This is a genomic window from Arthrobacter sp. 05L428 (assembly GCF_056397665.1).
This window is the reverse complement of the sequence record NZ_JBFTNW010000001.1, coordinates 907,644-1,365,105: the sequence shown is the minus strand read 5'-3', so window position 1 is coordinate 1,365,105 and position 457,462 is coordinate 907,644. Positions and strand designations below refer to the sequence as shown.

At 67.1% G+C, this 457,462-nt stretch carries 402 protein-coding genes, 10 tRNA genes, 1 other RNA gene, 2 pseudogenes and 3 riboswitches (2 of these 418 only partly in view); of the genes and pseudogenes, 165 read left to right on the top strand and 250 right to left on the bottom strand.

The window, feature by feature from the left end; all coding sequences use genetic code 11:
• Together AC1DH3_RS06300 and AC1DH3_RS06295 are read left to right on the top strand one after the other, a co-directional pair.
• Positions 1-613, top strand: the end of a protein-coding gene (locus tag AC1DH3_RS06300) for a glycosyltransferase (protein WP_441417815.1). Its footprint begins 719 nt before the window's first position; the window shows 613 of its 1,332 coding nt (coding positions 720-1,332); the start codon falls outside the window, past its left edge; it ends in the stop codon at positions 611-613.
• Positions 613-1,527 (top strand): glycosyltransferase family 2 protein, encoded by a 915-nt coding sequence (locus AC1DH3_RS06295; protein ID WP_476908830.1) that lies wholly within the window; start codon positions 613-615, stop codon positions 1,525-1,527. The genes AC1DH3_RS06300 and AC1DH3_RS06295 overlap by 1 nt, the downstream gene beginning before the upstream one ends.
• Before the next feature lie 16 nt (positions 1,528-1,543).
• Here the strand turns inward: AC1DH3_RS06295 and AC1DH3_RS06290 are convergent, their stop codons facing one another.
• Positions 1,544-3,025 carry a carbohydrate binding domain-containing protein gene (locus tag AC1DH3_RS06290; protein ID WP_476908829.1) on the bottom strand — a complete coding sequence of 494 codons (1,482 nt, stop codon included), beginning with the start codon at positions 3,023-3,025 and terminating at the stop codon, positions 1,544-1,546.
• A gap of 387 nt (positions 3,026-3,412) precedes the next feature.
• On the opposite strand from AC1DH3_RS06290, the gene AC1DH3_RS06285 reads away from it, so the two are divergent.
• The gene (locus AC1DH3_RS06285) at positions 3,413-4,777 is read left to right on the top strand and encodes a hypothetical protein (protein WP_441417812.1); all 1,365 of its coding nucleotides are present in this window, start codon (positions 3,413-3,415) and stop codon (positions 4,775-4,777) included.
• 8 nt (positions 4,778-4,785) lie between these two features.
• Here AC1DH3_RS06285 and AC1DH3_RS06280 read toward each other — a convergent pair whose 3' ends face one another.
• From AC1DH3_RS06280 to AC1DH3_RS06270, 3 genes are all read right to left on the bottom strand, one after another.
• Positions 4,786-5,676, bottom strand: a complete 891-nt coding sequence (locus AC1DH3_RS06280) for a sulfotransferase family protein (protein WP_476908828.1) — start codon at positions 5,674-5,676, stop codon at positions 4,786-4,788.
• 63 nt (positions 5,677-5,739) lie between these two features.
• Positions 5,740-7,326, bottom strand: coding sequence for a lipopolysaccharide biosynthesis protein (locus AC1DH3_RS06275; protein WP_476908827.1), 1,587 nt, complete (start codon positions 7,324-7,326; stop codon positions 5,740-5,742).
• Positions 7,323-8,894 carry a hypothetical protein gene (locus AC1DH3_RS06270; RefSeq protein ID WP_476908826.1) on the bottom strand — a complete coding sequence of 524 codons (1,572 nt, stop codon included), beginning with the start codon at positions 8,892-8,894 and terminating at the stop codon, positions 7,323-7,325. Before AC1DH3_RS06270 ends, AC1DH3_RS06275 begins: the two co-directional genes overlap by 4 nt.
• Positions 8,895-9,124: 230 nt before the next feature.
• Between AC1DH3_RS06270 and AC1DH3_RS06265 the strand changes: the two genes are divergently transcribed.
• Together AC1DH3_RS06265 and AC1DH3_RS06260 are read left to right on the top strand one after the other, a co-directional pair.
• Positions 9,125-10,477 (top strand): O-antigen ligase family protein, encoded by a 1,353-nt coding sequence (locus tag AC1DH3_RS06265; protein ID WP_441417808.1) that lies wholly within the window; start codon positions 9,125-9,127, stop codon positions 10,475-10,477.
• A 95-nt stretch (positions 10,478-10,572) separates the two neighbouring features.
• Positions 10,573-10,989, top strand: coding sequence for a serine acetyltransferase (locus tag AC1DH3_RS06260; protein ID WP_441417807.1), 417 nt, complete (start codon positions 10,573-10,575; stop codon positions 10,987-10,989).
• 21 nt (positions 10,990-11,010) lie between these two features.
• Here AC1DH3_RS06260 and AC1DH3_RS06255 read toward each other — a convergent pair whose 3' ends face one another.
• Positions 11,011-11,973 (bottom strand): alkaline phosphatase family protein, encoded by a 963-nt coding sequence (locus AC1DH3_RS06255; protein WP_441417806.1) that lies wholly within the window; start codon positions 11,971-11,973, stop codon positions 11,011-11,013.
• A gap of 675 nt (positions 11,974-12,648) precedes the next feature.
• Between AC1DH3_RS06255 and AC1DH3_RS06250 the strand changes: the two genes are divergently transcribed.
• Positions 12,649-18,630, top strand: coding sequence for a PKD domain-containing protein (locus tag AC1DH3_RS06250; protein WP_476908825.1), 5,982 nt, complete (start codon positions 12,649-12,651; stop codon positions 18,628-18,630).
• A gap of 203 nt (positions 18,631-18,833) precedes the next feature.
• Here AC1DH3_RS06250 and AC1DH3_RS06245 read toward each other — a convergent pair whose 3' ends face one another.
• Together AC1DH3_RS06245 and AC1DH3_RS06240 are read right to left on the bottom strand one after the other, a co-directional pair.
• The gene (locus AC1DH3_RS06245; RefSeq protein WP_441417804.1) at positions 18,834-19,502 is read right to left on the bottom strand and encodes a hypothetical protein; all 669 of its coding nucleotides are present in this window, start codon (positions 19,500-19,502) and stop codon (positions 18,834-18,836) included.
• A 354-nt stretch (positions 19,503-19,856) separates the two neighbouring features.
• Positions 19,857-19,939, bottom strand: a tRNA-Leu gene (locus tag AC1DH3_RS06240).
• A gap of 151 nt (positions 19,940-20,090) precedes the next feature.
• Here AC1DH3_RS06240 and AC1DH3_RS06235 point away from each other — a divergent pair.
• Together AC1DH3_RS06235 and AC1DH3_RS06230 are read left to right on the top strand one after the other, a co-directional pair.
• Complete coding sequence (locus tag AC1DH3_RS06235; RefSeq protein ID WP_476908824.1) at positions 20,091-21,395, top strand: M20/M25/M40 family metallo-hydrolase; 1,305 nt, start codon at positions 20,091-20,093, stop codon at positions 21,393-21,395.
• A gap of 31 nt (positions 21,396-21,426) precedes the next feature.
• The gene (locus AC1DH3_RS06230) at positions 21,427-22,587 is read left to right on the top strand and encodes an acyl-CoA dehydrogenase family protein (RefSeq protein ID WP_476892529.1); all 1,161 of its coding nucleotides are present in this window, start codon (positions 21,427-21,429) and stop codon (positions 22,585-22,587) included.
• Positions 22,588-22,604: 17 nt separating this feature from the next.
• On the opposite strand, the gene AC1DH3_RS06225 is transcribed toward AC1DH3_RS06230, so the two are convergent.
• Positions 22,605-22,838 (bottom strand): DUF5703 family protein, encoded by a 234-nt coding sequence (locus AC1DH3_RS06225; RefSeq protein WP_476908823.1) that lies wholly within the window; start codon positions 22,836-22,838, stop codon positions 22,605-22,607.
• 39 nt (positions 22,839-22,877) lie between these two features.
• Between AC1DH3_RS06225 and AC1DH3_RS06220 the strand changes: the two genes are divergently transcribed.
• From AC1DH3_RS06220 to AC1DH3_RS06210, 3 genes are all read left to right on the top strand, one after another.
• Complete coding sequence (locus AC1DH3_RS06220) at positions 22,878-23,147, top strand: hypothetical protein (protein ID WP_175323663.1); 270 nt, start codon at positions 22,878-22,880, stop codon at positions 23,145-23,147.
• A 403-nt stretch (positions 23,148-23,550) separates the two neighbouring features.
• Positions 23,551-25,986, top strand: coding sequence for a bifunctional lysylphosphatidylglycerol flippase/synthetase MprF (locus tag AC1DH3_RS06215; RefSeq protein WP_476908822.1), 2,436 nt, complete (start codon positions 23,551-23,553; stop codon positions 25,984-25,986).
• 281 nt (positions 25,987-26,267) lie between these two features.
• Complete coding sequence (locus tag AC1DH3_RS06210) at positions 26,268-28,898, top strand: bifunctional lysylphosphatidylglycerol flippase/synthetase MprF (RefSeq protein ID WP_476908821.1); 2,631 nt, start codon at positions 26,268-26,270, stop codon at positions 28,896-28,898.
• On the opposite strand, the gene AC1DH3_RS06205 is transcribed toward AC1DH3_RS06210, so the two are convergent.
• The gene (locus AC1DH3_RS06205; protein ID WP_476892526.1) at positions 28,871-29,869 is read right to left on the bottom strand and encodes an exo-alpha-sialidase; all 999 of its coding nucleotides are present in this window, start codon (positions 29,867-29,869) and stop codon (positions 28,871-28,873) included. The two genes, AC1DH3_RS06210 and AC1DH3_RS06205, sit on opposite strands and share 28 nt — an antisense overlap.
• Before the next feature lie 1,009 nt (positions 29,870-30,878).
• Here AC1DH3_RS06205 and AC1DH3_RS06200 point away from each other — a divergent pair.
• A complete protein-coding gene (locus AC1DH3_RS06200) occupies positions 30,879-31,643 on the top strand; it encodes an SGNH/GDSL hydrolase family protein (RefSeq protein WP_441417887.1) in 765 nt (254 codons plus the stop codon).
• 99 nt (positions 31,644-31,742) lie between these two features.
• On the opposite strand, the gene AC1DH3_RS06195 is transcribed toward AC1DH3_RS06200, so the two are convergent.
• Complete coding sequence (locus tag AC1DH3_RS06195) at positions 31,743-33,068, bottom strand: alpha/beta hydrolase (protein ID WP_441417799.1); 1,326 nt, start codon at positions 33,066-33,068, stop codon at positions 31,743-31,745.
• Between the two features lie 62 nt (positions 33,069-33,130).
• Positions 33,131-34,066 carry an aldo/keto reductase gene (locus AC1DH3_RS06190; protein WP_476892525.1) on the bottom strand — a complete coding sequence of 312 codons (936 nt, stop codon included), beginning with the start codon at positions 34,064-34,066 and terminating at the stop codon, positions 33,131-33,133.
• A 51-nt stretch (positions 34,067-34,117) separates the two neighbouring features.
• Between AC1DH3_RS06190 and AC1DH3_RS06185 the strand changes: the two genes are divergently transcribed.
• The gene (locus AC1DH3_RS06185) at positions 34,118-34,951 is read left to right on the top strand and encodes an undecaprenyl-diphosphate phosphatase (RefSeq protein WP_476908820.1); all 834 of its coding nucleotides are present in this window, start codon (positions 34,118-34,120) and stop codon (positions 34,949-34,951) included.
• Positions 34,952-34,966: 15 nt separating this feature from the next.
• A complete protein-coding gene (gene mshC / locus AC1DH3_RS06180; protein ID WP_476892524.1) occupies positions 34,967-36,250 on the top strand; it encodes a cysteine--1-D-myo-inosityl 2-amino-2-deoxy-alpha-D-glucopyranoside ligase in 1,284 nt (427 codons plus the stop codon).
• 114 nt (positions 36,251-36,364) lie between these two features.
• Here mshC and AC1DH3_RS06175 read toward each other — a convergent pair whose 3' ends face one another.
• On the bottom strand, positions 36,365-37,270 hold the full coding sequence (locus tag AC1DH3_RS06175; protein WP_175323659.1) for a PAC2 family protein: 906 nt from the start codon (positions 37,268-37,270) through the stop codon (positions 36,365-36,367).
• Between the two features lie 121 nt (positions 37,271-37,391).
• Between AC1DH3_RS06175 and AC1DH3_RS06170 the strand changes: the two genes are divergently transcribed.
• The 18 genes from AC1DH3_RS06170 to AC1DH3_RS06085 all read left to right on the top strand — a co-directional run bounded on the left by AC1DH3_RS06170 (position 37,392) and on the right by AC1DH3_RS06085 (position 58,418).
• Entirely contained in the window at positions 37,392-38,171 is a 780-nt protein-coding gene (locus AC1DH3_RS06170; protein ID WP_476892523.1) for an HAD family hydrolase, read from the top strand.
• Positions 38,164-39,384 (top strand): site-2 protease family protein, encoded by a 1,221-nt coding sequence (locus AC1DH3_RS06165; RefSeq protein WP_476892522.1) that lies wholly within the window; start codon positions 38,164-38,166, stop codon positions 39,382-39,384. The genes AC1DH3_RS06170 and AC1DH3_RS06165 overlap by 8 nt, the downstream gene beginning before the upstream one ends.
• A 99-nt stretch (positions 39,385-39,483) precedes the next feature.
• Complete coding sequence (locus tag AC1DH3_RS06160; RefSeq protein ID WP_441417793.1) at positions 39,484-40,623, top strand: tRNA (adenine-N1)-methyltransferase; 1,140 nt, start codon at positions 39,484-39,486, stop codon at positions 40,621-40,623.
• 81 nt (positions 40,624-40,704) lie between these two features.
• Complete coding sequence (gene arc, locus AC1DH3_RS06155) at positions 40,705-42,519, top strand: proteasome ATPase (RefSeq protein WP_441417886.1); 1,815 nt, start codon at positions 40,705-40,707, stop codon at positions 42,517-42,519.
• A 47-nt stretch (positions 42,520-42,566) separates the two neighbouring features.
• Positions 42,567-44,177 carry a depupylase/deamidase Dop gene (gene dop / locus AC1DH3_RS06150; protein ID WP_476908852.1) on the top strand — a complete coding sequence of 537 codons (1,611 nt, stop codon included), beginning with the start codon at positions 42,567-42,569 and terminating at the stop codon, positions 44,175-44,177.
• 111 nt (positions 44,178-44,288) lie between these two features.
• Positions 44,289-44,489: a ubiquitin-like protein Pup gene (locus AC1DH3_RS06145; RefSeq protein WP_146337557.1), complete on the top strand. Its 201-nt coding sequence runs from the start codon at positions 44,289-44,291 to the stop codon at positions 44,487-44,489.
• A 110-nt stretch (positions 44,490-44,599) separates the two neighbouring features.
• A complete protein-coding gene (prcB, locus tag AC1DH3_RS06140; protein ID WP_441417792.1) occupies positions 44,600-45,427 on the top strand; it encodes a proteasome subunit beta in 828 nt (275 codons plus the stop codon).
• A 1-nt stretch (position 45,428) separates the two neighbouring features.
• On the top strand, positions 45,429-46,136 hold the full coding sequence (gene prcA, locus AC1DH3_RS06135) for a proteasome subunit alpha (RefSeq protein WP_175323655.1): 708 nt from the start codon (positions 45,429-45,431) through the stop codon (positions 46,134-46,136).
• Position 46,137: 1 nt separating this feature from the next.
• Positions 46,138-47,502, top strand: coding sequence for a Pup--protein ligase (pafA, locus tag AC1DH3_RS06130; protein ID WP_441417791.1), 1,365 nt, complete (start codon positions 46,138-46,140; stop codon positions 47,500-47,502).
• A 112-nt stretch (positions 47,503-47,614) separates the two neighbouring features.
• A complete protein-coding gene (locus AC1DH3_RS06125; RefSeq protein WP_476908819.1) occupies positions 47,615-48,550 on the top strand; it encodes an FKBP-type peptidyl-prolyl cis-trans isomerase in 936 nt (311 codons plus the stop codon).
• Positions 48,551-48,589: 39 nt separating this feature from the next.
• Positions 48,590-48,985 carry an FKBP-type peptidyl-prolyl cis-trans isomerase gene (locus AC1DH3_RS06120; protein WP_441417789.1) on the top strand — a complete coding sequence of 132 codons (396 nt, stop codon included), beginning with the start codon at positions 48,590-48,592 and terminating at the stop codon, positions 48,983-48,985.
• A 217-nt stretch (positions 48,986-49,202) separates the two neighbouring features.
• Positions 49,203-51,230 (top strand): helix-turn-helix transcriptional regulator, encoded by a 2,028-nt coding sequence (locus AC1DH3_RS06115; protein WP_441417788.1) that lies wholly within the window; start codon positions 49,203-49,205, stop codon positions 51,228-51,230.
• Positions 51,231-51,235: 5 nt separating this feature from the next.
• Entirely contained in the window at positions 51,236-51,634 is a 399-nt protein-coding gene (locus tag AC1DH3_RS06110) for a hypothetical protein (RefSeq protein WP_476908818.1), read from the top strand.
• 35 nt (positions 51,635-51,669) lie between these two features.
• Positions 51,670-51,939 carry a Sec-independent protein translocase subunit TatA gene (gene tatA, locus AC1DH3_RS06105; protein ID WP_441417786.1) on the top strand — a complete coding sequence of 90 codons (270 nt, stop codon included), beginning with the start codon at positions 51,670-51,672 and terminating at the stop codon, positions 51,937-51,939.
• Between the two features lie 48 nt (positions 51,940-51,987).
• The gene (gene tatC / locus AC1DH3_RS06100) at positions 51,988-52,782 is read left to right on the top strand and encodes a twin-arginine translocase subunit TatC (protein WP_441417884.1); all 795 of its coding nucleotides are present in this window, start codon (positions 51,988-51,990) and stop codon (positions 52,780-52,782) included.
• Between the two features lie 24 nt (positions 52,783-52,806).
• Entirely contained in the window at positions 52,807-55,707 is a 2,901-nt protein-coding gene (locus tag AC1DH3_RS06095; RefSeq protein WP_476908817.1) for a DEAD/DEAH box helicase, read from the top strand.
• 97 nt (positions 55,708-55,804) lie between these two features.
• A complete protein-coding gene (locus AC1DH3_RS06090) occupies positions 55,805-57,487 on the top strand; it encodes an amidohydrolase (RefSeq protein ID WP_476908816.1) in 1,683 nt (560 codons plus the stop codon).
• Positions 57,488-57,680: 193 nt separating this feature from the next.
• A complete protein-coding gene (locus AC1DH3_RS06085) occupies positions 57,681-58,418 on the top strand; it encodes a polyprenol monophosphomannose synthase (RefSeq protein WP_441417783.1) in 738 nt (245 codons plus the stop codon).
• Between the two features lie 74 nt (positions 58,419-58,492).
• Here the strand turns inward: AC1DH3_RS06085 and AC1DH3_RS06080 are convergent, their stop codons facing one another.
• From AC1DH3_RS06080 to AC1DH3_RS06065, 4 genes are all read right to left on the bottom strand, one after another.
• Complete coding sequence (locus tag AC1DH3_RS06080) at positions 58,493-58,840, bottom strand: RNA polymerase-binding protein RbpA (protein WP_026266329.1); 348 nt, start codon at positions 58,838-58,840, stop codon at positions 58,493-58,495.
• A 333-nt stretch (positions 58,841-59,173) separates the two neighbouring features.
• The gene (locus tag AC1DH3_RS06075; RefSeq protein WP_441417782.1) at positions 59,174-60,145 is read right to left on the bottom strand and encodes an SPFH domain-containing protein; all 972 of its coding nucleotides are present in this window, start codon (positions 60,143-60,145) and stop codon (positions 59,174-59,176) included.
• Positions 60,146-60,269: 124 nt separating this feature from the next.
• The gene (locus AC1DH3_RS06070) at positions 60,270-60,755 is read right to left on the bottom strand and encodes an NfeD family protein (RefSeq protein ID WP_476908851.1); all 486 of its coding nucleotides are present in this window, start codon (positions 60,753-60,755) and stop codon (positions 60,270-60,272) included.
• Between the two features lie 125 nt (positions 60,756-60,880).
• Positions 60,881-61,750: a methyltransferase domain-containing protein gene (locus tag AC1DH3_RS06065; protein ID WP_441417781.1), complete on the bottom strand. Its 870-nt coding sequence runs from the start codon at positions 61,748-61,750 to the stop codon at positions 60,881-60,883.
• Between the two features lie 110 nt (positions 61,751-61,860).
• On the opposite strand from AC1DH3_RS06065, the gene AC1DH3_RS06060 reads away from it, so the two are divergent.
• Complete coding sequence (locus AC1DH3_RS06060; RefSeq protein WP_476908815.1) at positions 61,861-63,936, top strand: S9 family peptidase; 2,076 nt, start codon at positions 61,861-61,863, stop codon at positions 63,934-63,936.
• On the opposite strand, the gene AC1DH3_RS06055 is transcribed toward AC1DH3_RS06060, so the two are convergent.
• Complete coding sequence (locus AC1DH3_RS06055; RefSeq protein ID WP_441417779.1) at positions 63,933-64,628, bottom strand: peptide deformylase; 696 nt, start codon at positions 64,626-64,628, stop codon at positions 63,933-63,935. The genes AC1DH3_RS06060 and AC1DH3_RS06055 overlap by 4 nt on opposite strands.
• A 9-nt stretch (positions 64,629-64,637) precedes the next feature.
• Positions 64,638-65,585 (bottom strand): hypothetical protein, encoded by a 948-nt coding sequence (locus AC1DH3_RS06050; protein WP_476908814.1) that lies wholly within the window; start codon positions 65,583-65,585, stop codon positions 64,638-64,640.
• A gap of 66 nt (positions 65,586-65,651) precedes the next feature.
• Here AC1DH3_RS06050 and AC1DH3_RS06045 point away from each other — a divergent pair, with 66 nt between their 5' ends.
• Positions 65,652-66,053 (top strand): nuclear transport factor 2 family protein, encoded by a 402-nt coding sequence (locus AC1DH3_RS06045; RefSeq protein ID WP_441417777.1) that lies wholly within the window; start codon positions 65,652-65,654, stop codon positions 66,051-66,053.
• Positions 66,054-66,068: 15 nt separating this feature from the next.
• On the opposite strand, the gene AC1DH3_RS06040 is transcribed toward AC1DH3_RS06045, so the two are convergent.
• From AC1DH3_RS06040 to AC1DH3_RS06030, 3 genes are read right to left on the bottom strand one after another with little or no spacing between them, the layout of a single operon-like run.
• A complete protein-coding gene (locus AC1DH3_RS06040) occupies positions 66,069-67,220 on the bottom strand; it encodes an FAD-dependent oxidoreductase (RefSeq protein WP_476908813.1) in 1,152 nt (383 codons plus the stop codon).
• Positions 67,217-67,933: a class I SAM-dependent methyltransferase gene (locus tag AC1DH3_RS06035; protein WP_441417775.1), complete on the bottom strand. Its 717-nt coding sequence runs from the start codon at positions 67,931-67,933 to the stop codon at positions 67,217-67,219. Before AC1DH3_RS06035 ends, AC1DH3_RS06040 begins: the two co-directional genes overlap by 4 nt.
• An 11-nt stretch (positions 67,934-67,944) precedes the next feature.
• Entirely contained in the window at positions 67,945-69,195 is a 1,251-nt protein-coding gene (locus AC1DH3_RS06030) for a type III polyketide synthase (protein WP_441417774.1), read from the bottom strand.
• 161 nt (positions 69,196-69,356) lie between these two features.
• Here AC1DH3_RS06030 and AC1DH3_RS06025 point away from each other — a divergent pair, with 161 nt between their 5' ends.
• Positions 69,357-71,765 (top strand): ATP-binding cassette domain-containing protein, encoded by a 2,409-nt coding sequence (locus AC1DH3_RS06025; protein WP_441417773.1) that lies wholly within the window; start codon positions 69,357-69,359, stop codon positions 71,763-71,765.
• A gap of 768 nt (positions 71,766-72,533) precedes the next feature.
• Here AC1DH3_RS06025 and AC1DH3_RS06020 read toward each other — a convergent pair.
• The 6 genes from AC1DH3_RS06020 to AC1DH3_RS05995 form a co-directional block, all read right to left on the bottom strand.
• Positions 72,534-72,947 carry a hypothetical protein gene (locus AC1DH3_RS06020; RefSeq protein WP_476908812.1) on the bottom strand — a complete coding sequence of 138 codons (414 nt, stop codon included), beginning with the start codon at positions 72,945-72,947 and terminating at the stop codon, positions 72,534-72,536.
• A 120-nt stretch (positions 72,948-73,067) separates the two neighbouring features.
• Complete coding sequence (locus tag AC1DH3_RS06015; RefSeq protein WP_476908811.1) at positions 73,068-73,466, bottom strand: hypothetical protein; 399 nt, start codon at positions 73,464-73,466, stop codon at positions 73,068-73,070.
• Between the two features lie 62 nt (positions 73,467-73,528).
• Positions 73,529-74,515, bottom strand: a complete 987-nt coding sequence (locus AC1DH3_RS06010) for a methyltransferase family protein (protein ID WP_476908810.1) — start codon at positions 74,513-74,515, stop codon at positions 73,529-73,531.
• A gap of 136 nt (positions 74,516-74,651) precedes the next feature.
• Positions 74,652-74,939 carry a hypothetical protein gene (locus AC1DH3_RS06005; protein ID WP_476908809.1) on the bottom strand — a complete coding sequence of 96 codons (288 nt, stop codon included), beginning with the start codon at positions 74,937-74,939 and terminating at the stop codon, positions 74,652-74,654.
• A 607-nt stretch (positions 74,940-75,546) separates the two neighbouring features.
• Positions 75,547-76,089 (bottom strand): GNAT family N-acetyltransferase, encoded by a 543-nt coding sequence (locus AC1DH3_RS06000; RefSeq protein WP_476908808.1) that lies wholly within the window; start codon positions 76,087-76,089, stop codon positions 75,547-75,549.
• Between the two features lie 22 nt (positions 76,090-76,111).
• On the bottom strand, positions 76,112-76,663 hold the full coding sequence (locus AC1DH3_RS05995) for a cysteine hydrolase family protein (protein WP_476892503.1): 552 nt from the start codon (positions 76,661-76,663) through the stop codon (positions 76,112-76,114).
• Between the two features lie 89 nt (positions 76,664-76,752).
• On the opposite strand from AC1DH3_RS05995, the gene AC1DH3_RS05990 reads away from it, so the two are divergent.
• Both AC1DH3_RS05990 and AC1DH3_RS05985 read left to right on the top strand, forming a co-directional pair.
• Complete coding sequence (locus AC1DH3_RS05990; RefSeq protein ID WP_476908807.1) at positions 76,753-77,169, top strand: DUF3054 domain-containing protein; 417 nt, start codon at positions 76,753-76,755, stop codon at positions 77,167-77,169.
• Positions 77,170-77,256: 87 nt separating this feature from the next.
• Positions 77,257-77,538, top strand: coding sequence for an Lrp/AsnC family transcriptional regulator (locus AC1DH3_RS05985; RefSeq protein WP_146337532.1), 282 nt, complete (start codon positions 77,257-77,259; stop codon positions 77,536-77,538).
• Between the two features lie 40 nt (positions 77,539-77,578).
• Here the strand turns inward: AC1DH3_RS05985 and trpD are convergent, their stop codons facing one another.
• A complete protein-coding gene (gene trpD, locus AC1DH3_RS05980) occupies positions 77,579-78,637 on the bottom strand; it encodes an anthranilate phosphoribosyltransferase (RefSeq protein WP_476892501.1) in 1,059 nt (352 codons plus the stop codon).
• A 112-nt stretch (positions 78,638-78,749) separates the two neighbouring features.
• Here trpD and ctaE point away from each other — a divergent pair, with 112 nt between their 5' ends.
• The 4 genes from ctaE (at position 78,750) to qcrB (ending at position 83,128) form a co-directional block, all read left to right on the top strand.
• Positions 78,750-79,424: an aa3-type cytochrome oxidase subunit III gene (gene ctaE / locus AC1DH3_RS05975; protein WP_217500973.1), complete on the top strand. Its 675-nt coding sequence runs from the start codon at positions 78,750-78,752 to the stop codon at positions 79,422-79,424.
• 86 nt (positions 79,425-79,510) lie between these two features.
• Positions 79,511-80,299 (top strand): cytochrome bc1 complex diheme cytochrome c subunit, encoded by a 789-nt coding sequence (qcrC, locus tag AC1DH3_RS05970; protein WP_138769290.1) that lies wholly within the window; start codon positions 79,511-79,513, stop codon positions 80,297-80,299.
• Positions 80,300-80,400: 101 nt separating this feature from the next.
• Positions 80,401-81,471: a cytochrome bc1 complex Rieske iron-sulfur subunit gene (qcrA, locus tag AC1DH3_RS05965; protein ID WP_441417765.1), complete on the top strand. Its 1,071-nt coding sequence runs from the start codon at positions 80,401-80,403 to the stop codon at positions 81,469-81,471.
• Positions 81,449-83,128 carry a cytochrome bc1 complex cytochrome b subunit gene (gene qcrB / locus AC1DH3_RS05960; RefSeq protein ID WP_441417764.1) on the top strand — a complete coding sequence of 560 codons (1,680 nt, stop codon included), beginning with the start codon at positions 81,449-81,451 and terminating at the stop codon, positions 83,126-83,128. The genes qcrA and qcrB overlap by 23 nt, the downstream gene beginning before the upstream one ends.
• 79 nt (positions 83,129-83,207) lie before the next feature.
• Here the strand turns inward: qcrB and AC1DH3_RS05955 are convergent, their stop codons facing one another.
• On the bottom strand, positions 83,208-83,975 hold the full coding sequence (locus tag AC1DH3_RS05955; RefSeq protein ID WP_441417882.1) for a GntR family transcriptional regulator: 768 nt from the start codon (positions 83,973-83,975) through the stop codon (positions 83,208-83,210).
• A gap of 230 nt (positions 83,976-84,205) precedes the next feature.
• Here AC1DH3_RS05955 and AC1DH3_RS05950 point away from each other — a divergent pair, with 230 nt between their 5' ends.
• Positions 84,206-84,496, top strand: coding sequence for an HPr family phosphocarrier protein (locus AC1DH3_RS05950; RefSeq protein ID WP_476892499.1), 291 nt, complete (start codon positions 84,206-84,208; stop codon positions 84,494-84,496).
• A gap of 90 nt (positions 84,497-84,586) precedes the next feature.
• Here the strand turns inward: AC1DH3_RS05950 and AC1DH3_RS05945 are convergent, their stop codons facing one another.
• The 4 genes from AC1DH3_RS05945 to AC1DH3_RS05930 all read right to left on the bottom strand — a co-directional run bounded on the left by AC1DH3_RS05945 (position 84,587) and on the right by AC1DH3_RS05930 (position 88,189).
• A complete protein-coding gene (locus tag AC1DH3_RS05945; protein WP_441417762.1) occupies positions 84,587-84,988 on the bottom strand; it encodes a cytochrome c oxidase subunit 4 in 402 nt (133 codons plus the stop codon).
• Complete coding sequence (gene ctaD / locus AC1DH3_RS05940; RefSeq protein WP_441417761.1) at positions 84,985-86,709, bottom strand: aa3-type cytochrome oxidase subunit I; 1,725 nt, start codon at positions 86,707-86,709, stop codon at positions 84,985-84,987. Before ctaD ends, AC1DH3_RS05945 begins: the two co-directional genes overlap by 4 nt.
• Before the next feature lie 12 nt (positions 86,710-86,721).
• A complete protein-coding gene (gene ctaC, locus AC1DH3_RS05935; RefSeq protein WP_476892498.1) occupies positions 86,722-87,594 on the bottom strand; it encodes an aa3-type cytochrome oxidase subunit II in 873 nt (290 codons plus the stop codon).
• A gap of 205 nt (positions 87,595-87,799) precedes the next feature.
• Positions 87,800-88,189: a HesB/IscA family protein gene (locus tag AC1DH3_RS05930; RefSeq protein WP_138769282.1), complete on the bottom strand. Its 390-nt coding sequence runs from the start codon at positions 88,187-88,189 to the stop codon at positions 87,800-87,802.
• A gap of 139 nt (positions 88,190-88,328) precedes the next feature.
• On the opposite strand from AC1DH3_RS05930, the gene AC1DH3_RS05925 reads away from it, so the two are divergent.
• Positions 88,329-88,583 (top strand): hypothetical protein, encoded by a 255-nt coding sequence (locus tag AC1DH3_RS05925; RefSeq protein ID WP_476908806.1) that lies wholly within the window; start codon positions 88,329-88,331, stop codon positions 88,581-88,583.
• Here the strand turns inward: AC1DH3_RS05925 and AC1DH3_RS05920 are convergent.
• Together AC1DH3_RS05920 and AC1DH3_RS05915 are read right to left on the bottom strand one after the other, a co-directional pair.
• Positions 88,565-88,644: transfer RNA gene (locus AC1DH3_RS05920), tRNA-OTHER, on the bottom strand. The two genes, AC1DH3_RS05925 and AC1DH3_RS05920, sit on opposite strands and share 19 nt — an antisense overlap.
• A gap of 140 nt (positions 88,645-88,784) precedes the next feature.
• Positions 88,785-89,129, bottom strand: a pseudogene (locus tag AC1DH3_RS05915) (peptidase dimerization domain-containing protein); the annotation flags it as partial.
• 240 nt (positions 89,130-89,369) lie between these two features.
• On the opposite strand from AC1DH3_RS05915, the gene AC1DH3_RS05910 reads away from it, so the two are divergent.
• Together AC1DH3_RS05910 and AC1DH3_RS05905 are read left to right on the top strand one after the other, a co-directional pair.
• Positions 89,370-89,789, top strand: a complete 420-nt coding sequence (locus AC1DH3_RS05910) for a hypothetical protein (RefSeq protein WP_476908805.1) — start codon at positions 89,370-89,372, stop codon at positions 89,787-89,789.
• Positions 89,790-90,009: 220 nt separating this feature from the next.
• Positions 90,010-90,609 carry a DUF3043 domain-containing protein gene (locus tag AC1DH3_RS05905; RefSeq protein WP_476908804.1) on the top strand — a complete coding sequence of 200 codons (600 nt, stop codon included), beginning with the start codon at positions 90,010-90,012 and terminating at the stop codon, positions 90,607-90,609.
• A 111-nt stretch (positions 90,610-90,720) separates the two neighbouring features.
• On the opposite strand, the gene AC1DH3_RS05900 is transcribed toward AC1DH3_RS05905, so the two are convergent.
• Complete coding sequence (locus tag AC1DH3_RS05900) at positions 90,721-91,794, bottom strand: quinone-dependent dihydroorotate dehydrogenase (RefSeq protein WP_441417757.1); 1,074 nt, start codon at positions 91,792-91,794, stop codon at positions 90,721-90,723.
• A 78-nt stretch (positions 91,795-91,872) separates the two neighbouring features.
• On the opposite strand from AC1DH3_RS05900, the gene AC1DH3_RS05895 reads away from it, so the two are divergent.
• From AC1DH3_RS05895 to AC1DH3_RS05885, 3 genes are read left to right on the top strand one after another with little or no spacing between them, the layout of a single operon-like run.
• Positions 91,873-93,567, top strand: coding sequence for an FAD-binding dehydrogenase (locus AC1DH3_RS05895; RefSeq protein WP_476908803.1), 1,695 nt, complete (start codon positions 91,873-91,875; stop codon positions 93,565-93,567).
• 21 nt (positions 93,568-93,588) lie between these two features.
• A complete protein-coding gene (locus AC1DH3_RS05890; protein WP_476908802.1) occupies positions 93,589-94,575 on the top strand; it encodes an alpha/beta hydrolase in 987 nt (328 codons plus the stop codon).
• The gene (locus AC1DH3_RS05885) at positions 94,572-95,597 is read left to right on the top strand and encodes an alpha/beta hydrolase (RefSeq protein ID WP_476908801.1); all 1,026 of its coding nucleotides are present in this window, start codon (positions 94,572-94,574) and stop codon (positions 95,595-95,597) included. The genes AC1DH3_RS05890 and AC1DH3_RS05885 overlap by 4 nt, the downstream gene beginning before the upstream one ends.
• Positions 95,598-95,706: 109 nt before the next feature.
• On the opposite strand, the gene AC1DH3_RS05880 is transcribed toward AC1DH3_RS05885, so the two are convergent.
• The 3 genes from AC1DH3_RS05880 to leuA form a co-directional block, all read right to left on the bottom strand.
• Entirely contained in the window at positions 95,707-96,552 is an 846-nt protein-coding gene (locus AC1DH3_RS05880; RefSeq protein ID WP_441417753.1) for an isoprenyl transferase, read from the bottom strand.
• 2 nt (positions 96,553-96,554) lie between these two features.
• Positions 96,555-97,310 (bottom strand): DNA repair protein RecO, encoded by a 756-nt coding sequence (gene recO, locus AC1DH3_RS05875; RefSeq protein ID WP_441417752.1) that lies wholly within the window; start codon positions 97,308-97,310, stop codon positions 96,555-96,557.
• Between the two features lie 97 nt (positions 97,311-97,407).
• Positions 97,408-99,147, bottom strand: coding sequence for a 2-isopropylmalate synthase (gene leuA / locus AC1DH3_RS05870; RefSeq protein ID WP_476892490.1), 1,740 nt, complete (start codon positions 99,145-99,147; stop codon positions 97,408-97,410).
• Between the two features lie 252 nt (positions 99,148-99,399).
• Between leuA and AC1DH3_RS05865 the strand changes: the two genes are divergently transcribed.
• Positions 99,400-101,352 carry a M13 family metallopeptidase gene (locus tag AC1DH3_RS05865; RefSeq protein ID WP_476908800.1) on the top strand — a complete coding sequence of 651 codons (1,953 nt, stop codon included), beginning with the start codon at positions 99,400-99,402 and terminating at the stop codon, positions 101,350-101,352.
• A gap of 111 nt (positions 101,353-101,463) precedes the next feature.
• On the opposite strand, the gene AC1DH3_RS05860 is transcribed toward AC1DH3_RS05865, so the two are convergent.
• From AC1DH3_RS05860 to AC1DH3_RS05840, 5 genes are all read right to left on the bottom strand, one after another.
• Entirely contained in the window at positions 101,464-103,050 is a 1,587-nt protein-coding gene (locus AC1DH3_RS05860; RefSeq protein ID WP_476892488.1) for an LCP family protein, read from the bottom strand.
• 143 nt (positions 103,051-103,193) lie between these two features.
• Positions 103,194-104,153: a GTPase Era gene (gene era, locus AC1DH3_RS05855; protein WP_175321064.1), complete on the bottom strand. Its 960-nt coding sequence runs from the start codon at positions 104,151-104,153 to the stop codon at positions 103,194-103,196.
• Entirely contained in the window at positions 104,137-105,468 is a 1,332-nt protein-coding gene (locus tag AC1DH3_RS05850; protein WP_441417748.1) for a hemolysin family protein, read from the bottom strand. Before AC1DH3_RS05850 ends, era begins: the two co-directional genes overlap by 17 nt.
• On the bottom strand, positions 105,465-105,938 hold the full coding sequence (gene ybeY / locus AC1DH3_RS05845) for an rRNA maturation RNase YbeY (RefSeq protein ID WP_175321062.1): 474 nt from the start codon (positions 105,936-105,938) through the stop codon (positions 105,465-105,467). The genes AC1DH3_RS05850 and ybeY overlap by 4 nt, the downstream gene beginning before the upstream one ends.
• Positions 105,935-107,023 carry a PhoH family protein gene (locus AC1DH3_RS05840; RefSeq protein ID WP_476892487.1) on the bottom strand — a complete coding sequence of 363 codons (1,089 nt, stop codon included), beginning with the start codon at positions 107,021-107,023 and terminating at the stop codon, positions 105,935-105,937. Before AC1DH3_RS05840 ends, ybeY begins: the two co-directional genes overlap by 4 nt.
• Before the next feature lie 316 nt (positions 107,024-107,339).
• Here AC1DH3_RS05840 and AC1DH3_RS05835 point away from each other — a divergent pair, with 316 nt between their 5' ends.
• Positions 107,340-108,275, top strand: coding sequence for a GerMN domain-containing protein (locus AC1DH3_RS05835; protein WP_476892486.1), 936 nt, complete (start codon positions 107,340-107,342; stop codon positions 108,273-108,275).
• 74 nt (positions 108,276-108,349) lie between these two features.
• Here the strand turns inward: AC1DH3_RS05835 and AC1DH3_RS05830 are convergent, their stop codons facing one another.
• The 3 genes from AC1DH3_RS05830 to hrcA form a co-directional block, all read right to left on the bottom strand.
• Positions 108,350-109,120, bottom strand: coding sequence for a 16S rRNA (uracil(1498)-N(3))-methyltransferase (locus AC1DH3_RS05830; RefSeq protein WP_476892485.1), 771 nt, complete (start codon positions 109,118-109,120; stop codon positions 108,350-108,352).
• 2 nt (positions 109,121-109,122) lie between these two features.
• The gene (gene dnaJ / locus AC1DH3_RS05825; protein ID WP_476908799.1) at positions 109,123-110,250 is read right to left on the bottom strand and encodes a molecular chaperone DnaJ; all 1,128 of its coding nucleotides are present in this window, start codon (positions 110,248-110,250) and stop codon (positions 109,123-109,125) included.
• Between the two features lie 80 nt (positions 110,251-110,330).
• Positions 110,331-111,344: a heat-inducible transcriptional repressor HrcA gene (gene hrcA, locus AC1DH3_RS05820; protein WP_476892484.1), complete on the bottom strand. Its 1,014-nt coding sequence runs from the start codon at positions 111,342-111,344 to the stop codon at positions 110,331-110,333.
• A 232-nt stretch (positions 111,345-111,576) separates the two neighbouring features.
• Between hrcA and AC1DH3_RS05815 the strand changes: the two genes are divergently transcribed.
• Together AC1DH3_RS05815 and AC1DH3_RS05810 are read left to right on the top strand one after the other, a co-directional pair.
• Positions 111,577-112,431, top strand: coding sequence for a DUF3097 domain-containing protein (locus AC1DH3_RS05815; protein WP_476908798.1), 855 nt, complete (start codon positions 111,577-111,579; stop codon positions 112,429-112,431).
• A gap of 122 nt (positions 112,432-112,553) precedes the next feature.
• Positions 112,554-112,973 carry a DUF4870 domain-containing protein gene (locus AC1DH3_RS05810; RefSeq protein WP_441417740.1) on the top strand — a complete coding sequence of 140 codons (420 nt, stop codon included), beginning with the start codon at positions 112,554-112,556 and terminating at the stop codon, positions 112,971-112,973.
• Positions 112,974-113,042: 69 nt separating this feature from the next.
• On the opposite strand, the gene hemW is transcribed toward AC1DH3_RS05810, so the two are convergent.
• Both hemW and lepA read right to left on the bottom strand, forming a co-directional pair.
• Positions 113,043-114,281 carry a radical SAM family heme chaperone HemW gene (hemW, locus tag AC1DH3_RS05805; protein WP_476908797.1) on the bottom strand — a complete coding sequence of 413 codons (1,239 nt, stop codon included), beginning with the start codon at positions 114,279-114,281 and terminating at the stop codon, positions 113,043-113,045.
• A gap of 2 nt (positions 114,282-114,283) precedes the next feature.
• Complete coding sequence (lepA, locus tag AC1DH3_RS05800) at positions 114,284-116,137, bottom strand: translation elongation factor 4 (RefSeq protein ID WP_476908796.1); 1,854 nt, start codon at positions 116,135-116,137, stop codon at positions 114,284-114,286.
• Positions 116,138-116,382: 245 nt separating this feature from the next.
• Here lepA and AC1DH3_RS05795 point away from each other — a divergent pair, with 245 nt between their 5' ends.
• Together AC1DH3_RS05795 and rpsT are read left to right on the top strand one after the other, a co-directional pair.
• Positions 116,383-116,934, top strand: coding sequence for a type II toxin-antitoxin system PemK/MazF family toxin (locus AC1DH3_RS05795; protein ID WP_441417737.1), 552 nt, complete (start codon positions 116,383-116,385; stop codon positions 116,932-116,934).
• Between the two features lie 222 nt (positions 116,935-117,156).
• The gene (rpsT, locus tag AC1DH3_RS05790; protein ID WP_056739236.1) at positions 117,157-117,417 is read left to right on the top strand and encodes a 30S ribosomal protein S20; all 261 of its coding nucleotides are present in this window, start codon (positions 117,157-117,159) and stop codon (positions 117,415-117,417) included.
• 208 nt (positions 117,418-117,625) lie between these two features.
• Here rpsT and holA read toward each other — a convergent pair whose 3' ends face one another.
• The 8 genes from holA to AC1DH3_RS05750 all read right to left on the bottom strand — a co-directional run bounded on the left by holA (position 117,626) and on the right by AC1DH3_RS05750 (position 129,898).
• On the bottom strand, positions 117,626-118,639 hold the full coding sequence (gene holA, locus AC1DH3_RS05785; RefSeq protein WP_441417736.1) for a DNA polymerase III subunit delta: 1,014 nt from the start codon (positions 118,637-118,639) through the stop codon (positions 117,626-117,628).
• Positions 118,573-120,078, bottom strand: a complete 1,506-nt coding sequence (locus AC1DH3_RS05780; protein WP_441417735.1) for a ComEC/Rec2 family competence protein — start codon at positions 120,076-120,078, stop codon at positions 118,573-118,575. Before AC1DH3_RS05780 ends, holA begins: the two co-directional genes overlap by 67 nt.
• Positions 120,079-120,610: 532 nt before the next feature.
• Positions 120,611-121,477 (bottom strand): ComEA family DNA-binding protein, encoded by an 867-nt coding sequence (locus AC1DH3_RS05775; protein ID WP_441417734.1) that lies wholly within the window; start codon positions 121,475-121,477, stop codon positions 120,611-120,613.
• A gap of 106 nt (positions 121,478-121,583) precedes the next feature.
• A complete protein-coding gene (locus AC1DH3_RS05770; protein WP_441417733.1) occupies positions 121,584-122,627 on the bottom strand; it encodes a DegV family protein in 1,044 nt (347 codons plus the stop codon).
• A 71-nt stretch (positions 122,628-122,698) separates the two neighbouring features.
• Positions 122,699-125,227: a leucine--tRNA ligase gene (gene leuS, locus AC1DH3_RS05765; protein WP_441417732.1), complete on the bottom strand. Its 2,529-nt coding sequence runs from the start codon at positions 125,225-125,227 to the stop codon at positions 122,699-122,701.
• Positions 125,228-125,579: 352 nt separating this feature from the next.
• Complete coding sequence (gene glpK / locus AC1DH3_RS05760; RefSeq protein WP_441417731.1) at positions 125,580-127,094, bottom strand: glycerol kinase GlpK; 1,515 nt, start codon at positions 127,092-127,094, stop codon at positions 125,580-125,582.
• A gap of 81 nt (positions 127,095-127,175) precedes the next feature.
• Positions 127,176-127,925, bottom strand: coding sequence for an MIP/aquaporin family protein (locus tag AC1DH3_RS05755; protein WP_441417730.1), 750 nt, complete (start codon positions 127,923-127,925; stop codon positions 127,176-127,178).
• Between the two features lie 158 nt (positions 127,926-128,083).
• A complete protein-coding gene (locus tag AC1DH3_RS05750) occupies positions 128,084-129,898 on the bottom strand; it encodes a glycerol-3-phosphate dehydrogenase/oxidase (RefSeq protein ID WP_441417729.1) in 1,815 nt (604 codons plus the stop codon).
• 125 nt (positions 129,899-130,023) lie between these two features.
• Between AC1DH3_RS05750 and AC1DH3_RS05745 the strand changes: the two genes are divergently transcribed.
• The 4 genes from AC1DH3_RS05745 to AC1DH3_RS05730 are packed head-to-tail and all read left to right on the top strand — an operon-like array spanning position 130,024 to position 133,927.
• Positions 130,024-130,986 (top strand): sugar-binding transcriptional regulator, encoded by a 963-nt coding sequence (locus AC1DH3_RS05745; protein ID WP_441417728.1) that lies wholly within the window; start codon positions 130,024-130,026, stop codon positions 130,984-130,986.
• Between the two features lie 48 nt (positions 130,987-131,034).
• A complete protein-coding gene (locus AC1DH3_RS05740; protein ID WP_441417727.1) occupies positions 131,035-131,904 on the top strand; it encodes an aldo/keto reductase in 870 nt (289 codons plus the stop codon).
• 11 nt (positions 131,905-131,915) lie between these two features.
• Entirely contained in the window at positions 131,916-132,845 is a 930-nt protein-coding gene (locus AC1DH3_RS05735) for an alpha/beta fold hydrolase (RefSeq protein ID WP_476892480.1), read from the top strand.
• The gene (locus tag AC1DH3_RS05730; protein ID WP_476892479.1) at positions 132,842-133,927 is read left to right on the top strand and encodes a glycosyltransferase family 4 protein; all 1,086 of its coding nucleotides are present in this window, start codon (positions 132,842-132,844) and stop codon (positions 133,925-133,927) included. The genes AC1DH3_RS05735 and AC1DH3_RS05730 overlap by 4 nt, the downstream gene beginning before the upstream one ends.
• Positions 133,928-134,026: 99 nt before the next feature.
• Here the strand turns inward: AC1DH3_RS05730 and AC1DH3_RS05725 are convergent, their stop codons facing one another.
• The 13 genes from AC1DH3_RS05725 to pyrR form a co-directional block, all read right to left on the bottom strand.
• Entirely contained in the window at positions 134,027-136,180 is a 2,154-nt protein-coding gene (locus tag AC1DH3_RS05725) for a primosomal protein N' (protein ID WP_476908795.1), read from the bottom strand.
• A 192-nt stretch (positions 136,181-136,372) separates the two neighbouring features.
• Positions 136,373-137,608, bottom strand: a complete 1,236-nt coding sequence (metK, locus tag AC1DH3_RS05720) for a methionine adenosyltransferase (RefSeq protein WP_441417723.1) — start codon at positions 137,606-137,608, stop codon at positions 136,373-136,375.
• Positions 137,609-137,687: 79 nt separating this feature from the next.
• The gene (locus AC1DH3_RS05715; RefSeq protein WP_476908794.1) at positions 137,688-138,968 is read right to left on the bottom strand and encodes a bifunctional phosphopantothenoylcysteine decarboxylase/phosphopantothenate synthase; all 1,281 of its coding nucleotides are present in this window, start codon (positions 138,966-138,968) and stop codon (positions 137,688-137,690) included.
• A gap of 26 nt (positions 138,969-138,994) precedes the next feature.
• Positions 138,995-139,258 (bottom strand): DNA-directed RNA polymerase subunit omega, encoded by a 264-nt coding sequence (gene rpoZ, locus AC1DH3_RS05710; RefSeq protein WP_138769242.1) that lies wholly within the window; start codon positions 139,256-139,258, stop codon positions 138,995-138,997.
• Positions 139,259-139,297: 39 nt separating this feature from the next.
• Complete coding sequence (gmk, locus tag AC1DH3_RS05705) at positions 139,298-139,870, bottom strand: guanylate kinase (protein WP_441417721.1); 573 nt, start codon at positions 139,868-139,870, stop codon at positions 139,298-139,300.
• A gap of 39 nt (positions 139,871-139,909) precedes the next feature.
• The gene (gene mihF / locus AC1DH3_RS05700) at positions 139,910-140,227 is read right to left on the bottom strand and encodes an integration host factor, actinobacterial type (protein WP_441417720.1); all 318 of its coding nucleotides are present in this window, start codon (positions 140,225-140,227) and stop codon (positions 139,910-139,912) included.
• A gap of 398 nt (positions 140,228-140,625) precedes the next feature.
• Positions 140,626-141,507 carry an orotidine-5'-phosphate decarboxylase gene (gene pyrF, locus AC1DH3_RS05695; RefSeq protein WP_476908793.1) on the bottom strand — a complete coding sequence of 294 codons (882 nt, stop codon included), beginning with the start codon at positions 141,505-141,507 and terminating at the stop codon, positions 140,626-140,628.
• Positions 141,500-144,826 (bottom strand): carbamoyl-phosphate synthase large subunit, encoded by a 3,327-nt coding sequence (gene carB, locus AC1DH3_RS05690; RefSeq protein ID WP_441417718.1) that lies wholly within the window; start codon positions 144,824-144,826, stop codon positions 141,500-141,502. Before carB ends, pyrF begins: the two co-directional genes overlap by 8 nt.
• Positions 144,826-146,064, bottom strand: a complete 1,239-nt coding sequence (carA, locus tag AC1DH3_RS05685) for a glutamine-hydrolyzing carbamoyl-phosphate synthase small subunit (RefSeq protein ID WP_441417717.1) — start codon at positions 146,062-146,064, stop codon at positions 144,826-144,828. Before carA ends, carB begins: the two co-directional genes overlap by 1 nt.
• Before the next feature lie 97 nt (positions 146,065-146,161).
• Positions 146,162-146,680, bottom strand: coding sequence for a PH-like domain-containing protein (locus tag AC1DH3_RS05680; RefSeq protein ID WP_441417716.1), 519 nt, complete (start codon positions 146,678-146,680; stop codon positions 146,162-146,164).
• Positions 146,680-148,053: a dihydroorotase gene (locus tag AC1DH3_RS05675; RefSeq protein ID WP_476908792.1), complete on the bottom strand. Its 1,374-nt coding sequence runs from the start codon at positions 148,051-148,053 to the stop codon at positions 146,680-146,682. The genes AC1DH3_RS05680 and AC1DH3_RS05675 overlap by 1 nt, the downstream gene beginning before the upstream one ends.
• Entirely contained in the window at positions 148,053-149,060 is a 1,008-nt protein-coding gene (locus AC1DH3_RS05670) for an aspartate carbamoyltransferase catalytic subunit (protein ID WP_476892473.1), read from the bottom strand. Before AC1DH3_RS05670 ends, AC1DH3_RS05675 begins: the two co-directional genes overlap by 1 nt.
• On the bottom strand, positions 149,057-149,656 hold the full coding sequence (pyrR, locus tag AC1DH3_RS05665) for a bifunctional pyr operon transcriptional regulator/uracil phosphoribosyltransferase PyrR (protein ID WP_441417713.1): 600 nt from the start codon (positions 149,654-149,656) through the stop codon (positions 149,057-149,059). The genes AC1DH3_RS05670 and pyrR overlap by 4 nt, the downstream gene beginning before the upstream one ends.
• A 168-nt stretch (positions 149,657-149,824) precedes the next feature.
• Here pyrR and AC1DH3_RS05660 point away from each other — a divergent pair, with 168 nt between their 5' ends.
• Positions 149,825-151,114, top strand: a complete 1,290-nt coding sequence (locus AC1DH3_RS05660; RefSeq protein WP_476908791.1) for a PrsW family intramembrane metalloprotease — start codon at positions 149,825-149,827, stop codon at positions 151,112-151,114.
• Positions 151,115-151,209: 95 nt separating this feature from the next.
• Here the strand turns inward: AC1DH3_RS05660 and nusB are convergent, their stop codons facing one another.
• The 14 genes from nusB to AC1DH3_RS05590 form a co-directional block, all read right to left on the bottom strand.
• Positions 151,210-151,620 carry a transcription antitermination factor NusB gene (gene nusB / locus AC1DH3_RS05655; protein ID WP_441417711.1) on the bottom strand — a complete coding sequence of 137 codons (411 nt, stop codon included), beginning with the start codon at positions 151,618-151,620 and terminating at the stop codon, positions 151,210-151,212.
• Positions 151,620-152,183, bottom strand: a complete 564-nt coding sequence (gene efp / locus AC1DH3_RS05650) for an elongation factor P (protein ID WP_018773146.1) — start codon at positions 152,181-152,183, stop codon at positions 151,620-151,622. The genes nusB and efp overlap by 1 nt, the downstream gene beginning before the upstream one ends.
• A 155-nt stretch (positions 152,184-152,338) precedes the next feature.
• Positions 152,339-152,857, bottom strand: coding sequence for a tetratricopeptide repeat protein (locus tag AC1DH3_RS05645; RefSeq protein WP_476908790.1), 519 nt, complete (start codon positions 152,855-152,857; stop codon positions 152,339-152,341).
• Positions 152,857-153,948, bottom strand: a complete 1,092-nt coding sequence (gene aroB / locus AC1DH3_RS05640; protein ID WP_476908789.1) for a 3-dehydroquinate synthase — start codon at positions 153,946-153,948, stop codon at positions 152,857-152,859. The genes AC1DH3_RS05645 and aroB overlap by 1 nt, the downstream gene beginning before the upstream one ends.
• The gene (locus AC1DH3_RS05635; protein WP_476892472.1) at positions 153,945-154,559 is read right to left on the bottom strand and encodes a shikimate kinase; all 615 of its coding nucleotides are present in this window, start codon (positions 154,557-154,559) and stop codon (positions 153,945-153,947) included. The genes aroB and AC1DH3_RS05635 overlap by 4 nt, the downstream gene beginning before the upstream one ends.
• Entirely contained in the window at positions 154,559-155,758 is a 1,200-nt protein-coding gene (gene aroC / locus AC1DH3_RS05630; protein WP_476908788.1) for a chorismate synthase, read from the bottom strand. Before aroC ends, AC1DH3_RS05635 begins: the two co-directional genes overlap by 1 nt.
• A 26-nt stretch (positions 155,759-155,784) precedes the next feature.
• Positions 155,785-156,669, bottom strand: a complete 885-nt coding sequence (locus AC1DH3_RS05625) for a shikimate dehydrogenase (protein WP_476892676.1) — start codon at positions 156,667-156,669, stop codon at positions 155,785-155,787.
• The gene (mltG, locus tag AC1DH3_RS05620; RefSeq protein ID WP_476892471.1) at positions 156,666-158,444 is read right to left on the bottom strand and encodes an endolytic transglycosylase MltG; all 1,779 of its coding nucleotides are present in this window, start codon (positions 158,442-158,444) and stop codon (positions 156,666-156,668) included. Before mltG ends, AC1DH3_RS05625 begins: the two co-directional genes overlap by 4 nt.
• Positions 158,425-159,039 (bottom strand): Holliday junction resolvase RuvX, encoded by a 615-nt coding sequence (gene ruvX, locus AC1DH3_RS05615; protein WP_476892470.1) that lies wholly within the window; start codon positions 159,037-159,039, stop codon positions 158,425-158,427. Before ruvX ends, mltG begins: the two co-directional genes overlap by 20 nt.
• A 13-nt stretch (positions 159,040-159,052) precedes the next feature.
• On the bottom strand, positions 159,053-161,731 hold the full coding sequence (gene alaS, locus AC1DH3_RS05610; protein ID WP_476892469.1) for an alanine--tRNA ligase: 2,679 nt from the start codon (positions 161,729-161,731) through the stop codon (positions 159,053-159,055).
• A 197-nt stretch (positions 161,732-161,928) separates the two neighbouring features.
• Entirely contained in the window at positions 161,929-162,183 is a 255-nt protein-coding gene (locus tag AC1DH3_RS05605; RefSeq protein WP_441417704.1) for a DUF6167 family protein, read from the bottom strand.
• A 29-nt stretch (positions 162,184-162,212) separates the two neighbouring features.
• The gene (locus AC1DH3_RS05600) at positions 162,213-162,587 is read right to left on the bottom strand and encodes a DUF948 domain-containing protein (protein ID WP_175321020.1); all 375 of its coding nucleotides are present in this window, start codon (positions 162,585-162,587) and stop codon (positions 162,213-162,215) included.
• A 147-nt stretch (positions 162,588-162,734) separates the two neighbouring features.
• A complete protein-coding gene (gene rpsD / locus AC1DH3_RS05595) occupies positions 162,735-163,361 on the bottom strand; it encodes a 30S ribosomal protein S4 (protein WP_091251848.1) in 627 nt (208 codons plus the stop codon).
• A 181-nt stretch (positions 163,362-163,542) separates the two neighbouring features.
• Positions 163,543-164,991, bottom strand: a complete 1,449-nt coding sequence (locus tag AC1DH3_RS05590; protein WP_476908787.1) for a replication-associated recombination protein A — start codon at positions 164,989-164,991, stop codon at positions 163,543-163,545.
• 77 nt (positions 164,992-165,068) lie between these two features.
• Here AC1DH3_RS05590 and AC1DH3_RS05585 point away from each other — a divergent pair, with 77 nt between their 5' ends.
• Entirely contained in the window at positions 165,069-165,716 is a 648-nt protein-coding gene (locus tag AC1DH3_RS05585; RefSeq protein WP_476908786.1) for an acVLRF1 family peptidyl-tRNA hydrolase, read from the top strand.
• A 106-nt stretch (positions 165,717-165,822) separates the two neighbouring features.
• Here the strand turns inward: AC1DH3_RS05585 and AC1DH3_RS05580 are convergent, their stop codons facing one another.
• Together AC1DH3_RS05580 and aspS are read right to left on the bottom strand one after the other, a co-directional pair.
• Positions 165,823-166,611, bottom strand: coding sequence for a GNAT family N-acetyltransferase (locus AC1DH3_RS05580; protein WP_476908785.1), 789 nt, complete (start codon positions 166,609-166,611; stop codon positions 165,823-165,825).
• A gap of 91 nt (positions 166,612-166,702) precedes the next feature.
• Positions 166,703-168,484 carry an aspartate--tRNA ligase gene (aspS, locus tag AC1DH3_RS05575; RefSeq protein ID WP_476908784.1) on the bottom strand — a complete coding sequence of 594 codons (1,782 nt, stop codon included), beginning with the start codon at positions 168,482-168,484 and terminating at the stop codon, positions 166,703-166,705.
• 96 nt (positions 168,485-168,580) lie between these two features.
• Here aspS and AC1DH3_RS05570 point away from each other — a divergent pair, with 96 nt between their 5' ends.
• Positions 168,581-169,891, top strand: a complete 1,311-nt coding sequence (locus AC1DH3_RS05570; RefSeq protein ID WP_476908783.1) for an APC family permease — start codon at positions 168,581-168,583, stop codon at positions 169,889-169,891.
• A gap of 23 nt (positions 169,892-169,914) precedes the next feature.
• On the opposite strand, the gene hisS is transcribed toward AC1DH3_RS05570, so the two are convergent.
• On the bottom strand, positions 169,915-171,279 hold the full coding sequence (gene hisS / locus AC1DH3_RS05565) for a histidine--tRNA ligase (RefSeq protein ID WP_441417699.1): 1,365 nt from the start codon (positions 171,277-171,279) through the stop codon (positions 169,915-169,917).
• 236 nt (positions 171,280-171,515) lie between these two features.
• Between hisS and AC1DH3_RS05560 the strand changes: the two genes are divergently transcribed.
• The 3 genes from AC1DH3_RS05560 (at position 171,516) to AC1DH3_RS05550 (ending at position 174,811) form a co-directional block, all read left to right on the top strand.
• A complete protein-coding gene (locus tag AC1DH3_RS05560; RefSeq protein WP_441417698.1) occupies positions 171,516-172,322 on the top strand; it encodes a peptidylprolyl isomerase in 807 nt (268 codons plus the stop codon).
• A 61-nt stretch (positions 172,323-172,383) separates the two neighbouring features.
• Complete coding sequence (locus tag AC1DH3_RS05555; RefSeq protein WP_441417697.1) at positions 172,384-174,036, top strand: DUF349 domain-containing protein; 1,653 nt, start codon at positions 172,384-172,386, stop codon at positions 174,034-174,036.
• Positions 174,037-174,127: 91 nt separating this feature from the next.
• Positions 174,128-174,811 (top strand): hypothetical protein, encoded by a 684-nt coding sequence (locus AC1DH3_RS05550; protein ID WP_441417696.1) that lies wholly within the window; start codon positions 174,128-174,130, stop codon positions 174,809-174,811.
• Positions 174,812-174,824: 13 nt separating this feature from the next.
• On the opposite strand, the gene AC1DH3_RS05545 is transcribed toward AC1DH3_RS05550, so the two are convergent.
• From AC1DH3_RS05545 to pdxT, 9 genes are all read right to left on the bottom strand, one after another.
• A complete protein-coding gene (locus AC1DH3_RS05545) occupies positions 174,825-177,218 on the bottom strand; it encodes a RelA/SpoT family protein (RefSeq protein ID WP_441417695.1) in 2,394 nt (797 codons plus the stop codon).
• Between the two features lie 143 nt (positions 177,219-177,361).
• Positions 177,362-178,369, bottom strand: coding sequence for a protein translocase subunit SecF (secF, locus tag AC1DH3_RS05540; protein WP_476892460.1), 1,008 nt, complete (start codon positions 178,367-178,369; stop codon positions 177,362-177,364).
• Complete coding sequence (secD, locus tag AC1DH3_RS05535) at positions 178,370-180,130, bottom strand: protein translocase subunit SecD (protein ID WP_476908782.1); 1,761 nt, start codon at positions 180,128-180,130, stop codon at positions 178,370-178,372.
• 106 nt (positions 180,131-180,236) lie between these two features.
• Positions 180,237-180,665: a preprotein translocase subunit YajC gene (yajC, locus tag AC1DH3_RS05530; protein WP_441417692.1), complete on the bottom strand. Its 429-nt coding sequence runs from the start codon at positions 180,663-180,665 to the stop codon at positions 180,237-180,239.
• A gap of 213 nt (positions 180,666-180,878) precedes the next feature.
• A complete protein-coding gene (ruvB, locus tag AC1DH3_RS05525) occupies positions 180,879-182,000 on the bottom strand; it encodes a Holliday junction branch migration DNA helicase RuvB (protein WP_441417691.1) in 1,122 nt (373 codons plus the stop codon).
• Complete coding sequence (ruvA, locus tag AC1DH3_RS05520) at positions 181,993-182,637, bottom strand: Holliday junction branch migration protein RuvA (RefSeq protein WP_476908781.1); 645 nt, start codon at positions 182,635-182,637, stop codon at positions 181,993-181,995. Before ruvA ends, ruvB begins: the two co-directional genes overlap by 8 nt.
• 83 nt (positions 182,638-182,720) lie before the next feature.
• A complete protein-coding gene (gene ruvC, locus AC1DH3_RS05515) occupies positions 182,721-183,299 on the bottom strand; it encodes a crossover junction endodeoxyribonuclease RuvC (protein WP_476908780.1) in 579 nt (192 codons plus the stop codon).
• A complete protein-coding gene (locus tag AC1DH3_RS05510) occupies positions 183,296-184,051 on the bottom strand; it encodes a YebC/PmpR family DNA-binding transcriptional regulator (RefSeq protein ID WP_441417688.1) in 756 nt (251 codons plus the stop codon). The genes ruvC and AC1DH3_RS05510 overlap by 4 nt, the downstream gene beginning before the upstream one ends.
• 3 nt (positions 184,052-184,054) lie before the next feature.
• Entirely contained in the window at positions 184,055-184,756 is a 702-nt protein-coding gene (pdxT, locus tag AC1DH3_RS05505) for a pyridoxal 5'-phosphate synthase glutaminase subunit PdxT (RefSeq protein WP_476908779.1), read from the bottom strand.
• Between the two features lie 92 nt (positions 184,757-184,848).
• On the opposite strand from pdxT, the gene AC1DH3_RS05500 reads away from it, so the two are divergent.
• From AC1DH3_RS05500 to AC1DH3_RS05490, 3 genes are read left to right on the top strand one after another with little or no spacing between them, the layout of a single operon-like run.
• Positions 184,849-186,153 carry a Mur ligase family protein gene (locus AC1DH3_RS05500; RefSeq protein ID WP_441417686.1) on the top strand — a complete coding sequence of 435 codons (1,305 nt, stop codon included), beginning with the start codon at positions 184,849-184,851 and terminating at the stop codon, positions 186,151-186,153.
• A complete protein-coding gene (locus tag AC1DH3_RS05495) occupies positions 186,150-186,947 on the top strand; it encodes a type 1 glutamine amidotransferase (protein WP_476908778.1) in 798 nt (265 codons plus the stop codon). The genes AC1DH3_RS05500 and AC1DH3_RS05495 overlap by 4 nt, the downstream gene beginning before the upstream one ends.
• Positions 186,948-186,957: 10 nt before the next feature.
• Positions 186,958-187,437, top strand: coding sequence for a GNAT family N-acetyltransferase (locus tag AC1DH3_RS05490; protein WP_476908777.1), 480 nt, complete (start codon positions 186,958-186,960; stop codon positions 187,435-187,437).
• A gap of 19 nt (positions 187,438-187,456) precedes the next feature.
• On the opposite strand, the gene AC1DH3_RS05485 is transcribed toward AC1DH3_RS05490, so the two are convergent.
• The 3 genes from AC1DH3_RS05485 to AC1DH3_RS05475 are packed head-to-tail and all read right to left on the bottom strand — an operon-like array spanning position 187,457 to position 190,082.
• A complete protein-coding gene (locus tag AC1DH3_RS05485; protein ID WP_476908776.1) occupies positions 187,457-187,957 on the bottom strand; it encodes a P-loop nucleotide/nucleoside kinase family protein in 501 nt (166 codons plus the stop codon).
• The gene (locus tag AC1DH3_RS05480; RefSeq protein WP_476908850.1) at positions 187,954-188,754 is read right to left on the bottom strand and encodes an alpha/beta fold hydrolase; all 801 of its coding nucleotides are present in this window, start codon (positions 188,752-188,754) and stop codon (positions 187,954-187,956) included. Before AC1DH3_RS05480 ends, AC1DH3_RS05485 begins: the two co-directional genes overlap by 4 nt.
• 53 nt (positions 188,755-188,807) lie before the next feature.
• Positions 188,808-190,082: a CapA family protein gene (locus AC1DH3_RS05475; protein WP_476908775.1), complete on the bottom strand. Its 1,275-nt coding sequence runs from the start codon at positions 190,080-190,082 to the stop codon at positions 188,808-188,810.
• Between the two features lie 81 nt (positions 190,083-190,163).
• Between AC1DH3_RS05475 and AC1DH3_RS05470 the strand changes: the two genes are divergently transcribed.
• The gene (locus AC1DH3_RS05470; protein WP_476908774.1) at positions 190,164-192,176 is read left to right on the top strand and encodes a M3 family metallopeptidase; all 2,013 of its coding nucleotides are present in this window, start codon (positions 190,164-190,166) and stop codon (positions 192,174-192,176) included.
• Between the two features lie 244 nt (positions 192,177-192,420).
• Here AC1DH3_RS05470 and pdxS read toward each other — a convergent pair whose 3' ends face one another.
• From pdxS to AC1DH3_RS05440, 6 genes are all read right to left on the bottom strand, one after another.
• The gene (pdxS, locus tag AC1DH3_RS05465) at positions 192,421-193,347 is read right to left on the bottom strand and encodes a pyridoxal 5'-phosphate synthase lyase subunit PdxS (RefSeq protein ID WP_441417680.1); all 927 of its coding nucleotides are present in this window, start codon (positions 193,345-193,347) and stop codon (positions 192,421-192,423) included.
• Positions 193,348-193,510: 163 nt separating this feature from the next.
• Positions 193,511-194,149 carry a phosphatidylinositol phosphate synthase gene (pgsA, locus tag AC1DH3_RS05460; protein WP_476908773.1) on the bottom strand — a complete coding sequence of 213 codons (639 nt, stop codon included), beginning with the start codon at positions 194,147-194,149 and terminating at the stop codon, positions 193,511-193,513.
• Positions 194,139-194,798, bottom strand: a complete 660-nt coding sequence (locus AC1DH3_RS05455; protein WP_476892449.1) for an HIT family protein — start codon at positions 194,796-194,798, stop codon at positions 194,139-194,141. Before AC1DH3_RS05455 ends, pgsA begins: the two co-directional genes overlap by 11 nt.
• Positions 194,799-194,809: 11 nt before the next feature.
• Positions 194,810-196,816 (bottom strand): threonine--tRNA ligase, encoded by a 2,007-nt coding sequence (thrS, locus tag AC1DH3_RS05450; protein ID WP_441417677.1) that lies wholly within the window; start codon positions 196,814-196,816, stop codon positions 194,810-194,812.
• Between the two features lie 136 nt (positions 196,817-196,952).
• On the bottom strand, positions 196,953-200,498 hold the full coding sequence (locus tag AC1DH3_RS05445; protein ID WP_476908772.1) for a DNA polymerase III subunit alpha: 3,546 nt from the start codon (positions 200,496-200,498) through the stop codon (positions 196,953-196,955).
• Positions 200,495-200,824, bottom strand: coding sequence for a DUF6504 family protein (locus tag AC1DH3_RS05440; RefSeq protein WP_476908771.1), 330 nt, complete (start codon positions 200,822-200,824; stop codon positions 200,495-200,497). Before AC1DH3_RS05440 ends, AC1DH3_RS05445 begins: the two co-directional genes overlap by 4 nt.
• A gap of 145 nt (positions 200,825-200,969) precedes the next feature.
• Here AC1DH3_RS05440 and AC1DH3_RS05435 point away from each other — a divergent pair, with 145 nt between their 5' ends.
• On the top strand, positions 200,970-201,356 hold the full coding sequence (locus AC1DH3_RS05435; protein WP_441417674.1) for a hypothetical protein: 387 nt from the start codon (positions 200,970-200,972) through the stop codon (positions 201,354-201,356).
• Between the two features lie 15 nt (positions 201,357-201,371).
• On the opposite strand, the gene AC1DH3_RS05430 is transcribed toward AC1DH3_RS05435, so the two are convergent.
• Positions 201,372-201,698, bottom strand: coding sequence for a chorismate mutase (locus AC1DH3_RS05430; protein WP_441417877.1), 327 nt, complete (start codon positions 201,696-201,698; stop codon positions 201,372-201,374).
• A gap of 14 nt (positions 201,699-201,712) precedes the next feature.
• Between AC1DH3_RS05430 and AC1DH3_RS05425 the strand changes: the two genes are divergently transcribed.
• Positions 201,713-202,135 (top strand): VOC family protein, encoded by a 423-nt coding sequence (locus AC1DH3_RS05425; protein ID WP_441417673.1) that lies wholly within the window; start codon positions 201,713-201,715, stop codon positions 202,133-202,135.
• Here the strand turns inward: AC1DH3_RS05425 and AC1DH3_RS05420 are convergent.
• The gene (locus tag AC1DH3_RS05420) at positions 202,132-203,283 is read right to left on the bottom strand and encodes a hypothetical protein (protein ID WP_476908770.1); all 1,152 of its coding nucleotides are present in this window, start codon (positions 203,281-203,283) and stop codon (positions 202,132-202,134) included. The two genes, AC1DH3_RS05425 and AC1DH3_RS05420, sit on opposite strands and share 4 nt — an antisense overlap.
• Positions 203,284-203,489: 206 nt before the next feature.
• The gene (locus tag AC1DH3_RS05415; RefSeq protein WP_441417671.1) at positions 203,490-204,236 is read right to left on the bottom strand and encodes an SOS response-associated peptidase; all 747 of its coding nucleotides are present in this window, start codon (positions 204,234-204,236) and stop codon (positions 203,490-203,492) included.
• Positions 204,237-204,395: 159 nt separating this feature from the next.
• On the opposite strand from AC1DH3_RS05415, the gene AC1DH3_RS05410 reads away from it, so the two are divergent.
• The 4 genes from AC1DH3_RS05410 to AC1DH3_RS05395 all read left to right on the top strand — a co-directional run bounded on the left by AC1DH3_RS05410 (position 204,396) and on the right by AC1DH3_RS05395 (position 207,132).
• Positions 204,396-204,653 carry a mycoredoxin gene (locus AC1DH3_RS05410; protein ID WP_056739948.1) on the top strand — a complete coding sequence of 86 codons (258 nt, stop codon included), beginning with the start codon at positions 204,396-204,398 and terminating at the stop codon, positions 204,651-204,653.
• 116 nt (positions 204,654-204,769) lie between these two features.
• Entirely contained in the window at positions 204,770-205,855 is a 1,086-nt protein-coding gene (locus tag AC1DH3_RS05405) for an S-(hydroxymethyl)mycothiol dehydrogenase (RefSeq protein ID WP_441417670.1), read from the top strand.
• On the top strand, positions 205,852-206,499 hold the full coding sequence (locus AC1DH3_RS05400) for an MBL fold metallo-hydrolase (protein WP_476908769.1): 648 nt from the start codon (positions 205,852-205,854) through the stop codon (positions 206,497-206,499). Before AC1DH3_RS05405 ends, AC1DH3_RS05400 begins: the two co-directional genes overlap by 4 nt.
• Before the next feature lie 126 nt (positions 206,500-206,625).
• Positions 206,626-207,132 (top strand): DinB family protein, encoded by a 507-nt coding sequence (locus tag AC1DH3_RS05395; protein ID WP_476908768.1) that lies wholly within the window; start codon positions 206,626-206,628, stop codon positions 207,130-207,132.
• Here AC1DH3_RS05395 and AC1DH3_RS05390 read toward each other — a convergent pair.
• Entirely contained in the window at positions 207,129-207,878 is a 750-nt protein-coding gene (locus tag AC1DH3_RS05390; RefSeq protein WP_476908849.1) for a lipoate--protein ligase family protein, read from the bottom strand. The two genes, AC1DH3_RS05395 and AC1DH3_RS05390, sit on opposite strands and share 4 nt — an antisense overlap.
• 16 nt (positions 207,879-207,894) lie before the next feature.
• Between AC1DH3_RS05390 and AC1DH3_RS05385 the strand changes: the two genes are divergently transcribed.
• A complete protein-coding gene (locus AC1DH3_RS05385; protein ID WP_175320988.1) occupies positions 207,895-208,278 on the top strand; it encodes a DUF2177 family protein in 384 nt (127 codons plus the stop codon).
• A gap of 29 nt (positions 208,279-208,307) precedes the next feature.
• Here AC1DH3_RS05385 and AC1DH3_RS05380 read toward each other — a convergent pair whose 3' ends face one another.
• A complete protein-coding gene (locus tag AC1DH3_RS05380) occupies positions 208,308-209,111 on the bottom strand; it encodes a thioesterase family protein (protein WP_441417667.1) in 804 nt (267 codons plus the stop codon).
• 205 nt (positions 209,112-209,316) lie between these two features.
• Between AC1DH3_RS05380 and AC1DH3_RS05375 the strand changes: the two genes are divergently transcribed.
• From AC1DH3_RS05375 to AC1DH3_RS05330, 10 genes are all read left to right on the top strand, one after another.
• Complete coding sequence (locus AC1DH3_RS05375; RefSeq protein ID WP_441417875.1) at positions 209,317-210,024, top strand: endonuclease/exonuclease/phosphatase family protein; 708 nt, start codon at positions 209,317-209,319, stop codon at positions 210,022-210,024.
• A gap of 135 nt (positions 210,025-210,159) precedes the next feature.
• Positions 210,160-211,434, top strand: coding sequence for an alkaline phosphatase family protein (locus AC1DH3_RS05370; protein WP_476908767.1), 1,275 nt, complete (start codon positions 210,160-210,162; stop codon positions 211,432-211,434).
• On the top strand, positions 211,431-212,615 hold the full coding sequence (locus AC1DH3_RS05365; protein WP_476908766.1) for an alkaline phosphatase family protein: 1,185 nt from the start codon (positions 211,431-211,433) through the stop codon (positions 212,613-212,615). Before AC1DH3_RS05370 ends, AC1DH3_RS05365 begins: the two co-directional genes overlap by 4 nt.
• A 98-nt stretch (positions 212,616-212,713) precedes the next feature.
• Positions 212,714-213,475 carry a phosphatase PAP2 family protein gene (locus tag AC1DH3_RS05360; RefSeq protein ID WP_441417664.1) on the top strand — a complete coding sequence of 254 codons (762 nt, stop codon included), beginning with the start codon at positions 212,714-212,716 and terminating at the stop codon, positions 213,473-213,475.
• Positions 213,476-213,479: 4 nt separating this feature from the next.
• Entirely contained in the window at positions 213,480-214,244 is a 765-nt protein-coding gene (locus AC1DH3_RS05355) for a DedA family protein (RefSeq protein ID WP_476908765.1), read from the top strand.
• A 5-nt stretch (positions 214,245-214,249) separates the two neighbouring features.
• On the top strand, positions 214,250-214,924 hold the full coding sequence (locus AC1DH3_RS05350) for a response regulator transcription factor (RefSeq protein ID WP_476908764.1): 675 nt from the start codon (positions 214,250-214,252) through the stop codon (positions 214,922-214,924).
• Between the two features lie 7 nt (positions 214,925-214,931).
• The gene (locus tag AC1DH3_RS05345) at positions 214,932-215,927 is read left to right on the top strand and encodes a sensor histidine kinase (RefSeq protein ID WP_476908763.1); all 996 of its coding nucleotides are present in this window, start codon (positions 214,932-214,934) and stop codon (positions 215,925-215,927) included.
• A gap of 195 nt (positions 215,928-216,122) precedes the next feature.
• A complete protein-coding gene (locus AC1DH3_RS05340) occupies positions 216,123-217,271 on the top strand; it encodes a cation:proton antiporter (protein ID WP_476908762.1) in 1,149 nt (382 codons plus the stop codon).
• Between the two features lie 314 nt (positions 217,272-217,585).
• Positions 217,586-218,428: an esterase/lipase family protein gene (locus AC1DH3_RS05335; RefSeq protein WP_441417874.1), complete on the top strand. Its 843-nt coding sequence runs from the start codon at positions 217,586-217,588 to the stop codon at positions 218,426-218,428.
• 106 nt (positions 218,429-218,534) lie between these two features.
• On the top strand, positions 218,535-220,205 hold the full coding sequence (locus AC1DH3_RS05330; protein WP_476908761.1) for a SulP family inorganic anion transporter: 1,671 nt from the start codon (positions 218,535-218,537) through the stop codon (positions 220,203-220,205).
• Between the two features lie 21 nt (positions 220,206-220,226).
• Here the strand turns inward: AC1DH3_RS05330 and AC1DH3_RS05325 are convergent, their stop codons facing one another.
• From AC1DH3_RS05325 to AC1DH3_RS05315, 3 genes are all read right to left on the bottom strand, one after another.
• Positions 220,227-220,439: a YegP family protein gene (locus tag AC1DH3_RS05325; protein ID WP_441417658.1), complete on the bottom strand. Its 213-nt coding sequence runs from the start codon at positions 220,437-220,439 to the stop codon at positions 220,227-220,229.
• Positions 220,440-220,562: 123 nt separating this feature from the next.
• Positions 220,563-222,293 (bottom strand): DUF5671 domain-containing protein, encoded by a 1,731-nt coding sequence (locus AC1DH3_RS05320; protein ID WP_476908760.1) that lies wholly within the window; start codon positions 222,291-222,293, stop codon positions 220,563-220,565.
• Positions 222,290-222,850 (bottom strand): LpqB family beta-propeller domain-containing protein, encoded by a 561-nt coding sequence (locus AC1DH3_RS05315; RefSeq protein WP_441417656.1) that lies wholly within the window; start codon positions 222,848-222,850, stop codon positions 222,290-222,292. Before AC1DH3_RS05315 ends, AC1DH3_RS05320 begins: the two co-directional genes overlap by 4 nt.
• Positions 222,851-222,953: 103 nt before the next feature.
• Here AC1DH3_RS05315 and AC1DH3_RS05310 point away from each other — a divergent pair, with 103 nt between their 5' ends.
• Positions 222,954-224,429: a DUF5129 domain-containing protein gene (locus AC1DH3_RS05310; protein WP_476908759.1), complete on the top strand. Its 1,476-nt coding sequence runs from the start codon at positions 222,954-222,956 to the stop codon at positions 224,427-224,429.
• A gap of 85 nt (positions 224,430-224,514) precedes the next feature.
• The gene (locus tag AC1DH3_RS05305) at positions 224,515-224,892 is read left to right on the top strand and encodes a cupin domain-containing protein (protein WP_476908758.1); all 378 of its coding nucleotides are present in this window, start codon (positions 224,515-224,517) and stop codon (positions 224,890-224,892) included.
• Between the two features lie 34 nt (positions 224,893-224,926).
• On the opposite strand, the gene AC1DH3_RS05300 is transcribed toward AC1DH3_RS05305, so the two are convergent.
• Positions 224,927-226,120: a type II toxin-antitoxin system HipA family toxin gene (locus AC1DH3_RS05300; RefSeq protein ID WP_476908757.1), complete on the bottom strand. Its 1,194-nt coding sequence runs from the start codon at positions 226,118-226,120 to the stop codon at positions 224,927-224,929.
• On the bottom strand, positions 226,120-226,317 hold the full coding sequence (locus AC1DH3_RS05295) for a helix-turn-helix transcriptional regulator (RefSeq protein WP_349627135.1): 198 nt from the start codon (positions 226,315-226,317) through the stop codon (positions 226,120-226,122). The genes AC1DH3_RS05300 and AC1DH3_RS05295 overlap by 1 nt, the downstream gene beginning before the upstream one ends.
• Positions 226,318-226,575: 258 nt before the next feature.
• On the opposite strand from AC1DH3_RS05295, the gene AC1DH3_RS05290 reads away from it, so the two are divergent.
• Complete coding sequence (locus tag AC1DH3_RS05290) at positions 226,576-227,133, top strand: dihydrofolate reductase family protein (RefSeq protein WP_441417652.1); 558 nt, start codon at positions 226,576-226,578, stop codon at positions 227,131-227,133.
• 83 nt (positions 227,134-227,216) lie between these two features.
• Here the strand turns inward: AC1DH3_RS05290 and AC1DH3_RS05285 are convergent, their stop codons facing one another.
• The gene (locus tag AC1DH3_RS05285; RefSeq protein ID WP_476908756.1) at positions 227,217-227,990 is read right to left on the bottom strand and encodes a hypothetical protein; all 774 of its coding nucleotides are present in this window, start codon (positions 227,988-227,990) and stop codon (positions 227,217-227,219) included.
• Between the two features lie 4 nt (positions 227,991-227,994).
• Positions 227,995-228,160, bottom strand: a riboswitch (cyclic di-AMP (ydaO/yuaA leader).
• A 201-nt stretch (positions 228,161-228,361) separates the two neighbouring features.
• Here AC1DH3_RS05285 and AC1DH3_RS05280 point away from each other — a divergent pair.
• A complete protein-coding gene (locus AC1DH3_RS05280; RefSeq protein ID WP_441417650.1) occupies positions 228,362-228,616 on the top strand; it encodes a hypothetical protein in 255 nt (84 codons plus the stop codon).
• Between the two features lie 2 nt (positions 228,617-228,618).
• Here the strand turns inward: AC1DH3_RS05280 and AC1DH3_RS05275 are convergent, their stop codons facing one another.
• Complete coding sequence (locus AC1DH3_RS05275) at positions 228,619-229,230, bottom strand: DNA alkylation repair protein (RefSeq protein WP_441417649.1); 612 nt, start codon at positions 229,228-229,230, stop codon at positions 228,619-228,621.
• Positions 229,231-229,346: 116 nt separating this feature from the next.
• Positions 229,347-232,646 carry an Ig-like domain-containing protein gene (locus AC1DH3_RS05270; protein WP_441417648.1) on the bottom strand — a complete coding sequence of 1,100 codons (3,300 nt, stop codon included), beginning with the start codon at positions 232,644-232,646 and terminating at the stop codon, positions 229,347-229,349.
• 656 nt (positions 232,647-233,302) lie between these two features.
• Between AC1DH3_RS05270 and AC1DH3_RS05265 the strand changes: the two genes are divergently transcribed.
• Entirely contained in the window at positions 233,303-234,559 is a 1,257-nt protein-coding gene (locus tag AC1DH3_RS05265) for a hypothetical protein (protein WP_441417647.1), read from the top strand.
• 134 nt (positions 234,560-234,693) lie between these two features.
• The gene (locus AC1DH3_RS05260) at positions 234,694-236,118 is read left to right on the top strand and encodes an MBL fold metallo-hydrolase (protein ID WP_476908755.1); all 1,425 of its coding nucleotides are present in this window, start codon (positions 234,694-234,696) and stop codon (positions 236,116-236,118) included.
• Between the two features lie 130 nt (positions 236,119-236,248).
• On the opposite strand, the gene AC1DH3_RS05255 is transcribed toward AC1DH3_RS05260, so the two are convergent.
• The 4 genes from AC1DH3_RS05255 to AC1DH3_RS05240 all read right to left on the bottom strand — a co-directional run bounded on the left by AC1DH3_RS05255 (position 236,249) and on the right by AC1DH3_RS05240 (position 238,612).
• Entirely contained in the window at positions 236,249-236,656 is a 408-nt protein-coding gene (locus tag AC1DH3_RS05255) for a DUF7793 family protein (protein WP_441417645.1), read from the bottom strand.
• Positions 236,657-236,784: 128 nt separating this feature from the next.
• Complete coding sequence (locus AC1DH3_RS05250; RefSeq protein WP_441417644.1) at positions 236,785-237,549, bottom strand: sulfite exporter TauE/SafE family protein; 765 nt, start codon at positions 237,547-237,549, stop codon at positions 236,785-236,787.
• Entirely contained in the window at positions 237,546-238,154 is a 609-nt protein-coding gene (locus tag AC1DH3_RS05245) for a rhodanese-like domain-containing protein (RefSeq protein WP_441417643.1), read from the bottom strand. Before AC1DH3_RS05245 ends, AC1DH3_RS05250 begins: the two co-directional genes overlap by 4 nt.
• A gap of 155 nt (positions 238,155-238,309) precedes the next feature.
• Positions 238,310-238,612, bottom strand: a complete 303-nt coding sequence (locus AC1DH3_RS05240) for a rhodanese-like domain-containing protein (RefSeq protein WP_441417642.1) — start codon at positions 238,610-238,612, stop codon at positions 238,310-238,312.
• Positions 238,613-238,904: 292 nt separating this feature from the next.
• Between AC1DH3_RS05240 and trxA the strand changes: the two genes are divergently transcribed.
• Both trxA and AC1DH3_RS05230 read left to right on the top strand, forming a co-directional pair.
• On the top strand, positions 238,905-239,270 hold the full coding sequence (gene trxA, locus AC1DH3_RS05235; protein ID WP_441417641.1) for a thioredoxin: 366 nt from the start codon (positions 238,905-238,907) through the stop codon (positions 239,268-239,270).
• 285 nt (positions 239,271-239,555) lie between these two features.
• Complete coding sequence (locus AC1DH3_RS05230) at positions 239,556-240,587, top strand: Gfo/Idh/MocA family protein (protein WP_476892427.1); 1,032 nt, start codon at positions 239,556-239,558, stop codon at positions 240,585-240,587.
• Positions 240,588-240,614: 27 nt separating this feature from the next.
• Here the strand turns inward: AC1DH3_RS05230 and AC1DH3_RS05225 are convergent, their stop codons facing one another.
• Positions 240,615-241,259: an FMN-binding negative transcriptional regulator gene (locus AC1DH3_RS05225; RefSeq protein WP_476892426.1), complete on the bottom strand. Its 645-nt coding sequence runs from the start codon at positions 241,257-241,259 to the stop codon at positions 240,615-240,617.
• Positions 241,260-241,297: 38 nt separating this feature from the next.
• Positions 241,298-242,251 (bottom strand): DMT family transporter, encoded by a 954-nt coding sequence (locus AC1DH3_RS05220; RefSeq protein WP_476908754.1) that lies wholly within the window; start codon positions 242,249-242,251, stop codon positions 241,298-241,300.
• Here AC1DH3_RS05220 and AC1DH3_RS05215 point away from each other — a divergent pair.
• Positions 242,250-243,662, top strand: a complete 1,413-nt coding sequence (locus AC1DH3_RS05215; protein WP_476892424.1) for an aminotransferase-like domain-containing protein — start codon at positions 242,250-242,252, stop codon at positions 243,660-243,662. The two genes, AC1DH3_RS05220 and AC1DH3_RS05215, sit on opposite strands and share 2 nt — an antisense overlap.
• A 52-nt stretch (positions 243,663-243,714) precedes the next feature.
• The gene (locus AC1DH3_RS05210; protein ID WP_476908753.1) at positions 243,715-245,148 is read left to right on the top strand and encodes an AAA family ATPase; all 1,434 of its coding nucleotides are present in this window, start codon (positions 243,715-243,717) and stop codon (positions 245,146-245,148) included.
• Here AC1DH3_RS05210 and AC1DH3_RS05205 read toward each other — a convergent pair.
• The 3 genes and pseudogenes from AC1DH3_RS05205 to AC1DH3_RS05195 form a co-directional block, all read right to left on the bottom strand.
• The gene (locus AC1DH3_RS05205) at positions 245,134-245,802 is read right to left on the bottom strand and encodes a hypothetical protein (RefSeq protein WP_476908752.1); all 669 of its coding nucleotides are present in this window, start codon (positions 245,800-245,802) and stop codon (positions 245,134-245,136) included. The genes AC1DH3_RS05210 and AC1DH3_RS05205 overlap by 15 nt on opposite strands.
• Entirely contained in the window at positions 245,799-246,521 is a 723-nt protein-coding gene (locus AC1DH3_RS05200) for a dienelactone hydrolase family protein (RefSeq protein WP_476908751.1), read from the bottom strand. The genes AC1DH3_RS05205 and AC1DH3_RS05200 overlap by 4 nt, the downstream gene beginning before the upstream one ends.
• Before the next feature lie 231 nt (positions 246,522-246,752).
• Positions 246,753-246,868: pseudogene (locus tag AC1DH3_RS05195) on the bottom strand (LLM class flavin-dependent oxidoreductase); the annotation flags it as partial.
• A 155-nt stretch (positions 246,869-247,023) separates the two neighbouring features.
• On the opposite strand from AC1DH3_RS05195, the gene AC1DH3_RS05190 reads away from it, so the two are divergent.
• Complete coding sequence (locus AC1DH3_RS05190) at positions 247,024-249,171, top strand: transglycosylase domain-containing protein (RefSeq protein ID WP_476908750.1); 2,148 nt, start codon at positions 247,024-247,026, stop codon at positions 249,169-249,171.
• A 73-nt stretch (positions 249,172-249,244) separates the two neighbouring features.
• Positions 249,245-250,093, top strand: a complete 849-nt coding sequence (locus AC1DH3_RS05185) for an SDR family oxidoreductase (protein WP_476908749.1) — start codon at positions 249,245-249,247, stop codon at positions 250,091-250,093.
• Between the two features lie 30 nt (positions 250,094-250,123).
• On the opposite strand, the gene AC1DH3_RS05180 is transcribed toward AC1DH3_RS05185, so the two are convergent.
• On the bottom strand, positions 250,124-250,981 hold the full coding sequence (locus AC1DH3_RS05180; protein WP_476908748.1) for a 3-hydroxyacyl-CoA dehydrogenase: 858 nt from the start codon (positions 250,979-250,981) through the stop codon (positions 250,124-250,126).
• A gap of 26 nt (positions 250,982-251,007) precedes the next feature.
• Positions 251,008-251,640, bottom strand: a complete 633-nt coding sequence (locus tag AC1DH3_RS05175) for a TetR/AcrR family transcriptional regulator (protein ID WP_441417632.1) — start codon at positions 251,638-251,640, stop codon at positions 251,008-251,010.
• A 70-nt stretch (positions 251,641-251,710) separates the two neighbouring features.
• Here AC1DH3_RS05175 and AC1DH3_RS05170 point away from each other — a divergent pair, with 70 nt between their 5' ends.
• Both AC1DH3_RS05170 and AC1DH3_RS05165 read left to right on the top strand, forming a co-directional pair.
• Positions 251,711-254,116 carry an alpha/beta fold hydrolase gene (locus AC1DH3_RS05170; RefSeq protein WP_476908747.1) on the top strand — a complete coding sequence of 802 codons (2,406 nt, stop codon included), beginning with the start codon at positions 251,711-251,713 and terminating at the stop codon, positions 254,114-254,116.
• A gap of 78 nt (positions 254,117-254,194) precedes the next feature.
• On the top strand, positions 254,195-254,782 hold the full coding sequence (locus AC1DH3_RS05165; protein WP_476908746.1) for a TMEM175 family protein: 588 nt from the start codon (positions 254,195-254,197) through the stop codon (positions 254,780-254,782).
• Here AC1DH3_RS05165 and AC1DH3_RS05160 read toward each other — a convergent pair whose 3' ends face one another.
• On the bottom strand, positions 254,783-256,237 hold the full coding sequence (locus AC1DH3_RS05160; protein ID WP_476908848.1) for an FAD-dependent monooxygenase: 1,455 nt from the start codon (positions 256,235-256,237) through the stop codon (positions 254,783-254,785).
• Between the two features lie 183 nt (positions 256,238-256,420).
• Positions 256,421-257,218, bottom strand: a complete 798-nt coding sequence (locus AC1DH3_RS05155; RefSeq protein WP_441417629.1) for a dioxygenase family protein — start codon at positions 257,216-257,218, stop codon at positions 256,421-256,423.
• 138 nt (positions 257,219-257,356) lie between these two features.
• Here AC1DH3_RS05155 and AC1DH3_RS05150 point away from each other — a divergent pair, with 138 nt between their 5' ends.
• Positions 257,357-258,430, top strand: a complete 1,074-nt coding sequence (locus AC1DH3_RS05150) for a DNA polymerase IV (RefSeq protein ID WP_476908745.1) — start codon at positions 257,357-257,359, stop codon at positions 258,428-258,430.
• 802 nt (positions 258,431-259,232) lie between these two features.
• Here AC1DH3_RS05150 and AC1DH3_RS05145 read toward each other — a convergent pair.
• On the bottom strand, positions 259,233-259,994 hold the full coding sequence (locus tag AC1DH3_RS05145) for a GAF and ANTAR domain-containing protein (protein WP_441417627.1): 762 nt from the start codon (positions 259,992-259,994) through the stop codon (positions 259,233-259,235).
• A gap of 321 nt (positions 259,995-260,315) precedes the next feature.
• On the opposite strand from AC1DH3_RS05145, the gene fdh reads away from it, so the two are divergent.
• The 3 genes from fdh to nrfD are packed head-to-tail and all read left to right on the top strand — an operon-like array spanning position 260,316 to position 265,726.
• On the top strand, positions 260,316-263,630 hold the full coding sequence (gene fdh / locus AC1DH3_RS05140) for a formate dehydrogenase (protein ID WP_441417626.1): 3,315 nt from the start codon (positions 260,316-260,318) through the stop codon (positions 263,628-263,630).
• On the top strand, positions 263,631-264,641 hold the full coding sequence (locus tag AC1DH3_RS05135) for a 4Fe-4S dicluster domain-containing protein (protein ID WP_476908744.1): 1,011 nt from the start codon (positions 263,631-263,633) through the stop codon (positions 264,639-264,641). It abuts the gene before it with no gap.
• A complete protein-coding gene (gene nrfD, locus AC1DH3_RS05130) occupies positions 264,638-265,726 on the top strand; it encodes an NrfD/PsrC family molybdoenzyme membrane anchor subunit (RefSeq protein WP_441417624.1) in 1,089 nt (362 codons plus the stop codon). The genes AC1DH3_RS05135 and nrfD overlap by 4 nt, the downstream gene beginning before the upstream one ends.
• Before the next feature lie 62 nt (positions 265,727-265,788).
• On the opposite strand, the gene selD is transcribed toward nrfD, so the two are convergent.
• Positions 265,789-266,814 carry a selenide, water dikinase SelD gene (gene selD / locus AC1DH3_RS05125; protein WP_441417623.1) on the bottom strand — a complete coding sequence of 342 codons (1,026 nt, stop codon included), beginning with the start codon at positions 266,812-266,814 and terminating at the stop codon, positions 265,789-265,791.
• Between the two features lie 42 nt (positions 266,815-266,856).
• Here selD and AC1DH3_RS05120 point away from each other — a divergent pair.
• The 4 genes from AC1DH3_RS05120 (at position 266,857) to AC1DH3_RS05105 (ending at position 271,346) form a co-directional block, all read left to right on the top strand.
• Positions 266,857-266,951 (top strand) — tRNA-Sec (locus AC1DH3_RS05120).
• 39 nt (positions 266,952-266,990) lie between these two features.
• A complete protein-coding gene (gene selA, locus AC1DH3_RS05115) occupies positions 266,991-268,322 on the top strand; it encodes an L-seryl-tRNA(Sec) selenium transferase (protein WP_476908743.1) in 1,332 nt (443 codons plus the stop codon).
• Between the two features lie 3 nt (positions 268,323-268,325).
• Positions 268,326-270,116, top strand: coding sequence for a selenocysteine-specific translation elongation factor (gene selB / locus AC1DH3_RS05110; RefSeq protein ID WP_476908742.1), 1,791 nt, complete (start codon positions 268,326-268,328; stop codon positions 270,114-270,116).
• 54 nt (positions 270,117-270,170) lie between these two features.
• A complete protein-coding gene (locus AC1DH3_RS05105; RefSeq protein ID WP_476908741.1) occupies positions 270,171-271,346 on the top strand; it encodes a hypothetical protein in 1,176 nt (391 codons plus the stop codon).
• Here the strand turns inward: AC1DH3_RS05105 and AC1DH3_RS05100 are convergent.
• Positions 271,297-272,319 carry an LLM class flavin-dependent oxidoreductase gene (locus AC1DH3_RS05100; RefSeq protein WP_476908740.1) on the bottom strand — a complete coding sequence of 341 codons (1,023 nt, stop codon included), beginning with the start codon at positions 272,317-272,319 and terminating at the stop codon, positions 271,297-271,299. The genes AC1DH3_RS05105 and AC1DH3_RS05100 overlap by 50 nt on opposite strands.
• A 174-nt stretch (positions 272,320-272,493) precedes the next feature.
• Here AC1DH3_RS05100 and AC1DH3_RS05095 point away from each other — a divergent pair, with 174 nt between their 5' ends.
• The gene (locus tag AC1DH3_RS05095; RefSeq protein ID WP_476908739.1) at positions 272,494-272,991 is read left to right on the top strand and encodes a rhodanese-like domain-containing protein; all 498 of its coding nucleotides are present in this window, start codon (positions 272,494-272,496) and stop codon (positions 272,989-272,991) included.
• A gap of 167 nt (positions 272,992-273,158) precedes the next feature.
• Here AC1DH3_RS05095 and AC1DH3_RS05090 read toward each other — a convergent pair whose 3' ends face one another.
• Positions 273,159-273,734: a MarR family winged helix-turn-helix transcriptional regulator gene (locus AC1DH3_RS05090; RefSeq protein WP_476908738.1), complete on the bottom strand. Its 576-nt coding sequence runs from the start codon at positions 273,732-273,734 to the stop codon at positions 273,159-273,161.
• 221 nt (positions 273,735-273,955) lie between these two features.
• On the opposite strand from AC1DH3_RS05090, the gene AC1DH3_RS05085 reads away from it, so the two are divergent.
• Together AC1DH3_RS05085 and AC1DH3_RS05080 are read left to right on the top strand one after the other, a co-directional pair.
• Positions 273,956-274,912: an FUSC family protein gene (locus AC1DH3_RS05085; protein ID WP_476908737.1), complete on the top strand. Its 957-nt coding sequence runs from the start codon at positions 273,956-273,958 to the stop codon at positions 274,910-274,912.
• Between the two features lie 681 nt (positions 274,913-275,593).
• A complete protein-coding gene (locus AC1DH3_RS05080) occupies positions 275,594-275,887 on the top strand; it encodes a hypothetical protein (protein WP_476908736.1) in 294 nt (97 codons plus the stop codon).
• Between the two features lie 92 nt (positions 275,888-275,979).
• On the opposite strand, the gene AC1DH3_RS05075 is transcribed toward AC1DH3_RS05080, so the two are convergent.
• On the bottom strand, positions 275,980-277,026 hold the full coding sequence (locus tag AC1DH3_RS05075; RefSeq protein WP_476908735.1) for an MsnO8 family LLM class oxidoreductase: 1,047 nt from the start codon (positions 277,024-277,026) through the stop codon (positions 275,980-275,982).
• Positions 277,027-277,866: 840 nt separating this feature from the next.
• Positions 277,867-278,541, bottom strand: a complete 675-nt coding sequence (locus AC1DH3_RS05070; protein WP_476908734.1) for an endonuclease/exonuclease/phosphatase family protein — start codon at positions 278,539-278,541, stop codon at positions 277,867-277,869.
• 183 nt (positions 278,542-278,724) lie between these two features.
• Between AC1DH3_RS05070 and AC1DH3_RS05065 the strand changes: the two genes are divergently transcribed.
• Entirely contained in the window at positions 278,725-279,750 is a 1,026-nt protein-coding gene (locus tag AC1DH3_RS05065) for a restriction endonuclease (protein WP_476908733.1), read from the top strand.
• Positions 279,751-279,808: 58 nt separating this feature from the next.
• Here the strand turns inward: AC1DH3_RS05065 and AC1DH3_RS05060 are convergent, their stop codons facing one another.
• The 5 genes from AC1DH3_RS05060 to AC1DH3_RS05040 all read right to left on the bottom strand — a co-directional run bounded on the left by AC1DH3_RS05060 (position 279,809) and on the right by AC1DH3_RS05040 (position 283,387).
• Positions 279,809-280,552, bottom strand: coding sequence for a hypothetical protein (locus AC1DH3_RS05060; RefSeq protein ID WP_476908732.1), 744 nt, complete (start codon positions 280,550-280,552; stop codon positions 279,809-279,811).
• A 74-nt stretch (positions 280,553-280,626) separates the two neighbouring features.
• Positions 280,627-281,349 (bottom strand): hypothetical protein, encoded by a 723-nt coding sequence (locus tag AC1DH3_RS05055; RefSeq protein WP_476908731.1) that lies wholly within the window; start codon positions 281,347-281,349, stop codon positions 280,627-280,629.
• 164 nt (positions 281,350-281,513) lie between these two features.
• Positions 281,514-281,873, bottom strand: coding sequence for a DUF898 family protein (locus tag AC1DH3_RS05050; RefSeq protein WP_476908730.1), 360 nt, complete (start codon positions 281,871-281,873; stop codon positions 281,514-281,516).
• A gap of 129 nt (positions 281,874-282,002) precedes the next feature.
• Positions 282,003-282,659, bottom strand: coding sequence for a DUF4352 domain-containing protein (locus AC1DH3_RS05045; protein WP_476908729.1), 657 nt, complete (start codon positions 282,657-282,659; stop codon positions 282,003-282,005).
• Positions 282,660-282,706: 47 nt separating this feature from the next.
• Positions 282,707-283,387, bottom strand: coding sequence for a hypothetical protein (locus tag AC1DH3_RS05040; protein ID WP_476908728.1), 681 nt, complete (start codon positions 283,385-283,387; stop codon positions 282,707-282,709).
• Between the two features lie 241 nt (positions 283,388-283,628).
• Between AC1DH3_RS05040 and AC1DH3_RS05035 the strand changes: the two genes are divergently transcribed.
• The 5 genes from AC1DH3_RS05035 (at position 283,629) to AC1DH3_RS05015 (ending at position 294,218) form a co-directional block, all read left to right on the top strand.
• Positions 283,629-285,692: a hypothetical protein gene (locus AC1DH3_RS05035; RefSeq protein WP_476908727.1), complete on the top strand. Its 2,064-nt coding sequence runs from the start codon at positions 283,629-283,631 to the stop codon at positions 285,690-285,692.
• The gene (locus AC1DH3_RS05030) at positions 285,692-287,320 is read left to right on the top strand and encodes a class I SAM-dependent DNA methyltransferase (RefSeq protein ID WP_476908726.1); all 1,629 of its coding nucleotides are present in this window, start codon (positions 285,692-285,694) and stop codon (positions 287,318-287,320) included. The genes AC1DH3_RS05035 and AC1DH3_RS05030 overlap by 1 nt, the downstream gene beginning before the upstream one ends.
• Complete coding sequence (locus AC1DH3_RS05025) at positions 287,317-288,555, top strand: restriction endonuclease subunit S (RefSeq protein WP_476908725.1); 1,239 nt, start codon at positions 287,317-287,319, stop codon at positions 288,553-288,555. The genes AC1DH3_RS05030 and AC1DH3_RS05025 overlap by 4 nt, the downstream gene beginning before the upstream one ends.
• A gap of 96 nt (positions 288,556-288,651) precedes the next feature.
• Complete coding sequence (locus AC1DH3_RS05020; RefSeq protein ID WP_476908724.1) at positions 288,652-291,879, top strand: type I restriction endonuclease subunit R; 3,228 nt, start codon at positions 288,652-288,654, stop codon at positions 291,877-291,879.
• Complete coding sequence (locus AC1DH3_RS05015; RefSeq protein ID WP_476908723.1) at positions 291,876-294,218, top strand: nSTAND3 domain-containing NTPase; 2,343 nt, start codon at positions 291,876-291,878, stop codon at positions 294,216-294,218. Before AC1DH3_RS05020 ends, AC1DH3_RS05015 begins: the two co-directional genes overlap by 4 nt.
• 193 nt (positions 294,219-294,411) lie before the next feature.
• Here the strand turns inward: AC1DH3_RS05015 and nrdF are convergent, their stop codons facing one another.
• The 7 genes from nrdF to AC1DH3_RS04980 all read right to left on the bottom strand — a co-directional run bounded on the left by nrdF (position 294,412) and on the right by AC1DH3_RS04980 (position 302,216).
• Positions 294,412-295,386 carry a class 1b ribonucleoside-diphosphate reductase subunit beta gene (nrdF, locus tag AC1DH3_RS05010; protein ID WP_024368367.1) on the bottom strand — a complete coding sequence of 325 codons (975 nt, stop codon included), beginning with the start codon at positions 295,384-295,386 and terminating at the stop codon, positions 294,412-294,414.
• A 666-nt stretch (positions 295,387-296,052) separates the two neighbouring features.
• Entirely contained in the window at positions 296,053-298,173 is a 2,121-nt protein-coding gene (gene nrdE, locus AC1DH3_RS05005) for a class 1b ribonucleoside-diphosphate reductase subunit alpha (protein WP_476908847.1), read from the bottom strand.
• Between the two features lie 80 nt (positions 298,174-298,253).
• Positions 298,254-298,748, bottom strand: a complete 495-nt coding sequence (gene nrdI, locus AC1DH3_RS05000; RefSeq protein ID WP_441417599.1) for a class Ib ribonucleoside-diphosphate reductase assembly flavoprotein NrdI — start codon at positions 298,746-298,748, stop codon at positions 298,254-298,256.
• 42 nt (positions 298,749-298,790) lie between these two features.
• The gene (gene nrdH / locus AC1DH3_RS04995) at positions 298,791-299,036 is read right to left on the bottom strand and encodes a glutaredoxin-like protein NrdH (RefSeq protein WP_018773329.1); all 246 of its coding nucleotides are present in this window, start codon (positions 299,034-299,036) and stop codon (positions 298,791-298,793) included.
• Between the two features lie 478 nt (positions 299,037-299,514).
• Positions 299,515-300,012 (bottom strand): hypothetical protein, encoded by a 498-nt coding sequence (locus tag AC1DH3_RS04990; RefSeq protein ID WP_441417598.1) that lies wholly within the window; start codon positions 300,010-300,012, stop codon positions 299,515-299,517.
• Between the two features lie 428 nt (positions 300,013-300,440).
• The gene (locus AC1DH3_RS04985; protein ID WP_476892399.1) at positions 300,441-301,340 is read right to left on the bottom strand and encodes a hypothetical protein; all 900 of its coding nucleotides are present in this window, start codon (positions 301,338-301,340) and stop codon (positions 300,441-300,443) included.
• A 243-nt stretch (positions 301,341-301,583) separates the two neighbouring features.
• Positions 301,584-302,216 (bottom strand): hypothetical protein, encoded by a 633-nt coding sequence (locus tag AC1DH3_RS04980; RefSeq protein ID WP_476892398.1) that lies wholly within the window; start codon positions 302,214-302,216, stop codon positions 301,584-301,586.
• A gap of 430 nt (positions 302,217-302,646) precedes the next feature.
• Here AC1DH3_RS04980 and AC1DH3_RS04975 point away from each other — a divergent pair, with 430 nt between their 5' ends.
• A complete protein-coding gene (locus AC1DH3_RS04975; RefSeq protein WP_441417595.1) occupies positions 302,647-304,983 on the top strand; it encodes a bifunctional polysaccharide deacetylase/glycosyltransferase family 2 protein in 2,337 nt (778 codons plus the stop codon).
• A gap of 68 nt (positions 304,984-305,051) precedes the next feature.
• The gene (locus tag AC1DH3_RS04970; RefSeq protein ID WP_476908722.1) at positions 305,052-306,140 is read left to right on the top strand and encodes a chitinase; all 1,089 of its coding nucleotides are present in this window, start codon (positions 305,052-305,054) and stop codon (positions 306,138-306,140) included.
• Positions 306,141-306,159: 19 nt separating this feature from the next.
• Here AC1DH3_RS04970 and AC1DH3_RS04965 read toward each other — a convergent pair whose 3' ends face one another.
• The 4 genes from AC1DH3_RS04965 to AC1DH3_RS04950 are packed head-to-tail and all read right to left on the bottom strand — an operon-like array spanning position 306,160 to position 310,941.
• Entirely contained in the window at positions 306,160-307,401 is a 1,242-nt protein-coding gene (locus AC1DH3_RS04965; protein ID WP_476908721.1) for a class I SAM-dependent methyltransferase, read from the bottom strand.
• Positions 307,398-308,846, bottom strand: coding sequence for a class I SAM-dependent methyltransferase (locus tag AC1DH3_RS04960; protein WP_476908720.1), 1,449 nt, complete (start codon positions 308,844-308,846; stop codon positions 307,398-307,400). Before AC1DH3_RS04960 ends, AC1DH3_RS04965 begins: the two co-directional genes overlap by 4 nt.
• Positions 308,843-309,574: a DUF1365 domain-containing protein gene (locus AC1DH3_RS04955; protein WP_476908719.1), complete on the bottom strand. Its 732-nt coding sequence runs from the start codon at positions 309,572-309,574 to the stop codon at positions 308,843-308,845. The genes AC1DH3_RS04960 and AC1DH3_RS04955 overlap by 4 nt, the downstream gene beginning before the upstream one ends.
• Entirely contained in the window at positions 309,571-310,941 is a 1,371-nt protein-coding gene (locus AC1DH3_RS04950; RefSeq protein WP_476908718.1) for an NAD(P)/FAD-dependent oxidoreductase, read from the bottom strand. Before AC1DH3_RS04950 ends, AC1DH3_RS04955 begins: the two co-directional genes overlap by 4 nt.
• Before the next feature lie 172 nt (positions 310,942-311,113).
• Here AC1DH3_RS04950 and AC1DH3_RS04945 point away from each other — a divergent pair, with 172 nt between their 5' ends.
• Positions 311,114-312,034, top strand: a complete 921-nt coding sequence (locus AC1DH3_RS04945) for a LysR family transcriptional regulator (protein WP_441417589.1) — start codon at positions 311,114-311,116, stop codon at positions 312,032-312,034.
• A 3-nt stretch (positions 312,035-312,037) separates the two neighbouring features.
• Here AC1DH3_RS04945 and AC1DH3_RS04940 read toward each other — a convergent pair whose 3' ends face one another.
• The gene (locus tag AC1DH3_RS04940; RefSeq protein ID WP_476908717.1) at positions 312,038-313,471 is read right to left on the bottom strand and encodes an aldehyde dehydrogenase family protein; all 1,434 of its coding nucleotides are present in this window, start codon (positions 313,469-313,471) and stop codon (positions 312,038-312,040) included.
• Between the two features lie 99 nt (positions 313,472-313,570).
• Here AC1DH3_RS04940 and AC1DH3_RS04935 point away from each other — a divergent pair, with 99 nt between their 5' ends.
• On the top strand, positions 313,571-314,077 hold the full coding sequence (locus AC1DH3_RS04935; RefSeq protein ID WP_441417587.1) for a DUF2004 domain-containing protein: 507 nt from the start codon (positions 313,571-313,573) through the stop codon (positions 314,075-314,077).
• A gap of 162 nt (positions 314,078-314,239) precedes the next feature.
• Here AC1DH3_RS04935 and metE read toward each other — a convergent pair whose 3' ends face one another.
• Together metE and AC1DH3_RS04925 are read right to left on the bottom strand one after the other, a co-directional pair.
• Entirely contained in the window at positions 314,240-316,582 is a 2,343-nt protein-coding gene (gene metE / locus AC1DH3_RS04930) for a 5-methyltetrahydropteroyltriglutamate--homocysteine S-methyltransferase (RefSeq protein WP_441417586.1), read from the bottom strand.
• A 57-nt stretch (positions 316,583-316,639) separates the two neighbouring features.
• Complete coding sequence (locus AC1DH3_RS04925; protein WP_441417585.1) at positions 316,640-317,614, bottom strand: methylenetetrahydrofolate reductase; 975 nt, start codon at positions 317,612-317,614, stop codon at positions 316,640-316,642.
• A 459-nt stretch (positions 317,615-318,073) separates the two neighbouring features.
• Here AC1DH3_RS04925 and AC1DH3_RS04920 point away from each other — a divergent pair, with 459 nt between their 5' ends.
• Positions 318,074-318,271, top strand: a complete 198-nt coding sequence (locus AC1DH3_RS04920; protein ID WP_249777074.1) for a hypothetical protein — start codon at positions 318,074-318,076, stop codon at positions 318,269-318,271.
• A gap of 37 nt (positions 318,272-318,308) precedes the next feature.
• Here AC1DH3_RS04920 and AC1DH3_RS04915 read toward each other — a convergent pair whose 3' ends face one another.
• From AC1DH3_RS04915 to AC1DH3_RS04835, 17 genes are all read right to left on the bottom strand, one after another.
• Positions 318,309-319,511: an ROK family transcriptional regulator gene (locus AC1DH3_RS04915; RefSeq protein ID WP_441417584.1), complete on the bottom strand. Its 1,203-nt coding sequence runs from the start codon at positions 319,509-319,511 to the stop codon at positions 318,309-318,311.
• A gap of 187 nt (positions 319,512-319,698) precedes the next feature.
• Positions 319,699-320,859, bottom strand: coding sequence for a class I SAM-dependent methyltransferase (locus AC1DH3_RS04910; RefSeq protein ID WP_441417583.1), 1,161 nt, complete (start codon positions 320,857-320,859; stop codon positions 319,699-319,701).
• Between the two features lie 9 nt (positions 320,860-320,868).
• Positions 320,869-321,969 carry an NAD(P)-binding domain-containing protein gene (locus tag AC1DH3_RS04905; RefSeq protein ID WP_441417582.1) on the bottom strand — a complete coding sequence of 367 codons (1,101 nt, stop codon included), beginning with the start codon at positions 321,967-321,969 and terminating at the stop codon, positions 320,869-320,871.
• A 68-nt stretch (positions 321,970-322,037) separates the two neighbouring features.
• Positions 322,038-322,400 (bottom strand): zinc ribbon domain-containing protein YjdM, encoded by a 363-nt coding sequence (locus AC1DH3_RS04900; protein WP_441417581.1) that lies wholly within the window; start codon positions 322,398-322,400, stop codon positions 322,038-322,040.
• 64 nt (positions 322,401-322,464) lie between these two features.
• Positions 322,465-322,537: transfer RNA gene (locus tag AC1DH3_RS04895), tRNA-Ala, on the bottom strand.
• A gap of 187 nt (positions 322,538-322,724) precedes the next feature.
• Positions 322,725-322,797 (bottom strand) — tRNA-Ala (locus tag AC1DH3_RS04890).
• A 118-nt stretch (positions 322,798-322,915) separates the two neighbouring features.
• Complete coding sequence (rsfS, locus tag AC1DH3_RS04885) at positions 322,916-323,317, bottom strand: ribosome silencing factor (protein WP_441417580.1); 402 nt, start codon at positions 323,315-323,317, stop codon at positions 322,916-322,918.
• Positions 323,318-323,442: 125 nt separating this feature from the next.
• Positions 323,443-324,786 (bottom strand): hypothetical protein, encoded by a 1,344-nt coding sequence (locus AC1DH3_RS04880; protein WP_476908716.1) that lies wholly within the window; start codon positions 324,784-324,786, stop codon positions 323,443-323,445.
• Positions 324,787-324,793: 7 nt separating this feature from the next.
• Positions 324,794-325,465, bottom strand: coding sequence for a nicotinate-nucleotide adenylyltransferase (gene nadD, locus AC1DH3_RS04875; protein WP_441417578.1), 672 nt, complete (start codon positions 325,463-325,465; stop codon positions 324,794-324,796).
• A gap of 13 nt (positions 325,466-325,478) precedes the next feature.
• The gene (locus AC1DH3_RS04870; RefSeq protein ID WP_175320924.1) at positions 325,479-325,712 is read right to left on the bottom strand and encodes a hypothetical protein; all 234 of its coding nucleotides are present in this window, start codon (positions 325,710-325,712) and stop codon (positions 325,479-325,481) included.
• Positions 325,713-325,803: 91 nt separating this feature from the next.
• Positions 325,804-327,138 carry a glutamate-5-semialdehyde dehydrogenase gene (locus AC1DH3_RS04865; protein WP_476908715.1) on the bottom strand — a complete coding sequence of 445 codons (1,335 nt, stop codon included), beginning with the start codon at positions 327,136-327,138 and terminating at the stop codon, positions 325,804-325,806.
• Positions 327,139-327,164: 26 nt separating this feature from the next.
• Positions 327,165-328,316 carry a glutamate 5-kinase gene (gene proB, locus AC1DH3_RS04860; protein WP_476908714.1) on the bottom strand — a complete coding sequence of 384 codons (1,152 nt, stop codon included), beginning with the start codon at positions 328,314-328,316 and terminating at the stop codon, positions 327,165-327,167.
• Positions 328,306-329,895, bottom strand: coding sequence for a GTPase ObgE (gene obgE / locus AC1DH3_RS04855; RefSeq protein WP_441417575.1), 1,590 nt, complete (start codon positions 329,893-329,895; stop codon positions 328,306-328,308). Before obgE ends, proB begins: the two co-directional genes overlap by 11 nt.
• 116 nt (positions 329,896-330,011) lie before the next feature.
• Positions 330,012-330,275, bottom strand: a complete 264-nt coding sequence (gene rpmA / locus AC1DH3_RS04850) for a 50S ribosomal protein L27 (protein ID WP_009372867.1) — start codon at positions 330,273-330,275, stop codon at positions 330,012-330,014.
• A 60-nt stretch (positions 330,276-330,335) separates the two neighbouring features.
• Complete coding sequence (rplU, locus tag AC1DH3_RS04845) at positions 330,336-330,644, bottom strand: 50S ribosomal protein L21 (protein WP_175321083.1); 309 nt, start codon at positions 330,642-330,644, stop codon at positions 330,336-330,338.
• Between the two features lie 367 nt (positions 330,645-331,011).
• The gene (locus AC1DH3_RS04840) at positions 331,012-332,565 is read right to left on the bottom strand and encodes a bifunctional hydroxymethylpyrimidine kinase/phosphomethylpyrimidine kinase (RefSeq protein WP_476908846.1); all 1,554 of its coding nucleotides are present in this window, start codon (positions 332,563-332,565) and stop codon (positions 331,012-331,014) included.
• A gap of 46 nt (positions 332,566-332,611) precedes the next feature.
• A riboswitch (TPP riboswitch) is annotated at positions 332,612-332,709 on the bottom strand.
• Between the two features lie 137 nt (positions 332,710-332,846).
• Positions 332,847-336,197 carry an Rne/Rng family ribonuclease gene (locus tag AC1DH3_RS04835; protein ID WP_476908713.1) on the bottom strand — a complete coding sequence of 1,117 codons (3,351 nt, stop codon included), beginning with the start codon at positions 336,195-336,197 and terminating at the stop codon, positions 332,847-332,849.
• A gap of 474 nt (positions 336,198-336,671) precedes the next feature.
• On the opposite strand from AC1DH3_RS04835, the gene AC1DH3_RS04830 reads away from it, so the two are divergent.
• Positions 336,672-337,343 (top strand): vitamin K epoxide reductase family protein, encoded by a 672-nt coding sequence (locus AC1DH3_RS04830; RefSeq protein WP_441417573.1) that lies wholly within the window; start codon positions 336,672-336,674, stop codon positions 337,341-337,343.
• Between the two features lie 92 nt (positions 337,344-337,435).
• Here the strand turns inward: AC1DH3_RS04830 and ndk are convergent, their stop codons facing one another.
• The 7 genes from ndk to AC1DH3_RS04795 form a co-directional block, all read right to left on the bottom strand.
• Positions 337,436-337,849 carry a nucleoside-diphosphate kinase gene (gene ndk / locus AC1DH3_RS04825; RefSeq protein ID WP_476908712.1) on the bottom strand — a complete coding sequence of 138 codons (414 nt, stop codon included), beginning with the start codon at positions 337,847-337,849 and terminating at the stop codon, positions 337,436-337,438.
• 38 nt (positions 337,850-337,887) lie between these two features.
• Positions 337,888-338,331, bottom strand: a complete 444-nt coding sequence (locus AC1DH3_RS04820) for a DUF4233 domain-containing protein (RefSeq protein ID WP_441417571.1) — start codon at positions 338,329-338,331, stop codon at positions 337,888-337,890.
• Positions 338,332-338,334: 3 nt separating this feature from the next.
• Positions 338,335-339,693 (bottom strand): bifunctional folylpolyglutamate synthase/dihydrofolate synthase, encoded by a 1,359-nt coding sequence (locus AC1DH3_RS04815; protein WP_476908711.1) that lies wholly within the window; start codon positions 339,691-339,693, stop codon positions 338,335-338,337.
• 3 nt (positions 339,694-339,696) lie between these two features.
• Entirely contained in the window at positions 339,697-343,044 is a 3,348-nt protein-coding gene (gene ileS, locus AC1DH3_RS04810) for an isoleucine--tRNA ligase (protein WP_476908710.1), read from the bottom strand.
• Positions 343,045-343,355: 311 nt separating this feature from the next.
• The gene (locus tag AC1DH3_RS04805; RefSeq protein WP_476908709.1) at positions 343,356-344,435 is read right to left on the bottom strand and encodes a glycerophosphodiester phosphodiesterase; all 1,080 of its coding nucleotides are present in this window, start codon (positions 344,433-344,435) and stop codon (positions 343,356-343,358) included.
• 165 nt (positions 344,436-344,600) lie between these two features.
• Positions 344,601-345,380: an SDR family oxidoreductase gene (locus AC1DH3_RS04800; RefSeq protein ID WP_476908708.1), complete on the bottom strand. Its 780-nt coding sequence runs from the start codon at positions 345,378-345,380 to the stop codon at positions 344,601-344,603.
• A 26-nt stretch (positions 345,381-345,406) separates the two neighbouring features.
• A complete protein-coding gene (locus AC1DH3_RS04795; protein WP_476908707.1) occupies positions 345,407-345,775 on the bottom strand; it encodes a DUF488 domain-containing protein in 369 nt (122 codons plus the stop codon).
• Between the two features lie 83 nt (positions 345,776-345,858).
• On the opposite strand from AC1DH3_RS04795, the gene valS reads away from it, so the two are divergent.
• Positions 345,859-348,477 (top strand): valine--tRNA ligase, encoded by a 2,619-nt coding sequence (gene valS, locus AC1DH3_RS04790; protein ID WP_476908706.1) that lies wholly within the window; start codon positions 345,859-345,861, stop codon positions 348,475-348,477.
• A gap of 114 nt (positions 348,478-348,591) precedes the next feature.
• Here valS and AC1DH3_RS04785 read toward each other — a convergent pair whose 3' ends face one another.
• The 8 genes from AC1DH3_RS04785 to AC1DH3_RS04750 form a co-directional block, all read right to left on the bottom strand.
• Complete coding sequence (locus AC1DH3_RS04785) at positions 348,592-348,885, bottom strand: putative quinol monooxygenase (RefSeq protein ID WP_441417564.1); 294 nt, start codon at positions 348,883-348,885, stop codon at positions 348,592-348,594.
• 96 nt (positions 348,886-348,981) lie between these two features.
• Entirely contained in the window at positions 348,982-350,811 is a 1,830-nt protein-coding gene (locus tag AC1DH3_RS04780; RefSeq protein WP_476908705.1) for a glycoside hydrolase family 15 protein, read from the bottom strand.
• A 336-nt stretch (positions 350,812-351,147) separates the two neighbouring features.
• The gene (locus AC1DH3_RS04775; protein ID WP_441417562.1) at positions 351,148-351,753 is read right to left on the bottom strand and encodes a mycothiol-dependent nitroreductase Rv2466c family protein; all 606 of its coding nucleotides are present in this window, start codon (positions 351,751-351,753) and stop codon (positions 351,148-351,150) included.
• Positions 351,754-351,912: 159 nt separating this feature from the next.
• Positions 351,913-353,193 carry an ATP-dependent Clp protease ATP-binding subunit ClpX gene (gene clpX / locus AC1DH3_RS04770; protein ID WP_441417561.1) on the bottom strand — a complete coding sequence of 427 codons (1,281 nt, stop codon included), beginning with the start codon at positions 353,191-353,193 and terminating at the stop codon, positions 351,913-351,915.
• Between the two features lie 210 nt (positions 353,194-353,403).
• Complete coding sequence (locus tag AC1DH3_RS04765; RefSeq protein ID WP_441417867.1) at positions 353,404-354,063, bottom strand: ATP-dependent Clp protease proteolytic subunit; 660 nt, start codon at positions 354,061-354,063, stop codon at positions 353,404-353,406.
• Positions 354,064-354,101: 38 nt separating this feature from the next.
• Entirely contained in the window at positions 354,102-354,713 is a 612-nt protein-coding gene (locus AC1DH3_RS04760) for an ATP-dependent Clp protease proteolytic subunit (RefSeq protein ID WP_175321079.1), read from the bottom strand.
• A 245-nt stretch (positions 354,714-354,958) separates the two neighbouring features.
• On the bottom strand, positions 354,959-356,380 hold the full coding sequence (gene tig / locus AC1DH3_RS04755; RefSeq protein ID WP_441417560.1) for a trigger factor: 1,422 nt from the start codon (positions 356,378-356,380) through the stop codon (positions 354,959-354,961).
• A 68-nt stretch (positions 356,381-356,448) separates the two neighbouring features.
• A tRNA-Pro gene (locus AC1DH3_RS04750) sits at positions 356,449-356,523 on the bottom strand.
• Between the two features lie 131 nt (positions 356,524-356,654).
• On the opposite strand from AC1DH3_RS04750, the gene AC1DH3_RS04745 reads away from it, so the two are divergent.
• Positions 356,655-356,725, top strand: a tRNA-Gly gene (locus AC1DH3_RS04745).
• Between the two features lie 94 nt (positions 356,726-356,819).
• Here the strand turns inward: AC1DH3_RS04745 and AC1DH3_RS04740 are convergent.
• The 3 genes from AC1DH3_RS04740 to AC1DH3_RS04730 form a co-directional block, all read right to left on the bottom strand.
• Positions 356,820-357,752, bottom strand: a complete 933-nt coding sequence (locus AC1DH3_RS04740) for an Fpg/Nei family DNA glycosylase (RefSeq protein ID WP_476908704.1) — start codon at positions 357,750-357,752, stop codon at positions 356,820-356,822.
• Entirely contained in the window at positions 357,752-358,246 is a 495-nt protein-coding gene (locus AC1DH3_RS04735; RefSeq protein ID WP_476908703.1) for a ribose-5-phosphate isomerase, read from the bottom strand. Before AC1DH3_RS04735 ends, AC1DH3_RS04740 begins: the two co-directional genes overlap by 1 nt.
• A gap of 72 nt (positions 358,247-358,318) precedes the next feature.
• The gene (locus tag AC1DH3_RS04730; protein ID WP_476908702.1) at positions 358,319-359,320 is read right to left on the bottom strand and encodes a hypothetical protein; all 1,002 of its coding nucleotides are present in this window, start codon (positions 359,318-359,320) and stop codon (positions 358,319-358,321) included.
• A 145-nt stretch (positions 359,321-359,465) separates the two neighbouring features.
• Between AC1DH3_RS04730 and pepN the strand changes: the two genes are divergently transcribed.
• Together pepN and AC1DH3_RS04720 are read left to right on the top strand one after the other, a co-directional pair.
• Positions 359,466-362,018 (top strand): aminopeptidase N, encoded by a 2,553-nt coding sequence (gene pepN / locus AC1DH3_RS04725; protein ID WP_476908701.1) that lies wholly within the window; start codon positions 359,466-359,468, stop codon positions 362,016-362,018.
• A 105-nt stretch (positions 362,019-362,123) separates the two neighbouring features.
• Entirely contained in the window at positions 362,124-362,642 is a 519-nt protein-coding gene (locus AC1DH3_RS04720) for an OsmC family protein (protein WP_476908700.1), read from the top strand.
• On the opposite strand, the gene AC1DH3_RS04715 is transcribed toward AC1DH3_RS04720, so the two are convergent.
• Positions 362,630-363,637, bottom strand: coding sequence for an NAD-dependent epimerase/dehydratase family protein (locus tag AC1DH3_RS04715; RefSeq protein ID WP_476908699.1), 1,008 nt, complete (start codon positions 363,635-363,637; stop codon positions 362,630-362,632). The two genes, AC1DH3_RS04720 and AC1DH3_RS04715, sit on opposite strands and share 13 nt — an antisense overlap.
• A gap of 88 nt (positions 363,638-363,725) precedes the next feature.
• Here AC1DH3_RS04715 and AC1DH3_RS04710 point away from each other — a divergent pair, with 88 nt between their 5' ends.
• The 4 genes from AC1DH3_RS04710 to AC1DH3_RS04695 all read left to right on the top strand — a co-directional run bounded on the left by AC1DH3_RS04710 (position 363,726) and on the right by AC1DH3_RS04695 (position 366,091).
• Positions 363,726-364,385 (top strand): mechanosensitive ion channel family protein, encoded by a 660-nt coding sequence (locus AC1DH3_RS04710; RefSeq protein ID WP_476908698.1) that lies wholly within the window; start codon positions 363,726-363,728, stop codon positions 364,383-364,385.
• A gap of 1 nt (position 364,386) precedes the next feature.
• Positions 364,387-364,845, top strand: coding sequence for a globin (locus AC1DH3_RS04705; RefSeq protein ID WP_441417552.1), 459 nt, complete (start codon positions 364,387-364,389; stop codon positions 364,843-364,845).
• A 136-nt stretch (positions 364,846-364,981) separates the two neighbouring features.
• A complete protein-coding gene (locus AC1DH3_RS04700; RefSeq protein WP_441417551.1) occupies positions 364,982-365,425 on the top strand; it encodes a GNAT family N-acetyltransferase in 444 nt (147 codons plus the stop codon).
• A gap of 36 nt (positions 365,426-365,461) precedes the next feature.
• Positions 365,462-366,091, top strand: a complete 630-nt coding sequence (locus tag AC1DH3_RS04695) for a CG0192-related protein (protein WP_476908697.1) — start codon at positions 365,462-365,464, stop codon at positions 366,089-366,091.
• Between the two features lie 43 nt (positions 366,092-366,134).
• On the opposite strand, the gene AC1DH3_RS04690 is transcribed toward AC1DH3_RS04695, so the two are convergent.
• Positions 366,135-366,794: a DUF8185 domain-containing protein gene (locus AC1DH3_RS04690; protein ID WP_476908696.1), complete on the bottom strand. Its 660-nt coding sequence runs from the start codon at positions 366,792-366,794 to the stop codon at positions 366,135-366,137.
• 63 nt (positions 366,795-366,857) lie between these two features.
• Between AC1DH3_RS04690 and tesB the strand changes: the two genes are divergently transcribed.
• Positions 366,858-367,838: an acyl-CoA thioesterase II gene (tesB, locus tag AC1DH3_RS04685; protein ID WP_476908695.1), complete on the top strand. Its 981-nt coding sequence runs from the start codon at positions 366,858-366,860 to the stop codon at positions 367,836-367,838.
• 78 nt (positions 367,839-367,916) lie between these two features.
• Here tesB and ettA read toward each other — a convergent pair whose 3' ends face one another.
• The 3 genes from ettA to AC1DH3_RS04670 all read right to left on the bottom strand — a co-directional run bounded on the left by ettA (position 367,917) and on the right by AC1DH3_RS04670 (position 370,766).
• A complete protein-coding gene (gene ettA, locus AC1DH3_RS04680) occupies positions 367,917-369,599 on the bottom strand; it encodes an energy-dependent translational throttle protein EttA (protein ID WP_346960802.1) in 1,683 nt (560 codons plus the stop codon).
• 88 nt (positions 369,600-369,687) lie between these two features.
• Entirely contained in the window at positions 369,688-370,143 is a 456-nt protein-coding gene (locus tag AC1DH3_RS04675; protein ID WP_476908845.1) for a DUF6993 domain-containing protein, read from the bottom strand.
• A gap of 80 nt (positions 370,144-370,223) precedes the next feature.
• Positions 370,224-370,766, bottom strand: coding sequence for a single-stranded DNA-binding protein (locus tag AC1DH3_RS04670; protein ID WP_476908694.1), 543 nt, complete (start codon positions 370,764-370,766; stop codon positions 370,224-370,226).
• A 256-nt stretch (positions 370,767-371,022) separates the two neighbouring features.
• On the opposite strand from AC1DH3_RS04670, the gene AC1DH3_RS04665 reads away from it, so the two are divergent.
• Positions 371,023-371,095 (top strand) — tRNA-Arg (locus AC1DH3_RS04665).
• Between the two features lie 89 nt (positions 371,096-371,184).
• On the opposite strand, the gene AC1DH3_RS04660 is transcribed toward AC1DH3_RS04665, so the two are convergent.
• Positions 371,185-372,201 (bottom strand): magnesium and cobalt transport protein CorA, encoded by a 1,017-nt coding sequence (locus AC1DH3_RS04660; protein ID WP_476908693.1) that lies wholly within the window; start codon positions 372,199-372,201, stop codon positions 371,185-371,187.
• Between the two features lie 237 nt (positions 372,202-372,438).
• Between AC1DH3_RS04660 and AC1DH3_RS04655 the strand changes: the two genes are divergently transcribed.
• Positions 372,439-372,948 carry a LapA family protein gene (locus AC1DH3_RS04655; RefSeq protein ID WP_476908692.1) on the top strand — a complete coding sequence of 170 codons (510 nt, stop codon included), beginning with the start codon at positions 372,439-372,441 and terminating at the stop codon, positions 372,946-372,948.
• 31 nt (positions 372,949-372,979) lie between these two features.
• Here AC1DH3_RS04655 and map read toward each other — a convergent pair whose 3' ends face one another.
• Together map and mptB are read right to left on the bottom strand one after the other, a co-directional pair.
• On the bottom strand, positions 372,980-373,747 hold the full coding sequence (gene map / locus AC1DH3_RS04650) for a type I methionyl aminopeptidase (protein WP_476892367.1): 768 nt from the start codon (positions 373,745-373,747) through the stop codon (positions 372,980-372,982).
• A gap of 40 nt (positions 373,748-373,787) precedes the next feature.
• A complete protein-coding gene (gene mptB, locus AC1DH3_RS04645) occupies positions 373,788-375,353 on the bottom strand; it encodes a polyprenol phosphomannose-dependent alpha 1,6 mannosyltransferase MptB (RefSeq protein ID WP_476908691.1) in 1,566 nt (521 codons plus the stop codon).
• 158 nt (positions 375,354-375,511) lie between these two features.
• Here mptB and orn point away from each other — a divergent pair, with 158 nt between their 5' ends.
• The 4 genes from orn to def all read left to right on the top strand — a co-directional run bounded on the left by orn (position 375,512) and on the right by def (position 378,244).
• Positions 375,512-376,159, top strand: coding sequence for an oligoribonuclease (gene orn, locus AC1DH3_RS04640; RefSeq protein WP_476908690.1), 648 nt, complete (start codon positions 375,512-375,514; stop codon positions 376,157-376,159).
• A gap of 131 nt (positions 376,160-376,290) precedes the next feature.
• Positions 376,291-376,363: transfer RNA gene (locus AC1DH3_RS04635), tRNA-His, on the top strand.
• A gap of 107 nt (positions 376,364-376,470) precedes the next feature.
• Positions 376,471-377,625 carry an acyl-CoA dehydrogenase family protein gene (locus AC1DH3_RS04630; RefSeq protein ID WP_476908689.1) on the top strand — a complete coding sequence of 385 codons (1,155 nt, stop codon included), beginning with the start codon at positions 376,471-376,473 and terminating at the stop codon, positions 377,623-377,625.
• Between the two features lie 46 nt (positions 377,626-377,671).
• Positions 377,672-378,244 (top strand): peptide deformylase, encoded by a 573-nt coding sequence (gene def, locus AC1DH3_RS04625; RefSeq protein ID WP_306909767.1) that lies wholly within the window; start codon positions 377,672-377,674, stop codon positions 378,242-378,244.
• A 158-nt stretch (positions 378,245-378,402) separates the two neighbouring features.
• Here the strand turns inward: def and ppk2 are convergent, their stop codons facing one another.
• Positions 378,403-379,200, bottom strand: a complete 798-nt coding sequence (ppk2, locus tag AC1DH3_RS04620) for a polyphosphate kinase 2 (RefSeq protein ID WP_476908844.1) — start codon at positions 379,198-379,200, stop codon at positions 378,403-378,405.
• 264 nt (positions 379,201-379,464) lie between these two features.
• Between ppk2 and AC1DH3_RS04615 the strand changes: the two genes are divergently transcribed.
• Together AC1DH3_RS04615 and AC1DH3_RS04610 are read left to right on the top strand one after the other, a co-directional pair.
• Positions 379,465-380,427: a 1-phosphofructokinase family hexose kinase gene (locus AC1DH3_RS04615; RefSeq protein WP_476908688.1), complete on the top strand. Its 963-nt coding sequence runs from the start codon at positions 379,465-379,467 to the stop codon at positions 380,425-380,427.
• Between the two features lie 99 nt (positions 380,428-380,526).
• Positions 380,527-381,093, top strand: a complete 567-nt coding sequence (locus AC1DH3_RS04610; RefSeq protein WP_476908687.1) for a hypothetical protein — start codon at positions 380,527-380,529, stop codon at positions 381,091-381,093.
• Positions 381,094-381,112: 19 nt separating this feature from the next.
• Here AC1DH3_RS04610 and AC1DH3_RS04605 read toward each other — a convergent pair whose 3' ends face one another.
• The 4 genes from AC1DH3_RS04605 to AC1DH3_RS04590 all read right to left on the bottom strand — a co-directional run bounded on the left by AC1DH3_RS04605 (position 381,113) and on the right by AC1DH3_RS04590 (position 384,244).
• A complete protein-coding gene (locus AC1DH3_RS04605; RefSeq protein ID WP_476908686.1) occupies positions 381,113-381,400 on the bottom strand; it encodes a hypothetical protein in 288 nt (95 codons plus the stop codon).
• A 127-nt stretch (positions 381,401-381,527) separates the two neighbouring features.
• Complete coding sequence (locus tag AC1DH3_RS04600; RefSeq protein WP_476908685.1) at positions 381,528-382,325, bottom strand: HNH endonuclease family protein; 798 nt, start codon at positions 382,323-382,325, stop codon at positions 381,528-381,530.
• Between the two features lie 150 nt (positions 382,326-382,475).
• Positions 382,476-382,685 carry a hypothetical protein gene (locus tag AC1DH3_RS04595; protein ID WP_175320883.1) on the bottom strand — a complete coding sequence of 70 codons (210 nt, stop codon included), beginning with the start codon at positions 382,683-382,685 and terminating at the stop codon, positions 382,476-382,478.
• A 65-nt stretch (positions 382,686-382,750) separates the two neighbouring features.
• A complete protein-coding gene (locus AC1DH3_RS04590) occupies positions 382,751-384,244 on the bottom strand; it encodes a glyceraldehyde-3-phosphate dehydrogenase (protein ID WP_476908684.1) in 1,494 nt (497 codons plus the stop codon).
• A 283-nt stretch (positions 384,245-384,527) separates the two neighbouring features.
• On the opposite strand from AC1DH3_RS04590, the gene AC1DH3_RS04585 reads away from it, so the two are divergent.
• The gene (locus AC1DH3_RS04585; protein ID WP_175320881.1) at positions 384,528-384,680 is read left to right on the top strand and encodes a hypothetical protein; all 153 of its coding nucleotides are present in this window, start codon (positions 384,528-384,530) and stop codon (positions 384,678-384,680) included.
• Between the two features lie 69 nt (positions 384,681-384,749).
• On the opposite strand, the gene rnpB is transcribed toward AC1DH3_RS04585, so the two are convergent.
• Positions 384,750-385,143, bottom strand: an RNA gene (gene rnpB / locus AC1DH3_RS04580) — RNase P RNA component class A.
• 110 nt (positions 385,144-385,253) lie between these two features.
• Between rnpB and AC1DH3_RS04575 the strand changes: the two genes are divergently transcribed.
• The 3 genes from AC1DH3_RS04575 to AC1DH3_RS04565 are packed head-to-tail and all read left to right on the top strand — an operon-like array spanning position 385,254 to position 387,151.
• On the top strand, positions 385,254-386,129 hold the full coding sequence (locus AC1DH3_RS04575) for a slipin family protein (RefSeq protein ID WP_476892365.1): 876 nt from the start codon (positions 385,254-385,256) through the stop codon (positions 386,127-386,129).
• 4 nt (positions 386,130-386,133) lie between these two features.
• Complete coding sequence (locus tag AC1DH3_RS04570; RefSeq protein ID WP_476908683.1) at positions 386,134-386,331, top strand: hypothetical protein; 198 nt, start codon at positions 386,134-386,136, stop codon at positions 386,329-386,331.
• Positions 386,332-386,386: 55 nt separating this feature from the next.
• Positions 386,387-387,151, top strand: coding sequence for a YaaA family protein (locus AC1DH3_RS04565; RefSeq protein WP_476892363.1), 765 nt, complete (start codon positions 386,387-386,389; stop codon positions 387,149-387,151).
• A gap of 59 nt (positions 387,152-387,210) precedes the next feature.
• On the opposite strand, the gene AC1DH3_RS04560 is transcribed toward AC1DH3_RS04565, so the two are convergent.
• On the bottom strand, positions 387,211-387,948 hold the full coding sequence (locus AC1DH3_RS04560; RefSeq protein ID WP_476908682.1) for a zinc ribbon domain-containing protein: 738 nt from the start codon (positions 387,946-387,948) through the stop codon (positions 387,211-387,213).
• 62 nt (positions 387,949-388,010) lie between these two features.
• Positions 388,011-388,910, bottom strand: coding sequence for a Nif3-like dinuclear metal center hexameric protein (locus AC1DH3_RS04555; protein ID WP_441417530.1), 900 nt, complete (start codon positions 388,908-388,910; stop codon positions 388,011-388,013).
• Between the two features lie 111 nt (positions 388,911-389,021).
• Here AC1DH3_RS04555 and msrA point away from each other — a divergent pair, with 111 nt between their 5' ends.
• From msrA to epsC, 3 genes are all read left to right on the top strand, one after another.
• Complete coding sequence (msrA, locus tag AC1DH3_RS04550) at positions 389,022-389,546, top strand: peptide-methionine (S)-S-oxide reductase MsrA (RefSeq protein WP_441417529.1); 525 nt, start codon at positions 389,022-389,024, stop codon at positions 389,544-389,546.
• A gap of 66 nt (positions 389,547-389,612) precedes the next feature.
• Complete coding sequence (gene cysK, locus AC1DH3_RS04545) at positions 389,613-390,548, top strand: cysteine synthase A (protein WP_441417528.1); 936 nt, start codon at positions 389,613-389,615, stop codon at positions 390,546-390,548.
• Positions 390,549-390,585: 37 nt separating this feature from the next.
• The gene (epsC, locus tag AC1DH3_RS04540; RefSeq protein ID WP_138769044.1) at positions 390,586-391,170 is read left to right on the top strand and encodes a serine O-acetyltransferase EpsC; all 585 of its coding nucleotides are present in this window, start codon (positions 390,586-390,588) and stop codon (positions 391,168-391,170) included.
• A 74-nt stretch (positions 391,171-391,244) separates the two neighbouring features.
• Here the strand turns inward: epsC and gndA are convergent, their stop codons facing one another.
• Complete coding sequence (gndA, locus tag AC1DH3_RS04535; protein WP_476892360.1) at positions 391,245-392,681, bottom strand: NADP-dependent phosphogluconate dehydrogenase; 1,437 nt, start codon at positions 392,679-392,681, stop codon at positions 391,245-391,247.
• Positions 392,682-392,907: 226 nt separating this feature from the next.
• Between gndA and AC1DH3_RS04530 the strand changes: the two genes are divergently transcribed.
• Positions 392,908-393,636, top strand: coding sequence for a FadR/GntR family transcriptional regulator (locus AC1DH3_RS04530; RefSeq protein WP_476908681.1), 729 nt, complete (start codon positions 392,908-392,910; stop codon positions 393,634-393,636).
• A 265-nt stretch (positions 393,637-393,901) separates the two neighbouring features.
• Here the strand turns inward: AC1DH3_RS04530 and AC1DH3_RS04525 are convergent, their stop codons facing one another.
• The 5 genes from AC1DH3_RS04525 to AC1DH3_RS04505 form a co-directional block, all read right to left on the bottom strand.
• On the bottom strand, positions 393,902-394,192 hold the full coding sequence (locus tag AC1DH3_RS04525) for a hypothetical protein (protein WP_441417525.1): 291 nt from the start codon (positions 394,190-394,192) through the stop codon (positions 393,902-393,904).
• A gap of 503 nt (positions 394,193-394,695) precedes the next feature.
• Positions 394,696-394,771 (bottom strand) — tRNA-Val (locus AC1DH3_RS04520).
• Positions 394,772-394,868: 97 nt separating this feature from the next.
• Positions 394,869-395,789, bottom strand: coding sequence for an NAD-dependent protein deacetylase (locus tag AC1DH3_RS04515; protein ID WP_441417524.1), 921 nt, complete (start codon positions 395,787-395,789; stop codon positions 394,869-394,871).
• Between the two features lie 14 nt (positions 395,790-395,803).
• Positions 395,804-396,304: a peroxiredoxin gene (locus AC1DH3_RS04510; protein WP_476908680.1), complete on the bottom strand. Its 501-nt coding sequence runs from the start codon at positions 396,302-396,304 to the stop codon at positions 395,804-395,806.
• Complete coding sequence (locus AC1DH3_RS04505; protein ID WP_175320867.1) at positions 396,301-396,720, bottom strand: DUF3052 domain-containing protein; 420 nt, start codon at positions 396,718-396,720, stop codon at positions 396,301-396,303. Before AC1DH3_RS04505 ends, AC1DH3_RS04510 begins: the two co-directional genes overlap by 4 nt.
• A gap of 420 nt (positions 396,721-397,140) precedes the next feature.
• Here AC1DH3_RS04505 and aceE point away from each other — a divergent pair, with 420 nt between their 5' ends.
• The 6 genes from aceE to fabF all read left to right on the top strand — a co-directional run bounded on the left by aceE (position 397,141) and on the right by fabF (position 405,226).
• A complete protein-coding gene (gene aceE / locus AC1DH3_RS04500) occupies positions 397,141-399,921 on the top strand; it encodes a pyruvate dehydrogenase (acetyl-transferring), homodimeric type (RefSeq protein ID WP_441417522.1) in 2,781 nt (926 codons plus the stop codon).
• A gap of 141 nt (positions 399,922-400,062) precedes the next feature.
• Positions 400,063-401,307: a PucR family transcriptional regulator gene (locus AC1DH3_RS04495; protein ID WP_441417521.1), complete on the top strand. Its 1,245-nt coding sequence runs from the start codon at positions 400,063-400,065 to the stop codon at positions 401,305-401,307.
• Positions 401,308-401,395: 88 nt separating this feature from the next.
• The gene (locus AC1DH3_RS04490) at positions 401,396-402,325 is read left to right on the top strand and encodes an ACP S-malonyltransferase (protein ID WP_175320864.1); all 930 of its coding nucleotides are present in this window, start codon (positions 401,396-401,398) and stop codon (positions 402,323-402,325) included.
• On the top strand, positions 402,322-403,383 hold the full coding sequence (locus AC1DH3_RS04485; protein WP_476908679.1) for a beta-ketoacyl-ACP synthase III: 1,062 nt from the start codon (positions 402,322-402,324) through the stop codon (positions 403,381-403,383). Before AC1DH3_RS04490 ends, AC1DH3_RS04485 begins: the two co-directional genes overlap by 4 nt.
• 145 nt (positions 403,384-403,528) lie before the next feature.
• Positions 403,529-403,774: an acyl carrier protein gene (locus tag AC1DH3_RS04480; RefSeq protein WP_091256299.1), complete on the top strand. Its 246-nt coding sequence runs from the start codon at positions 403,529-403,531 to the stop codon at positions 403,772-403,774.
• Between the two features lie 216 nt (positions 403,775-403,990).
• Complete coding sequence (gene fabF / locus AC1DH3_RS04475; protein WP_476908678.1) at positions 403,991-405,226, top strand: beta-ketoacyl-ACP synthase II; 1,236 nt, start codon at positions 403,991-403,993, stop codon at positions 405,224-405,226.
• 147 nt (positions 405,227-405,373) lie between these two features.
• On the opposite strand, the gene AC1DH3_RS04470 is transcribed toward fabF, so the two are convergent.
• The 17 genes from AC1DH3_RS04470 to AC1DH3_RS04390 all read right to left on the bottom strand — a co-directional run bounded on the left by AC1DH3_RS04470 (position 405,374) and on the right by AC1DH3_RS04390 (position 419,209).
• Positions 405,374-405,877: a DUF3145 domain-containing protein gene (locus tag AC1DH3_RS04470; RefSeq protein ID WP_136322385.1), complete on the bottom strand. Its 504-nt coding sequence runs from the start codon at positions 405,875-405,877 to the stop codon at positions 405,374-405,376.
• A 375-nt stretch (positions 405,878-406,252) separates the two neighbouring features.
• Positions 406,253-407,179 carry a tyrosine recombinase XerC gene (locus AC1DH3_RS04465; RefSeq protein WP_476908677.1) on the bottom strand — a complete coding sequence of 309 codons (927 nt, stop codon included), beginning with the start codon at positions 407,177-407,179 and terminating at the stop codon, positions 406,253-406,255.
• 158 nt (positions 407,180-407,337) lie between these two features.
• Complete coding sequence (dprA, locus tag AC1DH3_RS04460; protein WP_476908676.1) at positions 407,338-408,525, bottom strand: DNA-processing protein DprA; 1,188 nt, start codon at positions 408,523-408,525, stop codon at positions 407,338-407,340.
• 78 nt (positions 408,526-408,603) lie between these two features.
• Positions 408,604-410,151: a YifB family Mg chelatase-like AAA ATPase gene (locus tag AC1DH3_RS04455; protein ID WP_476892352.1), complete on the bottom strand. Its 1,548-nt coding sequence runs from the start codon at positions 410,149-410,151 to the stop codon at positions 408,604-408,606.
• Entirely contained in the window at positions 410,152-410,508 is a 357-nt protein-coding gene (locus AC1DH3_RS04450) for a YraN family protein (RefSeq protein WP_441417515.1), read from the bottom strand.
• An 83-nt stretch (positions 410,509-410,591) separates the two neighbouring features.
• Positions 410,592-410,918 carry a DUF2469 domain-containing protein gene (locus tag AC1DH3_RS04445; RefSeq protein ID WP_056426737.1) on the bottom strand — a complete coding sequence of 109 codons (327 nt, stop codon included), beginning with the start codon at positions 410,916-410,918 and terminating at the stop codon, positions 410,592-410,594.
• A 42-nt stretch (positions 410,919-410,960) separates the two neighbouring features.
• The gene (locus tag AC1DH3_RS04440) at positions 410,961-411,632 is read right to left on the bottom strand and encodes a ribonuclease HII (protein ID WP_441417514.1); all 672 of its coding nucleotides are present in this window, start codon (positions 411,630-411,632) and stop codon (positions 410,961-410,963) included.
• Positions 411,633-411,640: 8 nt separating this feature from the next.
• Complete coding sequence (gene lepB / locus AC1DH3_RS04435; protein ID WP_441417513.1) at positions 411,641-412,609, bottom strand: signal peptidase I; 969 nt, start codon at positions 412,607-412,609, stop codon at positions 411,641-411,643.
• Positions 412,610-413,287, bottom strand: coding sequence for a signal peptidase I (gene lepB, locus AC1DH3_RS04430; protein WP_441417512.1), 678 nt, complete (start codon positions 413,285-413,287; stop codon positions 412,610-412,612). It abuts the gene before it with no gap.
• Positions 413,288-413,387: 100 nt separating this feature from the next.
• Complete coding sequence (gene rplS, locus AC1DH3_RS04425) at positions 413,388-413,747, bottom strand: 50S ribosomal protein L19 (protein ID WP_056738299.1); 360 nt, start codon at positions 413,745-413,747, stop codon at positions 413,388-413,390.
• Between the two features lie 261 nt (positions 413,748-414,008).
• Positions 414,009-414,818, bottom strand: a complete 810-nt coding sequence (gene trmD, locus AC1DH3_RS04420) for a tRNA (guanosine(37)-N1)-methyltransferase TrmD (RefSeq protein WP_441417511.1) — start codon at positions 414,816-414,818, stop codon at positions 414,009-414,011.
• A 1-nt stretch (position 414,819) separates the two neighbouring features.
• Positions 414,820-415,422, bottom strand: a complete 603-nt coding sequence (rimM, locus tag AC1DH3_RS04415; protein WP_476892348.1) for a ribosome maturation factor RimM — start codon at positions 415,420-415,422, stop codon at positions 414,820-414,822.
• Between the two features lie 126 nt (positions 415,423-415,548).
• Positions 415,549-415,791, bottom strand: coding sequence for an RNA-binding protein (locus tag AC1DH3_RS04410; protein WP_056426755.1), 243 nt, complete (start codon positions 415,789-415,791; stop codon positions 415,549-415,551).
• Between the two features lies 1 nt (position 415,792).
• On the bottom strand, positions 415,793-416,215 hold the full coding sequence (gene rpsP, locus AC1DH3_RS04405; protein WP_138769023.1) for a 30S ribosomal protein S16: 423 nt from the start codon (positions 416,213-416,215) through the stop codon (positions 415,793-415,795).
• Positions 416,216-416,435: 220 nt separating this feature from the next.
• A complete protein-coding gene (locus AC1DH3_RS04400; protein ID WP_175320852.1) occupies positions 416,436-416,873 on the bottom strand; it encodes a hypothetical protein in 438 nt (145 codons plus the stop codon).
• A gap of 279 nt (positions 416,874-417,152) precedes the next feature.
• Positions 417,153-418,028, bottom strand: coding sequence for a VOC family protein (locus tag AC1DH3_RS04395; RefSeq protein ID WP_441417509.1), 876 nt, complete (start codon positions 418,026-418,028; stop codon positions 417,153-417,155).
• An 80-nt stretch (positions 418,029-418,108) separates the two neighbouring features.
• Entirely contained in the window at positions 418,109-419,209 is a 1,101-nt protein-coding gene (locus AC1DH3_RS04390) for an amidohydrolase family protein (RefSeq protein WP_476908675.1), read from the bottom strand.
• A 94-nt stretch (positions 419,210-419,303) separates the two neighbouring features.
• Positions 419,304-419,411, top strand: a riboswitch (TPP riboswitch).
• On the opposite strand from AC1DH3_RS04390, the gene thiC reads away from it, so the two are divergent.
• Positions 419,380-421,224 (top strand): phosphomethylpyrimidine synthase ThiC, encoded by a 1,845-nt coding sequence (thiC, locus tag AC1DH3_RS04385; RefSeq protein ID WP_476908674.1) that lies wholly within the window; start codon positions 419,380-419,382, stop codon positions 421,222-421,224. Its footprint overlaps the riboswitch before it by 32 nt.
• Positions 421,225-421,291: 67 nt before the next feature.
• Here thiC and AC1DH3_RS04380 read toward each other — a convergent pair whose 3' ends face one another.
• Together AC1DH3_RS04380 and ffh are read right to left on the bottom strand one after the other, a co-directional pair.
• Positions 421,292-422,026, bottom strand: coding sequence for an alpha/beta fold hydrolase (locus AC1DH3_RS04380; RefSeq protein ID WP_441417506.1), 735 nt, complete (start codon positions 422,024-422,026; stop codon positions 421,292-421,294).
• A 99-nt stretch (positions 422,027-422,125) separates the two neighbouring features.
• Positions 422,126-423,712, bottom strand: coding sequence for a signal recognition particle protein (gene ffh / locus AC1DH3_RS04375; RefSeq protein WP_476892345.1), 1,587 nt, complete (start codon positions 423,710-423,712; stop codon positions 422,126-422,128).
• A 150-nt stretch (positions 423,713-423,862) separates the two neighbouring features.
• Between ffh and AC1DH3_RS04370 the strand changes: the two genes are divergently transcribed.
• Complete coding sequence (locus AC1DH3_RS04370; RefSeq protein WP_476908673.1) at positions 423,863-425,251, top strand: glucose-6-phosphate dehydrogenase; 1,389 nt, start codon at positions 423,863-423,865, stop codon at positions 425,249-425,251.
• A gap of 156 nt (positions 425,252-425,407) precedes the next feature.
• Here AC1DH3_RS04370 and AC1DH3_RS04365 read toward each other — a convergent pair whose 3' ends face one another.
• Both AC1DH3_RS04365 and AC1DH3_RS04360 read right to left on the bottom strand, forming a co-directional pair.
• Entirely contained in the window at positions 425,408-425,746 is a 339-nt protein-coding gene (locus tag AC1DH3_RS04365) for a P-II family nitrogen regulator (RefSeq protein WP_175320845.1), read from the bottom strand.
• Positions 425,743-427,116 (bottom strand): ammonium transporter, encoded by a 1,374-nt coding sequence (locus AC1DH3_RS04360; protein ID WP_441417503.1) that lies wholly within the window; start codon positions 427,114-427,116, stop codon positions 425,743-425,745. Before AC1DH3_RS04360 ends, AC1DH3_RS04365 begins: the two co-directional genes overlap by 4 nt.
• A gap of 239 nt (positions 427,117-427,355) precedes the next feature.
• Between AC1DH3_RS04360 and AC1DH3_RS04355 the strand changes: the two genes are divergently transcribed.
• Positions 427,356-428,603, top strand: a complete 1,248-nt coding sequence (locus AC1DH3_RS04355; protein WP_476908672.1) for an MFS transporter — start codon at positions 427,356-427,358, stop codon at positions 428,601-428,603.
• A gap of 296 nt (positions 428,604-428,899) precedes the next feature.
• Positions 428,900-430,303, top strand: coding sequence for a hypothetical protein (locus tag AC1DH3_RS04350; RefSeq protein ID WP_476908671.1), 1,404 nt, complete (start codon positions 428,900-428,902; stop codon positions 430,301-430,303).
• Between the two features lie 96 nt (positions 430,304-430,399).
• Here AC1DH3_RS04350 and ftsY read toward each other — a convergent pair whose 3' ends face one another.
• The 7 genes from ftsY to coaD form a co-directional block, all read right to left on the bottom strand.
• A complete protein-coding gene (ftsY, locus tag AC1DH3_RS04345; protein ID WP_441417500.1) occupies positions 430,400-431,608 on the bottom strand; it encodes a signal recognition particle-docking protein FtsY in 1,209 nt (402 codons plus the stop codon).
• A gap of 80 nt (positions 431,609-431,688) precedes the next feature.
• On the bottom strand, positions 431,689-435,285 hold the full coding sequence (smc, locus tag AC1DH3_RS04340) for a chromosome segregation protein SMC (RefSeq protein WP_476908670.1): 3,597 nt from the start codon (positions 435,283-435,285) through the stop codon (positions 431,689-431,691).
• 98 nt (positions 435,286-435,383) lie between these two features.
• Positions 435,384-436,370, bottom strand: coding sequence for a bifunctional DNA-formamidopyrimidine glycosylase/DNA-(apurinic or apyrimidinic site) lyase (mutM, locus tag AC1DH3_RS04335; RefSeq protein WP_476908669.1), 987 nt, complete (start codon positions 436,368-436,370; stop codon positions 435,384-435,386).
• Between the two features lie 9 nt (positions 436,371-436,379).
• Positions 436,380-437,159, bottom strand: a complete 780-nt coding sequence (gene rnc / locus AC1DH3_RS04330; RefSeq protein WP_441417497.1) for a ribonuclease III — start codon at positions 437,157-437,159, stop codon at positions 436,380-436,382.
• A 21-nt stretch (positions 437,160-437,180) separates the two neighbouring features.
• A complete protein-coding gene (gene rpmF / locus AC1DH3_RS04325; RefSeq protein ID WP_056738282.1) occupies positions 437,181-437,384 on the bottom strand; it encodes a 50S ribosomal protein L32 in 204 nt (67 codons plus the stop codon).
• Positions 437,385-437,420: 36 nt separating this feature from the next.
• Entirely contained in the window at positions 437,421-437,945 is a 525-nt protein-coding gene (locus AC1DH3_RS04320) for a YceD family protein (protein ID WP_146337283.1), read from the bottom strand.
• Between the two features lie 175 nt (positions 437,946-438,120).
• Positions 438,121-438,621, bottom strand: coding sequence for a pantetheine-phosphate adenylyltransferase (gene coaD, locus AC1DH3_RS04315; protein ID WP_441417496.1), 501 nt, complete (start codon positions 438,619-438,621; stop codon positions 438,121-438,123).
• A gap of 48 nt (positions 438,622-438,669) precedes the next feature.
• Here coaD and AC1DH3_RS04310 point away from each other — a divergent pair, with 48 nt between their 5' ends.
• Genes AC1DH3_RS04310 through AC1DH3_RS04300 form a run of 3 tightly spaced genes read left to right on the top strand, consistent with a single transcriptional unit; the run spans position 438,670 to position 441,586 of the window.
• Entirely contained in the window at positions 438,670-439,596 is a 927-nt protein-coding gene (locus AC1DH3_RS04310) for an SDR family NAD(P)-dependent oxidoreductase (protein WP_476908668.1), read from the top strand.
• Positions 439,593-440,801 carry an aminotransferase class I/II-fold pyridoxal phosphate-dependent enzyme gene (locus AC1DH3_RS04305; RefSeq protein ID WP_476908667.1) on the top strand — a complete coding sequence of 403 codons (1,209 nt, stop codon included), beginning with the start codon at positions 439,593-439,595 and terminating at the stop codon, positions 440,799-440,801. The genes AC1DH3_RS04310 and AC1DH3_RS04305 overlap by 4 nt, the downstream gene beginning before the upstream one ends.
• On the top strand, positions 440,798-441,586 hold the full coding sequence (locus AC1DH3_RS04300) for a spermidine synthase (protein ID WP_476908666.1): 789 nt from the start codon (positions 440,798-440,800) through the stop codon (positions 441,584-441,586). The genes AC1DH3_RS04305 and AC1DH3_RS04300 overlap by 4 nt, the downstream gene beginning before the upstream one ends.
• A gap of 28 nt (positions 441,587-441,614) precedes the next feature.
• On the opposite strand, the gene AC1DH3_RS04295 is transcribed toward AC1DH3_RS04300, so the two are convergent.
• The gene (locus tag AC1DH3_RS04295; protein ID WP_476908665.1) at positions 441,615-442,106 is read right to left on the bottom strand and encodes a MarR family winged helix-turn-helix transcriptional regulator; all 492 of its coding nucleotides are present in this window, start codon (positions 442,104-442,106) and stop codon (positions 441,615-441,617) included.
• 214 nt (positions 442,107-442,320) lie between these two features.
• Here AC1DH3_RS04295 and AC1DH3_RS04290 point away from each other — a divergent pair, with 214 nt between their 5' ends.
• A complete protein-coding gene (locus AC1DH3_RS04290) occupies positions 442,321-443,298 on the top strand; it encodes an ABC transporter substrate-binding protein (protein WP_441417491.1) in 978 nt (325 codons plus the stop codon).
• A gap of 69 nt (positions 443,299-443,367) precedes the next feature.
• Here the strand turns inward: AC1DH3_RS04290 and rsmD are convergent, their stop codons facing one another.
• From rsmD to AC1DH3_RS04270, 4 genes are read right to left on the bottom strand one after another with little or no spacing between them, the layout of a single operon-like run.
• Positions 443,368-443,973: a 16S rRNA (guanine(966)-N(2))-methyltransferase RsmD gene (rsmD, locus tag AC1DH3_RS04285; RefSeq protein WP_476908664.1), complete on the bottom strand. Its 606-nt coding sequence runs from the start codon at positions 443,971-443,973 to the stop codon at positions 443,368-443,370.
• 39 nt (positions 443,974-444,012) lie between these two features.
• Positions 444,013-446,247 carry an ATP-dependent DNA helicase RecG gene (locus AC1DH3_RS04280; RefSeq protein WP_441417489.1) on the bottom strand — a complete coding sequence of 745 codons (2,235 nt, stop codon included), beginning with the start codon at positions 446,245-446,247 and terminating at the stop codon, positions 444,013-444,015.
• Positions 446,237-447,316: a DAK2 domain-containing protein gene (locus tag AC1DH3_RS04275; RefSeq protein WP_441417865.1), complete on the bottom strand. Its 1,080-nt coding sequence runs from the start codon at positions 447,314-447,316 to the stop codon at positions 446,237-446,239. Before AC1DH3_RS04275 ends, AC1DH3_RS04280 begins: the two co-directional genes overlap by 11 nt.
• Before the next feature lie 22 nt (positions 447,317-447,338).
• Positions 447,339-448,364, bottom strand: coding sequence for a thiamine-phosphate kinase (locus tag AC1DH3_RS04270; RefSeq protein ID WP_441417864.1), 1,026 nt, complete (start codon positions 448,362-448,364; stop codon positions 447,339-447,341).
• A 149-nt stretch (positions 448,365-448,513) separates the two neighbouring features.
• Here AC1DH3_RS04270 and AC1DH3_RS04265 point away from each other — a divergent pair, with 149 nt between their 5' ends.
• The 3 genes from AC1DH3_RS04265 (at position 448,514) to wecB (ending at position 450,687) form a co-directional block, all read left to right on the top strand.
• Positions 448,514-449,083 carry a YdcF family protein gene (locus AC1DH3_RS04265; protein ID WP_476908663.1) on the top strand — a complete coding sequence of 190 codons (570 nt, stop codon included), beginning with the start codon at positions 448,514-448,516 and terminating at the stop codon, positions 449,081-449,083.
• Positions 449,084-449,153: 70 nt separating this feature from the next.
• Positions 449,154-449,432: a hypothetical protein gene (locus AC1DH3_RS04260; protein WP_476908662.1), complete on the top strand. Its 279-nt coding sequence runs from the start codon at positions 449,154-449,156 to the stop codon at positions 449,430-449,432.
• A 112-nt stretch (positions 449,433-449,544) separates the two neighbouring features.
• Positions 449,545-450,687, top strand: coding sequence for a non-hydrolyzing UDP-N-acetylglucosamine 2-epimerase (gene wecB, locus AC1DH3_RS04255; protein ID WP_476908661.1), 1,143 nt, complete (start codon positions 449,545-449,547; stop codon positions 450,685-450,687).
• Between the two features lie 97 nt (positions 450,688-450,784).
• Here the strand turns inward: wecB and AC1DH3_RS04250 are convergent, their stop codons facing one another.
• The gene (locus AC1DH3_RS04250; RefSeq protein ID WP_476908660.1) at positions 450,785-452,203 is read right to left on the bottom strand and encodes a glycosyl hydrolase family 28-related protein; all 1,419 of its coding nucleotides are present in this window, start codon (positions 452,201-452,203) and stop codon (positions 450,785-450,787) included.
• A gap of 349 nt (positions 452,204-452,552) precedes the next feature.
• On the opposite strand from AC1DH3_RS04250, the gene AC1DH3_RS04245 reads away from it, so the two are divergent.
• Positions 452,553-453,299 carry a phosphocholine cytidylyltransferase family protein gene (locus tag AC1DH3_RS04245; protein ID WP_476908659.1) on the top strand — a complete coding sequence of 249 codons (747 nt, stop codon included), beginning with the start codon at positions 452,553-452,555 and terminating at the stop codon, positions 453,297-453,299.
• Positions 453,300-453,313: 14 nt separating this feature from the next.
• Here AC1DH3_RS04245 and AC1DH3_RS04240 read toward each other — a convergent pair whose 3' ends face one another.
• The 3 genes from AC1DH3_RS04240 to AC1DH3_RS04230 form a co-directional block, all read right to left on the bottom strand.
• Positions 453,314-455,002 carry a hypothetical protein gene (locus AC1DH3_RS04240; protein WP_476908658.1) on the bottom strand — a complete coding sequence of 563 codons (1,689 nt, stop codon included), beginning with the start codon at positions 455,000-455,002 and terminating at the stop codon, positions 453,314-453,316.
• 85 nt (positions 455,003-455,087) lie between these two features.
• Positions 455,088-457,343 (bottom strand): hypothetical protein, encoded by a 2,256-nt coding sequence (locus AC1DH3_RS04235; RefSeq protein ID WP_476908657.1) that lies wholly within the window; start codon positions 457,341-457,343, stop codon positions 455,088-455,090.
• A gap of 89 nt (positions 457,344-457,432) precedes the next feature.
• Positions 457,433-457,462, bottom strand: partial view of a bifunctional glycosyltransferase/CDP-glycerol:glycerophosphate glycerophosphotransferase gene (locus AC1DH3_RS04230; protein ID WP_476908656.1) — the final stretch only. Its footprint extends 2,736 nt past the window's final position; the window shows 30 of its 2,766 coding nt (coding positions 2,737-2,766); its start codon lies off the right edge, out of view; its stop codon occupies positions 457,433-457,435.

Sequence of the window (457,462 nt, the reverse complement as noted above, 5' to 3'; positions counted from 1 at the left end):
CGTCGGCAAGTCCGCGTTCGGCGGTTGGGACGAAGTCGATGTCCGCGGTGTCAGCAGGCTTGCCGACGCCGCCATGCCGGCACGGAGGTTGGGGCCGGCGGCGCTGGCTGGAAGGCGGGAAGGACGGCTGCAGCTGGCCCGGTACAGCGGTTATTACCAGGCCATCTATGCTGCTGCCAGGGATGTCTCAGGTGCAGACGTCCTGGTCGACTCAGGCGAGGACCCAACGCTGGCCTACGCGCTGAGCCATAATCGAGAGATCGACCTCCGATTCCTCGAGATCGCCACGGCTGCTCCGTTCTGGTCCAAGACGCGGACCGCAGCCATGCGGGACAAACCGTCCTGGCTGAGCGCAGCATGGGCGGCCCACGCATTGAGCCGCCACCACATTCCCCGGGCCAGCCTGCCGCCGTCGGCCGCAAACGATAAGCAAGTCGTCGCAGGGGCCTGGACCGAGTTAGGACTGCCCGGTGGCAGTGCCGGCGACGGCGCCGCCGATGGTGCCGCTGGCCGGATCGGCCGGCCCACGGGGCCGTTCCACGCCATGGCTGCACGTCACGCCATGGCCGCCCGTCGCACCAACTCCGTACCCGACCCCGTTGCAGGGTGGTGATGACCATGGACCGGGTCACGGCCATAATTGCCACGAGGGACCGCCCGGAGATGCTGCGACAGGCGGTCAGCGCCGTGCTGGCGCAGACCTACGCCGGATTCATCGAAGTCCTGGTGGTCTTCGACCAGTCCGACCCTGACTATTCCCTCGCCGAGGAATCAGCTTCCCGAAGCGTGCGTGTTCTGACCAACGGGCGGAAGCCGGGACTGGCCGGTGCCCGCAACAGCGGCATCGAGGCAGCAACGGGGGAGTTCATCGCGTTCTGTGACGACGACGACCTCTGGCTAGGGCACAAGATCGAGGCGCAGGTGCAGGTGCTGGCGGACAGTCCCGGCACTGAGTTCGTGACCTGCGATATTACGGTCTCCTACGACGGGCAGTCCCACGACCGCCCGTTGGGGAAGTCCTGGATCACTTTCGTCGATCTGCTCCGCGACCGGCACACAGAACTCCATCCCTCGACATTCCTGATGCGGCGCTCCGCCGTCCTGGACGGGTTCGGTCTGGTGGATGAAGACGTCCCCGGCGGATTCGGCGAAGACTACGAGTTTCTCTTGAGGGTCTCCCGCCGGGGGCCGATTGCCCACGTCCGCCGGGTTTCGGCCATGGTCAGGTGGGGGAGCCAGTCCTTTTTCTTCCGCCGCTGGCAAACGATGTGTGATGGTCTGTCATGGATTCTGGACAAGTACCCGGAGTTCGACACGGTACCCGCCGGGGCTGCCCGGATCAGGGGCCAGTTGGCGTTCGCCCACGCGGCCATGGGTGAGCGGCGAAAGGCCCTGCGTTGGGCGGTATCGGCTGCCCAACGCAATCCCTTGGAACCACGCGTTCCCCTGGCTGCCGCCGTCGCGTGCGGCATTGTGACTCCGGCCCGCGTTATGGAGGCACTCCACAAACGGGGCCGCGGCATTTAGCGGCCGGCGCCGCCGGTCAACCGCTGACCAGCTTCCGCCAAGCCGCGGCGGAAGGCGCGTCCGTCAGGCGGTAGTCGCCGATCTTGACCGCGGAGTCCCAATACGCCACGAAGAGGGCATTGTTGTCCTTCAGGTACTTGCCGACCTTGGTAAGCCACGCACCACGTCCCGCCCCGCTGGGGTCCGAGGGAATGAGCCGGCTTCCCGTCTCGGCAATGCCGAAGGGCTTTCCCGCCCCCTTGGAGACCGCAACGACGTCTCCGTAGACCTTGGCCGGGTCCGGGTAGGTCGAGGGACCGGCGACGCTCCCGGCGTCGTTGTAGGGATCCCAGGCCAGGACGTTGATGTAGTCGGCCCCCGGGTAGTAGTCCTTCCAGTTCAGCTTCGAAGCCGGGTTCACGGTCCATCCCATGAGGATCAGCGTGGAGTGCAGGTGCTCGTTGTCCGCCTGGTCCTCCAGCCGCGCAATGTGCTGCCAGGCCGCGCGGTAGGCGGCCGCAGTGAATTTGCCCTGGGCGATTTCGGCCTCGGGTTCGTGCACGTAGGACCAGTAGGTTTCCTGGTCCCGCGGGGCCGTCTTGAACCAGGCCAGCAGGGCCGCGTCATATTTTCCTGCCAACACGTCTGCCGGCGGCGGGCGGAAGGAGATCACCAGGGATTTGCCCTTCATGGTGCTCAGCGAGGACCAGCTGGAGGGAACCGTGTTGTCGAAGAGCCGGACCGTGCCCAACGAACCGAACCGGCCTTCCTCCCGCGCCAGGGCCTCCTCACGCGTCCCGCCGGAGCTCGACTGGCCCAAACTCGAGCCGAAGACGGTCTTGCCCGGGGCGGGAGCAGGGGTGCCAGGCGGCGGGGTGGGAGCCGGGGTGCCAGCAGGAACCGCCTGAATGGAGACGTCATCCATCTGAAGAGACTGGCCCGGCTTCAAGCCCCACGCCAGGATATTGAGATCCATCGACGAGCCGCTGTAGGCGGCAGTGACATCGAAGGCGACTTTCGTCCAGTTCTTCGTCGTCAGGTAAAAGGACGAACCGGTGAGCGGGACGTTGCCCTGTTCCTCGCGGATCCGAACCTGGCCCGATATGCCAGGGGTGTCGGTGCGGACCCAGGCGCTCACGGCGTAACGGGTTCCGGCCTTGGTGGACTTGACCGTATTAATACTGTCGTTCAGCACGGCGGTCTGGCTGCTTTTGGTGGTCAGCACGACGGCATGCGCGCCCCCATGGCCTCCGTTGACAATGGCAAGCTGCTGATTGCTGCTGTCATTGGTCCGCCAGCCCGAGGTGCCATTTTCGAAACCGCCGTTAACCACCAGTTCGGCCGTACTGGCCTGAAGCGGAGGGGCGCCCACCGCGGCAAGCCCCAGGGCGATTGCCACGGTGGCGCCGCCGGCGGCAAGTGTCCGCCGGCCGGTGCTCCGCGGCGCCGCGGCGGGCCGGGTCAGAGGTGTTCCCTTGCCGACGGTTGAGTTGTCTTTAGCGTCTTTCAATCGATTCATGAAGTCACTCCTGGGCCCGGAGGGCGTTGATCACGATGCACAGTGAGACCCGGCTGCGATCAGGATTTGTGAATCAGGCCAAGGCGGCCGTGTTGATTGGAAGAGACGTTACAACACATTTGTAACAAATTCCCACCGGCGCAGCACTAATATTTTGATCGTGCCAAGTCAGGAGCTTTCAGCGCTGAAGGAAGCCGGGTCCAAGCAGCGACCGGTGGAGTCACGGTTTATCCTGCAGCCTGTCTGGTCTCGGATTGCCTGTATCACGAATTGGCCTGTATCAGGGAAGCAATATCGTGCACAATGGGACCACATGCCGCAGGCGGCAGTTTGGGGGAACCGGCGGAGGGACCGATTATGCGCAACCGGTGGCGGGTACAACGCCTTGTGAGCGGCACAGGCACGTCGCCGTTGGACACTCTGGTGGAGCAGCTCTGGCGCCTCCCGGTCGCTTCGGGTCAGGTCCGTGTTGTCCTCAACCCCGCTGCCGACGATGAATGGCGCGACGTGGAATCGTATTGGGTGCTTCCCAACGCGTCACAGGCGCGGCTGCTGATCCCGCTGGCGACGCCGCAGGTCACGGCCGCCAGTCTGCTCCAGTACCGGGCGTTGCGCCGCGGCAAAGTCAATACGGCGCGAATCCTCTTGGGATCGTTGGCCCGGCTGGGCATACGGCCGGTCCTGACCAGGTTGTGCGTTCAGGAGCGCGTGGCTCCGGTGGCGCGGGGAGCCCGGGAAGCGCTGCCGCTTGCCGCCGTGGCGGCCAAGCTGCGCGGCAGCGTCATGACAGAGGGAGAGGCCGGGCCGGACTTCCACGCTACGGGTCACCAATTGTTCGCCTCGATAGGTATCCGGGAAGGCGATAATCGCAAGCCGACGCTGCAGCTGGTGGACGGGGCGGGGAAGCCGGCCGGCTATGCCAAACTGGCCTGGAATGAGAGCAGCAGTGAGTTTGTCCGGACGGAAATCGGTGCGTTGAGGGCCGTCGGCGCGTCGGCCGGGCCGGTACGGGCTCCCGCTCTGCTGGCCGTTGGAACCCACGGTCAGTTTTCGTATCTGGTGACTGAGCCCCTGCCTCTGGACGTGCGCGCCGTGCGTGGACGTGTCAAGGGCCCCACCCCTCAGGAGCTCTTCGCCCTGTGCCCCGTTAGCAGGGTGGACACGCTGTCCTCCACCGAACACTTCCAGAATTTGAGCCGCCGGCTGGCTGCCCTTGACCCGGCGTCTGAACCGGAGTTGGCGCAGGCCCTGGCCCGCCTGGAAGAGTTGTTGCGCGCCGGGGATCCGTTGTTGCCGGTGGCCGAACGCTGGCACGGTGACCTTGTTCCCTGGAACACCGCAAGGGATTCCAAGGGTCTCCTGTGGTGCTGGGACTGGGAGTCGTGCGAGCCCGATGCGGTCGCCGGCCTGGACGCCGTGCACTGGATGTTCAGTGTCAGGCGCGAACGCGGCGAGGGTCCGATGGCAGCCAATCTGCTCCGTGCCATGGCGGACGCCGGACCGTTTTTCGAGGCAGCGGGTGTTCGGCGGGACGCCTGGCCCGTGCTGGCGGGGGTCTACGCGATGGTGGTAGCCGAACGGGCGTGGACGCTGGCTGTCCGCAACGGCGGCTGGGCCTCGTCTTGGATCTCCGTGCGGGAGCTGATCGACCTGCTCGGCGCCGCCCAGGGCCTCCTTGATGCCCTTGATGGGCAAGGAGCGGTTGAGGAGTCACCTGCCGGCCCGGCTGCGTCCACGGCACCGCCGGCCTAGGGATCCGCTCAGGCCCAGAGCGGATCCCGCTGGAGATAATCCGCAAGTTCCTTGTTGTGCGGGGCGTAATAGGACGTGAGTTCTTCTCTGGCGGCCTCGGGCATGGTGGACCGGGCGCTGGCATTGAACGTTTTGGTGGTTGGCAGGCTATATGGGGGGATGCCAAGGAAATCGCACACCCGGTTAAAGACGCCCTGGACGTCGTCGTACATATCCTCGCTGCGCAGGACCAGCAACTGGCCCTCCGGAAACGCGCGGTGCCAGTTCTGCAGCTGGGGCAGATACACGCCCCTGGCGCGGTAGGTGTAAAAGTCATGGGCGGTGCTGTAGTACCGGGAGTCGGCCGCCATTTTCCCGGACTCGCCCTCAAGCCTCGCGTCCTCGGCGGCCAGCGCCGCCTCGAAGCTGAGCGGCTCGACGCCGTTCTGGACCCTTTCCTGGTAATGGGAGTAGGCGCGTTCCACTGGATCTCTCAGCAGCGCTATCGCCTTGATATCGGGGGCGACCGCGCGCACCTGCATTGCGATCCGGGGGTCCCAGAGATAATACGGGGACGCCTCCCCGCTGATCGGACGGTAGCCCAGTTTCCGGGACAGCAGATTGCGGTACGACTCCGTGTGGAAGTGCGAGCGATACCAGAGCTCGCCTCGCCCGCGCTCCTTGAAGAAGTAATCAGTACTCTTCTTGCCCCGCACCTGTGGAAAGAGCCCCAGGACGCCGGGGTGCATCAAGAGGTAGTTGTACAGGGAGGTTGTGCCGCCGCGCTTTGCGCCGACGATCAGGAAGTCCGGCGCTGGCCTCGCTCCCACGGTCCCCTTGGCGTAGGACCGGGTGACCAGGTCACCGGCATCCTTCATCCACCGTGGTGCTGCGTCTTTGATGTCGCTGAGTCCAAGCATTGCAGATTCCTCATTGGTCTAGTGAGTGGTTACAGCAGGAAGGGATTCCAGGGAGGGGAGGGACTAGGTGGCGGTCGCGGTTTTACGGCGCACGGTGCGGGACAGGAGGGCAAGGTCGTCCAGGTGCAGCCGCTTTCTGTCCAGCCAGCACCACGTGGCGAGAGCGGCCATGCTGGCGGACCCGGCAACAAATACGGCCGCCGTTGACTGGCCCATCAGCACCCTGGTCAGCACGCTGACCGGTGCAACACAGGCGCCGGCGACAAACAGAGCGTAGAAAACCCGCCGCGCGCCGAACTTGATGCCCAGGAAGATACGGCTTTCCACGGAGGCTAGCACCGAGTCCAGCAGGAGGCTGAAGGCCCAGGAAACTGCCGCCCCCGTGATGCCCCAGAGGGGAACCAGCCACAGGTTCCCGATCACGTTCAGGACCAGCACAACCACCTTGTTCGCGGCCATCCACCCGCTTCTGCCGCTCATCATGAGCAGCGCGTCCACATTCCCGGCCATCAGGAACGCTATGGCGCCAACGCACAGCACCATTAGTGCCGTGCTCCCGCTCTCGAAACCGGGGCCCAGCCAGCCAAGGACGGTCGGGGCGAAAAACATGAACAGCGCATAGATCGGCGCCCCCAGCAGCACTATCCAGCTGACCGTTGTGGAGTAAAGATCCTGAACCTGGCGCGTCTTGTTCTCGCTGAGCAGGGCACTGAACCGCGGCGATATCACCATCCTCATGGCGGTGGAGACGATGAGCCCTACGCTGATGAAGCGGCTGGCGGCCCCGTAGACGCCAGCTGCCCCGGCCCCTGCGATCAGGCCCACCAGCACCACATCGAACCAGATGATCGACTGCTCCACGCCCGACGAGAACCATCGGGGTAACGCAAACTTCCATATCTGGACGTTGAGCCCACGGTCCGGCCACAGGGTCCCCCGTCCGCCGGCACCCCGTTCGTGCGCGTCGACGCGCCGCCACAGAACCATCAGGGCCGCCAACATTCCGATCGCCGCGGGCGCAGCCCATGCGATGGATGCCAGCACCGGGATCGTGCCCAGGCCCAGGGCACCGAGTCCGAGGGCGCCCAGCACCAGCAGGGGGCGGGCGACCGGCAGGCCGATGTTGCCGATGGCCGCATACGGCACAATGCTCCCCAGGCCGCGGGTTGCGGCAAGCGCAACCACCATGATCGCGGCCGCGGGCAGGAACCAGCTTGCCCCCTGCACCGCCTGCACTAGCTGTTGGCTGTCGGCGTCACGCCCGGTGCCGAGTTGGGGCGCAAGCACGGCCATCAGCAGTGCCAACAGGATCCCGACCACGGCGGTGGGAACGAGCAGGGCCATGGTGGCGCCCCGGAGCTTGGACCGGTCCGAGATCTGCAGGCGGGGGAGTACCCAGACGGCAGCGGTATCCATGCCGGCTTTCGCCAGGCCCAGCACGATGGTGAAGATGGCGATGGTCTGCAGCACGACGCCGGAGCCCGCTTCGCCCAGTGCACGCGCAAGGATGAACGTCAGCGCAAAGCCCATGACTGAGCCGATCGCAGCTCCCAGGATTCCGATGATGCCGCCGCGTGCGGCCTGCCGGCGTTCCGCGCTGTGGGGGGAAGCCCCCCGGTCAACTTCCTGCTCCACCCCGGCGGCGCTCACGACGACTTGAGGCTTCCGGCTTTGGAAATTGAATCGGAAACGGACGCCTTGGAAGCTGACTCCGCGAGGAGCGCCTTGGAGACTGTTCCCTGGGCGGCCGCTTTGGGCAAGCTTTTGACTTCCCGGTGCCGGCCCTCCTTCGCGGAGGCTTCCGGGTCAAGGATCCTTCGCCCGGATGGGACCAGTACTGTTCCCGCGAGCTGTGCCTCGATGTCGCTCATTTCGGCGGCGTTCAGAGCCAGCGCATCGATCCGGGTCCGCAGGCATTCCCCGACAAGCAGAACGAAATCGGAGAGACGACCGGCTGCCAGACGGCTCGAATGCGGTGCTGACGGCGGCAGAGCCAGAATGATCACCTGGCCCGAGTCGCGTCCAATGAGTTCCCGGCGGACCGCTTCGGTCACGAAGTCATCGGCGTCGAAGATTGTCCGTCCGCGTTGTGGCTGGAACACCGAGAGGGACTGTACGAGGCCGGATCTGAAGAGGCGGCCGTCGGTTCCGGCAGCATGGCTGTCCAGCTGTAGTCCGGCCGTCAGGACCCTCATTTGGTCCTCCGAGGCCCCCATCATGATCAACTCGACGCGGGTTCCAGCCTCAGCCAGCACGACCGCAAGGTTGGCAGCCACGTCCGAGGGCCGCGAATGTTGAGTCTCATCGATGACTGTCAGGGTGCGCAGCCGGTTGTTTGAGCTCGCCAGGAGCCGTTCACGCACCACACGGAACTGGTCCAGGTCCGCGCCCGCGGCAGGCATCGTTGCGCGGGAGGCGCTCAACCGGACCAGCAGGGGGCCCGCGCCCGCCCCGCGCACGTCGTACCAGTCCCGGACGCGCCGGTCCAGCATATTGACGGCGAACGCAAGCACCAGCCCCAACACGAAGGCGGCCAGCGAGCCGGTGAGCATCACCGTCACCGGCTGGGGGTGATAGCTCACCTCGTTCTGTGCCGCCGGGTTCAGTACCGTACCGCCGTTCGTGTCGATCAGGGACAGCTGGTTCAGCTGCGACTGGACACTCCCGATCTGGGCGAGGATCGAGGGTGCACTGCCACCGGCGCGCGGGAGAGCCTTCTGCAGGCCCGACAGCTGCTGCTGAAGCTGGCCCTGGAGCTTGGACTTCCGTTCCTCAGCCTGGCCTTGGCGGTAGGAGAGGTAAGAATTGGCGAGCGCATCCGCGCCCGCCCTGGCGTTCTGCGCCGTGCTCGAAGTGTAGGAAATCGCCATCGTCGTACCGTTGGCCAACGTCGTGACATTCACCCCGGCCCGGAGCGCCGCGACGGAGTCGCCGTGGGCCAGGTTGGCCGCGGCGGACTGGGCCACCACGAAGGAGCTTGCCAGCTGCTGTTCCGTGGAGGCGTCAAGCAATGCTGAGCTCGCTTTGGCGGGGTTAAAAGGGTCGGTGGTGATGACGTTGAGGTTGACAACGGTGGAAGCCGTCACGGAAGTCGGCGTCAAGCCCAGGTAGACCGCGGAGGCGCCGATTCCCAGGAGGGTGACCAGTGCGATGGTTTTCCATTGCCGTCGCAAAACTACCGCGTAGTGACCGAGTCCGACGGAAGAATTCTCGTCCATTTGTTCCTCAATCTGCCGACAGATCGCCGGCAATACGCCCAAAACGGGAGACCTTACTCAGCGCCGGGCCGGGGCTGATGGCACGACGATATAACCCGGCCGGCCGGGGGCATATAGGTATTTGTGTGCAGGTACTACTTAGGAACTACTCGTTGCCCAGCATTGTGCCGGTTGTCATACTGAACGCCGATAGCCAACCAGCCCGATACCTTCCTAAGAGGACGCCAGGCATGACAACGGACCTCCCGGCCGCGACAGCCGGCGTCGCGGCACCGCACCGAACCTTCGTTCAGCGCCAGGATCGGGAACGACCCGGGGCCACCGCCGAGTTGCCGCGCTGGCCGTTTGCGCTGATCTTCCTGGGTTACCCCCTTTGGTGGCTCGCCGGCCTCAGCGATCTCATTTGGATCGGCGTCGGCGGAATCATGTTCCTGTATTTGGTGCGATTCCGTTCGGTGCGGGTGCCGAAAGGATTTTCGGTGTGGGTGCTTTTCCTCCTCTGGATGACGTGTTCGTCCATCGCTATCGATTCACCGGATCGGATGCTCGGATTTGTTTACCGGCTGCTGGTTTATCTGGCGCTGACTGTCATTTTCGTCTATGTCTATAACGCCAAAGCGCACCTGAAGGTGCAGTACGTGCTCGGCTGCCTGACGGTGTTCTGGGCGGTCGTTGTGCTGGGCGGCTATTTGGGACTTCTATTTCCCACTGTGGTCATCCACACCCCGCTGAGCTTCGTTTTGCCGCAATCCCTGATGCGGAACGAGCTGGTGAACCAGATGGCCATCCGGCGGCTGACGCAGTTTAATCCCACCGCCTGGAGCTACATCGACCCACGGCCCAGCGCGCCTTTCCTGTACACAAACAATTGGGGCGCCGCATATTCTCTGCTCCTGCCGCTGGTGGTGGGCTACCTCTGGCAGATCCGCAGGAGCCGCCGCTTTTGGCTGGTGCTGGCGGCCATTCCGGTCTCCTTCATCCCGGCGTTCCTGACCCTTAACCGGGGCATGTTCCTGGGTCTTGGCATCGCGCTGCTCTACGCCGCCATGCGGATGGCACTGGCAGGAAACCGGAAGGGCCTTGGCGCGCTGCTGGGTATGGGGATCCTGGTGGCGATCATCGTCCAGGTCCTTCCCGTCACCGAACGCCTGCAGAACCGGCTCGGCGTCAGCAGCACCACCGAGGACAGGGAGTCCCTCTACGCCGAGGCCCTGAACGAAACGCTGAAGTCACCCATTTTTGGTTTCGGGGCCCCCAGGCCATCCGTCACCATTGGCGCACCGTCGGTGGGAACACAAGGTCAGATCTGGATGGTGCTCTATTCCCACGGCTTCCTTGCGGCAGCCTTCTTCCTGCTCACGTTCGCCGTCATGTTCTTCTATACACTGCGGCTCTCGGACCCGGTGGGCCTGGCCTGCAACACCGTCCTGCTGGTGTCGCTAGTGGAAGTGTTCTACTACGGCATGCTCACGTCGGGCCTGGCGCTTATGCTGATCGCAGGGTCAATCGGCCTGCAAAAGGCAGCCGCACTGAAACGGGGGCTGCGACCGCCGGGCAAAGGGGTGTTCCCATCGAACTTCTAAGCGAGCTCCGCAACGATATCAAGGCAAACCGTGGCCAATCCAAGGGCCAGTTCGTCATGGTTCTTTACCGGATTGCGCACGCAAGCCGCAAGCCATTGGATAGACGCCCCCGGCCGCATGCCGTCGTCATCGGCGCGGCGTACAGGCTGCTGGTGGAGTGGGTGCTGGGCGTCGAGATTCCCTGGCGCACCAAGGTCGGTTCCGGCGTGCGCGTCTACCACGGCGTCGGCGTGGTCATCAATGACCGGACCGTCATCGGCAACAATGTCGGCATCCGGCAGAACGTCACCATCGGCAACAAGGGTGCCGCCGGTCCGTGCCCGGTGATCGAAGACGATGTCGAGATCGGTGCCGGGGCAATCATCGTCGGCGGCATCCGAATCGGCAAAGGGGCCCGGATTGCAGCCGGCGCCCTGGTGACCAAGGACGTGCCACCGGGGTATATGGCGATAGGGAACCCGTCGGTGCTGCGGCCGCCGCTGGCTGTTTCGGCGGACACAACCCCCGCCTGAGCGGCCGTCCGCACTCCGCGGCTATCGGGTGGCGCTATAGACGTCGGTGCCGAAGTGGTTCAATCCGGAAACCCCCGCCATACCAAGATGCGGCAGGGAGAACGTGTCCTCGATACTGGCAAGCAGGCTGTAGTGGTTGTAGAGAGTGTCGGACGAGGTATTGGGACGCACGAAGGGCGAGATCACCAGGGCACCAACCTTCCCCCCTCCCGCACCGAAGACTGCCTGCAGCGGGGCCCCCCGATCGATGTTCTCCCCTTCCTCCTTGTCGCCCTCATCGAAGGTGATGACCAGCATCCCGTCCGCCATAAAAGCAGGGGAGGAGGTGATCGCCGGAACCCACTTCTTCAACCATGCATCAGCCGTGGCCAGACCGCCTGCCACCCCGTCGACGCAGGGGGAATCGTGTCCGTCGTTGCACGTGTTGGGCGTGATGTAGGACAGATTAGGGGTGGTTTCCACCGCTTTCAGATCCGCGGTCAGCCCGGTCAGGTCCACGACGTTCTTGGCGCAATCGGGGGAATCGGTGATCGCAGCAAAGTACACGAACGGATTATGTCGGGTGGCGTACTGGTCGCCGATCCTGGGCGTCTTGGTGGTGTCTGCGGCGTTCAGTTTAGGGTGCCGACACGCGGTGCCCATGTCCTCCATGTAACCCTTCCACGACAGCCCCGCTGAGCTCAGCTGCCCTGCAACGGTGGGCACACTATCCGGGTAGAGGCAGCCGAAGCCGGCAAGCTGGCCGTAGGACGCCGTGCCGGTCTGAGTAAATTCGTGGTAAACGGCACAGTCATGCATGGTCTTGGGGTTGGGGCCCTGTCCCGAGATCTGCGCTATGTAGTTCGGCAGCGAACTCGGCGCCACGGCATAATACGACGTCAGGAGAACGCCTTGCTGCCGCAGCGTCTGCGACAGGTACGGCGCCTGCGATTCCGCGCCCCACGCCCGGTCGTAGCTGGTGTTTTCCAAGTTGATGACAAACACGTGAGCCGGCTTGGTCGCCGCCGCCATGGCCGCGGGGGTGCCGCCCGCTCCCGGTTCGGACCCGGCCGGTTTGCCGCCGCACCCCGCCAGAAGGGATGCCAGGGCCAACGCAGCCACTCCAGCAAGTGCCGCGCCAGCAAGTGCCCGTCCGCTACCTGCCCGTCCGCCAAGGGCCCTGCCGGCGGCTGCTGTGGCCGGCAGCGTCGCCATGCCGGACTGCCGGCGGCGGGTTCGGGCGGAGGTACTGCGGTGCGGCCTCATATTGTTTCCATTCCCTCTGTCAGCTGATGCTGCGGCTTTGTTGGCTCTACAACTAGCACCAGCGTGCGGACCGGTCTATAGGTAGTAACGCCTTCATGGCGGCCCGGACGGCATCCGGAGGCGACCTGCCGGCTCCCCTTCGCCCCGCTCGGGTAGCGCCGCGCCGGGGGCGAGTAGTGCAGCAGATTTGACGGGTAGCGACGGACAGGATTCGGGTAGCCGGATGCCTTAATCCGCCTTACTTTTAGCGGTCACGGCGTCATACTCTTGCTTCACTCTTCGACTCTGAGGAGTGCCTGGTCTTCAAGCATGCGCCTCTTCCTGGCGCATTCCGGTCTCTTTCTAAGGGGGCTCCCTGTGTCGAGGGCGCGCGCTGTTTCAAAAATTGTTGGCCCGCTGGCCATTGCTTCAATAGTGTTCTCGACCCTGGTGGCCAATCCGTCACCGGCCTCGGCGGCGCCGGTGGTGGTGCGGAATGGATCGACGGCAGCGACGGCCGCGGCCTCCTGCTGGGAGATCAAGCAGGACAACCCCGCAGCCGCGGACGGCACCTATTGGCTGCTGACGCCGGCCATGGATGCCCCCGCCCAGTTCTACTGCGACATGACCACCGACGGCGGCGGCTGGGTCCTGGTCGGCAAGGGCCGGGAAGGCTGGGTAGTCAACAACAACGGGAAAGGCTCGCCGTCGGCGCTGCGCACTGCCGGACTGAGCCCTATGTCGTCAGCGACGACGCAGTACTCGGCCACTGTGGTGGAGGCTCTACTCAACGGCGGACGTCCGGACGCCCTGGCCGACGGTATCCGGCTCAAACGAGCCATGAATGCGGACGGAACGCAGTGGCAGGAAGCCCGCTTCAATACGAACAAGCAAGACCGCTGGGTCTGGACGTTCAGCGCGGAGCACCAGGTGGCCTGGTATTCCTTCAACGGCGTGCGCGGCGGCGGAGGGCTGACGTCCAACTTCGGGGCCGACGATGCTTACCAGCGGATCTACACGAATTCGCTGACGGACCAGGCACAGGGCTACACCCAGGGCTTCTCCTATGGCCCGACAGTCGCGGGCACCAGCAGCAGCACCAGCTACCTGTGGTCGGCCACGGACGGGCAGGGCTCCGCCCGTCCCTACACGGAGATGTATCTCCGTCCCCAATTTACCTCCCTGGACGCGGGGTTCACGCGCATCGGTGACAACGGCAGCGCCGTGAAAACGAATGCGCCGGTCGCGGCGTCCTTGGCGCTGGACAGCCCCTGGGGCCTGGCCGATCCGGTGACCCCGAAGCGCGAAGGCGACGTGCTGTCACAGGCGTTCGTCCAGAGCGGCAACACGATGTACGTGGGCGGCAACTTCACCGCCGTCCAGCGCACCGCCAATTCCACCGGGGCGGATAAGGTCCCCCAGGCGTTCCTGGCGGCATTCGACGTCACTACCGGCCAACTGCTGCCTGGATTCGCCCCGAAGTTTGACGGCTCCGTGATGTCCCTCGCAGTGCTGCCCAATGGCAACGTCGTGGCCGGGGGCACATTCACCACCGTGAACGGCGCACCGTCGCCCTCCCTCGTGACACTCAACCCCACAACAGGTGCCACGGCGACGAACTGGTCGGCGGTAGTGGAGGACCGCATCGTAGGGGACGTCATGAGGGTGACGGATATGGCCGTCAACGGGAAGTGGCTCTATCTGGGCGGTGCTTTTACCCACCTCGGCGGAGGAAGCCAGCCGACCGCGGTCACCTATGCGCGGGACCTGGGCCGCGTGTCACTGGCCGACGGCACACCGGACCCGGACTGGAACCCCAACATGGACGGGACTGTCATGGGCATCTCGCCGTCCGCGGACGGGAGCCGGGTCTATGCCGCAGGTTTCTTTTCCAACGCCAATGGGATGACTGCGCGCAGGGCTGCCGCCGTGCAGACCGTTGCCGGCGCCCCGTTGGCCACCCCGGCGTGGAACCCGGTCTGGAGTGCCCCCAAGGATTACCAGCAGACCGTGGGGGCCGTCGGTGACCGTGTCTGGGTTGGCGGCTCGGAGCACGGGCTCTTCAGTTTCTCCCCTTCGACGTTTGATCGGCTTTCGGGCAACATTGGCAAGAACCACGGCGATTTCCAGACGATGACGTCGAGCCCGACCGGCATGCTCTACGCCGGCTCGCACGGCCACGACTGGAACTATTCCAACGCGTTCACCTGGCCGGACGTGGGAACCGGCTGGACCGAAGCCGACGCCTTCAGCTATATCGGCGCGTGGGACGCGGGGACCGGCCAGATTGTCCCCACCTTCAGCCCGACCATCACCTGTGCCAAGAAGGCGGAAGGTGTGTGGGCGTCCGTGGTGGACAGCAATGGCACCTTGTGGGCAGGAGGAGACATAGCCACCGCGGCAACGCGAACTTCGGTGTCGAGGTGGGCGGGAGGCTTCGCGCGATTCCCGCAGACGGACGCGACCGCCCCTACCACCCCAGCCAACGTGACGCCGTCGTCGGACGGATCCACGACGGTGAAGCTGACGTGGGGCGCCGCTACGGACAACAGCGGCAGCGTTTCCTACCAGATCCTGCGTAACGACCGCGTTGTCGCCACCACCACCGGGACGAGCATGACCGTCCCGAAGGGCGGGGAAAACCGGTTCTTCGTGCGGGCGGTGGACGCCGCCGGCAACCTTTCCGCCAGCTCGCCGGCGGTGGTCACCAGCGGTGGAAATCCCTCGCCCGTGGCCGCCTTCACCTCCGCCGCCGACGGCTGGATCGAAACCTTCGACGCCTCGGCTTCAACCGACAACGGGAGTATTGCCGACTATGCCTGGAACTTCGGCGACGGCACCACCGGATCCGGCGCCACCGTCAGCCACACCTACGCCGCAGCCGGGACCTACCAGGTCCGTTTGGTGGTCACCGACAACGGCGGCGAACGAGCGGGCCTGACGAAGACGCTGACGATTGTGCAGCCTGCCCCGAAGGATGCCTACGGAGCTGCCGTTTACGGTGAGAATCCCACACTCTACTACCGGTTGGGCGACGGCAGCGGCACCACCGCGGCGGATTCAGGCAGCTCGGATAGCCCGGGGACGTATTCGGGCGGCGTGGCCCTCGGCTCCGCCGGGGGACTGCCGGGCCTGCCGGACACCGCCGCCACCTTTGACGGCACATCCGGCCTGGTGGCCAGCCAAAAGAGCTACGACAACCCCAGCACCTACTCACTGGAGCTGTGGTTCAACACCACCACCACCCAGGGCGGCAAGCTGATCGGCTTCGGGGACCAAGCAACCGGAACCTCCAACAACTATGACCGGCACGTGTACATGCAGGACGACGGCCGGCTGGTGTTCGGCACCTGGACTGGCCAGCCGAACACCATTACCAGCCCCGTCGCCTACAACGACGGCAAGTGGCACCTGATGGCGGCCACGCAGTCCTCCGACGGCATGGCCCTTTACGTGGACGGTGCGAGAGTGGGGACGAATCCGCAAACCCAGGCCCAGCCCTTCGCCGGGTACTGGCGGATCGGCGGCGACACGACCTGGGGTTCCAGCAGCCCGTTCTTCGCCGGAACCCTCGATGAGGCGGCCGTCTATCCGGCGGCACTGACGGCGGCAAAGGTGGCCCAGCACTACCACCTCGGCGGCGGCAACCTGGCTCCGGCAGCGTCCTTCAGCTCTGCGGTCAGCGCGGACTCGGCGGCTCTGGACGCCTCCGGCTCCACCGATGATGGCAGCATCGCCAGCTACGCGTGGGACTTCGGCGACGGCACGACAGGCACGGGCGTAACCACCACCCACGCCTTTCCCTCGGCCGGCACCTACCAGGTCACACTGACCCTGACCGACGACCTTGGACTGACATCCTCCGTCAGCCACCCGGTGGCGATCACGCGGCCAGCACCGGCGGATGCCTACGGGGCCGCCATCTACGGCGATAACCCCACGCTGTACTACCGGGTGGGTGAAAGCGACGGCACCACCGCGCAGGACTCCAGCCCGGCCGGCAGCGCCGGAGACTACTCGGGCGGCGTCACCCTGGGAGCTGCCGGGGCGCTGGCGGGAGGGGCAAGCACCGCGGCCACCTTTGACGGCAACTCCGGCCTGGTCGCCAGCCGCAGCTCCTTCACGAATCCGTCAACCTACTCCCTGGAGGTTTGGTTCAACACCACCACCACCCGGGGCGGGAAGCTGATCGGGTTCGGAAATCGCGCGACGGGAACCTCGGACAATTACGACCGGCATGTGTACATGCAGGATGACGGCCATTTGGTGTTCGGAACGTGGACAGGTCAAATGAATACGATCACCACGCCTGCTGCCTACAACGACGGGCTGTGGCACTCGGTGGTGGCCACGCAGTCTTCCAACGGCATGGTCCTCTACGTGGACGGTGCCGAGGTGGGAACCAATCCGCAGACGGCGGCCCAGGACTACACGGGCTACTGGCGGATCGGCGGCGATACGACCTGGGGTTCCAGCAGTTCGTTCTTCGCCGGCACCCTCGACGAGGCTGCCGTCTACCCGTCGGCACTGACGGCGGCGCGAGTGGCCAAGCACCACGAACTCGGCACCACCGTGCCGCCGGTGAATAAGGTGCCGGTGGCATCGTTCACTTCGACGGTGAAGGATCTGGGCATCACGGTGGACGGGTCCGGCTCCTCGGATTCGGATGGCACGGTTGACTCCTACGCCTGGGACTTCGGAGACGGGTCCAWTGGTCAGGGTGCGACGGCGACCCACACGTATGCGGCTGCCGGAACCTACACGGTGAAGCTCACCGTGACCGACAACCAGAGCGCGACGGGTGAGAAGACGGACCAGGTGACCGTGACGGCTCCGCCGGTGAATAAGGTGCCGGTGGCATCGTTCACTTCGACGGTGAAGGATCTGGGCATCACGGTGGACGGGTCCGGCTCCTCGGATTCGGATGGCACGGTTGACTCCTACGCCTGGGACTTCGGAGACGGGTCCAATGGTCAGGGTGCGACGGCGACCCACACGTATGCGGCTGCCGGAACCTACACGGTGAAACTCACCGTGACCGACAACCAGAGCGCGACGGGTGAGAAGACGGACCAGGTGACCGTGACGGCGCCGGCACCGGTGGACGTGGTTGCTGTTCCGGCCAAATCCGCATGGAGCTGGCGCTACGAAGCCACCGCGCCTCCCACCGGCTGGAAGGGACAAGGCTTCGACGCCTCGTCCTGGAAGACCGGAAACGGCGTCCTGGGCTTCGGCTCCACGGGCCTGGGTACTAATGTCGACGTCAGCACCGGAACCAGCACGCGACCGCTTGCTGCCTACTTCATCAAGACGTTCACGGTGGATAACGCAGCCAGCGTTTCCAAGCTGACGCTTAAGACGGTGGCCGACGACGGCGTGGTGGTGTACGTCAACGGAACCGAGGTGGGCAGGAGCAATATGCCTGCCGGCACCGTGACGTTCAATACCTACGCATCGAGCGCACCTCGCACCTCGGTGGCCGCGGCCAGCCCGGTGACGATGGATGTGCCGGTGGTCCTGCTTCGGAACGGTGCCAACACGATCGCCGTCGAGACGCACCTGAACTACCGCGCTACGGCCGACATCAGCTTCGACCTGAACGCCACTGCAACGGTCGGCGGGACGGTGCCGAACCAGGCCCCGGTCGCCAAATTCACCTCGACGGTTTCGGGACTGGGGGTTGCGCTGGACGGGTCCACGTCGGCCGATCCTGACGGGACGGTGGCATCGTATGCCTGGAATTATGGTGACAACACCACCGGGACAGGTATCACGGCCACGCACACCTATGCCGCCGCTGGGACGTACACGGTCACGCTCACGGCTACGGATAACAAGGGCGCAACCGGTGTGGCAACGGCTCCGGTGACAGTCACCTCGGTGACGGGGCCGGTGGATGTGGCCGTGGTGCCGGCGAAGTCTCCCTGGAGCTGGCGCTACGCCTCAACGGCGCCGGATGCCGCGTGGAAGAACAACGGGTTTGATGCCTCCTCGTGGAAGATCGGCAATGCGGTTCTCGGGTTCGGCTCAACAGGCCTGGGAACGAACATCGATGTGCCGCCGCCGACCAGCAGCCGGCCGCTGGCAGCCTACTTCCTCAATCAGTTCAATGTGGACAACCTCACCAAGGTCTCGAAGCTGACGCTGAACACCGTGGCTGACGACGGGGTGGTGGTGTACGTCAACGGAACGGAGGTTGCCCGGCAGAATATGCCGGCCGGGCCGGTGACGTTCTCAACGTACGCGTCAACCGCGATCAGCACAGCCAAAGCCAACGCGGCGCCGCTGTCCATCGACGTGCCGCTGTCCGTGCTGGTGGCAGGCATCAACACCATCGCGGTGGAAACCCATCTGAACTACCGCTCTACACCAGATGTCAGCTTCGATCTCAAGGCCACGATGACCAAACAGCCCTGAGCCGCAGCGGGGGATCACGCCCCGCTATGAGCACCAGATGGACCCGTCGGCTGCTGTATCAGCGGCCGGCGGGTCCTTTTCTGCGCGGCTGGGGGAGTGTGTCGCCGTCCCGGACTGCCCGGGGGTTGAGCGTACGGTCGGTCAGCTTGGACCGCGTGGGCTGCCGCAGGGCAGGGTGCTCCGCCGTCGGACGGCTCAGGGAATCAGCAAGCCGGGTTGTCCGGGAAGGTCACTTCACTGACGAGCCAGGTCCGCATCGGGGACTGCACCAGCGTCATGACGTTCAAGGACCGGTCCTTGGCGCTGCCTTTCTGGACCGTCACTCCGGCCTTCGTCAGCACGGAAACAGCCGAGGAATCGATACACACGTTGAGGGTGACGGTCGGCGGCTTTGCGCTCGGCTGGTAGCGGACCACCTTAGTTGACACTACTTTCGGTTTGCCCTCGAGGTGCCAGCCGTTGGCCTCGAACTCGGTGGTTCTTGCCATCAGGGAGTCGTAGGCGGAGCCGGTGGCCACCGCGGAAAGCTCGGCCTTGGACGGCGGGGTCACCTTGGCTAGCACCGCGGCCGTCCTGCCCACATACGCGGCAGCGTTCTTCGCCACCGACGCCGCCACCGGGGCCGGAACAGCAACGGCGGGTGTAGCGCTGGCCGACGGGTCTGCCGAAGGCTTGGCGGCCGCAGCGGCAGAACCGGACGCCGTCGGGAGCGCACCAGCCTGCGAAGAACTGCCCTGAGCGTCGGGCCGGCCCGCACTGGGGCTGGCTTGCGTGACAATCAGCAGAACCACCAGGGACGCCAGCGCGACGGCGGCGACTACGATGCCGGTGGTGCGCCGTCTGGCTCTCGGAGCCTGACCGGGTTCGGACATGTTTGCTCTCCCTCGATAATCGCCACATTCGCCGAGACCTTCGGCGTCATCGGAGCTCTGCCACGGCTCAGGCAATGACCAGTATCGTACACAGCCAGTGGTGCTGACTATAGCCGGGACTGGTCGACGGCGGTCGGGAATCTATCCGCGGCTTCGCCTCGACGGCGTTGGCAAACGCCTTCGTCGCCTGCCGGTGTCCGCGCCGGTTTCTGACGACAAATGCGCCCGAGCCAGCGGGCGTTTCCCTGGTCGGGTGGACGCCTCGCCATGCATCCTCGGGCCCCCTTGCCAGTGGACAGCTTTTTAAGCACAAAAAAACCCCTGGAATCCGTGGATTCCAGGGGTTTTCCCATGTGCGCGGAGGGGGACTTGAACCCCCACCCCCTTTCGAGGACTAGCACCTCAAGCTAGCGCGTCTGCCATTCCGCCACCCGCGCAGGTGGTATTTCCGGGAACAATTTCGCCTTTCAGCGTTTTGCTTTTCTCGGAAGCAGCGAGAAAGACTCTAGCACGAAGATTCCGGAAACAAATAATCGGGGCCAGTGGGTAGGCTGAAGCCAATACACAGCCACTGCCACGAGGAGCGATATGACTGACGTTCGGCCCGAAGATGAGGTTGTCCGGATCTGCCAGGAACTGATCCGGATCGACACGTCCAACTACGGTGATGGTTCAGGGCCGGGGGAGCGGGCCGCAGCGGAGTACACCGCCGGCCTCATCACCGAGGTCGGGCTGGACGCCGAAATCTTCGAATCGGCGCCGGGCCGCGCCAGCGTAGTCACCCGGATGGCGGGCGAGGACCCCTCGGCCAGCGCCCTGGTGGTCCACGGCCACCTCGACGTCGTTCCGGCGCTGCGCGAGCAGTGGTCCGTTGACCCGTTCGGGGGCGAACTCAACGACGGCCTGATCTGGGGCCGCGGCGCCGTGGACATGAAGGACATGGACGCCATGATCCTCTCCGTCCTGCGGGATTTCGCCCGCACCGGCCGTAAGCCCAAGCGCGACCTGATCTTCGCTTTCTTCGCCGACGAGGAGGCCGGCGGCAAGTACGGCGCCGGCTACGCCGTTGAACACCGGCCCGAACTTTTCGAGGGCGCCACCGAGGCGATCTCCGAAGTCGGCGGATTCTCGGCCACGATCGGGGGCCAGCGCACCTACCTGCTGCAGACCGCGGAGAAGGGCCTCTCCTGGCTGCGGCTGGTGGCCCACGGCCGCGCCGGCCACGGCTCCCAGATCAACACCGACAACGCGGTGACCCGGCTCGCCAGCGCCGTTTCACGGATCGGCGAGTACCGGTGGCCGGTGGAGCTGACACCCACCACCCGGCAGTTCCTCGACGGTGTGACGGAACTCACCGGCGTCGAATTCGACCCCCACGACCCGGACAAGATCCTCAAGGAGCTCGGCACCGTTGCCCGCTTTGTCGGCGCCACCCTGCAGAACACCACCAACCCCACCCTGCTCAAGGGCGGCTACAAGCACAATGTCATCCCTGAATCGGCCGAAGCCCTGGTGGACTGCCGGACGCTGCCCGGCCAGCAGGAACAGGTCCTCGAGATCGTCCGCGAACTGGCGGGCACCGGCGTGGACGTCAGCTACGTCCACCAGGACGTCTCGCTCGAAGTCCCGTTCGCCGGCAACCTGGTGGACTCTATGATCGACGCGCTGCACTCCGAGGACCCCGGCGCGAAGGTCCTGCCGTACACGCTCTCCGGCGGCACTGACAACAAGGCCCTGAGCCGGCTCGGCATCACCGGGTACGGCTTCGCGCCGCTTATGCTCCCGGACGAGCTGGACTTTACCGGCATGTTCCACGGAGTGGACGAGCGGGTTCCGGCCGACTCGCTGAAGTTCGGCTCCCGCGTGCTGAACACCCTCCTGAGCAACTACTGAGAGGCACCTCACAGGAATGGCCCCCACAGACATGACGCCCGAAGACATCCTGCCCGACGCCCTGCTGGAGCGAATCCGCGCCCGCGCGGCCGGCTATGACCGGGACAACGCGTTCTTCACTGAGGACCTCCGCGAGCTTGCGGACGTCGGCTACCTGAAGATCTTCGTCCCCGTGTCCGACGGCGGCCTGGGCCTGGGGCTCGCCGGGGCAGCACAGCTGCAGCGGCGGCTGGCCACGGCAGCCCCGGCCACCGCGCTGGCGATTAATATGCACCTGGTGTGGACCGGCGTCGCGCACGTCCTGGCCGCACGGGGCGACTCCTCGCTGGACTTCGTCCTGCAGGAGGCGGCGGAGGGCGAGATCTTCGCGTTCGGCAATTCCGAAGCGGGCAACGATTCCGTGCTCTTCGACTCGAGGACCGAGGCGACGCCGCTGCCGGACGGAAGCTACGGCTTTACCGGGCGGAAGATCTTCACCAGCCTCTCTCCGGCCTGGACCCGGCTGGGAATTTTCGGCAAGGACGCTGCGGCGCGCGGCGGCGAGGGCGAACTGGTGCACGGCTTCATTGACCGTGAGACCCCGGGCTACCAAATCCTGCCCGACTGGGACACCCTGGGAATGCGGGCCAGCCAGTCCAACACCACGGTGCTGGAGGGCGCCGTGGTGCCGCCGGAGCGGGTCTTCCGCAAGCTCCCCGTAGGCCCGAACGCAGATCCGCTGATCTTCGCCATTTTCGCCTGCTTCGAGACCCTCCTGGCGGCGGTCTATACGGGGATCGGTGAGCGGGCGCTGCAACTCGGCGTCGAGGCGGTCAAGCGCCGCACCTCGTTCAAGAACGGGGGCCGCAGCTACGCCCAGGATCCCGACATCCGTTGGAAGGTCGCGGAAGCGGCGATGGCGATGGACGCGCTCTACCCGCAACTCGCCACCGTGGCGTCCGACGTCGATGCCCTCGCGGACCACGGCCACCAGTGGTTCCCGAAGCTCGTCGGGGTTAAGGTGCGCGCCACCGAGACCGCGCGCACCGTCGTGGATCTGGCGATCAGGGTTTCCGGCGGTTCGAGCTATTTCCGTGGTTCCGAGCTTGAACGGCTCTACCGGGACGTGCTGGCCGGAATGTTCCATCCGTCCGACGACGAGTCAGCGCACAATACCGTGGCCAACGCCTGGCTTGGCCCGCTGGAGTCCTAGACGATCGCCAGCGCGGCCTACACGGTCCGTTGGACCTGGATGACCTTCCGGCGGAGCCAGAAGCGGCGTCCGCCGCCGACATAGAGGACGCTGCGCTCGAGTTCCCATTTGCCGTACTCGGAGTGTGCGGCGAGGATACGGCGGGCCTCGGGCAGCGAATCCTCAGAGCTGACCGTCAGCACGAGGTACTCGTACTGACGTGCGTAGTCCCGCTCCCGACGGACCGAGCTGCTCAGAAAATGTTCCTTCATTGCTCTCCATTTTCGTCTTTTTCGGGCTAACGTGAAGTCATGAGCATCGATCCGCGTGTCGCGCTTCAGTCCCTAACCGCCGCCCTCGAAGAACACCTGGCCGCTGCCGCGGCGCGGCGGGGAGACGGGGATCCCGCGGTCGAAGCGGCCTTCTTCGCCGTCGCCGATGCTTTTGAAGTCTACGACGACTCCCTCTATGAAGCGTATGGCGAAGTGACGCCCCTTGAGGTCATCGACGAAGAAGATGACGAGGACGAAAGCGAAGACGTCGACGACGAGGAAGATCTCGAACTCCTGCAGGACAACTAGCAGCCAAGCCACGTTCGGAACGACGCCGGCGCCCCCTCCCGCTCCCTGGCGGCCGCGCGGAGCCATAGCATCCCTAGAGCTGCAATTCCCCGGATCTCCCCAGCTTACGGGCGTACTCTGTGGACAGTCCTCGGGACGCTGTTCGAGTCCGCAAAGGCTCGCAACGCCCTAAGACGTTCTATGTCCCGGGTTGGCCCGATGTCGGAGGTTGTTGTTGCCTGCACCACGGCGCAGCGTCGGCCTGTCGGAGGCCGGCGTTGACGAAGTCCCCTCGACCGACCGCGCTGACGCAGACGCCCCGGCCCGTTCCCCTGCGCGCTGGTCGACCGTCCGGCGGAGCCTCCCGGGCCGGTTGCTAAGGCGGCTCGGCCGGAGCATCATCAGGATCCCCTTGGCGCTGGCCATGGCTGTGCTGTTGTGGACGGTCGGACTTGTCACAGGCTCGGTGTCGTCAGGGCCACCGGCGCCGCTGGGCGCGGCCGTCTCGGCAGGTCCGGATCAGCTGATGGGCGGCCAGTGGTTGTCCATGTTCACCTCCGTGTTCTTCCCCGGCCCTTTTGCTTCCTACGTATTGGCGACCGCCGTCGTCCTGGGGTGCGTCGGTCTGGCCGAAGTAACAATTGGCGTTGGCCGGACCGCGGTGGCGTTCGTCGTCGGGCACCTCGGCGCACTGCTGTTGTACTTTGCGGTGGTCCAGCTCGGAACGGTCATGGGCAGCGAATGGCTGTCCACACTCCGCCATCCGGGCCCAATGGGGCCGTTTGCCGGGTCGCTGGCCGCCGTCCTGGCGGCGAGTCCGCGGATCAGCGCCCTCTGGCGCCGGAGGATCCGATCCGTCAGCATCGCCGTAACCGTAATGCTCCTGCTATATATCGGGCATCCGCAAAACCTGGACAGCGTGCTCGGTGTGGCATGCGGACTCGGGATCGGCGCCCTGATTGGCGGCCGGCACGGCTCCGCCCACTACATCCGCTCCACGAGCCGCGAAGTCAGGGCACTGCTGTCAATGGTCGTCGCCGTCTTCGCGGCGGGCCCGGTCCTTGCCAGCCTGGCGAAGGCACCCTCGGGGCCGCTCGCGGTGCTCAGGAACCTGATTGTCAACCCGATCCCCACCATCAACGATCTCCAGGCGAGCTGCTCGGCCGCCGTCGACCTTTCCTGCCTCCAGATCATCCACAGCCCCGGGTTGCGCGGCCCTGGCGGTGAGGCCCTGTCCCTGGTGCCCCTCGTGCTGCTGCTGGTGTGCGCGGAAGGGCTGCGCCGGGGAAACCGGGCTGCCCTCTGGGTGGCAATTTCCGTCCATCTGGTGATCGGCGTCCTTTCGGCCATCTACCTGCAGCTCTTCGCCCAGTTCGGGACATCCGTGCGGAGCGGGTCGCGGGTGCTCTCGGTGGACTCGGGGATCGCGGAGGTCCTCCCGGTTGTGCTGGTGCCTCTGCTCATAGCCGCCGCGCTGTTTGCGGCGCGGCGGCACTTCAACGTCGACGCCGATCCGGTTCTGGGGCGTCGGTCACTTATCCTGCTGGCCGGCGTCTTCGCGGTTTTCGTCACGGGCTATGTGGTGGCATGGTTTGCCGAGGATAACTACCACCACCGGGCCGGCCTGCTGGCCCTTCTGGCCACCCTGCCGAGGATGTTCCTTCCCTACCCTTTTTCCTTCCGGTATTCCGTGTCGGTGTACCCGCACGGCGTATGGTCGCCGCTGATCTTCAGCTACGGCGGCGCCGTGTTCTGGCTCGTCTGCCTGATGAGCATCCTCGCCATGTTCGTCAGCCGCAAGCTCCGGGACCTCCGCGCAGACAGCGGGATCTCGCTGGCCCGACGGCTGGTGCGCCAGGGCGGCGGATCGCTGTCCTGGATGGCACTCTGGCCCAACAACCGGTACTGGTTCAACGAGGCGGAGACCGTCGGTGTCGCCTACCAGCTCCACTACAACGTGGCCTTGACGGTGGGCGGACCATTCGGCGCGTCCGCCGACTTCGAGAGGGCCGTTGAGGGGTTCACCGCCTTCTGCGCCGAGCAGTCGCTTTCACCGTGCTGGTATTCCGTCACCGATGAACACTGGAACCTGCTGCGCGGGCTCGGATTCAGCCGCGTGCGGGTGGCCGAGGAGACCCTGCTGCCGCTGGGCAACATTGAGTTCAAGGGCAAGGAATGGCAGGGGGTCCGCACCGCCCTCAACAAAGCCCGGAGGCTCTCCGTCGAGGCCCGGTGGAGTACCTACGGCGAGCTGTCCGGACCACTGCGGACTCAGGTCCACGAAATCTCGGAAGAGTGGGTTTCCGAGAAGACGTTGCCGGAAATGGGATTCACGCTGGGCGGCGTTGAGGAACTCAAGGACGAAAACGTGTTGCTGTGCCTGGCCGTGGATGATGCCGGCAAGGTCCACGGCGTCACCAGCTGGCTTCCGGTGTTCACAGCCGGCGTCGTCACCGGCCGGACGCTCGATTTCATGCGGCGGAGTCCGGACGGCTTCAAGGGCGTGATGGAATTCCTGATTGCCTCGGCCGTACTGCATTTTGACGGAACGATGGAGGAAATTTCCCTGTCCGGGTCGCCTCTGGCGCCGGTACCACGTGGTGATCCGGCGCGCGAGCCGTCCGACGGCGCCGCGGTCGGCCGCTTCCTGGACTGGCTGGGCGGGGCCTTGGAACCGGCGTACGGTTTCCGGTCGCTCGCTGCCTTCAAACAGCGCTTCCACCCGCGGCACCGCACGCTGTACATGATGTATCACGACCCTCTGGCGTTGCCGGTTATTGGACGCGCGCTGACCGAGGCCTACATGCCCACCATGTCCATCCGGCACACGGCCAGGCTGCTGCGGGGCGTCATCGGATGAGCGCCGCGGCCGAAGCAGCCGCCGGAGCGTAGCATCCACGTAGCACCTGAGTGGCGCCCTGTACATCCGCACCAAAAAGTGAGTATTGCCTACTCCCGAAGTGCCGCCCGAAGGGGAATATGCTTCAGGCGTGCCGTAGCCGTGCCGCTGAGCCGGGCTACGCTGCCGCACTGGAAGTGACGGGTGACATGAAGCCTACGAGCAGCACACCGGTCCGCCCCGACGGACGTGTGAAGCGGCAGGCAGGAGCACATCGGGCCCAGCCGCTGCCGCGGTACGGCTTGCGTCGAATACCGCTGACCTGGCTGCTGATCGTTCTCTTGTGGTCCGCCGGAGCCGCCACGGGATCCCTGGTTTCCGGCCCCCCGCAGGCGCTCGGTCCGTTCGTTGCGATCGGCCCCGACACCCTGACACGGGGTGAATGGGGACCCGCTCTTGCCAGCCTGCTGTTTCCCGGCGGCGTTGCGTCCTATGTCCTGGCCACTGTGGTGCTTCTCCTGTGTGTCGGGTTTGCCGAAACCACGCTGGGAAGCGGCCGGGCTTTGGCCGCCTTGGTGGCCGGCCACCTGGCAGCCGTCTTCCTGTTCGTCGGGAGTGTGGCGGCCGGCGACGAGCTCGGCAGCAGCTGGCTGAGCTCCATGCAGCACCCGGCCCTGGCGGGTCCGTTCGCCGGCTCCCTGGCTGCCGTAATGGCTGCGAGTCCCGGAATCAGCCCCTTGTGGCGTCGCCGCCTGCGGTCACTCGGCCTTGCCGTGACCATCATGCTCCTGCTGTACGTAGGTCACCCCCAGATCGTGCTCGCATTTTTGGGGGTGCTCAGCGGCCTGGCAAGCGGCTGGGCCGCTGCCAGAGTCAGGTCCAGAGCCGCAGCCAAGGCCACCACCCGACGTGCCGCGAACGGCGCCGCTTCGCGCGCGAATGTTTTATACCCGCCGGGCGCGGTGTGGACCGGCCGCGACGTTCGCTCGACGCTGGCCATGACCGTGGCAGTATTCGCCGCCGGCCCGGTGCTGGCCGGGCTGTCCCAGTCGCCTATCGGCCCCCTTGCCGCTCTCCGGAACCTGATTGTCAATCCGGTGCCCACTCTGGGCGAGCTCCAGAGCGACTGCGCCGCAGCCGTGAATGCGGGCTGCTCCCAGATCATGCACAGTCCCGGCTTGCACGGCCCCGGCGGCGCTGCCCTCTCCGTGGTTCCCTTGCTCCTGCTGCTGGCATGCGCGGAGGGGCTGCGCCGGGGGAGCCGGGTAGCGTTGTGGATAGCCACGGTTGCCCATCTCGCCGTCGGCGTGCTCTCTGCTATCTACCTACAGCTATTTGCCCACTTTGGCGTCTACGTCAGGAACGGGAGCCGCAGGATTCCTGTCGACTCGGGCATCGTGGAGATCCTGCCGGTGGTACTGGTGCCACTGCTGATCGCCGCCGCGCTGTTTTTCAACCGGCGCCATTTTCCCGTGGACACGGATCCCGCGCTCGGACGCCGCGCACTGGTCTTGGTGCCCGGCATCTTTGCCGCATTTGTCGCCCTCTACGTCCTCGCGTGGTTCGCAGAGGGAAACAACCGGCACCGCGCCGGTCTCCTGTCGTTGGGAACAACCCTGCCTCGGATGTTCCTGCCGTATCCCTTTTCCTTCAAGTATTCCGTCTCGGTGCACCCTCGCGGTTATTGGTCGTCGTTGATTTTCAGTTACGGCGGAGCAGCTTTTTGGCTGATCTGCCTGGTCGCCGTCCTGGTCATCTTTACCAAGCGGCGTCTCTGGGACCACCGGGTAGACGATAACCGCTCCCTGGCCCGGCGCCTGGTGTTCCAGGGCGGCGGCTCGCTGTCCTGGATGGCGTTGTGGCCCAACAACAGCTACTGGTTTAACCGTGCGGGAACGGTGGGAATCGCCTACCAACTGCATCACGGCATCGCCCTGACGGCAGGAGGTCCGTTCGGGAGGGAGTGCGACTTCGCCGACGCCGTCCGCGAATTCACGGGGTACTGTGCCGAGCAGTCCCTGACGCCGTGTTGGTACTCCGTCGCCGACGCCCACTGGGCAGAACTCAGGTCGCTGGGCTTCAGGGGCATGGAGGTAGCCCAGGAGACGGTGCTTCCCTTGACTGGAATCGATTTCCGCGGCAGGGAGTGGCAAAGCGTCCGCACCGCCATGAATAAAGCCCGAAGGCTCGGAATTACTGCCCACTGGGGCGTCTACAGCGGGCTCCCTGACGGACTGCGGAGCCAGGTCCACGATATTTCGGAGCGGTGGGCCTACTCCCGGGCACTCCCGGAAATGGGTTTCACCGTCGGGGGTGTGGAGCAACTCAAGGACGACCATGTGCTGCTCTGCCTCGCCGTAGATCCTGAGGGCGCGGTCCTCGGTGTCACCAGCTGGCTGCCGGTCTTCCGCAACGGGGAAGTGGTCAGCCGCACCCTGGATTTCATGAGGCGCCGCGAGGACTGTTTTAACGGTGTCATGGAGTTCCTGATCGCATCGGCGGTGCTCCACTTTAAGGACAGCATGGCCGAGATTTCGTTGTCCGGTTCACCTTTGGTTCCCGCGACGGCGCTGGTGCCCCGCCAGGCGGAAGTCTTTCCTTCTGCGGGGGCCGGGCTGCCCGGCAAAGGCGCCACAGTGGCGGACGACGGCGGGACGGCGGGCCGCGTCCTGCGCTGGCTCGGCGACGTGCTTGAGCCGGTCTACGGATTCCGGTCCTTGGCGGCCTTCAAGCAACGCTTCCAGCCCCAGCACCGGACCCTCTTCATCCTGTACCAGGATCCGTTGGCGCTGCCGCTGATCGGCCGCGCCCTTGCCGAGGCGTACCTGCCTAACTGGTCTGTGCGCCATACGGCGCGGCTGATCCGTGATATCACCGGCCCTCAGCCTGCGCGCAGGCCCGCGAGTTATGGCGAGATTGCCATGAAGAAGTGACCCGGCTTCTGATCTGTCCAGATGCCTGGCCGTTTTTCCGGCCTTGGCCCGGGATGCCGGGTGACCGATACGGGGACCTTAGCGTCCATGTGTCCTTCTGCAGTGGTGAACTCGGCGTGGCCCTTGGTGGTCTTGCCCCTCGCCGTGACCGGTGCGGTCACGCGGACGGTTACGGTCGCGGACTGTCCGGCAGGGAGGTCTGGAACGGTCGCCTCCGTCGCGGTCCAGCCGGCGCGAAGCGACAAGGAGAGAGTGCCGCGCGAGAAAGCTTGGTCACCGCGGTTCGTCACGGTCAAGGTGAGATCGGCCGAGCCGCCGGGCGGCACGGCAACGGCGTCGGCCGAGAGGGTCCCGCACAACGGCCCGAGCCACCGGGCGTCGAACGTGTTGAAGGTGATTGCGTCATTCGTACCCTCATAGAGGACACCGAACTGCCCGTTCCCGAGTGCTGTCACGGTTGAGTAGCTAGTTGGCAGGCCGGGCGCGAAAGCACGTGAAGTACTCCAGGTCGCCCCGTCGTCGCACGAATAGCGGATCGTGCCGTCCCTGCGGGCGAACGGAGGGTGGTCGGCGTTGGAGAAGAGGAGCTTCCGTGCATCGGCCGAGCCCTCGGGCGCGTCCGGGAACATACGCGTGATCGAACCGTTGTTGCGTGGGTCGGTGAGCGTGGTGTTATAGGTGACGGCGCCGTAGGTCTCGCCGCCGTCGTGCGAAACCGCGACCCGCCTACCGCCGCCGCCTGCATTGTCACGGGAGTTGAGCATCACGTCGCCGTTGGATAGCTCGACGACTTTGTTCTCGTTCATCTTGTTGCCCGCTGGTTTTCCCATATGCCAGCTCCTGCCATGGTCATCGGAGTAGACAGAGTAGGCCTGGATCCGCTTCGAGCCGTCCGCCTGGATGATCTTGCCGGCAAACTGCTGAATGAGCCGGCCCTTGTGGGGGCCCGTACTGGAGTTGTATTCCCTCACCTGAGGATGCGAACTGACCGACGATGCCGCCCACGTTGGCCACCCCGTTGACCGTGGTTCCCACCGGCTTCACAGCGCTCGTGATGAGGGGCCCTGCGAAGGCCGAGTACCTGGAGTCCGGGGCGTAGGAGGACGTCATCGGCAGCGCTGGCCGGTTCGCCGGCTCCGTTGACCAGGTCTGGCCGCCGTCGGTCGAGACGGAGACCTCGGAACTGATGACACGCCTGTCGGCGTCGTTGTTACCGAGTCTGCTGCTGCCGAAGCCCGCGTCCTTCGAGTAGACGTGGAAATTGAAGATCGTGCCGGTTTGCCGGTCCACGACGTAGCTGGGGTCGCTGAAGCCATAACGCGGGACGCCAGGCCCGGCGACCTGACCGCGCGCAATGAATGTTGGCGCACCCCAGGTCTTCCCGCCATCGGTGCTGCGCCTCTGGATGATTGAGTTGGGCGCGGGCGAGTCGCCACCATCCGGGCGGCCGTCGTATGCAGCGAGAACGACGCCGTTGCCTGGACTCGCTAGCCCGACGATGCGGTAGGACCTACCGAGGACGGGGTCGATGGCGCTGTCGCCGTTGGACGCGAGGACTTGAGCGCTGAAGTGGCCGGCGGTAGCGTTATCGCCTTCCTCGATCCCGCTGCCGGGAACGCAATGGTCGCAGGTGGCGAGCACGACGGCACTAAGGATGCAGGCGGTGAGTTTTGCGAATGTTGTCCCTGCGCGCCTTAGAGGGTGCAACTGTCCACGGCTGTTCATGGTCTTTCAGTTCCTCGTTTTCCATCAGCAGAGGAAGCTGGGGATCCCACAACGTACAGAGGACGGCCATCGCTGTCTAGAGGCCAACGGAAAAGGATCGCGTCTCCAGGAGATTGGGACGCTACGCCCGGACGGCATCACACATCTCCATCCCGAACTCGGCTCGACCGGCCGGGACGCGGGTGACTCCACAAGGTAAAAGCCACGCCGATTTCCGCCGACGATTTCCCGTGCTGATATCGTGGGCCCTTGGTCATGACCGCCTCACGTTTGCAGGACAGCTTCTTGAAACCAACCTCACGGCGAAAAGCCCTCATCCTCCTGGCGCTCGGATCAATCGGAGTCAGTGCCGCGGCTGCCGCGCCCGCGGCCTTCCCCGGGGCGGACCAGGCGTCCGGCTCCACGCTGCCCTCGGCATCGGAATCCGGCACAAAGCGTCCGTCGACAGCTCAGGTAGTGATCATCGGTGACTCGCTCAGCACTGGTCACGGAACGAGCCCGGACATGGCGTGGCCGAAGCTGCTGCAGGATGACACCAGGGGAGGACTGCATCCTCTCTCGATCGTCAACGCCGCAACGGACGGGAGCGGCTATGTGCGCAGCGGGGACGGGGGCAGCACCTTCCTGTCCCAAGTCGACGCAAGCGTTCAGAAGAAGACGCGGCTGGTCCTCGTTTTCGGGTCGGAGAACGACATGGGAACCAGCGGCGTCCAGTTGAAAGAGGCCGTCGCCGCCACTATTACTGAGATCCGGGCTAAGGCCCCGGACGCCAGAGTCGTGCTGGTAGGGCCACCCTCCTATACCGACGAGCCGGAATCTGCCCGGCTCCAGGTTCGTGATCAGGCCCGCGCCGCCGCAACGGCTGCAGACGCCGTCTTTGTCGACCCTATCCAGGAGCAGTGGATCATGGGGCGGGCAGGAGAGCTGATCGGACCGGACGGCGACCACCCCAGTGTGCGGGGCCAGCACTACCTCCAGAAAAATATGGAGAAGATCATTTTCGGCAATCTTCCGGGATAACTTATCGGAAGCGCATGCCTGTGCCTGCTCCTTGGGAAGGCCGTCGGCCGGAGTCTACGCCGCACCGCTGGATCGATCTTTCGACGCCGCGCCGGAAGCTTAGCCCGTAACCCCAAGGCGGCCCATCAGCCAGTCCATGTTATTTTCCAACCCGTACTTCCAGGCCGTCCAAGCGTGTCCGCCGGGCGCCTCCTGGAACTGGACATTGATGCCGGCTTTCTTCATCGCCTGGTAGACCTGGACTCCCTGGGCCCGGAAGAACGGATCGCCGGCGCCGACGGTGACGATGCCGGCGGTGTCCGGGTACTTGCGTGTCTTGATGACGTCGAGCGCGTTCTGCTTCTTGAACTCGGCTGCGCTGCCGCCGAAGTACTGCTGCAGGAGCACTTGGTGGCCCTGCCGAATCGTCGGCTGGTTCTCACCCGAGCTGTCGATGAACGTGGGATAGACCTCTGGGTAGTTCATGGCCAGCTGCATGGCGCAGGTCCCGCCGTAGGAGAACCCTCCGATGGCCCACTGGCGGCTGGAGTGCCTGCCGGCTCCGAAAGTGGCCTTGACCCAGTTAGGCACGTCCTCGCTCAGGTAACGTCCGGCCTGGCCCTGTTTGGTGTTCATACACAGCGGCGGGTAGTTGGCCCACTTTGCCCCGGCGTCGGGCATCACGATGATCGGCGCCAGCCCCTTGTGTTCGGATGCGTACTCGTCCATGAACTCGGCAATCCTGCCGTTCCGAAGCCAATCCACCGGTTCGCCCGGGACCCCGTGGATCAGAACCAGCACCGGGAGATCCGCCCGCGGTGCGGCGAGATACGCCGGGGGAAGGTATACAAAGGCCGTTGAGGACACCTCGTGGGAGATCGGAGCCGGGATGAAGGCCCGGACGACTGTTCCCTGATCCGGCATATTCTCCGGCGGCGTCCAGTCGGCCAGCGTGGTGGGCGGCTCGCTCGGCTTGACGTCCGGCACCGGGTCTCCTCGTTCCTGGCTCTTGAACTGATCCAAGGTTTCCATCTTGACGCCGGTGTCTCCGAAGACCGATCCCAGGGTGGGGTAGTACTCGAAGTTCTGGTTGATCAGCGATCCCGACGCCAGGACAACGACCAGCGCCGCCGGCAACACGGCGATGCGCGCCGGCAGCCGACGGAGGTCCCGGATCTTGGGCACCACAAGGAGCAAGGCGAGGATACCGAGGCCCGCGTAGGCATAGACACGCTTAGGCAGCGGGGACCCCCACAAGTTCCACACCGGCTCGCACAACACCCAAATAATGGCGCTCAGGAGGCCGGCGGCCAGTACTGCGGCCGGCACCCAGCGGGACAGATGGCGCCGCCGACCCCAAATAAGCCAGATGAGGGCCGCGGCGGCCAGAATGTAGAGAACCACGGGCACGACGCCAGTAGTAATAGCGAGGTTCTGCAGGTTCATGGCCTAAGACTAAGGCTCAAAACCGGGAATCCGCCCGGAAACAACCGAAAAGCTACCCCGGATCAGGCCGGGCTGGAGACATCCTCCAACGCTGCGGCAATCTCCGGCGGCAACGGCGTCAGCACCGCATCCATGATCTCCTTCAACTGGACCGGCGTCCGGGCACCCACCAACGCGGTGGCCACGCCGTGCTGTGAGAGCAACCAGCTCAGGGACACGTCCAGCGCGGTCCGGCCCAGACCCTTGGCCGCCATCGCCACGGCCTCTACGACGCTGGAGGCGATCCCTTCAAGGTAGGGCTCCACGTAGCCGGCCAGCTTGTGGTGTGCGGCCCGCGAATCGGAGGGAATATGACCGCGGTACTTGCCGGTCAGCACCCCGCGCCCCAGCGCGCCCCACGCCATCAGGCCAAGCCCGGCGTCTTCGATTGCCGGGATCAGCTCGGCTTCGGGCTTTCGCTGCAGCAGCGAGTACTCGGCCTGGCAGGCAACCAGCGGGAAGTCAGCCACCGCGGCGGCCTTGGCGGTCTGCCAGCCGTTGAAGTTGGAGACACCGGCGTAGCGTGCCCGGCCGGAGCGGACTGCGAATTCCAAGGCGGAAAGGGTCTCCTCCAGCGGAACGTTCGGATCCCAAACCTGGGCGAACCAGATATCCACATAGTCGGTGCCGAGTCGGGCCAGGCTCGCGTCAAGGCCGGACAGCATGCCGTTGCGCGAGGTGTCCACGCTGCGCCGGCCTCCCGAGGTCGTCAACCCGGCTTTAGTGGAGATCACCACTTCGGAGCGGGCCACGACGTCGCCCAGCATGCCGCCCAGCAGGACCTCGGCCCCGCCGCCGGCGTAGGACGCGGCCGTGTCGATCAGCGTGCCGCCGCCGTCGACGAAAGCACGAAGCAGTCCGGCGGCATCCTGTTCATCGGTCTCACCGGCCCACGACATGGTGCCAAGGGAAAGGGACGAGACACGCAACCCACTGTTGCCGACATAACGCTGCTGCATGCCTGCAAGCTTACGATGCTTCGGAACCTCCATAACGTAGGGTCTATAAACGTGAACTGGTTAGAAGCGGCCTTTCTGGGCCTTGTGCAGGGACTGACAGAATTCCTCCCGATTTCCTCGAGCGCCCATCTGCGGATCGTGGGGGCGTTCCTGCCCAACGCCGCGGACCCTGGCGCGGCTTTCACCGCCATCACCCAGCTGGGTACCGAGACGGCGGTGATCGTCTACTTCTGGCGGGACATTGTGCGGATCGTCAAGGCCTGGTTCGGCTCGCTGACTGGCGAGGTCTCACGGCAGGATCCGGACGCACGGATGGGCTGGCTCGTGATTCTGGGCAGCCTGCCGATCATCGTCCTTGGCTTGCTCTTCCAGGACCAGATCGAATCGGTGCTCCGCAGCCTCTGGATCGTCGCCACCACCCTGATCGTCTTCGGCATGATCCTCGCCGTGGCGGACGCCGTCGGCCGCCAGGAACGTGACCTCACCAAGCTCAGCTACAAGCACGGCATTTTCTATGGCCTCGCCCAGGCGATGGCGCTGATCCCCGGGGTGTCACGCTCCGGCGGCACGATCACGGCCGGCCTGCTCATGGGGTACACCCGTGAGGCCGCCGCCCGCTACTCCTTCCTGCTCGCAATCCCCGCCGTCTTCGGCAGCGGCCTGTACCAGCTCTACAAGGTGGTCTCGAAGGACGGCATCACCGGCCCTTACGGCCTGCCCGAAACCGCCCTCGCCACCGCGATCGCCTTCGTGGTGGGCTACGTGATCATCGGCTGGTTCCTCAGGTACGTCTCCACCCGCAGCTACCGGCTCTTCGTCTGGTACCGCATTTTGCTGGGCCTCGCGCTGTACCTGTTGCTCGGTTTCAATGTCATCAGCGCCTAGCACTAGGCTTGGGGTGTGAAATCCTGGATCTCCCGCCCTGTTCCCCAGCTGCCGGGCAGCATGCCCGCGCTGCGTCTTTTCGATACCGCCAAGGGCGGCCTCGCCACCCTTGAAGCGACGGGGGAGCAGTCCATGTACGTCTGCGGGATCACCCCGTATGACGCCACCCACATGGGCCACGCGGCGAGTTACGTGGCCTTTGACCTGCTCAACCGGGCGTGGCGTGACGGCCGCCAGCAGGTCGCCTATGTCCAGAACGTGACCGACGTCGACGACCCCCTGCTGGAGCGCGCGACTGCCACCGGGGTGGACTGGCGGGAACTCGCCGCCAGCCAGATTGAGCTGTTCCAGACCGACATGGAAGCCCTGAACGTGCTGGCGCCGGATAACTACGTGGGCGCCGTGGAGGCCATCCCGCTGATCGTCCCGGCTATCGAGTCGCTCGTGCAGCGCGGCCTGGCCTACCGGGTGTCCGGCACCCCCGGCGAGCCCGACGGAGATGTCTACTACGACGTCGAGGCGGCCGGAAAGCACTCGGCCGAAGCGCAGGACGCGTGGACGCTGGGATCCATCTCGGGCCTGTCCGATGCCGAGATGCTTGAACTCTTCGCCGAGCGCGGCGGCGACCCCGGCCGGGCCGGGAAACGCCAGGCGCTTGATCCGCTGCTCTGGCGCGTGGCCCGTGACGGCGAACCCAGCTGGCCCGGCGGCGAACTGGGGGAGGGGCGCCCCGGCTGGCACATCGAATGTACCGTCATTGCGCAGAAATACCTGCCCGCTCCGTTCACCGTGCAGGGCGGCGGGTCCGACCTGGTCTTCCCGCACCACGAAATGGGAGCCGGCCATGCCTACTCCCTGACCGGGGTGCCGCTGGCCAAGCACTTCGCGCACGCCGGCATGGTGGGACTCGACGGCGAAAAGATGAGCAAGTCCAAGGGCAACCTCGTGCTCGTCTCCAAGCTGCGCGCCGCCGGCGAAGACCCTGCCGCGATCCGGCTGGCAATCCTGGCCCACCACTACCGCAGCGACTGGTCCTGGACGGATGAGGGCTTCACCGAGGCCAAGGACCGGCTCCGGACCTGGCGTGCCGCCGTCGAACTCGCACCGGCGGGTTCTGCCGGGCCGCTCCTCGCAGAGATGCGGGCCGCGCTCTCTGACGACCTCAACGCCCCGCACGCCCTCGAGGCCGTGGACGCATGGGCGTCTGCAGCGCTGGCAGCCGGAGCGGGTACTGGTTCCGCGGCTGACGCTGCACTGGTGGGCGACGCCGTCGACGCACTGCTCGGCGTCGAACTCTAGACCTCACGAACCGCCAAAAGGCCGGCGACGCAAAAAAACGCTGGCGACACCCGGATTCCGGCGTCGCCAGCGCTTTTGCGTCGCGCCGGGAAGCAAGCGCGTCGGCCCCGAGGTCTAGGGCTTGTCCTTGCCGCGGCGCTTGAGGTAGCGCTCGAATTCCCGCGCGATGGACTCGCCGCTGGCCTCGGGTAGGTCTGCGGTGTCTTTCGCCTCCTCCAGCTGGCGGACGTAGGCGGCGATCTCCGGATCCTCTGTTGCGAGTTCGTCCACGCCGCGTTCCCACGCGTCCGAGTCCTCCACCAGCTCCTGCGTGTCGAGCGGGACCTGCAGCAGTTCCTCGATCCGGTGCAGCAGCGCCAGCTGGGCCTTCGGTGAGGGCGCCTGCGCCACGTAGTGTGGCACGGCCGCCCAGAGCGAGACGGTGGGAAGCCCGGCCAGCAGGGCCACCTCGGCGAGCACCCCGACGATCCCTACCGGACCCTCGTACTGGGATGCCTCCAGGTCCATCCGTTCCCGCAGTGCCGCGTCGTCGGTCGAGGCGCTAACCGGGATGGGGCGGCTGTGCGGCACGTCCGCGAGCAGCGCCCCGACCAGGATGACGTAGTCCACCTTCAGCGCCTCGGCGTGCACCAACAGCTCTGCCGTGTAAGCGCGCCATTTGTAAGACGGCTCGGTGCCCTGGACAAAGATGACGTCCACGTTGGAGTCCGGGACGCTGGCTTTAAAGATCCGGGTGGCAGGCCACTTGATCTTCCGTTCGCCGGACGCCGTGCGCCGGATGGTGGGGCGGGTGAACTGGAAGTCGTAATACTCGTCGGCATCAATCGAGCCCACCTTCTTGCCGCCCCAGAGCTTGTTGAGGTAGCGCAGCGCATCGCTCGCCGCTTCACCGGCATCGTTCCAGCCTTCGAAGGCTGCAAGCATCACGGTGACACGCTGGCCCTCGGGCACGGGCTGCAGCAGCCGCTCCGGCTCGGGCGTGACGCCCGTTTCCGTGGTGTCTGGCTCGAAGCTATTCATGTGTTCACCCTACGTCCAAGTCGCAGGCGCGCGCATGGAGGAAAACGCCCCGGGTGCCCTGAAATTCGCCATCGGCGTAGCCTTGGGCGCCCCACACGGCCTGCACCGTAGACTGGAGGGCATGCGATCCCCAGCCTCCCAGCCCCTGCTCAAAGCCGCTTTATGGGACATGGACGGCACGATCGTGGACACCGAACGGTACTGGATTGAAGCCGAACACGCCCTGGTAGCCGCCCACGGCGGACAGTGGTCGCACGAGAAGGCCATGCAGCTCGTAGGCCAGTCGCTGGTCTATTCGGCCGGCATCCTGCAGGAAGCCGGCGTGGCGCTGGAAGTGCGCGAAATCATCGACACCCTCACCGGGCATGTCGTCAGCCTGGTCCGGGAGTCCGTGCCGTGGCGCCCCGGCGCACGCGAACTGCTGGAGGAACTGCACACGGCGGGCGTCCGCTGCGCCCTCGTGACCATGTCCGAGGCGCCCCTGGCCCGCGAAATCGTGGCCAGCCTGCCCAAACCCTATTTCGAGTTCCTGGTCACCGGGGACACCGTCACGCAGGGCAAGCCGCATCCCGAGGCGTACCTGAAAGCCGTGGAACTCCTGCAGCAGCGCGACCCCGAGCTGGACCACCGTCACTGCGTGGCCCTTGAAGACTCGGGGCCGGGGGTCGCGGCGGCCGTGGCTTCCGGCGTCGTCACGGTGGCGATTCCGCACATCGTCCCGCTCCCGCACGATCCGCGGCGCGCGACCTGGGACACCCTGGCCGGACGCACGGTCGCCGACCTGGAGGAGCTGCTCGGCCTCCGGCACGAATTTACCGGAGCCGGTCTGCGGCTGTCCGCCGGCGAACTGGAGAACTCCGGGCTGGAAAGCGCGGCAAGCGGAGGCCGTCGCCTTGACTGAGCCGTCGCCGCAGAAGCCGCCGGAGACCGGGGACCGCCCCTTTTCGCTCCGTGGCGGAATCCCGCTGGGCCGGATCGCCGGCATTCCCTTGGTGCTTGCCTACTCTTGGTTCGCCATCGCCGCTTTCACCGTGATCGCCTACGGACCCGTGCTCGAGCACAACGACCCCCGCCTCGGCATCACCGCCTATCTCGTGGCGTTCGCCTACTCAGTGCTGCTGCTGATCTCGGTGCTCGTCCACGAACTGGCCCACGCGCTCACCGCCCGGCTCTACCACTGGCCCACCCGCAAGATCGTCCTCAACCTCTGGGGCGGCCACACCCAGTTCGAAGAGTTCACCGCCTCGCCGGGCAGATCCGTGCTGGTCGCCCTGGCCGGACCAGCCGCGAACCTGGTGCTCGCCGCCGGCGGCTGGCTGTTGCTCTCCGGCGGGCAGCTGGACGGCGTCGCGGACACCCTGGCGAACATCTTTGTCTGGGCCAACCTGCTGATCGGCATCTTCAATGTGCTGCCCGGCCTGCCGCTGGACGGGGGCCGGCTGGTGGAATCGGCGGTCTGGAAGGTCACCGGCAGCCACGAGAAGGGGACCATTGCGGCCGGCTGGGCCGGCCGCATCATCGTGATCGCACTGGCAGTCTGGTTTGTTGCACTCCCGCTCCTAAGCGGCAACCGCCCGGATACCTCCCTCATGCTCATCACCCTGCTGGTTGGCAGCTTCCTCTGGATGGGTGCCACCGCCTCCATCCAGCAAGCCCGGTACCGGAGCCGGCTGCACCTGGTGGACGCCGCGGCCCTCGCCGAGCCGGCGCTCGGGCTGCCCGACACCGCCACCGTCCTGGACGTGCTGCGGCACTCGCCGCAGGGTGTCCCCGCCGTCGTGCTCTTCGGCCAGGACGCGCGGCCATCGGCCGTCGTCGACGAAACCGCCGCCGCGGCCGTTCCGCCCGCGCTGGCCGCCACGACCCCGGCAACCGCCGTCGCCTACCCGCTCGCCGCGGGTGCCTACGTCAAGGAAACCGACCGGGGCGCCGAACTGCTGGCATACCTTGCCCAGATCGAAGGTTCGGACTATGCGGTGGTCAACGACGCCGGCACCGTCACCGGACTGTTGCGCCAGCTGACCGTGCTCAACGCCCTGACCGGGAAGCAGCCGAGCGGCACCCCCGGCTCACAGACCGGGGGCGAAGGCCGGAATCAGGACCAGACCCGGTAGAGTTACCTGCCGGTCGTGAATTCTCCGGCCCACGAACACGGGCCGGTGCCCGCCGCTCATCCGCGGCCACCGCAGCTTTACAGGAGCGAGGAACATCTCATGAGCAGCGACACTGCCGCCAACGCCACCCCCAGCGGGGACAGCACAGCCGCCGACAGCATTTCGGCGCCAGCCGCCGAAACTGCCAATGTAACAGCCACCGAAACAGCACCCGGCACTGCGCCCGGCACTGCGCCCGGCACTGCGCCGGTCGGCGCCAACCGGCGCCGCGGTCCGTTCCGCGAGGGCGAGCGGGTGCAGCTCACGGACGAACGCGGCCGGATGAACACCATCAGCCTCGAGGCCGGCGGGGCCTTCCACACGCACCGCGGCTTCCTCAACCACGACGAGATCATCGGCAAGCCGGACGGCTCGGTCGTGGTGAACAACGTCGGCCAGCAGTACCAGACCTTACGCCCGCTGCTCTCGGACTTCGTGCTCTCGATGCCGCGCGGCGCGGCCGTGGTGTATCCCAAGGACGCCGGCCAGATCGTCACCATGGCCGACATTTTCCCGGGCGCACGCGTGGTTGAGGCCGGCGTCGGCTCCGGCGCACTGTCCATCTCGCTGCTGCGCGCGGTGGGGGACAACGGCTACCTGCACTCCTTCGAACGCCGTGCGGAATTCGCCGACATCGCCCGCGGCAACGTCGAAACGATCTTCGGCGGGCCGCACCCGGCGTGGCAGATCACCCTGGGCGACTTCCAGGAGGAAGTTGTGCGGACCGAGGCGCCGGGATCCGTGGACCGGGTGGTCCTGGATATGCTGGCGCCCTGGGAATGCCTCGACGCCGTGGCCACCGTGCTGGCTCCCGGCGGCGTGTGGATCAACTATGTCGCGACTGTTACGCAGCTGTCACGGACCGCCGAGGCCATCCGCGCCGACGGCCGCTTCACCGAGCCGGATGCCTGGGAATCCATGGTCCGCGGCTGGCACCTCGAGGGCCTCGCCGTGCGCCCGGACCACCGGATGGTAGCCCACACCGGCTTCCTTCTGGTCACCCGCCGGCTGGCCGACGGCGTCACCGGCATCTCCGTGAAGCGCCGGCCGTCCAAGACCGAGTTCGACGCCGAGGACGTCAACGCCTGGACCCCCGGGGCAGTCGGGGAACGCGCGGTCTCGGACAAGAAGCTGCGCCGGGCCGCCCGCGACGCGATCGCCGGCACCAACGTCAAGGACACCCCCGAGGTTACGAACTAGTCCGTATTTCGGAAGTCTTCAGCAGCACCCGCCGAGTTGGGGCTATGGTCTTAATAGAAGTACGGAAGGGGCTGATGCATGATGGAGACTCCCAACAACGACCACGGCCGGACGCCGGCGGAGGACGAGGCCCAGGCGGCTGCCGCTGCCGGAGGGACTGAACCGGCGGGGGCATCCGACGTCGACCGGTATGCAGCCAATGAGCTATCGGTTGCCGAACGCCAGGTCAATATCCTGCGGGACAAGCTCCGCCACATCGACCGCCAGCTCGCGGCCGCCACGCAGAACAACTCCAAGCTCGTGGGCATGCTGGAAACGGCCAAGGCCGAGATCCTGCGGTTGAAGAACGCCCTGGACCAGGAGGGCCAGCCGCCCTACAGCTTCGGCACCGTCCTGCAGCTAAACCCGAAGCGACGCCCCGAACCCGGCAGCAGCGGGCAGGCCGACACGGAGGAGTCCGTGGACATCTTCAACGCCGGCCGCAAGATGCGGGTGGGCATCAGCCCGCTTGTGAACATCAACCAACTCGCCGTCGGGCAGGAAGTCCTGCTCAACGAGGCGCTGCTGGTGGTGGCCGGGCTTGGCTACGAGCGGGCCGGAGACCTGGTCACGCTCAAGGAACTGCTGGGATCGGACCGCGCCCTCGTTGTGGGCCGCGCGGACGAGGAACGGGTCATCCGGCTCTCCGGCGCCCTGCTTGCGCAGAAGCTCCGGGTCGGCGACGCCCTCTCGATCGACAGCCGCACCGGCTACGCCCTGGAGAAGATTCCCCGTTCCGAGGTGGAAAACCTCGTCCTCGAAGAAGTCCCGGACATCACCTACCAGGACATCGGCGGACTGGGCCCGCAGATCGAACAGATCCGCGACGCCGTCGAACTGCCGTTCCTGCACCCGGACCTGTACCGGGAGCACGGGCTCAAGGCACCCAAGGGCATCCTGCTCTACGGGCCGCCGGGCTGCGGCAAGACCCTCATCGCCAAGGCCGTGGCCAACTCGCTGGCCGCCCGGGCCGCCGAACGCGCCGGCAAGACGGACATGAAGAGCTACTTCCTGAACATCAAAGGACCGGAGCTGCTGGACAAGTACGTCGGTGAGACCGAACGGCACATCCGGCTGATCTTCGCCCGGGCCCGCGAGAAGGCCTCCGAGGGCAGCCCCGTGGTGGTGTTCTTCGACGAGATGGATTCGCTGTTCCGCACCCGTGGCACCGGCATCTCCTCGGACGTCGAGACGACCATCGTGCCGCAGCTGCTCAGCGAGATCGACGGCGTGGAGCGGCTGGACAACGTGATCGTGATCGGCGCCTCCAACCGCGAGGACATGATCGATCCGGCGATCCTGCGCCCGGGCAGGCTGGACGTGAAGGTCAAGATCCAGCGTCCCGATGCCGAGGCCGCCGCGGACATCTTCAACAAATACATCACCACGGACCTGCCCTTCCACGAGCAGGACCTCGCCGAGCACAACGGCGACGTGCAGGCGACGGTGGATGCCATGATCCAGCGCACGGTAGAGGCCATGTACTCCACCGAGAAGTCCAACGAGTACCTCGAGGTGACCTACGCCAACGGGGACACCGAAATGCTGTACTTCAAGGACTTCAACTCCGGCGCCGTGGTGCAGAACGTCGTGGACCGCGCCAAGAAGTCCGCGATCAAGGACCTGCTCACCTCCGGGCAGAAGGGCCTGCGCATCGACCACCTGCTCCGCGCCGTCATTGATGAGTTCCGCGAGCATGAGGACATGCCCAACACCACCAACCCGGACGACTGGGCCAGGATTTCCGGCAAGAAGGGCGAACGCATCACATACATCCGCACCATCGTCCAAGGCAAGGCCGGCCAGGAACCCGGCAAATCCATCGAGACGATGCCGAGCACGGGCCAGTACCTGTGACCGCCGGACCTTCAGCGGTTTCAGGGGGGCTGCCCGCCGGCGGCGCCATGCGGGTGATGGGCTCCGAGACCGAATACGGGATCCACGCGCCCTCCGCCCCGGGGGCCAACGCCACCATGATGTCCGCCCGGGTCATCCAGGCCTACGCCCAGGTGACCCGGCAACGCGCAGCCGGCGGCGCCGAAACCCGCTGGGACTACACCGACGAGGAGCCGCTGCACGACGCCCGGGGCTGGACCCTGGAGCGCAGCGAGGCGGAACCGGAACAACTCACCGACCGGCCACCGGCCCTGGACGCGGAGGCGATCGCGCTTGCCTACGGCCGCGCGGAGCTGGACCACGACGGCGAGGACGAGTCCGGTTCGCTGCTCATGAACATGGTGCTGGGCAACGGCGCGCGGCTCTACGTGGACCACGCCCACCCGGAATACTCGAGTCCGGAAGTCACCAACCCGCGCGATGCCGTCACCTGGGACGCCGCCGGGGACCTCGTGGCTCTGGCCGCGGTCCGCCGGCTGGCCGCGGACCCGGAACTGCCGCCGATCAACCTGTACAAGAACAACACGGACAACAAATCCGTATCGTACGGCTCGCACGAAAACTACCTGATGCCCCGCTCGGTCCCGTTCGGCGAAATAGCCCGGGGGCTGACACCGTTCTTTGTCACCCGGCAGATCATGTGCGGCGCCGGCCGCGTCGGCCTGGGCCAGGACAGCTCCCGGCCCGGCTACCAAATCAGCCAGCGGGCGGACTTTTTCGAGACCGAGGTCGGCCTCGAAACCACCATCCGGCGACCCATCATCAACACCCGGGATGAACCGCACGCGACCGCGGACAAATACCGCCGGCTGCACGTCATCATCGGCGATGCGAACCTCAGCCAGGGAGCCAACTTCCTGAAGTTCGGCAGCACCGCCATGGTCCTGAGCCTCATCGAGGCCGGCCTGGCGCCCCGCATCGAGGTCCACGAACCGGTGGCGGCCCTGCAGGCCGTCAGCCACGACACCTCCCTGACCGCGACCCTGCGCCTGCTCGACGGACGCCGCGTCACTGCCTTGGACCTGCAGTGGATGTACTTCGAGGCTGCCGCCAAGCTCGCCCAGGATACCGGTGTGGCGGACGCCGTCGACGGCGACGGCCACACCCACGCCGTGCTCGAGCGCTGGTCCGCGACCCTTACCGCGCTGGACAGCGACCGGGCCGCCGCCGCGTCGACAGTCGAATGGCTGGCCAAGCTCTCGCTGCTGGAGGGCTACCGCCAGCGCGACGGGCTGGAATGGTCGGACGCCCGGCTGGGGCTCGTGGACCTGCAGTGGGCGGACATCCGCCCCGAGAAGGGGCTCTACCACCGGCTGCTGGCCCGCGACCGGATGCAGCGGATCGTCGACGACGAAGCGATCGCCCGTGCGGTGACGGAGCCGCCGTCGGACACCCGGGCTTTCTTCCGCGGCCGCTGCGTCAGCCGCTTCGGCACCGACCTGGTTGGCGCCAGCTGGGACTCGGTGATCTTCGACCTGCCGGGGCGCGGCAAGCTGCAGCGGGTCCCCACCCGCGAACCGCTGCGCGGCACGGAGGCCCTGACCGGAGGACTCTTCGCCCGGCACCGCGAGGCCGCGCCGTTCCTTGCGGAGTTGCTCGGGTTGCCCCCGGGTTCGTAGGCCCAAAGACCCCCCGCAGGGGACCAGGGCGTGGCAAGATTGCTTACAGGATGTCCTGTGCAGGATGGGGCAGCCGGTGGGATTAAACAGTGGGATCAGAAGGAGAAAACGATGGCAGGCCAGGAGCAGCAGCAGCCGCAGTCCCGCGACACTGAGGTCGAGGAGGACATCCCCGCACCTCCCGCGGCACCCGAGGCCCAGGCCTCTGCCGCGACCCAGGGCGTGGACGATCTGCTCGATGAGATCGACGGCGTGCTGGAGTCAAACGCCGAGGAGTTCGTCAGGGCCTTCGTCCAGAAGGGCGGCCAGTAGCCCTCCGGCCGCCGGCTGGTCGCGGACACTACTGGAGGAGAACCGGAACTGAGGAGACACAGGGCTGAGGGCCGGAAGTCGTTGATCCACTACGTTGAGGGAGTGCACCAGTGCAGGAAACATCAGCCAACCAGGTAGCAGCGAACGCGACGTCCTCATTCACGGAGCACCTGCAGCGTTCACGGCCCGAACTGCTGCCCTACAACGCCCTCCAACACGGATTACCAGCTGGACCTGCAACCGCGCCGCTCCAGACCCCGCACGCAACCACGATCGTGGCCCTGACCTACGCCGGGGGAGTGCTGATGGCCGGTGACCGCCGCGCGACGATGGGCAACGTGATCGCCAGCCGGCACATCGAGAAGGTGTTCCCCGCGGACCAGTATTCTGTGCTCGGCATCGCCGGGACTGCCGGCATCGCGCTCGATATCACCCGGCTGTTCCAAGTGGAGCTGGAACATTACGAAAAAATCGAAGGAACGCAGCTGAGCCTGGACGGCAAGGCCAACCGGCTCGGTGCCATGATCCGCGGAAACCTTCCCATGGCGATGCAGGGCCTCGCCGTGGTCCCGCTGTTTGCCGGCTTCGACCGGCCCGCCGGCGTCGGCCGCCTGTTCTCCTACGACGTCACCGGCGGCCGCTACGAGGAGCAGGAGCACCACACCGTCGGTTCGGGCTCCATGTTCGCCCGCGGCGCGCTGAAGAAGCTCTGGCGGCCCAACCTCTCCGAAGCCGACGCCGTCCAGGTGGCCGTCGAAGCCCTGTACGACGCGGCCGACGACGACTCCGCCACGGGCGGTCCGGACCCCGTCCGGCAACTCTGGCCCGTGGTCTACACCGTCAGCCGCTCCGGTGCAGTGCGCGTCCCGGAGCGCGAACTTGCGGCGGTGGCCGGCGCCATCATCGAGTCACGGGCCGTAGCCCAGCGGGAGGCCTGAGATGACCCAGCAGTTCTATGTCTCGCCCGAGCAGCTGATGAAGGACCGGGCGGACTTCGCCCGGAAAGGCATCGCGCGGGGACGTTCTGTGGTGGTCATCAGTTGCCGGGACGGGATCGCCCTGGTCGCGGAAAACCCCTCGCCGTCGCTGCACAAGATCGGCGAAATCTACGACAAGATCGCCTTCGCCGCCGTCGGCAAGTACAACGAGTTCGAAAGCCTGCGCCAGGCCGGGGTGCGCTACGCGGACGTCCGCGGCTACTCCTACGACCGCGAGGACGTCACGGCCCGGGGCCTGGCGAGCGTCTATGCGCAAAGCCTCGGCGCCGTCTTCACCGCCGAGCAGAAGCCCTTTGAAGTGGAACTGGCCGTGACGGAGGTCGGGGACAGCCAGGACCTGGACCACCTCTACCGGCTGACCTTCGACGGGTCCATCGCCGACGAACAGGGATTCATCGTGATGGGCGGCCAGGCCGACAAGGTGTCCGAAGCCGTTGCGGCCGGCTGGCGCAGCGAACTCGACTTCGCCGGCGCCATCCGGCTGGCCCTGGCCGGACTGGTAGCGGACAAGGAAACCGACGCACTGCCGGCGTCGGCCGTGGAGGTGGCCGTGCTGGACCGCGGCTCCGAGAGCAGCCGCGGCACCCGCCGCGCCTTCCGCCGCCTCGACGACGCCGACGTCGTGGCACTGCTGGCTGAGGAGAACTGAAATGGACAAGCGCATCTTCGGTATCGAAACCGAATTCGGAATTTCCTATTCGAGCCCGGAGTCCCGCCCGCTCGCGCCGGAGGAAGTGGCCCGGTACCTCTTCCGAAAGGTGGTCAGCTGGGGGAGGTCCTCCAATGTGTTCCTCACCAACGGCTCACGGCTCTACCTCGACGTCGGTTCGCACCCTGAGTACGCGACCGCCGAGTGCGACGACCTGGCCCAGCTCATCGCCCATGACCGGGCGGGCGAGCTGATCCTGGACGACCTCGTGGACGAGGCGCAGGAGCGCCTTGCGGCCGAAGGGTTCAACGGCACCGTGTACCTGTTCAAGAACAACACCGACTCGGCGGGCAACTCCTACGGCAGCCACGAGAATTACCTGATTCCCCGCCGCGGGGAGTTTTCCCGGCTGGCGGAAATCCTGATCCCGTTCCTCGTGACCCGCCAGTTGATCGCCGGCGCGGGAAAGATCCTGAAGACCCCGCACGGCGCCACCTACGCCTTCTCCCAGCGCGCGGACCACATCTGGGAGGGGGTCTCCTCCGCCACGACCCGGTCCCGGCCGATCATCAACACCCGCGACGAGCCGCACGCCGACGCCGAGTTCTACCGGCGGCTACATGTGATCGTCGGGGACTCGAACATGTCCGAGACCACGGCCCTGCTCAAAGTCGGCACCGTGGACCTGATCCTGCGGATGATCGAGGCCGGCGTGATCATGCGCGACATGCGGATGGAAAACCCGATCCGCAGCATCCGGGAGATCTCCCACGACCTCAGCGGCCGCGCGGTGGTACGCCTCGCTAACGGCCGGCAGCTCACGGCCCTTGAGATCCAGCGCGAGTACCTGAACAAAGTGACCGAATTCGTGGCGGACCGCGGCGCCCACAACCCGCACGTCCCGCTCATCCTGGACCTGTGGGAACGGACCCTTGACGCGATCGAAAGCGGAAACACGAGCACGATCGACACCGAAGTTGACTGGGCCATCAAGAAGAAGCTGATGGACAACTACCGCGAGCGGCACGGCCTGGAACTCGACGCGCCGCGGATCGCCCAACTGGACCTCACCTACCACGACATTTCACGCAGCCGCGGTCTCTTCTACCTGCTCCAGGCCCGCGGCGCGGCACGGCGGGTCGTCGACGACACCGCAGTGAAGGATGCCGTCGACGCGCCGCCGCAGACCACCCGGGCCAAACTGCGCGGCGACTTCGTCCGCCGGGCGCAGGAACTGGGCCGTGACTACACGGTGGACTGGGTCCATTTGAAGCTGAACGACCGCGCCCACCAGACCATTTTGTGCAAGGATCCCTTCCGCAGCGTGGACGACCGGGTGGACGCCCTGCTGGACTCTATGGGCTGATACCCAGCTTTCCGCGTTATTCTGGGGAAGGTGCCGTTTCACGGCCACCGCATGCTTTGCCGCTGGCAACCGTCCGGCGAAGCGTCCATCCTGCCCCGACGAAAGTTCTTACGTGCGCCGACTATTAGCAATTCTCCTCCCCGGACTGCTGCTGCTCACCGCTTGTGGTGGCGGCCAGCCTGCCGCCCCGGAGCCCACCAGCCAGTCCGCCGGCGAGACCGCGAAGCTGGACTCCCTGAAACTGACCGAGAACGGCGACAAGAAGGCCCCCGGCGTCGAGTTCACCAAGCCGCTTGAGGTCAAGGACCCGACCATCAAGGTGGTCAAGGACGGCGACGGCGAACGCGTCAAGGCCAACCAGGTCGCGGACATTTCCATCGTCGCCTTCAACGGCAAGGACGGCTCCACCCTTGAGGACACCTTCCCGAAGGACCCCGAGAAGCTCGAGCTGAACGATGAACTCAAGGCCGGCAGCGCGGTCATCTACAACGCCTTCGTCGGCGCCAAGGTCGGCTCCCATCTGGCCCTGGCCGTGCCGGGCAAGGCAGCCAGCGCCGAAGGCGGCGCGGCCCAGCCGTCGCAGCTGCTGGTCATCAAGATCCTCGCCGCGAAGGACGCTCCCAAGGTCCTGGACAAGCCCGAGGGCGACGCCGTGACCCCGCCGGCCGGCCTGCCCACCGTGAAGGAAAACGACAAGGGCGTTCCGGAGATCTCGGTCAAGGGCGTGGCCGCTCCCAAGGCCCTCATTTCCCAGGACCTGATCAAGGGCAAGGGCCAGGCGGTCAAGGAATCCGACACCGTCACCGTCAACTACGTTGGCGTGGCGCTGGCCTCGGGCAAGGTCTTCGACTCCAGCTTCACCAGCGGTAAGAAGGCCACGTTCCCGCTCAATGGCGTCATCAAGGGCTGGACGCAGGGCCTCGCCGGCAAGACCGTCGGCTCCCGCGTCCTCCTGGTCATCCCGAAGGCCCTCGCCTACGGCGACAAGGGCCAGGGCGACGCCAAGGGCGACCTCGTCTTCGTCGTTGACATCCTCGGCGTCAAGTAAACAACCCCGCTTAAGCAAGCCACCCAAGAAGGAGCAACCATGTCATTTGGACAGCGCAACATCGACCGCCAGAAGCCGGAAATTGACTTCCCGGAGGGCGACGTACCCACCGAGCTCGTCATCACCGACCTGATCGAGGGTGACGGTGCCGAGGCCAAAGCCGGCGACACCGTCTCCACCCACTACGTCGGCGTGGCCTGGTCCACCGGCGAAGAGTTCGACGCCTCCTGGGGCCGGGGCGCACCCCTGGACTTCCGGGTCGGCGTCGGCCAGGTCATCCAGGGCTGGGACCAGGGCCTGCTGGGCATGAAGGTCGGCGGCCGCCGCCGGCTCGAAATCCCCTCCGAAATGGCTTACGGCGCCCGCGGCGCCGGCGGAGCGATCGGCCCCAACGAGGCCCTGATCTTCGTCGTCGACCTCGTCGCCGTCCGCTAATCCCCACCGGCTCCCTGCCCTCGCAAGCTCGGGCCGGGGCCCTCGCCGGCGTGGGCCCACCCACCGGGTCCCTGCCCTCGCAAGCTCGGGCCGGGGCCCTCGCCGGCGTGGGCCCACCCACCGGCCACCGCGAAAGCGCGGTAACAATCGGAAAGTTCTTCCGGTTGTTGCCGCGCTTTCGCCGTTTTCGGGGCGGACACTTTAGTACCCTTGCGGAGTGTCCGCCTCACGTACTGAACGCCTCCTGAACCTGCTCATCGCCCTGCTCAACACCCAATACGGGCTACGCCGCAGCGAGCTGCGCGAGAAGGTCTATCACGACACCACCAGCTCCGAGGCGGCCTTCGGCCGGATGTTCGAACGGGACAAAGGCGAGCTGCGCCAGTTCGGCTTCGACGTCGAGACCGTGACGGACAAGGGCTGGGGCTCCGATGACCCGGCGACCACGCGGTACCGGATCGGCAAGGAATCCAACCGGCTGCCGGACGTCAGCCTGACCCCCGCAGAGTGCACCGTGCTGATCCTCGCCGCGCAGCTTTGGGAACAGGCTGCCCTGGGCTCCGCCGCGCGCGACGCCGTGCGCAAACTGCAGGCCGCCGGCGGCCTGCCGGACGCCGAACTTCCCCCGGGGGTCCAGCCCCGCATCCGCCCTGCCGGGCAGGCGTTCGAGGACCTCGTCGCCGCCGTCCACACCCAGCACCCCGTGAGCTTCAACTATCTGGCCGGCAGCACCGGACAGGAGGAGACCCGCACCGTCGAGCCCTGGGGCCTCGGCAGCCGCTTCGGGCAGTGGTACCTCGTTGGCCACGACCGCGCCCGCGGGGACAAACGGTTCTACCGGCTGTCGCGGTTCACCTCCGCCGTCACCGTGCTGGACCAGGAGTCCTTCACCCCGCCGTCGTCCTTCAACGTCCGCCAACAACTTGCCGCGCTGCCCGAACTGCCCGTGCGGCACGCCCTCGTCGACGTCGCCGACGGCGCGCTGCTGGGGCTTCGCAAGCATGCCGGACCCGCCGCCGGCACCGAGGGTGACATCACCGATGCCGTCGCGGCAGCGCCTCGCCCCGGTTTCGACCGCCTCAAGGTGCCATACCGGGACATTGAGACGCTCGCCGAGGAACTCGCCTCCTACGGCCCGAAGGCCGTCGTCGTCGCGCCGCCCGAGCTGCACACCGCCGTGCGCCGGCGACTGGCGGCAGCCGCAGCCTTCGCTGCGGCGCCGGTCCCGCCGATCGAATTCCCGCGTTTGGCTCCGGCCAAACGGAGCCGGAAACGCACGTCCGAGGACCAGCTCAAGCGGATGCTCCAGCTGGTCCCGTTCCTGGTACACAACCAGGGCCTGCACATCAGCGAAGTTGCCGACCGGTTCGGCATCACCCGCAAGGAACTCGAGGACGACCTGCGGATCCTGATCTGCTCCGGCCTGCCCGAGGGCTACCCGGACGATCTGTTGGACATCCAGTGGGACGACGACCACGTCTACATCATCGAGGACCTCGACCTTAAGCGGCCGGTGCGTTTCACCGTGGACGAGGCCTGCGCGCTGCTCACCGGCCTCGAAGCGCTCAACGGCCTGCCCGGACTCGCCGAGGGCGGCACCCTGGAGTCCGTGACGCTCAAGCTCATGGCCGCGGCCGGCGAGGAGGGGCTGAAGGCGGCGGCCGTGTCCGGTCCCGAGGTGGCGCCGGAGGATTCCGGCACCCTCGAAACGGCACGCAACGCCATCCGCACCGGCGCGCAGTTGCGGCTGAGCTATCTCTCCCCGCAACGCGATGCCGTCACCGAACGCGACATCGACCCGCAGCGGCTCTACTCAATGGACAGCACCTGGTACCTCGAGGCGTACTGCCATTCCGCGCAGGGCCTGCGGAACTTCCGGCTGGACCGGATCCAAAGCCTGGAACCCAACGGACGCCCGGTGTCCTCGGCCGCCAACCCGGCAGGCGGGTTCCCGGTCAAGCTGTTCACGCCCAACGACGATGACGCCGTGGTGGTGGTCGAGCTGACCAGGCAGGGCGCCGGGCTCGCGGATGACTACTACGCCGAACGGACCGCCGCGCTTGCGGACGGCCACGTCCTGGCCGAAATCCGCTTCGGCAGTGCCGGCTGGCTGCCGATGTTCGTGGCCCAGCACGGCGGCGCCGTCCGCATCCTGCAGCCTCCTGCGCTGGCCGCGGCCGCCCGGGAATGGCTCGACGCCGCCCTCGCCCGATACGAGGACCACCCCGCACGCCAGCTAGACTGATCAGCATGCCTTGGTGGTCCTGGATCGTAATCTGGATAGCGCTCGTCGCGCTGTCGCTGCTGTTCTTTGGCGTGCTCGGCGTCCGGCTCTTCCGGCAGTTCATGGCCACGGTCAAGGAACTCGGTGAGGCGGGGGAGCGCTTCTCCACGTTCGCTTCCTCCCCGCTTACCTCCGGTTCAGCCGCTGTTCATGTGGGTGCCGTAGGCTCGAACGGCGACGACGCGGGGGACGGAGCCGGCCCGTACGCGGAGCCCGGGGCAGCCGTTTTTGCCCCGCCCGCGTTGATGCGACATGATTACCATGCATCCAAAATCGCGCGTCAGGAAGCCCGGCGGTTGCGCCGGATCCGGCGCAAAGCAGAGCGAGGCCAGCCCCAGGCGCTGCGCGACATCGATCTGCGTTAGACATAGGATGTACTCAAACGAAAGGACCACCCAGCATGAGGCTTGAAGGCTGGCATCTCATCATCATCATCGTCCTGGCCCTGGTGCTTTTCGCTGCACCGAAGCTGCCCGGAATGGCCCGCAGCCTGGGCCAGTCGATGCGGATTTTCAAATCCGAGGTCCGCGAAATGAAAAAGGACGGCACGCCGGAGGCCAAGGCTGACTCCGACGCCGTCGAAGGCAAAGTCGTGAACCACCCCCGGTCCGCCGGCACCGAGAGCCGCCCGGGCGAGGGAACCGACGTTCCGCCGCCGAACCGCGCCTAGAACCACATGGCAGTAACCATGAGCCGCCGATCGAACCCCGAAGGCCGGATGGCCCTCCTCGATCACCTCAAAGAGCTGCGGAACCGGCTCTTTAAGTCGGCGATCGCCGTCGTCCTCGGGACCGTCGTCGGATTCCTCGTCTACCAGCCCATGCTGGCGGCGCTGATCAAGCCGATCCGCGACCTGAACGAACATGAAGGCCGGCAGGCGTCGCTGAACTTCGACGGCGTGGCGAGCTCCTTTGACCTGATGATCCAGGTGTCCGTGTTCCTGGGCCTGATCGTCGCCAGCCCGGTCTGGCTCTACCAGCTCTGGGCGTTCATTGTCCCCGGGCTGCACAAGAAGGAACGGCGCCTGGCGCTCTCCTTCGTCGCCGCCGCCGTGCCGCTCTTCGTCGGAGGCGTCCTGCTCGCCTGGCTGGTGCTCCCCAACGCGGTGCGGGTGCTGACCGACTTCACCCCCTCCGGCGGCTCCAACTTCATCAGCGCCCAGGTCTACCTGTCCTTCGTGCTGCGCCTGTTGCTCGCCTTCGGCATTGCCTTCCTGCTGCCGGTGGTGCTGTTCGGGCTCAACCTGGCCGGGCTGATCAAAGGCCAGCAGCTGCTCAAGAGCTGGCGGATCACCGTGTTCCTGGTCTGCCTCTTCGCTGCCATGGCCGCCCCCGGCGCCGACGCGATGAGCATGTTCTACCTTGCCGTGCCCATGCTGGTGCTGTTCTTCACCGCCATCGGGCTGTGCCTGCTCAACGACCGCCGGCGGGAGAAGCGGGCGGCCAAGGTGGCCGCCGAGACCGAAGCCACCGCGGACCAGGCGACTCCCAGCTCCGAGCTGGAGAATCTCTAGCCGTCCGCCCACTAGGCTGGAAGCATGTCCTCACTACCCGGGCCGGAGTCGCCGTCCGAGCGTTACCGTGCCAGCGCCGAGCGGGCCGCAGAAGCCAAGACCTATCTGGGCGGTTTCACCCGTTCGCTCGCGTTCGACCTCGATCCCTTCCAGCGCGAGGCGTGCCTGTCCCTGCAAGCGGGCCGGGGCGTGCTGGTGGCCGCCCCGACCGGGGCCGGAAAGACGATTGTCGGGGAGTTCGCCATTTACATGGCGCTCCAGCGCGGCCTGAAAGCCTTCTACACGACGCCGATCAAGGCGCTGAGCAACCAGAAGTACACCGAGCTGGCCGAGAAGTACGGCGCGGCGCAGGTGGGCCTGCTGACCGGTGACACCAGCATCAACGGCGAAGCCCCGGTAGTGGTGATGACCACCGAGGTGCTCCGCAACATGCTCTATGCCGGCTCGGAGACCCTGGATGACCTCGGCTTCGTGGTGATGGACGAGGTGCACTACCTCGCCGACCGGTTCCGCGGCGCCGTCTGGGAGGAAGTCATCATCCACCTGCCCAGCGAGGTGCAGGTGGCCTCGCTCAGCGCCACGGTCTCCAACGCCGAGGAGTTCGGCGCCTGGCTGGACACCGTCCGCGGCCAGACAGACGTGATCGTCTCCGAGCACCGTCCCGTACCGCTGTGGCAGCACGTCATGGTGGGACGCAAGATCGTGGACCTGTTCGCCGGCGACACCAGCTTCGACGAAATTGCACCCGCCGGTGAGGACAATGTGGCCGCTACCGCGGATACCGCAGGCTCCAGCGCCGCGATCACCGAACGCGCCGGCTACGAGGTCAACCCGGAACTGCTGTCGATGGCCCGGGCCGAGAGCCAGATGAACTTCCGCGGCCGCTTCGGGCACGGCGGCCGCAACCAGCGCCGCCAGCAGCGCGGCCAGCGGGAGGCGGCCCCGCAGGGCGGCCCGCGCAGCCCGGTCCGGAAGGCCAGCCGCCCGCAGGTCATCGCCAGCCTGGACCGGATGGACCTGCTGCCGGCCATCACCTTCATCTTCTCGCGCGCCGGCTGCGATGCCGCCGTGGCGCAGTGCGTCTCCGCCGGGCTCTGGCTGACCACCGAGAAGGAACAGCTCATCATCGCCCAGCGGGTCGACGAAGCGGCCCAGGACATCCCCTCCGACGATCTGGACGTCCTGGGCTTCTGGAGCTGGCGGGACGGGCTGCTGCGTGGCCTGGCCGCGCACCATGCCGGCATGTTGCCGACCTTCAAGGAGGTCGTCGAGAAGCTCTTCGTGGACGGACTGGTCAAGGCGGTGTTCGCCACCGAGACCCTCGCGCTGGGCGTCAACATGCCCGCGCGCTGCGTGGTGCTGGAGAAGCTGGACAAGTTCAACGGCGAAGCGCACGTGAACATCACGGCGGGGGAGTACACCCAGCTGACCGGCCGGGCGGGCCGCCGCGGGATCGACGTCGAGGGCCACGCCGTCGTGCTCTGGCAGCCGGGCACCGATCCGGCCGCCGTCGCGGGTCTCGCCTCCCGCCGGACCTACCCGCTGAACTCCAGCTTCCGTCCCACCTACAACATGTCCATTAACCTCGTGGCCCAGTTCGGCCGGCCGCGCGCCCGCGAAATCCTTGAGTCCTCCTTCGCCCAGTTCCAAGCGGACCGCTCCGTGGTCGGACTGGCCAAGCAGGTCCGCAGCCGGGAGGAATCCCTGGCCGGGTTCAGCAAGGCAATGAGCTGCCATCTGGGCGACTTCACCGAGTACTCCAGACTGCGCCGGGCCCTGTCGGACGCCGAAAACGCAGCTTCCAAAGGCACGTCGCGGGCCCGGAAGTCGCTCACCGAAGACTCCCTGAGCCGGCTGCTGCCCGGCGACGTCGTCGATGTGCCGTCCGGCCGGGCCCCCGGCCTCGCCGTCGTGCTCAGCTCGGACCACCACTCCCGCGAGCCACGGCCGGCGGTTATGACCCTGGACAACCAGCTTCGCCGGATCGGCCTTCACGATGTGGAGGGACCGCTGGCCCCGATCACGCGGGTCAGGATCCCCAAGTCCTTCAACGCCAAAGTGCCGAAGTCGCGGCGCGACCTGGCCTCATCGGTCCGCAACGCCATCCGGGAGAGCCGTCCGCCGGCACCGCCGAACCGGAACGAGGACTTCGGCCGTGCCGCCGCCCTGCCGAACATGGAGAAGAAGATCGCGGAACTGCGCCGCGAGCTCCGGGCCCACCCCTGCCACGGCTGCAGCGAACGCGAAGACCACGCCCGCTGGTCCGAGCGCTGGTGGAAGCTCCGGCAGGAAACCGACGGCCTGATCCGCCAAATCCAGGGCCGCACCAACACCATCGCCAAGACCTTCGACCGGGTCTGCGGAGTCCTCTCCGGCTACGGCTACCTGGAAACCTCCGACTCGGGCACGCTTTCCATCAGCCCGGACGGGCAGCGGCTGCGCCGGATCTACGGGGAAAAGGACCTGCTGATCTCCCAGTCGCTGCGGATGGGCGCCTTCAGCGACCTCGACGCCGCGGAAATCGCGGCACTGGCCAGCGTTCTGGTCTACCAGGCCAAGCGCGAGGACCGCGGTCTGCGGCCCAAGATGCCCAGCGTCTCGCTGGAGTCCGCCGTCGACACCGTGGTGCGCGAGTGGTCCGCCCTGGAGGACGTGGAGGAGGCCAACAAGCTGCCACTGACGGGGGAGCCCGAGCTCGGCCTGGTCTGGCCGATCTTCAAGTGGGCCAAGGGCCGGCACCTCCAGGAGGTGCTCAGCGGCACGGACCTCGCCGCCGGCGACTTCGTCCGCTGGGTGAAACAGGTCATCGACCTGCTGGACCAGCTCGCCAAGATTCCCGGACTGGACCCGCGCGTCGCACGGCTGTGCGGCGACGCGATCACCCTGGTCAAACGCGGCGTCGTCGCTTACTCGGCCGTCGTGTGACCGGACCCTAGCGGCCCTCCGCCCCTGCCTTCCCGCCACCATGCCCCGATGCCGCAGGCCCGGCACACCGGCCCCCAGCTACAAGGAGTTCCACACCATGACCGCTTCACCGTCCGAGGCTTCCAAGGAACAGCGCAAGGTGACGCTGTACCGCAACGGCTCCGTCTACACCGCGGCGGATCCCTTCGCTACGGCCATGCTGGTCGACGGTGACACCGTGGCCTGGGTTGGCTCTGAACAGGCCGCCACGTCCATCGCGGACTCCTCCATGGAGGTCATCGACCTCCAGGGCGCGCTCCTTGCCCCCGGCTTCGTGGACTCCCACGTGCACCTGACAGAGACCGGCATCGCCCTGGACTCGCTCCAGCTCGGCGGGGTCCGCTCCGCAGCCGAATTGCTTGACGCCGTCGCCGGCGTCGCCGGCGCCGCCGTCTCCGCTTCCGGCGCGGGCGGCACGGTGCTGGGGCACGGCTGGGACGAAACGCTCTGGGCCGACCCGGTCCTGCCCAGCCTCGAAGAACTGGACCGCGCCGCCGGCGGCCGGCCGGTATACCTGTCGCGGGTGGACGTGCACTCGGCCCTTGTCTCCGCTTCCCTGGCCGCCGCGTCCGGCCTTGAGAGCCTCGACGGCTACGCCGCCGACGGGCAGGTCAAACGGGCCGCCCACACCGCCGCGCGGCGCGCCGCCCGGAACCTGCCCGCCGGTGCCCTGCGCCGCTACCAGGAGGCCGCGCTGGCCGAGGCGGCCGCCAACGGCTATGTCGCTCTCGCCGAAATGGCGGCACCGCACATCGGCAGCATCGAGGACCTGCAGCTCGCGGCCGGCTGGAACGCCGCCGACCGGCCAGGACACGCCGTCCCGGAGATCCTGCCCTACTGGGGCCAGCTCGCCGGTTCCGCCGAACAGGCCCGGTCCATCCTGGACAGCCTTGGCGTTCCTGTCCTGGGCCTGGCCGGCGACCTGAATATGGACGGTTCCATCGGTTCACGGACCGCCGCGCTCCGCGGCGACTACAGCGACGCGCCGGGGGAGCGGGGCACCCGCTACCTCTCGGTCGATGAGGCCGCCACGCACCTCGCGGCCTGCTCGGTGCTCGGGATCCAGGCAGGCTTCCATGTGATCGGCGACGCCGGGCTCGACGCCGCGCTGGACGCCCTGGACCAGGCCGCCGCCGAAGTCGGGGAACAGCGCGTCCGTGCCGCCGGCCACCGCCTGGAGCACGTCGAAATCGCCGACGTGGACGCCATCCAACGGCTGGCCAAGTACTCGGTGACCGTCAGCGCGCAGCCCGTCTTCGACGCCCTCTGGGGCGGCGGGGAGAGCCTCTACGCCCAGCGGCTTGGCGCCCGCCACGCCGCCATGAACCCCTTTGGCTCGTTCTACTCCGCCGGCGTGCCGGTGTGCTTCGGGAGCGACAGCCCGGTCACGCCGCTGCGGCCCTGGTCCAGCGTCCGCGCCTGCCTCGAACACCACAACGCCGATGAGCGGATTTCTGCCCGTGCAGCCTTCCTGGGCCACACCCGGGCCGGCTGGCGGGCGGCCCGGTACCGGAACCCAATGGCGGGCCAGCTTGTCCCCGGCGCTCCGGCGAGTTTCGCGGTCTGGGAAGTCGAAGAACTCATGGTGCAGGTGGCCGACGGCCGGGTCCAGTCCTGGAGCACGGACCCGCGCGCCCGGACACCTTTGCTCCCGGCACTGGACACCGGCACCGACCCGGTCTGCTTGCAGACCGTTCGGGACGGCGTCGAACTCTTCTCCAACGGCTCACTCGGACGCTAAGCGCCCTGCCGGGCCGGACCACGCCGGCATGCCCGGGCGGTCCACACCGGGCGGTCCGCGCCGGACCACGCCTGCCGGGCCGGCCGCCCGGCCTCGGCGTGCCGACTGACTATAATGGGGAGCTGTGCCTGTCGTCGGCTAACTGCCGACAGTCCCGGCCCTCCGACCGCTCCCTCCAAGGAAAGGCCCCGCTGTGCGTGTCCTCACGATCATCCCGACCTACAACGAGCTGGAATCGTTGCCCAAGACCCTCGGGCGTCTCCGCACCGCTGTGCCGGCCTCCGACGTCCTGGTGGTTGACGACAACAGCCCCGACGGCACGGGCCAGCTGGCGGATCGAATCGCGGCTGAGGATGGCCAGGTCCACGTCCTGCACCGGGAGGGCAAGGCCGGACTCGGCGCGGCATACATCGCCGGCTTCAAGTGGGGCCTCGACGCCGGCTACGACATCCTTGTCGAGATGGACGCCGACGGTTCGCACAAGCCGGAGCAGCTGCCCCAGCTGATAGAAGCAGTCGAGCAGGGTGCAGACCTGGCCATGGGTTCCCGCTGGGTCCCGGGCGGCAGCGTCGTGAACTGGCCGCTGTACCGGCAGGCCATCTCCCGCGTTGGCAGCACCTACGCCCGCATCATGCTGGGCGTCAAAATCAAGGACGTCACCGGCGGCTTCCGTGCCTTCCGCCGGAGCACGCTGGAGAAGCTCAACCTCGACTCCGTGGACTCGGTGGGCTACGGCTTCCAGGTGGACCTCGCCTGGCGTGTGGCCAAGCTGGGCCTGAACATCGTGGAGCGTCCCATCACCTTCGTCGAGCGCGAGCTGGGCGCGTCGAAGATGAGCGGCAACATCGTGGTCGAAGCCATGATCAACGTCACCAAGTGGGGCCTCACCGCCCGTTGGAACACCCTAAGCCGCAAGCTCGGCCGCAAATAGACTCAGACGCGCAAAAGGCCGGGCCGGCACCTCGTTGAGGTGCCGGCCCGGCCTTTTGTGCGTGGGCGCGGTTGCTAGGCCGAGCGGCGTTCGCCGCGGCGTTCGCGCAGGATGGTGAGCCGGTCTTCCAGGATCTGCTCCAGCTCGGGCAGGGAGCGGCGTTCCAGCAGCATGTCCCAGTGCGTGCGGACGGCCTTCTCGTTGCTGTTCACGGGGCGTTCGCCGTCGACCAGCAGGGCCTCCTTGCCGGTCTTCGAAACCCAAACCGGGGGGATCTCCGCTTCGGAGGAGAAGGTCACGAACACCTGCTCGCCGTCCTCGCAGCGGTACTCGACCCGCTGGCGCGGAGCCGGTTCGACGCCGGATTCGGTCTCCATGCTCTGTGCGCCAAGGCGCATACCCCGCAGGCTGCGATCGCTCATCTTTTCTCCCTTATGATCGGTTCGCAGGGCCGGGCCCTGCGCTAGCCGGGGGCCACTGGGACCTCGCCGGACTACTTGTTGCGTGGCGTTCCCCACTGCAGGAATCGTCAGTAGATATAACGCCGCGCGAAGCGTAATTGTTCCGGCAAGCTGAACCGTCCGGACAAATACTCAAGTATACGCGGGAGCGGCACCTCAGGTAAAGCCGCTCCCGCGTCGGGGTGAAGCGATCGAGAGCAGCTGCGGGAAAAGTGGCAGGGACAAGCGGCAGGAAAAAGGGAGACACCCGCCCGAGCGGGTGCCTCCCCTGTAACTACGGTTGTAGCGTCCCGACTAGGCCTCCGGCGCGGAACCCGCGGCCGTCGTCGGCTCCGTCGACGTTGCGGCAGAGGCAGCAGCGGTCCCGAACGGCCCGTCCGAGCGCGGGTCGGGGTTGGTGCCGCCAAGGGCGCTGCCGATCCCCTTGAGCGCCTCGCCCACCTCGCTGGGGATGATCCACAGCTTGTTGGAACTTCCCTCGGCGAGCTTCGGCAGCGTCTGCAGGTACTGGTAGGCCAGGAGCTTCTGGTCCGGGTTGCCCTTGTGGATGGCGTCGAAGACCTTCTGGATGGCCTGCGCCTCGCCGTCGGCCCGCAGAATGGCTGCCTGGGCATCGCCTTCCGCCTTCAGGATCGAGGACTGGCGCTGGCCCTCGGCGGTAAGAATGGCGGACTGCTTGGTGCCTTCGGCCGTCAGGATGGCGGCACGGCGGTCCCGCTCGGCGCGCATCTGCTTCTCCATCGAGTCCTGGATGGAGTGGGGCGGATCAATCGCCTTGAGCTCCACCCGGGAGACCCGGATGCCCCAGCGTCCGGTCGCTTCGTCCAGGACGCCGCGCAACTGGCCGTTGATCTGGTCGCGCGAGGTCAGCGCCTCTTCAAGGTTCAGCCCGCCGACCACGTTGCGCAGTGTGGTGGTGGTGAGCTGCTCGACGGCCTGGATGTAGTTGGCAATCTCGTAGGTAGCGGCCCGCGCGTCGGTCACCTGGAAGTAGACGACGGTGTCGATGGACACCACGAGGTTGTCCTCGGTGATCACCGGCTGCGGCGGGAAGGACACCACCTGTTCGCGCAGGTCGAGGAGGGGCAGGAGCCGGTCAACGAAGGGAATCAGGATGGTGAGGCCCGGGTTCAACGTCCGCTGGTACTTGCCCAGGCGTTCCACGACGCCGGCGCGCGCTTGCGGGACAATCCGCACCGAGCGCACCAGCACGATTATTACGAACGCAACGAGTACCAGCAGCACTATTGCGACTGCGATATCCATACATCACCTTTTCCCCAGTTATGTGGTTTTGCTGTGCGCGGCAGTCCGGCTGCCGCTGATCCTGCGGCCGGTGGCGGCAACAGGAAGATTGTGCCCCGAGAGGCGGCTCGGAACGGTCGCAGCCTTACAGCGCCTCCGGTTCCGGCGACGGGTTCGGTTGCGGCTCAGGCTGCGGGTCGACGACGGCGGTGGCACCGTCAATGGACCTGACGACGGCGTGCTGCCCGGGAGTCAGCACGCCGGACTCCGAGCGGGCGCTCCAGATGTCGCCGCCGATCTTGACCAGGCCGCCGTTGGCGCTCACGGGTTCCATGACGAGCGCGGATTCGCCGATCAGGCGTTCGACGTTGCTCCGCTGGTCGGCCGGGCTGCTGCGAAGGTGCCTGAGCGCCACCGGCCGCACGAAGCCGATCATGAGCAGCGAGACGACGCTGAAGACAACGATCTGGAGCCAGAAGTCCGCGCCGGCGAAGGCGGCGACCAGCCCGGCCAGGGCACCGCCGCCGAGCATGATGAAGAACAGATCGAGGGTGAGCATCTCCACCACGGCAAACACCAGGAAGACCGTGAGCCACAACGCCCACCAGTTTTCGGCCAGCCAGTCGAACATCATTCCCCCTTAGCCACGCAGCCGGGCCTGCAGGCACAGGCCCTCCCTAACGTGGTTCCATCCTAAGCCGGACGGCAAGGACGCGGGCAGGGTGCCAGGATCAGCCCGGGAACGTGGCCAAGTCGTTATCGTTCAGCGGCCTGTTGCGGAGACTGCAACGGTTCGAAAACACCGATCCGGAAGCGGGCGGACACTGCTGTGCGGGCCGGCAGTCCTGCCACCCTGGCGGCCAGGGAGGCAGGGTCCAGGTGGTGCCCGGCGGGCCCCATCAGGGCGAGGTTGGCGACGTCGGCGGGCGCCAGGCGCAGGTCCAGGTCCAGGTCCCGTCCTTCGTGCGCGTGGAAGTGCCCGGCGAGTGTCGCCGCGAGGCGCTCCTCCTTGGCCGGCTCGATTCCCAGCATGCCGGTCTGTCCGGCGATCTCGGCCAGGTGCCCGGGCCGGGGGGTCACCACGATCAGTCGGCCGCCGGGCCGGAGCACCCGGGCAAACTCAGCCGCGTTGCGCGGCGCGAAGACCACGGTGACGACGTCTACGGCGTCGTCCGCCACAGGGAGCGGCTGCCACACGTCGCCGACGAGGTTGACCGCCTCCGGGTTCAGCCGGGCCGCCCGGCGAAGCGCGAATTTTGAGATGTCGATGCCGATGGCCGCAGCCGCCACACGGTCCAGCAGGGCGCGAAGGTAGTGCCCGGTGCCGGTGCCGGAGTCCAGCACCGCGGACCCGGCTTCGGCGAGGAACGGGGCGGCAAGTCCGGCGACCGCCTCGGCCAGGGGACGGTAGTGGCCGGCGGACAGGAAGTCGAAGCGGGCCGCGACCATCGCCGCGGAGTCCGCTTCGAAGACGGTGCCCTTACCGGTCAGGAAGTTGAAGTATCCCTGCTTGGCGGCGTCGAAGCTGTGCCCGGCGGCGCAGATCAGGGAGCGCCCACCGCTGCCTGCCGTGAACGGCCTCCGGCACACGGGGCACACGAGGGCGGCGAGGGAAGCGGCGGGCATAAAGTCAATCGTAGGGCCGGCACGCTCCGGCGGCCGCCCTGAACTCCCGGCGGCGCCGCGCGGATGTGAGGTATTTCACCTCACGGACGCCAGCGGTTAGGCTCGCACTCGTGAAATCCGAACATCTTCCCCTGCTCAAGTCCGTTTCGGCTCCCGCGGTGCACCCTGACGGCTCCCGTGCCGTCGTGGCCGTGGTCCGCCCCGATTTCGACGCCGACGCCTACGTGGGCCAGTTGTGGAACGTGCCGGTGGATCCGGCACTGCGACCGCGCCGGCTGACCCGCGGCTTCCGTGACACGGCACCGGATTTTTCCCCGGACGGGCAGGTGCTGGGGTTCCTCCGCGCCGAAGCCGGCGGCAAACCGCAGCTGCACGTGGTCGAGGCCTCGGGCGGCGAGCCCGTGGTGCTGACGGATGCGCCGCTGGGCGTCAGCGCCTTCACCTGGTCCCCGGATTCGCGCAGCATCGTTTTCAGCGCCAGGACGCCCGAGGACGGCCGCTACGGCACGGTCGACGGTGTCTCGGCCGGCGGCGAGGATGCCCGGCTGATCACGGACTACCAGTACCGGATGAATGGCGTCGGCTACACGGCGGATAAACCCCTGCAGCTCTTCGTCATCCCGGTCCCGGACCTGGACGAGGAACCGAGGGTGGCCCCGGCCGGCCGGGCACTCAAGGCCGCCAAGGCCGCGGAAGAAGGCACGGCTGGCCTGCCGGAGGCGCGTCAGCTCACCACAGCCGCGACGGACCACAACGGTGCCACCTTCAGCACCGACGGCGACGCCATGTACTTCACCGCCGCCCTGCACGATGGCAGCGACGAGGACCTGGTGAGCGGCATTTACCGGATTCCGGCTGATCCCCAAGCCGGGGGAGAGGGCCCCGAGTCCGTGCCCCTGGGCGACACCGGACGGCTGTCCGTCACCGCCGTCCGGCAAAGCCGGGACGGCCGGTGGCTGTACTTCTCGGCGCAGGACCTCGGCGCCGAGGGCAAGGACTTCGTGGCCCGCAACACGGCGCTCTACGTCCTGCCGGCCGGCGGCGGGGACGCTGTCCTGCTCAGCGATCCGGAGACCACGGATCTGAGCGGCGGCGGGATTGAGCTGCGCGGCGCAGACGGCGCCCTGGTCCTGAATAACGCACGGGGCACCGTACAACTATTGGAGTTCGGCCCCACCGGGCAACGCGGCGTTCTGCTCGATGGCGAGCGCGTGGTTAGCGGCGCGGCCGACGGCGGGGGAACACTGGTCCTGAGCTTCGCCGATGCGGAAACTGCCGGAGACGTGGCGGTCCTCGAGGGAAGCGACCGGCTCCGCGTCGTGAGCGACTTCTCGGCGCCGCTGCGTGACGAAGCCGGGATCATCGCCCCGCAGGAACTCACCTTCGCGTCAGGGGACGGCTACCCGGTGCACGGCTGGCTGGTCCGGCCGGCGGGCGACGGTCCGCACCCGGTGCTGCTCAACATCCACGGCGGCCCGTTCGCGCAGTTCACCGGGGCGCTGTTCGATGAGGCCCAGGTCTACGCGGCGGCCGGGTATGCCGTCCTGATGTGCAATCCGCGCGGCTCGGCCGGCTACGGCCAGGCCCACGGACGCTCGATCAAGGAGCGCATGGGCACCGTCGACATGCAGGACGTCCTGGCCTTCCTGGACGGGGCGCTGCAGAAGTTCGAGGAACTCGACGCCGCGGCCCTCGGCATCATGGGCGGATCCTACGGCGGCTACCTGACGGCCTGGACCATCAGCCACGACCACCGCTTCAAGGCCTCCATTGTGGAGCGCGGCTTCCTCGATCCCGTGAGCTTCACCGGATCCTCGGACATCGGCTGGTTCTTCGGCGGCGAGTACACCGGCCGCACCGCGGAGCAGATGGCGGCGCAAAGCCCGATGGCCCGGGTGGACCAGGTGCGCACTCCCACCCTGGTCATCCACAGCGAGGAGGACCTGCGCTGCCCGGTGGAACAGGGCCAGCGCTACTTCACTGCCCTCAAGCAGCAGGGCGTGGAGGCTGCCTTCCTGGTCTTCCCGGGCGAGAACCACGAACTGTCCCGGTCCGGAACGCCGCATCACCGCCGGCAGCGCTTCGAGCAGATCCTGCAGTGGTGGTCACGGCACCTTCCGACGGCGGCCAATCCGGCGCCGGCGCGCGGCGCAGCAAACAACGCGGCAGGAAGCTCGGCAAACTAACCGGCCGGCTCGTCCGGCAGGAACCCCAGTTCCTGCCGGGCGTGTTCGATGTCCGGCTGGGCCCAGCGGGCGGCGTATTCGGCGTTGCTGCTCAGGGAGCGCAGCTCGGCCCGGTCCAGGTAGATGATCCCGTGCAGGTGGTCGGTCTCGTGCTGGACAATGCGGGCCTGCCACCCGGTGAAGTCCCGCTGTTGCGCTGTGCCGTCCACCGCGGTGAAGTCCAACCGCACCGATTCAGGCCGCAGCACTGCCGCCTGCAGGCCGTTGAGGGACAGGCAGCCCTCGTAGAAGGCCTTCTTGGCCGAGCCCAGCGGCACGTAGCTCGGGTTGAGCATGGCAAAGAACGGCAGGGGCTCCCGCCCCCGGGCCGCGGCTACCTCCGGGTCGACGTCGAACCGGTCCTCCAGGACGGCTATCTGCAGGGGGATTCCCAGCTGCGGTGCGGCGAGCCCGACGCCCGGTGCTTTGTGCATGACCCTGCGCATCAGATCGATCAGCCGGCTGAGTTCGGCGTCGTCCAGCTGGCCGGTGAAGGGCACCGCCTGCTGCCGGAGCACCGGGTGGCCCACCTGGACGATGGGCGGAAGCACGCCTGCGTTCAGGATCTCCTCAACAGTCTCCTGGATGCTCTCGGTGCTGATCTCGGCGGTGGGGGCGATGGTGTTTGCGTCGTTCGTCGTGTCTGAAGACATGGGAACAGACTACTGGCGACCGCACGCTGAGGTGACGAAATCGTAAATGCGTCCCCGCAGTTGTGACCCGGCGTCGATCTTCAGGGTTCCCCGACGGCCGCCGACGGTGACCTGCACCGGAATCAGCGTCCCCACCTTGTCCTCCGCCACGGCGTGCGGGTCGCACCGGGCCGGGCGGATGCCGAGCCGCACTTCGTGCACCGGCCCGGCCGCATCCACCCGGAGGCCGCTGGGCCAGGGCGCACTCGTGTCTTCTTCCAGCAAGGTGGTCCCGCCGATGCTGTCGATCGTAAGGGTCCCGCCGCCACCGGCTGCCGCCGGGTTTCGCGGGGTGATGACCAGGTGCAGGACGGCAGCTCGGGCATCTGCGGACACCTCGAGGCTGGGGCTGAGCCGGAAGCCGGCCACCGAGGCGGCGGCCTGGGCAACGCACATTTCGGCGTTGTTCCGAGGCAGGACTCCGAAAGGATCGGCCGCTGGTGCGGTGAGCGTCTTTTCCGGTGTTCCGGCGGCGGCCGCCACCCGGACCTCGACGACTGCGCCCGGCTCTGCAGGTTTTGAACCGGACGGCGCGGCCTGGCCGGATCGCGGCGCCGGATCGGGGCAGGCGGCGGCCGGCAACCGGGCCGGCAGGCTCTTTGTCTGGCCGGGCGGCAGCTCCGTCCCCGCTGCCGCCGAGGTCCAGTGGATTCCGTCAGCAAAAAGCGGACTCCGCAGACCGGCTGCGAGCACGGTGACCGCCTCGCCGGTGGTGTTGGTCAGCTGGATCTCTACGATCCGCTTGCTGTAGTTGTCGCGGAACTGGCTGATCTCCGCGGTCAGCGGTCCGCTTCCGGAAGCCGCCGGCGTCGCTCCGCTTCCGGTTGCTGCCGGGCCCGTGCCCGGACTGCACGATGCCGCCGCCAGGACGACCAGCACTGCGGCGGACCACCGGAGCGCCGGGGGAAGGCTACCCATGCGGTCAGTCTAGGCCGCGGCACCGCGGCCGGCACGCCTGGGGCGCAGTTCGGCTAGTCTCGGTCCATGACACCGATACCCCTGGACTGCGTGCTCGGCCTGCTCCGGGCCATCGAAGCCGGCGGCGGCGCGGAGGCGCTCGGCCCCTTCCTGGCCGAAGACTACGTCCTGACCGAGGCACCCCACCTGCTCGCTCCCGGGGGGTCCACCCGCAACCGGGACCAGGTCCTCGACGGTGCCGAGCACAGCGGCGAAATCGTTTCCGGGCAGCGCTTCGAAGTCCAGCGCAGCACGTGCGAGGGAGGCCGGGTGGTCCTGGAGGCCGAGTGGTCCGCGACGGTGCTGATGGATCTACCGCATTGGGACAAGGGCGACGAAATCCGGGCCCGGACCGCCTCGGTGTTCGAGGTGCGCGACGGCCGGATCATCAGCCAGCACAGCTACGACTGCTACTACACGCCGCACTGAGGGCTCCCGCCCCGGCTACTGCATGGTGAACCGGCGGGCCACGAAGCTGTTGACGGCCGGGACGGCCGCCGCGGCGGCCAAGACACTGTTGCGTGCGGTCAGCGGGCCTTCGCGGAGCGGCCGGCCCAGCGCCATGTTGATCTCCGACTGCCGCGCCGCTCTGGCGGCCTGGCGCATCCGCTGCCGTTCGAACGCCGGCAGGCCGTTGCGGTTGCCAGCCATGAGCTCCGGCACGAGGGGTGCCAGCGCCAGGGCGTCGAGCCAGCCCAGGCTCATGCCCTGACCTCCAATCGGGCTGATCTCGTGTGCCGCGTCCCCGATCAGAATGCAGCGGTCAACCACCAGTCGGCGGGCCAGCCGGGAACGCACGCCGAAGCCGCTGAGCATGCTGTTGCTGCCGGGGTCGACGTCGACGCCGGTCCGTCGCCGGACCTCCCGTGCCAGCCAAACGGCGTCGGCCGAGCTCCCCGCCGGAGCCCCGGCCGGACCGAGGCGAACCACCCAGCGGCGCAGCTTCCCCGGCAGCGGGAACGACTCGACGATCCCGCCGCTGGCCAGGAACAGCGCCGCATCCGGACCAAGTCCGGTGCCGTCGGCGAAGTCGCCCATGAGGTAGCGGTCCGGGTAGTCCCGGCGCCGCAGGGGCACGCCGAGCGCAGCCCGGGCCGCGGAGCGGACCCCGTCCGCGGCGATCACGAGGGGAGCCGCGAAGCTCACCGACCGTCCGCCCAGGCAGGCCTGCACCGTGACCTGCCGGCCGTCGTCGTGCAGCCCCTCCACCCGCACGCCCCGGCGCAGCGCGTCCGGGTCGAGCTCCTGCAGCCGCCCCTCCAGCACCGCCTCGGTGCGACCCTGCGGCAGGGAGAGCACGAACGGGAACAGCTCGGACACCCGGGCGAAGGACATTTCGGCCAGCATGGTGCCGCGGTTGAGGGCAATGCCGCGCCGGATCTGGACGCCCCGCCGGATGAGCTCCTGATCCACGCCGACGTGCCGCAGGGCATCGAGTGCCGGCGGATGGATGCCAATGGCCCGCGAGTGCGGTTCCGGCCCGGTCCGCTGTTCGAGCACCGCGACCCGCAGCCCCCGCTGCAGCAGCAAAGCAGCCATGAACAGCCCCACCGGACCGCCGCCGATGATCACGACGTCCGTCGCGGCGTCGGTCATGGTCCCGCCCCGGCACTCCGCCCCCGCGCCCTGTCCAGGATCAGCAGGTTGCGGAACGGGGCGCGGGCCACCACGGCCCAGCCCGGGGGAGCCGCAGCGCGCAGTTCCGCCGAGGTGTAGCTGCGCCGGATCGACGTCAGGCCGTCCTGCCGGATGTAGGAGCCCCGGAACGGCAAGGCGCCCGCATAGAACAGCGAATAGGCGGCCGGGCTGCGGCGGAGGTCGTTGTGGATCACCGTCCCGGCACTCAGTGCGGCCGATTCGGCAAGGAAGCCAGCCAGCGCGCCGGCGTCCAGGTGGTGCAGCACATGGTTGGAGACGACGACGTCGTAGCGCTCACCTTCGCCGAGCAGTTCCGCCGCTGTCTGCCGCCGGAACGTCACGCCGCCCCGGGTGCGCCGGGCGGCCGCAAACGCAGCGGCCCGTGGGTCCGGATCGATCGCAGTGATCTCCAGTCGCAGCCCGTCCCGGGCCGCCCAGCGGGACAACAGCACCGGGACGTCGCCGCCGCCGCAACCGATGTCCAGCAACGTGGTGGCCGACTCCGCGGAGAGCAGCGGCTTGATCTGCTGCCGGTAGATGCCCCTCCAGCCGGACACAGCGCGGTTCACCAGGGCGAACTGGGCGTAGGTCCGTTCCAGCCTGGCAGGATCGCAGTCGGGCCGGTCCATCTCCTCAACGGCATCCAGGGCACGCGTGCGCAGCAGCACCATGGCGCCGGTGCTCAGGCCAGGGCCGATGCCGGCCGGGGCACGCCGGGGCGCTGCAGGTCGGCCTCACCGCTGGCCGCCCGTGGTGCCGTGATCTTGGTGAAGAGCGCGGTCTCCACCGTCAGGCCCGGGCCGAATGCCATCGAGCAGATGCGTTCCCCGCCCTCGTCGTCGGCTGCCAGCGCACCGCCGGTGTCGGCGCCGTCGGTGCCAGCGCCGGGCGCGGGAAGGTCGAGGATGTGCCGGATCACGAAGAGCACGGTGGCGCTGCTCATGTTGCCGTAGTTCCGCAGCGTTTCGCGCGCCGGGATCAGCTGTTCGTCGCTGAGCTCCAGCCTGGACTGCACCTTGTCCAGGATGCTGCGGCCGCCGGGATGGATGGCCCAGTGCCGGATGTCGCGGTAGGGGAGTCCGAGGAGCGAGGCATCCCGGGACAGGAGCGGTTCGAGGGCGCCGATGATGTGGTCGTCGATGATGTGCGGGACGTAGGTGCCGAGGACCATTTCGAAGCCTTCGTCGCCGATGTTCCACGCCATCGCTTCCTCGCCCACCGGGGTCAGGACCGTTTCGAAGTGGTCCAGGGTCAGCAGGGCCGGCTGGTCCGGGATGTCGCGGGCACTGATGATGGCGGCCGCCGCGCCGTCGGCAAACAGCGCGGATCCCATAATCGTGTCCGGGTCGTTGGAGGTCCGGACGTGGAGGGAACAAAGTTCGGCGCAGACCACCAGCACCACGGCCTCCGGGTCCGCGTCGCAAAACGATTTGGCCGCGCGCAGTGCCGGGAAGGCGGCGTAGCAGCCCATGAAGCCGAGGTGGTAGCGCTGGACCGAGGGGTTCAGCCCGAGCGCACGGACAATCTTGTAGTCGGGGCCGGGGTTGAAGAAGCCGGTGCAGGACACTGTGACGAGGTGGGTGATCTCGCGGGCTTCGATGCCCTGGCAGGCCGCCAGCGCCTTGTCCGCCGCCTCGATGAAGAGCTTGCTGGCTTCGGCCGCGAAGATGTCGTTCCTGACTTTGGTGCTGGGGCTCAGCAGCAGGCCGGTGGCGGGGTCGAAGAACTGCGGATTCTCCGACCGGCTGCCGGTGGTGAGCTCCCCGACGGCGGTGTAGCGGGTGTCGATGGCGGCGGAGTCGAAGCAGGTGCTCACCAGCCGGGAGCCGAGCCGGCTGAGCCCCGGCTGGGCGGCAAACACGTCGCGGGCCTCGGACTGAATCAATACGGTGGGCGGGACAGCAGTTTCCAGGGACCTCAGGTAGACCGTCATGGTTCATTCTCAGTGAGGGCGGCGGATAAGACAATGCATGCCGGGGGCGTGCGGCCAGCGCGGCGGAGGATAACCCCATCGTCTGTTCTAAGCTGTTCACATCGAGCGAGGCGACGCCGTCGGATGCGCGGGGGCGGCCAGGCCGAACAGAGGGAGACACGATGAGCATGGCGACCAACACGAACGCGGACACGGAGACGGACCCGCGGCTGGCGCCGCACGTCGCCGACACCCACGACCTCATCCGTGTGCAGGGCGCCCGGGAGAACAACCTCAAGGACATCAGCGTTGAAATTCCGAAGCGCCGGTTGACCGTGTTCACCGGTGTTTCCGGCTCGGGTAAGAGCTCGCTGGTGTTCGCCACGATCGCCGCCGAGTCGCAACGGATGATCAACGAAACGTACAGCGCCTTTGTGCAGGGCTTCATGCCCAACCTGGCGCGGCCCGACGTCGACCTGATGGAGGGGCTGACGACGGCGATTATCGTCGACCAGGAACGGATGGGCGCGAACCCGCGCTCCACCGTCGGCACCGCCACCGACGCCAACGCCATGCTCCGCATCCTCTTCAGCCGGCTCGGGACACCGCACGTGGGGCCTCCCACGGCGTTCTCCTTCAACGTCCCGACGAGGAAGGCCAGCGGGGTGATGAGCACCGAAAAAGCCGGGGGGAGGGTTGAGAAGAGTGTGGTGCACGGCGCCGTCTACCTGGGCGGCATGTGCCCGCGGTGCGAGGGGATGGGCTCGGTCTCCGACTTCGACCTCACGGCGCTCTATGACGAGACCAAGTCGCTGGCCGAGGGCGCGCTGACGATCCCCGGGTACAGCATGGACGGCTGGTACGGCCGCATCTTCAGCGGCGCCGGTTTCGACATGGACAAGCCGATCGCGAAATACACCAAGAAGGAAATGAACGACCTGCTCTACAAGGAGCCGACCAAGATCAAGGTCGAGGGCATCAACCTCACCTATGAGGGCCTGATCCCGAAGATCCAAAAATCGATGCTTTCCAAGGATGTCGAGGCGATGCAGCCGCACGTCCGGGCCTTCGTCGAGCGTGCCATTACCTTCCAGGCCTGCCCGGAGTGCAACGGCACCCGGCTCAGCAAGGAGGCACGGTCCTCGAAGATCCGGGGGAAGAACATCGCCGAATTGTGCGAGATGCAGATCAGTGACCTGGCCGTGTGGGTCCGCGAGCTCGACGAGCCCTCGGTCGAGCCGCTCCTTAAGGGCCTGCGGCACCTGCTCGATTCGTTTGCGGAAATCGGGCTGGGCTACCTTTCGCTGGATCGGCCGGCGGGGACTTTGTCCGGGGGAGAGGCCCAGCGGACCAAGATGATCCGGCACCTGGGGTCCTCGCTGACCGACATCACGTACGTCTTCGACGAGCCGACGATCGGCCTGCACCCGCATGACATCGAGCGGATGAACCAGCTACTGCTGCAGCTCCGGGACAAGGGCAACACTGTGCTCGTCGTCGAGCACAAGCCGGAGACGATCGCGATCGCCGACCACGTCGTTGACCTCGGTCCCGGGGCGGGCACCGGGGGCGGCAGTGTCTGCTTCGAAGGAAGCGTGGAGGGCCTGCGGCGCAGTGACACCATCACCGGCCACCACCTCGACGACCGGGCGACGGTCAAGGATGCGGCGCGTACTCCGTCGGGCTCGCTTGAGGTGCGCGGCGCGTCGACGAACAACCTCCGGGACGTCGACGTCGACCTCCCACTCGGGGTGCTTTGCGTGCTCACGGGGGTCGCCGGATCCGGCAAAAGCTCGCTGATCCAGGGCTCGGTGGCCGGCCGGGACGGCGTGGTGCTGATCGACCAGAGCGCCATCAAGGGTTCACGGCGCAGCAACCCTGCGACGTACACGGGCCTGCTTGAACCGATCCGCAAAGCGTTCGCAAAGGCCAACGGCGTGAAGCCGGCGCTGTTCAGCTCTAACTCCGAAGGCGCCTGCCCCACCTGCAACGGCGCGGGCGTGATCTTCACGGAGCTTGGCGTGATGGCCACTGTCGAGTCCACCTGCGAGGACTGCGAGGGCCGCAGGTTTCTGGCATCAGTGCTGGAATACAAGCTGGCCGGCCGCAACATCGCTGAAGTCCTGGCGATGTCGATGACCGAGGCGGAGCTGTTCTTTGGCGACGGCGAGGCCCGCACGCCGGCGGCGCACAAGATCCTCGACCGGCTCGTGGACGTCGGACTCGGCTACCTCAGCCTCGGCCAGCCGCTCACCACCCTGTCCGGCGGCGAACGGCAGCGGCTCAAGCTGGCCACCCAGATGGCGGAGAAGGGGGACGTCTACGTCCTCGACGAACCGACAACGGGCCTGCACCTGGCCGACGTCGCGAACCTGCTCGGGCTGCTGGACCGGCTGGTCGATTCCGGCAAGTCGGTGATCGTCATCGAGCACCACCAGGCGGTCATGGCACACGCCGACTGGATCATCGACCTGGGCCCCGGCGCCGGACACGACGGCGGCCGGATCGTCTTCGAGGGCACGCCCGCCGAGCTGGTTGCCGCGAAGTCCACGTTGACCGGGGAACATCTGGCGGCCTACGTCGGAGAGTGAGCGCGGGCTCTGCCTGGGTCATTTAAGCGCGGCATGGATACTCGATGAGATCCGGATCTTACCTATATGTGAAAATCAAACATTGCAGAGGGTTTTCGATTTCTTTATGTCGGGTTTATGCTAATGCATTAGCAATTGATAATTTATCAAATAGTCCGGGGGAGTAGCCCCCTGAAGTCACTCCAGCCTGTTTGCCGGCACGTTCTTCTGACATGGATGTCTCCGCGGCCGGCACCCTGCTTTCACCTGGCTTCCCGGCGCTCCCTGGCTTTCAACTAGTCCGGTGTCCGGCTGAGGGCTGTGGCGAACTGCCGCCCAAGCCGCGTGGTCGGACAGCGCAATTTCCGCGTTAGGACGACATTGTTGTTTTGATATCCGCTAATTGCCCGGGATCTTCCTGGCTCGTCAGGTGGCGACGTTGTCCGCTGAATTGACACGAGGTCGGCTAATGAAGTGACCATGGACAAGAAATGCAAATTTGCAACCAACCAGCGCAGAGGCAGCAAATTCGCAGCCTGTGGCACTGGCTTCGCGCATCGGCGCTGGAATGTCTCCGGCGGCTCCAAGGTCGCACCGTGCAGCAGCATCCCGACTGCTTCCTCCCGGCGGAAATGTCCCGGCTGCTTCATCCCGGCGCAGCCGGTGCACCAGGCGACGGACAGCAACCGCGGCCGGCACTATGGAAGCCCTCTTCCGGCCCTTAACGTAACGCCGATAATCAACATTATGTCAAGTAAACGGAAAGTTGCCAGGAGGGGCTTCGCCTGGTTACGGGGTGAGACGCCATGGGTCCCAAGGCCGCTCAGGTGGATTTCGCACGACAACCCATAGCGGCCACGCCATAACGGCCAGAACGCCGAATGCCTCCCAGCCGAAGCCTGCATGCGACATGACGTTTATCAGCACGCCGATTAGAAGTATCAATACCCACCAGGACGTATAGAAGGCGCCGCGCGCCCTCCGTTTCCACCAGGAAAAACTGCCGCTGACATCGGACGGCGCCCGTTCATCTTTGGATACGAATTGGCCCACCAGGAGGCCCACGGCCATGGAGGTCACAACGACTTCGGGAACGAGACCAAGGGCAAACGCTCCAGCGGCGACCAGCACGGCCACCCAGACTAGAACCCGCAGGCCGCGGCGAACGAACGGGCCGGGACTTCCCTCCCCCTGGATCGTCATGAATGAATAGTACCGACGACGGCCGAATGGCAGTTCCCACGAAGCCAGCTCAGTACGAACCACCTTTGATGTTTGCGGCGCCGCTCGCCACACAAGACCTTCGTGAAGGAAAGCATGCCGCTAAGGGGTTCGGTCCTGCGGCCCTCTCCCCTGCCAGATAACCGGCAGGCCAACAACCAACCCGATTACTGTGGCGGGCACCGCAATGACTCCAGCAAGATGAGGCAGCAAGCCGTCCGGTGCCGCGAGATCGGTCCAGCCAACCAGCAGTGCCGTGGCGCCGACGGCGAGCGTCCCTGGCCAGCCAAAACCCCGAAACCGTGCCCAGCCCGCCGCCGCAGCGGACGCAACAGCGCCCAGGAAGATCAGCGTATGGCCGGACCTTTCGCGTTCAAAACCATCGGAATATCCGAAGAGGAAAGCGGTGAGCCAGAGTCCCCATGCTGTTAGGCCAACGGAGACCAGGACTCCTAGAGCCCACATGCCAGTTTCCAAGCGGCGCCGGCGGAGGGAAATCATGGGCACAGCCTACGCCGGGTCCCAGTAGCCCTCGCCCCCCGGCGCCGGGTTCGGGCCGACAGCTACGGCGTGCCCGGCTGGGTGCGTCTCGCCGTCGTCATGTGCGGGATCCAGCAGCGGACCGTGTCGCAATACTGCTGAAATTCATCACCGTACCGTTCCAGCAGGTCTGCTTCCTCCAGCGGCCTGACGGCGTAATTCCACACGAGCGAGCCGGCGACTGCGTAGGCAATAACCAGCCACGACTGCATCATCACGCCTACCGCGGCGCCCTGGACAATCCCTGCGACCGCCATCGGATTGCGGATCCAGCGATACGGGCCCACGATGACCAGCCGGTTGGGCATCGCCGATGGCAGCGGCGTGCCGTGCCCCAACGTGGACATGACGATGGCCGACCAGATGCCAAGAGCGCTGGCAAGTAGCAGGACCATGGCGCCGACTGGATTTGCAGCCGGCGGAAATGGAAGGGCCACCGCCCACCGTTGTTCGAGGAACGCGAGGGCAAAAGGAACGACGGCCAGGAAGAAGCCCCAAAATATGACGATCTGCCCGAATGTTGCGGCGACATGGCTTACTGCTGCCGGGCGGCGGGCGGCCGGGCGGAATGCGAAGGGCCCGCGGATGATCCATGCGGTCAGTATGCGCCCCAGAAGCACCGCGCAAAGCGCGATCACTGAACCAGCGAAGGCCGCACCCATGGTCACCACACCCCAGCCGGCCTCGGCCGTTATGGTGGCATATGCCGCCAGCACGAAGGCGACCAGTCCGGTCCAGCTGACACTCACCACTGCGGCGGCCCGGATACCAAAAGCGGCGAGGGCTGAAGCCACGACAAATAGGGGAATGTCGAAGACCGCGACGGCGGCGGCATCAAGATTGCCGAGGGTCGCCAGGCGGATGGCCGGGGACACCAGAACCGCAATCCACCAGGACGCACCGGCGAAAGCCTGGAAGGCGAAATACGTCCGCCCCCACCAAACGAGACGCGTCACAGATCTAACCCCAGCACTGGTCCCCTTGTCCTCATGCGGTTCGAATTCATTCAACGTCTGACCGTCGACCCGGCGCGCCGGGGTTTCGTCGAGAACGATGGTGGGAAAAGCCTACCCATGGAACGCTGCAGCGTCCGGGATGCGGACTGCCCGCCGGTCCCCCAACCGGCGGGCCGCCCCAGCGCGGGAGCTAGTGGTAGTTCAGGCTGACCAGCAGCGCTTTGAGTTGTGCATATTGTTCCGTGGCCATCCACGCCTTAGCCGCTCCCCGGTTCTTGAATGCGGGGTCGGCGAAGAGCACACGGGTGACCAAGCCGCCGTTGTCAGTCGACACAACGTTGCACCAGGAGGGCACCCCGTCGCCCTGCTTCAGCGACCGAGGATCGACCAGGCCCATGAAGTAGGCGTCGCCGGCACCGGCACCATAAGATTCAACGGAGAACCCGAAGACCGGGCCGGAACCATTCGGTGCCGCCATGCCCGCGACCTCCGCCTGATCCAACACCCGCCGCGACACCGGGCCCCCGGCACAGCCCACGGGAACGCCGTTGGCCATGAGAAGCAGATCGTTGCCGGCGCCGTCCGAAACAACAGCTTCGACACCGGGAGGCCCCGCCGGAGGAAGCGCTGTCCGCACCGTCCACGACCCCGGGTAGTCGAAGGAGATGTGCCCGTCGGGGAAGGTGAATGTCTTGAGGCTGCTGGGCGCGGGCTTTGCCGCCGGCGCGTGAGTCGGTGCGGCCCCGCCCGCTCTGGTGGGCGAAGCGGCAGGCGAGGTCGCAGAGTTTGCGGTCCCCGGAGTGGCCAGCGGCGAAGCGGCCAGCACCGTAGAGGAAGTGGTGGCGTCTGTCACTGCCACATTCGGCGCGGCTGCGGGAGCAGCCCCTGGCTGTGGCCCACAGCCGGCCAGGACGAGGCTGGCGGCAAGACCGGCCATTGTTACTGCGGTGATGTACCCGGCACGATTGGATTTCATTTTTTTACCCCCAATATCTATGAAGGCGGGCTAAACGTCCCGCTAGATATAAGGTTTCCCGGGCGTGGCCAGAAATTACGGAGCCGCCAAAAATCTCTAAAGCCAGGCCTCAGGGCAGTGCCGGCGCGCCCTGCTCGTCTGTCTCGACCCAGTAGCGCCGCTTGCCGTTGCGGGTGTCTTCGTAGACGCCGCCGTTGCGTTCGATGGTCGCCCTGGATCCGGCGTTGTCCTCGTCGCAAGTGATCAGGACCCGGGAAATTCCGAGCTCCTTCGCCACCGGCAGGGCGTCAGCCAGTGCCTTGGCTGCGTGGCCGCGGCGCCGTGCGGACGGCCTGACGCTGTAGCCGATGTGGCCGCCCTCGTTGAGGAGGAAACTGTTCAGCTCATGCCTAATGGCCAGCGAGCCCAGGAAGGTGTCGCCGTCCACAATCCACAGGTAGGTGCACGGGACGTATCCGGGCTTCCGGGGGGTCTCCGGTAACGCATCGTTGACGAGCGCACCGACGAAGCGGCGGAAGGTGGCGGTGTCCTTGAGATCATCCAGCGGCCAGTCCTCGGCGCCGCCGCCGTCCCTGTGGGCACCGTCGAACTCTGCTGATCCCTCCAGCCAGGAGGAGTGGTAACGGATGTCTGGAACAATGAGGCGGGCCATCAGACGATCCTATGCCCCGGGATCAGTCGAACATCACTGTATTGGTCGCCACGACGCCCGCCGCACGCCCCGGCGCCGACTGGTTTTGCCAGTAGAGGTTTGTGTGGGCGATCACCAGCTCCGGCGGCGGTGCGCCCCAAGCCGAAAGATCCTCAGTGGTGTGCGCGTCACCCACCAGGGTCACGTCGTAGCCACGCACAAACGCCCCGTGGATGGTGGATCGGATGCACTCGTCCGTTTGCGCTCCCGCAACGAGGATTCGCCCGACGCCGGCAGCGGCGAGCACATCTTCAAGGTCCGTAGCCTCGAAGGAATCACCGTAGGACTTGTGCACCAGCGGTTCGTGCTCCGCCCGGGACAGCTCAGGAACATACTGCCAGGCCTCGCTCCCCCGCTCCAGCTGCGCATCCGAATGCTGGACCCAGATGATCGGGACGGCGGCTGCACGAGCCTTGTCGACGAGTTCGGCGATGTTCGCAACGACGGAATCGCGCTCGTGGGCGCCTTCCACCACCCCGTTCTGCACATCGATCACCATCAAGGCCGTGTTGGGCCGATCCGACAGCGTTGTCATGATCATCTCCTTGCTCGCAGCTGTGGTTACTCAGGTCATCATGCTGGGCCGCGACGGCGTCCCGCAATGGCCGCAGCTAGGCTGGAGGTATGCCAGCCAACACTCCCCCAGTCGCCCAACCGCCGTCGACCGCACGAGTCGCCCTGCTGGCCGCCGCCGGCGACGCGGTCCTGATTCTGCTCTTCGCCGCGATCGGACGCGACGCCCATCAACGTGGCGAGATCATCACCGGGGTCCTGGCTACGGCCTGGCCGTTCCTCGCCGGCGCCGCCGTGGCATGGCTCGCCCTGCGCCTGTGGCGGGGTCCCCTGGCGCTCTGGCCGGCCGGCGTCGCGGTCTGGCTCGGCACGGTGGCGGTCGGCATGCTGCTCCGGGCCCTCACCGGGCAGGTTGTGGTTCTGCCGTTCGTGATCGTGGCGCTGCTCAGCCTGGCCGTTTTCCTGCTCGGCTACCGCCTTTTGTTCGCGGCCACACGGCGTCTCCGGGCAGGGCGCCGGCGGAGCTGATGCACTAGGCTTGCAAGCAGATGGCACGGCCTCAATGGGGCCAATCAACAAGCCAGCAACGGCGCACCAGATCCGAAAGGCCCCCACGTGATCACCGCTTTCGTCCTGATCAAGACAGACGCTTCCGCCATCCCGGAGACGGCTGAAAAAATCTCCGCGATTCCCGGCATCAGCGAGGTCTACTCCGTGACCGGCGAATGGGACCTGATCGCGATCGCACGCGTCGCCAAGCACGAGGAGCTCGCCGACGTCATCGCGGACAAGCTCTCCAAGGTCCCGGCCGTGGTGCACACCACCACGCACATCGCCTTCCGCGCCTACTCGCAGCACGACCTCGACGCGGCGTTCGCCCTGGGCTTCGAACAGTAGCCAGCCCAGCGGGCACGGAGCGCCGCCAGCCGGAGGGAAATTAGTCGCGGGAGAGTGCGACCCAGCGGTCCAGCACCGCGGCTGCCGCGCCCGAATCGACGGACTCCTCGGCCCGCTTCATCGCAGCTGCCATCCGTTCGGTCAGCGGACCCGAGGCGTCCAGGTCGAACGACACCAGACCGGCAGCGGCGTTGAGCAGCGTGGCATCCCGTGCCGGGCCAGGCTTTCCGGCAAGCACCGAGCGGACGACGGCGGCGTTGGCGGCAGCGTCGCCGCCGCGCAGTTCCTCGACAGTCGCCTGGCGGATACCAAGATCGCGGGGGTCGAATTCCTGCTCAATAACCTTGCCGTCGCGGATCTCCCAGATCCGCGACGGACCCGTGGTGGTCAGCTCGTCCAGCCCGTCGTTGCCGCGGAACACCAGGCCTCGGCTGCCGCGCTTGGCAAGCACGCCGGCCACCAGCGGCGCCATCCGTTCATTAGCGACGCCGACGGCGGACGCCTGGACGTGCGCCGGGTTGGTCATCGGGCCCAGGAAGTTGAAGGCCGTGGGGACACCCAGCTCGCGGCGCGCGACGGCGGCATACCGCATTGAGGGGTGGAAGACCTGCGCAAAGCAAAAGGTGATTCCAGCCTCTTCGGCGTTCCGGGCTACCCGCGGGATGGGAAGGTCCAGCCGGACACCCAGCGCCTCCAGCACGTCGGCGGAGCCCGAGCTCGACGACGCCGCCCGGCCACCGTGCTTGACCACCTTGGCGCCCGCTCCGGCCGAGACGAGAGCGGCCATGGTGGAGATGTTGACAGTATTCAGCTGGTCTCCGCCGGTGCCGACGATGTCCAGCTTTTGACCCGCGATCTCGATCGGGTTGGCGGAGTCGATCATCGCCTCGACGAGGCCCGTGAGTTCTTCCACCGTCTCACCCTTGGCGCGCAGCGCCACCAGGAAGCCGGCCACCTGGGCCGGCGTAGCTTCGCCGGACATGATGGAGTTCATCGCCCACTCAGTATCGCCGGCGCTGAGGTTCGTGCCGAGGATGAGGGCGCCAATGAGGCGCGGCCAAGTCTTGCCTACAGCCTGTGCAGATGCCTGAGAAGTCACGTTCTGATGCTATCGAGCCGGGGGCTGCAATGCCCAATGCGAAGGGGTCCCGGAACTTTTCCCCGCGATTTCGCGTCTTTGTAGAAAAAGTCCCCCCAAAACGCGGGTTGCGTTGGGCAGGACGGACTTTTACAGACATAATGTCTATGTGACATCTGCGACCCATGCCCCCAGTACCCCGGCGCACCCGACGCTGAATCGCCCGAACATGGTTTCCGTTGGAACCGTCGTCTGGCTGTCCAGTGAGTTGATGTTCTTCGCCGGTCTCTTTGCCATGTACTTCACACTCCGTTCGACTTCCGGACAGATGTGGGCCGAAGAGACAGCCAAGCTCAACTTCCCCTTTGCGCTCGTAAACACGATCGTCCTCGTGGCCAGTTCCTTTACTTGCCAGATGGGCGTCTTCGCCGCCGAACGGCTCCAGCCGCGCAGGCTCGGCGGGCCCCTGAGCTTCACCCGCTGGGGAATGAACGAGTGGTTCACACTCACATTCATCATGGGTGCGTTCTTCGTGGCCGGCCAGGCGACCGAGTACGCCATGCTCGTCTCCGAGCACGTCTCGCTCTCTTCCAACGCCTACGGTTCCGCGTTCTACATGACCACCGGCTTCCACGGCCTGCACGTCATCGGCGGCCTGATTGCCTTCCTGCTCATCATCGGACGCTCCTTCGCAGCGAAGAAGTTCGGACACTTTGAGGCAACTTCCGCGATCGTCACCTCGTACTACTGGCACTTCGTCGACGTCGTATGGATTGGCCTCTTCCTGGTCATCTACGTCCTCAAGTAGCCCCACTTGTCTCTCTTTCTACAAGAGATAGAATTTCAAGAAGCGGCTCCCGGAGCCAACGCAGGATCGAATAAAGGAACCACCACGTGAAGGCACTCTCGCAGAAGCGACGTCACCCACTGGCAGCAGTTGCACTGTTGCTGATGGGCCTCCTCATCACTGGTGGGCTGTACGCCGTCGCCACCACCGTCAACCAGGCCAAGGCCGACACCACGAGCTTCAGTGCAAGCGACGCAGAAGAGGGCGGCAAGCTGTTCGCCGCCAACTGCGCCACCTGCCACGGCATGGGTGCCAGTGGCTCGCAGGCCGGACCGTCGCTCGTCGGCGTCGGCGCCGCCGCCGTTGACTTCCAGGTTGGCACCGGCCGTATGCCCATGCAGATGAACGGCCCGCAGGCTTACAAGAAGCCCGCCCAGTTCAACGAGGAGCAGACCCACCAGCTCGCGGCTTACGTCGCTTCGCTCGGCCCCGGCCCGTCCATCCCCGAGGCAGGTGTTCTCGATGAGAAGGGCGACGCCGCCAAGGGTGGCGAGCTGTTCCGCACCAACTGCGCCATGTGCCACAACGCTGCTGCAGCCGGCGGCGCGCTGACCCGGGGCAAGTTCGCCCCGGCTCTCGCTGACGTCTCCGGCAAGCACATCTACGAAGCCATGGTCACCGGCCCGCAGAACATGCCGGTCTTCTCCGACGCCAACGTCTCCCCCGAAGGCAAGCGTGACATCATCACCTTCCTGAAGCAGATCGAAGCCAACGGCTCCCCCGGCGGCAACGACCTGGGCGCCCTGGGTCCCGTCTCCGAAGGCCTGTTTGTTTGGATTGCCGGCCTGGGCGTCATCATCGCCTTCACCATCTGGCTGACTTCGCGGACGTCCTAGACGGACCGCGGCACCTGTAAGAATTTTCTGCTGATCCGTCAGCAGTTTGAATTGAAAACTAACTCGACACTGGTCGAGACGAGAGAAGGATGAGGCGAATTATGGGCAACCATAGTGACGGCAGTCCGAACCACTCGGGCACCGTAGCTACGGCTGGTCAGAATGAGGTGGAGAAGTTCCAGGATCCTGGAATTCCTCCGCATCGTTTGCGCCTGGCTGACACGGACCCGAGGGCCGCCAAGCGAGCGGAACGGCAGGTGGCCATTCTGTTCGGCGCCTCGGTCGTTGGCACCCTGATATTCCTGGTGGCGTACTTCGCCATCGATCTTGGAAATGACTCCTCGATCGCCACTATCCGGCTGCAGAACATGCTGCTGGGTATCGGCACCGCCTTTGCCATGCTGGGCATCGGCACCGGCATCGTGCACTGGGCCAAGGCCCTTATGCCGGACCACGAAGTGTCGGAAGAGCGCCACGCCATCCGCACCGAAGAGGACCGCCTGGCCGCTGTCCGGATTGTCGACGACATCGTCGAGGAAACCGGCATCAAGCGCCGCCCGCTGATCCGCAACACCCTGCTTGGGGCCGTCGCCCTGGCGCCGCTGCCGGCCCTGGCCGTCTTCGGCGACCTCGGTCCCCGCCCGGACAACAAGCTGGCGCACACCATGTGGGCCCCGGTTGGCGGCAAGACCAAGCGTCTCACCCGCGACCCCGATGGCACCCCCATCAAGGCCTCGGACGTCACCATCGGCTCGGCTTTCCACGTCATCCCGGAAGGGCTCAACGAGCTCGAAGAAGGCAAGTTGAACGAGAAGGCGAAGTCCGTCGTCCTGCTCATGCGCCTTAACCCCGAGTCCCTCAAGCCCTCCCCGGGCCGCGAGGACTGGAGCTACAACGGAATCGTTGCCTACTCCAAAATCTGCACCCACGTTGGTTGCCCTGTTGCCCTGTACGAGCAGCAGACCCACCACCTGCTGTGCCCGTGCCACCAGTCAACCTTCGACCTGACCCAGGAATGCAAGGTTATCTTCGGCCCGGCCAGCCGGCCGCTCCCGCAGCTGCCCATCGCCGTAGACGACGAGGGCTACCTTTACGCTACGAGCGACTTCCATGAACCCGTTGGACCTAGCTATTGGGAGCGTGCTGAGCATGAGCGCAACATCAACCCCTAACGCCTCCCCCTTCGTCGCCAAGACCAAGGGCGGCCGCATTACCGATTTTGTTGACCAGCGCGTGGGCGGTTCCGGAATGCTCCGGGAATTCGGCCGCAAGGTCTTCCCGGACCACTGGTCCTTCATGTTCGGCGAAGTGGCCCTGTACTCTTTCGTCATTCTGCTGCTCTCCGGCACCTTCCTGACCTTCTTCTTCGACCCGTCGATGGCGGAAACCCACTACCAGGGTTCCTATCTGCCGTTGAAGAACGTCGAAATGTCGGTGGCCTACAGCTCGTCCCTGAACATCTCCTTCGATGTCCGCGGCGGCCTGTTCATGCGCCAGGTCCACCACTGGTCCGCGCTGCTCTTCGTAGCCTCGGTTTCGGTGCACATGCTTCGGGTCTTCTTCACCGGCGCCTTCCGCAAGCCGCGCGAAATGAACTGGGTGGTGGGCAGCGTGCTGCTCATCCTCGCCATGGCCGCCGGCTTCACCGGCTACTCCCTCCCCGATGACCTGCTCTCCGGCAACGGCCTGCGCATTATCGACGGTGTGATCAAGTCCATCCCGGTGATCGGCACCTACATCTCGTTCTTCCTCTTCGGCGGCGAATTCCCGGGCACGGCTATTATCGGGCGCCTGTACATGCTCCACATCCTGCTGGTTCCCGCGCTCATCCTGCTGATGATCGTCGTGCACCTCTTTATGGTGGTCGTGCACAAGCACACCCAGTACCCCGGCCCGGGCCGCAACGACGGCAACGTCGTCGGCTACCCCCTCGGCCCGGTTTATGCGGCGAAGGCCGGCGGCTTCTTCTTCATCGTGTTCGGCGTCATCGCGCTGATGGCCGGTTTCTTCACCATCAACCCGATCTGGAACTACGGCCCGTACGACCCCTCCCCCGTCTCGGCCGGCACCCAGCCTGACTGGTACATCGGCTTCGTTGACGGCGCCCTGCGCCTGATGCCGGGCACCTTCGGGAACTGGCACGTCGAGCAGGTCTGGTTCGGCCACGTCTTCACGTTCAACGTGCTGCTGCCGGCGCTGGTCCCTGCGGGCATCCTGTTCACCGTGATGTTCACCTACCCGTGGATCGAACGCTGGATCACCAAGGACGACCGCGAGCACCACGTCCTGGACCGTCCCCGGAACGCGCCGACCCGCACCGCCATCGGCATGGCCGGCTTCGTCTGGTACTGCGTGATGTGGGCTGCTGCTGGTTCCGACCTCATCGCCACCCACTTCCACGTGGCCTTGAACGACGTCACCTATTGGCTGCGCGCCCTGTTCTTCATCGGCCCGGTACTCGCCTTCATCATCACGAAGCGCGTCGCCCTGGCCCTGCAGCGCAAGGACCGCGAAATCGCCCTCCACGGCCGCGAGACAGGCCGCATCGTGCGGCTGCCGCACGGTGAGTTCATCGAGGTCCACGCCCCGCTGAACGAATACAAGCGCTACAAGCTGGTCGGCTTCGAATCCCCGTCGCCGCTCCCGGCCGAGCCGAACAGCCACGGCGTCGTGGACCGCAAGGAAAAGCGTCGCGCGATGCTTTCCAAGTGGTTCTTCGAGGACCGGGTCGCTCCGGCAACCCCGGCCGAACTCGCGGCGGCCCACGGCCACCACGGCGAGCACGAGTCGATCGAACCGGCTGCGGAGCAGAAGAGCCTCAGCCACTAAGACACGGCATTAGTCCACAGAAAGGCCCGGTCCACCAGGACCGGGCCTTTCTGCGTTTCAAAGGACTCCGCGCTGGTTGTCAGGGGCGGTAGCCGGAGGCGTAGTTCCGTGTGGGACGGACCCCGGGGCGCTGCAGCGGCACCCAGAGCTTGTAGCGGTCCGCCCGGTAGTAGGAGACCGAGTAGTCGACCATGGCCCGGGCCACGAAGGCGTGGCGCTGGATCTTCAGCAGCGGTGAGCCGACCTCCACGTTGAGCAGGCGCGCCGTGGACGGAGACGCAGCCGTCGCCTCGATCATGTCCTCGCCCCACTCCATCACCAAGCCGTACCGCTCGCTCAGGACGTTGTAGAGCGACGTCGGCGGCTCGCCGTCGAGCAGTCCGGGCACGCGGTGCGCGGGGATGAAGTTCTCGTCCACGCTCATTGGCTCACTGTCCGCCAGCAGGAGTCGCCGGAACCGCACCAGGGGTGTTCCCTCCTCGAGCTGCAGTTCGCGGGCCAGAAAGGCGCTGGCGTTGATCTGTTCAAAGCTGAGCACCTTGGCGGCCGGGACCATGCCGCGTCGCTGCATCTCCTCGCTATACGAGGTCAGTTTGACCTGGAGGTCCAGCTTGGGCTTTCGGACGAAGGTGCCGAGGCCCACCACGCGCTCGATCACTTCTTCGCCCACGAGCGCGTCTATGGCCTGGCGCACGGTCATCCTGGCCAGCCCGAAGCGTTCGGAGAGGTCCCGTTCGGAGGGAAGCGCCGAACCCGGCGGGCAGGAGCTGGCAATGTGGGCGCGGAGGATTTCGCGGAGCTGGACGTAGATGGGGGTGCCGCTGGTCCGGTCAATGTCACCGGCCATCCGGGCCGCGTTAGAGCCCACGGAGGCGCCTGCTGCAATCGTTCATCCCTTAAGCCTAAGACACTTTCCCAGCAGGTCTAGACCACTCAGGTCTGCCCGGTTCGCCCGGGACTTCTCCCCCGGCTACGCTGGATATGCGCCCCGCCGGCCTGTCGTTTCCGGACCAGTTGGCCGGGGGCCCCCAGCACCGGGCCGGCACCGCCCGGCGCGTCACGATTGAAGGAGTTCCATTGCCAGCACGCAAGGCGGTCGTCCAGGCCTCGATCGGACTGCACGCCCGCCCCGCGGCCGCGTTTGTCCGGGCCGTGACGCAGACCGGATTCGCCGTCACGATCAGCAAGGACGGCAGGCCGGGCGTGGATGCACGGTCCCTGCTGGAGGTCATGACCGAGGACTTCGCCTGCGGTTGCGAAGTGGAGCTGGCGGTACGGCCGGAGACGGTCCCCGACGATGCGAGTCTCGCCGACGCTGAGCGCGCCCTCACCGAGCTCTGCGCCCTGCTCGAGTCCCAGTCCGGCTGACCGGCCGCCACGCCCGCTGGGCACAGGCAAACGACGGCGGGCCCCCACCACAAGGTGGGGGCCCGCCGTCGTTGCTGTCAGTGTCCGGCGCTAGTGCGCGTGGTCACCGCGGCTGTACTCATAGACCCAGCCCACGAGCGCCACCACGGCGAGGCCGCCGGCGATGAACGTGATCCAGAAGCCCACGGCCAGGCCGAGGAAACCGCCCGCGCATGCCAGGCCGAGAACCAGAGGCCACCAGCTCCAGGGGCTGAAGTGGCCCTGCTCGCCCGCGCCTTCGTGGATCTCAGCGTCGCTGCGGTCCTCGGGGCGCATGCCGACCCGACGGCCGGTGAAGCCCAGGTAGGCGCCGATCATACCGGCCAGGCCTGCAACCAGCAGGACACCCAGGATGCCGACCCATTCGGACCAGTGCGTCATGAAGCCGTAGACGATGGCAACTGGGACGAAGAAGAAGACTCCCAGTCCAAAAATCCTTGATTCGATTTTCACTGGGCCTGATCCTTCTGGTCGGCGTTACCGAGCGTCGCTGCTGCCGGAGCAGGCGAGTCGACGGTGTAGTACTGGGAGAGCTCGGGGTGGTGCAGGTCCAGGGCAGGACGCTCCGAGCGGATCCGCGGCAGCGAGGTGAAGTTGTGACGCGGCGGCGGGCAGGACGTCGCCCATTCGAGCGAGGCGCCGAAGCCCCAGGGGTCATCGACCGTGACCTTCTCGTTGCTGCGCCAGGTGATGTAGACGTTCCAGAAGAACGGAATCAGCGAGGCGCCGAGGAGGAAGGACGAGTAGGTGGAGAACTGGTTCATCCAGGTGAAGTTGTCCTGCGGCATGTAGTCCGCGTAGCGGCGGGGCATGCCCTCGACGCCGAGCCAGTGCTGGATGAGGAAGGTGCCGTGGAAGCCCAGGAAGAGCATCCAGAAGTGGATCTTGCCGAGACGCTCGTTGAGCATCTTGCCGGTCCACTTCGGCCACCAGAAGTAGAAGCCTGCGAACATCGCGAACACCACGGTGCCGAAGACCACGTAGTGGAAGTGCGCCACGACGAAGTAGGAGTCGGAGACGTGGAAGTCCAGCGGCGGTGAGGCCAGGATGATTCCGGTCAGGCCGCCGAAGAGGAAGGTGGCCAGGAAGCCGATGCTCCACAGCATGGGGGTTTCGAAGGTGATGGAACCCCGCCACATGGTGCCGATCCAGTTGAAGAACTTCACGCCGGTGGGAACCGCGATCAGCATCGTCATGAAGGAGAAGAACGGCAGCAGGACCGAGCCGGTGACGTACATGTGGTGCGCCCACACGGTCACGGACAGTGCGGCAATCGAGATCGTCGCGTAGACGAGGCCCTTGTAGCCGAAGATCGGCTTGCGGCTAAAGACCGGGAAGATCTCGGAGACGATGCCGAAGAACGGCAGCGCGATGATGTACACCTCGGGGTGGCCGAAGAACCAGAACAGGTGCTGCCAGAGGACGGCGCCGCCGTTCTCCGGGTCGAAGATGTGGGCGCCGAAGCGGCGGTCCGCGCCGAGGGCGAAGAGGGCGGCGGCCAGCGGCGGGAACGCCATGAGCACCAGAATCGCCGTGACCAGAACGTTCCAGGTGAAGATCGGCATCCGCCACATCGTCATGCCCGGGGCGCGCATGCAGATGATGGTGGTGATGAAGTTGACCGCGCCGAGGATGGTGCCGAAGCCGGAGAGCGCCAGGCCGAAGACCCAGAGGTCACCGCCCACGCCGGGGCTGAAGGTCGTGTTGGACAGCGGCGCGTAGGCGAACCAGCCGAACGACGCCGCACCCTGCGGGGTGATGAAGCCGGACACGGCGATCGTGGAGCCGAACAGGAAGAACCAGAAGGCCAGCGCGTTCAGCCGCGGGAAGGCGACGTCGGGGGCACCGATCTGCAGCGGCATGATCACGTTGGCGAAGCCGGCGAACAGCGGCGTCGCGAACATCAGCAGCATGACGGTGCCGTGCATGGTGAAGAGCTGGTTGTACTGCTCTTTGGTCTGCAGGATCTGCATGCCGGGCTCGAAAAGCTCCGCACGGATCAGCAGCGCCATAACGCCGCCGAAGCAGAAGAACACGAAGGACGAGATCAGGTACATGTACCCGATGGTCTTGTGGTCGGTGGAGGTGATCCAGTTGACGACGATGCGCCCCTTGGATTTGGGTACTACGGGAGCCTCAAGGATCCCTGAGGGCTGAGAGTAGGTCGTTGCCACTTCGCGCTCCCCTTACTTGTTCTCGGTCGGGGCCGGGTTGCGGTCGTACTCTTCGCCGAGCAGTCCGGTGTTGCCGTCCTGGCGGAGCTGGTCCAGGTGGGCCTTGAACTCCGAATCGGAGACAACCTTCACGCGGAACAGCATTTCGGAGTGGTACTCACCACAGAGTTCGGCACATTTGCCGTCGTAGGTTCCCTCTTTGGTGGGGGTGAACCGGATGTAGTTGGTCTTGCCCGGGATCATGTCGCGCTTCTGCAGGAAGGCGGGAACCCAGAAGGAGTGGATGACGTCGCGGGCGTTCAGCTCGAGGTCAACCGACTTGTTGACCGGCAAGTAAAGCGTAGGCAGCTTTTCCTTGTCCACGTTGTTGCCGGTGAGGTGCGCCTGGACGCCGGCCTCGTGGACGTCGTCGGTAACGACGTCGCCCTTCTTGTAGTTGAAGTCCCAGGCCCACTGCTTGGCGCGGACGTCGACGACGACGTCGGCCGGCTGGTCACGGTTGTCGATCGCTTGCTGGTCGCGGTCGGTGAAGTAGAAGAACACCAGGACCATAAACAGCGGAATCGTCAGGTAGAAGACCTCGAGGGGCAGGTTGAAGCTGTTCTGGCGCGGGAAACCGACCGTGCCCTTCCGCCGCCGGTACGCGACGATGACCCAAATCATCAAGCCCCAGGTGATGATGCCGACGACCAGCGCGGCAATCCATGAGTTGACCCAGAGGTCCATGATGCGGTCAGTGTGGTTGGTGGTGCCACGCTCAGTGGGCAGCCACCCTTTCTGTACCTCTGGTGAACATCCAGTCAAAGCCAACGCGCCGGCTAGTGCCAAGCCAGTGATCGTAGTGATCTGTTTGCGTCGGCTGCCGGTTCGGTTCTGCGAACTCACAGACGGCCCTTCCTACTTGTTGCTGTCGCCCGGCCGCCGTCGGCGTTCCGGGCACACTAAAAGTTTTACTACTCGGTGTAGAGCTTACCGCTCCCCGCGAGTTTTCGCCCACATGTCCGCGCCGTGCCTCGATGGAGTTTTTGGCGGTTCCGGCGGCCATCCCCTGGACGGCACTAAGGCCGGGCGGATTGCCCGGCCTTAGGCCTTAGTGGAAGGAGTCCCCGCAAGCGCAGGATCCGCCCGCATTCGGGTTGTCAATGGTGAAGCCCTGCTTCGAGATGGTGTCCTCGAAGTCGATGCTCGCGCCGCTGAGGTAAGGGACGCTCATCTTGTCCACAACGACCTCGACGCCGTCGTAGTCGCGGACGGCGTCACCCTCGAGGAGCCGCTCATCGAAGTACAGCTGGTAGATCAGCCCGGAACAACCGCCCGGCTGCACGGCAACGCGGAGCCGAAGATCAGTGCGGCCTTCCTGTTCCAGCAGGCTGCGGACCTTCCCGGCGGCCACATCGGTCAGCTGGACCTCGTGGCTGGCCAGTTCCTGGTCCGCCTGGACGGTGGTGTCGGCGCTGTTTTCATTGGTTGTAGTGCTCATGGCCTACCTTCTTACGACGGTCGTGGCGGCTCCGCCTGCGCGGTGCCCGCCCCTACTTAAACGGTATGGGCTATAGCTACATGCTACGTCGATCAGACGTGTAGCTCTAACTCCTGACGTAACCGTCAACGCCGGCTGGATGTTCCCCGGAAATGCCCACCCGGCAGAGCCGGAGATCCAGCCGGCGACCCAGCCGCAGGCGTTCCGCTTAGGCCAGGCCTTCCGCGTTCAACCGGGCCAGCAGGAACGCTTCGGCCACGATTGCGTTGCGGAAGTCGTCGAGGTGGAGCGACTCGTTGGCGCTGTGCGCCCGCGAATCGGGATCCTCAACGCCGGTGACCAGGATCTGCACGTCCGGGTACAGCTCGGTCAGGTCGGCGATGAACGGGATTGAACCGCCGATCCCGGTCTCGACAGCCGGCACGCCCCACGCCTCACCCAGCGCCCACATCGCCATGGTGGCGGCGGTGGAGGACGTGTCCGTAAGGAAGGCGTTGCCGCTCTCCCCCGGGGTGAACACCACCTCGGCGCCGAACGGCGCGTGGGATTCGACGTGCCGGCGGACCGCTTCCATGGCCTCGGCCGGGTCCTGGCCGGGGGCCAGCCGCAGGCTGAACTTGGCGCGGGCCCGCGGCAGCAGGGTGTTGGAGGCAACGTCCACGGCTGGGGCGTCGAAACCGATGATGGACAGCGCGGGCTTGGTCCACATGCGCGAGGCGATGCTCCCGGTGCCGGCGAGCTTGACGCCGTCGAGCACGGAAGCGTCCTTGCGGTACTCCTCCTCGGTGAGGTCCACTTCGGCGTCGTCACGGCTGACAAGGCCCTCGATCGCCACGCTGCCTTCGTCGTCGTGCAGGGTGGCAATCAGCCGCGCCAGCAGCGTCGGGGCGTCAAGGACCGGGCCGCCGAACATCCCGGAGTGGACCGCGTGGTCCAGCACCTTGACCTCGATGGTGCCGTCCACCAGGCCGCGCAGGCTGGTGGTGAGGGCCGGGATGCCGACCTTCCAGTTGGACGAGTCGGCGACGACGATCACGTCGGAGCGCAGCAGTTCCTGGTGTGTTTCGAGGAACGAACGGAAGGTGGGTGAGCCTGCTTCTTCCTCACCTTCGAAGAAGAAGGTCACGCCCAGGCCCAGCTCCTCCCCCAGCACCCGGGTCACCGCGGAGTAGGCGGCGACGTGGGCCAGGATCCCTGCCTTGTCATCCGCGGCACCGCGGCCGTAGAGGCGGCCGTCGCGTTCGACGGCGGTGAACGGCTCGGTCTCCCAGAGCGCGAGGTCGCCGGTCGGCTGGACGTCGTGGTGGGCGTAGAGCAGGATGGTGGGCTTGCCGGCTGCGGCGGGGCGGCGTGCGACGACGGCCGGCCCGCCCGGGGTGCCATCCTCCTTGTCGCAGCGCAGGATCCGGACGTCCTCGAAGCCGCTGCCGCGGACCAGTTCGGCGACGGCGTCGGCGCTGGCATTCAGCGGAGCAGGATCGAAGCTGGGCCAGGCGATGCCCGGGATCGCCACGAGCGCCTTCAACTGCTCGACGGTGGCGTCAAAGGACTCGGTAACGGCCTGACGGAGGGCGGCGGCATCGATGGAGCCGACGGCTGAGGGCTGCGGGGTCCCCGCGGGTGATGAAGTCATGGCCAAAACACTACCCGTGTCCGGCATCACGACAAATGCGCCACGGCGCTCCCACGGCGGCTCTGCGGCGGCCCGGGAGACGTTTCCCCCGGCGCTGATACCGGCGCGATTTACGGCTGGGATCACCGCCGCCCCGGCCCGGTGTGGGCTGGGTCTCGGGCGAGCCGCCGCAGGGTATTCTGTAGGGGTGTTTGGACGTAAAAAGGAAGCGCCCCTGGCGCAGGACGTAGTTGACCAGCAGGTGGCCGAGGCAGCAGCCCGGGACGCCGCCATCGGCAAGGGCGCACCCACGCCCAAGCGGAACGCCCAGGTGGCTGCCCGCAAGCGCCCCTTGGTTCCGGAGGACCGCAAGGCCTCCCGGGCGGCCGAGCGCACGGCGATCGCGGACCAGCGCCTCAAGATGCGCCAGGCCATGGATACCGGTGACGAGAAGTTCCTGCCGCTGCGTGACAAGGGCCCGCAGAAGCGCTTCGCCCGCGACTACGTGGACGCCCGTTTCAGCCTTGGCGAATACCTGATGTTCGGCGCCCTGGTCTTCGTGATCATCTCCCTGCTGGTCCCGGCGAGCAGCGAACAGATGATCTACGTCCTCGGCGGTTTCTGGGTCATGTTCCTTGCCGTCTTCGTGGACGTCTTCATCCTGTCCCGGAAGCTCAAGAAGCGTCTGGCCGAGAAGTTCGGCGAGGTGGAGCGGGGCACCGTCTGGTACGGCTCCATGCGGTCCCTGCAGTTCCGCCGCCTCCGCCTTCCCAAGCCCCAGGTCAAGCGCGGCGACTTCCCCGCCTGAATCCGGCCATCGAAAAGCCCCCGGCAGTTGGACTGCCGGGGGCTTTCGCGTTTCCGGAATCCGCGCGGGCGTGCTGGGTGGGAGCCCGCCCTGGCGGGAGGAGACCGCCGGTTAGCGGCGGGCCGGCCGCTTCGCCAGCTCGCGGTTGATCTTCGCCGCCCAGAAGGGACCTTCGTATAGGAACGCAGTGTAGCCCTGCACCAGGGTGGCGCCGGCCTCAAGCCGGTCCCGGACGTCCTGTGCGGTCTCGACCCCGCCGACCGAAACAAGCGTGATGGCCCCGCCGGTCGCGGCCTTGAGCCGGGCCAGGACTTCCAGTGATCGCTTCCGGAGCGGGGCACCGGAGAGGCCCCCGGCGCCGCACGCCTCAATCTGTTCCGGGCTGGAGACCAGTCCGGCGCGGGCGATGGTGGTGTTGGTGGCGATGATGCCGTCCAGCTTCAGGTCCAGCGCCAGCCTGGCGACGTCGTCGATGTCCTCGTCGCTGAGATCCGGGGCGATCTTCACCAGCAGAGGCACGTGCCGGCCGGCGGCGTTGTCCGCGGCCTCCCCCACCGCGGCCAGCAGCGGGCGCAGGGTGCTGACATCCTGCAGCAACCGCAGGCCCGGGGTGTTCGGGGAACTGACGTTGACCACCAGGTAGTCGGCGGCCGGGGCCAGGCTGCGGGCACTGATCAGGTAGTCCTCCACGGCATCCTCAAGCTCCACCACCTTGCTCTTGCCGATATTCACACCGATCACCGGGCGGACCCCGGGATAGCGGCGCTGCAGGGCAGCCCGGGCGGAACGGAGCCTGGGCGCCACGGCCGCGGCACCGTCGTTGTTGAAGCCCATCCGGTTGATCACGGCGCGGTCCTCGATCAGGCGGAACAGCCGCGGCGCCGGGTTGCCCGGCTGGGCCTGCCCGGTGATGGTGCCCACTTCGATGTGCCCGAAGCCAAGGTCGGTCAGCGCTTCGATCCCGTGGCCCTCCTTGTCGAAACCCGCGGCCAGCCCGAAGGGCGAGGGGAAGGTCAAGCCGAATGCCTCGGTCCGCAGCGCTGCGGACGGCGCCGTGAACCGTTGCAGCACGCGGCCGGCGCCGCAGCGGTTGGCCAGCCGGATGCCTAGAAAACCGATCTTGTGGGCGCGCTCGGCGTCCATCCAGGAGAAGGCGAGCCGGAAGAAGGTGGGATATACGCGCATACCCCTAGTTTTCCGGTTCCGGCCGCGCAAACCAAAATGCCGGGCAAACCGTACCCCCGCGGGCGCTAGCATGAAGCCATGACCAGCGAGGGTGCAGTCCACAGCAGCGTGCCGGCGACGCCCGGCACCCGGATCGAGGCCGACGTCGTCGTTGTCGGGGCAGGCCTCGCCGGCCTGGTGGCCGCGGCGGAAGCGTACGCCGCTGGCCGCCGGGTGGCTGTCCTGGACCAGGAGCCGGAGGCTTCGGCCGGCGGGCAGGCGCACTGGTCCTTTGGCGGCCTGTTCCTGGTCAACACCCCGGAGCAGCGCCGGCTGGGCGTCCGGGACAGTGTCGAGCTGGCCCTCGCCGACTGGCTGTCTTCCGCCGCCTTCGACCGCCCCGAAGACGCCCTCGCCCGGGAGTGGGCCGAGGCCTACGTGAACTTCGCGGCGGGTGAGAAGCGCGCCTGGCTCGCCTCGCTCGGCGTCGGGCTCTTTCCGCTCGTGCAGTGGGCCGAGCGCGGCGGCTACGGCCCGGACGGCCACGGCAACACGGTGCCGCGCTTCCACGTCGCCTGGGGCACCGGCCCGGCACTGGTCGCGCCCTTCCTCGCCAAACTCCGCGAGGGCGTGGCTGCAGGGCGCGTCTCCTTCCACTTCCGGCACCGCGCCACCGAGTTGACGACGACGGCGGGCCGGCTCAGCGGCGTGCACGGCGAGATCCTGGAGGCCAGCAGCGCTGCGCGGGGCGAGCAGTCCTCCCGCATCGCCGCCGGCGCGTTCGAGGCCTCCGCCGGAACCGTCATCGTCACCAGCGGCGGCATCGGCGGCAACCACGGCGCGGTCCGGCGGCAGTGGCCCGGCGGCGGCGCCCCGGCGTCCATGCTGAGCGGCGTGCCGGCCTCGGTGGACGGCGACTTCCTGGTCGCTGTGGACCGTGCCGGCGGCCGGCTGATCAACGGCGACCGGATGTGGCACTACCCGGAAGGCATCCAGAACCACAGCCCGGTCTGGCCGCAGCACGGCATCCGGATCCTGCCCGGGCCCTCGGCGCTCTGGCTCGACGCCACCGGCAAGATGCTCCCGGCACCGCTGTTCCCCGGCTTCGACTCGCTCGGCGCGCTGCGGCACATCCTCGGAACCGGGCACACCCACTCGTGGTTCGTGTTGAACAAGACCATCGCGCTGAAGGAGTTCGCGCTCTCCGGCTCCGAGCAGAACCCGGACCTGACCGGGAAGGACGTGCGCCTGCTCGCCGCCCGGCTGAAACCTTCCGCGGACAGTCCGCTGCAGCGGTTCCTGGACCGGGGCGTGGATTTCCTGCAGGCAGGCACTCCGACGGAGCTTGCCGCGAAAATGAACGGGCTCACCGGGACCCCGCTCATCGACGCCGCCGGGCTGGACCGGCTGGTCCGGTCCCGGGACCGGCAGTTCGCGAGCGGGCTGGGCAAGGACCCGCAGCTTGCCGCGATCCGCGCCGCCCGCCGCTTCACCACCGACAGGATCATGCGGGTGGCCCCTCCGCACCGGATGCTGGACCCCCGGCACGGGCCCCTGCTGGCGGTGCGCCTCTCCGTCCTGACCCGCAAAAGCCTCGGCGGGATCCAGACCGACCTGCAATCCCGGGTCCTGGACGCCGCCGGCCGGCCGGTCGCCGGACTCTACGCGGCCGGCGAGGCGGCCGGCTTCGGCGGTGGCGGCATCCACGGGTACCGCGCCCTGGAAGGGACCTTCCTGGGCGGGTGCCTGTTCTCTGGCCGCGCGGCAGGCCGCGCCGCGGCCTCGGCCCTGTAGCCGGCAGAGCGGGAGGATCCGATGGACTGGCAGACCGACATCCTGGGTGAGGACTTCGCGGCGTGCGCTTTCAAGGCGGCCGGCCCGGACGGGGTCGAACGCACGGCCACCCTGGTCCGGCACATCCCTTCGACCGGAGCCGGCAAGGCTCCCCGGCGGGCCGTCCTCTTCCTGCACGGCTGGAGCGACTACTTCTTCAACGAGGAGCTCGCCGAGTTCTGGACCGGCCACGGCTTCGGGTTCTTCGCACTGGACATGCACAACCACGGCCGAAGCCTGCAGTACGGTGCGCACGGCGGCTACGTCGCCGACCTTGCCGACTACGACGCCGAGATCACGGCGGCGATCGGCATCATCGAATCCCTGGCCCCCACGGGGTCCCCTCCCCCGCGGGTCACCTTGATGGGACACTCCACCGGCGGGCTCATCGCGGCGCTCTGGGTGAGCCGGCATCCGGGCCGCGCCGCCCAACTGGTCCTCGACAGCCCGTGGCTGGAAATGCATGGCAGCCCGGCGGTCCGCCGCGCCGCGCGGACCATGCTGGAGCCGCTGGCCCGGTTCCGGCCCGAATCCGTGATCCGGCTTCCCGAGCGCGCCTTCTACTGGCGCAGCATCAGCAGCGCCGCCGAGGGCGAATGGGTGCTGGATGACAACTACCGCCCGCCCCGGGCCTTCCCGGTGCGGGCGGGCTGGCTCAGCGCCGTGCTGGCCGGCCAGTCCCAGGTGGCCCGGGGGCTGAACATCGACGTTCCCATCCTCGTGATGATCTCCGGGGCCAGCGCCAACGGAATGTTCTGGAAGGAGTCCATGCGGCGCACCGACGCCGTCCTGGATGTCAACACCATTGCCCTGCGCGCCCTGAGCCTGGGCCGCACCGTGACCCTGGAACGGATCGACGGTGCCCTGCACGACGTCTTCCTCTCGGCGCCGCGGGTCCGCGCGGACGCGTATGCGCGGCTCGCCCGCTGGATCCGCGCCTACGTGCTGGACGACGGCGGCCCCGCGTGAGGGGTCCAGCGCAGCCACCGCGGTGGCGCCGGGATGTACTGGGACACCGCTTCGAGTCCTTGGAGCTGGAACTGCCGCCGGACGATGAAGGACCCGTCGTCGCCACCCTCGTTCGCCATGCCAGCAACGGCGGTGCAGCGGCTGGCCCGCCGGACGCCCCCGGGACCCGGGCGCCGGAGAAAGTGGTCCTCTACCTGCACGGCTGGGCCGACTACTTCCTGCAGGCCGAACTCGCTGAGCAAATCGTGGCTGCTGGGTTCCACTTCTACGCCCTGGACCTGCGGAAGTTCGGGCGCAGCCTGCGCAGCTGGCAGACCCCCGGCTACACCACCGACCTGGCGGTCTATGACGAGGACCTCGCCGCTGCGCTTGCCGCCGTCACCGCCGATGTGGCCACCCGGACCCGCAGCGCCGGGCGGCCGACGGTCCACCTGCTCGCGCATTCCCTCGGCGGCCTCGTCGCGGCACTGTGGGCTGACCGGAATCCGGGAGTACTGGGCACCCTGGTCCTGAACGCGCCCTGGCTGGAACTGCAGGGCAGCAGCCTGATCCGGAACATCGCCATGCAGTTGGTGGAACCACTGGCGCGCACCGACCCGCGCCGGCCGTTGCTGCTGCCCAGCATGCCCGGCTACTGGGACAGCGTCAGCGGCTCAGCGCACGGCGAATGGGACGTGGATCCCGAGTGGCGGCCACGGGCGTCCTTCCCGATCCGTCCGGGTTGGACGAAGGCTGTCCTCGCCGGCCATGCGGCCGTGCAGCGGCGGCTGGACATCACCTCGCCGGTGCTGGTGATGCTTTCCGGGCGCACCCACGTCCAGGCCGAATGGAGCGACGTGCTGATGGACGTCGACGCCGTGATCGACGTCGAGGAAACTGCCCGCCGGGCGCTGGGGCTGGGCCGCAGGGCTGCCGTCTTCCGCTACCCGGGCGCCATCCACGACGTCTTTCTCTCCCGCCGCACGGTGCGGCAGGAGGCCTACGACGACCTCCTGCTCTGGCTGAGCCTCTACCCAGGCTGACTGCGCTGGAACGGGCCAGCGTGGCAGGCGGCGTGGCAGGCGGCGTGGCCGGCGACGTGGCAGGCGGCGTGGCCGGCGACGTGGCTGGCCGCCGCGCCGGCTACCGGGGTCAGGCTGGGGTGACGGGGGCGGCGGCGTCCACCGCGCCGCCGTAGCGGCGGTCCCGCTGCGCGTAAATCTCCACGGCGTCCCAGAGGGTGCGGCGGTCCACATCCGGCCACAGCGTGTCCAGGAAGACGAATTCGGCGTAGGCCGACTGCCAGAGCATGAAGTTGGAGAGCCGCTGCTCACCCGAGCTGCGCAGGAACAGGTCGACGTCCGGCAGGTCCGGTTCGTCCAGGTACTTTTGGATGGTCCGTTCGGTGATAGCGCCTGGCCTGAGCCGGCCTGCGGCCACCTCCTCGGCGATGGCTGAGACTGCGTCGGTGATCTCCGCCCGGCCGCCGTAGTTAACACACATGTTCAAAGTGCAGGTGCTGTTGCCGCGGGTGAACTCCTCGGCCTCTTCTAGCTCCCGGATCACCGACCCCCAGAGTTTGGGCCGCCGGCCGGACCAGCGGATCCTCACGCCCCACTCATCCAGCTGGTTGCGCTGCCGTCGCAGCACATCCTTGTTAAATCCCATCAGGAAGCGGACTTCCTCGGGTGAACGGCGCCAGTTTTCGGTGGAGAATGCATAGACGCTGACGTGCTCAATGCCCAGTTCGATTGCCCCGGCCATGACGTCCAGCAGGGCCGGTTCCCCCGCCTTGTGGCCTTCGATCCGGGGCAGTCCACGCTGGTTCGCCCAGCGGCCGTTTCCGTCCATCACGATCGCGACGTGCCGGGGAATGAACTCGGCAGGGATGGCGGGCGGCACGGCACCGGAGGGATGCGGGTAGGGCGCCACCACTTCGGAGCTGCGCTGTCGGACGGGGTTCTTCTTGCTGCCTGGAGTTTTCTTGCCTAGGGCCACGGTTAGGTTCGCTCCACATGTTTGAGGGATTTCAGGACACGTTCCAAATGCCATTGCAGGTAGCTCGCCACCAGGCCGGCGGCCTCCCGGCGGTGGATGGTTGCGGACGCATCTGCGGCCGTCCAGTTCCCGGTCAGCAGCGCACCCAGCAGCAGCACAGTCTCCGTGGCCGGCGCGGGTGAACCCGGTGGCCGGCACTCCCCGCAGACCATGCCGCCCAGCGGGGCGGAGAACGCGGTGTGCGGGCCCGGAGCGCCGCAGCGGGCGCATTCGGTGAAGCTGGGTGCCCAACCGCCGGTGGAGAGGGCGCGGAGCAGGTAGGAGTCCAGGATGAGTTCCGGGGCATGGTCGCCGCGGCTCAAGGAAGCCAGCGCCCCGACCAGCAGGTTGTACTGGGCGGTTCCCGCTTCGCCGTCGACGTCGGTGAGCTTTTCCGCGGTTTCGGTCATCGCGGCGGCGACGGTGTAGCGGCCGTAGTCGGCCGCGATACTGGAGCCGTAGGCGCCCTTGGCGACGGCCTGCGTGACCACGTCCAGGGTGCGGCCGGAGATGAGCTGGAGGTCCGCGACCATGAACGGCTCCAGCCTGGCGCCGAATCGGCTGCTGGTGCGGCGCACGCCCTTGGCGACCGCACGGACCTGCCCGTGGTGCTTGGTCAGCAGGGTGATGATGCGGTCCGCCTCGCCGAGCTTATGGGTGCGCAGGACCACGGCGTCGTCGCGGTACGCGCGGGCAGCAAAGGAGGAAGGTTGGGCCACAGTTAATCTTCGCACTGACTTTCGGGAATCTCCGCCATTGGGAAAACAGCACTGCGCCGCCGGAGACTCCGACGGCGCAGTGCTGTTCCCGAATGGCCTAGGCGCGGGCGTCCCGGATGGCGCGGTTGACGGCGGAGATGACGGCCTTGAGCGAGGCCATCGACGTGTTGGCGTCGATGCCGACGCCCCACAGCACCCGCTCCCCCACGGCGCATTCAACGTAGGCCGCGGCCTGGGCGCTGCCGCCCTCGGACAGGGCGTGCTCGCTGTAGTCCAGCACGCGGACGTCAACGCCGTCCTCGCGCAGGATGCTCAGCAGGGCCGCGATCGGGCCGTTGCCCACCCCGGTGCGCCGGAGCTGCTTGCCGTCCACCTTGAGAGCGGCGGTCAGCGTCATGGTGCCGTCCTCGTCGGACTCGGTGCTGACCGCGCCGAGCGCATAGCGGCCCCACTGGGCTTCGGCCGCGGCGGAAGGCAGGTATTCGTCCTGGAACAGCTGCCACAGCTGGGCGCCGCTGACTTCGCCGCCCACCGTGTCGGTACGGCGCTGGATGACGCCGGAGAACTCGATCTGCGCGCGGCGCGGCAGGTCCAGGTTGTGCTCGTTCTTGAGCAGGTAGGCCACGCCGCCCTTGCCGGACTGCGAGTTGACCCGGATCACGGCTTCGTAGCTGCGGCCGAGGTCCTTCGGATCGACCGGCAGGTAGGGCACCTGCCAGGCGTAGTCCGCGACGTCCTTGCCGGCGGCGGCGGCGTCCTTCTCCAGGGCTTCCAGGCCCTTCTTGATGGCGTCCTGGTGCGAGCCGGAGAAGGCTGTGAAAACCAGGTCACCGCCGTAGGGTGAACGCTCCGCGACGGGCAGCTGGTTGCAGTACTCCACCGTGCGGCGGACGTCGTCGATGTCGGAGAAGTCGATCATCGGGTCGATGCCCTGGACGAACATGTTCAGGCCCAGCGTGACCAGGTCGACGTTGCCGGTACGTTCGCCGTTGCCGAACAGGCAGCCCTCGATCCGGTCGGCACCGGCCAGGTAGCCCAGCTCGGCCGCCGCGACGCCGGTACCGCGGTCGTTGTGCGGGTGCAGGGAGAGGATGATTCCTTCGCGCGGGTGCAGGTGCCGGCTCATCCATTCGATCGAATCGGCGTACACATTGGGGGTGGCCATCTCCACCGTGGCCGGCAGGTTGATGATCACCTGGCGGTCGGCGGATGCTTCGAAGACGTCGGCGACGGCGTTGCAGACGCGCACGGCGTAGGCGAGCTCGGTGCCCGTGAAGGACTCCGGGGAGTACTCGTAGGTGATGTGGGTGTCTTCGAGGGTTTCCTCGTACTTCTTGCACAGCCGGGCACCCTGCAGGGCGATGTCGAGGATTCCGTCCTCGTCCTGGTTGAACACGACGCGGCGCTGCAGGACCGACGTCGAATTGTAGAGGTGCACGATGGCCTGCTTGGCGCCGACCAGGGACTCGTAGGTCCGCTCGATCAGATGCTCGCGGGCCTGGGTCAGGACCTGGATCGTAACGTCGTCCGGGATGTGGTTGCCCTCGATCAGCTGGCGGACGAAGTCGAAGTCCGTCTGCGAGGCCGAAGGGAAGCCGACTTCGATCTCCTTGTAGCCCATTCGGACCAGCAGATCGAACATCTTCATCTTGCGGGCCGGGCTCATCGGGTCGATCAGGGCCTGGTTGCCATCACGCAGGTCGACCGCGCACCAGCGCGGGGCCTTGGTGATGACCTTGTCGGGCCAGGTGCGGTCCGGCAGTTCGACCGTGATCAGGTCCTGGAAGGGGACGTAGCGGTGGACCGGCATTCCTGAGGGCTGCTGTGCGTTTCGCATTACTATCGGGGCCTTTTCTTTGGTTCTTGGTGAAAGGGTGGCCGGGCAACACAAACTCCGCAGCGAGGTTTGGCCTTGCGCTAGATCGCGTCTGAGGCCCCGCCGCGGCAGCTAAGAAGGAGCAGTTCTGCGCGCACGTTTTCACAGTAACACGGGTGCGTAAGATGAAGGAGCCATACCTCCGTAACGTCCACCATGCAGACGCTGTGCCGGTCCCAGGCCCGGTTCAGCCTCCCACTCGAAGGAGCATCAGTGCCGCTTTCCGGGATCGACAAGTCCACCATCGACGACGGCGTCCGCCCCCAGGACGACCTGTACCGGCATTTCAATGGCGGCTGGCTGAAGAAAACCGCCATCCCGGACGACCGGCCCCTGGAGGGAACGTTCACGGCGCTGCGCGACGGCTCGGAGCTGGCGGTCAAGGAGATCATCCTGGAGGCGGCCGGCCGCGGCGAGGCAGCCACCGGTATCGAACGCAAGATCGGCGACCTGTACAACAGCTTCATGGACGAGGCCGCCGCGGAGGCCAAAGGCGCGGAGCCGATCCGGGAGCGGCTGGCCGAGGTTTTCGCCACCGGCTCGGTGGCCGAACTGGTCCAGCTGTCCGGACGGCTCTTCCGCGCGGACGTCTCCGGACTCTTCTACATTTACCCGGCACCGGACGCGGGCAACCCGGACCGGATCCTGCTCTACACCGGCCAGGGCGGCCTGGGCCTGCCGGATGAGTCCTACTACCGCGAAGAGAAGTTCGCGCCGATGGTCCAGGCCTACCGTGAACATGTCCGCACCATGTTCGGGCTGGCCGGCGTAGCGGACGCGGAGGCAGCCGCGGCCCGGGTGGTGGACCTGGAGACGTCCCTCGCGTCCCATCACTGGGACAAGGTCACGCTGCGCAATCCGCAGAAGACGTACAACTTGAAATCAGCCGAGGAGGTCTCGCAGCTGTTCCCGCTGCTGTCCGCCTGGTTCGATGCCGCCGCCATCGTGCCCGAGAAGCGCTCCGAACTCGTCGTCAGCACGCCGGACTTCTTCGCGGGAGCCGCGGAACTGCTCCAGGCGGTGCCACTGGCCACCTGGCAGGAATGGCTGGCCATGCGGGTGGTCAGCGCGGCGGCCCCGTATCTGTCCGCCGCGTTCGTGGACGCGAACTTCGCCTTTTACGGCACCACGCTCAGCGGCACGCCCCGCAACCGGTACCGCTGGAAGCGTGGCGTCGCCGTCGTCGAGGCCGCCCTGGGTGAGGCCGTCGGGCAGATCTACGTCGCCCGGCACTTCCCGGAAAGCCACAAGGCGCACATGCGTTCGCTGGTCGGCAACCTGATCGAGGCGTACCGCGAATCCATCACCGGCCTGGCGTGGATGGGCGAAGAGACCAAGCTGGAGGCGCTGAAGAAGCTGGATTCCTTCCGGGCCAAGATCGGCTACCCGGACAAGTGGATCGACTACTCCGCCGTCGTGATCGACGAGGCGGACCTGCTGGGGAACGTGGAGCGCGCCCACAGCGCCGACGTCGACCGGCACCTGGACGAGGTGGGCAAGCCCGTGGACCGGGAGAAGTGGCTCATGACGCCGCAGACCGTGAACGCCTACTACCATCCGTTGCTGAACGAGATCGTGTTCCCGGCAGCCATCCTGCAGCCGCCGTTCTTCACCGCCGACGCCGACGACGCCGTGAATTACGGCGGCATCGGGGCCGTGATCGGCCACGAGATCGGCCACGGCTTCGATGACCAGGGCTCCCAGTACGACGGCAGCGGCCTGCTCCGGAACTGGTGGACCGAGGCCGACCGGACGGCCTTCGAGGCGCTGACCTCCAGGCTGGTGGCCCAGTTCGATGCCCTCTCCCCCGCGGAAGCCGAAGGCCACCACGTCAACGGCAGGCTGACGCTGGGCGAAAATATCGGCGATCTTGGCGGCCTGACCATCGCCTACAAGGCGTACCTGATCAGCCTCGGCGGCCAGGAGGCGCCGGTCCTGGACGGGCTGACCGGAGCCCAGCGCTTCTTCGCTTCCTGGGCGGCCAGCTGGCGGCAGGTGATCCGGAGCGAGGAAGCCATCCGGCGGCTCGCCACGGATCCGCACTCCCCCAACGAATTCCGCACCAACAACATCGCCCAGAACCTTGACGCCTTCCATGCGGCCTTCGAAACCGGCGAGCAGGACGGCATGTGGCTGGCGCCGGAGGAACGCGTCAGCATCTGGTAGCCAGCCTTCGGCGGCAACTGAGCCAACAGGGGCGGGCCGGGTGAAATCATCACCCGGCCCGCCCCTGTTAACTTCGTTCGGCCGGCCCCCAGCTCGTGCCCCGTCCTCGTCCTAGGGGACAATCAGCTCCGGGTTCGCCTGCTGGCAGACGGTGTCACCGGCCGTCTGGTTGACGATGTCCGGCGGCAGCGATACCGGTGCATCCGCCTGCTTGGTGCCGCTCTTGTAATCGCTGCCCACATAGACCTGGACGCCCGTGACACCGGCCGCCGGGAGCACCTGCTTCGCCCGGATGCCCAGCAGTTTGGCGACGTCGGCTGCAACGTCGGCGAAATCTGCTCCGTAGTAGACGGCGGTGGCCGCCACTGACTGGGCGTCGAACTGGCTCGTCTGGGTGAAGCCGCCGGCCTTGAGGGCGGCCGCGAGTTCCTGGCCCCGAGCCGGGTTACCGGAACCGTTGGCCACGGCAATGGGCTGCAGCGTCTTGTCGTAGGCCGGGGCGGCCGGGGCCTTGCTGGCCGTCGGCGTGGCACTTGCCGACGCGCTGGCGGAGGCATCGGGGGTGGCCGCGGGCTTGGCTGTCGGGTCGGTCAGGTCGATGTCCTTGCGCATCGCCGCAAACAACTCGGAGGCTGCGGGTTCCGCCAGTTGGAGGCGGTTCGAGTCGGACACCGCCGGCTCGGTCGGGGCGGCAACGAACGCCACCTTGCCGACGTCGATGTTCTTCAGCCGGTTCCCCACCGTCAACAGCGTCGGTACGGAGGCCAGGCCGTCGTCGATGGTCAGGTTCTTGGTAATGGCGTCCGCAATGCCGAGCATCCGGGCCGGGTTGGTCAGGGTCCCGTCGTCCTTGATCTTGCGGACCAGCGAGGACAGGAAGCCCTGCTGCGCCTTGATCCGGCCGAGGTCACTGCCGTCGCCGAAGGCATGGCGGGTACGAACGAACGAGAGAGCCTGCTCGCCCTTGACCTTGGACGTGCCCTTGGGAAGCCGGAGCCCGGAGTCCGGGTCGAAGACCGCGTCGCTGATGCAGACATCCACACCGCCGACGGCGTTGGAGAGTTCCTTGACGGCATTGAAGTCCGCCATCATGAAGTGGTCGATCTCCAGGCCGGTGAGCTTGTTGACGGTGTCCACGGCACAGCCGATGCCCGCTTCGGACATCGCCGAATTGATCATGACGCCTGTCTGGGCGGGATACTGCTTGTTGGACTTCGGGTCCTTACACTTAGGGGTGTCCACCAGCAGGTCGCGCGGGAAACTAACGACGCTGACGCGCTTGTTGTCCGCCGAGATGTCCATCAGCATCATGACATCCGAGTGGCCGTAGCCGGAGGAATCGTCCTTGGAGCCGTACTGCGAGTTCTTGCCGTCGCGGGTGTCCGTGCCCAGGATCAGGATCTGCATTCGCCCGGTGGCATCGTCGGGCGCGCCCTCCGTCCGGCTGTTGCCGGCGCCGAGGGCCTGCGTGCTGATGTTGCCCTGCAACCGGATGAGCCAGTAAGCCCCGAACGCAATGACCCCCACGAGCAGCACGGAGACAACGATCGTGGTGGCCTTCAGCCAGCCGGGGATATGCCGGGCGGCGCCAAGATGGCGCGCCGGGCCGACGGAAGGATCTTCCGCGTGCCGAGCAGCCGCATGGGACCGAACCGGGGGGCCGGTTCCGTCTGCACGGTTATCACGGGGTAGAACCACGGGTGGAGCCTTCCTTTGCGAACGGGAGTTTCCCTATTTTAGTGGCCGAAACTGGGAAAATCCCGATGGGCATGCCCGAGCGGGGCCGCTGCGTTGTTGCGCGGTCCGTCCCGGCGGGTAACCGCCGCCGGTTCAGTCCAGGCCTAGAAGCCCAGCTTCACCAGCTGCTTTGGATCCCGCTGCCAGTCCTTCGCGACCTTGACGTGCAGGTCCAGGTAGATGCGGGCGCCGAGGAGCGCCTCGATGGCCTTGCGGGCCGTGGTGCCGACGTCGCGGAGCCGCGCTCCGCCCTTGCCGATGATGATTGCCTTCTGCGACGGCCGTTCGACATAGAGATTAACCCGGACATCCAGGAACGGGCGGTCCTCGGGCCGGCCCTCGCGAGGAACAATCTCATCGACCACAACCGCCAGGGAGTGCGGAAGTTCGTCGCGGACGCCTTCCAGGGCTGCCTCGCGGATGAGTTCGGCGATCATCACCGCTTCCGGCTCGTCCGTCAGGTGTCCGTCCGGGTACAGCGGCGGCGACGGCGGCATGTGGCCGATCAGCACGTCGGCGACGGTGCCGACCTGGAAGCCGTCCGTCGCGGAGACGGGAACGATATCCTTCCAGCCGTCCTCCCCCAGCACCTCGCGGCCCAGGGCGGCGACGGCGAGCAGCTGTTCGGTCAGTGCCTGGCGGTCCACCGTGTCGGCTTTCGTCACGATCGCAATGACCGGCTTGTTGCCGATGGCGGCGAGCTGTGCGGCGATGAACTTGTCGCCGGGGCCGATCTTCTCGTTGGCGGGCAGGCAGAAGCCGATCGCGTCGACCTCGGCGAGGGTGTCCGCGACCAGTTCGTTGAGCCGCTTGCCCAGCAGGGTCCGCGGGCGGTGCAGGCCCGGGGTGTCGACCATGATCAGCTGCGCGTCGTCGCGGTGCACAATGCCGCGGATGGTGTGCCGGGTGGTCTGCGGCTTCGCCGAGGTGATGGCGACCTTCTGGCCCACCAGGGCGTTGGTTAGGGTGGATTTCCCCGCGTTCGGCCGTCCCACCAGCACCGCGAACCCGGCCCGGTAACCGCCGAAAGGCGCTTCGCCGTCGGACTTATTCTGCTTGCTCACGTGGAACTCCCTGTTGCGTTGGTTCAGCCTCGTCGAGAAGATCTTCAAGGTCAGTTTCTTCCTTTGGCACCGCGGCCGCAATGATGTGGCTGACGCGGTTCCGGCGGCCTTCCAGCCTGTCGGCCCGGAGGGTGACGCCGTCGACGCTGACGGTGCTTCCGACGATCGGCACCCGGCCGAGCGCCTTGGCGAGCAGGCCGCCGACGGTGTCCACCTCATCGTCGTCGAGCTCCAGGTCGAAGAGCTCGCCGAGGTCGTCGATGCTCATCCGGGCGCTGACCCGGTAGCTGCCGTCGCCCAATTCGACCGCTTCCGCGGCCTCGGTGTCGTATTCGTCCACGATCTCGCCGACGATTTCCTCGATCAGGTCCTCGAGCGTGACCAGCCCGGCGGTGCCGCCGTACTCATCGATCACGATCGCCACGTGCGTCGATTCCTTCTGCAGCTCGCGGAGCAGCTCGCTGACCGGTTTGGAGTCCGGCACGTAGCGGACCTCGCGGGCCAGTTCGTCGACGACCGGGGGTTCCTCGCCGGGGGCCAGGTTGTGGACGACGGCGGCGACGTCCTTGAGGTAAACGATGCCGAGGATCTGGTCCGTGTTCTCGCCGATGACGGGGATCCGCGAGTACCCGGAGCGGAGGAACAGCGACATGGCCCGGTGCAGGCTGGAGCCGGAGTCGATGCAGAGAATGTCGGTCCGGGGCACCATCACGGAGCGGACCAGGGTGTCGCCGAAATCGAAGACGGACTGGATCAGCTCGGCCTCGTTGTCCTCGATCACGTCGGATTCGCTGGCGCGATCAACGAGTTCGCGGAACTCCTCTTCGCTGAAAAAGGCCTCGTTGTCCGCAGGCGCCCCCGGTGCCACGGCGCTGCCCAGGGTGACCAGCCAGCCCGGGATCGGACCAAGCACCCAGCAGAGCCAGCGGATCAGCGGGGCGGAGAAACGGACCATGCCGGCGGAGTGCACCCGGCCCAGCTGGCGCGGCGACACCCCGACGATCACGAAGCCCACGAGGGCCATGATGCCGGTCGCGGCGAGCCCGGCGAGCCAGACATTGCCGAGCAGGCTGTTCAACAGCACGGTCACGGCCACCGCGGAGGCCATCTCGAACCAGACCCGCCAGAACCGCAGCGCGCGCATGTGCGCCACCGGCTGGGCCATGATCCGTTTCAGCGCCGTGCCGCGGCTCTGCAGGATCGCCTGTTCGGCGTCGTGGCGGGGAAGGTAGTTGAAGGCGGCCTCTGCCGCGGTCAACACAGCCGCAAAGCTGAGGAAGACCAGCGCCATGCCGGCCAGGATCAGTGGGGTCACTGAATCGTCTCTGCCGGGGCGTCCTTGCCGGTGAAGCCGGAGAGCAGCTCGCGCTGCAGCCCGAACATCTCTTCCTTCTCCTCCGGCTCCGCGTGGTCGAAGCCCAGCAGGTGCAGGATGCCGTGGGTGGTCAGCAGCAGCATCTCGTCCTGGGTGGAGTGGCCGGCGTTCTTAGCCTGTACCTCCGCCACCTGGGGGCAGATCGCGATGTCGCCGAGCATGCCCTGCGGTGTGGGCTTGTCCGGCGTGCCGGGAGTGAGTTCATCCATCGGCACGGACAGCACATCGGTGGACCCGGGCTCGTCCATCAGTTCGATGTGCAGCTTCTCCATGGCGGGCTCGTCGACCAGCAGGATGGACAGCTCCGCCTGCGGGTGGATGAAGAGCCGCTCAAAGACGAACCGGGCCAGCGCCACCAGCTCGGCTTCGTCCACCGTGACGCCGGATTCGTTGTTGACCTCGATGCTCATGCGTGTTCTCCCCGGTTCTCCCGGGCGACGGAATGCTTGACCCGGTTCCTTTGTGTCTCGTCCCAGACGCTGTACGCGTTGACGATGTCGCCCACCAGCCGGTGCCGGACAACGTCGGATGCGTCCAGGACCGAGAAATTGACGTCCTCGATCCCCTGCAGGATGTCTTCGACGATCCGCAGCCCGGAACGGGTGCCGAACGGCAGGTCCACCTGGGTGACGTCGCCGGTGACGACCATCTTGGAGCCGAAGCCCAGCCGGGTGAGGAACATCTTCATCTGCTCGGGGGTGGTGTTCTGGGCCTCGTCCAGGATGATGAACGCGTCGTTGAGCGTGCGTCCGCGCATGTAGGCCAGCGGCGCCACCTCGATGGTGCCGGCGGCCATCAGCCGCGGGATCGACTCGGGGTCCATCATGTCGTGCAGGGCGTCGTAGAGCGGACGCAGGTAGGGATCGATCTTGTCACTGAGCGTGCCGGGCAGGAAGCCGAGCCGCTCCCCCGCTTCGACGGCCGGGCGGGTCAGGATGATCCGGCTGACTTCCTTCTGCTGCAGCGCCTGGACCGCCTTGGCCATGGCCAGGTAGGTCTTGCCGGTGCCGGCCGGGCCGATCCCGAAGATCACCGTGTTTGCGTCAATCGCATCCACATAGTTCTTCTGGTTCAAGGTCTTGGGCCGGATGGTCTTGCCGCGGCTGGAGAGGATGTTGTGGGTGAGCACGTCCACCGGGTTCTGCAGCGACTGGGTGCGCAACAGCGACACGAGCTGCTGCAGGACAACCGGCGTAATCACCGTGCCGCGCGCCACCAGGCCGCGCACCTCGTTGAGCAGCCGCATAATCCTGGGCACGTCGGCGGCAGGGCCGCTGATGGAGAGCTCGTTCCCGCGGACATGGAAGTCGACGCTGGGGAACTGGGTTTCGATAAAGCGCAGGGCTTCGTCATGGCTCCCCAGGGACTGCACCATCTGGTCGGAATTGTCGAACAGGACCACCTCCGTCCGCAGACCTGGGAGGGAGTGGGGAAATTCCCCTGCGGTGCGCTCGTTCGCGCTGATCCGGGCCTTGCCGTTGGCTGCTTCAGTCATGGTGTTGGCCCGTGGGCCTCTGGTCCCCTCCAGTTCGGAAATGGTCTCGCCGCCTCGGCGCCGGCCGACGGCGTTCCGGGCCGTCCGCGCCGGGTTTCAGCGGGTCCTTCCATCTTACGCCAGCGCGGCCCGGTGCCGGAGCGGAGGGCATTAGGTATCAACTTCATATCGTCCTCATATCGTTCCCGTTGCAGTTCGCCGGACAGCGCGGAATCCCCACTGGAGCGCAGGCACCTTGTGCAATGCTGGATTCGGCCCTGCCGGGCCCGCGGAGCGAGAAACACAGCGAAGGGACAGGGCAATCAGCCAGCGTGGAGTGAACAAGACAGCAGCAGGGCGGAATACGCGCCGCGGCTTGCTGCACCTTGTGCTGCCCGCTGCCCTGGCGCTGTCCGGCTGCGTGGCCACGCCCCAGCCGGGCATCACGAACTCCGACACGCCCTCCCACACGGTCCCCGGCCCGGCCGCCGGCGTCGCCACCACCAGCGCACCGCTGGAATCCACCCAGGCCTCCAACAAGGCTCCGGTCTACTGGATCGGGCGCAGCAACAACAACGTCTTCCTGTACCGCGAGTTCCGGGACGTGTCGGAAGAGGACAACCCGATCACCCGGGCGCTGCGGGTGATGATGTCGCAGAAGCCGCTGGACCCTGATTTCTTCACCCCGTGGCAGAACCCCAGGCTCCTGGCCACCTCGATTTCCGGCAAGAACGTGATCACGGTGGATGTGTCCGCCGATGCGTTCAACAGCAACGTCGACGCCGACATGGCCGAACGCGCGATCCAGCAGCTCGTCTACACGGCCACGGCCGCCGGTGCCAGCGCCGGGCTGACCGATACCGGGCAGCAGATCCAGGTCGTCATCCTCGTCGACGGGCACACCGACTACGTCGCCTTCAACCGGGTCCGGCTCGGTTCACCGACCTCGCGCAGCGCCGGAATGGTGGCGCCTGTGTGGATCATCGATCCGCAGGAGGGCACCGAGGTGGCGGACGGCGCGGTCAAGATTTCCGGCCGGAGCACGGTCCCGGGCGGAAAGCTGCGCTGGGAGATCCTGCGGGTCGACGGCGCCAGCAAGACGCCCTATCTGGACGGCAACATCACGGCCTCCGCCGATGCCTCGAAGCCCGGCCTGTTCAACCTCTCGTTGAACCTCGGTCCCGGTGAGTATGAGGTCCGCGTGTCGCAGGTCGATCCCAGCAGCAAGGTCCAGGACCTGAACGTAGATACCCGCGGGTTCACTGTCCGCTAAGGCATTCCGCTAAGGCAGGCACCCGGCGGACCCGCACGGGCGCGGCGCCTGGCCTGTCCTACTACTGCTTGCCCCTACCAACGTCCCAGGACGTCGCTGGCCAGCACCGTGGCGGCGGGGCCGGCGGTGGAAGAACGCAGCACGTGGTGGCCCAGCAGGGCGGTGACGGCTCCCGCATCGCACAGCCGGGTGACCTCGCGGGGGCTGATGCCGCCCTCGGGGCCCACGATCAGGAGCACCTCGCGGGCCACACCGCCGTCGCCGGCCTGCTGGTGCCAGGCCTCCAGCACCTGCCGCAGGGGCCGAACCGCGTCCTCGTGCAGGATCACGGCCAGGTCCGCGGCGGCTACGGCCGCCTGCAGGCCGTTGCCGTCCACCGCGGCGCGGACCTCCGGAATCCAGGCGCGGCGTGCCTGCTTCGCGGCTGCCGTCACCACGGACTGCCATTTGGCGTGCGCCTTCGCCGCGCGTTCGGGTTTCCAGCGGACGATCGAGCGTTCGGCCTGCCAGGGCACGACGGCGTCAATCCCCAATTCGGTCGCGGTCTCAGCCGCCAGCTCGTCGCGGTCGCCCTTGGCCAGGGCCTGCACCAGCACCAGCCGAACGTCAGGCCTTGGCTCGGTCACGACCTCGCCGCACTCCACCGTCAGCTCCTGCGGCGCGGCGGCCGTCACGGTGCCGGTGATCCGCTTGCCGGCGCCGTCGGCGATGTCCACCGGCTCCCCCACGGCCAGGCGCTTGACCGTCACCGCGTGGCGCGCCTCGGCGCCTTCGAGGACGAACGTCGCGCCGGGGACCAGCTGGTCCAGGGTGCCTGCGGGGGTGAAGAAGACCGGGTTGCTCACCGCTACAGGTTACCGAGCCGGTCCCGCAGCTTCGCGAAGACACCGCCGCTGGCGGCAAGCTTCCCTTCGGTGAACTGCTCGCCGCGGAGTTTGGCGAGCTGGCGCAGCAGGTCTTCCTGGGCGGCGTCGAGCTTCGCGGGGGTATCCACCTGCAGGTGGACCTTGAGGTCTCCGCGGCCGTAGCCGCGCAGGTGCGTGACGCCCAGGCCACGCAGCGTGATGACCTCGCCGGACTGGGTGCCGGCCTTGACGTCGATTTCCTGTTGACCGTCAAAGGTCTCAAGGGTCAGCTCTGTGCCGAGCGCGGCCGCCGTCATCGGGATGTTCAGGCTAGCGTGCAGGTCGTCGCCTTCGCGCACGTAGGTGGGGTCGTTGTTGACCCGGATCTCGACGTACAGGTCACCGGACGGGCCGCCGGCAGGACCGGCCTCACCCTGGCCGGAGAGCTGGATGCGGGTGCCGGTAGCGACGCCGGCGGGAACCTTGACGGTAAGCGAGCGGCGGCTGCGGATGCGGCCCTGGCCGGCGCATTCGTTGCAGGGATCCTTGATCACCGTGCCGAAGCCCTCGCAGCTGCCGCAGGGGGCAGTGGTCATGACCTGGCCGAGGATGGAACGCACGGCGCGCTGGACCTGGCCGCTGCCGCCGCAAATGTCGCAGCGCTCGGGGTGGCTGCCTTCGCGGCAGCAGGAACCCTCACAGGTGGGGCAGGTGACGGCGGTGTCCACTTCGAGCTTCTTGTTGACCCCGAAGACGGCGTCGCGCAGGTCGATCCGGACGCTGATCAGGGCGTCCTGGCCGCGCCGCACCCGGGAGGCGGGGCCGCCCTGGCTGCCGGCGCCGCCGAAGAAGGTTTCGAAGATGTCCTGGAAGGCGAAGCCCTGGCCGGCGTAGCCGCCGCCGAAGCCGTTGTCGTTCCCGTTCTCGTTGCCCGTCGTGTCGTAGACCCGGCGCTTTTGCGGGTCGGAAAGCACCTCGTAGGCATGGGTGACCGCCTTGAAGCGCTCGGAAGCGTCATCACCGGGGTTCACATCCGGGTGCAGGGTCCGCGCAAGCTTGCGGTAGGCCTTCTTGATCTCTTCCCCCGTGGCTTCACGGGAGACTCCAAGAACGTCATAGTGGCTGCTCAAAGTCTGTATCTCTTCCTTTTTGTACTGCCAGTGGGGCACTGCCTGTAGTTGGCAAGAAGTCCGGTTCCGGATCCGGCCCGTCAGGGCCCGAGGATCCGCGAAAGGTAGCGGGCCACCGCACGGACGGCGGCCATGGTGGTGGGGTAGTCCATCCGGGTGGGGCCAAGGACTCCGACCTTGGCCGTGGCGTCCGGTCCGTAGCCGGTGGCCACCACGGACGCTTCGGACAGGCCGTCGTAGGGGTTCTCCCGGCCGATGCTTACCGTGACGCCGCGCGGGTCCTCCGCCATGTCGCTGAGCAGGCGCAGCATCACCACCTGCTCTTCAAGCGCTTCGAGCACGGGTCCGATGCTCAGCGGGAAATCCACATTGGACCTGGCCAGGTTGGCGGTCCCGGCCATGACCATCCGTTCCTCGCGGCTGCTCGCGGCAAGCGATTCAAGCCCGCGGGCCAGGGCCTGGGCGGGTCCCCGCCGCACCGGCGGACAGCTGTCCACCACGGCCTGCAGCGACTGGGGCAGCAAGCTCAACGGGGTGCCGGAGAGCCTGGCCAGGAACAGGGTGCGGAGTTCGGCGAGGGCGTCGTCGCCGAAGTCCTGGCCGACGTCGATCACCCGCTGTTCCACCTTGCCCGTATCCGCGATCAGGACCGTGAGTACCTTGCGCGGCGCCAGGAGCACGAATTCGATGTGCCGGACGCGGGCCCGGCTCAACAGCGGGTACTGCACGACGGCGACCTGGTTCGTCAGCTGCGATAGCAGCCGCACTGTCCGGTCCAGCACGTCGTCGAGGTCATCGGACCCCTCGAGCAGCGCCTGGATGGCGCGGCGCTCCGCCGGAGAGAGGGGTTTGACGGCCGAAATCTGGTCCACGAACAGGCGGTAGCCCTTGTCCGTGGGAATCCGGCCGGCGCTGGTATGCGGCGCCGTGATCAGGCCCTCGTCTTCCAGGGCGGCCATGTCATTGCGGATCGTGGCGCTGGACACGCCCAGATGGTGCCGTTCCACCAGGGCCTTGGATCCTACCGGCTCGCGGGAATGGACGTAGTCCTCCACGATGGCGCGCAGCACTTCGAGTTTGCGTGGCTCGCTCACTCTCCACCTCCAATCGACCCGTATCGGTTCGCCGGTGCCGCCGCGCGTGCAGGAACACCCGGGGTTAGCACTCGACATGCCTAAGTGCTAACCAGTCTAATATGAGTCGCGCCGTTGTTAGCATTGGATTCGCTGCGGGCGTGAGCCCCGGGACTGGTGTTTCCCGGCACACCACAGGCCGCGCCGCCGTTCTGTCCCCCGTAATTCCCGAGTGCAAAGCAGTGTGTAGCAGATGTCGTACCAGAATTGGGGCCCGCAGGATCTCTCCGCGCCCGCCAAGGCCCAGCTGCCCGAGATCCCGGTGGAGCGCGGCATGGTGCTGGAGGACGTGCAGTCCGGCTGGGTGGGCGCCGTAACCCGGGTGGAGAAGTCCGGCGGCATGCACGTCGTGGCCCTCGAGGACCGGCGCGGCAAGTCCCGATCCTTCCGCCTCGGCTTCGGCTTCCTGCTCGAGGGCCAGCCCATCCGGCTGATGCCGCCCGCCCCGCGGGTTCCCGCGGCGGGTGCCGGAGTCGGCGCGCGCACCGCCTCCGGTTCGGTCCGGGTGGAGGGACAGCGTGCCCAGGTCGCGAAGGCCAGCCGGATCTGGGTGGAAGGCAAGCACGACGCCGAACTCGTCGAGAAAGTCTGGGGTGACGACCTCCGCGTCGAGGGCATCGTGGTCGAGCCGCTGCACGGCATCGACGACCTCGCTGCCGCCGTGAAGGAGTTCCGGCCCGGCCCCGGCCGTCGCCTCGGCGTCCTGGTGGACCACCTTGTTCCAGACTCGAAGGAGTCGCGAATCGCCGACGCGGTGATGGCCTCCCCGGGCGCGGCCGGCAACGTGCTGATCGTCGGGCACCCGTACGTCGACGTCTGGCAGGCCATCCGCCCTGCCGCCCTGGGCATTGAGCGGTGGCCGGTGATTCCGCGCGGGGTGGACTGGAAGACCGGCATCCTGACGGCCTTCGGCTGGCCGCACAGCACCAAGGAGGACATCGGCCTGGGCTGGCAGAAACTCCTCGGCGCGGTCCGCAGCTACGCGGACCTGGAGCCCTCCCTGCTGGGCCGGGTCGAAGAGGTCATCGACTTCCTCACGGTGCCGTAGCCGCCTCCTCGTGCTTTAGTTCGCGGTCCGAGCAAGTATTCTTGGTAGGGCGGCCGCTGCATTCTGTTGCGGCCGCGGCTCGTACAGGTACCTACGCTCCACCGCAATCCAAAGGACGAAACGTGGCAGAAGACGCACGCGAACACACGGATCACCAGGCCGGCCATGGCCAGTCGCAGTACCATGGCGTTCCCGCAAATGCTCTGCCGTTGACGGCAAGCGAGGACCGGCAATGGGCCACCCTGGCGCACTTTGGCGGCATTCTGGGTTGCATTCCCGCGCTGCTGATCTACCTGATCTTCAAGGACCGCGGCCCGTTCACGGCGCAGGAGTCGAAGGAGGCGCTGAACTTTACGCTTCCGCCCACCATCGCTGCGGTGGTAGCCAATCTGCTGGTCTTCGTCCCGGTGGTGGGCAACCTGTTCGCAGTCCTGGCGACCGCCATCTGGATTGCCCTCGCCTGCTTCTCGGTGGCCGCCGGCATCCACGTCAACCGCGGCCAGCCGCACCGCTACGAATACAACCTCCGCTGGATCAAGTAGCGCGAACGGACATTTCCGGCCCGCGCGCCCAACGCGATCGGACACTTCCGGCCCGCATGGGCTGACTACCTAGTCCGGGAGGATCCGGCGGACCACGGCGTCGGCTAGGAGCCGGCCCTTGAGCGTGAGCACCAGCCGGCCCTTGAACGCTTCCGCAGGCTCAACGAGCCCGTCGGCGATCAGTCCGGCGACCGCGTGCCGTCCGGTATCCCCCAGCCCGCCCAGACTCGGGATTTCCAGGCCGGTGACCAGCCTGGCTTCGAGCATGACGCGCTCCACGTTGCGGGTCTCGGCGTCGAGAGTCTCCCGCCCGGCCGCGGGCGAGACGCCTGCCGCGAGCCTACCGGCGTAGGCCGTGGGGTGCTTGACGTTCCACCAGCGGACCCCGCCGACGTGCGAATGCGCTCCGGGGCCGATGCCCCACCAGTCATCCCCGCGCCAGTAGGCCAGGTTATGGCGACAGGCCTGGTCCGGCGTGCGCGCCCAGTTGCTTACTTCATACCAGCCCAGCCCGGCCGCGGAGATCAGTTCATCGGCCAGTTCGTATTTGGCGGCATGGTCGTCGTCGTCGATCCCCGGAACCTCGCCGCGCCGGATCTGGGCGGCGAGTTTCGTGCCCTCCTCGACGATCAGCGCGTAGGCGCTGATGTGGTCCGGGCCGTAGGACAGTGCGGTCTCCAGGGAGGAGCGCCAGTCCTCCAGCGACTCCCCCGGGGTGCCGTAGATCAGGTCCAGGCTGACCGCGAGGCCCGCCTCACGCGCCCACTGGACCACCTGCGGCACACGGCTGGGCGTGTGGGTGCGGTCGAGGACCTTGAGCACGTGGGGCACCGCGGACTGCATGCCGAAGGAGACCCGGGTGAAGCCGGCGTCGGCGAGCAATTGCAGGGATTCGGGCGTGACCGAATCCGGGTTGGCTTCCGTGGTGACCTCGGCGCCGGGCTCGAGGCCCCAGGTGTCGATCGCGGCGGCCAGGATGCGGGCCAGGTCCCCGGCCGGGAGAAGCGTGGGGGTGCCGCCGCCGAAGAACACCGTGCTGAGCCGGCGCTCCGGGAGGCCGGAGGCTTTCAACGCCCGCCCGGCGAAGTCCACTTCCGCGACGGCGGTGTCCGCGTAGGCGTCCTGCGAGGCGCCGCCGCCGAGTTCCGTGGCGGTGTACGTGTTGAAGTCGCAGTAGCCGCAGCGCACGGCGCAGAACGGAATGTGGACGTAGAGCCCGAAGGCCCGGTCCGCGGCGCCCTCCAGCGCCTGGCCGGGCAGCAGCCCGTCCGACGGCGCGGGGTCACCGAGGGGAAGCGCACTTGGCATGGCTACTTCTTGGCCTTGTCCTTGGACTCGTCCGTGGTGAGTGCGGCGATGAAGGCCTCCTGCGGGACCTCGACGCGGCCCACCATCTTCATGCGCTTCTTGCCTTCCTTCTGCTTCTCCAGCAGCTTGCGCTTTCGGGTGATGTCGCCGCCGTAGCACTTGGCCAGGACGTCCTTGCGGATGGCCCGGATGCTTTCGCGGGCGATGATCCGGGAGCCGATGGCAGCCTGGATCGGCACCTCGAACTGCTGCCGCGGGATGAGTTCGCGCAGCTTGCCGGTCATCATTACACCGTAGGCATAGGCCTTGTCGCGGTGGGTGATGGCGCTGAAGGCGTCGACCTGTTCGCCCTGGAGCATGATGTCCACCTTGACCAGATCGGCGACCTGGTCGCCATCGGCCTTCCAGTCCAGCGAGCCGTAGCCGCGGGTCTTGGACTTCAGGATGTCGAAGAAGTCGAAGACGATTTCGGCCAGCGGCAGGCGGTAGCGGATCTCCACCCGGTCCTCGGAGAGGTAGTCCATGCCGCCCATGACGCCGCGGCGGCTCTGGCACAGCTCCATAATGGCGCCGACGAACTCGTTGGGCGCCAGAATCGTGGCGGAGACCATCGGCTCGCGGACCTCGGAGACCTTACCGGTGGGGTATTCGCTGGGGTTGGTCACGTGGACGACCTTCTTGTCCTCCAGCGTCACCTCGTACTCCACGTTCGGGGCGGTGGAGATCAGGTCCAGCTTGTACTCCCGTTCGAGCCGCTCGCGGGTGATTTCCAGGTGCAGCAGGCCCAGGAAGCCGACGCGGAAGCCGAAGCCCAGCGCGGCGGACGTCTCCGGCTCGTAGACCAGGGCGGCGTCGTTGAGCATCAGCTTCTCCAGCGCGTCACGGAGCACCGGGTAGTCGGTGCCGTCCAGCGGATAGAGGCCGGAGAACACCATCGGCTTGGCGTCGGCGTAGCCGGGCAGGGAGTCGGTGGCGGGCTTAGCCAGGTTGGTCACGGTGTCGCCGACCTTGGACTGGCGGACGTCCTTCACGCCGGTGATCAGGTAGCCGACCTCGCCGACGCCCAGGCCCTTGGACGGGGTGGGCTCCGGGGAGCTCACGCCGATTTCGAGCAGTTCGTGGGTGGCGCGGGTGGACATCATCTGGATGCGCTCACGCGGGTGCAGCATGCCGTCCACCACGCGGACGTACGTGACGACGCCGCGGTAGGTGTCGTAGACGGAGTCGAAGATCATTGCCCGGGCGGGGGCGTTCGGGTCGCCCACCGGGGCGGGGAGATCGCGGACGATCTTGTCCAGCAGGACTTCGACGCCGGCGCCGGTCTTGCCGGAGACGCGCAGCACCTCGTCCGGGTCGCCGCCAATCAGGTTGGCCAGCTCCTCGGCATACTTCTCCGGCTGCGCCGCGGGCAGGTCGATCTTGTTCAGGACCGGGATGATCGTGAGGTTGTTCTCCATCGCCAGGTAGAGGTTGGCGAGGGTCTGCGCCTCAATGCCCTGGGCGGCGTCCACGAGCAGCACGGCGCCCTCGCAGGCGGCGAGTGACCGGGAGACTTCATAGGTGAAGTCGACGTGGCCGGGAGTGTCGATCATGTTCAGCGCGTAGCTGGTGCCGTCCAGCTCCCATGGCATCCGGACGGCCTGGGACTTAATGGTGATGCCGCGTTCGCGCTCGATGTCCATCCGGTCCAGGTACTGGGCCTTCATGTCGCGGGACTGGACGACTCCGGTGTACTGGAGCATCCGGTCGGCCAGCGTGGACTTGCCGTGGTCAATATGCGCAATGATGCAGAAGTTCCGGATGAGGGCCGGATCTGTTGCGGCAGGCACCGGGGCGGTGCGGGCCATGGGAGACACGCAGGGTCCTTACTGTTGGCAATACTTGGGGGCTGTACTGGCGGGCTGCACAGCTGGGCTGTTCTAGGGGCGGGCGCAGCCGGTGTTCTACGTTGCTTGTTCCACCTGCTGCGGCACGCCGCATTTCTCGTTCCTATAGTCTCCCACGTCCCGGACCGTGGCACTGCATTAGCGCCGGCGCTCACTGCCCGTTGTCGCCGCTCCGTCAACGTACGCCGGTGCACGGCGGCCGGTAGGGTTTCCCCATGGCCTTGAATCTTCGCTCCCTCGGCAACGCCGTCCGCGGCGCCCTGCGCTTCCTCGACCGGCTCGGCGGCGGCGCTCCTCCCGCGACACGCCGTCCTGCCGGCAAGGCTCCCGCCCGGCAGCCGCCCCGCGCATCCGGCGGACTGACCGGGACCTACCCGGGCGACTTCCAGGGCAAAGCCAAAGTGCAGTACAGCCCCGCCGCGAACGGCCGGGCCGAGCCCGGTGAGATCGTCTGGACCTGGGTACCGTTCGAAGAGGACCACTCCCGGGGCAAGGACCGGCCGGTGCTGCTCGTGGGAAGCAAGGGCCGGTTCCTGCTTGGCCTGATGCTCACCAGCAAGGACCACGACGGCGACGCGCGCCGCTCGGACGACTACGTCGACATCGGCACCGGGCCCTGGGACCGGCAGTGGCGCCCGAGCGAAGCCAGGCTGGACCGCATCCTGCAAATCAACCCCCAGGACGTGCGCCGCGAGGGCGCCATCCTGGACGCCGGACGGTTCCGGGACATTTCCTCTGCGCTGCGCAGGCGGCACGGCTGGTCCTGAAGTCCGGGTTCTTCGGCGACGCCGTGCGGGGGAACTCCGACCCGCGGGTCGCACCGGGAATCGCCACCGGGTTCGCGTCTCTGCTATTATTGACAGCTGTGTGTCCGTGCAGGTCGACGGCCACAGATGGTTGGTCGCCATAGGTATCCCCACGCCGCTCAGTCAATGGCCAATCTGAAAGCCCTCTAGACCATTTTCCGCATTGAAAAAGAGAGTTCACACGTGGCTAATATCAAGTCCCAGAAGAAGCGCATCCTGACCAACGAAAAGGCTCGCCTGCGCAACAACGCAGTCAAGTCCGAGCTGAAGACGGCCATCCGCGCCGTCAACACCGCCGTTGAGTCCACCGACAAGGATGCCGCTGCTGCTGCACTGGTTACTGCCAGCCGGAAGCTCGACAAGGCTGTCAGCAAGGGTGTTCTTCACAAGAACAACGCTGCAAACCGCAAGTCCGCGATCTCCAAGAAGGTCAACGCACTCTAAGGTTTTCCAGTTCAACTGAACTGATGATTGTGGCCGGCACCCCCAGGGTGCCGGCCACAGCCAGTTAAAGCGCCGGACCGGACGCGGCAACGTAACCCGGGCAAGCCGCCAACGCGACCCGGCGACCCGGGCAACGTGACCCGGCGACCCGGGCAAGCCGCGGCGCGGGACGTGCGGTCGGGCACCGGCCGTGCGCGGGCCGTGGTCGTCAGCGGCGGACCGCGCCCGCAATCACCGTGACGGCATGTTCCACGGCGTAGACCGGGTCGCGGGAGAGTCCCTTGACCTGCGCGTCGGCTTCGGCCGTGACCTGGATGGACCTAACCAGGCCCTCCGGAGTCCAGCGCCGCACATCGCGCTGCGCCTGCTCCACGAGCCACGGCTGCATGCCCAGCTGCTTGGCGATCTGGGCGGAAGACCCCTGTGCCCCGGCCACCTTGGCCAGGGACCGCAGCTTGGAGGCCAGCGCAGCGACGATCGGCACCGGGTCGGCACCGGTATCCAGTGCGTGGCGGAGCGTGGAGAGGGCCAGCGGCGCATTCCCGGCCATGGCGGCATCCGCGACCTTGAATGCCGTGGCCTCCACCCTGCCGCCGTAGTAGCGGTCAACCATTTCCGAATCCACGCCGGTGGTGGCGTCGGCGATCAGCTGGCTGCAGGCGGCCGCGAGTTCGGCCAGGTTGGCCCCGACCGCGTTGACCAGGGCGTGCACGGCGTCCGGCTCGATCCGCCGGGAGGCGGCCTTGAACTCTGTGGTGACAAAAGCCACCTTGTCCGCGTCCTTCTTCAACGGTTGGCAGTCGACCACGGGCCAACCGCCCGCCTTGATCGCGTCCAGGAGCTTCTTGCCGCGCACTCCTCCGCCGTGACGGAGCACCAGGACGGCGTCGGGTTCGGGCTGGACCAGGTACTTCAGAGCGTCGGCGAGGAAGGCGTCATTCATCGCTTCCAGGCCCTCCACCTCGATCAGCTTCTGCTCGCCGAAAAGGGACGGGCTGACGTTCATGGCCAGCGTGCCCGGTTCGTAGCTGCCGGCGTTGAGGCGGGTGAGCTCGACGTCGGGGGCCGCGGCACGGACCTGGGAGCGGATCCGGTCCATGGCCCGGGAACCCAGGTAGTCCTCCGGTCCGCCGACCAGCACCACCGCCGCGGGCGTCACATCGCGCCAGGTGGCGGTCTTCGTCGCCGTGGTCCTGGTGCGTTGGGTCTGGGCAGCAGCCACTCGTGGTTCCTCCGGGAAGTTGGTTTGCAGACTCTAAGCCTGCCACGGCGTGGGCGGTCCACCAAGCCGCGGCCGACGGACCCCGGCAGGGCGCGGACGGTGCCCGGCGGCCGCTCATGACGGCGCAGAGTCCGGGTGAGGCACAGCGTGGTCCGGTCATGTATTTTCAGGATCAGGCGTACCGCAGCGGCAGGGTGGGTGGCGAGCCAGAAGCCCGTCAGTGTCAGCCCCGAGAGCGCCGCCATCGTGGACGAGCCGAGGGCCCCCTCCGGCCAGGGCAACGCGGCCCCCGGAAGCGCCGCGAAGCAGCGGGCGATGCCGGCCACACCCGCTGCGAAGGTGCCGGCAACGGCGATGAGCATAGCCGACAACGCGGGGGCGAGGGGTACGATTGGCACTGCTGCCGTGCCGAAGACCGTAACCGGCGGCACCAGCACGGCAGCTGCCAGATTCGCGGGCAGCGCGTAGCTGGAGAACTGCGGCTGGAGCAGCACGATCACCGGGCTGCAGAACAACTGGGCGGACAACGGAACAGCGAGTCCGGCAGCCAACCAGTGGGGCACGAAGGCGGCCAGCCAGCCCATGAGGGGCCTGCCCACCACGACGATGCCAAGCGTGGCCAAAACGGAGAGCACAAAGCCGAAGTCGGTAGCCAGGGCCGGATTCGCCAGCAGCAAGCCGGCCGCGGCCACGCACAGCAGGCTGAGGCCGCGGCCGGCACGGCCAAACCCTAGCGCCCACAGCCCGATCGACCCCATCAGGGCGGCCCGGAGCACGCTGGCATCGGGCCCGACCATCAGCACAAACAGCCCCAGCCCGGCCACGGCAATTCCGGAAGCCGCCGGGCGCGGAAGCCGCAGGCTACGGGCCGCCAGCAGCAGGACCCCGAGGACCAGGCTGCAGTTGGCTCCGCTCACCGCGGTCAGGTGGGTCATTCCGACGGTTTTCATGGCCGAAGCGAGTTCGGGGTCCAGCTCACCGGTGTCGCCGGTCACCATCCCTGGCAGGAGTCCGCGCGCGTCGCCAGGCAGCCCCGCGGCGGCGACGCTGAAACCGCGCCGCAGGCCTGCCGGGAGGTGCACCCAGCTGGAGGCGGTCCGCACACGGTGCGGCGCAGAGGAGGCAGAGAGGATGCCGGCTTCGGCCTCACCTGCTCCGGCCTGCCTGAGCTTGCCTGTGGCCCGGAAACGCTGCCCCGGAGATGAGTGTCCCCACTCCTCCCCGCCGAGGGCAAGCAGCTTCACGGAGGCTTCCACGCGTCGGCCGTCGAAGACCAGGACGAGCAGGGTCACCGGCACGGCCCACCGGTCTGACAAACCGGACCGGCCCGGGGCGGAAAGCCGCCGTGGCATGCCGGCAACTTCGATCTCGGCCACCACCGACGCGCCGGCGGCGACGGCCTCTGCGACAGCACCGTCGTTCCGCTGCGCCGATGCCACCGCCGAATGCGCCCCGGCGGCGCACGAGAGAAGCAAAGCTACCGCCAAGGTGGCCCGGAAGCTTCGGGGTCCAGGTCTCCGGCGATGCGCACCGGGACCCAGCAACAGGGCAGCCGCGGCGGCCGCCAATCCGGCACAGAGCCCGGCAAGCGGGGCTGGTTCCAGCCATCCGCCAGCCAGAGCAATGCCCCAAACCAGCAGCGCGGCGGGCACCAGGCGGAGGTCGGTCCGGCGTCGTCGTCCCGGCACGCCGTGCGGCACGGGCATGACCCCGGCCCGGCGCCTGCGCAGCGCCTCAAGGACACGGTGCCCCAGGCCGGCCAAGGCGGTACGCGCGGCTCCCCCTGCGCGGAACGAGCTGTCCGGCGCCGCGGGCACGCCCGGTGCCTCGGACGCGCCCGGCGCCGCGGGCACGCCCGGTGCCTGTCTGTTTTGCGTCGTTGCAGGATCCAGCGGATCCCGGCTGCGGGCCATGGCATCGGCGGCGGCGGCGCGGAAAGCCTGCCAACGGGGCCGCTGTTCCCCGGCCACGTCAGACCCGCACCAGCGGCAACAGGGCTTCGAGCAGCTTGGGACCAACACCCTCCACAGCGTCGAGTTCTTCGACGCTGCCGAAACTGCCGTGCTGCTTGCGCCAGTCGACGATGCGCTGGGCCAAGACCGGACCGACGCGCGGCAGCGTCGCCAACTCTTCGACGCCGGCGGTGTTCAGGTTGATTTTCCCCGCTGGCGCTCCGGCGCCGCCGGAGGTCCCGGTGCCGTCGGGACCGGGAGAGGGGCCGGGAAGTTCAACCGGGTCCGGGCTGCCGCGCTCCGGGACGAGGACTTTCTGACCGTCTTCGAGAACGGCGGCCAGGTTGAGCCGGTCAAGGTCGGCTGCGCGGGTGTTTCCGCCCGCGGCTTTGATCGCCTCGTGGATCCGGCTTCCGCGCGGCAGCACCACCACCCCGGCCTTCGCCACGGCACCGGCAACGTGGACGACAATGGTGCCGGCCGCCGTCGCGCCGGGCATCTCCGCGGCAGCCGGGTCCGCCCTCGACGGCGCCCCGCCGGGACCGCCGTCATCGGCTACGGCCGGTCCGGACCCGTCCGCCGCTTCCGAACCGGGTGGCTCGCCCAGCGACTGGACCCGTGGCGCTCCGTCGGCTGCCTGCCACCAGAACCAGCCGGCCAGCAGCACAGAGATCACGGCGAGCATGGCTGCGGCACTCCGACCGCTGCGCCACCTGAACACCGCGGGCACTGGGGACTCCGCAGCATCGGCCCCGTCAGGAGAGGCCCGGTCCGCCGCCGCCGGGTCCGGGGCTCCGTCAGCCGGGGCTCCCGGGGCCGGCACATCGCCGAGCAGCCCCTCCTCCGGCGCAGGGCCGAGGCTGGCGGCCCAGCGGTGCCGTGCCACGCCGGTTCCTGAGTGGGGTCCGCTGCGGGCTCCGGCCCCCGGGTATCGGCGCGACATGAAGCCAGCCTAGGGATGGGACCGGACCTGCCGACAGGCGCGGCAACGGCTATGTGGAAAGCGCCCCGGCAGCCCCCGGTGTGGAGCCAGACCCCGGTGTGGGGCCGCTCCCGGGAAGCGGGGTGCTGCTCTCCCCCACAATGACGGCCAGCACGCCCAGTCCGGCATGGGCCGCCAGCACGGCCGGCAGCGAACTGATCTGGGCGGGCGGGCAGTCAGGCAACCGCTGTGCCAGCCGCGATGCCAGCTGCTCGGCCTCGGCGCGGTTGCCGAAGTGGTGCACGGCGATCCTGGCCTCACCGCTGGGGCGGGACAGCGCATCAGCGGCGGCGATTTCCTCCAGCCGGCCGATGGCGCGGGGCGCAGAACGGACCTTTTCCAGCGGGACGACCTTGCCGCCGTCGACCGCCAGGATCGGTTTGATCGAAAACATGGTGCCCCAGAGGGAGGCGGCTGCGCCGATCCGGCCACCGCGGCGCAGCTGCTCCAGGCTCGGCACATAGAAGTAGACCTTGGTCCGGGCCAGCCGCTCTTCGGCGAAGGCCCTGACCTCGTCCGCGCCCCGGCCGTCAGCAGCCGCGACGACGGCGCTTTGCACGCCCATGCCCTGCGCCATCCCGACCGTGCGCGAATCCACGACCACCACCGGGATTCCCACTTTCGCGGCTGCGAGCCTGGCGGAGTCGGCGGTGCCGGAGAGCTCCCCCGAAATGTGCAGCGAGACTACGGATTCGAAGCCGCGTGCCGCCGCCGCGAGGTAGGCCTGTTCGAACTGGCCGGGTGAGGGCCTGGAGGTCCGGACCGGCAAGCCGCTGGCCAGTGCCACCGCGATGGTCTCGGCGATGTCGTCCTCGCCCTCGCCGTAGATCTCGGCGCCCACCATGACCGGCATCGGTACCACGGTCAGGCGGCCGTCGGCGGTGAAGTCCCGCACCCATTCTGCCGGCAGCGCGGCGGCGGAGTCAGTGACCACCGCAGTCCGCGCCGCCATGGCGCGCACTGGTTCGGGCACCGCCCCGGGGCGGGCAGCCTGGCGGAGCCTGACGAGGCGCTCGCGCAGCCACGGCCAGCCCGGGGGCTCACGGTCCGGCACGAAGCACCTCCTGAAAAGAGTTCCGGCCGCCGGCTTCTGCCGGCGGCCGGTTCACGAACGGCCTTGCCCGGCTAGGCCGGGACGATGTTGACCAGTTTAGGCGCCCGCACAATGACCGTGCGGATCCCCCTGCCGTCCAGCGCGCGCTGGACGTTTTCCGAGGCCAGCGCCAGTTCGCGCAGTTCGTCCTCGGAGATGCCCGGGGAAACCTCGAGCCGGTCCCGCACCTTGCCCTGGACCTGGACGACGGCGGTCACCGTATCCTGCACCAGCAGCGTCTCGTCGTGCGTGGGCCAGCCGGCGTTGGCTACCGACGCCGGGTGTCCCAGTACGTTCCACAGGTCCTCGGCGGTGTAGGGCGCGAAGAGGCTCAGGATCACCGCTACAGCCTCCACGGCCTCGCGGACGGCCGGGTCCGCGCCGCCGGCGCCGGCATCAATGGTCTTACGGGTCGCGTTGACCAGTTCCATCAGCTTTGCCACCACCACGTTGAACTTGTTGTGGTCCAGCAGTGCCTGCGCGTCGGCGATGGTGCGGTGGGTGACGGTGCGCAGGGCGCGGTCCCCGGCGGCGAAGTCGACGCCGGGCTCGCTGCTGACGTCCTGGCCGAGCCGCCAGGCGCGGGCCAGGAACTTAGCGGAGCCCGACGGCGAGACATCCGCCCAGTCGACGTCGTCCTCCGGCGGGGAGGCGAAGATCATGGTGAGCCGCACGGCGTCGACGCCGAACTTGTCCAGCTGCTCGCCCAGGTCCACGCCGTTGCCGAGGGACTTGCTCATGGCCTTGCCGCCGTTGAGCACCTGGCCCTGGTTCAGCAGCGCCTTGAACGGTTCGTCGGCCTCGATCAGGCCCAGGTCGTGGATGACCTTGGTGAAGAAGCGGGCGTACAGCAGGTGCAGGATGGCGTGCTCCACCCCGCCGACGTACTGGCCCACGGGCATCCAGTCGTTGATCTTGGCGGGATCGAACGGGCCCTCGGTGTAGTCGGGCGAGACGAAGCGCAGGAAGTACCAGGAGGAGTCCACGAAGGTGTCCATGGTGTCCGTGTCGCGCTTGGCCGGGCCGTGGCAGCTGGGGCACTCGACGTTGACCCAGGCTTCGGCGGCGGCCAGCGGGGAGGTGCCCTTTGGCGACAGATCCTCGCCGCGCAGGTCCTCCGGCAGGGTCACCGGCAGCTGGTCGTCCGGGACCGGAACCTCGCCGCAGGCCGGGCAGTGGATGATCGGAATCGGGGTGCCCCAGAACCGCTGGCGGCTCAGCAGCCAGTCGCGCAGGCGGAAGTTCACGAACTTCTCGCCGGTGCCCAGCTGCTCCAGGATCGCGATGGCGGCAGGGATGGCCTCGGCCTTGGGCAGCCCGTCCAGGGCGCCGGAGTTGATCAAGGTGCCCTCGCCGGTCGTCGCCGTGCCGGACACGGCGGGGTCTTCCTCGCCGGTGTCCAGGACCGCCCGGACGGGCAGGTCGAAGGTCTTGGCGAAGTCCAGGTCGCGCTGGTCGTGGGCCGGGACGGCCATGATGGCGCCGGTGCCGTAGTCGGCCAGCACGTAGTCGGCCGCCCAGACGGGCAGCTTCTCCCCGTTCAGCGGGTTAATGGCGTAGCGGCCGGTGAAGACGCCGGTCTTTTCCCGTTCCGTGGACTGGCGCTCAATCTCCGACAGCGCCTTGACCTGTTCCCGGTAGGCGTCCAGGGCCCCGGCGTGTTCCTCGGTGACCAGTTCGGCGGCCAGCGGGGCGTCGGCGGCGACCACGAAGAAGGTCGCGCCGTACAGGGTGTCCGGGCGGGTGGTGAAGACCGTGACGTCCTTGGCGGGCTTGCCGCCGTCGGCCTCGACCACGAAGTTGACGTGCGCGCCCTCGGAACGGCCAATCCAGTTCTTCTGCATGGCCAGGACCCGCTCGGGCCAGTGCCCGCGCAGTTCGTCCATGTCATCGAGCAGCCGGTCGGCGTAGTCGGTGATCTTGAAGTACCACTGGTTCAGGGACTTCTTCGTCACAGCGGTGCCGCACCGTTCGCAGGCGCCGTTGACGACCTGCTCGTTGGCCAGCACGGTCTGGTCCTTGGGGCACCAGTTGACCGGAGAGTTCTTGCGGTAGGCCAGCCCGCGCTCGTAAAAGCGCTTGAACAGCCACTGGGTCCAGCGGTAGTACCCCGGATCCGAGGTGTGCAGCCGGCGGGACCAGTCAGCGGAGATGGCGTAACGCTTGAATGACGCCGCCTGGGTGTCGATGTTGGCGTACGTCCACTCGCTGGGGTGCGCGTTCCGCTTGATGGCGGCGTTCTCCGCCGGCAGTCCGAAGGAGTCCCAGCCGATCGGGTGCAGCACGTCGTAGCCCTGCTGGCGCAGGTAGCGGGCGACGACGTCGCCCATCGCGAACGCTTCGGCGTGGCCCATGTGCAGGTCACCGGACGGGTACGGGAACATGTCCAGCACGTAGCGGCGTTCCTTCGAGCCGTCATCCAGGGGCGTGAAGACCTTGAGGTCCTCCCAGACCTGCGGCCACTTGGCCTCCATGGCGGCGAAGCTGTAGGCGCCCTCTTCGGGGCCTTCATTCGCGACGGCTGCTGCTGTTCCGGTCTCTGTCTCCGGCTGAACGCTCACTGCTGGCCTCTTCTGTTCTTTCGATCTTGTCGGATCAGGACTGTCCCGCCTGATCCCTTGGTCCCCTGCTGCGGGCCGGTACATATCCCGGACACACAAAAGCCCCTCGACACGGAGGGGCTGCCGCTCGGCAATCCGGGTTTTCGCCGGGATGCCGGGCGGCTAACTAAGCAGGAGGATCGCACGCATACGACTACTTTAGCGCACGGCTTGCCAGCGCTACGTAAGTCGCCACGAGCGGCTGAATCGGCCAGCCCGGAAATGCCGAACTGTTGAGGGGGCCCGGGAGCGGCTTCGGGCGTCCGCGAAGCGGGCGGGGCCCCCTCAACAGTGAAGGCATCGGCTCGTCGGCCTACTTCACGTCCTCGTCGACCCAGTCCATGGACTTGGTGACGGCCTTCTTCCAGAGACGCATCTGGCGCTCGCGCTCCGCCTGGTCCATCTTCGGTTCCCAGCGCTTGTCCTCGGACCAGTTGGCCGAGCACTCGCCCAGATCCTTCCAGAAGCCGACGGCGAGGCCGGCCGCGTAGGCGGCGCCGAGCGAGGTGGTCTCGACGACCTTCGGCCGGATCACCGGCACGCCCAGGATGTCGGCCTGGAACTGCATCAGCGCGTCGTTGGCGACCATGCCGCCGTCGACCTTGAGTTCCGTGAGCGGAACCCCCGAGTCGGCGTTGACGGCGTCGAGCACCTCACGGGTCTGGAACGCGGTGGCCTCCAGCGCTGCGCGGGCGATGTGGTTCTTGTTCACGAACCGGGTCAGGCCGACGATCGCGCCGCGGGCGTCGGAGCGCCAGTACGGTGCGAACAGGCCGGAGAAGGCCGGAACGATGTACACGCCGCCGTTGTCCTCCACCGAAGCGGCCAGGGTCTCGACTTCCGGGGCGCTGCTGATCATGCCCAGGTTGTCGCGCAGCCACTGGATCAGCGAACCGGTGACAGCGATCGAACCCTCCAGGGCGTAGTGCGGCTTGGCGTCGCCAAGCTTGTAGCCGACCGTGGTCAGCAGCCCGTTCTTGGAGTGGACGATTTCCTCGCCGGTGTTGAAGATGAGGAAGCAGCCCGTGCCGTAGGTGTTCTTTGCCTCGCCGGTGTCGAACGCGGCCTGGCCGAAGGTTGCCGCCTGCTGGTCGCCGAGGATGCCGGCGACCGGAACTTCGCGCAGCAGCTGGGAGGTGTGGACGGTGCCGTACACCTCTGAGGACGACTTGATGGCGGGCATCATGGAGGCCGGGACCCCGAAGGCGTCCAGGATTTCCTGGTCCCACGACAGCGTGTCGAGGTCCATGAACATGGTCCGGGACGCGTTGGTCACGTCGGTGACGTGTACGCCGCCGTCGGTTCCGCCGGTGAGGTTCCACAGCACCCAGCTGTCGGTGTTGCCGAAGACGAGGTCGCCGGCTTCTGCCTTGGCCCGGGCGCCCTCGACGTTGTCCAGGATCCACTTGATCTTCGTGCCGGAGAAGTAGGTCGCCAGCGGCAGGCCCACCTTCTGCTTAAAGCGTTCCGGGCCGCCGTCCTTGGCCAGCTCGTCGACGATCGACTGGGTGCGGGTATCCTGCCAGACGATCGCGTTGTACACGGCTTTGCCGGTGGTCTTGTCCCAGACCACCGCGGTTTCGCGCTGGTTGGTGATGCCGACGGCGGCAATGTCGTGGCGGGTCAGGTTGGCCTTGGACAGTGCGGAGGCGATGACCTCGCGGGTGTTGTTCCAGATCTCGGCGGGGTCGTGCTCCACCCACCCTGCCTGCGGGAAGATCTGCTCGTGTTCCATCTGGCCGGAGGAAACGATGTTGCCGCTGTGATCGAACACGATGGCGCGGGTGCTCGTGGTTCCCTGGTCAATGGCGATTACATACTGGTTCATGCTGACGTCCTTGTCTTTTGGGCCTGGCGGTTGAATTGATGCGATTCGAGCGGGTTTGGTTCAGGGTCCTGTGCGGCAGAATCAGGCGGCGGCGGTGGCGATGATCGGCACCACGGCTGCTACGACGCCAGCGAGTCCGCCGCCGATCAGCGGTCCGACGACCGGGATCCACGAGTAGCTCCAGTCCGAAGAACCCTTGCCCTTGATGGGCAGCAGGGCGTGGGCGATGCGCGGGCCGAGGTCACGGGCGGGGTTGATGGCGTAACCGGTGGGGCCGCCGAGGGAAACACCGATGCCGACAACCAGCAGCGCCACGGCCAGCGGGCCAAGTCCCGACGGGGTCCCGCCGAAGGTCAGGATGACGAAGACGAGGACGAAGGTGCCGATGATCTCCGTGATCAGGTTCCACGGGGTGGAGCGGATGGCGGGTCCGGTGGAGAAAACACCCAGCTTGCTGGCGGGCTCGGGTTCGACATCAAAGTGCTGCTTGTGGGCCAGCCACATCACGACGGCACCCAGGAAGGCGCCCAGCAGTTCCCCGCCGAAGTAGGTCAGGGTGGAGCCGAAATCGACCGCGACACCCGGGGCGTACTCCTTCTTGCCGTTAAGCAACAGGCCGAAGGTGACGGCCGGGTTCAGGTGCGCCCCGGACTTGGCCGCAACGAAGACACCGGCGAAGACGGCAATGCCCCATCCCCAGGTGACCATCAGGAACCCGCCGTTGTTGCCCTTCGTGCCTTTGAGCGCGACGTTGGCCACAACGCCGCAACCCAGCAGGGTCAGCATTGCGGTGCCGAATACTTCGGACAGGAAAACTATTCCAAGAGACATCTTTGACTCCTCTATTTTCTGTTGTCAGCCCTTCGCGAGTTTGAAGGGCCGTTGGGCCGGCAGCGGTTTCGCGCTGCCGGCCGGCCACTGCGGGTTCCCCTGGGAGAAACCCCGCAGCCCTTGTGTCCGGAGGCTCCAGCCTCCGGACACTCAAGTTGTCAGGCGACCAGGCTGTGTACCTGGACGCCGTGGAACCGCTGGAGCACCTCCTGGGCGTGGTCGATCTCGGCGGTCCGCGTCGCCGCGTCCCAGCCCAGCGGTCCGGAAAGGATCTCGGCGAGCTCGTTCAGCAGCTCCCCCGTCACGAGCCCGCGGAACGCGAGGGAGGTGCGGCGGATCAGCACGTCCACCAGGTGTCCGATCTGCTCGTTGGCCGCCATGAACTCCAGTTCCCGGACGCTCAGTTCCCGGGTGGAGTGCAGCAGCCGGTCGGTCCCGGCGTCGAGGTAGGCCATGACGTCCACCGCGCGGGTGCCGTAGCGGGTGAGCAGGCCAGCGGTCCGGTCCGCGTCGCGGCCGGCCCCCATGTGGGCCTTGATCCAGCGCTGGACGCCGTCCTCGGTGTCGGGGAAACCTGCCCCGCCGCCGATGGCAAGTTTGGCGGTCGAGACTTTCCGTTCCATGCCGAGTTCGGCGAGGACGTCGTTGCTGAGGTGTTCGGCGAGGGCCCGGAACGTGGTCCACTTGCCGCCCACCAGGCTGAGCACGACGGCGCCGCCGTCGGCCAGCTGCCCGGCGCCCCTGGCGGGGCCGCGGCGCTCGATCCGGTAGTCGCGGCTGACGAAGCCCGGCTGCGTGGCGTCGTGCCGGGGCAGCGGACGGACGCCGGAGAAGGTGTAGACGATCTGTTCCCGGTCCACGGCCACGTCCGGGAAGACGTGCCCGATGAGGTCGAAGAAGTAGTCGATCTCGGCCTCGGTGCAGACGGCGTCCTCGGCCATGTCGGCGTCGATGTCGGTGGTGCCGACCAGCACGCGGTCGCCCATCGGGTAGATCAACACGATCCGGCCGTCGGTGTGTTCGAAGAAGATCTCCCGGCCCTGGCAGGCCTCAAGCAGCCCGGGGTGGTCCAGCACTATGTGGGAACCCTTGGTGCCGCCCATAAACGCGGACGCCGCGCCCATGGCCTGGTTGGTCAGGTCCACCCAGGCGCCGGTGGTGTTGACAATGACGTCGGCGCTGAAGTCGAAGACGTCGCCGGTCAGTTCGTCCCGGAGCTGGACGGTTCCGCCCTTCGCTCCGGGGGTTGCCGTGCCATTGCCGGAACCGGCTGCGCCGTCCATGGAGACCAGGGAGAGGTAGTTGCTGGCCCGGGCCCCGTTGCCGGCCGCCTCGCCGGCCTTCTCGCCGTCCTGGAGCACGTCCAGGGTGAGGCGCTCCGGGTTGTGCACGGAGGCGTCGAAGTAGGTCGCGGCGTACTTGATGCCGGGGTGCAGCCGGGGCAGCTCGGCCAGGGCGCGCTTGCGGCCGCGGAACTGGTGGCGCGGCACGGTGCCGCCGTCGCGGGAGAAGGAGTCGTACATGCTCAGGCCCAGCTTGATCAGGAAGGCACCGCGCTCGGTGTTCTTCCCCTGCTTGTGGGTCAGGAACCGCAACGGCGCGGCCAGGATGCCCGAAAAGGTGCTGAAGATCGGGATGGTGGTCTGCAGCGGCTTCACGTAGTGCGGCGCGATCCGGAGGAGCCGGTTGCGTTCCACCACGGACTCCTGGACGAGGCGGAACTCGCCGTTTTCCAGGTACCGGATACCGCCGTGAATCATGTGCGAGGAGGCGCCGCTGGCTCCCTGGCAGAAGTCGCCCCGTTCGACGAGGGCAACGTCAACGCCCTGCAGGGCAAGGTCACGGAAGGTTCCGACCCCGTTGATGCCGCCGCCGATGATGAGCACCTGCGCGTGCGGCCGGTTCCGCAACTGCTGCACGGACGTGCGCTGTGTGCTCGACGCCGGATTGCCGGATGAAACCTTGTTTCCCAAAACTGCTCCTTGGGGATCGGTGCTCTGCGGCGCGCCCACCGGGCACGTCGCCGTTCAACACTATTCTTTGGACTAATGGAAAATGGAGTCAAGCACTATGCACAAACGTGCAGATTGGAAATGGAATGTCGCCAACCCGCCAGTCCGACGCCCTCCGGGCCGCCCAGTTGTATTACCTCCAGGACCTGACGATGGACGCCATCGCCCGTGAGCTCCGAACGTCCCGCTCGACCGTCTCGCGGCTGCTGTCGGCGGCCCGGGAATCGGGCCTCGTGCAGATCCAGATCCGCAGCCCGTTGGACACCGGACCCGAGCTCGCCAGCATGATCCGCGCCGAATACAAGGTCGATGTGCACGTCGTGCCGGTGGTGGACACGCTCAACGAGGCGGAAACGCTGGACCGCGTGGCGATGCAGGCCGCGCGCACCATCGGCCCGCTCGTGGACTCGAACGCGATCATCGGGGTGGCGTGGGGTTCCACGCTGAGCGCCGTGAGCCGGCACCTGACCCGGAAGATCACCCATGACAGCATCATCGTGCAGCTTAATGGAGCCGGAAACATGCAGACCACGGGCATCACTTACGCCTCGGACATCATGCGGCGCTTCGGCAGCGCTTACGGGGCGCGGGTGGAACAGTTCCCGGTGCCGGCGTTCTTCGACCACGCCGCGACCAAGAAGGCCATGTGGAATGAACGCAGTGTTCAACGCATCCTGCAGCTGCAGTCCCGGATGAGCATCGCCATTTTCGGGGTGGGATCGGTCGACGCCGACTACCCCAGCCACGTGTACGCCGGCGGCTACCTGGACGAGGACGACCTGAGCGTACTGGCGGAGTCCGACGTCGTGGGCGACGTCGCCACTGTTTTCTTCCGCGCGGACGGCTCCTCGGACGGCATTACCCTCAACGAACGCTCCACCGGGCCGGACCTGGCCCAGCTCCGGCAGGTCCGCCGCCGGATCTGTGTGGTCTCCGGCGCGTCCAAGATCAACGGGTTGCGCGGGGCGCTCGCTGCCGGCCTGGCCACGGACCTGATCCTGGATGAGGCCAGCGCCCGGCGGCTGGTCAGCGCCGAGGGCCTGTCCTGAGGGCCGGACACCCGCGGCCGGGTGCCCGGAATGGGTAGAGTCGTTGCTATGAGAATCTCCCCCCGGCTGACCTTGAACAACGGCGTGATGATGGACCGCCTCGGGTTCGGGCTTTACAAGGTGCCCCCCGCGGACGCCGCCGGGCTCGTGACCATGGCGTTGGAGGCCGGTTACCGTCATTTCGACACTGCGGCGATGTACGGGAACGAGACGGGCGTCGGGAAAGCGATCGGCGCCCTGTCCGCCTTCGACGGCTCCGCCGGCGGCTCCGGCGAGCTGCACTCCCCGCTCGCCCGGGAGGACATTTTCGTGACTACCAAGCTCTGGAATGACGACCAGGGCTACGACGCGACCCTGCGTGCCTTCGACACCTCGATCGCCAAGCTGGGCCTCGAATATGTGGACCTCTACCTGATCCACTGGCCGTGCGCCCGGCGCGGGCTCTTCACGGAGAGCTACCGCGCGCTCGAATCGCTCTACCGCGAGGGAAAGGTCCGCGCCATCGGGGTGTCCAACTTCCAGCCCGCACATCTGGAGCGGCTGCTCCAGACCGCCGAAGTGGTGCCCGCGGTCAACCAGATTGAACTGCATCCCTGGCTGCAACAAGCCGAGCTGAGATCCCTGCACGCGTCGCTGGGCATCACCACCGAGGCGTGGAGCCCGCTGGGCCGCGGCCAGGTGATGGAGGACCCGGTGGTGCTGGAGCTCGCCGCGGCACACCGGCGGACCGCGGCCCAGGTCATCCTGCGCTGGCACCTGGAACTGGGTAACGTCGTCATCCCCAAGGCCAGCTCCTACGCCCGGATCCGCGAGAACCACGACATCTTCGGTTTCAGCCTCAGCACCACGGACCTGGACGCCCTGGCCGGCCTGGACCGGGGATTCCGCACCGGTTCGAACCCCGACGACGTCAACTAGGACCCGAACGAATGGAACACGTGGCCACCGAGCCTTCCCCCCTGCCTCCCCTGCTCAGCGCCGAACTGGAAACGCGCAGCAGCGCCTCCGCGGTGGACCTCAACGGTACCCGGGTCGCCTACTGGAGCTACGAACCGGTCCGGGAGACCGCCGACACCCGGACCATCCTTGTGATCCACGGCTTCCGCGGCGATCACCATGGCCTGCTCCGGGTGGTCGACCAGCTCCCCGAAATGCGCCTCATCATGCCGGACCTCCCGGGGTTCGGCGCCTCCGCCGCGTTCCGGACCGGCGGGCACAGCGTTAGCGGCTACGGCCGGTTCATCGCCGACTTCATGGCCGCCCTCGGGCTGGGCAAGGACACGGTGCTGCTGGGCCACTCCTTCGGTTCGATCATCGCCAGCCACTTCGTGGCGGACCATCCCGGCGCGGTCGCCGAACTGATCCTGATCAACCCCATCGCCGCACCCGCTCTGGAGGGGCCCAAAGGGCTCATGACCAAGGCCGCGGTGCTGTACTACGAGGCGGCGGCCCGGCTCCCCCGCGGACTCGGGAACGCGCTGTTGCGCAACCAGCTGATCGTCCGGGTGATGAGCGAGACCATGGCCAAGACCCAGGACAAGGCGCTGCGGAGGTTCGTCCACGCCCAGCACAGCGCGTACTTCTCCGCCTTCGCCGACCGCGACAGCCTGCTCGAAGCCTTCAAGGCCTCGGTCAGCAGCAACGTCGCGGAGGTGGCTCCACGGCTGGCCCTTCCGGTTTTGCTCGTGGCGGGCGAAAGAGACGAAATCGCCACCCTGCCCGACCAGCACAAGCTGCTCCCGCTGCTGCCGAACGCCAGCCTCGAAGTCATTCCCGGCGTCGGGCACCTCATCCACTACGAAACCCCGGAACCCGCCGCGGGCTTCATCCGACGCTTCCTGAAGGAACACGCCGCGTGAAAATCCTTATTGACGCCCGCTTCACCAGGCTCGACCACCACGATGGCATCAGCCGTTACGGCGCCAGCCTCATTGCCGCGACCGCCAAGGTCGCGGACGTCTCCATGCTGATCAGCGATACGCGACAGCTGGCCTTGCTCCCGGACGTCCCCTACACCCTGATCAACAGCCCGCTCTCGCCCGCGGAGCTATTCGTTGCGGCCAAGGTCAACCCGCTGGGGGCCGACGTGGTGGTGTGCCCGATGCAGACCATGGGCAGCTGGGGCCGGAAGTACGCCCTGGTCCTGACCCTGCACGACCTGATCTACTACGAGCACCCGGCACCTCCCGGCTTCCTCCCGGCCCCGGTCCGGGTCCTCTGGCGGCTCTATCACAAGGCGTTCTGGCCCCAGCGGGTCCTGCTGAACCGGGCCGACGTCGTCGCGACCATCAGCTCCACCACCGAGGCCCTGATGGCGAAGTACCGCCTGACGAAGCGGCCGGTCCGGATCGTCGGCAACGCCCCGCAGCCCGGGCTGACTCCTCGGGACCCCGGCGCCGGCGCCGACAAGACGCTGCTTTACATGGGGTCTTTCATGCCTTATAAGAATGTCGAAACCATGGTCAAGGGCATGGCCCAGCTGCCGGAGATAACCTTGCACCTGCTGAGCCGGATCACGCCCGAACGGAGGGCGGAGCTGGAGGCGCTGGCCCCGGCGGGCGCCAGCATCGTGTTCCACAACGGCGTCACCGATGCCGAGTACGAGGCGCTGCTGGCCCGCACCACGGCCCTGGTCAACCTCTCCAAGGCCGAGGGCTACGGCTTGCCGCTCGTGGAAGCGATGTCACACGGCACTCCGGTCATCGCCAGCGACATTCCGATCTTCCGCGAGGTGGGCGGGGACGCGGTCAGCTACGTCGATCCCGACTCCCCGTCCGCGTTTGCCGCCGCGGTCCGCGAGCTCGAGGAGCCCGAGCTCTGGAAGCAGCGCTCCAGCAGTGCGGTGCAGCGCGCGGCCGAGTTCAGCTGGGACGCCTCCGCACAGCGCCTGCTGGCCGCCGCCGAAGAGGCCGTGGCCCTGCGCCGGCGCAAGCGACGCTAACCTCGGCCGTTTCGATGGTTCCGTGCCAATTCGACGCGGGCGGACGTCGAGTGCGCAGGGAACCGTCGAAGCGGCGCCCCTACGCCGGCGCAAGCACCGTTAGAGAACGTCGACGCCGTCGAGCCGCAGCTGCACCGGATCGTCGGTGCGCTTGGCGGCGGCTGCGGCCTTGACCGCACGCATGGCCTTTGTGGCCTCGGAGGCTTCGGCGTACGGGATGAACAGCAGCGTCCGCACGTCCTCCCCACCGCGCCGCTCCATGCCGGCAGCCGTTGGCGTGGCTACGAATCCGCCGGCGCCCGGCAGCGGCGCCGGCCCGGCCTGCCGGAGCACAATGCCCTTTTTGGCCAGCGCCCGTTCGACGGCCTCGGTGAAGTGCCCGACGGCGGTCCGGCCGCCGGTGACGGACGCGATCCGGACCGCTGGCGGCAGCGACAGCTCCTGCCGCAGGGCGAGCTCGCGTCCGGCGTAGCCGGCGGGGTCCCAACGCAGGAGTGCCCCGACTCCCGCCGTGTCCTCGGCGGTGATGACCACAAGGCCGCCCTCGGACGCGGAACGGACCAGGGCCGCGGCGTTGAACCAGCGCCGCACTGCGTCCTCGCCCGCCCGGAGGTTCTCGCGCCGCAGCAGCGAGTCGCCGTCGAGCAGCAGCGCGGCCGCATACCCGCCCGCCGCGACCGGTTCGGCGCCGACCGTCGCGACCACGAGGGCCTTTGAGTCCGGGACGGTGGCCAGCACGCGGTCGCCGGAGGAAGTGACGACGGGTTTGCCCGGAAACGCCCGGCCCAGTTCCTCGGCCGTCCGAAGTGCCCCGGTGGCGCCCCGCCGGAGTCGGACCCCGTCGCAGTGCATGCAGTGCCAGTCCGGGGCCGCCGCGGAGCACCACCGGCACACCGGCACCGCGGCGCTGCCGCCGGGCCCGGCGATGGCCAGCGGTCCGTTGCAGGCGGTGCAGCGCGCGGCTTCGCGGCAGCGTTCGCAGGCCAGAGACGGCGCGTACCCTGCGCGGGCAACCTGAACGAGGACGGGACCGCGTTCCAGGCCTTCCTTTGCGGCGCGCCATGCGGCGCCCGGCAACCGCGCGATCCGCGCCAGCGGGTCGCGCTCCTGTTCGAAACTGTCCGCGGTGTTCTGGACGCGCGGGACGGTGCGGCGCATCACGGAGCGCCCCGCCTCGATCGGGCGGGCCCAGCCGGATTCCACCAGCCGCTGCGTCTCCGTGCTGCGGGCGTGCCCGGCGAGCAGGCAGGCGGCGCCTTCATGCGCGGCCCGGAGCAGCAGGACTTCACGGGCGTGGGCGTAGGGGGAACGCTGCTCGATGTGCAGGTCGTCGCCGTCGTCCCAGCACACCACCAGGCCCAGGTTCCGCACCGGGGCGTAGGCGGCGGAGCGGGTGCCGACGGCGACCCCTGCGGCGCCGCTGAGGACCCGCAGGAAGCTGCGGTACCGCGGTGTCTGGCCGTCGTCGGCCGTGAGCCGGGCGACGTCGCCGGCCGGCAGGTGTTCCAGCAGGGCCGCCTCCACCCGGTCCAGGTCGCGGTAGTCCGGCACCACGACGACGGCGCCCCGGCCGGAGCGGCGGACGGCGGCAACAGCCTCGGCAACCATCCGGGGCCAGCCGCCGGGACCAAACCCCTGCAGGGCGCTCAGCACGGCACGCGGCGACTCCCCCGCCCCCAGGTGCTGGAGGAATGCCGGGCCGTTGTGATATTCCGCCCAGCCGGACGGAGGGGCAGCAGGCGGCTCTGCCCGGGCGTCGTCCCCGGCGGCGAAGAGTGCCGGGTCGAGCAGGCCTCCCGGTGCGTAGTCTTTTTCCATTTTGGCCATCCGGGGCGGGATGGCGACGCGCAGGACGTCGCTGACAGTTCCGGCGTAGCGCGCCGCCACCCTCCCGGCCAGTTCGGACACGGCGGGGGTGAGAACGGGAACCGGGGACACGACCTTGAATAGCGGCACCAGCGGGTGGCCGGCGTCGGACGCCGCCGTGCGTTCGAGCAGGTATCCGCCAAGCTCCTGGCCGCTGAATTTCACCTTGACCCGCACGCCCGGCCGGGCCGCGGCGTCGAGGTCCGCCGGCACGCTGTAGTCGAACGGGCGGTCCAGGTGCGGGAGGGAGGATTCCAGCAGCACCCGGGCCACCGGCAGTTCCGCGGCAAGGGCGGGCCCGGCGGCTGCCGCGGAGGCCGGGAAGCCGTGCAGCAGCGAGAGCTGAAGCGGTTCCTCCGGCGTGGCGGCGCGGCGATCTGGAGTCATGGTGCCTGCCTCCCTTCGGCGCTGGAATCGGTCAAGTAAAGAGCCTGGAAACTTCGACGATCAGGCTAACGATCAACATTAAAGCTGTAGCCAGGCCGCCGTTCGGCGGCCTGGCTACAGCACATCACAGAGCTGTGACATTGAAGAGCAATGACATTCAAGAGCTCTGCCATCCAGCGGTTCGGCCGGTTGCTAGGCGTTGAAGAAGGCCTTCAGCTCGTCGACCCGGTCCAGGCGCTCCCAGGTGAAGTCAGGCTCCTCGCGGCCGAAGTGGCCGTGCGCGGCCGTCTTCGCGTAGATCGGACGCTTGAGGTCGAGCGCGTCGATGATGGCGCGGGGGCGGAGGTCGAAAATCTCGGCAATCGCGGCGCTGATCCGGGCGGGATCGACGGTTTCGGTCCCGAAAGTCTCCACGTAGGTGCCCACGGGGCGGGCCTGCCCGATCGCGTAGGCGATCTGGATTTCCGCACGCTTGGCGAGGCCGGCGGCCACCACGTTCTTGGCAACCCAGCGCATCGCGTAAGCAGCGGAGCGGTCCACCTTGGACGGATCCTTGCCGGAGAAGGCGCCGCCGCCGTGCCGGGCCATGCCGCCGTAGGTGTCGACGATGATCTTGCGGCCGGTCAGGCCGGCGTCACCCACCGGACCGCCGATCACGAAGGCGCCGGCCGGGTTGAGGATGTTGCGGGACCGGGAGATGTCCAGGTTGGACAGCGCCATGACCGGGTCGACGACGTGCTCGGCGAGGTCGGCGCGGAGCTGGTCCAGGCTGGCGCCTTCCGCGTGCTGGCTGGAGATCACGACGGTCTCGACCGAGACAGGACGGTCGCCGTCGTAGCCCACCGTGACCTGGGTCTTGCCGTCGGGGCGCAGATAGCCCAGCTGGCCCGACTTGCGGACCTCGGTGAGCCGTTCGGAAAGCCGGTGCGCGAGCCAGATCGGGACCGGCATGTAGGACGGGGTCTCGTCGCTGGCGTAGCCGAACATGATGCCCTGGTCGCCGGCGCCCTGGAGATCGTAATCGTCTTCCTGGCGGCCTTCGCGTGCCTCGAGGGAGTTGAATACGCCGCCGGCGATGTCGTTGGACTGCTGGCCGATGGAGACCGACACGCCGCAGCGGGCGCCGTCGAAGCCGTTCGCGGAAGAGTCGTAGCCGATCCCGAGGATGGTCTCGCGGACGATCTGCGGGATTTCGACGTAGGCGTCCGTGGTGACTTCACCGGCCACGTGCACGAGGCCCGTGGTGGCCAGGGTCTCGACGGCGACGCGCGACTCCGGGTCCTTGGCCAGCAGGGCGTCGAGGATCGCATCGCTGATCTGGTCACAGATCTTGTCGGGGTGTCCTTCGGTCACCGACTCGGACGTGAAGAGCCGGAGCGAGGCGGGCGTGGACCCATGGAAGTCTGGGATGTGCAGCGGTAAAGTCACTCAACTACCTTACTGGTTGGGAAACGGACGTCCGGCGGCGTGTGTCCCCCTGCTAAGGAGACCTTGATTACGCCAGCGCTTATGCGGGCGGGACAACCCGGCTTAGCTCGGCGCTGATGCGGTCAATGACGGCAGCCGCGACGTCGGATTTGGAACCCGACGCCTCTTGGGGTTCGGAGCCGGACCGCGAAAGGATGACTACGGCGTTGCTGTCCTGGCCAAAGACCTGGTTCTGGCCCACCTGGTTGACCACCAGCAGGTCGCAGGCCTTGCGGCGCAACTTGGCCTGCGCGTATTCGAGGACGTCCCCGTCGGCGTCGCCGGTTTCGGCAGCGAAACCCACGATCAGCTGGTTGCGGGAAGCAGCATCGCGGACCTCGACGAGTTCCCGGAGGATGTCCGGGTTGCGGACCAGCGAAATCACGGGATCGGCGACGTCGTCGCGCTTCTTGATTTTGGTTCCGGAGACATCCGCCGGGCGGAAGTCCGCCACCGCGGCGGCCATGATGACGACGTCGGAATCGGCGGCGGCGTGCAGGGCCGCCTTGCGCAGTTCCAGTGCGGTCTCAACCTGCACCACCTCGACGCCGTCGGGGGCCGGGACGTCCATGTGGGCTGCCAGCAGCCGAACGCGGGCGCCGGCCTCGCGGGCGGCGACGGCCAGCGCCACGCCCTGTTTGCCGGAGGAACGGTTGCCGAGGAAGCGGACCGGGTCCAGGGGTTCGCGGGTGCCGCCGGCGCTGATGGTGACAGTGAGTCCGGCCAGCGGCCTGGCTGCGGCGGCTGGAAGGGCCGCGTCCGACGTCGACAGGCCGGGGGTGTTGGGCACGGCCGGAGCGCCGGCCAGGGCCAGCGCGGCAGCGAAAATTGCCTCGGGTTCGGGCAGCCGGCCCGGGCCGGAATCCGCCCCGGTCAGCCGGCCGGTGGCGGGTTCGAGCACGGTGATGCCACGGCTGCGCAGGGTTTCGACGTTGGCCTGGGTAGCCGGGTGCCGCCACATTTCGGTGTGCATGGCCGGGGCCATCAGCACCGGCCCGCCGGCCATCAGCAGCGTGTTGGTCAGCAGGTCGTTGGCCTGGCCGGTGGCGGCGCGGGCCAGCAGGTCCGCCGTGGCCGGTGCCACCACGATCAGCTCAGCCTCGTGGCCGAGCCGGACATGGTTGACGGTGTGCACCTCGTCGAAGACGCTGTTGCTCACCGGGTGCCCGGAGAGGGCCTCCCAGGTGGCCACGCCGACGAACCGGGTGGCGGCCTCGGTGGGAATGACGGTAACGTCATGGCCGGCTTCAGTAAAAAGCCGGAGGAGCGACGCCACCTTGTAGGCGGCAATCCCTCCCCCGACTCCGAGGACTATGCGCACGTGACCTCCGTCAGGCAGCAGAGATATTACTCTGCGGCGGCTTCGATCGGCGTGGAAACGAGCTTGCCTTCGTTGATTTCGCGCAGGGCGATGGAAAGCGACTTTTCGTTCAGCTTGGTGTCGACCAGCGGGCCGACGTACTCGAACAGGCCCTCGTGCAGCTGGGCGTAGTAGGCGTTGATCTGCCGGGCGCGCTTGGCACCGAAAATCACCAGTCCGTACTTCGAATCGGCAGCCTTCAGCAGCTCGTCGATCGGCGGGTTGATGATGCCTTCAAGGTTCGTGGACACGAATTCTCCAAATTCTAACGGGCCAATCCGACCCTGCGGTTAGTGCGGGTGCGGCGTTAGCCCCATGAGTGAAACAAGCTCATCCGCTGCCCGACGTACGTCATCATTGATGACTGTGTGATCGAACTCCGGTTCAGCGGCTAGTTCTACTTTACCGGTTTCCAGCCGTCGCTGCTGTTCCTCGGCGGATTCAGTGCCGCGGCCCACCAGGCGGCGCACCAATTCTTCCCAGCTTGGCGGGGCGAGGAAGACGAATTGCGCGTCCGGGACGGCCTGCTTCACCTGGCGTGCGCCCTGCAGGTCAATCTCCAAAAGCACCGAGCGACCCTCAGCAATCGCCGCGTCTACAGTGCTCTTGAGGGTGCCGTAAGTATTTTGTCCGTGCACCACAGCCCACTCCAGGAGTTCCCCTGCCGCGATGAGGGCATCAAACTCTTCCTTGGACTTGAAGTAGTAATGCACACCATCGATCTCACCGGGCCGCGGCGGGCGGGTGGTTGCCGACACTGAAAGCCAGACCTCGGGATAGTTGTCCCGAATATAGGTGGACACGGTGCCTTTGCCGACAGCCGTCGGACCGGCGAGGACTGTCAGTCCGGGTTTCTTGCTCACGTATTCCTTTGGGCGGTGGTGGAAGCTCGGCGGGCCAAGCTATTTCTCGTCTATAAAATCTACCAGCGCCCGGCGCTGGTGGATTCCCAGGCCACGAACCCGCCGGGAGGCTGCGATGCCGAACCGGTCCATGATCGCCGCGGCCCGTACGCGCCCGATTCCCGGCAGCGCTTCCAGCAGCTCCACGACCCGCATCCGGGCGATCGCTTCGTCCGTCTCCCCCGCGCTGAGCAGTTCCGCGATCGACAGTTCCCCCGACTTCAGCCGCTCCTTCGCGGCCGCCCGGGCCAGCCTGGCCGCGGCGGCCTTGTGCAGGGCGTCGGCACGCTCCTGCGGCGTGAGGGGTCGCAAGCTCACTGAGGTCCTCCCTGCATTGTCAGCCGGGCCCACGCAAACGGCCCACGCAAACGTCCTGGTCAGACGTGACCGTGGGACGGGCCGCAGACAGCGCCCCGGCCGGTACCGCGGACTTGTCCTGAACTTACAGTCTGAAGTCGCCGGAAAGCAATGGATCGCGTCCGGCGCTAAACCTGCGGCCGACGCCATTGGAGCCAGGCGGCGGACGTGGGGTTCAGCCCGGGCCCAGCACGCCGGAGATGTGGCTGCGGGGCCTGGCGGACAGGCTGGCGGGACGGCAGGCGCCTCGGTTGCCACAGATGGCCGCAATGCCTCGTCCACAGCGGCCTTCTGTGACCAACCGACGCAGCAAACCCGGGGCCGGCCCCGCGGGCGGTTTTCCGCCGAGCCGGGAAGGCCTAGGCTGCGCGGAGTTCGTCGAGCGTGCGCTGCGCGGCGTCCCGGAGCCCTGCAGGCTGCGGCCCGGCGCCGAGGATGTCCCGGCTTGAGGTGCCAAGCACCTGACCGTAAGCGCTGCCGAAGGTGCTCCGCAGATCGGCGGCCGTGGCCCCCTGCGCGCCCAGCCCCGGCGCCAGGATCGGGCCGCGTACCGCCGACAGGTCCAGGTCAAGGTCCGCCAGCGCGGAGCCAACGGTCGCGCCCACGACGAGTCCGACGGAGCCCAGTTTCCCGTCGCCCAGCTCAACACCGTACCGCCGGTTCTCCGCGGCGGCGGCCCGGGCAATCCGCCGCGCCACCGAGTCCGCGCCACCGACATGCTGCACGGAGGCGCCCTCCGGGTTGGACGTCAGCGCCAGGACGAAGACGCCGCGCCCGGACTCCGCCGCGAGGTCAAGCGCCGGCCGGAGCGATTCGAAGCCGAGGTAGGGGCTCAACGTCACCGAGTCCGCGGCCAGGGCCGAGCCGTCCCGCAGCCAGGCGTCGGCGTAGGCGGCCATGGTGGAGCCGATGTCGCCGCGCTTGGCGTCGGCGATGCTGAGCACGCCCGCCTCCGCGCACCCTGCCAGGGTTCGTTCCAGCACAGCCATCCCGGCCGAGCCGTGGCGTTCATACAGCGCCACCTGCGGTTTCACGGCGGCAGCGAGCGGGGCCACGGCCTCGAGCACTGTGAGCGAGAAGCGCTCCAGCCCGGCGACGTCGTCGTTCAGGCCCCAGCGCTGCAACAGCGCCGGATGCGGGTCGATGCCCACGCAGAGCGGGCCGCGCTCCGCCATGGCCCGGCCGAGCCGGGAGCCAAAGGACTCCCGGCCGGACGTCTCAGCTGTGGCAGCCTCAGGCATGCGCTTTCGCTTCCTGCGCGACCCGCTCCTGGGAAGCAGCCAGGGCCGCGGCGTGCTCCTGCAGGCTGGTAACGGACCACTCGTAGGTCCGCATCGCCTCGATGGCCTGGACGGCGGCGTTGAACTCGGCCACCGTGGTGATGCACGGGATGCCGATCGAAGTGGCCGCGGCACGGATTTCGTAGCCGTCGCCGCGGGCTTCGCCGCCGGACGGGGTGTTGAAGACCATGTCGATTTCCCCGGCGATGATCAGGTCCGCGATGGTGCCTTCCCCCTCGGCGCTGGAGCCCTCGGCGACCTTGCGGACCGTGGTGGCCTGCAGGCCGTTGCGCCGCAGCACGTCGGCGGTGCCGCCGGTGGAGACGATCTCGAAGCCGAGGTCGGAGAGGCGCTTGACGGCCATGATGACGGCGCGCTTGTCCCGGTTGGCGACCGAGACGAAGACCTTGCCCTCGGTGGGCAGCGCGTTGTTGGCCGCGGCCTGGCTCTTGGCGAAGGCCGTGTCGAAGTGCTTGTCGATGCCCATGACCTCGCCGGTGGAGCGCATTTCCGGGCCAAGCAGGGAGTCCACCACCTTGCCCTCAAGGGTGCGGAAGCGGCTGAACGGCAGCACCGCTTCCTTGACCGCCACCGGGGCGTCCAGCGGAAGCGTGGAGCCGTCGCCGGATTCCGGCAGCATTTTGTAGGCAGTGCGGAGCTGGTTGATGGTGACGCCGGTGCCGATCAGTGCTGCCGCCTTGGCCATTTGCACACCCGTCGCCTTGGAGACGAAGGGCACGGTGCGGGAGGCGCGCGGGTTGGCCTCGAGCACGTAGAGCACGTCGGAGGCGAGGGCGAACTGGATGTTGATCAGGCCGCGGACGCCGACGCCTTCGGCGATGGCCCGTGTGGCGGTCCGGACCCGGTCGATCACGTTGTTGCCCAGGGTGATCGGGGGCAGCACGCAGGCGGAGTCGCCGGAGTGGATTCCAGCTTCCTCGATGTGTTCCATGATGCCGCCGAGGTACATGTCCTTCCCGTCGTAGAGGGCGTCGACGTCGATCTCGACGGCGTCCTCGAGGAAGCGGTCAATCAGCACCGGGTGGTCCGGGGTGATTTCGGTGGCGTTGGCGATGTAGCGGGAGAGGTTCGCTTCGTCGTAGACGATCTCCATGCCGCGGCCGCCGAGCACGTAGGACGGGCGGACCAGGACCGGGTAGCCGATCTCGTCGGCGATCTTCTTGGCGTCCTCGAAGGAGACGGCGGTGCCGTTCTTCGGGGAGATCAGCCCGGCCTCATCAAGCACCCGGGAGAAGGCGCCGCGGTGCTCGGCCAGGTCGATGGCCTCCGGGGAAGTGCCGAGGATCGGCACGCCGGCGTCGGCGAGCTGCTGGGCGAGCTTGAGCGGGGTCTGGCCGCCGAGCTGGACGAACACGCCCATCACACCGCCGGTCCGCTCTTCGGCTGCAATGACCTCGAGGACGTCCTCGAGGGTGAGCGGTTCGAAGTAGAGCCGGGTGGAGACGTCGTAGTCGGTGGAGACAGTCTCCGGGTTGCAGTTGACCATCACGGTCTCGTAACCGGCCTTGCGCAGCGCCATCGAGGCATGCACGCAGGAGTAGTCAAACTCGATGCCCTGGCCGATCCGGTTCGGCCCGGAGCCGAGGATGATGATGGACGGCTTGGCGTGCAGCGCCACCTCGTCCTCCTCGTCGTAGGACGAGTAGTGGTACGGCGTGTACGCGGCGAACTCCGCGGCGCAGGTGTCCACGGTCTTATAGACCGGGCGGATGCCGAGGGCCTGCCGGACGCCGCGGACGACGTCCTCGGAGTTGTGCGTCAGGGCCCCGATCTGCGCGTCGGAGAAGCCGTGCCGCTTGGCGCGCTGCAGCATCTCCTGGGTCAGGGCGGTGGAGTGGCGGATTTCCTGCGAGATCTCGTTCAGCAGCTGGAGCTGGTCCAGGTACCAAGGGTCGATCTTGGTGGCCTCGAACAGCTGTTCCAGGGTGGCGCCGCCGAGCAGCGCGCGCTGGACCTGGTGCAGGCGTTCGGTGCTGGGGCGCTTGGCCTTCTCGATCAGTTCCGGGACTTCCCATTCCGGGACCGGGCTGAAGTCCAGCTGGGAGCCCTTCTGTTCCAGGGACCGCAGCGCCTTCTGCAGCGCCTCGGTGAAGTTCCGGCCCATGGCCATGGCCTCGCCCACCGACTTCATGGTGGTGGTCAGCGTGGAGTCCGCGGCGGGGAACTTCTCGAAGGCGAAGCGCGGGACCTTGACGACAACGTAGTCGAGGGTCGGCTCGAAGGAGGCCGGCGTCTTCTGCGTGATGTCGTTCGGGATCTCGTCCAGGGTGTAGCCGAGCGAGAGCTTGGTGGCGATCTTGGCGATCGCGAAGCCGGTGGCCTTGGAGGCCAGGGCCGAGGAGCGGGAGACGCGGGGGTTCATCTCGATCACCACGACGCGGCCGGTGTCCGGCTCGACGGCGAACTGAATGTTGCAGCCTCCGGTGTCGACGCCGACTTCGCGGATGACGGCGATCGAGATGTCGCGCAGCCGCTGGTACTCACGGTCCGTCAGGGTCAGCGCCGGGGCGACGGTGATGGAGTCGCCGGTGTGCACGCCCACCGGGTCGAAGTTCTCGATGGAGCAGACCACTACGACGTTGTCGTTCTTGTCCCGCATCATCTCGAGTTCGTATTCCTTCCACCCGAGGATGCTCTCTTCGAGCAGCACCTCGGACGTGGGGCTGTACTGCAGGCCCTGGCCGACGATCCGGCGCAGGTCCTGCTCGTTGTAGGCCAGGCCGGAGCCGAGGCCGCCCATCGTGAAGGAGGGCCGGACCACCATCGGGTAGCCCAGGTCCTGGGCCGCGGTGAGGGCCTCGTCCATGCTGTGGATGATGTGGCTGCGCGCGGATTCGGCGCCGCAGCGCTCCACGACGCCCTTGAACTTCTCACGGTCCTCACCGAGCTCGATCGCGGCGATGTTGGCGCCGATCAGCTCGACGTTGTACTTCTCCAGCACACCGTTCTTGTCCAGGGCGATCGCCGTGTTCAGTGCGGTCTGGCCGCCCAGGGTGGGCAGCAGTGCGTCCGGGCGTTCCTTGGCGATGATCTTCTCGACCACCTCGGGCGTGATCGGCTCGATGTACGTGGCGTCGGCGAACTCCGGGTCGGTCATGATCGTGGCCGGGTTGGAGTTGACGAGGATGACGCGCAGGCCTTCCTCCTTGAGGACGCGCAGTGCCTGGGTGCCGGAGTAGTCGAATTCGGCCGCCTGGCCGATGACGATCGGGCCGGAACCGATGACCAGGACGCTCTTAAGGTCAGTTCTCTTGGGCATTACTTCTTGTCCTCAGTCTTGGAGTCGGTGGCAGTCTTGGTGTCGGCAGTCTTGGTGTCGGCGTTCTTGGTGTCCGCCATCAGCTCGATGAAGCGGTCGAAGAGGTAGGCGGCGTCGTGCGGGCCGGAAGCCGCCTCGGGGTGGTACTGGACCGAGAAGGCGGGAATGTCGAGGCAGTACAGGCCCTCGACGACGTCGTCGTTGAGGCTGACGTGGCTGACCTCGACGCGGCCGAAGCGCTCCTCCGGAGCCTGGGTGGCGCCTTCGAGCGGGGCGTCGACGGCGAAGCCGTGGTTCTGCGAGGTGATTTCGACCTTGCCGGTGCGGCGGTCCATGACGGGCTGGTTGATGCCGCGGTGGCCGTAGCGGAGCTTGTAGGTGCCGAAGCCGAGGGCGCGGCCCAGGATCTGGTTGCCGAAGCAGATGCCGAAGTAGGGCAGCTTGGCGTCCAGAACGGAGCGCAGCAGGTTTACCTGGCTGTCGGCGGTGGCGGGGTCGCCGGGGCCGTTGGACATGAAGACGCCGTCGGGGTTGACGGCTTTGACGTCTTCGAGCGTGGCGGTGGCCGGCAGGACGTGGACCCGGACGCCGCGTTCGGCGAAGCGGATCGGGGTCATGCGCTTGATGCCAAGGTCGATCGCGGCGATGCTGAACCGCGGCTCGCCCTCCCAGCCCCAGTCGGCGGGCTCGACGGTGTACGCCTCGTCGACGCTGACTTCCTCAGCCAGCCGGGAGCCTTCCATCGGCGCGCTGGCCAGCACGGTGTCCACCAGCTCCTTGTCCGTGGCGCCGGCGGCCTCGCCGGAGAAAATCCCGGCGCGCATGGTCTTGTGTTCGCGCAGGTGCCGGGTGATGGCGCGGGTGTCGACGCCCTGGATTCCCACGATGCCCTGGTCGACGAGTTCCTCGTCGAGGCTGCGCTCCGAGCGCCAGTTCGACGCGCGGCGCGCGGCGTCGCGGACGATGTAGCCGGCCACCCAGATGCGGCGGGATTCGGCGTCGTCCTTGTTCACACCGGTGTTGCCGATGTGCGGCGCGGTCTGCACCACCAGCTGGCGGGCGTAGGACGGGTCGGTGATGGTTTCCTGGTAGCCGGTCATGCCGGTCGCGAAGACCGCCTCGCCCAACGCGGTGCCGGTGGCACCGTAGCTGCGGCCGCGGAAGATCCGGCCGTCTTCGAGCACGAGCACGGCGGGCGTGGAGGCTGCTGCAGCGGGTGCAGAGTCGTTTGCTGTCACTGTTTCTTCAATCACTTCTGTTGCTGACACTTCTGTTCCTGACACTGCTGCTTCTGACACTGCTGTCTCTGACACTGCGTGGGAGTCTGTCACGTCGTTACTTTCCACTATCGGCTTCTGCCTGAGGGGCTGCGGAGATCAAATCTTGGAGGGTGGACAGGAGCAGGGCCTTGTCCTCGGCCCGTCGGGTGCGGAAGCCGGTGTCCAGCTCCTTGGCGCCGAGCATCCAGCTGAGCACCAGAAGACCGTCCTTTTCGACGAACTTCCCGGCCATGCCGCTTTCCTGCCGGACGCCGGTGAGGCTGGCGGCCGGGATGAACACGGGGGCGGCGCCGGAGCGGTCGAACAACACGCCTTCGGGGTGGACGCTGAGTTCGGCGTTGGTGCGCAGGCCCAACTGGTGGACGGCGATCCGGTCCAGCCAGTCGCCGGCGGTGGTGGAGGCGACGTACTGGCCCTCGGCGGCTGCCAGCGTTCCGCCCAGCTCGGCGGGAACGGCCGGGAGCGGATCGACGTCGGCCTGGCGTCGCAGCCGATTGCGCCAGCCGATCCAGATCAGGACCAGCGCGACGCCGATCAGGACCAGCGTGAAGAGCAGGGAGAGTTCCTTGACCATCAGGGGCGGACCGCCGTGTCCGAGACGTCTGTGCTGTCGGGGAGCCACCGGTACGGGGTGTTGAGTTCCCCGTCCAGGACGGTCGGATGACCCTTGAAGAAGGTGGCCACCACATTGCCCGGGAGTTCCCGGCCGGCAAACGGAGAGTTACGGCCCATGGTTGCCATCTTAGAAGGGTCCACGGTCCAGCGCGCAGCCGGGTCCACGAGTATGACGTTGGCGGGTTCACCGGTCTCCAGCGGCCGGCCCTGGTCCTCCAGCCGGCCGATCGCGGCAGGCGTGGTGGAGGTCACGCGGGCGAAGTCGGCCCACGTCATCAGCCCGGTCTCGATCATGGTGTGCTGTACCACCGACAGGGCGGTTTCCAGCCCGGTCATGCCCATCGCGGCCTGCGCCCATTCGCATTCCTTGTGTTCGCTCGGGTGCGGGGCGTGGTCGGTGCCGACGACGTCGATTGTGCCGTCCGCCAGGGCGGCGCGCAGGGCCTGGACGTCCTCGTCGGTGCGCAGCGGCGGGTTGACCTTGTAGACCGGGTCGTAGCTGCGGACCAGCTCGTCGGTCAGCCACAGGTGGTGCGGCGTGACCTCGGCAGTGACGTTGATGCCGCGTGACTTGGCCCAGCGCACGATTTCCACCGAGCCCGCGGTGGAGACATGGCAGACGTGCAGCCGGGATCCGACGTGCTGGGCGAGCAGGACGTCGCGGGCGATGATGCTCTCCTCGGCGACGGCGGGCCAGCCGGTGAGGCCGAGGACCGCGGAGACGACGCCCTCGTTCATCTGCGCTCCCGCGGTGAGGCGGGGCTCCTGCGCGTGCTGGGCGACGACGCCGTCGAACGCCTTGACGTATTCGAGGGCACGGCGCATCAGCACGGGGTCGCTGACGCAGATGCCGTCGTCGGAAAAGACCCGGACCCGGGCGCGGGAGTCGGCCATGGCGCCGAGCTCGGCGAGCTGCTCGCCGGCCAGGCCGACGGTGACGGCACCGACCGGGCGGACGTCCACCCAGCCGGCCGTGCGGCCCAGGGTGAGGACCTGCTCGACGACACCGGCGGTGTCCGCCACCGGCGTGCTGTTGGCCATCGCGTGCACGGCGGTGTATCCGCCCAGGGCTGCGGCGCGGGTGCCGGTCTCGACCGTTTCGGCGTCCTCGCGGCCGGGCTCGCGCAGGTGGGTGTGGATGTCCACCATGCCGGGCAGGGCGACGAGGCCGGCGGCATCGATGACCGTTGCGTTCCCGGCGTCGAGGTCCAGGCCGCGGGCTGCGATGACGCCGTCGCGGATCAGCAGGTCTTCAGCGGCCCCGCCGAGGATCGAGGCTCCCCGGATGAGGTAGGCGCCGGTGCTGCCTGTGTCCTGTTGCTGTGATGCCATCAGTGGCTCTCCTTGGAATAGGCGGCGGTGGAGGTTGCTGGTTCGCGGGTGTCCCCGGAGAGCAGCAGGTACAGTGCGGCCATCCGGATCGACACGCCGTTGCGCACCTGTGCCAGCACGGTGGAGCGGGGCGAGTCGGCGGCGGCCGAGGAAATTTCCAGCCCGCGGTTCATCGGACCGGGGTGCATGATGATCGTGTCCTTCAGGCCCAGGCTGTCGAGGGCGCGGAGGCGGTTGTCGTCGAAGCCCCAGCGCCGTGAGTACTCGCGGGTGGTCGGGAAGAACGAAGCGTTCATCCGCTCGCCCTGTACGCGCAGCATCATCATCGCGTCAACGCCCCGGGCGAGGGTCTCGTCGAGGTCGTAGCTGACCGTGCAGGGCCACTCTTCGACGCCGATGGGCAGCAGCGTGGGCGGGGCCACGAGGGTGACTTCCGCCCCCAGGGTGCGCAGCAGCCAGACGTTGGAACGGGCCACGCGGGAGTGCAGCACGTCGCCGGCGATCGCGACGCGCATGCCTTTCAGGTCCGCGCCGGCGGACGGGCTGCCGGCGAGCTGCGACCAGTGCCGGCGCATGGTGAAGGCGTCCAGCAGCGCCTGGGTGGGGTGCTCATGGGTGCCGTCGCCGGCGTTGATGACGGCGGCGTCGATCCAGTCGGTCGCCGCCAGCCGGTGCGGGGCACCGGAGGCCCAGTGCCGGATGACGACGGCGTCGGCGCCCATGGCGGCGAGCGTCTGGGCGGTGTCCTTGAGGGATTCGCCCTTGGAGACGGAGGAACCCTTCGCGGCGAAGTTGATGACGTCCGCGGAGAGCCGTTTGGCGGCTGCTTCGAAGGAGATGCGGGTGCGGGTGGAGTCCTCGAAGAAAAGGTTGACCACGGTGCGGCCGCGCAGCGCCGGCAGCTTCTTGACCTCGCGCTCCCCCACCGCGGCCATCTCTTCGGCGGTGTCGAGGATGCGGATGGCGTTGGCGTAGCTGAGGTCTTCGGTGGAGAGCAGGTGCTTCATGCGGTGGCCTCGATAACAACTTCGTTCACGGCTTCGCCGTCGGTTGAGTCGGTTTCTTCCAGCCGGACGCGGACCTTCTCCGCGGAGGAGGTGGGGAGGTTCTTGCCGACGTGGTCGGCGCGGATGGGCAGCTCCCGGTGGCCGCGGTCGATCAGGACGGCCAGCCGGACGATCCGGGGACGGCCCAGGTCGATGATCGCGTCCAGCGCGGCGCGGATGGTACGGCCGGAGTAGAGGACGTCGTCGATCAGCACCACTACCTTGTTGTCGATCCCGGTGCGGGGCAACTGGGTGGGGTACGGGGGCCGGGTCGGCTGGTGCGAGAGGTCGTCGCGGAACATGGTGACGTCCAACTGGCCCACGATCGCGGCCGGGTCCACGTTGGGATCGGCGGCGGCAATCTTGGCGGCGAGCCGGACGGCGAGCGGATAGCCCCGCCGCGGGATGCCCAGCAGGACCAGGTCCTGGGAGCCCTTGTTGGACTCAAGAATTTCATGGGCGATACGAGTGAGTGCACGGTCGATGTCAGCCTGGTTGAGGACAACCCTGCTGAGCTGGACCTTGGCCGGAACCGGTGCTTCTGGAACAGAAGTCAACGCTCGTCTCCCCTTTCCCCGCCTCACGGGACGGAATTAAAAAAGGATCATTTGCTCTTTCAAATTACCACACGGGCCGCCGCCTCCCGGCCCCGGAGCAGGCGGCGTGCGTCACACCGGCACGGGCCGTATTGGGCCGCCCGGCGGCGCGCGGCTTAGGCTCATGGCATGACGAGCTTCGATCCTCCCCCCGCCCGGCAGCCGCCCGGAGCGACCCGGCAGCCGCAGCAGGCGAACCCAAGCTGGATGGGCCAGGTCCAGCCGGAGAACTACCGTCCGGCGCCGGGCTTCGGGCAGGCACCGCTGCCGGCGCAGACGTCAGCGCAGGCTCCGGCGCAGCGCCATCCGGTACTGCCGGCAGCCTACGCCGCGGCACCCCGTGCGCGGGCCTCTGCGGGTATGGCGGCCCTCGTGCTGGGCGGCGCGGTTCTCGCCTTTGTGAGCCTGTTCCTGGTGCTGCCGTTCGTGCTGGAGAACACCGGGCCGGGCGGCTTCGTCGTGGGCTTCATCGCGTCGCTGCTGCCGCTCAGCTCGGTCCTGCTGGCCGTCCGCTACATTGACCGCTGGGAGCCCGAACCGAAACGGCTGCTGTTCTTCGCGTTCGCGTGGGGCGCGCTCGTTTCGATTGCCGTGACGATGCTGATCCAACCGTTCTTCTCGCTCGCCGCGGGTCCCGCGTCCGGGCTGGACTACCGGACGTTCGCCGTCACGGTACAGGCCCCGGTGGTGGAGGAATTCGCGAAGTCACTCGGTCTCTTGCTGCTCCTGCTCTTCGCGCGCAAACAATTCGACGGTCCGGTCGACGGCGTCGTCTTTGCGTTCACGGTTGCCGGCGGTTTCGCTTTCACCGAGAACATCCTGTACTTCGGCCGGGCCATCGCCGAGTCCAGCACTCCGGGCACGGACCTGGCGGTCGTGTTCTTCCTGCGCGGCGTGATGTCCCCGTTCGCGCATGCCATTTTCACCGGCACGACCGGGCTTATCCTGGGCTTCGCGGCGCGGCGCTGGCACTCCGGCCTGACGCTGCTCGCCTTCCCGGTGGGCCTGGTCCCCGCCATGTTGCTGCATAGCGGCTGGAACTCAATGGGCCAGAATTTCCTGGCGCAGTACATCCTGGTCCAGGTGCCGATCTTCCTGCTCGCCGTCCTGGTCGTGGTGCTGCTGCGCGTGGCGGAACGCCGGCTGACCCGCCAACGGCTGCAGGAGTACGCGGCGGCCGGCTGGTTCACCGGCCAGGAGGTGGCCATGCTGGCGACTCCCGCCGGGCGCCGCTCGGCCCTGCGCTGGGCCAGGACGATCGGCCGGGCCCCGCAGATGAAGGCTTTCCTGCAGGCCGCCACCCGGCTGGCCATCATCCGGCAGCGGATCCTCAGCGGCCGGGACGTGGCGGCGCATCAGCTTGACGAACAGCACCAGCTCGGCGAGATCCCGGCCTTGCGCGACGCCGTCCTGCGCTAACCCCCGGAGGGCAAGCCTAGAGGGAAAGCGGGCCGGGATACGCCAAGGGCCGGTGTCCGCCGTGGGGCGGGCACCGGCCCTTTATGGAACGGCCATCAGGCCAGCAGCGAGGGCTTCAGCTGCTGCAGGCGGCCCAGCAGGCCGTTGATAAACGACGGCGACTCGTCCGTGGAGAGCGTCTTGGCCAGCGCCACGGCCTCGCTCACGGCGACGCCGTCGGGAACGTCGTCGTTGTAGAGCAGTTCCCAGGTCCCGATCCGCAGAATGATGCGGTCAACCGAGGGCATCCGCTCCAGCGACCAGCCCTGCGAGTAGGTTTCGAGGAATTCGTCGATCGCGGCCTGGTGGGACACGACCCCCTCAACGATTTCCAGGGTGTAGGGGTTGATGATCTGATCCGTCTGTTCACGACGGGAACGCAGCACATCGAATGCGGAGACGGAGCGCTGCTCCGCCTCGAAGAGAACATCCAGGGCCCGGTTACGGGCCTTACCGCGTGCACTCACTAGTCGTTGACCCGGCCAAGGTAGCTGCCGTCGCGGGTGTCGACCTTGACCTTGGTGTTGTTCTCGACGAACAGCGGCACCTGGATCTCGTAGCCGGTCTCGAGGGTCGCGGGCTTGGTGCCGGCCGAGGAGCGGTCGCCCTGCAGGCCCGGCTCGGTGTAGGTGATTTCCAGCACGACGCTCGGCGGCAGTTCGATGTAAAGCGGGTTGCCCTCGTGGATGGCGATGTTGACCATCTGGTTCTCGAGCATGAAGTTGGTGGCGTCGCCGACGGTAGCGGCGGACACGGTGAGCTGGTCGAAGTCCGAGGTGTCCATGAACACGAAGTCGGCCCCGTCCTGGTACAGGTACTGGTAGTCGCGGCGGTCAACCGTGGCGGTCTCGATCTTGAGCCCGGCGTTGAAGGTCTTGTCGACGACCTTGCCGGACATCACGTTGCGCATCTTGGTGCGGACGAAAGCGCCGCCCTTGCCGGGCTTGACGTGCTGGAACTCGATGATGTTCCAAAGCTGGCCCTCAAGCTTCAGCACGGTTCCGTTCTTGATGTCGTTAGTGGTTGCCACAGTATCCTCAGGTTTCTTTGTTGACTGGTTCTAGCCGCCAGCCGCTTATGCCAGGCAGGCATGCCGATCCGGCCCGCCAGCGCGTATTTATCAAAAATCCAAAAACCATTCTACCGGTTTTGCCGGTGCGCTGCCGGACGGGCCAGGAACGGCCCCTAGCAGGCCAGGTCCAGCACGTCCCGGGCGCGCTGCAGCGCCACGGTCGAGGAGTAGATGAGCGCGGCATCAGCCGAGCCCGCCACCCGCAGGTCCAGCGCCTTGGCGAAGGACTCGACGGCGGCCGCGATGTTGCCGGCGGCGAAGTAGGACCGGCCAAGGTGCTGCCGGACCACGGCCTCGTCAGGAGTGCCCTGGGCTTCGGCGAGGAGCTGGCGGTAAAGCTCTACGGCGCGGTCGAAGCGGTGCGACACCCGCAGGACTTCCGCCTCGAACATCCGCAGCCGGAACGAATCCGGGTCCTTGTACCGGGCCTCGGCGAGCAGCTCGGCGGCCTCGCCCGGGTGCCCTTCCACGAGGCGCACGAAGATCAGGTCCGTGGCGTCCGTTGAGGCCGCCAGCGCCGCGGCGCAGGCTTCCCCGTTGACCACCTGCGGCATGAGGGTTTCCGGGTTGATCCGGATGCCGGGGAACCCGCCGTCGGGCCACTCGCTCGTGCCACCGCTGTCGCTGATCATCAGGACGCGATTTCCTGGTACGCCGCGAAGAGCAGCGAGGTGTCCGGCACGTCCAGGATGCCCGGGCGCCCGACGCCGTCGAGCACCACGAAGCGCAGCAGGTCGCCGCGGGACTTCTTGTCCCGCCGCATGCCGTCCAGCAACGCCTGCCAGCGGTCGCGCCGGTAGGTGATGGGCAGACCGAGGCTCTCCAGGATGCTCCGATGCCGGTCGGCGTCGGCGTCGCTGAGCCGGCCGACGCTGCGGGCCAGTTCCGCGGCGAACATCATGCCCACCGAGACGGCGGCGCCGTGCCGCCAGGAGTAGCGTTCGGCGAGTTCAATCGCGTGGCCCAGGGTGTGGCCGTAGTTGAGGATCTCGCGCTGTCCGGTTTCCTTCAGGTCCTCGGAGACGACCCGGGCCTTGACCGCGATGGCGCGTTCGATCAGTTCGCGCACGGTTTCGGAGCGCGGGTCCGAGACCGCGGCGGGGTCCTTTTCAGTCAGGTCGAGGATGGCCGGGTCGGCGATGAAGCCGCACTTGATGACCTCGGCCATGCCGGAGATCATCTCGTTCTTCGGCAGCGTGTCCAGCGTGTCCAGGTCGGCGAGGACGCCCGCCGGCGGGTGGAAGACGCCCACCAGGTTCTTCCCCTCGGCGGTATTGATGCCGGTCTTGCCGCCGACGGCGGCGTCCACCATGCCGAGCAGGCTCGTGGGCATGTGGATGACCTTCACGCCGCGCAGCCAGGTCGCCGCGACGAAGCCGGCGAGGTCGGTCACCGCTCCCCCGCCGACGGCGACGATTGCGTCCGAGCGGGTGAAGTCGTTCTGGCCCAGCACCTGCCAGCAGAACGACGCCACCTCGATGTGCTTGCCTTCTTCGGCGTCCGGAATTTCGGCCGTCAGCGCCGTGAAGCCGGCGGTGGCGAGCTCCTCGCGGACGGCGTCACCGGTGAGCCGCAGGGCGCGCGGGTGGACGACGAGGACGCGCTTGACGCGCTCCCCCAGCAGCCCGGGCAGCTTAGCCAGCAATCCGCGGCCGACGACGACGTCGTAGTTCTCCGCCGGAGCGTGTCCGGTGACTTTGATGACGGTTGATTCGGTGCTCACTTTTCAACTTTCCTTGTGGCTGCGGGGGTGCGCGTTGCCGCGGTTGGGGCGGCGGCGAGCTGCTCCAGCGCATCTTCAAGCCGGCGCGCGAGCTCCTGGACGGAACCGCTCCGGACATCGAGGGTCAGGTCCGCGAGGCGTTCATAGACCGGCTGGCGGGTGGCGAACAGCGTCCGCCAGCGTTCCATCGCGTCGCCTGCCAGGAGGGGACGCCCGGAGTTCCGGGCAATCCGCTCGGAGACGGTGTCGGCATCGCATTCGAGGTAGACCACGGTGCAGCTGGCCAGCAGCTGCTGCGTTCCGGAGTCCAGCACAGCCCCGCCGCCGAGGGAGATGACGGTATTGGTGCCTGCGGTGTTGGTGCCTGCGGCCTCCTCGATCGCCTTGGCGACGGCCCGGGCTTCCAGTTCGCGGAACGCGTTTTCGCCGCGGCAGGCGAAAATGTCCGCGATGGTGCCGTGCTGGGCGACCACTTCGACGTCGGTGTCGACGAAGCGGGCGCCGAGCTGCTGGGCGAGCTGCTGCCCGATAGCGGACTTGCCGACCGCCATCGGGCCGATCAGGGCGACCGGGCGGTCCAGTGACTTACGCGCTGCGTGACGACCCGGCACTAGTGCCCGATCGAGTCCAGGGACGCCGGAATGTTGTCCAGGTAACCCTTGATGTTGCGGGCGGTCTCCTGCACGGAGTCGCCGCCGAACTTTTCCGTGACCGCTTCGGCGAGGACCAGCGCCACCATGGCCTCCGCCACCACGCCGGCGGCCGGGACCGCACAGACGTCCGAGCGCTGGTGGTGTGCCTTGGCGGCCTCGCCGGTGCTGATGTCGACAGTCTTGAGCGCGCGCGGCACCGTCGCGATCGGCTTCATGGCGGCGCGGACGCGGAGCACGTCGCCGATGCTCATGCCGCCTTCGATGCCGCCGGCCCGGTTGGACGTGCGGATGATCCTGCCGTCGGCGTCCTTGACGATTTCATCGTGGGCAGCCGAGCCGCGGCGCGCAGCGGTGAGGAAGCCGTCGCCGACCTCCACGCCCTTGATTGCCTGGATGCCCATCAGGGCGGCAGCGAGGCGCGAGTCGAGGCGCCGGTCCCAGTGGACGTAGCTGCCCAGCCCGGGGGGCAGGCCGTAGGCGAGGACTTCGACGACGCCGCCGAGGGTTTCGCCTTCCTTGTGCGCCATGTCCACCTCCGCGACCATGGCGTCGGAGGTCTCGCGGTCGAAACAGCGCAGCGGGTCGGCGTCGAGGGCCAGCACGTTGTCCGGCACGGGCAGCGGCCGGCCCTCCGGGACGGAAACGCTGGCAATGGACACCGTGTGGGAGACGAGTTCGATGCCGAGCTGCTTGAGGAACGCGGAAGCGACGGCGCCCAGGGCCACGCGGGTGGCGGTCTCCCGGGCGCTGGCGCGCTCCAGGACCGGGCGGGCCTCGTCAAAGCCGTACTTCTGCATGCCGGTGAAGTCGGCGTGGCCCGGCCGAGGCCGGGTCAGCGGTGCGTTGCGGGCCTGGTCCGCGAGGGCCTCGGGGTCCACCGGGTCCGCAGACATGATCTGCTCCCATTTGGGCCACTCGGTGTTGCCGACCTGGATCGCGACGGGGCCGCCCTGGGTCAGGCCATGGCGCACACCGCCCAGGACCGTCACGGCGTCCTGTTCGAACTTCATCCGGGCGCCGCGGCCGTAACCGAGGCGCCGGCGGGCCAGCGCTTCGACGATCCGGTCGCTGGTGAGTTCAACACCTGCGGGGACGCCTTCGATAATTCCGACCAAGGCCGGACCATGGGATTCTCCGGCAGTCAACCAACGCAACATAAAATCCATCCTGCCATGCAAGGCACTTAGAACACCCGTCGGGGTACCCCGACTGCGTCACACATCACATCTATGACCTCCACCGGCACGGGTCCTTGGAGGCCGGTGAAATGGCGGACCTGCTCCACCGCCTGGTACAGCAGCATTTCCAGGCCGGGGACCACCCGACCGCCCGCGTCCGCCCAGGCCGCGGCGATCCGGCTCGGCCACGGGTCGTAGGCCACGTCGAGGAGCACCCCGGCGACTGTGCCGCCCTTCGCGTCCAATGCTGCGGCGAGTTCCTCCGCGAGGCCGTCAGCGGCGCGGGGCGGCAGGGTGGAGATCACGATGTCCGCTGCTGCGACCGCGGGCGCTGCAGCCGTCAGCGGCAGCACCTGCAGCGGAAGTCCGACGGCGGCGGCCGCTGCCCGGGCTTCGACGGCGCGGCCGACGTCCCGGACGTAAACGGCAGCATCCGGGGCACCGAGTTCCTTCAGCGCGGCAATGGCGGCCGCGGCGGTTCCGCCGCCGCCGAGGATGACGGCGGACGGCTTAGCGGCCACACCGGCGTAGCGGACGGCGTTGACGATCCCGGCGACGTCCGTGTTGTACCCCACCAGGCGGACCGGCGCACCGGCGGCAGCGCCCGGCCGCTCAAAGGCCACGGTGTTGATGACGCCCAACTGCCGGGCGACGCCGCGGACCTCGTCCACCTCGGCGGCCATCGCGGCCTTGAGCGGCATGGTCACCGACAGCCCGCGCCAGCCTTCGTCCCCGCGTACGCCCGCCATGAAGGCCGGGAGGGCCTCCTCGGTGACGTCGACGGCGTCATAGGCCACTTCCACGCCGAGCTTGGCGTAGGCGGCGCGATGCAGGGCCGGCGACTTTGAGTGGCTGATGGGATGCCCGAGGACGGCGGCCCGCAGCGTCACACGCAACGTCCGGGATTGGCCTCGCACCAGGCGTTGTACTTGGCCACGTAGCCGTTGTGCTCGGCCAGGGTTTTGGAGAACTTCGTCTCCTTGGTGTCCAGGTTGATGGTGACCCAGTAGAGGTAGTCGTTCTTCTTCGGCTTGGCGGCCGCGTCGATAGCCCGCTTGCCCGGCGAACCGATCGGGCCCGCCGGCAGGCCGGCGTTGGCGTACGTGTTGTATTTGTTCGACTTGTCGGCCTTCTGGTCCTCGTCGATGTGGAAGCTCCGGATGCCCAGCCCGTAGGTCACCGTGGCGTCGGACTGGATCAGGCCGTTCGTCTCGGTGTTGTTGGGCTTGAGCCGGTTGTAGATCGCGCCGGCGACGTCTCCGTATTCCGCCTGGCCACCTTCGGCCTGCACGATGCTCGCGACCGTGATGGCGTCGTACTGCTTGGCCGGATCGGTCACGCCCTGTGACTTGAGTTCCTCCAGCGTGCTGCCGACCAGTTTCTGCAGTACGTCCTTCCCGGACGTGCCCAGCGGGAAGCGGTACTCGCCCGGGAACAGGAACCCTTCGAGGTTCTTGGCCTTGGCCGGCACACCGAACTGCTTCGGGGAGTCGCTGAGTGCCTTGAGCTCCGCCACCGGGATTCCGGTGCCCTCGGATATGGCCTGCAGCGATTCGCTGATCCTCAAACCGGCGCTCAGGGCAACGTACATGACCTTTTCCTGGCCCTTGTTCAACAGGACGGCCACGGCATCCGAGTTGTTCATTTCGTTGCGCATCGTGAATGTCCCCGGGCTCAGGGCGCCGCCCGAGGCGGCGAACTGCTTGACGAAGGAATCGGCGTTCGCAATGACCTTTTTGGATTCCATCTCCGCCGCCACGGACCGGGGTCCGGCACCCGGCGGAACGGTAATCGTCACCGAACCGGTTCCCGGGCCCGGGTAGTCGGCGACCTTGTCGCCGCCGAGCAGGGGTTTGATGACCTGCGCGCCGACCACGATTGCGACCACGAACACGGCCAACGTCAGGACGAGGGCGAGGAAGCGGCGGCGGCGGCGGACCTTCTTGGAGGGGCCCTTGGCGGTGGGAAGGCTGGCGGCGCCGGCCATCAGGTCGTGGCCGGGCTCGTCGTCGTAGACATGGTGGGCCTCATCGTCGGGCTGGTCCGCGTAGGCCTGGTGGAAATCCGCCCCGTCGTGAAGGCCGTGGCCGTACTGCAGCGCGTCGGCCCGGCGCAGGGTTTCCTCGCGGGACATCCCGCCGGCGTACTCGTGGACCGGCTCCTCGAGCGCGGGTTCCTCGTGCTGCGGTTGATCATGGTGCGGTTCGTCGTGACCGGAGTAGCCGTGGACCGGCTCCCCCTGCGCGGGGTCCTCGTGCACAGGCTGTTCCGGCTGGGGTGTGGCGTGCCCGGGCTGTTCAAGCACCGGCTCCGCGTGCGCAGGTTCTGCGTGTATGGGTGCTGCGTGTGCGGGATCCTCGTGTTCGGGCTCCTCGTGCACGCGCGCGGCGGGGCTCTCGTTCACGGGTTCGTGCACGGTCGGCGCAGCCTCCGGGGGTTCCGGGGCGTCTGCGGAGGGTTCACGGGGTGCATCAGCCGTGGCCGAAGCGTCGGCGGGCGGCACGGCCGGAGCTTCCGGCCCCGTCTCGAAGGCCTGCGGCGGGATGACGTCGTGACCCTGGGTGGCCAGGAACTTCTCCTGGGCCCTGATCTCTTTGCGCGTCAGCGGTCGGCCGGCGCCGCTCTTGGCAACACCAGAGGAGTCGTCATTGTTGACCGGGCTCACTGTAGCCTTCCATTTTGGGCAGAATGCGTTGTGCAGAATGCGTGTGTACTGCCGGGACGGCCTGAGCGTCGTCACCGGGTGGCCCCGGAGGGAGGTCCGCGCTGACGCGGTTTCCTACATCCGTTCCCCTGGCCTTTTGCATATCGATCGCATGCTGCAGGATACCTGCGGCCGCGACCTGATCAACTACTTTACGGTGGTCCCTGCTGCTCATGCCAGCTTGGTGCAGGTCGCGGTGGGCTGACACGGTGCTCAGCCGTTCGTCAACCAACCTCACCGGCACGCCGGATCCGGCGTCCAATAGTTTACTGACCAGTAGCTTTGCATATTCGGTGGCCATTCGGGCGGAAGCGTGCTCTTCACCTTTCATGGTGCGTGGCAGGCCCACAAAAATTTCCACCGCTCCGAGCTCCACGGCAAGATCCGCGAGGATCCGGACGTCGGTGTTCTTCTTGGCATTGCGGGCCAGCGTCCGCAGGGGCGTGGCCAGGATGCCGTCGCGGTCGCACACCGCGACGCCCACCCTGACGGTGCCGACGTCCACCCCGAGTTTCACGCCCTGGGGGTAGGCGCCGGGCACGGCCGATTCAGTCATCCAAGGTCCTGGGTTAGCGCCGGGTAATGGCGTCCACGACGGCGGAGAGGGCCGCGCCGACCTTGGAAGCGTCGGTGCCGCCGCCCTGTGCAACGTCGTCCTTGCCACCGCCGCCGCCACCGAGGATACCGGCGGCGAGGCGGACCAGCGCACCGGCCTTGACGCCGGCGGACCGGGCAGCCTCGTTGGTGGCGATCAGGATGACCGGGCGGTCGTTGCTAACGCCGGCGACCGCGACGGCGGCCGGCTCGGAGCCCAGCCGGGTCCGGAGGTCAAGGGCGAGGCCGCGAAGGTCGTCGGCTCCGCTGACCAGGCCGGCATCGTGGGCGATCACCTTGACGCCGGCGGCGTCCTTGGCGGTGCCCACCAACTGCGCTGCGGCAGCCGTGAGCTGTTCCTTGCGGAGCCGCTCGAGTTCCTTTTCCGCCGTCTTCAGCTTGTTCAGGGTGCTGGCGATCCGCTCGGTGAGCAGGCCGGAAGGAACCTTGAGCATCTCGGTGAGTTCGGTGACCAGGGCGCGTTCAGCAGCGAGGTGCCGGAACGCGTCCATGCCGACGAAGGCCTCCACGCGGCGGTTTCCCGAACCAACGGACTGTTCGCCGAGCAGCGACAGGCTGCCGATCAGCGAGGTGTTGGACACGTGCGTTCCGCCACAAAGCTCACGGGACCAGGCGCCGTCGATCTCCACGACGCGGACCTCGTTGCCGTAGTTCTCGCCGAACAGCGCCATGGCGCCGAGGGCCTTCGCTTCGGCCAGGCCCATGACCTTGGTCTGCACCTGGAAGTTGTTCCGGATGGCGATGTTGGACACTTCTTCGATCTCGGAGCGGGTGGCGGCGCTGAGGCCCTCACCCCAGGCGAAGTCGAAGCGGAGGTAGCCGGCCTTGTTGAACGAACCGCGCTGCGTAGCCTCCGGGCCGAGGATCTGGTGCAGGGCCGCGTGCACGATGTGCGTGCCGGTGTGCGCCTGCTCGGCGGCGTGGCGGCGTTCCCGGTCCACGGCGGCCTGGACCAGTGAGTCGGCTCCGATTTCGCCCTCGCGGACGATTGCCTTGTGCACGCTCAGGCCCTTGATGGGCCGCTGCACGTCAAGGACCTCGACGACGAAGCCGTCTCCGGTGATCAGCCCGGTGTCGGCGGCCTGGCCGCCGGCTTCGGCGTAGAACGGGGTCTCGGCCAGGACCAGTTCGATTTCCTCGCCGGTGGAGGCCTGCGAGACCTTCCGGCCGCCGGCCAGGATGCCGCGCACCTTGGATTCTCCGGCAAGCTCGGTGTAGCCGGTGAAGACGGTCTCCCCCGCGGCCAGCAGCTCCTGGAAGGCGCTGAGGTCCGCGTGGGCGCCCTTCTTGCCCTTGGCGTCCGCCTGGGCGCGCTGGCGCTGTTCCAGCATGAGTTTGCGGAACTCCGGCTCGTCGACCTTGAGCCCGGCTTCCTCGGCCATTTCAAGGGTGAGGTCGATCGGGAAGCCGTAGGTGTCGTGCAGCGCGAAGGCGTCGGCGCCGGAGAGCGGCTGGCCGGCGGCCTTGGATTCCTTCACGGCGTCCTCGAGCCGCGCGGTGCCGGAGGCGATGGTGCGCAGGAACGCCTTCTCCTCGGCGTAGGCGATCCGGCTGATCCGGTCGAAGTCGGTCTCCACGATCGGGTAGACACCCTTCATGGCGTCGCGGGAGGCGGGCAGCAGCTCGGGCAGGCAGGCCTTCTCGACGCCGAGGAGCCGCATCGAGCGCACCGCCCGGCGGATCAGGCGGCGCAGCACGTAGCCGCGGCCCTCGTTGGAGGGGGTGACGCCGTCGGCGATCAGCATCAGGGCAGAGCGGATGTGGTCTGCCACCACGCGCATCCTGACGTCGTCCGTGTGGTGGGGGTCCGCCGGGGTTTCCGCGGAGGTGTATTCCTTGCCGGAGAGCGCGGCGGCCTTGTCGATCACCGGACGGACCTGGTCCGTCTCGTACATGTTCTCGACGCCCTGCAGGATCATTGCGAGGCGTTCCATGCCGAGGCCGGTGTCGATGTTCTTCTTCGGCAGTTCGCCGGTGATGTCGAAGTCCACCTTGGAGCGGACGTTGTCGATCTGGTACTGCATGAAGACGAGGTTCCAGATTTCGATGTACCGGGTCTCGTCGGCCAGCGGGCCGCCCTCGATGCCGTAGGCCGGGCCGCGGTCGTAGTAGATCTCGGAGCAGGGGCCGGCCGGGCCGGGCTGGCCGGTGGACCAGTAGTTGTCCGCCTTGCCCATCCGCTGGATCCGCTCGGCCGGGACGCCGGTGTTCTTGAGCCAGAGTTCCTTGGCCTCGTCGTCCTCTTCGTAGACGGTGACCCAGAGGCGCTCGGGCGGCAGGCCGTAGCCGCCGTCGTCGACGCTCGTGGTGAGCAGTTCCCAGGCGAACTTGATGGCGTCTTCCTTGAAGTAGTCGCCGAAGGAGAAGTTGCCGCACATCTGGAAGAACGTGCCGTGCCGCGCGGTCTTGCCGACCTCTTCGATGTCGCCGGTGCGGATGCACTTCTGCACGCTGGTGGCGCGGGAGTAGGGGGCTTCCTCACGCGCGGTGAGGTACGGGATGAAGGGGACCATGCCGGCCACGGTGAACAGCAGGGAGGGGTCGCTGGAGACCAGGGAGGCGGAGGGCACGGCGGTGTGGCCCTTGCTGACAAAAAAGTCGATCCAGCGCTTGGTGATCTCCTGCGACTTCATAACCTGGTTACTTACCCTTCAATATGCACTGCGTAGTTGGTTCCGGGCTGGTTGCCTGCCACCGGTTTCTGCCAGCGGTGTGTGCCAGCATGTGGGCGCGGGGCGCCGTGCTGCCAGCCTTCGGAAAATTCTTTGATGCGCCGGCCTGGTTCCGGCAGGCGCCCCGCGGGGCGCCGTTGTTTCCCATTCTCCCCCGGCTAGCGCCGGAGCGCATCCCGGCCGGTGACGGCGCCGTCTGCGCTGGCGTCCACCCCGAGGGCGGTGCGGAGTTCGGTTTCCCGCTCGAGCATCCCGACGCGGACGGCGTCGGCGAAGTCGTACACGCCGTCGGCGAGCCGGCCGACGGCACGGTTCAGGCCTTCGGGGCCAAGGGTCGACTGCGCCTCGGTGAGCTTGCGGAAAGCGATGACACCGATCGCGACGCCGATGCCCATCCAGATGATTCTGTTCATGTCAGATCCTGTCAGCGTGATCGGTTTGGTCAGCGGCTACGGCGGCCGGTGGCGGGCTTCTTGCGGGCTGAGAAGGCGGACCGCACACCGTAGCTGAAGGCGGCAACCTTGATCAGCGGCGAGCCGACGGTCGCGGCGACCAGCGAGGACAGCGCCGAGATGTTGGCGGAGGCGTCTGAGACGTTGGAGGCGATCCCGTCGACCTTCTTCAGCTGCTGGTTGGTGGTGGAGACGGTGGCGGTGACCTCATCCATGAGCGGGGTGGCGCCGTCGCTGATCGAGCGGATGGTGCTGCGGACCTCGTCGAACACACCACCGAGCTTGAGGATCGGTACGGCGAGCAGCAGGACCAGCAGTGCAAACACTCCGGCCGCGATCAGGCCGGCAATATCGCCACCAGACATAGACGTTCATCTCCTTGAAACTACGTGGATTCCTGCGTGGTCCTCCACTGGCCGGGCATGGCAAGCGGAGAACTCCCCCAAGTACCTTACATACAAAGAAGCCCGCGGCGCTTGCCACGGGCTTCTTTGTAAGGTGTCGCGTTGGATCTAGCGTGCGTAGAATTCCACGACGAGCTGCTCTTCGCAGGTCACGGGGATCTCGGAGCGCTTCGGGCGACGGACCAGGCGTGCCTGCAGGGCGTCAAGCTTGACGTCCAGGTAGGCCGGAACCATCGGCAGCACGTCGCGGTGCGCGCCGGCTGCTGCCACCTGGAACGGAGGCATGGTCTCGCTGCGGCTGTGGACGTGGACCAGCTGGCCCTCACCGACGCGGAAAGACGGGCGGTCAACGCGGATGCCGTCAACCAGGATGTGGCGGTGCACAACCAGCTGGCGGGCCTGGGCGATGGTGCGGGCGAAGCCGGCACGCAGCACGAGGGCGTCGAGACGCATTTCGAGCAGTTCGATCAGGTTTTCACCGGTCAGGCCCTTGGTGCGGCGTGCTTCTTCGAAGGCACGGGTCATCTGGGCTTCGCGGATGCCGTACTGGGCGCGCAGGCGCTGCTTTTCGCGCAGACGTACGGCGTAGTCGGAGTCCTGCTTCTTGCGGGCACGGCCATGCTCACCGGGGCCGTACGGGCGGCGCTCCATGTACTTGGCGGCCTTGGGGGTCAGAGCGATGCCGAGTGCACGCGAGAGGCGTGCGGTACGGCGAGCACGAGTGTTGTTAGCCACTTGTGTCCTTCCAATATCTGCGGTGTGTCAGTGTTACTGGCCTCCACGATGGAGAGCATCGGCCAACCGCTGCCTTTTGCTACTGGGCACAGGGCGAACCCATCAAATCAGCAGGAACTGCCGAGAACTGGTGGATTGTGCGTCCGTGCCTTGCCAGACAACGATCAATCCTACCAGAGGTTCACTTGCCCCGGATGATCTTCCGCAGCCGTTCCAGCCGGGTGGAGATGTCGCGTTCGGCGCCGTTGCCGGTGGGTTCGTAGTAGTTCCGGCCAACGAGGTCGTCCGGCGGGTACTGCTGGGTGGCCACCGCATGCGGCGCGTCGTGCGCGTACTTGTAGCCCTTGCCGTGCCCCAGCTGCTTGGATCCGGGATAGTGGGCGTCGCGCAGGTGCGCCGGGATGCCGTTGCCGAGGCCGGCACGGACGTCGGCGATCGCCTGGTTGATGCCCATGTACGCGGCGTTGGACTTCGGTGCGGTGGCAAGGTGGACCACGGCCTCGGCCAGGATGATGCGCCCCTCGGGCATGCCGATCAGCTGCACCGCCTGGGCCGCCGCCACCGCGGTCTGCAGCGCGGTGGGGTCGGCCATGCCGACGTCCTCAGCCGCGGAGATGACGATCCGGCGGGCCACGAAGCGGGGGTCCTCCCCTGCCTCAAGCATCCGGGCCAGGTAGTGCAGCGCGGCGTCGACGTCGGATCCGCGGATGGACTTGATGAACGCGCTGGCGACGTCGTAGTGCTGGTCGCCGGCGCGGTCGTAGCGCACCGATGCGACGTCGAGGGCACGTTCGGTGTGCTTGAGCTCGATCCTGACGGGTGCATCTCCGCCCGCCCCGGTGATCCCGTCAGTGTCGTCCGCGTCCCCGAAGGCGACGCCGGCGGCGGCCTCCAGCGCCGTGAGCGCCCGGCGCGCGTCCCCGCCGGAGAGCCGGACCAGGTGGGCGAGTGCTTCCTCGTCCAGTTCCACCTTGCCGTTCAGGCCCCGCGCGTCCGTGGCGGCCCGGCGCAGCAGTCCTTCGACGTCGGCGTCGGTCAGCGGTTTAAGCGTCAGGAGCAGCGAGCGGGACAGCAGCGGCGACACCACGGAGAACGAGGGATTTTCCGTGGTGGCCGCGACCAGGACCACCCAGCGGTTTTCGACGCCGGGCAGCAGCGCATCCTGCTGGGCCTTGTTGAAGCGGTGGATCTCGTCCAGGAACAGCACCGTCGTGGTCTTGTACAGGTCCCGTGCGGTGAGGGCCTCATCCATGACCCGGCGGACGTCCTTCACGCCGGCGGTGATGGCGGAGAGCTCGACGAACTTCCGGCCCGGGCCTTTGGCGATGACGTGTGCCAGCGTGGTCTTGCCGGTGCCGGGCGGTCCCCAGAGGATCAGCGAGCTCGGTCCGGCCGGTCCGGTGGCGTCGCTGCCGGCCGCCAGCTGGCGCAGCGGCGATCCCTGGCCCAGGAGGTGCTGCTGGCCCACAACGTCGTCGAGGCTGCGCGGCCGCATCCGGACGGCCAGCGGGCTGCGCGGAGCGGAGCGGGCTGTTGTGCCGCTCGGGGAGCTGGCACCGCCGGACTCTTCGGCGTCGACGTCGTTGTTTGCCGACGCGTTGTCCTGCCCTGAGCCAAAGAGATCATCCACATAGATAGGCTACTTCTAGTTCCTGCCCGCCCCGACACGGCGGCCGCCCCTGCACCCTCACAACGGAGATCCGCGCCATGGCCAGCCCCGACACCCGTGTGGCGTTCGTCTCCGGCGGACGGCTGCCCGGCTGGGTGGAGCGGTTCCGCGCCAGCCACGGGGAGTTGCGGGAGGAGCCCGACGACGCCGGCCTGCGGCTGCTCGCGGCCGACGGCGCCACCGCCCTGCTGCTCCCGCCCTGGCCCGACGGCGGACGGCCCGGCCGCGGGAACGATCCCGTGGCCCGGCTGGCGTCGCTGGCCTCGCAGCCGCGCCGGCTCGGCCTGGTGCTGGTGCGCCGCGGCGGCTACTCGGTGGCGGTGGTGTCCGAGGGCCGGGTGCTCGCCGCCAAAACCGGGACCCGGCATGTGCAGTCCCGCACCGCGGCGGGCGGCTGGTCCCAGCAGCGTTTCGCCCGGCGCCGCGCCAACCAGGCCGGCGCCCTGGTGGAGGCCGTGGCCGAGCATGCCGCCCGGATTTTCGCGGACCACAGCGTCGAATACCTCGCCCCGGGCGGGGACCGCACCCTGGCCGAGCAGGTACTCGCCGAACCCGTGCTCAAGCGTTACGCGGCGCTGGTCCGGCTGCCGTTCCTGGACGTCCCGGACCCGCGCGCGGCCGTGCTGAAGAAGGCCGCGGCCGACGCGTGTGCGGTGCGGATCATGGTCACAGACCCGCCGGCGTAGGGCACAGGCTCTCCCTACCCGGCCGTTTCGACGGTTCCGTGCCCGTTCGACGCTGCGAAACACCTTGTGCGCAGGGAACCGTCGAAACGGCCCAAGGGATCCGCGGTCAGCAGCCGGTCAGGTGTCGCTTGGGGCGCTCCTGCCGGTACAGATACCGGCCGGACTCCTCGAAGCCGGCGCGGGCGTAGAGTTCCTGGGCCCCGGTGTTGGCCGCCGTGACGAGCAGCCAGTAGCCGGCCAGGTCCCGGCGCGTTCCCTCACCCAGCAAGGCGTGCAGCACCCTGGCGGCGTAACCCCGCCGGCGCGCGTCGGGACGGGTCGCCATGCAGTAGAGACCACCCCACCGGGGGCTGCCAGGTTCCGCGACGGGCAGGGCAAGGCGTCCGACGGCGGCGGGGGCGCCGTCGGCGTCCCGCACGAGGGCGTAGAGCGAGGGACAACCGGTCAGGATGCCGCGGGCCACGTCCAGGGCCGTCTCGTCGCCGCGGCCGTCGACGCTCCACCACAGCTGCAGCCACTCGCCGGAGGGTTCCGTGGAGAGCTCGACGCCGCGGGCCAAACCCGGAGCCGGCCTACCTCCGGCCCGGACCAGGACGAGGGTTTCCGACTGGCGGGTGAAACCTTCGGTATCGAGGAGGGCGTTGAGCGGCGCGGAGCGCGGGTCGTCGAAGACCTGGAAGATCAGCGGCTGGCGGCGGGCCCGGTACCAGAGCCGGGCGTCCCGGAGCGCGGCGAGCTGCGCGTTCGGGTCAGCTCCCGGCTGGCGGGGCCACACCGAGTTGGCCCGCTGCGTCACGCCCGAGGCAGCCCGAAGCTCCCAGCCGCCGCACTCCTCTCGGTCGGCGGCTGGCCACGCGGCGTCCATCAGGGCCTCAAGGCCGGGCACTGCTTCCATGTTCGTGACCTCCGCAAAAGAAATGACCGCCGGTTTGAACGGCAAAGGCCCCCCGGTTGCCCGGGGAGCCTTTGCTGCTGATCGGGTCAGGCTACTTTGAGCCCTCGTCCTTCTTGGCTTCCGGCTTGAAGTCGACGCCGGCCTCCTTGCGCTGCTGCGCCGTGATGGGCGCGGGCGCCTGGGTCAGCGGGTCGTAGCCGCCGCCGGACTTCGGGAAGGCAATGACGTCGCGGATGGAGTCCACGCCGGCGAGCAGCGAGACCACGCGGTCCCAGCCGAACGCGATGCCGCCGTGCGGGGGCGCGCCGAACTTGAAGCCCTCGAGCAGGAAGCCGAACTTCTCCTGGGCGTCCTCGTGCGAGAGGCCCATGACCTTGAAGACCCGCTCCTGGATGTCGCCCTGGTGGATACGGATGGAGCCGCCGCCGATTTCGTTGCCGTTGCAGACAATGTCGTAGGCGTAGGCCAGCGCGGTTTCCGGGTCCGTGTCGAAGCTGTCCATGAATTCCGGTTTGGGCGAGGTGAATGCGTGGTGCACGGCCGTCCACTTGCCGCCGCCGACGGCGACATCGCCGGACGCGACGGCCGCTGCCGCCGGTTCGAACATCGGCGCGTCGACCACCCAGCAGAACGCCCAGTCGCTCGGGTTGATCAGGCCGGTGCGGTGGCCGATCTCGACCCGGGCGGCGCCGAGCAGCGCACGGGACGGGGTCTTCTCACCGGCGGCGAAGAAGATGCAGTCGCCGGGCTTGGCGCCGACGGCGTCGGCGAGGCCGGCGCGTTCGGCCTCGGTCAGGTTCTTGGCCACCGGACCGGCAAGCTCGCCGTCTTCCTTGAAGAGCACGTAGGCGAGGCCCTTGGCACCGCGCTGCTTGGCCCATTCCTGCCAGGCATCCAGGGCCCGGCGGGCCTGCGAGGCGCCGCCCGGCATCACGACGGCACCAACGTAGGGCGCCTTGAAGACGCCGAAGTTCGTGTCTTTGAAGAACTCGGTGAGCTCGGTCAGCTCCAGGCCGAAGCGCAGGTCCGGCTTGTCCGAGCCGTAGCGGGCCATCGCATCGTTGTAGGTGATGCGCTGGATAGGGGTGGGGATCTCGACGTCGATCAGCTTCCACAGCGCCTTCACGATGCTCTCGCCGAGGCCGATGATGTCATCCTGCTCCACGAAGCTGGCTTCGATGTCGAGCTGGGTGAACTCAGGCTGGCGGTCGGCGCGGAAGTCCTCGTCGCGGTAGCAGCGGGCGATCTGGTAGTACTTCTCGAAGCCGCCGACCTGCAAGAGCTGCTTGAAGAGCTGCGGCGACTGCGGCAGCGCATACCAGGAACCCGGTGCGAGGCGGGCGGGGACGACGAAGTCGCGGGCGCCTTCCGGCGTCGAGCGGGTCAGCGTGGGCGTCTCGATCTCGACGTAGCCGTCCTGGTGCAGCAGTTCGCGGGCCACCCGGTTGGCTTCGGAGCGCAGGCGAAGGTTGCGGGCCGGGCCCGGGCGGCGCAGGTCCAGGTAGCGGTGCTTGAGGCGGGCTTCCTCGCCCACCTCAACGTGCTCGTCGATCTGGAACGGCAGCGGGTCGGAGGTGTTGAGGATGGTGACCTTCTCGGCCATGACCTCGATCTCGCCGGTGGCCAGCGCCGGGTTCTCGTTGCCCTCGGGACGCTTGGCGACGGTGCCGATTACCTGCAGCACGAACTCGTTGCGGAGGCCGTGGAAGACCTCTTCTTCGCGGACGACCACCTGGGCGACGCCCGAAGCGTCGCGCAGGTCCACGAATGCGACACCACCGTGGTCACGACGCCGGCCGACCCAGCCGGCGAGGGTTACGGTTTGTCCAATGTGCTCGGAGCGAAGGGATCCGAGGTCGTGTGTGCGCAGCACAGCTCGCCTTTCAGAAGGAAAACAGGGTGGTGTTAAATGGGACCGCTACGGGAACGATCCCGTTCGAGTTTACCCGTTGGAAAGGCCCCACCCGCCATGGCTAGCCATCCGCCCGTGCCGGGGCAGCTAAAGCGCCGACTCGGCGTCGTCGATTCCACCGCGATCGGTCTCGGCTCAATGCTGGGCGCCGGCGTGTTCGTGGTGTTCTCCCCCGCCGCAGCCCTCGCCGGGCCGCTGCTCACCGTCGCAGTGGCCCTGGCCGGCCTGGTGGCCTACTGCAACGCGGTGGCGTCGGCACAGCTGGCCGCCAGATATCCGTCCAGCGGCGGCACCTACGTGTACGGCCGCCGGCAGCTGGGCGAATGGCCCGGCTTCATCGCCGGGTGGGGTTTCGTGACCGGCAAGACGGCTTCCTGCGCGGCCATGGCTCTAACTTTCGGGCATTACTTGGCGCCCGGCTTCGCTACGCCGGTGGCGGTTGCCGCCGTCGTCGTGCTGACCGGCGTAAACCTGCTGGGCATCACCCGTACGGCGCTGCTGACCAAGATCCTGCTCGCCGTCGTGCTGGCCACGCTCGCGTTCGTTTCCGTGGCCTCGGTTATCGGCCCGCACCCGGAAGGCGCCGGCGCGGCGCTGGGCGGACCGTTCGGGGCAATATCACTCCAGGCGCTACAGCCCGGTGCCACCGGCGGGGCGTGGGGCGTGTTGCCTGCGGCGGGGCTGATGTTCTTCGCCTTCGCCGGGTACGCACGGATCGCCACCCTGGGCGAAGAGGTCAAGGATCCAGCCACCACCATCCCGCGGGCCATCCTCGCCGCCCTCGCCGCGGCCTTCCTGATCTACCTCGGACTCGCGGCCCTGCTGCAGTGGCACCTGCCGGCGGACCAACTGGCCGGCTCATCCGCCCCGCTGCTCGACGCCGTGACCAACTCGTCGCTGCGCGCCGGCGCCCCCTTCGTACAGGCCGGGGCCGCCGCCGCGTGCCTCGGCGCCCTGCTGGCGCTGATCACCGGCGTGGGCCGGACCACCATGGCGATGGCGCGGGAAAGGGACCTGCCCGCCCCGCTGGCCCGGGTCGGCGGGGCGCACACTGTTCCGGTCGTGGCCGAGCTGACCGTCGCCGCGGCCGTGATCGTGCTGTTGCTGACCACGAGCGTGCTGACGGTGGTGGGCTTCTCCAGTTTCGGTGTGCTGATCTACTACGCCGTGACGAATGCCGCCGCGTTCACCCTCACGGGCCCCCGCCGCCTCGCCCGGCGCTGGCTCAATGCCCTCGGATTCGCCGGCTGCCTGGTCCTGGCCGTGACACTGCCGCCCGCCTCGGTGCTGGGCATGGCGGCGGTGCTGGCTGTGGGCGTCGCCGGACGGTTCCTGGTGCTGGCGCACCGCGGGCGCAGCGGACGCTGAAACGGTGCGCGCCGCGGAAGGGCTTAGGCCCTGGTCACGCGGACGTGCAGGTCCTCCTCGGCCGGCGCCCAGCCGGCCGGATCGGCGTCGCCCTGCTCGCCGGTGCGGATGTCCTTGACCTGGTGCTTGCCGTCGTCGTCGGTGAACCAGACGAACGGGATGCCGCGGCGGTCCGCGAACTTGATTTGCTTGCCGAACTTCTCTGCCTTTGCCGCGACCTCCGTGGCGATCCCGCGGGCGCGCAGCTGCGCCGCGACGTCCTGCGCCGCGCCCCAGCTCTCGTCGTTGGTCAGCGCCACCAGAACGGCGGTGGGCACGGCCCGGGACGCCTTGGCCAGCTCCTGGCTGAGCATGCGCGACACCAGCCGGGTCACGCCGATCGACAGTCCGACGCCGGGGAACTTCCGGTTGCCCTTGCTCGCCAGCGCGTCGTACCGGCCGCCGGAGCAGATCGAACCCAGCTGCTCGTGGCCCACCAGGACGGTTTCCACCACGGTGCCGGTGTAGTAGTCCAGACCGCGGGCGATGCTGAGGTCCGCGACCACCTTGCCAGGCGCGCGCTGGACGGCGGCGGCTATGACCTGCTCCAGCTCGTTGAGGCCTTCCTCGAGCAGCTCGTTGCTCACGCCGAGCGCCCGGACCTGCTGCACGAACGAGGTGTCCCCGGTTCGGATTCCGGCCAGCTTGAGCGCTGCCTGCGCCTGCTCCTCGGTGGCGCCGAGCTCGGTCTGGAGCAGCTCAGCGACCTTGGCCGCGCCGATCTTCTCGAGCTTGTCGATGCTGCGCAGGACCCCTGCCGTGTCGGTCAGGCCGATGCCGTTGTAGAAGCCCTCGGCCAGTTTGCGGTTGTTGACCCGGAGCAGGAAGTCCGGGATCGGCAGGGCACCCAGCGCCTCAGCGATCACGAGCGCGATTTCGACGTCGTAGCGGAACGGCAGCTCGCCGTCGCCGACGATGTCGATGTCCGCCTGGGTGAACTCGCGGGCGCGGCCCTCCTGCGGACGCTCACCGCGCCAGACTTTCTGGATCTGGTAGCGCCGGAACGGGAACGCCAGGTAACCGGCGTTCTCCACCACGTAGCGCGCGAACGGCACGGTGAGGTCGTAGTGCAGGGCCAGGGCGTGCGGATCGGCCTTGTGGGACGCGGCTGGGTCGCTCGTAGCGCCGCCGGCCCCCTCGTCGTCCTGCAGCCGGCTGAGGCCGTAGACCTCTTTGTCGATTTCGCCCTTGCGGAGCAGCTGTCCCACCGTCTCCACGGCGCGCGTCTCAATGGAGGAGAAGCCGTGCAGTTCAAAGGTCCGCCGCAGGGTGTCCAGCACATGCAGTTCCACCAGCCGCTCCTCGGGAAGCCACTCGGGGAATCCGGACAGGGAGGCGGTGCGTGCCATGGTGGAATTTTCTCCTCTGATAACGACGGCGGCTGCAACGGCCGCGGCGTCGCGCGCTGACCGGCCAGTCGTGCATAAACTGTGTGCGGCAGTCAGTTTATGCTTTCGGCGCGCGCATCTCTAATGCGCGGCTCTGAAACGGTTGCCGCCGGCGGTACTGCCGGAAGCTTGCGTGTTGCACCCGGATCGGCGCCGACGGCGCGGCCCGGGGTGCGGCCCTACAACCAGGAGGACTTTTGGCGGCCAGTTCACGGAGCGCCCGCGAAGCCAAGCGGCGCGTCCAGCAGATGGAGGCGAAGCGCGAGCTGCGCCGGGAGCAGGACAAACGCCGGAAACGCGACAATGTCCTCGCGACCGCCGGCGGCGCCGCCGCCCTCGTCCTCGCCGTCGTGCTGCAGCTGACGGTGTTTTCCAGCAATCCCAGCGAGGACGAGTTCAAGGCCGCGGAAGCCGGGCTGCAGAGCCCGTCGGCCTCCGCCACCCCGTCCCCCGCCGCGAGCAACGGCGCGAACATTCCGAAGCCGGAGACCGCGTCCGGCAAGACCTTCACCGGCACCCTGGCCCTCAACCGCGGCAGCCTGGGGGTCACGTTGGACGGCAGCAAGGCTCCGCAGGCGGCCGCCGTGTTCAAGTCCCTCGCGGACAAAAACTTCTACAAGGGCCTCAGCTGCCACCGGCTTACCACCGCCGCGTCCTTCGGCGTGCTGCAGTGCGGTTCCAAGTCCGGTGACGGCAGCGGCGACCCCGCGTACACCTGGGGTCCGCTGGAAAACACCCCTGCCGACAACAAGTACCCGGCCGGCACCATCGCCGTGGCACGGACCGGCGGCAACGCGTACGGCAATGGAACCCAGTTCTTCATCGTTTACAAGGACACCGTGATCCCCGCCGACGCCGCCGGCGGTTACACGGTGGTCGGCAAGGTCACGTCCGGGCTGGACGTGGTCAAGAAGATTGCGGCGGCCGGCGTCAAACCCGGCGCCAGCGCCACGGACGGCGCACCTGTGGAACCAGTCACGATAGACTCGTTCTCTCTGAAGTAACCAGCCGGGGCCCTCGCGGCCGCGGTGCCGGTATTTCCCTCCAAGCGAAAGACTTCTAGCGGTGACAGACAGTCAGAAATCCGACGAAACAGTGGCAGCAGCTGCCAACGAGACCGAAGCCGAGGTTACGGTGACCGAGACGGCCAACGAGCCCGGCGGCGCCAACCCGGCCACGCCGGAAGTACAGGAGGCGGGAGCCCCGGAGCCCGCGGCAACGGAGGCCGACCCCGCATCCGCAGAGGCGGACGTGCAGCCCGAGGCCGAGGAAGCAGTCCAGCCCGAGGCCAAGGAAGCAGTCCAGCCCGAGGCCGCCGCCGCCGCCGCAGAATCCGCACCGGAATCCCGCCCGGCCCCGGCTCCCGCGCCCCGTCCGGCCCCGTCACCCGCCGCCTTTGCCGCACGCCCGAAAGCAACGCCATCGCTGGCCGCGCCCGCCGCCACCCCCTCCTCCAGTGCCACATCGCTTGCCGAGGCAGCACGCTGGGGCCGCGTCGAGGGCGACGGCCACGTGTTCCTGACCATCGATGGCGAGGAACACCCGGTCGGCCAGTACCCCGGCGTCAGCGATGATGAGGCCCTCGGCTACTTCGCCCGCAAGTACGACGACGTCGTGGCCCAGATCGTTCTGCTCGAGCAGCGCGTTGCCTCCAAGGCCCCCGCGACGGACATGCAGAAGACGGTCACGCACCTGCGCGAGCTGCTGGCCGAGCGCAACATGGTGGGCGACCTCCGAGCCGCGGAGGGTCGCCTGGACACGCTGTCGGGCCAGATCACCGAACTCGAAAAGACCGAGAAGGCGGAGCACGACGCCGTCCGCGCCGCCGAGCTGGCAGCCCGCGAAGCGATCGTGGCCGAGGCCGAGGAGATCGCCGGGCACGATCCCGCGCAGATCCAGTGGAAGACCTCCAGCGCCCGGATGAACGAGCTCTTCGAGAGCTGGAAGACCGCCCAGAAGAGCGGCGTCCGGCTTGGCCGCAGCAACGAGGACGCGCTGTGGAAGCGGTTCCGCGCCGCCCGCACCGTCTTCGACCGCCACCGCCGCGCGTACTTCTCGCAGCTGGACAGCAACAACTCCGCGGCCAAGGCGGCCAAGGAGAAGCTGATCACCGAGGCCGAAGCGCTGTCCTCCTCGACCGACTGGGGCTTCGCTGCCGGCGAATACCGCCGCCTGATGGATCAGTGGAAGGCCTCGCCGCGCGCCAGCCGCAAGGACGACGACGCCCTGTGGGCACGTTTCCGCGCCGCGCAGGACGTCTTCTTCACCAATCGCCAGGCCGCCAACGAGGAGATCGACCAGGAGTACGGGGCGAACCTCAAGGTGAAGGAAGCCCTGCTGGTGGAGGCCAACGAACTGCTCCCGATCAAGGACCTCGCCGCGGCCAAGAAGGCGCTGCAGTCCATCCGTGACCGCTGGGAGGAAGCCGGCAAGGTTCCCCGCGCGGACATGGGCCGGATCGAAGCCGGCCTGCGGAAGGTGGAGGACGCCGTCCGCCACGCCGAGGACGAGAACTGGAAGCGGTCGAACCCGGAAACGAAGGCCCGCACCAACAGCGCCCTCTCCCAGCTGGAGTCTGCCATCGCGGGGCTGAAGGACGATCTGGCCAAGGCCGAGAAAGCCGGCGACGAGCGCAAGATCAAGGCAGCCCAGGAAGCCCTGGAGGCCCGCCAAGCCTGGCTTGAGCAGCTCGAGCGGTCAGCCAGCGAACTCTCCTAGGAACAGCTAGCAGCGACAGGCCCCTCCCGGTTATCCACATGACCGGGACGGGGCCTGTTTCGCGTCCGGGGCCACGCGGCACGATGGCTGAATGACCCTGCGCCCCGGCTACCCCGCCGCCAGTTCCCCGGGTGCCGGCCCCGCGGCTGGCGGCCAGCCGGCGTCCGCTCCGGGCCAGCCCGGCGGTGCACCGTCGGTGCTCTACTCCCCCGGGACGCTGTTCTCATGGGCGGAGCTGCAGGCCATGGCGTCCGACGGCGTGCTGACGCAACTCTCCCAGCGCGGCTACCTCCCGCCCGGCGCCGCGTCCACCCCGCAGCTGCGCGCCCGGGCGGCGGCCTGCACCATTCCGCCGCCAATCCGGCAGCGCGTGGTCGCGGGACGGATGACGGCGGCGTGGATCTACGGCTGCGCCGGGGAACCGGACCGGACGGCCCTGCTCGTGGACGCCAACCGGCGCGTTTCAAGCCTCCGGGCCACCCGCGGCTGCACCTTCCATGAGGTGCGGCTGGGGCCGTTCGACGTCGTCAGCCTCGGCGGGCTCATGGTCTCCAGTCCGCTGCGGACGGCAGTGGACATCGCCCTGCATGTGGACGCAGAGCGGGCAGTGCCCGCCCTCGGAGCCTTCCTGGCCGCGCCGGAGCTGAACGTGCGGCTGCGGTTGCTCATCCGCGCGGTGGAGGCCACGCCCCGGCTGCCGTACCGGAGGTCGGCCCTGGCGAAACTCGCGGCCTTGCTGCCGGAGCAGGACCGCGGCACTGTCCCGGATTGTTAGCCGGTCCGGGATGCTAGCTGCGGCGGCGGTTGCCCGTGGTGCGATAGACGTCGAAGACACCGTCGATGCGCCGGACGGCACTGAGCACGTGGCTCAGGTACTTTGGATCGCCCATCTCGAACGCGAACTTGGAGATCGCCACCCGGTCGGTGGAGGTGTGCACGCTAGCGGCCAGGATGTTGACGTGGTTCTCCGAGAGGATCCGGGTGACGTCGGAGAGCAGGGACTTGCGGTCCAGGGCCTCCACCTGGATTTCCACCAGGAAGACGCTGGACTGGGTCGGCGCCCACTCCACCTCGACGATCCGGTCCGGCTGGTCCATCAGGCCGGACACGTTGGTGCAGTCGGTCCGGTGCACGGAGACGCCGGAACCGCGTGTGACGAAGCCCAGGATCGGGTCCGGCGGCACCGGGGTGCAGCAGCGTGCCAGTTTCACCCAGACGTCATCGACGCCGCGGACCACGACGCCGGAGTCCGAGTACCGCGTCTTGGTGACCTGCGTGGGGATCGAGATCTCGGTGAGGTCGTCCTCGGGAGTTTCGTTCCCTCCGAGGCTCTCGACGAGCCGCTCCATCACGGACTGGGCCGAGGTGTGGCCGTCGCCCACGCCCGCGTAGAGCCCGGAGATGTCCGCGTACTTGAAGTCCTCGGCAATCGCGGCGAGGGCGTCGTGGGTCATCAGGCGCTGCAGCGGAAGGTTCTGCTTGCGCATTGCCTTGGTGAGCAGTTCCTTGCCGCGGTCGATCGCCTCTTCGCGGCGTTCCTTGCTGAACCACTGCCGGATCTTGTTCCGCGCACGGGCACTCTTGACGAAGTGCTGCCAGTCCTGGCTGGGGCCGGCGCCTTCGGCCTTGGAGGTGAAGATCTCCACCCAGTCGCCGTGGTTGAGTTCGCTGTTGAGCGGCACGAGTTTGCCGTTGACGCGCGCGCCGATGGTCCGGTGCCCGACTTCGGTGTGGACCGCGTACGCAAAGTCCACCGGCGTCGAACCGGCCGGGAGGGCCATGACCTCGCCCTTGGGCGTGAACACGAACACTTCGCGGGCGTTGATCTCGAAGCGCAGCGAATCGAGGAACTCGCCGGGGTCGGAGGTTTCCTGCTGCCAGTCCACGAGCGACCGCAGCCAGCCCATGTCCCCGTCGCGCGGGCTCCCCGGACCGGCCGCCGTGCGGTTGGGCTGGTCCTTGTACTTCCAGTGCGCGGCGACGCCGTATTCGGCGCGGCGGTGCATCTCGTGGGTCCTGATCTGGATTTCCACCGGCTTGCCGCCCGGGCCGATCACCGTGGTGTGCAGCGACTGGTACATGTTGAACTTCGGCATCGCGATGTAGTCCTTGAACCGGCCCGGGAGCGGGTTCCAGCGCGAGTGCATGGCACCGAGGGCTGCATAACAGTCGCGCACCGAGTCGACGAGAACCCGGACACCCATCAGGTCGTTGATGTCGTCGAAGTCCTTATCGCGGACGATCATCTTCTGGTAGATCGAGTAATAGTGCTTGGGCCGGCCGGTAATCGTGGCCTTGATCTTGGCCGCGCGCAGATCCTCGGTGATCTGGTTGCGGATGACGGCGAGGTTCTTCTCCCGCTCTGGGGTGCGGTCCCCCACCATGCGCACGATTTCCTCGTAGACCTTCGGGTACAGCGCAGCGAAGGAGAGGTCCTCGAGTTCCCACTTGATCGTGTTCATGCCGAGCCGGTGGGCCAGCGGCGCAAAGATCTCCAGGGTTTCGCGGGCTTTGCGGGCCGAGGACTCGGCCGAGACAAAACGCCAGGTGCGGGCGTTGTGCAGCCGGTCCGCAAGCTTGATCATGAGCACGCGGATGTCCTTGGCCATGGCCACGACCATCTTGCGCACGGTCTCGGACTGGGCGGCCTCGCCGAAGCTGACCTTGTCCAGCTTGGTCACGCCGTCGACCAGCATGGCCACCTCCGGACCGAACTCACCCTTGAGATCATCCAGGGTGTACGAGGTGTCCTCGACGGTGTCGTGCAGCAGGGCGGCGGCCAGCGTCGTCCCGCTCAATCCCAGCTCGGCCAGGATCGTCGCCACGGCCACCGGGTGCGTGATGTACGGGTCGCCGCTCTTGCGCTTTTGTCCGCGGTGGCATCGTTCCGCCACGACGAAGGCGCGCTGGATCAGTTCGAAGTCGTCCTTGGGGTTGTTGGCGCGCACGGTGCGCAGCAACGGCTCCAGAATCGGCGAGTACGAGGGCGTTCCGCGGCCGGTCAGGCGCGCCAGCCGGGAGCGGGTGCGTTCGCGGCGTCCGGGGAAGGTGGGCCGGGTTCCGGAGTTGTCGACGGGCACGGCCGTGTCCGGGCGTCCGGCAGCGACCACGCCAGTCTGGGGCCCCTGGCCGGTAGCCTTATCCGCCGGGGCTGCAGGGACCGGCGTCGAACGTTCTTCCAATGAAGCACCTCTCACAACCCGTTAATTATTCAAGTCTATTCCCGCAGCAGGACACTTCGATAACCGGGACCAACGGCCACGGGCCGGAGAACGTCGCGGGGACGTTCTCCGGCCCGTCGGGCGGTCTTCTGCGGGCCTGCCGGCTAGGCCGTGGCCGGCGCCGCCTTGGCGGCATTCTCGGTGCGGCGCTGCTGCACGCGCTTGGCCTGCTTGATCAGGTCCGGCTCCCCCTGGCGCAGCCAGGCGTACAGCGGGGCGGCGACGAAGATGGTCGCCGCGGTGCCGATCAGGATGCCCACGAACAGCGCCAGCGAGAGATCCCGAAGGGTGCCCGCGCCCAGCAGTCCGGCCCCGATGAAGAGGATCGCGCCGACCGGGAGGATGGCGACCATCATGGTGTTGATGGAACGCACCAGCGTCTGGTTGACGGCGAGGTTCACTTCTTCGGCGAACGTGCGCCTGGTGGATGCCTGCAGGTCCGAGGTGTTTTCCCGGATCTTGTCGAACACCACCACGGTGTCGTAGAGCGAGTAGCTGAGCACCGTGAGGAAGCCGATGATGGCCGAGGGGGTGACCTCGAAGTCGCTCAGCGAATACACCCCGGCCGTGACGAACATCGTTACCGCCATGCCGGCGAGGGCGGACAGGGACATTTTCCAGGTCCGGAAGTACAGCGCCATCAGGACTGCGGCAAGTCCCACGAAGATGGCGAGGCCGAGCAGCGCCTGCTTGGTCACGTCAGCGCCCCAGGTGGGCCCCACGAACGTCGAAGTGACCTCGTTGTCGGTCACGCCATAGGCCTTGGTGAGGCCTTCCTTGACCTTGATCACCTCGTCGTCGCTGAGCTTGTCCGTCTGGATGCGCATGGTGTTGCCGGCGACGTTGGCGACGCGCGGCAGGCTCCCGGAGACGACTTCCTGGACGGCCTTCTCGCCGAGGGCGGCGTCGCGGTCCTTGACGTTGGAGACCGTGAACTCCGAGCCGCCGCGGAACTCGATGCCCAGGTTGAAGCCGCCCTTGGCGATCGGCAGCAGGATGGAAAGCGCGACGGCGGCCGCGGCGATCAGGAACCAGATCTTCTTGGAACCGACAAAGTCGTACGAGCGCTTGCCCGTGTAAAGCTCGTTACCGAAAGTGGCGAAGCTGGCCATTTACTTGCCCTCCTTGGACGCGCTCTTGGAGGAACCAGCAAGCTGTTCCTGCTTTTCCGCGAGGCGTCGTTCTGCAATGGTCATCCGGCGTTCGGCCTCGGCCGCGGCACCGGTGTTCTTGGCGCGCGGGGCCGCAACCGGCCGGTCCTCCGGCGTGCGGGTGCGTCCGGCTCCCCGGTACAGGGGCACGGCGCCGAGCCGCTTCGGGTCAAGGCCCGAGAACTTGTGGCCTTCGCCGAAGAACTTGGTGCGGGCCAGGACCTGCAGGGTCGGATGGGTGAACATGAAGACCACGATCAGGTCAGCGATTGCGGTCAGGCCCAGGGTGAAGGCGAAGCCGCGGACGTTGCCCACCGCCACGAAGTAGAGCACGAGGGCTGCAAGCAGGTTGACGGCCTTGGACGCCAGCACGGTCCGCTTGGCCCGCTTCCAGCCGTTTTCCACGGCCGAGACCAGGCCGCGGCCTTCGCGCAGCTCATCACGGATGCGTTCGAAGTAGACGATGAACGAGTCCGCCGTCTGGCCGATTGCCACGATGATGCCGGCCACACCGGCGAGCGAGAGGCGGTAGTTCTCGGTCCAGCCGAGGATTGCGATGGCCAGGTAGGTCAGCGCACCGGCGACGACGAGCGAGGCGACGGTGACAAAGCCGAGCGCCCGGTACTGGAACAGCGAGTAGACCACAACCAGCAGCAGGCCGATCAGGCCGGCCAGCATGCCCATCCGCAGCTGCTCACCGCCGAGGGTGGCGGAGATCTGCTGGTCGCTCTGGATCTCGAAGCTGATCGGCAGGGCGCCGAAGCGCAGCTGGTCGGAGAGGGCCTTGGCGGACTGCTCGGTGAAACCGCCGGTGATCTGCGGGCGGCCATCGGTGATGACGGCCTGGGCCCGCGGGGCGGAAATGACCTGGTCGTCCAGGACAATGGCAAACTGCGCCTTCGGGTCCGAACCGGTCTCGCCGCCGGCAGCGACGTAGAACTTGTTCAGCCGCTCGGTGACCGTCTTGAACTTGGCAGTGCCCTCGTCGTTGAACTGGATGTCGACAGCCCACTGGTTGGTCACCGCGCCCTGCGCGCCGCGCTGCAGCTGGAAGGACGAGGTCGTGATGTCCGAGCCCTTGACCTCAACCGGCCCGAGGATGTACTTGATTGCGGGCCTGCCGTCGGAGGCGGGTTCGCAGGTAACCAGCGGCTTGGCCGGATCGGAGCGTTCCTGCTTGTCCTGGGACGGGTTGTCGCAGTCGAGCGCCTCAAACTTCTTGTAGACGTCCGCGGTGACCCAGTTCTCGTCGCTGCTGTTCTTGGGCGCGGCGGTCGGCTTGGGCAGCTTGTTCGCGGGGGTCCGGGACGCGACCGGGACGGCTGCGCCGGCGCCGGCCTGGATGACCGGGCGGAAGTTCATGTCGGCCGACGCCTGGATCAGCGCACGGGTCTCCTTCGACGGAGTGCCCGGAAGGCTGACGACGACGTTGCGGCCGGACTGCGTGCTGATTTCAGCTTCCGCGACGCCGGAGCCGTCCACACGCTGGCGGATGATCGCCACGGCCTGGTTGAGCTGTTCTTCGTTGATGTCCGAACCGCCCTCCACCTTGGGCGCCAGGATCATCTGGGTGCCGCCTTCAAGGTCCAGTGCCAGCTTCGGAGCCCAGCTCGCCTGCCCGGCCATGGTGCCGCCCGCCAGGACGGCAGTCAAGACGGCGAGAATTACGCCAAGCCAGACCAGCACCCTGAGGGCTGAGTTTTTGGGGCCAGTTCGTGCCATTGTCGATCTTTCTATTGTTTACGGAGGAACCGCCGGTGCGGCCTGTCAGGCCTGCACCGGCGGATGCCCGCGCACCGTAGCTTCGCGGGATAGCTCAGGAGGCAGACTAGCTGTCTTTCTTGCCTTCGTCGTTCAGGCGGCGCAGGGTTTCGTCCGGCGTTTCGTGGCGGGGCGCCTCACCGGCGGTGGCGGCGCTGTCGACGCCGTCGATGGTGGCATCGGTCTTCCCGAGGGTCAGCGAGGAGGCATCGTCGGGAACAACCGTCGGTTCCTCGGCGGCAACAACCGGCTCAACGATCTTGGTGACGGCCTGGCGGTGCACGGTGGCGGTGTTGCCCGGGGAGAGCTCCAAAACAACCTTGTTCTCGGCTTCGTCGATCTCAACGATGCGGCCGAACAGCCCGAAGCTGGTCATGACGTCAACGCCGGTGCCGAACTTCGACTGGAGCTCTGCCTGCTGCTGCTGCGTCTTCTTGTTGCGGCGGAACATCATGAAGACGAACACGCCGAGCATGACGAACAGGAGAATAGTCATTGGATCCAAGGGGAAAGTTCCGTTCTGTACTTGCAAGCTGGTTTCACAGCAACGTCCGTTCCGTTCCGGGGCCGCCTGGTGTGGGCCCTGGCAGTAGACCTGGCAGAAAATCATGCCCGGCCGGCAGCGGCTAGCGGTAGCCGCACACGGAAACAATGGCCCGAACGTGCCGAGCGTCATACCAGTCTAAAGGGAAAAGGTCACTAGCGAGTGCTATTGACTATTACGGATCCATTCCGGATCGACTTCGCCCTCGGCATCCACGCCGAAGCCGGCCGGTCCACTATCGGGGGTGCCGGCCTGGAACAGGTCCAGCGGGTCCTGCCCGAAGGCGCCGGCGGGCACCGCAAAACCCAGGTGGGTCCACGCCGGGGCCAGGGCAATCCGACCGCGCGGCGTCCGGCCCAGCAGACCCTCCCGGACCAGATATGGTTCGGCGACGGTTTCCACCGTTTCGGTTTCCTCGCCGACGGCGATCGCCAGGGTGGACAGGCCCACCGGTCCGCCGCCGAATTTGGTGATCAGCGCCTCCAGGACGGCACGGTCCAGGCGGTCCAGGCCGCGTTTGTCCACTTCGTACATGTCGAGGGCAGCGGACGCCGTCCGGGCGTCGATTTGATCCACGCCGTGCACCAGGGCCCAGTCCCGGACGCGGCGGAGCAGGCGGTTGGCAATTCGGGGCGTGCCCCGGGACCGGCCGGCGATCTCGCTGAACCCGGCCGAATTCACCTTCAGGTCCAGCAGGCCGGCGGAGCGCCGCAGCACCAGTTCGAGCTCCTCGACGGAGTAGAACTCGAGGTGGCCGGTGAAACCGAACCGGTCCCGCAGCGGCCCCGGCAGCAGCCCGGCGCGGGTGGTGGCGCCGACCAGGGTGAAGGGCGGGAGCTCGAGCGGGATGGCGGTGGCCCCGGCGCCCTTGCCGACGACGATGTCGACGCGGAAGTCCTCCATGGCCATGTAGAGCATCTCCTCGGCCGGGCGGGACATCCGGTGGATCTCGTCGAGGAAGAGGACTTCGCCCTCGGACAGCGAGGAGAGGATGGCGGCCAGGTCACCGGCGTGCTGGATGGCCGGGCCGCTGCTGATCCGCAGCGGGGCGTTCATCTCGGCGGCGATGATCATGGACAGCGTGGTCTTGCCCAGGCCGGGCGGCCCGGACAGCAGCACGTGGTCGGCGCTGCGGCCGCGCATCCGGGAGGCCTCCAGGACGAGGGAGAGTTGTTTGCGGACCCGGTGCTGGCCCACGAAGTCGTGCAGGTTCTTGGGCCGGAGGGCGGCCTCGATCGCGCGCTCCTCGGGTTCCTCGCCCCCGGCGACGAGCGACGGCTCAGCCACGGGCGCCTACCCTGTTGCCGGCGCGGGCGCCGTCCTGGCCCAGCCAGCGCAGCGTGGCGCGGAGGATTTCCGCGACGTTGCCCTTTTCGGCGAGCTCCGGGGAATCAGCCAGTGACTTGTCGATGCTGGCGGTGGCGTCCTTCTCGGACCAGCCCAGGCTCGTCATCGCGGCAACCACCTGCGGCTTCCACACGGCTTCGGCGGACACGGCCGGCGCGGAGCCTCCGGGCGTGCCGTGCGGGACCAGCTTGCCGGCCAGTTCCAGCACGATCCGGCCGGCGACCTTGGGGCCGATTCCGGGAACCTTGGTGAAGGCCTTGCCGTCACCGGAATGCGCGGCGACCCGGATCGCCTCGGGCTCATGGACGGCCAGGACGGCCAGGGCCAAGCGCGGGCCGACGCCGCTGACGCTGAGCAGCACGTCGAAGACCTCACGTTCGTCGTCGCTGGAGAAGCCGAAAAGGGTCAGCGAGTCTTCGCGCACGATCAGGGAAGTAAAGAGCTTGCCCTCGTCCCCGACGCGGAGCTTGCTGAGGGTCTGCGGCGTCGCGTTGACGCTCATGCCGGCGCCGTTGAGGTCGATCACTGCCGAGGACAGGCCAACGTGCGCTACGGTTCCGCGGAGAAAACTGATCAAGGCCTGGCTCCTGGGTCTACGGCTGGGTTGGCAGCCGGCTATCCGAACATATCTACGAATACCCTAGCAAGCGCCCCGGACATTCAGCGCGCGCGGCGCGCCTTGGCCTCCGCGTCGGCCCAGGCGCGCTGGGCCGGGGTAAGGGACTGGCTTCCCGGCCCTGTGGTGGCCACCGCGGCACCACTGCCGGCCCGCCACGCGTGTGTGATGGCCAGTGCCAGCGCATCGGCGGCATCGGCTGGCCGCGGCGGGGCATCCAGCCGCAGGATCTTGGTGACGAGCTTGGTGACAGCGTCCTTGTTGGACGTTCCACTGCCGGTCACGGCGGCCTTGACCTCCGAGGGCGTATGCAACGCCACCGGGATGCCGCGGCGCGCGGCGGCCGCGATCACGACGCCGGAGGCCTGGGCCACACCCATGACCGTGCTGACGTTGAGCTGGGAGAAGACACGTTCGACGGCGAGGACCTGCGGCTCATACTTATCCAGCCAGTCGTCGATCGAGGTGGCGATGACAAGCAGCCGCTGGTCCAGGCTCTCCTCCGGGGAGGTACCGACGACGCCGAACGCCACCATCGTGGCGCGCCGGTTTTTCTCGACGTCCACGACGCCGATGCCGCAGCGGGTGAGGCCCGGATCGACGCCGAGGACGCGAAGGGTCACTCGGCTTCCAGTGCGGCCTGCACTTCGTCGCTGAGGTCTGCGTTGCTGTAGACGTTCTGCACGTCGTCGAGCTCTTCCAGGGCATCCACGAGCTTCATGAACTTCTTGGCGGCGTCGAGGTCCAGCGGCACCTGCATGGAGGGCACGAACTCGGCCTCGTCGGTGTCGTAATCGATTCCGGCTTCCTTGAGCGCATCGCGGATGGCCTGCAGGTCAGTCGGTTCGGAGTGGATCTCGAAGCTGTCGCCGTTGTCCTTGACTTCCTCGGCGCCGGCGTCCAGGACGGCCATCAGCACGTCGTCCTCGCTCAGGCCGTTCTTGGGCAGCGAGACGACGCCCTTGCGGGAGAACAGGTAGCTGACCGAACCGGGATCGGCGATCGTGCCGCCGTTGCGGGAGATGGCGAGCCGGACCTCGGAGGCCGCGCGGTTCTTGTTGTCCGTAAGGCACTCAATCAGCAGGGCCGAACCCTGCGGTCCGCGGCATTCGTACATGATCTCGGTGTAGTCCACGACCTCGCCGGTGAGGCCGGCGCCGCGCTTGATGGCGCGGTCGATGTTGTCAGCGGGGACCGAGGTTTTCTTGGCCTTGGTGACGGCGAGTTCCAGGCTCGGGTTGCCGGCGAGGTCGGGTCCGCCCATGCGCGCGGCAACTTCGATGTTCTTGATCAGCTTGGCGAACGACTTGGCCCGGCGGCTGTCCAGGATGGCCTTCTTGTGCTTGGTCGTCGCCCATTTGGAGTGGCCTGACATGCTTTACGCTTCTCCTCTGATCATTCGAATAAACAATTCGTGCACGCGCTTCTCCCCCGTCACTTCCGGGTGGAAGGAGGTGGCCAGCAGCTTGCCGGAACGCACAGCAACAATTCTAGCCGTCCCGTCGAGGGATTCCGGGTGGCCGGCCTTGGACGGTTCCACCTGGGCCAGGACCTCTACGCCCGCGCCGACGCGCTCCACCCAGGGTCCGCGGATGAACACGGCGTGCACCGGGGCCACGCCGGATTCATCGGCGCTGAACTCCAGCCCCTTGAACTCAAGGTCGGTCTCGAACGATTCCCGCTGCCGGCCGAAGGCGTTGCGGCGGACCGTGATGTCCAGGCCGCCGAAGGTCTGCTGGGGGTTGCCGGCAAGGTCCAAGGCCGGGTCGGCGATGTCCGCCGCCAGCAGGATCATGCCGGCGCAGGAACCATAGACCGGCAGGCCGGCCTGAATGCGTTCGCGCAGCGGATCCCGCAGTTCGAACATCCGGGCGAGCTTGTCGATGGTCGTCGATTCCCCGCCGGGAATGATGAGGCCGTCAAGGCCGTCCAGCTCGGCGGGGCGGCGGACGCCGATGCCCGTGGCGCCGGCTGCCTCCACGGCGTGCAGGTGTTCACGGAAGTCGCCCTGGAGCGCCAGGACGCCGATCCGGAGGCCTGATCCCGCGCCGGAACCAGGCAAAGAAAGGGGGGTGGTCATGGTGCCAGCATAATGCGCCGCGCTCCCCGGGGCCGCACCGGAGCGCGCCCCCGGACCGGGTTCCATGCCGCCGCTGGGATATATTACAAAGCATGCTCTACTTCAGCGTTCCGCTCGGCAAGCTCGTCCGCCGGGTCTCCCGGCTCCGGGGCGGAGGCTCAGCCCTCCCCGGCCTGGTGGTCGAAAAAATCGACCCCGGCTTCATGCAACGGACGCTCTCCACGCTGCCGCTGGGCGTCGCCGTCGTCAGCGGCACGAACGGCAAGACCACCACCACCAAGATGGTCGTGGAACTGCTGGAGAGCCAGGGCCTGAAGGTCTTCACCAACCGCACCGGCAGCAACTTCACCCGGGGCGTGGCCGCGGCGCTGCTCGGCGAGGTGGACTGGCGCGGCCGGCTCGACGCCGACGTCGCCGTCCTGGAACTCGACGAGGCCCACGCCGTGCACTTCGTCAACAAGGTCCCGCCGCGCTACTGCCTGCTGCTGAATGTCCTGCGCGACCAGCTGGACCGCTTCGGCGAGATCGACAAGACTGCCGAGCTGCTGCAGCACATCGCCGCCAAGACCTCAGGGACCGTCGTCCTGAACCGCGAGGACCCACGCGTGGCCCGCATCGCCGACACGCTCAACGGCCCGGCGGCCGGCGGTCCCGAGGTCCGCTACTTCGGCCTCGATGATTCGCTGCTCAGCACGTTCCCCAACGACGACGAAATGCGTGCCACGCCGGGCAGCCCGGTGCCTCCGGCCCCCGCCAAGCCGGGTGCCGACGTCGTCCTCCGCCGGGTGGGCGCGGACGACGCCGACTTCGAGTACGACGGCGCGACGGTCAGCACCGGGATGAAGCTCCGCGGCGTCTACAACATCTTCAACGCTGCGGCTGCCCTGACCCTGGCGCGGGCCATCACTGGCGCCCGCGGCACGGGCACCGACCACGCCGGCCTGCTGACGGCGCTTTCCAACGTTGCCCCTGCCTTCGGACGCGGCGAAAGCCTCGTCGTCGACGGACTGCCGCTGGAACTGGTCCTGGTCAAGAACCCCAGCGGCTTCCGCCTCGGCCTGAAGTCCTTCCCGGCCGCCGGCTACGCCACGATGATCGCCATCAATGACAACTACGCGGACGGCCGGGACATGTCCTGGCTGTGGGACGTCGAATTCGACACCCTGCGCGACGGCGGCGTGGACCAGCTCTCCGGCTCGCGCGCCTACGACATGGCGCTCCGGCTGCAATACGACGACGTGGCGATCGGCGCCGTCGACACGGACATCGCCGCCGCCCTTGCCGCCTTCATCCGCGGCTCCAAGGACAAGCCGAAGCGGATTTTCTGCACCTACACGGCCATGCTGGCCATCCGCCGCGAGCTGTCCAAAATCACCACAGTGGAGGTGGTCTCATGACCCCTGCGTCCCCCGAAACCCCGAACGGGCTCTCCTTCGGGCACGAACTGCCCCCCGAGGACACCCCGGCCCCCAGCAAGGGCAGCATCCGCGTGCTGCAGCTCTATCCACGGGACATGAACATCTACGGCGACTGGGGCAACGCCCTGGTCCTGGCCCAACGCCTGCGCTGGCACGGGTACACCCCGGAACTGCTCGAGTACAACGTCGGGGACGAGTTCCCCGCAGGCGTCGACCTGATCGTGGGCGGCGGCGGCCAGGACAGCGGCCAGCTGGTGATCCAGGATGACCTGCTCTCCCGCGAGACCGTCCTGAAGGAACTCGCCGAGGCCGGCACGCCGATGCTGGTGATCTGCGGGCTGTACCAGCTGTTCGGGAAGTTCTTCAAGACCAGGACCGGCTCCGTCATCCCGGGCATCGGCATCCTGGACGTCGAGACGCACGGCACGGACGAACGGCTGATCGGCAACGTCTCGGTGGCCTCCCCCGAATTCGGCACCGTGCTGGGCTACGAAAACCACAGCGGCCAGACCACGCTGGGCCCGGGCGTCGCGCCGCTGGGAACCACGGCCAAGGGCACCGGCAACAACAGCAGCGACGGCCAGGAAGGCGCCCGCTACCGCAACATCGTCGCCAGCTACCTGCACGGCTCGCTGCTGCCCAAGAACCCCGCGCTGGCAGACTTCCTGATCAAAACCGCCGTCGAGCGCAAGTACGGCAGCTTCTCACCGGGCACCCCGGATGACTCGTACGCCGTCCTGGCCCGCGATCACGCGGCCCGCCGGCCCCGCTGACGCGCGCCGCATGATCAAGGTTGCCCGCGACAACCCGGCGCGCCCGGACGTCCGGCGCCTCCTGGAAGAACACCTCGCGGACATGTATGCGACCTCACCGGCCGAGAGCGTGCACGCCCTGGACCCGGACGCGCTGGCCGGTCCGGAGATCGCCTTCTGGACCGCGCGCGACGGCGGCGGCGCGCTGCTTGGCTGCGGAGCGCTGAAGGACGTCGGCGCGGGCGAGGGCGAGATCAAGTCGATGCGGACAGCGCTCCACGCCCGCGGCCGTGGCATCGCCGCACTCCTCCTGGCCCGGATCCTCGACGAGGCACGGAACCGCGGCTACGGCCGGGTGTGCCTGGAAACGGGGTCGGAGGACTTCTTCGCACCGGCACGGCGGCTCTATGAACGGCACGGATTTGTCCTTTGCCAGCCGTTCGCCGATTACCTGCCCGACCCCAACAGCGTCTTTATGGCCTGCAACCTGTCGGGTTCGCTGACGAACTGAGAAGCGCCGGACGCCGCGGTCAGTTGCCCGCCACCCGGAGGATCTCCAGCCCCTCCGACTCCCCCGGCTCCTCGAAGATTGCCGCCAGGTGCCGGACCCCGGAGTCCTCCAACGCATGGGAACCCGGTTCTTCCGCCAGGGTCCGCCGGCGGACACGCTCAAGGGCGGTGTCCAAGGGCGTCTGGAGATAATGCAGCACGACGTCGAACCCGGCCGCGGTCGCCTTCCCATGCCACAGCGCCCGCCGGGCGCGGCTCCACTGGTTCCAGTCGAGGACCACATCCGTCCCGGCGCGCAGGACCTGCGCAGCCGTGTCCCAGATGAGCAGTTTGCAGCTCTCTGCGCGGCCGCCGTACTCCTCGGCCGCGTAGTGCAAGCCCGGATACAGCCGCAGCATCCAGTCGTCGAGGCTGAACCGCACGGCCGGCAAGGTTGCCTCAAGTTCCCGGGCCAGCGTCGTTTTGCCCGCACCGTTGAGCCCGCAGAGCAAATGGACCGCGGGCGCCGCCGTCGTCGTCATCCTCCGGCTCCGCTGTTCCTGAGCAGCGCCGCGAGCTCGGCCGGCCGGGTAGCCGGCCACCAGTGGCCGCTGTCCACCCTCACCACGCGCAGGTCATCCACCCACGCCTCAAGCCCCTCCACCAGGTACGGGGACAGGAAGGGGTCCCGCAACGGGACCACCACCTGCACCGGCATCGCCACCCGCGCGGGTGCAGGCCAGTTCCGGGCGGACCGGAAGTTGCTGCGGTACAGGGCCAGCCCGCGGACCGGGTCGTTGCCGACGCTGCGCTTGGCGCCCCGCTCGTAGCGCCCGGTCAGGAACAGCCGCCAGGCAGCCTCCGGCAGCACCGGGACCAGGAACGCCGCGATGTACCAGCTGCGCAGCAACTGCCCGGCCGCTTGCCGCCAGGACCGGGGGTCCCGGAGCCGTGAGCGCACCCAGCGCGAGAAGTGGCGCAGGTCCGGGCCGGAGATGCTCGTGTAGCGGCGGATCACACCGGCGGCACGCGGATCCTGCACCGCTGCCCAGCCCTGGATCGACCCCCAGTCGTGGCCAACCAGATGCACCCCGGCGGCTCCGACGGCGTCGAGCACGGCAAAAAGATCGTCCACCAGCGTGGCCAGGCTGAAGTCGCCGGGGCTCCCGACGACGACGGAGGCGCCCGCATTGCGGGTGTCGTACGCGACCACGTGGTGCGTTGCGGCAAGCTCCCGGATGACGGGCAGGAACACCCGGTGGTCATCGGGATACCCGTGCACCAGCAGCAACGTCGGAACGTCCGGACCCGGCTGCCGGCCGTATTCGACGACGGCCAGCTCGGCACCGTGCGCGCCGACAGTCCGCCGTCGTTCGCTCAGTGTGTCCAGGGCTACCGCTCCTTCGTGATCAGCAGTTCATGGGCGCCTGCCGCGGCAGCGCCCATCGATTCCACCACGGTTCGGGTCCGGAGCCGGGTGGCCGCGTCCGCGGCGGCACCGGCGCAGGGACCCTGCGGGGCGTCGGAGGCGACCGAACACCAGCGGTAAGGCCCGCGCACAATGACCGAGGGCGCCCAGGCCAGGTCCGAGGCGGACCACTTGCCCGCGGCGTCCTGGCTGAACTGCGCCCGCACCAGCAGCCCCTCGTTGTTCACCACGTACCAGGGCGAGAGTTCGGTGACGCCGTTGCCCAGCCCGTACACGATCCAGGTCCCCTTGTAGCGCTCAATCGGGAGCACCGAGTGGGTGTGGTGGCCGTAGATCATGGTGAACTGGCCGCTGTCCACCAGCGCGTGGGCCACGGTGCGCTGCTGCTCGTTCGGCACGTTGGCGTACTCGTCCCCGGCATGCATGACGCCCAGCACGATGTCCGCCCCGAGTGCCCTCGCCTTGCGGGCCTTGGCGATCATCGCGGCGGGATCGAGCATGTCCACCTGCCAGGCGTGCTCCGGGGTCTGCCCGTTCAAACCGTAGGCGCCCTCGATCACGGCCACCGTGGCGGCGGCGGTATTCAGGATCATCACGCCGCGGGAGTCGGCTTGGCTGCGGTAGGAGCCGGTGTGCTGCAGTCCGGCCGCGTCGAGGGCGTCGAGGGTGCGGACCAGGCCCGCGGTGCCCTGGTCGATGGTGTGGTTGCTGGCGGTGGTGCACGCCTGGTAGCCCACCTGCTGGGCGGCGGTGATGATCTGCGGCGGCACGTTGAACGACGGGTAGGCGGAGAACGGCCCGGTGGGTCCGGAGACCGGCGTTTCCTGATGGCAGACCGCGAGGTCGCTCTTTTCGATGTACTTGCGCTGGCCCGCCAGCAGCGGTTCGAAGTCCAGGCCCTTGGCACCGGTAGCGAGGGCGTCGGCACGGGCCTGCTCCCAGAGCTGGGCGTGGACCAGCATGTCCCCGGTGACCAGGACAGTGGTGCAGCGGATGGCGGCGCAGGCCGGCCCCTTCCCCGGCGTCGGCGTCGGGGTGGGTGTCGGCGTCGCGTCCGGCGTGGATCCCGGGGTTCCAGAGGCAGTGGTCCCGGCAGTATTGGCGGCAGCCGCCGAGGACGGTCCCGCGCTGGAGTCCGGGCGGGCGACGAGGCCGCAGGACGCCAGGGAGACCGCCAGGAGAGCCGCGGCGGACCCGGCCAGCAGCCGTCCGCGCAGCGTGGGGGTGATGATTCGCATTTTGTCATCGTACGGTGGCCCGGGTCACAACACGCCTAGCGGTCCATTGAGAACCGGCGCTGTGCATGAAAGAGTTATTTCATGACCAATCCCCTCCTGAGCCCCAGCACCCTGCCCTACGGACTGCCGCCATTCGCGGACATCGAGGTCCAGCACTACTCCGAGGCCGTCGAGGCCGGCCTCGCCGAACACTTGGCCGAGATCCAGGCCATCGTGGCGGACCCGGAGCCTGCGACCTTCGAGAACACGGCGCTGGCGATGGAGCGCTCCGGACAGCTGCTGCAGCGTGCCGCGGCGTCGTTCTTCACGCTGGTGTCCGCGGACGCCTCGGAGGCCATCCGGGAGCTCGAGACCCGCCTCTCCCCCAGCTTCTCGGCCCACCAGGACGCGGTGTACCTGAACCGGGGGCTGTTCGAGCGCTTCGCCGCCATCAACACCGACCGGCTGGACGCGGAATCAAACCGGCTCGTGGAGGAATACCTCAAAGAGTTCCGCCAGACCGGCATCCAGCTCGACGCGGCCGGCCAGGAACGGCTCAAGGCCATCAACGCCGAGCTGTCCACCCTCGGGACCGAGTTCGGCCAACGGGTCAAGGAGGGCATGAAGTCCGCCTCGTTGCTGCTGGACGACGCCGCCGAGCTCGCCGGTCTCCCGGCGGACGACGTCGCCAGCGCCGCCGAAGCCGCGCGCACCGCGGGGCACGAGGGGAAATTCCTGCTCACCCTGATCCAGCCCAGCAACCAGCCCGCGCTGGCCGCCCTGGAGAACCGGGAGGTGCGGCGCCGGCTTTTCGAGGCGTCGGTTGGCCGTGGCAGCGGTGGTGGCGACCTCGATGTGCTGGACCTGGTCAAGGACATGGTCCGGCTCCGCGCGGAGAAGGCCGGCCTCCTTGGCTTCGCCAACTTTGCCGAGCTCAGTGTGGACCAGCAGACCGCCCCCGATTTCGAGGCCGTGCAGGCCATGATGAACCGGCTCGCCCCGGCCGCGGTCCGGAACGCCGACGCCGAGGCGGAGGCGCTGGCGGAGGTCGCCGGCCACCCCCTTGAGGCCTGGGACTGGGCCTACTACTCGGCGCAGGTGAAGCGTGAACGGTACTCGGTGGACGAGCAGGCCCTGCGGCCGTACTTCGAGCTGGACCGGGTGCTCCGGGATGGAGTTTTCTTCGCCGCCACCGCCCTGTACGGCATCACCTTCCACGAACGCACCGACCTTGAGGGCTATCACCCCGATGTCCGGGTCTGGGAGGTAAAGAACTCCGACGGCACCGACCTCGGCCTGTTCCTGGGCGACTATTACACCCGGGATTCGAAGCGCGGCGGGGCCTGGATGAACTCCCTCGTGGAGCAATCCGGACTGCTGAACACCCGGCCCGTGGTGATCAACAACCTCAACATTTCCAAGCCGCCGGCCGGCGAGCCGACTCTGCTGACCCTGGACGAGCTGCGGACCACCTTCCACGAGTTCGGCCACGCCCTGCATGGGCTGTTCTCCTCGGTCACCTACCCGAGGTTCGCCGGCACCTCGGTGCCGCGTGACTTCGTCGAGTACCCCTCGCAGGTCAATGAAATGTGGATCATGTGGCCGGAGGTGCTCGCCAACTACGCCCGGCACCACGCCACCGGCGAGCCGCTGCCGCAGGAAGCGGTGGACAAGCTCAACGAAGCCGCCCTCTGGGGCGAGGGCTTCGGCACCACCGAGTACCTTGGCGCCGCGCTGCTGGACCTCGCCTGGCACGTGCTCGACGGTACCGAGATCCCCGAGGACGCGCTGGAGTTCGAGGCCAAGGCCCTGGCCGCCGCCGGCGTCGCGCACAACCTGATCCCGCCGCGCTACCGCACCGGCTACTTCCAGCACATCTTTGCCGGCGGCTGGTACGCCGCGGGGTACTACTCCTACATCTGGAGCGAGGTGCTCGACGCCGAGACGGTCGAATGGTTCAAGGAAAACGGCGGCCTGACCCGGGCGAACGGTGACTTCTTCCGGGCCGAGCTGCTCTCCCGGGGCAACAGCCGCGACCCGCTGGAATCCTTCCGCGCCTTCCGGGGCCGGGAAGCCCGGCTCGAACCGCTGCTCAAGCGCCGCGGCCTCGACTGACCCCCAGAACACAAACGACGGCGGCGGGTCACCTCAGAAAGGTGACCCGCCGCCGTCGTTCAATCAGAAGCGCAAGGCGCGGGGCGGTGTGATCCGGCAGCGTGCGTAATAGGGCCCCCGCCGCCGTCTTCGATCGAAATTCAGGCGACAGACGCGCCCAACTCTCTTGGCTTAATAAGAGAGACTGCAGAGGCTCCACGGACGAGGCGCCTTGGCGCCGAGTCTGTGGAGGAGCAGTCGAACGCTACCAGCCGCGCTCGGCGAGCCGGTGCGGCTGCGGGATTTCGTCGACGTTGATGCCGACCATCGCCTCGCCCAGGCCGCGGGAGGCCTTGGCGATGACGTCCGGGTCGTCGAAGAAGGTGGTGGCCTTCACGACGGCGGCGGCGCGCTGGGCCGGGTTGCCGGACTTGAAGATGCCGGAGCCGACGAAGACGCCGTCGGCGCCGAGCTGCATCATCATGGCGGCGTCAGCCGGGGTGGCGATGCCGCCGGCGGTGAACAGCACCACCGGAAGCTTGCCGGTCGCGGCAACTTCCTTGACCAGGTCGTACGGGGCCTGCAGCTCCTTGGCGGCGACGTAGAGCTCGTCCTCGGGCAGGGCGGCGAGCTTGAGGATCTCGGCGCGGATCTGGCGCATGTGGGTGGTGGCGTTGGAGACATCTCCGGTGCCGGCCTCGCCCTTGGAGCGGATCATGGCCGCGCCCTCGTTGATGCGGCGCAGCGCTTCGCCGAGGTTCGTGGCACCACAGACGAACGGAACGGTGAAGTTCCACTTGTCGATGTGGTTGGTGTAGTCGGCCGGGGTCAGGACCTCGGACTCGTCGATGTAGTCCACGCCGAGCGACTGCAGGACCTGGGCTTCGACGAAGTGGCCGATCCGGGCCTTCGCCATAACCGGCACGGAGACGGCGTCGATGATCTTGTCGATCATGTCCGGATCGCTCATCCGGGACACGCCGCCCTGGGCGCGGATGTCGGCGGGAACGCGTTCCAGCGCCATCACGGCCACGGCACCGGCGTCCTCGGCGATGCGGGCCTGCTCGACGTTGACGACGTCCATGATGACGCCGCCCTTGAGCATCTCCGCCATGCCGCGCTTGACGCGGCTGCTGCCCGTAACGTTCTTGGCGGACGCGCCGGCTTCGCTGCTTACATCAGGTGTAGACACAAAAACCCCTATGGGTAGATAGATGACCTCGCCGGGGCGCGGACGGCACGCAGATGACAATCTCGCATACACCGGCTCGCACACACCGGATTACCGGGAACCATTGGCCGGTAAGCCTAATACTAGTCCCCCGCCGCGGCGGGGTTGAATTCCGATTACGGGCTCAGGCGGCCTGTTCCGTGGCGCTTCCCGTATTTTCCTCCAGCGACTGGCGGTGCACGGAGGCGATGCGCTGCACGACCGTCACGAAGCTGGCCAAGGCGAGCAGGCAGAGGGTGACAAACAGGACCACGGTGGGGAGGCCTATCCCGGTGAAGCCGGTGACTACCAGGACCGACACCAGCCGTTCGGCCCGCTCCGCGATGCCCACGTTCGCGTGGTAGCCGAGCGCCTCGGCCTTGGCCCGCGCGTAGGACACCACCATGCCCAGTACGAGGCAGACGACGGCGGCGATGGCGATGGGGATATCGGAGCCGCCGGTGAAAAACCAGATGGCGACGCCGGCGAAGAGGGCGCCGTCGGCGACCCGGTCCAGGGTGGAGTCCAGGAAGTTGCCCCAGCGTCCGCCGCGTTCCTGCATCCGGGCCATGATGCCGTCGATGACATCGGAGAAAATAAACGCCGTGATGAACAGCGTTCCCCACCAGAGCTGGCCCAGCGGATAGAACACGAGCGCTCCGATGACGACGCCGGCGGTGCCGATGATCGTGACGGCGTCGGGCGAGACACCCACCCGCAGCAGCCAGCGGGCCAGCGGCGAGAACAGCGCGGTGAAGAAACCGCGGGCGTGCTTATTCAGCATCCGACGTCCCGGAGGGCCGCTGCCCCGTAGGACCGGCCTGGTCGCTGCCCTCGTCATTGGCCTGGTCATTGGCCTGGGGCCAGGCCTCGGCGACCTGCTGTCGGACCTCGCCCAGGGTCTGGGTGATCGCCTTGGTCTGCGCGATGATCGGGAAGAAATTGCCGTCCCCGCCCCAGCGCGGCACCACATGCTGGTGCAGGTGGCCCGCGATGCCGGCCCCGCCGGTCACGCCCTGGTTCATCCCTAAGTTGAAGCCGGTCGGGTTCGCGACCTTACGCAGCACCCGCATCGCCGTCTGGGTCAGCTCGGCGAACTCCGCGGTCTCCTCGACAGTCAGGTCCGTGTAATCGGGGATATGCCGGTAGGGGCAGACCAGGAGGTGGCCCGGGTTATAGGGGAAGAGGTTGAGCACGACGTAGCAGGACCGGCCGCGGAACACGATCAGGGAGTCGTCGTCCTCGCGCTCGGGAGCGACGCAGAAGGGGCAGTCATCCGGGTTCTTGAACTGGTGCTGGCCGCCCTTGATGTACGCCATGCGGTGCGGAGTCCACAGGCGCTGGAAGGCGTCCGGCACCCCGGCCAGGCCAAAGTCGTCGGTTACGCCGTCGTCACCCGGGTAGCCCGGGACAGCGCCTGTGGTCTCCTGCACGTGCTGCTCCCTTAGCTGGTCCGGTTGCGGACGGCGTCGACGATCCGCCGGACGGCCTCGGCAACGGGCACGCCGTTGTCCTGGCTGCCGTCGCGGAAGCGGAAGGACACGGCGCCGGCCTCGGCGTCGTCCCCGCCGGCGATCAGCACGAACGGGATCTTGTCCTTGCTGGCGGTGCGGATCTTCTTCGGGAAACGGTCCGAGGAGATGTCCACCTCGGCGCGGATCCCGGCGGCCTTGAGCTGGTCGACGACGTCGAACATGTAGTCGTTGAACGCCTCGGCCACGGGGATGCCGACCACCTGCACCGGGGCCAGCCAGGCCGGGAAGGCGCCGGCGTAGTGCTCGGTCAGGACGCCCATGAAGCGTTCAATGGAGCCGAAAAGGGCGCGGTGGATCATGACCGGGCGCTGGCGGGTGCCGTCCGCGGCCTGGAACTCGAGTTCGAAGCGCTCCGGCAGGTTGAAGTCCAGCTGGATGGTGGACATCTGCCAGGTCCGGCCGATGGCGTCGCGGGCCTGCACCGAGATCTTCGGGCCGTAGAAGGCGGCTCCGCCCGGATCAGGGACCAGTTCCAGTCCGGACTCCTGCGCCACCTCGGCGAGGGTCTGGGTGGCTTCCTCCCAGACCTCGTCCGAACCCACGGACTTCTCCGGGTCCTTGGTGGAGAGTTCCAGGTAGAAGTCCTCCAGGCCGTAGTCCTTGAGCAGGCCGAGGACGAAGTTGAGCGTCTTAGTGAGCTCGTCCTTCATCTGCTCGCGGGTGCAGTAGATGTGGGCGTCGTCCTGGGTCATGCCCCGGACGCGGGTGAGGCCGTGCACGACGCCGGACTTCTCGTAGCGGTACACCGAGCCGAATTCGAAGAGCCGGAGCGGAAGTTCGCGGTAGGAGCGTCCGCGGGAGCGGAAGATGAGGTTGTGCATCGGGCAGTTCATCGGCTTCAGGTAGTAGTCCTGGCCGGGCTTGCGCACGGTGCCGTCCTCGTTCAGTTCCGCGTCGATGTGCATCGGGGGGAACATGCCCTCGCGGTACCAGTCCAGGTGTCCGGAGACCTCGTAGAGGTGGCCCTTGGTGATGTGCGGGGTGTAGACGAACTCGTAGCCCGCGTCGACGTGGCGCTGGCGGGAGTAGTCCTCCATAGCCTTGCGGATGATGCCGCCCTTGGGGTGGAACACCGGCAGGCCGGAGCCCAGCTCGTCCGGGAAGGAGAACAGGTCCAGTTCGGCGCCGAGCTTGCGGTGGTCGCGGCGCTCGGCCTCGGCGATCCGCTCCTGGTAGGCCTTGAGGGCTTCCTTGGTGGGCCAGGCGGTGCCGTAGATGCGCTGCAGCTGCTTGTTCTTCTCGCTGCCGCGCCAGTAGGCGGCCGACGAGCGGGTCAAGGCGAAGGCGTTGGAGATCAGCTTGGTGTTGGGCAGGTGCGGGCCGCGGCACAGGTCGCACCAGACGGTGGTGCCTTCCTTGCGCTCCACGTTGTCGTAGATGCTCAGCTCGCCGCCGCCCACCTCCACGCTGGAGCCGTCGGCGTCCGAGCCGGCGCCCTTGAGGCCGATCAGTTCCAGCTTGTAGGGCTCGTCCTTCATGGCTTCGCGGGCCTCGTCCTCGGAGACGACGCGGCGGACGAACTTCTGGTTCTGGTTGATGATCTTTTGCATCATCTTTTCCAGCTGGCGCAGGTCTTCCGGGGTGAACGGCTCCTCGACGTCGAAATCGAAGTAGAAGCCGTCGGTGATGTACGGGCCGATGCCGAGCTTGGCGTCGGGGCGCAACTGCTGCACGGCCTGGGCCATGACGTGGGCGGTGGAGTGGCGCAGGACGTTGAGGCCGTCCGGGGAATCGATGGTGACGCCTTCAATCGCTGCACCCTCGGGCAGCGGCTGGTCCAGGTCTTTCAGCTCGCCGTTGACGCGGGCCACAACGACGTCGCGGCGCTCAAAAAAGAGTTCCGCGCCGGTGGTCCCGGTAGTCACCTTGGTCTCTTCGCCGTCGACGATAAGGGTGATCTGCTGGGCATCTGACACGGGTGTCTCCTATTCAAAGTTAAGGCTTCGTAGCTTGTGGCGTACGGGGACCACAGCCAGCCTCGTCCATGCTATCGGGTTCCGGATAGGCCAACCAACGCGGCAGGCCGCCGGCCGGCAGGCGTTTTGCCGCCGCTTAGCCGGAGAACCCGGTGATGGCCAGGGTCCGGCGGATCCCGTCCAGCGGGCCCTGGACCGGGTGCTCAGGACGGCCCTGCGCGGGGGCGGCAGCTCCGCCGGCGCCGGGCTCGGCAGCAGCCGTCCGGTTGGCGGCGGGCGCCGGGAAGGGCAGCGTCTCGGTCCGACTGAGGTCCCAGGCCATCGAGGCGCTGACGCTGATGCCCCGCGGCCCGGTCCGCCGGGTGGTACCGCGGATCAACAGCAGCCGGGTGCCGAACAGCAGCGGACCGGACTGTTCCTGGGCCTCATGGAAGAAGACCGAGTCCACGCAGCCGGTGCCGTCATCGATGCTGATGAACACCACCCGCCTGCCGCCGCGCATCGGCGGGGTCTGGGTGGCCACCCGCACCCCGGCCACCAGCACCTCGGTACCGTTGCGCAGTCCCAGCAGCTTGTCCGCCGTCGTAACGCCCAGCCGGTCCAGCAAGGGGCGGTGGCTGTCCATCAGGTGTCCGCTGACATCCAGGGCCAACAGGTCCAGTTCGGCGCGCACTGTTTCCACCAGCGTAGGGGCCGGCAGGCCGCCCTTCAGGTTCCTGAGCTCGACGTCGCCCAGCGGCAAGGCCAACTGCCCCTCGATGACCTCGACCCCCTTGCGCTGCGGCCTGCCCTGCAGCTGCTGCAGGTGCTGGACCAGGTCGGCCCGGTTGGCGGTGCTGCCGGAGGAGCGGTGCAGCGAGTCGAAGGCGCCCAGTTGCGCCAGGCGCTGGATGCTCGGCTTGCTGAGCCGGGTGCGGGCACGCAGGTCCGCGAGGGAATCATAGGGCTGGCCGGCCACAATCCGTTTCAGCTCGGCCCCGGAAAGCCCGAAAATGCCGTTCAGGCTCAGCCGGATGCCGAGCTTGCCCCGGTCCGGGCCGGTGTCCACCCGTTCCACCCGGTATTCGGCGTGGCTGCGGTTGATGTCCAGCGGCAGGATGGGGATCCCCAGCCGCCGGGCTTCGGCCACCAGCAGCCGCTTGGGGTACATCCCCGGGTCGTGTTCCCAGAGCCCGGCCAGGAAGGCTTCAGGGTGGTGGGTCTTGAGCCACGCCGACTGGTAGGTGGGCACGGCGAAGGCGGCGCCGTGGGCCTTGCAAAAACCGAAGCTGCCAAAGGCTTTCAGCGTCCCCCAGACCTTGTCCACCACCTCGGGGGTGTAGTTCCGGGCCCGGGCTTCGCGGCGGAAGAATTCCTCCACCCGTCCCTCGAGGACCTCGTTGCCGAGGGCCCGCCGGAATTCATCGGCTCGGGCCAGCCCGCAGCCGGTCATGACGTCGAAGGTTTTGAGGATCTGCTCATGGAAGACGGTGACGCCGTGCGTCTCCTGCAGCACCGGCTTGAGGTCCGGGTGCGGGTAGACCTCCGGCGCGAAGCCGTGCCGGTGTTCCAGGAAGGGCCGGACCATGTCCGACTTCATCGGCCCCGGCCGGAACAGCGAGATGTCGATGATGAGGTCGTTGAATTCCCGGGGCGCCAGCTTGCCGATAAGTTCCCGCTGGCCCGGGGATTCGATCTGGAAGCAGCCCAGAGTGTGGGTGCTGCGGATCAGCTCATAGGTGGGTTCGTCGTCGAGCGGGACGGCGTTGAGGTCGATGCGGCCGTCGGCTGCGATGTAGTCCGGGCCGGCGCCGTCCGGGCCTGCGGGGTGGCGGCCGGCCGCCACCACCTCGGCCTTGGACGGGTGCAGCCGGATCACCTCCCGGACCGCGAACGCCATGGCACTCTGCATCCGGACGCCAAGGACATCGAGCTTGAGCATGCCCATCGGATCCATGTCGTGCTTGTCGAACTGGCTCATCGGCAGGCCCAGGCCGCTGGGCTGCACGGGGGTGCGGTCCAGCAGTGTCGCATCGCCCAGGATGACCCCGCAGGGGTGCATCGAGATGTGCCGCGGCAGCCGGTCCAGCCGTTCGGTCAGGTCCACCAACAGGTCCAGTTGCTGGTTTTCGGTGAAGTCCCGCTGCTCCACCCGGCCGGCGAATTCCTTCAGCTCCGGCTTCTCCACCAGGGCCTCACGGAAGTTCCGGGCCGAAAACCGCCACAGCTGTTTGGCGATCTCGTCGATGTCGCCGCCGTCCATGCCAAGGGCCAGGCCGGCGTCGCGGACGGCCCCGCGGGCGCGGTAGCCGTTCTGCATGCTCATCAGCGTGACGCGTTCGGAGCCGAAGCGCTCAAAGATCCTCCGGTAGACGTTGTGCCGTTCGGCGCTTTCGACGTCGATGTCGATGTCCGGCAGGGTGGCGCGGTCCCGGGACAGGAATCGTTCAAAGATGAGGTCGTGCTGCAGCGGGTTGACCTGGCTGACATCGATCAGGAAATTGACCAGGCTGGAGGCGCCCGAGCCGCGGGCTGCCGCCCGGACCCCCATGTCCAGGATCATCCGGGACACTTCGGCCACCGTCAGGAAATAGGAGGCAAAACCAAGACTGTCGATGATCCGCAGTTCGTGCTCCAGCCGGGCGCGCATTTCTTCGGCTGGCTTGCCGGCGATCCCGGGGAAGCGCCGGCTGATGCCGGCCTCGCAGCGCTGCGTGAGTTCCACGAGCGGGTCCCCCGCAATTCCGATCACCGAGGCCTCCGGGACCACGGGCTGCTTCCATCCCATGTCCGTGACCGGATCCATCCGGCAGCGGTCCGCGAGCGCCTCGGTGTGTGCCAGCAGGCTCTTGAGGTCCGCGGCGCCGTAGCCGGCGGCGTGCATGATTTCCTGGCCCAGCCGCAGCATCTGCGCGGAGGATTTCAGCCAGGCCTGCCCGTTGGGTTGCAGCTGCGGCGCGGCGGAGAGCTCGGGCAGGGATTTCAGTGTCCGGGCGGAGTCCAGCACGTCCGCCGTCGCGGCACCGTCCTCGGCACAGTAGCGCACGGCGTTGCTCAGCACCGCGGGGACTGCGTGTTCCGCGGCGAGCTTGAGCATTCGCACCGCGTGGGCCGTGCTCAGCGGCTCGCCGGGCGGGCTGAGCTGCGAGACGACCTCAGCGGCGAGAGTTCCCGCCGGCATGGCGTCCAGCCAGCGCTTGAAGAGCGTGCGGGGCCGGAGGTAGCGCCGGCCGCCCATCGCGCGGCCGACGTCGGAGTCCGGGCCGATCAGCACGGTGAGCACCGGTTCGAGGGTCTGCGGGTCGAGGGCGCGGGAGGCCAGTTCCGCCCTGGTCACCGCGACGGGCACCGTTCCTCCGGCCTTGCCCGTGGTGCGGGCGTGGGCGTCGGAGACCAGCCGGCACAGCGCCCGGTAGCCGGCGCCGCGGTTGTGCCCGTGCGCCAATACGACGACGCGGCCGCCGAGCTGGGTTCGGAGGTCGCCGTCGTCGTCGAAGACTGCCAGGTCCACCCCCACGACTGGGTCAAGCCCTGCCGCCATGCAGGCTTTCAGGTGCTTGACCGTGCCGTAAAGCCCGTCACGGTCCGTGCAGGCGAGCGCCGTGGCCCCGTCCGCGGCGGCGGCAGCAGCCAGTTCCTCCGGCCAGGACACCCCGTAATGGGCGCTGAAGGCGGTGGCAACGTGCAGGTGGGTGAAGCTCATGCCGACTCGGGCTTCCTGATAGTGCGCAGGGCATCGTGGATCCGCAGCAGCCGCCAGCGACCGCTGCCCAGATGACGGCTCAGGTCCAGGGTGAGGGTGTCCTCCGTGTTACCGGCGTCCCGGACCTGGATCCGCCAGATCTCGTGGTCCACCAGTCCCGGGCCGCTGCCCAGCGGAGCCCGCTGCTCCTCGGCCCACCACTGCCGCCGCTCAAACCAGCGGACCGGTTCGGCGCAGACGTCGTAGTGCCGGCCGCCCCAGGCAAGGGACAGCGGCTGGCCGGACGGGGTGCACGCGACGTCCACCGACTCGCTGAACATCCCCATGGTGCCTCCCGGAATACGCTGACCTCTGGCAAGAATCTTGAGAGGGTATTCGAATATATCTTCGAACAATTCAAGTCTACGCCGGGCCCGGGACAAAACCTAGATGGGGGTGGACGGACGCAAGCGCAGGTAGCAGGATTGAGCTATGAGCTCCCATAGCGCACTCCTGAAGCACGTAAGCATCGCCGCCAAGGATTCAACCTTGGTGGCGAAGTTCGATATAGACGGGAATATCCCGAGTTCCGGGGCCTATGTGGTGGGGCTCGTGGCGGCCACCCCGGACCATTCGCACCAGCGCCGGATGGAAATCGAGTTCATGAACGGCGAGGCAGTTTCTTTCTTCTGTTTCAGCCATGACGGCACGGAAGAGAACTTCGACCTCAAGGGTGTGGAGCACTCCGGCAACACCATCACCGGCAACTTTCCGCTGAGCACGGTGATGGGGCTGGCCAAGGGCCATCTGATGACGGCCTACAGCGATTGTGAGGGCCGGGAGTACCAGGCCAACGTGCCCGTCGAAGAGTCGCTCTAGCTGAGTCGACCAGCCCTAGCTGGAAGCTTTGTAGACGTCCAGCTCAAGCCGGATGAAGGCATCGATCATGGCCCGGTAGGTCTGTTCGACGATCTCGGTGTCGATGTCCTTCTGCTCAGCCGTCGCCTTGACGTGTTCTAGGACCCGCTCCACGCGGCCGGGCGCCCGCACCTCGGCACTGTCCGCCTTCAGGGTGCCGGCAATCCGGATAAGCCGTTCGCGCCGGCCGATCAGCGCGACGATCTGTTCGTCCACCTCGTCGACCGCCACCCGCACGGCGGCGAGTTGTTCCTTATCGGCCTGGGCGTCTTTGGCGTCACGGTGATGTGTGGACATGTGCATGACAGTATCGAACGATGCAACCACGAGTCGACTTCATCTCATTGGGTGTCCGCAGCGTTGACGCCTCGCGCCGCTTCTACGTGGAGGGCCTCGGGTGGCCGGTCCACCGGGAGGTTTCCGGCGAGGTGCTCTTCCTGCAGGTCAACCACGGGCTTATCCTCTCGCTCTGGGACGCCGGGCAGATGCAGGCCGAGGCCGCCACCGATCCCCCGGCCGGCATCCCCTGCATCACCCTGAGCCACAACGTGGGCAGCGCTGACGAGGTGGACCAGGCGATGCGCCAGGCGGAGGCCGCCGGCGCCGTCGTCGTGGCCGCGCCGAAGACCCAGCCCTGGGGCGGCTATACGGGCTACTTCGCGGACCCGGACGGTTTCCGCTGGGAGGTCGCCTTCAACCCCACTTGGACGGTCGACGCCGGCGGCAAGGTCACGGTCTAGTCGCCGCCGATGACCTGGCTCGAAAACACTTCTGCAGACGGGCCGCCCGCTGCGACGAATTCTTTCAAAAGGGCAAGCCCCACTGAAAGCGGCAGGGAGAGTCTTCCCCGGTACTGGGGCTCGAGCATTGTTTCCGGCGACGATCCCCATTCGCTCGGTTCACCCACAAGCCTGGTGAATGTCCGTCCGCGAACGAACGGTCTCTCGAGTTTCCCCGTCATCCGCTGTTCCAGAACGTGCGAGTCCACGGAGAGCAAACTCAATGTCATGAGTTCGGGACGCGCCGCCTTTTCAAGCCAGCGTCCGAAGCCTAGGAAGTAGCTCTCTTGGATCTCATTGGCCAGAACTCCAGCTTCTTCCTGCAACTCACGGTTGGCCCCGTTGGCCGCCAGTTCCGCCAAGGGAAGCGAAGCGCGGCCCTGAAAATCCTTGGGCTCCAGCGCACCCGAGCCACTCGGAGCCAACTGACCGCCGCTGTTTAGGTTATGAATTCCTTGATCCACTATGAGCAGCTTGCCATCGCTCGTGAATGCCATGACTGAGGTCCCCACCACGTTTACAAGCCATGAGTCGTGGAAGTCCCTGAGCGCCCCGCGTCGGGTAATGAAAAGCCTTCGTCCGTGGTCTTCGGTGAAACGACCGGCCCGGCTTACGTCGTGGAGCGCAAGCTGGTCCGTTGCGATGTGCTGAAAGTAGGTTGCGGGCTGAAAATCTATCCAGCGAGGCAGCTCAGACGCAGCCGGCCCTACCCCAACGTTCGAGTTCCATCCAAGGATAGGCCCGTCAAAGACATGCCTAACCTTGATCTTGTCGTCGAGAAAGCGTTGGCCGAGGGCGCTCAGGGACGGGGGCATCGTGAACGGTTTGGATTCCAGTCGCGCCTCCAGTCCGTCCTGTATGGCCGAGCTCACCAAGTCGTCCGAGAGGAAGGATCCGTGCGGGAACTTGCGATAGGTGAACCGACCGTGGCTGCTAGTCGTCGGCACGAAACTTTCGAAGGAATCGCTAATGCGCGGTTCAAACACCGTCGAGGCAACGGAGCGACGGTGGGCACGCACCTCCATGTACAACAAGGCAAATGAGATTGCCGCCAGGAGCACGTTGATCCATTCCGGGATGGTAATCCATACGCCGAGAAGGCCCATCACAGCGAGTACGGTGCTTAGGATGATCCACCGCAGCCCACTCGCTTTTCGCCTTATTCGAAAGACCGCGGTAGCCGACTCACGACCCAAAATTGTCACCATTGCCCCCCATGGCAGAACCAGATTCTAATCGAGTCAAATGTACCTTTGTCTCGGCCCTGCAGAGCCAAACATGGCCGGGAACGGAGCCAAGCCTGCCGGCCCGTCCGCTAAAACAGGCTGCCGACCGGCTCGATCAGCTCCGGGGAGTCATTCTTGACGTTCCCGACGGCGGTGCCGACGGCGTCGATCCTCCAGCCCTCGGCGACGTCGTGCGCGCCGGCGCGGACCAGCCCAACCAGCGCGGCGGCGTCTTCCGCCTGCGGATCCAGCCAGGTCTCCATGGTCCTGCGGTCCATCGGCAGCGGGACGCGGTCGTGCAGGGCCGTCAGTTCCGCCAGCATGCCGTCCGCGTAGCCCTCCGGCGGAGAATCGGTGGTGAGGATCGACGTCGAGAGCAGCCAGCGCCCCGGGTCCCCCTCGGTCTTTGACGGGTCCTTCCACCATTCATAGAGGCCTGCGAAGACCACCGGGCTGCCGTCCTTTGGATGCACGTAGTACGGCTGCTTGCCGCGGCCCTCGCCCTTCCACTCGTAATAGCCGTCGGCCGGAACGGCGCACCGGCGGGTGCGGGTGGCCTTGCGGAAGGCCGGCTTCTCCAGCACGCTCTCGCTGCGGGCGTTGATCATCTTCGAGCCGATGCCGGGGTCCTTGGCCCAGGACGGCACCAGTCCCCAGCGGGCAATGTGGAGCTGCCGCACGGGTTCACCGTCCACCAGCCGCTCAAGCAGGATCGGCACGTCCGCGGTCGGCGCGACGTTCCAGGACGGCGGAATCACCACCTCTTCCTCGAGTTCGGCGTCGAATTCTGCCAGCAGGTCCCCGACGGCCCGGGCCATCACGTAGCGTCCACACATGGCACCAGCATGCCACCGCGGGCCGCCCAGCGGGAATAGAGCAGGGAATAGCGGGCCCCGGGTTACCGTTATTGGGAGTGACATACGACTTTTGTCGGCAACGGCGATGCCACTCATCATCGCCAACCAGTGCCGTCAACCTGCCTTGAGGAGAACTTCGTGGACTTCACCCCCGATTCCGGCACCATCACCATGTTTTCGACCACCTGGTGTGGCTACTGCAACCGGCTGAAGAAGCAGCTGGACGCGCAGGGCATCGGATACACCGAGATCAACATCGAGGAAGTCGAAGGCACTGCCGAACTCGTGGAGCAGCTCAACGGAGGCAACCGCACGGTCCCCACCGTGCTCTTCCCGGACGGCACCGCCGCCACCAACCCCTCCGCGGCCGAGGTCAAGAGCCGCCTCGCGGCCTAACGCCACCTTTTCAGGACACCCCCCAAACCACTTACGGCGCGGACTCCCGGCTCACCCCAGGGGCCCGCGCCGTGCCGCTTCCCGCCACGGAAGCGGTGATGAAAGGAGCCAACCCCATGGTCCACGAAGTCAAAGGCGCAGTAGTCCGTTCCAAGAACGCACCCGTCACCCTGGAGACCATCCTGGTCCCTGACCCCGGACCCGGCGAGGCCCTGGTGGACATCCTCACCTGCGGTGTCTGCCACACCGACCTGCACTACAAGCAGGGCGCCATTAACGACGACTTCCCGTTCCTGCTCGGCCATGAGGCCACCGGCGTGGTTAGCGCCGTCGGCCCCGACGTCACCGAGGTGGCCCCCGGCGACCGGGTGGTGCTGAACTGGCGAGCCGTCTGCGGCGAGTGCCGGGCGTGCCGCCGCGGCGAGCCGCAGTACTGCTTCAACACGCACAACGCGACGCAGAAGATGACGCTGGCGGACGGCACCGAGCTCACCGCCGCGCTCGGCATCGGCGCCTTCGCCGAGAAGACCCTCGTCGCCGCCGGCCAGTGCACCAAGGTGGACCCCGACGCCGACCCCGCCGCGATCGGCCTGCTCGGCTGCGGCGTCATGGCGGGCCTCGGCGCCGCGATCAACACCGGCAACGTCCAGCGCGGTGATTCCGTCGCCGTGATCGGCTGCGGCGGCGTGGGCGTGGCGGCCGTCGCCGGTGCCGCGCTCGCCGGCGCCACCACCGTCATCGCGGTGGACATCGACGCCAAAAAGCTCGAACGTGCCAAGGAACTCGGCGCCACCCACACGGTGGACTCTTCCGCCGTCGACCCGGTGGAGGCGATCCGCGAACTGACCGGCGGTTTCGGCGCCGACGTCGTGATCGACGCCGTGGGACGGCCCGAGACGTACAAGCAGGCCTTCTATGCCCGCGACCTCGCCGGCACCGTGGTCCTCGTGGGTGTCCCCAGCCCGGACATGACCCTGGAACTGCCGCTGCTGGACGTGTTCGGCCGGGGCGGCTCGCTGAAGTCCTCCTGGTACGGCGACTGCCTGCCGTCGCGCGACTTCCCCATGCTTATCGACCTGTACCAGCAAGGCCGGCTGGACCTGGACGCCTTCGTCACGGAGCGGATCACCATCGACCAGATCGAAGACGCCTTCGAGAAGATGCACTCCGGGGCCGTCCTCCGCTCGGTGGTGGAACTGTGAGCGCCGGTTCCGGAACCGGACTGAGGATCGAGCGGCTGGTCACCTCGGGCACGTTTTCGCTCGACGGCGGCACCTGGGACGTGGACAACAACGTCTGGCTCGTCGGTAATGACCAGGAGTGCGTGGTGATCGATCCGGCCCACGACGCCGCCGCCATCGCGGCCGCCGTCGCCGGCCGGAAAGTCACAGCCATCCTGCTCACCCACGGCCACGACGACCACATCGCCGCGGTGGGCGAGTTCCGCGGCCTGGTCAACGCGCCGGTCTACCTCAACCGGAACGATTGGATGCTCTGGGACCGGGTCTTCCCGGGAACCGAGCCGGATCACGGCATCGACGACGGCGACACCTTCGACGTCGGCGGCGCGCGGCTGGTGGCGCTCCACACCCCGGGCCACTCGCCCGGCTCCGTGAGCTTCTACCTGGCCGCCGAGGGCACGGTCTTCACCGGCGACACGCTCTTCCAGGGCGGCCCGGGCGCCACCGGCCGGTCCTTCAGCGACTTCCCCACCATTGTCGAGTCGATCAAGTCCAGGTTGCTGACGCTTCCCGCGGACACGGTGGTCCGCACCGGCCATGGGGACTCGACCAGTGTGGGCGCCGAAGCGCCGCAACTTGAGGATTGGATCGCGCGGGGGCACTGACGTCCCGGTGTTCCGTCATGGGCTGGCCCCGTCCGAAGTCGCGGACGGGGCCAGCCCATGGTGGGGGTGGATGCGGTAAGGGCAGGCCTGCGGGCGCCCGGCGGCAGGGTATTAGGCTGTGGACCCATGAGCACATTCCCCAGCATGGATCCCGGCATCTTCGCGGCCGACCTTCGGGCGCAGTTCGACGCCTTCCTGGACGAGCACCGGACCTCACTGCACGACTGCCTGGATGGGATGAGCGAGCACGAGGCCCGGGCCTCCCTGGTCCCCTCGCGCACCACGCTGCTGGGGCTGGTCAAGCACGCCACGTTCGTGGAAAAGGTCTGGTTCGACGAAGCCATCACGCGCCGTAGCCGCCAGGAGATCGGCATACCAGCCACCCCGGACGAGTCCTTCATCCTGGACGACGGCGACACCATCGCAAGCGTCCAGGCCGCGTACCGGCTGGCCTGCGTTGAGTCGCGCGAAAGGACCCGGCTGCTGGGGCTGGACGACCTGGTCACCGGAAACCGGCGCGGGCCGCTCCCGCTGCGGTGGGTGTATCTGCACATGCTCCGGGAACTCGCCCAGCACTGCGGGCACGCCGACATCCTGCGCGAGCAGCTCCTCGCGGCGCGCGCCCCAGGCTAATCCAGCAGGCTGTCGAAGTCGCCGTAGTCCAGGGTGGCGTAGCGGCCGTACGCGCCCAGCACGGCGGCCTCGATGGCGTCCACGCCCAGGTGCGGGACAAGATCGTTGACCGCCCCCGCCGTCGCCGGGTCCCAGTCCAGGCCCAGGGCCGCGTAGCTGGCCTCGAGCACGGCTTTGATCGGCGCCGAGTTCTCCACGATGATCACCGAGCTGAACAGCCAGCCGCCGGAGACCACGCGCTGGGCGGTGCCAATGAGTTTGAGCCGGCGCTCAGGAGCCAGCGGGTCCTGGCCGTGCACGCTGAACTCGCCGGGGCAGTATTCGCCGGGGATCTCCCCGACGGCGGCCTCCACCCCGGCGTCGCGCAGTGCCTGCGCCAGCAGTTCGCCGAAGAAGGAAAAGCGTCCCTTCGCGCCCGCGATCGCATCGGCGTCCGGCTCGAGATGGTCGATCACCAGCGTTCCCCCGTGGTACGCCGCAGCCCGTCCGCCTGCCTTCCGGACCAACGGCTCGAACCCGAGCTCGCGGCAGGCCCGCGCCGCGGCGTCGAAGCCCGGCAAGTGCGTGTCACGCTGACCGAAGGCCACGGTGGGCGCGGGCCGGTAAAGCCGCAGCATGGGTCCCACCGCGCCGGTCTTCACCCGCTGCAGCAGCTCCAAGGCGAGGTCCAGATCCTCCGCGGCGCCGAGGGAGTGCTCCTGCCGGAACGCCGTCAGGCTCCGGGGTCCGGCCGCGGCCTGCTGCATGTTGTTATGCTCCCTTATGGTCATTCTGCAATTCCTAGTGGTAGCCGCCGCGTTCGCCGTCATCGACGCCGTCTGGCTCAAGTCGATGAACAAGTTCTACCGCCGGCACTTGGGCCACCTGATGGCCGACAAACCCCATCTAGGGTACGCCGTGGTGTTCTACGTGCTCTACATTGCCGGGATCGTCTTCTTCGCCCTCCGCCCGGCCCTCGACGGCGGCAGCTGGCTGACCGCGCTGGGATACGGCGCCGCCCTCGGCGGGTTCGCCTACGCCACTTACGACCTCACCAACGCCGCGACGCTGAAGAACTGGCCGCTGGCGATCGTCGTGGCGGACATCCTTTGGGGCGCGTTCCTGACCGGCCTGGCCACAACCGTCGGCTGGCTCGTCTTCCACTGACCGGACAGTTTCCCTGCCGGGGCACTCGACTAGCTTTTGCGCAGCGTCAGGATCTGCTCGGCCCGCCCGAAGGGGCCCTGCAGATCGTGCAGCACCGTGGAGGTCAGGCCGATGCCGTCCGTGCCGAAGGACACCTCGTTGTCCAGGCCCAGCCACTCCCCCTCCGGGCGCCGGTACATGTGGATCTGCAGGTCCAAGTTGGGAAATGCATAGCTGCCCTTGCCCGGCGGAACCCGGGCGGCAATCCCGTTGGCTGTGTCGACAAGGCCGATCAGACGGGCCAGGTCGCTGCTGTCCGCCCGGTCCGTGAGCGGGTGGTCGGTGTGCAGCCAGACGGTCCCGGAGCCGGCGCGGTGGCCCTCGGCGATGCGCATCTTGAGCGAGGCGATGTACCCGCCCGGCCAGACCGTTGCGGCGTCATAGGGCTCACAGTCGTCCGGTGCCGGGATCCTCGGGTCTTCGAAGGCGGCGATGGCCGAGGTGTCGGAGGTGATCATGCGCCACGCCGTCGCCCGGATCGCCACGCGGCCGCCGGCCACGAGTTCGGCCTGCAGCAGTTCAATGGTCCGGCCCGGGCGCAGCGTGGTGGTGGTGACCTCAAATTCGCCGCCGGGGATGAGGCCCAGGATCTCGTAGCTGATCCGCGCCATCCGCATGTCGTCCCGCGGTTCGTGCCGGGCCAGGCAATCGGCCATAATGCCGGACGCCGGCGCCATGTGCTGTTCGTGCACGTTCCACGCGCCCTGGGCGTGGATGGTGGAGCGGAAACGACCGTCCCCCAGCACCTCGTAGTAGAAATCGCCCTCGGCCAGCACGGGTAGTTCAGCAGTCAACGTCGACCCTTTCGCAGCAACAATCAGAGAATCCCAACCACCTTATCGCCTCGGGCCACCACCGCTTCAGCGCGCCATTGCGGCGGCGGTTCCACGGAGCGGCCCGGGCAGTCACCCGGCCAGTCTGGTCCCGTCCGATCCGCCGGACTGGGTAGACTCGGGAGCAGGTTTACCCCGACTATTGCGCGAAGAGGTGCTCCCCCTGATCCGAGTTATCAGCTACAACCTCCGCAAACACAAGGCCAGCGGCGAACTGGAGGCTTTGGCCAGCGGCTATGAGATCGATGCGCTCTGCCTCCAGGAGTGCGACACCGAAGACCTGCCCGAAACCATCGGCGACCTGCACCTCGCGGATGCCACGAGAGGCAACCGGCTGGGCCTGGCCATCTACTACCGCAAGGACCGTTTCACCGCGTACGAGACCAAGACGTTCGCCCTGAAGAAGTCGATGCATGACCGGGTGCTGGCACCCGCGCACGAGCGGCTCATCGGCACCCGGGTGGTCGACAACGAGACGGACCACGACCTCGTCATCGCCTCTTTCCACGCGGCGCCCCTGACGGCGTCGAACTCGCTGCGCCGGAACCAGATCCACGCCGCGCACGCGGAACTGCTCAGCATGGGCGGCGGGCTGATGACACTCATGGTGGGCGACTTCAACTACCCGTTCTTCACCAAGTACCTCACGGAACAGATGAAGGACGCCGGCTACGAGCTCTCCCTCAGCGACCGGCGGACGTACACCCGGTACAAGGTCTTCAAGGGTCACTTCGACTTCGCCACGTCCCAGGGCCTCATGATCGAGAACGTCGAAACGCTGCCGCGCGGCGCCTCCGACCACCTGCCCATCCTGATCTCGGCCGAGTACGGCCAGAACGCGCCCGGGATGCCAGGCGGCACCGCGCCAGCCTGACCGTTGCCCGGCGGAAGTCCGGGGTCCTGCCCGGATTTCCGCGGCGGTACCGGACCGCCAACACACGGTGAACAGTTCGTGAACCAGCCCCGAAACGGGCCGGGGCCGTAACCTTTCCGTGATCTACTTCTGGGCGTGAACTTAACACGACGTAACTTCATGACCGCCGCCGGCACGGCCCTGGCCGCCAGCACCGCCACGGCCCTGGCCGCCGGCAACGCTTCCCGGGCCGCAGCCGCGGCGACGCTGCCTGCACCCGGTGCCTCCGGCATCGACCACATCATCGTGGTGATGATGGAGAACCGCTCCTTCGACCACTTCCTCGGCTGGATGCCGGGGGCCGACGGGAAACAGTCCGGGCTGAGCTTCACCGACCGCTACGGCATCCCGCACTCCACCCACCACCTGACAGACTTCCAGGGCTGCGGCCACCCGGACCCTGACCACTCCTACGAGGGCGGCCGGATCCAGTTCAACAACGGGAAGAACAACGGCTGGCTCCAGGCCGGGGAGAACGACGAGTTCGCCGTCGGATACTACGACGCCGCCGACCTGGACTTCTGGCGGCAGGCCGGCCCCGACTGGACGGTCTGCGACCAGTACTTCGCCGCGACCATGGCAGAGACCTACCCCAACCGGTTCTACCAGCACGCCGCAGCCACCGACCGGGTCCATAACTCCACGGTCACCAGCACCCTGCCGACCATCTGGGACCGGCTCGCCGCCGCAGGCGTATCCGGCAAGTACTACTACGGCGACATCCCCTTCACCGCGCTCTGGGGGGCCAAATACCAGGGCATCTCGCACCATTACTCCGAGTTCCTTACGGACTGCTCCGCCGGGACCCTGCCCGCGGTGTCCTTCGTGGACCCGCGGTTCACCGACGAGGGCTCCGGCACCTCGGGCGATGACCACCCGCACGCTGACATCCGCTCCGGCGAAACGTTCCTGGCCGAGGTTTACAACGCGGTCACCTCCGGTCCCGGCTGGGCCAACACCCTGCTGGTGGTCAACTACGACGAATGGGGCGGCTTCTACGACCACGTCGCACCGACGACGGCCCCGGACACCAGTGCCGCCACGGCCCTGCGCGGCTTCCGGGTCCCCTCCCTGGTGGTCTCTCCCCGCGCACGACGCCGCTACGTCGCCCACGACGTCTACGACCACACCTCGGTCCTCAAGGCCATCGAATGGCGCTGGAACCTCCCGCCACTGACGCCGCGGGACAGGGCCGCCCGCAACATCGCCGAAGTCCTGGACTTCGCCACACCGGCAAACCTGGCCGCGCCCAAATACCTTGTCCCGCCCTTCGTGGCCGGACCGGCCTGCACCCCCGTCGGCCCGCCGCCGGCCGAGGAATGGTCCGGACTGAAAGAGAAAGCACTCGCCGACGGATGGAAGCTCCCGTGAATCCCACCACCCCTACCGCATCCGCACCCCGGCCGCGTAGCCGCCGCACGCTCAAGCGCTTCGCCGCCGCCGCGCTGCTCGTACTGGCCGCCGCGGCGCTCAGCTACGGCCCCCAGGCCGGCACGGCGGCCACGCCGGCCAACGCTGCCCCGGCCGGCACCACCGCCGGCCAGGGCTACCTGCCCGGGGCCCAGCACGTCTTCGTCATCAACCTTGAAAACAAGGGCTATGACAAGACCTGGGGCCCGGCGTCGGCAGCACCGTATCTCTCCCAAACGCTGCGCAGCCAGGGAGTCCTGCTGAACCAGTACTTCGGAACCGCGCACAACTCGCAGCCCAACTACGTGGCGCAGATTTCGGGGCAGGGACCGAACCCCCAGATGCAAGCCGACTGCCAGAGCTACACCCCCTTTGCCGGCAGCGGAACGGCCAGCCCGGGCCAGGCCGTCGGGGACGGCTGCGTCTTCCCGGCCAGCGTCCCCACCGTCGCCGGCCAGCTGACGGCCGCCGGGAAGACCTGGAAGGGTTACATGGAGGACATGGGCACGCCGTGCCGGCACCCGGCGCTCGGCGCCGTCGATGACACCCAGAAAGCCAAGGTCGGCGACCAGTACGCGGCTCGCCACAACCCGTTCGTATACTTCGCCGGGATCACCGGCTCGCCCGACTGCGCCAAGAACGACGTCGACCTGGCCGCCCTGAAGACGGACCTCGCCTCCGCCGCCACCACCCCCAACCTGTCCATGATCACTCCCAACCTCTGCCACGACGGACACGATTCCCCGTGCGTGGACGGGCAGCCGGGCGGCCTCGCCAGCGCCGACGAGTGGCTCAAGCAATGGGTTCCGGCCATCACCTCCTCCCCCGCGTTCAAGCAGGACGGGGTCCTGGTCATCACCTTCGACGAGTCCGACGGGCCGCAGAGCGACGCCAGCGCCTGCTGCGGCGAAGGCCCCGGGCCGAATGCGCCGCTGCCGGGCATCACCGGCATGGGCGGAGGCCGGGTCGGTGCCCTGGTCCTCTCGCCGTTCACCAAGGGCGGCACCTGGTCCACCACGCCGTACAACCACTACAGCCTGCTCGCCAGCATCGAAGACACCTTCGGGCTGCCCTACCTGGGCTATGCCGGGACACCGGGCCTGAACCGCTTCGGCCTGGACGTCTACAACGCCGGGTCCTAGGACACCCGCGGCCAGTTCTTAAGCGTTTCTTAAGAGCCCCGCGGAAGAGTTGATCAGGACGCGTGACCGCGCGCCGCCGACTCGAGCCGAAGGATTCCATGACTGGGCCCGCCACTGACGACCGCACTGCACCGTCCCGCCTGCCCGACAATCGGGCCGCTGCCGGACCAGGTTTTTGGACCCTCCCCCAGGCCAGGCACTGGCTGGTGGTGGGCGCGCTGCTGTGCGCGGCCGTCATCGCGCTGGGCCTGGCGGTGCAGTTGGTGCCCGGCGACACCTCCGCCGAGCTGGGCGTGGACCAGGGTCTCAGCCGGCACCACGGCGCGGCGCTGACCGCCGTCGCGATGGGCATCAACGTGTTGTTCGGTCCGCTGGTAGGGCTCATGCTGGTCGGCGTCGTCTCCGTTTACCTCTGGCTGGTCCGCCGTGACCTGGTCAAGGCCGTGGCCTTTGGCTTGGTCGCCTGCTCCGGCTGGGTGGCCAGCGAAGCCTTCAAGCTCCTCATCGCCCGGCAACGGCCGGATCCGAAGCTGCTCTTCGACCCGCTGGCGCCGGAGACGGGCTCCAACAGCTTCCCCTCGGGCCACGTCTCCTTCGCCGTCGCGCTCGCCTTCGCCCTGTATTTCCTGGCCCGCGGAACCCGTTGGTCCAAGGCCGCCGCCGTCGCGGGTGCGGCCATGGCGCTGGTCGTGGCCTGGTCGAGGCTCTATGTCGGCGTCCACTACCCCACCGACGTCGCGGCCAGCTTCCTGGCCGCGAGTGCCGCGGTGGTCCTGCTCACCGGACTGTGGAACCGGTTCGCGCCCCGGATCGTGGAGCGCCTGCCGGCCGCCCCATTCCTCCCTTCACACCGACCCTAAGGACGTGACCGTGCACAGCATCCTGTCTTCGGGACTGGCCCCTGCCCTGGCCGCCGCGGCCGGAACCCCCTCCCTGCTGGACCCGGCCAGCCTGCTCGCGGGGCTCGGACCGGCCGCGCTGGGCGTCATTGCCGCCATGGTGTTCGTTGAGTCCGGGGTCCTGTTCCCGTTCCTGCCCGGCGATTCCCTGCTCTTCACGGCGGGGCTGCTGCATCAGCAGCTGCACCTGACGTTGCCGGCGCTGATCGGCGTCGTGACCGGGGCCGCCATCGCCGGTGACCAGGTTGGCTACATGCTGGGACGCACCTTTGGCCGGAGATGGTTCAAGGATGACGCCAGGGTGCTGAAGACGGCCCACCTGACCACCACGGAGGACTTCTTCCGCCGCCACGGGGGCGCCGCCGTCGTGCTTGCCCGCTTCGTGCCGATGGTCAGGACCTTCGCGCCGCTCACCGCAGGCATCGGCCGCTATGGGTACAAGTCCTTCACCCTCTGGAACATCGTCGGAGCACTCGCGTGGGCCACGTCCGTGACTTTGCTGGGCACCTGGCTGGGACACTACGAAATCATCGCCAAGAACATCGACGTCATCGCCGTTGTCATGGTCCTCGTCTCGGTGGTTCCCTGGGTGATCCAGTTCCTCAAGCGCCGGCGGAGCAACCGCCGCGCCGCTGCTGCGGCCGCTCCGGACGAAGCAGCCGGTGTAGACGGAACTGGACACGACACGGCCGGGGGCGTGCTGACCGGGAAGACGGCCACGGAAGAATAGGCGCCATGACCACCGCTGACCGGCCGTCCCTACTGCTCGTCGAGGATGACCCCGTCCTGGGCCCGATGATTGCCGAGCTGCTGGAACCGGACTACCGGGTCCGGCTGGCCGCCAACGGCCAGGACGGCCTGCATCTGGGGCTGACGGAGCCCTGGGATGTCATGGTCATCGACCGGGGACTGCCCGTGATGGACGGGATCAGCGTGATCGCTGCCTTGCGGTCCAAGGGCATCGCCACGCCGATCCTGATTCTGACGGCGCTGGGCGACCCGGACGAAAAGGTCCGGGGGCTCGACGCCGGCGCCAACGATTACGTCACCAAGCCGTTCGACGCCGGCGAACTGGCGGCACGGCTGCGCGCGCTGACGCGCAGCTTCGCCCGGACCGCCGGCCCGGTGAGCATCGGCGACTGGGAACTCGATCCGGCGTCGCGCTCGGTCCGCTCTGTGTACGGAGGCCAGGTGTCCCTCACCGCGAAGGAGGCCGAGGTGCTCGGGGCACTCGCCGCCGAGCCCGGCAGGGTCTTCACCCGTGACGAACTGCTCGCAGGCTTCTTCCACGCCACCGACCAGCCCGGCGTGATCGACACCTACGTCCACCACCTGCGCCGGAAGATCGCCAAGACCGTCATCCGCACCGTCCACGGCGTCGGCTACCAGATCGGCGACGCCAATGACTAGGAAGCCAATGACCAAGGAAACCGTGCCGGGGGGAACGCCGGACCAGTCCACCCTTCGCAGTGCCTCACTCAAGGTGGCGGTGCGGATCAGCGCCGCCTGCGCGGTGATGGTGGTCTGCCTCCTCGCCGTCGCCGCCGTATATCTCATGAACAAACTGGCCCATCCGGAGTTGCCGCCCGCCGCGGCTGCCGGGACTTACGCCTACCTGGATTCCAGGGACCTGCTGGAGGCGATGATCATCGCCGGGGTGGCCGGAATCGCACTCGCCGGCCTCGTGGGCTGGCTCAGTGCCCGCAGCGCCATCCGCCCGCTGGGCGAGGCGCTGGCCCTGCAGCGCCGCTTCGTCCAGGACGCCAGCCACGAACTGCGCACGCCGCTGGCCATCCTGGACACTAGGATCCAGCTCGCGCAGCGCGATGCCGCGCCCGACTCCCAGCCGGGCCGGAACCTGGCCCGGATCCGCGAGGACGCGGCCACGCTGACCGGAATCGTCAACGAACTGCTGCTGGCCGCTACGGCCGCGGCACCCGATCCCGGCGCGGAGCCCGTCGAACTGGCCGACGTCGCCGCTTCAGTCGCTGAGAGCCTCCAGCAGCTGGCGTCGGCGAACGGGGTGCGCCTGGACTTCGCCGCTCTCGGCCGGCCACAGGCCAGGATTGAGCAGAACGCCCTGCGACGCGCGGTGCTGGCGCTCGCGGACAACGCCCTCGCCCACACGCCGCCCGGCGGGCGCATCACCATTTCAACGGGTGCGGAGCAGGACCGGGCCGTCATTACCGTCGCAGACACGGGGACCGGGATCAGCGGCGTAGAGCAGGACCGGATCTTCGAGCGCTTCGTCAGGACCCCCAACGCCGGCGGTGCCCGAAGCCAGCGCAGCTTCGGTATCGGTTTGTCCCTGGTCCGTGAGATTGCCATGGCCGCCGGCGGCACGGTTGAGGTGGCCCGCACCGGGGCCGAAGGAACCGTCATGAAGATCGTCCTTCCCGCCGCCGGCCGCTGAGCCCCGGGGCGCTGGCGTCTCATTCGGGGGCGCCGGACCTCCGACGGACTAGTCTCATTCCATGGCGAAACACCCCAGAATGAGGGCCGCGGCGGCTTCCGTCATCTGGCTGCCTGAACCGGCGGCACAGGCGCCCGCCGCACAGGTGCCGGGGGCGCTTGCGCCGTCAGCGCCGCCCGCCGGGTTGCGTCCACGGTGACGTTCCTGTCCCTGGCGCTGATCGCCGTCGTCGCCCTCGCCGGGCCCGTGCTCGCACTGCCGGTCCGCTGGCGCCTGCCGGTGGTCCTGGGCGAGCTGCTGGCCGGCGTCGTGATCGGCCGGACGGGGCTCTCGCTGGTCGATCCGGGTGATCCCACCTTCAGTCTGCTGGCGAACATCGGCTTTGCGCTGATGATGTTCGTGGCCGGAACGCATGTGCCCGTCAGGGACCCACAGATCCGCTCCGCCTTGGGAAAGGGATCGGGCAGGGCCGCGGTGGCTGCCGGCGCGGCCGTGGTCATCGGAACCGGCATGGGCCTGGCCTTCGGTACCGGCCATGCTCCGCTCTATGTGGTGCTCCTGGCGTCATCGTCAGCCGCACTGGTCCTCCCGATCGTCGACTCCCTGCGCCTGGGCGGACCGAAGGTGGTGGCAATGACGGCCCAGGTTGCGATTGCCGACATCGCCTGCATCGTCGCGCTGCCACTGGCCGTGGATCCGCCGAACGCCGGCCGCGCCGCGCTGGGGGCGCTCGCGGTGGGGGTCGCGGCCATGGCGCTCTTCTTCGCGTTGCGCGCCCTGGAGCGGAGCGGCACCCGGCAGCGCATGCACCGGCTCTCCGAGGAGCGCAAATTTGCCCTGGAGCTGCGAATCCAGCTGACCCTGCTTTTCGCGCTGGCCGGAGTGGCCAACTTCGGCCATGTCTCCGTGATGCTGGCAGGCTTCTCGTTCGGTCTGGTGGTGGCCGCCGTCGGCGAACCGCGGCGCCTGGCCCGTCAGCTTTTCGCCGTCAGCGACGGATTTCTCGGCCCGATTTTCTTTGTCTGGCTGGGCGCGTCCCTGAATCTGCGCGATCTCGGCGGCCACCCGGACATGGTGGTCCTGGGACTCTCCCTGGGGATCGGGACGGTGCTGCTCCATGCCGGCCTGAGAGTGGTCGGACTTCCCCTTCCGCTGGGCGTTCTATCGGCGGCCCAGCTGGGGGTGCCGGTGGCAGCTGCCAGCATCGGCACGCAGCTGAACGTGCTGCTGCCCGGCGAGGACGCCGCCCTGCTCCTCGGTGCCTTGGTGACCATAGCCGCCAGCAGCCTGGCCGGATCGCAGGCGGCCAAGACCTTCGCCCAACCTTTGAAAGCCGGAGACTGAAGCCGGAGACGGCAAGAGCAGTAGCAGCCAGCGGCACTGGGCCAGGGCCGGAGAGGCGCATATGTGCAGCCGCGCTGTCCTGTTACCGGGAAGTACCCTCATGCGGCGAGAAACCGCTGCACAAACGTGCGGAAAAGTCCGCACGTCGGGAAAAGCTATCTAGCGTGAAGGGGTGGACGTGAGCCGGATCACAAGGGGGGCGGTCCCTAACTCACCTCCATCTACACAGACCCCTCAGTGCCGAGGGGCCCAATCGAAGAGGTACTTCCGTGTCCCAGCCCAGCACATCTGCCCGAACCAAGCGCGCCAAGGCCATGTCCGCCGCGGTGGGTGCAATCGCCCTCCTCTGCGGATCCCTGGCGGCTGCACCCGCGGCTAACGCCGACACCGTCGACGTCTCCCCTCCCGGTGCAAACGACTGGTCGTGCAAGCCCACGACGGCGCATCCCTACCCGGTGATTCTGGTACCCGGCACCTTCGAAAGCATGGCAAAGAACTGGGCGACCATGGCGCCGGCCCTCAAGAGTGAGGGCTACTGCGTCTACGCGCTCAACTACGGTTCGACCAACGGCATCGACGCCACCGGCCCGATCGCCGACTCCGCGGCGCAGCTTGCCCCGTTTGTCGACGCCGTACTGGCCTCGACCGGGGCGAAGAAGGCCGACCTGGTGGGACACAGCCAGGGCGGCATGATGCCTCGTTACTACATGGGATTCCTGGACGGCGCGGAAAAGGTCAACCACCTGGTCGGCATCGCCCCGTCCAACCACGGCACCCAGGGGCTGATAGCTCCGGCGCCGGACTCCGTGCCGCCCGCTACCTCCCTGGGCGGCTCCAACTGCCAGGCCTGCGCTGACCAGCAGGCGGGCTCGCCGTTCCTGGCCAAGCTGAACTCGATCGGGGATACCGTGGCGGGGCCGGCATACACGGTCATCTCAACGACGCACGATGAGGTGGTGACGCCGTATCAGAGCCAGTTCCTGGCCGGGTCAGCGCAGCAGGTCACCAACATCACCATCCAGGACAAGTGCCCGGCGGATGTGATTGAGCACGACCAGACGCCCAACGATCCGGTCGTTCAGCGGCTCGTCTCCAACGCGCTCGGGCGCCCGGCCGGTCAGCCGGCCGACCCCGCCTACCAGCCAAGCTGCGTTTAGGGGGGGTCCGGCCGGCCGGCCGACGTAGAATCGAGCATGAAGCGCGCCCGCTCGTCACCGGCCTGGAACTGAGCCGGCCGCCGTGCGCCGCCGCTGGATCGGAAGTGTGCCGCCCGGCCTCAAGATTGTCCTCGGCTACCGGCGCTCCTGGCTGAAGTCCGACCTGGCTTCGGGCGCGGCCCTGAGCGCGGCATTGATCCCGGCCGGCATGGCCTACGCCGAGGCCTCGGGCCTGCCCGCCGTCACCGGTCTCTACGCCTCGGTGGTTCCCCTGCTCGCGTACGCCGTGTTCGGCCCCTCGCGGGTGTTGATCGTCGGGCCGGACTCCTCCCTCGCACCGATGATCGCCGCGGCGATCCTCCCACTGGCGGGCGGGGCGTCCGGCCACGCCGTGGCCCTGGCCGGGGTGCTTTCGCTGCTGATAGGGGCGATGCTGATCGTTGGCCGGTTCCTCAAACTCGGTTTTGTCACCGGCCTGCTGTCCAAGCCCATCCGCGTGGGCTACCTGAACGGCATAGCGCTCGTCGTAATCGCCAGCCAGCTGCCCAAGCTGTTCGGCATCCCGGCCGACGCCGGTTCACTCGCCGGCAGCCTTGGCGGTACGGGGCGGGCACTGCTCCAGGGCGCCGCTAGTCCGCTGGCACTGTTGTTCGGCGCCGGCACCATCGCGGTCATCCTCGGCTGCCGGGCGCTACCGTGGAAAGTCCCCGGTGTGCTGCTGGCGGTGCTGGCTTCCATGGCTGTCACCGCCGCGGCCGGGCTGGGCGGGGCCGTTCCGGTGGTTGGCGCCCTCCCGGCAGAGCCTTCGGTGCCCGCGCTTGGCAGCGTCCGGCCGGAGGAAGTCCTTGCCCTGCTGGGGCCCGCGGCCGGCATCGCACTGATCGCCTTCGCGGACACCTCAGTGCTCTCGACGAGCCTCGCGCGCCGGCGCGGCACCCGCGTGAATGGGAACCAGGAAATGGGCGCACTCGGCTTCGCCAATGCGGCCTGCGGACTGTTCGGCGGTTTTCCGGTTTCCGGCAGCGCGTCCCGCACCCCGATCGCGCTTGAGGCCGGGGCGCGCAGTCCGCTCAGCGGCGTCATCGCGGCAGCCCTTGTGGTGCTGTTCATGATCTCCGCGCCCGGGATCACGGCGTTCCTGCCCTCCAGCACCCTGGCCGCCGTCGTGATCCTTGCGGCGGCCTCGATCGTTGACGTCAAGACCCTCGTGCGGCTGATCAGGATGAGCCGGACCGAAACGGCGCTGCTCGTCACGACGTTCCTCGGCGTCGCCTTCGTGGGCGTCCTCGAGGGCATCCTGGTCGCAATCGTCCTGTCCCTGATCGCTTTCGTCCTGCGCGCCTGGGACCCTTACCGCACGGAGCTGGCCAGTGTTGAGGACCTGCCCGGCTACCACGACCTCAGCCGGCACCCGGAAGGCCACCGGGTGCCGGGGCTGGTGATTGCCCGCTTCGACGCCCCGCTGTTTTTCGCCAACGGCGCGGTGTTCGCCGAGCACATCCGCACGCTCGTGGCGCAGGCCCCCGGACCCGTACGGTGGGTGGTGGTGGCGTCGGAGGCCATCACGGACCTCGACACGACTGCCCTGGATGACCTCGTGGAACTCGACGACGAACTCGCCCGGAAAGGCATCAGCCTGGTGTTCGCCGAGATGAAGGGGCCGATCAAGGACCGGCTCATCCGCTTCGGCGTCAGCAGCCGGTTCGGCCCGGACCACTTTTTTCCCACGGTGCACAACGCCGTCCGTTCCTACCGCAGGGAATTCGGACTTCCGTGATCCGGGCCGGCGGGTCCTGGCCTAGCCGGCTACCCCGGTGATGCTGCCTGCGGGCTCTTCGGTGAGGTCAACGACGTCGGCCCCGGCGTTCTTCTTGACGGATTCGACTCCGCCCATGGCGCTGGCCTTGGACTTGTAGCTCTGCGAAGACGCCACTACCTCGCCGTTGGCAGCCTTGAGCCGGAACCGGAACCCACCGGACTTGTCCTTGTACACTTCGAATTTTCCAGCCATGTCGCACCCCGACTTCTTCGTCGATAACCACGGCCGGGCGGCCGTTAATCGACAGGCTACTGCTAACCCTGGAGGACCGGCCAGAGACCCGCCGGGCGGTGTCGCCGGCTGCCCGCAACCGGCTCAGCCGCGCAGCGGTATGACGTCCACGCTGCCGCCGGGACCCGTGATCACGAGCACGCGCTTGGCGCTTACCCCGGCGAGGGCCTCGGCCAGCCGGCCGCCGGGATCCCCCGCGGACACGCCGGCCTCGGACAGGCCGACGCCGGGCGCGCCGGCGTCAGGCACGCCGGCGGCAGGCACGGCGGCCGCCGGTACGGGCACGGCGATGTCGTCCCGGATCCAGACAGTAACCGCGGCCCCCGTGAGCTCCTCGAGGGCGCGGCGCAGCGGCTCCGGGTCGGGGCCGGCCACAAGGATCACGTGCCCAATCGTCCGTTTCCGGCCGAGCCCCGCGGCTGCCGGCCGGGACCTGTCCTGCCGCCAGACGGCAAAGTGGTAGCCGGCGGCCAGGCCCGTGGCCACCAGCAGGCCCAGCGGTGCGCGGATCCGGTCCACCAGGCTGCCGCCGGTTACGTCGCCCAGAAAATATTCGAAGACGCGGTAACCGACCACCAGGAGGGCAATCAGGGCCACCACGGCGCTGAGGCCAAACACCGCGATGAGATAGACGCGCCGCCCGAGCGGGACAGCGCCTTCAAGCCGGTGCTGCCTCGCCGGCCGCCACGCAAGCCACCAGACGCAGCCGCCCACGGCGAGGGAACTGATGCCGCCGAGCAGCAGGGTGCGGGCGTTGCCTCCGGCCAACGGCGACACCGCGATCGAGAGGGCCGCGTTCACGATCACGCCGACGCCGGTGGCGGCAGCCGCCAGGGCCACACCCGAGGTCACCAGCGCCCCTGCCTGACGGGTCCGTTCGGCGCGGCTGACCGCAATGGTCCGGTAATAGCGCCAGACCAGCGAGCCGACGGCGGCCGACGCGATCGCGACGCCGAGGGGCGCAAGCAATTCCATCAGGGCGTCCTGCCGGTCAAACGCCAGTCGCAGCAGGACAAAAAGGACGGTCCCGGCCCCGCCCAGGGCGAGAAGGCCCGCCGCCAGCACACCGACGACGACAAGCCCCACATCGGCGAACCCGCCCCGGAGCCGGCGCGCACCACCCCGGACCCAGTGCCACCACCAAACCAGGCCCCCGCCGGCCGCCCAGACCAGATCCTGCAAGGTGGATTGCCACCACGGGTCAACGGTCGACGTGAGCTCCATCGATCCGCGGATGGCGACGTCCAGCAGGCCGCCAAAGGCCGTCACCGCGGCGCCCACTCCGACGCCCAGCCCGAAATACGTGCCGATGACGGCCGGCACGTTCGCAAGCTCGAGCGGGCTCCGCGCCCGATGCCGCCACATCCAGCGGTGCCACACCCACACTAAGGCCCAGACCAGGCCGACGGAGAGCGGCGACCGCCACTCCGGATTCGCGTCGGCGATGAACGAGGCCGCCATCGCCAGCAGGGACGTCACAAAGAGGATCAGCGAAATCGAGTAAACCGCGGCGACGTAAAGACCCCACGACGTGGCCGCCCGCTCCGCTTCCTCGTCCAGCCGCCGCCAGACGAACCACCAGAGCAGCGCGGCGAGCGGGCCGCCGATCAGCGTGAACGCCAGCGACAACGCCAGCCCCGCGACCCCTTCTCCGGCCAGCACCTGGCCGGAGCGCAGCAGCCGTTCCAGCAGGCCGCTGAGCCCGTTGGCGGCGATCACCACGAGGGCAAAGAGCAACACGAAGACCACCAGGCGGCGGACCTTCGCCTGCGCCGACCCCGCCGCTGGGCCGGTGGGCACCCTGGTGGCGCTCACTTTTTCAACACCCCGCCGGCGCAGGTCTGGAGGCTGTATGGCAGATCGTTGATCATCCACTTGCCGGCATCCTTCACCAGGCCGATGACGGCTTCCTCGGCGTATTCCGAGGGGCCAAACGGCCCCTCCGACGCCGAGTGCACCACCGAGACCTTCACCGTGGCGGTGTCCCCCCGCTCCGAGGTGGAGATCAGGACCACCCGGCTGGCCTGGGCACTGCCGTAGAAGTTGGCGCAGCGGGACCGGGCGGCGTCGGTGAGGTAGGCGTCCGCGGCGGCGGTGTCCGCGTCGATGACGGCCCTGCTGTAGCGCTGCACCACTCCGGCCGGGGACGACTCATCCAGCGGCTGCGGCTCCCCGCGAAGAAAGACCACGGCCAGCGCGACCACCACCAGCACGGCGATCGCAGCAACGATGCCCTGCAGCACCCGGTCGGGCCGGTGCCGCTCCGGGACCGGTGCCTCGGCTGCGGCGGGTCCCGGAACCGGATCCTTGCCGCGCGGGCCGTCGCTGCGTGCTGTGGCCGGTCGTTCGGGGCCGTTCGGCGGTTGGCTCATGCCGTCAGTATGGAGGGGCCGCGATGGCCCGTCATGGTGTCTTTAGGCCCTTTCAGCGCCTCCGCGGCTCGACGACGCTGGCAGCAGACACTACTCTCAGGCGATGGGGATCATGCGGAAAATCATTGGCCCGAAACTGGCGGGCGCCCTGCTGCTGCTCATCGCCCCGTTGGCCATCCTGCTGGGCGCCGCGCCGGCGGCGCTCGCCGTCCCGCCGGCCGACGTCGTCGTGGAGGACCGGGCGGGGGTCCTGGACCGCAACACGCTGATCCCTGCGGTGCAGAAGATCGAGTTCTACGAGCCCACCAAGGTCGCCGTCTACACGTACAAGGGCAGCGCGGCGGACAACCTCAACGAGGAGGTGCTGCGCTTCGCCCGCGCCGAGCACCCGGACTGGATCAGCAAGGACGGGCAGAAATGGGCGGACGGCCTCTTCATCTTTGCGCTGGATCCGGTGGGCCGGCACGTCGGAACGTACATGGGCGAGGACCGGAAGGTATCCCTCGAGCAGCGCGCTGACATCCAGGACGCCGCCAAGGAACTGCTGCGCGACGCCCAGTGGACGGAAGGGACCATTGCGGGCATTCGGCGCGGCGCGGAGCTGATCAACCAGCCGTGGTATCGCTCCACCGCCTTCCTTGTCACGGCCTGGGGCGCTGTTGGGGCCGCGGTGGCCGCTGCGGGCACCTGGTTGCTGGTCCGCTGGCGGACCCGAGTGGGCAGCCGCAAAGAGATCGCCCGCGGCGACGCGAACTATGCCAACGTGAGCATGGATCTGCAGGTGACGGAACTCAATGCCAGCACCATCCCCGAGTCGTCGCGGTACGGCAGCACCGTGCTGGAGAAGCACCGCACCTTCCTGAGCCGCTACAACACGGCCACCGGGCTCTCGAACCAGGTGCATGCCCTGACGCCGCGGCAGCTGGGGCGCCGTTCCAGCCTGTCGCTGGCCCGGCAGTACGCCGATGCAGCCGCCGAACTCGATGCCCTGGATGACGTCATCGCCGACACGAACGCACTGCTGAACCGCGGGTCCATCTGGGCGACGGCGTGGGACCGGCAGCTCGCCCCCTTCCGCAGCGACCTGGCGGGGATCGAGGGCATGCTCGCCAAGAGCCACGGTGAGGGCGATTCCGCCACTGCCGCCGCACTCCGTTCCTTCCGCGACCGCAGCCAGCGGGACATAGAACGCTGGACCGCGGAACTTTCCGACGGCAGCATCACCCCAGAAACCGCGCTGGACCGGCTGCGCGACGCCAGGACCGAGCTCTCAGAGCTGCTCAAGAGCCACGCGGACACCGTGATCGCCGGCTTCGCCCGGAACGAGCGCGAGGCCAAGCTCATGCGCAAGGAAATGGAGGAGGCCCAGGCGGGGACCGGCAAGAAGCAACGGCGCAGCTATGAGCCCAGCATCCTGGGCACGGTGTATCCCTCTTATTACTTCTTCTCGGTCCCCACTTTCAACAGTGGTTTCAGCACCGGCGTCAGCAGCGTCAGCTCCGCCAGGGGCGGTTCCACCACAGGATACGGCGGCAGCGGCGGCAGCTTTTCCGGCTCCGGGAGCTCGTCCAGCTTCTAAGAAATGTGTATCGACAACGGGCGGCCAAGCGAGGACGCTTGGCTCCGTAAGCAGTTAAATTCCCTGATAGGGAAGAGGGAGTGCCATGACCACAAATGTTGTTACCCAGCTGCAGGTGAAGTCCCACAACTCGCCCGATGAGAAGCGCCGTCCGGACAAGACCGAGGTCGACATCGTGTCCGTCGGCGACTACACGATCGGCCGATTCAGCTTTGAGCCGGGATGGCGCTGGTCCGAATGCATCAAACCCGTGGTGCACACTGATTCGTGCGAGAACAGCCACGTGGGGTTTTGCGTGTCCGGCAAGCTGACCGTCGAGACCACCGACGGCGGCCGCATCGACATCGCCGCGGGAGATTCCTACACCATTCCCCCGGGCCACGACGCCTGGGTTGAAGGCGGAGACCCGTTTGTCGGGGTCGAGTTCCTGAGCGCGGCCACCTTCGCCAAGGGCACGGAATAGGGCGCGGCCGGGCCTAGACCTTCCATGCCCTGGTTCAGGCGTTGATCTCCTGGCGCCTGAACCGCAATTCCCGCTGCGCTCCGCGCAGCGGGGAACCCGAGAACGGCAAGTCTTCGAGGCGGATGGCGTCCGCCGCCGCAAGCGCAGTGCGGTTTGCGCTCTCCGCGGCCCGGCGCGGCAACCCGAGTGTGTCCGCGAATTCGGCCCAGTGCCTGGCCTTGAGATTCCGGGTCTTGCCGGCGACGGGGAGGGCCAGCGTCTCGTCCCCGTACAGCAGGGTGCAGGGAACGTCGTAGACGGGGGCCATCGCGAAACCGGCGGAACCGCCCAGGATGGCCAGGTTCTTGGCGTGAAGGTCGCCGTTTCCGGTCAGCCACGCGAAGAGGAACTGGAGGTACAGGTTGCGGCTGGCAACCACCGGCGCCTTGCACATCCGGGCCAGCGCGGCCGCAACATCCTCCGACGCCACCCCGTACTTGGACGCCGGCGGGAGGCCCAGCACCTGGGTGCCGTCTTCGAGCGGCAGCCGGTGCCATGCGCCGTCGGCCGTCTTGACCCGGTCGAACCTTTCGACGAGGAGTCCGGGCAGGCCGTTCCGGTCGGCAATGACGGAGCTTTTTGCGACGGCGATCTTCAGCGCCTTCGCACCTTTCAGGTGGGCGGCCTCGTTTTCCACCAGGTGCGGGTGTTCCGGCGGATCGAGTTTCAGCAGGTAGCGGTGTCCCCGCAGGGCCAGCGGAGTGGTCAGCATGGAGGCGCTGGTCTTGCGCTGTACCCCCGGGATGCCGTGCAGGTCCACGGTGTTGGCGAGGAAGGAGAAATCCAGTTCCTCGGGCCGTGAGGTATCGGCCAAGGCCGCCGGTTCCGCCGGGGGCTCTCCGGCCGGAACCACCTGCACGTCGCCGGGAACGTCCGCCCCGACGGCGAGCAGCAGGGTCAACTCGTCGTCGAAACTCGTTTTGGTGGCGTTCTTCAGCACGGTGAGCCGGTGGCCCTCGGGGAGGAGTCCGGCAAAGAAGGCGGGCAGCGCCCCGGCGGGGGCTTCCACTGCCACCTCGGACGGGGGCAGGGAGATGGCCACGGCGGGGTGGCCGCCTGCGAGGTAGTCGGGCCGGTAGGAGAACCGCACTCCCCCGGCGCCGGTCCGTGCGAGGTGGCCGGCCAGGCGGCCGTTCTTGTAGACGTCGGCCGCCCTGACGAACCTCAGGTCCTGGAGTTCGGCCGGCATCAGCCCACCGCGAGTTTCAGGCCGAGCACGTTCGCCACCGCCACCACAGCCTGCAGCGACGGGTTGCCGCTCCCGGTCTCGATGGCGCGGACGGTACGCTCCGAGGTGCCGGCCAGGTGCGCCAGGTCCTCCTGGGTCAGCCCGGCCTCCTTGCGGGTCCGGCGGATCCCCTCGGCAATCGCCGCCACGTCGCTCACCGGCACTCCCCTTCGCTGCGCGCACACCATGCCGCGGTCTGATGTCCCGGCTTCGCCATATCGGCATCATTTTGCCGATCCCCCAGCAGGGCTCTCCTAATAGTGCCCGAATATTGTCCATTCGGCAACATACTGCCGAAATTGGTTTGTCGCGAGCCTACGGCACGAGCTTGGAGTCCAAAACGGCAGGATGTTGCCGTTCACCGGGGACGAGCGCCGCCTTCCCGCATCGTTTCGTCCGGGCGTAGGCTCTGGCCCATGCGAAAGATCATTCTGGCCCTCCAGGTCTCCCTCGACGGTTTTTTCGAGGGGCCGAACGGAGAGATTGACTGGCACATGGTGGACGAGGAGCTCCACAGCCACTTCAACGAGCAACTGGCCTCTATGGGCGCCTTCCTGGACGGCCGCGTGACCTACGAACTGATGGCCGACTTCTGGCCGACGGCGGACCAGGATCCGTCCAGTACACCGGCTATGGTCGAGTTCGCCAAAATTTGGCGGGACATGCCGAAGATTGTCTACTCCAGGACGCTGGAACGGGCCGACTGGAACACCACGGTGGTGCGCGACGTCGTCGCCGATGACGTGCTGGAACTGAAGGCGCAGCCCGGCGGCGACTTGGCACTGGGCGGGGCTGACCTCGCCGATACCTTCCGCCGGCTCGGGCTCATTGACGGGTACTGGATTTATGTCCACCCGGTGCTGATCGGGCGGGGGAATCCCTTGTTCAAGTCAGCAGACGACAGGACCGCGCTCACGCTCGCCGGCACCCGCGCGTTTGGCAACGGCGTCGTCCTGCTGCGGTACGCCGTCTGAGCTCACCGGCCGGCGTAAACGTGCGCAAAAGCCGGTGGCCAGCTGCCGTTTAGCAGCCGACCACCGGCCCTGGAAAGAGGTTCTTACGCTTTTTGCTGTGCGCTGGCGCGGACGAAGGTCACGCCACCCGTGGCGGTCAGCCAGGACAGCGGGTGCTTGATCGTCTGGTTGCTGCCGTTCATGCCACCGCTGATGGCCATGCCGTCACCGGCGTAGATGGCGACGTGGCCGGACTGGACGATCATGTCGCCGGGCTGCGGGGCACCCACAACCTTGCCGTAGCCCATGAACTGCTGGGGACCGAGGTCGCCCACGTGGATACCGGCCGCACCGAGGGCCTTCTCAACCATGGCGGTGCAGTCCTGGGTGATGCCGATCTGGCTGTAGGCGGCCGAAAGCATCGCGGCGTTGGCTCCGCCGGCTGCCGAGGCAGGTGCCACGGCCGCCTTCGCCTGAACGCTGACCTGCGGCGCTGCCGGCGCGAGCACCGGAGCAGGGGCAGGCGCGACAGCCGGAGCGGCGGCAACCGCAGGGGCGGTGACGGGCTTAGGCTGCTCGATCACGGGCGCCGGCGTGGTAGCGACTGCCGGGCGGGCGAAGCTGATCTGAACTGCGGAATCAGCGGTAACCGGCGCGGAGACCTTGCTGCCGACGTCAACCGACGAAGCCGGGGCGGTTTTGTTTTCGGCCGGGGCAACGGCTGCATTGGCTGCCATTCCGCTCGTGAGGACGAGGCCGGAGGCTGCGAAGATTACTGCGGCCTGACGACCGATGGTGCCTGATTTGCCCGAGAATGCTGAGGCCCGTCCGGCGGATGCGTCGGAACGATGGCGCGCAGAAGTAATGCTTGAAGTCATGTTTGTAGCCTCTCCCAATGCCTGCGAGGTGAGCTGTCGGATTCGGATGGGAGGCACCCGGCCGCGGGCCCGTCAATGCGGGCGCTGTGCGGCTTCACCCCAAGACCTGCTAAAACTGCAGGTCAAAAGTGGTTTCCCCGTCTCTGCCAGAAAGGTTGCATTCGGATCCCAGGCCGCGGCAGAGTTAGGCAATCGGCTCGGGAGCGCCCGTATCGGAAACAAACAGGCACCCATCTACGGTAACGGGCCCGGGCGGGAATGTCACATTCAGATAACGGAGCCGTGTCCTGGCGCGGAAGAAAGCCTAGGACGCTGCTACCTGCCAGCCATAGGATGAGGGCACCCAGCATTCCCCGAGCGGAGGCCCCGTTATGAACAGCCACTGTGTCGCAATTTGCCAGCTCAGCGATCAGCCGCAGGAGGATTTCGACGTCAACACAGAGCTGCTGGTTCTCGAGGGAAAGGAAATCCACGTAGCCACGTGGGACGCGGAACCGCGCGACGGCGGCTTCGATATCCACGTCCTGAATGACCGTGTGGACGCGCTCGGTTTTATGGTGGTGACCGACTGGCAGTTCCTCGACGGAAAGGCGTATGCCGTCGTGGAGCGCCGGCCCGGCACGTAGCGCTACTTCGCCATCCCGGAGGTGACGGCAGCGATCGCCTCCCTCACCAGACCGGCGTCGTCCGGGGTGCCCGACTCCGCCAGCCCGGCCTGGCGCCGGTAACGGTCCCAATCCCCTCCACCGGCCCGTAGCTCGCGGAGCGGCGCCATCAGGGCCGCCCGCCGCAGCCAATCGTCCGGGTCCTGCAGCCAGCGGCCCAGCACGGTTTCCGCGCGGGAACGGTTTTGGCCGTCCAGTCCCGCAATCAGCGGCCCGACGACATCGGTCGCCAGCGGATCGGCCAGCTCGCGCAGGCGCGCAGTCCGCAGGAAACCCTCGATCCGGGTCAGGTCCGAATTGTCCAGCAGGGCCAGGCTGGACTGCAGCAGGACGACGGCGGCAAGGCGGCGTTCGAAGACGGGCACCTCCCACAACTCCGAGCTGAGGGCGGTGACATCGTCGCGGCCGAGTGACCGGTACCGGCGCAGCGCGTCGCGGACAGTGCCGCGGACGGCGCCAACCGAGGAGCCGTAGCTCCCCAGGCCCGGGCCGTATTGCGCCTGCGCTTCCTCGGCCCGCTGCCACGAGCTCTCACGCAGCAGCGCCGCGTCAATGAAGTCACCGGCCTCGCTCATGGATCCATTCTGTCGTGCGGGGGCCGGCTTGGCCTAAGCAGCTGCGTCCTCCCGCGGGAAACCGTCGGCGAGCGCAGTGTCCTACGCGGACCGCTGGGGCCCGGGACTCGCACGCGCTAGCCGGTCACCAGTCTGGTTGAGCTATTCCAGGTCAACCGCCCGTGCTGGAAGTCCGAAGCCCGGCCCACGGACACTGCGTACTCGTCCCGGGTCGGATATCCCAGACGTCCCCTTTCCCTGCCGAGGGCCGTCCACTTGGCACGGATCGCACCGAGGACGTAGTGCGACCCGGTCTTCGCCGACCAGTAGATCGATGCACCGCCCGAGCCTGTGAAGTGGCTGTAACGCCCCACGCCATCGGGGGTGCGCGTCTCGTCTGACGTCGGATAGCCCAGCAGCCCCCGTTCCCTGCCCAGGGCCGACCACTTGGCACGGACCGCGCCCGTGATGAAGTGCGCCCCGGTGCTTGGCGTCCAGTAGATCGATGAACCCCCCGAACCTGTGAAGTGGCTGTAACGTCCCACGCCATCAGGGGTGCGCGCCTCGTCCGACGTCGGATAGCCCAGCAGTCCCCGTTCCCTGCCCAGGGCCGACCACTTGGCACGGACCGCGCCCGTGATGAGGTGCGCCCCGGTGCTTGGCGTCCAGTAAATGGATGCCCCGCCGGAGCCGGCGAAGTGTTCATACCGCCCGATCGTGTCCGGGGTTGTCAGCTGGTCGGTGGTGGGGAACCCCAGGACGCCGGCAGCGCCGCCCGCGGCCTTGTAGCGGGCGTAGATCGCGCCTGCGACCCAATGGGCCCCGGTGGACGGGGACCAGCAGATCACACCCTTGGTGTAGTCCTGGCATTTCCCTGCCCCCACCGGGTACTCCAATGTCAGCGACCTGCCGAGGACAGACCGCGGGTCACCGGCATTGGTCTGGTACGCCTTCAGGCCAATGGGATCGTCGACGCCCATTCCGGTGAGCATAACTTTCTGTGCTCCTTGGCCGTCGTCCGCGGTCAGCAGGTAGTAGGTGTCGGCGGTTCCGGCCTGACCGACCACCGTCGGCTTGAACGTCACGCTCTGATGTGCGGACTCTCCAGGCGGGATCACCAGGCCTTCCGAGATTGGAACGGTGGTGGAGAATACACCCTCCGGCGCCTTGGCCTTGGTGATCGTCAGGGGGATGTTGCCAGTGTTAGTAATGGTGAAATCCCGGGTGGCCGCAGCGCCGGCAGGCACATCACCAAAGTCCAGGGATGCCGGCAACTGCAGATGCGCTACGCCCGACACGGCGGTCGCCGTCACCGGTACCGTGAGCGATCCTCGGTCGCTCGTGATGAGGAGCTGATCAGCCACCGGGGTTGCCGTCGTCGGACTGAAGGTGACGGACACCGGAACGGAAGTAAGGGGTTGAATCTTCTGTCCCACGGCCGGCAGCGTGGCCGGGTCGACCGCAAGCTGGGCGTTGCCCGGCAAGGTGACGCCGGTGATCGTGGCGACGCTCGTGCCGGTGTTGACCACGTTTACGGTCTGGCGACTGCTGGTCTGGGTCGGCACGTCGGTGAATACCAGGGTGGGCGGCGTTGCCCCCAGTCCGTCCTTGGTGCCGACGCCGTGAACCCCCAGAAGGTCCGTCTCGCCGTCGGAGGTTTTGACGGTCAACGTCCCGTCGACCTGTCCGGCTACGGTCGGCGAGAAGGTGACCGGGACCGTCATGGTTCCGCCTTTGGCAAGCGTCCGGGGCAGTGTGAGGGCCTCGATCCCGAACGGCGCAGGTGCTGCGACGGAACTGACCGTAACAGCCCTGCTGGCGGTGATGATCAGGTTCCCTTTCACGGTGGTGCCTACCGCGGCGGTTCCCAGGTCCGTGTTTGTCGCCCCAACCGCTGAGGTCGTCGGGGCACCGAAGCCGATCACGTGCCCGTCCCGGGTTCCCACGTAGACGCGCCCGTTGTCAGTGGCAACCGTGGAAAACTTGGCGGCGGTGCCCAGCGGGGCCGCGAAAACCTGCTGAAGCTTACCGGTGCTGTCCGGCATTGCGCGGTAGGCACGGAGTTCCGCGCCGGTACCGGTGGGTCCCGTTACGTACACGGCCCAGACCAGGGCGGTGGAGGCGTTTGTACCGTTGGAGGTCACCGTGGGCGCCCCGGAGGTGTACCCGAAGGTACCAATGGACGTACCGACGGAGGCCAGCTGGATGCCGCCGGTGCTGCTGGCCAACAGCTTGTGCGCACGCAGGTAGCCCTTGTTCTCCACGGTGTAGATGTACCCGCCGTTTGTGGTCCCGAGGAACGCGGGCCTGCCCCAGACGCCACTGTACGGCCCGGCGCCGTCGAGGACGGCGTCCGTTCCGCCGCTCCCCTGCCCCATACCGCCCAGGTTGTCCCGGTCCAGCAGGTAGACCCGGCCGTCCTTGCCGACCTGGACCATCAGGCGAGGGTGGGCCGTGGTGCCGTAGCCGGTGGGGATGGCGATCGGGGCACCGGAACCCAGGTCGGCATCGTTCTGATCCAACTTGGCGTTGTTGGCCGGGCTGAAGAAGTCCGTGGCCTTGAGGTTTCCGTCGGCTCCGACGCTGACCCGAACGACTGACTCTGCGAGGGTCGCCGGAGGGGTCTTGCCCGGTCCCGGCTTAGGGGAAATCCCGTTCCCGGTGGAAAACAGGATCTGGCCGGTGCCGTCGGAGACCAGGCCGCCGCCGGATTGCCAGATTCCGCCCTCCGCACTGCTGTTGCCGGACTCGGTGGCCCACATCGTGGTCTGCCGGCCTGCGGTGGACACCCCGACGACGTAGCCGACAAACGGTGCCCAGTCGCAGTGGCTGGCGAAACCGGCGTAGACCACGCCATCCAGCAGGAGAAGCCCGGGCCGCTGCATCGCAGTCATCGCGTTGAACGGCCGTGTCGGGTCGTTAGTGGGCGCGCCGTTGATGAGCACCGGGAACCCTGGCCTCTCGGCCCCCGTGACCCTGTCCAGCGAATGCATGTACCAGTGCGGGAGCTGCGGCGTCGCTCCGTCGTTCGTCTTCGCCATCAGGAAGACGCTGTTGGTCGCGGCGTCGAAGACCGGAGTGGACGTGACTCCGATGTTGGGGGTGAGGTCACCGCAGCTTACGGTCGCTGCCGGCCAGGCCGGACCGAGGTTGCGCTGCCACTTCACCGCTCCGGTGCCGCCGTCCAGGCCGTAGACGTTGTTGTTCTCCGTCGCGGCTATGACGGTGCCGCCCACCACGAGCGGCTGGGCGTACACCTGGCCGTCCACGGCGGTGGAAAAAAGCTTGCCGAAATTTGATGACGCGACCGACGTCGGCGAAAGCGCAGTCTCGTTGCTGTCCCACCCTGTCCGTAGCAAATCGTGCGCGATCGTGCCGACGTCGGCAGAGGCCGGACCGCTGACGGATAGCCCGGCCAGGGCGAGCGATGACGCCACGAAGATCGCCCACGCGCGTCGGGTCCGCGACCGTCGCCGGGAGGGAGCCTGGGACCATCCGGCAGCCCGCTTCCGCTTGAAATGGGATGCCCCGGCCGCGCCCCCACAGCGACCAGGAAAATGTCCGGACAAAGCACGAAGTGCCGCTTGTTCACGCATGGCTGAGACCCGTTTCTGAACATTCAATTGACTAACTCCACCCAGTACTCCGGAGCCTAGAAGCGCCGAAAGAGCAGCGCGCGAGTGGCGCCTACCCGTCTTCTGGAAGGGGCTTCTTGCTTTCCGGCCGGTCCTACTTGGTTGGTTGTTAGGGACACTTGGTCGCCTACTTGCTTCCGGTCATCCGCCGGACTTGGTCCCCGGCATTGAGTAACCTCCGGCGCGGCCCGGGGGCATAAATCCTCTGGTGCCCCCGGGCCCTGCGCCGGATCATGGGCTCAGCACATCTTTCGACGGCAGGGAGTCCAGTCGTGTGTCCAGGTGCTGCAACAACACGGAACACCAGCGGTCCCCGCTCGCGGACCCAGCGCTGGCTCCTGGCCTGCGCTGCCGCTGTTCTGGCGGTGACCGGCTGCACGCCGGGCTCACCCTCACCGCCCGCGGGCAGCGGATCGTCTCCCGCAACCGGGACCCTCCCGTCGGCGACGGCGGAGAAGGTGCTTTCCGATGAGGAACTCATGGTCCTCGTGGACAGGGCGATCAACAGCGGCCAGGAAGGCACCGGGCGGGTCTCCAGAAGCTCGGACCTGCGCACCCGCCTGCAGGGACGACCGGAGCCCGCCGATAAGCCGGCCGTCGAGCCCGGCGAGTGCAGCGTGTTCCGGCCGCACAGTTCGCCGACCAGCGGAGCGGACCTGGCAATGCACTTCGCCGCGGGCGTCCTGACGCTGACCGGCGTGTGGTCACGCGAGGCCCTGGCGTTTGTCTTTGCCCGAAGCGCACCGCGCAGCGACGTGCTCGCTGCGGATTTCGCCTACACCGACGACCTGGCCCAAAGGTGTTCAACGTTCCGGCAGACGGTGGGGAATGATCCAACGTCCACGGTCAGGCTGCTTAGGACGCCGGCCGTGGGCGAGAAGGCCTACGCCACGGTTTTGAGTACACCGGCAACCGCCGGCACTCCCCCGGGCGGCGCCACCGTTGCACTGCAGGTACTCAAGGGAACCCTGACGATCGGGCTGAGCCGGCAGGCACCCACCGCCAGGTCCGACGCGGAACTCAGGACCGCCCTCGAGCCGCTGGTCCGGCTGGCCCAAAAACTGGTCGGGCAGACCGACTCCGGCACGGCACCGTCAGCCGCACCGCCGTCTGGTCCGCCCGCTACCCCACAGCCCCCCGAACAACGGACGCCGCAGCAACTGGCCAGGCTGCTGCAGGGCGTTACCGGCCCCACTGGAAGGCCGGCCCAGGTGCTGGAGGGACGCTACACCCGGAGCGGCCCTGCCACGGCGCCGGCCGTTTCCGGATGCATTTACGACGACGCCGCCTATCTTGCCTCGTTCTCCGGGGCGGCCACCGTGGTGGCTGAGATCGCCGGTGGGCCGCAGGTGCTGGACCAGATCAGCCTGCGGCTCGTCAGCTTGCCGCCCCCGCCGGCCGGGCCGTCCCCTTTTGACAGCCGGGCAGCCGACCTCAGCCGCTGCAGTTCGATCCGGGAGCGCCTGCCGGGCGGCGGCTCGCGCACCTGGACCGCCATCAGACACCCGATCGTCAACACCGGCGGCGAAGCGGGCTACGCCGTGGTTTATGTGCTTCCCGACGGGACCGGAGTCCGGCACATCCAGGTGGGTGCCCGGAAGGGCAGGCTGTGCGTGGAAACGGAAACGAAAGCCCTGTCCGACGCCGGCGTCCTTCAGGCCGCGCGCGGGCTCGCGGCGACCATCAACAAGGTGCTGGCCAGGATCGGCAACTGAAGCCTCCGGGCGACGTCGGCGGCACCGCAGGACCGGTCCGGCGCCGCTTGCGCGATACCCCCGGGGGTATTACTGTTGAATGTAGAGGAGGAAGGAATCCCTTCCCCGTCCACCTCAAGAAGGAGTTCTCCCGAATGCTTATCGAGCGCATCTACGACGAAGACCTTGCCCAGGCGAGCTATTTCATCGGCTGCCAGGCCAAGGGCGAGGCCCTTGTGGTTGATCCCCGGCGTGATATCGCCGTGTACCGGGACCTCGCTGCCGCGAACGGCATGAAGATCGTGGCCGTTACCGAGACGCACATCCACGCGGACTTCCTCTCCGGCACCCGGGAACTGGCCGCCGCGACCGGCGCCACCGCCTATGTCTCGGGCGAGGGCGGCGCGGACTGGCAGTACGGTTTTGAGGCCGAGCGGCTCAACGACAACGATGAGATCGTGCTGGGCAACATCACGGTCAAGGCCCTCCACACCCCCGGGCACACCCCGGAGCACCTGTCCTTTTTGATCACCGACGGCGCATTCGCAGACAAGCCGGGCTACCTGCTCTCGGGTGACTTCGTGTTCTCCGGCGACCTGGGCCGGCCGGACCTGCTGGATGAGGCCGCCGGCGGCGTCGACACCCGCTTCGCAGGCGCCAAGCAGCTGTTCGCCAGCCTGCGGGACAAGTTCCTGACCCTGCCGGACCACGTCCAGGTCCACCCGGGCCACGGCGCCGGCAGCGCCTGCGGCAAGGCCCTGGGCGCGATCCCGTCCTCGACCGTCGGCTACGAACGGCTCTACGCCTGGTGGGGCCCCTACCTGGCCGCAAACGACGAGCAGGGCTTCATTGATGAACTCCTCGACGGCCAGCCGGACGCGCACGCCTACTTCGCCCGGATGAAACGCGAAAACCGTGAAGGCCCCGCCGTCATGGGCGAACGCGCCCCGCTCCCCGAGCTGGGCACCGCCGATGTCGCCCGCGACCTCGCCGCGGACAAGGTCATTTTCGTTGACACCCGCCCGAACAACGAGGTCCACGAAGGCACCGTCACCGGCTCCGTCAACGTCCCGGCCGGTAAGTCCACCGCCAGCTTCGGCGCCTGGGTCGTAAACCCGGAAACCGACACCAACCCGCTGGTCCTCCTCGCTTCCAGCCAGGCGGACGCGCAGGAAATGTGGGACCACCTCGTCCGGGTCGGCATCGACAAAGTCGCCGGCTACGTCACCAGCCTCGAGGGCCTGCCGGTCAGCGTCCCGAAGCTGATCCAGCCCGAGGAACTCGACGGCTTTGACGCCGCCATGGTCCTGGACGTCCGCAACCGCACCGAACATGCAGCCGGCCACATCCCCGGCTCCTACCAGCTCAGCGGCGGCCGCGTGATGTGGCACCTGGATGAACTCCCCACCGAAGGCACCATCGTGTCCTACTGCCAGAGCGGCGTCCGGAACTCCGTCGCGGCCAGCGCGCTGCGCCGCGCCGGCTACGACGTCGTCGAACTCGACGGCAGCTACTCCGCGTGGAACGCAATGGAACAGGCCGCCCGCCGGCAGGCACCGGAAACCGTTCCGGCCAGCTAAGCGGGACAACCAGTAAGGCAACACAGTGACAGCGTGGCGGCGGCCCGGGTAACCCGGGTCGCCGCCACAGCTGTGTCCGCGACAAGTTCCAATCCCTGTCGTCAGGCGGCGACGGGAGCCGGCACCGGGGCTACGCCTTGTGCAGGCCCGTTCCCTCCCCCGCGGCGAGCTCCGGAAGCTGGAGGCCCTCCAGCCACTCCAGCGCCTCCGTGCGTGAGGTGAAATACGCGTGCGGGCAAAAGCTGTGGCGACCAAGTGCCGCCGCAACGACGGTGTCCACCACGCTGGAACCCAGCAGGGCCACCGCGGTCACTGCCTTGGCACGTTCGTAGGTATGTCTTGCCGTCGAGCGCATCGTTACACCGGATATTTCCACGAGTAAGGGCAACTCCCGGCCGCCGCCAAGGGCCCGCATCGCTTCAATCGAAGCGGCCGCGTCCCGGGCGTCGACAAGCGTCCCCGGCGCCCAAACCAGGTGAAAATGAGGCCCGCAGATTCCGAGCCGTCCTTTCCCGCCTGCGATCAAGATCTCTTCCATTCATCCCCCTAAGCACCAAAGGTACCCTCCACCAACCGACTTGAGCAGAACCCGGGCAACGAAAAAGCGCCGGAGGACATGTCCTCCGGCGCTTTATCGCCGTGCTGTTTTCCCTCGGGCTGTCCGGCTTAGGAGAGCAGTGCCTGCACGCTCACGTAGGCCGCGACCAGCAGGACCAGGACGCCGAAGCCGCGTTTGAGCACCCTGTCCGGAATCCTGGTTCCGAGCCGGCCCGCGATCAGGGAGGCAACCATTGCTGCCCCCGCGAACGCTGCCGTCACGGCCCAGTCGATCTGCAGGTCACCGAGGTGCGCCGCGAAGCCGGCAATCGAGTTGATCACAATAATGACCAGCGAGGTACCGACGGTCACCGCCATCGGCAGGCCCAGGACCAGGGTCAGGGCCGGGACGATCAGGAAGCCGCCGCCGACGCCGAGCAGCCCGGTGAGGAAACCCACGACGGCACCCGTCGCGATGGCCTTGGGCAGGCAGCTGCGCCAATTCACGCCGCCGCTAGGCAGGGCGCAGGAGCCGCCGGAGGCCTTGGCCGGAAGCATCATCCGGATGCCGGCGAACACCATGATGGCGGCGAAAGCCAGCAGCAGCACCTTCGGGTCGAGCAACCGGTTCACGTAAGCGCCCAGGTAGGCAGTTGCCGTGCCGGCCGCACCGATAATGAGGGCCAGCCGCCAGTTCACACCACCCCACAGGCGGGGCAGCACCGCGACGGCGGAGGACGCGCCGACAACGACCAGCGACGTCGGGATCGCCGCAGCCAGCGGAAGCCCCACGCCGTAGACGAGGGCGGGGACGGCGAGAATGGACCCGCCGCCTCCAACCAGGCCCAGCAGGCCGCCGACGACCAGCCCGAACGCCGCCGCGGTGAGGATCATGCCTTGGAGCCCAGGTTCTGCAGCGCCTGGTGGGCGGTGGGCTCGTTGGCGGAACGGTTCCACGGCATCTTGGAGAGCATCTGGCCCATGGCGCAGCTGTTCGTCGCCGCGGAGAAGGTCAGGCCGGCGCCGATGCCGCCGGCAAGCAGGCCGAGCTTCGGCGAGAGCAGCTTGCTGCCCACGATGCTGGCCAGGACCAGGGAGCCGGCCGTCATGCGGACCTGGCGTTCCAAGGCCCAGGTGTTGCGGCCCTTCACCACGTTGCCGCCGGCGGCAGCATAGGCAGGAACGCCGCCGGCCAGCACGCTCGCGCTGCCCAGGCCGACTGCGTCCAGGTGCTTGCGGGCCTGCTCGGCCCGATTCCCGGACTGGCATACGAGGACAACGCGGGTGCCCATCTTGGCGGCGAATTCCTCGGTGTGTTCGCTCAGCATGGGGAGCGGGACATGGTACGAGCCCTTGATGTGCATCGAATCAAACTCGGCACCGCTGCGTACGTCGATCACCATCAGGTCATCGTGGTTGTCCTCCCAGGCCTTGAGCGTGGCGGCGTCAATGGACTGGGGTGCGGACTCGGCCGTAGTGGTCTTGTTTGAGGTAGTCATAGTCTCTTTCGGTCTAGCTTGGGTGGTTCTGGCGGCACCCCTGCGGATGCGGGCCGCCGTCCACCGGCCTGAAGCCCGTTAGGGCGCAGTCAGGACAGGTGGAGGCCCGGGCGGCGCATGGGGGGAGGCGCCGCCCGGGCAGTCTATGGGGAGTGTCAGCCGGCGGGCAGCCCGGCGTCGGACCAGTCGAGCATCCCGCCGGTCATCGTGTAGGCGGTGAAGCCGGCGGCGGCAAGCTGGTCGGCGGCTGCGGCGCTGCGGCGGCCGCTGCGGCAGACGGCGACGACGGGACGGGTCTTGTCCAGTTCCCCCAAGCGGGCCGGCAGCTGCGCCAGCGGGATGTGGCGGGCGCCGGCAATCATGCCGGAAGCAATCTCCTCGGATTCGCGAACGTCCACGACCTGGGCGTCGCTGCCGCTCTTGAGCTGTTCGTTGAGTTGCTGGGCGGTAATGTCCATTGATGTGCACCTTTCGGGAGGCGTTCGGCAGGGGCATGTGGCCGATCCAGCCACTCACAAATATACCCCCAGGGGTATTGAGGTTCAAAATCTGCCGCTGTTCGCCCGGAGTCGCCGGGGGCGCCGCGCAAGCCCCGGGGCGTCAGGCCAGGCGCAGGAAGAGGGCACGGATTTCGTCGAGAGTTAGCCTCTGCACCTCGGCGCCTGGGGGTATTTGATCAAGACCCCGCGCCATCCACCTCCCCCGTGGCGCACGCTTGCTCCGATACCCCCGGGGGTATATATTTGGAGTATGGCAACCATCGACATTTCTGAAAAGACCTTCAACGACACCATTTCCGGCAACGACATCGTCCTGGTGGACTTCTGGGCAGCCTGGTGCGGTCCGTGCCGCATGTTTGCCCCCACATTCCGCAAAGCTTCCGAAGCCCACCCCGACGTCGTCTTCGCGAAGGTGGACACGGAGGCTGAGCCGGGGCTCTCCGCGGCAGCACGCATCACCTCGATCCCCACCCTGATGGCCTTCCGAGAGGGTATCCTCGTCTTCTCGCAGCCCGGCGCCATGAACGCCAGCGGGCTCGACGGACTCATCACCGCCGTCAAGGGGCTGGACATGGAAGAAATCCGGGCCAAGATGGCCGCCGCGCCCGCGTCCTAACCGCCAGCAATACCAAACCAACGCAGCACCCAACCAGCAGCACCCACTTAAGGAGAAAACAATGTGCAGTCCCGTCCGTTGCAATAGCTGTGGAAAGATCACCTGGGCCGGCTGCGGCGAGCATGTCGACTCCGTCATGGCCGAGGTGCCCACCGAACAGCGCTGCACCTGCAAGTGACTCGTCCCCGGCCGGCTCCGGTGCTGGGCTAGCATGCTCAGACGGCGTCGTTGCGATCCGTACGCAGCGACGCCGACCTGACCGCCAGCCCAAGGAGAACCGAAGCCATGTCAGACACCGCTGCGACGCGCGCCCCCAAAAGCTCCGACTCCCCCGGTGGCGTCCGCTGGGGAATCCTCGGCACCGGATTAATCGCCGGGCTGCAGACTTCGGACCTGGTGGAACACGGCTTCAACGTCCAGGCGGTGGGCTCCCGGAACCTCGCGACGGCCCGCGAGTTCGCCGGCAGGTTCCGGCTGCCCGCGGCCCATGGCAGCTACGAAGCGCTGGTGAACGACCCCGAGGTGGACGTCGTCTATATCTCCTCGCCGCACCCGTTCCATTACGAGAACGCACTGCTGGCCCTCAACGCCGGCAAGCATGTGCTGGTGGAGAAGCCGTTCGCCATGAACGAGTGGCAGGCGCAGGAAATCGTGGACCTCGCCGCATCGAAGGGGCTGGTGGCCCTCGAGGCGATGTGGACGCGCTACCTCCCGCACATGGTCCGGGTGCGGGAACTGATCCGCTCGGGTGCCCTGGGGGAGGTCCGGACCGTCATTGCGGACCACAACCAGAACCTGCCCAAGGATCCGGCGCACCGGCTCAACGACCCCGCCCTGGGCGGCGGAGCCCTCCTTGACCTGGGGATCTACCCGGTCTCCTTCGCCTTCGACGTGTTCGGCGAGCCAGCCCGGATCCAGGCAGCCGCCAGCATGACGGCCACCGGCGTCGACCGCCAGACCGCGATGATCTTCGAATACGCGGACGGACAGCAGGCTGTGCTGCACTGCGCACTGGACACCGCTGGGCCCAACCGGGCCGCGGTGATCGGCACCGAAGGCAGCATCGAGATGGACCCGGTCTGGTACACGCCCACCGGTTTCACCCGGTACGACGACGGCGGCAACGTCGTTGAGCGCTTTGACCAGCCGGTCACCGGCCGCGGCATGCAGTACCAGGCGTGGGAAGTCGAGCGGCTCATTGCCGACGGCGCGGTGTCCAACGACGTGCTGTCACCCAGCGAGACGGTCCAGGTCATGGCCGCGCTGGACACTGTCCGAAGCCAGATCGGGCTCAGCTACGCCAGCGACGAACGGTAGGGGCGCGGCAGTTCGGACCCAGCCGGCCTACCCTCCCAGGTCCGGGCGCCGCTCCCGGCGTGCGCGTTCGACGTCGCGGGCACTGGCTGCGTGCCCGCACCCCGCGAGTCCGGCCACGACGCCGTCGACGTCTTGATCGGAGCGGTTTTGGCTGAGCTTGGTCTTCGCCTCGATCCTGCCGATCAGCAGTTCGACGCCGACAATGGCGCGCAGTTGGCCGGCAATGTACCGCTCCGGCGCATCGTCGACGGACCAGGGCCGGGCTGAACCGGCTTCGTTGAGGTCGGTGAGCCGCCTGACGTGGCCGGCGAGCCAGGCCGGATCATCGTGGATGACCAGGGTGCCGTAGACGTGGGCCGTGGAGTAGTTCCAGGTCGGGACCACGCGCCCGTGTTCGGCCTTTGATGCATACCAGCCCGGTGAAATATAGCCGTCGGCGCCCTGCATGATGACCAGGGCCTCGCCGAGAGCCGGCTCGGACCACTGCGGGTTATTCCGGGCCAGATGGCCGTGCAGGGCCCCGTGCTCGCCGATTGAGGGATCGTAAACCAAGGGCAGCAAGGTTGCGAGCATGCCGTGCGCGGTCGTCGTGACCAGGTTGGCGGCCGCCGGGGTGGTGAGCAGGTCACGGACGGCGCCGGGGCCGGCCGCGAAGTGCGCTGGGATGTACATGGGATTGTCCTTTGCCGTTGGGTGGGGTGCCGGAAGAGTCAGGGCCGCGGTGGCGGCGGTGTTGGCCTCAGCCGGACGCGGACGGCGATGCCCGCGCAGGCGATTACCGCGGCCCCGCCGACCAGGGTGGTCGGCGTCAAGGTTTCGCCAAGGAGCAGCGCGGCCCAGGCGATGCTCAGCACCGGCTGGATCAGCTGGATCTGGCTGACTTGGGTCATGGGGCCGATGGCGAGGCCGCGGTACCAGGCGAAGAACCCCAGGAACATGCTGACGACGCCGAGGTAGGCGAAGGCGGCCCACTGCGCCGGAGTACCCGACGGGGGCTGCTGGATCATCGTCCACGCGGCCAGAAACAGCATCAACGGCGCGGCGAGCACGAGAGCCCACGAGACGGTCTGCCACGCACCGAGCTCCCGGGCGAGCAGGCCCCCTTCGGCGTAGCCAACCGCCGCGGCCGCGACGGCGCCCAGCAGCAGCAGGTCCGACCAGTGCAGTTGCCCAAAGCCCCCGGGCTGCGCGAAGGCGAAGCCAAGGGCCGCCGCGGCGCCGGCAGCCGTAGCGAACCAGAAAGCCGCGCGCGGACGTTCGTGGCCGCGGAGGACGACGGCGGTGGCGGTAGCGGCCGGGAGCAGGGCGATAACGACTGCGCCGTGGCTGGCGGGCACACTGGTCAGCGCGAACGAGGTGAGCAGCGGGAAGCCGACGACGATCCCGCCGCCAACCACCGCGAGACGGGCCCACTGAAGGCCCAGCGGAAACCGCTGACGGGTCAGGACCAGGGCGGTGGCAGCCAGGGTCGCGGCAACGACCGCCCGGCCGGAGCCGATGAACAAGGGCGACAGTCCCGCCACGGCCACCCGGGTGAAGGGAACGGTGAAGGAGAACGCCGCAACTCCGAGCAGTCCCCACCCGAGGCCGCCGCCGGAACGGCCGGACCGAGGAGTCGGTATCACTGGGCGAAAAAGTACAGTAGCGCTACTATTGTCTCTCATGAACCACGATAGCAGTTCACGGATTGTGACGCAGCTCAAAGAGTGGATCGCACGTGCCGCCCCCGGAGCCCGGCTGCCGTCCACGCGGTCGCTGGTGGCCGAACACCGGGCCAGTCCCGTCACGGTGCAGAAGGCGCTGCAGGTCCTCGCCGCCCAGGGGCTCATCGAGAGCCGGCCCGGCGTCGGGACCTTCGTCCGGGAGATCCGGACGGCGCGCCCCTCCGACTACGGCTGGCAGACCGCGGCGCTGCGGACGCCGCACGCGCCGCTTCGTTCAGCATCCACCGCGATGCGCAGCGCGGCGAACGATGTCATCGCCCTGCACTCCGGCTACCCGGCCCGCGAACTGCTGCCCGAACGGCTGGTCCGGGCAGCCCTGACCAGGGCGGCCAGGGGCGACGCGGCACTGTCCCGCGCACCGGCAGCGGGGCTCCCGGAGTTGCAGTCCTGGTTCGCGCACGAACTGGGTGCCTCGATGCAGGCCGGCGTCACCCCGCCGGCTGCGAGCGACGTTGTCGTACTGCCCGGAACCCAAAGCGGACTCAGCTCGATCTTCAGGTCGCTGGTGGGCAGCGCGCAGCCGCTGCTCATGGAATCCCCAAGCTACTGGGGCGCGATTCTCGCTGCCGCCCAGGCCGGCGTGCGCGTCGTTCCCGTTCCGAGCGGACCCGACGGCCCGGAGCCGGACGGGTTGGACCGCGCGTTTCAGGAGACCGGCGCCCGCCTGTTCTACGCACAGGCCAACTACGCCAACCCCACCGGGGCGCAGTGGACGGGCCGGCGCGGCGAAGAGGTCCTGGAGGTCGTGCGCCGGCACGGAGCGTTCCTGGTGGAGGATGACTGGGCCCACGACTTCGGCATCACATCGGCCCCCTCCCCCGTCGCCGCGCGTGACGATTCCGGCCACGTCGTATACCTGCGGTCCCTGACGAAGAGTGTCTCGCCTGCCATGCGGGTGGGGGCCGTGATCGCGCGCGGCCCGGCTCGGGACCGCATCCTCGCGGACCGCGGGGCCGAGTCGATGTACGTCAGCGGCGTCCTCCAGTCCGCTGCCCTCGACGTCGTCACCCAGCCGGCCTGGCAGACGCACCTGCGCAGCGTCCGCCACCAGCTCCAGTCACGCCGCGACCTGCTGGTCACGAGCCTTCGCGAGCATGCCCCGCAGGCCCATCTGACGCTGGTCCCCAAGGGCGGGCTGAACCTCTGGGCCCGCCTGCCTGACGGGACCGACGTCGACCGGCTCAGCGCCGACTGCGAGCGCGCCGGGGTGCTGATCGCCGCCGGCACGGAATGGTTCCCTGCCGAACCCGCGGGTCCCTTCATCCGGCTCAACTACGCCGGGCCGAACCCGGGTGACTTCCCGGAGGGCGCCCGGGTCCTGGGCCAGGCGATCGAGCGGAACGGGCAGTAGCGGATGGTGCGGCAGCGGACGCTACGCTGGCGGCCGCTGGTAGGGTCTGCGCATGGATGAAAATTTGGGGAAGTTCATCGACGATTTTGCGCAGCTTGTGCAACTTGCGCAGTCCGGCCAGCACCGGACGCCGGCGGGACCACAGTTGCTGTCGACGCTTACCGAACATTTGGGCGCGCCGGCCGGGTCGGTTTCTGTCGTGGTGGAGGAGATTCCGCCGCACCGGTTCGTCGACGCAGACATCCAAATGGCCGAGCTGGCGCGCGAGGATCCGAAGTCCCGGCTGGTCGGCATCGGTGGCGGCGACCAGCGACACCATCATTCCTTGAGCGACATGCTGCAGCAGGCGCAGGTCTTTCCCCAATTCCCGCTCTCCCAGCCGGACTACGCCAACCTCGCGGTGGGCCCTGACGAGCAGCGGCAGGCCGTGGCGCTGGGGCTCTGGCTGTTCAGTCACGGCGGACATCCGATCGTGGTGCTGCAACGGGATGCCAACCCCCGGTACGGTCGGCAAACGGCGTCCCTGGAAGTCCTGGCCGGCGCTACCGATACTGCCGCAAGCTTCCTCGCGGAGTTCCGACGTCGGATGCAGCGCCACAGCATCTTGAAGGGACAGGTCATCTCCCTTGTCATGGGCGAGTACGGACCCAGCGCGGCAGGCGTGACCTTCCACGCCCGGCCGGATCTGGCCGCGTCCGAGGTCATCCTGCCGGACGGTCTGCTGCAGAAAGTGTCTGACCATGCCCTCGGCATCGCCGAGCACCGGGACACCCTCAACCGGTACGGGCAGCACCTGAAGCGGGGCATCCTCCTCCACGGGCGGCCGGGCACCGGAAAGACCCACACGGTGCGGTATCTGCTGAGCCGGAGCCAAGGTGCCACTGCCATCCTGTTGTCCGGCGGATCGCTTGCCCGGATTTCCGAGGCGGCCTCCATGGCCAGGGCGCTGCAGCCCTCCATCGTGGTGCTCGAGGACTGTGACCTCATTGCCGAGGACCGCAGCTTCGGACATGGACCCCAGCCGCTGCTATTCGAGGTGCTCGACGCGATGGATGGCCTGGCCAGCGACGCCGACGTGGCGTTCGTCCTCACCACCAACCGGGTGGACATGCTGGAACGCGCTCTGGCGCAACGCCCCGGGCGGGTGGATCTGGCCGTGGAAATTCCCCTGCCCGCGCAGCCCGAGCGCGTGGCGTTGCTCAAGCTGTATTCACGCGGGATCCCCTTCAGTACGGCCGCCCTTGATGAGGCGGCTGCCCGCACCGAAGGAACCACGGCCTCCTTTGCCCGCGAACTGATCCGCCGTGCCGTCGTGGCGGCCGCCCTGGCCGGCGTCCCGGTCGCGGACGGCCACCTTCAGACGTCCGTGGGCCAGCTGATGGCCGACGGCGAGGCGCTCACCCGCAGTTTGCTGGGCAGCGGGGTCGGCGAGGGCGCTGGTGGTGGCCCTGCCGGAGGCGGATTCCGGGGTTCAGCTGCTTTCTGACTCAACGAGACGTTTCAGATTTGAGAACTGGCGGGTCTGCATGACCCAGTGCGAGGGCTCCAACACCAAGATACTCAGCGCGGGTTGAAGCCATTGGGGCCGGAACGACCAATAGCCGCTGACCACCAGCCTGGTGCGGCCGCCTGCCGCGTCCTTCAGCTCGAACCCCCACAGCGAGTCGGTGAAGTGACGGGGCCGCTCTCCCGCCGGGTCGAACGGACGCCCGCGCAAATCGATCGACATGCGCAGACCCAGAAACTTCTCGGGTTCCAGCGCCGCGACCTCCCACCACTGGCTGCCGTCCGGCGTGGCCGCCAGCCGGTCCCCAACGGCGACATCCTGCCACTCAGGATGGATTGTCCCGGCACTGCGGCGCCCGAAGTTATCCAGGCGGTCCCAGCTGTACCAGCCGCCCCGCCTGGTTCCCATCTGCACCAGCCAGGGCCACACGCGCGAAAGGGGCGCGTCAATGGTCACGGCCGTCGTGGCGCTTCGGGTCCCGTCCGGGATAAGCCCGGCACCCGGGTAGGGTCCGTGAACTTCACCGTCGGTCGCACCGGCGCGTAGCAGGCGCGGGCGCACAACCATCAGATAAGCGGCGGTGAGAAACGCGGCAACTGCGCCGGCCATTCCCCCCGTCCGCTGCGAGGTCATCGTGGCACCCCCTCAGGGTTCAGATGCGTCCGGAAGAACGCCAGGACACGCCGTCGGGCGTCTTCGGCCGAGGGCTCGTGGTAACCGGCGGCCACCAGTTTCGCCAGCAACTTGTCGCCGAACGTCAGGTCTGACGGGCCATGCCGGTTGAGGAAGCCGTGGCCCGCGCCGGGATAGACCTTGATGTCGTGGTCTATCCCCGCGTCAGCCAGCAGCGGTTCCAGCCGGGCGGGCACCCGGCGCACCCCCGGCCAGCGGTCTCTTGCTCCGTAGCTCGCCACGATTGGGCAGGCCCGCGGCATGGCCCGGGCCGTGGCATCGTCGAGTCCGCCGTAGTTCACGCTGGCCGCGGCGAAGTCGTGATCCGGTGCGAGCATGAGGGCGAAGCCACCACCCATGCAGAAGCCGATCACCCCGACGCGGCCTGTGCAGTCGCCACGTGCCACCAGCCAGGCGCGGGTGAGGTCCAGGTCGCCGAGGGGTCGCCAGCCGCGGATAAGGGACCAGAGGCAGGCTGCCCTGGTGTCCCAGTAGAACAGGTCCGGTGCCACTGCGAGGAACCCCTCGCGGGCCAGCCAGTCGGCCTGCCCCCGGGTGTCTCGGCTCAGGCCCAGCGCGTCATGGATAACCACGACGCCGGGCCAGGGACCTTCGCCGGCCGGCGTGGCCAAGTAGGCCGGCATTTCGCCGCGGGAAGTGCCAATGATTACCTCGGCCATGGGGCCTCCCGGAAGACTGGAACAATCAGGACCTGATTACCGGCCTACCAGCGACTCGCCCCTCGCGGGAAGAGTCATTGGCCACCGACCGGCCACGGCGGCCTCCCGGGAGAGCTCCTGCACGAGGGCTCGGGTTCGCCGGCGTAGCTGCGCCCGAAGCGGTCAAGGCCGCCGTCGAGGTACCCCACCTGGTCCCGGGCATCCGCCTGGGCCCAGGAGTCCTCCTCGGCCAATATAGAGCGGGTTCTCGTAGCGCATGTCAATCACGCCGGTGCCGGGTTCGATGCGCGAGGTGCGGCGGCGATTGCGGCGAGCAGCGGAAACGGCGAGGCCTGCTGCTCGGCAAAAAATGTTGAATTCTCACAGGGACTCGGGCTCCCGGAAGCGGACGGGTGTCGCGCCTCCCGGATGCCGGCAGCGGGAAGGCCTTCCGGCACTGGTCCTTCGGGGGCGGCCCGGCCTAATCTGGGCACAGATTTTGAGCGTGATAGCTGGACAGAAAATGGCGCAGAAAAAGCGATTCGGAGCTCGGCTGGCCGCGGCCTTTAGGAGGGTCCTCGGGTTCTTGATAGTGAGCGCGTTCTGCGGTGTTCTGGCCGCCAGCCTGGTGGTCCCCGGTGTGGCGGCGGCCGGGGTCGCCGTCAGCAGATCAATCACGTTCTTCAATAACCTTCCCTCCGAGCTGGCCGTGACTGCGCCGTCGCAGTCGACCAAAGTCCTGAGCGCGGACGGGAAACCGATTGCCACCTTTTTCGCGGAGAACCGTGTGAAGGTGAGGCTGGACCAGATGTCCCCGTACATCAAGGATGCGATTGTCGCCATCGAGGACAGCCGCTTCTACGAACACGGCGGCGTCGACCCGCAGGGCATTCTCCGGGCGCTCACCTCCAACCTGACCGGCGGCGCGAGGCAGGGAGCATCCACGCTCACCCAGCAGTACGTCACGAACGTAATCAACGAGTCCCTGCTGTCGGCGGACCGGAGCGATCAGGTCATCCTCAGCGGGCAGAAAAACATCGGCGACAAGGTACGCGAGATGAAGCTCGCCATCGAGCTGGAAAAGAAGTACACCAAGGCACAGATCCTGGAGGGCTATCTCAATATCGTGTTCTTCAGCCGCGACGCATACGGCATTGAGGCCGCAGCCAGGCATTTCTTCAGCACCACCGCCAAGGCTCTCACCCTGCCCCAGGCTGCCCTGCTGGCCGGCCTGGTCAACAGTCCCAGCTTCTACGACCCCGCCGTCCATCCGGAAAACTCCATCAAGCGGCGCAACCAGGTCCTGGACAAGATGCTCAGCGAGGAAAAAATTACCCAGGCTGCCCATGACGCCGCCGTCGCCAGCGGTGTCAGGCTGAAAATCGCGGCCGCAAAGCAGGGCTGCTCCGCGGCGGACATGGCCCCGTACTTCTGCGACTATGTCTCCCACCTGATCCTCAACAACCCGGCCTACGGCGCCGACACCACGGAACGCGAAAGGAGGCTGTACCGCGGCGGCCTGACCATCAGCACCACGCTGGACAGCAGGCTGCAAGCGGCCGCCCAGGTGCAGGTCGACGCCACAGCCGGGGCCAACCCGGACAAATGGGGCGCGTCCCTGGTCTCTATCCAGCCGGGCACCGGCAAGATCCTCGCCATGGCGCAAAACACCGTGTTTCTGCCCGCCCCCGGAAAGTTCGACACCCAGCTGAACTTCAACGTCGATTCCAAGGACGCCAACGGCAAGGACCTGAACGGCGCCGGCGGATTCCAGCCCGGGTCCACAATGAAACCGTTCACTTTCGCGGAGTGGCTCAATGAAGGCAAATCCATGCTCACCAAGGTGGATGCTTCCCGGCGGGTCTATCCGCTGGACTTCCCCTGGAAGTCCAGCTGTGGCAAGGTCCTCGGCGCCTACAACACAGCGCAGAGGGCCCTCGGTGCCGCCGACGACTTGAAGAACAATGATGAGGGTTACTACCGCAAGATGCCCGTCAATTACGGGCTCTACAACTCCATCAACACGGCAACCTTCGCCGAGGCCGCCCAGCTGGACTTCTGCGGCATCCAGAAAATGGTGGACACGGTGGGCCTCCACAGCGGCGTGGACAACGCCCGGGTGAACATGCACCAGCTGGGCAACTTGCTCGGGGCCATCGGCGTGGCGCCGCTCCATCTGGCGAATGCCTTTGCCACCTTCGCCGCCGATGGCAAGTACTGCGCCCCCATCGCGATCACCGCGGTGACCGATGCCGCCGGACGGGAGCTTCCGGCCCAGGCCAGCGACTGCCGGAGCGCGGTCAGGCCCGAGGTGGCCCGCGGCGTGAATGCCGTGCTGCAGGACGTGCTGAAACGGGGGTCGGGAATCTACATTGAACCCAAGGTCCAGGCCCGAGTTCCGGTGGCTGCCAAGACCGGCACCTCCAACAACAATGGCGCGACCTGGGTGGTCGGCTACACCACCGGCCTCGCCACCGCATCGTTCTTCGGCGACACCCTGGCGGGCCAGAAACGGCCAGGCCAGAACGTCACCATCAACGGCAAGTTCTACCGGAACATTGACGGTTACATGCTCGCCGGCCCGCAGTGGGCCAACTACATGCAGCAGGTGGCCCCGCTCTACCCCGCCGCACCCTTCCCGCCGCCGCCCAAGTCGATGACCAAGCCCTGAGCCTCGCTCCGCCCCGGTACCGAGTCCGATGACAACTCTTGCTCTCCACGGCCGCTGCGCGTATGAGAGAAGCATGAGTTCGCAACGGGACGTCCTCCACGGACGCGTGGCGGTCGTGACCGGCTCGACACGCGGTTTGGGTTTTGCCATGGCGCGGCTGCTGGGGCACCAGGGGGCGACCGTGGTGCTGGCGTCAAGATCCGACGCCGACGTCGCCGCCGCCGTGGAGCGGCTGAGAACGGAAGGGATCGCGGCGTCCGGACGTCGCTGCGACACCGGGGAGCTCGCCGACGTGGAGGCCCTTCGCGACGAGGCGCTAAGCCGCGGGACGCTCGACATCTGGGTCAACAACGCCGGAGTCTCCGGCGTCTTCGGGCCCACGGCGTCCACACCGGTCGACGACTTCACGCGGGTGGTGCGCACAAACATCCTCGGCACGTTCCACGGATCGAGAGTCGCGTTGCCCGTGTTCCTCGGCCAGGGCCGCGGCGACCTCGTCAACGTCTACGGCCAAGGCGACCGGGGGCCCGTCGCGCTGCAGAATGCCTACGCGTCAAGCAAGCGCTGGGTCCGGCAGTTCACCGAGACGTTGCGGCTGGAGACCCGAGGCACCGGCGTCCGGGTGCATGGCATGAACCCGGGGCTTGTGGTGACGGACCTGCTGGGGCACATCACGTCCCAGCCGGGGTACGACCATCGGCTGGGCGCGTTGCAGGTCGTCGTCGGATTGTGGGGGCAGACCCCCGACGACGCCGTGCGCCCACTCCTGGATCTCGTAACGTCGGACGCGGCCGAGTTCCGGTATCTGACGAAGACCACCATGGTGACCCGTGGGGTGCGCAACGTGCTGGCCGGACGGCTCCGCCGGGCCAACCGGATGCCACTGAGCGTCACGGTCCTGGACGCGAACGGCCGGGGCTGACACCCTGGACGCACGTGGCGCCGGCATGGCTCAGTACCGGTAAAAGCCCTCGCCCGTCGCGACACCGAGCTTGCCCATGTCGATGTAATTGTCCTTCAGATACTTAGCGAATGCCTGAGACCCGGCGTCCGGCGAGGAGGCGGCGATGTTGTACGCGGTGCCCAGGCCGACGACGTCGAAAATCTGGAACGGTCCGCTCGGCGCCCCGGTGGCAATGCGCCAGGTCTTGTCGATTGTCTCCGGGCTGGCGATGCCCTGCAGCAGCAGGCCGGCGGCCGCGTTCAGCAGCGGAACCAGCAGCGAGTTCAGCACGTAGCCGGCCTTCTCCTTCTTGATCTCGATCGGCTCCAGGCCGCTGTTCCGCGCGAACTCGACGACGGCGTCGAACACTTCCGGGTCGGTGTCGGCGGTGCCCATCACCTCGGCGATGTTTTGCGCCCAAATGTTGTTGGCGTAATGGATGGCGAGGAAGCGGTCGGGGCGGCCGGTGGACTCCTTGAGGTCGCTGGGCAACAGGGTTGAGGAGTTGGTGGCGAAGATGGTCCTGGCGGGGGCCAGCTCCGCGAGTTTGCGGTACACGTCCCGCTTGAGCTCGAGCAGTTCGGGTACGGCCTCGATCACGAGGTCCGCCTCGGAGACGGCGTCCCCGAGGTCGGCGGTGAGGCGGAGGTTGCCGAGAGCCGCCTCGGCCTTGCCCTCCCCGGCGCCGGCAATGTTCGCCGCCCGGTAGATGCCGGCGAGCTGCGCGAAGCGGGAGCGGGCCTTGTCGAGGGCCTCATCGTCGAGGTCGTAGGCGGTGACGGCGAACCCGTGGAACGCGGCCTGGTAGGCGATTTGGGAGCCGAGTACTCCGGTGCCAAGCACGGTGAGGGTCTTGATTTCTGCCATTTGCGTTCTTCCTTTCGGCGCGGACGTTACCGTCGGCCGGGGTTGTCGGAGCCGTAGATGCTGCGGATCCAGATGGTCGATAACACGTGCAGGGCGCTGGACTCCGGGATGGCGGGACTCTCCTGGTTGAGGACCGCGGTGATCACCCGTTCGTTCATCAGGTTGAGGCTTACGGCCAGGTCGTGGGCGTCGACGCCCTCCGGCGCAGCGCCTCGTGCCTGCTCGGACCGGATCACGTCGCTGGAGAAGTCGACCCATGACTGCATCGACTTGGACCAGAGCGCACGCACCTCCTCGTTGCGGGCGCGCGCCGCGATCGCCGCCGTGGAAACACCCCGGTGGGCCGCGAACACCTCGACGAACATGCCAATGGAACGGGTCCAGGCTGCCGCGGGGTCGCTCTCGAAATCGCGCGGCAGGTCACCGACCCGGTGCTCCACCTCGGTGATGACACGGTCCAGCAGGGCCAGCAGCACCTCGTCCTTGGACCCGAAGTAGAAATAGAAGGTAGGGCGTGAAATGCCGGCGCCGCGGGCCAGCTCCTCAATCGAAATGTCGTCGAAGGCCCGCTCGGCCAGGAGGGCCTCGGCGGTAATCAGGATTGTGTCCTGGCGCTCATCACCCGAGACCTTTGCGGAGCGTCTTCCTCGCTGAACCATGCCGCCCATCCTAATCCAACTTTCCGACGCCGTGTTGACTCTCTCAACACTAAGTCGATAACTTGGCGGTATGAGCGAACACGTGGATGTGTTGATTGTCGGCGCCGGGCTGAGCGGCATAGGTTTCGCCAGCCGGCTGAAACGCGAGCTGCCCGGGAAGTCGTTCGCGATCCTGGAATCCCGCAGCGCCGTCGGAGGCACCTGGGACCTCTTCCGGTACCCCGGCATCCGCTCCGACAGCGACATGTACACGCTCGGCTACTCCTTCCGGCCCTGGGCCGGCGCCAAGGCCATCGCCGACGGCGATTCGATTCGCGAGTACATCCAGGCGACGGTCGCGGACGAGGGTCTCGAATCGCGGATCCGGCTGAATTACCGGGTCGTCTCGGCCGAGTGGTCAAGCGAAGCCGCGCTGTGGACGGTGACGGCGGTCCCGACGTCGGGCGGCGAGTACCGCCAGGACGCTGCGGCATCCCGTCCCGGCAAGCCGGCCACCTTTACCTGCTCGTTCCTGTCCGTCTGCTCGGGTTACTACCGCTATGACGAGGGCTTCACCCCGGCCATCGAGGGCGCCGACACCTTCACCGGATCGATCGTCCACCCGCAGCACTGGCCGGCCGACCTCGATTACGAGGGCAAGCAGGTGGTGGTCATCGGCAGCGGCGCCACCGCGGTGACGCTCGTGCCGTCGATGGCGAAGACGGCCGCCAGGGTCACCATGCTGCAGCGCTCCCCCACCTACATCGCCCCCGTGCCCTCCCGGGACCACCTGGCCGACCGCCTCCGAGGCAAGATGCCCGCCCAGCTGGCTTACGACGTCGTCCGGGCCAAGAACATTCTCTTTTCGATGTTCACGTACCAGCTCAGCCGGCGGCGGCCGGAAACGATGAAGGCGATCCTCCGGAAATCAGCCGTCGCCAAACTGCCGGCCGGCTTTCCGGTCGACACGCACCTGGCCCCGTCGTATCAGCCCTGGGACCAGCGGGTCTGCGCCATCCCCAATGGGGACCTTTACCGGGCGATCAGCGCCGGCACTGCCGACATCGTGACCGACGAGATCTCCCGGATCACCCCGGACGGCATTGACCTGGTTTCCGGCGGATCGATTCCTGCCGACGTGATTGTCACGGCGACCGGGCTGAACCTGCTGGTGATTGGCGGAATGACCCTCACCGTGGACGGCGAGCCCGTGGACGTCGGCAAGACCTTGACCTACAAGGGCATGATGCTCGACGGCGTACCCAACTTTGCGCTCACCATCGGCTACACGAACGCGTCATGGACGCTCAAGGCCGATCTGGTCGCGGGTTATATCTGCCGGCTGCTCAAGCACCTCGACCGCCGGAACCTGCAGTGGGTTGCACCCGCGGCGCCCGGCGAGGTTGCGGACGCGGGGCTGACTTCGCTGATCGACCTGAAAGCCGGGTACATCCTGCGCGGCGCGGACAAGCTCCCCCGGCAGGGCGCCGGCTCACCCTGGCGGCTGCACCAGAACTATCTGCGCGACTTCGCCCTGCTCAGGGCCGGCCGGGTCACGGACCACGTCCGTTTCGGCCGGCGCGGGCAGCAAGTGCGCGGGTCCAGACGTACGACGGCGGCGCTTGGCCCTCTTGAGCTTCCGGGAACGGGATACGTCGACGTCGGCGGTGCGCGGCTGCGCTTCCGGAAGACCGGCAGCGGGGACCCCGTGCTGCTCCTGCACGGCATCGGCCAGAGCCTGGAGGATTGGAACGAGCAGCACGATCGTCTCGCGGCACGGCACACGGTCATCAGCGTGGACCTGCCCGGGTTCGCGTACTCTGCCCGCCTCTCCGGGCCGGCGACGTTGGCAAAGCTTGCCGACGCCCTGCCGGCCTTCCTCGACGCCGTCGGGGTGCACGAGCCGCTGCCCGTGATCGGCAACTCGCTGGGCGGGGCCGTCGCCATGAAACTGGCGGCCGACCATCCGGACCGCGTCTCCGCCCTGGTTCTTGCCAACAGCGCCGGATTCGGCAAGGAGGTTGCGCTAGTCCTGCGCCTGCTTACGATCCGGCCGCTCGCGGCCCTGCTCATGCGTCCCGCTGCGGCGGCCTCCCGCCGCACGGTCGAGTCGATCTTCTATGACAAGAGGCTGGTGACCGACGACCGGGTTGGCCACGCTTTCGCCCTGTCGCGACGGGCCACGCACCGCAAGACGCTGCTGGACGTCGCCCGCGACCTTGGCACAGTCTCCGGCGTTCGGGCCGAATGGCGGACGTCCCTGCTTGGTGCTTTGGCGACGTCGGAGATACCCGCCCTGGTGTTGTGGGGCTCCCACGACCACATCCTGCCGTTTAGCCATCTGGCGGCGGCGACGGCGGCACTGCCGCAGGCCGAGTCACATGTCTTCGCGAAGACGGGGCACATGCCGCAGATCGAGCGGCCTGACGAGTTCGCCGCAGTGGTGGAGGAGTTCCTTTCCCGGCGCGTGGCGGGGAGCGAGGCTGCCAACATCTGATCCGACCGGCGTTGCCGTTGCCGTTGCCGTTGCCGTTGCAGTCTGCCGCGAGCATGATGACTTGATGGAGGAAACGGTGTGAATAAGAACCGCCTGGAGGCGTTCAGCGACGGCGTGCTGGCCATCATCATCACGATCATGGTCCTGGAGCTGAGGGTGCCGGAGGAACCGACCTGGCATGGCCTGGCCGATGTCCTGCCAACCTTCCTCAGCTACCTGCTCAGCTTCGTTTACGTTGGAATCTACTGGAACAACCACCACCACATGATCCACCTGGCCGACCACGTCAACGGGACAATCCTCTGGGCGAACCTGCACCTGTTGTTCTGGCTTTCGCTGTTCCCCTTCACGACCCGCTGGATGGATGAAACCGGCTTCGTCCGTGTACCGGTGCTGGTCTACGGGATGAACTTATTCTGTGCAGCCATCGCCTACTTCATTTTGCAGCAGGCACTGATCCGCCAGCAGGGCAGGGACGGCGCCCTGGCACGCGCTGTCGGCCGGGACTGGAAGGGCAAGGCGTCGCCGCTGATTTACCTCACCGGGATTGCCGTGGGCGTCGTACAACCGCTGCTCGGGCTTGCCGTGTACACCGTGGTGGCCCTGATCTGGCTGGTGCCGGACCGCCGGGTTGAGCACTTTGTCACCCAGGCGGGCCGTGGCTAGTCAGCCCTGAGGCCCGAACCACCTGGCCAGCGCCTCGGCCAGCCCCCGCGAGGTTCCGTCTCCCGTCCACGCCACATACCCGTCCGGACGGATCAACACGGCAGCCGGGGCGCTCACCGGACCGATCACCGGAAGCTCCCATCCGCCGTCGTACATGGCGTCCACCGGCTGCACCCGGTCCGCCCACGGCCCCGGGTCGACTCTGCCCGGCGCCCCGAGGTTGAGCAGCACCGCGCGGGCGTTGTGCAGGAAGCTGAACACGCGCAGCGGACCGCTGGCGGTGACGACGTCGAGATCGGGCATCCGACGCCCGAGCAGCGGATGCCCCTCCCCCAGGTCGTAGCGGACGTCGAGGCCGGAGATGAGGCCGCCAAGCCGTTTCCGGGCCTCATCGATCGTCAGCAGGCCGGCCACAGTGTCGGCCAATGCGCCGATGCGCGGGTCGGACCGCTGCATAACGGACTGTGCCATCGTGTGCTGTAGCGCGCGTGCCCCGGCGGGGTGCCGCTCGGCGTGATAGCTGTCCAGCAGGCCCTCCGGCGCCTGTCCCTTGACCACCTGGGCGAGTTTCCAGCCGAGGTTCACGGCGTCCTGGATCCCAAGGCCGATCCCCTGGCCACCCGACGGAGAGTGGATATGCGCGGCGTCCCCGGCGAGCAGCACACGGCCGCTGCGGTAGGCCGCGGCCTGGCGTGTGGCGTCGGTGAACCGCGAGATCCAGGTCGGAGTATGGACCCCGAAGTCCGTGCCGTAGACCTCGACCAGCGCCCTGGCGAGGTCAGCCAGGGTCGGCTCCGTGGCCGGTCCGAGATGCTTCTCGGTCACGACCACCCGCATGGTTCGCCCGTCCTCCATCGGGTGCAGCCCGTGGACCCCCACCTCGTCGATGCGCATGCCCGTTGGCGTCTCCTCCGTCACCTCCACCTCGGCGATCAGGCTGCTCCTCGTCGCATCCCAGCCGGGGAACTCGATGCCGGCCGCCTTCCGGACGGCACTCCGGCCGCCGTCGGCGCCTATAAGGTACAGCGCGCGCCTCGCACCGCCGTCGGCGAGATGGACGGTGACACCGCCGCTGTCCTGCGCAAAGCCGGCAACGTCGAGCCCCCGATGGACCGGCACACCCAGCTCTTCCACCCAGCCTGCCAGGATCCGCTCGATGTGGTTCTGCCACAAGCCGAGCGTGTACGGATACCGGGTAGGAAAGTCACCCAGGTCCAAGGCCGTCGTGCCGAAGAATGCCGCCTGGACGGCCTTGCCCTCGGCGAGGAACCGGTCTGCAATCCCGCGCTGGTCGAGGAGTTCGATTGTCCGCGAGTGGAACCCGCCCGCTCTCGAGCCCACCAGTCCCGGCGTCGGTCGGCGTTCCACAATTGCCACATCTATCCCGGCCAAGGCGAGCTCGCCGGCCACCATCAACCCCGTCGGACCGCCGCCCGCAACGATCACATCAACCACCAATACCCCCGCCTCTCCGCGCCTTCTCCAGGCTGGCTTCCCCGGCACCGCTTCCGGCACCACCGAGCCAGTTTGAAGCATGAAGGGGGCCTTGCCGCAAGCCCCTTAGGGCGCGGTAGATTGGAAGAAGAGCGGGGCATCCGCAGACCGGACCGGAGGAAGTCCCGCAGCAGGTTTCTTGGCTTAGGTCAGGGTCCAGGAGCGCTTCGACAGGCCGAACCAGAACCCGTCGATGGCGGTCTTGGCCTGCAGGTCACCGGACTCGTAGGCAGCGCCGAGCGCCACATACAGCGGTGCCCAGTGCTCGCTGCGGGGGTGCGCCTCGCGGGCTGCCGGGGCCTTGTGCAGGAAGTCCAGGATAGAGTCGACGTCGCCGCGCGCCATCGCTTCCTCGGCCCACTGGTCGAACTCACGGGAGACCGACGGCGGGGTGCTGTCGGGTCCCCCGGCGGGGTTGAACCAGCGCAGGTTGTGTGTGGTGAAGCCGGATCCGACGATCAGCGTGCCGCGGTCCCGCAACGGCGCCAGCGACTTGCCCAGATCGAACAGGCCCTGCGGATCAAGGGTGGGCATCGACATCTGCACCACCGGTACATCCGCATCCGGGAACATTTCCTTGAGCGGGACGTAGGCGCCGTGGTCCAGGCCGCGGCTCTCGTCCCGCTCGACGTGGTGGCCATGGCCGACCACAAGCTTCTCCACCTCGGCGGCCAGCCCGGGAGCCTGCGGGGCGTCGTACGTGACGTCGTAGTACTTCTGGGCGAACCCGCCGAAGTCGTAGACCAGTCCCGGGTTGCGCCCGGTGGCACTGAGGGTGACCGGGGCGTTCTCCCAGTGGGCGGACACCATCAGGATGTCTTTGGGCTTGTCGAAGGTGGCGGACCAATTCTTGAGTTCACCCGTCCACGTCGCGTCGTCGGCCAGCGGCGGCGCGCCATGGCTGAGGAAAAGAACCGGAGGGCGGTCGAGTGTCGAAGTCATGCCTTCAGCTTAGTCGGCTTTACTTGAAGGTTCAAGCTTCGTGAATCACATAGTGAGGGCTAGCTTCCCCGGACCGGCGCCGCAAACTCGACTGCTGCGGCCGATGCCTGCCGGTGATGTTTAGGGCAGACTGGTGGCGTGGACGGAATCCGGTGGGTGCTGCACGTCGATCTCGACCAGTTCATCGCCGCCGTCGAAGTGCTCCGGCGGCCGGAGCTTGCGGGCAAGCCGATCATCGTCGGCGGCCGCGGCGATCCCACGGAACGGGCGGTGGTCTCCACCGCGTCCTACGAAGCCAGGGCGTTCGGGGTGGGATCCGGAATGCCCTTGCGCATTGCGGCCCGGAAAGTGCCCGACGCCGTGATCCTGCCCGTCGATCACGAGGCATACCTCGCGGCGTCTGAAACGGTGATGGCTACCCTGCGCGCGCAGCCGGGCGCCACCGTCCAGGTGCTGGGTTGGGATGAAGCCTTTGTCGGCATCGAGTCAGAGGATCCGGAAGCTTACGCCCGGCAGGTGCAGGCCGCCGTCCTGGAGCAAACGCAGCTGCATTGCAGCGTGGGCATCGGCGACACCCTGGTCCGTGCCAAGGTGGCCACCGGTTTCGGCAAGCCGGCCGGCGTCTTCCGCCTCACTTCCGAGAACTGGCTCGAGGTCATGGGCAGCCTGCCCACCAAGGAGCTGTGGGGCGTCGGAACCAAGGTGTCCGGCCGGCTGGCCAAGCTCGGCATCAACACTGTCGCCGAGCTCGCCGCCGCCGACCCTCAGGACCTGGTCCCGGAGTTCGGCCCCAGAATGGGTCCCTGGTACGCGGAGCTGGCACGTGGCGACGGCACCAGCGTGGTGGACGCCACCCCGTGGGTTGCCCGCGGTCACAGCAGGGAGACCACCTTCCAGCACGACCTGACCGAGGCAGCCCAGGTGGCCGACGCCGTCAGGGAGCTGACGGCGCGTGTCCTCGAGGATGTTGCGGCCGAAGGACGTCCCGTCATTGGGCTGACCTTGAAGGTTCGGTACGCGCCGTTCGTCACCAAGACCCACGCAAGGAAGATTCCGGAGACATTCGACCGGGACGAGATCCTCGCGCAGGCGTTGGACCTTGCGGCCGCAATCGAAGCGGGCAGGCCCATCCGGCTCCTGGGCCTGCGGGCCGAAATGCCGATGCCCGACGACGCCCGGAAGGGTCACACCCCAACGCGCGGCGGCTGGTGACGCCGTCGTGCGGCAGCTAGCGACGCCGTCGTGCGGCAGCTAGCGACGCCGTCGTGCGGCGGCCGCAGCTAGCGGGCAGATCCGCGGGCGGATCAACTCGTCGGACCGTCGCACGCCCTGGTCGTAGCCCGGCGACCGACCGTCGGCGCGCTGACGCCGCCGGGAATAGTGTCGTCACAACAGGTCCGTTCCAGCCATACTCCGATACTCTGGAAGAGGTCAGGCAGTGGCCTCCGTTCTTTTCCAGAGGACACACTGTATGCTCGCGAAACTCTCCGTAACTGTCGCCGTCGACATGGACGCCGCCGCAGTTACCCTTCGGCCCACCGGCCGGTTGACCCCCAAAAACGTTCAAGGCCTCCTCGCGGTGGTGCGACGCGCGACGCGCGTCCTGCCCGGCTTTGACGTCCTGCTTGATCTTGACCAGCTCCTCGTGGATTGCCCTGAAACGCTCCCCGCCCTTAGCCAGGCCGGGGCCGGACCATTCGCAGCCATCACGCACGCGCCGGGTGCCGCCCCAGTGCCCCAACGCGGACGGCCGCGTGATGGAACTAAGCAGCTCCGGCTGCCACGAGCGGATATTCCACCATTTCGGGAGATGGCCGTTCGTGCCCGCTGAAGACCTGTTGAAGTTGCGCCAATCACTGCGTCAGGCACAGAGCCTCGGCGGCCGGACCGGCGCCAGCGAGCTCCTTCTCCTTGTCGATGAGGAAGTAGACAGGCGCCGGGGCGGCGCACCGCGCGACGATGAGCCCTCCGGGGACGGGGCAGGCGCGAACTGACGATCTGCCGCGGCACTGCCCTACTTTGGACGCGGAGGTATTTCGGTCGACATTTCTCCGCTACTGGTCAGGTTTTCTGCCACCTCACGCAGTTTCGTGTTGGAAGTGGTGCTGGCGCGGGAGAGGACCAGAAAGGCCTGCTGGGCGGTTAGTTTGTAACGCTCCATGAGGATGCCTTCGGCCTGGCCGATGAGCTGGCGGGAGACCAGCGCCTCATTGAGCTGGCTGATTTTCTGGGAGTCGGCGAAGGCCACCGCTGCGTGGGCAGCGACGAGCAGCCCAATTTGCTCCGACTCTAGGTCGAAAGCGTTCGGACTGGCTCCATACAGGTTCAACGCACCCAGCCGGTCGCCTTCGACGAACAACTGGATTGAAAGCATGCTGCGCGCCCCAAGCTCAACGGCGCCGCGGGAGAAGGCCGGCCAACGGGTCTCACTGCTGAGGTCGGGCACCCGCACAATCCGGTCCTCGTAGGCCGCGTCCAGGCACGGCCCCTGTCCGGATGTGCTTTGCAGAGCGTCAACCCTGCGGGGAAGGTCTCCCGAAGCGACCGGTGAATCGATCTTCTTCCGGCCAGTGACCACGCTGATGGACGCATCGGCGGCGCCGGGGATGAGCTGGACGGCGGCCTGCACTATCCCGGCAAGCACCCTGTCGGGATCATGTTCGTGCTGCAGCTCCCTGGCCAGGTCGCTGAGCTGTGTGGCCAGTCCGCCGCTGCCACTCCCGCCCTGTTCTGGCTGCCCGGAAGGGCCGTCCGTCTGTGATGCGTCGGTGTTCATCTGCTCACCTCAGTTCTTCCGTATGCGCTGATACTACGTCCGGAATCCCCTGCCGGACCCTCTCGGCAGGGGTTTTCTTCGGCACCGGACGGCCAAGCATTAGCTCGGACTTCGGCCCACAATGTCCGGCTCGCGGGTCCCGGCGCCGCGATGCGGACAAGCCGTACTTACCGAGGACTTCTCCGGATTTGTTCGACGGCTCGCCTGGATAACGGCGGCCGTGCACTCCAACGGCCCGCCGAAACGTCGAAGGCGATGGGCAGCACGGAACGCTTCATCGACACCCTGTCGTTGGGGCCCCGGATTGTGTAGGCTCCTGCCATGGCTCGGCGCAGTTTTCTTCAGTGGCCGGTCGTCCGGCAGTTCAGCACGGGCGATCTGCTGGGACGCGGCCCGGCGGTAACCTCCCCGCGGACGAGGGACATCACCCCGCGCACGGCCACCGCAGACCGCGTCGTGCAGAGCGTGTGCCCGTATTGTGCCGTGGGCTGTGGACAGCGGGTCTACGTCAAGGACGAAAAGGTCGTTCAGATCGAAGGCGATCCCGATTCGCCGATTTCCCGTGGCCGGTTGTGCCCCAAGGGCTCGGCGAGCGAGCAGTTGGTCAACTCGCCGGGCCGGCAGACCGAAGTGCTCTACCGTGCGCCACGCTCCACCCAGTGGCAGCATTTGGATCTGGAAACGGCCATCGACATGGTGGCGGACCGCTTCGTCGATTCCCGCCGCCGGACCTGGCAGCAGGAAGACGCAAGAGGCCGGCTGCTTCGACGCACCATGGGCATAGCCTCGCTGGGCGGGGCAACTCTGGACAACGAAGAGAACTACCTGATCAAGAAACTCTTCACGGCTGCCGGAGCAGTGCAAATCGAGAACCAAGCCCGCATTTGACACTCCTCCACGGTTCCCAGTTTGGGAGCCTCGTTTGGACGCGGTGGTGCGACGCAATCACTGCAAGACATGGCCAACGCCGACTGCATCATCATTCAGGGTTCCAATATGGCCGAATGCCATCCTGTGGGATACCAGTGGGTTGCGGAGGCCAAGGCCCGCGGAGCGAAGGTCATCCACGTCGACCCCAGGTTCACGCGCACCTCGGCCGTCGCGGATAAGCACATCCCCATCCGGGCCGGCTCTGACGTTGTCCTCCTGGGCGCGCTGATTAACTACGTGATCACCAACGACCTGTGGTTCAAGGAGTACGTCAGCGCCTATACGAACGCGGCCACGCTGGTTCACGCCGATTACCGCGACGCCGAGGACCTTGGCGGCCTGTTCTCCGGCTATGATCCCGAAACCGGAGCATACGACATGGCGTCATGGTCGTACGCGGAACAGGGCGGAGGCACCATCGGGGACGCTGGGGCGGGCACCGAGCACGGCTCCCACGCGTCGGATCGGGCCGCGGGAGACCAGTTCGGCAGCGGCGGCCCCGCCCTGGAACACGCCCAAGTGCAACGTGACGATACCCTGCAGGACCCCCGGACCGTCTTCCAGATCCTGAAGCGCCATTACGCCCGTTACACCCCGGAGATGGTCCAGGACATGTGTGGCATCAACGCCAAGGACTTCGAGTATCTGGCCCACGCCATCACGGAAAACTCGGGGCGCGAACGGACAACGTGCTTTGCCTACGCCGTCGGCTGGACCCAGCACACGCTCGGAGCGCAGTTCATCCGGGCCGCCGCTATCCTGCAGCTTCTGCTCGGCAACGTGGGCCGCCCGGGCAGCGGAATTATGGCCCTGCGCGGGCATGCAAGCATCCAAGGCTCCACGGATATTCCAACCCTGTTCAACCTGCTGCCCGGTTACCTGCCGATGCCCAGCGCCGGACGCCACGACACCTTCAGCGAATACCTGGATGCGATCGCGTCGAAGAAGCAGAAGGGCTTCTGGGCGGACGCCGACTCCTACGTCATCAGCCTGCTGAAGGCCTGGTGGGGCGACGCCGCGACCGCGGAGAACGACTGGGCCTACGACTACCTTCCCAGACTGACAGGAGCGCACGGCACGTACCAGACGGTGATGGACATGCTCGAGGACAAGGTGGAGGGCTACTTCCTGCTCGGACAGAACCCCGCCGTAGGTTCGTCCAACGGCCGGATGCAACGCCTTGGCATGTCGCACTTGAAGTGGCTGGTGGTGCGCGACCTGAACCTCATCGAGTCGGCGACCTGGTGGAAGGACGGCCCGGAGATCGAATCGGGCGAACTGCGCACCGAAGACATCGAGACCGAAGTGTTCTTCCTGCCTGCAGCAAGCCACGTCGAAAAGGCCGGCTCGTTCACGCAGACCCAGCGGCTGCTGCAGTGGCGGCACCAGGCGGTGGCACCGCCTGGTGCGTGTCAAAGTGAATTGCAGTTTTTCTTTGAGCTGGGCCAGCGGATCCGCGAAAAACTGGCGGGTTCGGAGGATGAACGCGACCGTCCGCTGCTCGACCTCACCTGGGATTACCCCACCGACGAACACGGCGAGCCCGACGGCGAGGCGGTGCTGGCCGAGATCAACGGCCGCCACCTCAACGGCCCGGACGCAGGCAAACCGCTCTCCGCGTATACAGAGCTGCGCGCCGACGGTTCCACGTCGGCGGGCTGCTGGATCTACACCGGCGTCTACGCCGACGGCATCAACCATGCCGCCAACCGGAAACCGGGCCATGAGCAAGGGCCTGCCGCCTCGGAATGGGGCTGGGCCTGGCCGGCCAACCGCCGGATCCTCTACAACCGGGCGTCGGCCGACCCGGCCGGTAAACCGTGGAGCGAGCGGAAGAAATACATCTGGTGGGACCAGGAGCAGGGACGTTGGGTCGGAGACGACGTTCCCGACTTCCCGATTGACCTTGCACCGGGCAGCCAACCCGACCCCGATCTCGGTGGTCCGGCCGCCCTGACAGGAGATGATCCCTTCATCATGCAGTCAGACGGCAAGGGATGGTTGTTCGCGCCGAAGGGCGTCGTCGACGGCCCCCTTCCCACCCACTACGAACCGCAGGAATCGCCGGTGGCCAATGGCCTTTACCCGCAGCAGCAAAATCCGGCCCGGCTGGTGTACCCCCGCGCAGACAACCTCAGTGCACCAAGCGCCGGTACCAGTGGCGCGGGCGTCTACCCCTACGTCTTCACCACGTACCGGCTGACCGAGCACCACACGGCCGGCGGAATGAGCCGCTGGTTGCCGTACCTCTCGGAGCTGCAGCCGGAAATGTTCTGCGAGGTCTCTCCCGAGCTGGCCGCTGAGCGCGGGCTTGAGCCGTACGGGTGGGCCACCATCATTTCGGCCCGCTCCGCCATCGAGGCGAAGGTGCTCGTCACCGAGCGGATGAAACCGCTGGCCGTCGGCGGCCACACCGTCCATCAGATCGGGTTGCCGTACCACTGGGGCGTCGGAGCGGATGCTGTGGTCAGCGGTGACGCGGCCAATGACCTGTTGGGCGTGACGCTGGACCCCAACGTCCAGATCCAGGAATCCAAGGCCGCCTCCTGTGACATCCGTCCGGGCCGCCGGCCCCGCGGGGCGGAGCTGCTTGCCCTGGTTGCTGAGTACCAGGCCCGGGCCGGAGCGACGACCGAGACCGGGAACCGACTCGTTACCGATCCGCGCGGCACCGTTCCGGATGCCGACTCGATGTTGGAGGATTAGATGGGCCAGCTGTCCGGACCGACCGACCCCGCCGCCGATGCCCGGTGGGAGGACCAGCAGCCGCGCAAGGGGTTCTTCACAGACACCTCCATCTGCATCGGCTGCAAGGCCTGCGAAGTGGCCTGCAAGGAGTGGAACCACAACCCCCACGACGGGAACCTGGAGCTGCTGGGATCCTCCTATGACAACACCGGAGGACTCGGCGCCAGCACCTGGCGGCATGTCGCCTTCGTTGAACAGGGCCAGGAACGCATTACCGAGGCGCGGGAATCCGGGCGCGCGCTGGTCAACCTCGGTATGCCCCGCATCGGGCCTCCCCCGACGGCGGCGTCCGCCGGGGCGGACCTGGCGAATGTGGATACGACGCCGCCGGACACGGCAGACTTCCGTTGGTTGATGTCCTCCGATGTCTGCAAGCACTGCACGCACGCCGGGTGCCTTGATGTCTGCCCGACCGGAGCGCTGTTCCGCACGGAGTTCGGCACGGTGGTGGTCCAGGACGATGTGTGCAACGGCTGCGGAACCTGCGTGGCCGGGTGTCCCTTCGGCGTGATTGAGCGCCGCAGCGACGGCATGGTGGCGGTGGCCGCCCAGCGGGAGGAGCCGCACGCCAAGCAGTCCGCCGTCCCCAACGTCGGCGTCGCCCAGAAGTGCACGCTGTGCTACGACCGGCTGGTCGACGATGAGACGCCCGCTTGCGCTAAAGCCTGCCCGACGACGTCCATCAAGTACGGCAACCATGACGACATGGTGGAGACGGCCCGGGAACGGGTCGCCGCCCTGCACCAGCAGGGACTCACGGAAGCCAGGCTCTATGGTGCGAACGAACTCGACGGCATCGGCGGAACCGGAGCGGTCTTCCTCCTGCTCGACGAACCGGAAGTGTACGGGCTTCCGCCGGATCCGAGGGTGCCAACCGCCGATCTGCCGCAGATGTACCGGCGGGCCGGTATGGCCGTCGCCGGCATGGCCGCCGCTGCGGCGCTGGCTTTCCTGGGAGGGCGCGCGTGACCCACTCTGAGTTCGACAGCTTTCGGCCGCCCGAGCCTGCCCGCCGGCGTCGGGCTGGCGGCAAGCGCGGCACCGGCCGCCGCGACGGCGGTGACGGTTCCCGAGAAATGCCTATGGTCCCGGAGCCGGAATTCACCTCGTACTACGGCCGTCCCGTGGTCAAACCGGCACCCTGGACCGAAGATGTGGCCGCCTACCTGTTCCTTGGCGGCGTGGCGGCCGGCTCTGCACTGCTCGGTCTCGGCGGCCAGCTGACCGGGCGGCCGACGCTGCGCCGGAATGCCCGGCTGAGTGCCCTGACGGCAGCAAGCATGGGCACCGTTGCGCTGTTGAAGGATCTGGGCAGGCCGGAGCGCTTCCTGAACATGCTGCGGACCATCAAACTGACCTCGCCGATGAGCGTGGGCTCGTGGATTCTCAGCGCATTCAGCGTGGGCGCGGCGGTCTCGGCGGCAGCGGAGGTCGATCGGATGACCGGAGCGCGGTTGCCGCTGGGTCCGTTGCGGAACCTGCTGTACGCGGTCGAGGGACCGGCCGGCTTCGAGGCCGCGTTTTTCGCCGGACCGCTGGCGGCGTACACGGCGGTCCTGCTCGGTGACACGGCCACCCCCACCTGGAACGCCGCGCACGAGGAACTGCCCTTCGTTTTCGTGAGTTCCGCGGCCCTCGCTTCTGCCGGGCTCGCGATGATCACGACTCCGGTACAGGAGGCGGGCCCGGCCCGGAAACTTGCGGTGCTGGGCGTGATGGGTGACGTGGTGGCCATGCGGGTGATGGAGCACCGGATGGACCCGGTGGTCGCCGAGCCCCTGCATCAGGGCAAGGCCGGTGTCATGCTGAAATGGAGCGAGCGGCTAGCCGCTGCGGGCGGACTGGGGGCACTGTTGGGCGGACGCAACCGGGCGGTGGCCGCGGCCTCGGGACTGGCACTGCTGGCCGCCTCGGGGCTGACCCGGTTCGGGGTGTTCGAGGCCGGCCTTGCCTCGGCTCGGGACCCGCGGTACACGATCGAACCGCAGAAGAACCGTCTCGCCGCCCGCCGCGCCGCCGGCATCACCGGAGACTCGATCACCACTGCCGGCTGACGAGTCCGCTGTGCTCTAGGGGATGCTGATCTAGAGGACCGTGGGTTCAGGAGATCCCGGGTTCAGCGGATTTCGATGCCCTGACCGACGAAGGTATGCCCGATCACTGGATAGCCTGGCACCTCGCCGACCACGAGCAAGCCGCCGGAAGTCTGCGCATCGGCAAGCAGCAGCAGATCGTCTTCAGTGACGCCCGCCTCGGCCCGCAGGTGCGGTCGAACCCAATCGAGGTTGCGCCGCGTCCCGCCGGAGACAAAGCCGTCCCGCAACGCCTCCCGGGCGCCCTCGACGAGTGGCACGGCCGCCCGGTCGATCACTGCACCCACTCCGGAGGCGCGGCACATCTTGTACAAATGTCCAAGCAGCCCGAAACCCGTCACGTCCGTGGCCGCCCGCACGCCGGCCGCCACCGCGGACTCGGCGGCGTCGCGGTTGAGGCGCGTCATCGTCGCCACGGCTTCCGCGAACACTTCACCGGTCTGCTTGTGCCGGTTATTGAGCAGTCCGACGCCGATCGGCTTCGTGAGGGTGAGCGGCAGCCCGGGCCGGGCGGCGTCGTTGCGCAGCAACCGGTCCGGATGGGCGACGCCGGTGACCGCCATGCCGTATTTCGGCTCGGGATCGTCAATCGAATGCCCGCCAATCACCGGGCACCCCGCCTCGGAGGCGACGCTCAGGCCGCCGCGGAGCACTTCAGTCATCAACTCGAGCGGCAGCACGCCGCGCGGCCAACCGACGAGGTTGATTGCCATGATCGGGCGGCCGCCCATGGCGTAAATGTCAGAGAGCGCGTTGGCGGCAGCAATCCGGCCCCAGTCAAAGGCGTCGTCGACCACGGGAGTGAAGAAGTCGGCGGTGGACAATACCGCCAGGTCGCCGCGCACCAGGACGGCGGCTGCGTCGTCGCCGCTGTCAAGACCCACCAGCACGTCCGCTCCTGGCTGGCCGGTAAGGCCGCGCACCGCTTCTTCGAGTTCGCCGGGCGGAATCTTGCACGCGCAGCCCCCACCGTGGGCATAGCCGGTGAGCCGGACTGCTCCGACGCCGTCGTTTTTGAGCTGCGGAATAGACGTCTCGGTCTCTTTCACACCCCTAGGCTACCCCCGGGGGCAATCTGCTACATTGAACGCGGTGGCGTCCGGGTCCTGGTGGGCCCCCCGGTCTTCAAAACCGGTGAGGCTGAGTATCTCGGCCTGGCGGGTTCGATTCCCGTCCGCCTCCGCCAACCACCGTCACGCAATGCCGCGGAAGGAAGAGGGACTGTGTGGACCAGGTCGATCCCCGCCGCCTGATTCCGCGCACCGACGATCTGCTGGCATTGCCGGCCGTCCGCGCGGCCCGGAGTCGTCTGAGTGCACAACTCATCGGTGAACTCGTCCGGCAAACCCAGGAGCGGGCGCGGCGCGGTGAACTCGCTCCCGGCCAGGTGGAACCGGCCCTGCTCTCCGCCGTCGCCGCACGCAGGGCGACCACCCTGCGCCCGGTGCTCAACGCAACCGGCGTAGTCGTCCACACCAACCTCGGCCGCGCCCCGCTGTCCGCGTCCGCGGTCGAAGCACTTGTCGCAGCCAGCGGCTACGTCGACGTGGAGCTCGACCTGGCAACCGGCAGCCGCGCCCGCCGCGGCGCCGGTGCCCGGGCCGCATTGCTCGCCGCCTGTCCCGCTGCCGAGGACGCTCTGGTGGTCAACAACGGGGCTGCGGCGCTGGTGCTGGCCACCACGGCCCTCGCCGCCGGCCGGGAGGTGGTGCTGAGCCGCGGCGAACTGGTTGAGATCGGTGCCGGCTTCCGGCTTCCCGACCTGATCGAATCAACGGGCGCGACACTGCACGAGGTGGGCACGACCAACCGCACGCACCTGCGGGACTACGCCGACGCCATCGGACCAGCCACCGGCTGCCTCCTCAAGGTCCACCCGAGCAACTTCCGGGTGGACGGATTCACCTCCGCTGTTCCATTGGACGAACTGAGCAGGCTCGCCGCGGCGCACGGGGTCGCCCTCGTGGCCGATCTCGGCAGTGGACTGCTGGCGCCCGATCCGCTTCTTCCCGCAGAACCGGACGCTGCCACCGCGCTGGCAAGCGGGGCCGACGTCGTGATCGCCAGCGGCGACAAACTCCTGGGCGGACCCCAGGCCGGTCTGCTGCTCGGCCGGACGGAGATCATCTCCCGGCTGGCACGCCACCCGCTGGCCCGAGCAGTGCGGGCCGATAAACTGGCCCTCGCGGCGCTGGAGGCGACGGTCGCGGGTGAAGCACCGCCGGTTGTCCGGGCCCTGCACGCGGACCCGGAGTGGTTGCGGAACCGGACCGCCCGGCTTGCCGCGGCACTCGGGGTACCGGTCGTCGCGCACGACGGCCGGGTCGGCGGCGGCGGAGCGCCCGGCGTGGCACTGCAGGGGTGGGCGCTCCGGCTACCCGAAGCGCTCGCGGCGCCCCTGCGAACCGGCGACCCGGCCGTGCTCCCGCGCGTCCATGACGGCTCCTGCCTGCTCGATCTGCGCTGCGTGCCCGAAGAGGACGATGACCGGATACTCGACGCGGTGCGCCAGGCGCTGGCGACCCTCACGGATTCGGATGCAGGCAGGGCGGGCTGAACCGTGCATGTCGTTGCCACGGCCGGACACGTCGATTGCGGCAAGAGTACGCTGGTGCGCGCGCTTACCGGCATGGAACCGGATCGCTGGGAGGAAGAGCGGCGCCGTGGACTGACCATTGACCTGGGCTACGCCTGGACCACGTTGCCTTCCGGGCAGGATGTTGCCTTCGTGGACGTACCGGGCCACGAACGATTCCTCGGGAACATGCTCGCCGGAATCGGACCTGCTCCCGTCGTCTGCTTCGTCGTCGCTGCCGATGAAGGCTGGCAGGCGCAGTCAAGCGACCACCGGGACGCCGTCGCGGCGCTGGGCATCGAGTACGGCGTCGTAGTCATCAGCCGCACCGACCGGGCACCCGGTCAGGTTGGTGAAGTGCTTGCCCGGACGCGCAGAGAGCTGGCCGGGACAGGCCTGGCGGATGCGCCCGCAGTGGCTGTGTCTGCCATCGAGGGCACCGGGCTGACCGAACTGCGTGCCACGCTCGACGGCGTTCTGGCCGGGGTGCCCGCCCCCGCCACCACGGGCCGGCTCCGGCTGTGGGTGGACCGCTCGTTTACCATCAAGGGTGCCGGAACCGTGGTGACCGGAACTTTGGCAGCGGGAACCCTTGCTAAAGGTGACCGGCTGGAGCTGCTTGGCCACGATGGCTCGCGGTCCGTCGTGGTCCGCGGCCTGCAAAGCCGCGACACGTCGTACTCCTCGCTGGGGCCGGTCAACCGGGTGGCACTGAACCTGCGCGATGTTTCCGCCGCCGACGTCCGACGGGGAGACGCGTTGCTGACCCCCGACGCGTGGCCCGTCACGGGCGTCCTGGGCATCCAGCGCACAACCGGCGTGGCCTACACGGACGTACCGGAGCAGCTCATGGTGCATGCCGGAACCGCTGCCGTGCCGGCCCGGCTGCGTCCCTTCGGTGCCGACCACGCCCGGCTTGTCCTGGACCGGCGCCTGCCGCTCGTTCTCGGAGACCGTCTGGTGCTGCGGGACCCCGGGACCCGCTCGGTGCTGGGCGGCGCGCAGGTGCTCGACGCCGATCCGCCGGCCTTGCGGCGGCGCGGGGACGGCGTCCACTGGGCTGAGCGGCTCGCAGGCATGGACGCCGCCGGAGACGTGCTTGGGGAAGTGGCAGGCCGCGGGGCCGTGCAGGAAGAGCACCTGCGTCGGCTCGGGCTATTGTCTGCGCACGAGGCGGCGCCACCCGGCGTCCGGGTTCTCGGCGACTGGTGGGTGCACGCTCCCCTCTTCGAGGCATGGCAGCGTCGGCTGCGTACGGCGCTCGGGGAACTGCAGGAGCGCGATCCTCTCGCCCCGGGCCTTTCCCGGGGCGCGGCCCGGGACCTTCTCCAACTGCCCGATGAGCGGCTTCTTGACCCGGTCATCCGCGAAGCAAGTCTCGAACGGGAGGGCGGCCACGTCCGGCTGCCAGGGACCCAAGGCAACCTGGGCGCCGCCGGGCCGGCGGTCGCCGAGCTGGAGCGCAGGCTCACTGCAAACGCCTTCCATGCCCCGGAAACCGATGAGCTGGCCGCACTGGGCCTGGGCGCCCGGGAGCTCGCTGCCGGCGAGCGCACCGGGCGGCTCTTGCGGTTGCGCGACGGGGTGGTGCTGCTGCCTACGGCCCCGGCCCTGGCGATGCGCGAACTGGCCCGCTTGGAGCAGCCCTTCACCACCAGTCAGGCACGCCAGGCCCTCGGCACAACTCGACGGGTCGCGGTCCCCTTGCTTGAATATCTGGACTCGCGCGGCTGGACCCGGCGTCTGGATGCCGGTCACCGCACCGTGATGCGGTGACCCCCGGGCTTTTAGCCTCTCGCCCCCAAAGGCCGCGAGTCCTACTGTGGAACCATGGACGCCGCAGCCGCCAACGCCTTGGCCATTCCGCAGGTCTCAGTGCACCGTCCCACTACGGTCGCTGAAGACACCATCACCCTCGCCGCCGGGGTCTGGCTCCTCGGCGGGACGTACGTGGACGGCTGGGCCCACAACAACCTCCACGACCTTGAGACCTTCTTCACGCCTTGGCACGCGGTCCTCTACTCGGGCTTTGCTGCCTGCGCCCTCTGGCTCGCCGCCCTGACGTGGCGCCGGCACGCACCGGGCATGCGGTGGACGGAAGCGATCCCGGCCGGCTACGGACCCGCCGCTGCAGGCGTCTTCCTCTTCCTTGCCTCCGGGGTGGCCGACTTCGCCTGGCATTCGGTCTTCGGAATTGAGCAGAACCTCAAGGCGCTGTTCAGCCCGTCCCATCTGGGACTTGCTGCGGGCGCATTCCTGATCCTCAGCGCGCCGTTTTCCGCCGCATGGCACGCGCCAGAGCGGTCACGGCCACAGCTGGTGCCGGCCGTCGTGAGCGCGATGCTTTCGGGCATGGTTGCGGCGTTCATCCTGCAGGAATTCGCTGTCTTCGCGCGCCATGGCCTCGTCCAGACGTACACCGGCTCCGCAGCCCAGCCCGCGGTGACGGCTCCGACGTCGTCGGCCATCCTGGTCGCCTTGGGATCGTTCTTCGTCTCAACGGCCGTGCTCTTCGTGCCCGTCCTGTTGCTGTCGCTGCGCTGGCGCCTGAACGCAGCGGTGCCCGCGGCCATGGCACTCGTACCCTCCGTAGCGATGCAGCTTATGGTCGCGATGCGGGACGCCTGGCTCGTGCCGGTGGCCATCGTCGGTTCCGTGCTCGTGGGAGTGGTGTGGGCGGTGGTCCGCCCGGCCCCGGGCCACCAGGCAAGGCTCATGACCGCGGCGGCGCTCTCGCCCGTCGTGTTCTGGGCCGCCTACTTCGCCGGTGTGGCACTCCACGATGGGGCCCTCAGCTTCTCCGCCGAGATTTGGGGCGGGACGCTCGCCTGGACTGGGCTCGAGATGCTGGGGCTGGCCTTGCTCGCGCTCAAAGGGGGCGCTCCGGCACGCGTACAGCACCAGCCAACCACGCCACTAATTCAGCAGTCTCCCGGGGGGAAGCTGCCACGCGGGGTCAGCGCCAGCCGAGCTGCGGCGCCACATACTTCAGAATCGACTCGATGACGTGGGCGTTGTAGTCGACACCGAGCTGGTTCGGGACCGTGAGCAGTAGGGTGTCTGCCGTGGCGACCGCCTCGTCCTCCGCCAGCTTCGCGGCCAGCTCATCCGGGGCACCCGCGTAGGAGCGGCCAAATACCGCGCGCGTATTCTCGTCGATGTTGCCCACCTGGTCCGAGCTGCGGCGGTCGCGGCCGAAGTATTGCCAGTCGCGCTCGTCCGTCAGGGCGAAGATGCTACGGCTGACCGAAACGCGCGGCTCCCGCTCGTGCCCCGCCTCCTTCCAGGCCTGCCGGTAGCGCTCGATCTGCTCGGCCTGCTGGACGTGGAAGGGCTTGCCGCTCTCGTCATCCTTGAGTGTGGAGCTCTGCAGGTTCATGCCGAGCTTCGCCGCCCAGATAGCCGTGGCGTTCGAGCCGGAACCCCACCAGATGCGCTCACGCAGGCCCTCCGAATGCGGCTCCACGCGCAGCAGGCCCGGAGGGTTCGGGAACATCGGGCGGGGGCTCGGCGCCGCGAAGCCCTCGCCAGTGAGCACCTCGAGCAGGCGCTCGGTGTGCCTGCGGCCCATATCGGCGTCCGACTCGCCCTCGGCGGGGGCGAAGCCGAAGTGACGCCACCCGTCGATGACCTGCTCGGGTGAACCCCTACTTATGCCCAGCTGCAGCCGGCCGCCCGAGATCAGATCGGCCGCACCGGCGTCCTCCGCCATGTAGAGCGGGTTCTCGTAGCGCATGTCGATCACGCCGGTACCAATCTCGATGCGGCTGGTCCGTGCCCCGATGGCGGCGAGCAACGGGAATGGGGAGGCGTACTGCCGCGCGAAGTGGTGGACGCGGAAGTACGCGCCGTCCGCCCCCAGCTCCTCGGCCGCGACCGCAAGATCGATCGCCTGCAACAGCGCGTCCGACGCGCTGCGCGTGCCGGACTCCGGGTGGTCGGTCCAATGGCCAAAGGACAGGAATCCGATGTTTTTCACACCACGGTCCAACCTCTTGTTAGGGGTTCTTATTCCCGCGGGGCCCCAGCCTCGCACCTCATCCCGCGGCACGGGCCGACTCCGCCGCGAGAGGCCGGGCATGGCCGTAGTGCGTGACTGACGTGTATTGACATGATTCCCTCCATGCCCTTGGATTGATGACCAAAATAGCTCATGGTTCCGCTTGGGGGTGGAACGACAGACGGATCAGCAGGCAGAGCGAGGAAAACCGTGACGCAGTGTGAAATCTCCGATGACGGCGTTCCGATCTGCCAACGGGTCCTAGATCCGAGCGCTTCCCCTGCAACGCTTACGATCAACGAATTACTACTTGAGAGCCGCATGGGGCTCGAGCGTGTTCACGCTTCGGATCTTGAGCGAGAGATGGCAGCGGGCGCCCTCGTTGTCGACACGCGGCCGGTCGATCAGCGAGACCGCGACGGTGATCTTCCGGGAGCGGTCGTTATTGACCGAAACGTTCTCGAGTGGCGGCTGGACCCTTCCGGCCCCCACCGGCTCCCGATCGCTGACAACCCCGCACGGCGGATCGTGGTGGTCTGCAATGAAGGTTACAGCTCCAGTCTCGCTGCACACACCCTGCGACGGCTGGGACTGACCCGCGCGACCGACCTTATCGGCGGTTTCCAAGCCTGGGCAGCGTTGCGCAAATAGTCCCCTAAACAAGCTGCCGGCGTCGGGAGTCGGCAGGGCTGATGACTACCGCGCATCGCGCGGTAGCTCTTCGTCCTCAGGTTGGAGCAGCGCGCCGTTGGTGGTCTACCACGCGGAGCCCGGTAGCGCGTCGGCTGATGCTCACCCGAAGCGCGCGCTGTTGCGGCTCATCCGGACGGCTCGAGCGCGCCGTTCCGCCGGTCCTTGCTGGACCCGGCTTGGTGGCCTCGTCCTTGCTCCCACACCGAGGTCAGTGCCCGCAGGGGACCGGCCAAGCCCTCGATGGCCCAGGCCGGGGCTTCAGCGAGTAGGGCATCTTCGAGGGCGAGCTGGGCGGGAATCACCTCGTCCACGAGCGCGGCGCCAGTGTCGGTGAGGACGAGCAGGGACGAGCGGCCGTCGGCCGGGTTGGCCGTCCGGCTCAGCAGTCCCCGAGCCTGGAGGGCGTTCAGCCGCATGGTGATCGCCGAGCGCGGGGCAAGCAGCGTCTGGGCCAGCGTCGTTGGGCTCAGAGGTTCGCCCGTACGGCGCAGCGCGGAAAGCACGTCCAGCTCGCCGCGGGTGAGCCCGTAGTCGGCGAGGAAGGCGTCACTGGCTTCGAGGATGAGGCGGGAAGCGCGCAGCACGCGGTGGATCACCCCGAGGCTGGTGAAGCTCAGGTCCGGGCGCAGCAGGGCCCACTCACGCTGCATCCGGTCTACGACGTCGCCATGCGCGGGCAGGCTGTCTGCGTCCAGGTCCATCCGGCTCCTCCGCGCCTCCGTGGCGGTCGCCTCGGTCAACTCAATAGTAGTTCATACGTGTAGTAACCTTGAGGTACTTCATTCCTGTACCACCTCGGAAGGTTAAAATGACGCAGGCCACCCCCACGCGGTCCTGGTGGGCGGCAGTCTTCGATCTGGGCCCGCATGCCGGCGCCCATTGGACCGCCCTGCGCGCTAGCCTGGCGATTTTCGTACCGCTGGTGGCTTGCTTGGCGTCCGGTGGCGGCGACCTGCTGCTGTATGCGGCGATCGGTGCCTTCACCGCACTGTACGGCCGACACGAGCCGGCTCGGGTACGCCTAGCCATGCAGGCGCAGGCGGGCGTGGTGCTGGTGGTCGGCGTCGTCGTCGGCGCCCTAGTCGCGACCGTCCCGTTCCGGCTCTGGCTGCTCGTCCCGGTCGCGGCCGCCTGGGCCTGCGTCGCGGTAGTGCTAGCCGAGCTAGGCCGATGGCATCCGGCCGGAGCTCTCAACCCGGTCTTCGCTCTCACAGCCTCGGCCACGGTCCCGATCGCGCTGAGCGCGGTGCCCGCAGCCGCCCTCGCTGCGGCTGGCGCGGCCGTCTTTGCGCTGCTGCTCGCCCTCCCGGGTCGCACCGCCCGCGACGGCGGCCTCCCGGTGCGGTATCGGCTGTCGTGGCGCGGCCTACGCCCGTCCGACCCGGTGGGCCGCCACGCCGCCCGCTATCTGCTCGGTATCGCCGCCGCCGCCCTCGCCGTCGCGACCAGCGGCATCGGCCACCCCTACTGGACCTTCGTCACGGCATCCGTCCCCATGTCGGCACCCGACCTGCACGCCAGCCTCACGCGCGCTGCCCAGCGGGTGATCGGCACCGCCGCCGGCCTCGGCGTCGCAGCCCTCGTCCTGGCCGCCCACCCCAGCAGCTATGCCGCGATCATCGTGATCGCCGTGCTCCAGGCGTGCACCGAGCTGACAACCGGGCGCAACTACAGCCTCGGCCTGGTCTTCTTCACCCCGATGGCCCTTCTGCTCGGCGATCTCATGCTGCCAGCCCCGATCGGCACCCTCCTGACTGAGCGCGCCCTCGAGACCGTCATTGGCCTCACCATCGCCCTGGCCGCCACTGTCATCACCCACGAAAGGCGCACTCCTACGAGCCGGACCCCACCGCGCGATCATCTGCTCGACCACGTGTAAAGGCGGCCACGGGGAGGCGAACCCGCCCTCAGCCGCGGGGCTCCTTGTCGCGGGCGAGTTCAGTAGAGGCTCGATCAACGGCAGATGAGTGCACTCACAACCCGAATAGGGACACACCCAGTAAGACTGCGAAGAGAACTGGCTCTTTACGGATGGGACAGCTACTTCTGGAGGGAGTCGGGTGGACGGCTGTTCCACCCTGCTTAGCTCCCAATCTTGGATGCTGTCCCCTGGCCCGCTAGGTATGGCCAGATGATGATGAGCCCCCCGTAAGGCCGCCCGCGACGGCACCACGTGCGGGTGCGGTTCCGAATGAGAACGCAAGGATGACCGCTGGAATGATGAGGGCGAGTGCTGTCGAGTAAAGCCCATGCCGCGCTCGCCGCATTCCCTTCCGGGGTCGTCCTTTGCTGACCAGAGGGTAGAAGAATAAGAATCGTCCCCGGTTGTGGACAGCGCACAGGATCCAGGGGCCGTATGCGCTGCTTCTTCGGCGCCGTCGTGTCCTCCGTCAATATTGCATCGATCGCCCTCGTCCGGACAGCCCAATACACACTGCCGGGGTGCGCATTGACCCTATCCCTCTCCAGCGCTCCTTAAAGTCGCCCGGCCGCGTCCGGGTCATACCTGAGCGGCCGGGCATACGCTGAGGTGATTGAGGCTTTGCGAAAGGATGAACCAATGACCGGCAGCAGCGAAGACAGCTTCAACGGCTTTATAGTTCCGAACCCGTCAAAGTTCAGCGAGGACGTCCCGGGCGACGTCGGCGACGAAGCGAACGAGATCCGCTTCAGCGAAGAGGAAGCCCTGATCGAGGAACAAGCCCACGGCATCTTTCCGGATACTTACCGCGTCCCCGGAATGCCCAATATGTCCGAGGCGATCGGGAACATCGACCTGCCCCCGGAGGACCTCGGCGCAACACCAGACAGCGACGCCAGCGACGATCCCCTGCACGACGGCGCCGAGCAGTAGCTCCTCCACCACAGCGCATTTATAGGACCGGGCCGGGCCGGAATGGCTGCTCCCGCTGGGAGGGCGCTAGGCGGCGTCAAGTCAGGTGGGCGTCAACGGGATGCGGCGAATCCACGGCGGTCGTCCATGCTGCGGCGCTCGTCTTGGAGGAAAAGCCCGGCCAGGATCCGGTCGGATTCCGCCTGTGCCGCGACATCGAAGGCTCCGCCAGTGACCAGCAACTCGTTAGCTCCGGAGGCCGCGAGCAGGTGCTGGACTTGGGTCCGCACCTCGGAGGCCGTGCCGTAGAGCGATGTGGATAGGCTCATTTCGACCGCTTCCTTTTCCCGGGGAGTCAGCCCGGCCCATTCGGTCGGACCCACGGGCGCCAAGGCAGCGAATTCGCCGGTGGTCCTGGAACGGGCCAGCGCGACGGCTTCGGGCAGAAGCAGTTCCCTCGCTGCCTGGCGGGTGGCGGCCACTGCTACGTTGGCGGAAACTATGATGAAGGGCCGCTCGAACCAGCGTGATGGACGGAATTGTGAGCGGTACCTTTCCAGCGCCGGGAGTGTGCCGTTCTGATCCGTCCGGAACACGGCCGGCCCGCCCAGCACCACAGCCAGGCCCGCACGGGCTGCAATATCGATTCCCGAACCGGTGGCCAGCACGAATACCGGTGTAGCCGAATCGTTCCGCGGCCGGGCAGTGATGGGCGCGGCTCCGGACAGGTAAGCCAGCAGTTGGGCCAGCTGCTCTTCAAACCGCTCCGCGTCCTGTTTCCCGGCGCGCAGCGCATTCCGGACTGCCGGGGTGAAACCGACAGACCGGCCAACGCCCAGGTCGATCCGTGCGGGATGCAGAGCCTCCAGCGTGGCCGCCTGTTCGGCCACCACGAGTGGTTGGTGGTTGGGGAGCATGATGCCTCCTGAACCGACCCGGATGGAATGCGTCCGGGCAGCAACGGCGGCCATCAGCACGGCCGGAACGGAACCGGCAATGCCTGGCACCGCGTGGTGCTCTGCAACCCAGAAGCGGTGGTAACCCCATTCCTCGGCCCGCTGGGCCCGTTCCAGCACCCGGTTCAGGGCGTCCGCAGCAGGAAACCCGTCCCGTGCGTTGGCACGGTCGAGAATGGAAATCAGGGGAAGGGGAAGGGCCATACTGTTGGAACCACCCCGGGCGAGGAAGAATTCCGCTGCGGGACGCGGGTTCGGAGTCCGGGTCCCGGCACTGACCAACTTCATGTGTGCGGACGGCCGAGGGCCGGTCCCCGGGTGCCACGTTCTCGTGTTCGAAGTCGAAGCTGCGGTACCCACGGCCGAGGGGGCGGAGCGCGTGTGGATGTCGTCGTCCTCTGGCCATTCTCGTCGTCCAGGACTCACCCAGGGAATGGACCTCTGGCTCGGCCTGGAGTCCTGCCTGCAGGGGAACGTCACCGACGCCGGCCGGCGACTAGTCGTTTTCGCGGACCCGATCTTCGGTGACACCAACCCGTCTACCGCGGCTCCCGCTTTGAGGGCCTCCGGAAATTGAACGATGATCCAAGCGGCATTCATTGCCGGCTCGAGGAAATGCTGGCTGGAATGAACATGACCCTGCGTGGGCGTGTCCGTGGTCAATCTTTTTCCGTGGTGAAAGACGACCGCGCCACTGCTACAAACCATGGACGAAGCTCACGAAGCGAGCCCTGCACGATTCATCGCGCAGGGCTCGCTTCAGTGACACCTACTTGGAGGAATGCCAACTAGCTTCCGATCTCACAGAGGAGGTGTAGATGGACAGGCTACTTGGTCCTGGGGACCGTTCTCCTGTCCTCTAATTTCACGGTGGTCTTGGCCTGTTACCGTCTCCCTGTGGACAGCCAAGATGGTCCTTATCTTCACCGGCAGGAACGACCCGAAGGTTAGTCCAGGCAGGGCGCGTGGGAAGTCTCCACTTGCCGCTGGCAATTGGGTGCAGCGCGAACCAAGGTTGCTGATCCGGCGCCTTGAAACCGCGTGTTACTGGGCGATGTCCAAGATCAGCGGCATGTGGTCGCTATGCGCCAACCAGTCTTCGGAGTCCCCTACGCGAAGATCGGCCGGGATGCCGTCGCTCAGGAATGCGTAGTCGATGTGATGCCCGAATCGGAGGTTCCGCGTGTGAAAGTACGTTTTCGTCGGCTCCACACCTTGGTCGTTCACCGCGTCGCGGTGGTACACACTGCTGAGCCCAAGCCCAGTGAGCTTTCCGACCAGCATGCTGTGGTTCCTCCCCGGATGCGCCCTGTCCCAGACCGTGTTGCTGTTGAAGTCCCCCATGAGCAACGCGTTGCCGCCGGCAAGGAACGGAGCGTGGCGGTCTACGATCTCATGAGTCACGCGAACGTACCTCAGCTCGCGATCCAACTGATGCGCCCAAAGGGCAATAACGTTGAGGCCATCAATCGAAAAGGGAAGATGCCAGGGCAAGTTGGGATCCGCGTGTTCTGAAATCTTGTAGCGAGCGTTGGCGAATCCAATGACTCCGAGACCCTTGTTCAGATTGCTGCCAGTCCATGCCGCGAAGGGGTGTTCAGCCGCGGAAATGTCTTTCTTGGCGACCTCTTGGAGAAGGACGACGTCAGGCTGCAGAGCCTCAATCAGGTGGCGTTTCTTGTAATACGCCATCGAACAGTTCCACGACACGATTCGCACTGGGTTCCTTTGAGTCCGGGCCGTTGGCATCTTACCCGCGCCATTGCGTGAAGGCGGTTTGGACACTTCCGGCGACGCACACAGGGACTCAGACGGCGAGCGCCGTAGATCCGCCGTCCTCATCGCCGACGATAGGCTGGGCGAGTACAAGTAGAGCAGTGCCGAGGAAAGATAGAGGCCAACGTGGTTGCAGTATGGGGAATCCACAACGATGCATTGTCGAACGAACTGCTCGACGGCGGTTTTGTCAGCATCGGGTGGGATGCCATTCCCGACATCCGTACCATCGGGAGCGACCGCGATCTCCTTAAGAAGGCATTGGAGCAGGCCTATCCCGAGGCAAAGGCCGGTGCCATCCCCGTCTGGGCCGGAATCCTCCTCCGCTTCGCTTACGAGATGAAGAAGGGCGACATCGTCATCGCTCCCTACCGCGCCGACAGCACACTGAATTTCGGTGTCATCACCGGCGAGTACGAATTTCTTCACGACGCTCCGCTTCACCCGCACCGTCGGTCTGTCCGTTGGATCAAGACCGGCGTCTCACGCGGTCTGTTCCCTCAGAAGGCCTTGTATGAAATCGGCTCCGCACTGACGTTGTTCAAGGTCAAGAAAAACGTCCAGGTATTCGAACGATTCCTAGAATTCGGAGCCGAGGACATAGCTCAGGAAGAACCCGAGGGGATCGAACCGGAAACCGTTGACGAGTGGATCGAGACCGAGCCAAGTGCTGCCCGTTTGGACCAGTTCACCCGCGACTTCATCCTGAAAACTCTGCTGCAAGATCTCTCCCACGAAGAGTTTGAGCATTTCACAGCGGACCTCCTTCGAGCCATGGGATACCAAGCACGAGTCACGCCGTATTCATCAGATGGTGGCATCGACGTCATTGCGCATAGGGACCCCCTGGGACTCGAACCGCCAGTGATCAAGGTCCAGTGCAAACACACGAGTACCCAGCAGTCGCGGCCTGATGTCCAGCGTCTAAGCGGCACCCTGGCGCACGGCGAACTTGCACTCTTCGTCTGCCTGGGCAGCTACAGCAAAGACGCTGTCGGTTATGAGCGCGAACGGCAGAATCTGCGCCTGCTCACTGGTGCAGACGTCGTTGAACTGACACTCACGCATTATGAGAAGCTGGCACCGCGATGGCAAACACGAATGCCCCTCCGCCAGGTCTACGTGGTTGACCGCGCGAACGAGGGACGCTGAGCCAGCCCCCGTTGGTAGCTAGCCAATCCCCAAACAAGGACACCGCCCGGCCCGACGGTTAGGCGTGCCACGCAATCGACGAGCATATGGACTCCGCGAGTCGGTGGACGGCTGTATTGACGGAGGGGTCCGCCGTCGAAAAGGCGGCGATCTGAGTGCGGATCACGTCCGACAACTCCGGCCAGTTGATCCAACAGAAGACATCAGGGATCCGCTCAACCAGCCCATCCAAAGCTAGCTGCTCGTTGTTGGCTCGCCGCAGGACGGACTCAAGTTCCGAAGAAATGGCATCTTCGAGCCTCATTCGACCTCTACCCCTGACTAGAACCGGAGGCTTTGCTCCTAACAGCAAGATCAGAGGCGTGCGCGTTCCTGCATTCGCCATCGATGCCAAATACTCCCTTGCCAGCTGCTCTGGCTGGAACGAACTCGCCCTGACACGTTTCGCCTCAACTAGTAAAAACGAGCTCGGAGACGTGATGAGGGCGTCTGGCTGCACCACCAGCTGGTCACTTCCCGACCGATTCGGCGCGAGCGCCATGTCCCCGGGCAGGAATCGAATATCGGCCTCTTCGATCTCACTAATCAGGACGTTCCTAGCCTGTTCGGCACCCGTAGCGGCACGCATTGCCGCGCCAAGGAAGTGATCGCGGGGAAGGAAATCCAAGGCCATCATGACTTCTGCGCTCAGTACGTTTTCTCGTCCGCGGCCGCCTTGCCGGTAACTGGTGGCGCGTTCCCACGAGACTTCCTCCAGCAGCTTCCCGACCATCGACATCTCAGTATCAGGCAAGACTTTCACAAGCATTCCTTCCCAACCCAAAAGAAGTACTCCCCCACTGCGGCACCCTTGCCCAGCCGCCTATTGAACGCTCCTTAGTTGAGCTCATCCGCCCTAAAGATTTCGCGACCCGATACATGGCGCCAGATCACGTGGTCGAGCCTTCGCGGCTGCGTTGGGTAGTTTTCTGCAACTTGTCCGATCAGCTCGGCCGTCTGCATAGGTGTGATGTCTTTGCCTTCCAAGCCTGCGTGCTCTGTCACGAAGCGGATAACCATTCGGTCAGGCTTCACGGACTGGAGCCCGCAAAGAATAAGGAAGTAGTTGAAGGTGACACCAGAGGACTGGCTCGGCAAACACAGCCAAGCCTTCTTGAGCTCAGCCAGGGAATTGTCCATGGAGTACGCGGAATGGACGCCTTCCCGAGTCGTGATGTACAGCTTGTTCTGGAGCGCCTCAGCGGCTCGCTTGACGACCTCGGCTTTCAGCAGAGCGTTTGGCCTGGTATGAGCCGGCTTGTGGTTGTTCACAAGATCTGCCCAGCCAGCACTTCCCCCGACTTCCTCGAAAGTAGCCAGCAATTCTTTTGTGCCGTCCTGATCAGCGTCACCACCTTGACCGAGCCGGTACGCCCGATACTCGCTCACGACGTTGGTGACACTTTGGTAGTGCGAACCCGTCGAGAAGATGGAATCGATAATGGAAAGAGCCAGGCTGTGCGGATAGCCTGCCGCCGTAATCCAACGCGACTCATCGCCGAACAATGACCGGCATTTCTCTGTCAGTGTTGCTGCTTCAGAACTGAATTCATATGTCATATCCGGACTCTAACAGCAGCAATAGAAATGATCGTCGAAGGTAAGAGCCGCGCCCTTCCGGGCAACCGGGCTAGGGCCAAAGGAGCAGTTTCCCACCATCGCAAGATTCCGGTGCCTGCGCAAGAAAATGCCCTGCACCCCGAAGGATGCAGGGCCGTTTCTGACTACGCGAAGACGGTCTTTTCGACCTTCCACTGCATCAGCCTCGGGTAGACCCAGAAGGTGTAGATGCCAAGCGTGATGATGCTCAGGAGCGCCCATTTGATCCACAGCCCGAAGATGCCCCACCCGGTGCCGACGAACTGAAGCTGCCGGCCCTGGAGGTAGGTGTTCTTCGCCCGCCATCGCTCAACGAGGACCAAGGCGAACGGGTAGCAAATCCCAATGGTGCAGATCGTAATCAGGACGCCGAGGATCTGGGTGCCGAACCAGGAAGCAGCCCCGCCACGAAACTGATAGATCTGTGCCGCAGTGACGGCCCCGGCGCCGGGGGCCACCATGCTTCCGGCTTCTGCGACGGGCATCTGCCTATACGCCGAAAAGTGCTCTTTGCTGATGCTCAAGGAATCCCCAATAGATAACGCGAAAGTGAACATTTGAACTGTAAGCGTCGCGAGGGAGCCGGGCATCCCGGACACGGCTCCTTAGGCGCCCTACCCCGGAATCTGGATCCGTGCGGCTTCCTGCATCAACGGGGTGGAGATCATCACGGTCGAAGCACCGGGCGCAATGTCGAAGGCAATGAATCCTCGAGTCTTGTCACCCGGCAGAACGTCGCCGGAGCCAAGCTGGTCGTCCGCGAAGAGGTTCAAATCGGCTTTGCGCCCATTAGCGTCCTTGGCCGAGAAGTAGAGCGGATTCGAGCTCGTCTTCCCTGCTTCGGTCTCCCACAACACATCGAGAAGCAGATAGCTCCCGTTTTTGGCGGGCGTCGCGAAAGCTGTGGTCGTGACCGCGTCAGTTCGTACGGCGGAGACAATAGTGATCCTCGCGGTGTCGCCGTTGCCCATCTTGACGCTGAAAGGTTTCCCGACGGCGGGTCCGGCCGCAACCGTCGGTTCCGGCGCCGGAGCGGCAACCGCCGGAGCAGTAGCGGCGGGAGCGGCTGCAACAGCAGCAGCGGAAGAAGACGCCACCGCCACCGGGCTCACGTCACCAGCCTGTTTGGCGCCGCCGGCACAGGAGCCCAGGGCGATGCCCAGCACCAGGACGCCGATGGGGATGAGGAAGCGCTTCTTTTTGAAGAACGGCCGGGGCTCAGGTGCTGCCATCGCAGCGGGGAAGGGCTGGGAGTAATTCTCGTGGGACATGTGGTGCCTCTCTACAGGTGAATGAATGGTGTGAGTGCGTGGGGTTGCTACTGCTTTTCCCATGTGCCGCAGCGGCTGGACTTGAAGTCCTGGCCTCCGGACAGGGCAACTGAGGGCCGGCCGCCGCCGGGGAGATCGTTGTCGATGATGTTGCTGCCGTTGCTCCCGGTGGCATAGATGCCCCAGTAGCACGAGGCGCCCACGTCTGCCGCCGCCCGATACGTTCCCGGTTCAATGTCCGTACCGACGGTCCACGTGCCATCGCCGATGGTGTTGGCCGCCTTCGTCTTCTCGGCGCCAGTTACTGCCTCTTCGCGCTTCTTGACCGCGGCTTCGGCAGTCTTGACCGCGGCATTAGCCTTCCCGACCTCGGTCTCCCGGGCAGTAACCTTGGCTTCGCGGTCCGCGATGCCATTCTGCAGTGTGTCGTACTTCGCTTTCATCGACTCGTAGCTGGACTTGGCAGCGTCGCGCTCAGAGTCCACGGACGCCTTCTCCCCAGCCAAAGCAACATAGGCTTCGCTGGACTTCGGGTCCGGCAACGTGGGGCCGACGGCGGCCGCGCCGGCCAGCAGGGCCAGGACTGCGACTGCGGTGAAGATCCGCTTCTTCCGTCCGGGCTTGACCCTGACCGTTGAGGGCTCTGCCCCATCGGAGGGGGGCCTTGCTTCGTTCATAACGTCTTTGATGTGCGCGGCCGGTGCCGGCTCGGTCTCGAAGTTGGACATGTTCTCTTCCTCTGTTCACGGATGGCTGCTGAGCGGCGGCGGGATACCGATCCCCCAATGCGTGGTTCCCCGCCGCCGCCGTCGCAGCTCCGGAGGATTCCTTCGTAGCTGCAGAAGCGAAGCTATGGCCCCCAGCACATTTGAGGCCGAGGAATACTGATAACCCCCGTTATCAGCACGCCATAAGAAAAACCGCCGCACTACGGCTAGGCTGAGGGTCGACGTCGTAAGGAGGCGCAAAATGAACGAAGCAGAAGCCCTGCGCATGAGCCTTTCGGACGTTGCTGCCCTCACGCAGGTCCAGCGCCCCGTCGTTTCTATGTGGCGCAAACGCAGCGCCGCGTCTGCCCACCCGTTTCCGAAGCCTGCGGCGCTCGACGGCGGGCGGGAACTATTCGACGCCGACCACATCGCCGCTTGGCTGACCGTCACTGGACGGGGCAATAATCCAGAGGCCGCTAATGACGTCGCCTCTTTCGCCCGGTTGCCCGGCGGCACTGACGGCAGCGCCCCGGGCAACACGTTCGACACCCTCACAGCACTGCTGACGCTCAAGACACTGACCGGCAAGGCGCTGGCGCAGCTGAGCCCTGCTGAACTGCTGGACATCGCGGACGAGTGCGATCCCGATGACCTGTTCCTGTATTCAGACCTGGAAGCCGCAGGCACGTCGCTTGCTTCCACGGCGGCGTTCGCAGACCGGCTGGTGGACAGCGCCTACAACGCGGCCGCTGCCTTCGAGCAATTGCTGGCCGCCCGGTTCCGGGCGGGGCTGCGGGAGCACGCGGATACTGCCCTCACCGACTCTGCCACGGGGCTGATTGCTGCTGCTGCCGTCGAACTGGCCGCGACGCTCGGCGGGAACTCCGCGTTTGCCGACTCCACCCGCGGCGGCAGCGACCTTCTGATAGGCGTCGTGAACGCTGCCGGCGAAGGTGCTCCCGTCACCTTTCTGACAGCGGACGACGACGGCAGCGCCGGCCGCCTGGTGCGTCGCCGCCTGCGCGTCCACGGTGTGGACGGCGGACAGATCCGTGTCGATGCGAGTGGCGAGTTCGCCGTCCGTGGACCTGTAGTCCACGTAGCGCAGTACCCGTCCCCCGGCCAACCGGGCATGGACGCAGCGCAGGTTCTCTCGGCTGTGGAACACCTTGTCCTGCAGATGGACGATCAGCAGCGGGCTGTCATCATCGCGCCGGCACGGGTCCTCTGCGATGTGCCGCTGGCCGCCGCGACCGCAGGCCTCAGGTCCGGACTTCTGCGCACCGGCCGGGTGCGTGCCATCGTGAGGCTGCCGCAGGGACTGCTGCGTTCCAAGCCTCGTGAGGCCCAGGCGCTGTGGGTGCTGGGACCGTCGTTCGCTGAGGTGCCGATTGCCGAGCGTTGGACCATGGTGGCGGACCTCAGCACCCGAAACCTCGCCGAAGGTGTCGGTCAGGACCTCATCAGCGATATTGTCGCGTCGATGGGCGACCGCGCCACCATCCGTGCCCACTCCTTCCGCTTCGCCCGGATGGTTCAGACCCGTCGCCTGCTGGCCAGCAGCACGTCCTTGGTCGCAGCGCAATCCCGCGGTTCGGCCAGGAGTTCTAGCGGCGCAGAGGCTGCGCTTCGTGTGGAGGAGCTTGTGCGCCTCCTGCGAACCCACCGATCTGAACCATCCGGTGAGGTGGCAGTGATCCCACGAGATCCGAATAAGATGGCTCAGCCTGCTTTCGTCCACGAACTCATAGCCGCCGGCCACCTCAAATACATCAAAGGGAACCGACTTGTCGATGCGGATCTGGCGCCAGGCGACGGGACTCGAGTCCTGGGCCCGGAGGATCTACTCGACCCACACACCGCGCGGCCCAGGCATATCAGCCTTTTGGATTTCGCCGCCAGCAATCCCTCCGGGCGCCTCACCTTGCCTGGCGACGTCGTCTTCTGCACCAGCCCCCGGCCCGCTGCGATGGTGGATGTAGAAGGCGGCTCCGCCGTCGTATTCCCTGGCAGAGTGCTCCGGATCGACATCGGCGATCCCGGCGGCCTGGCGCCTGACGTCGTCGCCGCGAACATCAACAACCTCCCGGCGGCGGACAAGACTTGGCGTCAGTGGCCTCTGCGCCCCATCCTGGAGACCCAGCGCAAGAAGCTGAGTGAATCGCTCGCCGGTCTGCAACACGAGCAGCAGCAAGCCCGCATGCGCCTCAAGCAACTCGAAGAACTAGCTAGCCTGATTACGGACGGCGTGGCAGGCGGAATCCTCACCCTGACAGACCCAATTACCAAGCTAGCCGATCCACAGACCGAAGGAACTCACTAATGCCCCCGAAATTGAAAGTGGACCTCGCCCCGTCCACAATGAAGGAACTCAAGGACACTCTTTGGAAGGCGGCGGACAAGCTGCGCGGTTCCATGGACGCCTCTCAATACAAGGACGTCATCCTGGGGCTGGTGTTCCTGAAGTACGTGTCCGACGCCTTCGAGGAGCGCCGAGGTCAGATTCAGGCCGAGCTGGAGGCCGACGGGCTCAACGAGGATCAGATCGCCCAGCTGATCGACGACGTGGACGAGTACACTGGCCACGGCGTTTTCTGGGTCTCGCCGCGGGCGCGCTGGCCCTACTTGGCCGACAACGCCAAGGGCCTCCCGGCCGCGATGGGCGAACCCGCCAAGTCCATTGGCCTCCTTATCGATGAAGCCGTGGACATGGTCATGGGCAGCAACCCAAGCTTGGCCGCCACGCTCCCCCGCATCTACAACCGCGACAACGTGGACCAGCGCCGCCTCGGCGAGCTGTTGGACCTGTTCAACTCCGCCCGTTTCACCGGCCAGGGCGCCAGCAAGGCCCGCGACCTCCTCGGCGAGGTCTACGAGTACTTCCTGGAGAAGTTCGCCAAGGCCGAGGGCAAGCGCGGCGGCGAGTTCTACACCCCGGCCGGCGTGGTCCGTGTCCTGGTGGAGGTTCTCGAACCCCATCGCGGCCGCGTCTACGACCCCTGCTGCGGCTCCGGCGGCATGTTCGTCCAGGCCGAGAAGTTCCTGGCGGCCCACAACATGGAGGGCTCGGACATCTCCGTCTACGGCCAGGAGCTCAACGAGCGCACCTGGCGGATGGCCAAGATGAACCTCGCCATCCACGGCCTCAACGCCAACCTCGCCTCCCGCTGGGGCGACACCTTCGCCCGGGACCAGCACCCGGAGCTGACCGGCAACAACGGCGCGGACTTCATCATGGCCAACCCGCCCTTCAACATCAAGGACTGGGCCCGCTCCGAATCCGACCCCCGCTGGAAGTACGGTGTCCCCCCGGCCGGCAACGCCAACTACGCCTGGATCCAGCACATCATCTCCAAGCTCGCGCCCGGCGGTAGCGCCGGCGTGGTCATGGCCAACGGCTCCATGTCCTCCAACTCCGGCGGCGAGGGCGAGATCCGCGCCCAGCTCGTCGAGGCGGACCTCGTCTCCTGCATGGTGGCGCTGCCCACCCAGCTCTTCCGCAGTACCGGCATCCCCGTCTGCACCTGGTTCTTCGCCAAAGAAAAAACCGCCGGCAAGAACGGCGCCGTGGACCGCACCGGCCAGGTGCTGTTCATCGACGCGAGGAACCTAGGCTTTATGGTGGACCGTGCCGAGCGCGCCCTGTCCGATGAAGACATCGCGAAGATCGCCAACACCTACCACGCCTGGCGCGGTACCACTTCGGCGGTTGAGGCCGGTCTGACATACGACGACGAAGCGGGCTTCTGCTACTCGGCCAGCCTCGCGGAGGTCAAGGCTGCGGACTACGCGCTGACGCCGGGCCGGTACGTTGGTGCCGCTGACGTGGAGGACGACGGCGAGCCGATCGAGGAGAAGATCGCGCGGCTGTCCCAGGAGCTGTTTGCGCAGTTCCAGGAGTCGGAGCGGCTGGCACAGGTTGTGCGCGAGCAACTGGGGAGGGTCTTGTGAATCCCAACCGTGTCGTGAGTATCGGGGACCTCGTGTCGGCCGGCGTGCTCCAGGTTGGAGACGGATACCGCACTAAACGGTCTGAACACGGACAGCCTGGCTATCGAATTATTCGTGTTGCCGATGTGATGGATGATGTCGTCCGGCTCCACGGTCCGGACTTTGTTTCGGACGAATATGCCACCGCGATCGGCGGAAAGGCTGGCCAAACGGGTGACGTTTTGCTGACCACTAAGGGGACCGTCGGCCGTGCGGCCATACTGCCGGAGATAGACGAGAGAGTGGTCTACAGTCCGCAGCTGTGCTTCTTCCGAGTCTTGGAAGCCGAGGTAATCACATCCCGTTTTCTGCGCTATTGGTTTAGCAGCACGGAGTTCTGGAGTCAGGCAGCCGACCGGATGAACAACACGGACATGGCTGCCTACATCAACCTGGCCGACATCCGCTCTCTCAAGGTGACCCTCCCAGAGATTTCAGAACAGGAGGCGATTACAGAGGTACTGGGGGCACTCGACGACAAGATCGCCGCAAATTCCCGACGCATCGCAAAGGTCGGTGAGCTCCTTGAAACGACTTTCGCTTTTCTCTGCGGGCAGCCCGACCAGATGGTCCCGTTCAGCGAGCTTGCGACCATTACGAAGGGCGTGTCCTATCGGAGCGCGGACCTTTGCGACTCGTCGACTGCCCTCGTAACACTGAAATCATTCGACAGAAACGGTGGATACTCCCTCAGGGGACTCAAGGAGTACGCTGGACCATTTAAGCCTGCTCAACAGATCGCGCCTGGCGAATTGGTCGTCGCCCAAACGGACTTGACCCAAGCGGCGGAAGTGGTCGGACGAGCAGTGCGCGTCCCAGGAGCCACTGGCTACGAAAAGCTCGTCGCAAGCTTGGATCTGGCCATCGTTCGTCCGAGACAGGACTCGCCAGTCGAATTCCTGCTCGGCGTGATGTTGCAGGGGCGCTTCAGAGCGCACTGCAGGAGCAGAACGAGCGGCACGACAGTCCTGCATCTAGCATCTGATGCAATTCCATCGTTCCAAGCACCCTTGGTTTCGCGGGACATCCAGGAGAACTTCGCTTCCGTGACGCGTCCAATGCTGCAGCTTCGCGACTCGCTCGAGTATGAGATGGACTCGCTGGCATCCATCCGTGACGCCCTCCTGCCGCAGCTCATGTCTGGCAAGCTGCGGGTCAAGGACGCTGAGAAGGTGCTGGAGGACGCGGGCGTATGAGGTCGGATGAGCTGGCCTGAGCCACGATCTCCGACCTCAGAGAAGGATTGCACAACCATTTCAGAATTCACATCCGGTCCATCAGGGGGAACCACCGTGACAGCAGCACCAGCAGTAGCCTTTTCCGAAGCCGATTGGGAAGGTATGGCGCTTGAGCTCCTGGCCGAGCCGCTCGGCTGGCAGCCGGCTACCGGCCAGGACATCGCGCCAGGAAGGGGCGAGCGCGATTCCTGGGACGAGATGCTGATCCGGCCCCGGCTCCTCGCTGCCTTGCAGCGGTTCAACCCCACCGTTCCCGCCCAGTACCTGCAGCAGGCCCTCGCCGAGATCTCCTCACCCAAGTCCAACGACGCCATCACCGAAAACCACCGCATCCACAACTACCTCGTGGACGGCTACCGGCTCAGCTACATCGACTCGGATGGCAACGAGGCCAACCCCACCATCCACTTGCTCAGCTCGGACCCTGACCAGAACGACTGGCTCGCCGTCAACCAGGTAACCCTGGTCCAGGGCGACTATAAACGCCGCTTCGACGTGGTGCTCTACTGCAACGGCATGCCGGTCAGCGTCATCGAACTGAAGAAGGCCGGCAGCGCCACCGCCGACGTCGCTTCCGCGCACGCCCAGCTGCAGACCTACCTGCGCGAGTTCCCCATGGCGTTCCGCTTCTGTGTGTTCACGCTCGCCTCGGACGGGATCCAGGCCAAGTACGGTACGCCCTTCACTCCCCTCAACCACTTCTCGCCCTGGAATGTCGATGACGACGGCGTGCCCGTCGCACCGGGCCACATGGAAGACGGCGAAGCTGTGACCGCGATGGAGACGTCGCTCCAAGGCCTTTACAACCAGGAACGGTTCCTACAGCTGGCCCGCAACTTCACCGCGTTTGAGGAAGGCTCGGACGGGCTCACCAAGCGCATTGCCAAGCCGCACCAGTACTTCGCCGTGACCAAGGCCGTGGGCAGCACCGTCCAGGCCGTGGAGAGCAACGGCAAGGCAGGCGTCGTCTGGCACACGCAGGGTTCGGGCAAGTCCATGGAGATGGAGCTGTACGCCAACCTGGTGGCACGGCACCCGAAGCTGAAGAACCCCACCGTCGTCGTCATCACCGATCGTAACGAACTTGACGGCCAGCTGTTCGAGGGCTTCGATCGCAGCCTGTTGCTGGCAGGAAACCCCAAGCAGATCAAAACGCGCACCGAGCTCCGGGAGGAGCTGAGTAACCGCACCACGGGCGGCATCTACTTCACCACCCTGCAGAAGTTCGGTCGCAGCAAGTCGGAGAAGGACGCCGGGGCGGACCACCCGCTGCTGTCCAACCGGCGCAACATCATTGTGGTGGTGGATGAGGCGCACCGGTCGCACTATGACGACCTCGACGGTTACGCCCGGCACCTGCGCGACGCCCTTCCCCATGCCACGCTGATCGCCTTCACGGGAACGCCGATCTCGTTCGATGACCGCAACACCCAAGACGTGTTCGGCGAGTACATCGACATCTATGATCTCTCCCGTGCGGTGGAGGACGGCGCCACGGTGCCGGTGTACTTCGAACCGCGGCTGATCAAGGTGGGACTGGCCTCGGACGTGACGGAGGAGATCCTGGATCAGGCGGCCGATGAAGCCACGCTGGGGCTGGATGACACCGAGCGGGCGCGCATCGAGGCCAGCGTCGCCGTCGTGAATGCCGTGTACGGTGCGCCGCAACGGATCGCGGCCCTGGCCGCTGACCTGGTGGCGCACTGGGAGAACCGCAGCGCCAGGATGGGCAAGTTCATCGAAGCGCCGGGCAAGGCGATGATCGTGGGCGGGACGCGGGAGATCTGCGCAAAGCTGTACACGGCGATCGTGGAACTGCGGCCCGATTGGCACTCCGATGACCTGGCCAAGGGCAAGATCAAGGTGGTCTACTCCGGCACCGCGTCCGACGTGCCGCCGATCTCCGAGCACGTGCGCCGAGACTCCCTGAATGCGACTGTAAAAGAACGGCTCAAGGACGTGGATGACGAGCTGGAGCTGGTGATCGTCAAGGACATGATGCTCACCGGCTACGATTCCCCACCGTTGCACACCCTGTACCTGGACCGGCCACTCAAGGGCGCGCTACTGATGCAGACACTGGCCCGGGTGAACCGCACCTTCCGCGGCAAAGAGGACGGGCTCCTGGTCGCGTACGCCCCGCTGGCGGAGAACCTGTCCAAGGCGCTCGGCGAATACACGCAGTCCGACCGGACGAACAAGCCGGTGGGCAAGAACATTGACGAGGCGGTAGGTGCTGCCCTCGGGCTGGTGGAGTCTCTGCGGGGTTTGATCGCTGGCTACGACTGGAAGTCCGTGCTGATGAAGGGAGGGCCGAAGGCGTTTCTAAATGCGGTCACGGGCGCCGTGAGCTATCTGCGGAGCCCAGGCACGCCGGGCAACCAGCCGGCTGAAGGCGAGGAGACCCTCGCCTCCAAGTACCGGAGGCTGTCCAGCCAGCTTTCCCGCGCGTGGGCCCTGTGCTCCGGCTCTGAAAGTCTTGCTGAGCTGCGCCCGGAGATTCAGGTGTACGAGGAGATCCGCGTTTGGATGGCGAAGTACGACGCCGCCGACCGGCAGGCCAGCGGCGAGCCGGTACCGGAGGAAATCCAGCGGCTGCTGGGTAATCTGATCGCGACCGCAACGTCTTCGGGCGAAGTCCTGGACATCTACGAGGCCGCCGGCATGCCCAAGCCGTCCCTGGACGATCTGACGCCGGAATTCATCGCCAAGACGCAACAGGCGCGTAACCCCCAGCTGGCCATCGAGGCGCTGCGAAAGCTCATCGCCGATGAGTCGGCTAAGACGACCCGCAACAACGTCATCCGCCAGCGCGCTTTCTCCGAGCGGATCACCGAACTGATGAAGAAGTACACCAACCAGCAGCTGACGTCGGCGCAAGTTATCGCGGAGCTGGTGGAGCTCGCCCGGGAGGTTGCCGCCGAGGGCAACCGCGGTGCCCAGTTCACCCCCCCGCTGAATACGGACGAGCTGGCGTTCTACGACGCTGTGGCTTCAAATGAGTCAGCGGTCGAGGTCCAGGGCGAGGGCGTCCTAACCGATATCGCCCGCGAACTGGTGTCAGTGATGCGGCGGGACGTTCGCACGGACTGGACCGTCCGTGATGACGTCCGGGCCAAGCTGCGGTCCTCGATCAAAAGGCTCCTGGTGCGGTTCGGTTATCCGCCGGACAAGCAGCCCGAAGCGATCAAGCTGGTCATGGAGCAAATGGAATCCATGGCACCGCGGTTCGCCGACTCACGGGATATAGAAATCTCCGAATACAGAAGGGCCACACTGTGAGCAACTTTGACGCCTTGTCGTCGCACGACCTCGAACTTCTAGTTCAGGACCTGCTCCAGGCAGATTTGAAAGTAGCGCTCGAATCGTTCACTTCCGGCAGGGACGGAGGAATCGACCTCCGCTATATCGGTAGCAATGCCGCTGCGTCACCGGCTCTGGTAGTGCAATGTAAGCACTACGAGAAGAGCGGTTTTTCTAAGCTTAAGAGCAAACTTACTTCTGAGTTGTCCTCAGCGAAGAAGCTCAGTGCTAAGAAGTACCTTGTTGCTACCACTGTTCCGATGACGCCAAACCGAAAGACGGAGTTGAGGCTCGCAACAGACGGTCTGATAGCGAGCGATGACCATATCCTCGGAAAAGAAGATCTCCAAAAACTCTTGCGTCAGTATCCGGAAGTTGAGAGAACCCATTTTAAACTGTGGCTAAATAGCACCGCGGTACTAGATCGCGTCATTAACAACGACATCCTGAATCGCACTGAAGGCTACATAGAGGACCTTCAAAAGAAGGCAATCGTATTCGTCAATAATTCAAGCGTTGAGAAAACGCTCGAAACCTTGGACGCACACCACGTGTGCATAATTTCTGGTGCCCCAGGAATCGGCAAGACGACACTAGCAGACATAGTACTTATGATGAATGTCGCAGACGGATTCGAACCCGTACTCATAAGCGAAGATATCAAGGAAGCAGATCGCCTCTATAAAAAGGGCGTAAAACAAATATTTATCTATGACGACTTCTTAGGACGCACTTCTTCGCTTGAGAAATTGGGCCGGAAGGAGGATAGCCGTTTACTAAACTTCATCCATCGCGTTCAAAGGTCCCCCACGAAGCGATTCATACTTACAACGAGGGAATACATTTTCGAGCAAGCTCGTCAGAATTATGATCTACTGGATTCCCCCGACATTGAGATTTCTAAACTTATACTTGACATCTCCGCATACTCCCAACACCATCGGGCTCATATCCTTTACAACCACCTGTATTTTTCCGGACTATCTACGGATCACCTTGAATCGGTAGTCAAGTCGAAGAAGTACCGAGAGATCGCCTCGAGTGCGAATTACAACCCACGCGTGGTTCAAACCGCCATAGACATGGCTTTAAAGCAAGCTACCAGCCCAGATGACCTTCCAGGCTTCCTAGTCGCAGCCGTCGATAATCCTACGGAACTTTGGCGCAACGTGATGACTTCCCAATTGTCTTTGGAACAAAGAACGGTGCTCGCCCTACTTGCTCTTCAGGACGGCAAATCTGACCTCATAGCGTTGGAAGCTTTCTGCTTTCGCCTATCAAACGCTTCCAGCGACTGGCAGCAGTCTGTCTCCAGCATTATTCGAGGGCTTGAGGGAACAACGGTCACAGTGACGGGCTCGGGAACATCAACCCAAATTCGGCTCTACAACCCAGGTGTTGAAGATGCCGTGATCCAGCACATTCTCGCTCAACCACGCGTGCTCCAAAACTTGGTACTTGCAAAACCAACCTATTCTCAATTAGTTCTTCTCTGGAATCATGCAAACGAAGAATCACGCGATGAGATTCTCTCAAAGTACGGATTCCGAATTGGGGAGACCAAGCTGACGCCCCATCGAGATGCCGCCAAGCTCGCAAACCCCAATCTGCAGCGTGCACTCGAGTTCCACTTGAGTCAATTCCTCAAATCAATAATGGCGCATGGCTTGGTTGACGACAGCAATACACCCTTTGAGAGCGTAGTCGCGAATTTCATCCGGATGAGCTCGCATGTAACAGACGGCAGCATGGAAGCCGCCGATTATTCTAGGCTCGGAGCCACAGTCGTCGACCGCTGGGAACGTGGGCAGGGTGATCGGTCCGCTACGTTCGGCCTCTTGCGCATGCTCCTCAGCGGGAAATCGGCGACGCCCCTAGATGTCTGCGACAGCATTGTGTCCGCAGGAACAAGCTTCATCATGAGTCCCGGCGCTTGTACTCCCGACGACTTCATGGCTCAGCACAGTCTTATGAACCATGTAGAAGAGGAGCCAGATAAATTTGATCCTTCCGTGAAGGAAAGCTTTAGCATGGATCAGCTGATCGTTGCGATAGAGAAGTTTATCCGCGAAGAGGTTCAACGAATCCTTTCCGACGAAGAATTGCACGAAGCCCGCTCGACTGTCGAAAGCTGGGATGAAGTCCTCTACGAGTTCGGTCTGGGCGATGACGGATTCTTGGACGACTTGTGGGGCGAAGTCGAACGGGCAGAGCTAGACTCCGCTGGTCCAGACGATGGCGGGGATTACAGATCCCACACCGTTGATGACAGCCATGCAGACATTGATGTCCTGTTTAGTTCGTTGCCAGACCGGTAGCTCGGCCGAGCCCTTCCTGGCCGCGGTTTCTAGCGGCACTTCCTTCCCGATAGCTAGCACTCCCGGACGCAAATTCACGGGACATCGCCATTTCGGCCGCCTGCAATATGGAAGGAGACTTCTGAGGTGTCAGAACGGCCCCGCACGCGTCTGCGTGCGGGGCCGTTCCAATATTGGGTGCTGACTGAGGAACCTAGAAGTCCCAGTCATCATCCTCAGTGTTAACAGCCTTGCCGATCACATACGACGACCCCGACCCGGAGAAGAAGTCGTGGTTCTCGTCCGCGTTGGGTGACAGGGCCGACAGGATCGCCGGGTTCACGTCGGTGACGGAGGCCGGGAACATGGCCTCGTAGCCCAGGTTCATCAGCGCCTTGTTGGCGTTGTAGTGCAGGAACTTCTTGACGTCCTCGGCCAGGCCGACGGAGTCGTAGAGATCGTGCGTGTACTGGACTTCGTTCTCGTACAGCTCAAAGAGCAGCTCGAAGGTGTAGTCCTTGATCTCCTGCTTGCGCTCCTCGGACAGGCCTTCCAGGCCCTTCTGGAACTTGTAGCCGATGTAGTAGCCGTGCACGGCCTCATCGCGGATGATCAGGCGGATCAGGTCGGCCGTGTTCGTGAGTTTGGCCCGGGAGGACCAGTACATCGGCAGGTAGAAGCCCGAGTAGAACAGGAAGCTCTCCAGCAGCGTCGAGGCCACCTTGCGCTTCAACGGGTCGTCGCCCTGGTAGTAGTCCATGACGATCTGGGCCTTCTTCTGCAGGTTCACATTTTCGGTGGACCAGCGGAACGCCTCGTCGATCTCCTTGGTGGAGGCCAGCGTGGAGAAGATGGAGGAGTAGCTCTTCGCGTGCACCGACTCCATGAAGGCGATGTTCGTGTAGACGGCCTCTTCATGCGGGGTGATCGCGTCCGGAATCAGCGAGACGGCGCCGACGGTGCCCTGGATGGTGTCCAGCAGGGTAAGACCGGTGAACACACGCATGGTGAGCTGCTGCTCGTCCGGGGTCAGCGTCGCCCACGACTGCACGTCGTTGGACAGCGGGATCTTCTCCGGCAGCCAGAAGTTGTTGACCAGGCGGTTCCAGACGTCCACGTCCTTGTCGTCCTGGATGCGGTTCCAGTTAATGGCTTCAACGTGGCTAAGCAGCTTGACCTTCTCGGTCATAGGGTTCCCTCCGACTGATCTTCAGCACGCCGGAAAACGTCCAGCATTCAACTTCCAATCCTAGTCGCTTTGACGCCATGTTCTCACCGACTCCCCGATTCAGTGGTCGTGTTCACGTCTAACTTTCAAGCAATCCCGAAGTATGCAGATACGCCCATGAGTGGGCCCACTTCTGTGGACCCACTCATAGGTTTTGCGATGTCAATCACTTGGGACGGAGACTAATCCCGCCCTACTTCGACTCTTTTACGGTCGTCGACGGATGCGACTTTCCGTACTTCGGCGTTACATAACGACCGGTCTTGGCGCTGCGGTATGAACCATTAGCCATTGGAGACTCCTCCTCTCTGTTGAGCTAGCGAGTGGACCACGGTCAGCCCTACATGGGGCGAATCGTGATGCGGATAGTGCGGCGAATCGTACGTCGTACGGTGGCCATAACTACCAACTCCTTCCAGGGCTGATGCCCGGGAGGAGGGTCGTCGACAGACGACCGACAACTCCTGTAAACTCAACAGTCCAAGGTAGAAATTGGAACAGTCTCGTATCCGGGACTTTTTGAGGGGCCGTGTTACAGCATGGCCCCTCAAGCTTTTAAGTCTTGCGGACGACGGCGGGCGGGCGGGCGCCCGCCGTCGTACCTAGCAGTTTTCAACCGATATTTGGTTACAGCATGCAGCTGACGCAGCCGTCTACCTCGGTCCCTTCCAGCGCGAGCTGGCGGAGACGGATGTAGTAGATGGTCTTGATGCCCTTCTTCCAGGCGTAGATCTGGGCCTTGTTAATGTCGCGCGTGGTGGCGGTGTCCTTGAAGAACAGCGTCAGGGACAGGCCCTGGTCCACGTGCTGCGTGGCGGCGGCGTAGGTGTCGATGACCTTCTCGTAGCCGATCTCGTACGCATCCTGGTAGTACTCCAGGTTGTCGTTGGTCAGGTACGGCGCCGGGTAGTACACGCGGCCCAGCTTGCCTTCCTTGCGGATTTCGATCTTGGACGCCACCGGGTGGATCGAGGAGGTGGAGTTGTTGATGTAGGAGATCGAGCCGGTCGGCGGGACGGCCTGCAGGTTCTGGTTGTAGATGCCGTGCTCCATGACGGAAGCCTTCAGCTCGCGCCAGTCATCCTGGGTGGGGATGTGGATGTGCGCGAACAGCTCGGCGACCTTCGCCGTCTGCGGGACCCATTCCCGGTCCGTGTACTTGTCGAAGAACTCCCCGGACGCGTACTTGGACTTCTCGAAGCCGCCGAAGGTCTGGCCGGTCTGGATGGCCAGCAGGTTCGAGGCCCGGACAGCGTGGTAGACAACCGAGTAGAAGTAGATGTTGGTGAAGTCCAGGCCCTCTTCGGACCCGTAGTGGACCCGCTCGCGGGCCAGGTAGCCGTGCAGGTTCATCTGGCCGAGGCCGATCGCGTGGCTCTGGTCGTTGCCGCGGGCAATCGAGGGCACCGAGGTGATGTTAGACATGTCCGAGACTGCCGAGAGCGAGCGGATGGCCGTCTCGATGGTCAGGCCGAAGTCCGGCGAGTCCATGGCCTTGGCGATGTTCATCGAACCCAGGTTGCAGGAGATGTCCTTGCCGGTCTGGTCGTAGGACAGGTCATCGTGGTACGTCGTCGGCTGGGAGACCTGGAGGATCTCCGAGCACAGGTTGGACATGATGATCTTGCCGTCGATCGGGTTTTCCCGGTTCACGGTGTCCTCGAACATGATGTACGGGTAGCCGGATTCGAACTGGATCTCGGCGAGGGTCTGGAAGAACTCGCGGGCCTTGATCTTGGTCTTCTTGATCCGGGAATCGTCCACCATCTCGTAGTACTTCTCGGTGACCGAGACGTCGGAGAACGGCATGCCGTAGACCTTTTCGACGTCGTACGGCGAGAACAGGTACATGTCCTCGTCCTTCTTGGCCAGCTCGAAGGTGATGTCCGGGATGACGACACCCAGGGAGAGGGTCTTGATGCGGATTTTCTCGTCCGCGTTCTCGCGCTTGGTGTCCAGGAAGCGGTAGATGTCCGGGTGGTGGGCGTGCAGGTACACCGCGCCGGCACCCTGGCGGGCACCGAGCTGGTTGGCGTAGGAGAAGCTGTCCTCGAGGAGCTTCATCACGGGGATGACGCCGGAGGACTGGTTCTCGATCTGCTTGATCGGCGCGCCGACCTCGCGGATGTTGGTCAGTGCGAACGCGACGCCGCCGCCGCGCTTGGAGAGCTGCAGCGCGGAGTTGATGGACCGGCCGATCGACTCCATGTTGTCTTCGATGCGGAGCAGGAAGCAGGAGACCAGCTCGCCGCGCTGCTTCTTGCCCGCGTTCAGGAACGTGGGGGTGGCCGGCTGGAAGCGGCCTTCGATGATCTCGTCCACCATCTGCAGGGCAAGCTTCTCGTCGCCGCGGGCCAGGTGCAGGGCCACCATGCAGACGCGGTCCTCGTAGCGCTCCAGGAAGCGCTTTCCATCGAACGTCTTGAGCGTGTAGGAGGTATAGAACTTGAACGCGCCAAGGAAGGTCTCGAAGCGGAACTTCTTCTTGTAGGCGCGGTTGAAGAGCTCGCGGATGAAGTTCATCGTGTACTGGTCGAGGGTTTCCCGCTCGTAGTACTCGTTCTTGACGAGGTAGTCGAGCTTTTCCTCGAGGTCGTGGAAGAACACGGTGTTGTTGTTCACGTGCTGCAGGAAGTACTGGTGGGCAGCCTCGCGGTCGGCCTCGAACTGGATCTCGCCGTTGGGGCCGTAGAGGTTCAGCATGGCGTTGAGCTCGTGGTAGCCCAGGCCCTGGTAGGCGGCCGGCATGGCCGGCTTCTCGCCAGCTACGGTGTGCTTCTCGACGGCGGTATTGCTGGCCTTACCGGCGGTGCCGTGGGAGTCCCCGGTCACTTCGGTGTCTGCGACAGTCGTGTCCAAAATTCTTCCAATCCTTGTTGTACTCGGCTGACGTCTTCCGGCGTCCCCATGAGTTCGAAACGATATAGGTGCGGGACCTGGCACTTGGCGGCGACGATGTCCCCGGCCATGCAGTAGTTGTCCCCAAAGTTCGTGTTGCCCGCCCCGATCACTCCACGGAGCTGTTGCCGGTTCCTCGGATCGTTCAGAAAGCGGATGACCTGCTTCGGAACCGATCCTTCTCCCCCGGTCCCCCCGTAGGTGGGAAGCACCAGCACGTAGGGCTCGGTCGCCACCAGCCCCGGTTCCCTCGCGTGGAGGGGGATGCGGGCGGCGTCGACACCCAGCTTCGCAACGAAGCGTTTGGTGTTCTCGGAGGTGGAGGAAAAGTAGATGAGGTGGCTGCTGGTGGTTCGGACCGGGTCCGGATCTCCGGCGCCTGCTGCCAGCGGCGTGTCAGCTGTTGCCGCTGTAACCGGTGCCATCGGAGTCACCTCATCTGACGTGCTTGTGCCGTGTGTTGGCTTTCAGGCGACCGCGACGGCGGCAGCCTGTGCCAGTTCTTCGATCTTGTCCGGGCGAAATCCGGACCAGTGATCCTGGTCGGTGACGACGACCGGGGCCTGCATGTAGCCCAGGGACTTGAGTCGCTCAAGGGCCTCGGCATCCTGGGAGATGTCGACGCTCTGGTAGGCGATGCCCTTCTTGTCGAGAGCGCGGTAGGTGGCGTTGCACTGCACGCAAGCCGGCTTCGTGTAAACCGTAACGGTCATGTCCTTCAGTCCCCTTTGTTGAAATCTGTGGTTCGTGTCCGGTGGGGCCTGACCGGAACAGGAATCCTTATCCGTTACTGGCCTCGCCTGGCGGTCTGCAACCGCTCCGCTCGAACTGTATGTCGATACTACATGTAGTGCAAGAGTCCCGCGCGGACCCCAAGATGATGTATTACAAGTATGTCATTTAACCCACTTTTAATCCACAGCCCAGGGCCTTCAAAATGTCCGGATTTCAGCCGTTTTCGAGGACGAAATCCACACCCTGTGGAGTACTTAGCCACAATTAACCGCCCCGCGTGTCGCATTTTGGACGGCGTGTCGCAGGTGCGTCGCAGCAGGCCGCGGAGTGGCACGAAGCACCACATCCAGTGGGCGAAGGCACAGCAAGAGCCACCCCGAGTGTCCGGACCGGGATGGACGGGTTTGGACCCGAGGCGGCGGCGCGCTGCCCTCGGCAGGTGGCGCCCGGCCGGGTCTAGTCCGCCGGACGCAGCGAGGTGATCATCTGCCGTAGCGAGTCGTACTCCTCGGTTCCCGTATAGGACTCCGGAGTGTCGACGTCGGGCGTGTCCCCCGGTGTCGTAAGGAGCGGATCGTAGACGCCGCTGAAGGCCGCCACGCCCGGCGGCCAGTTGAAGAACTGGAAAATCGGGCAGGCGCTGGGGCCGGCCGGCAGCGGTGCGGAGGTGATCCCGTAGGACAACGGGGCCGGCCTTGAGGGGTAGGACTCATGGTCGTCCCGGCCCTCGAACACAAAGCGCGGCTTTACACCGTTCCGGGCAAGCGCCGGCAACTCCTGTGAGTCCATCAGGGCATAGGGCAACTTCCGGGTGCAGTTCGCCTTGGTCACAATGTTGGTCCGCAGGGTGGCGATCGACTTGCGGGCGCCGGTGAGGACTTCGATGAAGACTCCCCCGGGCGCTGCCTCGCGGGCCCGGTCCTTGACGGTCCAGTCCGGCGGGTAGTCGAACATAAGCGTGCCATCCGGCGTCGTGTAGGTCTTCCAGTCGGCCTGCCCTGTCGGCCGGGGTGAAGCCTGGGCCAACGGTTTCAGGCCCGGCTTCGAGCTTGCGGACGAGGCGGCCGGCGACGGCGTAGCTGTCCCGGTACCCGTTGGCGGGCCACTGGGGGAAGAACAGGACGCCAGCAGAAAAGCGACGCAAAACCCTACTGAAACTGCCCTGACGGACTGTGCGGACCGACGCATGGCGCCCTCCCCTTTTGGGTGCGACTACTCCATCCAAGTCTGCGTTGTCCCAGGCCAGGAACAAGGGTCTTTGGGCCTCCGGAGCGGAACGGGGCGGCCCAACACCGGCCCCGCCAACAGAAAACGGGGGCCGGCGAAGTCTCGCCAGCCCCCGCAGGGCCTCCGGCCGAAGCCGGAGGTCAATCTCCCGAAAGCTACCGCTTCAGGAGCGTGTTGCCATAGCCGGCGTCGCACTTGCCGTCGTGGATCACGCCCGTGCCCGGGGCAACCGCGTAGTTGCTTGCAGGGTTGAAGACGGCCGTACGGACGTTCGTCACCCGGCTGGCGCAGTTGTCGGCACCGTCAGCGCTCATGCTCTGGCCGCCGATCCACATGTCGATCCAGATGGTGGAGTTGGTCCCCTCCACGTTGGTGCCCTGGTGGCAGGGGCCGCCCTGGGGGTCGTCGCCGTCGCCGCAGCTGTCCTCGACGATAAAGTAGCGGCGCACGTCCGGAAGATAGATCCGGGTGCCGGCCGGGAAGTCCAGCACGTCCTTACCGGTGGCAGTGGAATGACCCACGGCGATGGTGATCGGGTCGTTGTAGGTGCCGGTGCCCCCGGCCGTGCTGTGCAGAATGGGGTGGCTGATCGTGGCTGAGCCCACCGGTGTGTTGTCGTACCAGGTGTACGCCGTCGTGTACGTGGTGTGGACAACCCGCTCGGAGGACGACGCCGGCACAACGGGTGCCGGGGCCGGCTTCGGAGCCACGGCCGGCACGGCGGGTGCGGCGGGAACAGTTACCGGAGTCTTTACTGCGGCTGCCGTTTTGGCTGCTGCAGCGGCTGCGGCTTTCTGAGCCGCGGCCTTCTGCGCTGCTGCCGCCTTGGCCTTCTTGGCGGCTACAGCTGCAACCTTGGCCTTCTCGGCAGCGGCCCGCTGCGAGGCGCCGACCTCGGCGGACGGCTTGTCGGCAGCGGCCGAAACCTCAACGCCGGCGTTTGCCGCTCCGGAAGACTGGGCGGATGAATTGGAGGCGCCGGTTTCGGCGCCACACGCCGAGGTGGCGAGGAGGACCGAGAGCATGCCGGCGGCCAGCAGAGTATTTCTGCGCATGGAAAATAAAGCCTTTTCATGGGGTGCGGAAAACGGGCAGTCCCTGGGGATGGTTCCTGCCCGGAGTTGGTCACGGCATGCGGAGCGCTAAGACGCCTCGCCGAGGGGATTACCACACGCAAGAGCATTCTGGATGTTCTGTCGGGCGTGTGTACCAACCGGTAACCCAAACGTTACCTTGGCAAGCGCGGAGAGGCCAATCGACAGGGTCCTTTGACCTGTTTTCAAACTCGGCGCAGGAAATCAGCGGGCCTTCGGGGACGGTGACGTGGTGACGAGCTGATTGCCGTAGCCGCTATCGCACTTGCCGTCGTGGATCACACCCACCCCGGAAGCCACGACGTAGTTGTCCGCAGGGTGGAAGACGGCGGCCCGGACACCGGTTACCTGGTCCGCGCAGCGCCTGGCAAATGACTCGCTCTCCCCCTCGCCGCCAATCCAGACATCAAGCCAGCTGGATGCACCCCCGTGCCTGGCCGCCAGTGCGTGGCAGGGCCCGTCCTCCGGGGTGGGGCCGTCCCCGCAGGTGTCCTCCACGATGAAGTACCGGCGGACGTCGGGTAAGTAGATCCGGGTGCCGGCAGGGAAATCAAGGACATCCTGGCCTGTCTCCAGGGAGTGCCCGACGGCGATCGTCACCGGATCCGCGTAGGTCCCTGCCCCGCCCGCCTTCTTGTGCAGCACCGGGTGGCTGATGTCCGGGGAGCCCTCGGGCGTGTTGTCGAACCAGGTATAGGCCGTGATGTACGTGTCCGGGACGGCCGAGAGCCCCGATGACGAAGGAGAAGGCGGTGGCGAAGGCGGCGCGCCCTCGCACGCGGCGGCAGCCAGGACAACCGACAGCAAGCCCGCGGCCAGTCCGATCTCTCTGCGCATTCGGCATCTGCCTCCACTAATTCGGACCACGTACCTAGAACGCTACCCGTCGGCCCGGCTGCGGCGATAGACGCAAGCTTCACCCGTCTCTCAGAGTCCGGCGGCACCCCAGTTGTGCCCCGCCGCGCTTACTCGACTCGTCGCCACCAATCGCGGTAGTCGGCCCCTCAAACCAAGTAGAACCACTCTTAAAACGCGGGTGTTTCCTACGCGTGTGTGACCCCATCGGGCGCTCCTAACCTCGAAGGCATAGGGGACGCCGCGAACCGGCGGCTCCCGCGGCTTCAAGGGAGAGATCAGATGAGCGCCGATTTTTCCCTCCGCGAATTGGTCGCCAATTCCGGGTTTGACCCCCGGGCACGAGCGCTGGCGCTCACGCCCTGACTCCGGTCGGGACTTCATCACACCAGATTCCCTGTCGAGGCAATCCATGAAGAAAATATCCCCAGTTTCCGGCACTGCACCGGTCTTCTTCGATCCCAGTGGAAAACGGTGGCGACGCATCCTCGTCGCCCTGGTGGCGAGCGTGCTGTTGATCGTCCTGTCGGTCGTGTGGATCCTGCCCGCTGCCAGCGCACCGGTATGGAAAGCGGCGGAGAACCAGTCCGTGGAGTATCCCCGGAAATTGCTGTCCACCCAGGATCTGCGCAACATTCCCCGAATCGGCCCCGAAGGGGGCTTCGCCTTCGACCGGATAGCGCTCATCGAGCGGCGAGGCGGCAAAGTCTTCCTCAAGGATCCCTTCAGCAACACCATCTGGAGGGAGGCCACCGCCGAGGAAATTGAGCTGATCGGCAACAGCCCCTACGCCATGGAAACTTTTGGGAAGCCGGCGGACCACACATTGATGTTGACCTTCGATGATGGGCCGGACCCGCGGAATACGCCGCAAATTCTGGATTTGCTGTCCAAAGAAGGCGTGCCGGCGACGTTCTTCACGGTTGGCGACAACATCGTGAAGTACCCGGATATCTTCCGCCGCATGACCCAGGAAGGTCATATGGTCGGAAACCACACGATGTCCCACATCGATTTCTGGGCTCACGACGACCTGTTTAACCGCCAGCAAATTATCGGGGCGGACCGGGTTATGCGCGCCGCAGACAACTATGGAACACGGCTGTTCCGGATCCCCACCGGAGACCCGGAAAACAACACATTGGCCCTCCTGCAATCCCAGCAGTTGGGGTTCCTCCACATCAACATGGACTTTGATACGCGTGACTGGTCCTACGCCCCCGGCGTTCCGATCAAGGCGCAGAAACTGGACGGACAAGGGCACATTGTCCTAGTTCACGACGGCGGCGGTGATCGCAGCGCAACGATCGAAATGCTGAAGACTTTCATCCCGCAGGCAAAAGCGATGGGTTACACCTTCACCACGGTCGAGCCGCTGCTTCCGCCCGAATACATTCCCCAGTCGGACGCCAAGGCCGCCGTGGAGGACGATGCGACCCTGGCCGCGATGACGACGTATCTAGTGACTCCGAACGTGGTCCTCACCTGGCTTTTCTGGTTCGGAATCGGCTCGCTGACCGTCCTGACGTTCCTCTACGTGGTCCTCGCCGTCATCAACAATCAGCGGCAGAAGAAACGTCTTTGGGCGGACGTCAAGGAGGAAGAGTGGCCGTTCGTCAGCGTCGTCCTGCCGGTGTTCAACGAAGAACTTGTCGTGGCCAAAACATTGGATGCCCTTAGAGCCAGCGACTACCCCCGGATGGAAGTCGTCGCCATTAATGACGGCTCTACCGACGGCACTTTGGCGGTTCTTTCCGAATACGCCCAGACCTGGCCGCAACTGCGCGTCATCGACCAGCCCAACGGCGGAAAGTCCGCCGCCAGTAACCACGGAATAGCCCAGTCCCGCGGAGAAATTGTGGTCACCCTCGACGGTGACACGCTGTTTGAACCCCAGACCATCAAGATGTTTGCCCGCCATTTCCTGGCGCCGCGCAACGGCAAGATCGTCGGAGCAGTCGCCGGGCACGTGAAAGTCGGAAACCGCCGCAATCTCCTGACTGCCTGGCAAAGCCTTGAATATCTCTCCGGCATCTGCGTCACCCGAATGGCGGAGGGCCTGATGGGAGCGATCTCGATTGTCCCGGGCGCCTGCGCAGCCTGGCGGCGGGAGGCACTCATCCAGGCAGGCGGCTACTCCCACGACACGCTCGCAGAGGATGCTGACCTCACCCTCTCCCTGCAGCGGCTCGGCTACAGCATCGTGCAGGAGAACTCCGCCGTGGCATGGACGGAAGCGCCCATGACCCTGCGGGGATTGTTCAAGCAGCGGCTCCGCTGGACTTATGGCAACATCCAGACGCTCTACAAGCACCGCTCGATGCTCTTCAATCCCCGGTTCGGCGCCCTCGGCATGCTGACCATGCCCTACGCCCTGATCTCGGTGCTGGTTCCGCTGGTCTTCATGCCCCTGACGGTCATTGTGGCTGTGACCAGCCTGGCCCGCGGCGAATGGCAGGCCGTCGCCGCGTTCTCGGTGTTCGTCGCCGCAACCCACATGATCATCTCGATAGTGGCCGTGCTGATGGTCCATGAGAGCCCGATGCACCTCCTCATGGTCCCCATCTACCGGCTCATCTACGAACCCCTCCGCGCCTACGTGGTGTTCGGGTCCGCGATTCTGGCCCTGCGGGGCACCGCCGTCGGCTGGTACAGGCCCGAACGCACCAACAGCGTCCTGATGCCGACGGGCCAGGCAAAACTGGGTGCCCTCGCCCCGGCGCATGCGGACCAGCTGGCCCCGTTGTAGCCTAGGGCCGTTGGCGGGATCCGTGGCGAAGAAAGGGACGGCCCTCGTGGCGGACGGAGGAAGCATTCATGCAAAGACGGAATAGGCCCCGCTCCCGCAACCGGAGCGGGGTCCTCGCCACCTCCGCCGTAGTGTTGGCGGTTGCCGCTTGTTCTCCGGCACCGCCGACCAACTACGGACAGGAGCCGCGCAGGAGCCAGTCCGCGCCGGCCCCTCAGTGGTTCGGCGGCTACCTCGACGTCACGCTCCTCCCGAGCCTGCGCCTACAGGACACGGCACTTCACGGAGCCGCCACCACGGTCCTGTCCTTTGTTGGCGCACATCCGAAAAATACCTGCCAACCCTCCTGGGACGGCGTACACACGCTTGACCAGGCCGGCGCCAAGCTGAGCGTGGACGACCAGATCAAATCATTCCGCAAGGCCGGCAATGACATAGCTGTCTCTTTCGGAGGACAGCTCGGCAAGGAGCTCGCCGAAACCTGCACCGACCTCGCCGCGCTGGTGAAGGCCTACGCGGCGGTCATCACCAAGTACGGACTCGACACCCTGGACTTCGACATAGAAGGCGCGGGCTTGAGCGATCAGGCCGCGGCAACACGACGTGCCGCGGCCGCCGCGAAGCTTCAGGCCGACAGTCCTGCCGTCAACCCGTTGAAGGTCTGGCTGACCCTTCCCGTGTCGATGCAGGGCCTGACGACGGATGGCGAAAAGTCCGTGACAGCCATGCTGGACGCCGGAGTCGAACTCGCCGGCGTCAACATCATGGTGATGGACTTTGAACCGCTCGCGCCTGGCCAGACGATGCTCGCCGCGGCAAAAAGCGCTGCCGAGGCTACCCACCAGACTCTGGGTGCACTGTACAAGCAAGCCGGCAAGCCGCTCGACGATGCGGCGTTGTGGCAGCGGATCGGGCTCACCCCGATGATCGGGGTGAACGATGTGAAAGGCCAGGTCTTCACCCTCGCGGACGCCGAAGGCCTGAACAGCTTCGCCGCGGAACGCGGCATCGGGCGGATGTCCATGTGGTCGCTGAACCGGGACATCGCCTGCACTTCCGCCAGCCGGCCCGAAGAAGGCAGCAGCGCCTCCAGCAACTGCAGCGGCGTGCAGCAGGCGCCCGGGATGTTCGCGAAGCTGCTGGCCAAGTCCTTCTAGGGTGGAGCTTCCGGAACTGTTACTCCGGCCGGCTGCAGAGGATCTGTTCCACGCCCATCCGGCCCTCCGCGAAGCTGCGCAGTGCGCCCACCAAGTACAGCCGCCATACCCGGGCAATCTCCTCACCCATCATCGCGACGGCGGCGTCGTAGTTCTGCTCGAACCGCGCGTGCCAGGCCTCAAGAGTGCGGACGTAGTCGCGGCGCATCGCCTCAACGGCCTCGACCTCAAGACCGGCGCCCTCCAGGAACCCCAGCGTCTCCCCGACCGGGCGCATGTGCATGTCCGGGGCGATGAACGACTCGATGAACGGCCCTCCCCCGGGATGCTTGCCGCGACGGGACATCTGCTGCACCAGGACGCGGCCGCCGGGGACCACGTTGTTGAACAATGCGGCGGCGTAGATGGGGTAGTTACGCTGCCCCACGTGCTCACCCATCTCGAGCGATGCCACGGCGTCGAACGGGCCGTCCGGGATCTCGCGGTAGTCCTGCACCCGGATGTCTGCCCGGCCCTCCAGCCCTCGCTCCTTGATCCGCGCGTCGATGAACGCCTTCTGCTCGACCGACAGGGTGACACCGACGACGTCGACGCCGTAGTGCTGCGCCGCATGCAGGCTCAGCGATCCCCAGCCGCAGCCGATATCGAGCAGCCGCATCCCCGGCTTCAGCCCGATCTTGCGGCAGACCAGATCCAGCTTGTCCCGCTGGGCGTCCTCGAGCCCATACCCTGGGGCGGCGTTCCCGCGGGAATCCATCCAGTAGCCGCTGGAATACGCCATCTGCGGGTCCAGGATCAGCGCGTAAAAGTCGTTGCTGAGGTCGTAGTGGTGGCTGATGGCGGCGCGGTCACGGATCAGGCTGTGCAGCCGGCCCTTCACCCGGGCCTGGCTGGCCGGCGGTTCGGGCGGCGCGCCCAAGGCGCCGGCAGCCTTAGCGATCCGGCCGACGCCGGCCAGAATGGACGGGGTGGGCCGGACGCCGGACAGGCCGCGGTCCCGGACCACCTTCCAGAGGTGCTCAAGCGCCGAGTTCAGGTCGCCGTCGACGTCGAGTTCCCCGGTGACGTAAGCCTGCGCGGCACCCAGCTCCCCCGGCGCCCAGAGCAGCCGGCGGATGGCATCCGGGGAGTTGAGCCGCACCACCGGAGCCCCGGCCGGACCAGCCTCGCTGCCGTCCCACACGACGAGCCGGACGGGGAGTTCACCGCCGACCACCGGGCGAAGGACGTCAGCGATCATGGTTGCAAGCGCCGCCGTCATCCTGCGGTCCGCTCGCTGGAAACCTTGGCCGCTGCCTTACCGGCGGCAGTCTTGCTGGAAACCTTGTCCAGCACGATCTGCTGCACGTCCAGGTAACCGGTCTCAAAGCCGGCGCGGGAGTAGCACAGGTAGAACAGCCACATCCGCTGGAAGATTTCGTCGAACCCGAGGGCGCGGACCTCCTCCGCGCGGGCCATGAAGCGTTCCTCCCAGAGCCGCAGGGTCTGGGCGTAGTGTTCGCCCATGGCGAGGCGTTCGCGGACCCGGAGCCCGGTCTGCTTCTCGGTGATCTCCTCGATCGCCCGGACCGAGGGGATGACGCCGCCCGGGAAGATGTACTTGTGCACCCAGGTGTAGCTGGTCCGGGTGGCGATCAACCGGTCGTGGCCGATAGTGATGGCCTGGATGGCGACCTTGCCGCCGGGGGCCAGGACGCGCTCGATCGTCTGGAAGTAGGTGGCCCAGTACTCGTAGCCGACCGCCTCGATCATCTCCACGGAGACGACGGCGTCGTACTCGCCTTCCACGGCGCGGTAATCCTTGAGCTCGATCGTGACGGCGTCGGCGTAGCCTGCTTCGGCCACGCGCTGTCGCGCCAGTTCCTGCTGCTCGCTGGAGAGGGTCACGGAGTAGACCGTCGCCCCGCGGGCCGCGGCCCGGAGGGCAAGTTCACCCCAGCCGGTGCCGATTTCCAGCACGCGGGTTCCCTCCGTGACACCGGCCTTGTCCAGCAGCCGGTCGATCTTCGCCTGCTGCGCGGCGGCCAGGCCGTCCCAGGCAACATTCCGCAACGCGTCGCCGCTCTCCGGGAAGAGGGCGCTGGAGTAGGTCATGGTGCTGTCCAGGAACGTGGCAAAGAGCTCGTTGGACAGGTCGTAGTGCCGGGAGATGTTGGAGCGGGTGTTCTGCTCCGTGTTCCGCTCGGTGCGCGGCGTCCGGGGCAGGTACAGGCCGCGGAGCTTCTGCAACGGCTCAGGTACGAGTGTTCCAGCCCGGGCCGCGAAGACCTCCATCACGGCGGTCAGGTCGTCCGCGTCCCAGTCCCCGGCCATGTAGGACTCACCAAGGCCGATCAGTCCGCCGTCGCCGAGCCGGGCAGCGAATGCCTCCGGACGGTTCATCGTCATCACCGGGAAGGACTGGCCCGGCCCGGCCTGGCCGGATGCCGCCCTCCCGAGGACGGAGCCGTCGGGGTAGCGCACCTCCAGCGGGAGGCGGCGCACCGCGGCACGGAAGATCGCATCGGCGGCCTTCCCCGCCAGCCGGGCCTTGAGGCTGGAGGGCACGGCCGCGATGCTGGGCCAGATCGTGGCGTCGATAGCCGCCGGCGGCTGCGGAACCGTGTAGGGCACCGACGGGTTCGCGGATGTGTTCGTCTGCGCCGTGTTCGCCTGCGTAGTGTTCGTCTGCGCAGGCTGGGACCCGGTCGCTTCGGTCATGGTCACTGGACTGCCTCCTGTGAGGGGTGGTGTGGTCTTTTGATGATGGGCAACCTACGTGCCCAAAGCTTGATTCCCTGCCAGCGGATCTGCGCGGCCACCCGCAGCGGCGCCAGCGGGACGGCGAGCGCCGCGGCCAGGATGTTCGGCACGGTGGCGTCGCGGCGGCTGCCGTCCACAGTCGCGACGAACGGCTTCTGCCCGTCCCGCTCCAGGACAATCGAGACGGCGAGCCGCTCGGCGGGTTCCGGCAGCTTCATCCGGTACTGGCCGTCGACGTCGTTGAACGGCGAGACGTAGAACGCCTTGGGTACGGTGGCCCGTCCGGCGTCGTCGGTCTCCAGCAGGTAGCAGTGCCGTTCCCCGTACGTGTTGTGGACCTCGGCGACGACGCAGCGCAGCTCCCCCGCGGCGTCGTGGCACCAGAACAGGCTGAGCGGGTTGAAGACGTGGCCGAAGACGCGCGCGCTGGCCAGCATGGTGATCCGCCCGCCGTCGAGCTCAATGTTCTGGGTGGCGAGATAACTTTCCACGTTGCCGCGCAGCGTTCCGTCCGGGTCACCGAGGTGGTCCGCCACGCAGAAGCCGGCCAGCGGGGCGAGCCAGCGCGGCAGGCTGGGGAGGGAATCGACGTCGACATACCAGCTGTAGCTGCGGTAAGTGAAGGCATTGTGCAGCGGGGTGCGGCGCACGTGCGCGATCGACGTGCGGTAAATGGCTGCCTGACTGCTCATGCACCCTCCTGGGCAGCCGCCTGCAAGGAAGCCGCCTTCACTTCGGCAACACCGGCGGGTTCCCACTCGCGTCCCAGCTTCCCTGCGGCGCGGACGCCGGAGAGGGCGCCGTCCTCATGGAAGCCCCAGCCGTGGTAGGCGCCGGCGAACGCCAGGCTGCCGTCGCCAAGGCCCAGGATCTGCTGCTGGGCGCGCAGTGAATCAGGCGTGTACTGCGGGTGTTCGTAGACCATCCGCTCAAGGACGGTGCCGTCTCCAATCAGCTCCGACTCGCCCAGGCTGACGATGTAACGCTTACCGTCCGCCGGTTCCAGACGCTGCAGGCGGGTCATGTCGTAGCTGACCAGGACCCGGTCGGGGCGGGCGTCGCACGAGGGCAGCCGGTAGTTCCAGGACGCCTTGGCATTGTCGCTGGCGGGCAGCACGGCGTCGTCGCGGTGGAGGACCGTGTGGTTGACCGAGTAGGGCATGCCGGCCAGGGCTTCGCGCTCGGCGGCAGTGGCGTCCTCGAGCATCCGCAGCGCCTGCGCCGGATGGGTGGCGATCACGACGGCGTCGAACTGCTCGGTGCTCTCCCCGGTGGTGACTTCCACCCCGCCGGCGTGGCGGCGGACCCGTGTGACCGGGCTGGAGAGGCGGATGTCCGGCAGTGTCGCGGCGACTTTATCCACGTAGCTGCGCGAGCCGCCGGTGACCGTGCGCCATTGCGGGGAGCCCTTCACGCCGAGCAGCCCGTGGTGGCCGAGGAAGGTGAAGAGGTAGCGGGCCGGGTAGGCCAGGGCGGTGGTGGGGTCGCAGGACCACACTGCGCTGACCACGGGGGTCATGAAGTGGACGACGAAGTAGCTGCTGAACTTCTCCCGGTCCAGGAACTCGCCGAGGGTCAGCTCGGGCGCAGCCGTGCCGGTGGCGGCGTCGGCCTCGGCCAGCAGGGCCCGGGCCCGGCGGTAGAAGCGGGTGACCTCCAGCAGCATCAGCAGGTAGCGGCCGCGCATCAGGGTGGAGGGCCTCGGGATGATGCCCCGCGCGCCGCCCCGGGCGCCCGCGTATTCCAGTCCGCAGCCGTCGCAGCGGATGGACATGCTCATTTCCGATTCCTGGGTCTGCACGCCCAGTTCCTTGAACAGCCGCAGCAGGGTGGGGTAGGTCCGGTTGTTGTGGACGATGAAGCCGGTGTCGATCCCCAGGACGGAGCCGTCGGCCTGGCCGACGTCGTGCGTGTGGGCGTGGCCCCCAAGCCGTGCATCCGCTTCGAACACCGTCACGTGGTCGCGCCGGTTCAGGACGTAGGCGGCGGTCAGTCCGGCAACCCCGCTTCCGATCACGGCGACGCGCCGTCCGTCCGGGATTCTTGATGCTTGCTGCACTGGTCTGCTCCTGTTGCTTCGCCTGAATCGTCCTGGTGGACCGTCTTATGGGCAATTCGTAACCGCGGGGCGGCCGGATGAGTCCGATTTCCCAGCGGCTGCCTGCACACCAATGTGCCAGAATGAAGCGGGATTTCGCTCCCGCCTCACCGTAACCACCGAAGGGCCGCCCTTGATCAACCCCGTGCACCTCCGAACGCTCGTGGAAGTGGTCCGGCTGGGCTCGTTCGCGGCGGCCGCCACGCGGCTGGGCTACACCGCCTCGGCGGTGTCGCAGCAGATGTCAGCCCTGGAGCGGGACACCGGGGTGGCCCTGTTTCAGCGCTCGGCCCGCAGCATCAACCCGACGGAGGCCGCTGTCGTGATGACCCGGCATGCGGCCAAGGTCCTCACCGACATCGACGCGCTGATGGCGGCGGCGGCCCGGACCCACGACAGTGCCAGCCAGGAACTCCGGCTCGGCATCTTCCCCAGCCTGGCCACGTACGTCCTCCCCCGGATCCTGCAGAATCCGGCGTGGAAGAAGCTGGGCATCGAACTGCGGGTCTCCGTGGCCGAGCCGGGCCAGACCATCCAGGGGCTGCGCACCGGCGGCGAGCTCGACGTCGCGCTGGTCTACCAGGTGGGCCAGTCCGGCCTCGCCTGGCCGCATACGGTGAACCGGCAGTGGATCGGCGACGACGACTTCCGGGTGGTGCTGCCCGCGGCCTGGGGCATCGGCCCCGAATCCAAGGTGGCGGCCGACCACCTTTCCGACATGCCCTGGATCATGCACCACCCCGGCACCTCCGACGCCACGGTGATCGAACGGCTCTTCGCCAGCTGCAACCTGCACCCGCGCGTAGTGGCCTACAGCGACGATTTCCACGCCAGCCTGGAAATGGCCGCTGCCGGCCTGGGCGCGGCCTTGGTCCCCGAGCTGGCCTTGCTGCACCGGCCGGCCGGCGTGGTGGTGCTGGATGTCCCCGAGATCCGGCTGGCCCGCAACGTCTTCGCGCTGCTGCCCAAGGAGAAGCAGACGGCTCAGGTCCAGCTGTTCGTGGAACTGCTGGCCGACACGCTCCACAAACTCGGAACCACGCGCCGGGACTGAGCGCTAGGACCGGCCGGGCTTCTCCGCCGGCTTCCGGGACTTCCGGGACTTTCCGGTCTTCCCGGCCGGCGCCACGAGCGTGCTGATGATCCGGTGCTTCGCCCTTGTGTACGGCGGATAGATCAGCGCCAGGGTGTCCGGCCAGAGCGGTTTGGAGAGCGTGGAGCGCTCGTGCGAGAACGTCCGCAGCGAGTGTTCGCCGTGGTAGGCGCCCATGCCGCTGCCGCCCACCCCGCCGAAGGGCAGCCCGGGAACGGTCAGGTGCGCGGCCGGCACGTCGAAGCACAGCGCCCCCGAGGAGGTCTGTTCGGCGAACGCCCGGCGCGTGTCGGCGTCGTTGCTGAACACATACAGGGCCAGCGGCTTGGCTCCGGCGTTGATCGTCCGAATCGCCTCGTCCCGGCCGCTGACCGGCACCAGCGGCAACAACGGGCCGAAGATCTCCTCCCCCATCACGGCATCCCCGGGCGCCGGGCGCAGCAGCGTCGGAGCGAAGTGCCGGCTGCCGGCGTCGCGCTCACCGCCGTGGACCACCGTGCTGCTGTCCGCGAGCGCGGCGAGCCGGGCGAAGTGCCGGTCATTGACGATCCGGCCGTAGGACTGGCTCCGCGCGGAATCCGTGCCGAACAGCGCATTGATGGCCTTGACCAGCTCGCGTTCCAGCGGCACCAAGACGTCCTCCGTGGCCAGAATGTAGTCGGGAGCGACACACGTCTGCCCGGCATTCATGAACCTGCCCCAGGCGATCCGTTTGGCGGCACCGGCCAGGTCCGTGGAGGCATCCACATACACCGGGGACTTGCCGCCCAGTTCCAGGGTCACCGGCGTCAGGTGCTCGGCTGCGGCGCGGAGCACCACCTTGGCCGCGGCCTCGCCCCCGGTGAAGAAGATGTGGTCGAAGCGCTCCGCCAGCAGCGCCGTGGTCTCGGGGATGCCGCCCTCGACCACCTGGGCCGCGCCGGGCAGGTATTCCGGAATCCAGCGGGCCAGGGCGGCGGAGGTGGCGGGGGCGTGCTCACTGGGCTTGAGCACCACGGCGTTGCCCGCGGCCAGGGCGCCGGCCAGCGGGGCGAGCAGCAGCTGCAGCGGGTAGTTCCACGGGCCGATCACCAGGACCACGCCCAGCGGGGTGGGTTCGGTCCAGGCCTTCGCCGGCTGGACCGCCAGCGGTACGGACACCGGCCGCCGCCGCAGCCAGGTTTCGAGGTGCTTCTCCAGGTACGCGGCTTCCGCCGTGACAAACCCGATTTCCGTTAGCTGCGCCTCGGTTTCGTGTTTGCCCAGGTCGCGGGCCAGTGCGGCGGCAAACTCCCGGCGCCGCTCGATGAGCATCCGCCGCAGGTTGCCGAGCTGCTCCAGCCGCCACGCCAGCGGGCGGGTGGTTCCGCTGTCAAAAAAATCTCGGGCGCGGGCAACGGTGGCGGCAACTGTTTGCATCCGATCAATGTACCGTTCCCCTGCCGGTGTTCAGGGGCGGTATCGGATAAATGCCGGCCAATGCTGGAACGGACCCGTATTCAGGACTATGTTGAAGACATGAGCAAGGTAGCGAGCCAGCACTTTGGAGAGATCGAGCTCAACCACGGGCGTGACCATAATTTCGCTGCGAAGCACGAACTTGCCGGCCAGCCCCTGGAGCTTGACCTGAATGTCAACGCGCATGACCATTTCGACGAGGCGGCCATGCACAAGGTTGACTACCGGCTGCGCTTCCTGCCCGAGCTTGTGGACCAGGTCCGCGAAATGATCGCCGAGGAGTTGGAGCAGGAAGGCACCAGCCCGCAGGAATACCTCCGCTTCCACTGCAACGCCATCAAGCCCGAGCACCTGCAGCAGGTCTTCGGCGTCACGGACAAGTCACAGCTGACCAACCAGGTCTTCCTCAAGGCCCTGAAGCTCGGCCACGTCGGCATCTACCCGGGCCAGCCGGAGCGCTACTTCGTCCTCGACTTCACCCTGGGCGCGCACTTCTCCGACGAGGTCCTGGTGGCCTCCGCGGACGAGGACGGCGTGGTTGACGACGAGATCCTCTGGGAATCCTGAATCTGTTGTTCCGCAGCGGCCCTTCTGAGCGCTGACAGGGGCCCCTGCTCAGCAGCCGATGGGACAAACGTACGACGGCGGCCGGCCACCTAGGAAGGTGGCCGGCCGCCGTCGTCGGTTAAGGCTGCCGACCCTTCAGCGAACCGCCGGGTCGGCTGCGTGCTACTTGGCCGCTTCGAGCAGTTCCGCGCGGACCGTCCTGGTGGCCGTGACCAGGTTGCGCAGCGACTCCTCGGTCTCGGCGTAGCCGCGGGTCTTCAGGCCGCAGTCCGGGTTGACCCAGAGCTGGCGGGACGGGACGTGCTTGACCGCGGTGCTGAGCAGTTCGGTGACTTCCTGCTCGCCCGGGACGCGCGGCGAGTGGATGTCGTAGACGCCCGGGCCCACGCCGCGGCCGAAGCCGTGCGATTCGAGGTCGTGCACAACCTCCATGCGGGAGCGGGCGGCCTCGATCGAGGTCACGTCGGCGTCCAGGCCGTCGATCGCGTCGATGATGGCGCCGAACTCGGAGTAGCACAGGTGCGTGTGGACCTGGGTGGCGTCCGCGGCGCCGGCGGTGGCGAGGCGGAAGGACTTCACGGACCAGTCCAGGTAGGCGGCCTGGTCCGCCTTGCGCAGCGGCAGGAGCTCGCGCAGGGCCGGCTCGTCGACCTGGATGACCTTGATACCGGCCGCCTCCAGGTCCGCGATCTCGTCGCGGAGCGCGAGGGCCACCTGGTTGGCGGTCTCGCCGAGGGGCTGGTCGTCGCGGACGAAGGACCAGGCGAGGATGGTGACCGGCCCGGTGAGCATGCCCTTCATCGGCTTGCTGGTCAGCGACTGCGCGTAGCGGGCCCATTCCACCGTGATCGGGGCGCTGCGGGTGACGTCGCCCCAGAGGATGGACGGGCGGGTGCAGCGCGAGCCGTAGGACTGCACCCAGCCGTGCACGGTGACGTCGAAGCCTTCGAGGTTCTCCGCGAAGTACTGCACCATGTCGTTGCGCTCGGGCTCGCCGTGGACCAGGACGTCGAAGCCGAGCCCCTCCTGCAGCTCCACGACGCGCTTGATCTCATCCTTCATGAGCTGCTCGTACTGTTCGGTGCTGAGCTCGCCCTTGTTGGCGCGGGCCCGGGCGGTGCGGATCTCGGAGGTCTGCGGGAAGGAGCCGATGGTCGTGGTGGGCAGCGGCGGCAGGTGCAGCGCCTCGGTCTGCGCTTCTTCGCGGACCGCGTAGGCGGAGCGGCTGAAGTCCGCGTCGGTCAGGGCAGCGGTGCGGGCACGGACCTCGGCACGGCGGACACCCTCGGCCTCGGCGCGGGAGGCGATGATGCGGGTGGCCTCCTCGATGGCCGGGCGGACGGCGTCGGCATCGCTCAGCAGCCCGGCGAGGGTGACGACCTCGGTGGCCTTCTGGTCGGCGAAGGCCAGCCAGCTGCGCAGCTGCGCGGAGAGCTGGACTTCCTCGTCGACGTCGTGCGGGACGTGCTGGGTGGACGTGGAGGTGCTGATGGCGAGCTTCGCCACCGACTTCTGCAGCTCGGCGATCTTCGCGGCCGAGGCCGACAGGTCATTGCGCCAGATATTGTGGCCGTCCACGACGCCGGCCACGAGGGTCTTGTCGCCCAGCGCGGCGAGGGCGGCGGCGGACGGGACGTCGCCCTTGAAGACGTCCAGGTGCAGGGCATCGATGCCGGTCGCCGCGAGGGTGCCGAGCTGGCCGTTGAGCGCACCGTAGGGGGTGGAGACGAACAGCTGCGGACGGTCCGCGGCGCCGGCGAGCACCTCGTAGGAGCGGGCGACGGCGGCCTGGATCTCGTCGGCGGGGGTGTCCTGGTCCACCACGAGGGCGGGCTCGTCGAGCTGGACCCAGCTGGCGCCGGCCGCGGCGAGCTTTTCCAGCAGTGCGGTGTAGACGGGGAGGACGTCCTCGAGGCGGGACAGCGGGTTGAACCCGGCCGGGGCGTCGTCGGAGGCCTTGCTCAGCAGCAGGAAGGTGACCGGGCCGACGATGTACGGGCGGGTCTCCACCCCGTTGGCCAGGGCGTATTCGAATTCTTCGACGATCCGGTTGGACGTCAGCGCGAAGCTGGTCTCGGGGCCGATTTCCGGGACGAGGTAGTGGTAATTGGTGTCGAACCACTTGGTCATTTCCAGCGGCTGCTGGTCCTTGGTGCCGCGGGCCAGGGTGAAGTAGCCGTCGATGTCCAGCTGGCCCTCGGCGTCGAGGAGGTTTCCGAAGCGGGACGGCACGGCGCCGAGGTGGGCGGCGGCGTCGAGCACCTGGTCATAGTAGGAGAAAGTGCCGGGGACGGCGGCGGCTTCGGTCAGGCCGAGGCCCTGGAGGCGCTTGGCGGTGCCCAGCTGGATCTCCTTGGCGGCGGCGTCCAGGGCGGCGGCGTCGATCTTGCCGGCCCAGTAGGCCTCGACGGCCTTCTTGAGCTCGCGGCGGCGGCCGATGCGCGGGTAGCCCAGGATCGAGGCGGCCGGGAACGGGGTGGGGGCAGTGGTGTTGTGGTCAGTCATGGGAAGTCCTAAGAGTTGGTGGTGCTGTGCAGAGGAAAGTTGTGTCTACCGGCGCCGTCAGCTGGCGAGCTGGCGGCGGCCGGCCGGGCGCTGGTGGCTGCTGTGCCGGTTGCCGCTTCGAGGGCGGGGAAGCGCGAGCTTGTCCAGCACCTCGAGGGCGCTGGCGTGCTCGTTGAACGTGTACAGGTGCAGGCCCGGGGCCCCGGCGTCCAGGGCCGCGTTGGCCAGGTCCACGGTGGCGCTGACCCCGATCCGGTTGCGTTCGGCGTCGGTATCGGCGGCTGCCAGCCGCTCAATCAGCTCCGGCGCCGGTTCGACGCCGGTCAGTTCGCCCAGCCGGGTGAGCCGCCGGATGCTGGTCAGCGGCATGACCCCGGGGACGATCGGGATGGTGACGCCGGCCCGGCGTGCCCGGGACAGCAGCTGGGCGTACTGCTCGGTGTGGAAGAAGACCTGGGTGATGGCGAAGTCCGCGCCGGAGCGCTGCTTGGCCAGCAGCACCTCGACGTCGTGCGCCTCACTCGGGGATTCGGGGTGCCGCGTGGGGTAGGCCGCGACGCCGACCGCCACCTTGCCGGCGCAGAGCAGAGCCGAGCGTCGCTGCTCGACGCGGCGGATGAGCTCGATCAGGTCCTGGGCGTAGCGCAGCGAGCCATCGGCCGGGGCGCCGCCGTCCCTGGGCTGGTCGCCGCGCAGGGCGAGAATGCCGCGCACGCCGACGTCGAGCAGTTCGCCGATGATTTCGGCCAGCTCCTGGGGGGTGTTGCCTACGCAGGTCAGGTGCGCCAGCGGGCGCAGCGTGGTTTCCTGCACCAGGCGGTTGATGAGTTCGACGGCGGTGTTCCGGTTTGAGCCGCTCGCGCCGTAGGTGACGGACACGTAGTCGGGGCTGGTGGCTTCCAGTTCCCCGATGGTGGTCCAGAGCGACTCAGCAGCCGCTGGCGAACGTGGCGGGAAGAGTTCGTAGGACAGGGCGACGGGGGCCGCACCGGCGAGATTTGGATGTGCGTCAATAAGGCTTGGTGGAGACATTTGCGTCCTTGGCTGTGGGCCATTGGTGCCAGCTGGGCCGGAGTCCGGCCGGCGCTGCCGCCAATGAGTTGAGTTTGGGGAACACGGAGGAAACTTCAGCAGGACGCAGCCGCGACTGTTACGCCTGATACGAAGTTGTCCGTGAGCAAATGTCAGGCCCACATGGGGGCACCCACACCCTCCTAGGCCGCCCGTGAATAATTCGCATGGAATTCTTCCAAGAGCCGGCCCGCAGCGGAGGATCGCTGACACGTTACCGCGGTAACTTGTCTACGACTCTAAGGCGCCTGGGAAGGGCATTCAAGTTCTCCGCCGAATTAAGACGCGACTTTACGCCTTCGCGAAGCCTTCCACGGAAGATTCTTCGCCTATCAGGCCGATTATGTGGGCTGACGTTGTCCCGGAACCGGGGCCCTATCGGCCCTCCCCATGTCCGCGGCGCAGGTCTATCCTGAGGGCATGATCCAGCTTCCAGCCAGTTACCAGGAGTATCTCGCCGGCAAGAGCGAGAGCGTCATCAACACCGTCCGCCCGATCCTGATGCAGTCGGCGGCTGACAAGTTGCACGGGGTCCGGGTGGTGGTGCACCCGCACGACCACCAGGCGCATCTTGATGACACCATCCCGTTCGGGACCGTCATCGAGGACATCGACTGACGGATTCCGTTCCCGGCACTGGAGAGGAAGCTCCCGGCTAGCGCTCCAGCAGGAGGCGCTGCGAGCGCGGCGCCAGGGTGTGCTCAAGAACCAGGCAGGCGGCACCGATGGCACCCACATCCTCGCCCACGCCCGTGCCCACCACTTCGATCCCGTGGATTTTGCGGGTGGCGCTGTTTTCCGCCACAAGGTCAGGGACCAGGTTCAGGTACGTCTCCGAGAGACAGCTCCAGAACGGTCCCCCGAAGACGACCCGGTCCACGTCCAGGGTGTTGGTGATCACGGACACTGCCCGGGCCACAAGCACGGCGGAGCTGTCGATAATCTCTGCGGCCTTTTTGTCGCCCCCGTACGCCTGGGCACAGAGCTGGGCGAACCGTTCCTGGACGGCAGGACCGCTGTTACTCCCGCGCGGTCCATCGAGCACCCCGGCTTCTTCGGCCCGGGCCACGAGCACCTGGGGTATGGCCGTGGACTTCACGCAGCCGCGCAGCCCGCAGTCGCACAGGGCGCCGTCCGGGTCCACCACAATGTGCCCGATTTCGCCGGCGTTTCCGGACGTCCCACGCACCACCTCGTCGTTGAGGACGATTCCGCAGCCGATCCCGGTGCCCATGTACATAAAGATGAAACTCCCGGCCCCGCTGGGACCCCCGGCCCACGTTTCCGCAACCGCCGCGCTGGTGACGTCCTTGTCCACAAGGGTGGACAGTCCCGTGGCTTCTACGAGGGCATCCCGCAACGGGACGCGGTCCCAGCCGAGCAGGAGCGGCGGGTCCACCACCGTGCCCTCGTTGAGGTCGATGGGGCCGGGCGACGCGACGCCGAGGCCGGCGATCTTGGCGGGGTCGACACCGGAATCCGAGATCAGCTGCTTGATTTCGGCGGCGATGGTGTCAATGACGGCACCGGGATCGGCGCCGGACGGGGTTTTGATCCGGGAGTGCTTGACCACGGCCCCCACGAGGTCGAGCACCACGAACGTCGTCACGGCGGGATCCAGATGGACGCCGACGGCATACATGCCAGCGGCGTTCAGGCGAAGCATGGTCCGCGGCTTTCCGGGACCGGTACCCTCCTTGCCCGCCTCGACGATCAGGTTCTGGTCCAGCAGCCGGCGGGAGATGTTGGAGATGGTCTGCGGCGAGAGTCCGACGAGCTGCGCGAGTTCCACCCGGCTAAGGCCGCCCGGGGCGCGCCGGATCGCATCCAGGATAACCGTGAGGTTGAAATCCCCCATCCGTGGGAGGTTCGTTCCGCGCCGCGGCGAGGGTGTTCGGATCTCAGTCACTGATACCTCTAAACGTCTTCGGCCAAGCACTGCTGATGTCAGAATCGTACGTTACCCGCGGCCCCACGCCCCCACCTTCGGCCGTCACAGTCGGTCAGATTTCGCCCGAACGGCCTACCATTACCGGCGCGGGCTCCTACGGCCGTGGCCTGCGGACACTCGCGGTGACGGTAAATTTCGGATTGCGGCCCACCTCCCGGGTGCGGCCGACCAGCCGTTCCAGCGCGGGCTGGTAGTGAAGATGGCTGTTGAACACCGTCCAGAGTTCACCGCCGGGGGCCAGGACCCGGGCCGCGGCTTCGATCAGTTTGATCCCGGCTCCGGCGTGCACCGCGGCGCCGAGATGGAAGGGCGGGTTGAGCAGGACCAGCTCGGCGCATCCGTCCGGCAGGGTGCTCATGGCGTCGTCCTGCAGGACCTCGATCCGGCGGTCCAGGCCGTTGGCGCGGGCCGTCGCCCGGGCGGAATCGACGGCCGCCGCGGACCGGTCGGTGGCGGTGACCCGGGCCTCCGGATGGCTGCGGGCGTACAGTGCGGCCAGGATGCCGGTGCCGCAGCCGAGGTCGACGGCGTGCCGGACGCCGGGGATCTCCGGCAGGAAATCCAGCAGGAAGCGGGTTCCGATGTCCAGCCCGGTGCCGGCGAACACGGCGCCGCGGGCGCAGACCGTGAGCTCCAGCCCGGTGTTCCGCTCAGAGACGGGGAACGGCGGTGGCCCGTCCATTGCTTTCGCGGCCCGGGCCAGCAGGATCCGTGATTTTTGCCGCGCCAGCTGCGGCTGCACCTCCCCGAAGTAGCGCTCCAGCACAGCGTTCATGCCCAGGCTCATGTGCTTGACCCGGCCGCCGGCGAGCAGCACCACCCCGGGTGCGGCGTACCGCGCGACGGCGTCGGCGATCTCCTCCAGCTCGGCCAGGGACCGCGGCAGCTGGAGCAGGACCAGGGCGGCGCCCTCCACGGCGTCGGCCAGCGGGAGCTGCTCGAACCCCTCGGTGAGCCCCGTGGCGGCGGCGTTATGCCGCAGCGCGCGTTCGCCCGTGATCAGGTCTTCGTGCACCCGGACCGGGCCGGCGTCGTGCCACCCCAGCGCGAGCACACCGAGGGTCAGTGCACCGTAGCGGTCCCCCACGACGGCGATCCTGCCGCCGGATGCCACCTGGCCGGCGGCCCGCAGTTCGGCGGCGGTGTCCAGCAACAAACGGTCGGTGGCGTCCCAGGCCTGCAGGTTGGCGGCCTCGACGTCGGGGAACCTCCGGAGCCGGGGGAAGAGGGATTCAAGATTGTTGGTAACGGGCACCGCTTTACGTTATCCCGAACCGGCCAGCAGTTTGACGATCCCTGCCACGGCGGCCCGGCCGGCGCGGTTGGCCCCGATGGTGGAGGACGACGGCCCGTAGCCGACGAGGTGCACCCGGGGCTCCGCGGCGACCCGGGTGCCGTCCATCGCGATGCCGCCGCCGGGTCCGCGCAGGTGCAGGGGCGCGAGATGTTCCAGCTCGGCGCGGAAGCCCGTTGCCCAGAGGATGACGTCGGCGGACCGGAAGCTGCCGTCCGCCATCCGCACTCCCCCTGGTTCAATGCCGGTGAACATGGGGTGTCGCTTGAGCACGCCGCGGTCCGCGGCGGCGCGCAGGGCCGGTGTCCAGATCAGTCCGGTCGCGGCGACGACGCTCTGCGGCGGCAGCCCCTGCCGGACCCTCTCCTCGACCAGGGCGACGGCGTCGTGGCCTGCCTGCCGGTCGAGAGCGGCGTCGCGCCAGACCGGCTCCCGCCGGGTGAACCAGGTGGTGCCGGTGACCTTGGAGATCTCGTCGAGCAGTCCGACGGCGGAAATGCCGCCGCCCACCACGATCACGTGCTGGCCGCGGAATTCCTCCGCGGACACGTAGTCCGCGACGTGCAGCTGCCTGCCGCGGAAACTGGCCTGGCCCGGATAGATGGGCCAGAACGGGCGCGTCCAGGTGCCGGTGGCGTTGATCAGGGCCCGGGCGGACCAGGTGCCGCGGGAGGTCGTGATGCGCAGGCGTCCGGCCGGGTTGCTGTCCTCGCGGGTGACGGCGTGGACCTTCACGGGCCGTTCGATGGCCAGGCCCAGCCGGGATTCGTAGCCGCCGAAGTAGCGGCTCAGGAAACTCGAACTGGGCTCCTGCGGGTCCACCTGCGGCTGCGCGATGCCGGGGAGGTCGCTGATGCCGTTGACGGTGTCCATCAGCAGGCTTTTCCAACGGTGCCGCCAGGCGCCGCCGGGGCCGTCCTCGGCGTCGAGCACCACATAGCTCAGCGGGTCGGCGGCGCTGTCCGCACCGGCGTTGCCGGAGACGCCGGCCGGGACGCCGCCCGGGACGAAGCCGCGGCGCTGCAGATGGTAGGCGGCGGACAGCCCCGCTTGGCCGGCACCGATGACCACGACGTCGGCGGAGATTACGGGCGCTTCCGGTTGGCCCGGACGCGGTTCAGGAATGGCGGGTCCCCCGCTTAGCTCTTCTTGACGACGCTGGACTTGAGTTGCATGGGTCCGACGCCGTCGACCTTGCAGTCGATGTCATGGTCTCCAACGCCGTCCATGAGGCGGATTCCGCGTACTTTGGTCCCGACCTTGATGACAGTGGAGCTGCCCTTGATTTTCAGGTCCTTGATGACCGTTACGGTGTCACCATCGGCCAGCACGTTGCCCACCGCGTCCTTGATGACTCGCGCGGCCCGGGCACCGGCTTCGGCCTCCGCCGCATCGGCAGCAGCGGACCACTCATGGCCGCATTCGGGGCAGACCAGCAGGGCACCCAGCTCGTAGCTGTATGTACTGGAGCATTCGGGGCACGGCGGCAGGGAGTCGTTCACGGTCCCCATCCTAATTGAGCGTTAACTAAGCGAGGCCCCGCTCAGAGAGCGGGACCTCGTTCGGTGGAGCTGAGGGGACTCGAACCCCTGACCCCCTGCATGCCATGCAGGTGCGCTACCAGCTGCGCCACAGCCCCGAAACTGCCGCTGACCGGGACCTTCAAAGAGCCGGTTCGATCAAGCAACCTGATTAGCTTAATCTACATTTGCCGCCGACGCTAATCGGCGTGCGGCGTGTCGGGCCGGACCGCTGTACGCACGCCTCCGGGCGGGGAGGGCACAAAAAAATCCGCCGGAATCTTTCGATTCCGGCGGATTATCCGGTGGAGCTGAGGGGACTCGAACCCCTGACCCCCTGCATGCCATGCAGGTGCGCTACCAGCTGCGCCACAGCCCCGAATTTTCGCTGCTCCGACTTCGTTCTCTCCGAAGCAACTCAAATATCTTAGATCAGCACTTCTGAAAATTCCAAATCGGGCATATTCAGGGTTTTGCGCTGCTGGCTGCCGCGCCGCCTACTCGGATTCGGTGGCGGCAGTGGCCTTCGCCGAGGCGTCGTCACCGAGCTGGAGGTCCACGACGGGGCAGTCCTTCCAGAGGCGCTCCAGGGCGTAGAACACGCGGTCTTCCTCGTGCTGGACGTGGATGACGACGTCGGCGTAGTCCAGCAGCACCCAGCGTCCGCCGGAGCGTCCTTCGCGGCGCACGGGCTTGAGGTCGAACTTGGACAGTTCATCCTCGATGCCGTCGACGATCGCGTTGACCTGTCGCTCCGACGGTGCCGAGGCGATCAGGAAGACGTCGGCGAGGGCAAGCCGCTCGCTGACGTCGAGGGCCACAATGTCCTCGGCCAATTTTTCCGCGGCAGCACGGGCTGCGTGGCGGGCTGTGGCGATGGATGAATCGGTTGCAGTCACGGGACTCCTTGTTGAATGTAAAAGCATTGAATGTCGAAAGCTGTTGGAATGAAAAGCTGTGTGCTGGAACCGCTGCTGGGACCGGAAGGCTACCGAAGCAGCCCGGCGCCGCCGCGGCGGAGCGGCTAGTGCGCCAGTCCGGTGACGATCAGGATGATGCCGGCAATCAGCGCCAGCACGCCGAGGGCCAGAACGCCGAGCTGAAGGGCTCGCAGACGCCGCGCCCGGCCCAATCCGGCCGTGGCCGCGTCGAGCGGATCGAGGCCGTAGGCGGCGTTGGCAGCGACCGGCGGACGTGCCGCAAAATCTTCCTCCACCGCCGGGGCACTGGGATTTTCGGGGGCGGCTGCCGCAGCCGGGCGGCGGACCTGTGCGGCCTGCGCGGCCGCCTCCGCGCGTGCCAGGACACCGGAGCGGCCGTTGACCGGAGCGGCATCCCGCTTGCGGGCCTGGCCGGGACGGCGCGAGGTGCGTGGAGGCTGGACCTTCGGGCTGGAGTTGGTGACCAGCGGGACATACGACGTGGCAGGGCGCTTCATTACTGGCCGCTCCACGCCGGGGACCTCGACAAATTCCAGCGGCGTCACCATGGCGAGGTTGCTGGCGGTCGAGGGATCGTTCTTAGGCTGTTCGCTGCGCGGCTGGGCGGGCCGGTTGTTCTGCTCGGCCAGCTTTTGCTTCGCGGCCGCGCGGCGGTTGAGCACCGCCGCCCGCTCGGCGAGGGCAATCTGCTCGGCCAGAATCTCCGGATCGACGGCGTCCGGATCGGTGGCGGCAATGTGCTCCATCTTCGCCATCTGGTTGCGGGCCTGCTCGGCGAGCAGTTCGCGCGCGGCGAGGGCCTGCTCGACGCTCATTCCCTCCGGCGGCTTTCCGCCGCGGCCGGGACCGGGCTCGCCGTCGCCCTGGTTCGGGGCGGCGGCAGCCTCCGCCGGCGTCGGGACCGCGTCAGCGGACGTTTCCGCGCCGGCCGGCGGCTTGGCAGCCGCTCCCACTGCCGGGTGCGAGCGGGTTCGCGGGCTGGGCATCGGCACGATCGGATTGGCCGAGGTGGCAGGTGCGGTCTCCTCGGCAAGCTGCTGGAGCCGGAGCTGGCGGCGCGTGGGCGCACCGCCGGGCGAAAGCTGCCCCTCTTTTTCCGCAAGTTCCTTGATGGTCCGCAGCGCGGCACGGTCGCGGGCGCGGATCTGGGAGGACCGTTCGGCGGCGGAAGTAGTCCGGACGGAATCCACCGGGCCTGGGACGCGGCGGCGGCCGGTGGTCTCGGCCTCTGTCGGTTCCTCGGGACGTCCGGAGAAGGAGGGACCCGCGCCGGCCTGCCGGGAGCCGGAACCCCCGCCGTCCTGATTCCGGGCAGCCTGATCCGCGCCAGCACCCGCGGTACCGGCGCCGGGGTTCACTTCCTGGCGTTCATCCCTGGCCTGGCGCAATTCGCGGCGGCTGCGGATGGGAGGCTGTTCCTGACTCATTGAAGGCTCATTCGGTGCTGGCGGTTTGGTTTATTTCGAGGGCAGCCCGGGATTCCCGGAAATCCGGCCCGGGATCGGGCTGGCCGTCGTACAGGTCGTACTTGGCGATGTACTGGACCACGCCGTCCGGCACGAGGTACCAGACAGGGTTTCCCGCGGCGACGCGTGCCCGGCAGTCCGTGGAGGAGATCGCCATGGCCGGGACCTCGAGCAGGCTGACATCATCGCGGCCCATGCCGTCCAGCACGTGCCCGGGGCGGGTCACACCGACGAAGTGCGCCAAGGACCACAGTTCGTCAATGTCTTTCCAGGACAGGATCTGGGCCAGCGCGTCCGCGCCGGTGATGAAGAACAGATCGGCGTCCGGCCGCAGCGTGCGCAGGTCGCGCAGGGTGTCAATGGTGTAGGTGGGACCCGGGCGGTCGACGTCGACCCGGCTCACCGTGAACCGGGGGTTCGAGGCCGTGGCGATGACCGTCATCAGGTACCGGTGCTCGGCCTCGCTGACCTTCTTGCTGCTCTTCTGCCAAGGCTGGCCGGTGGGAACGAACACCACCTCGTCGAGGCCGAACTTCGCCGCGACCTCACTGGCCGCGACGAGGTGACCATGATGGATCGGATCAAACGTGCCACCCATCACACCCAGCCGCAGGCGGCGCTTCGCGCCGTGCTGCTTCACTTTGGCGGAAATATTAGTGGCCCTGGCCGTGGTCGTGCTTGTTCGGGTGCTGGCGGTGCGGATCCGCGTGCTCCTCGACGGCTTCGTGGCGCTTGCCGAGGTTGCCGTAGGACAGCGTGATGAACATCAGGACCAGCAGGATCACGAACATGGAGCCGCCAATGACGAACGGCGGCGCAATGAGCGGCGCGAGCTCCTCATGTTCAACGGCTGCGGCGATGGACGTGGTGATCTGCTGCAACAGCATGTTCTCCCCTAGTGACTTCACAAATTAATTGCGGTTTTGCGACGACGGAGGTCCCCGCCGTTCCTGGCTTCTGTTCCATGTTACCGCGTTGCTAGGCCCGGACCTGGCCTTCGCCCTGCACGATCCACTTCGTGGTGGTGAGCTCGGTCAGCCCCATCGGACCGCGGGCATGCAGCTTTTGCGTCGAAATGCCCACTTCGGCGCCGAGGCCCAGCTCCCCGCCGTCGGTGAACCGCGTTGAGGCGTTCACGATTACCGCAGCCGAGTCCACTTCCGCGATGAAGCGCTCGGCATTGGCGAGGTCGTTTGTGAGGATCGCCTCGGTATGCCCGGTGGACCAGGTGCGGATGTGTTCCACGGCCTCGTCGAGGCTGTCCACCATGGCCACCGCCAGGTCCAGGTCCATGTATTCGGTAGCCCAATCCACCTCGGTGGCCGGCACGGACTCCACTGCGGCCGGGAGCGCGGCGCGGATCCGGTCGTCTGTGTGCAGAGTCACGCCGGCGGCGCGCAGGGCGGCGGCGACGGCGGGCAGCACGGTGGAAGCGGAATGGACCAGCAGCGTCTCCACGGTGTTGCACACGCTGGGCCGCTGGGTCTTGGCGTTGAGCAGGATCTCGACGGCCATCTCCTCGTCCGCGGAGGCGTCGAGGAAGATGTGCACGTTGCCTTCGCCGGTTTCGATGACCGGCACCGAGGAGTTCGTCACCACGGTCTGGATCAGCTCGCGTCCGCCGCGGGGAATGAGCACGTCGACACGGCCGCGGGCACGCATCAGGACGTTTGCCCCGTCGCGGCCGTACTGGTCAACGCTCTGGACGGCGTCCGCCGGCAGGCCCACGGACTCCAGCGCCTCGCGGAGGATGCCGACAAGGGCCTCGTTGGTGGCGGCTGCGGCACTTCCGCCCCGCAGGATTACGGCGTTGCCGCTCTTGAGGGCCAGTCCGGCAATGTCCACCGTGACGTTGGGACGCGCCTCGTAGATCGCGGCAACCACGCCCATCGGCACGTTGACCTGGCGCAGGCGCAACCCGTTCGGGAGGGTTTGGCCGCGCACCACGTTGCCCACCGGGTCGGGCAGGTTGGCGAGGTTTTCCAGTGCGGCGGCCAGGCCCTGCACCCGGGTTTCGTTGAGGGTGAGGCGGTCCAGCAGCGCCGCGGAGGTGCCATTGGCCCGGCCGGCGGCGACGTCCGTGGCGTTGGCGGCCAGGATCCGGTCCTTGTGCTCCAGCAGTGCGGCGCCGATGGCGCGCAGCCCCCGGTCCTTCCAGGCCCGGTTGGCGCGGGCCATCCGGCGGGAGGCGGTCCGGGAGCGGTCTGCGACGGCGTGCACGGCGGCTTCGACGTCCGTTGCGGCCGGCGGCAGGCCCCCGGAGTGCGCGTCGTGAACCGGCAGGTCGGGGTGCGAAGTCAGGGCCTCAGTCATGCTCCAAGTTTAGGCGAGGCGGCAGCTCAGACCAGCACCAAGTCGTCAACATGAACAACTTCACGGTCATAGCCGCGGCCCAGCGTCTTGCCGAGTTCACGGGTGGAGCGGCCGAGCATCTGGGGCAGCTCGGCGGCCCCGTAGTTCACCAGGCCGCGGGCGATCACGGTCCCGTCGGTGCCGACCATCTCCACGGCGTCGCCGGCTTCGAAGTCCCCGTGCACGGCGGTAATCCCGGCGGGCAGCAGCGAGGTGTGGCGGTCGCGCACGGCGCGGACGGCGCCGTCGTCGAGTACCAAAGTGCCTTGCACGGATGCCAGGTGGGCAAGCCAGAGCAGCCGGATCGGCTTGCGGGCGCCGTTGACGGAGAACCAGGTTCCCACGTCCTCCCCCGCCAGCGCGGCAGCGGCGTTCGCGGTGGAGGTCACGAGGGCGCTGATCCCGGAGCCGGCGGCGATGGATGCGGCCTCGACCTTGGTGACCATTCCGCCGGTGCCGACTCCGGCCTTGCCGGTGCTGCCGATCGAAATGCCTTCGAGGTCGTGCGGGCCGGAGACGTGGGCAATCCGCTTGGCGCCGTGCGAGGGCGGCCCGTCGTAGAGCGAATCGACGTCGGAGAGGAGCACGAGGGCGTCGGCACGGACCAGGTGCGCCACGAGGGCCGCGAGCCGGTCGTTGTCGCCGAAGCGGATCTCGTGGGTCGCGACAGTGTCGTTTTCGTTGACCACGGGGACGACGCCAAGGTTCAGCAGCCGGTCCAGGGCGCGGAAGGCGTTGGTGTGCTGGCTGCGGCGCATGAAATCGTCCGCGGTCAGCAGCACCTGGCTCACCGTGACGCCGTGTGCGCCGAAGGCGTGGGTGTAGCGGGCCATCAACAGGCCCTGGCCCACGCTCGCGGCGGCCTGCTGGGTGGCGAGGTCGCGTGGGCGCTTTTCGAGCCCCAGCGGTGCCAGCCCGGCGGCGATCGCCCCGGAGGAGACCAGGATGATCTCGGTGCCCGCGTTGCGCTTGTGCGCGAGGGCGTCGGCTAGGTCGCTCAGGGCTTCCTCGGCGATGCCGCCCTTGATGGACGTCAGCGAGGAAGACCCGACCTTGACCACGATTCGGCGGGCGCCGGAGAGCAGGGTGCGGCTGGGGACCGCCGCCGCTCCGGGCACGGCGACGGCGTTACTCGTCATCGGCTTCGCCGAGTCCACTCTCCTTGAGCGGCTGCGGGGCGCGGCGGGCACTGACCGATTCGGTCCAGATGCCGGCCTTGCGCTCGGCCTCCAGCTCGGCCCGGGCGGCGGCCTTCGCGTCGCGGCGTTCCTGCTGCTCGTCGCGCTTCTGGCCACGGGTGGGGCGGTCGCCGATGTCCGCGAAGCGCACGTCGGTGCCGCGCGGGGAGGCCAGCAGTTCGGCGCCGGCCATCATGGTCGGCTCCCAGTCGAAGACGACGCCGTCGTCCTCGCCGATGACCACCATGTCGCCGGGCTTGGCGCCCTGCTTGAACAGTTCGTTCTCGACGCCGAGCTTAGCGAGGCGGTCAGCGAGGTAGCCGATGGCTTCCTCGTTGGTGAAGTCGGTCTGCTTGACCCAGCGCACGGGCTTCTCGCCGAGCACGCGGAACAGCGGCTCCAGGTTCTTTTCCTCGCGGCGGATCGTGAACCCGCTCTCGTTGACGGCGCGCGGGCGCAGCACGGGGGCCTGGACCTTCGGCGGCGTGGCGGCCACGGCGTCGCGGGCGGCCTTGACGATCTCGGCCATGGCGAAGCCCAGCTGGCGGAGTCCCTCGTGGCTCGTGGCGGAGATTTCGAAGACCTTGTAGCCGCGCTTTTCGAGTTCCGGGCGGACGAACTCGGCCATGTCCTTGCCGTCCGGCAGGTCGACCTTGTTCAGGGCGATCAGGCGGGGGCGGTGGTTCAGCGGCACGACTTCACCGTCGGTGCCGGCGTAGCTCATGTCCACGGCGTACTTTTCGAGCTCGGCTTCGATCACGGCGAGGTCCGAGAGCGGGTCACGGTCCGATTCCAGCGTGCCGCAGTCCAGCACGTGCACGAGCGCGGCGCAGCGTTCGACGTGGCGCAGGAAGTGATGGCCCAGGCCCTTGCCTTCGCTGGCGCCTTCGATCAGGCCCGGGACGTCGGCGATGGTGAAGCGCACGTCGCCGGCCTGGACGACGCCGAGGTTGGGGATCAGGGTGGTGAACGGGTAGTCGGCAATCTTGGGCCGCGCGGCGGACATCGCGGCGATCAGGCTGGACTTGCCGGCGGACGGGAAGCCGACCAGGGCGATGTCCGCGATGGACTTCAGCTCCAGGACGATGTCGCTGGATTCGCCCTCGATGCCCAGCAGCGCAAAGCCGGGGGCCCGGCGCTTCTGCGAGGACAGCGAGGCGTTGCCGAGGCCGCCGATGCCGCCGGCAGCGGCGACGTACTCGGTGCCTTCGCCCACCATGTCGGCCAGGACGGTGCCGTCCTTGCTCTTGACGACCGTGCCCTCGGGTACGGGCAGGACCAGGGTCTCGCCGTTCTTGCCGCCGCGCCAGTCACCCATGCCGGGGCCGCCGTTGGTGGCGTGCCGGTGCGGGGCGTGGTGGTAGTCGAGCAGGGTGGTGGTCTGGGGATCCACGCGCAGGATGACATCGCCGCCGTTGCCGCCGTTGCCGCCGTCGGGACCGCCGAGGGGCTTGAACTTCTCGCGGTGGACGGAGACACAGCCATGGCCGCCGGTACCGCCGGATACGTGCAGTACTACCCGGTCTACAAAGCTCGCCACGTGGATCTCCTCAGTGCTGTTCCTCGGGCCCGCAAGGGGCCCAAGATGATTGTAATGCGGTTAAAACACCGGTGGAGCGGACCTACTGGTCCGCCCCACCGATTTAGAACTTGTTGTTACTCTGCAGCTGCAGCAGCCACGATGTTCACAACGCGACGACCACGGCGGGTGCCGAACTCGACAGCGCCGGGGGTCAGTGCGAACAGGGTGTCGTCGCCGCCGCGGCCAACGCCGGCGCCCGGGTGGAAGTGGGTGCCACGCTGGCGGACGATGATCTCGCCTGCGGAAACTACCTGGCCGCCGAAGCGCTTGACGCCGAGGTACTGGGCGTTGGAGTCACGACCGTTGCGAGTGGAGCTCGCGCCTTTTTTATGTGCCATTTGAAATGCCTGCCTTTAAAATTCTGGGGAATCTGCTGAAAACCTGAACAGTAACGTTAGTTACTTGATACCGGTGATCTTGACCTTGGTCAGTTCCTGACGGTGACCCTGGCGCTTCTTGTAACCGGTCTTGTTCTTGAACTTCTGGATGACGATCTTCGGACCACGGAGGTCTTCGAGGATCTCAGCCGTAACCGTTACCTTGGCCAGGTCCTTGGCTGCAGACGTGACCTTGTCACCGTCCACCAGGAGCAGTGCGGGCAACTCAAAGGTGCTGCCGGCTCCACCGGGGACGCGGTTCAGGGTAACGAAGTCTCCAACGGAAACCTTCTCTTGGCGGCCGCCTGCGCGGACAATCGCGTACACCACTGGGGAACTCACTTCTCTCGACGTTTATTACTAGATTTGCGTGCGGAACCTGGGGCCCAAATGCTTGGACCGGCTCACGCTGTGCCTCAACGCCGGTGGATTCCCCGGGGGAACCCATGAGCTATCCTGCGGAAAAGTCCTGCCCGTAATACGGGTGAACTGTTCCTCAAGGTCATAACCCAAGTGTTGGCGTAAGCACCGAAGATCTAGACTACGCTAATTTTGCCTTCGGCCGCAAACGAGGCTGGTCCCGGCAGGTAGTGCGTGACGGACGCCACACCCTGCGCCCGGGGGCCAAAGTTATGGTGCCGCAGCGACTTCCGGAACCGCGCCCAACTATCCTACCGGCTGCTTCGCGTAGCGCGGCTCAGGCGTGCAGCCTCGGCGCGTCGAAGAACTCCGCCTCGTAGCGGGAGGACTGCCTGAACGCCACCGCCATGGCGCTGCGTTCCGCCTCGGAGCCTCTACCGGCCGCCGCGTCCGTGTACCTGATCGCCTGCCGCGTCGCCTCCGCGAAGGCCTCGTCCGCATAGGTGCGCAGCCACTCCGCGTAGGGATGCGTTGCCGGTGCGCCGGCAGCGAGGAACTCGCGATGCAGCGTGGCGCCGACCTCCGCGTAGAGCCAGAAGCACGGCAGCGCCGCGGCCACGAGCACGCCGTAGCTGCCGGCGAGCGATGCCGCGTGCAGATGGTCCACGTACGCCTTGGTCACCGGTCCCAGCTGGGTCTCGACGGCGCGGCCGGCCAGCCAGTTCCGGTGCAGTTCGGATTCGACTTCGAGGCACTGCTGCGCCGAGCGGGACCAGAAGAGTTGTTCGGCTTCCGACGGCGCCAGGGCCGCCGCGCGGGACAGCACCCGGGAGTAGCCGTTGAGGTACAGGGCGTCCTGGCCGAGGTAGTAGGCGAACTCGGGTTCCGGCAAGGTACCGTCCGCGAGCCCCCGAATGAAGTCCAGGCCGTAGATCGCGTCCAGCCCGTCCGCCGCGTGCCCTGCCAGCAGCGTGGCGAACTCGCCCTCGGCAGGAAGCTGGGGTGCCGCAGCGTGCTGCAGGTGGTGGAAGTGGTGCACGGGTCCGTTGCCGGATCCGACCTCCAGGCGGCTGGCATCCCGCAACGCACCCAGCAGCCACGGCTTGACCTCCCGCAGCGCCGCCTCCCAGTCCCCCGTCCGGGCCTGGACTGTGGCCAGCGCCGAGGACAAGGAGCAGCCGGTGCCGTGGCTGTTGCGGGTGTCGATCCGCTCGCCCGGCACCACCACCGTCTCCTGGCCGAGCAGTCCCCCGGTGTTGACGAGCGCGTCCGGGCAACCGCCGTCGTTCTGGGCGCCGTCGACCGGCAGGTGGCCGCCCTTGACCAGCACCGTGGTGCCGGCCAGGGCCGCGAGCCGCTTGCCCTGTTCCAGCGCACTGGCCCAGTCCGCGGCGGGCGGCTCTCCCAGCAGCATGCCCAGCTCGGCCAGGTTCGGTGTGATGAGGTCCGCCAGTGGCAAGAGGGCCCGCAGCGCGGTTTCGGCCGATTCCTGGAGCAGCCGGTCGCCGCTCGTCGCCACCATCACCGGGTCCAGGACCACGACGCCGGGGCGCACCTTTTCGAGCCAGGCCCGGACGGCGTCGATCACCGAGTCGTCGCCGAGCATACCGATCTTGACGGCGTCGATGGTGATGTCGTCGCTGATGGCCTCCAGCTGGGCGGTCAGGAACGCTGCCGGCGGTACATGCACCGACCGGACGCCCTGGGTGTTCTGGGCGGTCAGTGCCGTGATGGCAGCCATCCCGTAGCCGCCGTTCGCGGCAATGCTCTTCAGGTCGGCCTGGATGCCGGCGCCGCCGGAGGGGTCCGAGCCCGCGATGGCCAGCACCCGCGGAATCCGCGGCGGCGTTGGGGCCCCGCCGTCGGGCTCCGGGAAGACGGACTGCAGGATGGCTGAGGTTCGGCTAGATGCAGGCTGCGCCGATGCAGGCTGGGTTGTTGAAGACAAGAGACATCCCTTCGCCGGTGCTAACCGGACAGGTTCAACGGGTCTGGATCTCAGCCGGCTCGATGCGCGGCACCCCGTGTCAGTCCCCCAGCCTAGCGTTCCTCGCCGGCAACCCCGCTAAATTTCAGCCTGTCCCCTTAACGCCCTCGCGGGTTCCGTCCGGGGTCGACGTGATGTTACGTCGATCCCGGACGGAACCCGCGAGTGGTGGTGCCTGCTTGGTCCTAGAGCTCCGACGCCGGGACGCCGACGCCGAGGATGATCGGCTCGTTGGCGGCGGGCTTGGCGGTCACCTTCGCCGGCTCCGGGGCCTTGGCCTCATGGACCGAGACGGCCTCAACCGACGGAGCGGTCTCGCGCTGCTGCACGGACGTCTCGTTGGCGGCGCCCTGGGCTCGGCTGGCGCTCCGGTTCCGGCGCACCCGTCGGGGTCCGGTGGTGTCCGGGGCCTGGGCCTGGGCCGCAGGGGCCTTGCGGGCTTCCTGGCGTACCGGGGCCTGGGCCGCAGGAGCCTTGCGGGCTTCCTGGCGGGCCGGGGCCTGGGACGCAGGAGCCTTGCGGGCTTCCTGGCGGGCCGGGGCCTCGGCCTCGGCGGTACGTACACTCGGCGGCTGGATCCGCGCCGTCCTGGCGCGGCCGCGGCCCCGGGTGGCGCGGGACGGCGCTGCAGCTGCAGGCGCAGCGTGCTCCGCCGCGTGCTCGGCCGTGGGAACCTCGGCTGCGGGCGACTCGGCAACCGGAGCCGCGGCGGCTGGCTTGCCGGTCTCGGCGTCGCCCAGGTGGGCGAACGCTTCGGTCAGCAGGTCCAGGGTCAGCGCGGGCTGCGGGGTTTCCTCGGCGTGCTCGACGAAGGGCAAGGCAACCTGTTCGCCGCCGAAGGTCAGCACGGCCGCGGGACGACCCGCCGCCTCCTCCGACGAAGCGAGTTCCACGGCGGCGTCGAGCGCGGCCTGGCGGGTTTCGGCGTCGGGAGCTGCTGTCGCTTCACCGTCGTGCAGGTGGGCAGCGTGCGCCGCGGCGGCGATGTTGGCCAGCGCGGCGCGCGTCGCCTCTGCCTTGGCGTGGCGCTCCGCCTCGGTGGGCTCGGCGTGCACGGCGACGGGTGCGGACGGCATGGCTTCGCCGCCCTGGCCGCCCTTGCCGCGGCGACGCTTGCGCTCACTGCGTGCGGCGGGCTGGTGCTCGGTCCGCGGGACGTGGTGTTCTGCGGCGACGGTGTTGGCACGGCGGTGTTCCACGGGCTCGTCGTGGGTGACGATGCCGCGGCCGGCGCAGGCCTCGCACTGTTCGCCGAAGACTTCGAGCAGCCCGGTGCCCATCCGCTTGCGGGTCATCTGCACGAGGCCCAGCGAGGTCACCTCGGCAACCTGGTGCTTGGTCCGGTCCCGGCCCAGGCACTCCACCATGCGTCGCAGCACGAGGTCGCGGTTGGATTCCAGCACCATGTCGATGAAGTCGATCACGATGATGCCGCCGATGTCACGCAGCCTCAGCTGCCGGACGACTTCCTCGGCCGCTTCGAGGTTGTTCTTGGTGACGGTTTCCTCGAGGTTGCCGCCGCTGCCGGTGAACTTGCCGGTGTTGACGTCCACCACGGTCATGGCTTCGGTGCGGTCGATCACGAGCGAGCCGCCGGAAGGCAGGAAGACCTTACGGTCCAGTGCTTTGTGGATCTGCTCGTCGATGCGCCACGCAGCGAAGATGTCTGTGTCCTTGGTCCACTTCTCGAGCCGGCCCACCAGGTCCGGTGCCACGTAGGTGACGTAGGCCTCGATGGTGTCCCAGGCTTCCTCGCCGGAGACGATCAGCTTGGAGAAGTCCTCGTTGAAAACGTCGCGGACCACCTTGATGGTCAGGTCAGGTTCGCCGTAGAGCAGCTCGGGGGCGAGGATCTTGGTGGACGTGGACTGGCTTTCGATGCCCTCCCACTGGGCTCGCAGCCGGTTGATGTCATGCGTCAGCTCTTCTTCCGAAGCGCCCTCGGCCGCGGTGCGGACAATGACACCGGCGTCTTCCGGCAGGCGGTCCTTGAGGATCCGCTTGAGCCGGTTGCGTTCGACGTCGGGCAGCTTGCGGGAGATGCCGGTCATGGAGCCGCCGGGCACGTACACCAGGTAACGGCCGGGCAGCGAAATCTGGCTGGTCAGGCGGGCACCCTTGTGGCCGACCGGGTCCTTGGTGACCTGGACGAGCACGGAGTCGCCGGACTTGAGCGCATTTTCGATCCGCCGCTGCTTGCCTTCGAGGTTGACGGAGTCCCAGTTGACTTCGCCGGCGTACAGCACGGCGTTGCGGCCGCGTCCGATATCGACGAACGCCGCTTCCATGGACGGCAGCACGTTCTGGACCTTGCCCAGGTAGACGTTGCCGATCAACGAATCCTGCTGGGTCTTGGAGACGAAGTGCTCGGCCAGCACGCCGTCTTCCAGGACGCCGATCTGGATTCTGTCGTCGCGCTGGCGGACGATCATCTGGCGGTCCACGGATTCGCGGCGGGCCAGGAACTCGGCCTCGGTGATGACGGTGCGGCGGCGGCCGGTGTCGCGGGACTCGCGGCGGCGCTGCTTCTTGGCCTCCAGGCGGGTGGAGCCCTTGACGGAGGTGACGCGGTTGTTGACCGGGGCCTCGCTGACCGAGCGCGGCGCCCGGACGCGGGTTACCGTGTTGGGCGGATCGTCGTCCCCGCCGCCGGTCAGTTCGAGATCCTGGTCGCCGCGGCGGCGACGGCGACGGCGACGCGAGGTCACGCCGTCTTCGAGGGTGCCCTCGGAGTCCTCGCCGGACTCCGCTGCATCTTCGGCTGCGCCGTCTGCGTCGGTGTCGGCTTCGCCGGTCCGGCTGCGGCCACGGCGTCCACGGCTGCGGCGGCGACGGCGGCTGCCGGCATCCTCGCCCTCGGCTTCTTCGTCCTCTTCTTCTTCGGCTTCCTCGGCAACAGCAGCGGGGGCCGGGGCGGGGCGGATGACGGTGCTCAGATCCGGGGCCTGGAAGATCATCGAGGTGACAGCACCGGGTGCGAGGAAGAGCGAGGGGGCTTCGGAAGTTTCTACAGACGCCTCGGCAGCGGGCGCAGCGTCGGCCGGGGCTTCGACGGGCGCGGCCTCAGGAGCCGGCGCGTCGGAAGCCACGGCGGCGGGAGCCTCGGCCGGGGCCGGGGCTTCTTCCATCGCTGAAGGCGTCACGGCTGTCTTGGCGCGGGAGGCACGGCGGCGGACCGGTTTCTCCGGTGCCGCCTCGGCGGCCGGCAGCTCGGCAGGTGCTTCATCGGCGGGAACCGCAGTTTCCGTGCTGGCGGCTGAGTCAGCGAAGGCGGGCAGCACCTCGGGTTCGACCTTCTTCCGCGACCGGGTCCGGCGGGCCGGGGCCTTCGCTTCCGGGGCCGCTTCGGGATTGTCGACGGCGGGGGCGTCAGCAACGACGTCGGACGCGACGGCCGCTTCGGCGGCCTCCGCCTTTGGGGCCGCCTTGCGGCGGGACCGGGTGGCCTTCTTGGGCGCCTCCGCGGCGGCGGCTTCCGGTGCTACTTCGGCAACAGCGGCTTCGTCGTTACCGGCTACAAGCTGGTCATTATCCATATGTGGCGACACTCCTGCCCCTGATGTACCGCCACATCCGGCACCCGTGGGGCAAATATTTGTCAACACCCGCAGGCATTGACAGAAGTCAATTGGATACCTCCAGGTTCGCACCGGCAGTGGGGTGCGGCAGCCCTGGAAGGCCGGCAAGATTGCTCTGAACCCGTTGATCTCTCTGTCACAACCAGGTGCCGTCCAATGGCATTGCGGGATAGGCCGGATCGAGGGATCCGAAGTATGCCCTGCTCATCACTGGCGGTCTTGAAAGCAAAGTCGCCGGACCGAAACCCGAATGTGGATCGGGCCCCAGCCAGGTTCATTGTCTCACAGGAGCCGCCGAAGCAGGGCTAAGCGGGACATCCAGTCCGCGCCGCGGACCGAATCACCGGTGAGGGCACGACTCCTACCCGGTTACATCCAGCCTCCGGCGATAGAATCGGCCCAAGAGCACCCGACGCAAAGGACTGAAATCCCATGCCCAGCATCTCCCACGCCCCCGGCGACGTGACCGCCCACGAGCGCGGCACCGGCGCGGCAGCTGCGGAGCGCCCGCTGCCCCCGATGACGCGCGACCGGCCCTTCGCCTGGCTCCTGCTGATCACCGGCGTCGTCGGCTGGCTCGCGTCCGGCACGCTGGTGCTGGAGAAACTGGCTGTCCTCAAGGACCCCAACCACGCCACGGTGTGCGACGTGAACCCGTGGATCTCCTGCGGCCAGGTAATGCAGACCTGGCAGAGTTCGGTCTTCGGCTTCCCGAACATGTTCATCGGCATTGTCGCGTTCGCGGTCATCATCACCACGGCCATGGGAATCCTCGCCGGGGCCACGTTTGCCCGCTGGTACTGGATCGGGCTGCAGGCCGGTGTGACGCTGGGCTTCGCCTTCGTGGTGTGGCTGTGGTCCCAGGCGCTGTACTCGATCCACATTCTCTGCCCGTTCTGCATGATCGTCTGGGCCGCGATGATTCCGCTGTTCGTCTGGGTGACGGTCCGCAACGTGAGCCACGGCGTCATCCGGGTGCCCGCCGCTGCCGCCCGCATCCTGGCGGACTCCGGCTGGATCCTCACGGCCCTGCTCTACGTCGCCGTCGTCGCCACGATCTTCTTCGCCTTCATTCAGGTGTTCATCGGAACCTCCGGCTACTGAGCGTTCCGCAAACGCCGCGAGGTGACAGTTAAGGCCAATGTTCAACGCGAACATTGGCCTTAACTGTCACCTCGGTGCGGTGCTGCGGGTTCTTAGAACCAGATCTTGATCTCGCGTTCGGCGGACTCCGCCGAGTCTGAGCCGTGGACCAGGTTCTGCTGGACCTTGAGGCCCCAGTCGCGGCCGAAGTCGCCGCGGATGGTGCCGGGCGCCGCCGTCGTCGGGTCCGTGGTGCCGGCGAGCGAGCGGAAGCCCTCAATCACGCGGTGGCCTTCGAAGATCGCGGCAACGACGGGCCCGCTGAGCATGAACTCGACGAGGGGCTCGTAGAACGGCTTGCCGACGTGCTCCTCGTAGTGCTGTTCGAGGAGTTCGCGGCTGGCGTTGACCTTCTTCAGTTCGGCCAGGGTGTAGCCCTTGGCTTCGATCCGGGAGATGATGCTGCCGGTCAGGTTGCGGGCGACGCCGTCGGGCTTGATCAGGACTAGGGTGCGCTCAGTGCTCACAGCTGCTCCAATGTGTTGGGGTGGGGTTCGGGACAAGTCTAGTTGCTTTGGCCCTCGGGGTTCGCGGCCTCCCAGGCCGCCTGCTCGCGTTCGCGTTCGGCGGCTTCGCGGTCGATCCGGATGCCGGTGCGGATGCCGTACCACCACGTGATCGCGAAGAGGCCGCCCACCACGAACATCGTGGGCTCCACAATCCCGGTGAGGACCAGCACCAGCTGCAGGATCCAGCCCAAGGCCACGCCCCACGGCTTGGAAAGCACCGCGCAGGTCAGCACAAGCACCGCACTGAGTCCGATCCCGACCCCGAAGACCAGCAGCGGCGGGAACTCGCCGCGCCGGAGGCCGAAGACCGCCAGGGTGCCGAAGAGGGCCACGAAGGCCTCCAGCAGGAGCACCGTGGAGGCGAACATGACCTTGGTGGAGCGGCGTTTCTTGGGCATGCCCGGACGCCATTCGCGCTGGGCTTTGGTGAGTCTGGCCATGGGTTACGCCTCGGTCTTTCCGAGCAGGATCCGGGCCTCGGCAACGAGCGTGATGGACCCCGTGACCAGGATCCCGGCGGCAAGGTCGTCGTTGGACTCGGCCCGCTCCACGGCCCATTCCAGGGCGTCGTCGAGCTTCTCGGCCACGTGGACGTTGTCCTCGCCGAAGCCCAGGTCCAGCGCCAGCTCCGCGAGGTCCTCGGCCGGTACGGCGCGGGGCGAGTTGGACTGGGTGAAGCAGTAGTCCGAGGCGAGGTCGCCCAGGGATTCCTTGAGCTGGCGGAGGATTTCCTCGGAATCCTTCTCCTTCAGGACGCCCACCACCACCACGAGCTTGCTAAAGCTGAAGGCCTCGTGGATCGCCTCGGCGGAGACCCGGATGCCCTCCGGGTTGTGCGCGGCGTCCACGATGATGGTCGGCGCGGTGCGGAGCACCTCCAGCCGGCCCGGGGAGGTGACAGAGGCGAAGGCCTCCTGCAGCACCTCGGGGTCGAGCGGCTTTTCGGCGCCGAAGAAGGCTTCCAGCGCGGCGACGGCGACGGCGGCGTTCTCCGCCTGGTGTGCGCCGTGCAGGGGCAGCAGCAGGTCTTCGTAGCGACCCGCAATGCCTTGGATGTTCACCATCTGGCCGCCGACGGCGACGGTGCGGGACTCGACGCCGAACTCCACGCCCTCGAAGCGGAACGGCACGTTTGCTTCCTTGGCCTTTTCCAGCAGCACCTGGGCCGCGTCGACGGGCTGCGCGGCGCTGATGAGGAACCCGCCGGGCTTGATGATGCCGGCCTTTTCGTAGGCGATCTCCTCGGTGGTCTCGCCGAGCAGCTCCGTGTGGTCCAGCGAAATCGGGGTGACCACGGCAACCTGGCCGTCGCCGACGTTGGTCGCGTCTGTGATGCCGCCGAGTCCCACCTCGATCACGGCGACATTGACCGGCTGGTCCGCGAACACCGCGAAGCCGAGGATGGTCAGGCATTCGAAGTAGGTCAGCCGCGGCTGGCCCTCGGCGACGAGCTCGCTGTCCACGATTTCCAGGTACGGGCGGATCTCGTCCCAGATCCGGACGAACGTCTCATCCGGCACCGGTTCGCCGTCGATGCTGATCCGCTCGGTGACCTTGGACAGGTGCGGGCTCGTGTACCGGCCGGTGCTCAGCCCGTAGGCGCGCAGGCCGGCCTCGATCATCCGGGCCGTGGAGGTCTTGCCGTTGGTGCCGGTGACGTGGATGATCGGGAACGCCTTGTTCGGCTCCCCCAGGATGTCCATGGCCCGGTGCAGCGGAGCCAGCCTCGGCTCCATCTTGTTTTCCGGCGCCCGGCCCAGCAGCTCGGCGTAGACGCTCTCTACGGAAAATTCGTCGCTCATGAATTATGCCCCTGCTTCAACGGTTACTTTTTCGACGCTGACCTGAGGTTCCTTGACCTCGGCGGGAACGGTGTCCAGCTCCACGGTCAGGGTCTCGGTCTTGACCAGCGCGGCGTGGGCCAGCAGCGCCTCGACGGTGTCCTGCGCCGCGGTGACGGTGGTGCGGATCCGGTCGCTGACGTTCAGCCCGGCGTCCTTGCGGGCCTGCTGGATGGCGCGGACCAGGTCGCGGGCGGTCCCTTCGGCTTCCAGCTCCGGGGTGACCTCGGTGTTGAGCACCACGAAGCCGCCGCCCGGCAGCACTGCCGCTGCGCGGGAGCCCTCGCCTTCGGCTGCTTCTGCCACCACGGTTTCCAGCGTGTATTCCTGCGGCTCGAGGGCGAGGCCACCGGCGGTGACCACACCGGCGTCGTCCACGGACCAGTCGCCGGACTTGGACCCCTTGATCGCCTGCTGGACGTTTTTGCCCAGCCGCGGGCCGGCCGCGCGGGCGTTGACCACGAGCTTCTGCTCGATGCCGAACTCCTCCGGGGAGGCGCTCTCGGCGTCGAGCAGGCGCACCGAGCGCAGGTTCAGTTCATCGGCGACGACGGCGGCGAAGCCTGCCAGCGCGTCCGCGCCGGGTGCCACGACCGTGAGTTCCTGCAGCGGCAGTCGCACGCGGAGGTTGGCGGCCTTGCGCAGCGAGGAGCCGGTGGAGCAGATCTGCTGGACCCGGTCCATCGCCTCAACCAGGCCGGCGTTGGCCGGGAACAGGTCCGCGTCCGGCCAGTCGGCCAGGTGCACGGAGCGCCCGCCGGTGAGGCCGCGCCAGATTTCCTCGGAGACCAGCGGCAGCAGCGATGCCGCGACCCGGCAGACGGTCTCCAGCGCGGTGTAGAGCGCGTCGAAGGCGTCGACGTTCTCGTCGAAGAAGCGCTGGCGGCTGCGGCGGACGTACCAGTTGGTGAGCATGTCCAGGTAGCCGCGCAGTTCGTCGCAGGCCCCGGAGATGTCGTAGCTGTCCAGCTGCGCGGTCATGTTCCGGACCAGGTCCCCGGTGTTGGCCATCAGGTACTGATCCAGGGTGTCGGCGTAACCGTCGTAGCGCAGCTTCGCGTCGTACCCGTCCCCGCCGTTCGCGGCGTTCGTGTAGAGCGTGAAGAAGCTGTAGACGTTCCACAGCGGCAGGATGACCTGGCGGACGCCGTCCCGGATGCCCTGCTCGGTGACCACGAGGTTGCCGCCGCGCAGGATCGGGCTGGACATCAGGAACCAGCGCATCGCGTCGGAGCCGTCACGGTCCAGGACCTCGGAGACGTCCGGGTAGTTGCGCAGGCTCTTGGACATCTTCTGCCCGTCGGAGCCGAGCACGATGCCGTGGCTGATGACGTTGCGGAAGGCCGGCCGGTCGAACAGCGCGGTGGAGAGGATATGCAGCATGTAGAACCAGCCGCGGGTCTGTCCGATGTACTCGACGATGAAGTCCGCCGGGTTGTGGGTGTCGAACCACTCCTCGTTCTGGAACGGGTAGTGGACCTGGCCGTACGGCATGGAGCCGGAATCGAACCAGACGTCCAGGACGTCCTCGACGCGGCGCATCACGGACTGGCCCTGTTCCGGGGTGCGGGGGTCGTCCGGGTTCGGGCGGGTGAGCTCGTCGATGAACGGCCGGTGCAGGTCCACCTGGCCGTCGTTGTTCAGCGGCAGCCGGCCAAAGTCGGCTTCGATCTCGGCGAGTGAGCCGTAGACGTCGGTGCGCGGGTAGTCCGGGTCGGTGGACTGCCAGACCGGGATGGGGCTGCCCCAGTAGCGGTTGCGGCTGATGGACCAGTCGCGGGCGTTGGCGAGCCACTTGCCGAACTGGCCGTCCTTGACGTTGCCCGGGATCCAGTTGATCTCCTGGTTCAGCTCGGACATGCGGTCCTTGAACTTGGTGACCTCGACGTACCAGGAGGACACCGCGCGGTAGATCAGCGGGTTGCGGCAGCGCCAGCAGTGCGGGTAGGAGTGCTCGTAGCTGGCCTGGCGGACCAGGCGGCCCTGGGCGCGGAGCACCTGGGTGATGGGCTTGTTGGCCTCGAAGACCTGGAGTCCGGCGATTTCGGCGAGGTCGCCGTGGCCGAAAAGTGGCAGGAACTTCGCGCCCTCGTCGACCGAGAGGACCACCGGGATCCCGGCCTCTTCACAGACCTTCTGGTCGTCTTCACCGTAGGCCGGCGCCTGGTGGACAATGCCGGTGCCGTCGGTGGTGGTGACATAATCCGCCACGAGGACGCGCCAGGCGTTCTCAGTGCCGTACTTCTCGGCGTCGTGGAAGTAGTCCCAGAGCGGTTCGTAGCTCAGGCCTTCCAACTCGGCGCCGGTGTGGCGGGACGTGACGGCGGCCTCGGCCGCTGCGGCACCCTCGGCGCCGTCGCCGTAGCCGAGGTCCTTGGCGTAGGCGCCCAGCAGGTCCGCGGCGAGCAGGAAGCTGCCCGTGACGGGGGCCTCGGCCGAGGCGGCCTTGATCCCGTGCGGGCCGGCCGGCAGCACGACGTAGTTGATCGCGGGCCCGACGGCGAGCGCCAGGTTGGTGGGCAGCGTCCAGGGCGTGGTGGTCCAGGCGAGCGCCTGCACCCCGGCCAGCTGCCGGGACAGCTCCGACTCCCCCGCGGTGATCGGGAAGGTGACGGTGACGGTCTGGTCCTGGCGGTTCTTGTAGACATCGTCATCCATGCGCAGTTCATGGTTGGACAGCGGCGTCTCGTCCTTCCAGCAGTACGGCAGCACGCGGTAGCCGTTGTAGGTCAGGCCCTTTTCGTGCAGCTGCTTGAAAGCCCAGAGCACGGACTCCATGTACTCGACGTTGAGCGTCTTATAGTCGTTCTCGAAGTCCACCCAGCGCGCCTGGCGGGTGACGTAGCTCTTCCACTCGTCGGCGTACTTCATCACCGAGGCGCGGCAGGCGTCGTTGAACTTGTCGATGCCCATGGCCTCGATCTGGGTCTTGTCCGTCATGCCGAGCTGCTTCATGGCTTCCAGTTCGGCGGGCAGGCCGTGGGTGTCCCAGCCGAAGCGGCGCTCGACGCGGCGGCCGCGCTGGGTCTGGTAGCGGCCCACGAGGTCCTTGGCGTAGCCGGTCAGCAGGTGGCCGTAGTGCGGCAGGCCGTTGGCGAAGGGCGGGCCGTCATAGAAGACGAATTCGTTGGACCCGTCTTTACCCGCATCCCGCTGGTCGATGCTGGCCTGGAAGGTGCCGTCCTGGTCCCAGTACTTGAGGATGCGCTCTTCGATCTCCGGGAACTTCACGGAAGCAGACACGCCTGAGGTGCTGGAAGCGGAGGTGCTGGCGCCTGACGGTGCGGCTGAGGCCTTGGGGTAATGGGTCATCTCGACATCCTGGGTTGAGCTGGTGAACAACGGGATTCATTCAGGATGCGAGGACGGCCCGTGTGTTGTCGGAACAACACCGGCACCGCGGTACCACCTCACTTACCGGCACCGGTCCCGCCCTTTCCCTAAGAATCCAAGGAAAGCGCTGCACCGGCGGCGGCCGCTCGTTGACTGCTGTGACGGGCTTACCCGTCCGGTTCTACCGGCCCCGGCGCACAATGCTGCTGCGCCGGGGCGTTCTTCCGGAAGCTCACCGGTGATGGCCGGGTCAAAGCTGATACGTCGATGTTACCGGAAACTCCCAGCGGCTACCCGACGGACGGCGCGGGCTTGGGCAGTTTCATGCCGGACTCGGCCATGACGTCGCGCAACAGGTTCGGGTAGTCGGTGATGAGGCCGTCGACGCCGGCGCCGATCAGGGCGCGCATGGTGGGCTTGTCGTCGACAGTCCATGGAATGACCTGCATGCCCGCCGCGTGGGCGCGCCGGACCATGTCCGGGGTGACGTAGGGGACGTAGTCCGGGTCGGTGACCTTGCCGTTCTGCGGCGTGCCGTGCACCGGCGAGATGGCACTGAAGCCGAGCGACGCGGCCGAAGCGACCAGGTCGCCGCCAAAGTCGTCGGCGTCGATGCCGCCAAGCCAAGGGGACTTCCCCGGCTGGCCTGCCTGCAGGAAGTCCTTGTTGGTCAGTGCCACGGTCGGGATCTGCGGCGCGCGCTGCTGCACCAGCCGCAGTGCACCCCAGTCGAAGCTCTCGATCGAGACGCGGTGCTGCATGTGGGCCTTGCTGATCTCACGCAGGGCCACGTCAACGAACTGCTCGCGCGGGGCGGTTTCCTGGGGAGCACCGGCTTCGACCTTGGTCTCGATATTGAACTTCACCTGGCTGGCCCGGTGCGCGTTCGTCATGGCGAACACCTCGGCAAGGGTCGGCATTTTGGCGCCCGGGGCGGCCTGCTGGCCGGGGAACTCGGGCTGGGTGAGTGAGCCGCAGTCCAGGCTGCGGACCTGCGCGAAGGTCAGGTCCTTGATGTACTTGCCCACGTACGGGTACTGAGGGTCGTTCGGCGTGACCGGCGCGGTGTCCAGGCATTTCTTGCCGCTGATCTTCCGGTCATGGGTGATGACTTCACGGCCGTCCTTGGTGATCTGGAGATCCAGCTCGAGGGTGGAGACGCCGGTCTCGATGCCCTTGGCAAAGGACGCCAGGGTGGACTCGACGGTCAGGCCGATGCCGCCGCGGTGGGCCTGGAGGTCGAAGTGGTTGTCGCCGCCGTTCGGGTTGGTGTCGGCAGCATGGGCCTGGACGGAAGTGGCAAGGAGCAGGGCCGCGCCGAGTGCGGCGGCGCCGACAATCGAACCAGCGGGCTTCGTGGGGGTGCGCATGGGAAGGAGTCTCCACTCTGGTGGTGTGCAGTTGCCCACCCACGGTGTCCTCCGCCGTCCAACTCCCAGCCACCCCTGTCCGACTACCGTGCAACGCATGGGTGAACGTCCGGGGGCGGCCCGCTGGGCCCGACGACGGAGCCCGGTGCGCCCCGGCGGTTGCCGCTAGCCCTTGCGGATCACCTTGAAGTTGGAGGCCTGCGCCACCGGGCGGATCACGATCTGGTCCAGGTTGACGTGGTGCGGCGCGGCGACCGCAAAGCGGACGACGTCGGCGACGTCGGCGGCCGTCAGCGGCTTCTCGACGCCGGCGTAGACCTTTTCCGCGGCGCCCTGGTCACCGAGCCGGTTGAGTGAGAACTCCTCGGTCTGCACCATGCCCGGGGCCACCTCGATCACCCGCAGGTTGTGCTCGGCCTCTTCCAAGCGCAGGGCGCCGGTGAGGGCGTGCTGGGCAAACTTCGCGGCGTTGTAGCCGCCGCCGCCCTCGTAGGCGGACAGCCCCGCCGTCGAGGTCAGGTTCAGGACGGTGCCTTCGCCGCAGGCACGCAGCATCGGCAGGAACGCGCGGGTGAGCTTCATGGTGCCGAGCACGTTGACCTCGTACATCCACGCCCAGTCCTCGGTCTTGGCCTCGGCCACCTTGTCCGCGCCGCGGGCACCGCCGGCGATGTTGATCAGGGTGTCGATGCCGCCGCCGCGGGTCACCTCATCCACCAGCCGCGCGACGTCGGCGTCGTCTGTCACATCGGCGGGGACCGCGACGGCGCCGGTCTCGGCGGCGAGCGCCTCCAGCCGTTCGGCACGGCGGGCGACGGCGAAGACGGTCCAGCCTTCCTGCCGGAGCGCGCGCACGGTGGCCTGCCCGATACCGGTGCTGGCGCCGGTGACGACGGCGGCTTTTGCTGTAGTTGCAGTTCCTGCGTTGTGGATTCCCTCAGTCATGGCACCACCCTATGGGAATCGGCGGCTCATTTCCTGCCCCGCCCGAGGAACTCCAGCAGCACCCGGGCGTGGTTGGTCTCCGGGTCCCGGGCGCCGAACAGCAGGGTCACCTTCCCGTGTTCGGCGGCCAGTTCCCGCAGGGTGCCAACGGCGGGGTTGGATTCGAGCTCCGCCTCGTAGGCGGCGCGGAAGTCCGCGAAGCGTTCCTGCATGTGCGCAAATTCGGTGCGCAGCGGCGGCGAGGGCGCCACTTCCTTGAGCCACAAGTCCAGTTGCGCCCGTTCTTTGCTGACTCCGCGCGGCCAGAGCCGGTCCACCAAAACCCGGCAACCGTCGTCGTCGGCGGTCTCGTCGTAGATGCGCTTGATCGCGAAACTTCCGGTGTTTTCTTCCATAGTGGTGCAGGTTATTGCACTTAGATTCGCGAAACTAGCGAAGGGCGGTGAAGCGAAGTGTAAAGAACTGCAAGAATTGACCCATGGCTGAAGACACTCAGGGTACAGACACGCCCACCACTGCCCCCATCAACGTTCCGGACAAGCCCGCCCTCGAGGGGCTCGAAGTCGCCCTCACCCGGCGCTGGCTTGACGAAGGGACCTACAAGTTCGACCGGGAGACCACCCGGGAGCAGGTCTACTCGATCGACACTCCCCCGCCCACCGCGTCGGGGTCCCTGCACGTGGGGCACATGTTCTCCTACACCCAGACCGACGTCCTGGCCCGCTACCAGCGGATGACCGGCAAGAACGTCTTCTACCCGATGGGCTGGGACGACAACGGCCTGCCCACCGAGCGCCGGGTGCAGAACTACTACGGCGTGCGCTGCGATCCGGCCATCCCCTACGACGCCGGGTACCGGCCGCCGGCGGAGCCCGCCAAGAACCAGCGCGACTTCGACGTCGTCTCGCGCCGGAACTTCATCGAACTCTGCGAGGAACTCGCCGTCGAGGACGAAAAGGTCTTCGAGAACCTCTTCCAGACCCTCGGCCTGTCGGTCGACTGGGACCTGACCTACCGCACCATCGACGACAAGTCCCGCGCCATCTCGCAGCGGGCGTTCCTGGCCAACCTGACCGCCGGGGATGCCTACATGGCCGAGGCGCCCACGCTGTGGGACGTCACCTTCCGCACCGCAGTGGCCCAGGCCGAGCTGGAGGACCGCGAGGTCGCCGGCGCGTACTACCGCTACCCGTTCTTCACCGCCGAGGGCGAGAAGATCTACATCGAGACCACCCGCCCCGAGCTGCTCGCCGCGTGTGCCGCCCTGGTGGCGAATCCCGACGACGAGCGGTACCAGCCGCTCTTCGGCAAGACGGTGACCTCTCCCCTGTTCGGCGTCGAGGTGGAGGTCAAGGCCCACCCGCTCGCGAAGGCGGACAAGGGTTCCGGCATCGCCATGGTCTGCACCTTCGGCGACCTCACTGACGTCACCTGGTGGCGCGAGCTGCAGCTGCCAACCCGCGCGATCGTCGGCCGCGACGGCCGCGTCATCGGCGAAACCCCGGACTGGATCACGTCCGCGGAAGGCCGGGCCGCGTTCGAGGCGATCGCCGGCAAGACGGTCTTCAGCGCCAAGGAAGGCGTGGTGGAGCTGCTCGCCGCCGCGGACCTGCTCGACGGCGAACCGAAGAAGATCATGCACCCGGTCAACTTCTTCGAAAAGGGCGACAAGCCCCTCGAGGTCGTCACCTCCCGCCAGTGGTACATCCGCAACGGCGGCCGTGACGAGGAGCGGCGCAAACGCCTAGTCGGCCGCGGCAACGAGATCGAATTCCACCCGTCCTTCATGAGGTCCCGCTACGAGAACTGGATCACCGGTCTGAACGGGGACTGGCTGGTCTCCCGCCAGCGGTTCTTCGGCGTGCCGGTGCCGGTCTGGTACCCGCTCGACGCCGACGGCAACCCGGACTACGACGCGCCCATCCTGCCCGCCGACGGGCAGCTGCCGGTGGACCCCGCCGCGGATGCGGCCCCCGGCTACGAGGAGGCCCAGCGCGATGTGCCGGGCGGCTTCACCGGCGACGCGGACGTCCTGGACACTTGGGCCACCTCGTCGCTGACCCCGCAGATCGTGGGCGGTTGGAGCACCGATGAGGCACTCTTCGCCAAGGTCTTCCCGTTCGACGTGCGCCCGCAGGCGCACGACATCATCCGGACCTGGCTGTTCTCCACTGCCGTCCGCGCCGATGCCCTGCAGGACGTCGCACCGTGGAAGCACGCGGCGATCTCCGGCTGGATCCTGGACCCGGACCGCAAGAAGATGTCCAAGTCCAAGGGCAACGTGATCGTCCCGACCGACGTGCTCAACGAATACGGCTCGGACGCCGTCCGCTACTGGGCGGCCTCGGCCAAGCTCGGCGCGGACACCGCCTACGAGATCGCGCAGATGAAGATTGGCCGTCGTCTGGCGATCAAGCTCCTCAATGCGTCCAAGTTCGTGCTGAACCTCGGCGCCACCGAGGACTCGGTGGTCTCTTCCGACCTCTCGGTCCTCACCAATCCCCTGGACCGCGCCGTGCTTGCCCAGCTCTCAGACGTGGTCCAGCAGGCCACCAAAGCGTTCGAGAACTACGACTACGCCCGGGCGCTGCAGATCACCGAAAGCTTCTTCTGGCACTTCACCGATGACTACGTGGAGCTGATCAAGGACCGCGCCTACGGTGCCGCCGGCGAGGCCCAGCAGGCGTCCGTGCTGGCCGCGCTGGCGACGAGCCTGGACACCCTGCTGCGGCTTTTTGCGCCGTTCCTGCCGTTCGCCACGGAGGAAGTCTGGGGCTGGTGGCGGACCGGCTCGGTGCACCGCGCGCAGTGGCCGGCCGCCGTGGACATCGACGGCGACACCACCCTGCTCGCCACCGTGGGCGCGGCGCTGGGCGGCATCCGCAAGGCCAAGTCCGAGGCCAAGGTCAAGCAGCGCACCGAGGTGCTCTCCGCGACCATCACGGCGTCGGAGTCCCTGACCACGCAGCTGAAGGCCGGACTGGGCGACCTCAAGGCCGCGGCCAACGCGCGTGAGCTGGCGCTGGTGGCCGGCGAGGGCGAACTGACCGTGAGCGACGTCGTGCTGGCCCCCGCCGAGGAGCCCGCCCAGGCGTAACCCACGCAAAGCGACAACAAAGAAGAAGGCCCTCCGGCCGGCTCACGCCGGCCGGAGGGCCCTCTTCTGTTCTGGGTCTTCTGTTCTGGGTCTTCTGCTCTGGGTCTTCCGGGCTCAGATCCCGGTGGTGGCCTCGAAGTGCGTCAGGACCGGCGGGGCGGCCAGGAGGTCTCCCAGCCCGCTTGCTCCCTCGCCCGCCCGCCAGGCGCGGTAGGCGGAGTCGTGCTCCAGGGACGCCCACTGTTCCACGACAAGGATGTGCGCCGGATCCGCATTGTCGACCAGCACATCGACGCCAAGGCAGCCGTCGAACGCCCGGGTGTCGGCGAGAATGTCGCGGAGCACGGCCGGCGCCGTGGGCAGGGATTCCGCTTTGAGGGTCAGGTCAAGGTGGGCTGTGATGGGCATGGCACTCCAATGGTCGCGTGGTCAGCTTGCTCACTGGAGGCAACAGCGGCGCTTCCGGACTTGTTCCCTCGACGCCGTGCCGGTCCTCTGCCGCCCTTAGGTGGCAGAACCCCGGCCTCGCCGTTCCGCCTCGCTGATGGCCCAGGCCGCGTTGACCAGTCCGATGTGGCTGAACGCCTGCGGGAAGTTGCCCAGCAGCTCACTGCTGTCCGGGGCCACCTCCTCGGCCATCAGTCCGAGGCCGGTGGCGAATCCGGCGGCCCGCGCGAAGACCGCCCTGGCCCGTTCCGTCAGCCCGGCCAGGGCAAGGGCGTGTGCGAGCCAAAACGTGCACAGCAAAAACGCTCCCTCCTCGCCCGGGAGCCCGTCGTCGCCGTGGTACCGGTAGACCAGCCCGCGCATGTCGGTGAGCCGGTGCTCGATGGCCTCGATCGTGGCCAGGAAGCGGGGATCGCCGGCCGGCAGGAAACCGACGATCGCCAGCATGAGGGCAGAGGCGTCGAGTTGCTCGCTCCCGTACGCCTGGGTGTACGCGCCCGCGGCCTCGCTCCAGCCGTTGTCGCGGATGGAGGCGGCGATCTGTTCCCGGGCGTCCGTCCAGCGGGGCACCCGGTCGCTCGCCTGCAGCATCCCGGCGAGGGTAATCGCACGGTCCACCGCCACCCAGCACATCAGCTTGGAATACAGGTAGTGCCGGGGGTCGCCGCGGACCTCCCAGATCCCCTGGTCCTGATTCTGCCAGCGGGCCATGGCGGCGTCGGCCGCGTCGGCGAGGAAGCGCAGGGTTTCCGGTGCCAGCTCCGCCAGGAATTCCGGCATGGTGGCTGCGGCGTCCAGCAGTTCGCCATAGACATCGAGCTGCCGCTGGTTCCAGGCGCCGTTGCCGACGCGCACCGGTGCACTGGACCGCCAGCCGGGGAGGTGGTGCAGCACCCGTTCGGGCAGGTCCCGTTCTCCCCCGATCCCGTACATGATTTGCAGCTCTTCGCCGCCGGCGAGCTGGCGGGCGGCGGCCGTGGCGAGGAACTGGAAGAACTTGCCCGCCTCGTCCGGACAGGCCGCCACCCACAGGGCCTGCAGCGTCATGCTGGCGTCCCGGACCCAGGTGTAGCGGTAGTCCCAGTTGCGCGTGCCGCCGGCAACCTCGGGCAGCGAGGTGGTCGGTGCGGCCACGATCGCACCGCTCGGGTAGTAGCTCAGGGCCTGCAGGACCCGGCCGCTGCCTGCCACCAGCTCCTGCCACGGACCGCTGTAGCTCTGGTGGATTCCGGACCAGCTTGTCCAGCCCTCGACGGTGTCCGTAAGCCGGCCGGCCATCTCCTGCTGGCTCCAGAACGACGGCGCTTCGTCCTGGCCGCGCTGGCGGTGCAGGGCGAAGCCAACAGCGTCACCGGCGCGGAGGCGCAGGACGGCGCGCGCCGTGCCGCCGTCGAGCTCGAACGGCACCGGGGAGGAAAGGGCGAGTTCCTCGGCGTCGGCGCGGGCCAGGACGCCGCCGTCGACGTTGTGAAGCATTGGAAGGATGAGGCCGTAGCCGGGCCGCGGCGCGAAACTGACCTCAACCTCCACGGTCCCCGCGGTGCAGGCCAGCCGGCGCAGCAACGTTCCGGGGGACGCCTGGCCGAGGTCGTGGCCGCGCCGGCCGGAGCCGAGGACCAGGGCGTCGCTCACCGTCAGTCGCCCGCGGGCGGTGGTGTGGAGCGACTCCAGCACCATGGACGGGCCCACGTACCGCCGGGTGGTTGTGTACTCGCCGGCAGGCCGGATGGACCAAAAGCCGGCCTCCTCGCCCAGCAGCCGGCCGAAGACCGAGGGGCTGTCGAAGCGGGGGAAACAAAGCCAGTCCACGGAGCCTGCGGCGCTGACCAGCGCGGCGGACCAGCAGTCGGACAGCAGGGCGTAGTCCGCGATGGGCTCGGTGCTCATGGCACCAATCTGAGGCCATTTTTGGGCAAAGGGGAAGCCCCATCAGCTTTTTGCGGTTGGTGGGGCTTCGACTTTTCGATCACCACGTGACGTCTTAGGTAATCTGGCGGGATCCTTGGAATTTCAGGTCTTCCTACCTCGTCACTGGTAGCCATCATCTGACTTTGCCGAAGGCTGCGTCGGATGAGTGTCACTGAATCTTTGGTTCCTGCGTCCCGCTTCTTTCGAAGTGGGTAAGTTCTATTGTTCTCCCGAGGTTGTGGATGCACAAGGGCCCCGGCGGAACTACATGGGAGTAGTTCTTCCGGGGCCCTCGCGATCGCTGCCGGGGGCTGCCTAGCTGAAAACGGGGCTCTCGGTGCGGCTGCGCTTGAGTTCGAAGAAGTACGGGAAGGAGGCGAGAGCGACGGTGGCGTCCCACAACTTGCCGGCGTCCTCGCCGCGCGGGATGCGGGTGAGCACGGGCCCGAAGAACGCCGTGCCGTTGAACGCCACCACCGGCGTGCCGACGTCCTGGCCGACCAGGGAGATGCCGCCTTCGTGGCTGGCGCGCAGCTGGGCGTCGAACTCGTCGCTCTGGCCGGCGGCCGCGAGCTCGGCCGGCAGTCCGGCCTCGGCCAGCGACTTGGCGATGACCTCGGCGATGTCCTTGTTGCCCTCGTTGTGGATCTTGGTGCCCATGGCGTCATAGAGCGGCTTGATGTACTCGGCGCCATGCTTCTCGGCGGCGGCAACGATCACCCGCACCGGGGCCCAGGCCTTGACCAGGAATTCCTTGTACTCGGCCGGCAGCTCGTCCCGGCCTTCGTTCAGGACGGCGAGGCTCATCACGTGCCATTCGGTCTTGATGTCGCGGACATCTTCCACTTCGCTGATCCAGCGCGACGTCACCCAGGCGAAGGGGCACATGGGGTCAAACCAGAAGTCAGCTTTGTTCGTCATGGTCTCAGGCACAGGAGTTCTCCTTTGGAAGTCAACGGGGACGCGGAACCGCGGCGGGGCGGCGGAAATGGCCGCGGACGGCACGGAGCATCAGTTAGTCATAGCGAAGCTGCCGGCGGATTTATTCCGGAACTTCCCCGGCGCGCTGCGCGGTTCGGATCAGGCGGACTTACGGCGCTTGACGTCGTGGGCAATCAAGGTGGGCGGGGCCTTCTTGGCCACAACGTCCTCGGTGATGACCACGCTGGCGACGTCGTCGCGGCTCGGCAGGTCGAACATCACCGGGAGCAGGACTTCCTCCATGATGGCCCGGAGGCCGCGGGCACCGGTGCCGCGTTCCAGGGCCTGGTCAGCGATCAGGTCCAGGGCCTCGTCCTCGAACACCAGCTCGACGCCGTCGAGCTGGAACATTTTCTGGTACTGCTTGACCAGGGCGTTCTTGGGCGTGGAGAGGATCTGGATCAGCGCCGGCCGGTCCAGGTTCGAGACCGTGGTGATGACCGGGAGCCGGCCGATGAATTCGGGGATAAGGCCGAACTTCAGCAGGTCCTCGGGCATGACTTCGCCGTAGGAGTCCGCGTTGTTCTTGACCTCGTTCAGCGGGGCGCCGAAGCCGATGCCCTTGCGGCCCGAGCGCGACCCGATGATCTCCTCCAGGCCGGCGAAGGCGCCGGCCACGATGAAGAGCACGTTGGTGGTGTCGATCTGGATGAATTCCTGGTGCGGGTGCTTGCGTCCGCCCTGCGGCGGGACGGAGGCGACCGTGCCTTCGAGGATCTTCAGCAGCGCCTGCTGCACCCCCTCGCCCGAGACATCCCGGGTGATGGAGGGGTTCTCGCTCTTGCGCGAGATCTTGTCGATCTCATCGATGTAGATGATGCCCTGTTCAGCCTTCTTGACGTCGTAGTCCGCGGCCTGGATCAGCTTGAGCAGGATGTTTTCGACGTCCTCACCCACGTAGCCGGCCTCGGTCAGGGCGGTGGCGTCAGCCACGGCGAAGGGGACGTTGAGGCGCCGGGCGAGGGTCTGCGCGAGGTAGGTCTTGCCGCAGCCGGTGGGTCCGATCAGCAGGATATTGGACTTGGCGATCTCGACGTCGTCGTGGTGGCCGCCCTCGGCAAGGGTGCCGCTCTTGGGTGCGTGGCCGGCCTGGATCCGCTTGTAGTGGTTGTAGACGGCGACGGCGAGGGACCGCTTGGCGGGCTCCTGGCCGATGACGTATTCCTGCAGGAAGTCGAAGATCTCGCGGGGCTTGGGCAGCTCGAAGCTCCCCAGGTCAGCTACTTCGGCGAGTTCTTCTTCAATGATCTCGTTGCAGAGTTCAATGCACTCGTCGCAGATGTAGACGCCGGGCCCGGCAATGAGCTTGCGGACCTGCTTCTGGCTCTTTCCGCAGAAAGAACACTTCAGCAGATCGGTGCTCTCGCCAATCCGAGCCATATGTGAACCCCTTAGTATCTTGCTGCCGGCTGGGTCGTGCTCCTGTGCAGCGCTGCACCCGTTACTGGAATCACGGACGTTCCTCGCGGGACGTGAGGCCGTGACAACTTCCACTCTAGGTCACTTTCGGCCTGATGGGTGGAAAGGAGACGCCGGTGCGGCCCATTTCTGCTTGAGCTGCACCGGCGTCGTGGTTGAACTGCCGTGTTGCTACTTGGTGATCGCCTGCGGCTTGATCTTGCGGGAGTCAAGCACCTGGTCGATCAGGCCGTAGCTCATGGCCTCGGCGGCCGTGAGGATCTTATCGCGTTCGATGTCGTTGTTGACCTGCTCCGAGGTGCGGCCGGAGTGCTTGGCCAGGGTGTCCTCCAGCCAGGAGCGCATCCGCATAACCTCGGCGGCCTGGATCTCCAGGTCGGAGGCCTGTCCGCCCTGGCCGCCGGAGAGGGCCGGCTGGTGGATCAGGACGCGTGCGTTCGGCAGGGCCAGGCGCTTGCCCGGGGTGCCCGCGGCGAGCAGCACGGCGGCCGCACTCGCGGCCTGGCCCAGGCAGACCGTCTGGATCTCCGGGCGGATGTACTGCATCGTGTCGTAGATCGCCGTCATGGCGGTGAAGGAGCCGCCCGGGGAGTTGATGTAAAGCGTGATGTCGCGGTCCGGGTCGGTGGACTCGAGCACCAGCAGCTGCGCCATCACGTCGTCGGCGGAGGCGTCGTCGACCTGGACGCCCAGGAAGATGATGCGGTCCTCGAACAGCTTGGTGTAGGGGTCCTGGCGCTTGAAGCCGTAGGGGGTCCGCTCTTCAAACTGCGGCAGCACGTAGCGGCTGGTCGGCAGGTTACCGGCAGTCGATCCGAAGTTGTAGTCCATGTTCATTGCTCCTGAAGTCGGTTCTGTCTGCGTGCCGGTTAGTTTTCGGTGCCGGCGTCGGCGTTGGTTCCGCCGCCGCCTGCCACGGACCCGGCGTGCGCCGCGATCTTGTCAAAGAAGCCGTATTCGAGGGCTTCGGGCGCCGTGAACCACTTGTCGCGGTCGTTGTCCTTGAGGATGGTCTCCACGGTCTGCCCGGTCTGCTCGGCGGTCAGTTCGGCCATGACCTTCTTCATGTGCAGGATCAGCTCGGCCTGGATCTTGATGTCCGAGGCGGTGCCGCCGATGCCGCCGGAGGGCTGGTGCATCAGGATGCGGGCGTTCGGAGTGGCGTAGCGCTTGCCCTTGGTGCCGGAGGAGAGCAGGAACTGGCCCATCGAGGCGGCCAGGCCGGTGGCGACGGTGACGACGTCGTTCGGGATGAACTGCATCGTGTCGTAGATGGCCATGCCGGCGGTGACGGAGCCGCCGGGCGAGTTGATGTACAGGTAGATGTCCTTCTCGGGGTTTTCGGCCGAGAGCAGCAGCAGCTGCGAGCAGATCGCGTTGGCGTTCTCGTCGCGGACCTCGGAGCCGAGCCAGATAATGCGCTCTTTCAGCAGGCGGTTGTAAATGTAGTTATCCTGGGCTGCCGGATCGACGGTAGCCATCCGGGGTGCCCCTGCTTGCTGTGACATGTGTACTTACCTCTCGCTGGCGACGGTGACGCCACTGGACGGCATCACTGAACTTTCCTACATGGACACTAACGGTTTTCGCGGCTGCTTTGTGCTCAGGCGCAGGGCTGTTCGCTGACGGCGCACGATTGCCCGGAAGGGTTCATTGCAGGCTTAAAAGCCGCACCCCCGGATCAGTGATCCGGGGGTGCGGGCAGGAACTGCGGGAACCGTGGGTGCTAGAACTTCACGGCCGCGGGGTCGTCGTTCTTGGGCGCTTCGGCAGCTGCCGCGTCGTCGGTGGACTCGGCGGGTGCTTCGGCTGCGGCTGCCTCGTCGGTGGCGTCGGCTTCGAAGGAGGCCTCTTCGCCGCCGGGGCGGACGAAGTCGCTCAGGTCAACCTTGTTGCCCTCGGAGTCGGTGACCTCGGCCTGGCCCAGGACCACGGCGAGTGCCTTGCGGCGGCGCACCTCGGAAACCATCATGGGAACCTGGCCGCTCTGATCGATGATCTGCGCGAACTGGTTCGGATCCATGCCGTACTGGCCGGCGGTGGTGACGATGTAGTCGATCAGCTCGTTCTGAGTGACGTTGACTTCTTCCTTTTCGGCGATTGCGTCAAGGATGATCTCGTTCTGGAAGGCACGCTCCGTGTTGGCCTTGACCTCGGCGCGGTGTTCCTCGGTGTCGTGCTCGCCTTCGCCGTGGGAGTTCTCGGCGCTGAAGTGCTGCTCAAGCTGCTCTTCGACGACGGATTCCGGAACCGGCACCTCTACGAGCTCGACGAGCTTGTCCAGGACCTTGTCGCGGGCCTCTACGCCCTGCTCGACCGTCTTGGAGTCGGCGGCCTGCTTGGCCAGGTCCTCGCGGAGCTCCGCCAGAGTGTCGAACTCGGACGCCAGCTGGGCGAAGTCGTCGTTGGCCTCGGGAAGCTCACGCTCCTTGACGGCCTTGACGACAACCTTGACCTGCGCGGCCTCGCCGGCGTGGTCGCCGCCCACGAGGGTGGTGTCGAAGATGGCGTCTTCGTCGGCGCTCAGGCCTGTGACGGCTTCGTCGAGGCCTTCGAGCATGGTGCCGGCGCCGACCTGGTAGGACAGGCCTGACGCAGAGTCGACCTCGGCGCCGTCGATCGAGGCGGTGATGTCGATCGTGAGGAAGTCACCGTCGGCGGCGGGGCGGTCAACGGACTTGAGCGTGCCGAAGCGGCCGCGCAGCTCGTCGAGGGCCTTGTCGACGTCGGCGTCGGACGACTCGGCAGCCGCGACCTCGACCTTGATGCCGGAGTAGTCCGGGAGTTCGATTTCGGGGCGAACGTCGACCTCGGCGTGGAACTTCAGTTCGCCGTCGGTGGCGGACGGGTCCGGCACCTCGGTGATTTCGACCTCGGGACGGCTCAGCGGGCGGATGCCGGTTTCCTGCACGGCAGCCTGGTACCAGCCGTTGAGGCCTTCGTTGATGGCCGTTTCCAGGACGTAGCCGCGGCCAACGCGCTGGTCAATGAGCTTGGAGGGGACTTTGCCCTTGCGGAACCCGGGAACCTGGATCTGCGAAGCAACAGTCTTGTATGCCTCTGCGATGCTGGGCTTCAATTCCTCAAAGGGGACCTCAACATTGAGCTTGACCCGCGTAGGGGTGAGGTTCTCGACAGCGCTCTTCACAGTCTAAGTACTCCTGGTTTTGGGGGATGGGGTTCTGCAACGCCACATATCTGGCAGTTGCTGCAGAGTCGGGGTGACAGGATTTGAACCTGCGACTTCCTGCTCCCAAAGCAGGCGCTCTAGCCAAGCTGAGCTACACCCCGTAAGTGCACAGAACAGTCTACGGTCATACTGTGCTGATTTGCACATTTGACACTGGGGGCCTGAATTGGGTTTAGTTGTATCCGGCTTCAACAGCCGCCCGGAAGTTTTGCTGAAGTTCCAGCAAATTCCCGGGGACGTAGCTTAATGGTAAAGCCTCAGTCTTCCAAACTGATTACGCGGGTTCGATTCCCGTCGTCCCCTCCGAATATGACGAAGCTTGGGCCCCTCCCCGGAGGGGCTTTTTTCGTGTCCACCCCGCCATGATCCGTCACGGGGACGCGGTGCACCGGCCGGTTCAGGCCCGCTGGCAGGCCGGGCACCAGTAGAGCTTCCGGGCGGCGTGCTCGGTCAGTGCCACGGCTGCTCCGCAGTCCCGGCAGTCCAGGCCCTGCCGGCGGTAGACGAAGTGCGCTTCCTCAGGCTCCGGCAGCCTGTCGCCCTGCCCTTTCCCGTCGCCCTGCCCTGCCCCGTCGCCCTGCCCTGTCCAGTAGCTTGCCGGGGTGGTGATGATCCGGCCGTCGCGGACGCCATCGGACATCATCGCCACGGTGTCATCCCAGAGCAGCCCGGCGGATCCTGCCGGCAGGGCGCTCCCGGGCAGCCAGGGGTCCAGCCGCTGCCGGAACAGCAGCTCGGCGCGGTAGACGTTGCCGACGCCGGCAATCACCTTTTGGTCCATCAGCAGGGTGGCCAGCGGCGTGCGCTTTTTCGCCAGGGCGGCGATGAAGTCCTCCCGGTCCCCCGGGAGGTTCCGCAGCGGATCCGGGCCCAGCCGTGCCGTGACGGCTTCGGCCTCGGTTTCGGTCAGCGTCTCGCAGGTGGTCGCCCCGCGCAGGTCCGCCCACCCGTGCGTGCCGGCCAGCCGGACCCGGACCGCGCCCACCGGAGCCGGTGGGCCCGCGTACACGGGATCCGCGCCGCCGTCACTGTAGACCTCCCGCTCCCCTACTTTCCGGGGCGCGCCAATGCTGGAGGCCCCGCGGAAGTCCGCATCGCCGCCGAAGTCCCACGCGCCGTACAGCCCAAGGTGGACATGCAGGACCAGCCCGTGGTCGAAGTCGAGGAACAGGTGCTTCCCGTGCGCCACGGACCCGGTGAGGACGTGGCCGTCCAGCAGGGCGGCACCGTGCACAAAACGTCCCTGCGGGCTGGACACGGCGAGCCGCTCCCCCGCGAAGACGTCCGCGAACTGGCGCGCCAGCCGATGGACCGAATGCCCCTCCGGCACTACTCGACGACCTCGCCGGTGGTTTCGTAGCTGGCGATCTTGCCGATCCGGCGGACGTGGCGCTCATCGTTGCTGAAGGGCTCGGTCAGGAAGGCCTCGATGATGGCGGTGGCCTCGTCGACGCTGTGCTGGCGGCCGCCCACGGCCACGACGTTGGCGTCGTTGTGCTCACGGGCCAGCTTTGCCGTGGAGAGGTTCCAGGCCAGGGCGGCCCGGACGCCTTTGACCTTGTTGGCGGCAATCTGCTCGCCGTTGCCGGAACCGCCCAGGACGATTCCCAGCGCGGGGGTGCCGGCTTCCTGGTCGGCCACAACGGCGCGGGCGGCGTTGATGCAGAACGAGGGGTAGTCGTCCAGGGCGTCGTAAACCTTCGGCCCATGGTCCACCACGTCGTAGCCCTTCGCCCGGAGGTGGGCCACCAGATGGGCACTGAGCTCCATGCCGGCGTGGTCGGTGGCGATGTGGACGCGCGGGAAATCCGGGGCAGTGGTCACGGCGTATCCGTTCTGTGGGGCGCCGGTGGACTCTCGGCGCGGCTGATCAGGGCTCGTCCCAGCCTACTAGGGCTACGCCGCGGGCGCCCCGCCGTTGCGGCGAGCCCGCGCCGCCACGCGGGAGAGCACCTGCGCGACGTTGTCCGCCGTCGTCGCGCTGCCCCCGCTCACCGCCAGCCGTCGGCCGTCGGAGCGGTCGACGACGACGGCGGGGCCGCTGCTGACCAGCATCGCCGTCGTGGCGCCGTGGCTCCGGTAGCCCCAGCCGCCGTAGTCGGCGGCCTTGACCTCTTTCGGCGTCGCCGAATCGATGGCCGCCGCTGGAACGTCCATGACCCGGACGAACCCGGCCGCGAACACCCGCAGGCCGCTCCGGTCCACCCGGATGCGGGCGAAGAGGAAGACGGCGGCCAGCAGAGCGACCGCCACGAGCAACGCGGCAAGCCACGGCACGGCAACGGTGAGCAGGGCCGCGGGGAACAGCGTGGCAATCCCGAGCATCACAAACACCGAGCTGCGGGCGTGGACCCAGAGGCTCACGGAATCGCCGGCCAGTTCGGGGTCCAGCTCCCGTTCCAGCGCGGCCTGCGCGGCCCTTTCGTCCTCGGTGGACCACCGCTCGTCCGCCTTGAAGACGAAGCCCATCACCGCCCCGAGGCCCAGGGCCGCGCCGCTGCCCATGGCCAGGACGGCCACGTCCACGCGGGACTCCCGCGCATCGGCCAGCCCCAGCTGGCCCACGAGTACGGCGGCAAGGACGGTGGTGACGAAAAGGCTTACCGCCAGCCCGGCGCCCATCATGAACCGGCGCATCAGGGCCGGCCGGGACAGCGGCGCCGCCTGCAGCAGGACGGCCCAGCCGACCAGGACGATCATTGCCGCGCCAACCCCCACCACTGCTCCAAAGGGCGCAAAATCGGCGGCGCCGGCGTCGGTCCAGCGGACGGCCAGCGGCTCGGGCAGGTCCACACGGATCAGCAGCGCGCACACCACGAAGGCGACGGCCAGCATGAGCGGGAAACCCACGGCGAAACGCAGGGCCCTGGCGTCAACGGAATCCCGGATCTTTCCCATGAACCCAACGCTACCCCTGCCGGGGCCCGCCGGAGGGGACGCGCTGTGAGGTGGACAACTTGCCAACGCACCGCAACGTGAAAGAATAATTTCACAGTATCGTTTCCACCGTTCCCACCACTTCTGGAGGCACCTCTTGCCCGGTATGAACCTCACACGCGCCGAAGCCCGCGAGCGCGCCGAACTGATCGCCGTCGACTCCTACGAGGTCAGCCTCGACCTGACCCGTGGCGAAAAGGTCTTTGGCTCCACCACCGCCGTGAAGTTCACGGCCAAGCCGGGGTCCTCGACTTTCATCGACGCCGTGACCCACGCGGTGCACAGCGTCACGCTCAACGGCCGCGAGCTGGATCCCTCGGAGGTCTCCGACGGCATCCGGATCCAGCTGACGGACCTGGCCGCCGAGAACGAGCTCCTGGTGGTCGCGGACGCGCCCTACATGAACACGGGCGAGGGACTGCACCGCTTCGTGGACCCGGTGGACAACGAGGTCTACCTGTACACCCAGTTCGAGGTTCCGGATTCCCGGCGCATGTTCGCCGTCTTCGAGCAGCCAGACCTCAAGGCCAGCTTCAGCTTCACGGTCACCGCGCCCTCCCACTGGGACGTCGTCTCCAACTCCCCTACCCCGGTGCCGGTGGAAACCATCCCCGGCGAGGACGGCGGTGCGCGCTCGGTCTGGGAGTTCGCCCCCACCCCGCGGCTCTCCTCCTACGTCACCGCCCTGATCGCCGGTCCGTACCAGTCGGTCCGCAGCGAAGTGAAGTCCGCGGACGGAAAAGTCACCCCGCTGGGCGTTTTCGCCCGCAAGTCCCTCATGCAGTACCTCGACGCGGACAACATCTTCGACCTGACCCGCCAGGGCTTCGAATTCTTCGAGGCCCAGTTCGGCTGCCCCTACCCGTTCGAGAAGTACGACCAGCTCTTCGTCCCGGAGTTCAACGCCGGGGCCATGGAGAACGCCGGGGCCGTGACGATCCTGGAGGGCTATGTCTTCCGCAGCAAGGTCACCGACGCGCAGGTCGAACGCCGCGCCATCACCGTGCTGCACGAGCTGGCCCACATGTGGTTCGGCGACCTCGTGACCATGCGCTGGTGGAACGACCTCTGGCTCAACGAGTCCTTCGCCGAGTACATGTCCCACCTCGCCGCCGTCGAGAACACAAAATTCGACCACGCCTGGACCACCTTCGCTTCGGTGGAAAAGTCCTGGGCCTACCGCCAGGACCAGCTCCCCACCACGCACCCGATCTTCGCCGAGATCAACGACCTGCAGGACGTCGAGGTGAACTTCGACGGCATCACCTACGCCAAGGGTGCCTCGGTGCTGCGGCAGCTGGTGGCCTGGGTGGGCCCGGAAGAGTTCATGGCCGGCGTCCGCGAGTACTTCCGCAAGCACTCCTGGCAGAACACCGAGCTCAGTGACCTGATGGTCGAGCTGGAAAAGGCCAGCGGCCGCGACCTGGACCACTGGGGACGGCTCTGGCTGGAGACCGCCGGCGTCAACACGCTCAAGCCGGAGCTGTCCGTCGGCGAGGACGGGAGCATTTCCTCGTTCGCCATCCTGCAGTCCGCCACCGAGGCGCAGCCGACCATCCGCCCGCACCGGCTCGCCGTCGGCTTCTACAACCTGGACGGCGCCGGGAAGCTGGAGCGCGTCCACCGCGAGGAGCTCGACGTCGACGGCGAGCGCACCGAGGTTCCCGCCCTGGCGGGCCTGGCGCAGCCGGACCTCATCCTGCTCAACGACGACGACCTCGCCTACGCCAAGGTCCGGCTGGATCCCAAGTCCCTCGCCACCGCAACGGCGCACCTGAAGGACTTCGGCCAGAGCCTCCCCCGCACGCTGGTCTGGGGTTCGGCCTGGGACGCGGCGCGCGACGGCGAAACCCCGGCCCGCGGCTACGTGGAACTGATCCTGGCCAACATCGCCGAGGAATCCGATTCCTCCGTGATCCTGGTCCAGCTCCGCCAGCTCGCCACCACGCTGAACTTCTACGTGGCCGCCGAGCACAAGGACGCCACCGCCACCGCCACCGCGGACCGGCTCTGGGAGCTTGCCTCCCGCGTCCCGGCCGGGTCGGACGCGCAGCTGCAGTTTGTGAAGTCCTACGCCCTGCTGGCCCGCAGCGCGACCCAGCTGGACACCGTCGCCGGCCTGCTGGACGGCTCGCGCGAGCTGCCCGGCCTCGCCGTCGACCAGGACCTGCGCTGGGAGCTGATCGCGTCCCTCGTGGTGGGCGGTCGCGCCGGGCAGGAGCAGATTGACGCCGAACTGGAGCACGACAACACCGCCACCGGACAGAACGCCGCGGCCCTTGCCAAGGCGGCCATCCCCACCGCCGAGGCCAAGGCCGCGGCTTGGGAATCGATTGTGGTCAAGGGCGAGCTGTCCAACGCCCTGCAGGGTTCGGCGGTGGCCGGCTTCACCCGCGTGCTGGACACCGCGCTGCTGGAACCCTACGCCGAAAAGTACTTCGAGGCCGTGCCGGGCATCGTCAGGGACCGCACCCACGCCCTGGCCCAGCAGATCGTCGTCGGACTCTACCCGGCGCAGCTGACCACGCAGGCCACGGTGGACCGCACCGACGCGTTCCTCACCTCGCTGCCGGAAGACAGCGCGGCACTGCGCCGGATGATGTTGGAAAACCGCGACGGCGTCGCCCGCGCCCTGCGCGCACGTGCGGCTGACGTCTAGGCCCGGCGGAAACTAGCCCGCACTTCAGGACCAGCAGTTCAGGACCCCGGCACCGCTCTCGGCGGCGCCGGGGTCCTGCCGTTCCTGCGCCGTTAGACTGGCCGCATGAACCTCGACGAGCACCACTACGCCCTGACGGTTCGCTGGACCGGGAACCTGGGCAGCGGGACGTCCTCCTACCGGGGCTACTCGCGCGACCACGACGTCGAGATCCCCGGGCTGCCGGTCCTGAAGGGCTCTGCGGACCCCACGTTCCACGGCGACCGGGAGCGGTACAACCCGGAGCAGCTGCTGCTGGCGGCGCTCTCGCAGTGCCACATGCTGTCCTTTTTGCACGTCGCCGTGAAGCACGGCGTGGTGGTGACCGGCTATGAGGACCGTGCCGAGGGCGTGATGCGGACGAACCGCGACGGCAGCGGCCAGTTCGAATCGGTCACGCTCAAACCCCGGGTCACGACGGCGGCCCCGGTGGCCGGGGAACTTTTCGAGGAACTGCACCGCGGAGCGAACGCGGTGTGCTTCATCGCCCGGAGCGTCAACTTCCCGGTCCGGCACGAGGCCTCAGCCGCCGTGGAACCGGTTCCCGGTGCACCGGATCCGGCCGCTGATGCTCAGGCGGACTGAAACTCGGTCTGGAACTCGAGTAGCAGCCGGCGCTCGACGTCCGGGCTGAGCCCCGCCTGGCGCTCCCGGTGGAGTCCGCGGCGGCGCTCGTCCGCCAGCGTGTCCCGCAGCGTCCGGGTCCACGGCCGCAACTGCAGTCCCGCGGCGCGGGCCGCCGCGTTGCTGCGGGCCGCAAAGCCCTCGTGGCCGGGCGGAAGCCACAACGGAAGCGAGTCCCGACCGGCCCAGTAGTTCACCCCGCGTTCGGCGAGCCAGTCGGCCGGGGCGGCCACCACCTCCGCAGCTCCCCCCGACAGCTGCCGTGACTCTTCGAGGTACTCGGCGAACGGCACCGGTTCGCCGACCGCGTTCAGCGCCCCGGTGACGCCGGCCTCCGCCGCCAGCAGCAGCCAGGCGGCGAGGTCCCGGACATCGATGATCTGGGTGGGATCCGCCGGAATGTCCGGAGCCAGCACCGGCCCCGGGTCCCGGGCGAAACGGGCGGGCCAGTAGCCGTAGCGGTCCGAGCCATCCCCCGGCCCTCCGATCAGCCCGGCCCGGCAAAGGTGCGCCCGGTCCCCGGCTAGTTCCGTTGTCAGTTGTTCGATGGCCGACTTTGCCTCGCCGTAGTTCTCCATGGTCGCCTCGATTCCCGCCGCCAGCGGGGCGAGCACGGCGGCGTCCTCGGCCGTGCCCGGGACGGAAGGGTCCGCGTAGACCGAACAGCTCGAAACGAAGGTCCAGTGGCGGGCCGTTCCGGCCAAGGTTTCGAGTGCCTCCCGCGCCTGGCGGGGGTCCCGGGCGACGTCGATGACGGCGTCCCAGTCCCCAGCGCCGGCGGCGCCGGCGTAGGCGGCAGGGCCCAGCGAGCGGTCCGCTTTCAGCCAGCTGGCGCCCTCCGGCGGGGCCGACCGACTCCCGCGGGCCAGGCACATGACGTCGTGCCCGGCGGCGACGGCCTGCCGGGCGATTTCTGCTGACAGGAAGGCGGTGCCGCCGAGGACCAGGATGCGCATGGGGCCACGCTACGGCGCTAATGTGGAAGCTGAACAGAGTGTTATGCGCCCGGCGAACGCGGGCGCCCCTAAGGAGTAAACCCTGCTGATGTACAGCCTGACCACCGCCGAGCCCCTCACGCCGCCGGACATCTCGGCAGTCAACCTGCCGGGCGTCATGATCAGCATCGGCGTTGGCGTCGCCACCTGGCTGGTGGCGTCCTTCGTGATCGCGGGCATCACGAAGCGGGTTGCCGCCGGAACCACGTTCTTCAAGAAACCGCATTTCCGCTGGGTGGCACCCGCGCTTCGTGCCCTGGACCATCAGCGGCGCGAGCAGCGCGCCAACACAATCGGTTCGCTGCTCAACAGCGTGGTCAGCGTGCTCGTCGTCGTCATCACGGTGATGTACGTCCTGCAGAACCTCAATGTGAACATCGCCCCATTGCTGACCAGCGTCGGCATCCTCGGCGTCGCGATCGGTTTCGGCGCCCAGCAGCTGATCCGCGATTTCCTGGCCGGCATCTTCATCACCATCGAGGACCAGTACGGCATCGGCGACATCATCGAAACGTCCGAAGTGGTGGGAACGGTGGAGTCCATGGGCCTGCGCATCACCCGGGTCAGGGCCGAGGACGGCACCGTCTGGTACCTGCGCAACGGCGAAATCCTGCGGGTGGGCAACCGTTCGCAGGGCAGCTACGTGGCGCCCGACAGCGGGCTGGCGGACGACGCCGGCTCCTCAACCCAGCAACAGGCCGGAGAATAAAATGTCGATCCCTATTTCCGGCGAACCCCGCCAGCCCAAGATGCTGATGCAGAACGATCCGTTCAGCCAGCCCGGTTACACCGACAACTTCTATGACGCCGTGGGCGGCCACGACACGTTCGTGAAGCTGATCGATGTGTTTTACGACGGCGTCGCGACCGACCCGCTGCTGCGCCCGATGTATCCGGAAGAGGACCTCGGGCCGGCCAAGCGGCGGTTCCTGATGTTCCTGGAACAGTACTGGGGCGGCCCCACCACGTATGGCGAGGAGCGCGGCCACCCGCGGCTGCGGATGCGGCACCAGCCGTTCCGCGTCACGCCCGAGGCGAAGGATGCTTGGCTGCACCACATGCGTACCGCCGTCGATGCGCTGGACCTGCCGCCGCTCTACGAGGGGACCCTCTGGGACTACATGGAGCGGGCCGCGCTCTCGATGGTCAACAGCCCTTCCGGGGCCTAGGACCGGACGTGGAAAGACCCCGGAGGCACTTGGGGGAATGCCTCCGGGGTCTTTCTGCGTCCAGAATACCCTGCCGGGTATGGGTCGGCAAGTATTCCGTCCCAGGACCATCGCGGGGATTAGTAAGGTACTTCCCATGCCAATAATCCGCGACGAATGGCCCGGGGACCGCCCCGCCCTTGCAGCGCTCAGGGCCACATGGGCCGCGGAACAGGAGCCGGAACCGCAGGACGGTCACGGCTTCGAAGAGATCTACGGCGACTGGATGGACGCCAACCCGCGGAAGTTCTTTGTCGCCGAGGTGGACGGCCGACTGGTCGGGATGCTCAACCTCCTGGTCTTCGAGCGGATGCCCAAACCGGGGAAACCGCCCTCCTGCTGGGTCTACCTCGGCAACGTCTATGTGCTGCCGGATTTCCGGAACGCCGGCATCGGAGCACAGTTGGTCCAGGCGGCGGTTGAGTTCTCGCGGGGCCTCAACGCGGGCCGGATGGTGCTTTCGCCATCGCCTGCGTCCCGGAACTTCTACGCCCGGCTGGGGTTCCAGCCTGCCGAAGAACTCAGCGTCCTCCGGTTCTGACCGGGACGGCACCCCGGTCCGGCTAGGCTGACGATCATGGCGATCATTCATCAGGCTGAGCTGCAGCCCACAAAACTTGAACTCCTCCAGGGCTGGCTGCCGCGCCAACCCTGGTTCACGGCAACCGCCGCGGCGCTGGGGAAGGTGGGCGCCTTCCGGTTCGACGACCCGGAAGGCGAAGTTGGCATCGAGACGATCCTCGTCGCCGCTGACGGTAGCGTGTTCCAGGTGCCGCTGAGCTACCGGGGATCGCCCCTGCAAGGCGCCGAAGCGTCCTTGATCGGCACCATGCAGCACTCGGTCCTCGGCGAACGGTGGGTTTACGACGCCGTCGGCGATCCCTGCTACCTGGACGCCTTGGCTGCCGCCATCCTGACGGGCCAGTCACAGGCGGAGCACTTTTTGGACGTCGATGGCAGGCTTGAGCCGATGCCGGAGTCCGTTCTCGTTGGCAGCACCGGGCCGCTACGTTCCGCGGCGCCGGCCCTCGGCCCCGGCAGAGCCTCCAGCACGGACGCGGAAACGGTGGTCCGGACCGGAGCGCTGGAGCTGCTGGTCATCCGCCGGCTTCAACTGGCGGAACAGACCGCTGGCCCTGAGTCCCTCACCGCTACCTGGGCCGGACAGCGGATCCCGGTCAAACTCGCGTCCGTCACGGCGGACTGAGCAGGTAGTCCGCCAGCCGGCCGCCCCTCTGGACCTGGCGGCACTAAAGTCCCGAGCCGGCGCGGACCAGGACGTGGCCGCGGGGGCTGCTGAGCCGGAACCAGCGGCCCGAACGGAAGAGGCTTTGTTGGCCGTCGGCCAGGAAGCCCAGGGTCAGCGCGGCGAACGCGGCCCCGGCGGGCAGTCCGCCGGCGTCGGGCAACTCCCGGCCCCAGACGGTCGCCCGGGCGTTGTTCACGATCAGGGCGCCGGGCTTGTCCGGGATGATGGCTGCGATCTCGGTGATGCCTGCCTCCGCGGCCTGCCGCAGGACAGTGTCCGGCAGCGCGCCGAGCGGCTCCCAGCCGGTGCGGGGTGCGCCGACGCCGGCCCACGATTCGGTGACGGCCATCGGCGGCACCGGGAGTTCGACGTCGTCGGCGCCCGCGCGGGCCAGACGGTCCAGCACGGCAGAGAGCGGGACGGTCACATCGAGCTCGGCCGGCGCTGCCAGCGCCACGGTCCGGAGCCCCAGGATGGTGGGGGTTGCCTCCCCCAGCAGCCGCGGCCGGAGCACGCAGACGTACGCGGCCAGGACCGGCCCGCTGGCGTTCAGCCGGATGGCGCCGTCCTCGACGGCCCGGGCGCGGGTGGCGAAGGTGCGCAGATCGGCGAGGTCGCGGGGATCGGTGAACTGCAGGGGCTGGGTTAGGACGTCAGACACAATCTTGACTCTACCGGCTGTGCCTCTTTTGAGCCGTGCCGGGGTGCCGTCTAGAGTCAAACCATGACTGAAGCCGAAGCCGGATTGCAGGCGATGCCCACCGAGGACCCCACCTCCTCGCTCATCCAACTCCTGACCCTCGGCGAGCTGGAGGGCGCACGGACCGACGAGGACATCTTCATGGGCCCCTCGCAGAAGCAGCCGCGGCAGCGCGTCTTCGGCGGCCAGGTGCTGGCCCAGTCCCTCGTGGCGGGCAGCCGCACTGTTCCGGACGGCCGCGGGGTCCACTCCATGCATGGCTATTTCCTCCGGCCGGGCGACGCCAACAAGCCCATCACCTTCGGCGTCCAGAGGTTGCGCGACGGCCGTTCCTTTTCCGCGCGCCGGGTCCACGCGTACCAGGAGGGCATGCCCATCCTGTCGATGATCGCGTCCTTCCAGGACGAGGATGAAGGAATCGAGCACCAGACCCAGATGCCCGCCGGGATTCCGGACCCGGAGTCGCTGCCGAGCACGGCTGACCTGCTGGGCAAGTACGACCACCCGGTGGCCCGCCACTGGGCCTACGAGCGCCCCTTCGACATCCGCCATGTGGATCCAGCCCTTTACGTCTCCGCGAAAGGCCCGAAGGAAGCCCGGAACGCGGTCTGGATGCGTACCTTCGGCCCGATGCCCGATGACCCGGAGATGCACCGCGCCGCACTGGCCTATGCCAGCGACTACACGCTGCTGGAATCCGTCCTGCGCAAGCACGGCATGAGCTGGATTACCCCCGGAATGTCCGTCGCCAGCCTGGACCACGCCATGTGGTGGCACCGGCCCGTCCGCGTGGACGAGTGGTTGCTCTACGTCCAGGAATCCCCCAGCGCGCAGGGTGCCCGCGGCCTGGCTACCGGCAAGATCTTCAGCCGCGACGGCCGGCACGTCGCGACGGTGGCCCAGGAAGGCATGATCCGGGTGCCGACCGACTTCAAGAACAAGGTCAAGGGCGCCGTCCAGACCAAGGTGCTGGAGCACCAGATGCGCAAGGCCGACCGCGGCTGACGCGGACACGCGAAAGGCCCGGCTCCCCACGGGGAGCCGGGCCTTTCGCGTAGGCCCTGGCGGGACCGCTTTGCGGACTTAGTCGCGGGTCAGGCGGCGGTGCGTCACCCGGTGCGGCTTGGCCGCGTCGGGGCCGAGGCGCTCGATCTTGTTCTCCTCGTAGGATTCGAAGTTGCCCTCGAACCAGTACCACTTGGAGGGGTTCTCCTCGTCGCCTTCGTAGGCGAGGATGTGCGTGGCCACCCGGTCCAGGAACCAGCGGTCGTGCGAGACCACGACGGCGCAACCCGGGAATTCGAGCAGGGCGTTTTCGAGGCTGCTGAGAGTCTCGACGTCGAGGTCGTTGGTCGGTTCGTCGAGGAGCAGCAGGTTACCGCCCTGCTTGAGGGTGAGGGCCAGGTTCAGGCGGTTGCGCTCACCACCGGAAAGCACGCCGGCCTTCTTCTGCTGGTCCGGGCCCTTGAAGCCGAACGCGGCAACGTAGGCGCGGGACGGCATCTCGACCTGGCCGACCTGGATGAAGTCGAGGCCGTCGGAAACGACCTCCCACAGGGTCTTGTTCGGGTCGATTCCGCCACGGCTCTGGTCAGCGTAGGAGATCTTGACGGAGTCGCCGATCTTCAGTTCGCCGCCGTCGAGGGGCTCCAGCCCGACGATCGTCTTGAACAGGGTGGTCTTGCCGACACCGTTCGGGCCGATGACGCCGACGATGCCGTTGCGCGGCAGCGTGAAGGACAGGCCGTCGATCAGGGTGCGGTCCTCGAAGCCCTTCTGGAGGTTCTTGGCCTCCAGGACCAGGCCGCCCAGCCGCGGTCCCGGCGGGATCTGGATCTCTTCGAAGTCGAGCTTGCGGGTACGGTCCGCCTCGGCGGCCATTTCCTCGTAGCGTGCCAGACGGGCCTTGGACTTGGTCTGGCGGCCCTTGGCGTTGGAGCGGACCCACTCGAGTTCCTCGGAGAGGCGCTTGGCCTGCTTCGCGTCCTTCTTGCCCTGGACCTCCAGGCGGGCACGCTTCTTCTCGAGGTACGTGGAGTAGTTGCCCTCGTACGGGTACAGGTGGCCGCGGTCCACCTCGGCGATCCACTCGGCCACATGGTCCAGGAAGTACCGGTCGTGGGTGACGGCGAGGACTGCGCCCGGGTAGGAGGACAGGTGCTGTTCAAGCCACAACACGCTCTCGGCATCGAGGTGGTTGGTGGGCTCGTCAAGGAGCAGCAGGTCCGGCTTCTGCAGCAGGAGCTTGCAGAGCGCGACGCGTCGGCGCTCACCACCGGAGAGAAGCGTGACATCGGCGTCGGCCGGCGGGCAGCGCAGGGCATCCATGGCCTGCTCGAGCTGGGAGTCGAGATCCCAGGCGTCGGCGGCGTCGATGGCTTCCTGCAACTGGCCCATTTCCTCAAGGAGAGCGTCGTAGTCAGCGTCGGGGTTGGCCATCTCTTCGGAGATCTCGTTGAAGCGCTGGATCTTGCCGTAGATCTCGCCGACGCCTTCCTGGACGTTGCCCAGAACGGTCTTGTCCTCGTTCAACGGCGGCTCCTGCAGCAGGATGCCGACGGTGTAGCCGGGGCTCAGCCGGGCCTCGCCGTTGGAGGGAGTGTCCAGGCCGGCCATGATCTTGAGAATGGTGGACTTACCGGCACCATTCGGGCCAACAACACCAATCTTGGCCCCCGGGAAGAAGGACATGCTCACGTCGTCGAGGATAAGTTTTTCGCCAACGGCCTTGCGGGCCTTGGTCATTGTGTAGATAAATTCCGCCATGCCTACAAATCTAGTGGCTTGACGCGGATAACTCACATTCCGGTCCCCCGGCCAGCCGGCGGCCCGGCACCTGGTCTGCCGACGGTCTCTAGGCGGGTCTGCCCGCGAAACAGCGGCCATCCGCCAAGACTGTCAACACGGTCACCGCCACCGTACCGTTGCGCAGTTGGGCAACGACGCAGTCCCGGTCTTGCCGGACCGCAGCCTCTACAGCGTCAGCCTGCAGCCCGGTAGGGGTTCGGCTCGCCGTGACTTCGATGCCGTCCCGCGGGAATCCGGCTTCGACGAGGGCCGCCCGGATCTGTTCCGTTCCGGGCTCGGCCTCCCTGGCCAGCTTCGCCAAAGCCGCCTCAAGCCGGGCGGCGGCCGCGGAGGTGGCAGGGCGCGCTGTCGCTGCCGCGGAAGGGATCTGGGCGGGTGCGGGCCGGGCCGTGCCCGGCGGTGTTTCCGCGGAGAGGACGCCCCCCGGCGCTCCCCCATTGCCCCCAGCGGCCGCCGAACAACCCGCCGTTGATGCAAGCAGCAGGATAAGCGCCCCGAGCACCGGCAGCACCGCCTGGTCTTGAGAGTTCGTCCGGGCTCGCTTCACCCGGCAATTCTGCCATGGGCGGCCGTCCGGCGGCCTCAGGCGGCGGCCCCCTTCAATTCGCCGGTCTCTGCGTCAAAATCCTGCTCGTCGTCGTCCGACCCGGCATCGTCGGCCCCTGCATCGTCCGCGTCGGCGTCCACGCCGCGGTCGTCGTCATGGGCGTCGTGGCCGCTCCCGGTGCGTTCGGGGGCTGCGGCGTCCTGTCCGGGCACCGGGCCATTGGCGGCGGTGCGCGTGAAGTTGGCGGACCCCCACATCAGGTCGTGGCCGACAGACTCGGCGTCGATTTCTGCCACGTGATAAACGCGGCCGTCCTTTTCCCAGCTGCGCATCTTGAGCCGGCCCACGATGATGACGCGCTGGCCCTTTTTGATGCTGCAGCCCATGTTTCCGGCCAACTGGCGGTATCCCTGCACCGTGAACCAGTTGGTGTTTCCGTCCACCCATGCGTTTGCGGAGCGGTCAAAGCGCCGCTCCGTCGAGCCCAGCCGGAAGGAAGCGGTGGCGACCCCGCCCGGCGTCGTCGTGCTCCTGATCTCCGAGGCGACGAAGCCGCGGACCGTGATGCTGTCGTTCATTGGTCTGTCCTGTCTTGAGTAGTCGCTGTCCTGAACAAGCCCTGTCTTGAGTACGCTCGCTCGATTTGGTCTTGCCCCACCGAGCAGTTCCAGCTTCACGTGCGGGCGCGCCGGAAGGCAGTGCGGGATTCCGCTATGTGGAAAACCTGGTCGGCCGGGCACAGGCATTTGCGGGCACGCTTGACTGGCGGAGCGCGCGGGGCCCTGTAAACTTCTTGAGGCGTCCCCGGCAGTAGCCCGTCGGCACGCCGAACGTGCCCCAGTAGCTCAGGGGATAGAGCAGCGGCCTTCTAATCCGCCGGTCGGGGGTTCGATTCCCTCCTGGGGCACAACGTGCGGCCCTGGTCGCGGCTCATCCGCCGCCCAGGGCCGCACCCCTGCCGCCCCGAAGCCCGCTCTGACGCGAAGCCCGGCCCCTTCAGATCCATTTGTTGTGCCGGAAGGTCAGGTAAAGGGCCACTCCCATCACCAGCATCAGCCCGAGCGCCATCGGATAGCCAAATACCCAGTCGAGCTCCGGGATCAGGCGGAAGTTCATCCCGTAGATCGACGCGATCAACGTGGGCGCGAAGAGAATGGCGGCCCAGGACGAGATCCGCTTGGTCTGTTCGTTCTGGGCGATGCTCGACTCCGTGAGGAGCCGCATTTCATCGTTCTGTCGCTGCGCCACGAGGGCGGCGTTGACCGCGAGAGCGTTCTGGAGCAGGGCGCGGAACGCAGTGATCCGTTCACTCAGGCGCAGCACATGGTCCAGCACATCGCGGAAGTGGTCCTGCAGTTCCGGGCCCGGCACGTGTTTGGGGGCGCCGGCCCGGAGAGCCTGCAGGATGCCGGTGAGCGGCGCCGTAGCGCGCTGGAACATGATCACCTGCCGCGAGAGTTCGTAGATCCTGCGGGAGACTCCCGGATCTGCCGCGAACAGCTCGTCTTCAATCTCGTCGACGTCGTTCTCCAGGCCGGCGGCAACGGGCTCGTACTCATCGACCACCTGGTCGAGGATGGCGTACAGCACGGCATCCGGCCCAAGGGCCAGGAAGTCCGGCTGGGACTCCATCCGACGGCGCACCCGGGCCAGGTCCGGTGATTCCGCGTGGCGGACGGTGACCACAAAATCGGGACCGGTGAAAATATGAATCTCGCCGAACTGGACCTTTTCCACCTCATCCAGGTACCGGGCCGGGCGCAGCACCAGGAAGTGGGTGTCGCCGTAGTGTTCCAGCTTGGCGCGCTGATGGCCGGCGAGCGCGTCTTCCACCGCCAGATGGTTCAGGTCAAATTCCTCGGCCACCGAGCGAAGCTCCGCTGCGTCCGGACGGTAGAGTCCGATCCAGGCCATGCCCTGGCGCTGCCGCAACAGGAAATACGTCTCGTCCAGGTCCTCAGGGTCCGCGGTCCGGTACCCGTCCACGTAGACGGCGTTGTCGACGATCGTCACGGCCATGCCTCCTCGCCTGAACCGCCCGCTCCGGGCGCCCCTTTGGCTGTGACGCTATACCCCCGCCCGCCCGGTGCCAACAGCCTGCCTTCCTGCGTTTGCCGCGGCCCGACTGAGCCGCAACGCACCCCTAGGCTGCAAGCCTCCCGAGCCATGAGCACGCTTAGTATTGAGGTGACAGGCGGGGCACCAGGGAAAGCCTGAGCGACCCGCCCGCAATCGAAAGGTACGGCCGCCATGACCCAGACACGCCACGGATTCGATCCCCAGGATCCGCGCAACGCCGCTCCCGCGCAGTACCCGGTGACTTCTGAGGCCCCGTCCGGCTCCGTTGAGGGCTACCCCGCCGGCGGCACGGCAGACAGCACCGACCCCGGCGCCGGGGCCCCCGTCGACGCCATAGCCGTTCCGCGCGAAGAAGCTCCCCGTGCCGGTACGCCGGAACCGACGGCCGCCGGACCGGAACCCCGCCGGGTCACCCGCGCGGGCATGGTGTGGACTGCGGTTGCCAGCGCGCTGGTGGTGCTGATCCTGCTGATCGTCTTCATCCTGCAAAACCAGGTCTATGTCCAGGTGAAGTTCTTCGGCCTGGAGGGCTCCGTCCCGCTCGGCGTTGCCCTCTTCATCGCGGCGGTCGGCGGCGGTGTGCTGGTCGCCATCGCCGGGGCGGCCCGCATCATCCAGCTGCGGCTCGCAACGCACCGCCAGCGCATCCGACTGGCTGGCCAGGCCACGCGGAGCCGCTGACCACCAGCGGGCGCGGCGCCGCCCGCCAGCCCTAGGGCAGCGTCAATATGACCGGGCCCTCCGCGGTGATCGCCACGGTGTGCTCGCTGTGGGCGGCGCGGCGTCCGTTGGCCGATCGGAGGGTCCATTCGTCGTCGTCGTGGTAGTAGTCGCCGTTGCCGCCGAGGATCAGCATGGGTTCGATCGCGATGACCAGACCTTCGGTCAGCTTGATGCCCCGGCCCGGCCGGCCGTCGTTGGGCACGGGCGGCTCTGCGTGCATGGTCCGGCCAATGCCGTGGCCGCCGTGGTCGGCGAGCAGCCCGTAGCCGGCCCGGCGCGCGGCCCCGCCGATCGCGTACGCCACGTCGCCCATCTTGTTGCCGATCCGCGCCGCTTCAATGCCGCGGGCCAGGGCTTCGTCGGTGGCGTCGATCAGCGCCTGGTCCACCGGGTCTGCCGTGCCCACAATGAAGCTGACGGCGGCATCCCCGCACCAGCCCGCCAGGAAGGCACCGCAGTCCACACTGAGCAGGTCGCCGTCCTCGAGCCGGTAGTCGTTGGGGATGCCATGCACCACGGCGTCGTTGACCGAGGTGCAGATCACGCCGGGGAAAGGGACGGAAGCCCAGCGGGGACGGTAGTTCAGGAACGCCGGCGTGGCGCCCGCCTCGGCCATCACTTGCGCGGCCACGCCGTCGAGCTCCTTGAGGGACACGCCGACGGCGGCAGCCTCGCGTACCTGCGCCAGCGCGTTAGCCACCACCCGTCCGGCCTCGCGCATCAGGGCGATCTCTTCGGGGCTCTTGATCATGGACATGGGGCTTCCTTCCGACGCGGGAGCAGGTGGCTCCGGAGGCTCAGATGACGGGCCGGGTGGTCACCGGTTCCGATGGCTTGCTGAACAGCTGTTTGGTTTTCGGGTCGAGGAAGATCAGGTATAACGCGAACAGCAGGGCGATGATGGCAGCGGCGTTGCGGGCCAGGGCGAGCGCGAGGCCCAGGTCGTCGGTCTGCAGGTAGGGGAAGACTTCCAGCTGGTCCGAAATGGCGTAGACCATGAAGAAGGACACCATGAAGTACACCGCCTTGACCTGCCAATCGTCCCGGATGCCGGTCACCGCAAAGAGCGGGATGAGCCAGACGACGTACCAGGACTGGATCATCGGTGCCAGGAAGACGACGGCGGCGAAGGCCAGGGTGAGCCGGCGCATCAGCCGGTCGAAGTCGCCGCGGAAGATCTGCCAGCCGACGATGCCGAGCGCCAGCAGCTTCCCGGCGTCGTACACCCACTTGGCCATCCCCCAGCCGTCCAGGCTGAAGGCGTTGAAGATCGAGGCGACAATGAGCCCCAGCAGGCCGACCGGTGCGTACCAGATCCAGATGCTGCCCGGGGCGGAGAGCCCGTTGATCCAGCCGAAACCGAAGCCGTTTACCAGGCTCATTGCGTACAGCAGCGCCAGGCTGAGGCCGGCGGTGAGCGCCCAGAAGACGAACTTGCGCGGCCAGCTGGCGTTCTTGCCGGCCCACAGCAGGCCAATGAACGGCAGGAACACGATTGTGATGGGTTTGACCGAGATGGAAAGCGTGACCAGGACCAGGCCCAGCGGCACGCGTTTGGTGGCGCAGTAGTAGAGGCCGGCGAGGGCCAGGCCGATCATCAGGGCATCGTTGTGCACACTGGCGATGAAGTTGGTCAGGAACAGCGGGTTGGCGGCGGTGAGCCAGAGGGCACGGTGCGGGTTGACGCCGTGCAGCTCGGCCAGTTTCGGCACGTAGATCACGCAGAGCACGATTCCGAGCAGGGCCGCGAGCCGGAACAGCATGATGCTGGCCTCGGGGTGGACGTTCGTGGACCAGACCACGAACTGTTCGATCCAGAGGAAGAGCTGTCCGTACGGCACGGGAGCCTCGGTCCACATCTTGTCCGCGCCCAGCTGGAAGTAGTTCGACAGCGCCGAGATGCCGTTCTCGTAGGGGTTGAACCCTTCGACCATCAGCCGGCCCTGGCCGATATAGGCGTAGACATCGCGGCTGAACAAGGGGACGGAGAACATCATCGGCAGCCCCCACGCAGCCACCGCCAGCAGCGTCGCCTTGCGGGCCCCGGGGCCCCAGCTCCGCACGCGCTGCCCCAGCCGGAGCCAGGCGCGGACCAGGAGCATTCCGCCGACCGCCAGGAGCACAATGCTCAGCCCGACACCCACCGCCTCGGTCCGCATCCAGATGAATAAGGGCAGGCGCCGCAGTTCGGACACCGGAGCGAGCCAGCCGACGCCCAGCGAGCCGACCGCCATGAACACGGAGCCAAGGAATCCGGCAAGGATCGGCGACCTGGCATTATCCACATCGGCAACAACGGCCTTCGGAGACTGGCGGGAGGTACCGGCAGCCGTTTCCCCCGCCGCAGGTACAGGCGCCGTCATCTCAGGATCGTCCAATCTCTTGTGGGGCTCGTTTTGGCCCGCAACGGACCGACAAGCCGGCCATGGGGCACGCCGCGATGACGAAAATCTTCGACGGCCGCGTACCCGAAATCCTAGCACCGGACCGCTCAGCGGCGGCGGAACGGTAGGCTGGGCGGGTGCCTATATCTAATGAACGCATCGTGTGGATCGACTGCGAAATGACCGGCCTGGACTCCAAGAACGACGCCCTCATCGAGGTTGCGGCCCTGGTGACGGACTCGGAACTCAACATCCTCGGCGACGGCGTGGACGTCGTGATCAAGCCGGACGACGCCGCGCTGGCCCAAATGAACGACTTCGTGCGCGACATGCACACCCGGTCCGGGCTGCTGGCGGAACTCCCCCACGGCAAGACCATGGCCGAAGCCCAGGCCGCCGTGCTCGAGTACATCAAGAAGTGGGTGCCGGACCCGAAGAAGGCCCCGCTGGGCGGCAACTCGGTGGGCACCGACCGGGTGTTCCTGGTCCGCGACATGCCGGAACTGGTGGAGCACCTGCACTACCGCGTGATCGATGTCAGCACCATCAAGGAACTCTCCCGGCGCTGGTACGCCCGGGCGTACTTCCAGTCCCCCGCCAAGCTCGGCGGCCACCGTGCCCTGGGCGACATCAAGGATTCCATCGACGAGCTCCGCTACTACCGGGAGGCGGTCTTTGTGCCCGCACCGGGTCCGGACAGCGCCACGGCGCAGCGGATCGCGAAGTCGATCATGGCCCCTGCGGACGCCCCCGCCGACGCGCCTGCAGCAGCACCCGCGGAGTAATCTCCACCACGTTTAGGGAAAATTTCGTCGAATTCGAGGAAAGTGGCAAAACCACCCCCAAACAGCAGGTAAGCTATTTGTCGTTGCCTTTTCAGCCAGCCGGTTCGCCGGAAGGCATGGCGGGGCACATGGTGGGCGTAGCTCAGTTGGCAGAGCGCCTGGTTGTGGTCCAGGAGGTCGCGGGTTCAACCCCCGTCGCTCACCCTCACAAAGGACGGCAGAATTGTCCGACCTTTTCCAAAGGCCGCACCGGATATCCGGTGCGGCCTTTGTTGTCTGTCCAGTCTCGTCCGTGCGTGGAAGGAACCGCGATGAAGCGCCAGCTCTTTGAAGAAGACCACGAGATGTTCCGTGAGATGGCTGCGGAGTTCAACGCTCGGGCGGTGGCCCCGCACTACGGCCAGTGGGACCAGGACCACATGATGCCCCGTTCGCTCTGGACCGCGGCCGGCGAGCAGGGCCTGCTGGGGCTCGCCGTTCCCGAAGAATTCGGCGGCCTGGGCATGGACGACTACCGCTTCCGTGCCGTGCTGGACGAGGAGTTCGCCAAGAGCAACCACCTTGCCGTGGGGCTGGCCTTCCACCTGCACGATGACATGGTCCTCCCCCACCTGCTGGCCTACGGCTCCGACGATCTCAAAGCGCGCTGGCTGCCCGGCATGGTCTCCGGCGAGACGGTCACCTCGGTCGCCTGGACCGAGCCCGGCGCCGGATCGGACCTCCGCGGCATCCGCACCAAGGCCGTGCGCGACGGCGACGACTGGCTCATCACCGGCCAGAAGACCTTCATCGGCAACGGCATCTCCGGCGACGCGTCCCTGGTCCTGGCCCGCACCGACGGCAGCACCGGGCGGGGCGGCCGCGACTCCTTCTCGCTGTTCATGGTGCGCAAGTCCGAGGGCTACAACACCGGCAACCAGCTGGACAAAATGGGGCTGAAGGCCTCGGACACCGCTGAGCTGTTCTTCGACAACGTCCGGGTACCGCACGCGGACCTGGTCGGCGAAGAAGGCAAGGGGCTGCAGTACGCCGCCGAGCAGCTCCCCCAGGGCCGGCTGGCCATCGCCGTCGCCAGTTCCGCCGTCGTCCGCGCCGTCTACGAGGCGACCGTGACGTACACAAAGGACCGCAACGCGTTCGGCGAGCGGATCATCGATTTCCAGAACAGCCGCTTCGAACTGGCCGACCTACTCACCGAGGTCGAGGTCACTGAAACCTACGTGGACCAGGCCATCCGGGCTTTCAACGCGGGTGAACTCGACGCCGCCTCGGCGGCGCGGGCCAAGCTCTGGGCCTCCGAACGGGCCAAGTCCGTCACCGACCGGTGCCTGCAGCTGCATGGCGGCTACGGCTACATCCTGGAGTACCCGGTGGCGCAGGCCTTCCTCGCGGCACGGTTGCTCACGATCTTCGGCGGCACGAACGAAATCATGCGCGACGTCGTCGGCCGCACCATCGCCGGCTGACCGCCGCAGCACCAGCAGCCAACAGCACTAAAGGAACTCTTTCGACATGACAGTCCTACCCATCACGATCTGGGGCGAACCCGTGCTGCACCGCCGGGCCGCCGAAGTTGAGGTCTTCGACGACGAACTCCGCACCCTGATCGCGGACATGTTCGAGACCAATGACGCCGCCAACGGCGTCGGCCTGGCCGCGCCCCAGGTCGGTGTGGGCAAGCGGCTTTTCGTGTACAAGTACGCCAACGACGACGGCGCCCCGCCCTCCGGCGTCGTCGTCAACCCGGTGCTGACCCTCTCCAAAGTCTCCGGGGCGCTGCCGGACCCGGACGAGGAAGAGGAAGGCTGCCTGTCCTTCCCGGGCGGGCAGTACCCGCTCAAACGCGCCGAATGGGCCCGGGTGCAGGGCTTCGACGGCGACGGCAAACCCGTCGAGTTCGAGGCGACGGGCTGGTTCGCGCGCGTGATCCAGCACGAGTACGACCACCTGGACGGCAAGCTGTACGTCAATCGGCTGATCGACCGCTACGCCCGTAAGGCGATGAAGCAGGCCAAGAAGAGCGGCTGGGGCGTCCCCGGTTTGACCTGGATGCCGGGTGTAGACCCGGATCCCTTCGGCCACTAGCCCCGGCGGGCTAGTCCCCGTTCGGACTGCGCCAGCAGGCGCGGAGTCTCCCCACCTTTGACGCCAACACGCAGGAAATCGCCGCGAATTTCGCGGGACGCGCCGGCGGCCGCCCCCAAAAGTGTGGAATTTCCGCCGTGGAGTTACGCCCCGGCGGGCTAGTCCTCGTTCGGTTTCAGCAGCTGGGCGGCATGGTCGGGGACGTAGCGGAACAAGTCCCGCGGCGGCCGGGTGTAATTGACGGCGCGCGGCCTCTGCGGGAGGGTAACCGGCTCCGTCCTGACTTCGGTGTAGTCGATGCTGGAGAGCAGGTGGGCGATCATGTTGATCCGGGCCCGGCGTTTGTCCTCTGCCTCCACCACAAACCACGGCGATTCCGCGGTATCCGTCTGCATGAACATGTCGTCCTTGGCCCGCGAGTAGTCCTCCCACCGCAGGATCGCCTCCCGATCCATCGGCGAGAGCTTCCATTGACGCAGCGGATCCTCCAGCCGGGACCTGAACCGCCGTTCCTGCTCCGCGTGGCTGATCGAGAACCAGTATTTGAACAGCAGGATCCCGTCCTGGATCAGCAGCCATTCAAAGACCGGGCACTGGGACATAAAGCGTTTGTGTTCCGCGGGCGTGCAGAATCCCATCACCCGTTCGACGCCGGCGCGGTTGTACCAGGAGCGGTCCATCAGCACGATTTCCCCGGCCGCCGGCAGGTGCTGTACGTAGCGCTGGAAGTACCATTCACCGCGCTCCCGCTCGGTCGGCGCCGGCAGCGCCACGATCCGGGCAACGCGGGGATTCAGGTACTCGGTGACCCGCTTGATGGCGCTGCCCTTGCCGGCGGCGTCGCGCCCTTCGAAGATCACCAGCACCCGCGCTCCCGTGCTGCGGACCCATTCCTGCAACGCAACCAGCTCCGCCTGAAGCCGGGAAAGTTCGGCAGCATAGACGCCCAGCGGCAGCCGCCCGGGCTGCCCTGGTTCCTCCCCCGGGCCGCCCTTATGGCGCGTGGGCTCCCGCCCGGCGCTACCCTTGCCGGCACTGCCCTTGACGGCACTGCCTTTGACGGCGCCTGCCTTGCGATGTGCCATGGTTCCCGTCCCAGTAATGGCGGCTGAATTCCAGCCTCCTGTCCTGCCGCGCCCATTCTTGCGGAGCGCCCCACTGCCCACAAGGGGATCTAGGCCCGGGGACAGTGTGAACGCCGTGCTCTTATGCTTGGCCCCATGGAAGCCACCGCGCCGGCACAGCCCATCCTCACGGTCACCGTGAATCCAGCATTGGACATCAGCACCACCACCGGGGTGGTCACCAGCGGTCATAAGCTCCGTTGCGGACCCAGCCGCCTGGATCCGGGCGGCGGCGGCGTGAACGTGGCCCGGGTGGTCCAACGGCTCGGCGGACGTCCCCTGGCCATCTACACGGCGGGCGGCCCCACGGGCGAGGCCTACCGGAGACTGATCGAAGCGGAGCGGCTCGCCACACTGGTGGTTCCGATCCAGGGCGGCACCCGGCAGGACTTCACTGTCGATGAGACCTCCACCGGCAAGCAGTTCCGCTTTGTCCTGCAGGGACCCGAGCTGAGTGAACCCGAGTGGCGGCTGTGCCTGGCGCTCGTGGCGGATTCCATCCAGCCCGGCGGGTACGTGGTGGCCAGCGGCAGCCTGCCCCCCGGTGTACCGGATAACTTCTACGCCGAGGTGGCCAGGCTCGCGCGCGAGCAGAATGCGCGCTGCGTCGTCGACGCCTCAGGACCGGCCCTGGCCGCCGCCTTGTCCGAGGGGGTCTTCCTGGTCAAACCGAGCCGGCGGGAGCTCGGGCTGCATTTCGGCACGACCCTGGAGACCGAGCAAAGCGAGCTCGACGCCGCCATGGCGCTGGTGGCCGACGGATCCGCCGAACATGTCGCGCTGACCCTGGGCGGCCAGGGAGCAGTCCTGGCGTCCCAGGGCGGCACGCTCCGTCTGGCCGTGCCGCCGGTACGGGTGCAGAGCACGGTCGGTGCCGGCGACAGTTTCCTGGCAGCCTTCGTGCTCCGGCTGGCGCAGGGGCGCACGCTGGCTGATGCGTTCCGTTCGGCGGTCGCTGCCGGCAGCGCGACTGTCACCACACGCGCCACCGAGCTCTGCCACCGGGCCGACGTCGAGCGGCTCGAAGCAGAACTCGCGGAACAAGCCGCCCGGGCCTAGCCGGGAAACCGGCACTCCGCTGGCATGATGTGGCGCATGGGGGAAACCGAAACAAGCTCAAGACCGAGGCCGCGCACCTTCAAGGAGCCATCCGGCCGGGTGGTATCGCTCCTGGTCTGGGGCGGCAGCGCTGCCGGCATTGGCTGGCTGATGCTCGCGGGAAGGGGCGGGGCTGCCGTGGCGGCCGCGCCGTGGCTGGCTGCCGCGGCCCTGCTGGTCTATCTGACGCAGTGGCAGCCGAGGCTGATCGTGGGAGCCGACAAGTTTGACGTGGTCAACGGGCTCCGACGGCACCGGATCCCGTTCGCCGCCGTGGACGACGTCGAGGTCCGCTACTCCGTCACGGTGAGGGCTGCCGGTAGGAAGTATGTCAGCTGGGGTGCCCCGACGCCGCCCAGCGCCTTTGGCACCGGGTTCGAACAGGCCCGGGACTGGAAGGAACGCCCCTTCGGGATGCTGCCGTCCAATGAGCGCATGGGCCAGCCTCCGACGTCGGGCGGACGGGATGCGATTGTCCGGGCCTGGCAGGATGCCAGGCAGCCGGGCGCAACCAGCGGCCCCGGCCATAGTTCGGCCGAGCGCACGGTCGTGTCCGAGTGGAACGTCCCGATGCTGGTCGTGGGGCTGCTCGTGGCCGGCTGGTGCCTCGTCTCATTGCTGTTCTGACTGCCGGACGGCCTGTGTCCTATGGCATCACCTTGTAAAGCTCAATTACGGTCTCGTCCGGCGGGGATGTGAAGCCGCCCTCGATGCCGGCCTGCATTTTGGGCATCAGGATGCCGTCACGGAATTTCTCCCAGCTCTCCTGGGAATCGTGGACCGCCATGATTGTCCACCCACCGGCCGATGCGCCGCCGGCATGAAAGACCTGCCCCTCCGGCAAGCGGCCTTCGCCGGGATGAACCGCGGCAATGGACGCCTCGTACTGTTCCTTGGTTCCTCCCGGAAAAAAGTGCACAACTCCGTAGGCCATTTCTACTCCTCGAGTGGTGGGCCGTAGCTGACGATTCCAGTCCTAGACCTGACAGTGTCGGGTGTCAATGAGCCGGGAATCGTTCCGTTCCCAACAGCGCAGACAGCAGCGCGAATCAGCCCGGACATCAGCGCGGCACGATGGTCTGCTGCCCCGGGCAGGCACCGAGAACCCGTTTCATCGCGTCCTTTTCGGCCGGCGTTACCCACAGCCCGTAGGCGGCCTTCACCGAGATCTGCCGGGCGACGTAGTGGCAGCGGAACGCCTTGTTCGGCGGCAGCCAGGTGGCGGCGTCGGACGCGCTCTTGTCCTGGTTGGCCTGCCCGTCCACGGCAATGAGGTTCAGCGGATCGTTGGCGAGGTGCTGGCGTTGCAGCGGACTCAGCTGCTGGGCCCCCTTTTGCCAGGCGTCCCCCAGCGCCACGACGTGGTCGATCTGCACGACTTTGCTGGACGCCGCACCGCGCTGGAAGGCGATGGTCCGCCCGGTGTAGGGCTCTTGGAAGGTCCCGGATCCGACCCGGCAGCGGGAGCCTTCGGTGAACATGGCGCCGGCCAGGTCTCGGCGGAGGATGTCGTTGCGGGTGTCACAGCCGTTACGGTCGACGTCGAGCCACGCCTGGCCAAAGGCACTGCGGTTGTAGTTGCCGCTGGCTGCGCGGCCCTTGACCGGCAGCACCGACAGGAGGTCCACGGCGAGACCGGACGGCACGGCCCGAACCGGCGCGACCGGTTTCATCCAACCCGCCGCCAGCACGGGAGCCTCGGTGGGCCCCGCCACCCTCGGCTCTGCGATCGCAAATTGGCCGGCGGTGAAGAACCAGCCGAGGCCAGCCAGCAACGCCAGCATCGTGGCGCCCAGCAATGCCCAGGCCTGGCGCGACCGGCGCCGGGCGCGCCTGAAGTCGCGCCAGGTGACGGTCACGGAAGTTCCGGGGAGGGATGGGGCTGCTGCACCTCATCAGCCTAGGCCGGGGCACCGACAGCGGCCCGGTTGTCCACAGTGTGCAGGACAGGACAGGCTATGCCCCGGGGCTGGCGGCCGGACGGCCGCCGGCTGGTCAGTGCCGAGCGGTCACTGTTCCTTGGTGACCCGGCGGAGGTCCTCCTCGGCGAGATTCAGCAGCGCTTCCAACTGGCTGACCCGCGCGTCGTCGATCTCGCCGGCCTCGCGTTTGGCTCGGGCGTCGTCGAGGAGGCGCTTGGCTTCCTTGGCGTTCCGCCGGGCTACGTCGAGGGCATGTTCCAGGGTGGTTTCGTGCTCCACAGCCGAGTTCTGTTCCATGGCTCCATTGTGGTTCCCTTTCCCGGCCGATTCCAGCGAACCGGCCGGGAAGGTCCAAAGTGGGGCTACCCGACCTCGACCGGCAGCCCGGCAGCTTCGAGGGTCGCGGCCGCGTCCTTGGCCGGGAACGACGGCGGGTTCACGCCGGCCATTTCCTCCATCACACGGACCACCTGGCAGCTGTAACCGAATTCGTTGTCGTACCAGACGTAGAGGACAAGGTTCTTCTCGTTGCTGATGGTGGCGAGGCCATCGACGATGCCGGCGCGGCGGGAGCCGACGAAGTCGGTGGAGACAACCTCGGGCGAATCGATGTAGTCGACCTGCTTGCGCAGCTCCGAGTGCAGCGACATCTCGCGCAGGTAGTCGTTGACCTCATCCTTGGTGGTGCCGTTTTCCAGGCTCAGGTTCAGGATGGCCAGGGAGACATCCGGGGTGGGGACGCGGATGGAGCTGCCGGTCAGTTTGCCCAGGAGCTCGGGCAGGGCCTTGGCGACAGCTTTGGCGGCACCGGTCTCAGTGATGACCATGTTCAGCGCGGCGGAGCGGCCGCGGCGGTCACCCTTGTGGAAGTTGTCGATCAGGTTCTGGTCGTTGGTGAAGGAGTGGACCGTCTCTACGTGGCCGTGCACGACGCCGTAGCGGTCGTTGATCGCCTTTAGTACCGGCGTGATGGCGTTGGTGGTGCAGGACGCCGCCGAAACAATCTTGTCCGAATCCGTGATGGTGGCGTGGTTGATGCCGTGCACGATGTTTTTCAGCTCGCCCTTGCCCGGGGCGGTGAGCAGAACGCGGGAAACGCCCTTGCTCTGCAGGTGCTGGGAGAGGCCCTCGGCGTCGCGCCAGCGGCCGGTGTTGTCGACCACCAGTGCGTCGTGGATGCCGTAGGCGGTGTAGTCCACCGTGGCCGGGTTGTCCGAGTAGATGACCTGGATCTGGACGCCGTTGGCAGTGATGGTGTCGTTCTCGAGGTCCACCTTGATGGTGCCTTCGAAGGACCCGTGCACCGAGTCGCGGCGCAACAGGCTGGCGCGCTTGGTGAGGTCGTTGTCCGACCCTCGGCGCACCACGATCGCGCGCAGCCGCAGGCCGTGCCCGCCGCCGGCCTTCTCGACCAGGAGGCGGGCCAGGAGCCGGCCGATGCGGCCAAAGCCGTAGAGGACGACGTCGGTGCTGGTGCGGTCGTCGCCGCCGCGCTTGCCGACCACTTCGGCCAGCTCCTCGCGCAGGAAGTCGTCCAGGCTGATGCCGTTGCCTTCTACGCGGTACTTTTCGGTCAGGCGGGCAATGTCGATGGCTGCCGCGCCGAGGTCCAGCTTGGTGAGGGCGTCGAGCAGGGGCGCGGTCTCTTCGAGGCGCAGCTCTTCCTTGCTCATCCGGCGGGCAAAACGGTGCGCCTTGAGGATGTTCATGGTGGACTTGTTGATCAGGCTCCGGCCGTGGATGGACGTCACCACGTTGTTTTCGCGGTACAGCCGGCCGATCACCGGAATCATGGCCTCGGCGAGCGCCTCCCGGCCCATCCACGTATCAAGACAAGAATCTGACGTCTGGCTCACAGAACTACCTTCCTAAAATCCACCACATACGTCCTCGTATGCGGAAGTCGGCTGCCGGCGGATCTCCGGAACCTGGACGCGGCGGGGATTCGGTCCACCCCGGGCGCCTGCATGGAGCGCAAAGAAAAAGCCACCGGCGGCGAACGCAGACCCGGTGGCAGAACATCTACGTTCGCTGTCCATTCTAGAGCGGGGCGCCGGTCCAGGGGGCCGGAGGCGGCGTGAAATCACTCACACGAGCGGGGTCCGCCGCGTCACCCAGCCCTTGACGTAGGATGTCCAGATGGGACTCATAGTTGCACTACTTGTCATCTGGCTCATTCTTTCGATCCTGGGCTTCGTCGTGAAGGGCCTGCTTTGGCTGGCCGTCATCGGCCTGGTCCTGTTCGTCGCCACGGCGGCGTGGGGCTGGGTGAAGCGGAAGGCCAAGGCCTGATCCGACACCTACACCTCGATCCAAACGGCAAGGACCGGCACCACACGGTGCCGGTCCTTTTCGTTTGGTTGGATGGGTTGACCGATACGCCGGGTTCTGTGTTCCCGCGCTGTTGCCGGCGCGGGAGTAGCGGCCATCCATCTACGGACGCCGTTGCCGACGCCCTCCAGCGGCCTACCCGGACACTCGGGCGGGCAGCCCTCAAACGTGTCCTGTCTGGCCTTGCTCCGGGTGGGGTTTACCTAGCCTTCCCGGTCACCCGGGAAGCTGGTGGTCTCTTACACCACCGTTTCACCCTTACCTGCTCCCCCGACCGTGCGGACACGGCCCTGGGGCAGGCGGTCTATTCTCTGTGGCACTGGCCTGCGGGTTACCCCGAGTGGGCGTTACCCACCACCCTGCCCTGCGGAGCCCGGACGTTCCTCGAGCCACTTGCGTGACGCGCGGCCGCCTGGTCAACCCATCCGGTTCTCATTCTACGGGCTGCCCCGCAGGCTCACCGCACCGGCGCCTTTTGGGCCTGCCGGTGGGAGAATGAAAGCAGCAACCCCGCCAGGCAAGGAAGCGATTCGGATGGATTTCACCGCCGTCGTCATTTGGCTGATCATCGCCGCGCTCGTGCTCATCCTGGCCCGGGCCTCGATCCGGATTGTGCGCCAGTATGAGCAGGGCGTGCTGTTCCGGCTGGGCCGGGTGATCGGAGTCCGGATGCCCGGGCTGCGCTTTATCATCCCGGTGATCGACCGGCTGCAGCTGGTCAGCCTGCGGATCGTGACCATGCCGATCCAGTCGCAGGGCATCATCACCCAGGACAACGTCAGCGTGGATATCTCCGCGGTGGCCTACTACCGGGTGATCGACGCCGTGAAGTCGGTGGTGGCGATCGAAAATGTGGCTGCCGCGATCAACCAGATCGCCCAGACGACGCTCCGCAAGGTGGTCGGCCGGCACAGCCTGGACCAGACCCTGTCCGAAACGGAACACATCAACAGCGACATCCGCGAAATCCTGGACGCACTCACCCTGGAGTGGGGCGTCGAAGTCACGCTCGTGGAGCTGAAGGACATCCAGCTTCCCGAAAGCATGAAGCGCGCCATGGCCCGGCAGGCGGAGGCCGAGCGGGAGAAGCGGGCCAAGATCATTGCCGCCGAGGGCGAGTCGATCGCGGCGGCGGCGCTCGGTGAGGCTTCTGACATGATGATGGCGCATCCGCTGGCCCTGCAGCTGCGGAACCTGCAGTCCCTCGTCGAGATTGCGGTGGACAAGAACTCCACCGTGGTCTTCCCGGCGCCGCTGATGAGCACCATCGGCGAGCTGTCCGCGTTCCTGGCCCGGGAGACCAAGGCCGCCCAGGCAGCGGTAGCGGCGCCGGCCCAGGCCGCCGGCCCCACCCCCGTGGCGGCCACGGCGCCTCCCCCTGTCCCGGCGGCGCCAACGAAGGTAGCCTGACCGCATGGAACTGTTGCTCCTTGCCGTCGGCGCCGGACTGCTGGTCGTCGCGACCGTCGTGCGTGACCTCCTGACCCGCCGGAAGCACGCGCGGCTGGGCAGCGACCCGGAATCCGAGCGGGCACGGCGGGACATCCAGCGGGCCAAGACAGTCGGCCAGTCGAATTTCGTGGGCCTCGACAACACCGGACACCGGCGCTAGCCCGACGCCGGGCCGCGCGCGGCTGCAGCCGCCTGGCCGCCGGTAGGATCGTACGGTGCTAATTCTGCTGCCGCCCTCCGAAGGCAAGACCCCCGCGACCGGCGGTGACGCCGTCGACGCGGCTTCGCTCAGCTTCCCCGGCCTCAACGCCTACCGCGCAAAGGTGCTCGAGGCGCTCGGCACCGTCAGCGCGCACGAGGACGCCCTGGCGCTGCTGGGCGTCGGCGCCTCGCTGAAGGCCGACGTCGAACGCAACACCCGCTTGCACGCCGAGCCTGCCGCGCCCGCCCACCAGGTGTATTCCGGCGTCCTCTACGACGCCCTGGACTACCGCTCGCTGACTCCGGCGCAGCGGAAGAAGGCGGACGCAAACGTGCTGGTGATCTCCGCGCTCTGGGGCGCGATCCGGTTTGCGGACCGGGTGCCGGCGTACCGGCTATCGATGGGCACGTCCCTGCCCGACGTCGGACGGCTGGCCTCGTTCTGGAAGCCGCAGCTAACTGAGGCCCTGGCCGCCGCAACGGACGGCGAGCTGCTGGTCGACTGCCGCTCCAGCACCTACGCCGCGGCCTGGGCTCCCCCGCCCGAGCGGACCGTGGCGGTGAACGTCTTCACGGAGGTCAACGGCGTCCGAAAGGTGGTGAGCCACTTCGCCAAGCACACCCGCGGGGAGCTTGCCCGGCACCTGCTGGCCCGCCGCGGCAAGACCCCGCAGACCCCGGCGCAGCTGCACAAGGCCGCCGCCGAGAAATGGTCCGCGGAGCTGGTCCAGGGCACGGCCCGGAAGCCGCACACCCTCAACCTCATCCTGCCCAACTAGCTGGCAGTTGTTGTCGTTTAGACGCCTCTAAACGACAACAACTGCGAGTCACTTGGGGGCTAGGCCCACTCGGCGGAGCGGACCAGGATGCACCCGGAATCCGGGCAGAAGACGATGTCGTCCTCGGCTGCGGCCTTGATCTCGGCGAGGTCACCGGGGCTCAGCTGCATGCCGGATCCTTCGGAGGTGCCGTGGAAGAGCCGGGCCGCGCCGACGCCGCGCTTGGCGAGCGTCTTCTCGTAGACGGCGAGCATTCCCGCGTCCAGTCCCTCGGCGAACTCGGCACGCTGGCCGCGCACCACGGTCATCTCCGCGGCCACTTCGGCGAGCTGTTCGTCCAGTTCGGCGCGGATGGTGCCAAAGGAACCCTGGATATCGTCAACGATCTGCTGCTGGCTGGCCTGGCGCAGGCGCAGCGAATCCAGCCGCTCCAGGACCTCGAGTTCAACGTCCTCAAGATCCGAGCGGCGCTTGTTCAGGGACGCGATGTCGCGCTGCAGGGCCACGAGGTCCTTGGACAGCCCGGTGCCGCTGTTGAGCCTGGCCTCGTCTCGTTCGATCCGGGAGGCGACCTGCTCGACGTCGGCCTCGGCGCGCTTGAGTTCCAGTTCGGCGTCGTGCACCGCCACCTTCGCGGCCCCGAGTTCTCCGTTGGCCACACTGAGTGCAGCCTCCAGGTCGGTGATCCGGGAGTCGCTTTCAAGGCTGCGGCGGCGGTTGGAGAGGGACTTGAGCCTGGCATCGAGTCCCTGCAATTCGAGCAACTTCAACTGTTCCGCCGGTGCTGCCTTGGCCACTATTTCCTCCGCTTGTTCACTTACCGGCCGGAGCCGGGCACCGTACCGGCGCTCCCTAGACTCTAGTCGCCGCCCGGAGTCAGAATGAAGTCCCAGGGGTCGCTGTTGGTGCTGCTGACCCGGATTTCAATGTCGTGGCCCTGGTCGGTCAGCACATTCCCCAAGGCCTCGGCGGCCGCCGGCAGCCACAGCCACTCGCTCGCAAAGTGCGAGACGTCGATCAGGTACGGCCGGTCATTGACGGCAGCCTCGCGGGCCTCCGACGCCGGATGGTGGCGCAGGTCCGCGGTCAGGTAGACGTCGGCGTTGCTCGCGCGGACCTCGTTGAACAGCGAGTCGCCCGCGCCGCCGCACAGGGCCACACGTCGCACCAGGCCGTCCCGGTCGCCGGAAACACGGACGCCGCCGGCCACGGAGGGAAGGATGCCGAAGACCCGCGCGGCGAAGTCCCCCAGCGTCTGGACGTCGGCGAGGTCCCCGACCCGGCCGATCCCTTCCTCCGGAAGGCCGTTCGCGGCCGGCGTCAGCGGCACCACGTCCTGCAGGCCCAGCGCGTCGGCCAGTACGTCGGAGACGCCCCCGACGGCGGAATCACCGTTGGTGTGCACTGTCAGCAGTGCGGTCCCGGACTCGATCAGCCGGTGCACCGCCTTGCCCTTGGGGGTGTTGGCGGCAACGGAGGTGACGCCCTTGAGCAGCAGAGGATGGTGCGTAATGAGCAGTTCGGCGCCCCAGGCGACGGCTTCCTCGATGACTTCGAGGGTGGGGTCCACGGCGAAGAGAATCCTGCTCACCTCGGCGGACGGGTGCCCGGCCACCAGGCCTACCTCGTCCCACTCCTCCGCCAGCGATTCGGGCCAGAGCTCCTCGACGGCCAGCAGGATCATGCCCAGCGTGGCAGCCTCGCCGGTGCGGGTAGCTTCGTCGGGCTGCGCTGAAACGTCGGTGTTCTCAGGTTCCATAACCTCATTTTTACCCTATCCGCGGTGCCAGCCACCCCTGCCGGGAGTCCCGGATGCTGGCGGAATGCCGGGTTCGGGAATGATCCGGGCCCTTCGTCCATTGAACAGGACATGAGAACTTTCGTCCTCGGCGGGGGCTGCTTCTGGTGCCTCGACGCCGTCTATCAAAAGACCAAGGGTGTCAGCTCGGTCGTCTCCGGCTACACCGGAGGCCACGACCGCAACCCCGACTACTACAGCGTGTGCTCCGGCACCACCGGCCATGCCGAGGTGGTGGCGGTGACCTTCGACGAGGAGGTGATCCCGGCCGAGGTCATCCTGGACATGTTCTTCGCCCTGCACGATCCCACGACGCTGAACCGGCAGGGTTACGACGTCGGCACCCAGTACCGGTCCTCGATGTTCTACGAGACCACTGAGGAGAAGATCCTTTTCGAGGAAGCGATCGGCCGGAACCAGGAGCTGTGGTCGGACCCGATCGTCACCGAGGTGAGCCGCCTGCCGGTCTTCCACGTGGCGGAGGATTTCCACCAGGACTACTACGCGAAGTACCCCGAACAGGGCTACTGCCAGGTGATCATCAACCCGAAGCTGGCGAAGGCCAGGAAATATTACTCTGCATGGCTTAATGCTTAGCTAGGGCCTGAGCGCCCTCGTTACGCTGACCTTAGAATTCCTCCTCACAGATAGGCACACCTACCCATGGCACGGATCTATGACGATGTTACCCAGCTGGTCGGCGGCACCCCGCTGGTCCGCCTCAACCGGCTGAGCGAAGGCCTGGACGCCACGGTGGCGGTCAAGCTGGAGTTCTACAACCCGGCCAACAGCGTCAAGGACCGGATCGGCGTCGCCATCATCGACGCCGCGGAGAAGTCCGGTGCACTCAAGCCCGGCGGGACCATCGTCGAGGGAACCTCCGGCAACACGGGCATCGCCCTGGCCATGGTCGGCGCCGCCCGCGGCTACAAGGTCATCCTCACCATGCCCGAGACCATGTCCACGGAACGCCGCGTCATGCTCCGCGCCTACGGCGCAGAAATTGTGCTGACCCCCGGTTCCGAGGGCATGCGCGGAGCCGTGGAGAAGGCCCAGGAGATCGTCGCCAACACGGAGAACTCCATCTGGGCGCAGCAGTTCGCCAACGAGGCCAACCCCGAGGTGCACCGCCGCACCACCGCCGAGGAAATCTGGTCGGACACCGACGGCAAGGTGGACATCTTCGTCGCCGGCGTCGGCACCGGCGGAACCGTCACCGGTGTCGGCCAGGTACTCAAGGAGCGCAAGCCCGACGTGCAGATCATCGCCGTCGAGCCCAAGGACTCCCCCATCCTCAACGGCGGCGCCCCGGGCCCGCACAAGATCCAGGGCCTCGGCGCCAACTTCGTGCCGGAAATCCTGGACACCAACGTCTACGACGAGGTCATTGACGCCACCCTGGAGGACTCGGTCCGCGTGGCCCGCGAGCTGGGCGTCAAGGAAGGCATCCTCGGCGGCATCTCCTCCGGCGCGATCGTCTGGGCGGCCCTGGAGCTCGCGAAGCGCCCGGAGAACGCCGGTAAGCTGATTGTTGCCATTGTCTGCGACTTCGGGGAGCGCTACATCTCCACCGTGCTGTACGACGACATCCGCGGCTAAGCCCAGCCCTGTCCCAAGATTTCGTAGAAAGGTCTTTGTGAGCTTCTTCGCAAGACTGAAGGAAGACCTCGACGCCGCCCGGTCCCACGACCCGGCGGCGCGCGGTTCTTTCGAAAACTTCTTTGCCTACTCCGGCCTGCACGCGATCTGGGCGCACCGCCTGACGCACCGGCTCTGGCAGAACCCTTCGCTGCGCTTCCCTGCGCGGCTGATCTCCCAGCTGGCCCGCTTCCTGACCGGCATCGAGATCCACCCCGGCGCCACGATCGGCCGCCGCTTCTTCATCGACCATGGCATGGGCGTTGTGATCGGCGAAACCGCCGAGATCGGCGAGGATGTCATGATCTACCACGGTGTCACGCTCGGCGGCCGTTCGCTCGCAAAGATCAAGCGGCACCCCACCATCGAGGACCGCGTCGTCATCGGCGCCGGAGCCAAGGTCTTGGGCCCCATCACGATCGGCCGGGACAGCGCCATCGGCGCCAACGCCGTCGTAGTCAAGGACGCCCCGGCCGAATCGATCCTGACCGGAGTGCCCGCCACCTGGCGGCACCGCGACGCCCAGCGCGAAACCAAACCCGCCGTCGACCCGGCCGAGTACCTGATCGAGTACCGCATCTAAAGCACGCAGTCATAAAGACAGCGGCCGGCGGCCCCAAAACGGGGCCGCCGGCCGCTGTCGTTAACCGGTCTGGATTAGTGCGTGTCCACTGCCGAGATCTCGGACTTGTCCTCGCCCCAGAGGGTGTGGAAGGTGCCCTCGGTGTCGATGCGGCCGTAGGTGTGTGCACCGAAGAGGTCGCGCTGGCCCTGGATCACGGCGGCCGGGAGGCGCTTGCGCCGCAGGCCGTCGTAGTACGCCAGCGAGGAGGAGAACACCGGCACCGGGATGCCCAGCTGCACCGCGGTGGCCACCACGCGCCGCCAGGCCGGGAGGACCTCGGCGATCGCCTTGGTGAAGGCCGGCGCGAACAGCAGGTTCGCCGGCTTCTCGTCCGCGGCGTAGGCCTTGGTGATCTCCTTCAGCAGCTCTGCGCGGATGATGCAGCCGCCGCGCCACAGCGAGGCGATCTCGTCCAGCTTGAGGTCCCAACCGTATTCCTTGGCGGCGGAGGTGAGCATGTCCAGGCCCTGCGCGTAGGAGACCAGCTTGGAGGCGTACAGTGCCTGCCGGACGTCCTCGACGAAAGTCTCGGGGACCTCGACGGCGGCCTCGCCGCCGGCCAGCAGCTCCTGGGCCAGCTTGCGCTGCTCCGCCTGCGAGGACAGCGCGCGGGCGAAGACCGATTCGGCGATGCCGGAAGTCGGGGAACCCAGTTCAAGGGCGGAGATGACCGTCCAACGGCCGGTGCCCTTCTGGCCGGCGGCATCCACCACGACGTCGACGAACGGCTTGCCGGTCTTGGCATCGACGTGGCCGAGGACTTCGGCGGAGATTTCGATCAGGAAGGAGGCGAGCTCGCCCTTGTTCCATTCGGCGAAAATCTTTGCCTGCTCGGCCGGCTCAATGCCCGCGCCGGAGCGCAGCAGGTCGAAGGCCTCGCCGATGACCTGCATGTCGGCGTATTCGATGCCGTTGTGCACCATCTTGACGAAGTGGCCGGCGCCGTCGGTGCCGATCCAGGCGCAGCAGGGCTGGCCGTCGACGTGGGCTGCGATCTTTTCCAGCAGCGGGCCGAGCGCCTCGTAGGACTCCTTGGAGCCGCCGGGCATGATCGAGGGGCCGTTGAGCGCGCCTTCCTCGCCGCCGGAGACGCCGATACCGACGAAGTGGAGGTCCTTCTTCGCGAGGGCGGCCTCGCGGCGGCGGGTGTCCTCGTAGTGCGAGTTGCCGGCATCGATGATGATGTCGCCGGCCTCCAGCAGCGGCTCGAGCTGTTCGATCACGGAGTCCACCGGCTTGCCGGCCTTGACCATGATCAGCACGCGGCGCGGCTTCTCCAGCGAGTCGACGAGTTCCTGCAGCGTTTCGGTGCGGACGAAGTCGCCGTCCTGGCCGTGCTTTTCGAGGAGCGCGTCGGTTTTCTCCACGGAACGGTTGTGCAGGGCAACGGTGAAGCCGTTACGGGCCAGGTTCCGGGCCAGGTTGGCCCCCATCACCGCAAGGCCGGTGACACCGATGTGTGCTGACATCAAAACTCCAATTCATTCTGTGCATCGAGTGCAGTTCGTCCCGCAGTTGCTGCGGAACACGCTTCTTGGGATCAGTGGCTGTCAATAAACCATATGTATTTCCGCTGACTGCAGGAAAGCAGCGCCCACGTGGCGGAATACGGCGCGTCACAAACAGTCTATGATTTTCGGCGGCCACTGCGCCTGTAGCCCCGGGATTGCGGCCTGCGCCACTATGCTTACGACTATGTCGACCAGCCTGCATCACCGCGCCATCGAGCATCTGGGAGCCCGCATCGTCGCTGGCGAGCTCCCCGCCGGCCATGTCATGCTGGCCGAGCACCTCGAGGATGAGCTGAAGGTCTCCCGCTCGGTGGTCCGCGAGGCGGTGCGCGTGCTGCAGTCCCTGGGGCTGGTCGAGACCATCAAACGTGTCGGCATCCGGGTGCTCCCCGCCAGCCGCTGGAATCCCTTCGATCCGCTCGTGATCCGCTGGCGCCTGGCCGGCGAGGGCCGCGGCGCCCAGCTGCGCTCCCTGGCCGAGCTGCGCACCGCGGTGGAGCCGGTGGCCGCCGAACTGGCGGCCGGCAACGCCCCGGATGAACTCCGCAGCCGGCTGGTGGAAATCTCCCACGCCATGCGGGAGGCGGGCGTGGCCGGCGACGTGCCTCGGTTCCTCGAGCTGGACATCCAGTTCCATTCCCTGCTGTTGACCGGTTCCGGCAACGAAATGTTCGCCAACATGGTGGGCCAGGTGGCCGAGACACTGACCGGCCGCACCGTCCACGGTCTGATGCCGGACCATCCGAGGGCCTCCGCGCTGCAGTGGCACGTGGACGTGGCGGAGGCGATTGCGGCCGGCGACGGCGTGGCCGCCCGCGAGGCCTCCAACAAGATCATGCGCGAGACAATCGCGGACATGGAACCCAGCTGGAAGGACCAGCCCCGCGTCTTCGTCCCGGTCCAGCCCCGCTAGTCCGCCCGCACGGCAGCGGCACGGCTTCCGATAGACAGCCGCGGGGCCCGGATTAGTCCCGTCGATGGTCAAATTCAACCGCTAGGCGTTTCACATTTGGACGCATTCACGGTATATTTCTAACAAGCCTTCCACCGCGGCATCCCCCAATAGTCGCGGTGGAAGGCTTTTCCATTGCCCGCAGGCTTTTCCATTGCCCGGAGGCTTTTCCATTGCCCGCAGGCTTTTCCATTGCGCGGAAGCTTTTGCCGCGGGTGAGCGCTGGTCAGGCGGCGTCCGCCACCGCGTCCCGGAGCCGCCAGCCTCCGCCGAGGCCGTCCCGGATGATTTCCATCGTAGTTAGGGCCGATCCGCTGTTCCGGCCCAGCCTGGCCTGGACCTGCCACACCTCGACATCGACCCGGCTCAGTCCCTTCGGCATCCGGCGCTCGGCCTCCCACCAGCTCACGCGCTCAAACCACCGCACGGGTTCCGCGCCAACCACCCATTCGCGGCCACCGCGGACCACGGCCCGCGGATGTCCGTCAGGGCCGGTTTTTACGATCACATGTTCCATGCCGGTGACGGTACGGACAGGCACCGACATTTTGGTGCAGTCCGGACTTGGATGGCCGACAGCGCATGGGCAGCGGGGCCGCGCTCCACTACCAGGCGTTTGCGGATTCGAACTCCGTCTGGTGCTGCTCCTTGCAGTAAGGGACCCGGGAATCCGGAACAGGAATCCCGCATAGCCGGCATTTTGTAGCCCAAAACCTGGCAAAAAAAGAACGTAAACCTAACAAGTCGCCCCCCAAATAAGTAAGATAACAATATCACTTAGCTTATTATCGGTTCGGAATCCCCCACTCCCTGCTGGGCCGGGGCGCCCCCTGCCGACCCCCGCGGCGAGCAGTGGCCCTCGGGGCCAGCAGCGTAGCGCCCGCGCGTTGCCAACCGATTTGTGAGCACACAGATAGTTCCGGCTACTTTTGGGCGCGGGAATAGTGCAGGACACAGCACATGGAGAGCAAAAAACCCCGCCGCGGCGGGCGTTTAGGCCTGCCGCGACGGGGTTTTCCTTGGTGGGTCCTACCGGGATCGAACCGATGACATCCACGGTGTAAACGTGGCGCTCTACCAGCTGAGCTAAAGACCCAAGATGCTGTTTCCGCACTTCAGTGCGTCCACCAACGAACAATGACTCTACCCGAAACGGCGCCGGAAACGCCAATCGCCGGCCGGACCGGAACGCCTCACAGTGAGGGGAGCTCCGCGGCGAGCCAGGTCAGCGATTCGCTGACGCCTGCCTCCAGCTTGATGGTGGCCAGGTCATCGCCGCGGGTCTGCCCACGATTGATGATCACCACCGCCTTGCCTTGCTTGGCGGCGTGCCGGACGAACCGCAGTCCGCTCATCACGGTCAGGGAGGAACCGGCCACCAGCAGGGCCGCGGCGTCGTCCACCATGGCGTAGGAGCGCTCAACCCGGTCCTTGGGCACGTTCTCGCCAAAGTAGACAAAGTCGGGTTTCAGTGTGCCGCCGCAGGCCGGGCAGTTGGCGACGACGAAACCCGCGATCAGCTCCGAATCTTCCACGGTAGCGTCGGCGTCGGGGGCCATTTCCACGACACCGGCGGCGAGTGCTTCCGTCAGGAAGTCAGGGTTGAGTTCCTCCAGCACGCCGGCCAGCAACGAGCGGCTGTAGCGGCGATGGCAGGCCAGGCAGACCACCCGGTCGAAGCGGCCATGCAGGTCCACCACGTTGACGCTCCCGGCGTCCTCGTGCAGCCGGTCCACGTTCTGGGTGATCAGGCCGGTGAGGAGCCCGCGGTGCTCGAGTCGGGCGGCGGCCGCATGGCCGTCGTTAGGATCGGCGCGGCGCAGATGGGACCAGCCGATGTGGTTCCGCGCCCAGTAGCGACGGCGGTTCTCGGGGTCGCCAATGAATTCCTGGTAGGTCATCGGCGCCCGCGGAGCCGCCCCGGGGCCCCGGTAATCCGGGATGCCCGAATCCGTGCTGAGCCCGGCGCCGGTGAGCAACGCGAAGCGCTCCCCCGCGAGGACGCCGTGGATTTCCCGCAGGACCTCGAGTTCGCTCCGCGCCGGTTCGGCGGCAACGACCGGCGGCAGGCTGGCAAAGCCAGTCATGCCGACGCCGGGTCGCCGCTGCCGCATCGCGCCTGTCCCCGTCAGTTCCCTGCGAGCCCCGCCAGGGCGGCGCGGTACTCGGTGAAATCCCGGGCCTGGCCGCGGGGGTTCACCACGACGTAGCGGACCATACCGCGGGCGTCGATGATGAAGGTGCCGCGCTTGGCCATGCCGCTGTCGGGGTCAAAGACGCCATAGCGCTCGGCCACGGCACCGTGCGGCCAGAAGTCCGCCAGGAGGTCGAAGGAGTAACCCTCCTTTTCCGCGTAGGCGCGCTGCGCGAACTTGCTGTCCACCGAAACCCCCAGCACGGCGGCGTCGGCGTCCTCGAAGAGCGCAAGGTTGTCCCGGATTTCGCAAAGTTCGCCCGTACAAATGCCGGAGAACGCGAACGGGAAGAACACGAGGACCACATTGCGTCCGCGCAGTTCCGACAGCCGGACCGGCTCGCCGAACTGGTTGACCAGCTCAAAGTCGGGGGCGGGCTGGCCGACCGCCGGCACGGCGGTTGCCAGCGCCACTCCTGCGCCGGGTTGGGTCACTTGTTTTTCCGCGTGACCAGCCGGGTGGCGCTCCACTCCTTGGAGACGCCAGCGGACGTGGTGTAGTGCAGGCCTGCGGTGGGCGCGGCATCCTGGATGTCGGCCGGCGAGACGTAGCCCACCCGGCCGTTCTTCGGGGTGAGCACCCAGACCACGCCGCCCTCGGTCAGGGTGGTGCGCGAGCCGACCAGGGTGTCAACGAGGTCCCCGTCGTCGGACCGCCACCAGAGGATCACGGCGTCGACCACCTCATGGTCGTCCTCGTCGAAGAGTTCCGAGCCGGTGAGGTCCTCGATGTCGTCGCGCAAGTCGAAGTCGACGTCGTCGTCATAACCGAATTCTTGAATCAGATCTCCATTTTTGAAACCCAATTTTTCCGCCACATTTACCGAAGTGGCGGCGTCGGCCTCGCTCACGTGTTGCTCCTATGCTGTTTGTACTTCTTGGTGTACTGCTTGGTGGACCCAATGGTGCTAGTGATTTCCATTACTACAAGCCAACACCCTTTGGGCCTTTGCTTCAAGCTGCTAACGCCGCGATCCGCCATATTCTGCGTCACACCGGCCGTTCCGCGGGCCCCGGAGGGGGTCCACGTCACAGAACCAGTATGCCCGTGAAATACGGCGGTGGCCCCATAGGACAGCTACGCATCCGCGGACTGACACGGCTAGAGTGGCTGATGACGACTTTGCCTGCGCGGACAACCGACCGCTAATACAGGCAGGCATGGTTGTGATTGGACCTAGCCCGGCGTACAGGACCGGGCTGCTGTTACCGATATGTCGCACACGTCGCGTTCACGCCAGGCAGTTACCCTGCCGGAGCTGAGGGTGCCGATGAATGCGCTCAAAGAGAGGTTGGACGTGGCTGCAGGAGAAGATACCTCCCATATCCTCAGCGGGTTGACTAACCAGCTGCCTGATCGTGATCCGGAAGAGACCGCCGAATGGCTGGAGTCCCTGGACACCCTGATTCAGGAACAGGGCACCGAGCGTGCCCAATACATCATGCGGAGCCTGCTCCAGCGGGCCGGCGCGCAGAGCGTGGGCGTGCCGATGGTGACCACCACCGACTACGTCAACACCATCCCGGTGGACCAGGAAGCGCCGTTCCCCGGCGATGAAGAGATCGAACGTAAGTACCGCGCCTGGTTGCGCTGGAACGCCGCCGTCATGGTGCACCGCTCCCAGCGTCCCGAGATCGGCGTCGGTGGCCACATTTCCACCTACGCCGGTGCGGCGACCCTCTACGAGGTCGGCTTCAACCACTTCTTCCGCGGCAAGGACCACCCCGGCGGCGGCGACCAGGTCTTCTTCCAGGGCCACGCCTCCCCCGGCATGTACGCCCGCGCTTTCATGGAAGGCCGGCTGACCGAGGAGGACCTGGACGGCTTCCGCCAGGAGAAGTCCAAGGAGGGCCACGCCCTCTCCAGCTACCCGCACCCGCGCCTCATGCCGGAGTTCTGGGAGTTCCCCACCGTGTCCATGGGCATCGGCCCGATGAACGCCATCTACCAGGCGCAGTCGAACCGCTACCTGCACAACCGCGGCATCAAGGACACCTCGGACCAGCAGGTCTGGGCGTTCCTGGGCGACGGCGAAATGGACGAGCCGGAGTCCCGCGGCCTGCTGCAGCTCGCCGCGAACGACAAGCTGGACAACCTCAACTTCGTCATCAACTGCAACCTGCAGCGCCTCGACGGCCCGGTCCGCGGCAACGGCAAGATCATGCAGGAGCTCGAGGCGTTCTTCCGCGGCGCCGGTTGGAACGTCATCAAGGTCGTCTGGGGCCGCGAGTGGGACAACCTGCTCGCCAAGGACGAAGACGGCTCGCTCGTGAAGATCATGAATGAGACGGTCGACGGCGACTACCAGACGTACAAGGCCGAATCCGGCGGGTTCGTCCGCGAGCACTTCTTCGGCAAGACCCCGCAGACCAAGGACATGGTCGCGGACATGACGGACCAGGAGATCTGGAACCTCAAGCGCGGCGGCCACGACTACAACAAGGTCTACGCCGCGTACAAGGCCGCCACCGAGTTCAAGGGCAAGCCGACGGTCATCCTGGCCCACACGGTCAAGGGCTACGGCCTGGGCACCCACTTCGAGGGCCGCAACGCGACCCACCAGATGAAGAAGCTCACGCTGGCGGACCTGAAGGCCTTCCGCGACCACCTGCGCATTCCGGTCACGGACGAGCAGCTCGAGGCCGACCCGTACCAGCCGCCGTACTACCACCCCGGCGCCGACGCCCCGGAGATCCAGTACCTGATGGAACGCCGCCGCGCCCTCGGCGGGTTCGTCCCCGAGCGCCGCTCCAAGCACACCGACGTCACCCTGCCGGGCGACAAGGCGTACGAGGTCGCCAACCGCGGTTCCGGCAAGCAGCAGGCCGCCACCACCATGGCGTTCGTCCGGCTGCTCAAGGACCTGATGCGGGACAAGGACTTCGGCTCCCGGATCGTGCCGATCATCCCCGATGAGGCACGCACCTTCGGCATGGACGCGTTCTTCCCGACGGCGAAGATCTACAACCCGAACGGCCAGAACTACCTGTCCGTGGACCGCGACCTCGTCCTGGCCTACAAGGAATCCATTGCCGGCCAGATCGTGCACGCCGGCATCAACGAGGCCGGTTCGGTCGCCGCCTTCACCGCGGCGGGCACGTCCTACGCCACGCACGGCGAACCGCTGATCCCGATCTATGTTTTCTACTCGATGTTCGGTTTCCAGCGCACCGGCGACTCCTTCTGGGCCGCCGCCGACCAGATGACCCGCGGGTTCATCATCGGCGCGACCGCCGGACGGACCACGCTGACCGGCGAGGGCCTGCAGCACGCCGACGGCCACTCCCCGATCCTGGCCTCGACCAACCCGGCCGTCGTCACCTACGACCCGGCCTACGGTTACGAGATCGGCGTCATCATGCGTGATGGCCTGAACCGGATGTATGGTCCGGGCCCGGCGGACAACGACCCGGCCCGGAACCTGATGTACTACATCACGGTTTACAACGAGCCGATCGTCCAGCCGCCGGCACCCGCCGAGCTCGACGTCGAGGGCATCATCAAGGGCATCTACCTGCTGGCACCGGCCAAGATCGACGGCCCGCGCACCCAGATCCTGGCCTCCGGTGTGTCCGTCCCCTGGGCCCTCGAAGCCCAGCGGCTCCTCGCCGAGGACTGGGGCGTCTCCGCCGATGTCTGGTCCGTGACCTCCTGGACCGAACTGCGCCGCGACGCCATGGCCGCCGAGGAAGACGCCTTCCTCAACCCGGGCCAGCCGGCCCGCGTCCCGTTCGTCACCGAACAGCTCGCCGGCGCCACCGGCCCGATCGTGGCGGTCTCGGACTACATGAAGGCCGTTCCGGACCAGATCCGCCAGTTCATCCCGAACGAGTTCGCCTCGCTCGGCGCTGACGGCTTCGGCTTCTCGGACACCCGCGCCGCCGCTCGCCGCTTCTTCAAGAACGACATCCACTCGATCGTGGTCCGTTCCCTGCAGATGCTGGCCCGCCGCGGCGAGGTCGACGCCCAGGCCCCGGCCCAGGCAATCGAGAAGTACCGCCTGCTCAACGTCAACGCCGGCACCACCGGCAACGCGGGCGGCGACTCTTAGTCACCAAAGCGAACGCACGACGGCGGTTCCCACCTTCGGGTGGGGGCCGCCGTCGGGCGTTTAAGCCTGTGACGCAGCCCAAAGGGACTTGTAGCCTTTGCACAAATGGAGCTTGGACGGCGGGCACCGTATGCTCGATGCATGGCAGAGCCCACCACCACTCCCGCAAAACGCAAGCCGTCCGTGCGGGCGCTCACCCCGGAGAAGGCCGAGACGCTGAAGAAGCTCCGGGCCAGCGTGGGCCAGCTGTCCACCACGACCCTGCGGCAGCTGGAGAAATCACTGCCCTGGTACAGCCGGCTGAACTCCGATGAGCGCTCCGCCCTGGGCATGGTCGCGCAGAACGGCATTGCCGCTTTTGTCACCTGGTTCGAGCGGCCCAGCTCTCCGTCCTGGATCCTCTCCGATGTCTTTGGCACCGCCCCCACCGAGCTGACCCGCTCGATCAGCCTGCAGAAGGCGCTGCAGCTGATCCGGATCGTCGTGGAGGTGGTCGAGGAGCAGGTGCCGATCATCGCCCCGGAAGCCGACCAGGCCGGCCTGCGCGAGGCCGTGCTGCGCTACTCCCGCGAGGTGGCCTTCGCCGCGGCCGACGTCTACGCCCGCGCCGCCGAGACCCGCGGTTCCTGGGACACCCGGCTGGAGGCGCTGATTGTCGACGCGATCCTGCGCGGCGAAAACACCGACGCGCTGCGCTCCCGGATCGCCGCCTTGGGCTGGAAAGCCCAGGAACGCTTCACCGTGATGGTGGGGAATTCCCCGTCGGAACCCAGCGCCAGCTACGTCAGCGAACTCCGCCGCACGGCCGGGCGCTTCGCCGAGGACGCCCTCGTCGGGATCCAGGGCGACCGGCTGATCCTGATCCTGGGCGGCGTGCAGGACCGCGAAACGGCCTGCCAGAAACTCAGCGAGCTCTTCGCCCCGGGGCCGGTGGTCTACGGCGCCGAGGCCGGATCCCTGCTGGAGGCCAGCAGCTCCGCTCAGTCCGCCTTCGCCGGCCTGACCGCAGCCAAGGCGTGGCCCTCCGCGCCGCGTCCCGTGGCTGCCGATGACCTCCTGCCCGAGCGCGTGATCTCCGGTGACGACGCGGCCCGGCGTTCCCTGGTCAAGAACATTTACCGGCCGCTGGTCGCGGCGTCCAACGGCCTCGTGGAGACCCTCGGGACCTACCTCGAACTCGGCCACTCGCTTGAAGCGACCGCCCGCGAGCTTTTCGTCCACGCCAACACCGTGCGCTACCGGCTCAAGCGTGTCTGCGACGTCACGGGCTGGGATCCGTTGATCCCCCGGGAGGCTTTTGTGCTCCAGGCGGCGCTCGTGGTGGGCCGGCTCTCGGCCCCGCCCAGGCCCTCCGCGGAACGCCAGCCGTCGCGCAACAACTCCTGACCCGTTGTAGACTTCCTACAATCTGACCCAGTGAGCTTGGTGCATGAGAGTACCGATGAATCACGCGGCAATTTGGAAAGCTGGATACGTGCTTGCAATCGTTTGCCCTGGACAGGGCTCCCAGACCCCTGGTTTTCTGGCCCCCTGGCTGGAACTGCCTCCCGTCGCAGGCCATTTGGCCTCCCTTAGCGAAATAGCAGGTATCGACCTCACCGCCCACGGAACCACTTCCGATGAGGAGACCATCAAGGACACCGCCGTCGCGCAGCCCCTGATCGTCGCCGCCGGACTCGTGGCCGCCAAGTCGCTCTTCGACGTCGAACTGGGCACCCTCCCGGTCATCCTCGCCGGACACTCGGTCGGCGAAATCACCGCCTCCGCCCTGGCCGGTGTCCTGACCGAGACCGAAGCGATGACCTTTGTCCGCGAACGCGCCAACGGCATGGCCGCGGCCGCCGCGGCCACCCCCACCGGCATGAGCGCAGTCGTGGGCGGGGACCCCGCCGAAGTCCTGGCCGCGATCGAGGCCTGCGGCCTCACCCCGGCCAACGTCAACGGCGCCGGCCAGACCGTCGCGGCCGGCACCCTGGAGCAGCTGAAGGCCCTCGCCGACAATCCCCCGGCCAAGGCCCGAGTGATCCCGCTGAAAGTCGCCGGCGCGTTCCACACCTCGCACATGTCCCCCGCGGTCGCCGCGCTGCAGGCCCTCCGGCCCTCGCTGCACCCGCGGAACCCGCAGGTCCCGCTACTGTCCAACTTCGACGGCGCGGAGGTCACCGACGGCGGTGCCGCCGTCGACAGCCTGATTGCCCAGGTCTCCCGCCCGGTCCGCTGGGATCTCTGCATGGAGACCCTCGTGAAGCGCGGCGTGACCGGAGTGATCGAACTGGCCCCGGCCGGGACGCTGGCCGGCCTGGCCAAGCGCGGCATGCCCGGCGTGAAGACCGTCACCGTCAAGACCCCGGATGACCTTTCCGCCGCCTTGGCCCTATTCGCAGAACTGGAGGGAGGGGAATGAGCGCTCCTACTCTGAAGCAGGCTCCCCTGCAGGAAAACACCCGGGTGATGGGCGTCGGCGCGTACCGGCCCAGCGTCATCGTCACCAACGAGGACGTTTGCCAGTGGATCGACTCCTCGGACGAGTGGATCCGGCAGCGCACCGGCATCATCACCCGCCACCGGGCCCCCGCCGACGTCAGCGTGATCGACATGGCCGAGGGCGCGTCCCGCGAGGCCCTGCAAAAGGCCGGCATTGAGGCCTCCGAGCTCGGCGCGGTAATTGTCTCCACCGTCACCCACCCGTATGCGACGCCCTCGGCCGCCGCAAGCCTGGCCGACCGCCTCGGCGCCACCCCGGCACCGGCGTTCGACATCTCCGCCGCCTGCGCCGGCTACTGCTACGGCATCGCCCAGGCCGACGCCCTGGTCCGCTCCGGCGCGGCCAAGTACGTGCTCGTGGTCGGTGCGGAGAAACTCTCCGACGTCATCGACAACACCGAGCGCACCATCTCCTTCCTGCTCGGCGACGGCGCCGGCGCGGTCGTCATCGGCCCCTCCGACACCCCGGGCATCGGCCCCTCGGTATGGGGTTCGGACGGCAGCAAGTGGGACGCCATCGGCATGACCCACTCGATGCTGGACATCCGCGACTTCGCCGCCGCCGGCAAGCGCGACGCCGCCCTCAGCGAGGGCGAGGCCGCCGTCACCGAGGCGGCCCTGTGGCCCACGCTGCGGCAGGACGGCCAGACGGTGTTCCGTTGGGCGGTCTGGGAAATGGCCAAGGTGGCCCAGCAGGCCCTCGACGCCGCCGGGATCAAGGCCGAGGACCTCGCGGCCTTCATCCCGCACCAGGCCAACATGCGGATCATCGATGAGATGGCCAAGAAGCTCAAGCTTCCGGAGACCGTCAAGGTCGCCCGGGATATCGCCGAAGCAGGCAACACCTCGGCAGCCTCCATCCCCCTCGCCACCCACCGCTTGCTTCAGGAAAACCCTGAACTGAGCGGCGGACTGGCCCTGCAGATCGGGTTCGGAGCCGGACTTGTCTTCGGCGCCCAGGTGATTGTGCTTCCGTAGGCGGCCACCGCACTTCCCTAGCTGAACGCATTCCTCAACAGCACGGATTCCCAACCAAGCCGAACCCTCGGTTTGAATCATTTCGCCCGACGTTCCCGGAACAACCACCGGAAGCCGACGGCAACAACAAGAAAAGGAGCCATCAATGGCTAACAACGAAGAGATCCTGGCCGGCCTGGCTGAAATCGTCAACGAAGAGACCGGCCTGGCCCCCGAGGCTGTCGAGCTGGACAAGTCCTTCACCGAGGACCTGGACATCGACTCCATCTCCATGATGACCATCGTGGTCAACGCCGAGGAAAAGTTCGGCGTGCGCATCCCGGACGAAGAGGTCAAGAACCTCAAGACCGTCGGCGACGCCGTCAGCTTCATCGCCAACGCCCAGGCCTAATTTCGCCTGCGCCTTGGCTCCGGCCGGCAACGACCGGACCTGTGGCCGGCAACGGCCGGACCTGTGGCCGGTCCGGGACGCTTCGACAGCGTCCCGGACCGGAACACCACAGTTCAATCCCTGATTTCTGCATGACCACCGAGTTTTCCCTACGCAGGCCCCGGCCGCCTTCACCAGGTTCCGGATACGGCAGGCGCACCGACAGAGAGTGATCCCATGGCACGCAAAGTAGTCATTACCGGTCTGGGTGCCACCACACCCATTGGCGGCGATGTCCCCACGATGTGGAAGAACGCGCTGAAGGGCGTCTCCGGCGCGCACACGCTTGAGGACGACTGGGTGGCCAAGTACGAGCTGCCCGTGCACTTCGCTGCTCGGGCCTCCACCCCCGCCACCGAGGTCCTGAGCCGCGTCGAGGCCAAGCGCATGGACCCGTCCACGCAGTTCGCCGTTGTCGCCTCCCGCGAGGCATGGGCCGACGCCGGCATCACCGACATCGACCATGACCGCCTGGCCGTCGCCTTCGCCACCGGCATCGGCGGCGTCTGGACCCTCCTGGACGCCTGGGACACGCTGCGCGAAAAGGGGCCCCGCCGTGTCCTCCCCATGACCGTGCCCATGCTGATGCCCAACGGCCCCGCCGCGGCCGTCAGCCTGGACCTCGGCGCCCGTGCCGGCGCCCACACCCCCGTCTCCGCCTGCGCGTCCGGAACCGAAGCCGTGCACATGGGCCTGGACCTGATCCGCTCCGGCAAGGCCGACGTCGTCGTCTGCGGCGGCGCCGAAGCCGCCATCCACCCGATGCCGATCGCCGCGTTCGCCTCGATGCAGGCGCTGTCCCGCCGCAACGACGATCCCGAGCATGCCTCGCGCCCCTACGACCGCGACCGCGACGGCTTCGTGATGGGCGAAGGCGCCGGCGCTCTGGTGCTCGAGGCCGAGGAGCACGCCCTCGCCCGCGGCGCCCGAATCTACGCCGAACTCGCCGGCACCTCGGTAACCGCCGACGCGTACCACATCACGGCCCCGGACCCGGAGGGCCTCGGCGCCACCCGCGCCCTGAAGGCGGCCATGTTCGACGGCCGCATCCAGGCCGAGGACGTGGTGCACGTCAATGCGCACGCCACCTCCACCCCGGTCGGCGACAAGCCCGAGTACACCGCCCTCAAGGCCGCCCTCGGCAGCCACGTGGATAACGTGGCCGTCTCCGCCACCAAGTCGCAGATGGGCCACCTGCTGGGTGCCTCCGGTGCGGTGGAGGCCGTACTGACCGTCATGGCCGTATACGACCGCAAGGCGCCCGTGACGATCAACCTCGAGAACCAGGATCCGGAGATCCCGCTCGACATCGTCACCTCCGAGCGCGCCCTGCCCGGCGGCAGCATCGTGGCACTGAGCAACTCGTTCGGCTTCGGCGGCCACAACGCCGTCATCGCCGTCCGCAGCGTCTAACCCGCCGGGGCCCGCTCAACTGGGCCTCCACGCCGAAATGACAGATGGCGGCAATGTTCCTAGTGAACATTGCCGCCATCTGTCATTTGGCGTTGCTATGGAGTGTGGTGCGGTACGTCCAGGGTCGTGGGAAGAGCCCCAGAGTGGCTAGCCGACCTGGTGGAGCCAGCGTACGGGGGCGCCTTCGGCGGCGTGCCGGAAGGGTTCGAGTTCCTCGTCCCAGGCCTCGCCGAGGGCCAGCGAGAGCTCATGGTAGACCGCGGAAGGGTCGCCGGCGCCGGATTCGTAGGCGTAGCGGATGCGGTCCTCGGAGACCATGATGTTGCCGTGCACGTCCGTGACGGCGTGGAAGATGCCGAGTTCCGGGGTGTGCGACCAGCGTCCCCCGTCGACGCCCTGGCTGGGTTCCTCGGTGACCTCGTAGCGCAGGTGAGCCCAGCCGCGCAGCGCAGACGCCAACTGAGCCCCCGTGCCCGGTGTTCCGGTCCACGACAGCTCGGCCCGGAACATTCCGGGCGCAGCGGGCTGGGCAGTCCACTCAAGGTCCGTGCGCTTGTCCACGACAGACCCAATGGCCCACTCAACGTGGGGGCACAGGGCGGTCGGGGCCGAGTGTACGAACAGGACACCGCGGGTTAGTGCAACAGACATTCCATCCTCCATAGCTATAGGTACGTCTTCCCCAACGACCTCTGCCTGGATGCCTGTCTGCTGCGTGGATCCGCGTGCGGGGCTCTCGCCCCTGCCAGACTATTCAGTTTCTTCGAAACAACAATACGCAAAAAATATGTCCGGATCTCAGGTGGTAAATCGATGCTTAAGCGGTTCAAGCACCACTTGAAAGTTGCCGGGCGTGAGTCTCATTGTGCCGTACCCCGCCTAATTACGCCAGTGCAATTCGGCGCGTCGCTCCCGGCGAGTCGTTCCGGCTTTGCTAATGGTCCACAGGTGCCGTTGACACGCCCCGGAGGGGGCCCCGGGAGCCCTGATGGCCCAGGTCGCGGCGCCGTGCCGGACGGCGGCCGGTCAAGCCCGCGGATGCGCCTGCTGGTAGCTTCTCCGGAGCCGGTCCACGGAGACGTGGGTGTAGATCTGGGTGGTTGCCAGGCTGCTGTGCCCCAGGATTTCCTGCACCGCGCGGAGGTCCGCCCCGCCGTCGAGCAGGTGGGTTGCCGCCGAGTGCCGCAGTGCGTGCGGACCCGTGGCCGAGGTGTCCCCCAGCCCGTCCAGCAGCCCCTTGACGACGCTGCGGACCTGCCGCTGGTCCACCCGCTTTCCGCGCGCCCCGAGGAAGAGCGCCGGGCCGGAGCCGTCCGCCGCCAGGGCCGGGCGTCCACGGCGCAGCCAGTCGTCGACGGCGACCGCGGCCGGGAGGCCGTAGGGAACCGTCCGCTCCTTGTTGCCCTTGCCGAGCACCCGCAGGGTCCGGCGGTCCGGGTCGAGATCGTCGATGTCCAGGCCGGCCAGCTCGCCGACGCGGACGCCCGTGGCGTAGAGCAGCTCCAGCATGGCGCGGTTGCGCAGGGCCAGCGGCTCCCCTTCCGCGGCGGCCGACTCGGCTCCGGCCACCAGCCGCTGCACCTGCCCCTGCTGCAGCACGCCGGGCAGGGACTTCTCCCGTTTCGGGGCCTTCAGCCGCAGGGCGGGGTCGGCGGCGATGAGCTCCTCGCGGACGGCCCACGCGGTGAAGGCCCGCGCGGTGGCCGCGCGCCGGGCCAGCGTGGCCCGTGACATCCCGGCTTCGCTCTGGGTGCCAAGCCAGCGCCGCAGTGTGCCGAGTTCCAGGTGTGCCAGATCCTCCGCGCCCTCCGAGACCGCATGCGCCAACAGGCTTCCGACGTCGGAAAGGTAGGCGCGGACGGTGTGGGCGGAGCGGCCCCGCTCAGCCTCCAGATACCGGCCGAAGCCGTGGGCGGCCGCAGCGAGCGCTGGGGGAAGTTGCTGTGTTGACACCCTCCCACTCTCCCAGCAACTTGGCCGGCGCCAGCGCAGCCCGGCGGCGCGCCGCCAACGCCCGCGTGCTTGCTCCGCACCATGCTGGAAGTCGCGGCGCGGGGCGGCATGGCGTTTTGCCCCCGGGCGGTGATGCGCCACCGAGCTGGTACATCGCGTCAGCCCGCCTTGGCGGAGCGCTTCCAGCCGCCCCGGTGGGATTCGGCCAGGCCCAGCAGTCCGAGCCGCCCAAGACCAGCCCTGACCGATTCCGGGCTCAGCCCGGCGACCACGGAAAGCTTCTCAACCGTGCTGGTGATCCGCAGCGGAAGGGCGTCCAGGAGAATGAGGTCCTCAAGGGTCAGCCCGTCGTGGGCCTCGGCCCGGCCCGCCTTGACCTCCGGCAGCGCCTCGCCGCTCGGCGAGGCCAGTTCCGCGATCTCGGCCGCGTCCGTGACGCACACTGCGCCGCCTTCGCGCAGCAACCGGTGGCAGCCGGCCGAGTTGGCACTGTGCACCGAGCCCGGCACCGCGCCGACCGCCCTGCCCAGGGTCTCGGCATGGTGGGCGGTGTTGAGCGCCCCGGATCTCCACCGGGCTTCGACCACCACCGTGACGGCGGCCAGCGCGGCGATGAGCCTGTTGCGTTGCAGGAAGCGGTACCGTGTGGGGGCAGAACCCGGCGGGACCTCGGCCAGCACGGCGCCCTGGTTGGCCACCGCACGGAGCAGATCCTCATTGCCCGCGGGGTAGAACCGGTCCACTCCCCCTGCCATGACGGCGATAGTTGGCAGGCCCGCGGCGGCCCCGGCCAGGGCGGCCCGATGGGCGTGGGCGTCAATCCCGTAGGCTCCGCCGGAGATGATCGTGAAGCCCCGCTGGGCCAGCCCATAAGCGAGGTCACCCGTTACTGCAGAGCCGTAGGCTGTGCTGTCGCGGGAGCCCACCAGCGCAATGGCTTTGTGAACTCGCGGCAACTCCTGTTCCACGCCCCGCCACCAGAGGCAGAGCGGCTCCTGCAGCCCCAGGTCCGCGAGCTGGCCGGGCCACGAGTTGTCCGCCGGGATAATCAGGCGGCCGCCGAGGCGTTGCATGGTCGCCAGGTCGCGCTCCGGCGCCAGGTCGGGTACCCGTGGTGCCCAGCGCTTCAGTGCCATGCCCAGGCCGGTCCAGCCGCCGCCGGCGCCGTTCTGCTCCAGCACCTGGGACAGTTCCTGCTCCAGCCTCGGGCCAGCCGGCAGTTGCCCGGTGGCGATCCGCAGCGCATCCTCCGCCCCGGCAACCCGGACGAGCGCCAGGCCGGCGGCGTCCTGGGGTTCCAGAAGCCTGGACAGCGCCGCCCGGGCGGTCCTTTCGTTCTGTGTCATGGTGCTGCTCTCTCTCCTCTTCCGGTGCTGCTGAGATGCTGATAGCGGGGCGTGGCGGGATGGGACAGCTCGGCGCCGTCACGCGGCAGCCGATGCGGATTGCCGAAGATTCAGCGCTTGACCGATGTCATCCGCGTCCGGCCCGTCGCGGCCGGAGAGATCCGCAAGGGTCCACGCCAGACGCAGCACCCGGTCATAGCCGCGGGCCGTCAGGGCGCCGCGTTCCAGCGCATGGTCGAGGATCCGCGTTGTCGGTCCCGAGAGCCGCAGGGGGCCGCGGAGCACCCGTCCGGGAACCTGCGAGTTCGTTTCCAGTCCGAGCGGCCGGAGCCGGTCCAGCTGGCGCTCCCGGGCGGCGCGCACCCTGGCGGCGATGTCGGCCGTGGCCTCTTCGGCCCGGGGCTGGCCGAAGTCTGCGAGTGCGACGCGCTCGACCTCCAGCTGGATGTCGACCCGGTCCAGCAGCGGCCCCGACATCCGAGCGAGATAACGGCGCCGCATCATCGGGGTGCAGGTGCAGTCCACGCCCTTTCCGGAGGCTTTGCCGCAGGGACAGGGGTTGGCGGCGAGGACCAGCTGGAACCGGGCCGGGTAGGCAGCGGTGCCCGCCGAGCGGTGGATGACCAGTTCGCCGCTTTCGAGTGGCTGCCGGAGTGCGTCGAGGACCCGGCGCTCGTATTCGGGGGCTTCATCGAGAAACAACACGCCACGGTGAGCCCTCGACGCCGCGCCGGGCCGAGGCAATCCGGATCCTCCGCCGATAATGGCAGCCGCGGTGGCGGTGTGGTGCGGATTCTCGTAGGGCGGCCGCCGCAGCAGCGTGACGGAAGCCGAGGTGAGCGAACTGAGGGAATGAATGGCCGTCACCTCCATGGCTTCCCGGTCACCGAGATCAGGGAGCAACCCGGGCAGGCGCTCTGCCAGCATGGTCTTGCCTGCCCCGGGCGGGCCGGTGAACAGCACGTGATGGGCTCCGGCGGCGGCCACTTCCAGGGCCCGGCGACCGTCAGACTGGCCGGAGACGTCGCACATATCCGGCGCCAGGCCGGCCGGGGCCGTCCCGTCGACGTCGTCGGCATCCGCGGTGTCCGGCTCGAAGTCCAGGGCAAGGTCCTGCGGGTCCGCGCCGAAATCGAACGCCAGCCTGGCCAGGGTACGGTAGCCGCGGACCCTGGCGCCGGGCACCAGTTCTGCTTCGGCGGCGTTGGCTTGGGCCACCACAACGTCGGGATACCCCGCCTGAACAGCCGCCATCACGGCCGGCAGAATGCCGCGGACCGGACGCAGCCGCCCGTCCAGGCCAAGTTCGGCGATGAAGACATGGCGTCCGGTGGAGCGCACGTCGTTGGCGGCCAGCAGCACCGCCATGGCGATGGAGAGGTCGAATCCGGAGCCGCGCTTGGGCAGCGACGCCGGAATGAGGTTCGCGGTGATCTTACGGCGGCTGAGCGGTATTCCGGAGTTCTGCGCCGCAGACCGAATCCGTTCCTTGGCCTCATTCAGCGAGGCATCCGGCAGGCCGAGGATCACGAACGCGGGCAGGGTCTGGCCGATGTCGGCCTCGACCTCGACGATGTAGCCGTTCAGGCCGACCAGCGCCACCGAATAGGTCCGTCCCAGCGCCATCTACCCCACCCCTCTGAGGTGTTCGATGGCCGGGGAACCGGTCCCGTCGTCGACCACGGCGATGACGTCTACGCGGCGCAGCGGCATCCGCAGCTCATGGTCCCGGCACCAGGCCGAGGCCAGCCGGTGCAGCCGGGCGAGCTTGTCCACGCCCACGGCTTCGAACGGGTGCCCGTAGGCGAGGGATCTTCGGGTCTTGACCTCGGCGATGACCAGGGCGTCGCCGTCGAGCGCGACGATATCGATTTCACCCTCGGGGCAACGCCAGTTGCGGTCAACAATCCGCATCCCCTGGGCTTCGATAAAGCCGGCGGCGAGTTCCTCGCCGCGCCGGCCCAGCATGTCCTTAGCTCTCATGCCTCCAGCGTGGATCGCAGGGCGGCCAGCACGCGGACAAAAATTCGGCTATGTGGGTAACTTCAGGTCACGCGAGGCAGGAATCAGTTGCCCAGGCCCTCGACCTTGGGCAGGGCGAGCTCCTCGCTGCGCGGGAGTTCCTCGACGTTGACGTCTTTGAAAGTGATGACGCGGACGCTCTTGACGAACCGGGCGGAGCGGTAGACATCCCACACCCAGGCGTCCTGCAGGGTCAGGTCGAAGTAGACCTCGCCGTCGGCGCTGCGCGCTTGCAGGTCCACGTGGTTGGCCAGGTAGAAACGCCGTTCGGTCTCGACCACATAGCTGAACAGCCCGACGACGTCGCGGTATTCGCGGTAGAGCTGTAGCTCCATGTCGGTCTCATAGTTTTCAAGGTCCTCGGCACTCATGGTTCCATCTTGCACCATCGGGCGCCGGGCGCGCGCCACCGCTCAGTCGCCGAGCAGTTGCCAGCTCACCCGGTGGTACGGCGTGGGGCCGGCGGCGCGGAGGGCCTCCTTGTGCGCAGCGGTGCCGTAGCCCTTGTTCTCGTTCCAGCCGAACGCCGGGTACTCGGTGTGCAGGACAGCCATCTGCCGGTCACGTTCGACCTTGGCCAGCACGGATGCGGCGGCCACGCTGAGGCACTGCATGTCGGCCTTGACCAGGGTGTGGACCGGCGCGTCACAGCCCGGCTCCTCGGGGCCCTCGTCGAACAGCGAGGCCTGCGCCACGGGTGAGAGCCAGTTGTGGCTGCCGTCCAGGAGCACCACGTCCGGTGTCACACCGGCGGCCAGCACCGCGAACCAGGCACGGTTGCCGGCGAGCCGGAGCGCGCCGATGATCCCCAGCGCGTCGATTTCCGCCGCGCTGGCGTGCCCCACGGCCGAGGCGACGCTCCAGCTGCGCACCAGCGGTTCGAGCCGTTCCCGGTCCGCGACCTTGAGCAGCTTACTGTCCCGCACGTCGGCGAGCAGCTTCTGCTTATGCAGGTCCACGACGGCGATTCCGACGCTGACGGGTCCGGCCAGGGCACCACGTCCCACCTCGTCGATCCCGGCGAGCAGCCGCGCGCCGGAGCCACGGAAGCGGCGCTCGTAGTCGAGGGTTGGAGCTTCGGACACTGCTGTCCCTACTTCTTCACCGGAGCCGGGACGCCGCGGAACACGTCCGGATAGTTGTCCAGCGACGTGATCCGGTTCAACGGCCACGCGATCACGGCCGCCTTGCCTTCGATGTCGGCCACGTCGATGAAGCCGCCGTTGCTTTCCATGTGGGCGCGCGAGTCGGCGGAGTGGTTCCGGTTGTCGCCCATGACCCAGACCTTGCCGGCAGGGACGACGACGTCGAAGTCGCGCACCTGCGGGACCTCGGCGCTGTTGACGTATTTCTCGTTCAGGGGAGCCCCGTTGACGGTGAGCCGGCCGCTGCCGTCGCAGCAGACGACGTGGTCGCCCGGCAGGCCGATGACGCGCTTGACCAGGTGCTGCTCGGAGTTGTCGGGGAGCAGGCCCACAAACGTCAGCGCATCCTGGACACCGGTCAACGGACCGGCCGGCTTCACGGCGCTCGGGACAAGCCATCCCTTGGTGTCCCGGAACACCACGACGTCCCCGCGCTCCAAGGCGATCGGCTCCGGCACCAGCAAGTTGACGAAGATCCGGTCGTTGACGTCCAGCGTGTTCATCATGGACTCGGACGGAATATAGAAAGCCCGGAACAGGAAGGTCTTGATCAGGAAAGACAGTACGACGGCGATCACCACCACCGTGGCGATCTCCTTAAGCCAGAGAAGCATCGGGTTGCGGCCCTGGCGGGCTTTAGCCTTTCGGGCACGCGCCGACGACGGTCCGGCATGTGAGGGACCGGCCAATGGGGCGCCCTCGGCCCGCTCGGGCTGCGCGGGCTGTGGGGGCGCCGAGTGCACCGGTTCAGCGTGCACCGATTCAGCGGGCACCGGCCGAGTGTCCGGCGCGTGTTCGGGCCTCGGCGCGGCGGGCAGCCGCGTCGTCGGGTGTTCGGCGCCGGGGATGGGCGAGGAGGTCACTCGGGGCTCGTCGTGCCCCCGCGGATCAGGAGTCCGGGGTCCGGTCTCGGGCATCTACTGTCCGTTCTTCATCGTCGTGGCGGCCTCGTTGGGCCGCGGAATTGCTGCAAATCTATCAAGCGGCCAGATGATCTGTACCGGGCGGCCGATCACGCGCTCCAGGGGGACCATACCGCCTCCCGGCGCGCCCAGCAGGCTGCGCGAATCGGCCGATTTCGAACGGTGGTCTCCCATCAGCCAGAGCCTGCCGTCCGGGACAATCACGTCGAACTTCAACTTACTCGGGGCGTCGCCTTCATACAGATAGCGTTCCTCAAGTTGCTGGCCGTTAACTGTGAGCCGGCCGTCCGCGCCGCAGCACACCACGCGGTCGCCAGGTAGCCCGATGACGCGCTTGACATAGGTGGTGTCGCTGCCGGTCAGGCCCAGCCAGTGGCCAGCGCCGGTCAGGACGTCAGCCGCAGGTCCTTTGCCGCTGCTGAGCGGGGCAAAAGAGCCGCGGCCGTCGAAGACCACGACGTCGCCGCGGCGGACCGGGTCGAACGCGAAGTCGGTGCGGGACACCAGGATCCTGTCACCGTCGCGGAGCAGCGGCTCCATCGACGCGGAGGGGATGAAGTAGACATCCAGCCACAGTGACCGGACCAGGCCGCTGATTGCCACGGCCAGCACCAGGCCCAGAAGCGCAAAACGCCAGCCCAGTTTCCTGGGCCGGCGTCTTGTCTGTTCCATGATCCGTGTCCTCTAACGCTTTTCTAATTGAACGGCGCAGTGGGGACGGTTCCGGCAAACACCGGAGCCCTCCGTGGACCCGCTGGAAAGTCCGAAGGACTTACTTGGCGGTCTGGAAGTCGCGCTTTTCCTTGATCTTCGCAGCCTTACCGCGCAGTGCACGCATGTAGTAAAGCTTGGCGCGGCGCACGTCACCCTTGGAGACGAGCTCGATCTTGTCGATGATCGGGGAGTGTACCGGGAAGGTACGCTCCACGCCGACGCCGAAGGAGACCTTACGGACGGTGAAGGTTTCGCGGACGCCGTCGCCCTGGCGGCCCAGGACGAAGCCCTGGAAGACCTGGACACGGGAGTTCTTGCCTTCGATGATGTTCACGTGCACCTTGATGGTGTCACCTGCGCGGAACTCGGGAACATCGTTGCGCAGCGAGGCTGCATCTACGGAATCGAGGATATGCATTGATCCACTCCTGGTGAACGCCACAGGTCATTCACGTTGGGTCACGGCGGCCAAGCCCGGGTGCTGTGCGCACCGGAAATTCCCGCCGAAAGTTTTGTCGTTCCGGCTCCGTCAGGAATTGACGGGGCCGGGGTGCCGCGCTGTTGGTGACGCTCCCCCTGTGGCAGGTTCGCACCCAGCAGGCACAAGGACTAATTTTGCCACATTCCGGCACGTTTTGGTGAATTGGCGGAGCGAATGGGCTTCGCGAATCGGCTCAGCTCAGGCGTCGGGGCGGCGCCGGAGCCGGCCGTCCACGACGTCGTAGCCCAGTTCCCCGAACGCGGTGCGGTCCGCGCGCGGCAGCTTGCCGGCGTCGAACGCGTCGAGCAGGTCCGGCCGGCGTTCGGCGGTGCGCCGGTACTGTTCGTGACGCCGCCACTGCGCGATCTTGCCGTGGTTGCCGCTCAGCAGCACGGGCGGAACCTCGCGGTCCCGCCAGCTGGAGGGCTTGGTGTACACGGGGTACTCGAGCAGGCCGTCGGAGTGGGATTCCTCCACGAGCGATTCGGGGTTTCCGACGACGCCGGGCAGCAGCCGCCCCACGGCTTCGACCATGGCCAGCACGGCCACCTCCCCGCCGTTCAGCACGTAGTCACCGAGGCTCATGGGCCGGACGGTGAAGTGTTCCGCAGCCCACTCCAGGACCCGTTCGTCGATACCCTCGTAGCGTCCGCAGGCAAAGACGAGCTGCTCTTCTTCCGCGAGTTCGTGGGCAATCGCCTGGCTGAAGCGCTCCCCCGCCGGCGACGGGACGATCAGTACGGGCTTCCGGACGGCCTCCGCCCCAGGCGCTTTCGGGCCGGCCTCGGCAATGGCGGTCAGGGCCTGGGCCCACGGTTCGGGCTTCATCACCATGCCGGCCCCGCCGCCATACGGGGTGTCGTCCACGGTGCGGTGCCGGTCCGTGGTGAAGTCGCGGAGGTCGTGGACGTTGAGGTCCAGCAGCCCGTCCTGGCGGGCCTTTCCGATCAGCGAGAGTTCCAGCGGTGCCAGGTATTCGGGGAAGATGCTGACGACGTCGATCCGCATCTTAGGCGTTGTCCCCCGCGCCACGTTCGGCGTCGCTGGCTCCCTCGGCGTCGGCGTCTGTTTCGGTGCCGCCGTCGTCGGGGGTCCCGCCGGCCTCGGTGTTGACCTCGAAAAGGCCGGCTGGCGGGGTGACGAGGACGTACTTGTCCGCGACGTTAACCTCAGGCACGATCTGCTCCACGAACGGGATCAGGATTTCCTTGCCGTCCCGGTCAGTCACCACGAGCAGGTCCTGGACCGGCATGGTGTGCAGACCGGAGACCTTTCCGACCACCTGGTCGCCGACGCGGACGTCCAGGCCCACCAGCTCGTGCTCGTACCAGCCCTCGTCGTCGTCCTCGTCCAGTTCTTCGGTCTCGACGTAGAGCTTGGCTCCGCGGAGGGCTTCCGCCTCGTTGCGGGTCTCCACCTCCTCGAACGCCAGCAGCAGGATGTCCTTGTTCCAGCGGGCGCTCTCAACGGTCAGCGGCCCGGCCGACGCCGGTTCCACCACGAACTGGGTGCCGGGAACAAAGCGGTCACCGGGGGCGTCCGTCAGCACCTGGACGGTCACTTCGCCGCGGATGCCATGGGGCTTGCCGATTCGTGCCACCTGAAGCTGCATCTGTTCCTCTGTTCGGGTTCTCGTAAAGTCTGGGATTTGTTGGTGCATTTGCTGCGCAAAACAGTCCGGCCCCTCCACCATAAGCTGGTGAAGGGGCCGGACTAAAGACAAATAATGCTGGTCGCGCTACCGGCGGCGGTCGGTGTCGACGACGTCGACCCTGACCGGCTCGCCGTCGGCCAGCGCCGCCACCACAGTGCGCAAAGCGCGTGCGGTGCGGCCCTGGCGTCCGATCACCCGTCCCAGATCGTCCTGATGAACGCGCACCTCGAGGGTGTCCCCGCGGCGGTTGTTCTTCGCACTGACCTTGACGTCCTCGGGGCTGTCAACAATCCCGCGGACCAGGTGTTCGAGCGCTTCTGCCAGCAATTTACTCAGCCTCGGTGGTCTCTGCTTCGGCGTCGGCGGGAGCCTCGGCTGCGTCGTCCTTCTTAGCCTTCTTGGTGATAGCTTCCGGGATGATCACGGAACCCTTTTCCGGGGTAACGAAGGCTTCCTTGGGAGCCTTGGTCTTCAAGGTGCCCTCCTGGCCCGGGAGACCCTTGAACTTCTGCCAGTCACCGGTGATCTTCAGGATCGCGGCAACCTGCTCGGACGGCTGTGCGCCGACGCCGAGCCAGTACTGGGCACGGTCCGTGTCGACCTCGATGTACGAGGGCTCTTCGGTCGGGTGGTACTTGCCGATCTCTTCGATGGCACGGCCATCACGCTTGGAGCGTGCGTCCATGACGACGATGCGGTAGTACGGTGCGCGCATCTTGCCGAAGCGCTTAAGGCGAATCTTTACGGCCACTTTTGTGGTCACTCCTGTTTCTGAAACGGGGTCGAGCCCGGCGTTCTGCACCCGTGGGGCGGGCCGTACTAGGGGGTTCTAAAAGGACAAGATCCGGACGCGGAGAGAGGGGCCACGCAGATCGAGTACCTGTTCATTGTGCCAGATCACCGCGCGGATTTCGACTTGACACCCTAGGGCTGCGTGTCCGGGCACTTTTTCGAGCCGTCAGCTTGGGGCGTCAGGAGGTCCAGACGTAGAGCCCGGCCTTGGTGGCAGGGTCGACGCCGGCAGCGAGTTCGGCGAGCTGGCGGACATAGCGGGCGGCCTGGTCGGCACCGAAGGGCATGTCCTCCTCCGCGGCCCAGCCTTCGGCGACGTCCGCTAGGACATCACCCTCGCCCTCGGTCTCGTAGCTGAGCAACTCGGCCAGGGCGCGGACCATGGCGGCCGGCACGCCCAGCAGGGAGTCGCTGGCCACGTCCACCATGGCCAGCTCATAGTCGGCCCCGGCGGCATGCACGGCAGTCCCGGCCAGGTCACCCAGGCGTTCGACTTCGAAGTCGCTGATGTCCGGAATCCGGACCGCGCCGGGGGCGACCGCGGCGCCGCCGTCGAGGGCCGCGGCGCGCTTGAGGGCGGCGTCATGGGTGGCGACGAAGATTTCAGTAAATCCCAAGGAAGTGCTCCTCATGAGGGTTGGCGGCGCTGGCCGCGTTTTTGGCGTCGCTTTCAGCCTATCCGCTCCAGCCCGGCCGCGCCCGGACCGGCCGCGCCCGGACCGGACATGCTCTGCCCCGGCCGCAAGCAAGGGACATAATCCCACTATGTCCATTCCCCGAAGCGCACGCGGGACATGTCCGCGGACCCAAGCATCAGGAGGTGGACATGCCCAACGCGGGCCTCGAAGGTTGGACATGTCCAGTCCTGGCGCTGCAGGTTGGGCATGTCCGGATGATCACCGGACGGCGACGCGGATGCTGTTGCGCCACGGATCCTCGAAGCGCAGCTCGGCTCCGGTGTGGTGCGACTGGACGCCCGCGGTCTTGAGGCGGTCGGCGAGGGCGCCGACGTCGTCGCCGGACGGTACTTCAACCAGCACTTCGCCGAGGCCGAGGGTGTCGCGGCGGGGGCCGGCGCCGCGGCTGTTCCAGACGTTCATGGCCATGTGGTGGTGGTAGCCGCCGGCTGAGACGAAGAGCGCCTGGCCGTGCCAGCCCGCGGTCTTCTCAAAGCCGAGGGTGCCGACGTAGAAGTCGTGCGCGGACTGGACGTCGCCGACCTGCAGGTGGACGTGCCCGACGCCGGCGTCGGCCTCGCGCTGCCCGGCGAGCGACGCCTCGGTGAGGTGCTGCTCGAGGTAGCGCTGCGGCGGCAGGGCCAGGCTGTCCATCACGACGTTCTTGCCGTCCCAGGACCAGGCTTCGCGGGGGCGGTCCCAGTAGAGCTCGATACCGTTGCCCTCCGGGTCATTGAAGTAGAAGGCCTCGCTGACAAGGTGGTCGGCGCTGCCGGTGAAGGATTGCGGCTCATACTGCGCGGCGGACGCGACGGTGGCGGCCAGCGAGGGCTGGTCCTCAAAGAGAAGGGCGGTGTGGAAGAGGCCGGCTTCGCCGCGGGAGGGCAGGTTCAGCCCGGGTGCCGGTGCCAGGTGGACCAGCGGCTTGAGCTTGCGTCCGAGGTAGAGCCCGCCGTCCTGCTCGGCAACGATGTCGAGGCCGAGGGCGCGCTGGTAGTAGTCCGTCATCAGCTTCATGTCGCCGACCTTGAGCATCACGGTGCCCATGGTGAGTTCGGCAGGAAGGAGATCCTGGGTGCTGGCTTCTACGGTCATTGAAACGCTCCGGTGGTTCTGTGGCCCCCGACCTTCGGCGACCCTCGTAGAGTTAAATTACTTGAAGCTTCAATTTATTCCTAATGGCCGGGGATGCTCCCCTGTACCAGTTCGCCGCGGAGCACGATGCCCCTGAGCTCGCGCAGGGTGCCGAGATTCCCGCGCGGATCCTCGGCGCAGACCAGGACGTCGGCACTGGCACCTTCTGTGATCGCGTCGGCTCCGAGCCAGTCGCGGGCGGCCCAGGCCCCTGCGTCGAGGGCGGCGCCGGCGGGGAGCCCGGCGCCGTGCAGGGCCTCAAGTTCGTCGACGATGCGCCCGTGCTTGATCACACTCCCCGCGTCCGTCCCGGCGTAGATGGCGACCCCGGCCTCATACGCCTCGAGGATCCGTTCGGCGCGGCGTTCCCAGAGCCCCAGCATGTGCGCCGCGTAGCGGGGGAACTTTGCCTTGGCCTGGGCCGCGATGTCCGGGAAAGTGGCGATGTTGATCAGGGTGGGGACAATCGGGACACCCTGTTCGACGAAGCGCGGCAAGTGCCGGGGAAGCAGCCCGGTTCCGTGTTCGATGCAGTCGATGCCGGCGTCGAGCATGTCATCGAGGGTGTCCTCCGCGAAGCAGTGCGCCGTGACGCGGGCGCCTTCGTCGTGGGCGGCCCGGACCGCGTCCCTGACGCTCCGGGCCGGGAAACTCGCAGCGAGGTCGCCGGCGTCGCGGTCGATCCAGTCCCCCACCAGCTTGACCCAGCCGTCCCCCGCGCGGGCCTGCTTGCGTACGGCCTCCACGAGGTCCTCGGGTTCCACCTCGACGGCGAAGCCCCGCAGGTACCGCCGCGTCCTGGCGATGTGCCGCCCGGCGCGGAGGATGCGTGGCAGCTCGCGCCGTTGCTGGATCCAGCGGGTGTCATGAACGGCGCCGGCGTCGCGGACCAGCAGGGTACCGGCGTCGCGATCGGTCAGGGCCTGCCGCTCGGCAACTTCCTCGGGGACATCCCCGCCGGGTCCGAGCCCGATGTGGCAGTGCGCATCGACCAGCCCGGGGATCACCCAACCGTCCAGGACCAGGTCCGGCGCGGCCGCGGGGCGCCGGAAGGTCAGGCGGCCGTCCACGGCCCACAGCCCGCGCCGCTCTTGGTCGGCTCCGGTGAGGACCGGGCCGCTGAACTCGATGATGCCGCTCATGGCCTAAAGCCTAATCCGCATCGCGATCCGCGGGCCTAGCCCGCCCAGCCCCCCAGCCCCTCGACGGCTTCCCGTCGGCCTGTGGTAGCTTCGTCTACGACCACACGGGTGCCCTTGCAGGGGCTGAGATCGGGCTGACGCAGCCTGCGACCGTTGAACCTGTCCGGGTAATGCCGGCGAAGGAAGTGAGTATCTCTTTGAGCGCAACAAATCCACAGCAGAGCCCTGCCCAGAATGGGAACAGCGCCGCAGCAGCTACCGTGACGCAGTCCCTGAAGTCGCATGCCCTCGCGTACGTCGAGGACGGCGGGATCCGCGTCCCGGTAACCGAAATCGCCCTGGCACCGTCCCCTGGCGGCGTCGGGAATCCTCCGTTCCGGGTCTACCGCACCGCGGGCCCGGGCAGCGACCCGGTGGTGGGACTCGCCGCTTTCCGCCGTGACTGGATCGCCGGGCGCGCGGACACGGAGCCGTACAGCGGCCGGGAACGCACTCTGCTCGACGACGGCAAGTCCGCGGTCAGGCGCGGCGCCGCCTCGGCTGAATGGCGGGGCGCACCGCCCGAGCCGCGTCGCGCCGTCGAAGGCCGAACGGTTACCCAGATGCATTATGCGCGGCACGGCATCGTGACACCGGAGATGCGTTTCGTCGCGCTGCGGGAGAACTGCGACGTCGAGCTTGTCCGCGGCGAAGTCGCCGCCGGCCGGGCCATCATCCCAAGCAACATCAACCACCCGGAGTCCGAGCCGATGATCATCGGGAAGGCGTTCCTGGTGAAGATCAACGCGAACATCGGCAACTCCGCGGTAAGCAGTTCCATCGCCGAGGAGGTCGACAAGCTCCAATGGGCCACGCAATGGGGGGCGGACACGGTGATGGACCTTTCGACCGGGGACGACATCCATACGACCCGCGAATGGATCATCCGCAACTCGCCCGTCCCCATCGGCACCGTCCCGATCTATCAGGCACTGGAGAAGGTGAACGGCGAAGCAAACGCCCTGACCTGGGAGATCTTCCGTGACACGGTGATCGAACAGTGCGAGCAGGGCGTCGACTACATGACGATCCACGCCGGGTTGCTGCTGCGGTACGTCCCGTTGACCGCCAACCGGGTCACCGGCATCGTGTCCCGCGGAGGTTCCATCATGGCTGGGTGGTGCCTCGCACACCACCAGGAGAACTTTCTCTACACGCATTTCGACGAGTTGTGCGAAATTTTCGCCCGCTACGACGTCGCCTTCTCACTCGGCGACGGCCTGCGGCCGGGGTCGACGGCGGACGCCAACGACGCTGCCCAGTTCGCCGAACTGGACACCCTGGCGGAGCTCACGCAACGGGCCTGGGACTTCGATGTCCAGGTCATGGTGGAGGGCCCGGGACACGTGCCGTTCCACCTCGTCCGGGAAAACGTGGAGCGCCAGCAGGAACTCTGCAAGGGCGCGCCCTTCTACACGCTGGGGCCGCTGGTCACGGATATCGCACCGGGCTATGACCACATCACCTCGGCGATCGGCGCCACCGAGATCGCCCGCTACGGGACCGCCATGCTGTGCTACGTCACGCCGAAGGAGCACCTCGGCCTGCCCAACAAGGACGACGTGAAGACCGGCGTGATCACCTACAAGATCGCCGCCCACGCCGCCGATCTTGCCAAGGGCCACCCCGGAGCGCACGAACGCGACGATGCCCTATCCAAGGCCCGGTTTGAATTCCGTTGGCGGGACCAGTTCGCGCTGTCCCTGGACCCGGTGACGGCTGAGGCATTCCACGACGAGACTTTGCCGGCGGAGCCGGCTAAGACAGCCCATTTCTGTTCGATGTGCGGGCCGAAGTTCTGCTCCATGCGGATCAGCCAGGACATCCGGGACGAGTACGGTTCGGCGGATTCCCGGGCAGCCTTGGCACAGCTGGCGGACGGAATGCGGAGGAAAAGCGACGAATTTCTGGCGGCCGGAGGCAAGGTCTACCTGCCCGAGCCCACCGTGGGCGCACAGTCAGCGGTACAGGCCTAGGCACAGGCACAGCCCTAGGCCGCGGCCGGGCGCCTGCCCTGCGGGGTAGGCGTCCGGCCGGCCACTCCTACGAGGCGTGGGCGTGCCGGCTGCGGTTGACGTCGGCGATGAACGTGCGGATGGCGCGGTCGCCCTCTTTTGAGTCCTGCGGCCGGTGCCCTCCGGGTGCGGTGCGGTGCAGGGCGCCCGTCTCCCTCAGGTAGCCGGCGATTTCCTCGTAGAGCGGCTCCCAGCCACCGGTAAGGACCAGGGTGGGCACGCCGGGAACGATGTGCAGCGGCGCTTCCCACGGCGGTGCCTGCAGCCGCAGCCGGCGCGCCGCCCGGAGGGCCTCCGGCGTCATGGCTCCCGGGGCGCCGGCGGCGAAGGCACGGCGGACGAATTCCCGCTGGAAGTCGTCGTCGCTGAGGCTGTGCCGGACGTCGAAGAGCGGCTGCATGAGCGCCCGGTGCGCAGCGCTGGCCGGGAGCTCCGCGGTCAAGGACAGGCAGGCCGGCTCCACCAGGGTCAGCGACTGCACCAGGTCGGGGCGTTCGACGGCCGCCATCATCGCCGCGATCGCACCCTGCGAATGGGCCACCACGTGGCCGCCGGCAGCGCCGCGGCCGTCGTCGGCCAGGGCCCGCAGCACAATTGCGGCGTCGGCGGCGAAGTCCGTCTCCTGCGGCTCGGCGACGGCGTCAAAGCCGTGCCGCCGCAGGAACAAGGCGTCGTAGCTCAGCGCCATGCCGTGCTGCTTCGGCCACGCCGCGGCGCCAAAACTGCCGGCCCCGTGGACGAAAACTACGCGCTGCTTGAACATGCCCTAAGCCTATGGCACCGGTCCGTCATCGAAGCCGACGACATCCTGCACGCCGACATCCTGGCCACCGAGGTACTGCCAGCGCCAAGGCGGCTTCCGCTACTTGCTGCCGCCGAGGAACTTGTCGAAACCCTTGGGCAGGTTCAGCTGGGACGGGTCGAATTCCCCGCCCTGCTGGCCGAAGGCCGCACCGGTGGGCACAGCCTTGGGGCCAGCGGCGCGCCGTGCCTCCGCGTCCTTGAGCTCCTGCGCGGCCTTGGCCGGGTTGCCGGAGCGGGCTTTCTTCTTCGGTGCGTTCTTGGCCCCCTTGCGGGCTCCGCCGCCGCCCATGCCGGGCATCCCCGGCATCCCGGGCATCCCTCCGCCGGCGGCCATCTTCTTCATCATCTTCTGTGCCTGCGCGAAGCGTTCCAGCAGGCCGTTGACCTCGGAGACGTGCACGCCGGAACCGCGGGCGATGCGGGCGCGGCGGGAGCCGTTGATGATCTTCGGGGCCACCCGCTCGTGCGGGGTCATGGACCGGACAATAGCCTCGACCCGGTCAATCTCACGCTCGTCGAACTGCTCCAGCTGCTGCCGGATGTTCTGCGCGCCCGGCATCATCATGAGCATTTTCTTCATCGAGCCCATGTTGCGGATCTGCTGCATCTGGGCGAGGAAGTCCTCGAGGGTGAAGTCTTCCTGGTCGGCGAACTTCTTCGCCATCCGGGCCGCTTCGTCCTTGTCCCAGGACTTCTCGGCCTGTTCGATCAGGGTGAGCACGTCGCCCATGTCGAGGATGCGCGAGGCCATCCGGTCCGGGTGGAAGAGCTCGAAGTCGTCCAGGCCTTCGCCGGTGGACGCAAACATGACCGGCTTCCCGGTGACCGACGCGACGGACAGCGCGGCACCGCCGCGGGCGTCGCCGTCGAGCTTGGAGAGCACGATGCCGGTGAAGTTGACGCCTTCATCGAAGGCCATTGCCGTGTTGACGGCGTCCTGGCCGATCATCGAGTCGATCACGAAGAGGACTTCGTTGGGGACGATGGCCCGGCGGATCTGGCGGGCCTGTTCCATCATTTCGGCGTCGACGCCAAGCCGGCCGGCGGTGTCCACGATCACGACGTCGTGCAGCGTGCGCTTGGCTTCCTCGACGCCGGCACGGGCGACGGCGACCGGGTCACCGGCAGGGTGGTCCAGCTCGGAGGAGGTGGCCCCCGGGTGCGGGGCAAAGACGGGAACGCCGGCCCGCTGGCCGACAACCTGCAGCTGCGTCACGGCATTGGGGCGCTGCAGGTCGCAGGCGACCAGCATGGGGCTGTGGCCCTGCGCCTTGAGGAACTTGGAAAGCTTGCCGGCGAGGGTGGTCTTACCGGCACCCTGGAGGCCGGCGAGCATGATGATGGTCGGCCCGGTCTTGGCCAGCCGGATCCGGCGGGTCTCGCCGCCGAGGATCTCGACGAGTTCCTCGTTGACGATCTTCACGATCTGCTGGCTCGGGTTCAGCGCACCGGAGACCTCGACGCCGAGGGCCCGCTCGCGCACGCGGGCGGTGAACTCCCTGACCACCGGGACGGCAACGTCGGCGTCCAGCAGGGCACGCCGGATCTCGCGGACCGTGGCGTCAACGTCTGCCTCGGTGAGGCGGCCCTTGCCACGGAGGTTCTTGAAGGTTGCTGTCAACCGGTCAGAGAGTGAATTGAACACGCGCCGTGCACTTCTTTCAGTGGATCTACAGCTGGCGGCCAGTGCGGCACGCCAGAGTCGTGACTGTTTCGCCGGAACGAACTGCCTCGACAACGGGACTCGACTATCTAGGGTACCAAGACCCGCCTTCAAGATGGCATGCTGGCTTAGGTGACCAGTCAACCAACAGTAAAAACCCTGCTCATCCTCGGCGCCTCGGGCGACCTTACCGGCAGGCTGCTGCTGCCGGGACTGGCCCGGCTGGTGGCGAGGGGCCACGCATCCGGCCTCACCCTGGTGGGCGCGGGCTCGGACGACTGGACTTCGGAACAGTGGCTGGAACGCCTTGAGACCTCCTTCGCCGACGCCAACTCCCAGGCCGACTCCAGCGGCAAGCGGGAGCTGAAACGGATCCGCGAAAGCACCAGCTACCACCAGCTGGACGTCACCGCCGAAGGGCAGCTGGCCAGCCTCTTGGCCACGCTGGAAGGACCGGTGGCTGTCTATTTCGCCCTGCCGCCGAAGATCAGCCAGCTGGCCTGCGAAGCCCTGACCCCGGAGCAGGTCCCCGCCGGGACCCGGCTGGTGATGGAGAAGCCGTTCGGGTCCAGCGAAGAATCGGCACGGGACCTGAACAAGACCCTGGCCGCACTGGTCCCGGAGGACCACATCCACCGGGTGGATCACTTTCTGGGCAAGGCCACGGTACTGAACATCCTGGGCCTGCGCTTTGCGAACACCTTCCTGGAGCCGGTGTGGAACCGGGACTGCGTCGAGAAGGTGGAGATCATCTTCGATGAGGACCTCGCGCTGGAAGGCCGGGCCCGCTACTACGACGGCGCCGGCGCACTGCGCGACATGATCCAGAGCCACCTGCTGCAAATCATGGCCCTGATGGCAATAGAACCGCCCGCTTCGGTGGACGAGCGGGACCTGCGCGACGCCGTCGCCACGCTCCTGCGGGCCAGCAGCATCAAGGCGCCGTACGCCAAGAACACCCGCCGCGCCCGGTACACGGCAGGCTCCATCGACGGCCGGAAGGTCCCGGACTACGCCAAGGAAGAGGGCGTGGACGCGTCCCGCAACACCGAGACCCTTGCCGAGGTGCAGGTGGACATCGACAACTGGCGCTGGCAGGGCGTGCCGTTCATCCTCCGCTCAGGCAAGGCGCTGGGCGCCATGCGCAAGGAAGCCGTGGTCACGTTCCGGCCGGTGCCGCACCTGCCCAAGGGCTTCACCGGGGTGGACTCCCCCAACCAGCTGCGCATCGGCTTCGGCCCGGACACGCTGCAGTTCGACGTCGACGTGAACGGCCCCGGCAACGTGCTCAGCCTGGACCGGGCCACCCTGAAGGCGGAACTCAGCGCCTCCGAGCTGCTCCCCTACGGTGAAGTGCTTGAAGGGGTGCTCACCGGCGACCCGCTGCTGTCCGTGCGCGGTGACACCGCGGAAGACTGCTGGCGTATCCTCGAACCCGTGCTCAAGGCCTGGGCCCGTGACAGCGTCCCGCTGGAGGAATATGCCGCCGGCACGCCCGGTCCGGAGGGCTGGCCGGCGTAAGGCAGGCGGCGCCCGACGTCGGGCGCTCCCGCAGGCGCTAGCGGCCCCAACGCACGCAACAAAAAATGCGGGCCGGGCACCTTTCCAGGTGCCCGGCCCGCCGTCGCAACCCCCGATCGCGGTCCGCTCGCGCGGCAGCGGCTGGAGGGCTGCAGCCTAGATGGCTGCCGCGCCGCGTTCACCGGTTCGGACGCGGACCGCCTCGAACACGTCCATCGTCCAGACCTTCCCGTCGCCGGCCCGGCCGGTGTTCGAGCTGGCGATGATGACGTCCAGGATGTCGTCCGCCTGTTCGTCAGTGGCCAGGACCTCGACCCGGATCTTGGGCAGCAGGTCCACGTTGTACTCGGCGCCGCGGTACACCTCGGTGTAGCCGCGCTGCCGGCCGTAGCCGCTGGCCGCGCTGACCGTGAGGCCCTGCACGCCGTAGGCCTCCAGGCCTTCCCTGATGGTGTCGAGCTTTTCCGGACGGACGATTGCGGTAATCAGTTTCATGCTTCCACGCTTTCCTTGCCAGCTGCTGACTTCTTGCCGTTCGACTTGACGTCCACGGCCTCGGCTGCCGGTACTTCAGCACTGTCGCCCAGCGACTTGCCGGTGATCAGTTCGTGCAGCGGCTGGAAGCTTCCGCCGTGGCCTCCGACGCCGAACTCGTAGGCAGTCTCGGCGTGCAGGCTCAGGTCCACACCCACGACTTCCTGCTCCTGGGACACCCGGAAGCCCATCAACTTGTGGATCGGGAAGGCGATGATGAAGGTCATGATTGCGGTGAAGGCTACGGCGAGCAGCGCTGCGAGAACCTGCGCCACGAGCTGCGTCGTGCCGCCGCCGTAGAACAGACCCGCGGTGCCCTGGGCCGGGGTGGCCAGGAAGCCGATCGCCACGGTGCCGACGACACCCGAAACAAGGTGCACGCCGACGACGTCGAGCGAGTCGTCGTAGCCGAACTTGAACTTCAGGCCGACGGCGAGGGCCGAGGCCACACCGGCGACGACGCCCAGGGCGATCGCGCCGAGCGGGGAGACGTTGGCGCAGGCCGGCGTGATCGCGACCAGGCCGGCCACCACACCGGAAGCGGCGCCCAGGGAGGTCGGGTGGCCGTCGCGGAAGCGTTCGACAGCGAGCCAGCCGAGCATTGCGGCGGCCGGAGCAGCGAGGGTGTTGATCCAGATCAGGCCGGCCTGCTCAACCGTGGCGGCGGCACCGGCGTTGAAGCCGAACCAGCCGAACCAAAGGATTGCGGCGCCCAGCATGACGAACGGGACATTGTGGGGGCGGTGGTTCGGGTCCTTGCCGAAGCCCTTGCGGTTGCCAATGATCAGAACCAGAATGAGCCCGGCGACGCCGGCGTTGATGTGCACCACGGTTCCGCCGGCGAAGTCGATCACCGGGGCAAACGTCTGGCCGAACCAGCCGTCCTTGGAGAAGAGGCCCCCGCCCCAGACCATGAAGGCCAGCGGCGCGTAGACGAGGGTGGCCCAGATGGGCGTGAAGATGACCCATGCGGAGAACTTGGCCCGGTCAGCGACCGCGCCGGAGATCAGTGCCACCGTGATGATGGCGAAGGTCGCCGCGTAGCCCACCTTGAGCAGGTCCGCCGGCTCCGTGAAGTTGTGCAACCCGAAGTGGCTGAAAGGGTTAGCGAAGATCTGGAAGAAGTTGTCGGTGTTGCTCGTAGCCATCGAAGCGCCCCACAGGACCCACATGATGCCAACGGTTCCAATGGCAACGAAGCTCATCATCATCATGTTCAAAGCCGACTTGGCGCGTGTCATGCCGCCATAGAAGAATGCCAGGCCCGGGGTCATGAACAGCACGAGGGCTGATGCGACCAGGAGCCAAACGAGACCTGCGGTGAGTTCCATGGTCTGCGTCCTCTCTTGCTCTTAGGTGCGGACTTGTCCGCCAGTCCAACGCATTTTTGCGTTCTAAGAAAAGTTTGCAGTTGCCGTGTTTCACCGGCTGAGGATTTACATTGCCGGGTTGTTACAAGAACCTCCCGGAAGTAAATGGTGCGTCTCGCGCTTGTTACGGTTATGTTTCACGCGTTCCATCACGCCCCTGCCTGCCCTTGGGCATCAGAAGCAGCACCGAAAGCAGCACCATGAGCAAAGCGTCCCGTTCCGCCAACGGAATCCGGCCCCCTGCCGGACTCCGCCGCCCCGGCGGCCCCCGCCTGCCCCGGGACATCAAGGTGATGCTGGTTGCCGCCTTCCTCATCGCGCTGGGCTTTGGCCTCGTCGCGCCGGTGCTCCCCCAGTTCGCCACCACTTTCGACGTCGGCGCCACAGCGGCGGCCGTGATTGTCAGTATCTTCGCGTTCATGCGGCTCGTCTTCGCTCCGGCCGGCGGGGCGCTGATCGTGCGGCTGGGCGAACGGCCGGTGTACGTGGCCGGGCTGCTGATCGTGGCCGCGTCCACGGCGGCCTGCGCCTTCGCCCAGGACTACTGGCAACTGCTGGTCTTCCGCGGTCTGGGCGGCGTGGGATCGGTGATGTTCACGGTGGCGTCGATGGCCCTCGTGGTGCGGCTGGCGCCGCCGGAAAGCCGGGGGCGCGTCTCGGGTGCCTACGCCTCGGCCTTCCTGATCGGCAACGTGTGCGGGCCGATCGTCGGCGGGCTGCTGGCCAGCTTCGGACTTCGGGTGCCGTTCCTGGCCTACGCGGCCGCGCTGGTGCTCGCCGCCGCCGTTGTGCAGACCCAGCTCAGCCATGTCCCGGCAGGTTCCCGTGAGGCGGGTGCGGCGGCCCCGGCAATGCTGCTCCGGGAGGCGCTGAGGGACAGCGCCTACCGGGCCGGGCTGGCCTCCAGCTTCGCCAACGGCTGGGCCACCTTCGGCGTCCGGATGGCCACGGTGCCGCTTTTCGCCGTCGCGGCGCTCGGAGCGGGGTCCTCGTCCGCGGGCTGGGCACTGGCCGTGTTCGCCGCCGGCAACGCCGCGGCGCTGACCTTTTCCGGGCGGCTCGCGGACAACCTGGGCCGGAAGCCGATGATGCTCGCCGGGCTCGTCGTCACCGGCCTCGCCACCGCCGCCATCGGCTTCACTCACGAGCTTCCTTGGTTCCTGCTGGCCTCGACCGTCGCCGGCATCGGGTCCGGCCTGCTCGGGCCCGCGCAGCAGGCGGCGATTGCCGACGTCGTGGGCAACGAGCGCTCCGGCGGCCGGGTGCTTGCCGTGTTCCAGATGACCGCGGACAGCGGCGCGATCGTGGGGCCCGTGATCGCGGGGCTGCTGGCGGACCGGCTGGGCTACGGCTGGGCGTTCGGCGTGACCGGCGGGGTGCTGCTCGCGGCGGCCGCGGGCTGGCTGCTGGCCCGGGAGACCTTCCAGCGCACCCCCGCCCGGGGCTAGCCGAGATGCCCCGGACCGACCACCCGGCACTCGATGCGGAACCAGTCTCCCGCAGACGCCGCCCTTCCCGAAAAATCACACGCCTCCTCGCGACAATTGCGGTCCTTGCCGCCGTCGCGCTCGTTGCCGGCATGCCCACCGTGTCGTCGAACCCCAGTGCGACATCGGAACCCAATGCGACGTCGGAAAAGGCCGAACCCACGCCCCGGGACAGCCCTAGGCAGCCTGCCCAGAAGGACAAGAGCGCAGACGCCACCTTCTATAAGCAGATCCCGCCCCCGCCGGGCTCCCCCTTGATGAAAGTGGCTCCGCTGACGCTGGCGGTAACGGACGTGCCGGTCGGAACGAGCCTGAACAAGGGCACCGTCGGAATTTCCCTGGAAGCGACCGACCTCGCGGATCCCGCTTTGGGCGCGGAGAATGCCTCGATGGTGAAGCTCCTCAAAGGCTCGGACGGCACCGTCCTGCGGTTTGGGGGTAACTCCGTTGACCGTCGATTCTTCTGGACGTCCTCAGGCGAAGCACTGCCAAAGAACTACAAAGGAGACAAAGCCCACCCGGCCAAGGTAGTCACGCCGGCCGACCTGCAGCGGGTGGCGGCTCTCCTGAATGCGACCAATGCCAGGATCAGCCTCACGGTGGACCTGGGACACTACAACCCCCGGCGGGCAGCGGACATGATCAAGAACGCGTCCCGGATCTTCGGCCCGCGGCTGCTGAGCTTTACCGTCGGGAACGAACCGAACGGGTTTGCCGCCACGAAACTGCGGCCGGCCAGCTACGGCGTCGAGGAGTACGTCGCTCAGCTCAAAGCCTATGCAAAAGCCATACATGCGGTCGCCCCCGGCGTCACCATTTCAGGGCCCGGCGTCTACGACCAGAAATGGTGGAAGCCCTTTGTCGACGCCAAGCTGCCGCAGAAGAAAGTCCTGTCTTTCCACAACTACCGGCTCTCCAGCTGCAAGGACACGAAGTCTCCGGACTTCCCCACAATCTCCAACCTTCTGGGACGGCTCAACCGCCAGCGCGCCGCAACTTACCAGGAGAGTGCCCTTAAGGTGGCCAAAGCCGCCCGAGTAGAGACCTGGCTCGCGGAGACCGGCATGTCAGCCTGCCCAGGGTCCAACCAGACCACCAAGACGCATGCGGCGGCGCTGTGGGCCGCGGACTACGCGCTCAATGCCGCCCGCCTGGGCGTCACCCGGCTGGGCTTCCACAGTTCCCTGTCGACCTGCAAGGGTGGGCCTCCCATGTCCGTATTGTGCAGCGGCGGGCCCTACCTCAAGCCCAACGGCCAGATGGTCCCTCGAGCGAACTACTTCGGGATGGCGATGGTCGCTGACCTGGCGCCAGGGAAGTTCCTGCAACTCGAGAGCAAGGGCGGAGGCTTGACCAACAGTTATGCACTGCGCAACGCGGACGGAAGCACCACTGTGGTCATCGTCAACGAAAACGACCCCGCGAAGTACGGCCAGACCGAAGTTTCGCTGAAGCTGCCCGGCCGTGCCCGACGCGGAACCATGACACAGCTCAGCGGGCCCCGCTTGAACGCGCAGGACAGCACGGTGATCGACGGGGCCAAGGATTCGCCGGTCCCGGCCGCCAAGCGTCTGACGGTGCCGGGCTTCGCCTACGGCTCGGCTACGCAGAAGTTAATGCTGACGGCCGGCACCGTCACGGTGCTGAACTTCAGCTACTGACCGGACGCTACGGATTAACCCAAACTAGCTCGCACGAGTTGTCGTTTTGAGCGCTGAAAACGACAACAAGTGCGAGCTAGTTGGACTGCTGAGTTGCTAGTTCAGCAGCGCGTCCACGAAGCTTTCGGCGTCGAAGGGCGCCAGGTCGTCCGCGCCCTCGCCGAGGCCGATCAGTTTGACCGGCACCCCGAGCGACTTCTGGATCGCGACGACGATGCCGCCCTTGGCGGTGCCGTCCAGCTTGGTCAGCACGATGCCGGTGATGTTCACGACCTCGGCGAAGACGCGGGCCTGGTTCAGTCCGTTCTGGCCGGTGGTCGCGTCCAGGACCAGGAGCACCTCGTCCACCTCGGCGAGCTTTTCGATCACGCGCTTGACCTTGCCGAGCTCGTCCATCAGGCCGACCTTGTTCTGCAGCCGGCCCGCGGTGTCGATCATGACGACGTCGACTTCCTGGTCGATGCCGGCCTTGACCGCCTCGTAGGCGACGGACGCCGGGTCCGCGCCGTCGATGTCGGACTTGACCGTGGGGACGCCGACGCGCTGGCCCCAGGTGGCGAGCTGCTCAGCCGCGGCGGCACGGAAGGTGTCGGCGGCACCAAGCAGCACGTCCTTGTCCTCGGCAACAAGCACGCGGGCGAGCTTGCCGACCGTGGTGGTCTTACCCACGCCGTTGACGCCGACCACCATCATCACGGCGGGCTTATCCGCGTGCCGCTCGACGTTCAGGCTGCGGTCCATCGTGGGGTCCACGAGCTTGATGAGTTCCTCGCGCAGCAGGGCCTTGACCTGCTCGGGCGAACGGGTACCGAGCACCTTGACACGTTCGCGGAGGGCGTCCACGAGCTGCATCGTCGGTTCCGTACCGAGGTCCGCCAGCAGCAGGGTCTCCTCGACCTCGTCCCAGACGTTTTCGTCGATTTTGTCCGCGGAGAGCAGGGCGAGCAGGCCCTTGCCGAGGATGTTGTTGGACTTGACCAGGCGTTCGCGCAGTCGGGTCAGGCGGCCTGCCACCGGCAGCGGGGTCTCGACCGGAACGGTCTCGAGGCCCGCGACGTTGTCCGGCACCTCGACGGTTTCGAGGCCTTCGAGGTCGACGGCGTCCGGCGCCGTGGCCCCGCGGGGCGGAGCGGGACGGTCCTCCAGCAGCGTGCCGCCGCCGGTACCCTGCACGGGGTCGTTCGCGTCGCGCTGCGACGGGTAGTTGGTGATGTTCTTCCGGGTCTTCATGAGCACCGGAATCAGCGCACCGAGGACCACCAGGGCAACGAGGATGGGCAGGATGATGGGGAGGATGTCGTTCACTCCCCTAGCTTCTCACAAACCCCAAACGCCCCGGTTGCAGCCCCGGCTCCGTCCGGAGCAGGCCTTCAGGCGCCCGGACCTCAGACCTCGGCCCCCAGCCGCTGGCTGATCACGGTGGAGACGCCGTCGCCGCGCATCGTGACGCCGTAGAGTGCGTCCGCGACCTCCATGGTGCGTTTCTGGTGCGTGATGACGATCAGCTGGCTGGACTCGCGCAGTTCCTCGAAGATGGTGATCAGGCGGCCCAGGTTGGTGTCGTCCAGGGCGGCCTCCACCTCGTCCATGACGTAGAACGGCGAGGGCCGGGCCTTGAAGATCGCCACCAGCAAAGCCACCGCCGTCAGCGACCGTTCTCCGCCGGACAGCAGGGAAAGCCGCTTGATCTTCTTGCCGGCGGGGCGCGCCTCCACCTCGATGCCGGTGGTGAGCATGTCCGAGGGGTCGGTCAGCACCAGCCGGCCTTCGCCGCCCGGGAATAGCCGGGCGAAGACGCGGACGAACTGCGCCGCGGTGTCCTCGAAGGCCTCGGCGAAGACCTTCTGCACGCGTTCGTCGACTTCCTTGATGATGTCCAGCAGGTCCTTGCGGCTGGACTTGAGGTCCTCCAGCTGCGTGCTCAGGAACTGGTGGCGCTCCTCGAGGGCCGCGAACTCCTCCAGCGCGAGCGGGTTGACCCGGCCCAGGGCGGAGAGGTCGCGTTCGGCCTTGCGGAGCCGCTTTTCCTGCTCCTCGCGGACGAAGGGTTTGCCGTCGACGATCTCGTGTCCGTCCTCGTCCACGGGGGCGCGGAGGGCCGCCCACTTGTCCGCCGACTCGCCGGCCGGCAGCGGTACGGGCTGGTCGGGGCCGAAGTCGGCGACCAGCTGGTCCGCGGTCAGTCCGAGTTCCTCGACGCTGCGCAGCTCAAGGGCTTCGATCCGCAGGCGCTGCTGCGCGCGGGCCAGTTCGTCCCGGTGCACAGAGTCGGTCAGCTCAGCCAGTTCACGGGCGAGGGCGTCGTTGCCGGCGCGGACCGCGGACAGTTCACGCTCCATTTGCTCGCGGCGCTCCTCGGCGCGGTCGCGTTCGCGGCGGGCCAGTTCCACCGACACGTCGATGAAACCGATCACCTGCCCGACGGCGGCGGCCACGGCTGCGGCGCGGCCGGCCTGGAGCCGGCGGCGGCGGGCCCGTTCGGCGGCCTCCTCGCGGGCGCGGCGTTCGGTGGCGGCGGCCCGTTCCAGCGACGCGGCCCGGTTGCGGAGGGCGGTCAGTTGCTCCTCCGCGCTGCGCAGCGTGAGGCGGGCCTCCATTTCAGCCGCGCGGGCCGCGGACGCCGCGAGGGCGAGGGCATCGCGGTGTTCCGGCGAGGGCTCGTCCTCGGCGGGGGCCTCCTGGGCCGCGGCCAGCCGGGCGGCGACAGCCTCCAGCGACTCCTGCTCCGCCTGGATGTTCGCCTCCGCCCGGGCCAGCGACGCGGCGAGGCGTTCACTTTCCCCGACGGCGCTGCGCAGCACCGAGTTCAGGTGGCCCAGCCGTTCGGCCACGGCGGCGAGCCGGGCGTCCGAGTCGTGCAGCTTTTCAAGGGCGGCGTCGGCGCGGTCCTGGGCGGCGGCCCGGCGGGATTCGGCGGCGGCCAGGGCGAAGCGGTTGCGTTCCAGCCCGGCCGCCACGCCGGCGAGCCGGGCGGCGGCGTCGTCGACGGCGGCCTGGACCTCCAGCAGCGACGGCGCCGTGGCGGAGCCGCCGCTGACGCTCAGAGCAGTGAACACGTCCCCGGTGCGGGTCACCGCAGTCAGTTCCGGCCGGGCGGCTATGAGCCGGGCCGCGGCGTCGAGGTCCTCGACGACAGCGGTGCCTTCGAGCAACTGCCCCAGCGGCAGGCCGGTGCCGCCGTTCTTGTCGCCGGCCGGGCTGACGAGTCCTGCGGCCCAGCGGGCGCCCGCGGGCAGTTCTCCCTCCGGGGCTTTCGCGGCTGTCCCGGATCCGTCGGCGAGCAGCAGTGCGGCGCGGCCGGCGTCGTCGTCTTTCAGCAGCTGCACGGCCGCGGCGGCCGCGGCGGCGTCGCGGACAACGACGGCGTCGGAGCAGCTGCCCAGCGCGGCGGCGATGGCGGCCTCGTAGCCGGTCTCCACGCTCAGCATGCCCGCGAGCGGACCCAGCACGCCGGGCAGCCCCGCGGCAACCACATGTTCGGAGCCGTCCTTGCGGTTCAGGCCAAGCTGCAGGGCGTCCCGGCGGGCCACAAGGGCGTCGCGTTCCCGCTCGCCTTCGCGTTCGGCGGCCTTGAGGGCGTCGATTTCGGCTACGACGGCGTCGAGGGCGTCGCTTGCGGCTTCGTATTCGGCGTCGAGGGTTTCCTCGCCGTCCTCGACGCCGGCCACCTGGGATTCGAGGGCGGTGAACTCGCTTTGGGCGAGGCGGCGCCGTTCCTCACCGGACTTCTGCGATTCCCTCAGCCGGCCGAGTTCGGCCTGGGCGGATTCGACCCGGGACCTCGCAGCACCCACCTGGCCGGCGAGCCGGGCAAGGCCCTCGCGGCGGTCGGCGGCGGCCCGGAGCAGGGTGGCGAGGCGTTTGTCCTCCGCCGCGGCTGCGCTTTCGGCGTCCTGCTTGGCGGCGGTGGCGGCGTCGAGGGCGGTTCGCTGCTCGACAATCTGCTCTTCAAGCCCGGCCTGTTCCGCGCGGACCCGGGCTGCCTGCTTGTCGAGTTGCTCGGGGTCGCGGCCGGTGTCCGGGGCCGCATCGGAGGTCCCGAGCAAGCGGCGGCGTTCCTCGGCGAGCGATCCGAGGGAGCGCAGCCGTTCGCGTCCGGAGGAGAGCTGGTACCAGTTGTCCCGGGCGGCGTTGAGCTTTGGCGTGGCCTCTGCGGCGAGCTGCTCCAAGCCGGCCTGGCGCTGGCGGCCGCTTTCGAGTTCCCGTTCGACGACGCCGCGGCGGGCCTTCAGCGCGCTCTCATCCGCGACGTCCTGGGCCAGCACCGACTGCAGCTGGACCAGGTCGTCGGCCAGGAGCCGGGAGCGGGCGTCGCGGACCTCGAACTGGACGGTCTGGGCGCGGCGGGCCACCTCGGCCTGCTTGCCCAGCGGGGTGAGCTGGCGCCGGATTTCCCCGGTGAGGTCGCTGAGCCGGGCGAGGTTGGCCTGCATGGCTTCGAGTTTGCGGACCGTCTTTTCCTTGCGGCGGCGGTGCTTGAGGATGCCGGCGGCCTCCTCGATGAAGCCGCGCCGGTCCTCCGGGGTGGCGTGCAGGACCTTGTCCAGCTGCCCCTGCCCGACGATGACGTGCATCTCACGGCCCAGGCCGGAGTCGGAGAGCAGTTCCTGGATGTCCAGCAGCCGGCAGCTTGCGCCGTTGATCGCATATTCCGAGCCGCCGGTGCGGAACAGCGTGCGGGAGATCGTGACTTCGCTGTAGTCGATCGGCAGCGCGCCGTCGCTGTTGTCGATGGTCAGCGAGACGTGGGCGCGGCCCAGCGGCGGCCGGCCGGAGGTTCCGGCGAAAATGACGTCTTCCATCTTGCCGCCGCGGAGCGTCTTGGCCCCTTGTTCGCCCATCACCCAGGACAGTGCGTCGACCACGTTGGACTTGCCCGAGCCGTTGGGTCCGACCACGGCGGTGACGCCGGGTTCGAATTCGAACGTCGTCGCGGAGGCGAACGACTTGAATCCGCGGACGGTCAGGCTTTTGAGATGCAAGGTGTTTCGGGTCTCCTGTATGGCGGACGCGGGGGTGTTTCCTGCCCTAAATCTACTGGCACCACAACGAATTCAGCGGATTTACGCTGCCTTCCGGGTTACCAGCGTCCGTTCCGCGGCCGCGGCTGGCAGACCGGGCAGGTGTAGGAGGAGCGGTTCATGAACTGTTCGCGCTTCATCAGGCTCACGATGCCCGCCTCCGCGCAGCGCCGGCATTCCTGGCCCTCGCGGCCGTAGGCGTTCAGGGACCGCTCGAAGTAGCCGGAGGCGCCGTTGACGTTGACGTAGAGCGAATCGAAGCTGGTTCCGCCGGCGGCGAGGGCGTCCGTCATGACCTGCCGGGCCGCGTCGAGCACCCGCAGCGCCTCGGACCGGCGGAGGGTATCCGTGGGCCGGGCGTAGTGCAGTTTGGCCAGCCAGAGCGCCTCGTCCGCGTAGATGTTGCCGATCCCGGAAACCAGCGCCTGGTCCAGGAGCGCCCGCTTGAGGCCGGTCTTGCGTGCCCGGATCCGCCGGTAGAAGACGTCGAAGGAAAAGTGCGGGTCCAGCGGGTCCCGGGCAATGTGCGAGGCTTCCTCGGCGATCAGCGGCAACGGCGTCTCCGCGAGGCCGCCGGGACCGCCGTCGGGCGTGGGGATCAGCGCGGTGAGGAACAGCCCGCCGAAGATGCGCTGGTCCACGAAGCGCAGCTGTTCGGGCATGCCTGCTGCGGGACTGAGCCTCAGCCGGATCTTCAGGTGCTTCTCGTCCGCGACGGCGGCGTCCTGCATCAGGAGCTGCCCGGACATGCCCAGGTGGGCCATCAGCGCGACGGCGGGGGCAGGCCCTGCAGCCGCGCCTTCGCTGCCCGGGGCCGCACTGCCGGCACCCGCGGGGGTGTCCGCCAGCGGCAGCCACAGGAACTTTCCGCGACGGACGACGTCGAGTACCCGGGCACCTTCAAGGTTTCCGGCAAAGTCCTCGACGCCAAGCGCGTGCCGGCGGATGGAGCGCGGATCCAGCACCTCCACGGAAGTGATGGTCCGGCCGCGCACCCAGTTCACCAGGCCGCGCCGGACCACCTCGACCTCGGGCAGTTCAGGCAAGGGTGGCGCCTAGCTGCCGGTCTGGGTCTTGAACGGCGCGGCGTCGGCCGGTGCCTCGGCCGGCGCGTCCGAGGCCTCGGCCTGAGCGGCGTCCGCGGTCCGGGCGGGAGCGGGGGCGGAGAGCCGGCGCCAGGCGTCGGCGGCTGCTTCCTGTTCGGCTTCCTTCTTGGAATTTCCCGAGCCGGTGCCGTAGTCGTTGCCACCGATCCGCAGCACGGCCTCGAAGGACCGCGCATGGTCCGGGCCGGAGCCCTCCACGGCATAGTTGATCGTGCCTAGCTGCCGGCTGGCCGCGAGCTCCTGGATGCTGGTCTTCCAGTCCGTGCCGGCGCCCAGCGCGGCAGCGTCCTGGAGCAGCGGGCCGACCAGCCGCATGACGAGCTGGCGCGCGGTCTCCAGGTCGTTGGACAGGTAGGTGGCGCCGATCAGCGCCTCCATGGTGTCCGCCAGGATGGAGGCCTTGTTCTTGCCCTCGGTGAGCTTCTCGCCCTGGCCCAGGTAGATGTACTCCCCCAGCCCGATGCTGCGGCCGATGCCGGCCAGCGCCCGGGTGCTGACGACGGCGGAACGGCGCTTGGCCAGGTCACCTTCGGGCAGCTCGGGGTTGTCGCGGTACAGCGCATCGGTGACGGAGAAGCCCAGGATGGAGTCGCCGAGGAACTCGAGCCGTTCGTTGGTGGGGATCCCGCCGTTTTCGTAGGCGTAGGAACGGTGTGTCAGAGCAAGACGAAGCGTCCCGGCGTCAATAGAGACACCGAGACGCTTCAGAAGCTCTTCAGTTGAAGACATCTTAGTCAGCCTGTTGGCGGATTAGACGTCTGCGACCTTGCGGCCCTTGTACTCAAGGAACAGCGCGGTGCCAGCCGAGTCGGTAACGACCTTTGCCTGGTGCGGCAGGCTGTAAACAACCTGTCCGTTTTCCACGGTCTTCACCAGGTGGGGGGCAGTTGCCTTCCACTGGGAGCGGCGGGCGCGGGTATTCGAGCGAGACATTTTCCGCTTCGGGACAGCCACGGCTAACTCATTTCTCTCTAGTCCAACACTTACAAATCAGTTTTGCCGGTCAGGCTTAGCCAGATCAGCTAGGGCAGCCCAGCGAGGATCTACGACCTCGTGGTGGTGCCCCGGCTCGTCTTCCAGGCGAACTCCGCATTCGGAGCAAAGGCCCTGGCAGTCTTCCCGGCACACCGGCTGGAACGGCAGCATAGTGACAACTGCGTCCCGCAACACCGGCTCAAGATCGATCAGATCGTGCTCGACTCGACGTTGCTCTTGTTCGTCTTCTTCGTCCGGGAATTCAGCATCCCCGTAGAAGAAAAGTTCTTGCACATTGACCTCAAGGTCATACGCAAGGGGATCCAGGCATCGACCGCATTCGCCGGTTACTTCGACGTTTGCGGTGCCCGATACCAGAATTCCTTCGTGTACGGCCTCCAAGCGCAGATCCAACTCGACGTCCGAGCCTTCCTGCACACCAATGAGCGCCACACCAAGGTCACTTGGTGCGGGTACATGTTCCGTCAGTGTCCGCATGCTTCCCGGACTGCGTCCGAGGTCCTTGACGTCGAACGCCAGGGGCGAACTAGCATCTCGCTTAATGAGAACTCCTGTTGAACATATGACCGACGTACCATCTTAGCCTGATCTTCCGGACGGACTCAAACCGGGCGGCAGCGCGCGGAACAGCTCCGCACACGAGGCCCGGTCAGGGCCGCGCAACCGGCAGCAGGCCGCCGACTACCGATCAAGCTTACCCTCTGCGGGGCGGATCCTGGACCGGCTCGCCGGACCTCAGCCGTTTCAGCACGGACTTCGGCACGAAGTCCGCGACGTCGCCGCCGAGGGTGAAGACTTCCTTGATCAGCGTGGAGGACAGGTGCAGGTAGTGGCCCTCGGCCGGAATGAACACGGTCTCCACGCCGGTCAGCTGCCGGTTCATGGTGGCCATCGGCAGTTCGTAGTCGAAGTCCGAGGAGGAGCGCAGGCCCTTCACGATCGCATTGGCTCCCCGCTGCCGGCAGTACTCGGCTAGCAGCCCCTCCCCCACGGGTTCCACCACGATCCCGCGCAGCGAGGCCAGGGTTTCCCGGGCCATGTCGAGCCGCTCCTCGAGCCCGAAACGGTATTTCTTGGCGTAGTTGGTGGATACGGCCACGATGACCTCGTCGAAGAGGCTGGCCGCCCGGGCTATGACTTCCAGGTGGCCGTTGTGAATAGGGTCAAAGGAGCCAGGGCATACGGCGCGTCTCATGCTCCGAACCTACCGCATGGGCCTTGCGGGCCGGGATAGCATGGCGGAATGTCAGCATCTAAGAGTTCCACCGCCGAGCCCACGCCTGAACCGTTCACTGTTGCCGGCGGGGTCGTCCTCGTGACCGGAGCCGCCATGGGCATGGGGCGGCTCTACGCCCTTCGCGCCGCCCGGGAGGGGGCCGGCGTCGTCATTCTCTGGGACGTCGACGCCGACGGACTGGCCAGCACCGCCGCCGAGGTCACGGCGCTTGGCGCGCGCGCCGTCGTCCGCCGGGTTGACCTGGCCAGCCGGGAGGCGATCGCGGAGGCCGCCGCGGAGACGCAGTCCGAAGGCCCGCTGACGCTGTTGGTCAACAACGCCGGGATCGTGCGAGGCGCCCTGTTCTGGGACCACGAACCGGCCCGCGACATCGCCCTGACCATGGACATCAATGCCCTCGCCCCGATGTATGTCACCCACGCCTTCCTCCCGGCCATGATGGCCGACGCCGGCCGGCCGCGCCGGATCCTGAACATCGCCTCCGCCGCGGGCACCGTGTCCAACCCGCGGATGAGCGTCTATGCCGCCTCCAAGTGGGCGGTCATCGGCTGGAGCGACTCGCTGCGGCTGGAGCTCGAACAGCAGGGCTACGGCCACCTCAAGGTGACCACGTTCTGCCCCAGCTACATCTCCACCGGCATGTTCGCCGGCGCCCGCGGCCCGCTCTTCACCCCGCTGATGACCCCGGACGACGCCGTCAACCGCGCCTGGCGCGCCACCGTGGCCGGCCAGCCACAGCTGATCGCCCCGGCGACGGCGCAGCTCGGCAAGGTGCTGCGCGGGGTGCTGCCGGTCCGGGCCTGGGACTTCGTCGGCGGGAAGATCTTCGGCATTTACACCACCATGGACAAGTTCACCGGCCGCACGGCCAGTGCCTCCAACGGCGCCGGCGACGGTGCCGGTGAAAACCCCAGCCAGGCGGGAACCCGGTGAGCGCGCAGCCGCTGGCCCCCTGGCAGCGTGCGGCGACCGGCGCCAACCTGCTCTCCCCCGGCGGGGACCTGGGCGTCACCATCTTCGAGGAAATGACCACGCTGGCGCTCAGGACCGGTGCCATCAACCTCGGCCAGGGTTTCCCGGATGAGGACGGCCCGGCGGAGATCAAGGACGCGGCCCAGGCCGCGATCGCCGCGGGGGCCAACCAGTACGCCCCCGGCAAGGGCATCCTTGAGCTGCGCGAGGCCATCTCCCTGCACCAGGAACGGTTCTACGGGCTCACCCCGGATCCGCAGACGGAAATCATCGTCACCACCGGCGCCACGGAAGCCATCGCCGCAGCCCTCCTTGCCCTGGTCGGGCCCGGCGACGAGGTCATCACCTTTGAACCGTTCTATGACTCCTACGGCGCCATCATCGGGCTCTCCGGCGCCACCCACGTCACCGCCCCGCTGCTGGCTCCCGATTTCATGCCCGACCTCGACGCCCTGGCCGCGGCCTTCAGCGACCGCACCAAGGTGGTGCTGGTCAACAACCCGCACAACCCCACCGGCGCGGTCTTCCCGCGCGACGTGCTGGAACGGGTCGTCGAGCTCGCCATCAAGCACGACGCCGTCATCATCACCGACGAGGTCTACGAGCACCTCACCTTCGACGTCGCGCACCTGCCGATCGCCACGCTGCCCGGCGCGGCCGACCGCACCCTGACCATTTCGTCCGCCGGAAAGACGTTCTCCTTCACCGGCTGGAAGATCGGCTGGCTCAGCGGCCCGGAACACCTTGTTGCCGCGGCCCGGACGGTCAAGCAGTTCCTGAGCTACAGTTCCGGCACCCCGTTCCAGAGCGCCATTGCGGTCGGCCTGGGCCTGCCGGATGAGTTCTACGCCGGCATCGCCGACACCCTGCGGCTCAAGCGGGACATCCTCAGCGAAGGCCTGCGTGCGGCGGGGCTGGAGGTCTTCACCCCGCAGGGCACCTATTTCGTGAACGTGGACACCGCCCCGCTGGGGATTTCCGATTCGGTGGACCTCGCCCGCCGGCTGCCGGAACTGGTGGGCGTTGCCGCCATCCCGGTCCCGGTCTTCTGCCACGCCGAGGGAGCCGAGCGGACCCGGAGCCTGCTCCGCTTCGCGTTCTGCAAGAAGACCTATGTGCTGGAGGAAGCGGCCGAGCGGCTCTCCACGCTCCGGGACAGGCTGTGAGCACAGAGGGCACCCCTGCGGCCACGCGGTTCCTGCGGACCACCGGCCAGCACGCTGTGATCGAGGCCGACGAATTCACCGAGGGCGGGTTCGTGCTGAGCATCGGCGGGGCCGAACAGTCCCACGTCAACCTGGCCGACCCCGGCGACATTTTCTACGAGTACCTGCGCCGGATCGGCCACGTGGTGGACCTCGCGGCGCCGTGGGGCGAACCCATCACCGCCCTCCATCTGGGCGCCGGGGCGCTGACGCTGGCGCGCTATGTCCAGGCGACCCGTCCAGGTTCCGTGCAGTACGCCGTGGAGCTGGAGCGGGAATTGCTGGACTTCGTGCTGCAGCAGCTGCCAATGCCCGACGGGACCGAACTGCACACCGTCATCGGCGACGCCCGCGAATCCCTGGCGACGCTGCCCGCGGAACTGCGCTTCGACGTCGTGATCCTGGACATCTTCTCCGGTCCGGAGGCACCCGAACACATCGCCTGCACCGGGTTCTACCGGGAAGCCGCCGCCAGGCTGAGCCCGCGGGGCGTACTGATCGTCAATGTCGGCGACGAGCCGGGTCTGACACTGGTCCGCAGCCAAGTCGCGGCGCTGCGCCGGGCGATGGCCGATGTGTCCGCGTTCGCAGAGACCGGCATGTTCGCCGGCCGGCACCCTGGGAATATCATCCTGACCGGCACCCAGGGACCGTGGCCCGAGGTCTGGACCGCGGCGCTGACGGCCCGCGGCCCGCACCCGGCCAAGGTGCTCTCCGGCGTCGAGCTGGACGTCCTCTCGGACTAGCCCACGGCCCGGGGCAGCGGTACGGAACTCAGCTGAACGCGATCTTCCGCAGCAGGACCCGAAGTTGATCCCGTTCCGGACCGTCGAGCGATGCCAGGGACGCATCTTCAGCCACCCGGACGGCCGCCGCCGCACGTTGATGCAGCTCCGCGCCGGCTGCCGTCGCGCGGATGACCTTGGACCGCCGGTCGCGTGGGTCGGGCGCGCGGAAGACGAGCCCGCGCTGTTCCAGGGCGTCAACCAGGGAGACAATCTGGCTCGGGTCCAAGCGCAGGAAATCGGCGAGCTCGCGCTGCGACGGCTCGGTGTCGCTGCAGGCCATCGCCAGGACCGAGTAGGACCGCACCTTCAGATCCAGCGAGGCGAGCATGGCATTTGCGTGCGCGCTGCCCAGGGCTCGCGCCCGCGCTGCCAGGAATTCAATTTCGTCCACCAGATCGCTGGCGAGAAAGCGGTCGGGGACGGCCGGAATCGCGGCGCCTTCAAACAAATCCTCGCCGTGCTGGGTTGATTCGGCCACAGATCCTCGCAGCTTCTGGTTGGCGCCTCGGAACGGTTGACAGCGTCAACGATACCGCCGCTGGCCCGCACCCTGGAAAATAGTTGAGAAAATTATCATTGACTTTGTCAATTATATGGGTTGTCATTTATGTAGCTTCGGGGCCGGCCGCCGGGTGGTCTGCCCGGCAAGTGTCCCGACCGCCTAATAACTCACCCCAAGGAAGTGGACTGTTATGAAGAGACTCACATTTGCCGCCGTCGGAGTTGCCGCGGCGTTGCTGCTCACCGGTTGCGGCGCCGGGTCGCCGTCCGGGTCGGCCTCGAACTCCTCGGCCGCCGGTGGTGATGGTGTCCGCAACATCAGTGTGGGTGTGATCTCGATTGCGCCGTCTGCCGCTGTGCAGCTGGGCATCGACGAGGGGATCTTTGCCAAGCACAAGCTCAAGGTCGAGTTGCAGAGCGGGCAGGGCGGGGCGGCAATGCTCCCCGCCGTCTCCACCGGAACCATGAACTTCTCCGTGGGAAACCCGCTGTCCGTGCTCCTGGCCAAGAACAAGGGCCTGGACATGAAGATCGTCTCCGGGTACTCAAACTCGCTCCCCACCGGGGATGACATCAACGGCGTCGTCGCCAAGGCGGGCTCGGGCATCACCTCGGCCAAGGACCTGGTCGGCAAGAAGGTCGCAGTCAACACCCTCAATGCGCAGGGAGACCTGACCATCAAGGAGGTCGTGTCCAAGCAGGGCGGCGACCCGAACGCGGTCCAGTTCCTCGAACTGCCCTTCCAGGACATGGGTGCCCAGCTCGCCAAGGGGAACGCCGACGCCGTCTGGGTTCCTGAACCGTTCCTCTCCAAGCTGCTGGCGGAAGGCAACAAGCTGGTGACGTACAACAACCAGGCGGCGCTGCCGGGTCTTCCCACCATGGTCACCTTCACCAGCGGCGGCTATGCCCAGCAGAATCCGCAGGTGGTTGCCGACTTCAAGGCGGCCATGACGGAGACCCTGGCCCTGGCGCAGAGCAACCCGGACAAGGTCCGGGCACTGCTGCCTGCGTTCATGAAGATGCCGGAGGCCGTGGCCAAGAAGCTGCGGCTGGAGGAATTCAACGGCAAGCTCGATGAACCCACTCTGGGCAAACTGGGCGAGCTGATGGCCAAGTACGGAATTGTGCCCTCGACGCCGGATGTCTCGGGCACGATCCTGAAATAGCGGCACTCGCCACACCGGACGAGGACGACGGCGGAAGGTTCCGCCGTCGTCCTCAGACAGTCTGCGGGACTACTCCGCCGCTTCCGCTGCCCCCGCCTCCGCGGGCTCCACGCCGGGCTCGGCGAACCAGAGCCGGGTTTCGCCGTACTTCTTCTCCGCGAACCGCTCCAGGCCGTCCGGCCAGGTCGGTTCCGGGGTGCGGGCGGAGCGTTCCACCACGACGACGGCGCCCTCGGCCAGGTGCGGTAGCAGCTTGGCCAGGACGGCGGCCAGGGCGACCTCGTCCAGCGGGTAGGGCGGGTCCAGGAACACCAGGTCCCAGCGGGTCCCCTCGGCGGCCCGGTCCAGGAACGATTCCACTTTGGAGCGGTGCACGGCAACGACCTTGCGCCGCGCCACGGTGTTGACCAGGTCCGCGTTGCGCTGGCAGACCTCGCTGGCCTTGCCGTCGAATTCCACCAGGTCCACGGTCAGGGCGCCGCGGCTGGCGCTTTCCACGCCGAGTGAACCGGAACCCGCGTAGAGGTCCAGCACCCGCGCGTCCGCGATGACCTCGAAGGCGTCCAGCCGGGAGAAGAGGGCCTCCTTCACCCGGTCCGTGGTGGGGCGGGTCAGGGATCCGGGGACGCTCACCAGCGGCGTGCCGCCGGCGGCTCCGGCGATGATCCGGCTCATGGTTTAGCTGCGCCCGACGGTTTAGCCGTGCCTGGTGTTCTAGCCGCGTTCAAGGAACGCCTCCTTTTCAGGGTTGAGGTAGTCGTCGATGGCCGCGGCGAGGCCGGCGTGGCGGGCCAGGTCCGGGTCAGCGCCCACGATCGCCTGGGCGTCCTGCCGGGCCCGGGCGATCACGTCCTCGTGTTCCAGCACCCGCAGCAGCTTCAACGTCGAGCGGCCGCCGGACTGGGAGGCGCCGAGGATGTCGCCTTCGCGGCGGAGCTTCAGGTCCTCCTGCGAGAGTTCGAAGCCGTCGGTGGTCGCCGCCACGGCATCCAGCCGGCGCCGGCTGGGATGTCCCGGTTCCAGGGTGGTGACCAGCAGGCAGGTGCCCGGCAGCCCGCCGCGGCCCACCCGGCCGCGCAGTTGGTGCAGCTGCGAAATGCCGAACCGGTCGGCATCCAGGATCACCATGAGCGTGGCGTTGTGCACGTCCACGCCGACTTCGATCACCGTGGTGGAGACCAACAGCTTGGTCTGGTTGGCCGTGAACGAGGCCATGGTCTCCGACTTCAGCACGGGGTCCTGCCGGCCGTGCAGGGGCGCCACGGGCACGCCGGCCAGTGACTGTTCGTCCCGCAGCTGTTCGATGACGCCGGTCACCGAGGCGAGCTCCCGGGCGCCGGTCTCCGCCAGGTCGGCGTCGGTGGGTTCGGCCTCGCCCGGGGTGAAGTCGCCGTCGTCGTCGGTGCCGATCTTGGGGCAGACGACGTAGACCTGGTGGCCGGCGTCGATCTCTTCGCGCGCGCGGGACCAGATCCGGGTGGCCCAGGCCGGGTGCTCGGCAAGGCCCACCACGTGGGTGGAGATCGGGGCGCGGCCTGCCGGCAGTTCGTCCAGCACCGAGGTCTCCAGGTCGCCGAACACCGTCATCGCCACGGTGCGCGGGATGGGGGTGGCGGTCATGACCAGCAGGTGGGGCGGCTTGCTGGCCTTGGACCGGAGCGCGTCGCGCTGTTCGACGCCGAAGCGGTGCTGTTCGTCCACCACGATCAGTCCGAGGTCGTAGAAGGAGACGTTTTCACTGAGCAGGGCGTGGGTGCCGATCACGATCCCGGCGGTCCCGGAGGCGGCGTCCAGCATGGCCTGTTTCCGTGCTGCGGTGGGCATGGAGCCGGTCAACAGGGTGACCTGGACGGAATCCGGACCCAGGCCGCCCAGCAGCCCGTCCCGGGAGAGCGGTCCGAGCGTGCGCCGGATGGAGTCGAAGTGCTGCGCCGCGAGCACCTCGGTGGGGGCCAGCAGCGCGGCCTGTCCCCCGGCGTCGACCACCTGCAGCATGGCGCGCAGGGCCACGATCGTCTTGCCCGAGCCCACCTCGCCCTGCAGCAGTCGGTTCATCGGCGAGTCCAGTGCCAGTTCCTCGGAGAGGGTCTTGCCGACGGCGGCCTGGCCAGCGGTCAGGGTGAAGGGCAGTTGCCGGTCGAACGCCGCCAGCAGGCCGTCGGCGGCGGGACGGCGCGCCGTTGCCTCCTCCGCTGCGAGCTGGGCGCGGCGCCGGGCCAGGGCGGACTGCAGCACCAAGGCTTCCTGGTAGCGGAAACGGTCCCGGGCACGCTGCCAGTCCGCGGGGGTCTGCGGGGCATGGATCAGCCGGTAGGCGTCCGCGACGGGCAGGAACTTCTCCCGGGACGCGATCTCGTCGGGAAGCGGGTCCTCGAGGCTGTCCAGCTCGAGCGTGTCCAGCAGTGTGGAGATGACCTTCTGGATGGACCAGCTGGTCAGCTTGGCGGTGGCCGGGTACACGGGGATGGGCATCGCGGCGAGCTTTTCCGGGTCCATCCCGGGCGTGTCCGGATCCTCGTCGAGGAGCAGGAAGTCGGGGTTGGTGAGGCCGAGCGATCCGCCGTAGCGGGTGACCTTGCCGGAGAACATGGCGCGCCGGCCCGGCTGGAGCTCGGCCTTGGCCCGGAAGCCGTTGAAGAAGCTCACCTTGAGGGTGCCGGGAAGGCCGGTAGCCGGGGAACCGGCGTCGTCGGTAATCACGACGTCGGTCAGCGAACCCCGGCGGGCGCGCATGGGCCGGGTGCTGTTGGAGATGACCCGCGCAATCAGGGTCACCTCCTCGTCCAGCGGGACCTCGCTGATCGGGGTCAGCTCGCCGCGGCTCAGGTAGCGGCGCGGGAAGTAGTTCAGCAGGCCGCCGACGGTGGTGATGCCGAGGTGTTTTTCGATGACGGCCGCGGACCGTTTACCGATCCGGCGTTCCAGGCCCAGTTCAAGTTCAGCGTTCATGTCCGTCGAGGTCCGTGGTGCGGGGGCCGGCGTCGGGAACTGCTTCCAAGGGAAGGTCATCCGGGTTACGCGGCAGGGCCAGCTCACTGACGTTGATGTCCGAGGGTTCGCCGAGCGAGCGGATCAGGGCGACGGCGGGCGCGGGGTCGGGCACGTGGACGTGGACCCGCCACCGGTAGGCGCCTTCTTCGTTGGCTTCGCCGCCCACCTGGCTCATGATCACGGACTCGCCCATCTCGTCGAGCCGCTGCCGCATGGTGGCCGCGTCAAGCGGCGAGAGCGTGATGGTGCACATAACTTCCACGCCGTCGTCCCGCGGCATGTCCACGTGGATGTGCGGGGCCTGGACGTCATAGCCGTGCAGCCCGTCGAGCAGCTGGTCCTGCAGCTCCTCGCCGAGCACGGCGGAGCGAAGGCAGTCCAGGATCAGGAGCATCCCGACACCGCCGGCGTCCACCACGTGGGCGGTATGCAGGGCCTCGAGCTGGTCCTCCGTGTGCACCACGGCGGCCAGGGCGGCCTCGACGGCGGCGTCGAGCGCCAGGCCCAGGGTGTGGTTGCTGTCGTCTCCGTCGTGCTCGGCGTCGACGGCGGCAGCAGCGCGGGCTGCCGCTTCCATGACGGAGAGCATGGTGCCGGGCACCGGGTCGCTCAGCGCGGACCAGGCCCGGATCTGGGCCCGGTTCAGGGCGGTGGCGAGCAGGGGTGAACTGAGCCGGGGGTGCCCGGCCAGCGGTTCCGCGGCGGCGCACAGGAAGACGGCGAAGAGCGTGCCGGAGTTGCCGCGCGCCTGCTCCATGGCGGCCTGGCCGGCTTTGGCCAGGACGGCCCCGACGTCGTTCTGGGCCGGGTTGGGCGGGCCCACCACGTGCAGCGCCGCGTCGGCGTCCAGCTGCGGCAGGGCGGCGGTGTCGGTGGCGACATCCTGTAGCGCCCGGGCGGCGGCGCGGACCGTGAGGTAGAGGTTGGTGCCGGTGTCGCCGTCGGCTACCGGAAAGATGTTGATGGCGTTCAGGCGGTCGCTGTGGTTTCCAAGCGTTGTTTCCGCCTTGCCCAACCACCGCTTCATCGCTTGCGCGTTGGCGGCAATCTTAGTCTGCAAAGTGATCCCATCCCACAGTGTCAGCGGGCCTGCCCGCTATGGTGACGCCTGTGCTGTCCGTTGGTGCAGAGGCCTCTACCGAGCCTATCGCAGTGAAACCGTGAGGCAGCTGAACGCCGGCCGGGAAGGCTGCGAGCAGGCCGTGGTCCTCGCCGCCGGCAAGGACCCAGTCCATCGGCTCCGCGCCCAGCAGGGAGGCGGCCGGCTGCAGCGGCACGCCGAGCTCCTTGAGGGCCACTGGGTCCAGGTCCAGCACGGTGTGGCTGGCCGCGGCCATCCGCGCGCCGTCCCGGACCAGGCCGTCGGAAATATCCATCAGGGCGGTGGCGCCGGCCTCCCGGGCCAGCGGCCCTGCCGCGAGCGGCGGGCGGGGGCGGCACTGGGTGTCCATCAGGGTGCGCTGTTCCGAGTTCAGGCCGTCCACGGGGGTACCGGATTCCAGCAACGCCAGGCCGGCCGCAGCGTATCCGGCGGTGCCTGCGAGCGCCAGGGTGTCCCCTGGACGGGCGCCGGAGCGCAGTACCGGGGCCTGGCCGTCCAGCGTGCCGAGGATGGCTACGCTGACGGCGAGTTCGCGTCCGCGGCCGAGGTCCCCGCCGGCCACGGCGCAGTCCGGGGCGCCCAGCTCGCGAATCCCGGAGCTCATCCCGTCCGCGAAGTCCTCCACCCAGGACACAAGGGTGTCCGGGGGCATGGTCAGGCTGACCACCATCGAGGTGGCCCGGGCGCCCATGGCGTTGATGTCACTGAGGTTCTGGGCCGCGGCCTTCCAGCCGACGTCATAGCCGGTGGTCCGGTAGCCGTTGTTCCATTCCAACCGGAAATCCTGGTCCACCACCTGCGTGTCGATGCTCACCACCGTGCGGCCGTCCGGCGCCGCCACGATCGCGGCGTCGTCGCCCGGCCCCAGCAGGAGGGCACTGCTGTCCCCGCCGTGGAGCCGCGGAAAGATCCGGGCAAGGAGTTCGGACTCGGAGAGTTCACCCACGGTCAGGGACTCCGGATTTTGGGGCACGGGCTGCAGCGTTTCAGGCACAGCCCTACGCTACCGCGCAGGGGTGACAACGGCGGCGGGACGGCTGGAACCTGCGGGCCACGCGGCGGTTGCGTGCATGTTTCGTGGTTGGAAAGCCCCATGCCAAACTCATAGGCATGCCTCGCCCGATGCCCACGTTGCCGCCCGCCCTGGTGCAGGCCCTTGGCTTTGCTATTGGGGCGGTCATTCTGTGGCTGATCATCTCGGTCCAGCTCTTCGTCAATGTTGATCCGCTCAGTGTCCACCGCACGGACGCCGTCATCGTCCTCGGCGGAGCCAGTGCAGAGCGGCTGCCGGCGGCACAGAAGTTCCAGCGGCAACTGGGCATCCCCGTGCTGGTGCTTTCCCACACGGACACCCCCGGCAACAAAGCGGCCGACGAGCTGTGCAACACGGCACTATTTCCCAACCCGGACCTCATCTGTTTCCGGCCCGGCGACTACGACACCCGGGGCGAGGCTGAGGCCATCGGCAAGCTCGTGTCCCTCAACGGCTGGAAGTCCATCACGGTGGTGACGTCCAGCTACCACCTCGCCAGGGCGGGCCGCCTGATGGAGCAGTGCACGACGGCGGACGTGCAGATGGTTGCCTCGCATCCGGACTTCTCGCCCGGACAGTGGTTGCGGCGCTTTGTTATCGAAACCGGCGGACTGCTGGATGTGTCGCTCCGGCCGGAATGCCCGCCGGACGCGCGGTGATGTAAGAATTGGGGATGCCCTATGGACGCCGTCCGTCGGAGCCTGACAGACGGAGCGAGGAAAATTGACGTTGGAGCGTGACGCCGAGCAGACTCCGCTTCTGGTTGCCGCGCCCAGGCACCTCCGCCGCCGGCGCTTTCGCGAGGACGTACCCGACCCGCTGCTTGTTCCGGATGCGGTGCCGTTCGAGCGGGTCACCAGGCCTGCCGCACTCGACAAGCCCGGCGCTCGCCCGAGTGCTGCGCGCAAGACCGACTACCAGCGCAAAAGGCTCGTCGCACTGGTCGCCGTCATAGCTGTCTGCATGGCCGTGCCCGCCCTGGTTGCTGCCCTGCTGCTCGCCGGCTAACACGTCGATAGTCGGAAGCTGCGGCTCCGCCCCCAGGCGTCGATTCAACGAATAGCGCGCATTCACGTAGCATCATTGCCGACGTCAACACGTAACTTTGGGGGAATTTTCCATGCTCAAGATCATGCCGATCTTCGGAACCAGGCCCGAAGCCATTAAAATGGCCCCCATCGTAGCTGAGCTGCAAGAATCCCCGCTCTTTGACTGCATTGTCACCGTCACCGGTCAGCACCGCGAGATGCTGGACCAGGTCAACGAGCTTTTCGGCATTGTGCCGGACCATGACCTGGATATCCTGCAGCAGCGCCAATCCCTGTCCGCCATCATGACGCGCACCATCGACGGCCTGGACAGACTGTTCACGGCGGACAAGCCGGACGCCGTGATCGTGCAGGGCGACACCACGACGTCGACGGCCGGCGCGATCGCCGCTTTCTACCACGGCATCCCCGTCGTCCACGTCGAAGCCGGGCTCCGCAGCGGCGACCTCTTCTCCCCGTTCCCGGAAGAGGCCAACCGGAAGATCACCAGCCAGATCGCCAGCCTGCACCTCGCACCCACCAACTTCAGCAGGGCCAATCTCCTCGCCGAGGGCATAAAACCTGAGGACATTGTTGTCACCGGCAACACGGTCATTGACGCCCTGTTGACCACGGTCGGAAAGAAGATTCTCTTCACCGACCCGCAGTTGGAAAATCTCGCAGCGAGTGGACGAAAGGTCCTCCTGGTCACGACGCATCGACGGGAGAACCAAGGGGACGCCATGCGCGGCGTGGGCCGGGCGTTGGCGCGAATCGCCGACGCCGAACCAGACCTCGTGATAGTCCTGCCGGTACACAAAAATCCGGTGGTGCGTGAGGCCATACTTCCGGCCCTTGAGGGGAAGCCGAACGTGGTTGTTACCGAACCTTTGGCCTATGGCGAGTTCACTCGGCTGCTTTCCCACGCGCACGTCGTCCTAACCGACTCAGGTGGCGTCCAGGAGGAGGCCCCCAGCCTAGGCAAGCCGGTGCTGGTGATGCGGGACAACACTGAACGTCCCGAGGCCGTCGACGCCGGGACTGTGGCCCTCATCGGTACGGACGAGGAACGGATATTCAAAGAGGTCGACCGTCTGCTGCATGACCAGGACCACTATGCGTCTATGGCGAACGCGGTCAACCCGTACGGCGACGGCATGGCGGCGGAGCGGACCGTGGCCGCGCTGGCGGCTATGCTGCACCTAGGAACGCGCCTCGACGAATTCGGCCGTTAAGGTCGGACCCATTGTCAGCTTGGCCATTGTCCGCTCGGGGCCAAGCGATCCGGCATACAAGAGTCGCGCCAGTGGGCCATGCTCCTCCGGAAACTCTCTAGCCGGCAGTGAATCGTAGGTCGACGCGCCTAGTGATTCCGGACCTGTTCTCAATGTATAGGCGACCATCCGAATGGGCCGACATCGTTACATTTCCGTCCATCCCGGACTTACCTGTGAGTGCCTTGTTTGTGGTGAGTGTCATCTTAGCTGCAGCTAGCGAGGCGACAGAAACCAATACCGGGTCCCCTGCAGCCCGAAACCAGAAGAGGCCACGCGGAGAATATGGCATCGCGCTCCGCATACATATCTGCACCAAACCCTGCTTATCATCGCCGGGGGGACTTATGACGGCGACACCATCGTCCTCAATTATCGTTATGAGTACATCGTTGATGGTGCATTGGACGCCGCTGTTTTCGACGACTTCCCCCTGCGTCCCGTTTGTAGCCCCGCAAGTTTCCAGGGTGTGACCGACACCCGAGCCAATGGAATATGGAATGCGGTACATGTTCGCGTGAGTACTAGTGATTCGGTTTGGCCCCACGATGTTGCCACTGCCCGCTGTGATCGCGACAACCGCGTGCGTGGCATTTGCGGCACTGCCGCAGTCTATGAGCGTGTTCGTGTGCACAAACATTCCAGTAGCGGAGTCCAAGTGAATTGACCGCGTACCGCAACCGAGAACCATGTTGTCTGTGATGCTGCCGTCCACCCATCCACCCGCGTGGACGGCCATGCCCGACAGGTTGTAAAACTTGCAGTTCCGCACACGGATGTTGCGGTGAGCCGCATTCATGTGAGTCCCCACCCCGTCTTGGATGTTTGTGAATGTGCAGTCCTCAACAAGGATGTCCGCGCACAAGGTCCCGTCGTAGCTGCCGAAGTGAGGGAAACCGGCGGGGCCGGAATAATCTACGTTGATGGCTTCCCGGCCGAGAAATCCGCCCGGATCTAGGTGTGAGAAAGTGCAGTCCCGCACTGTAGCGTTCTTGACCGCATTGAGTTCCATAAAGTGGGACCGGTAGTTATTCAGAAACCGCATTCCCTCGATGAGGATATTCTCAGCGTGGCCGAGGGCCATGGCATTGGTATTTTTCTTCAGGCCCGCACGAGGCTGGTTATCTATGGTGCCGCCGCTGAAATGTATGTTTCCGTCGCCAGCATACCCTTTTGCGTAAGTGGTGTTTCCGAGTTCGCCATTGGTAAACACCAACTCCGATGTTTCGTTGGCGTTTAGAATCACGGCATCCGGGTGCATCACGACGTGCGTATTGGAGTAAACGCGGATACAAGACTTGACAAGGTACGTTCCCGCGGGGATATAGATCCGCCGATGGCCACCTGCGAATGCTACCTTCATGGCCGGCGCATCATCCGTCGTGCCGTCTCCCTTAGCGCCGTGATCGCGTACGTTGACGTCCACAATCGGGCCGACATTCGTGACCAGGCTCGCCCCGCCGAGTCCCAGTCCCATTCCCCCGATAATGAGAGCTTGCCTCCGCGTCGCCGACATGACTAGACCCTCCATCCGGGCGCTTCGTGCCCTAGAGCGAGTCTGCGCCCAGGACCTTGGAAAAACCTGCGACCGCCTGACTACTGCTCTATCGGCTACCTGCGGCATCAGACCCGTAGAATCGCGCGTGCTTCAACAGCGATTCCTCACCGGTCGGGCACAATCAGATCCCTGAACCGTGACCTCAAGAACCCAGCATCCGTCGTGGTTCAACAAAAAGAATTTAAGCCGGTTCCTAGTACGGTCCAGCTGCAGCTAAACTTGGTCGGGGCTCTTGTACGGAGTTTCCTCAACTCCGGGACGGAAGATAATGACAGTTCAGACGGTAATTCTCGCTGCTGGGATGGGCACTCGCCTTGCTAGGCCCCACCCGAAGTCGCTGACCAGATTGAAAAGTGGCCGCACGATCTTGCACCAGCAGGTCGACAATTTGCAAAATGCATTCGGTAAGAAATTGCGACTCACAGTTGTGGTCGGCTACAAGCTGGAGCAGATCCTAGAGCACATTCCCAACGCCTCTTTCGTGTATAACGAAAACTATGACCAAACGAACACATCCAAGAGTCTCCTGAAAGCCCTCCGAAACTCGGCAAAGGGTGGCGTGCTTTGGATGAACGGCGATGTCGTCTTCGACCCGCTATTACTTGAACGACTTCGGTGCCAGGTTGAGCAGGACGTGTCGTTTGTCGCTGTTGACGTTGCTCATGTGTCCGAGGAGGAAGTAAAATACAGTCTCGACGAAAAGGGGTACATAGCCCAGCTCTCCAAATCCGTAGCCCGAGAAATGGCGCGGGGTGAGGCAATAGGAATCAACTATGTGTCGTCGAAGGACAAAAAGAAACTCATCAAGCGTCTTCGTGAAGTCGACGAACAAGACTATTTTGAAAGCGCCATAGAGCTCACCATCGATAACGACAAACTGAAGTGGTCAGCCATTGACATCAGCGATTTCTACGCAGTTGAAGTCGACTCGCCGGAAGATCTACTACGTGCCAACGAAAGCATCGCCACCTCACGCCATGACAGCACGGAAGATGCAAGTCTAGGACGATTCTGACCTGAAGCGTATGTTCAGCCAGTCGCCAGTAGGAGAATCTTCCGGACGCTTCCCGGGCCCTCTCCGATCTCCGCAATCTCAACACGGTGACCCAGTTCGAACGAAAAGATTGAGTTGCGAACTGCGAGCGTCACGAACAATGCGTATGCGCCTGGCGGTACAACCGCCAGGTCTATGCCTGCGTATTTCTTAGTCGCGAAGTATGCCTTGGAGTAGTCTCCGAAAGCCGAGTCGATCCCTTGATTTAACGATTCCCGGTTACCCTGACCCATTTCGAACGTATAGGTGCCAGACCCCGAAAACAGTGTCAGATTGAAGGTTCCCTCCCGGTATTCTCCCATTTCAAGTCCTGGTACGAGCAAAGAGCCTTCGAGAAAAATGAGTGATGCATCTACGCGAACGAACCGAACTTCAAATTTCCCACTATCGTGGACCTCGCCCACTGCAGGCCTCTTCGTGAGGTGAGCAATGCCATCGCGAGCGGAAATATGGTAGTAGAACGGGCCACTAAAGTGTCCGACTGAGTGATTGCTCGATATTTTCACCGGAGTCGTGGTAGCCAACCCTCCCGTCTTAACATGCAGTTCGAGCTTGTACACTCCACAGCTGAGACTTTCGAGATCCAGCCCCTGGCCATGCGGAGTTCCATAGCCGGCTCCCGTATAGTCGCAAAAGTAGCGCTGGAAGTACTTATTGCTTTTACCATCGTCCAGGAGACTACCCAAGGGGTAAGAAACCGATGTCGAGCCTGACGACAGATTCAGACTTATGTCCTTGTCCGTATAACCCCGCTGCGGCGATCCCAACACCAAAGCGTCGCCCGTGATGAATAGCTTTGACCCCGAGACACGGAGCTCGTGAGCCGTGACGACCCACTGTAGTTTGGATTTCAGCTCGTTCTGGTATTGCTCGGCAGCAGCGGGCGTCCCGAGTGACCGGGTGCCGTTAACCGTCGACAGGAACCTTGGTGCGAGTCCCTCACCCAGCCCGTAAACGAGCGACAGAATTGTAGGCGTATTATAGGCACCAAGGGTTTTGTGCTCTCTGACGAGGTCGGAGTCAGTCATTATGAGATTGAAGTTTGAGAATCGGCGCCATGATTCGAGGTAAGGCTCAATCTCGGAGTCGTGAAACTGGTCCGACTCCGAGCTTAGTATGTATATATTTTTTTCATAGTCGTCCACGCTGAGGAGCGCGTTCGGCAAGACGCTGTCGAGCTGTTCTATTTCGGCGGGAGACCCGTCCAAGGTCATATGCTCATAGCAACGCGGGAATTCTGCCTTTGTAAACGAACCGATGTGCATTTGAGGGCCGGAAGCTATGATGTTTTTGAAGTCGTATGTCAAACCATAGTAAAGCGCTGCCGACCCGCCCTTAGAGTACCCCAAGAGGGTGCATTGATCTTTCGTTAACTCGAGCGAGAGCAACGTTTCCTCGATAAGAGCGATGACAGCTTTTTCAATATCAAACACCATGTTTTGGCAGAGATAGTAGGCATTATCGCCTTCGAAAACATCATTTATCCACAGGATATCCATACGGCAGCCGTTGACGACAGATCCGTCAAAATTATATTTTCCGATCGGGCAGAATCCGGAGAATACAACTAGTAGATGGCGGCGGTCTTGTTTTCCTGGGCGAGTCTTGTACGGCACTGAAACGCCGTTGAAAGCGAAAAGCTTTTCTCTGGTAATTCCACTCAATTGCTAAAAACCTTTCTGCAAGGCGGATCGGGCAGCAAACAACTCACCATACGTATGCTCCCGCTTTACAAGCTAGACTCCGCACCTAAGCCGGCGAATCCGCCGTGGCGCGCATTAGATCCACAGTGCCGACATTGGTCGGAAGACCCAAAGCTTTGATGCAGAAGCTTCGACGTACAGCTGCTCGAGCAGTCGCACTGTGGTTCCCGCCGAGAAGAGCCGCATAACCTGAGTGGGCGATGTCGTAGTAGCGTACTGCGTCTTCGTATCTGCCGCACTGCTCCAGATTTACCCCTGCGGAGTATGCCACTCTGCTCTGAAAATCAGCGCCACTACGCGATGGAACAACCGCCACCAGCGCAACCAACTCCATGTAGCAGTCCGCAGCCTCGTCGGGCCTCCTAAGATGCTCGAGACTGCGCGCCAACCAAAAAAGCACATTCTCCCGGGGTACTGTCCCCGTGTAGGAGGCAATCTTGGTCCGTAGGGACTGCAGGGTCGGCAGTGCACGCTCAAAACTGAAGTTGAGGCACCAGTTCAAGGCTTCCCGATAGCTCAGCTCGAACAATCCATTGTGGTCTAGCACCCGCGAATCGGCGTATCGGCTCGCTAGATCATTGTAGTGCTTGGCTGCGTCGTAATGATCGCCGGCTGCCTCCAAATTTCCAGCCATCCGACGTTCTATCCAGAGCAAAGTGCTAGCTTCGTCCGATGGGATATGTGCCAGCAAACTACGAAAAAGACCCCGAGCGGAATGGAATTCGTCGACGGCCTCAAAAGCATCCGCCATCTTCATCAAGTAAGTTTGCAGGCTGGCGTAGTGTGCAGGCGTAGTCTCCGCGATAGCCGAAAGGTAGGTCTTCAGTCCCTCATCATCGAGCGCTCGACCGCCTTGGTTGGCAAGAGCGCACAGCAGGTTAAGTCTGTCGCTGATCAGGCCTGAGGAGGTGGAGGGGTTCGTTTGCTCCAATGCTTCACGCGCTGCGGCGAAACTACCTGCGCCAAGTAGTCGGTCAGCGAGATTGGCTGCCTCCAGTGGACTCGGGGCTTGGGTCAGCGCCACGGCTCGCCCTGGATCGAAGTCACCGCCAATCATGAGGCTGGCCGCAAGGGAGTAGGCGGCCGCCTCACGCAGGAGATGCCGTTGTTCGTTGGTTGGGCTGAATCGGAGGAATGCCTCAATCAATCGGAACCTCTTGAGCGCCTGCCTTAGACCTCCACCCTCGAAAAGCAGTACCGCCGCCTTTAGCTTTGCCTCAATAATCGCACTTGAATGCGCGCCCAGGTATGGTTCGATCTCAACGATCAAGTTCTCCAGGCGCTTCCCCGCCTCTAGAGGATTGCTGGAGCAGTGCGATGTGCCTACGACAGTTCGCAGCAAGTCGGCCATGGTGTCGGGGAACGGCAGACGTTGACCGGCAGCCACCTTGACGAAGTCCCGAAAGATTCGGAGAGCCTGCTGTTCTCGTCCAAGACCTGCCGCAGAAACGATGAGGATTCTCTTAGCCCGCAACCAAGTAGCTCGCGGACCAGACGTCCCATCGCCGAGGTCCAGAATCAGATTCTCGGCAGTCCGATGATCCTTCAGAGCCAAGGCCAAATTGGCCAGCGACAAAGACCCAGCTAACTGGTTACTCCAGCTGGCGTTCTTTCCGATCTCTTCGAACGTGTCTAGGAACAATTTGGCTTCTGCTAGTCGCCCTTGAGCGACAAGGTAGTCGGTTACGGCTATCGAGCAAACGCCTGCAATGCAGGACTCAGGGAGAGCAGCTGAATCTGCTTCGGCGCGCAGGGAGCTCAAGGCTTCCTCTGAAGTGGCAAGGAGCCCCCGCGCTTGACTGGCGCGTAAGGATTCTGCAGCAAGAGCAACGCGTGCCACCGGCAGGGCCAGGGAACCTGACGCGGAAATGTCCACGTTAAAATCTGAAGAGGAAAGAAATTCCGACGGATCCCCCTGCAGGAGGCATAGAATACGACGGAAATACTCGGCATTTGCGCCGCCCTTTGATGAATTCTGGACCAAGCTCAGCAACGATGAGTATTCCGCCTCGTGCAACATGGCAGTCGCGAGATCAAACTCCAATCTTACGGCCGTCCGGCTGAGATCTGCGTTATCGGCACTAGCCGACAACGCACTTAGTTGTTGAAGCGAAGAATGGCCCGCGAGCATCATCAGTTCAGCAAGCATCAGCTCCGCTTCGGCCTTGAGTTCGGTGGCGCCGACTCTGTACCGATTCAGCGAGTCGACTAAGTTGCGGGAAGCCTCCAGTGCGAGTTCGAGTTGCCCTTCGCCAGCTAGATGACGGATAAATAGGATTTGCTGACCAACGGAGTCGTCCATGGCAGGGGGGTCGCTTAGTCCATCATTACGCATAGTCGGCACCCCGGGCTGCGCTGTCACGAGACTTCCCCAAAATTGATTGGAATCTTTCACTTCGGAACTCTCACTTCTTTGATCGC

Excerpts from the sequence above, each read along its gene's own strand:
- AC1DH3_RS06295 (WP_476908830.1), top strand. The coding sequence starts at position 613 with ATGACCATGGACCGGGTCACGGCCATAATTGCCACGAGGGACCGCCCG.
- AC1DH3_RS06290 (WP_476908829.1), bottom strand. The coding sequence starts at position 3,025 with ATGAATCGATTGAAAGACGCTAAAGACAACTCAACCGTCGGCAAGGGA.
- AC1DH3_RS06280 (WP_476908828.1), bottom strand. The coding sequence starts at position 5,676 with ATGCTTGGACTCAGCGACATCAAAGACGCAGCACCACGGTGGATGAAG.
- AC1DH3_RS06270 (WP_476908826.1), bottom strand. The coding sequence starts at position 8,894 with ATGGACGAGAATTCTTCCGTCGGACTCGGTCACTACGCGGTAGTTTTG.
- AC1DH3_RS06265 (WP_441417808.1), top strand. The coding sequence starts at position 9,125 with ATGACAACGGACCTCCCGGCCGCGACAGCCGGCGTCGCGGCACCGCAC.
- AC1DH3_RS06245 (WP_441417804.1), bottom strand. The coding sequence starts at position 19,502 with ATGTCCGAACCCGGTCAGGCTCCGAGAGCCAGACGGCGCACCACCGGC.
- AC1DH3_RS06235 (WP_476908824.1), top strand. The coding sequence starts at position 20,091 with ATGACTGACGTTCGGCCCGAAGATGAGGTTGTCCGGATCTGCCAGGAA.
- AC1DH3_RS06230 (WP_476892529.1), top strand. The coding sequence starts at position 21,427 with ATGACGCCCGAAGACATCCTGCCCGACGCCCTGCTGGAGCGAATCCGC.
- AC1DH3_RS06225 (WP_476908823.1), bottom strand. The coding sequence starts at position 22,838 with ATGAAGGAACATTTTCTGAGCAGCTCGGTCCGTCGGGAGCGGGACTAC.
- AC1DH3_RS06220 (WP_175323663.1), top strand. The coding sequence starts at position 22,878 with ATGAGCATCGATCCGCGTGTCGCGCTTCAGTCCCTAACCGCCGCCCTC.
- AC1DH3_RS06215 (WP_476908822.1), top strand. The coding sequence starts at position 23,551 with ATGGCTGTGCTGTTGTGGACGGTCGGACTTGTCACAGGCTCGGTGTCG.
- AC1DH3_RS06200 (WP_441417887.1), top strand. The coding sequence starts at position 30,879 with ATGACCGCCTCACGTTTGCAGGACAGCTTCTTGAAACCAACCTCACGG.
- AC1DH3_RS06195 (WP_441417799.1), bottom strand. The coding sequence starts at position 33,068 with ATGAACCTGCAGAACCTCGCTATTACTACTGGCGTCGTGCCCGTGGTT.
- AC1DH3_RS06190 (WP_476892525.1), bottom strand. The coding sequence starts at position 34,066 with ATGCAGCAGCGTTATGTCGGCAACAGTGGGTTGCGTGTCTCGTCCCTT.
- AC1DH3_RS06175 (WP_175323659.1), bottom strand. The coding sequence starts at position 37,270 with ATGAATAGCTTCGAGCCAGACACCACGGAAACGGGCGTCACGCCCGAG.
- AC1DH3_RS06170 (WP_476892523.1), top strand. The coding sequence starts at position 37,392 with ATGCGATCCCCAGCCTCCCAGCCCCTGCTCAAAGCCGCTTTATGGGAC.
- AC1DH3_RS06160 (WP_441417793.1), top strand. The coding sequence starts at position 39,484 with ATGAGCAGCGACACTGCCGCCAACGCCACCCCCAGCGGGGACAGCACA.
- arc (WP_441417886.1), top strand. The coding sequence starts at position 40,705 with ATGGAGACTCCCAACAACGACCACGGCCGGACGCCGGCGGAGGACGAG.
- dop (WP_476908852.1), top strand. The coding sequence starts at position 42,567 with ATGCGGGTGATGGGCTCCGAGACCGAATACGGGATCCACGCGCCCTCC.
- AC1DH3_RS06145 (WP_146337557.1), top strand. The coding sequence starts at position 44,289 with ATGGCAGGCCAGGAGCAGCAGCAGCCGCAGTCCCGCGACACTGAGGTC.
- prcA (WP_175323655.1), top strand. The coding sequence starts at position 45,429 with ATGACCCAGCAGTTCTATGTCTCGCCCGAGCAGCTGATGAAGGACCGG.
- pafA (WP_441417791.1), top strand. The coding sequence starts at position 46,138 with ATGGACAAGCGCATCTTCGGTATCGAAACCGAATTCGGAATTTCCTAT.
- AC1DH3_RS06120 (WP_441417789.1), top strand. The coding sequence starts at position 48,590 with ATGTCATTTGGACAGCGCAACATCGACCGCCAGAAGCCGGAAATTGAC.
- AC1DH3_RS06110 (WP_476908818.1), top strand. The coding sequence starts at position 51,236 with ATGCCTTGGTGGTCCTGGATCGTAATCTGGATAGCGCTCGTCGCGCTG.
- tatA (WP_441417786.1), top strand. The coding sequence starts at position 51,670 with ATGAGGCTTGAAGGCTGGCATCTCATCATCATCATCGTCCTGGCCCTG.
- tatC (WP_441417884.1), top strand. The coding sequence starts at position 51,988 with ATGGCCCTCCTCGATCACCTCAAAGAGCTGCGGAACCGGCTCTTTAAG.
- AC1DH3_RS06095 (WP_476908817.1), top strand. The coding sequence starts at position 52,807 with ATGTCCTCACTACCCGGGCCGGAGTCGCCGTCCGAGCGTTACCGTGCC.
- AC1DH3_RS06090 (WP_476908816.1), top strand. The coding sequence starts at position 55,805 with ATGACCGCTTCACCGTCCGAGGCTTCCAAGGAACAGCGCAAGGTGACG.
- AC1DH3_RS06080 (WP_026266329.1), bottom strand. The coding sequence starts at position 58,840 with ATGAGCGATCGCAGCCTGCGGGGTATGCGCCTTGGCGCACAGAGCATG.
- AC1DH3_RS06075 (WP_441417782.1), bottom strand. The coding sequence starts at position 60,145 with ATGGATATCGCAGTCGCAATAGTGCTGCTGGTACTCGTTGCGTTCGTA.
- AC1DH3_RS06070 (WP_476908851.1), bottom strand. The coding sequence starts at position 60,755 with ATGTTCGACTGGCTGGCCGAAAACTGGTGGGCGTTGTGGCTCACGGTC.
- AC1DH3_RS06065 (WP_441417781.1), bottom strand. The coding sequence starts at position 61,750 with ATGCCCGCCGCTTCCCTCGCCGCCCTCGTGTGCCCCGTGTGCCGGAGG.
- AC1DH3_RS06055 (WP_441417779.1), bottom strand. The coding sequence starts at position 64,628 with ATGTCTTCAGACACGACGAACGACGCAAACACCATCGCCCCCACCGCC.
- AC1DH3_RS06050 (WP_476908814.1), bottom strand. The coding sequence starts at position 65,585 with ATGGGTAGCCTTCCCCCGGCGCTCCGGTGGTCCGCCGCAGTGCTGGTC.
- AC1DH3_RS06045 (WP_441417777.1), top strand. The coding sequence starts at position 65,652 with ATGACACCGATACCCCTGGACTGCGTGCTCGGCCTGCTCCGGGCCATC.
- AC1DH3_RS06040 (WP_476908813.1), bottom strand. The coding sequence starts at position 67,220 with ATGACCGACGCCGCGACGGACGTCGTGATCATCGGCGGCGGTCCGGTG.
- AC1DH3_RS06035 (WP_441417775.1), bottom strand. The coding sequence starts at position 67,933 with ATGGTGCTGCTGCGCACGCGTGCCCTGGATGCCGTTGAGGAGATGGAC.
- AC1DH3_RS06030 (WP_441417774.1), bottom strand. The coding sequence starts at position 69,195 with ATGACGGTCTACCTGAGGTCCCTGGAAACTGCTGTCCCGCCCACCGTA.
- AC1DH3_RS06025 (WP_441417773.1), top strand. The coding sequence starts at position 69,357 with ATGAGCATGGCGACCAACACGAACGCGGACACGGAGACGGACCCGCGG.
- AC1DH3_RS06020 (WP_476908812.1), bottom strand. The coding sequence starts at position 72,947 with ATGACGATCCAGGGGGAGGGAAGTCCCGGCCCGTTCGTTCGCCGCGGC.
- AC1DH3_RS06015 (WP_476908811.1), bottom strand. The coding sequence starts at position 73,466 with ATGATTTCCCTCCGCCGGCGCCGCTTGGAAACTGGCATGTGGGCTCTA.
- AC1DH3_RS06005 (WP_476908809.1), bottom strand. The coding sequence starts at position 74,939 with ATGGCGGCACCGAATGGTTCCGGCCCGGTCTTCGGGTTCTCCGTTGAA.
- AC1DH3_RS06000 (WP_476908808.1), bottom strand. The coding sequence starts at position 76,089 with ATGGCCCGCCTCATTGTTCCAGACATCCGTTACCACTCCTCCTGGCTG.
- AC1DH3_RS05995 (WP_476892503.1), bottom strand. The coding sequence starts at position 76,663 with ATGACAACGCTGTCGGATCGGCCCAACACGGCCTTGATGGTGATCGAT.
- AC1DH3_RS05990 (WP_476908807.1), top strand. The coding sequence starts at position 76,753 with ATGCCAGCCAACACTCCCCCAGTCGCCCAACCGCCGTCGACCGCACGA.
- qcrA (WP_441417765.1), top strand. The coding sequence starts at position 80,401 with ATGGGCAACCATAGTGACGGCAGTCCGAACCACTCGGGCACCGTAGCT.
- qcrB (WP_441417764.1), top strand. The coding sequence starts at position 81,449 with ATGAGCGCAACATCAACCCCTAACGCCTCCCCCTTCGTCGCCAAGACC.
- AC1DH3_RS05955 (WP_441417882.1), bottom strand. The coding sequence starts at position 83,975 with ATGGCCGGTGACATTGACCGGACCAGCGGCACCCCCATCTACGTCCAG.
- AC1DH3_RS05930 (WP_138769282.1), bottom strand. The coding sequence starts at position 88,189 with ATGAGCACTACAACCAATGAAAACAGCGCCGACACCACCGTCCAGGCG.
- AC1DH3_RS05925 (WP_476908806.1), top strand. The coding sequence starts at position 88,329 with ATGTTCCCCGGAAATGCCCACCCGGCAGAGCCGGAGATCCAGCCGGCG.
- AC1DH3_RS05900 (WP_441417757.1), bottom strand. The coding sequence starts at position 91,794 with ATGCGCGTATATCCCACCTTCTTCCGGCTCGCCTTCTCCTGGATGGAC.
- AC1DH3_RS05895 (WP_476908803.1), top strand. The coding sequence starts at position 91,873 with ATGACCAGCGAGGGTGCAGTCCACAGCAGCGTGCCGGCGACGCCCGGC.
- AC1DH3_RS05890 (WP_476908802.1), top strand. The coding sequence starts at position 93,589 with ATGGACTGGCAGACCGACATCCTGGGTGAGGACTTCGCGGCGTGCGCT.
- leuA (WP_476892490.1), bottom strand. The coding sequence starts at position 99,147 with ATGCGAAACGCACAGCAGCCCTCAGGAATGCCGGTCCACCGCTACGTC.
- ybeY (WP_175321062.1), bottom strand. The coding sequence starts at position 105,938 with ATGAGCATCGAGGTCAACAACGAATCCGGCGTCACGGTGGACGAAGCC.
- AC1DH3_RS05840 (WP_476892487.1), bottom strand. The coding sequence starts at position 107,023 with ATGACTGAAGCAGCCAACGGCAAGGCCCGGATCAGCGCGAACGAGCGC.
- AC1DH3_RS05815 (WP_476908798.1), top strand. The coding sequence starts at position 111,577 with ATGTCGTACCAGAATTGGGGCCCGCAGGATCTCTCCGCGCCCGCCAAG.
- hemW (WP_476908797.1), bottom strand. The coding sequence starts at position 114,281 with ATGCCAAGTGCGCTTCCCCTCGGTGACCCCGCGCCGTCGGACGGGCTG.
- AC1DH3_RS05795 (WP_441417737.1), top strand. The coding sequence starts at position 116,383 with ATGGCCTTGAATCTTCGCTCCCTCGGCAACGCCGTCCGCGGCGCCCTG.
- glpK (WP_441417731.1), bottom strand. The coding sequence starts at position 127,094 with ATGAACCAGTATGTAATCGCCATTGACCAGGGAACCACGAGCACCCGC.
- AC1DH3_RS05755 (WP_441417730.1), bottom strand. The coding sequence starts at position 127,925 with ATGTCTCTTGGAATAGTTTTCCTGTCCGAAGTATTCGGCACCGCAATG.
- AC1DH3_RS05745 (WP_441417728.1), top strand. The coding sequence starts at position 130,024 with ATGTCGCCAACCCGCCAGTCCGACGCCCTCCGGGCCGCCCAGTTGTAT.
- AC1DH3_RS05740 (WP_441417727.1), top strand. The coding sequence starts at position 131,035 with ATGAGAATCTCCCCCCGGCTGACCTTGAACAACGGCGTGATGATGGAC.
- AC1DH3_RS05735 (WP_476892480.1), top strand. The coding sequence starts at position 131,916 with ATGGAACACGTGGCCACCGAGCCTTCCCCCCTGCCTCCCCTGCTCAGC.
- AC1DH3_RS05725 (WP_476908795.1), bottom strand. The coding sequence starts at position 136,180 with ATGACTCCAGATCGCCGCGCCGCCACGCCGGAGGAACCGCTTCAGCTC.
- pyrF (WP_476908793.1), bottom strand. The coding sequence starts at position 141,507 with ATGCCTGAGGCTGCCACAGCTGAGACGTCCGGCCGGGAGTCCTTTGGC.
- carB (WP_441417718.1), bottom strand. The coding sequence starts at position 144,826 with ATGCCCAAGAGAACTGACCTTAAGAGCGTCCTGGTCATCGGTTCCGGC.
- AC1DH3_RS05680 (WP_441417716.1), bottom strand. The coding sequence starts at position 146,680 with ATGGTCAAGGAACTCTCCCTGCTCTTCACGCTGGTCCTGATCGGCGTC.
- AC1DH3_RS05675 (WP_476908792.1), bottom strand. The coding sequence starts at position 148,053 with ATGGCATCACAGCAACAGGACACAGGCAGCACCGGCGCCTACCTCATC.
- AC1DH3_RS05670 (WP_476892473.1), bottom strand. The coding sequence starts at position 149,060 with ATGAAGCACCTGCTCTCCACCGAAGACCTCAGCTACGCCAACGCCATC.
- AC1DH3_RS05660 (WP_476908791.1), top strand. The coding sequence starts at position 149,825 with ATGACGAGCTTCGATCCTCCCCCCGCCCGGCAGCCGCCCGGAGCGACC.
- AC1DH3_RS05645 (WP_476908790.1), bottom strand. The coding sequence starts at position 152,857 with ATGATCAGCGACAGCGGTGGCACGAGCGAGTGGCCCGACGGCGGGTTC.
- aroC (WP_476908788.1), bottom strand. The coding sequence starts at position 155,758 with ATGTTGCGTTGGTTGACTGCCGGAGAATCCCATGGTCCGGCCTTGGTC.
- ruvX (WP_476892470.1), bottom strand. The coding sequence starts at position 159,039 with ATGACTGAATCGGCCGTGCCCGGCGCCTACCCCCAGGGCGTGAAACTC.
- alaS (WP_476892469.1), bottom strand. The coding sequence starts at position 161,731 with ATGAAGTCGCAGGAGATCACCAAGCGCTGGATCGACTTTTTTGTCAGC.
- AC1DH3_RS05605 (WP_441417704.1), bottom strand. The coding sequence starts at position 162,183 with ATGAACAGAATCATCTGGATGGGCATCGGCGTCGCGATCGGTGTCATC.
- AC1DH3_RS05600 (WP_175321020.1), bottom strand. The coding sequence starts at position 162,587 with ATGTCTGGTGGCGATATTGCCGGCCTGATCGCGGCCGGAGTGTTTGCA.
- AC1DH3_RS05585 (WP_476908786.1), top strand. The coding sequence starts at position 165,069 with ATGGCCAGCCCCGACACCCGTGTGGCGTTCGTCTCCGGCGGACGGCTG.
- AC1DH3_RS05580 (WP_476908785.1), bottom strand. The coding sequence starts at position 166,611 with ATGGAAGCAGTGCCCGGCCTTGAGGCCCTGATGGACGCCGCGTGGCCA.
- AC1DH3_RS05570 (WP_476908783.1), top strand. The coding sequence starts at position 168,581 with ATGGCTAGCCATCCGCCCGTGCCGGGGCAGCTAAAGCGCCGACTCGGC.
- hisS (WP_441417699.1), bottom strand. The coding sequence starts at position 171,279 with ATGGCACGCACCGCCTCCCTGTCCGGATTCCCCGAGTGGCTTCCCGAG.
- AC1DH3_RS05550 (WP_441417696.1), top strand. The coding sequence starts at position 174,128 with ATGACCCTGCGCCCCGGCTACCCCGCCGCCAGTTCCCCGGGTGCCGGC.
- secF (WP_476892460.1), bottom strand. The coding sequence starts at position 178,369 with ATGGCCAGCTTCGCCACTTTCGGTAACGAGCTTTACACGGGCAAGCGC.
- secD (WP_476908782.1), bottom strand. The coding sequence starts at position 180,130 with ATGGCACGAACTGGCCCCAAAAACTCAGCCCTCAGGGTGCTGGTCTGG.
- yajC (WP_441417692.1), bottom strand. The coding sequence starts at position 180,665 with ATGACTATTCTCCTGTTCGTCATGCTCGGCGTGTTCGTCTTCATGATG.
- AC1DH3_RS05510 (WP_441417688.1), bottom strand. The coding sequence starts at position 184,051 with ATGTCAGGCCACTCCAAATGGGCGACGACCAAGCACAAGAAGGCCATC.
- pdxT (WP_476908779.1), bottom strand. The coding sequence starts at position 184,756 with ATGACCACCCCCCTTTCTTTGCCTGGTTCCGGCGCGGGATCAGGCCTC.
- AC1DH3_RS05500 (WP_441417686.1), top strand. The coding sequence starts at position 184,849 with ATGCTCTACTTCAGCGTTCCGCTCGGCAAGCTCGTCCGCCGGGTCTCC.
- AC1DH3_RS05495 (WP_476908778.1), top strand. The coding sequence starts at position 186,150 with ATGACCCCTGCGTCCCCCGAAACCCCGAACGGGCTCTCCTTCGGGCAC.
- AC1DH3_RS05490 (WP_476908777.1), top strand. The coding sequence starts at position 186,958 with ATGATCAAGGTTGCCCGCGACAACCCGGCGCGCCCGGACGTCCGGCGC.
- AC1DH3_RS05485 (WP_476908776.1), bottom strand. The coding sequence starts at position 187,957 with ATGACGACGACGGCGGCGCCCGCGGTCCATTTGCTCTGCGGGCTCAAC.
- AC1DH3_RS05475 (WP_476908775.1), bottom strand. The coding sequence starts at position 190,082 with ATGCGAATCATCACCCCCACGCTGCGCGGACGGCTGCTGGCCGGGTCC.
- AC1DH3_RS05470 (WP_476908774.1), top strand. The coding sequence starts at position 190,164 with ATGACCAATCCCCTCCTGAGCCCCAGCACCCTGCCCTACGGACTGCCG.
- pgsA (WP_476908773.1), bottom strand. The coding sequence starts at position 194,149 with ATGCTGAATAAGCACGCCCGCGGTTTCTTCACCGCGCTGTTCTCGCCG.
- AC1DH3_RS05445 (WP_476908772.1), bottom strand. The coding sequence starts at position 200,498 with ATGAGCTTCACCCACCTGCACGTTGCCACCGCCTTCAGCGCCCATTAC.
- AC1DH3_RS05440 (WP_476908771.1), bottom strand. The coding sequence starts at position 200,824 with ATGGGGATGTTCAGCGAGTCGGTGGACGTCGCGTGCACCCCGTCCGGC.
- AC1DH3_RS05435 (WP_441417674.1), top strand. The coding sequence starts at position 200,970 with ATGAGCTCCCATAGCGCACTCCTGAAGCACGTAAGCATCGCCGCCAAG.
- AC1DH3_RS05430 (WP_441417877.1), bottom strand. The coding sequence starts at position 201,698 with ATGCACATGTCCACACATCACCGTGACGCCAAAGACGCCCAGGCCGAT.
- AC1DH3_RS05425 (WP_441417673.1), top strand. The coding sequence starts at position 201,713 with ATGCAACCACGAGTCGACTTCATCTCATTGGGTGTCCGCAGCGTTGAC.
- AC1DH3_RS05415 (WP_441417671.1), bottom strand. The coding sequence starts at position 204,236 with ATGTGTGGACGCTACGTGATGGCCCGGGCCGTCGGGGACCTGCTGGCA.
- AC1DH3_RS05405 (WP_441417670.1), top strand. The coding sequence starts at position 204,770 with ATGGTCCACGAAGTCAAAGGCGCAGTAGTCCGTTCCAAGAACGCACCC.
- AC1DH3_RS05395 (WP_476908768.1), top strand. The coding sequence starts at position 206,626 with ATGAGCACATTCCCCAGCATGGATCCCGGCATCTTCGCGGCCGACCTT.
- AC1DH3_RS05390 (WP_476908849.1), bottom strand. The coding sequence starts at position 207,878 with ATGCAGCAGGCCGCGGCCGGACCCCGGAGCCTGACGGCGTTCCGGCAG.
- AC1DH3_RS05385 (WP_175320988.1), top strand. The coding sequence starts at position 207,895 with ATGGTCATTCTGCAATTCCTAGTGGTAGCCGCCGCGTTCGCCGTCATC.
- AC1DH3_RS05360 (WP_441417664.1), top strand. The coding sequence starts at position 212,714 with ATGACTGGGCCCGCCACTGACGACCGCACTGCACCGTCCCGCCTGCCC.
- AC1DH3_RS05350 (WP_476908764.1), top strand. The coding sequence starts at position 214,250 with ATGACCACCGCTGACCGGCCGTCCCTACTGCTCGTCGAGGATGACCCC.
- AC1DH3_RS05345 (WP_476908763.1), top strand. The coding sequence starts at position 214,932 with ATGACCAAGGAAACCGTGCCGGGGGGAACGCCGGACCAGTCCACCCTT.
- AC1DH3_RS05335 (WP_441417874.1), top strand. The coding sequence starts at position 217,586 with ATGTCCGCCGCGGTGGGTGCAATCGCCCTCCTCTGCGGATCCCTGGCG.
- AC1DH3_RS05325 (WP_441417658.1), bottom strand. The coding sequence starts at position 220,439 with ATGGCTGGAAAATTCGAAGTGTACAAGGACAAGTCCGGTGGGTTCCGG.
- AC1DH3_RS05315 (WP_441417656.1), bottom strand. The coding sequence starts at position 222,850 with ATGAGCCAACCGCCGAACGGCCCCGAACGACCGGCCACAGCACGCAGC.
- AC1DH3_RS05310 (WP_476908759.1), top strand. The coding sequence starts at position 222,954 with ATGGGGATCATGCGGAAAATCATTGGCCCGAAACTGGCGGGCGCCCTG.
- AC1DH3_RS05305 (WP_476908758.1), top strand. The coding sequence starts at position 224,515 with ATGACCACAAATGTTGTTACCCAGCTGCAGGTGAAGTCCCACAACTCG.
- AC1DH3_RS05300 (WP_476908757.1), bottom strand. The coding sequence starts at position 226,120 with ATGCCGGCCGAACTCCAGGACCTGAGGTTCGTCAGGGCGGCCGACGTC.
- AC1DH3_RS05290 (WP_441417652.1), top strand. The coding sequence starts at position 226,576 with ATGCGAAAGATCATTCTGGCCCTCCAGGTCTCCCTCGACGGTTTTTTC.
- AC1DH3_RS05285 (WP_476908756.1), bottom strand. The coding sequence starts at position 227,990 with ATGACTTCAAGCATTACTTCTGCGCGCCATCGTTCCGACGCATCCGCC.
- AC1DH3_RS05280 (WP_441417650.1), top strand. The coding sequence starts at position 228,362 with ATGAACAGCCACTGTGTCGCAATTTGCCAGCTCAGCGATCAGCCGCAG.
- AC1DH3_RS05275 (WP_441417649.1), bottom strand. The coding sequence starts at position 229,230 with ATGAGCGAGGCCGGTGACTTCATTGACGCGGCGCTGCTGCGTGAGAGC.
- AC1DH3_RS05260 (WP_476908755.1), top strand. The coding sequence starts at position 234,694 with ATGCTTATCGAGCGCATCTACGACGAAGACCTTGCCCAGGCGAGCTAT.
- AC1DH3_RS05255 (WP_441417645.1), bottom strand. The coding sequence starts at position 236,656 with ATGGAAGAGATCTTGATCGCAGGCGGGAAAGGACGGCTCGGAATCTGC.
- AC1DH3_RS05250 (WP_441417644.1), bottom strand. The coding sequence starts at position 237,549 with ATGATCCTCACCGCGGCGGCGTTCGGGCTGGTCGTCGGCGGCCTGCTG.
- AC1DH3_RS05245 (WP_441417643.1), bottom strand. The coding sequence starts at position 238,154 with ATGACTACCTCAAACAAGACCACTACGGCCGAGTCCGCACCCCAGTCC.
- AC1DH3_RS05240 (WP_441417642.1), bottom strand. The coding sequence starts at position 238,612 with ATGGACATTACCGCCCAGCAACTCAACGAACAGCTCAAGAGCGGCAGC.
- trxA (WP_441417641.1), top strand. The coding sequence starts at position 238,905 with ATGGCAACCATCGACATTTCTGAAAAGACCTTCAACGACACCATTTCC.
- AC1DH3_RS05230 (WP_476892427.1), top strand. The coding sequence starts at position 239,556 with ATGTCAGACACCGCTGCGACGCGCGCCCCCAAAAGCTCCGACTCCCCC.
- AC1DH3_RS05225 (WP_476892426.1), bottom strand. The coding sequence starts at position 241,259 with ATGTACATCCCAGCGCACTTCGCGGCCGGCCCCGGCGCCGTCCGTGAC.
- AC1DH3_RS05215 (WP_476892424.1), top strand. The coding sequence starts at position 242,250 with ATGAACCACGATAGCAGTTCACGGATTGTGACGCAGCTCAAAGAGTGG.
- AC1DH3_RS05220 (WP_476908754.1), bottom strand. The coding sequence starts at position 242,251 with ATGAGAGACAATAGTAGCGCTACTGTACTTTTTCGCCCAGTGATACCG.
- AC1DH3_RS05210 (WP_476908753.1), top strand. The coding sequence starts at position 243,715 with ATGGATGAAAATTTGGGGAAGTTCATCGACGATTTTGCGCAGCTTGTG.
- AC1DH3_RS05205 (WP_476908752.1), bottom strand. The coding sequence starts at position 245,802 with ATGACCTCGCAGCGGACGGGGGGAATGGCCGGCGCAGTTGCCGCGTTT.
- AC1DH3_RS05200 (WP_476908751.1), bottom strand. The coding sequence starts at position 246,521 with ATGGCCGAGGTAATCATTGGCACTTCCCGCGGCGAAATGCCGGCCTAC.
- AC1DH3_RS05190 (WP_476908750.1), top strand. The coding sequence starts at position 247,024 with ATGGCGCAGAAAAAGCGATTCGGAGCTCGGCTGGCCGCGGCCTTTAGG.
- AC1DH3_RS05185 (WP_476908749.1), top strand. The coding sequence starts at position 249,245 with ATGAGTTCGCAACGGGACGTCCTCCACGGACGCGTGGCGGTCGTGACC.
- AC1DH3_RS05180 (WP_476908748.1), bottom strand. The coding sequence starts at position 250,981 with ATGGCAGAAATCAAGACCCTCACCGTGCTTGGCACCGGAGTACTCGGC.
- AC1DH3_RS05175 (WP_441417632.1), bottom strand. The coding sequence starts at position 251,640 with ATGGTTCAGCGAGGAAGACGCTCCGCAAAGGTCTCGGGTGATGAGCGC.
- AC1DH3_RS05170 (WP_476908747.1), top strand. The coding sequence starts at position 251,711 with ATGAGCGAACACGTGGATGTGTTGATTGTCGGCGCCGGGCTGAGCGGC.
- AC1DH3_RS05155 (WP_441417629.1), bottom strand. The coding sequence starts at position 257,218 with ATGACTTCGACACTCGACCGCCCTCCGGTTCTTTTCCTCAGCCATGGC.
- AC1DH3_RS05145 (WP_441417627.1), bottom strand. The coding sequence starts at position 259,994 with ATGAACACCGACGCATCACAGACGGACGGCCCTTCCGGGCAGCCAGAA.
- AC1DH3_RS05135 (WP_476908744.1), top strand. The coding sequence starts at position 263,631 with ATGGGCCAGCTGTCCGGACCGACCGACCCCGCCGCCGATGCCCGGTGG.
- AC1DH3_RS05105 (WP_476908741.1), top strand. The coding sequence starts at position 270,171 with ATGGACGCCGCAGCCGCCAACGCCTTGGCCATTCCGCAGGTCTCAGTG.
- AC1DH3_RS05095 (WP_476908739.1), top strand. The coding sequence starts at position 272,494 with ATGGTTCCGCTTGGGGGTGGAACGACAGACGGATCAGCAGGCAGAGCG.
- AC1DH3_RS05090 (WP_476908738.1), bottom strand. The coding sequence starts at position 273,734 with ATGGACCTGGACGCAGACAGCCTGCCCGCGCATGGCGACGTCGTAGAC.
- AC1DH3_RS05080 (WP_476908736.1), top strand. The coding sequence starts at position 275,594 with ATGACCGGCAGCAGCGAAGACAGCTTCAACGGCTTTATAGTTCCGAAC.
- AC1DH3_RS05075 (WP_476908735.1), bottom strand. The coding sequence starts at position 277,026 with ATGGCCCTTCCCCTTCCCCTGATTTCCATTCTCGACCGTGCCAACGCA.
- AC1DH3_RS05055 (WP_476908731.1), bottom strand. The coding sequence starts at position 281,349 with ATGACATATGAATTCAGTTCTGAAGCAGCAACACTGACAGAGAAATGC.
- AC1DH3_RS05050 (WP_476908730.1), bottom strand. The coding sequence starts at position 281,873 with ATGCCCGTCGCAGAAGCCGGAAGCATGGTGGCCCCCGGCGCCGGGGCC.
- AC1DH3_RS05045 (WP_476908729.1), bottom strand. The coding sequence starts at position 282,659 with ATGTCCCACGAGAATTACTCCCAGCCCTTCCCCGCTGCGATGGCAGCA.
- AC1DH3_RS05040 (WP_476908728.1), bottom strand. The coding sequence starts at position 283,387 with ATGTCCAACTTCGAGACCGAGCCGGCACCGGCCGCGCACATCAAAGAC.
- AC1DH3_RS05035 (WP_476908727.1), top strand. The coding sequence starts at position 283,629 with ATGAACGAAGCAGAAGCCCTGCGCATGAGCCTTTCGGACGTTGCTGCC.
- AC1DH3_RS05030 (WP_476908726.1), top strand. The coding sequence starts at position 285,692 with ATGCCCCCGAAATTGAAAGTGGACCTCGCCCCGTCCACAATGAAGGAA.
- nrdF (WP_024368367.1), bottom strand. The coding sequence starts at position 295,386 with ATGACCGAGAAGGTCAAGCTGCTTAGCCACGTTGAAGCCATTAACTGG.
- nrdE (WP_476908847.1), bottom strand. The coding sequence starts at position 298,173 with ATGCCGGCCGCCTACCAGGGCCTGGGCTACCACGAGCTCAACGCCATG.
- nrdI (WP_441417599.1), bottom strand. The coding sequence starts at position 298,748 with ATGGCACCGGTTACAGCGGCAACAGCTGACACGCCGCTGGCAGCAGGC.
- nrdH (WP_018773329.1), bottom strand. The coding sequence starts at position 299,036 with ATGACCGTTACGGTTTACACGAAGCCGGCTTGCGTGCAGTGCAACGCC.
- AC1DH3_RS04990 (WP_441417598.1), bottom strand. The coding sequence starts at position 300,012 with ATGTTCGACTACCCGCCGGACTGGACCGTCAAGGACCGGGCCCGCGAG.
- AC1DH3_RS04985 (WP_476892399.1), bottom strand. The coding sequence starts at position 301,340 with ATGCGCAGAAATACTCTGCTGGCCGCCGGCATGCTCTCGGTCCTCCTC.
- AC1DH3_RS04980 (WP_476892398.1), bottom strand. The coding sequence starts at position 302,216 with ATGCGCAGAGAGATCGGACTGGCCGCGGGCTTGCTGTCGGTTGTCCTG.
- AC1DH3_RS04975 (WP_441417595.1), top strand. The coding sequence starts at position 302,647 with ATGAAGAAAATATCCCCAGTTTCCGGCACTGCACCGGTCTTCTTCGAT.
- AC1DH3_RS04970 (WP_476908722.1), top strand. The coding sequence starts at position 305,052 with ATGCAAAGACGGAATAGGCCCCGCTCCCGCAACCGGAGCGGGGTCCTC.
- AC1DH3_RS04965 (WP_476908721.1), bottom strand. The coding sequence starts at position 307,401 with ATGACGGCGGCGCTTGCAACCATGATCGCTGACGTCCTTCGCCCGGTG.
- AC1DH3_RS04955 (WP_476908719.1), bottom strand. The coding sequence starts at position 309,574 with ATGAGCAGTCAGGCAGCCATTTACCGCACGTCGATCGCGCACGTGCGC.
- AC1DH3_RS04940 (WP_476908717.1), bottom strand. The coding sequence starts at position 313,471 with ATGCAAACAGTTGCCGCCACCGTTGCCCGCGCCCGAGATTTTTTTGAC.
- AC1DH3_RS04935 (WP_441417587.1), top strand. The coding sequence starts at position 313,571 with ATGAGCAAGGTAGCGAGCCAGCACTTTGGAGAGATCGAGCTCAACCAC.
- metE (WP_441417586.1), bottom strand. The coding sequence starts at position 316,582 with ATGACTGACCACAACACCACTGCCCCCACCCCGTTCCCGGCCGCCTCG.
- AC1DH3_RS04925 (WP_441417585.1), bottom strand. The coding sequence starts at position 317,614 with ATGTCTCCACCAAGCCTTATTGACGCACATCCAAATCTCGCCGGTGCG.
- AC1DH3_RS04920 (WP_249777074.1), top strand. The coding sequence starts at position 318,074 with ATGATCCAGCTTCCAGCCAGTTACCAGGAGTATCTCGCCGGCAAGAGC.
- AC1DH3_RS04915 (WP_441417584.1), bottom strand. The coding sequence starts at position 319,511 with ATGGGGGATTTCAACCTCACGGTTATCCTGGATGCGATCCGGCGCGCC.
- AC1DH3_RS04880 (WP_476908716.1), bottom strand. The coding sequence starts at position 324,786 with ATGAGTCAGGAACAGCCTCCCATCCGCAGCCGCCGCGAATTGCGCCAG.
- AC1DH3_RS04870 (WP_175320924.1), bottom strand. The coding sequence starts at position 325,712 with ATGCTGTTGCAGCAGATCACCACGTCCATCGCCGCAGCCGTTGAACAT.
- AC1DH3_RS04865 (WP_476908715.1), bottom strand. The coding sequence starts at position 327,138 with ATGACTGAGGCCCTGACTTCGCACCCCGACCTGCCGGTTCACGACGCG.
- proB (WP_476908714.1), bottom strand. The coding sequence starts at position 328,316 with ATGACGAGTAACGCCGTCGCCGTGCCCGGAGCGGCGGCGGTCCCCAGC.
- rpmA (WP_009372867.1), bottom strand. The coding sequence starts at position 330,275 with ATGGCACATAAAAAAGGCGCGAGCTCCACTCGCAACGGTCGTGACTCC.
- AC1DH3_RS04835 (WP_476908713.1), bottom strand. The coding sequence starts at position 336,197 with ATGGATAATGACCAGCTTGTAGCCGGTAACGACGAAGCCGCTGTTGCC.
- AC1DH3_RS04830 (WP_441417573.1), top strand. The coding sequence starts at position 336,672 with ATGCCCAGCATCTCCCACGCCCCCGGCGACGTGACCGCCCACGAGCGC.
- AC1DH3_RS04820 (WP_441417571.1), bottom strand. The coding sequence starts at position 338,331 with ATGGCCAGACTCACCAAAGCCCAGCGCGAATGGCGTCCGGGCATGCCC.
- AC1DH3_RS04815 (WP_476908711.1), bottom strand. The coding sequence starts at position 339,693 with ATGAGCGACGAATTTTCCGTAGAGAGCGTCTACGCCGAGCTGCTGGGC.
- ileS (WP_476908710.1), bottom strand. The coding sequence starts at position 343,044 with ATGACCCATTACCCCAAGGCCTCAGCCGCACCGTCAGGCGCCAGCACC.
- AC1DH3_RS04805 (WP_476908709.1), bottom strand. The coding sequence starts at position 344,435 with ATGCGCACCCCCACGAAGCCCGCTGGTTCGATTGTCGGCGCCGCCGCA.
- AC1DH3_RS04800 (WP_476908708.1), bottom strand. The coding sequence starts at position 345,380 with ATGACTGAGGGAATCCACAACGCAGGAACTGCAACTACAGCAAAAGCC.
- AC1DH3_RS04795 (WP_476908707.1), bottom strand. The coding sequence starts at position 345,775 with ATGGAAGAAAACACCGGAAGTTTCGCGATCAAGCGCATCTACGACGAG.
- valS (WP_476908706.1), top strand. The coding sequence starts at position 345,859 with ATGGCTGAAGACACTCAGGGTACAGACACGCCCACCACTGCCCCCATC.
- AC1DH3_RS04785 (WP_441417564.1), bottom strand. The coding sequence starts at position 348,885 with ATGCCCATCACAGCCCACCTTGACCTGACCCTCAAAGCGGAATCCCTG.
- AC1DH3_RS04780 (WP_476908705.1), bottom strand. The coding sequence starts at position 350,811 with ATGAGCACCGAGCCCATCGCGGACTACGCCCTGCTGTCCGACTGCTGG.
- AC1DH3_RS04775 (WP_441417562.1), bottom strand. The coding sequence starts at position 351,753 with ATGACGAACAAAGCTGACTTCTGGTTTGACCCCATGTGCCCCTTCGCC.
- clpX (WP_441417561.1), bottom strand. The coding sequence starts at position 353,193 with ATGGCTCGGATTGGCGAGAGCACCGATCTGCTGAAGTGTTCTTTCTGC.
- AC1DH3_RS04765 (WP_441417867.1), bottom strand. The coding sequence starts at position 354,063 with ATGGACTACAACTTCGGATCGACTGCCGGTAACCTGCCGACCAGCCGC.
- AC1DH3_RS04760 (WP_175321079.1), bottom strand. The coding sequence starts at position 354,713 with ATGGCTACCGTCGATCCGGCAGCCCAGGATAACTACATTTACAACCGC.
- AC1DH3_RS04730 (WP_476908702.1), bottom strand. The coding sequence starts at position 359,320 with ATGGGAAAGATCCGGGATTCCGTTGACGCCAGGGCCCTGCGTTTCGCC.
- pepN (WP_476908701.1), top strand. The coding sequence starts at position 359,466 with ATGAACCTCACACGCGCCGAAGCCCGCGAGCGCGCCGAACTGATCGCC.
- AC1DH3_RS04720 (WP_476908700.1), top strand. The coding sequence starts at position 362,124 with ATGAACCTCGACGAGCACCACTACGCCCTGACGGTTCGCTGGACCGGG.
- AC1DH3_RS04715 (WP_476908699.1), bottom strand. The coding sequence starts at position 363,637 with ATGCGCATCCTGGTCCTCGGCGGCACCGCCTTCCTGTCAGCAGAAATC.
- AC1DH3_RS04710 (WP_476908698.1), top strand. The coding sequence starts at position 363,726 with ATGTACAGCCTGACCACCGCCGAGCCCCTCACGCCGCCGGACATCTCG.
- AC1DH3_RS04705 (WP_441417552.1), top strand. The coding sequence starts at position 364,387 with ATGTCGATCCCTATTTCCGGCGAACCCCGCCAGCCCAAGATGCTGATG.
- AC1DH3_RS04700 (WP_441417551.1), top strand. The coding sequence starts at position 364,982 with ATGCCAATAATCCGCGACGAATGGCCCGGGGACCGCCCCGCCCTTGCA.
- AC1DH3_RS04695 (WP_476908697.1), top strand. The coding sequence starts at position 365,462 with ATGGCGATCATTCATCAGGCTGAGCTGCAGCCCACAAAACTTGAACTC.
- tesB (WP_476908695.1), top strand. The coding sequence starts at position 366,858 with ATGACTGAAGCCGAAGCCGGATTGCAGGCGATGCCCACCGAGGACCCC.
- ettA (WP_346960802.1), bottom strand. The coding sequence starts at position 369,599 with ATGGCGGAATTTATCTACACAATGACCAAGGCCCGCAAGGCCGTTGGC.
- AC1DH3_RS04670 (WP_476908694.1), bottom strand. The coding sequence starts at position 370,766 with ATGAACGACAGCATCACGGTCCGCGGCTTCGTCGCCTCGGAGATCAGG.
- AC1DH3_RS04655 (WP_476908692.1), top strand. The coding sequence starts at position 372,439 with ATGACCCAGACACGCCACGGATTCGATCCCCAGGATCCGCGCAACGCC.
- map (WP_476892367.1), bottom strand. The coding sequence starts at position 373,747 with ATGTCCATGATCAAGAGCCCCGAAGAGATCGCCCTGATGCGCGAGGCC.
- mptB (WP_476908691.1), bottom strand. The coding sequence starts at position 375,353 with ATGACGGCGCCTGTACCTGCGGCGGGGGAAACGGCTGCCGGTACCTCC.
- AC1DH3_RS04630 (WP_476908689.1), top strand. The coding sequence starts at position 376,471 with ATGAAGCGCCAGCTCTTTGAAGAAGACCACGAGATGTTCCGTGAGATG.
- def (WP_306909767.1), top strand. The coding sequence starts at position 377,672 with ATGACAGTCCTACCCATCACGATCTGGGGCGAACCCGTGCTGCACCGC.
- AC1DH3_RS04615 (WP_476908688.1), top strand. The coding sequence starts at position 379,465 with ATGGAAGCCACCGCGCCGGCACAGCCCATCCTCACGGTCACCGTGAAT.
- AC1DH3_RS04605 (WP_476908686.1), bottom strand. The coding sequence starts at position 381,400 with ATGGCCTACGGAGTTGTGCACTTTTTTCCGGGAGGAACCAAGGAACAG.
- AC1DH3_RS04595 (WP_175320883.1), bottom strand. The coding sequence starts at position 382,685 with ATGGAACAGAACTCGGCTGTGGAGCACGAAACCACCCTGGAACATGCC.
- AC1DH3_RS04585 (WP_175320881.1), top strand. The coding sequence starts at position 384,528 with ATGGGACTCATAGTTGCACTACTTGTCATCTGGCTCATTCTTTCGATC.
- AC1DH3_RS04575 (WP_476892365.1), top strand. The coding sequence starts at position 385,254 with ATGGATTTCACCGCCGTCGTCATTTGGCTGATCATCGCCGCGCTCGTG.
- AC1DH3_RS04570 (WP_476908683.1), top strand. The coding sequence starts at position 386,134 with ATGGAACTGTTGCTCCTTGCCGTCGGCGCCGGACTGCTGGTCGTCGCG.
- AC1DH3_RS04555 (WP_441417530.1), bottom strand. The coding sequence starts at position 388,910 with ATGGAACCTGAGAACACCGACGTTTCAGCGCAGCCCGACGAAGCTACC.
- msrA (WP_441417529.1), top strand. The coding sequence starts at position 389,022 with ATGAGAACTTTCGTCCTCGGCGGGGGCTGCTTCTGGTGCCTCGACGCC.
- cysK (WP_441417528.1), top strand. The coding sequence starts at position 389,613 with ATGGCACGGATCTATGACGATGTTACCCAGCTGGTCGGCGGCACCCCG.
- gndA (WP_476892360.1), bottom strand. The coding sequence starts at position 392,681 with ATGTCAGCACACATCGGTGTCACCGGCCTTGCGGTGATGGGGGCCAAC.
- AC1DH3_RS04530 (WP_476908681.1), top strand. The coding sequence starts at position 392,908 with ATGTCGACCAGCCTGCATCACCGCGCCATCGAGCATCTGGGAGCCCGC.
- AC1DH3_RS04525 (WP_441417525.1), bottom strand. The coding sequence starts at position 394,192 with ATGGAACATGTGATCGTAAAAACCGGCCCTGACGGACATCCGCGGGCC.
- AC1DH3_RS04515 (WP_441417524.1), bottom strand. The coding sequence starts at position 395,789 with ATGCGGCAGCGGCGACCCGGCGTCGGCATGACTGGCTTTGCCAGCCTG.
- aceE (WP_441417522.1), top strand. The coding sequence starts at position 397,141 with ATGAATGCGCTCAAAGAGAGGTTGGACGTGGCTGCAGGAGAAGATACC.
- AC1DH3_RS04495 (WP_441417521.1), top strand. The coding sequence starts at position 400,063 with ATGGCAGAGCCCACCACCACTCCCGCAAAACGCAAGCCGTCCGTGCGG.
- AC1DH3_RS04485 (WP_476908679.1), top strand. The coding sequence starts at position 402,322 with ATGAGCGCTCCTACTCTGAAGCAGGCTCCCCTGCAGGAAAACACCCGG.
- AC1DH3_RS04480 (WP_091256299.1), top strand. The coding sequence starts at position 403,529 with ATGGCTAACAACGAAGAGATCCTGGCCGGCCTGGCTGAAATCGTCAAC.
- fabF (WP_476908678.1), top strand. The coding sequence starts at position 403,991 with ATGGCACGCAAAGTAGTCATTACCGGTCTGGGTGCCACCACACCCATT.
- AC1DH3_RS04470 (WP_136322385.1), bottom strand. The coding sequence starts at position 405,877 with ATGTCTGTTGCACTAACCCGCGGTGTCCTGTTCGTACACTCGGCCCCG.
- dprA (WP_476908676.1), bottom strand. The coding sequence starts at position 408,525 with ATGACACAGAACGAAAGGACCGCCCGGGCGGCGCTGTCCAGGCTTCTG.
- AC1DH3_RS04455 (WP_476892352.1), bottom strand. The coding sequence starts at position 410,151 with ATGGCGCTGGGACGGACCTATTCGGTGGCGCTGGTCGGCCTGAACGGC.
- AC1DH3_RS04450 (WP_441417515.1), bottom strand. The coding sequence starts at position 410,508 with ATGAGAGCTAAGGACATGCTGGGCCGGCGCGGCGAGGAACTCGCCGCC.
- AC1DH3_RS04445 (WP_056426737.1), bottom strand. The coding sequence starts at position 410,918 with ATGAGTGCCGAGGACCTTGAAAACTATGAGACCGACATGGAGCTACAG.
- lepB (WP_441417513.1), bottom strand. The coding sequence starts at position 412,609 with ATGCCCGAGACCGGACCCCGGACTCCTGATCCGCGGGGGCACGACGAG.
- lepB (WP_441417512.1), bottom strand. The coding sequence starts at position 413,287 with ATGGAACAGACAAGACGCCGGCCCAGGAAACTGGGCTGGCGTTTTGCG.
- rplS (WP_056738299.1), bottom strand. The coding sequence starts at position 413,747 with ATGCATATCCTCGATTCCGTAGATGCAGCCTCGCTGCGCAACGATGTT.
- trmD (WP_441417511.1), bottom strand. The coding sequence starts at position 414,818 with ATGCGGATCGACGTCGTCAGCATCTTCCCCGAATACCTGGCACCGCTG.
- rimM (WP_476892348.1), bottom strand. The coding sequence starts at position 415,422 with ATGCAGCTTCAGGTGGCACGAATCGGCAAGCCCCATGGCATCCGCGGC.
- AC1DH3_RS04395 (WP_441417509.1), bottom strand. The coding sequence starts at position 418,028 with ATGACCGTAGAAGCCAGCACCCAGGATCTCCTTCCTGCCGAACTCACC.
- AC1DH3_RS04390 (WP_476908675.1), bottom strand. The coding sequence starts at position 419,209 with ATGAGCGGCATCATCGAGTTCAGCGGCCCGGTCCTCACCGGAGCCGAC.
- thiC (WP_476908674.1), top strand. The coding sequence starts at position 419,380 with ATGCCGGCGAAGGAAGTGAGTATCTCTTTGAGCGCAACAAATCCACAG.
- AC1DH3_RS04380 (WP_441417506.1), bottom strand. The coding sequence starts at position 422,026 with ATGTTCAAGCAGCGCGTAGTTTTCGTCCACGGGGCCGGCAGTTTTGGC.
- AC1DH3_RS04365 (WP_175320845.1), bottom strand. The coding sequence starts at position 425,746 with ATGAAACTGATTACCGCAATCGTCCGTCCGGAAAAGCTCGACACCATC.
- AC1DH3_RS04360 (WP_441417503.1), bottom strand. The coding sequence starts at position 427,116 with ATGGAACTCACCGCAGGTCTCGTTTGGCTCCTGGTCGCATCAGCCCTC.
- AC1DH3_RS04355 (WP_476908672.1), top strand. The coding sequence starts at position 427,356 with ATGAGCAAAGCGTCCCGTTCCGCCAACGGAATCCGGCCCCCTGCCGGA.
- AC1DH3_RS04350 (WP_476908671.1), top strand. The coding sequence starts at position 428,900 with ATGAAAGTGGCTCCGCTGACGCTGGCGGTAACGGACGTGCCGGTCGGA.
- rnc (WP_441417497.1), bottom strand. The coding sequence starts at position 437,159 with ATGTCTTCAACTGAAGAGCTTCTGAAGCGTCTCGGTGTCTCTATTGAC.
- coaD (WP_441417496.1), bottom strand. The coding sequence starts at position 438,621 with ATGAGACGCGCCGTATGCCCTGGCTCCTTTGACCCTATTCACAACGGC.
- AC1DH3_RS04310 (WP_476908668.1), top strand. The coding sequence starts at position 438,670 with ATGTCAGCATCTAAGAGTTCCACCGCCGAGCCCACGCCTGAACCGTTC.
- AC1DH3_RS04290 (WP_441417491.1), top strand. The coding sequence starts at position 442,321 with ATGAAGAGACTCACATTTGCCGCCGTCGGAGTTGCCGCGGCGTTGCTG.
- rsmD (WP_476908664.1), bottom strand. The coding sequence starts at position 443,973 with ATGAGCCGGATCATCGCCGGAGCCGCCGGCGGCACGCCGCTGGTGAGC.
- AC1DH3_RS04280 (WP_441417489.1), bottom strand. The coding sequence starts at position 446,247 with ATGAACGCTGAACTTGAACTGGGCCTGGAACGCCGGATCGGTAAACGG.
- AC1DH3_RS04275 (WP_441417865.1), bottom strand. The coding sequence starts at position 447,316 with ATGAAGCGGTGGTTGGGCAAGGCGGAAACAACGCTTGGAAACCACAGC.
- AC1DH3_RS04265 (WP_476908663.1), top strand. The coding sequence starts at position 448,514 with ATGCCCACGTTGCCGCCCGCCCTGGTGCAGGCCCTTGGCTTTGCTATT.
- wecB (WP_476908661.1), top strand. The coding sequence starts at position 449,545 with ATGCTCAAGATCATGCCGATCTTCGGAACCAGGCCCGAAGCCATTAAA.
- AC1DH3_RS04250 (WP_476908660.1), bottom strand. The coding sequence starts at position 452,203 with ATGGGACTGGGACTCGGCGGGGCGAGCCTGGTCACGAATGTCGGCCCG.
- AC1DH3_RS04245 (WP_476908659.1), top strand. The coding sequence starts at position 452,553 with ATGACAGTTCAGACGGTAATTCTCGCTGCTGGGATGGGCACTCGCCTT.
- AC1DH3_RS04235 (WP_476908657.1), bottom strand. The coding sequence starts at position 457,343 with ATGGACGACTCCGTTGGTCAGCAAATCCTATTTATCCGTCATCTAGCT.